This window comes from Archangium primigenium (assembly GCF_016904885.1).
GTDB lineage: Bacteria > Myxococcota > Myxococcia > Myxococcales > Myxococcaceae > Cystobacter > Cystobacter primigenius.
Genome location: NZ_JADWYI010000001.1, coordinates 455470 through 905991, shown reverse-complemented (window position 1 = coordinate 905991; position 450522 = coordinate 455470). Strand labels below are relative to the sequence as shown.

Below are 450522 nucleotides of genomic sequence, written 5' to 3'. Positions count from 1 at the left end.
TTGCCCTCGGGCGAGATGCCGCCGCTGACCTGCTTGGCGATGCCGCCGACCTTCTGGGCCAGGTCGCCAATCTTGGAGATGGTGGGCATCGCCTTGGCGAGGAAGCCCAGGCCGCCCAGCGGGCCGCCGGCGACGAACGACAGGGCGTTGTCGAGGAACTTGTCGGCGAAGGGCTTGATGAAGTTGCCGATGCCGAAGGGGAGCTTGTCGAGGAGGCCACCGGCCAGCTTCTTGATGGGCTCCATCAGCTTGCTCAGGGGCTGCTGGATGAAGTTGGTGACCTTGCCGACCACGTCCGCGACCTTGCCGACCACGCCCGCGACCTTGCCAATCGCCTTGGTGATGCCCTTGATGAAGCCCATGTGAGTAACCTCGGAGTGTGTTCCCGGCCGCGGGGCCGGAAGGTGTTTGTCAGGGAGCCCCGCGTGAGCGGGAGTACAAAAAGATTATCGGGGGAGGAATTTCGGAGTTGTTTCCGATCAGTTGATTCGTCCGCCGCCCTTGCGCACCTGGTCCATCAGCTCCTGGCTCTTGGCGCTGTCCACCTTGGGCTGCTGCGAGCCCTCGGCGCCCGACAGGGACGGCTTGCCGTCGCCCTTGTGCGAGGCGTCGAAGCCGGACTGGTCGTGGCGCACCGACTCCAGGCCCAGCTCGCCCTTGGCGCCCGCGACGAAGAAGCGGCCCACGTCCTCGGCGGTGGGGGCGGTGTAGCCGGCCTGCTTGAGCTCCTCGTCCGAGGCGACGCTGAGCACGGGCTCCTTCTCCGGGTTCATGGCGTAGTCCACCACCATGTCCGCGTAGGCGTTGAGCTCCAGCCCCACCGCGGTGGCGATGCGCTTGCTGTCGGGATCCTCCAGCACCTTGGCGCGGATCTGCTCGGCGGTCTGCTTCGTACGGGGCTTCTGCTCGCTCATTGGCGGGACTCCAGTCTCGGGCTTCAGGGAAAGAGGCCCGGGACTGTAGCCCAGCACCCGAGGTGCGGCCAGACAGCGGCCATCCGTCAACGCGCGGAGTCCAGTTGGGCCAGGGTGCGCTGGTACACGGCCAGGTCCGCGTCCGTGTAGAGCACCGCCGTCACGCGCTCGAGCGCGGGCTGACGCGCGAGCGCCTCGCGCATGGCGCGCAGGGCGATGGGGGCCGCCTCCTCGATGGGAAAGCCATAGAGGCCCGTGGACAGCGAGGGGAAGGCCACCGTGCGCAGCCCATGCGCTTGCACCAGCAAGAAGGCATGGCGGTAGCAGCTCGCGAGCAGCGCGTGCTCGCCGTGTTGCCCCCCGCGCCACATGGGCCCCACCGCGTGGATGACATGGCGGGCCGGCAGCCGCCCCGCGCCGGTGATGCGGGCCTCGCCCGTGGGACAGCCCCGCATCTTGAGGCACTCGGCGCGCATCTCCGGCCCCGCCGCCCGGTGCATGGCCCCATCCAGCCCCCCGCCCCCCCGGAGCGAGGCGTTGGCCGCGTTGACCAGCGCGTCCGCGGGCACCGTGGTGAGGTCACCCCGAATCAGCACCAGCCGGTCGGTCTCCGTCGAACAGGGGGCATCAGTCATCGAGGGCTCCTGGACACGTGCTCCGCCCAGCAGGCAGGCGGAGGGCCGGGGTTTGACGCGGTGCTTCCAATCCCCACCCGCGTGCATACCTTGCTCGGGCATCCATACAACGCCCGACAGTGCACACGATACGGGAGGGAGACGACATGGCGACGCTCACGACGCGTCTGGTGGGGAAGGTGAGGCAGGCGGCGCTCCAGGCCGGGGCCCGCGGCGTGCGGTACCTCGTGGAGGGGACCACCGCGGCGGCCAAGACGGTGGACCAGTGGCATGCAACCCTCACCGAACGGCTCGAGGCGCACACGCCCGCGCGCACGACGGTGGAGACGGTGAGCACCCCGCCTCCGTCCACGCCCGAGCCGGCCCTCAGCGCCCAGGCCCGGGCCACCGCGGAGGAGCTCCTCCAGGAGGCACGGGCCGTGGAGCAGCGCATCCGGGGCGCCCGCACCGCGCGCCACCCGCTGCGCATCTCCGTCACGGCCGAGCCCGAGGCCCCGCCGCGCTCGCGGGGACGCAAGACGACCGCGGCGGCCACCTCGCCCAAGCGCGCGAGCGCGCCCAAGGCGGGAGCGCCTGGAGGCTCCACCGGGGGCTTCAAGGCCAAGCGCGGCCAGAAACACCGCTAGCCCCACCGCGGGCGGCCCGTGAGGTGGACCCCGGGGCGTGGACCCCGGGGGCCGAGCGGCGCCTAGCCCCGGGTGACCTTGGGCGAGGCGGTGCGCGGCGCGCTCCGGCTGGAGGGCATGCGCCCCGTGCGCACCGAGATGCCCACCGCCTTGAGCTGGGCGGTCTTCTCCGCCGCCTGTCGCTCGGCCTCGGCCTTGCGGACGGCCTCGTCGGCGGCGAGCTGCGCGCGGCGCTGGGCCACGCGCTCGCGCATGCCCTCGGCCGTCAGGTCCACGTGGGCCCGGTGCAGTCGGTAGAGCAAATCCTCGCGCAGGGTGCCCTTGCCCCGCGCGGGCTCCACCCCGCCCGACAGCCCCACCACCAGCTTGGGCCGCTCCTCCTGCGTCTGCAGGCAGCGCACGATGAGCCCCTGGGACGCGGCGCTCAACCGCCCCACGTCCGGGATGAACACCACGCCCCGAGGGCGGTGCAGCGCCTCGGCGAGCTGCTCGTTCTGGCGAACCTCCACCAGCGTGCCTTCCTGGAGGAAGTTGCGCGAGACAACCATCGCCCATGTGCGCCGCTCGTCCTCGGTTCCACCCGTCAGCAGGACCGATACCCGGTTCGCCACGAGCTCCTCTTCACCATATCCACTCGGTGTCAAAGGCGACCTCCCTGGTCATGACCGCTCATGAACAAACCTTAACGCAAACGGAGGTTATCCGTCGAACCCGGAAGAGCATTCCCGGGCCGGAAAACCGGCCTCCCGTGCGCGAAAGGCCCTACCGGCCGGTCGGCACGGGGTGCCCGTCGTGGTTGGTATGATCCTGATTGGCGCCGTTGCCGCCCCGGAGCCCATCCGCCCCGTAGGCCTGGAGGAAGGGAGTCCGGCCGTCGCTCGCATAGAGGTAGGGGTGGCCCCACGGATCCTCGGGCAGCGAGGACAGGTAGCGCGGCACCAGGAAGGACAGGTCCCCCTCCTCGGGCAGGGAGCCATGGTCCACCCGGTAGGCCTCGGCCGCGGCGAGGATGCGGGCGAAGTCCGCGTGGACGGCGTCCTGGCCGGGGTCGTGTTTGCCCTTGAGCCCGAGCCACACGGCCAGGCCGATGGCCACCGGGGCCACGGCCAGGAAGTACACCATGGGGTGCGGGCCGCGCCGGGGGGGCGTCGGGCCCGGGGCGGCGGGGGTCGTCGGAGCGAGGGGGGCGGTCACCCCCCGGGGACTACCACAGGGCGCGGAAGAGGGGCACCGGGTGGGGTTTGCCCTTGAGCCGCACGGGCGGTAGCTCCTCGAAGCCGGCCTCATGGCCGGGCAGCACCGTGACCGTGCGCTCGCCCACCAGGATCTCCCCCGGGCCCGCCAGGGCACACAGGCGCGCGGCCACGTTCACCGCGTCCCCGATGCACGTGTACTCCGCGCGCACCGCGCCGCCGATGTTGCCCGCCACCGCCACGCCCGTGTTGATGCCGATGCCCAGCTCCAGCGTGAGCGGCCGGCCCTGGCGCGTCGTGGCCCACTCGGCCTCGGCGCGCTGGCGCAGCTCCGCCATGAACACCATCATCATCTTGGCGGACTGGAGCGCGCGCAGGGCGTCGTCCTCGCGGAACACCGGCGCGCCGAACACCGCCATCAGCCCGTCCCCGAGGAACTTGTCCAGCGTGCCCCCGCACGTGAGCACCGCGTCCGACAGGCCCCCGAGCACCTGGTTGAGCACGCCCACCGTCTGCTCGGGCGGCAGGCTGTCCGCGAGCCCCGTGAAGTTGCGGATGTCCGCGAAGAGCGTCGTCACCTCGCGCTTCTCGCCCGTGAGCACCACCGTGTCCGGGCTCTTGAGGATCTCCTCCACCACCGCGTCCGAGGTGTAGCGGGCGAAGAGCTTGCGCATGCGCTCGGTCTCGCCCGTGCGCCGCATGACGCTCTCGATCCGCGCCGCCAGCTCGTCCATGGAGGCCGACTTGTTGACGTAGTCGTCCGCGCCCGCGCGCAGGCCCCCCACCCGCTCGGCCTCGTTGTCGTTGGCCGTGAGGATGATGACGGGCATGGCCCGCGTGGGGCCCTCCTTGAGCCGCCGGCACAGTTCCACCCCGTCCAGCCCCGGCATGTCCAGGTCGCTCAGCACGATGGCCGGCTGCACCTTGTTCACCTGCTCCAAGGCCTCGTACGGGTCCTGGAAGCACACCACCTCGTAGCCGAGCGACACCAGCCCGTCCTGCACGAAGGCGCACGCGAGCGGGCTGTCATCCACCACCATGACGCGGTGGTGGCCCTCGAGCGGCTGGGACCGGGCCTCGGGCTCGGGGCGGCCCGCGCGGCCCTGCAGGGCGAGCCCCTCGTAGAGCTGCTTGTAGGTGCAGTAGCCCTGCTCGACGAGGATCTCCCCCAGCTTGCGGCCCGCGGAGCGGCGTTGCAGGGCGAGCGCCTCGTCGAGCTGGGCGACGGTGAGGTACTTGAGCCCCACCAGCACCTCGCCGAGCGGCGGCTGCACGGGCACCACGCCCGGCGGCGGCGCGTTGAGGCCGAGCGCCTCGCCCAGGGCGGATTGAATCTGCTCGCGCGTGACGTAGCCCAGCGAGATGAGCGCCTCGCCCAGGCGCTGGCCATTGAGCGACTGCAGCGCGAGCGCCTCCTCGATCTGATTGGGCGTGACGATGCCGAGCTTGAGGAGCAGCTCGCCAAACAGCGGGCTGTCCAGGCGCGGCCCGGTGTCCTGGGTCGGACGGGTCAACGGACGCTCGACCTCCGTGAGGGGTGATGTTCCAAGCGCGCGAGCCTACCCCAGCGCCCCGCCAGGGAAACATCCTTCGGGGGGCGCCGCCCGCTTCCCGGACACAACCGGGCGGCAAAAATTTCCCCCTAGTCGCGCGGCAGCTCCACGGTGAAGGTGGCGCCCTCCCCCGGCGCGCTCTGCACGTGGATGGCCCCGCCGTGCGCGTCGACGATCTCCCGGGAGATCCACAGCCCCAGGCCCAGCCCCTGGGAGCGCGGCTCCGGCCCGGCCCGCCCGAAGCGCTCGAAGAGGCGCGGCCGGTCCCCCGGGGCGATGCCCTGGCCCTGGTCCTTCACCACCAGCCGGACCCGCTCGCGCGCCGCGGGCTCCACCCGCACCTCCACGGGCCGGCCCCGTCCGTGCCGGGCCGCGTTGGACAACAGGTGGCCGAGCACCTGCTCGAGCCGCGCCCGATCCCACCGGCCCGTCGTCTCGGCGTCCGCGGCCAGCCGCACCTCGCACCCGCCCCGGCCGAACGCCTCCGCCATGCGCCCCACCGTGTCGCGCGCGAGCGCCGCCAGGTCCACCTCCTCGCGCTCCAGCCGGAGCCGGCCCGACGTAATCCGCCCCGCGTCCAGCAGCGCGTTCACCAGCGAGCCCAGCCGCTCGCTCGAGCGCTCCGCGCGCGCCACCCGCTGCGCCAGGTCCGGCGGCAGGGTCACCTCGCGCGCCATGCGGGCGAGCAGCTGGACCTGCAGCCGCAGCGCGCTCAACGGCGCCTCCAGCTCGTGCCCGGCCACCGACAGGAAGTCGTCCCGCTGGCGCATGCCCTCGATGGCCACCGCATGGGTCCGCGCATCCGCGATGGCCAGGGCCGCGCGCTCGGCCACGCAGCCGAGCAGCCGCACCTCGTCCTCGTCGTGGGGCCCGTGTCCGCCCGCCACGTCGCGCACCACCCCGAGCGAGCCGAACACCCGCCGCCGCGCCACCAGCGGCACCACCACCAGGCTCTGCGCCCCGTAGCGCTCGAGGTACGGCAGGTACTCCGGCAGGGTCCCGGCGGCCCGCGCCCGCTCGGCGTCCATGTCCGGCAGCCGCACCGGCTCGCCCCGCAGCGCCACGCCCCCGTGCAGGCCCTCGCCCAACCGCTGCCGCCGCGCGTGCACCGTGCCCGCGAGCAGTGCGCGCGCCTCGGGATCCGGATGGTGCAGCAGCACCGGCTCCAGGAAGCCCGCCTCGCCCACCAGGTGCAACACGCACCCGTCTCCCACCCCCTCGGACACCCGGTGCACGATGACCTCCAGCACCGTGGGCAGGTCCAACCCCGCCTCCGCCAGGAGCCGGTCCACCTCCCCCCGCGCCCGCAGCCGCGCCACCTGACGCTGGGCGGCCGTCAGGGCCCGGCGCGACTCGCGCAAGAGCCGCGCGGTGTCGAGCACCAGCCCCGCCCGCCCCGCCAACTCCTCGGCGAGCATGCGGTCCGCCTCGGTGAAGCCCGCGCGGGCCGGGCCCCGGACGAGCGACAGCGCACCCACGCACTGGTGGCGCGTGCGCAGCGGCACCACGAGCAGCGAGCCGCCTCCGTCCATGGGCTCGGCCGCGTCCACCCTCCGCGGGCCCAGGCCGGTGACGAGCAGCGCGCGGCCCGAGCGCACCACCTCGGTGAGCGCCGAGGGCCGGACGCGCTCGGGCGTGCAGGCCTCGACGGCCGCGTCCCGGGCCCCCCGCTCGGGCCCCGCGCGCCGCACGGTGAGCCGCCGCAAGGCGCCGTGCGCGTCGAGGAAGTCCACGGCGCACCAGTCCGCGAAGGCCTCCACGGCGAGCTGGGCCACGGCCCCCACCGCCTCCTCCCCGTCGAGGGGATCGCCCAGCAGGCGCCCCGCCTCCACGAGCAGTCGCAGGCGCACCTCCGCCGCCTCCGCCCGGGCCCGCTCCAAAGCGGACGACGCGGGCTCCACCGCGCACACCATGTCTTCTTGGGGCATTCGCATGCCCACCCCCCCGCCCAGTCTGAACGGCTCCCCCCCGGGCGTGGTCCGAGCCTGACAGGAAGCCCCGGCTTTGACCATCCGCCTTCCCGGAAAACCGTCCAATCCGAGATGAAATGTCTTTCCGTGTGCTCAGGGTGAGGCGGGACGCCGGGAGGCGGCGCGGGCGGACTCGGGAAAGTCCAAGGGCGCCAGGAGGCTGTCCGCGAAGCGTTGCACACACGCCTCGGCGGTGGGCTGGGCGGCCGACGGCAACACCTCACACTGGCGGCGCGCGAGGCTCTCGGGCGCGGAGAGCACCCGCGCCAGCCGCTCGAGGTACAGCGACCAGTCCGCCTGGGAGAGTTTGCGTCCGGGCAGGGCCGCCGCGGCCCCATGGGCGGGGGCGAGGGACGCGGCGCGCTGGACCTGGGTCCGGTGGTCGAGCAGGAATTGACGGGCCGTGCGCGCCGCGCCGCCCTGGGCCTCGAAGACGGGCCCGAGCGCGGACCACTCCCCCCGCGCCCAGACGTCCAGGTAGAAGCCCCGCCAGGCGAACTGGCGTTGCTGACATTCACTGCGCGTCAGGCCATACCCCGTCCCCATGAAGCGCTCCCCGGTGGAGACATCCATCCAGGTGACCTCCTCCATGACGGCGCACGCATCCGACACCCAGCGCTCGTAATCCGCCTGCAATGCCAGCACCTGCCCGGCGAGCGCCGGGGTGGGGCGCTTGCCCGCGGCCCCCGCCTTGGCCGAGGCCAGCACCTTGTCGAGCGCCCGGCCCATGGCCTTGCGCAGACACTCGGCGTGTTCCTCCTCGCGCACCTTGAGGTCCATCGTGGACTGGGGGGTCTGCTTGGGGGTGGTACAGGCACGCCCCGCCCAGCCCATCACGGCGGGAGGCGTGGTGGACAGGAGCAACGCGAGCGGAAGCACGAGCATGCCCTCCGCTCTAGCATGGGCTCCTCGGGCCGCTCACCCCACGGGGTCGCCAGATGAACACTCGGAAACGCTAGCGTCCCGCCGGGGGCGTGAGTTCCGTGCGCACATCCCACAACTCCGGGAAGAAGCGCAGGTCCAACGCCTTGCGCAAGAAGCCCACCCCGGACGAGCCGCCCGTGCCGGACTTGAAGCCGATGACCCGCATCACCGTCATCATGTGGCGGTAGCGCCACAGCTGGAAGCGCTCCTCCACGTCCACCAGCTTCTCGCACATCTCGTACGCGTCCCAGTGCCGCTCGGGGTTCTCGTAGATGCCGCGGAAAACTTCCACCACCGCGTCGCTCTTCTCATAGGGCTGACGCCAGTCGCGCTCGATGCGATCCAAGGGCACCGCGTGGCCCTTGCGCGACAGGTGGCGCAGGAACTCGTCATACACGCTGGGTGAGGCCAACAGCCGCTCGAGCTGCGCGTGCTCATTGGACAGATGCCGGAAGGGCGCGAGCGTGGCCTCGTTCTTGTGCCCCAAGAGGAACTCCAACGCGCGGTATTGATGGCTCTGGAAGCCCGAGGCCTGCCCCAGGGCGCCTCGGAACTCGAGGTACTCGTTGGGGGTGAGGGTTTCCAACACGCTCCACTGCTCGAAGAGCATGCGTTGGATGTGGCCCACGCGGCTGAAGATCTTGAAGGACGGCTCCAGCTCGTCCTTCTGGATGTAGCGGATGACGGCCGCCAGCTCGTGCACGAGCAGCTTCATCCACAGCTCGCTCGTCTGGTGCTGGATGATGAAGAGCAGCTCGTCGTGGTGGGGGGGCTGCGAGCGGGGGACCTGCGCGGAGAGCAGACGCTCCAGCTGCAAGTACTCGCCGTAGGTGGTCCGACCGGACAGGTCGGTGTAGATGCCAGGCTCCAGCTCACGCTTGTTCATGGGCGGAGCATGGCGGGCCCCCCCGAGGCCCGCAAGAGGACCGGCGCGCTCCCGTGGGAGACCGCCGGCCCGCCTCCCGCGGGACTAGCCCGCGTTCTTCGCGGCCTCGGCCAGGGCCTTGGCGGCGGCGCGACCGCGCGGCAGCTTGATGTCTTCCACGCTATTGGGGGCCGCGTAATCCTTCCACTCGGAGGGACGGCGGTTGGTCTTCTCGAGCATGCGCAGCTTCTGGTAGTGCGCGGCGCAGTAACCCTTGGTGCGGCTGGGCTTGCCACAGCCCTGGATGGCGCAATCCCGCGCGCCGCCCTCGTCGGCCGGCTTGCGACCGCGGCGCTTGCCACCCGCGGAGCTGGAGGACGAGTTGGAGGAAGAGGACGAGGAGGACGACGACGAGCCGCTGCTCTTGGGAGGACGGCCCGGGCTGCGGCGCGCCGGCGTGGACGCCGAGGAACGGCCGCCACCGGAGACACCAAACAGGGGACCCACGGCGCTCGCCAGGGGCGCGAGCTGCTCGGCCACGCTGCGCAGGCTGTCGAGGTCCGAGGTGCCCGCCTCCAGGCGGGAGACCAGGTCGCGCAGCGGCTTGAGCTGCGCCTCGATCTCGTTACGAACCATTTCTCGGAAAGCCTTGTCGACCGACATGCGGATGGATCCTCTGCGTTGGGGATGGGCCGCCACCCGTTGGGGCGAGCGCATCATGGGGGGGTTGCTGTTGGAACCTTTCTACACAACAGCTGAGCAAACATAACGCCATAAAGACACGGTTTGTCGATTAATTTGAAGTAAATCTCGCGGCTGCCGCGAGTCCCGCTGCTACATCTGAACGCGTTTTCAGCCCCCTTTTCGAGACAGGAAAGCCGCCGCGAGAGGCTTCACACCGAAGGGGACAAAGCCTCGCGGGGCCCGCGACCTCCTCCCGGCGAACGCGTGTATTCCACTCTCCGTCGAGGTAGCGCGGGGCGTCAAGGCTGGGTTCGCCGCCAATCCAACACTCCCCTGCGACCGGGGGGCAGGGGTTGGCAAGGGAGCGAGCGGTCCCGGGTCTCCGAGGGAGAACGCGGGAGAAGGGGGTTGGACAGATGCCGTCCGAACGGACCATCCCCAAATTCATTCCCCGTGGACGCCCCTTTGAATTCCTTGCGCCGTGCAGTCATCCGCTTCGCCGAGACCGGTGCCGCGCTCTCCGCGCGCTATCACCGGGCCCGCTTGCTCGACGCCGGGCACCTGCCCCGCTCGGGGCCCGTGTTGCTCGTGGGCAATCATGGCCTCTGGGGTTACGAGACCCCGGCGTTCTTTCACCTGATACAGCGCGCTACAGGGCGCTATCCCCTGGGGCTGGCCGAGCGGGGCTTCTTCAAGATTCCCGTGGTGAGGACAGTCCTGCCCTGGCTGGGGGGGGTGGAAGGCACCCGGGACAATGCCATGGAAACCCTGCGCCAGGGTCATCTGGTCGTCTGTTATCCCGGAGGCGCCTGGGAAACCTTCAAGAAACCCGGGCACCACTACACGCTGCGCTGGGAGGGCACGCTCGGCTTCGCCCGCCTCGCGGCCCGGGCGCAGGTGCCCGTGCTGCCCTTCGCCGGGTATGGCGTGGATGGGACGTTTGTCTGTCCCGAGGATGAACGCTGGCACGTATCACTGGCACCGGGTGAGAAGTACCGGGTGCCGCTGGGCATGCCCGTGCCCCTGCCCGTGCAGATGACCTTCGCGCTGGGCGAGCCCCTGATTCCGCCGCCCGCCACGGCCTCGGACGAGGCGTTGCAAGGCTTCCGCGAGCGCATCGCCTCGCGCGTGCGCCACCTGCTGGTGAGGGCCTGTCATGCCTGAGGCCTCCCTGACCGCGGCCGCCTCGGAGCTGCCCTCCCGGCTCGTTCCCGAACCCGAGGACATCCAACACGGCTATGAATTGCCGTGCGAGGAGCGCCGGGTCCGGGGCGCCACGAGCCGCCTGTTCACCTTTCCCGGCGGGTGCGAGGACCCCACGCGCACGGTCGTCTGTCTGCCAGGACTCGGCGCCTCGGGCCGCTCGTTCGCGCCCATGCGCCCCCTGGCCGAGGACTGGCGGCTGCTCTTGTGGACCCCGCCCCTGCAGACGCCGCTGACCCATACGCCGCTGCAATGGAACCTCGCGTCCCTCACCCATCCGGACGCCCAGCTGCCCGAGCGCTTCGCCCTGGTGGGCTCGTCCTTCGGCAGCCTCATCTCCCTGGCGTTCGCCCTGGAGCACCCCGAGCGGCTCAAGGCCCTGGTGCTCGTGTCCCCGGTGGCGAGCGTGCGGCGCGTGCGGCGCGGCGCGGTGGCCCTGTCCACCCTGGTGCGCATTCCCAAACCCTTCGCCTTCCTCTTCGCGCCCACCGTGGCGCGCATCATGGGCGGCCGCTTCCTGCCCCCCGAGGGGCGCGCGGAGATCGTCCGCGAGGCGCGCCGCATCGCGCCCCTGGAGATGTTGCGGCGGCTCAAGGACATCCTCGACGCGGACTACCTCGGCGCCCTGGAGCGGCTGCGGGTGCCCACGCTCGTGATTCACGGGGGCCGGGACAAGCTCGTCACCCTGGCGTCCGCCCGGGACGTGGCCACGCGCATTCCCGGCGCCCGGCTGGAGGTGCTCCGCGAAGCGAGTCACCTGCCCTACATGAGCCATACCGACGCCTTCAATGCCTTCGTCGGGGACTTCCTGTCCCAACACACCACCTGACGCCCTTACCTGACCCGTCTTTCGGGGACCCCATCACCATGGACCAGACCACCCACCTGTCACGCGCCGCGTTGATGTTCCTCTCGCGCCGCGAGGGATTGAAGGACGTCGCCACCCACGTGCCCGCGCTGGCACGTGTCGCCCGGCGCTTCATCGCCGGCGAGCGGCTGGAGGACGCCGTGGCCGCGGTGAAGGAATTGAACGCGCGCGGGCTCACGGTGTCCTTCGACCACCTCAACGAGACGGTGCGCGACCCCACCGAGGCCGCCGAGGAGGTGCGCGAGTACCTGCGCCTGCTCGCGCGCATCGACCAGGTGGGCGCCCGGGGCAATGTCTCGCTCAAGCTCACCCAGTGCGGTCTGCTGTTCGACCGGGAGCTCGCCCTGGCCAATGCCCGCCAGGTGGTGGCCGAGGCCGCCCGTCGCCATACCTTCGTGCGCATCGACATGGAGCAGAGCGCCGTCACCCAGCCCACGCTGGACATCGTGCGCGCGCTGCACCGGGAGTTCGGCCAGGCGCACGTGGGCGCCGTGCTCCAGAGCAGCCTCTACCGCACCGAGGCCGATGCCCACGCCCTGTGCGCCGAGGGCATCCGCATCCGGCTGTGCAAGGGCGCCTACCTCGAGGGCCCCGACGTGGCCTACCCCGACAAGCGCGACGTGGACGAGAGCTACCTGCGCACCATGCGCGTGCTGCTCGACAGCGGGCTGTACCATGGCATCGCCACGCACGACGAGCGGATGATCGACGAGACGCTCGCCTACGCCCGCCAGAAGGGGCTCACGCCCGGCACCTTCGAGTTCCAGATGCTCTATGGCATCCGCCGGGACTTGCAGGAGCGGCTGGTGAAGGAGGGCCACCCGGTGCGCGTCTACGTGCCCTATGGCACGCACTGGTACCCCTACTTCATGCGCCGGCTCGCCGAGCGCCCCGCCAATGTCTGGTTCGTCCTGAAGAACTTCTTCCAGGGCTAGTCCACGCTCTTGCGCGCGTCGTGGCCGAGTTCCCCCGCGGACTCGGCCTCGGGCTCGGGGCGCTTGTCCCGCAGCGTCACGAACTCCTCGGCCGCCGTGGGGTGGATGCCCACCGTGGCGTCCAGTTGCCGCTTCGTCACGCCGCACTTGAGCGCCACCGCCAGGCCCTGGAGGATCTCCGGCGCGTCCGCTCCCACCATGTGAAAGCCCAGCACCCGGCCGCCGTCCGGCTCGCAGATGACCTTGATGAGCGTGCGCTCCTCCCGCCCGCTCAGCACGTGTTTCATCGGCCGGAAGGTGCTCACGTACACGTCCACCGCGCCGTGCTTCTCGCGCGCCTCGCGCTCGGTGCACCCCACCGCGCCCACCGGCGGCTGGCTGAACACCGCCGAGGCCACCCCCGTGTGGTCCATGCTCCGCTCCTGCCCGTTGAAGAGGCCCTCGGCCACCGCGCGGCCCTCGGCGATGGCCACCGGCGTGAGGTTGATGCGATCCGTCACGTCCCCCACCGCGAGGATGCTCTCCACGCTCGAGCGCGAGTGCGCGTCCACGCACACCGCGCCCCGCTCGTCCAGCTTCACCCCCGCCGCTTCCAGCCCCAGGCCCTTCGTGTGGGGCACGCGCCCCGTGGCGAACAGCACCGCGTCCACCTCCAGCGTCTCCCCCATGCCCGTGAGCACGCTGAGCGAGCCATCCGGCCGCTTCTCCACGTCCGCCACCTGCGTCTCCGGCCGCAGGTCCACGCCCTTCTTGCGCAGCTCCTGCGTGAGGAAGGCGCGCACGTCGTCATCGAAGCCGCGCAGCACCGTGGAGCCCCGGAAGAACATCGTCACCCGCGCCCCCAGCGCGCGGAAGATGCCCGCGAACTCCACGCCGATGTAGCCCGCCCCCACGATGAGCAGCCGCCGGGGCACGGCCTTCAAGCTCAAGGCGTCATCCGACGTGAGCCCATGCTCGACGCCCTTCACCCGCGGCAGGGAGGGAAACGAGCCCGTGGCCACGAGCACGTGGCGCGCCGTGTAGCGCTGCTCCCCCACCTCCACCGTGTGCGCGTCCACCACCCGGCCCCGCCCCTGGATGACGCGGACCCCGGAGTCCTTGAGCATCCGGCGGTAGACGCCCTCCAGCCGCTCCAGCTCCTTGTCCTTGGCCGCCTGGAGCGTGCCCCAGTCGAAGCGCGGCGGCTCCGCCAGGGTCCAGCCATGGCCCGCCGCGTCCTCGAACTCCTCGCGGAAGTGCGCGCCGTAGACGAGCAGCTTCTTGGGCACGCAGCCGCGGTGCACGCAGGTGCCGCCCACCTGGTTCTCCTCGCACAGCGCCACCCGGGCCCCCAACGCCCCCGCGCGGCGGCTCGCCGCCACCCCTCCCGAACCTCCGCCAATGGTGAACAGATCGAAGTCGTAATTGGCCATGGGTCCAAGGTGAACATGCCCCCTGGGCCGCGTCCCCCTTTTGCCATGGGCCCTGTGGAGGAGCCAACGCCTCGGCTGGCGCCTCGCTCCGCCACCAACACGCCCGATCCCGACATGACAGGGCGCCCACCGTCCCCATGTTGAGACATAGACGCGGCGAGGTGACACGTGAGCGCGATTCCACAGACGTCGGGCGCCATCGCGGGCGCCCTCGGGACCCTGGCCCTGAGTGCCCTCGAGCCCTTTCGGGATGCCCTGCTGGGTCGGCCGCCCGTGTACGCCGTGACGCCCCTGCTCACCCGCGCCGCCCGGCGGGCCTGGGGCATCCGGCTCGCGCCCCCTTCCGCGCAGCGCTGGGGACTCGCCACCCGATGGGTGTATGGCCCCACCATCGGCGCGCTCTACGCGGCCCTGCGTCCGCGGCTGCCCGCCTCCGTCCGGCTCGGGGGCCTCGCGCTCGGGGCCGCCGTGGGCCTGTTCGAGGCCGTGAGCTTTCCCCTCCTGCGCGTCACCCCGCCCCGGCGCCAGTGGAGCCGGGGAGAGAAGCTCGCCCTGGGGCTCCAGGTGCTGCTCTTCGGCGTCGTCACCGAGGCCGCGCTGTCCCGACAACGGCACGCGCCTCGAGGCCCCGGCCCCCGGCCCATGGGCCCGGCCGACGCCTGATGCGCGTCTTCCTCCTTATATAGGCCTGGAGTACAGGGTCCGGCGGTCCGGCTCAGAAGAGCGAGGCCTCCGCCGTGTCCTGGGACAGGTCCACCAGCGCCTCGCCGAGCACCTCGCTCGTGTCGCCGTCCAGCGAGCTGCTCAGGGCCGCCATGAAGTCGCGCGCGTCGTCGGCCGACATGCCCTCGCCCTGGAGCAGCTGGGCCAGCGTGTCCCGCGCCTGCGAGGCCACCTGCTCCTCGCTCCACTCCGCCTGGCCCGCGCCGCCCGAGCCCGCGCCCACCAGGTCCTGCTCGGGGAAGTGCAGCAGCTGGCCCAGGCGCTCGCCGCCGTGCGCCGCCGCGGCGCCGAAGCTGTCCTTCTGTCCCACCCGGCCCTTGGCCTGCGCCGGGGCGGCCGTCTGGGTCCGGGGCGCCGCCACCGCGCGCTGCGCCTGGGCGGCGCGGGCGGTGTTCATCGGGAGCGAGACGGCGGCGGCGCGGACCATGGGGCGGTTCCTCGGGAAGGGACGACACGGGGACATAAAGCACGGCGCATGCCAGCCCTCCGCGCCGCCCGAGGGGTTCCAACCCCTTGAATTTCCTTGGCTCACTCCCTCCGGACCGGCGGCGCCCTGGTGACTCGCGTCTAGCCCTGGTGACTGCTGTCACCAGGCGCCACGGGCCGGGGCGGCGCCCAGAGCCGCACCAAGGGCAGGGGCTCGGCGCCGAAGGGCTCCGCGTGGATCACCTCGTCCCCGCCATGCCGGCCCACCGTCCGCCAGCCCGGCGGCTCCCGGCGGAACACCTCCACCGTCCGGGCCCGCGGGTCCACCAGCCACGCATGCCCCACGCCCTGCTGGTGGTAGAGCGCCAGCTTGCGCCCGCGATCCAACGCCGCCGTGGACGGGGACAGCACCTCGCACACCCAATCGGGTGCCACGTCGAAGGCGGGCGCATCGCGCGCGAACAGGTCCGGCACCCGCTCGCACCGCCACGCCGCCAGGTCCGGCACCAGCACCTGCGCGCCCAGGTGCAGCTCCGGCTCGTCCAGCACCCACCACCCGCCCCGCCCGCCCTGGCCCTCGCCGAACGCGGCGCCCAGCCGGACCCCGAGCGCCGACGCCGACCAGGCGTTCCACTTCGCCGGCCGGGGAAACGCCCACAGCGCGTCGTCGATGAGCTCGCCCACCCACCCGACCGGCAGCGCCTCGAGGTCCTCGTACGTCGCCGGAAACTTCACCTTGCCCATGTCACCCCACCGTTGCGCCGGGCCCCGCGCCCGACCGCTCCCATCCTATCGCGGGGGCTGACATTTCCGGTAGGGTGGGGCTCACTCCGCCAGGGGCTCGGTCACGATCTCCACCGTCGCCGACGTCATCAGCTTGTGCAGCGGGCAGCGGGCGGCCACGTCGTGCAACCGCCGCCGCTCCTCGGGGCTCAGCGCGCCGTGGAAGGTGAGCGCCACCCGGAGCGTGTAGTGGCCCTCGCGCTCCCGGGACGCGTCGCGCGTGACGTGCGTCTCCACCCGCTCCAGGGCCAGGCCCGCCTTGCGCGCGTACCACGTGGCCGTGAGCGCCTTGCACGCCGCGAGCGAGGCGTCGAAGTAGTCATGGGGATCGGGCGCCGAGCCCTCGCCGCCCGCTTCGGCGGACACGTCGGCGTGGAGCACGTGGGCGCCCACGTGGAGGACCTGGCGGAAGGCGCGGGGCTGCTCGGTGGTGGCGGTGACGGAAGGCATGGCGGGCTCCTGGGGCCGTGGGGACGGAGGCGCACGTTAGCCAGGACGGGCGAGGAGGATTAGCCGAAGGGCCTGGCACACACTGTCGCGCGGGTGGAACAGTCCGGCGCGTGCACGGGCGCCCCGCTAGAGTGGACGGCGCCATGGGAGAGGAAGCCAGACGCTACCGCGTCCCCGCGCGTGTCCACCGGGTGGAGCAGGAGATCCAGAAGAGCCGCTTCCTCACCACGGCCGCCCCGGCGCCCACGGTGGAGGAGGCCCGCGCCTTCATCGCCCGCGTGCGCGCGGAGTTCCCCGATGCCACGCACAACTGCTGGGCCTTCTCGGTGGGCCCGCCCGGCTCCACCGCCCAGGTGGGCATGAGCGACGACGGCGAGCCCCACGGCACCGCGGGCCGCCCCATGCTCACCGCGCTCCTGCACGGGGGCGTGGGCGAGGTGGCGGTGGTGGTCACCCGGTACTTCGGCGGCACGCTGCTGGGCAAGGGGGGCCTGGTGCGCGCGTACACGGGCTCTGTGCAGCAGGCGCTCGAGTCGCTGCCCACGGTGGAGCGGGTGCGCCGGGTGCGCGTGGCCATCGAGCTGGAGTACACGAGCGTGGACGGCGTGCGCCGGCTGCTGCCCGCGCACGAGGCGGAGCTGGTGGCGGAGACGTACGCCGCCACCGTGGGCTACCAGGTGCTCCTGCCCGAGCACCGGCTGCCGGACTTCCACCAGGCGCTGCTCGACGTGACGCTCGGCGACGTGCTCGTCGAGGTGCGCGAGGAGCCCGAGGCCTGAGGGCTCAGCGCACCGCGCGCGAGAGCCCCGCCATGCCGAGCACCACGCCGCCCGCGAGCACCGCCAGGCCCGCGGTGGCCGAGTAGCGCAGCCAGCCGGGCGTGGGGGGCACGGGTCCCCGAGGGCCGAAGGTGCCCGCCATGGGCTTGAACAGGTTGCCCTCGGGGCGGTGCACGGACGTCTCGCGCTGCTGCATGCGCACGCCGAAGCGGCCCAGCACCCAGTCACCCGCCCACGGCGCCAGGGTGTCCATGGCGAGGATGAGCCAGCCCTGGAGGAACACCGGCACGCGCGTCTTTCCCGGCCGTCGCGCGGCGGCGACGATGGAGCGCGCCACCACGTCCACGTCATACGTGGGCGGCACCGGCTGCGGCGCGCGGGACAAGAGCGTGGGCGCGTGGGCGAACATGTTGGTGTCCACCGAGGGCACCAGGATGTTGGACACGGAGATGCCCGTGCCCGACAGCTCCAGTTGCAGCGACTTGGCCCAGCCGAGCGTGGCGTGCTTGCTCGCGGTGTACGCGGACAGGAGCGGCGCGGCGCCCTTGGACAGCATGGACTGCACGTTGAGCACGTGGCCCGAGCCCTGGCGGCGGAAGTGCGGCATCACCGCGCGGGCGAAGCGCATGAAGCCCAGGCAGTTGACGTCCAGGATGCGGGTGATGTGCTCCCAGGGCAGCGCGTCGAACGCGCCATAAGACTGCACGCCCGCGTTGTTCACCAGCATGTCCACGCGGCCAAAGCGCGCCACGCACTCGGCCACCACGCGCTCCACGTCCTCCTGCACCGTCACGTCGCCGGGCACCACCAGACACTCGCCGCCCCGCTGGCGGATCTCATTGGCCAGCCACTCCAACGCCTCCACCGTGCGCGCCGTCACGCACAGCTTCATGCCCGCCTCCGCGAGCCGCCGCGCGGTCTGCCACCCCACCCCGCTCGACGCCCCCGTCACGATCGCGACCTGTCCCTTCAAATCCTGGCGTTTCATGTCCTGACCCCTCCCCTCGCCGGGCCGCGCCCCGCGGCAATCCTGGTCCTTCCGGACAGGATGGGGCCGATTCCCCTCCCCGGCAGGCAAGCCCCCCGCGCGCCTCGCCCGCCCGCCCGGGTGCCCCCACGCCAGACAACCTCGGACGTCCGGTGGTGAACGCATCACAGAGGCAGGCGTGCCCGTGACTCGTGAGGTCGGTTCAAGCTCGCGCGCCATGAGCGCGGTCCTCGATGCGGTGGTGGTGGGCGCCGGGCCCAATGGGCTCGCCGCGGCGGTGACCCTGGCCCGGGCGGGCCGCTCGGTGCGCGTGCTGGAGGCGGCCCCCACCCCCGGCGGCGGCGCGCGCTCGGCCGCGCTCACCCTGCCCGGCTTCATCCACGACGTCTGCTCCGCCGTGCACCCGCTCGCCGTCGCCTCGCCCTTCCTGCGCCAGTTGCCCCTGGGCGACCACGGCCTGGAGTGGGTGCACCCGGAGGCCCCGCTCGCCCACCCGTTGGAGGATGGCACCGCCGCCGTGCTGGAGCGCGACCTGGAGGCCACCGCCCGGAGCCTCGGCCCGGACGCCCGGCGCTACGTGCGCTGGATGCGCCCCATGGTGCGCGCCTTCGACGACGTGATGGCCCAGCTCGGCGACCCCTTCCACTTCCCGCGCCGGCCCCTGCGCCTGGCGCGCTTCGGCCTGCGCGCCCTGCGCTCCGCCCACGGCCAAGCGCTCGGGGCCTTCCGGGGGCCCCAGGCCCGCGCGCTCTTCGCCGGCGGCGCCGCCCACTCCTTCTCCGCGCTCGAGCGCCCCCTCACCTCCGCCTTCGGCATCCTCCTGCTCGCCTCGGGCCACGCCGTGGGCTGGCCGTTTCCGCGCGGCGGCACGCAGAAGCTCGTGGACGCGCTGGTGGGCTACCTCGGCGTGCTCGGCGGCGAGGTGGTGACGGGCGAGCGCGTGGAGAACGTGGACGCCCTGCCCCGCGCGCGCGCCGTGCTGCTCGACGTGTCGCCCGAGCAGCTCGTGAAGCTCGCGGGCCACCGGCTGCCCCCCGCGTACGTGGAGAAGCTCGGGCGCTACCGCCGGGGCCCGGGCGTCTTCAAGGTGGACTGGGCGCTCTCCGGCCCCATCCCCTGGCGCGCCCCCGGCTGCGCGCGCGCGGGCACCGTGCACGTGGGCGGCACCCTGGAGGAAATCGCCGCGAGCGAGGCCGCCGTGGCGCGCGGCGAGGCGCCCGAGCGCCCCTACGTGCTCGTCGCCCAGCACACGCCCTTCGACGACACCCGCGCGCCGCCCGGCCAGCACACCGGCTGGGCCTACTGCCACGTGCCCAACGGCTGCACCGAGGACATGACGGCGCGCATCGAGGCCCAGCTCGAGCGCTTCGCCCCGGGCTTCGGCGCGCGCATCCTCGCCCGGCACACGCGCTCGCCCGCGCAGTACGAGGCCTACAACGCGAACTTCCTGGGCGGCGACATCTCCGGCGGCGCCATGGAGGGCCTGCAACTGCTCGCCCGGCCCGTGGCGAGCCTCGTGCCCTACGCCACGCCGGACCCGCGCCTCTACCTGTGCTCGGCCTCCACGCCGCCGGGCGCGGGCGTGCACGGGCTGTGCGGCCACCTCGCCGCGCGCGCCCTGCTCCAGAGCGAGGTGTGGCGCACCGGGTAGCACCCAAGGCCTCGGCCCGGGCCCGGCCAACCCCCCACGTCCGGGGCTTTTGCCCGCCCCGACGCTAGCCTTCCGCCCTTTTGGGGCGAGGCCACGGCGGTGAACGACACGCGACGACTGGCGCCGGGCACACACGTGGCGGGCTTCGTCATCGACGGGCCCCTGGACGCCGGGGGCTCGGGCACCGTGTACCGGGCGCGGCGCGAGGGCCGGCCCTTCGCCCTCAAGCTCCTGGCCCTGGAAGACCCCCGCGTCGCGCGGGAGATGGAGGCCCTGCGCCGCCAGCGCCACCCGAACGTCGTGGGCTTCCAGGGCTGGGGCATGTGGCCGGACGCGGCGCCGCGCTTCCAGGTGCTCGCGCTGGAGCTCGTGGAGGGCCTCACCCTGGAGGACTGGGCCCGCGAGCAGAACCCCTCCGCGCTCACGCTCGTGCACCAGGTGCTCCTGCCGCTCGTGCTGCTGCTCGCGGACGTGCACGGCTCGGGGGTGGTGCACCGGGACGTGAAGGAGCGGAACGTGCTCGTGCGCCACAAGGACGGCCAGCCCGTGCTGGTGGACTTCGGCGCGGCCTGCCATGCGGACGCGCGGCGCCTCACGCCCCGCCTGCCGCCGGGGACCCCCGAGTACCGCAGCCCGGAAGTGCTGCGCCACGCCCGCGAGTGGACGGGCGAGCCCTTCTCGCCAGGCCCCCCCGAGGACCTGTGGGCCCTGGGCGTGACGCTCTACTGGCTGCTCACGCGCGAGCTGCCCTTCGGCGACCGGTACGGGCCCCTCACCCAGCGCATCCTGAACCACACGCCGCCCGCGCCGCACGCGCTCAACCTCCGTGTGCCCCCGGCCCTGGGCGAGGTGTGCCAGCGCCTGCTGGAGAAGGACCCCCGGGCGCGCTACCCGGACGCGCCCGCGCTCGCCCAGGCCCTGTCCGAGGCGTGGAGCCACGCCGACCGGAGCTGGAACCTGCCCCTGTTCGAGCCGCCGCCCGCGCCCGCGCCCGCGCCCGGTGGCTCCGCGCTCCACTGGAAACGAGGGCCCTGGGGGGCGGCGCTGGTGCTCGCGCTGGGCGTCTTCTGCCTCACCCCACGTCCCGAGTGGTCCGAGCGGCACCCGCCGCGGGAGGAAGGCTCCCGCCAGGAAGTGGCTCTCCCGGGCCTGACGGGAGAGGTTCTCCCGCGTGCGGAACCCCGCACGTCACCTGGAGAGGACACCGACATGAAGACCCCCTCGAAGACCCGCGCCGTGGCGAAGGCCGCGCTGCTCGCTGGCGCCGCGTGCGTGGCCCCGGGCTGCGCGAGCGTGAAGTTCAACCCGCCCCCGCCGCCCGAGGAGTGCCCGCCGGGCGCCCGGGAGACTCACCTGCGCTTCGGGCTCACCGAGCCTGGAAAGGGGGTGTACACGCACAACGTCGAGTTCGTGAGGCTCCGGGAAAAGCCCGTGGTCGTCGAGGAAGGTCCCATCGAGGTGTCGACCTTCGCCTCGTGGTGCGAGCTCGTGGACAACACCCGGCTCATCGGGAGGCTGTTCTTCACCCGGGAGAAGATCTACGGCCGCTTCACCCAGGCCCGTCTGGATGACGGCGAAGTGGTGCCCATCTGCATGGAGCTCGCGCACGCGCGGGCGGATGACGGAGCCATCGGCATTCCCCTGCCCAAGGGCGCCAGGCCCCACCGGGCCACCCTCGACAACTTCCAAGCCGTCCACGTCGTGGACCGCTTTGGCGGCGACTTCCGCTGAAACGCCATCCCGGAGTCCTTCGTGCATTCCGCGTCCCTCCTGCTGTGGTCCTGGCTTCACGTCACTCCGCTGAATCCCCCAGCACCCGGCGAGGCCTGTGAAGACCTTCATGTCGAGCTGGCCCGCCCCCTCAGGCCCCTGGAAGTGTGCATTCGGACGGGTCGGTTGACGGGCTTCGTCTTCGACGTCCCCATCGACGCCGTGGAGGTGCAGGACGCGGTGCGCTTCGTGGAGGTGAACCGGGGTCGGCGCGTGCTCGATCTCATGCCCCCACCCGATCTGCAGGTCGGCGAGCGACTGCGGCTCACCGTGGAGTTCATGGTGGGAGCCACCCGGCGCAGTGTGACGTTCATGCTGGTGGCCCATGCCGAGCGCGCCACCCATCAGGTCCAGGTGTTCCTGGACACGCGGCCCGTGGAAGTCCTGCGACAGACGTTGGAGGAGGAACAGGCGAAGAACCACCGGCTCCAAGACGAGAACGCGCACCTGCGGGAACAACTGGCGCGGCCCCTCGGCCTGGGAGCCCTGCTCATGAAGGACAGGATTGGAACCGGTGGTGTGCAAGCCGCCGCATTGCGGCCCGATACGCCCATCGTCGCGACAGGCGGTCTCGCCTTCAAGACGGGGCGAGCCTTTCGCATCAAGAACAGCGTCACCGCCCAGGTCTGGTTGATGAACGCGGGCTCGACGCCCTGGAGCGCAACAGGGGCCGCGCTGGTGGATGAACAGGGAAAAGAACTCCAGGGGCTGCGAGTGCTTCAGGCGCGGCCCATCGAAGTCGGTAAGCTCGAAGCCGTCGTCGTGGAAACCGATGACCACGCACGGAGCCAAGGCCGGTTGACCCTGCGACTTTGGGACCAGAGCGGACGGGTCATCACCCTCTTCCCCGTGGTATTTCCCGCGTTCGACTCGGACTCGACGAGCCGAGACCCCGAGGCTCAGGAGCGGTGACGGGAAGCGGCGCGGAAGAACTGGGTGAGCGAGTAGTCCAGCACCGACTCGCGCTGACGCATATACCGCCACGCTCGGAGGAACGGCAGCCATACGCGCTGACCCACCCGGACCTGGGCCTCCTGGAGGTTGCGCCGGGGAATCCACTCTCCCCCCAGGTGACGCACCAGCACCTGCCCCAGGTAGGCCCCGATGGCGGGCACGGCGCGCGCGTCAATGCGCTCCTGCGGGAACATGCCCGGGAAGTACTCCACCCAGAACTGCTCATCCACGTCCGTGAGGGAGGCCGGCGTGGCGTCGAACACCGAGGGCACCTGCGTGTGCAGCAGCGCCACCAGCCCCTCGGCCAGGTCGTCGTAGCCGTCGATGGCGCGCGCTACGTCCTCCACGTCCGCGGGCAGCGCCACGGGCAGCCACTCCTCGGGCTCCGGGGGCACCCAGGCGTTGTACCGGGCGATCTGCACCTGGCGCTCGCTCAACGACGTGCGCGCCACCACCCGCTCCAGCAATGGCGCCACATCGGGAGCGAAGCGCGGCACCACCGGCGCGAGCCGGGCACTGCGCTCGTGCAGGGTGCGTCGCACGGTGTCCAGGTCCAGGTCGGGCCGCAGGTGCACGAGGGCCCGCGCCTGGACTTCGCGAGCGTCCTCACGGGCGAAGTCCGTCACCACGGGCCCCAACTGCACCAGCACCGCGCCATCCGGCAAGGCCTCCACGCGATGGGCGGGCGTGCTCAACACCCGCTCCCGCCCCACCTTCTCCACGAGCTTCGCGCTGAAGACGTTGAGCCACGACACCTCGTGAATCGGACCGACGCCGTCATCCTCGGCGGCCTGGGAGTTCGAGTTCCGAGGTGGAACGTCCACCAGGCCCGCATCGGCGATGCTGCCAGCCAATGCCTTGACGACCGGGTAGTGCATGGCCCACTCCCGCACCATCTCCACGAGCGCGTGGCACCGCGTCTCCTCCGTGAAGAAGGACAGGGGTCGCAGTTCCATCGACACCCGCACTTCAGGCTTGAGGGGCGGAGAAAAGATCGTGAGCAACACGTCCAAGGCAGGCGCTTGCGTCCGGGCGAGTTCGATGTGCACGCTGCCCCCGTCTTGGCTCTCCTCCAATGCCTTCCACACCGCCGCGCGGGTGTACTTGCGTCGCCGTTTGCCCGTGACGATGTCTGGCATCCATTCACCCGCGTAACGCTCCAGTGATTGAAGCAGGGGCGTCAGTCCGCGCTCCCCATCCGTTGGGGTGAAGTCGCCCGCGAAGGAGAGCCAAAGGTCATCATCGGCCTTCATTTCGTGGATTCTCAACGACCTCATTGAATGAACACCTCCACGCCGGGCACGGACGTCCGCATCAGTTCAATGATGTCCTCGGCTCTGACCGCGAAGGGTGGTCTGAGCCCACCCCCTTCATAAAAGAGCCGAACCCTGAGGACAGGGATGGTGGTGGACCCGTTCAGCAGTGATTTGAGAGAAGACCGCCGGACATCGAGTGTTTCACCGTAATACGTCAAGGCCTCCTTGGCATCCGACTTCATCTGATTCGTCAGGACACGTGGCGCGAGGCCCGTGAGGTTGCGGCTCTTGAAGCTGAACGTCTCCACGCGCGGTGCGGTCCCCGGGGCCGAGGGCGCTTGCTCGAGCACGAGCACATCCGCGAAGCGCAGTCCCACCTGGGGCTTCCACACGCCCACGTACGTCTCGATGCGCGGCTGCTCGAAGTCTCCCAGGTAGCGGCGCTGTGCCCGAGGCAAGAGCGCATCCGCCCGCAGCCGCTCCACCATCGCGCGCTCGAACTCCAGTCCCCGCGCGAATCCCCCGCGCATCGGCTCGTACGCCGCCCACGTCAAGGGCCCCTTCTCGGCCCGACCCTCCCGCACTTCCGCCAGCCGTGTCTCGTAATAGGCGACGTACTCCGCCCAGCGTGGATGGCCCTGGGCGCCCGGCGGCGGCGCCTCCCGCGACGGCCTGCGCTTCTCCAACGTCCCCACCTCCCGCGCCAGGCGCGCCCCCGTCGCCTCCCCCTCCACCCCCGCCCACTTCGCCTCCAGCACCTCCGCCGTGAGCCCCAGCGCCTCGTCCACCCGCGCCGCCCCGGGCCGCCCCCGGTGCGCCCGCGTCATCCACGCCCGCGCCTTGCCCACGTCCCCCCGCGCCTCGTGCAGCACCACCGCCGCGTCCACGCCTCCCGCCGCCACCCACCGCCCCGCCTCCCGCGTCGCCTGGAGTTCCCGCCCCAACTCCCGCAGGCCCTCCGCCCCCAGCCGCGCCTCCAGCTCCTTCGCCACCTCGCGCAGCGCCTGCATCCGCGCCGCCACCGTGTCGCCGCGCCCTACCGCCCGGCCTCCGGCGTACAGCGCCGCCATCAGCACGCCGGGCGCCAGTTCCCGCGCCGCCCGCTCGTACTGGCCCCGCCCCAACGACGACACACCGCCCACCGTTCCCATCACCAGCCCGTGGAAGCCCAGCGGCACGCCGAACGTCAGCGCGTCCACGCTCCCCACCCCCACCCGCTCCGGCGCGAAGTGCCGCACCCGCTGCTCACGGTCCACCGCGTCCAGCGCCCGCTGGTACGGCGGCGGCAAGTGCTCCCGAATCGCCGACAGCTCCAGGGCCCTCGCCCCGTCACTCACCGGGCTGCTCGCCAGCGCGTCCCTCGCCGCCCGGCCCAGTCCCCGCACCACGTCCCCCGCTCGCTCCTCTCGCTCCGGGTACGCCTCCAGCCGAAGGCCCCGGCGCGCCAGTTCCTCGTGCACCGCGGGCAGGTGCCCCAGCGTCTCCTCCAGCACCTTGTCCCGCGCCAGCCGCCCCAGCACCTCCCGCACGTCCTCGTCCGTGCACGTGTGCAGCACGAAGAGCGCCAGCACCTCGGCCGCCGCGCCGTAGCGCTCCCGGGCGCGCACCAGGAAGGCCGCGCGCTGGCCGTTGAGCACCCCCGCCGCGTCCTCGCGCACCGGGCCCAGCGCCCCCAGGCGCACCGCGCGCCACGCGTCCAGCCGCGCCACGAGCCGGGGCATGTCCACGCCCTCCTGCCGCGCGAGGAACGCTCCCGGCGAATCACCGTCCAGGAAGGGCGCCAGCAAGGCCTCTCCGGACAGGGCTTCCGGCCAACCCGAGGGCGCCTCGCCCTCCCCTGCATCCAGGGTCGCGCAGCCCGTCGCCCACACCACGCTCCACAGCAGGAGCAGTCTCATCCCACGCGCCATGCATTGCCTCCGCTGCTCACGAGCCCTGCGGGCGAGAAAGTGGCGCGTGCACGCAACCCGCCCTAGCGTGCCGTGCTGCTACAGGATGCCTTCGGCCCGTATGAGCTTCAGGGGCGAAGAAGGCTCGTTTTTTCAAGGATTTACGTCCGCCTACGATGTCACGCGGACGTGGTGGGATGACAAAGTCCGGAGCAGATGCCATCATCATGCTCAAGGAACGGACTTTGTCGGCGGGGCGGGGGAGTCACGAACACCAGCGTTGTGGGAGAAGACCCATGCCTGATCGGGACTGTTTCACCGGACTCACTCCGCGGCTGCGACCCGGTGCGAATGCGCTGCTCCGTGTCGCCCGGGGAGGAGAACTCGACCTCGTGCCGGTGGCGAAAAGCCTGCAGCTTCTCCTAAGCGGTGGGGTGTCCTCGCTCCACCCGATGTTGAAGTGCATCACGAGGCTTGGAGGAGACAACTGCCAGGGCCTGTTCCAGGACGACAGCTTCGCCCGCCTCCCGCGTCAGGCCGTGGAACAGATCCACGAAACGTACGGGCGGTCTGGTCGCGTGAACGAATTGCTCTGCCAAGCGGCGGTTCAGTGTTGTGGAGCGGGCCGCTACGACGGCGAAGCACTCGTTCAACGTTTCCTTTGGAGCGTCTTGGATGACGGACTCATCTCGTCGCGCGGCGGCGTGACCGAGCAACTCGCTCGACAGCGAGTGGAATTCTCACCCGAGCGGTTCAAGGAGCCACTCTCACCCGTACTGGCTGCCTTCACGGAGCATTTGCTGCGCCATCCCGACTTCAATCGTCCACGGCTCGCATCGAGATTCATCCAAGCCGTGGACCTGTACGGAGAAAACCTGCTGGAGAGCGCTCCGTGAGCGCGGCCCGCTACAGCGTCGGCGCCTCGGGAGAACTCCGCGTCACGGAGCGCCACGGCGCCCCGCGGCCCCTGGGACGAATCGACGTGGCATGGAACATGCTCACCTGGTGGGGAACTCCGCGCCCCATCGTGAAAGACCTCCTGCACATCGCCACGGCCGTCCACCACATCGACCGGATCGCACCGCGAGAGAAGTCCGGCGATGGCGTCTGGGGCCCTCCACCACGTCGGATCGACGTGGAGTTGCGTGTGTCCGAACCAGGCCACTGGCTCGGAGTGAACGACGAACTGAATCAGCTGCTCCGCTGGCTGACCGATGATGACTGGAACCTGAGCTTTCAGCGCGCCCAGGACGTGCGCCTGACGCAAGAGGATTGCCATCTCGAACGGCTCAAGGAAGCCGAGGAGATCGCGCTCTTCAGTGGGGGGCTGGATTCCCTCGCGGGCGCTCACATCCGCATCCAGGAACATGACCGCCCGCTGTACCTCCTGTCGTCGCTGGGCACTCCAGTGCGCGAGCACTTCCAGAAGCAGGCATGCGCGGCATTGGACGCCTCCCGTTGCCGGTGGATGGGTTTCCAGCATCGCCTGCGCCGCCACGGGCGTCTCATCACCCCGAATCGGACGCGGGGATTCTTGTTCCTGAGCGCTGCGGCGGCCGCCGCCGACACCTTGGGCATCAAGACGGTCTCCACGTATGAATGTGGCGTGGGTGCACTCAACCTGCCGATGAATGGCGCGCAGATCGGTGCGCAGAACACGCGCGCCACCCATCCCAGGACCCTGCGTCGGCTCGAGAGCATCTTGCGGCGTGTCCTGGAGACAGACCTCCGCCTGGAGCTGCCGTTCCTGCTGCTCACCAAGGGAGAACTCTGCCGACGGACAGGCGACGCCCTGGGCAAGCTCGCCCGCGCATCGAACTCCTGCGACGAGACCGAGCGCAGCAAGAAGGATCTCCGCGAGCACTGTGGGGTGTGCACGTCGTGCCTCTTGCGCCGGGCGTCCTTGTACGCGGTACTCGGTGACGCCGACCCCTCGACTTACCGGTGTCACGAGACCCGGCGCAACGGGCGCTACCAGATTGAAGCCTTCCACGCGCAAGCCCGGCGCTTCGCCACCATGAACCGCTATCAGGATCTAGTGGATCATTCACGGACAGTGGATGACGCCGTCGACTACCTCACCACCCGGGGGACGAGCCTGCATCATGCCCAGGAGCAGGTGCTTTCCCTCTTCAAACGCCACGCGGACGAAGTACTTTCCTTCTACCGGGAGCGCTCGCCCAGCGACCTCTCGCCGCGACCACGCCGCTCCCGAACCAAGTCCCCCCACCATGATCTCTTCCCAGCGACTGGGTGAGCGAATCACCCAGGCACGCAAGCGACAGGACAAGACCCAGGCGGAGCTGGCCGAGGCCCTGGGCATCGCTCGGACGACCCTGATCGCCATGGAGAAGGGCGAGCGGCGCCCGAGCAATGCCGAACTCATCACGCTCGCGCAAGTGCTCTCGGTCACCGTGAACGAGCTGCTGCGCGAGCACACCGTGGTCGCGGACGCCGCGCCCCGCTTCCGCATGGCGCCCCGGAGAGGGCGAGACGAAGCCATCGACACGGCGGTTGAGCGGCTCAAGGAGATGGGACGGCAGTATGTCGAGCTGGAACAGGTGCTCTCCATCACCCGGACCCCCGCGCCCCTGGAAGGCGTGACGACCTACCGCGCCGCCACGTCCGTCAACCTCGACCCCCGGCTCGCGGGCGAGGACGCGGCGGCCTTCCTGCGCAGGCACCTGGACCTGGGGGATGGGCCCGTCTCCCAATTGGAGGCCCGCCTGGAACTGGAGGCGGGACTGCGCATCTTCAAGCTCCCCCTGCCCTCGGAAGTCGCCGCCATCTTCCTGTGGAGCGACGTGATGGGCGCGTGTGTCGCGCTCAACCGGCTCCATCCCCCCGAGCGCAGGCGCTGGTCCCTCGTCCACGAGCTGGGCCACTTCTTGAGGGACCGCGAGGCGGGGGACGTGATGCCCCTGCATCTGGAGAATCCGCGTGACCCCTCGGAGCGATTCAGCGAGGCACTGGCCGCGGAATTCCTCATGCCCGCCACCGGGGTGCGCCGCCGCTTCGCCGAGCACCTTCGGGACAAGGGCGCGCATTTCTCCCCCGCGGATCTCATCGCCATGGCGCGCTTCCACGAGGTGTCCTTCCAGGCCATGACCCTGCGCCTGGAGGAACTGCGGCTCTTGCCTCAAGGCACCTATGCACGACTCTTGGCGCGCAATTTCAAGCCGCGCGAGGCCCAGAAGCAGATGGGTCTGCTCCTCGCCAAGGACGAGTTCGAGCACTGGCTGCCCGCGCGCTACGAGCGCATGGCTTTCGAGGCCTATGCCCAGGAGCTGCTCTCGGAGGGAGAACTCGCACGCTACCTGCACTGCGACCGCATCACCGCGCGCGAACGCTACCTCGCGCAGCAAGTGGAGGAGGCAGAGGGCGGCAAGCTGATCCTCAACCTGGGGGAAGACGTCCTCCACTCGGGAAACGAGCCCTAGGCGATGCCTCTGTCCGTCGTCGTCTCCGATACCTGCTCGGCGCTCAACCTGCTCGCCACGGACCGGGCGCTCGACCTGCTTCAGGCCCTGGACTGGACGCTGGTGCTCCACCCCGAGGTGAAGCAGGAGGCGAAGTACCTCCGCGGGCCCCCCGACGAGGAGGGCCGGCCCACGCGCCTCGCGTGTGACTGGGAGCCCCTGGAGCGCGCGGGCCGGGTCCGCGCCCCTTCGGCCGATGACCTGGGTCCTCGCTTCGACGACGCCTTCATCGACGCGGCGGCCTTCCTCACCGACGTGGATGCCAAAGCGGTGGCGCTAGCGGGCACCCTCGGTGTGCCGCTGTTCTCGGACGATGGCAAGGTCCGCAAGATCTTCCACCAGCTCTACCCGGCCTTGGAGCTTCAGGCGACGCTGGCGGTCCTCCGCCGTGCGGCGAAACCGCTGCGGCTGGGCAAGGTGGGAGTTGGTGCTCTCTTGAGTGCCCTCCGGGAGAGGGCGCGGTTCGCACCGCCTCGGAATGATCCCGATCGAGGCTGGTACGAGACGCACCTGTCACGGCCCTGAGCCCGGCGAGCAGGCATCCACTCCAAGTCATTGGCTCCCAGGCCCGCCCCGGTGTGGACCCATGCACACCTTGTCGACAACTCCGGCCCCCCATGTGCCGGCCCAGCCCAGGAGAAGCCCCCATGGCCTTCACCGTCCGCCGTCGTGCGCCCTCACCGATGCTCGACCTCGTCTGTGGGGCCCTGGGAGGCGCGCTCGCCACCTGGGTCATGGGCTACGCCCTGCGGGGCACGATGAAGCGGCTGCCCTGGAAGCTCAAGCGCGAGGCCCAATGGAAGGCCTTCCTCCAAGGGGAGCCCTCCACGGTGAAGACGGCGGTGGCGCTCTTGCGGCCCCTCGGTGTGCAGTTGCACGGCCCGCGGCGCAAGAAGGCTGGCAACGTCGTGCACTACGGGTATGGCACCGCGTGGGGCGCCCTCTACGGCGCGCTGCACCGGCACTTCCCCCAGGCGGGCAAGCGCTTCGGGCTGGGGTTCGGCGTGGGCCTGTTCCTCTTCGGCGACGAGTTCCTCGTGCCGGTGCTCAAGCTCGGCCCCACGCCCAGGCAGACGGCCGCGGGCACCCACTTGAGCGCGCTCGTGGCGCACCTGGCCTATGGCGGCGTCACCGAGGGCTCCTATCGCCTCCTGCGTCGCGCCCTGGCGTGAGGCGTCCTTGGAGGCGGGGCGACCCGCTGCGCCACGCCTCGCTCGGGCACCTGACCCTGGTGCGCGGGCCGCTCCAGCCGGACGTGCCCCGGGCGCTCGTGCCCGATGGCCCGGAGGGCACCTCGGAGACGCTGCGGCTGCTGCCCGGGCATCACGTGGAGCTCGTGTGTGACGGGCGCGTCTTCGACGTCATGGAGGAGGAGATCACCCGGGCGCGCGGGAGCGTCCACCTGTGCCTCTACATCTGGCGTCCGGGAGAGGCGTCGCTGCGCATCGAGCGGGCGCTCGCGGCGCGGGTGCGCGAGGGCGTGGCGTGCCGGGTGCTCGTGGACGCCTTCGGCTCGGGGCCGGGGTTCGAGCGCGAGGTGCGGCCTCGATTGGAAGGCATGGGCTGCGAGGTGCGGCGCTTCCATCCGCCCCGGGTGTGGCATCCCCTGCGCTGGCTCATGCGCAACCACCGCAAGCTGCTCGTGGTGGACGGGAGCTCGGGGCTCACGGGAGGCTGGGGCCTCGCGGACGAGTGGCTCGGGTGGCGCGACACCAACGTGCGCGTGCGAGGCCCCGCCGCGCTGGCGCAGATGCAGGCGGCGTTCTCGCGCGACTGGCAACGCGCTGGCGGCGAGCCCCTGCCCCCGGACAGCTTCCCGGCGGTGCCGTCCGAGGGGAGCGCCCCGGCCGCCTTCGTGCAGAGCCTCGCGCGGCCCGGCGCCGAGCCCGCCGAGCGCATGCTCGCGCAGGTGTTCGACGCCGCGCGCGAGCGGCTGTGGATCTCCAGCGGCTACTTCGCCATCAACGCCACATTCATGCGCCAGCTCGTCCGGCTGCGGCGCGCGGGGGTGGACGTGCGGGTGCTGCTGCCAGGACCCATCAACGACGTGGCCCTGGCGCGCGCGGCCCAGCGCTCCACGTACCGGCCGCTCCTGCGCGCGGGGGTGCGCCTCTGGGAGTACCAGCCCACGATGATGCACGCGAAGACGGCGGTGGTGGACACGCACGGCGCCGTCATCGGCTCCACCAACCTGGATCCGCTCTCGCTCAACGTCCTGGAGGAGGGCTCGTTCGTGGCGGAGGACGCGGGGCTCAACGCGGCGCTGGCCCGCACGTTCCTCGAGGATCTGGCCCAGGCGCGCGAGGTGCGCGCGGTGCATTGGGCCTACACGGTGGTGTCCTGGGTGCGGCGGGCCATCTGGTGGGTGTTCGACCGTTTCGAGTGACGCGCGGAGAGGACGCGAGCGCCTGTCATGGCGAGGTCTACCTGTCAACACCCCTCACGGGGGATGACTCCCGAGGTTCAGACAGGGCAGTGACGCCCGCGGCACGAACGCACGGGGGGCGAACTGTTCGGGCGGGATGGCCATGGTAGGCAGGAGCCATGGTTTCTCCGCGAGACATCCAGGGAGACGACATCATCCAGTGGGCCGGACCCATCGAGGCATCCGCCGTCTTGCCCACGCTGGTACGCAGGTTGCTCCTGGCCAGTGCACCGCTCGAATCCCTCAGCATGCCCGCTGACGGTGGAGTCCGGTTGAAGGGATGGGACGGTGTCGTGACCGCCCACAAGCAAGGTCCATTCTGGCCGGCGGGGTTCTCGGTGTGGGAAGTCTCCGTGGGAAACGGGGTCCGCAAAAAGCTCAACGCGGACTTCGACAAGCGCACGGAGCAGGCACCCGAGACCCTCGACAAGTCACGCACGACCTATGTCGCGGTCACGGCGCGGCGCTTCGGACAGCAGAACAAAGCGGATTGGGTCGAGGAGAAGCGCCAACTGGGTATCTGGGCGGACGTGCGCGTCCATGACGCGGACGTCCTGGCGACGTGGCTGGCGCGGACTCCCGCCGTGGCTTGCTGGTTCGCCACGACCGCCCTGGGACGGCCCGCCACGGACCTCACGGATGTGGAGACGTACCTGCGCGACTGGAGCGGCCGGGGCAGGATTCATCCTGTCCCTTCCGAACTCCTCGTGGCGGGTGGAGAGCGGCGGCGGGCCATGGAATTCGTCCGGTCCGCGCTCTTGGAGTCCCGGCCGCGCGCAGTTCATGTGCGCGGAGAGACACACGAGGAAGCGCTCGGCTTCGTGGCGGCGACGTTGATGGCCTCCGCTCCCGATGAGCGCGAGCGGTGGCTGGCACGAACGCTCATCGTGGAGAGCCGGGAAGCATGGCGCTGGGCCCTGCGCAGCGACCAGGCGCAGCCCCTCATCCTTCTTCCCGCCTTCGCCGATTTCGATCCCGGAGCGGCGTCCACCCGCCACGCCTTCGTGATCGTGCCAGAGGACGCGCGTCACACGGGACGCGCCGACGTCCAGCTCGACCCCATCCCCTTTGACGCTTTCGCCCAGGATCTCATCGAGTCGGGCGTTCGCGCATCGGACGCGGAGCGGCTGGCTCGGGACTCGGGCGGCAAGCTTTCCGCCTACCTGACCCTGGCTGGACACCGCACGTTCGTACTGACTCGCCACGACGAGGAAGGAACGCAACTCGCCCTGCTCCTCGTGGGGGCATGGGCACCCTCGAACGAAAGTGACCGGGAGGTTTTGAAGAAGCTGGGGGCCGAGCCCAAGACAGTGGAGCAGTTCTGCACGGCCATGAGCCGCGAGCCAGGAACGCCCATCATCGCCGATACCCACTGGGGAAGACCCACGTCGTGGCGGTGGACCTCGTCCGCCGAGGCCTGGAAACGCCTCGGGGGCCAGCTCCCCGAAACGATGCTGAAGGACTTCGCTGACGTCGTGCTCGAGGTGCTCGGCGAGCCAGATCCGCGCTACGACCTGCCCAAGGAGGAGCGGAGCCTCGCGCCACTTTTTGGCAAGACGCTTCGCCACTCCATGGCGCTTCGCGAGGGGCTGGCCGAGTCCCTGGTGCGATTGGCACTGAGCGATGAGGAACTCAAGGCCACCCACGGGCGCGCGCTGGGACGCCGGTGGGCGGACAGCATCGTCACGCGCCTGTTGGTCCCGGAGTGGAGACACTGGGCGTCGCTCTCGCCGCTCCTGCCCACCCTGGCCGAAGCGGCGCCCCAGCCGTTCATGAAGGCCCTCGAGACGAGCCTCGATCATGGAGAGCAAGGGGTGGCCCACCTCATGAGGGAAGAGGCCCCGTCCATGCATGGCAGCAGCCCCCATCCCAATCTGCTGTGGGCGCTGGAGACCTTGGGATGGAGCAGTGCTTTGATGCCGCGTGTCGCGGAGGCGCTGGTCCGGCTGTCGGAACAAGACCCCGGGGGGCAGCTCTCGAATCGTCCGCTGCGCAGCCTGACCCAACTGCTCCACCTCGTCCACGCGCAGACGTGTGCATCGCGCGATCAGCTCCACCAAGCGAGGAGAAACATCCTCCAGCGTGCCCCCACGATGGGATGGCGAGCGCTCATGAGCCTCGCCGAGGGGTATCGACGTTTTGGTACTTCACCCTCGAGGCGCCCCGCCTACCTCCCATGGGAAATCCCATCCGAGGGCGCCACGACCGCGCCGGATGAGGGTAGTGCTCAATTGGGCGAATTGGTCGAATTGCTCCAGAGCCATGCGGGGACCCACATTGATAGATGGGTGGACCTGATCAAGCTGAGCACGTGGGTACCAGAGCCCCTGGCCCTGCGGGTTCTGGATGGTGTAGCCATGGGCCCCGCTCTCCACGGAGATGCGAGCGGGAAGATCTGGAACGCATTGAGGGAAGCGCTCGCCCATGCCCATGGTCGAACCCATCAACGGTCCGCCGACCTCCTCAACAGACATTCCGAACTCTACCTCCACCTGACCCCCACGGATCTTGTCACCAGGTGCGCTTGGCTCTTTCAGCGGTGGCCAAAACTGCCTGAACCCAACCCAGGCAGGGCCGAACAAGGCCAACGCGCTCAAGAACTCCGCGAGGAAGCGCTCAGCGAACTTTGGAAGCAGGAGCTACGCTGGGAACTCATCGACCAGTTGGCGACCCAAGCGCAGTGGCCCGAGTCCTTGGGGATGACACTGGGCCAAGCAGCTTTCGCGGAGGAGACCGAAGCAAGACTCCTGCAGGACGGCGGCTCGTGCCACGCACTCACCAGAATCCTTCCCGCGTTCGTGGTCGAGCGCTTCGGCACTCGACAGCAGGACATGCAGTGGCTCAAACACGTTCTCCAGACCCTGATCGGTCAAGGTCGATTGGAGGAGGCAGGACGCGCAGCGGTTCCACTCCGTCCCAGCGCAACCCTCTGGCGGCTTTTGGAGGAAGTCGAGCCTGAGCTGGGGTCACGTTACTGGAGCGAAGTCAGCTGGATTCATGTCGATTCGGCTGAGGAATGGGAATTCGCCATCCGCGCGCTACAGGACAAGGGGCGAGCACACGAGGCGCTCGTAACAACACACGCGGCACAAGGGGAAGTCTCCACAAATACCGTGCTCCATGCGCTTGAGCGGTTCAAGGAGTCCGCGAGCAAGGGCGAGTACGCACATCAGCAAGGCGACGCGTACGTGATTGAACAACTGTTTGGTCGGCTCGACCAAGACCCGAGCATCGAAGTAGAGCGCTTGCTCCTATTGGAACTCTATTTCTTCCCCTTGCTCGAAAATACGGAACGACAAGCGAAACATTTGTACGCGCGGCTCGGGCAACGGCCCGCTGAGTTCGCCATGCTCGTGCGGACGCTCTACCAGCGAGCTGCTCAGGCCGCATCCGCCCGAGAGATCGCAGCCAGGATTCTATCCGCATGGGACGAAGTGCCCGGCCATCACCTGCCCACGCTCGCCGAGCGCGACGCCCACCTTCTGCATTGGGCGGAGGAAGCTTTGGAGCAGACACGCACGAGTGGTCACGAAAAGGAAGGCATCGCCGAGGTCGCCAAGGTACTCGCTCGATCCGATTCGGACGGGACGTGGCCTTGCTTGACCACGCGTCGGTTGTTGGAGCAACCGGGAAGTGAACGCCTCGCGAGAAGCCTCCGCATCGCCAAGCGCAACCTTCGGGGTGTTGTCACGAAGGGCGTCCAAGACGGTGGAGCCCCCGAGCGAAGGCTGGCCTCCCGCTTCCAGTTGGGCGCGGACAGGCTGCGCGGCGACTGGCCGAAGACGGCCGTCCTGCTCGACGAGCTGGCCGAGATGTACCTGCATGACGCCGAGCGAGAAGACGCGGAAGCCCGCAGCGAGCGTCTCAAATACGGCTGGGAGTCCGAAGAGGATTCCTCTGCCCCGTCGAGCGCCTCCGTTCCCGAGCCCACGCCTGCCGACACGGTTGGCCACGGCATCGAGCGGCTGGAGATCCAGGGCATCGCCTCGGCACCCGCGGCGCGCCTGGAGTTCGCGCCCCGGCTCAACCTGCTCGCGGGTGACAACAGCACGGGCAAGACGCTCGTGCTCGACGTGCTCTGGTGGGCGCGGACGGCCACCTGGGCACACGCCATGGCCTGGCCGGGTCCCGTCAAGGAAGGCACGCCCATCGCCACCATCCGCGTGGGGAGCCCGAACACTCCGGACGTGGAGAGCCGCTTCGACGCGACCCGGGAGCACTGGAGCCGACCCGCGAACTGGCCGACGCCTCGCGCCCTCGCGATCTACGCCCGAGTGGACGGGGGCTTCTCGGTCTGGGACCCCATCCGCAACGACACGTCCTCGACTCCTGGCCGGGCCGACATGCTGTCCGCGTACCGCTTCACGCCGGAGGCGCTGTGGAACGGCGTGGAGGAGCACGGCAAGACCTGGTGCAACGGCCTCCTGCGCGACTGGATTGATTGGCAGTACCGGCGCACGGGCCTCTTTGACGCCTTGAAGGACGTCCTGGCGGGGCTCTCGCCCTCGGACGAGCCGCTCCGTCCAGGCACGCCGGTGCGCGTCTCCATGCACGAGGCCCGGGACATCCCCACCCTGGAGCTGTCCTACGGCACCGTACCGGTCATCCACGCCTCGGCCGCCGTGCGCCGCGTCCTCGGACTGGCCTACCTCCTGGTCTGGTCCTGGAACGAGCACCGCGAGGCGGCACGCCTCGCCGGACAGCCCGTGGCCGAGCAGGTGCTCCTGCTCATCGATGAGGTGGAGTCCCACCTGCATCCCAAGTGGCAGAGGTTGTTGCTGCCCGCGCTCCTCCGCGTCATCCAGCGGCTGACGGGAGAGGTCCAGGTGCAGGTGGTGGCCAGCACCCATGCACCCCTGGTCATGGCCTCCCTGGAGAGTCACTTCGAGCGGGAGCGGGACAAGGTCTTCCACTTCGCGCTGGACCAGGGGCGCATCGTCGTCGAGGAACAGCCCTGGGCGATGCAGGGCGATGCGGTGGGCTGGCTCGTCTCCGAGACCTTTGGGCTCAAGCAGGCGCGATCCCGCGAGGCCGAGCAGGCCATCGAAGCGGCGGAGGCCTACATGCGCCACGAGCCCCTGCCCGGCCATGAGACGCCCGAGAAGCTCCAGCAATGGCTCCAGGCGGTGCTCCCGGGGCATGACCCCTTCTGGCCCCGCTGGCTGGTGGCGACGGGAGCGGTGCGATGATTCCGGTGGGCCGTGTCCCGGAGCCACCGGGCTTCCACGACAAGGTCCGCCAACCGGGACGGCAGTGGCTGCTGCGCCATCCCCAGGCGGAGCGTCCGCGTGACCTGTGGTCCCCCTTCCGGGAGAAGCTCGCGGAAGGCTTCGGGCACCGCTGTGGGTACACGGCCATGTGGGAGCTCAGCGGCACGGTGGACCACTTCCGCAGCATCAAGCGCGACCGCTCGCTGGCCTACGAGTGGTCGAACTACCGTTACGCGTCCCAGTGGATCAACAGCAGCAAGCGAGCAGGCGAAGTGCTTGATCCCTACGACGTGGGCGAGGGCTGGTTCGAGGTCCATCTTCCCTCGCTCCAGCTCTTGCTCACGGACAAAGTGCCCGAGGTTCTGCGGGCGCTCGTGGAATCGACCTTGCGGCTCCTGCCGCTCGTCCATGACGAACGCATCCTCCGGTTGAGGCGGGCGTGGTACGCGCAGTACCAGGCGGGACGGCTGTCGCTCGAAGGACTTCGAGTCGTGGCACCGCTGATCGCCAGCGCGATCGAGCGGTCGCGAGAACGTGCTCAAACTTGAACGGACCGCCTGCCCGGCAAGCAACCAATGTCCTCCAGGACGAGGGCCGCGCCACTCGTGCTCCTGTACTCGCGTGTACACCTTCGTCGTGACGTCCCGGGAGGAGCGCACCCATGGGTATCTTCAAGCGGCTGTCTCGCTGGCCCCTCTTGCGGCAGTTGCGCCACCGGGACGCGCTGGGACTCGGCCACACGGCGATGACCGAGCGCAGCGAGACGCTCGCGCCGCGCACCGCCCGGGCGGACAAGGTCGTCCAGTCCATCTGTCCCTACTGCGCGGTGGGCTGTGGCCAGCGCGTGTACGTGAAGGACGGGAAGATCCTCGACATCGAGGGCGACGAGGACTCGCCCATCTCGCGCGGTCGGCTGTGTCCCAAGGGCAGCGCCAGCTTCCAGCTCGTCACCGGCACGCACCGCGAGCACCACGTGCTCTACCGGCGTCCGGGCGCGGCGGCGTGGGAGCGCATCCCCCTGCACAAGGCCATGGACATGGTGGCCGAGCGCGTGAAGAAGACGCGCGACGCCACGTGGCAGGCCAGGACGGACGCGGGCGAGGTGGTCAATCGCACGCTCGGCATCGCGCACCTGGGCGGCGCCACCCTGGACAACGAGGAGAACTACCTCCTCAAGAAGCTGTTCACGGCGGGCCTCGGCATCGTCCAGGTGGAGAACCAGGCTCGAATATGACACTCCTCCACGATCCCCGGTCTGGGGATCACGTTCGGTCGAGGCGGTGCCACCAACTTCCAGCAAGACCTGGCGAACTCCGACTGCATCATCATCCAGGGCAGCAACATGGCGGAGTGTCACCCGGTGGGTTTCCAGTGGGTGATGGAGGCCAAGGCGCGGGGCGCCCAGGTCATCCACGTGGATCCGCGCTACAGCCGCACGAGCGCGGTGGCGGACGTGCATGTGCCCATCCGCGTGGGCACGGACATCGCGTTCCTCGGGGGCCTGGTCCACTACATCCTGGAGCAGGAGCGCTACTTCCACGACTACGTGGTGCACTACACCAACGCGTCCACGCTCGTGGGCGAGGACTACCAGGACACGGAGGAGCTGGACGGGCTCTTCAGCGGCTATGACCCGGAGAAGGGCCGCTACACGCCCCACACGTGGCAGTACGAGGGCCTGGACGGCGTGGTGCCCGCCGCGGGCCACAAGGAGATCTTCGCCGAGCCGGGCGCCGGGAGTGACGGCAAGCCGCGCGGCCCGCACATCACCGAGGTGAAGCGCGACCCGACGCTGAAGCATCCGCGCTGTGTCTTCCAGGTGCTCAAGCGGCACTTCGCGCGCTACACGCCAGCCGTGGTCGCGCGCATCTGCGGGGTGCCCGAGCCCCTGTTCCTCCAGGTGGCGCGGACGCTGTGTGACAACTCGGGCCGCGAGCGCACGAGCGCGTTCGCCTACGCGGTGGGCTGGACGCAGCACTCGGTGGGAGTGCAGTACATCCGCACCGCGGCCATCATCCAGCTCTTGCTCGGCAACATGGGGCGGCCCGGCGGCGGCATCATGGCCCTGCGCGGCCACGCCACCATCCAGGGCTCGAGCGACATCCCCACGCTCTACAACCTGCTGCCCGGCTACATCCCCATGCCGCACGCGCCCGACGCCCAGCGCTTCGCGCAGTACGTGCACAACAACCAGGCGGACAGCGGCTGGTGGAGCAACTTCCCCAAGTACATCGTCTCGCTGCTCAAGGCGTACTACGGCGAGGCCGCCACGAAGGCCAACGACTATGGCTTCCACTGGTTGCCCAAGCTCACGGGGGATCACTCGCACATGACGACCGTGGCGGACATGGCCGACGGCAAGGTGCGCGGCTACTTCGTGCTCGGCGAGAACCCCGCGGTGGGTTCCATGAATGGCGCGCTCCAGCGCAAGGGGCTGCAGAAGCTCGAGTGGCTCGTGGTGGGGGACCTGGCGCTCACCGAGACGGCCGAGTTCTGGCGCACCGCCCCCGAGGTGGTGCGCGGCGACGTGCGCCCCGAGGACATTCAAACCGAGGTGTTCTTCTTCCCGTGCGCGGCGCACACGGAGAAGGAGGGCTCGTACACCAACACCCAGCGCCTGGTGCAGTGGCGCCACAAGGCGGTGGAGCCGCTCGGGGAGTGCCGCAGCGACCTGCACTTCATCCATGACCTGGGCGTGCGGCTCAAGGCGCTCTACGCGGACTCCCCCGAGGAGAAGGATGAGGCGCTGCGGGCCCTCACCTGGGACTACCCGCTCAAGGACGGGGAGCCGGACGCCGAGGCGGTGCTGCGGGAGATCAGCGGCCAGCGGGTGGCGGATGGCGCGCCGGTGAAGGGCTTCTCCGAGCTCGCCGACGACGGGAGCACGACGTGCGGCTGTTGGATCTACTCGGGCGTGTACGCGGACGGGGTGAACCAGGCGGCGCGCCGCAAGCCGGGGCGGGAGCAGACGTGGGTGGCGCCCGAGTGGGGCTGGGCGTGGCCCGCCAACCGGCGGCTGCTCTACAACCGGGCCTCGGCGGACCCCGAGGGGCGGCCCTGGAGCGAGCGCAAGAAGTACGTCTGGTGGGACGCGCACCAGGGGCGCTGGACGGGCGAGGACGTGCCCGACTTCATCGCGGATCGCCCGCCCTCGTATGTCCCGGACAAGGACACGTGGGGCGTGGACACGCTCGCGGGGACGGATCCGTTCCTCATGCAGGCGGACGGCAAGGGGTGGCTCTTCGCGCCGAGCGGCATGGTGGACGGGCCCCTGCCCACGCACTACGAGCCGCTGGAGTCGCCGGTGCCCAACGCCCTCTACGGGCAGCAGTGCAACCCGGCGCGCTACGACTACCGGCGCCGCGACAACCCGGCGCACCGGGCGTGGGCGGATCCCCGCTATCCCTACGTGCTCACCACCTACCGGCTCACCGAGCACCACACGGCGGGCGGCATGTCGCGCTCGCTCGTGTGGCTCAGCGAGCTGCAGCCGGAGTTGTTCGTCGAGGTGTCGCCGGAGCTGGCGGCCGAGGTGGAGCTGGAGAACGGCGGCTGGTGCACGGTGACGACGGCGCGCGGCGAGGTGGAGTGCCGGGTGCTGGTGACGGAGCGCTTCCGGCCACTCCAGGTGGACGGACGCCAGGTGCACCAGGTGGGCATGCCCTACCACTGGAGCTACACGGGGCGGGTGACGGGCGAGACGGTGAACGATCTCACGGCCTTCACGGCCGACCCGAACGTCTCCATCCAGGAGTCCAAGGTGCTCACGTGCGGCATCCTCCCGGGGCGGCGCAGCCGGGGCCGGCGCGCGGCGTTCGGGTGGACGCCGCCCGCGCTGCCTCCGGGCGTGTTGGAGGAGCCGCGGGACAAGGAAGGCGTGGGGCCGCCCACGGCCCAACCCCAGCAGGAGGAGTGACGCGCCATGGGACAGAAGGGCTTCTTCACCGACACCACGCTGTGCATCGGGTGCAAGGCCTGCGAGGTGGCCTGCAAGCAGTGGAACCAACTGCCCGAGGACGGCTTCCAGCTCACGGGCATGTCCTATGACAACACGGGGCACCTGGGGGCCTCCACCTGGCGGCACGTGGCCTTCGTGGAGCGGCCGGTGCCGCTGCCGGGGCAGACCGTGGGGCTGCTCGACTTCTCGTGGCTGATGAGCTCGGACGTGTGCAAGCACTGCCAGCGCGCCGGGTGCCTGGAGGCCTGTCCCACCGGGGCCATCATCCGCACCGAGTTCGACACCGTGTACGTGCAGCCGGACGTGTGCAACGGCTGTGGCTACTGCGTGACGGCGTGTCCCTTCGGCGTCATCGATCGGCGCGAGGACGACGGACGGGCGTGGAAGTGCACGCTCTGCTACGACCGGCTGGGCGAGGACATGACGCCCGCGTGCGCCAAGGCCTGCCCCACGGCCTCCATCCAGTACGGGGACGTGGACGAATTGCGCGACCGGGCCCAGCTGCGGGTGAAGGCCCTGCACGAGAAGGGCTGGGAGGCGGCGTACCTCTACGGCGCGGACGCGGAGGCCCAGCCGGGCACGGGCGGGCTCAACGCCTTCTTCCTGCTCGTGGACAAGCCCGAGGTCTACAACCTGCCGCCCGACCCCGTGGTGCCGACGATCAAGGGCCGCGAGTCGTGGAAGGCCGCGGGCTGGGGCGCGCTGGGCATGGCGGTGGTGGCGCTCGGCGCGGTGCTGCTCGGGCGGGAGGGCCGGTCATGAAGCGGCGGGATGGGCGTGACATCAACCCCCTCTTGGGCACGCTCGAGGGCGAGGGCGCCCAGCAGCGGGTGAAGCCCCGGGAGCTGCCGGACACGCCCGAGGCCCGGGTGCACACGCGGCCCACCCAGTCGGGCGCGGCGTCCCCGGACGCGCCGAGCTACTACGGCCAGCCCGTGCTCAAGGCGCCGGTGTGGATCTGGAGCGTGCCGCTCTACTTCTACGTGGGCGGGACGGCGGGCGCGGCGAGCGTGCTCGGCGTGGCGGCGGAGCTCGCGGGCGGCGAGAAGCTCCGGGCCCTCGGGCACCGCTGCCGGTGGGTGGGCGCCGCGGGGGACCTGGTGAGCGCGGGGCTGCTCATCCACGACCTGGGCCGCCCCGAGCGCTTCCTGTACATGCTGCGCGTCTTCCGGCCCACCTCGCCCATGAGCCTGGGCACGTGGATCCTCTCCGGCTCGGGGGCCTTCAACGGGCTCGCGGCGCTGCTCTCGGGGCGGACGGGAGCGCTCGGGCGCGTGGGGGACGTGGGGGACGTGGCGGCGGTGGGCGGCGGGCTGCTCGGCATGCCGCTGGCCGGGTACACGGCGGTGCTCATCACCAACACGGCGGTGCCCCTGTGGCAGGCGGTGCACAAGTCCCTGCCCCTGCTCTTCATGGCCTCGTCGGTGGCGGGCGCGGGCAGCCTCCTGCGGCTGCTCCCCCATCGCCCCGAGGAGCGGCGGGTGCTGCGGGTGTTCAGCGCGGTGGGGCTCGGGGCGGCGCTGCTCGCCGAGCGCGCGGTGGCGCGGGACGCCGGGCGCGTGGCCGAGGTGGCGCGGCCCCTGCGCGAGGGCTGGACGGGGGCGCTGTGGACGGCGGCGCGGGTGTGCACGGCGGCGGCGCTCGGGGTGGGCCTGTGGCCGGGCCGGCGGCGCGAGACGACCGAGCGCGTGGCGGCGGTGCTCGGCACGGCGGGGGCGCTGCTCACGCGCTTCGCCCTGTTCCACGCGGGCAAGGCCTCGTCGCGCGACGCGCAGGCCACCTTCCAGGGCCAGCGCCAGGGCCTGGGCGCGGCGGAAGTCGTGCCGGGCCAGACGCACGCGTCGGACGGACGGCCGCTGCGCTTTCCCCTGCCGGTGGTGCGCTAAGCCCCCAACATCCCCGGCCCGGCCGGGGGCGGAGTGTCCGCCAGTCGGCAGCGCGCGGGCCCAGCAGTGAACCCCGTGTGCCGGCGGACCTGTGCCCACACGGCCGGGTCATGGAAGATGATCCTTCAGCGCGGGGGGATGTGCCGGGGGGGCACGTTCCCCGGGACCTCCCACGTCCGCCCCGACACCGTCCGCCACATGCCCATGCCCGCTCCCAATTCCGCGCCGCGACGGACCGATGTTCCGGACACCCTGCTGGGCTCGTGCCTGGGCAGCTTCCGCCTCACCCGCAAGCTGGACCAGGGCGGCATGGGGACGGTGTACCTGGGCGAGCACGTGGGCATCGGCAGCCGGGTGGCCATCAAGGTGCTCCACCCCCGCCTGGCCACGTCCCCCCAGGTGCTGCGCCGCTTCCACACCGAGGCGCGCGCGGTGAACCTCATCGGCCACGAGAACATCGTCAACGTCATCGACATCCACCCCGAGCCGCCCCGGCCCTATCTCGTGATGGAGTACCTGGAGGGCGAGCCCCTGTCGGCGCTGCTCGCGCGGGGCCCGGTGCACCCCGAGGTGGCCATCGCCCTGCTCACCCAGGTGTGTGACGCGCTGGAGGCCACGCACGCGCGGGGCATCGTCCACCGGGACTTGAAGCCGGAGAACCTCTTCCTGGTGCGGCGCGGCCAGGGCCCGGCGTTCGTGAAGGTGCTCGACTTCGGCATCGCCAAGCTCTTGGACGCCGAGGAGCGCGGCACGGACACGGCCGAGGGCACCATCATCGGCTCGGCGGACTACATGTCGCCCGAGCAGTCCCGGGGCGAGGCGGTGGATGGGCGCTCGGACCTGTACGCGCTGGGCGTCATCGCCTACCGGCTCGTCACCGGGCGGCTGCCCTTCGAGGAGAAGTCGCTCACGGCGCTCCTGCTCGCGCACCAGTCGCGCACGCCGGAGAGCCCGAGCCGCGTGCGGCCCGACGTGCCCGCGGCGCTCTCCCACGTCATCCTCCGGGCGCTGGCGAAGGACCCGGACAACCGCTACCCGAGCGCGTCCACGCTGCGCGGGGCCCTGCAGGTGGCGCTCGCCCAGGGCCTGGCCGCGGCGGGCCCGGCGCGCACCCCGCCGCCCCTGAGCACCTTCGTGCTGCGGCCGGCGCTGGCCCTGCGGGTGCGGGTGGCGCGCGCCGAGCCGGGCATGGCCTGCGAGTGGCTCAACTGCTCGGAGCTCACGCGCGCGGGGCTCTTCCTGTGCACCGAACAGGGCCTGCCGCCGCTGCTCTCGCGGGTGACGGTGGCGTTGGATCATCCGGACGGGGAGCTCGCGTGCGAGTGCGAGGTGGTGCGGCACGTGCGGCCGGACGAGGCGCGCGCCTGGAGCATGGCGCCCGGCTTCGGCGTGCAGCTCGTCTCCCCGTCCATTTCCTTCAAGGCGGCGGTGGCGCACCTGTTGCTCGGCCAGTCGCTGGACACGCTCGTGCCGCCCATCGACCCGGCGGCGGAGGCCGAGGTGGAGCGGGTGCTGGCGCCCTACCGGGAGCGGGGCACGGAGGACCTGTACACGGTGCTGGCGCTGACCGAGGACACCGGCTGCGAGGAGCTGCGGCTGCGCGCGCGCCGGGCGCACGGGGCCCTGGAGCGGCTGCTCGAGCGGCCCATCTCCCCGGTGCTGCGCGCCCGGGTGGACGCGGTGCTGGAGCGGGTGCGCAAGGCGGCGGACACGCTGGGCCACCCGCGCCACCGGGCCGCGTACGACGCCGAGCGGGGCAACTTCCAGGGCGTGGTGCGCTGCCTGTCCGCGGGGCTCACGCTCTCGCAGTTGGAGGAGCTGCGGCGCGACTTCCTCGCGCGCCACCCCCACACCCAGGTCTCGCTGCGCGCCCACCTCGCCCGGGCCGAGGCCCACCAGCGCGCGGGGCGGCTGGAGGCGGCGCGCGAGGCCTACGAGCGCGCCCTGCTGCTCGACCCGCTCGCCCTGGAGGCGCTGCGGCAGTACCTCACCGTGTGTCGGGCGCTGGGCACTTCCGGCGGCCCGCAGCCGGGGGACAAGCCGCCCGGGACGTGAGCGGATTCGCGGGGCGCCCCGGGCCGTGCTCTCCTGGGGCCCCGAGGTGACATGACGCCCCCGCCCGAGTCCGCTTCCGCCTCCGCTTCGCTTCTCGAGTCCCTGCAGCGCGTGGCCCCCTTCGCGGTGAGCGCGGGCCTCACGCCGCTCATCCCCGTGCCCTTCCTGGACGACTACGCGCTGCGCCGGGTGCGCGAGGCCCTGGTGCGCGACCTGCTCGACGAGCGTGCCCTGACGGCCCCACCGGACACGGTGGCCACGCTCGCCGGCCGCCACCCGCGCCAGGGCAGCCGCGTGCAGCAATTCCTCGCCAAGGTGGCGCTGATGCCGGTGCGGCTGATCGCGCGCAAGGGCTACCGCCGCGTGCTCACCGCCCTGTGGGTGAAGGACTGCGTGGACATGGCCTCCGTGAGCCTGCACCACGGCCACCTCTTGCGCCACGCGCTCGCCCGGGGGGACCTGACGCCGGAGACCCTCGCCACCCCGGACGCCGCGCGGCGCGTGCACGCCGCCATCCTCGCCACCTGCCAGGAGGTGGACGCGCGCCCGGTGAACCAGGCCCTGCGTCGGCTCCTCGCGGGCAGCCGGCTGGTGATCCAGGCCCTCTCGCGGGTCCTCGAGAGCCCCGGCGGCAAGGCCCCGGCCGCCCCGGATGACGCGAGCGCGCGGGCCTCGCTCGCGGAGGAGCTCGCCGCCGTCCTCTGGGAGCAGGAGGGCTACTTCCAGGCCCTGGAGCGCCGCTACCAGGGCCACTGGGACGCCAGCACCCCGTCCCGGCATTAGACAAACCCGTCCTTCCCGTTTGACGTTTTAATCCCGGAATACGCGGATTCATGGCAATGTAGGAAGGACTCAACCCTTCCCCCCGGATGGGATACATCGTGGCCAACCTGATTGACGCAGTGCGCCTGGGAGACGTGTCCGTGGTGGAAGCGCTGCTCAAGCGCGAGCCGCGCGCCCTGGGAAGAGGTGATGCCCAGGGGATGACGCCGCTCATGTGGGCGGCCTGGAACGGCGCGGTGGAGGTGGTGAAGCTGCTGCTCCTGCAGGGGGCCTCGCCGTCGGTGCGGGACACGCGGGGCGCCACGGCGCTGGTGCTGGCGGCGGAGCGGGGCCACCTCGAGGCGGCGCGCCCCCTGTTGCCCATGGCGGACGCGGCCGAGCGGGGCGAGGCCCTGCGGCACGCGGTGGGCGCGGGGCAGCGGGTGGTGGCCACGTGGCTCCTGGACGAGGGGGGCGCGGCGCTGGAGTACGGCGGCGAGGAGGGCAAGACGCCGCTGACGTGCGCGGTGCTCGGGGGCCACTCGGCGCTGGCGGACGAGCTGCTGCGGCGGGGCGCCAGCGTGCGCGCGCTCAGCACCACCTTCCTGCCCTTCGAGAACCGGCGCGACGTGGGCTGGACGCCCCTGCACTACGCGGCGGACCGGCGGCACGCGCTGCTCGTGCAGCAGCTCGTCGACGCGGGCGCCCCCGTGGACGCGGCCAGCGGCGAGGGCACCACGCCGCTGATGCTCGCGGCCCTGCGGGGAGACGAGGACAGCGTGCGCGTGCTCCTGCTCGCCCACGCCCAGCCCCTGCGCCAGGACGTCCGGGGCGCCACGGCGCTGTCCCTCTCGCGCCTGCACGGCAAGCCCCACATCACGCAGCTGCTCGAGCACCCGATGGAGGAGGCCCCCGTGGCCCGGCCTCCGTCCGACGGCGCGCCGGACAACCGCACCGCCTAGTGCAGCAGGCCGCCGGAGCCGAGGCCCGAGTCCCCGTCGTCCTCGTCCGGCGACGGGTGCGTCACCCGGGAGATGGCCTCCTTGAAGTATTCCAGCGAGCGGCGCAGCCGCGCGTCCATCTCCACCGACGGGCTGTCCGCGCGCGCCAGGCACAGCGTCACCGCGCGGCCCGTGAGCGGCTCGTCGCCGGGCTCCAGCACGGCCTCCTCCGCCGCGCCGAACACCAGCCAGTCCTTGCGCCAGAGCGCGTCCAGCTTCTGCCCGAAGTAGGCCTCCATCTCCTCGCGCAGCGACTCGGGCAGGCCCGGCACGTCGCAGAACTCCAGGCAGTCTCGCAAGAAGCGCGCCACCAGTGCGTTCTCCTCCGCCGCGTCCGCGTCCGCCGTCGGCTCCTCGTGCGAGAAGTTGCACGCCATGGCGCCGTCGAGCAGCCGCGCCAGGTCCTCCCCGCACGTCACCAGCCCCAGCCGGGGCGCCGCCTCCACCCCCTCGTCCTGACGCAGGAAGGCCTCCCCCGCCAGCAGCTCCTGTCTCTTGCCCTTGCCCACGTTCCCCTCCCGGAAACCCGACCCCAAGGACCTCCAGCGTACAGGCACCCTCCCACGCGTCCAGCCCCTTTCTCCCCCTCGCCGGAAAAACAAGCCCCCCCGGCAACTTCTTTTCGCGGCTTTCGAGAATAGGGCCAGTTGGTTCTCAGACGAAAGTGAGTCCGCCCCCATGGTCGCCATCGCTCGCAGCGCCCCCACCACCGCCCTTCGCACCCTGGCGACCGCCGCGCCCCCCACGCTGCGCGAGGGCGCCAAGGGCGCCTCGGTCACCACGCTGCAGAACAAGCTCAAGGCGGCCGGCTTCAACCCCGGCGCGGTGGACGGGGCCTTCGGGCCCAAGACGACCGCCGCGGTGAAGGCCTTCCAGAAGGCGCGCGGCCTCGCCGCCGACGGCGTCGTCGGCCCCAAGACGTGGAGCGCCCTCAACGCCGCGGGCGCCTCCTCGGGCGGCTCCGGCCCCACGCTCAAGAAGGGCGCCACGGGCGAGGCCGTCCGCGCGCTGCAGAACCGCCTCAACCAGCTCGGCCACAACGTGGGCGCCGCCGACGGCTCCTTCGGCCCCAAGACCGAGGCCGCGGTGAAGGCCTTCCAGAAGTCCCACGGCCTCACCGCCGACGGCGTCGTCGGCCCCAAGACGTGGGACAAGCTGGGCATCAAGGTGGGCGGCGGCTCGGGCACCACCCCCACGCCCCCCGCGGGCGGCGGCCGCACCGTCACCGGCTACGTCAACGGCGTGCCGCGGCAGATCAACCTGTCCAAGGTGCCCAACGGCAAGGAGATGCGCTCGGACGCGGCGGCCGCCTTCAACCGCATGCACGCCGCGGCGGCCCGCGCCGGCATCAACCTGCACGTCAACAGCGGCTTTCGCTCCATGGCCGAGCAGCAGGAGCTCTACCGCAAGTACCTCAACGGCACCGGCAACCTCGCCGCCAAGCCCGGCTACTCCAACCACCAGGGCGGCATCGCCGTGGACATCAACGTTGGCGGCACCGGCACCTCCACCTACAAGTGGCTGGCCGCCCACGGCGCCGAGTACGGCTTCAAGCGCACCGTGCCCTCCGAGCCCTGGCACTGGGAGTACCGGCCCTGAGCCGGTGTCCGCGCCTCGGACACCCCCTGTCCTGACTCAGGACACCCCCCGGGGGGCCTAACCCCCTGGTTTTCGTACCGTCTCCGCTTCTTGGACGCGCCGGGTGGAGCATCCATGCTCCACCCGCCCACAGGTGACGCGACGCGTCGTCCTGGCGGGGCCGACGCGGGAAGTCTGGCGTGGGAATTGCTGAACGGGGCCCTCCAGGGCGTCTTCCGACCCGGCGTCCCCCTCCCCACCGTCACGAGCCGCCCGTCACGCCCGCCCCGGCCCATGGGGACCTCCGCGCCGCGCGGGGGTCTTCCAGGGCCCACCCCAAGGAGCTGTCCGCATGAAGAAGATCCTCACCCCCCTGCTGCTCGCGCTGTGCGTGCTCGGTCTCGGCACCCCGGCCCAGGCGGGAGCCTCCAAGACGAAGTACCCCGTCGTGTTCGCCCACGGCCTGGGCGGCTTCGACGACCTGCTCGGCTACAACTATTGGGGCGACGACTACGGCATGTTCGTCGGCACCACGTGCAAGTCCGCTTGGACGTGCAACGACGACCTCGACTACAACCAGCAGTCGTTCGCCGCCGCCGTGCAGCCCATGCAGAACTCCGAGGCGCGGGGCCTGGCGCTCGCCAACGCCATCGAGGGCTACATGGCCAGCGTGGGCGCCACGCGCGTCAACCTCATCGGCCACTCGCAGGGCGGCCTGGACGCGCGCAAGGCGGCCAAGGTGCTCTACCAGCGCAAGGGCTACACCGTCGTGTCCGTGCTGGTGAGCGTGTCCTCGCCCCACCGCGGCTCGCCCGTGGCCAAGTACATCCTGGACCTGAAGCCCGGCGTCACCAACGTCATCGCCGCCCTGGCCGAGTACTACGGCAACATCGTCTACGGCGCGGGCAATGACGGCTACGCGGCCGCCAAGCAGCTCGTCTACAACGACTACAGCGCCACGGACGGCATCACCACCGGCGCCAAGGCCTTCAACCTCAACAACCCCATCGATGCGCGCTACGCCTCGCGCTACGCCTCGCTGCTCACCGCCCAGCGCGGCGCGAGCGTCAATCCCGCCCTCTACCTCGTCAAGAAGTACTTCTACGACATCGACGGCAACGGCTACTGCGTGGACGACTGCGACAACGACGGCGCCGCCGGCAAGGGCAACGGCAACGCGGACGAGGACGACGACGACGGCCTGGTCGGCATCAACTCGCAGCAGATGGGCTTCCGGCTCAAGTACACCAACAACGCCTTCGTCTTCGACTCGGTGGTGGACGACAAGGCCATCCCCTACCTCGCCGACATCAACAACCCGTCCTCCCTGCAGATGACCTCCGGCTCGAGCGTCATCAACCAGGACCACGTGGACGTGGTGGGCGTGGGCCCGGACACCTTCGACGAGCCCGAGTTCTACGCCGCCATCTTCCAGTACATCAGCGGCTTCAACTAAGGCCGCTCGCTCGCTCTCCTGGAGAGGCCCCCCCCCATCGCGCGCGGGGCCTCTCCAGGAGTAGCCTCGGGCTCCATGAACCGTCCCAAGGCGCCCCTGCTGCTGGCCCTCGCCCTGCTGCTCGCGGGCGCCGCCGTGCTCGTCTCCCGCCCGATGAGCGAGCGCCTGGGGCCCCCCGCCACCTCCTCCGCGCCGACCGCCCCGTCCCCGGCCGCCGCCGCCGCGCCCCGCACGCGCGCGCCCCTGGCGCCGGACGCGGCCGAGGCCCTGCCCACCGGCGAGGCCCTGGTGGAGGCGCTGCGCACGCGCTACGGGGCGCGCCTGAATGACCCTCACGTGCAGATGCGCATGCTCGAGCAGCTCATGCGCCACTTCCAGCAGCGCTACCCCACGGGCTGGGAGGAGCCATTGCTCGCGCTCGTGCGGCAGGCCTTCCCCGAGCTGTACGAGGAGCTGGCCCTGCGGCTGCGCCAGCGCGTGGCCTATGGCCAGTGGATGGAGACGCACCAGCAGGCGCTGCGCGAGCGGCCCGTGGCCGAGCGCCGCCAGGCGGTGTGGGAGCAGCGCCACCAGCTGTTCGGCGAGGAGACGGCGCGCCGCATCTGGGCCGCCGAGCTGCGCAACGAGTCGGTGACCAACGCCCTGTCCATCATCGACGCCCTGCCCCAGGAGGGCGTGCCCGGGCGCCTGGAGCGCTACAAGCAGAGCCTGGCGCAGACCTTCGGGGACGAGGCGCCGGGCTACCTGCAAGCGCACCAGCAGGAGCTGATGGACCGCTTCCTGGAGCTGGGCTCGGTGCAGCGCGAGCTGGGGGCGATGACGCCCGAGCAGCGCGCCGAGCACCTGCGCACGGTGCGCCAGGGCATGGGCCTGGACGAGGAGGCGCTCGCGCGCTGGAAGGAGCTGGACACGCGGCGCGACGCGCGCTGGGCGCTGGGCGAGCAGTACATGGCCGAGCGCGCGGCCCTGTCCGTCCAGCACACGGGCGCGGACCTGGAGGCGCGCCTGGGTGAGCTGCGCGCGCGCTACTTCGCCGACGAGGCCCAGACGCTCGCCGAGGAAGAGGCCAGCGGCTTCTACCGCTTCGGCGAGCCCAGGCAGTGGGGCCGCAACTGAGCTAGTTCTTCTTCTTCTTTTTCTTCTTCTTGGGCAGGTACCAGGGCGCGTGTTTGCGCCGGAGCCTGAGCGTGAGTCGCGGCGGACTCCGCGAGCAGGGCTTGCGATACCGGGGCCCGCGCAACACCTGACTCAGGCGCATGTCCATCTGGCTGCGCAGGGACAGCAGCAGGCTCTCGAAGCTGTCGGAGCTCAACCCCAGACGCCGCTGGAGCAGCGCCTTGACCTGCTCGAAGACCTCACCGTAGACCCGCTGCAGGGCGCGCCAGACGGTCGTCTGGTGCTTGCCGAACACCTTGGCCAGCGCGGGTGTGCTCATGCCCCGCTCGAAGCTCAGCCGCAAGAGCAGCCGGTCCTCGGCGGGCAGGGCGTCGAAGACCTCGCGCAGGGCCTTGAGGAACTCCGGCCGGAACTTCTCCCGGATGAGCGCCTGCTCCGGAGACGGACCGGGGGCCGGCCGCGCCGCGAGGATCTCCAAGACATCGTCGGGCAACTCGCGCCCCGTCTCGAGGATCTTGTACGCCATGCGCACGGCGATGACATACAACCAGCTCGTCAACGAGCCCTCCCCCTTGTACATGCACAGCCGGGGAGGCGTTCCCATCAGCAGATGGACGCGCAAGCGCTGAAGGAGTTCCGCGCGTTGCTCGTCCGAGAGGTTCAAGTGCCGGAGCTGTTCCGGCACGCGGGCGAGGTACACCTCCTCCAACACCTTGAGCGCGGTGGCATCGCCCGTCCTACACCACGCGCAAGTGAGGAACAGGGCTCGCAGGTCCAGGGACCCGAGCAGCTCGGGTGTCAGCGGCTTGCCGCGATGCTTCTCGCGAACACAGGCCTCGTACTCCTCGAAGGAAAGTTTTATCTCGGGCCACTGTTGACGCGCGAGCTCCCAGGCCGCCCGAAGGATCTCCCTTGCCCTCTCGTCATCGCTCGACACGCTCGACAACCTTCCTGGGTCGAGCCTCCGCATGAATCCTTCCGGGCCGGCCTCTCCCAAGATGGACAGTCATGTCCCGACCCGTACCGTTGTGACGGGAAAATCATACCCCCAGTCATGAGCCAAGCCATTTCATCCAGCCCCCACCTCACCGACGACCTGCTCACCGCGCTGGTGGACGGACAGCTTTCCGACGCTGAACGCACGGCCTTGCACCTTCATGCCGAGCAATGTGTCTCATGTCGTGGACTGCTCGCCGCCGTGGTGGGCGGGAGTGCGCAGGACCCGTGGGAGTTGGTCGGCCTGGACAGTCCGGAGACGTGGACGCCTCCTCCGGAATTCGGTGGGCTGCGTCTGGAGCAGCTCCTGGGTCGTGGGGCCATGGGCGTGGTGTACCGGGCCCGGGACGTGGCGTTGGATCGCCGGGTGGCGGTGAAGTTCATCGCCATCGCCCGGCCGGACGGGGACGCACGCGCGCGCTTCACCACCGAGGCCCGGGCCATCGCGCGCATGCACCACCCCAACGTCGTCACGCTCTTCAGCCAGGGCGAGGTCGAGGGCCATCCCTACCTCGTCTCGGAATACATCCAGGGTCGCACGTTCGCGGAGCTGGAGCGGCCCCTGCACTGGCGGCGCGTGCTGAGCCTGGGCGTGCAGCTCGTCCGGGGCCTCACCGCCGCGCACCAGCACGGCGTCCTGCACCGCGACCTCAAGCCCTCCAACGTCCTGCTCACCGACGCGGGCGAGGTGAAGCTCATCGACTTCGGCCTGGCGGAGCTGCTCGATCCGGTCACCTTCGCGCGCGCCGCCGGCAAGCGGAGCCTCGCCGGGACCCGGCGCTACATGGCCCCCGAGGTCCTGGGCTTCCGCTCGGCCACGCCCCGCAGTGACGTGTACGCCGTGGGGCTCATCCTCGAGGAGCTCCTCCTGCGCCCGGACGCCCCGGCCTCGCGCGCCCTTCCCGAGCACGTGCCCGACCTCGCGCCGGGCTTCGCCACCCTCATCGAGCGCTGTCTGCGCGAGCAGCCCCAGGAGCGCTTCGGCTCGGCCGAGGCCCTGCTGCGCGAGCTGGAGCGGCTCGACGCGCCCGCCCCCGAGCGCCATCCGGGCAACCCCTACCGGGGCCTGGCCCCCTTCGAGGCCGAGCACCGCGCGAGCTTCTTCGGCCGCGAGGACGACGTGGACCGCGTGCTCGAGCGCCTGCGCTACCAGACCCTGGTGCTCGTCGCCGGGGACTCGGGCGTGGGCAAGTCCTCGCTGTGCCGCGCGGGCCTCGTGCCCCGGGTGGCCCAGGGCGACCTGGAGCTGGGCGCGCGGATGTACACCTGCGTCACGCTGACCCCCGGCCGGCGACCCCGGGCGGCGCTCGCCGCCGCGCTGGCGCCCGTGCTCGACCGCACGGAGGCGGAGCTCGACACCGTGCTCGCGCACACGCCCGAGCAGCTCGGTCGGCGACTGCGCGAGGGGCACCTGCGCGGCGCGGGCCTCCTGCTCTTCGTGGATCAGCTCGAGGAGCTGCTCACCCTGGCCGAGCCGACCGAGGCGGTGGCCGTGGCGCGGCTGCTCGGCGCGTTGAGCCTGCCGGGCCAGGGCGTGCGGGTGCTGCTCACGGTGCGCGGCGACTTCCTCACCCGCCTGGGCGCGCTGCCGGGCCTGGGCGAGGCCGTGGAGTCCGCGCTCTACCTCTTGCGGCCCCTGCGGCGCGAGCAGATGGAGCGGGCCGTGGTCGCGCCCGCGCGCGCCCGGGGCGTGGACTTCGAGTCCGAGGACCTGGTGCGGCGACTCGTCGAGGAGGCGACGAAGGACAGCGGCGGCCTGCCCCTGCTCCAGTTCACCCTGGCCGAGCTGTGGGCGCGACGGGACGCCGAGCGAGGCCTCTTGCGCCAGGCGGACCTCGACGCGCTGGGCGGCGTGGCCGGCGCGCTGTCCCGCCATGGCGACGAGGTGCTCGCCCGCCTCACGCCCGGGCAGCATGCGCAGGCGCGCCAGTTGCTCGTGCGGCTCGTGACGCCCGAGGGCACCCGCCGCGAGCGCGGCGAGATGGAAGTGCTCGGCGCGGACCCCGACGCCCCGGCCGCCCTGCACGCGCTCGTGCAGGGGCGCCTCTTGCACACGCGCACCCGCCCCGAGGGCGCGCACTATGGCCTCGCCCACGAGTCCCTCATCGAGCGGTGGCGGACGCTGCGCGACTGGCTGGACGAGGACGCGGGTCGGCGCGCGCTCGTGCACCGGCTGGAGCTGGCGAGCGCCGAGTGGCGGCGCATGGATCACGCGCGGGACACGCTGTGGCGGGGCCGCCAGCTCGACGAGGTCCGCGCGCTGGAGCCCTCGCGCCTGGCCGAGCCCGAGCGACACTTCCTGCTCGCCTCCCGGCGGGCCCTGTCGCGGCGGCGGCGCGCGCGGGTGCTCGGGGGCGTGCTCGGGGTGGTGGGACTCGCCGCGCTCTATGGCGGGTGGCGGCTGTCGGAGTGGTGGGACGTCCAGCGGCTGTCCCAGGAGACGACGCGAGCGGCGCTGGCCACGCTCCAGGACGAGGCCCCCCGCCTGGCGCGGCAACAGACCCTGCGGGAGTTCGACGCCCAGCCCCCGGACGCCGCCCACGACCTGAGCGACATGGACCGGCGGCGCCTGGCGGAGCGACGTTGGACAGACACCCTCGCGCGGTATCAACGGTCCGCGGACGCCCTGGATGAAGCCCTCTTCGCGCTGGATGTCGCGCTGGAGCGCGTCCCGGGACACGCCGAGGCGCGACGACAGCGTCTCGTGCTTCTCGCCGAGCGCATCGTCCTCTCCGAGGACTTCCATCAACCCCACGACGCGGTCCGCCAGCGCTTCGAGCGGCTCTCGGCCTCGGATGCGACCTGGCGGGGGTGGCTGACCCGACCCGCCCGGCTCCACCTCACCACCCACCCCTCGGGCGCCCGGGTGGAGGTGCTGCGTTACGTCACGGATGCCGAGGGCCGCATGGCGCTCGCCGCCAGCCCCGCGCACACGGGGGTGACCCCCTTGCACGCCGTGCCCTTGCCTCCGGGCGCCTACCACTTGCGCATCACCCACCCAGGGTCCGAGACGTTGGACTATCCCGTCCTGCTCAAGCGCGACGAGGACACGCGGCTCGACCAGACACTGCCCGCGCGACCCCCCGAGGGCCTTGTCTACATTCCCCCCGGCTGCTTCTTCATCGGCGGCGCGGAGGCGGAGGACATCCGCGTGTTCATGAAGAGCGCGCCCTTGCACGAGCACTGCCTGACGCAAGGCTATTACATCCAACGCGATGAGGTGACCTTCGGCGACTGGGTGGATTACCTCGAGGCCCAACCCCCCAGCCATCCCGATCGCGCGCTGTTCGCGACGATCCCGGATGCCGGCAACGATGGCTTCACCCTGGATCCCGACCCTCGGGGCGGCTGGCGATTCACCTTCCGGTGGGAGGGACAGCTGCTCGTGTCGGACGCGCGGGGCCTCCTCGCGAACCCCGTTCGCGCCGACATGCAGAAGCGCGCCTGGGCCCTCGCGGCGGGGCTCGTCCCGTTCGCGCCCCCCGAGCGACCCGCGCCCTGGGAGACGCCGACGCCGCCCTCGCCGCTGCGCGTCCCCGGGGGCCCATGGTTCGAGACCTCGGGGTACCGCCCGCGGGACTACCACGCCATCCAGCGCTGGCGCCGCCTCCCACTCGCGGGGATCTCCTCGGATACCCTCCATCGGGGTCTGGAGCCAGACTCCACGGACGTGGGGTATCTGAAGTGGCTGGACAGCACGGGCCGGCTGCCCGGCGCGCGCCTGTGCGGCGAGCTGGAATGGACGCGCGCTGCCCGAGGCGCCGACCCCCGCCGCTACCCGCATGGCAATCGCTTCCATGTCGACGACGCCAACATCGACGCCACGTACGACCGGACCCCGGGAGCCTTCGGTCCCGACGAAGTGGGCCTGCATCCGGCCTCCACCAGTCCGTTCGGCGTGAGGGACATGAGCGGCAACGCCTACGAAACCACGCGGGCCTGGACCCGGGATCTGGGAGCCGACGGGGACGTCTTGCTGGGCGGGGCCTGGTACTACGGGACCGAAGCGACCCACATCGCCAGCCGGCAATACAGCAATCCCAGCCAGGCCTACCCCCTGATGGGCGTGCGCCTGTGTGGCACCCCACGCTCCACCCCGCGCACCGGGCCCTGATGCATAGGCGGCGGATACCGCCGCTCTTACGGGAAGAGCGCTCGTTGAACCCTCAACGCGCTCGCTGTCTCAAGTCCCGGAGAGGCCCTCGATGCGTAGCGCTTGGATTCTGGTTGGCTGTGCCCTTTCATTCACGTCCACCTTGAGCGAGGCGGCGGCGAAAGACTCGCTCCCCTGCCAGGACAGGAGCCCGACGCGCTCCCACTGGCCCCAGGGCACCCTGCTGTGGGGCAGCACGCAGCTCGCCGCCACCCAGCCCATGAGCACCGTGCTCGCGTCCGTGAAGCTGGACGGTGCACGGACGGTCGACGAGCAACCCCGGCGCCTGCGCTTCCCGAACGACCATGAAGTCCCCGCCCTCGCGCCCCTCACCGTGCTGGACGGCGCGTCCAGCGATGGAAAGCCCGTGGAGGTCGCCGTCTGCGACGCCCAGGGCTCCGGAGGCGCGACGCGGTATCGACTCGAGCTGCGGGTGAAGGGCAGCGCGGAGTGGACCAACCCGTGCGTGCCCGGCGGCCAGAGCCAGGCCTCGTGGGCCCTCGCGGTGCGCGGCGTGTGGGACGCCACCGGCGCGCGGCAGGAGAACGCCAAGGCCTTCACCTTCGCGTGCGAGCAGGGCGCCATCGCCAAGTGCGCGCAGTGGGGCTACAAGCCCTGGAACGCGGAGCACGTGGACCTGCACCAGGCCTGCACGCGCATGGCGCGGGCGGACTACTGCGGAACGGGCCGCTCGCACACGTGGAACGACAACGTTGTCGACCTGTACGACAGCACGGGCGTGGTCCAGCGCGAGACGCGGGAGAGCCCCGACTTTTCCCCCGCCAAGGCCACCTTCGAGAGTTCGTGGTCGCCCGACGGCGCCACGTGTCTGGCGCGTACGCGCAAGGGCGAGCCGATCCAGGCCATCCTCGATGAGTGCCCCAAGCGCTTCGTGCCGGGCGCGATGGACTTCGGAGGCGGTGACGTCTGCACCCACGTGCGCAAGGAGCAGTCGGTCAAGCGCGGCAAGGGCACGTGGCTCAACACCCGCTCCTACCCGCCTCCGATGAAGGCCACGCACCCCTGACGCCTCAGCGCTCGAGCGTGGCGCCCAGCGCCGCGGCGAGCGGCGTGGTGGGCCGGCCGATGAGGTGGCTGAGCGTGTGCGAGCCATCGTTCAGCGCGTCCCGCGAGGACTGGACGCTCGAGTCCACGAGGATGCGCGCGAAGCCCTCGGGCACACCGGCCCCCACGAGCACCCGCTCGTACTGCTCGGCGGGCAGGTCCTGGTACACGAGGGGCTTGCCCGTCTGCCGCGCCACCTCGGCGGCGAACTCCGACAGGGAGAAGGGCGAGTCCCCCCCCAGCTCGTAGACCGTGTTCTCGTGGCCCGGCGTGGTGAGCACCTGAATGGCGGCGGCGGCGTAGTCCGCGCGCGTGGCGGCGGCGATGCGGCCCTCGCCCGCGCTGCCCACCAGCGCCCCGTGCGCGAGCGCCGGCGCGAGCCCCACCGTGTAGTTCTCGATGTACCAGCCGTTGCGCAGGAAGACGAAGGGCACGCCCGAGTCGCGGATGAGCCCCTCGGTGGCCTTGTGCTCGGCGGCGAGCGCCAGGGGCGAGGTGTCCGCCCGGAGGATGCTCGTGTAGGCGATGAGCCGCACGCCCGCCCTCCGGGCCGCCTCCACCACCGCGCGGTGCTGGGCGACGCGCTGGCCCACTTCACTCGACGAGATGAGCAGCACCTTGTCCACGCCCTGGAAGGCGGCGGCGAGCGACTCCGGCTGGCCGTAGTCGGCCTGGCGCACCTGGACGCCGCGCGCCGCCCAGGCCGAGGCCTTGTCCGGGCTGCGCACCGCGACGGCCACCTGCCCGGCGGGCACCTTCTCCAGCAACCCCTCGACGACGAGACGACCGAGCTGACCCGTGGCACCGGTGACGAGAATCATGACGTGGACCTCCAGAAGAACAGGGGAGTGAGGCGTTGGACTCGACACTCACCCTAACGCCGTCACCTACTGTTGGTAAGTACCCACTTTCGGGTAAGCTACTCCCATGGCGGAAAGAAAGAAGCCCGGCGCCCTGGCGCGGGCGGTGAAGCAGCACGCGGCGCGGCGGGAGCGGGGTGACCTGTACGCGCCCCTGTGTCCCTCGCGGGGAGTGTTGGAGCACGTGACGAGCCGCTGGGGCGTGCTGGTGCTGGTGGTGTTGATGGAGGGCACGCGGCGCTTCAGCGAGCTGCGGCGCGAGGTGGCCGGCGTGAGCGAGAAGATGCTCGCGCAGACGCTCCAGGCGCTGGAGCAGGACGGCTTCGTGCTGCGCGAGGTGTACCCGGTGATTCCGCCGCGCGTGGACTACAGCCTCACGCCCATGGGCCTGGAGGTGGCCGAGCACGTGAGCGGGCTGGCGGACTGGATCGAGGAGAACATGGCCCGGGTGCTGGAGGCGCGGACGCGCCACCCGCCCAAGCCGGGCAAGGGCTGAGAAGCCGAGGGGCTCAGCGGGCGGTGTAGCCGCCGTCCACGACGAGCTCCGAGCCGGTGACGTAGCGCGAGGCGTCCGAGGCCAGGTAGAGGATGGCCTCGGCGATGTCCTCGGGCTCGCCCATGCGGCCCATGGGGGCGGAGGCCTCCAGTTGCTTCCAGGCCTCGTCCTCGCTGCCCACCTTGTCGACGAAGCCCTTCCACCAGTCGGCGGTCTGCCAGATGGGGGTGCGCACGCCTCCGGGCAGCACGCAGTTGACGCGGATGCCGTCCTGGGCGCACTCCATGGCCACGGCCTTGCTGAGCGTGCGCACGCCGCCCTTGCTGGCCGAGTAGGCGCAGGTGCCCGGGCTGCCCACGAGGCCGGACACCGAGGACACGTTGACGATGGAGCCCCCGCGCTTGCCCAGGCGCATGGTGCGCACGGCGTACTTGGTGCCGAGGAAGACGCTGTCCAGGTTGACGGCGAGCTGCTCGCGCCACTCGCCGAGCGACAGGTCGGTGACGGCGCGCGAGGTGGCGGTGCCCGCGTTGTTCACCAGGATGTCCAGGCGGCCATGGGACTCGTAGATGCGGCTCATGACCTTGTTCCAGGCCACCTCGTCCGTGACGTCATGCAGCAGGAAGAGGCCGTGGCCGCCGGCGGCGCGCAGCTCCTGGACGACCTGCTCGCCCGAGCCGGCGATGTCCGTGAGGATGACGCGTGCGCCCTCGCGGGCGAACAGCAGGGCCGTGGCACGGCCAATCCCCGATGCCGCCCCCGTGACGAGGGCCACCTTGTCCTTGAGTCGATCCATGGGCGGGGGCGTACCTTACCCGGGTTTCTGTTTTTCCTGGGCCTGAAAAAGGCGACTCCGAGCGCAATTCGACACCCACTCGCGCGCACACCCGAACCGCATCCGCTCACGTGTCGAGGCGGGTGCAACGCAGACTCGCCATGAAGGCGGAGAAGGACGCGGCGATCACGAGGAAGTCCTCCACCTGGAGCACGCCGTCGGCCTCGCGCTTTTCCAGACAGGCCTGGCCATGGTGGAGGACCTTGCCGTGCCGGGGCCCGCCCACGCCGAGGTAGTACTTCGCGGGACCCACGGAGACGGCGATCGGCAGGAGCGATGGCGGAAAGTCCCAATCATCCCGGACCGTGAGGTACTGCCGCTGGAGTCCGTAGCGCCTGGGATCCCGGGACAGGCCCAGGAAACACGCGACGTCGTGCGTTTCGGACTCGGCGTCGAACTCCAGGGAATGGCCATCCTCCACCGCGCCACCGTTGCACGCGGCGAGGAAGTCCCGGTAGTCACGCGGCAGTTCGGCGCCCAGCTCTTGTTCGAGCGCGCGCAGGTCCTCCTCGGTGCAGCGCTCCGGGTTCGGTTCGAGGCGCGCGGGAAGACTCATGGGGCCACCGCGTCACGCTCCGCGCGAATAGCGACGCGCCCCGCGTTCACGACATCGATGGAGCGGTACACGAGCTCCGCCCGGAAGCACTGAGGGAGCACCTGGCCCGGGGAGTCCATGAACAGGAAGAGGCTCACGTCCTTGCCGTACCAGGCGCCCGGGGCGAGTTTCAGGACGTGCTCGGGCTGACGCGTGGGGGCCATCACGTCCATGACCACGTAGCCCAGGGCCCTGCCCGTATCGCACGCGATGACGTCATCCAACTCCAGGGAGATGGGCTCGATGATGCGCGTGTCCACGAGCAGGGCCTCCTTCGTGGACCCGATCAGCAGCCGCCCCTTCACGGTCTCTCCGTCGAAGGAGAGGGTCTTCCATTCCAGCGTGGCCTGGGTGAAGTCGCCCTGATGGGGGGTCACGTCGCGGGAGCGGAAAAGCCCGCCCGCGCAGCCCGTCAGCAGCAGGAGCAGCGCGGCACTTCGCGAAGTCCGAGTCATCCGCCCACTATGGCTCCGGCATCCGCGCGGCGGAAGACACCGTGACGCCGTGGCGCACGAGATCCTCCGGCGTGTTCACGCTCACCACCGTCCGCAATTCGGGATCCACCGCCCGGAGCGCGTCCTCGGGCAACAGCCGTGTCTGGCATTGGGCGAGCAGCGCGCGCAAGGACGGCTCGCCCGCGCGCAACGCCTCGCCCCACGGAGCGGCCAGGGACTGGCGGTACACGGCCAGGAGCGGCTCCACCCGGCCCGCCACCGTGAAGGCCACCGCGTCCACGTCCGGGCCTCGCGCCCCGAGCAGCACCCGCACCGCCGCCTCGGTCACGAAGGGCATGTCGCACGCCACCGCCAGCACCCACGCCGTGTGCGCCGCCTCCAGCGCCGCGTGCACCCCGCCCGGCGCCCCCCGCTCGGGCACCCCGTCCCCCACCGTGCGCACCCCGAAGCGCGCGTAGGGCCCCGGCACGTTCGCCACCAACACCACGTCCCCCATGAGCGCCCCCAGCGCCAGCACCCGCTCCACCACCGGGCGCCCCTCCACTTCCAAGAGCCCCTTGGCCACCCCCCCCAGGCGAACGCCCCGCCCCCCGGCGATCACCGCCAGTGTCACCTCCTGGAACTCCGCGCCCTCACGCATGGTCCGTGCTCCTCACTCCACCGGTACATCGTCCTCCCGAGAGGCTAACGTGCCGCCCGCCCGATGACCCTGACCTCGCTCGCCACCGCCCGCCGGCTCGCCCTCGACGCGCTCCAGCCCGCGCATCCCGAGCCCGTTGCCCTGCTGGACTCCCTGGGCCGCTTCCTCGCCGGGCCCCTCGTGGCCTCGCGCTCGCTGCCCGGCTGCGCCGTGTCCGCCATGGACGGGTACGCCGTCATCGCCGAGGAGACCCTCGGCGCCACGCGCGATGCCCCCCGACGCCTGCGCGTCTCGGACACCATCTACGCCGGGCACCTGCCGCGCAGCTCGCTCCAGCCGGGCCACGCCGCGCGCATCTTCACCGGCGCCCCCCTGCCCCCGGGCGCCACCGCCGTCGTGCGGCAGGAGGCCACCCGGCCCGCCCCCGACGCCTGCGTGGACGTCTGTGTCGGCGTGGCCCCCGGCCGCGACATCCGCGCCGAGGGCGAGGATCTGCTCCAGGGCACCTCCGTGCTGCGCGCCGGCCAGCGCATCGACGCGGGGGTACTCGGAGTGCTCGCGTCCCTGGGAGACCCCGAGGTGCTCGTGCGGCCCCCACCCCGCGTGGCCGTGCTCGCCACCGGGGACGAGCTCGTGCCGCCCGGCACCCCCGCCCTCCCCCACCAGGTGTACGAGAGCAACCTCGTGCTGCTCGCCGCGCTCGCGAGCGAGACGGGCGCCCAGGTGGTGGCGCGCGAGCGCGCCCGCGACGACGACGACGTGCTCAGGCCCACGATCCAGCGGCTCGCCAAGCGCGCCGACGTGCTCATCACCACCGGCGGCGCGTCCGTGGGGGACCGCGACCGGGTCAAGCGCGTGCTCGGCGCGCTCGGGTGCACCTTCCTCGTGGATGGCGTGGCGCTCAAGCCCGGCAAGCCCGTGGCCGTGGGGCGGATGGGCTCCACCGCCGTCGTCGTGCTGCCCGGCACCCCCGGGGCCGCCACCGTCGCCTTCGATCAGTTCGCCCGGCCGCTGCTCTTGCGCCACCAGGGCGTGCGCGAGGAGCGTCGACGCGTGCGGGTGCGGCTCGACGAGGGGCGGCACAAGCAGGCGGGGCTCACCTACCTCATCTCCGGCACGCTCGAGCGGCGCGCGGACGGGCTCGTCTGGGCCCGCATCCGCGCCCAGGGCGGCGGCCAGCTGCTCGGCAACCTCGGCGCCGAGGGCCATGCCATCCTCCCGCCGGGCCAGGCGGACTTCGCCGAGGGCGAGCCGGTGGACTTCGAGCTGTTCGACCGGCCGCAGTACCTGGCGGTGGAGGAGACGTGAGCGGGCTTCCCGCGCTGAGCCTCATCGGCTGGTCGGGCGCGGGGAAGACGACGCTGCTCCTGCGCCTGGTGCCGGAATTGCGCGCGCGGGGCCTGCGGGTGGGGGTGGTGAAGCACTCGTCGCACGCGCACGCGCTGCACCGCGAGGGCAGTGACACGGCGCGCTTCGCCGAGGGCGGCGCGGCGCTCGTGGGCTATGCCACGCCCGCGGGCGTGCAGCTGTCCCTGCCCGAGCCGCCCGAGCACCTGCTCGCGGTGCTCGCGCCCTTCGCGGGGCGGGTGGACCTGGTGCTCGTGGAGGGGTGGAAGGACGGGCCCCTGCCCAAGGTGGAGGTGTGGCGCGAGGGCCTGGAGGCGCCGCTCGCGCTCACGCGCCCGGACGTGCTCGCCGGGGTGGGCACACCGCCGCTCGGCCGGGAGCTGCCCCGCTTCGCGCCGGAGGACGTGGCGGGGCTCACCACCTTCCTCCTGCGCTGCCGGGACGAGGGACGGCTCGTGCCCCCCGGGGCCTAACGCGCGACGGCCTCGACGTCGGCCTCGTTCACCCAGTACAGCACCGAGGTGCTGCCCGCCCGCGCGAGCGTGGTCTGCCGGAAGGTGATGGGGTGGGCCATGAAGCCCGCCTGCACGGTGTGGGTGAGCTTGAAGCTGTCATAGGCCGTGGCCCACTTGCCCTGCTGGACGGAAGCGGGGACGACGGAGAGGCAGGTGCCCGGGGGCCAATGGCTCTCGCTGTAGGTGAAGGTCATGCGCCGGGTGGAGCCGCTGTTGGTGAAGACGTAGCGGGGCGTGTCCGTCCGGGTGAGGAACTTGTTGGGGCCCGTGCACGCCTCCGCGGCGGCCTGGGTAGGCCGGGCGGTCCACAACGCCAGGAAGACGGACAGACTCGTCACCGCGATCGCCGCGTTGCGATAGGTACGACGCATGGGAACCTCGGGTAGGGGTTTGACGCTCGGAGGGAGCCCTGAAGGCATAACACTCCCCCTGTCCGGCCCCAGCCCGCGCGCCCCGCCGGGGCCCAGCGCCCGACAATCCCAGACGCCAATGCCAGACGAAAACCTCGCGCGCGCGCACTAACGGGCAGTCCACCCGCCCGCGGGTACGAGCCGGCGCCACCGTGTAGGTCCCGAGGCGCCGTGCACCCGCCGCGAGCCCACTGGCATACTGGCAGTGCCCTCGCCCCCTGAATGGAGCCCCCATGACCATGCCCACGGAAGAAGCGATCAAGGACGAGTACACGACGGCCTACGCGAACTACACGCGCGCCCGACAGAAGCAGGACAGCCAGGCCAAGGCGGTCGCCTTCAATCCGACCTTCTGGTTCAGCAAGGCGTTCGTCAAGATTTCCCAATTCCTGTACGCGGATGCCTCCTCGCCCTTCTGGGACGCGCTCCTCCATCTGGAGCAGGCCATGCAGCAGGAGCTCCGCCAGCGCACGGGTCAGACGCTCGACCCCAGCGCGTTGGAGAAGGTGAGCTTCGCCCATGGACGCGCCAACGCCTTCTCCACGGAGGCCGATCCGACGCGGCATCTGCTGACGACCATCCTCACCCGCTACGAGCAGCAGGAGGGCTTTCGCGAGGTGGACACGGACGGCGATGGACACCCGCGCACGAGCCGCTTCCTCGGCCAGCTCTCGTCGGGAGACTTCGCCTATCACATCCAGCAGGCCCACCTGGCCAAGGACTACGTCGGGCTCGAGCACGGCGAGTACACCCACCGGATTCAGTGGTACTGCCTCGGTCAGGCCAAGGCCCATCTCGGACTCACGGATACCCGGGAGGACCGTGACAAGATGGCCACGCTCTTCTCGAAGTCCGGCCTGTTCTGGGGGTTGACCTTCGACCGGAACACGACCCCGACGATGTACGACTTCCGCAAACCGGAGTACTTGAACAACTGGCTCGTGGCGAGCCCGACCTCGCCAGGCGGCGCCAAGAAGTTCCCGCTTCTCCACAACTTCCTCAAGTCCCGGCGTGAACGTCTGGGCGAGAAGGGCTATGGGCCTTGGATCATCAAGATGATGATCGCGAAGAATGTCTTTCCCGAGAAATTCGAGGCGCTCAACACCGAGAACCTGACCAAGTACAAGAGCTTCCGGACCAATCCGACCGACGCGCAACTCCTCTTCAACACCTGCCTCGATTCCCAGAGCAAGCTGGAGGTGGAGCGCCTCTACAAGAACAAGGTGCTGAAGGGCGACTGGACGATGGCCTCCAAGCCGCCGCAGCGCTCATGACCCTCGACCCCTCCCGTCGTCCCCCGCCGCCCGGCGTCACCCAGCGGCCCGTTCGCCGCTACTCCCCGGACACGGGGCTCGCCCCGCCCGAGTCCGATGCCGTGGCCCTCGAGGAGCCGCTCGACATCCGCGTGAGCGGCGACACCGTGGCCCTCACCATGCGCATGCCCGGCGCGGACCGCTTCCTCGTCACGGGCTTCCTCTTCTCCGAGGGCCTCATCCACTCGGCGGAGGACCTGGGGGGGCTGGTGCACTGCGGACGGCCCGGCGAGGAGGGCTACGGCAACGTCGTCGAGGTGACGCCCGCCCCGGGCCTCGTGCTCGACCTGGAGCGCGTGAGCGCGAGCCGGCGCGGCACCCTCACCACCGCGGCCTGCGGCGTGTGCGGCCGAAGGAGCGTGGAGGACCTCATCGCCGCGTGCCACCCCGTGCCGCCCGGGCCTGGCCTCGCCGCGTCCGTGCTCGCCCGCGCGCCCGACGTGCTGCGCACCCGCCAGCCCCACTTCGAGCACACCGGCGGCGTGCATGCCGCCGCGGCGCTCGACGCCGAGGGCCACGTGCTCGCCGCCTTCGAGGACGTGGGCCGCCACAACGCCGTGGACAAGGTGGTGGGGGCGCTGGTGCTCGAGCACGGCCTGCGCTCGGCGCGCGCCACCCGGCCCGGCGCCTTCCAGCCCACGCTGCTCGTGGTCAGCGGGCGCGCGGGCTTCGACATCCTCCAGAAGGCGGCCGTGGCGCGCATTCCCCTGGTGGCGAGCGTGTCGGCGCCCACCTCGCTCTCCATCGATCTGGCCGAGCGCGCGGGCATCACGCTCGCCACCTTCGTGCGGGGAGGGCGCTTCAACGTCCACACCCACCCCGAGCGCCTGCGCGTGGACTCGCCGTCAGGGCGTGTAGAGCAGTGACACGCCGAAGCCCTGCGCGAAGCCGCCCACCACCCAGACCTGACCCGAGGGCAGCAGCACCGCCGCGTGGTCCGTGCGGGGCGTGGCCGCGTCGGGCAAGGCCGTCGAGGTGCCCGAGCCCGGCGTGTACCGCTCCACCGTGCGCGGCAGGGGATCCCCGCCGATCACCAGGAGGTCGCCCGAGGGCATCGGGGTCACCGAGTGTCCCGCGTGGGGCACGAGCAGCTCGCCGCGCGGGGACCACGTGCCCGCCGCCGGGTCGTACACCTCCACCTCGGTGGCCTGGTCCGAGCCGCCCAGCACCACCACCTCGCCCGAGGGCAGGCGCGTCGCCGTGTGCCGCGCGCGCACCGTGGAGAGACGGCCCGCCGGGGACCAGGTGCCGCTCGCCGGGTCATAGCGCTCGGCGGTGGCCAGGGTCCGATCGTCATCCCGGCCGCCCACCACCAGCACCTGCCCCGAGGCGAGCAGCGTCGCCGTGTGCCGCGCGCGCTTGTCGGCCAGGGCGCCCGTGGCGGTCCAGGTGCCGCTCGCCGGGTCATACAGCCACGCCGAGGCGCTGGAGGTGAAGTCCGCCGTGAGGCCGCCCACCACCAGCACCCTGCCCGAGGGCAGGAGCGTCGCCGTGTGCCAGGCCCGCGCGCCCTCGGGCGCCGTCGTGGGGCTCCAGGTGCCGCTCGCCGGGTCGTACAGGTCCGCCGTGTCGTCGGGCGCCTGGTTCCAGAGCCCGCCCACCGCCAGCACCCGGCCCGAGGGCAGGAGCGTCGCCGTGTGGCCCTGCCGGGGCCGGGACATGGGCGGCGTCGGGGTCCAGCGCTGGGTGGCGGGGTCGACGAGCTCCGTCACGTCACTCAGGCTCCCCACCACCAGGAGCCGGCCCGTGGCCAGGGGCGTCACCGTGGGCGACAGGCGCTCCTGGATCCACGGCGAGGGGCCCTCGTTGCGGAAGGTCTCCATGTCGGGCTGGAAGCGCTGCACGGAGAAGAAGCCCCAGTCGCTCGGCAGCAGCACCACCTGGCCCGAGGCCAGCGCCACCAATGAGGGACCCGCCCGCTCGGACACGAGCTTCCCCGCCCAGGTGCCACTCGCCGGGTCATACAGCTCCAGGGTGTCCGAGCCATCCGCCAGCAGCACCTTGCCCGTGGACAGGACGGTCGCCGACGGGGTCATCCAGCCCCCCGTGTGCGTCATCGCGCCCGTGGGCCGCCAGGCATTGGCCGCGGGGTCGTACAGCTCCGCGTCCGTCAGCCAGCCCGCCTCCCGGTTCTCCCCGCCCGCCACCAGCACCTCGCCCGAGCCCAGCAGCACGGCCACGTGCCGGGAGCGCCCGGTGCGCATCGGCGCCGCGGCGCTCCAGGTCTCCGTCGTGGGATCGAAGAGCTCCGCGCGTGTGCCGCTCCCCGCCACCAGCACCCGGCCCGAGGGCAGGAGCGTCGCCGTGTGGCGCGAGTACGTCCCGGTCGGCGGGGCCACGGTCCGCCAGAGGCCCGTCTGGGGCTCGTACACCTCGGCGGAGGAGGGCACGCCGTCCGCATCCCCGCCCACCACCAGCACCCGGCCCGAGGGCAGGCGCGTCGCCGTATGGAAGGAGCGGCTCACGGCCATGCTCCCCGTGGCCCGCCAGACGTGCGTCCTCGGGTCATACAGCTCCGCGGTGGCCGAGCCGCCCCCCGCCACCAGCACCTCGCCCGAGGGCAGGAGCGTGGAGGAGTGGTGCACCCGGGAGGGATCGACCATGGGGCCCGTGGGCAGGCTCAGGTTCGTCCGGGGGTTGTAGACCTCGGCGGCCCAGCCATCCAGCCGCGTCCAGCCGCCCGACACCAGCACCTCGCCCGAGTCCAGGAGCGACACGGCCATGGCATCGCGGCCCCAGCTCAGCCCGCCGCTCGCGGCCCACGCGCCCGAGGGCGGCGGGGGCTCCGCGTCCACGCACAGGGGCACCGTGTCCGCCGCCGTGCCGCCCCGCCCGTCCGACACCGTCACCTCCAGCCGGCAGTCGCACGCGTCCCCCGTGGGGGCCGTCCGGGCGGTGAACTGGACCGTGAAGCGCGCGTTCATGGGCCCGGTGTCCGGACCGGGGTCGTACGCGGGTTCGCTCCAGGTGCCCGTGCACCCCGTGGCGCTCCAGGCGGACGTCAGCACGTCCCGGTCCGGATCCGAGGCGCGGGCCACCACCGTGGTGGACCCGCCCACGCTCACCCGCGTGGGCTCGGCGGTGAGCGCCGACACCCGGGGCGAGAAGTTGAGGATGATCCCGCCGCCCTCCATCACCCGCACGGAGAGCGACTGAGTGGCGGAGGCGCCCCGCGAGTCCGTCACCGTGAGCGTCAGCACCACGACCCCCGGCTCCCGCGGCGCCGTCCAGTGCGTCTGGGTCTCCGAGACGCGTTGGAACTCCCCCACCGCCGCCGTCCACGCCAGGGAGAGCGTGTCTCCGGGGTCCGCGTCATGCGCCCGCGCCTCCAGGAGCAGGGTGCCTCCCGCATCGACCACCAACGCCGACGCCGTCACCGACTCGATGACGGGCGGCGTGTTGCCCGGCTCCGGCGCGGGCTCGGGAGGCGTCACCGGCTCGGCCCGGCACCCCAAGAACAGACTCCAGCACGCCGCGACCCACACGGCCCGCGTCCACTTCGTCCTCACTCGCACGAACAACCCCCTCGACAGGCGCCGCCCCCCACCGCGCTGTCCGTGCCGGGGACTCTAGGGCAAAGCGGGCCCGCGCGCTCAGGGGGTGTAGAGCAGGCCGAGGGCGCTGCCCTGGTTGTCGCCCCCCACCACCAGCACCTGACCCGAGGGAACAACCAGCGCCTGGTGGCCCGAGCGCACGATCCGCCCCGCCCGCCCGCGCGACACGCCCGTGACGGGCTCGTACAGCTCCACGTCCGGGGCGTCCGCCGTGCCGCCCACCAGCAGCACCTGGCCCGAGGGCATCAGCGTCGCCGTGTGTCCGCTCCGGGGCGCCAGGAGCTCGCCCCGACGCGACCAGCGGGAGGTCCGCGGATCGAACAGCTCCACCATGCGATTGAAGCGCGCGCCGCCCACCACCAGCACCCCGCCCGCGGAGGGCACCCACGTCGCCGTGTGCTCGCCACGCGGCAGGGTGAGGGTTCCCGCGGAGGACCAGGTGCCGCGCGCGGGGTCATACAGCTCCGCCGTGGCGTTCTCCGTCGTCGAGGGTGTTCCTCCCACCACGAGCACCTGGCCCGACGGCATCAGCGTCGCCGTGTGTCTCGCCCGCCCCGTGCCCATGGAGCCCGTGGGGGACCAGGTGCCGCGCACCGGGTCATACAGCTCCGCCCGGGTGCCGAGGCCTCCGTCTCCCTGGTAGCCGCCCACCACGAGCACCTTGCCCGAGGGCAGGAGCGTGGCCGTGTGGAACACCCGGAGCGTGCTCGGGGGAGGGGCGAGAGACCAGGTGCCGCGCGCGGGGTCATACAGCTCCGCCGTGACCGTGTTCTGGTTGTGGAGCCCCGTGCCCCCCACCACGAGCACCTTGCCCGAGGCCAGGAGCGTCGCCGTGTGGCCCTGGCGGGCATGGGTCATCGCGCCCGTCGGGGCCCAGGTGAGGGTCGCGGGGTCGAACAGGCGCACGGTGCCGCCGGTCGAGTCTTGTCCCGCCACCAGGACCTTGCCCGAGGGCAGGAGCGTCGCCGTGGAGCGGAGCCGGTCGTTGTTGGGAGCGCCCGAGTCGCGCCACGTCTCCGTCACCGGATCGAACCGGGCCACCGAGGTGCGGCCCCTGTCGGTCTCCGGAAAGAGCAGCAGCTCGCCCGAGGGCAGCCGCACCAGCTCCCGGCCCCGCGCCTCGCCCAGGGGCAGCGAGGTCCAGGTGCCCCGCGCCGGGTCATACAGCTCGGCGAGGGCGGAGCCATTCACCAGCAGCACCTTGCCCGAGGGCAGCACCTCCGCCGCGTTCTCGTTGCTCCCGAGCTGGTTCAACGTCCCCGCCGGGCGCCAGGTGTCCCGCGCGGGGTCATACACCTCGGCCTCGCGCAGGCCCTTGTCCTCCTGGACGCCGCCCGCGAGGAGGACCTCGCCGGAGGGCAGCAGCACGGCCACGTGGCGCGAGCGCGCGGTCGCGGGCGGCGAGACGACGGTCCAGGACTCCGTCTCCGGATCGAAGAGCTCCGCGCCCGTGTTGTTCGTCCCCCCCACCACGAGCACCTGGCCGGAGGGCAGGAGCGTCGCCGTGTGCCGCGTGTGCAAGAGGAGCGAGGGGGCCACGCGGCGCCAGCGGCCCGTGTCCGGCTCGTAGAGCTCGGCGGAGCGGAGGTCGGTGCCGCCCCCCACCACGAGCACCTTGCCCGAGGGCAGGAGCGTCGCCGTATGCCCTTGGCGGCCCATGCTCATGGCGCCCGTCATGTGCCAGGAGTTGGTCTCGGGGATGTAGAACTCCGCCGTGGCCGAGCCGCCGCCCGTCACCAGGACCTTGCCCGAGGGCAGCAGGGTGGCGGTGTGGAAGCTGCGCCAGGCGAGCTGCATCATGGGCCCCGTGGGCCGGGACACCCCCGTGCGCGGATTGAACACCTCGGCGGGCCACCCGGTGGACTCGAACCAGCCGCCGGACAGCAGCACCTCGCCCGAGCGCAGGAGGGTGGCGCGCTGGCCCGGACGCGCCCCACTCACCCCGCCCACGGCCGCCCAGCCATCCGAGGGGAGCGAGAACGCGCTCACGCACAGGCCCACCGAGCCGCGGGCCACCCCGCCCCAGGGGTCGGAGACGGTCACGCCCAGGTGGCAATCACACGCGCCGCCCGGCGGCAGGCTGTGGGGGGTGAAGCGGGGCGTGGCGGACGAGGCCTCCGCCCAGGTGCCCGTGCACCCGGTGGCCTCCCACGCATAGGTCAGCGCGTCGCCGTCCCCATCCGAGGCCACCACGCCCAGCCGCGCGGGGCTCCCCCATTCCAGGCGGGCGGGCGAGACGGTGAGCCCCTCCAGGCGAGGCGTCTGGTTGGGCGGCAGCACCGCCACGGTGAGCGTCTGGGACACCGAGGCCCCCAGCGTGTCCGTCACCGTCACCGTCAGCTCCACGGGGCCCGGGGTGGGCGGGGCGGTCCACTGGGTCTGGGCGCGGGTGGCGGCGCTGAACACGCCGGCCGGGGCCGTCCAGGAGTAGCGCAAGAGGTCGCGCACGTTGCCGTCCTGGGCGCGCGCGTGCAGGGTCAGCGTGCCGGACAGGCGCACCCGCTCGGCGGAGACCTCCACCGTGTCGAGCACGGGGGTGAGGTTGTGCACCGAGCGGAGGGGATCCACCGGTGGGGGCTCGGGATCCAGGCGGCAGCCGCCCCCGAGCACCATCCCGAGCAGCAGGCCCACGACTCCCACCCATCGTCGTCTCGCGAACACGACCGGCTCCCAGGCGCGGACGGGCGAGCGGCCCACGACGGTGGAGCCCCCGTCCTTCGTCCGGGAGGGTAGTCACGCGCGAGACGGACACACGCGCGGAAGTGCTCCGGCCCCCGGAGTGACGGGTGCCGGACACGCGCGTGTTGACGGGTGGACTACCCGCGGGTGAACGCCTCGCCGACGATCTGCCGCGCCTCGTCCACCACCGCGTCCAGGTGCGCCTGGTCGCGGAAGCTCTCCGCGTAGATCTTGTACACGTCCTCGGTGCCCGAGGGCCGCGCGGCGAACCAGCCGTTCTCCGTCACCACCTTGAGCCCGCCGAGCTCCGCGTTGTTGCCCGGCGCCCGGGTGAGCCGCTGGGTGATGGGCTCGCCCGCCAGCGTGGTGGCCCGCACCGCCTCCGGCGACAGCTTCTTGAGCGCCGCCTTCTGGGCGGAGGTCGCCGGCTGATCGATGCGCGTGTAGATGGGCGCGCCAAACTTCTTCGTCAGCTCCTGGTAGTGCACGCCCGGATCCTTGCCCGTGCGCGCGAGGATCTCCGCGGCCAGCAGGTCCAGGATGATGCCGTCCTTGTCCGTGGACCAGACGGTGCCGTCCTGGCGCAGGAACGAAGCCCCGGCGCTCTCCTCGCCGCCAAAGCCCAGCGAGCCGTCCAGCAGCCCGTCCACGAACCATTTGAAGCCCACGGGCACTTCCACCACGCGCCGGCCGATGTCCTTGGCCACGCGGTCGATCATGCTGCTGCTCACCAGCGTCTTGCCCACCCCGGCGCCCGCCTTCCAGCCCGAGCGGTGGCTGAACAGGTAGCCGATGGCCACGGCCAGGTAGTGGTTGGGGTTCATGAGCCCCACGCTGCGCGTGACGATGCCGTGGCGGTCCGAGTCCGTGTCGTTGCCGAAGGCGATGTCGTAGCGGTCCTTGAGCTCCACGAGCCCCGCCATGGCGTAGGGCGAGGAGCAGTCCATGCGGATCTTCCCGTCATGGTCCACGCGCATGAAGCGGAACGTCGGGTCCACCGCCTTGTTCACCATCTGCAGGGACAGGCCGTAGTGCTCGGCGATGGGCTCCCAGTAGTCCAGGTTGGAGCCGCCCAGCGGATCCGCGCCAATGGACAGCTTCGCCCCGCGCACCACGTCCAGGTCCACCACGTGGCGCAGGTCCGCCACGTACGGGGTGATGAAGTCGTAGCGCTTCACCTCGGCGCTCGCCTTGGCGCGCTCCAGGGGCACGCGCTTGACGCCCGCGTTGTCCGCGCCGAGCAGCTCGTTGGCGCGCTTCTCCATGCCGCTGGTGATGGTGGTGTCCGCGGGGCCGCCGTTGGGCGGGTTGTACTTGATGCCGCCGTCCTCGGGCGGGTTGTGCGAGGGCGTGATGACGAGGCCATCGGCCAGGCCGCTCGTGCGCCCGCGGTTGTAGGTGAGGATGGCGTGCGAGATGACGGGCGTGGGCGTGGCGCGATCCGTGTAGCGCACCTGCACGCCATTGGCCGCGAGCACCTCGAGCGTCGTGTCCTGCGCGGGCTCGCTCAGGGCGTGCGTGTCCATGCCCAGGAAGAGCGGACCGTCGATGCCCTGCTTCGCGCGGTAGTCACAGACGGCCTGCACCACCGCGAGGATGTGCGCCTCGTTGAAGGAGCGCCGGGCCGCCGACCCCCGGTGGCCCGACGTCCCGAAGGCCACGCGCTGCTCGGCCTCGCGGACATCCGGGCGCTCGGAGAAGTACTGCGCGCGCAGACGCTCGGGGTTGATGAGAAGAGACTCAGGAGGGGGCTTGCCAGCAAGAGGATGGGCCACGGCGCGACTCTAGCGCCATGGCCCCCGCCCTACGCTCCTGTTTTCCGGGCTGTTGGCCCGTATACGCCCGCGCGGCGCGTCACAGCCGCTGCGGCACGGCCTTGTCGCCCGGGAAGCTCGAGCCGCCGAAGTCCTGGTTGCGCTCGAACAGGTCGCTGTCCTTCTCGTAGCCCGAGCCGCCCGTGCCCCGCTCCTCGGCCGGATCCTGGTCCCGCACGTCCTCGGACTTGGACTTGCTCGTGTCGCTGGCGTTGGGGTTGGTCACCGCGTCGCGGTAGCCGGAGCCGCCGGTGCTCGCGCGATCCTCCTGGGGCACGTCGTAGTCCTTGTAGATGCCCACGCCCGGGTCCACCTGCGAGCCCGAGCCGCCCGTGCCAGCCTCCGTCGTGTCACCCCGACGCGCCGCCCGGTCCTGGCCGCACGCGCTCGTCAGCAACAGTCCGCCCGCCATCAGCCCCGCCACCATCCACCTGGTCATGTGCGTCTCCGTGTTTGAGAAACAAGGAATGTTCCGCGTTCAGAAGACCAGGGTGGGCAGCCCTCGCGGGCCGTGCACGCGCGCCCCCGCCGCCCGCCTGCCCTCCGGGGGACGCCCCGGGCGCGTGACCCCCGCCCGTTGCATGCGGCCGCGTGTCGTTTGAAGCACAGCGAAGTGCCGCATCGCGTCGTGTGAAGAAGCTTCACGAGAAACGCGCCTTTCCGGAACAGCCCCGTATAGTGAACAGACGAGGGGGTTCACTCCACCATGAGCAGCAAGCGCATCCTGGGAATGATTCTCGCGGGCGGACAAGGCACGCGACTGGCACCACTCACGTCGAGGCGCTCCAAGCCCGCCGTGCCGTTCGGGTCCAAGTTCCGCATCATCGACTTCGCCCTGAGCAACTTCCTCAACTCGGGCGTGTATTCGGTCTACGTGCTCACGCAGTTCAAGGCCCAGTCGCTCACCGAGCACATCCAGCGCGGCTGGCGCTTCGGCTCGGGCCTCCTGGCCGACTACTTCATCACGCTCGTGCCGGCGCAGATGTACCTGTACGAGGAGCTGGGCCCGGTGTGGTACCGCGGCACCGCGGACGCCATCTACCAGAACCTCCACCTGGTGAATAATTACAACGCGGACGACGTGGCCATCTTCTCCGGGGACCACATCTACAAGATGAACGTCGCGCACATGCGCGAGGTGCACGAGTCCTCGCGCGCGGACATCACCATCGCCGCCTACCCCACGCCGCTGGCCGAGGCGCACCGCTTCGGCGTGATGCAGATCGACGGCCGGGGCCGCGTCACCGACTTCCAGGAGAAGGTGAAGAACCCGCCGCCCATGCCCAGCAAACCCACGCACGCGCTCGCGAGCATGGGCAACTACATCTTCAAGCGGAAGGTGCTCGACGAGCTGTTGGAGATCGACGCCAAGACCGAGGGCAGCCAGCACGACTTCGGCAAGGACGTGCTGCCGCGCGCGCTGCGCGACGGCTACCACATCCAGGCGTATGACTTTCACTCCAACCCCATCCCCGGCCAGACCCAGCTCAACACCTACTGGCGCGACGTGGGCACGCTCGAGGCCTACCACGAGGCCTCCATGGACCTGGTGTCCGTGAACCCCGAGTTCGACGTGTTCAACCCCGAGTGGCCGCTGCGCACGGCGGTGGAGTTCAGCCCTCCGGCCAAGTTCGTCCACGAGTCGGGCGAGCGCATGGGCCGCGCCCTCAACTCCATGGTGGCCGGCGGCTGCATCATCTCCGGCGGCACGGTGCGCGAGAGCATCCTGTCGCGCCGGGTGCGCGTGAACTCCTACTCGCTCGTGGAGCGCTCGGTCCTCTTCGACGAGGTGGTGGTGGGCCGGCACGCGCAGATCAAGAACAGCATCATCGACAAGGGCGTGACCGTGCCGCCCAACGCGCGCGTGGGCTACGACCTGGCGGCGGACAAGGCGCGCGGCTTCACGGTGACGGACAACGGCATCACCGTGGTGCCCAAGGGCTACAAGTTCGAGTGAGCCCCCGGGCTCGAGCGGGGCGCGCTCACACGAGCGCGTCCAGCTCCTCGAGGAGGCGGTCCACGTCCGCCTCCGAGTTGTACAGGTGGGGGGACACGCGCAGGCTGTCACCGCGCACGCTCACGAACACCTGCCGGGCGGCGAGCCGGCTGGCCACCTCGGCCCCATAGCCGCCCGAGCGCTTGATGCCCACCAGGTGCCCGCCGCGCAGGTGCTCCTCGGCCACCTCGAGCCGCATCTCGCGCGCGCCCCGGGCCACGCGCTCGGTGAGCACCCGCAGCGTGGTCTGGATGTCCTCCACCCCCCAGGCGAGCACCTGCCGCAGCGCCGCGAGCGCCATGGGCACGAGCACGAAGTTGCTGCGCTCGCCCACGTCGAAGCGGCGGGCGCCGGGCTGGAAGTCGTCGCGGTAGTCCACGAGCCGGGCGAAGTCCTCGCTGCCGCCGCGGGTGAGCCAGTTGTGCTCCAGGGGCCGGCCGTCACGCCACCTGGGCGCCACGTAGAGGTAGCCCTGGCTGTAGGGCCCCATGAGCCACTTGTAGCCCGCGGTGACGAGGAAGTCCGGGCGCACGCGCGCCACGCTCAGGGGCAGCGCCCCCACGGACTGGGTGCCATCCACCGCGAGCACCGCGCCCACCTCCCGCGCGCGCGCGCCCACGCGCTCCAGGTCCACGAGGCCCCCGTCCGTCCAGTGCACGTGGGGCACGGCGATGAGGGCCGTGCGCTCGTCGAGCTCCGCGAGCAGGGCCTGGGTCCAGTCCCCGTCCCGGGGCCGGCGCACCGTCACCACCTGCCCGCCCGAGCGCTGGGCCAATTCGCGCCAGGGGTACACGTTGGAGGGGAACTCGTCGGCGAGCACGAGCAGCCGCTGGCCCACCTGCACGGGCACGTTGGCGGCGACCACCGCCATGCCGTAGCTCACCGAGGGGATGAGGGCCACGCCCTCGGCGTCCGCCTCCACGAGCGTGCCGAAGAGCCGGCGCAGGGCCTCGGACTCGGCGAAGAAGTCCTCGGGGCGCACGCGCCAGGGCGAGGCCTTGCGCTCGATGGCCTCGCGGCCCGCGTCCCCCACGGTCCGCGACTGGGGCGACATGTACGCGCAGTTGAGCCAGACGAGGCCCTCGGGCAGGTCGAACAGGTGGCGTTGGGAAGGAAGGCGCATGGGGCCGAGCCTATCGCCGGACACGGCAAGCGAACATCCCCCACCGGTCGGAGGACCAGCCGCACAGTCCCCCACGTGCGCCAAGCGCGGGTAAGACCCATTCATCACGTCCCCATCTTGCCTCCGGCCTGTCCAAATCCATGTCCTCGCTCGCACTCGCAACAGCCACTCTTGTTCTCCTGGTCGGTTCGGTTCTCAGCCTGGATTACGACAGCTACTGTGACACCCAAGGGCACATCCGCGACGAACACGCGGCCGCGGTCCAAGCCCTGGTCCAGCGCGCCCCGCTCCTCGAGCAACTCCACGTCGAGGCGGCCCAAGGCCATCCGCGTGCAACACAGGTCTTCCACGAACTCGAGACCCAGCATTTTCCCGAAATCGGCCGCGCCGTGGCCGATCGGACCCACGCGTTGTCCTGCGCGATTCCTGTCTATCGCGAGCTATCGGGGAGTTGTCTCCCCAATTGGGCCTTCCTCGATTTCCTCTCCAAGGAGCAGCCAGGCGGCATCCGGCTTCGTACGGCGCTTGGCGCGGCTTACAGCAGCGCGCCAGGGAACTCGGGCTCGAAACCAGGATGATATTGAGCGGAGTGAACGCCTTGATGGCCGGGGTCATCGTCAAGGGAGTGATGGCAGGAGCCTCATCTGAAAGCCGTGCCGCAAGTGCTCGAACCCAAACGACCCCCTCTCCAGTCCACGATGTCGAATGGCCTCCTCCGCCTCCGCAAGGACCCAAGCCGCCGCTCGAAGCATTGAACGCGGCCTCGTGGCGATATCAACGCTACCTCCACGAACAACACACCGCTGGCAAGCAGGTCCATGAGGTGCTCGATTTCGGCAAATGGAAGTCCGCCTACTTCGATCCCGCTTCACGGGGAGGACGACCTGGCCGTTCGGGTGGACCCGCCCAAGTCACGACCCGGCAGCGGCTCACGGAGGAAGGATTCATCAACACGGAGAACACGCGCCTGGGCGACAACTTCGTCGACCTCTACAGGCCCAACACCTCAGGAGGAATCGATTATGTCGAGGTCGACGAGATGCTGAAAAGCGGAATCCCTCGCGCCGACGTGCGGTCGAAGTTGAAGAAAGAACTCGTCCACCTGGGCAAGCACGACACGCTGCTCTTCGTCGACAAGATAGACCTCTCCAAGCGAATCCTGTATCGCTTCGGAGAAGATCCCAGCGTCGTCGATACACGAGTCTGTCCATGAGCCACTATCTCCGCATCCTGTGCCACTCCGAACAACCGATGACCCGGAAGGCGATTGGCGAGTTCATCCACGAAGGATATTTCTTCCCCGTGGCCCCTCGTTTCGATCCTGATCCGAATGACCCCATCGCGGTCCATCCAGACTGGGAACGGCTCGAGGTGCACCCCCCAGGCAATACACACCCCATCATCTTTCATCGCGCGACACACGCCGTCCTGGCGAGTTCCTTGGACGAGATCACTCAGACACTTCGCGATGCCGACTTGGAATCAAGTCATTCCGCGCTCATCCGACGGATACAAAGCAGCCGACAACTCATCACCGTCGAAGTCGAGCCGACGCACATGACAGACGATGCGTGGGAGATGTTGGATGCAACCGAAGCGCACGTGGCCCGCACGTGCGACGGAGTGGTGTTCGTGTCGGGTGAGGGCATCTACGACTCCGCCCTCCAACCCCTGTGCACGCTCAAATCCGTGTAAACCCGTGCTCCTCCGGAGCCCCCGCCCCTCGGCCCGGAGTAGAGTGCGCCCGTCGCCGTCCACCCCGTCCTCCGAGGAGAACCCCCATGAGTCAGTCATTCCCGGGCCAGGTCGTCCTGGTCACCGGCGCCGCCGCCGGCATTGGCCGCGCCACCGCCCTGGCCTTCGCGCGCGAGGGCCTCAAGGTCGTCGTCTCGGACATCGACGCGGCCGGGGGCGAGGGCACCGTGGCGCTCATCCGCGCCGCCGGTGGCGAGGCCCGCTTCATCCGCTGTGACGTCACGCGCGACGCCGAGGTGCGCGCGCTCATGCAGGGCATCCAGGAGGCCCACGGTCGGCTCGACTACGCCTTCAACAACGCCGGCATCGAGATCGAGAAGGGCAAGCTCGCCGACGGCACCGAGGCCGAGTTCGACGCCATCATGAACGTGAACGTCAAGGGCGTCTGGCTGTGCATGAAGCACGAGATTCCCCTCATGCTCGCGGGCGGCGGCGGCGCCATCGTCAACACCGCCTCCGTGGCGGCCCTGGGCGCCGCGCCCAAGATGAGCATCTACGCGGCCAGCAAGCACGCGGTGCTCGGGCTCACGCGCTCGGCGGCGGTCGAGTACGGCAAGAAGAACCTGCGCGTCAACGCCGTGTGCCCCGCGGTGATCGACACCGAGATGTTCCGCCGCGCCCACGAGGCCGACCCGCGCAAGGCCCAGTTCGCCCAGTCCCTGCACCCCATCGGGCGCATCGGCACCGTGGAGGAGGTCGCCGCCGCGGTGCTCTACCTGTGCAGCGCGGGCGCGGGCTTCACCACCGGCATCGCCCTGCCCGTGGACGGCGGCGCCACCTGCGTCTGAGCGGCGCCGTCCGCCTCACTCGCACGTGTAGGTGAAGTCGCGCCGCACCGGCCCGTCATCCAACCCCGGCGTGCCCGAGTACTCCTCGTGCACCAGCCGGCCCGCGTCATCGCGCTCGTGCGTGCGCGTGGCATCCACCCCGCCGTCCTGGTCGCCGTCCCACTCGTCGAGCGCGACGATCCGGGTGCCACAGAAGAAGGTGGCGCGGCGGGTGACGTGCACGGAGCTCCGCTCTGGCTCGCAGCCCGGCCGGCGGATGCCACACACGTAGTCCGCCAGCTCCTCCACGAACCGCTCGCGCCACCCCGCCGCGTCCTGGACGGTGTCGCGGACCGAGGTGGTCACCCAGTCGTACCGGGAGAACTCGCGCCACTCCCAGCGCACCCGCCCCGCCGCGTCGTACGCCAGTTGGCGGCGCCACCGGCGCTCGGGATCCTGTTCGAGCGAGCCGACGAGCCGACCCGCCTCGTCGAACACCTCCTCGAAGTTCATCTTCCCGGTCTCCCATTCGTGGCGCTGGAGCTTCCCGTTGGGCCAGTAGGACAAGGTCGCGCAGCGGCTGTCGTCCTGGCCGCACAGCCAGCCCTCGCCCGGCGCGTCGGCGATGCCCACCAGGCGCCCGTTCGCGTCGTAGGTGTAGAGACTCGTGACGGTGTCCTCCGGCTCCTGGCGCACGACGCGCTCGAGGCGGCCCTGGGCGGCGTAGACATAGTCATACGTTATCGGGCCGCCATACGAGCGCGAGTCCACCCGCCGCAGCAGCCGCTGGCCCTCGTAGGTCCACTCCGTCTGGGTGAACCAGCCGCCCCCCTGCTCCTCCCGCCGGAACAGTCGCGGGAGCCCTCCACTCCAGCTGCGCGTCTCCACCGAGTCGAGCGTGCCGTCGCTCTTGAACCTGCGCACCTCCAGGGGGCGGCTGTCGGCGTCATACCGGGCGCGCTCGGTGGAGCCATCCGCGAACACGGAGACGGACCCGCACGCCGTGGCCCGGACCGGCGGCGTCGGGCGCGTCCACGGAATGCACGCGCGTGGCGGTAAAGTGGGGGATCCCTCGTTTTCGGACACGGTTCCACCGTCCCCGTTCCCGGAGGTCGGCGGCGGCGTGCCTCCCGTGACAGGCGGCGTCGCGGGCGCGGGCGGCGGCGTCACCGGAACCTCCTCCGGGCCGGGGCCCGGCCGCTCCACCGACTCCGGGGGCTCAACGGGCGAGGGGGACGGGCTTCCACAGGCGCTCACTCCCAGACCCACGGCCAGCAGCAGCCACGCGCTTCGCTCTCGCCCCATGACCCCTCCCCTGTCGTCGCGGGAAGGTGTTCACGGACCCGGCGCCCTACAAGACTTCACCGGGCGTCCAGCGCGCCCAGGCGGCCCGCGGCGGCGTAGCCCACGAACAGCTCGCCCGTGAGCCGAGCCCGCTCGCCCCCTTCCTCCCGGCGCAGCAGATCGTTGAGGACGCGGCCCCCCCGGCTGTACACGGCGGGCTGGCGCGGCGTCACCCGGCTGCGCATCACGCCCGGGCCCACGCGGTGCACGAAGGTGACGGTGCCGGTGGGCGCCACCGACTCGACGATGCCGATGTGCGTGAGGCCATCGTTGCGCCGGCCGTCCGCGTTGCGGTCATACGTCTCGCGAAAGAAGATGAGGTCGCCCACGTGGGGCTTGCCCCGGTGCACCGCGCCCAGCGCCTCGGCGCGCCGGTAGATGGCGGTGACGGCGTTCTCCTCGCGCCGCGGCCGGTGCAGCAGCTCCACGCCCACCGCGTAGTAGGCCACGCGCACCAGCCCCGAGCAGTCATTGGGCACCTTGGCCGGAATCACCGAGCGGCCCACCAGGCCCGCCGCGCGCCGCGCCACGTGCTCGCCCCAGAGCGCGCGCGTCACCGAGGCCTGGGTGTCCAGCGCGAACAGGAGCGGCGTCTTCGCCCCCGAGGGGCGGGCCGCCTTGGGCGCCGGCACCCCCGCGGGCGCCGGAGCCTCGGCCGCCGGGGGGGCCGCCGTCGTCCGCCGGGCCTGCTTCCGGGCCCGGGCCCACTCGGAGGTGATGCGATCCACCCCCACGACCGATGCCGTCCCGACAGCTCCAATCAGGCACGTGACGACCACATTGCGAAGCGTTCCGCGGACCAACGAGCGACCCCCCTTGAGCGTTGCACCAGGGGGAATTGCCAGCCGCGTGCCACGCGCGCTCCGCCTCGGGGACGGGTCGCGTGGAGAAAAGCACCCACATCGCCTTCCGCATCGGCGTCGTGTGCGCCCGTTGGCCGTCCCACGCCCTTCCGGACGCCCAACACCCCACGCCGGGAAAAGCGTTTCCCCCTCCACGGCAACCCAAACACCGGAAGTCACGCCACTTCCCAAAGCCTTGACGGATGATGCCCATCATATTATCCCCATCATCCATGAGCGAATCCCTCGTCCTCCTCCATGGTTCCGCCAATGGCGCCTATTCCTGGGGCGCGGTGCTCCGGGGGCTCGGGCCCACCGGCGCGCGGGTGCTCGCGCCGGACATGCTCGGCTACGGCCGCGCTCCGGCGCCCAGCGCCACGTACGACATCGCCGAGGAGGTCGCCCACCTGCGCGCCCTCATCGACGCCGAGGGGCCAGGCCCCGTGCACCTCGTCACCCACTCGTTGGGGACGCTGTATGGCCTGCACCTGCGCCGGGCCCTGGGCGCGCGGGTGACGCGCCTGACGCTCATCGATCCGGTCCTGGTCAGCGTGCTGCGCGACACCGGCGAGCAGGCGGGCTTCGACGAGATGGAGGGCCAGTATCAGCACTTCATGCGCCGGCTGGCCGAGGCGCCCGCGGCGGCCGCGCGCGGCTTCGTGGAGCACTGGAATGGCGAGGGCTCCTGGGAGGCCCTTGGCGAGCGGGCGCGGGCCGTCATCACCGGGCTCGCCCCCCGAGTGGCCCTGGAGATGAACCAGGCGCGCCGGGACACCACGCCGCTCGCCTGGCTCGCCGAGGCGCCGCCGCCCACCCACATCCTCCTGGGCGAGCGGACCCGGGTGGCGCCCCAGGCGGTCACCCGGCAGCTCGCCCGGGCGTTCGGCGCCACCGTCACCGTCGTGCCGGGCGCGGCGCACATGATACCCCTGACGCACGCGGCACAGGTCGTGCGCGCGCTCGGGAGCCCCGCGACAGCATGAGCCAGAAGGTGAGCCAGAAGGCCGAACAGAAGCAGCGCTCCCACGAGGCCATCCTCGCCTCCGCGGCCACGCTGCTGCGCGAGCGGGGCATCCGCGCCAGCTCCGTGCTGGACGTGATGAAGGGCGCGGGGCTCACCGTGGGGGGCTTCTACGGCCACTTCGACTCCAAGGAGCAGCTGTTCACCGAGACCATCCGCGCCACGGGGCGCACGCTGTGGAACCGGCTGCTCACCCGCGCCACCGAGAGCGGAAGCACGCGCCCTCCGGCGCTGCTCGTGCTGGAGCGCTACCTGTCGCGCGAGCACCGCGACCATCCCCAGACGGGCTGCCCGCTGCCGAGCATCGCCCCCGAGGTGGCGCGCGAGGGCGAGCCGTACCAGGGGGCCCTGGAGGGCGAGCTCGCCGGGTTCATGCACGCGTTCGCCGCGCTGGTGGGGCCCGGGGAGAAGGCGCGCCGCAAGGCGCTCGGGGTGTTCGCCCTGATGTACGGCGCCCTGTCGCTGTCGCGCGCCGTGAAGGGCTCGCGCCTGAGCGACGAGTTCCTCGAGGCCGCCCGCGCCCTGGGCACGACGGCCCTCTCCGACGAGACCCGACCGCCCCCGCGCGGGTGAGGGACTCTCCGGCCGAACGCTCAGGTGCGCAGGCGCCGCAAGAGCCAGCCGCCGCCGAGCGCCGCGAGCACCAGGCCCGCCGCCCTCACCGGCCGGGTCCCCAGACGGGCCTGCAGGACGCTCATCCGGTCCGACAGGAGCAGCAGGGCGCCGTGCTTCACATGGTGCTCGGGAATGTCATACGCCACCGCGCGCAGGAAACAACTGAGCCCACGCGGCGGATGGGCCGCGCGGAGCACGGGGGTGAACCCGCGCGGGGAGTCATGCGCATCGAACTCCCCGGGAGGATCGGGCCGGTCTCCCCCTTCCTCGGCCGCGTCCCACGCCTCGACTCGTGACAGCTCGTGCTTCAACATGGTCCCCCCCTCGGACATCTCCGCGCGGCGGGAGCGCACCTGGCGGCTCCCCCATGCCTGTCAGCTCTTGGTGGGCTTGAGCTTCTCCACCATGGCCTTGATGGACTGGCCGATGATGCTCCGGGCCTTCGGGTCCCCCTTGAGGATGGCCTCGGAGAAGTGTTTGGCCTGCTCGAACGTGATGTGCGGCGGCAGCGGCGGCACGTTCGGGTCCACGCAGGCCTCCAGCACCACCGGCCGGTCCGCCGTCAGCGCCCGATCCCACGCGTCGGCGAGCTGCTCGGGCTTGTCCACCCGGATGCCCCTCAGGCCGATCGAATCGGCGTAGCGCGCGTAGGGGAAGTCCGGCAGGTCCTGCGACGCCTGGTACTCGGGGTCGCCATTCATCACCCGCTGCTCCCACGTCACCATGTTCAGGTCCCGGTTGTTGAGCACCAGGACGATGAAGCGCGGGTCCGCCCATTCCTTCCAATACTTGGCCACCGTGATGAGTTCGCTCGAGCCATTCATCTGCATGGCCCCATCCCCCACGAACGCGATGACTGGCCGCTGCGGGAAGGCGAACTTGGCGCCAATGGCATACGGCACGCCGCAGCCCATGGAGGCCAGGTTGCCCGACAGGGACGCCATCATGCCCTCGCGCATCTTCAGGTCCCGCGCGAACCAGTTGGCCGACGTGCCCGAGTCCGCCGCCAGGATGGCCCCGTCCGGCAGCTTCGGCGACAGCTCCCAGAAGACGCGCTCGGGGTTCATGGGAGTGGCGGAGACCATCGCCTGGCCCTCCACCTCCTTCCACCAGCGGCGCACGCCCTTCTCGATCCCCTCGCGCCAGCTCCGGTCCTCCTTGCGCTTGAGCAAGGGAATCAGGGCGCGCAGGGACTCCTTCGCGTCGCCCGAGAGCGGCACCTCCACCGGGTAGCGGATGGCGAGCATGCGCGGGTCCAGGTCGATCTGCACTCCGCGCGCCTGGCCCTCGGGCGGCAGGAACTCCGGGTAGGGGAAGCTCGTGCCCACCATGAGCAGCGTGTCGCAGCCCATCATCATGTCCCAGCTCGGACGCGTGCCGAGCAGACCGATGGAGCCCGTCACGAACGGCAGCGCGTCCGGCAGCACCGCCTTACCCAGGAGCGCCTTGGCCACGCCCGCGCCCAGGAGGTCCGCCACCTCGACGAGCTCCTCCACCGCGCGCGCCGCCCCGATGCCCACGAGCATCGCCACCTTCTTGCCCGCGTTGAGCACCTCCGCCGCCCGCCGCAGGTCCACCTCCTGCGGAATCACCCGCGGCGCGCTGTAGCCCACGCTCGAGTGCACCGTGCCGTGCTTCATCGGCGGCGACTCGTAGGGCAGCTCCTGGATGTCGTTGGGGATGATGACGCACGTCACCGTGCGCTCGGCCCGGGCGATGCGCAGCGCCCGGTCCACCGCGTGGCGGATGGCCGAGGGGTGCGCCACCGTGGTGATGAACTCGCTCGCCACGTCCTTGAAGAGCACCTGCAGGTCCACCTCCTGCTGGTAGGCGCCGCCCAGGGCGATGCTCGCCTGCTGGCCCACGATGGCCACCACGGGCTGGTGGTCCACCTTCGCGTCGTACAGGCCGTTGAGCAGGTGGATGGCGCCCGGGCCGCTCGTGGCCAGACACACGCCGGGCTCGCCGGTGAACTTGGCGTGCGCGCACGCCATGAAGGCCGCCATCTCCTCGTGCCGGGCCTGGATGAACTGGAACTCGGAGTTGCGGTTGAGCGCCCCCATGATCCCGTTGATGCCGTCGCCGGGGTAGCCGTAGATGCGGCGCACGCCCCATTGGGACAAGCGGTAGAGGAGGTAATCGGCGACGGTTCCGCTCATGGTGTGTGCCCCTTCGTGTCCGGGAACGGTAGGCACGCGCCCCACCCCGCAAGCGTCCGGGGGTACCCAGGGCCCGAGGCCCGTCTCGTCCTAGCCGTTAACACCCGGGCGTCTTCCCGCCTGGCCGCCCTCCAGGCGTGGGCGAAGGCGCGGGCGGCGGTTACACTTCCGGGCGTGCTGCCCTACTTCCCCTTCGACCAGGACGTGTTCGCCCTGCGGCTGGGCGTCCGCGCGCTCCGGGCCGACGAGCCCCTCATCGAGGTGGACGCACCACACTACCCGGGCGAGCTCGCCCTCAAGGCGCGGCTGCTCGCCGAGCCCCGTCTGCGCTTCGGGGCGCTGCCGGGCTCGGAGGCGGCCCAGTGGGAGGCGGTGCGGCTCGTGCTGCCCCTGATGGCGCGCGAGCACCCCCACCACTTCGCCCTGGAGACCTGTCCGGACGGCACGTGGCACTGGACCAACCACCTGCTCGGCACCGAGGCCCGCTTCACCCCGGGGGACGCGGGCGGCCTGCCCCACGCGCCGCTGGACTGGCTCGGCCGGCAGGTGCAGGAGGATCTGGCGCTGATGGACGGCACCCGCGAGGGCCTGCCGCTCATCGCGGGCCACCTGTGCTTCCCGGCGGGTTGGTGCCTGGAGGACAAGCTGGGCCTGCCGCTGTTGGACGTGCACGCGCCGGTGCCGGACTTCAACGCGAAGGTGGGGCCGAGCACCGCGAAGCTCTTGCAAGGGCTCAAGCCGGGGCGGCCCGTCACGCGCGTCAACTGGGGCATCTCGGCGACGGACCAGTTGGACCTGGCCCCATGGACGCGCGGCGAGTGGCTGCACCTGCGCGAGGGCATCACCGCCGAGAACGCCGGCGCGCGGTGCTTCATGCGGCTGGAGCGGCAGACGCTCTCGTCCCTGCCGGAGACGGGCACGGTGCTCTTCACCATCCACACCTACGTGGGCCCGGTGGGCGCCGAGGTGGAGGACCCCGAGCGGCGGCGGCGGCTCGCGGGGGTGGTGCGCACCCTGCCCCCGGACATGGCCGCGTACAAGGGCATGACGGCCTTCCTCCCGGGGCTGCTCGCGTACCTGGAACGGGGCTGTTAGAAGCACTCCCATGTCACGCCGCGACCTATGGCGGAAGCTCTACGAGCGTTTCGACCCCGAGCTGCCCGCTCCTCCTGAATGGCGGGCCACGCGTACCCGGAGTCTGGCCACGGCGATGTTGGAGACCCTGGCACGGCCCTTCGGCACGCCTCGGCTCCTCCTCATGGGAACCGTGGGCACGGGCAAGACCACGGAGTTGCTGCGCGTCGCCGAGGCCCGGGAAGAGACCGATCTGGTCGTCTTCATGGATCTGGCGCAGCACTTCGCGGAAGTGGTCAAGGATCCGCGCGCGCTCGAACGGCTCGATGCCTGGGAAGTCTGCTTCCTGGCTGGACTGACGCTCGTCCATCGCTTCCATGAGCGTCTGGGCACCGAACTCGACCCCGAAATGGTGAGGAACCTGGGTAAGGCGTGGCAGGCACTGGCGGCCACCGCGGGCGCTCCCGCCCCCCAATTGGACCTGGGGACGTTCACCAAGGAGGCGCTGGACCTGGGTGCCACCTTGGCCGCCACCGGTGCCTTGGGGATGGAGGCGCAAGGCGTGGCCATTGGAGCGCGGACCATCAAGAGCGTGGTCAGCGGGCTGCGCAACTGGACCCTCCCGCTGGGCCGCAACGAGAAGGTGCTCCCGGATCAGGACCGCCATGTCCAGGAGCTGTTGAGCGCCGTCAACGTGCTCATTGGCGAGGTCCAAGCCAAATACAAGAAAGTCCTTCTGGTCATCGATGGGTTGGATCGCATCCGAGACCTGACCCGCGCCAAGGCGCTCTTCGTCGACTCGCAATTGCTCTCGCAGCTTCCATGTCCGCTCGTGGTGTGCGGACCCGCCGCGCTGCGGCACCACCTGGCCACCGCGGGCATCCAGAGCGCGTTCAAGCGCATGCCCCTGGTCAACGAGCCCGTGCTCGACCATACGCATCCCGAGCGTCCCGGTCCTGGAATCGGCTTCTTCCGGGAGCTGTATGCCCGGCGCGTGAGCGACTTGGGCCCAGCGGCCCAGGACATGGTGAGTGAGGCGCACCTCAACACCCTGGCATACCGCTCCGGAGGACGTTCCCGAGACTTCGTCCGATTCATCCGCTCCCTCTCCGAGCTGGCCTGGGACAAGGACGTCGCGAGCGCGACCCCCGACCTGGTGAAGCAAGTGCTCGATGAATGGCGCCTGCGGCAGGAGACGGGTCTGAACAAGGACCACATCCGGCTCCTCGAGGATGTCGCGCGGGATCCCGAGCACCGGCTGCCAGCGGGCTCACTGGCGTACGAGTTGCTCGACTACCAGCACCTTCTGCCCTACCCCAACGACTCCGAATGGTACTACCCCCATCCCCTGCTCACGATGCACCTCGTGCAGACCTCCCCGGCTGGCTCCGTCGGCTGAAGGTCTCGCTGGAGCTGTCGCGCTCGGGCGTGCTGCTCCTGGTGGACCATGCGCGACCCGAGCGGCTCGGGGAGCTGGTCCGCGCCCTGATCCCTATCGCCCCGGAGCTGGAGGTCCATACCGAGGTGCAGCGGATGGCGGAGGCCGCGCCAGGCTCCACCCTGGTGCTGGTACCGAGAGAAGAGGACGCGGACTGGCTCAACCTCAACCGCCCGCTCTTCGCCTCGCTGCGGCTGCGCGTCGTGTTGTTCTGCTCTCGGGACGTGTCCGTGGCGCTCGCGCGAGGCGCCGTGGACTTCATCGACTGGATGTCGCTCCGGGTGGACTGCCCCGCGGGTCCCGCGCCGTTCGCCGTGGAGGGGATCCGCGCCGCGCTGGCGGCCCGCGTGCCCGGCATCATCTGGAAGGGCGGTGATTTGGACTCAGCCTTCGCCGCGGCCCGTCCTCGACGGAAGCTGCGCAGGGTGAGCGCTGCCCTGCCCTACGAGGAACTCGTCGCGGAGGCCAAGGCCCACCGGGGCGAGTGGCTCGCCTGGACAGGCGTCGATGGGAAGTCGCGGCTCCTGCGCTTGCAATGGGCACTCGCCGAGGCACGTCGCCGCACGAACATCATCCTCGTGGAGCCCCGTGTTACCTCACCGGGTTGGGTGCTCCTCCATGGACAGTTGGAGGCACTCGCCGAAGCGCGGCGTCATCTGGCGCGGTTGGGCGCCCCCTGCCCGGGTCGCTGGGCGGCGCTGTGCGACCTCGAGCCCGAGGCGCTCACCTGGGTGGGCACCCTCCTTCAACACGGCCTCGCGACGGAACGCGTGGAGACAGCGCTGCTCGAGCGGGGAGCGGATCGAGACGCACTGGGCCGACTCATGCTGGAAAACGGCCTGTTTGAAATGCAAGGGCAGGAGCGCGAAGGCAGTCTTGCCCTTGGAACCGCCTCCGAGGAGAAGCTTCGCCAGGGGCCCCGCACAGGTACGGAGTGGGAGCAGTTGTCGTCCATGGCCTTGCAGACCAATGTGCTTGATGTCGCCCAAATATGGGCGCACCGCGCCATGCGAGCGGACCCCGAATGCTGGCAAGGACTCGTGCGTGTGTCTTTGAACCAAGGGTCGTTCGATGAGGCGGAGACGATCCTTCGCCACCAACTCTCGAAAGCCGAACTGGAAAACGCGGGCCGGGCATGGGCGTTGACCGAACTCAGCCATATTCAAAGGGAGCGAGGCCGCTATTCCGAAGCGGAAGACGGACTGCGCCAAGCGCTTGGCATCACGGAGGGCTTGACCTCGTCGAATCCCCTTGCGCACCTCTCCACCCAACGAGCACTCGCCCTCCTCTATCTGCATACGGATCGATATGCGCAAGCCACGGAACTGCTCACGCACTTCCTGGAGCGTATCCGCGAACTTTTCGGACCTAACTCCATTTCATATGGCGGAGCCTTGCAAGTACTGGGACTCGCGCTCAGGAAACAAGGCCGATACGCCGAGGCGGAGAGCGTGCTGCGTGAATCGATCTCCATCGCCGAGGAGCACGACGGACACCTTCCCGCGTATTACGCGGCCTCGCTTTACAACTTGGCCGCGACCCAGCGTTCGCAAGGAAAATACTCCGACGCCGACAGTTCGATGCGGCAATCGCTCACGCTCATCGAGCCTGAATCCAATGTCATTCCACGCAGGGAGCATGGCGCTGTCCTGCAAGAACTTGTCCTGCTCCTCCTGCGACAGGGCCGTTATGAGGAGGCTGAGCAAAAGGCCCGCGCGGCCCTCTCCATCCTTGAACAAACAGTCGGGAAAGAGAGCAGGGATTACGCGGCGTCGCTCCAAGTACTCGCCATCACCCAGCGACAGCAAGGCCAGCCTCACGAAGCAGAGAAATCGCTTCATCAAGCGCTCTCACTCTTCGCCAAATCGGTGGGTGAGAACCATTCCGACTACGCAATGACTCTTCAAGAGTTGGGTGCGAATCTCGTCGAGCAAGGCCAGTACGCCCGAGCACAGGAAGTGCTCTCAAAGGCGCTCGTCTTGCTGAAGGAGTCGCCTGGCATCCACTACCCGGGCTACGCCATCACTCTCAGCCAGTTCGCCGCCAGCTTTTCCAGTCAAGCGAGGTACGCTGAAGCCGAACAAGCCTTCCGAGAAGTGCTTTCGCTGCAGGAGCAAACCCTCGGGATTGACCATCCCGACCTTTGCGCCACATTGACCAATCTCGGGATTACCTTGATGCTCGCCCAACGCCCACAGGAGGGCGAGCCGTTCCTGGTCCGCGCACTGACCATCGCGCAGAAGCGCTTGGGCATGGAGCACCCCGAGGCGGGAAGACTCCTGAGCGCACTCGCACAAACGCAAGCCCAGTTGGGCAAGCCAGAAGCGCGGGAGACGGCTCAACGCGCCTTGGACATCTTGACCCGAACCCTGAGTCCGGACCACCCCGATACCGCGAGCGTACGTCCCATCCTGCTGCACATCATCGGCTGAGCGTGGGCTTCAGCGCGGCCCTTCGTCCTGGCCCTCCGCCTTGGCCTCGCGCTCGTGGGCGGCCGCCTGGGCGATGGCATGCGCGGACATGGGCGCGGACAAGAGGAGGAACACCGCCACCAGCACCGCCCGGCCCACCAGCTCCCACTGGCCCGAGCCCACCGCGCTCATCAGCACGACGATGATGCCCACCAGCACCGCCTGCCCCGCGGCCTGTACCCGCATCAGCATGCCCCGCATGCGGATGATGCCCACCACCGACACCGTCACCGCCGCGAGCCCCAGCAGCACCAGCACGTCCGCCACCCACTTGAGGAGCTCGTGGCTCATCGCACCCTCGGCTTCTGGCCCATGTGCAGCCGCGTGGCCGCCACCGTCTGCACGTAGGACACCAGCGCCAGCACCAGCGCCGCGTCCAGGTAGCCGGTAATCCCCCGCCACGCGCTGAACAGCCCCAGCACCGCCACGAACACCAGGCCCAGCGTGTCCATGGCCAGCACCACGTCCAGCGTCGAGCGCGCCTTCACCGCCAGCACCACCAACACCGCCAGCAGCACCAGCAGCCACACCAGCGCCACGTAGAAGACCCCGTCGTGCACGTCCTGGCCTCCGCTCACCCCGTCAGGGGAACACCGACCGCTGGCGCTCCCGGTAGAACCACTCCAGTTCCCGGCGGAAGTCCTCCGCCCGCGTCGCATCCACCATGTGGAAGCGCATCACCCGCCGCTCCCAGTCGATGTCCAGCAGCACCGAGCCCGGCGACATCGACGCCACCAGCGCCGACACCCGCGCGCCGCCCGCGGTGCGCTCGCCCAGCGGCACCTCCACCACGCCCTGGTTCGCCCCGGGGCGGGGCCCCAGGATGACGCCCAGCATGCGCCACGTGCCGCGCACGATGTCCATCAGCACCCACGCCACCAGCACCCCGAAGTGCCACAGCCGCGCGGGGCTCAGCGCGCCGGGCGGCCGGCCCTCGCTCAGCCACGGTCCGCTCCACACGAGCAGGGCCGCCGCCACGACGCCGCCCCACAGCACGTCCCACGGCGACAGGCTGCCCACCATGAGCAGGAACGTCCCGGTGAGCAGGAGCCACGGCCCCACCCACCGGCCCACGAGGCCCTTCATGGATTCACCCCCTGCGCCAGCGCGCTCGCCACCCGCATGCCCAAGGACAGCAGGGGCTCGGGCCACACGCCCACCGCCACGCCCACCAGCGCCATCGCCAGCACCACCCCGCCCGCCGCCGCGTCCGCCGGACCACTCTCGTGCGGCGTCACCCAGTACAGCCGCTGGAAGGTGCGAAAGAGCGCCACCAGGAAGAGCAGGCTGGAGAGCACCACGAAGGCCATGAGCCCCCAGCGCTGCCCGTGCATGGACGCGCTCAAGAGCTCCGTCTTGGCCAAAAAGCCCAGTGACAGCGGCAGCCCCGCGGTGCTGAACGCCGCCGCCGCGAAGGCCGTCCGCGCCCGGAGGCCCTTGAGCCCCATGGCCAGGAAGAGCACCGCCTTGTCGAGCGAGCCCGACACCGCCAGGAGCACCGCCGCCGCCACGCCCCGCGTGGTGCCCAGCCCCAGCGCCGCGAAGAGGTAGCCCGCCTGGGCGATGGACGAGTACGCCAGCACCTCGGCAGGCACCTGCCGCGCCAGCGCCAGGAAGGCTCCGTACACGAGGCTCGCCACGCCCAGCACCGCCAGCACGACGTTGGCGTGCTCCAGCTCGATGCTCAAGAGCCCCGGCCCGAAGCGCATCAGCCCGTAGCTGCCCAGGTTGGTGAGCGCCCCGGCGAGGATGGCCGCGATGGGCGTGCTCACCCCCCGGTACACCATGGGCGCCCAGAAGTGGAACGGGAACAGGCCCAGCTTCACCCCGAAGGCGCTGAGCAGCAGCGCCCCCGCCACGTCCAGCCGGCGCGTGTGCGGGTTGACCACCCACTCGGACAGCCCGCCCATGTCCAGCGTGCCCGTGGACTGGTAGAGCATCACCACCGCGGTGAGGAAGAGCACCGAGCCCACCAGGTTCACCACCACGAAGGTGAAGCCCGCGCGAAACGGCGACACGCCCCGGCCATAGCTCACCAGCGCGAAGGCCGCGCCCATGGACAGCTCGAAGAAGACGTAGAAGTTGAACGCGTCCGCCGTGAGGAAGGCCCCGGTGAGCCCCGCGGACAGGAAGAGCACCAGCGCCGGGAAGCTGCGCGTGTCGATGCCCTCGATGAGCTCGCACACGAGCGCCCCGAGCAGCACCGCGTTGGTCACCCCGCAGAAGAGCACCGACAGCAGGTCCGCCCTCAAGCGGATGCCCACCCCCACCGGCCAGCCGCCCCCCACCACCTGCGGGGACTCCCCGGAGAGCACCGCCGGCACCAGGGCCAGGCTCGCGGCCAGCACCCCCACCATGCCCGCCACCGCGAACCACGCCACGGCCTTCTTGCGCCCGTCCAGGAAGGCGAGCACCGCCGCCAGCACCCACGCGCTCACCAGCGGCAACAGCCACGTCATCACGCGTCCTCCGGCGGCTCGGGCTCCTGGCTCATCGCGCGCTCCTCGTCCAGCTCCGCGCGCACCAGGTCCTGCAGGTCGATGGAGCCGTGCTGCTCGTGCATCCGGTACACGAGCGCCAGGAGCAGCGCCGACGTGGCGAAGCCGATGACGATGGCCGTGAGCCCCAGCGCCTGGGCGAGCGGATCCGTCATCGGCTGGGCATCCGCCTCCGAGAGGAGGGGCTCGCCCCGGTGCCCGAAGCCCGTGGCGAGCGTGAACAGGATGGCCACGTTGGTGAGCATCATGCTCCCCGCCGCCATGCGCACCAGATCTCTCCGGAGCGTGAGCATCACCCCCGCGCCGAAGAGCAGACCCAACGTGAGGGCCACGGCCACGTTCATGCGGTCGTCTCGGGGGCGGTCAGAGGGCAGGAGCACACACGCATGCTCCCGTCATACAGGGGCCCTCGCGCCGCCGGGCCCGGTGCGTCCGCGCGAAGGCGCCCGCCCGTCCGCTATGCGACGTTCGTGCCCGGGGCGCTCACACCTTGAACATCTCGCGCACCCGCGCGGCGAGCGCGTCCGGGTTGAAGGGCTTGGTGATCATCTGCATGCCCGCGTCCAGCTCGTGGCCGAACACCGCGTTCTCCGCGTAGCCCGTCATGAAGAGCACCTTGAGGCCCGGGCGCGACTCGCGCGCGGCGTCCGCGAGCTGGCGCCCGTTGAGCCCCGGCAGGCCGATGTCCGTGACGAGCAGGTCGATGCGCTGCTTCTTCTGCTGCACCACCTTGAGACCCGCCGGGCCGTCCTCGGCCTCGATGGTGCGGTAGCCCAGCTCCCCGAGGATCTCCACCACCAGCTCGCGCAGGAGCGCCTCGTCCTCCACCACCAGCACCGTCTCGCCCTCGGCCCGGGGCGTCTGGGCCGCGCCGAGCAGGCCCCCCGCCTCGGCCGTGGCCCCGTCAAAGCGCGGCAGGAAGAGCTTCACGCTCGTGCCCTCGCCCACGCGGCTGTCGATGCGCACGTGCCCGTCCGACTGCTTCACGAAGCCGTAGATCATCGACAGGCCCAGGCCCGTGCCCTGGCCCAGGGGCTTCGTGGTGAAGAAGGGCTCGAACGCGCGGGCGATGACGTCCGGGGTCATGCCGGTGCCCGTGTCGGACACGCGGATGCACACGTAGTCGCCCTCGAGCACGTCGTCCCCCTGGCCGTCCACCTCGTCCCAGCCCAGGTGCGCGTTCACCGTCTCCAGCCGCAGCCGCCCGCCCGAGGGCATGGCGTCGCGCGCGTTGATGACCAGGTTGAGCAGCGCGTTCTCCAGCTGGTTCGGATCGCACAGGGTGGACCACAGCGCCGGCGCCGCGGGCACCTCCAGTTGGATGGAGGGCCCGAGCGTGCGGCGGATGAGCTCCTCCAGGCTCACGATGAGCTTGTGCGCGTCCACGGCCCGGGGCTCCAGGGGCTGGCGCCGCGAGAAGGCCAGCAGCCGGTGGGTGAGCGCCGCGGCGCGGTTGACCGAGGAGGTGGCCGCCTTGATGTAGCGCCCCGCCTGATCCACCTGGCCCAGCTCCAGGCGCTTCTCCAAGAGCGCCAGCGAGCCCATGATGCCGGACAAGAGGTTGTTGAAGTCGTGGGCGATGCCACCCGTCAGCTGCCCCACCGCCTCCATCTTCTGCGCCTGGCGCAGCGCGGCCTCGGCGCGCTCGCGCTCGCCCATCTCCGCCTGCAGCCGCGCGTTGGCCGCCGCGAGCTCGTGCGTGCGATCGGCCACGCGCGTCTCCAGCGTCTCGTTGAGCTCGCGCAGGGCGTCCACGGCGCTGCGCCGGTCGTGCACGTCCTGCGTGACCCCGTGCCAGCCGACGGTGTGGCCCTCCGCGTCGCGCAGCGGCCGGGCGCGCGCGTGCATCCAGCGGTAGCGGCCGTCGGCCGAGCGGATGCGGAACTCCGCGTCGTAGGTGCTCCCGGAGGTGACGGCGCGCGCCCAGGCCGACGACGTGGCCGCCCGATCCTCCGGGTGCACCTGACGCAGCCAGTGGTCCCCGAGCAGTGACTCGCGCGTCACCCCCATGACCCGCGCCCACGCGGCGGGCACGTGGGTGATGCGGCCCTCCACGTCCGCGGACCAGGCCGCCCGCGGCGACAGATCCGCCTCCAACACGGGGACGGCCGTGGACACGGCGTCGGAAGCCGCTCCGACGGGAGCCTCCTCGTCGTGGCCTCCCAGCAGGAGCATGCAGCGCTCCTCGCTCGCGCGCAGGGCGGTGTGGGCGTCCCGCAGGGCCTCGCGCAGGCGGCGGTTGTCGGCCTCGAGCTCGGCGAGACGCTCGGACGGGGGGGCGGTATCCAAGGGGGTCACCACGGATTTCTACACAGCACCCCCTCCGGGAGCCGTCAAGCCAGGGCCCGGCGTGTCCGCGCGGATGTCGGCTGGTGCACCCAAGGGGCCCGGACCCGAGGGCCCGGACTCAAGGGCCTGAACTCACACGATGGCGAGCCGGGGCACGGCGCTGCCGTCCAGCACCGCGCGCAGGCGGATGAGTCCCCGCTCCAGTTGGGCCCGCGTGCGCGGCGTGCCAATGCACACCCGCACCGCCGCCGGCCCCACGCCCCCGCCCGCGGCGAACAACTCCGCCGGCGTCACCGACACCCCGTGGCGCAGCGCCTGGGCGGCGAACTCCTCGCCACGCCGGCCCTCCGGCAGGGGCAGCCACAGGTGGTAGAGCGCCGCGCCGTCCCAGCGCACGCCCTCGCCCAGCACCTCGCGCGCCAGGGCCCGCCGCTCGGCCGTCTCGCCGCGCTGGCCCTCCACCAGCGCGTCCGCCGTGCCGTCCTCCACCCAGCGCGTGAGCACCTCCGCCATGAGCGGCGTGGTCATCAGCGAGGCGAGCCCCACCTCCTCGGCCAGCCGCTCGCCCCGCGCCCGCGCCGGCGCCACCAGGTAGCCGATGCGCAGCCCCGGCGTGAGCAGCTTGGACACCCCGGCGATGAAGTACGTCGCCTCGGGCAGGAAGGTGGCCAGGGGCGCGGGCCGCGCGAGGGGCAGCAGGCCATACGCGTCGTCCTCCAGCACCAGCACCCCGTGCCGCCGCGCCACCTCGGCGAGCGCCCGCCGCCGCTCCTCGCCCTGCACCCCCCCCGTGGGGTTGTGGCCCGTGGGCTGGGTATAGAGGAGGCGCACCGGGCCCGCCCGGCACGCGGACTCCAGCGCCTCGGGCATGAGGCCCCCCGCGTCCATGGCCAGCCCCTGCAGCCGCAACTGGAAGCGGCGCGCGAGCACCTTGATGCCCGGGTAGGTGAGCGCCTCGGTGACGAGCGTGTCCCCGGGCCGGGTGAGCGCCGCCAGGGCGACCTCCATGGCGTGCTGGCCCCCCGCGCACACCACCACCTGCTCGGGCCGGGCCTCCAGCCCGAAGCGCGCCGCCCACGCCGCCCCCGCCTCGCGGTGCGCCCGCGCGCCCGCCGCGGGCTGGTAGCCGAGCAGCCCCGGCAGCCGCGGCGAGCGGCCCAGCGCCTCCAGCGCGCGGCGCAGGGCGTGGCTCGCCGGATCGCCCGGCGGCGTCGCGGGCGCGTTGATGCCCAGCTCCACCGGCGCCGCCTCGTCCCCCGCCTCGTCCTCCAGGGCCATGGGTCGGGGCATGTGCGCCGAGGTGTCCTCGTCTCCGCGCACGTAGGTGCCCCGCCCGACTTCTCCCCGCACGAGGCCCCGCTTCTCCGCCTCGGCGTAGGCCCGGGTCACCGTGCCCACCGTGACCCCCAGCCGCTCGGCCAGCTCCCGGTGCGTGGGCAGGCGCGCGCCCGGCACCAGCCGCCCCGCCGCCCGGTCCTCCCCGAGCGCGTCCGCGATGACGCGGTACAGCGGACCCCGCCTGCCGGCCAGCTCTGGACTCCAACGTGTCATGGTGACAATCGGTACACTTGACGAATGTTGGGACCCCACGTAACTCATTGTCCCGGTTTCCGCCGTCATTGTCACGCAACATGTCGGTTGAAACCCCGACCCCCCTGGGGCGTCCCGTCCCGAGGAGCCGAACATGCCGCTGCCCATCGAGGTCCACCGCGCCCCCGCGCTGAAGCCCAAGCCCGCCGCCTCGGACGTGCTCGGGTTTGGCAAATACTTCGCCGACCACATGTTCCGCATGGACTACACGTCCGAGCAGGGCTGGCACCACGCGCGCATCCTGCCGCACGCGCCGCTGGGGTTGGACCCGGGCGCCGCGGTGCTGCACTACGCCCAGTCGGTGTTCGACGGCTCCAAGGTCTTCCGGGGCTCGGACGGCAAGCTGCGCGCCTTCCGGCTCCAGGACCACTGCGCGCGCCTGGCGGCCAGCGCCGAGCGCCTGTGCATGGCGGCGGTGCCGCCGGAGCTCGCGCGCGAGGCCATCGAGGCCCTGGTGCGCCACGAGGCGGACTGGGTGCCCCACGCGCCGGGCACGTCCCTGTACGTGCGCCCGGTGGTGATCGCCTCCGAGGCCTTCCTGGGCGTGCGCCCGGCGGACAAATACATCTTCTTCGCCATCCTGAGCCCGGTGGGCGGCTACTTCTCCAATGGCGCCGAGCCGGTGCGCATCTGGGTGGAGCAGGAGCTCACGCGCGCGGCGCCCGGTGGCCTGGGCGGCGCCAAGGCGGCGGCCAACTACGCGGCGAGCCTCCAGGCGTCCGTGGCGGCCAAGAAGCGGGGCTACGCGCAGGTGCTGTGGCTGGACGCGCTCGAGCACCGCTACATCGAGGAGGTGGGCACCATGAACCTCTTCGTGCGCATTGGCGACGAGGTCATCACCCCGCCGCTGGACGGCACCTTCCTGCCGGGCATCACCCGCGAGAGCGTGCTGACGCTGCTGCGTGACTGGCGCGTGCGGGTGAGCGAGCGCAAGCTGTCCATCGACGAGCTGCGCGAGGCGCACCAGAAGGGCGAGCTGCACGAGGTGTTCGGCACGGGCACCGCGGCGGTCATCTCCCCGGTGGGAGGCCTGGGCTTCCGCGACGGCGAGCTGCTCATCGGCGAGGGCCGCGTGGGCGAGCTGTCCCGGCGCCTGTACAACGCCGTGACGGGCATCCAGTACGGCACCCTGGCCGACTCGCACGGGTGGATGACGGTCATCGGCTAGGCACGCGCGTGGTATCTCCGGCGGCATGACGGACGTGCTGCTGGAGACGCGGGGCCCCTTGGGGCTGGTGACGCTCAACCGCCCCAAGGCGCTCAACGCGCTGGACCTGGGGATGATCCGCGCCCTGGCCCCGGCGCTGGAGGACTGGGCGGCGCGGCCCGAGGTGCGCGCCGTGGTGGTGCGGGGCGCGGGTGGGCGGGCCTTCTGCGCGGGCGGCGACGTGCGCGCGGTGGCCACCGCCGTGGCCCAGGATACCCGGGAGCCGGGCGGCGAGCCCTTCGCGCGGGCCTTCTTCCGCGAGGAGTACGCGCTCAACCAGCGCATCCACCACTTTCCCAAGCCCTACGTGGCCCTGGTGGACGGCATCTGCATGGGCGGAGGGCTGGGACTGTCCCGGCACGGCTCACACCGCGTCGTCACCGAGCGGCTGGTGCTCGCCATGCCGGAGACGGGCATCGGCTTGTTCCCGGACGTGGGCGGCGGCTGGTTCCTGCCGCGCTTTCCCGGCGAGGCGGGCACGTACCTGGGCCTCACCGGCGAGCGGGCGAGTGCTGCGGACGCCGTCTGGCTCGGGTACGCCACGGCGCACGTGCCGCACGAGCGGCTGGAGGCGCTGGGGGAGGCGCTCGGCGCGGCGGACTGGAGCCAGGGGTCGGCGCATGACGTGGCCACGCGGGTGATTGAAGGGTTCGCCACGGCGGCCGGCGAGTCGGCCCTGCGGGTGCGGGCGGCGGAGATCGACCGGTGTTTCGCGGGCGGGCGGATGGAGGAGATTCTCGCGGCGCTGGAGGCGGAGGGCACGCCGTGGGCCGAGGCCACGCGGGCCACGCTCGGGCGGATGTGCCCCACGAGCCTCAAGGTGACGCTGCGCCAGCTGAGGCTCGGGCGGGCGCTGCCCTATGACGCGATGAAGGACGTGGAGTTCCGCCTGAGCCAGCACTGCACGGCGCGGCCGGACTTCCGCGAGGGCATCCGCGCGGTGCTGGTGGACAAGGATCAGAAGCCCCGGTGGAGCCCGTCCACGCTCGCCGAGGTGAGCGACGCCGACGTGGACGCCTGCTTCGCGCCCGTCTCCCTTTGAGACCGCCGCGATTCAGGCAAGCCTTTCGCCGAGAGAGGGCGAGCAGATGGCCGTAAGCGCCCTCTTGGACACCAGGCATCCCGCCCCGCTTCTTGCAGAGAGCGCCCGACGCCCGTGTTGTTAGAATGCCCTGAACACCTATTCAGCCCAGGATGACGGATGTCCTCTTCGTCGAAGATCGAATGGACCGACGCGACATGGAACCCGGTTCGGGGCTGCACCAAGCTCAGTCCCGGCTGTAAGCACTGTTACGCGGAGACGTTCGCGGAACGGTTTCGCGGTGTGCCAGGGCATCCTTACGAACAGGGCTTCGACCTCAAGCTGATTCCCGAGAAGCTGGCCGAGCCCCTGCGTTGGAGCTCGCCCAAACGCGTCTTCGTCAATTCCATGAGCGACCTGTTCCACAAGGACATTCCCGACGCGTACATCGTCTCGATCGCCAAGGTGATGCAGCAGGCCCGCTGGCACACGTTCCAGGTGCTGACCAAACGCTCCGAGCGAATGAGGGATCTGCTCCAAACCCAACTGCGCTTCGTCTCGGACTGCGCGCACATCTGGTGGGGGGTCAGCGTCGAGGACCGGAAGTACGGCCTTCCGCGGATCGATCACTTGCGCGACGCCCCCGCCCGAACCCGGTTCCTGTCCGTCGAGCCTCTCCTGGAGTCGCTCGGCACGGTCCACCTGGAGGGCATCCATTGGGTCATCGTCGGAGGGGAGAGCGGCGCGGGTGCTCGGCCCATGAAACCCGAATGGGTCACGTCGCTGAGAGACCAGTGCCAACAGGCTGGCGTCCCCTTCTTCTTCAAACAGTGGGGAGGCGTCCGCAAGAGTCAGACCGGACGCGAGTTGGAAGGACGGACCCACGACGAACTTCCCACGAGTGCGTCCGTCCCCATGCCCGAGCGGAGTCAGCGGATGCGCGTCATCGAGCGGCTCGCGATTGAACAGGCCGCCATCGTGTAGACTTGAAATATGAACGAAGGCGCACCGGGGGACGCCCACTACGAAGGACGCGAGCAGACGCTCGTCAAACATTTCATCTTGAGGAAGTACCTTGAGCGATTTGCACTCATTGTAGGCACGAAGTGGAAAAGCATCACCTATGTGGACGGCTTCTCCGGTCCCTGGAACTTGAAGTCCGAAAACTTCGAGGACAGTTCATTCGCCATTGCGCTTGAAGAATTGCGCAAAGCGCGGAGGGTCCTCGAACGCAATGGCCATGAACTTGGCATTCGCTGTTTCTTTATCGAAAAGAATCGACAATCACACACCCTGCTCAAAGCGTATACAGACACAATCCAGCACGCCCACATCGAAACAAAGAACGCCCCGCTCGAAGCGTCTATTGGCGACATCCTCTCCTTCATAGAAAAGGATCGTCCCAAAACATTTCCCTTCATATTCATCGACCCCAAGGGATGGACTGGCTTCTCAATGACGACCATCCAACCCTTGCTCCAGTCAGAACCCGGTGAAGTGCTCATCAACTTCATGACTAGCCACATCAAGAGGTTCATCACGTCACCTCTTGAGCAGAGCCACGAGTCTTTCAAACAGCTTTTTGGCTCTGATGGGTTCCGAGAAAAGCTCGCGGGCAGGGCAGAACAAGACAGGGAGGACGCCGCCGTGTCCTTCTATATGCAATGCCTGAAGAGAGCAGGGAAATTCAGACATGTTTGCTGCGCCATCGTTCTACATCCCGAGTTCGACAAAACTCATTTTCACCTCATCTACGCGACGCGCAATGCAAAGGGCGTAGAGGTCTTCAAGGAAGTCGAAAAGAAGGCCATGCAAAACATGGAAGAAGCACGTGCCACGGTCCAAAAGAGAAAGCAGGAAAAGCAATCTGGACAGCAATCCAGTTTCTTCCAAGAAACTCCACTGCGCAGTTCAAGACATTATGACTTGCTGAGAGAACGCTACCTCGACAAGTGCCAAAGGCAGCTCAAAAAATGGCTCTCGGAGAGAAGTCGTGTCAGCTATGACGATGCGTGGGCATTCGCACTGATGGCACCCATGGTCTGGGAATCCGACCTCCGCGAATGGCTCGACGAGTGGTCCGAACAGGGACTGCTCACCGTCAAGAACCGCCCTCCGCGGTCGAGAGTTCTCGCGCGAAACAAAGGCATCCTGCTCGAGTGGAACGGAGAGAAGGTCAGCTAGCCCCCGGGCACGGCCTCGCGCAGCGCCGCGTCCAGGCGCTCCACCCCGGCCGCCATGCGCGTCGGATCCACGGCCCCACCCCGGTAGCGCGCCTCGCGGTAGTCCTCCAGGAAGGCCGCGGCGAGCGCCGCCACCGCCTCGCCCCGCGCCACCCTGAGCCGCCCGAGCAGCTCCTCGTCCGTCTCCGTCGGGTGCGGCACCAGGCGCGCCCGCCGCTCCAGCGTCTTCAAATAGCGCGCGTACACCGCCACGAGCCGTGTGTCCCGCGTCCCCAGGCCCTTGCGCCGTGCCACCGGCCCCCGCGCCCGCCACCGCCGGCCCCAGCGCCACAGCGCCCCCACGATGACGAGCCCCCAGAACCCCGGTGAGCCCGCCCACGCCCGCAGCCGCGCGAGCGGCTGGTGGTACAGCCCCGCTCCCAACTCCCGCAGGACGATGCCCAGGGCCTCGAACACCTGCCCCACCCGCCCCGACGGCTCCTTCACCAGCCCCAACGCCTCGTCCCGGCTGCGCCAGGGCGTGGGATCGAACGCCACGTAGCGGCCCTCGTCCGCGAGGTACACCTCCACCCAGGCGTGCGCGTCCCGCTCGCGCACCAGCGCGGCGCCCAGGAGCGCATTGCCCTCCCCCGGCGCGAAGCCCCCCACCATCCGCGCGGGCACGTCCACCGAGCGCAACAGCGCCGCCATGGCGCTCGCGAAGTACGTGCAGTACGCCGCGCGCTTCTCGCGCACCAGCACCGCCAGCGCGCTGCCCTCGCCCGCCAGGTCCACGTTCAACGAGTACTCGTAGCCGTCGCGGAAGTACGCCTCCAACCGCTCGGCCTTCGCCCGCGGGCTCGCCGCCTCCGCCGTGAGCCCGAGCGCCAGGGGCCGCAGCTCCGCGCGCAGGGACTCGGGCAGCGCGGTGAGCGCGGGCCCCGGCGGGGCCTCCTCGGGCAGCCGCTCCGCCGCGTCGCCCCGCAGCGCCAGGGGCGCCCCCGCCAGGTCCTTGCCCATCCACACCCAGCCGCCATACATCCGCGCCAGCGAGCCCTCCACCGCGAGCGTGCCCCCGGGCGTCGGCAGCCACTGGCCCACCGGTGAGAGCACCGTCATCGTCAGCCAGCGCGCCTTGGCAACGGGCGGGGAGGGCGGCTGGAGCGTCGTGTCCGCCAGCGCCTCGGATGTCGTCCAGTGCGCGCCGTCGAAGGTGTCGAACACCCGCGTGCGCAGCCGCTCGGGCGCGCCCCCCGAGAGCACCAGCAGGGGCCGCTCGGAGCCCGGCGGCTTGCGCTCCACCGTGCGCAGGTCCACCTGGGACTGGAAGTCCACGCCCACGCCCGGCGCCGCCCCCCGCGTGAACTGGTAGAGCAGCTCCACGAGCTTGCCCTCGGCCCGCCACAGGGTGACGACCAGCAGCCCCGAGCCCCCGAAGAGCAGCAGCAGGAAGACCCCGAAGCCCGCGAGCCCCCACCCGCCCGAGCGCAGGAGGCCACTCTCGCGCGCCCCCACCGCCAGCACGCTCACCGCCACGAGCCCGAGCACCCACAGGCCCTCGCCCATGCCGCGCACCCGCAGGCTCAGCGACACGAGCAGGCACGCGTACGTCCACGCGTAGCCGCGCTCGCGGCCCAGGGCACAGAAGACACTCAGGCCGCCCAGCGCGCCACACAGGGGGCCGAAGAAGGAGGCCGGGAAGATCCCCGTGGGCGGCACGCTCACCCACAACATGGCCGTGCCCACGGCGGTGCCCACCACCCCCGCGCCAATCAACCGCGCGGGCGAGTAGCGCACCCGCGCGTCCCGGGCCACCACGACCGCGAGCGCCACCATCACCGGCGCGCACACGACCCAGCGGCCATGCGCCACCGCGTGCAGCGCGAGTGCCGCCAGCACGGGCGACACGTCGAACAGCCGGCCCAGCACCGCGCGCGGACGCACGTCCCTCATGCCGCCCTCCGGGCCTCGGGGGCCAGCTCCTCGGGCGGCCCCTCCTCGTGCACCACGAACACCCGCACCGCCACGCCCCGCGCCTCCAGTCGCGCCACCATCGCCGCGCGCTCGGGCTCCCAGCGCGTCACCACGAAGAGCACCGCCGACAGCCGGCTCGCCTCGGGCAGGAGCACCGCCTCCAGCGCGTCCACGTCCAGCCGTTCCCCGGACTCGAGCGCCGCGAGGATTTCCAAGACGTGCTCCACGTGCGCGAGCGCCCTTCCGGCCTGGAACTGGAACACCCGCGGGCCCGCGGCGAAGACGTCCAGGAGGTACTCCTGGCGCGCGAGCACGTCCGCCAGCCCGGCCGCCAGCGACAGCGCCCGCTCCAGCACCACGTCCTCGCGCCGCGAGCGCGACTGCACGTCCAGCACCAGGGCCAGCCGCACGAAGAACTCCTCCTGGTACTCCTTGACCACCAGGCGGCCGGTGCGCGCGAACGAGGGCCAGTGGATGTCCCGGGGCCGGTCTCCCTCGTGCCAGTCGCGCGTGCCGGAGAACTCGGTGGAGTCGCCCACGCGGCTGGCCACCGCGATGCCGCCGGGCTGGTGGTTGCGCCCGTGGGGCACGTCGAGCGACTCCAGGGGCGTGAAGCGCGGGTAGACGAGCACCCGATCCTTCGCGCCCGAGCGCCGCGTGCCCTTGACCAGGCCCGAGGGAAACACGCTCGCCACCTGCAGGGCGCCGAGCACGTAGACGCCCCGGGTGGTGCACTGCAGGCGCAGCGTCACCTCGGTGGAGGCGCCCGGCGCGAGCACGTCGATGAGGGGGGGCTCCTCCACCCGGCGCAGCTCGGCGGGCAGGGCGCGCTCCTCGACGAGCAGGTGGCGCACGGGCCAGCGGCCGGGGTTGTGCACGCGCACGCGGTAGCTCAGCGTGTCTCCGGCGGACACGGGCGGGGGCAACAGCCGGGTGAGCGTCACCCGGGGCCGGAAGGGCAGCCCCACGAGCAGCCCGAGCCCGAGCGCGCAGAAGGCGAAGGAGAAGAAGAGCACGAGCTGGGTGACGAGCCCGCCCAGGAGCAGGAAGCCCGTGGCGAGCGCGGCCCAGAGCACCACGCGCCCCACGGGGGTGAACCACCCGTGGTAGCGATCCGAGAGCGCCCGGATGAAGCCGTGCTCCTCGGCGGGCATGAAGAACGACCAGCGGCGCTGCGCCATGACGGCATTAATAGCCGAGATCGAGCGCCTGGGCTTCCGCCGCCAGTTCATTCAGGGCCACGTCCTGACGCCGCTCCTCCGCCTGCTTGAAGGCGAGCAGGTCCGCGAAGCGGATGCGGCGGTGGGTGCCCGTCTTGTGGAAGGCGATCCGCCCCTGCTCCAGCAGACCGATGAGGAAGGGCCGCGAGACGTTGAGCAGCTGGGCGGCCTCCTGGGTCGTCAGCTCGGCGTGGACGGGGACGAGCGTCACCGCGTTGCCCCGGGCCATCTGCTCCAGGATCTCCACGAGCAGGACGACCGCGCTCCGGGGGACTGGAATGGACACGGGCTCGCCCGGCCCCTCCGCGCGGAGCGCCACCGAGGCCACCTTGCGCCGGGCTCGCTTGAGGAGCGGCGCGAGCGCCCGGACCGCCGCCGCGGCGTCCCGACACTCGGCCTCGCTCGGCGGCCGCACATCGTTCAGGTTCAGCGCTTTCGCCATGTGACCCGTCCCCCTGGAGGCGTTCCCTCCGCAATATTCGCAATAATCGCAGCAATCGCAACGGGCATATGTACCGGCACACGGCTTGCTCGGCCTCCTCCCCAGGAGGGCCCCGCCTTGCCATTCATCGTGCTGTACGACGCGTGTGTCCTCTACCCCGCGCCCCAGAGGGACTTGCTCGTCCGGTTGGGACGGACGGGGCTGTGCCAGGTGAAGTGGACCCGGACCCTCCTGGACGAGTGTTTCCATGCCATCCGACGGCAGCGGTCCGATCTGACGGAAGAGCGGCTCGGGCGCAGTCGGAGCGCCCTGGAGCGGGCCGTGTTGGACGTCGAGGTGACGGGCTACGAGCCCCTCATCGAGGGCCTCCATGGCCTGCCGGACCCAGCGGACCGGCACGTGGTGGCCGCCGCCGTGCGCTGTGGGGCCCAGGTCATCGTCACGAGCAACCTCAAGGACTTCCCCCGAGGGCTGCTCGTCCCCCTGGGCCTGGAGGCCCAGACCCCGGACAACTTCGTGCTCGATCTCATCGGCCTGCGCGCGGACGTCGTGCTCCGGGTGGTCCAGGCCCAGGCGGCGGCCCTGCAGCATCCCCCGAAGAGCCCGACCGAGGTGCTGGACGCCTTGCATCGCAATGGACTGGTCCGCGCGGCCGCCCGGCTCCGAGGACTGCTCAATCCCTAGCGGGGCACCGGCACCGCGCCGAGCAGCTCCTGCATCAGCACCCGCTTGTCCGAGCCCGCGTAGCGCGCCCGGGTGTCGAGCACCAGGCGGTGGGCCAGCACCGGCACCGCGAGCGCCTTCAAGTCCTCGGGCAGCACGTAGTCGCGCCCCTGCATCAGCGCCCGCGCCCGCCCCATGCGCCCGTACAGCAGCGCCCCGCGCGTGGACACGCCCAGCCGCAGGCTCGGGTGCCCGCGCGTGGCCTGCACCAGCCGCAAGAGGTAGTCCGCCACCGACTCCTCCAGCCGCACCGCCTGCACCCGCTCCTGCAGGCGCGCCACCTCCTCCAGCGAGCACACCGGCCGCAGGGCCTCGAGCGGCGGCGGCCCCGAGCGCGTCATCAAGAGCGTGCGCTCCTCGTCCTCGGGCAGGTAGCCGAGCGACAGCTGCACGGCGAAGCGGTCCAGCGAGGCCTCGGGCAGCGGGTAGGTGCCGTGGAACTCCACCGGGTTCTGCGTGGCCAGGCACAGGAACGGGGGCGCGAGCAAGTGCGTCTCGCCGTCCACCGTCACCTGGCCCTCGCTGAGCGCCTCCAGGAGCGCGGACTGCGTGCGCGGCGAGGCCCGGTTGATCTCATCCGCGATGAGCACGTTGGCGAACAGGGGCCCGGGGCGGAAGCGGAACTGTCCCTCCTGGGGCAGGAAGATGGACGAGCCGATGATGTCCGTGGGCAGCAGGTCCGGGGTGAACTGCACCCGCTTGAAGGCCCCGCCGATGCCCGAGGCCAGCACCTTGGCGAGCGTCGTCTTGCCCGTGCCCGGCACGTCCTCCAGGAGCACGTGGCCGCCGGCCGCCACCGCGCAGATGACCAGCTCCACCGCCTCGCGCTTGCCCCGGATGACGCGCTCCAGGTGATCGGCCAGCCGGGACATCAACGCGCGCTCGGCGGCGGCGGGAGCGGTGCGGGACAGGGACGGAGAGGACATGTTCGGCCCGGCAGCGTAGCAGGCCCGGGCGCGCCCCGGGTAAGGTGCGCGCCCTGTCCATGGCCGCCACGCTCACCGTGCGCGGGGTGCTCGCGCTGCTCGGCCGCAACGCGGACTACCGCCGCCTCTTCCTCGCCACGCTCGTGTCCATGATGGGCGACTGGTTCGCCTTCGTGGCCATCAGCGGCTTCGTCACCGAGGCCACGGGCTCCCTGGGCGCCTCGGCGGCCGTGTTCGCCGCCAGCGTGCTGCCCATGAGCCTCTTGTCCCCCGTGGCCGGTGTGCTCGCCGACCGCGTGGACCGCCGCCGCCTGATGATCGCCGTGGACCTGCTGCGCGTCGTGCCCGCGCTCGGCATGCTCGCCGCGCTCGCGTGGAGGCTGCCGGCGCTCGCGCTCGGGTGCGTGGCGCTGCTCGCCGCGCTCTCGGCCTTCTTCGACCCCGTCTCCGAGGCCTCCGTCCCCAACGTCGTCGACCCCGAGGACCTGCCCCTGGCCCAGGCGGCGCTCGGCAGCGTCTGGGGCAGCATGCTCTTCGTGGGCGCGGCGCTCGGGGGGCTGGCCACGCTCGCGTTCGGCCGCGAGGTGAGCCTGCTGCTCAACGCCAGCACCTTCCTCGTCTCCGCGGGGCTCCTGTGGGGCATCCGCCGCCCCTTCCAGCGCGCGGACCCCGACGCCGCGCCCTCCGAGAGCCCCTGGCGGCAGTTGGGCGAGGTGTGGCGCACCACCCGGGACAGCCCGCCCACCCGCGCGCTGCTCACCACCAAGGTGGGGGTGGGGCTGGGTAACGGCATCGTGGGGCTCTTGCCCGCCTACGCCGCGCGCGCCTTCGCCACCGGGGACGAGGGCGTGGGCGTACTGCTCGCCGCGCGGGGGCTGGGCGCCATGCTGGGGCCCCTGCTCGGCCAGCGCTGGGTGGGCGGCGACGAGCGGCGGCTCCTGCTCGTGTGCGGGGGCTCCATGGTGACGTACGGGCTCGCCTACCTGCTGCTGCCCTGGGCGCCGTCCTTGCCCGTGGCCACGCTGTGCGTGCTGCTCGCGCACCTGGGCGGCGGCGCGCAGTGGGTGCTGTCCACCTACGGCCTGCAGTTGTGCACGCCGGACCGGCTGCGCGGGCGGGTGATGGGGCTCGACTCGTGCCTGGCCACGCTGTGCGCGGGGGCCTCGGCGCTCGCCGCCAGCGCCGCGGCCGAGGCCCTGGGCCTGCATGGTGCCTCGTGGGCCATGGCCGGCGTGTCCCTGCTCTACGGGCTCGGGTGGCTGTGGCGCACGCGCGGCCTGTGGCGCGGCCGCGCGGACGTGCTCACCGCCTCCCGGCCCCCGGAAGCCGGCTGACGCGGACTCAGGGCGTGGGCGGCGGGGGCGGCACGGCCTCGGAGGGCGGCGGCGCGTAGCCCTGCTGCGGCGCGTAGCCCGGGGGAGGAGGAGGCGGCGGCGCGACGTAGCCCCGCGGCGGGCCGTAGTCCTCGCGCGGCCCGGCGGCGCAGGCGTACTCCACCGTGCGCGAGCCGAGCAGGAACGTCGCCAGCGAGGCGCCGCTCGTCATGCACGAGAGGCGCTCGGCGTCCGAGCCGCTGCTGCACGCCGCCGCGCCCACCAGGCCGCCCGCCAGGCCCAGGCCCACGTTGATGAGCCAGTCCGTGCCGCTCAGCCGGCTCTCCGCGCGCGACAGGCCATTGCGGCACTCGCGGCCCGCGGGCGAGGACAGGGGCACGAGCCCGCCGATGGTGAACCACTGACGGTCCGAGTACTCCCGGCCCTCGGGCGCGCGGTCGGTGACGATCTTCGTGTGGTAGCAGCCCGCCTGGCTCGCGAGCACGGCGGCGGCGATGGCCAGGGTCCCAAGACGCTTCGACATGTTGAACCTCCCAGAAGGAGGGGGCCGGACGCACGTGTCCGGCCAGGCGGCGCGCGCCGCTCCCCCCCTTCGAGGGCGCGCTTTAGCGCTCCTTCCCGGGGGACGCCATCCCCCCTCCGGGGGGGGCCGTCTTGGAGCGTTGAGAGAGCAACCCATCGATGGCGGTGACGACGAACCCCATCACCACGAGGGAGATGCCCACGTCGAAGAGGACGGCGGTGTACACCTCCACCACGCCCAGGTGCAGGACCTTCTCTCCCGGGCCGGGCACGTGGCTCAAGGGCGCGTGGCCGAACACGAGCGGCACGAACGTCACCCCCAGCAGCAGCAAGAGCCCCACCCCGGCCACCTGGGGCGCGTAGCGCACGCCGGGCAGCTGGCGCGCCGCGTCCCGGCCGCTCGCCACGTATTGCAGCAGGATGGCGAGCGCCGCGAGCACGCCCGCGCCGAAGCTGTCACCCGCCTCCGCGTAGCCCTTGAGCCACACGGCCACCGCCACCACGAACGCCGGGGGCAGCAGCATGCGCGACACGGATTGGATGAAGGCGTTGTTCATTCCGCGCGCTCCCCGGACAGCAGGTGCATGACACCGAGCAGCACCACGACCACCACCGACGTCTCGACCACGGTGTCCAGGCCGCGGAAGTCCGCGAGGATGGCGGACACCACGGACCTGGCATGCGCCGACTGGGACAGGGCGATGTGCCGCGTCATCACCCGCTCCTCGCTCAGGTGGGACAGGGCGTTCCACGTCATCGCCATGGCGCTGCCGCCGGCCACGGCCGCGTAGAGCCAGTCGCGCCCGCGCGGGCGCTGGGCCTCCGTCTGCGCGCGCACCCGGCTCTCGCGGGGCAGGCGCGAGAGCAGCGCCACGAACAGCAGCGTGAAGGTCGTCTCCACCAGCACCGCGGTGAAGGCCACGTCCGGCGCCGCCGCGAAGGAGAACACCGCCGCGAGGCTGAAGCCCACGCACGACAGCAACATCACCAGGTGCAGGTGGTTGCGCGCGCCGAGCGCCGCCACCGCCGCCCCGGCCGCGATGGCCAGGCCCATGAGCAGGGGCAGGTCATCCCAGCCCACCTCGCCCGGGATGAAGAGCGGCCCGGAGGTGGGGGCAAGCCCGAGCGCCAGGAGCCCCAGGAGGCCCGCGGGGATCAGCACCGCCGCCACCCGGTCGCGCAGGTCGCGCACCTCCAGGTTGCGCAGCGCGTCCGACACGGCGTCCGCCCGCGACAGCACCGCGCCGTACAGCCGCTCCGCGCCCCAATTGCCCGCGGTGTGCAGCACGGGCACGAGCCCCTCCTCCCACCGGCGCCGGGTGAGCACCAGCAGGCCCCCGAGCGTCCACGCCCCCAGGGCGAGCAGGTTCTCCACGCGCGTGTCCAGGTGGTAGCCGAGCGACACCTCCACCGCGTGGCCCCGCATCTGCCCGCCCGCCGCCGTGGCCAGGCGCGACAGGGGCGCGAGCCACACGCCGCCCACGAGCGTGAGCCCCGCCAGCACGCCGATGGGCAGCACCAGGCCCGCCGAGGCCCGGGGGCCCACGCCGCGCGGCTCGCCGAGGAACAGACGCACCCACAGCCGGCCCGTGTACCCGAGCGTCAGCGCCGCGCCCAAGAGGCCCGCCCCCGCCCAGAAGGGCCCGTGGGCCGCGAGCGCGTGGAAGAAGAGCTCGTCCTTGAAGAAGCCCACCGTGAGCGGCAGGCCCGCGAGCCCCGCGGCCGCCACGCCGCTCGTGGCCGCGAGCCACGGCTGCGAGCGGCCCAGGCCCCCGAGGTCCGTGAGCGAGTCCTTGCCGGTGGCCTCGGTGACGGCGCCCACGGTGAGGAAGAGCGCCGCCTTGCACAGGCCGTGGGCCAGCACGTAGAAGGGCGCGCCGTCCCCGCTCAGCCCCACCATCACCAGCACGTAGCCGTACTGGGCGATGGTGGAATAGGCCAGCACGCGCTTGAGGCGCCGCGAGCCCAGCGAGAAGACGCTGCCCATCACCATGGACACGAGCCCCACCCCCGCGAGCGCCTGGAGCACCCGGGGCTCGAGCGCGAGCAGGGGAAAGAAGCGCTGGAGCACGAACACGCCCGCGGCCACCATCGCCGCCGAGTGCAGGTAGGCGGACACCGGCGTGGGGGCCGCCATGGCGCGCGGCAGCCAGAAGTGGAACGGCACCTGGGCGCTCTTGCCCAGCGCCCCCACCGCCACGCACCCGAGCGCCCAGCCCAGCCGCGGCCCCGGCCCCACGCGCGTGGCCAGGTCCACCAACCGCTCCAGGTCGAACGTGCCGTACGTCACGCCCAGGAGCACCACGCCCACCAGCAGCACCACCGAGGTGCTCCCCGTCACCACCAGCGCCAGGAGCGCCGCGCTGCGCGACGCCACGCGCTCGCGGTCGTAGCCGATGAGGAAGTACGAGGCCACCGTCGTCACGTCCAGCGCCACCACCAGCAGGAGCGCGTCGCGCGCCATGACGAGCACCAGCATGGCCGCCATGAAGACGAGGATCCACGCGTGCAGGCGCGGCTCCTCGTCGCGCGGCCGCTTCTGCTCCTCCAGGTAGTGCGGCATGTAAACGCGCGCGTAGAGCAGCACGAGCAGCCCCACGCCGAGCACCAGCCCCCCGTAGAGGACGGACAGCCCGTCCAGGGCGAGCGTCAGGCGCGCGTTCCAGGTGGGAATCCACGGCACGTCCAGCCGGGCGGGCCCCTCGGCCACGCCCCGCGCGAAGGCGGCGAGCGAGACCGCGGCCCCCCCGACACCCACGAGCCCGGCCCACGCCGGACGCCAACGACCCACGCCCAGCACGAGCGGCACGCTCAGCGAGACGAGCACCAGGGGAAGCACGACGGTCATCACGGCCGCCGAGGTTAGGCGTCCCCCCCGCCCCGCCGGGCCGTCTTCCGTCCCCCCGCGTGCGCTGGTGGACACCCCGCCTCCCCCCTCCGAGCCGGGCAAGACATCCGGGAGCCGTATTTCCAGTCAAGCCTTGATAGCGCCCGAGCGTGGGACAGCGGACGCCGGGGCCCGGGACAAATGGGCCCGGGGGGTGGCCGCCAGGACAGGTCGTTTTTATGTTGCGGCACTCACGGTTTCCAAGAGGAGGACGCCATGGACGCAACCGCTCACGAGACTTCCGCCGAGGGCCATGCCCACCTGCTGCCGCACTCGGACCGGGTGACGGTGGTGATCACCCAGGCGTTCGGGCCCGAGGGCCACAACCTGGTGGGGTACTCGAACGTGACGTTCAACGGCTACCCGGCCATCACCGTGCTCGTGCGCACGCCCGAGGGCCGCGAGGGGCTCGTGCACCTGTCCCCCATCTACGGGGACAAGCGCAAGCGCGGCTTCACCGACATCGCCCCCGGCACCCGCTGCATCCTCTGCTGCCCCGCCACCGGCCTGCCCCTGGAGAAGCTCGGCCCCGTGGGGGATGGCAGCGGCGCGGACCACTTCGCCCTCTACCTCACCACCAAGATGCTCAGCGGCCACGCCATCGCGCTCTCGGACGTGTGGGATCACCACGAGTCGCTCATCATCGACGACGCGGCGGACATCTCCTACTGGGGCCAGGTGCACCCCATCTAGCGTGAGCCCGAGGGCGCGCCCCGCTCGGGCGCGCCCGGCTCGGCCTGGGGCAGCACCCCGGCCAGCTCCTCGCTCATGGTGCCCAGGCGCCGCGCCGTGGCGGACAGGTCCGTGCCCATGCGCGCGTAGGTGTCCACCAGCTCCAGGAGCGTCGCGCACGCCTGCGAGATGTGCGCCGTCTGCTCCGCCTGCCGCTCGGCCTCGCCCGAGCTCTTCTCCATGAGCTGCTGGTTGCGCTGCACCGTCTCGCGGATGGAGCGCAGCGTGGTGCGCGCCGACTCCAGGAGCGGCGTGAAGCGCTCGTTCGTCTCGCGGATGAGCCCCACCGCGTGCAGCGTCTCGGCCATCTGCCCGGTGACGCCGCCCACCACCTCGCCGATGCGCGCCGAGGAGCGGCCCGACTCCGCGGCGAGCTTGCCCACCTCGCGCGCCACCACCGCGAAGCCCCGACCGTGCTCGCCCGCGCGCGCCGCCTCGATTCCCGCGTTGAGCGCGAGCATGTTCGTCGCCGCGGCCATCTCCTGAATCACCTCCACGAAGCCGTGGACGCGGTCCGAGCTCTCCTCCAGCTTCTGCATGGACAGGGCGCTCTTGCCCACCGCGCCGCCAATGGCGGTGAGGCCCGTCTCCAGCCCGTTGACCAGCCCGTCCACCTCGCTCGCGTAGCGCTGGGCCTCGTCCGCCTGGGTGGCGCTCGCGCGCGAGTGGCGGAAGAGCGCCCCGGCGGCGTTGGCCATCTGTTCGCTCGCCGACGAGATGCGCAGCGCCGCGGTGCGCACGAGCGCCGCCTGCTCGGCCATGTCCGCCAGGGTGGAGGACAGTTGCCGCGCGGACCCCACCAGCAGGCGGCCCGTCTCCACCACCCGCGCGCGCGAGCGCGCCAGCTCCTCCACGCTGCGCGCCATGTCCCGCCGCAGGTAGAAGGCGCGGATGCGGCCCTCCTCCAGGCTCTCGAGCACCCGCGCCCCGAGCACGCCCACCAGCGCCACGGGGGCGTCCAACAGGGCCTGCGCCCCCAGGGACGCCGAGGAGGACACCGCGGTGAGCACCCCGTGCCAGAGGACGAACAGCGCGTAGAAGCCGAAGCGCTCCGAGCGGTTGGAGGGCATGAGCGACGGCCCGAGCAGCAGGTTCAGGAGCATGGCCACCGCGTGGTAGCTCGTGTCCGCGAGCCCCAGCCGGTAGAAGGCCCACTCGTTGCCGAACGCGTAGAGCGCCGCGCACCAGAACAGGGCCGGGGCCAGCGTGGGGCGGCGCACCCGCGCGTGCAGGGCGAGCAGGCCCAGCGGCACGAGCGCCCAGGGCAGGCGGATGAACACGGCCGGCCCGAGGGGCATGCCGTGCAGGCGCAGCGTCAACACGTCCAGCACGAGCAGGAGCGGCGTGAGCCCGAGGCCGAGCCACACCAGTTGTCTCAGGCGCGTGGGCGCGCGTTCCCACTGGAAGTCGCGGTAGGTCTCCATCGGGGGATGGGAGGAAGGCTGGGGGATGTCCATAGGCACCGCGGGCCGCACCGTATCAGACCCCCGTGTCCCTCCGGCGCGGCCATTCACCCCGCCCGTCCGCCCGTCTACACCATGGGCAGGGTCCGCTCGGGCGCGCCCAGGGGGAAGGCCTCCTCCAACCGGGCCAATTCCTCGACGGACAGCCGCAGCCCGGCGGCCGCCGCGTTGTCGCGGGTGTGCACCTCACGGCTCGCCTTGGGGATGGCGAACAAGGGCGCCCGTCGCGTCAGGAACGCGAGCGCGACCTGACGGGTGCTCACCCCATGCGCCCGCGCCACCGCCGTCAGCACCCGCCCATCCCCGCTGCCGGGCGCCGGGAAGTCCCCGCTGCCAAAGGGGCTGTAGCCCACGAGCGCCACGCCGTGCGCCTCGCACCACGGCAACACCTGGTGCTCGATGTGCCGCTCACGCAGGTGGTAGAGCACCTGGTTGCACGCGATGCGCCCCGGCCCCGCGATGGCGAGCGCCTCCTCCAGCTCCTCCACGTCGAAGTTGCTCACGCCCCAGGCGCGAATCTTCCCGTCCCGCACCAGCTGCTCGAAGGCCCGCAGGGTGTCCTCCAGCGGGTGCGAGCCCGGCCAGTGCAGGAGGTAGCAGTCCAGCCGGTCCGTGCGCAGGCGCTTGAGGCTGCGCTCGCAGGCCTGCAGGGTCCCGGCATAGGACGCGTTGACCGGCATCAGCTTGGACACGAGGAACACCTCGTCCCGGCGGCCCTGGAGCGCCTCGCCCACCCAGCTCTCCACCTCGCCGTGGCCGTAGAGCTCCGCGGTGTCCAGGTGGGTGAGCCCCAGGTCCAGCCCGAGCTGGAGCGCGCGGATGGCGCTCGCCCGGTCGTCCTCTTCCATCTGCCAGGTGCCCTGGCCCAGCACCGGAACGGCCACCCCGGTGGAGCCCATGACGCGCGTGACCATCGTCACCTCCGTGAGGGCTCAACCCCCGGCGGCGCCGCGCCAGTCCCCCCACCGGAGCCCCCCGTGGGGCCTGGCGTGGGGCCTACCGCCCCGAGCCCGAGGTGGTGAACCAGGCCGGACCGTCCATGTCCCGCGGCTCGCCGCTGGAGGACGGGCGGAAGGGCGAGTCGTCCAGGAAGGACTCGCCCTCGCCCGGACCCGTTTCACTGCCCTCGAAGATGACGTCCATCAAGGCCACCAACAGCACGGCGAGCCCCACGCTCGCCACGGCGATCTTCATCTTGCGCCGGCGCAACCGCACCGCATGCCAGCGGGTGACGGCCGCGGGCAGGACGATGAGTTGTCCTGGAGGTCGGGAGGGCATGCCGCCAGTCTAGCCCATGCCGGAAGGGATGGAGAAAACGGGACGCGGGAACCGGCATTCGGGCGCCGCGGGTCGTACTTTTGGACAAGCCCATGAACCTGGAACTCTTCCCGCCCGAGCCGCCCGCGACCCGCCCCCTCGACCGGCTGCTGCGTGTGTCACGCATCTATCTGGAGCCCGAGGCGGAGCAACACCCCCGGGGCCGGGACATCCTCGCGCGCTTCCCCGACGCCGAGCGGGTGGAGGTGCGCTCGCACTGGAACATCCCCGGCCTGTACGGCAACGCGGGCAACGTCGAGGCGTGGAACCAGATCAAGGGCAGCACGCTGGTGCTGGGCCTCAAGAAGGCCATGCGCTTCGAGACCAACGGGCGCAGCGCGGACTACCTGCCGCCGTCCGCCGCCAACGGGTGCACCATGGCGTGTGCCTACTGCTACGTGCCGCGACACAAGGGGTACGCCAACCCCATCACCGTCTTCGTCAACATCGATCAGATCCAGGCGGCCATCCGTCGGCACGCGGGCAAGCTCGGCCCCAAGCGCGAGCCCAACCTCGTGGACCCGCGCTACTGGGTCTACGACATCGGGTGCAACAGCGACTGCTCGGCCGACGCGGCCCTGAGCGACAACGTGCGCGACCAGGTGCGGCTGTTCACCACGCTGCCCAACGCCATGGGCTCCTTCGCCACCAAGCTCGTCAACCGCGAGCTGCTCGGCTACGCGCCCCGGGGCAAGACGCGCATCCGCTTCAGCCTCATGCCCCACGCCCAGGCGAAGCTGCTCGACGTGCGCACCAGCCCCATCGCCGAGCGTATCGCCGCCATCGACGACTTCGTGGCCGCGGGCTACGAGGTGCACCTGAACTTCTCACCCGTGGTCATCACCGAGGGCTGGCAGGACGCCTACGACGCGCTCTTCCAGGAGGTGGATGACCGCATCGGCGCGGCGGCCAAGGCCCAGCTCGCGTGCGAGGTCATCTTCCTCACCCACAACGAGCGGCTGCACGAGGTGAACCTCGGCTGGCACCCCAAGGCCGAGGAGGTGCTCTGGCGCCCGGACCTCCAGGAGGCCAAGGAGTCCCAGGGCGGCGGCGCCAACGTGCGCTACCGCACGGGCCTCAAGGGGCAGCTCGTGCGCGAGTTCCTCCAGATCCTGGAGCGGCGCCTGCCCTACTGCCGCGTGCGCTACGCCTTCTGAGCCGCCCGGGCTCAGTCCGGCAGCACGAGCGTCAGGGTCTGCCCCTGGACGTGGCACTCGTCGCGGCCCACGGTGACGCGCTCCTGGGCGGAGCGCTGGCCATCGGCGCTCGTGGCGGTGACGACGTAGGCCCCGGCGGTCTCGTAGTTCGTCACCCAGCTGGCGCAGTCGCCCTCGCCCCCGCCGTTGCACGGGGCCTGCTGCTCGGCACCCCCATCCAGCGTGAAGCGGACGCGGGCATCCGGTTGGGCCTGGCCCTTCGTGTCCACCACCTGGACCGAGACCGAGGCGCGCGCCTCCAGGGTGCAGGGCCGCATGGCCACCGCGCCCTTGCCGCCACAGGCCGAGACCCCGACCCCCGCGCCCAGCAGCAGGCCCCACACGGCGAGTCGCGGCGCCATGTCAGGACACCGACCAGGTCAGGTCGTGCTCGCTCGACAGGGGCCCCAGGCGCTGGCAGGCCACGCGCACCCCGCGCGCCCCCGCCTTCTTGAGCAGCGCCTCCAGGAGGCCCTCGAGGTAGGCGCTGGGCAAGAGAGCCCGCGTGAAGGTGACGCGCGCGCGCGTGGGCGACAGCCACGTCACCGTGAGCGGCCCCGCCATGGGCGTGAGCACCTGGTAGGCCATGGGCAGGTTCTCCAGCACCCGCCGGGGCGTGCCCGAGCTGAGCACGTCCATGGCGCGGCCCACCGGGCTCTTGAGGAACACCGCCGTGCCCAGGTAGCCCAGCATCCGCATCATGTCCTCGGAGGAGCAGTCCCCCTCCGCCATGAGCGTCGCCGCGCGGCCGAGCATGCGCACGAAGTCGCGCGCCGGGTAGGCGAAGAAGTCCACGAAGTCGCGCACCCCACCGCACGCCTCCAGGCACACTTCCAGGGCCGCCTCGCCCCTGAGCGCCAGCAGCGCCTCCTGCACACTGCGGAAGAACATCCCCCGCAGCGTGTCCTGGGGCGACAGCCACGCGAGTTGTTGAGCCAGCTCCTGTTCCGCCAGGACCGTGCGCTCTTCGATGCTGACATTCATCCCGTGTGCCCTCCCCGGCTCGCCTCGGCGAACCCATCCCCGCGTCCGAAATCTCGGACCCCTCCCCACCGTGTCCCGGAAATCGTGTCACACCTGAACGTCCAGGTAAAACCGTGTGTGTCTCCGACACGAATCTTCATCAAAAATCCCCTGGAATCGCACCATTCTGGGGCATTCGCTCGCCGCTGACCCGTGTCAGCGCCATGTCATGACCCACCCCCCCGGGTCAGGACAGACATCCCTCCCGGGCCCACGTTGCCCCGGGATGCGCCCGTCCCCAGCGTGTGGGGGTGAGGCGCGAGGAGACGATCATGGCGGAGCAGCGCGGGGAGATGCCCTACCGGACCCTGGGCCGGACGGGCGAGAAGGTCTCGGCGATTGGACTCGGGGGCTGGCACATCGGCCTGCCGCACGTGGACGAGAAGCTGGGCGTGCGGCTCGTGCGCGCGGCCATCGACCGCGGCATCACCTTCATGGACAACTGCTGGGACTACCACGAGGGCCTGAGCGAGCTGCGCATGGGCCGGGCGCTCCAGGACGGCTACCGCGACAAGGTCTTCCTGATGACCAAGCTCGACGGGCGCACCAAGAAGGAAGCGCTGCGGCAACTGGAGCACTCGCTGGAGCGGCTGCGCACGGACCACATCGACCTGGTGCAGCACCACGAGGTGCTGCGCTACGAGGATCCGGATCGCATCTTCGCCGAGGACGGGGCCCACGCGGCGCTCGTCGAGGCGCAGAAGGCGGGCAAGGTGCGCTACCTGGGCTTCACCGGGCACAAGGATCCGCGCATCCACCTGCACATGCTGGAGGTGGCGCGCGAGCACGGCGTGCGCTTCGACGCGGTGCAGATGCCGCTCAACCTCATGGACGCGCACTTCCGCAGCTTCTCGAAGCTCGTGGTGCCGGAGCTCGTGCGCGAGGGCATCGGCGTGCTCGCCATGAAGACGCTGGCCAACGGCACGCTCTTGCGCAGCAAGACCGTGACGCCCATCGAGTGCCTGCACTACGCCTTGCACCTGCCCACCTCGGTGGTCATCACCGGCATCGACAGCGAGGCCATCCTGGACCAGGCCTTCGAGGCGGTGCGCACCTTCCAGCCCTTCTCGGACGAGGCGTGGGCGGCGCTGCTCGCCAAGACGCGCGCCGCCGCGGCCCGGGGCGCGTACGAGCCCTTCAAGACGTCCTCCGTCTATGACGGCACCGCCACCCACCCCGAGTGGCTCGGCGAGGAGCCCGAGGAGCTCCAGGCGCTCGTGCCGGCCTGAGCCCCCTTCCTGAGCCCCCTTAGGGCGCTGGCCGCGAGCCCGGGGGGTGGCTGCCGGCGGGCGCCACCCGGGGCAGCGTGAAGAAGAAGGTGCTGCCCTGGCCCGGCGCGCTCTCCACCCAGAGCCGCCCGCCGTGCGCCTGCACCAGGCCCCGCACGATGCTGAGCCCCAGGCCCGCCCCCTGCTTGTCCCCCCGCCGCGCCTGCCAGAAGGGCTCGAAGAGGCGGGGCATGTCCTCCTTCGCGATGCCCAGCCCCGTGTCGCTCACGGCGAAGCGCACCATGGTGGCGTCCTCGGGCTCCGCGCGCACCCGGACGTGTCCGCCCGCGGGGGTGAACTTGAGCGCGTTGCCCAGCAGGTTGGAGAAGATCTGCAGCACCCGCTCCCCATCCGCGAGGATCCACGCCGCCTCCGCCACGGGCTCCACCGTGAGCTGGATGGAGCGCTCCAGCGCGAGCGCCCGGTGCAGCTCGGCCACCTCGCGCAGGAGCGGCGCCGTGTCCCGGGGCGTCCGCGCCATGGACAGCCGCCCCGCCTCCATGCGCGCCACGTCCAGCAAGTCCTCGATCAGCCGGTGGGCGCGCGCCACGGACCGGCGCAGCATGTCGAGCACCCCCCGGCCCGCGGCGGGAAGGGCGGCGTCACGCCGCAGCCGCTCCACCCCCAGGGCGATGACCTGCAGGGGCGCGCGCAGGTCGTGCGCCACCACCCGCAGCACCTCGTCCCGCGAGTGGATGGCCTGCTCGGAGCGCTCATGCAGGAAGGCGTTGGCGAGGGCGAGCGCGGCCCGGTGCGCCAGCTCCTCGGCCAGCGCGAGCTCGCCCGGGCCATAGCGGCGCCCGCGCTCCGTCAGCAGGAAGAGCATCACCCCCTCGATGCGCCCGCGCGCCCGCAGCGGCACGGCCAGCAGCGCGTGCGGCGCCCAATGCCGCAACAGCTCCAGGTGCGGCCCGTCATCCGCCACGGCCTCGAGCGCCCCGTCGGCCAGCTCGGCCCGCAGCACCGGCTGGCCCGTGCGCAGCACCTCGTCGGTGAGCCGGCCGCGCCGCGCGGGCTCCCGGGCCCGCTGGGCGAACCACTCCCCCATCCGCCGGGAGCGCGCCTCGGAGGCCGCCCGCCCGTCGCGCAGCACCACCCGCCCGTCCTCCCCGAGCACCTCCACCACACACACGTCCGCCAGGTCCGGCACCGCCAGCCCCGTCACGGTGGTGAGCGTGGCCCGGGGCTCGAGCGAGTCCGACAGCCGCGGCCCCGCGTCGGCCAGCAGACGCCAGGCGCGCTCCAGGCGCTTGCGCTCGGAGATGTCCTCGACGTGCCCCACGAAGTAGAGCGGCTGGCCCTGGGAGTCGTGCACGAGCGAGCACGTGAGCTGCGCGGGCACCTCGTGGCCCCGGGCATGGAGGTAGCGCTTCTCCAACTGGTAGCGCGTCACCTCGCCCCCGAGGAGCCGGCGGATCTGGCGCAGCTCCGCCTCCAGGTCGTCCGGATGGGTGAGCTCCTGGAAGGTCCGGGTGCGCAAGAGCTCGCGCCGCGTGTACCCCACGAGCGCGCAGAAGGAGGCGTTCACCTGCAAGAACGCCCCGCCCAGGTCCACCAGGGCCATGCCGATGGGCGCGTTCTCGAACGAGGTCCGGAAGAACTCCTCGCTGTGGCGCAGCGCCGCCTCGGCATGCCGGCGCTCGGTGACGTCGCGCAGCACCACGGTGAGCCAGCGCGACCGCCTCTCGAAGGACTTCACCACCGAGGCCTCCGCGAAGAACACCTCGCCGTTCTTGCGCAGACCCGGCACGTCGCGCCGGGGGCCCATGTCCTGGGCCATGCGCTCGCTGGCCGCGAACGCCTGGACCAGGCTCCGGTGGCGCTCGCGAAACGCCGGGGGAATGAGCACCTGCAGCGGCTGGCCCAGGGCCTCGGCCGCCGAGTAGCCGAAGATGCGCTCCGCGCCCGCGTTGAAGAGGGTGATGCGCTGCGCCTCGTCGACGGCGATGATGGCCTCCAGGGCCCCCAGGACGATGCCCGAGAGGTGTGCCCGGGAGACCCGGGCCGGGGGGGGGACCCGGGCGAGCGACCAGGCCCCGAGGCCCCCGAGCAACGTGAGCCGCCAGTCCCGCAGGGGCAGGAAGACGCCCAACAGGAGCAGTCGGCTCCCCCAGCGGCGGTAGCGGCCATCGCATCGAGCCTGGACGGAATCCACGAACCTCCTCCCCCGCGAAGCGCCTTCCCGACAGGCGGGGGCAACCTAGTGCTCGCGCACGGACGCGCCCATTGTCCCCCCGGGCATCGTTCCCGGAGTGCGCTGGTCCACCGTTCGGGTAAGACGCGGCGCATGAGCGAAACGGTGAAGCGGTTCACGGGGGGCTGTCTCTGCGGGGCCTTGCGCTACGAGGCCGAGGGCGAGCCCCTGTACACGGGCTACTGCTACTGCGCGGACTGCCGCAAGGCGTCCGGCTCGGGGTGCATCCCCTTCATGGGCTTCTCCAGCCGCGCGGTGCGCTTCACGGGCGAGCCCCGGCAGTTCTGGAGCAAGAACTACAAGGGCAAGGACGCCGTGCGCAACTTCTGCCCCACCTGCGGCAGCCTCGTCTTCGGGGGCGAGGTCGGCCAGGACGACAGCCACACCCTCTACGCGGGCACCCTGGACTCGCCCGCCCTCTTCCAGCCCACCATGGCCATCTTCCTGCGCGACCGCGCCCCCTGGGCCCCCCTGCCCCCGGGCCTCGAGCACTGCGACACCATGCCGGAGTGAGCACCGCCGCCCCGCCGGGCGGGCGCGCGCGGCGTGCAAGGAATGACGCACCCGGGGAAACACAGTCATCCGCCGGGCATGTGAGGCACTTCACTGCGCTCGCGGGAGTGTTCGCGTAGAGGTGCCTCCACTGCGAAACCCGCAGGGGGGAGCACCCATATGAAAACGTTGTCGCGCCTGTCCCTGGCCACGGCGCTCGTCTGTCTCACGGCCTGCGAGCGGCCCTCCGTCGAGGAATTCCTCCCGCCGTCTCCGGCTCAATCCCAGACCCCACTCGAGGGCTTCGACCCCTTGCCGCGGGGCTTCGAGTGGGCCCTCGCGGAGCGCTTCCCCGTCGACCGGGATGGCGATGGCGTGCGCGACTTCCGCGAGGACATCGCCTATGTCAGGCCCCAGTCCTTCGACGTCACCCTGGAGGGCTGCCCGGCCTCCGATCCCGGCTATACCTATCAATGGCACGTCCAGGGCGAGCGCTCCTCCTTCGACACCTGGCAGGTGAGCTACCTGGACCGCGGCTGCCGCGTGCCCGCGGTGTTTCCTGGCCAGGGCGCCTACCGCGTCACCCTCACCGTCAGCTCGCCGTCGGCGTCACGGCAATACACGCAGAAGGTCACGATCAAGGACTGGCTCATCGTCGGCCTGGGCGACTCCTTCGGCTCGGGCGAGGGCAATCCCGATCTGCCCGGTGACTACCCGAACGACGTGCCCGCCAGGTGGGCGGACGCACGGTGTCACCGTTCCTTCAAAGCCCCCTCCGCCCTCGTGGCCCAGCGGCTCGAGACGTCCGACCCCCACACCTCCGTCACCTACGTCTCCCTGGCCTGCTCGGGCGCCAACATCAGCCGCGACGGCCTGAAGCTCAACCACCCCAACCCCTACCAGTCGTGGATGGGAACCCTCCTCGAGCCCGACTCCTCGGCCGGCCCCATCCTCCACCTGGGCTCGGGCCTCCTGGGCGACTACGTGGGGATCGAGCCCGCCGCCCCGCGGCTGCCCGCCCAGGTGGACCGGCTCAAGGAGCTCGTCGGCGGCCGACGCATCGACGCGATGTTGCTCAGCGCGGGCGGCAATGACGCGGGCTTCGGCGACGTGCTCACGCACTGCACCATCACCTCCACGTGCAGTGGGGTGAACGACTCGGACGGCGATCGTCTGCGCGCCTTCGTCGGCCGGCGCTTCGACGAGCTGCCCGGCCGCTACCGCGCCCTCGGCGACAGGCTCGCCCAGCTCTTTCCCTCCTCGCCCGTCTACCTCACCGAGTACCCCGACCTCTCGCGGGACGCGGCGGGCGTGACCTGCGAGCAGATCATGCACAACGTCGGGCCAGTGGACGGCATCCGCAGGTCCCAGGGCGAGCCCCAGTGGATCCAGGCCCACTTCCTGGCGCCGCTCAATCAGCAGATGCGCGACTCGGTGCTCGAGCAGCAGAACGCGTCCCGGCCCTGGCACTACGTGGGCGGCGTCGAGGACGCGTTCCGCACCCATGGCATGTGCGCGGGAGACCAGCGGTGGTTCCGCGTCCCGCCCGAGGCCCGAGACCTCCAGGGGCCCAAGGACGACACGCAGAACACCAAGGGCATGGCCCACCCCAACGAGGAGGGCCTCCGACAGTACGCACGCCTCATCCGCGCCAGCCTCACCCGGCGCTTTGGCGAGCACCCCTACTACCCGGATGGCACGCTGCTGCGCGAGCCCTCGGGCGGCATCTACGTCACCCAGGGCTTCGGCCGCTTCTGGGTGCCCGACAACGCCGAGTTGCAGGGCCTGCTGGCCCGCCTGGGCTCGAGCGCCGCGAGCATCGTGCAGCTCACGGCCGAGCAGATGGCCGAGGTGCCCTTCACGCCCCGCGACGGCACCTTCCTCCACCTGCCCTCGGGCCTCGTCCAGGTCGTCTACGGCGGCGCCGCCTTCGATGTGCCCAACCCCGAGGAGCTCTCGCGGCTGCTCGGCCTGCTGGGCGTGGACGACTCGGCGGTGGGCCCCGTGCCCAGCGGCACCACGCACCACCTGCGCCCCGTGCCCCGCGATGGCACGGTGCTCCAGGAGGGGGACTTCGTCGGGTACATGCACCGCGGCGCGCTCGTCCACGTGACCGACCCGCGGCAGCTGCACGAGCTGGGGATCGACCCGGAGCACGTGCGCCCCCTGCCCACGGGCGGCCTGCTGCACCTGCCCTCCCCGCCCTCCACGAGCTCCGGCGCGCCCCTGCGGCTGTCCCCCCGGGACAACACCTTCGTGCAGCATGGCCAGGGCATCTCCCTGGTGCTCGGGGGCACGCCCTTCCTCGTGCCCGACATGGGCGAGTTCGACGCGCTGCGCGGCGCCCTGGGAGACCCGGGGGCCCCCGCCCACCTGCTGCCTGGCGCCCCCAGCCTCCTGCTCCCCGACCGCGCCCGGGACAACCTCCTGCTGAAGGAGCTCCACAACGACGCCGTGTACATCCTCCAGAGCGGTAGCGCCTACTCCATCGCCACCCCGGCGCACCTCACTCAGTTGCGCGAGCAGCTGCCCATCGAGGACCGCGCGGTGCACCTCATCCCCACGGGCGCGCTGGGTCCCCTGACCACCCGGGTGCCCCGCAACCACTCGCTGCTGCGGGAGGCGGATGCCTCGGAGGTGTACCTGCTGCTCGGCGGCGTGAAGTACCACATGCACACGGAGACGGAGATGCTGCGCGTGGGCGTGGACCCCGCGCGCGTGCGCCTGGTGCCGCCCGGCGGCCTCGCGCGCTACCCCACCGGGCCCGACACGCGCCTGGTGGGCTTCATCGACAGCATCCAGGGCTCGGGCGAGGTCCTCGGCTGGGGGCTCGACCTGGACGCCGCGAGCAACCCCCTGCAAATCCGCTTCTACGCGGATGGTCCGGAGAACCAAGGCGTCCTGCTCGGCGAGGTGACCACCACGCTCCCGCGGCAGGACGTCAATGACCACTTCCGCGCCCTCGAGGCGATGGGGACGCACGGCTTCTCCTTCACCCTGCCCGCGAGCTACCGCGACGGCCGCCCGCATGTGCTCCATGCCTACGTGATGGATGCCCAACGGCGGGTGCAGTTGCCGCGGCCGCTGCCGCCCCAGACCTTCCAGCTCTTCTGAGCGCGAGGGCCGCCCGCCCGCCGCGGGGCGGCTAATAGGGGTAGGGATAGGACGGGTCACGCGAGGCGATGAGCCGGACCATCCTCGGCTGGTGGAAGCGCGGGTCCAAGCCGATCGCCAGCCGCAGCGTCAGGCCGGGCAGCGCCCACGTCCGCTCGGCCTGCTCGGGATCCACGGGGTCGCCCGCCTCGGGCACCGCGTCGGACATGAGGGGGCCGAGCGTGCCCGGGCCGTGCAGCGACACGAGCCGCGCCTCCAGCGTGTCGTGGAGGGCGCGGCGCTCGTGGTCCCTCCGCGCCACACACGCGGCCCGCGCGGGTGCGTCGCCAGAGACACACTCCTCGAAGGGGTCGTCCGTGCGCTGGAGGATGAGCATCACCGGGCGCTGGCCCGGATAACCCAGCACCTGGAGCTCCACCGGGCCGAAGGGCTCCAGGTGTGCGTTCGTGGCCACGGTCTCCCAGGTCGTGAGCGTGTCGGCGCCCGGGCCCTCCACCACGCGCGCCTCCGGGAAGCGCGCGCGCAGGCGGGCCGCGTCGGTGCTCCAGTCGAGCGGCCCGAAGACGTCCGGCAGGGGCGTCTCGGCGGGAGCGGCCGTGGGTCGCGCGTCCCGGCCGTGGCAGGCCGCGAGCGGCGGGAGCAGCAAGGTGAGGGCGAGGAGACACAGGGAGCGGGTCATGCCCGGGGGTTGTGCAGGGCCCGGGCCAGCCGACGCCCACCGCCGTCCAGTCCAGGACACCCAGGCGCGTTTCCCAGAGCAGCATCATCGCCCCCGGCCATCATCCCTCCCCCATGTCTTCCACCACGAACACGGCCCGGGCGTGCATCGGGCTCATGCTCTTGCTGAGCGCGTGCGTCACCCCTCCCGGTCCCGCACCCTCTCGAGTGGAGGAGCTCACGCGCCACGTGCTCTTCATCGACACGCGCCCGAGCGGGGAGCGCACGGCCCAGTGGAAACGCGCCGAGGACATCGACCTCTCGCCCTACCAACGCCCGACGCCACGTGTCGTGCTCACGAGGAGTGGACAGCGGGATTGCGATGAGGAGAACCGCGCGTGCATCCGCGAGTGCATGAGCCGCCCACTGCCTCCTGGCTATGGTCACATCACCTCGGGAGGACGTGGCCGAGGTGGCAAGGAGGTCTACTGCAATGAGCAGTGCATGCCCGCCTATCGCGACTGCACGAAGCTCCAGGAGCTTCAAGCGCGCGAATTCACCACCGCGGACTCTGCCGTGGCGTGGCTGAAGCAACACGGCGACGTGGTCCGGGTGGGCGGGGTCATCATCGTCGCGGGAGTGGCCTTCGTGGTGGTCTCGGCCAGTGCGGGGGCCCTCCTGCTCGTTCCCGCGGTGCTCCTCGCCGCGCCCACGGCCGTCCCCGAGCCCCTCATGGCGAAGGAGACCCCATGAGCAGCACCGGAGAACTCGCCTTGCGTGCCCAGGACCTGCTCGGCCGGTTGCGCGAGGAGCCGCGCGTTCCCGAGGAGCGGGAGCAGTTGCTCATCGCCATGGATGCCCTGCGATTCCTCGCCGCGTCGGGTCAGGTGCATGACTTCGCGGCCTATCGCCAGAGCCTGGAGGACGAGGCCCCGCCGCTCGTCGTCGCCACCTTCGAGACGCGGCACGCCGCGGACGCCTGGTTGAAGCACCACCCCCACCCGCCTCACCAGGCCTACGTCCTGGTCTCCGGCGAGTATCACGTCGTCATGGACCTGCCCGAGCTCCAGCACCGCCGGTTGGTGTCCCATCCCGTGCTGGAGTTCTACCTCGCCGACCGGGTGCGCGCGGGCCTTCCTCCTCCCGCCGCCACGTTCCGAACCCACGAGGAGGCCCAAGCTTGGCTCGACGCCCAGCCCGACCCCCCTCGACAGGTCGTCATCCAGATCGCGGGCCAGGAGCACCTCGCCGTCTACCATTACCGGGTGGGCGTCCGCGCCGTGTATGCCCTGCCCAGGTCCGAAGGACTTCCGCCATGAAGTGTGGAGGCACCACGAGCCCTCACGGATTCGGCGTGCCGATGGACTTCACCAGGAAGCCCGTGAACTCATACCTGAGGATGTTGCGCTTGTACGAACCATCGCTCGACGCGAAGGACTGGACGTAATCCCCTGGCTCCAGGACCAGCGCCACCGTATGCGTTCCCGTCATCCGATCGCCATCACGGGTCTGTCCCGCCATGGCGCAGCCCTTGCTCTCGCCATTCTGGGTGAGACATGAATACACATCGTCGTTCGTGCCCCCGTTGTAGTACGGGTCGTTCACCAACGACACAGTGAAGACGTAAAGCCCGGCGCACGGCGCGATGAACGTTCCGCCTCCGGGTGTCCAAGCGCCGCCCACATTCGAGTAGGCACCGGAATAGCCCAGGAGCGTGGCGGCGCCCTGGGACACGTGACCACTGCCCACCGCGGTGAACGCCACGATTCCATTGGCGGGACAGGAGGGCGTCGCGAGGGTCCGGGACAGCGCGGAGTCCACGGTCTTGTAATCGGGCACCTCGACTCGCGGCTCCTCCGCGTGCGCGCTCCCCACCGAGGCGCTCCACAACAGCGCGACACCAACCCATCCCATCAACGACAATCCATCACTCCGCATGGGCAAGCTCCTTGAAGAAGAAATGAAGGAGAACCGACACAGCGCACGCTCGAACAACGACGGGAGAGGAGAGACCCCCAGGGTCTGGAGCCAACTCCTCCCGTTCCACACAACGCGACGCAAAAGGTTTCTCTTTCACACTGTGTCCTGCCAGGACGCCCATCGTCCGCATGGGCACGAGCGGACGGCGCTCGATGAACCTCACGAGGTGCCTCAGCTCGGGACTATGCGTCCTCCTCTGTCGGCGACGCTCGCCTGCCTGCTCTCCAACAGGGTCGGAGACGCACTGTCCGTGGGTGCTTGTCTGTCTTGAACCGGACTCCCATATCAGGAGTGGCATTCGCGGAAAGCCGCTGATTCACGGTCCCGCGAGTGCGCGGGGGGTCCGGACTCCACCGGGCTCCGTCCACAACCCCAGGAGGCCTCAATGAAGAAGACTCTCGGTGTGGTGTGTCTTTCCCTGTTGGGCGCGGCGCTCGCCACGGGCTGCGGCGACGCGCGGGCGGAGGAGCCCCAAGCCCAGGCGGTCGGCGGCGGCGAGGAGCTGTTCACCCCCATCGCACCGGAGCAGGACGACTCCGGGCTGGGACAGGAACAGGAGGACACCGCCTTCAACCAGAACAAGGCCGTGGGTCAGTGCTGCCACGTGAAGTGCGCGGACGGCAATTGGTACGGGCCCTTCGCGAGCGTCCGGTACAACAGCTGCCCGGAGTACGGCCGGTACTTCTGCCCCGCGCACAAACACGGCGGCTACGCCGGCTACACCTGGAAGGGCTGTTAACGCCGAGCCGCATCCATCCCTCGCATCCCCAATGAAAGAGAGACGTTCATGAAGAACGGATTCACGGGTCTTGGTCTGGTGTTGGTGGGAACCCTGCTGGTCACGGGCTGCGGCGGCTCGGAGCCGGAGTCCTCGCGGGACGTGCCCGCGCCCTCCGAGAACGCCAGTCCCTCCGAGCCCCTGGCGGATGACTCCCAGCTCCCGGGCGCCGACCGCGCCGAGCCCGGCACGGTGGGCGAGCTCAATGCCTGCTGCTACACCAAGTGCTCCGACCAGAAGTGGCACGGTCCCTTCAGGACCATCACCTACGGCAACTGCAAGAACTACGGCAAATACTGGTGCGACAACCACAAGCTGGGCTTCGTGGGCGCCAAGTGGGATGACTGCTAGTCCCGAGGCCTGAGTTTCCCGGGGGATGAGGCAACCCCCCGGGCCGCACGGCGAGCGGCCGAGCCCTGCACGGCCGCTCGTGCGTGCGCACCTCCACGGAAAGGAGGCGTCGCCGTGAAGACCACCAACCCCCTCACCACCCTGTACGTGCGTGACCTGGAGCGGGCCCTGCCCTGGTATCGCTCGCTGTTCGCCCGCGCCTTCGATCAGGCGCCCATGCCGGGCTGCCGGGAGTGGACCACCAGTCCCGGCGCCACCGTGCAGGTCATCGCGAATCCCGAGCGCGCGGGGTCGTGCGCGCTCGCCCTCGTCATCCAGGACCTCGAGCCGACGCTCGCCCAGCTCCGCGCCCAGCACATCGAGCCCGAGTCCCTGAAGGAGATTCCCGGCTTCATCCGCTATGCCCTCCTGCGCGATCCGGATGGCAACGAGGTCACCCTGGTCGAGTCCCAGCCCGGCTCATGAGCGCGGCGCCGCCAGCACCTCGCGGGCCCCCGTCCAGCGCAGCTCCGGGTAGCGGCCATTGTCCAGCGGCTCGAGCTTGCCGTCCCCGCTGAACATGCCGTGCAGGTACTGCATGCCCTGCCACGGCGGGTAGAGCGCGCCGGGCCGCGGCGCGAGGCGGCGCGCCACCCGGATGAGCCACGTGAGCCGGCGCAGGCTCCCCGCGCGCACGAGGCCATGGCGCTGCCCCGTCACCGCCTCCATCACCGCCGCCAGGTCGCGCGCGCTCACCGACATGCCCGCGATGCGCAAGACGCGCGGCGTGTCCGGATCCATCGCCGCCGCCGCGGTGAAGGCCGCCACGTCGTCCTGGGTGGTGAAGTCCATGCGCTGGTCCGGGTTCTCCCAGTACAGCACCCGCCGGAGCTTGAAGAGGATGAGCGGCGCCTGGCCCGTGAGCAGGTCCGCGAACGCGCCATTGAGAATGGACGTGACCCGGAGGGGCGCCGCGTCCAGCCGTGCCTTGAACTCGCGGCGCAGCGCCAGGTTGCGGTTGGAGCCCGGGGGCAGCCGGGTGTAGTCGATGGAATAGTCCGAGGGGATGAAGCGCGGCACGCCCGCGCGCACCGCCGCGTCGAGCAGCCGCCCCTGCGCCTCGACGATGACCTCGTGCAGGCCGCTCAGCGCGGACACGACGCACCCCGCGCCCGCGCAGGCCCGCGCGAGCGCGTCCCCGTCCGCGAAGTCCACCTCCACGCGGGTGATGCCGGGGCCCTGGAGCTCGCCCACCCGGGAGCCGGGGCGCACGAGGGCCCTCACGGCGGCCCCCCGATTCACCAGCGCCTGGGCGATTCTCCCCCCCAGGTCCCCCGTTCCCCCCGCCAGCACCACCGTCGTGTCCGTCATGCCGGGCAACATAAGGCGCCCCCCTCCGCCCCACGAGCCCCGGCGCCCGAGGCCCACCCGTCCGGACAGGTGGACGGACATGACCTGGGACGTGGACTTCCGTGGCGTCCAGGTCGGAGGCTCCCGTAGGATGGCGCGCGGCGCGGGCCGTGCATCGGGGCCCGGGACGGGAGGCGTGGACATGGGCCAGCGCAAGAAGCCGGCGACCTACGAGGACATCGAGGCGCTGCCGGTGGGGTGGGTGGGAGAACTCCTGGAGGACGAGCTGGTGGCCGCGCCCAGGCCCGCGCTCGGCCACGCGCGGGTGTGCTCCATGCTGGGCACGCAGCTCGGGGGTCCTTTCGATCTGGGACAGGGCGGGCCGGGCGGTTGGTGGCTCTTCTTCGAGCCGGAGATCCACCTGGGCCGTGACGTCCTGGTGCCGGACCTGGCGGGCTGGCGCCGCGAGCGATTGCCCGGGCCCCCGGCTCCCAGCACCCCCTTCATGACCGTGGCACCCGACTGGGTGTGCGAGGTGCTCTCCCCCTCCACGCAGGCCGTGGATCGCGAGCGCAAGCTCCCGCGCTACCACCGCGAGGGCGTGGGCCACGTCTGGCTCGTGGAGCCCCTCACCCGTACCCTGGACGTGCTGCGCTGGGGGGCCGGAGGTTGGTCGAGCGTGGCCACCCACCAAGGCCCGGGCACGGTGCATGCCGAGCCCTTCCAGGCCGTGGCGCTCCAGCTCGCCGCCCTCTGGCTTTGAGGTCCCGTCGTCCCGGAGGTCAGACCGCGCGGGTAGACCCTCGGCCTGTCTCGACACACCTGGGGGAAGGTCTTGCGCGCACGCCTCGTTGTCCTCACCTGCTCACTGCTCCTCGCATGCGGGCCCACGCCCACCGCGCCGCCGGAGCCCCCCGTGCCCGAGACCGACGCCGGCCACCCCTCCCCAGGAGAGCCGTTCCCGGAGACGCCCGACGCGGGCACGCCCCCCGGGGTGCTCGAGGGCGACCAGATCGTGCGCACGGCCGCGGAGCTCGAGGCGCTGCGCGGGTGCGTGGAGCTGAGGGGCAGCCTCGACCTCCAGTTCGCGGAGTCCACGGACCTCGAGCCCCTCGCCCAGCTCACCTCCGTGCGCGGCAACGTGCTCCTGGACCATTCGTCCGTGACGGCGCTGGACGGCCTGCGCTCCTTGCGTCATGTCGGCGGCGACCTCAGCGTGCGCCAGTCGGCCCTCACGGGCCTGGACGGCTTGCGCGCCTTGAGTCACGTCGGCGGCGACCTGCGCATCGAGTCCAACCCGTCCCTCCTCCGGGCGGAGGGCCCTCCCGCGCTCGAGTCCGTCGGGGGGGACATCAGCCTGTCCTACAATGACGCGCTCACGCACATCGCGGGGTGGAATGCCCTGACGCGCGTGGAGGGGAGCCTCGCGATCGGCAACAACCCCCGCCTCGAACAGGTGGAGGGTTTCGAGCGGTTGCAGCACGTGGGCCGGAATCTGCGGATCCAGGACAGCCCCCGGCTCGCCGCGCTCCCAGAGCTGCCCCAGCTCACCACCATCGTTCAGGAACTCTCGATCGACTCCCTGAACGCCCTGCCCGCGCTCGAGGGCTTCCCCCGGGTGACGGTGCTGGGCGGGCTGTCGCTCACCGGCAACGGCGCGATGACCCGGGTGGTGGCCTTCTCGGGGGTGACCCGGCTGGCGTCCTCGCTCAGCCTGGTGGGCAATCCACGGCTCACGGACCTGGAGGGTCTGCGCCACCTGGAGCGGGTGGAGGGCGCGGTGCTCATCCGGCGCCAGGAGCGGCTGGCCCATCTGGAGGGGCTGCGCGCGCTGCGCTTCATCGGGGGCATTCTGTTCTCGCTCCGGGACCTGCCCGCGCTCACGAGCCTCCAGGGGCTGCGGAGCCTCCAGGAGATCCAAGGCGACCTCTCCCTCGACACCCTGCCCCTGCTCCAGGGGCTCCAGGGACTCGGAGCCCTGACCCGGGTGGGCGGCTCGGTGGACATCCATGACACCGAGCTCGTCAGCCTCGTGGGGCTGAGCGCCCTGCGCGACGTCGGAGCGAACGTCCGGGTGCGCTACAACGCCGAGCTGCGGGACCTCACGGGCTTGGAGGGGCTCGGCGCCATCCCCGGCTCCCTGGAACTGGCGGGCAACATCTCCCTGGAGCGGCTCGCGGGCCTGGGGGCGCTCACCACGGTGGGCGGGGACGTCTCCGTGCTCAACCACAGGTCGTTGGGGTCGCTGTCCGGGCTCGATGCGCTCGAGCGGATTGGCGGCGCGCTGACCGTGCGCGAGGGCTACGCCCTGCGGCGGCTCACGGGGTTGGGCGCCCTGCGTTCGCTCACGGGCCCGCTCACCGTCAGCCAGAACGCGGTGCTGCCCGCGTGTGAGGCGGACGGGCTGCTGCGGCGGCTGCGCGCCCTGGGCTACACGGGCCCGGGCACCCTCGAGGAGAACGGCGGCGGCGGCACCTGTCCCTGAAGGCGGGGGCCCGTCGGCGGACTAGAGTGGCGCCCCATGAGCCAGGCTTCGACACGGGCGCTGGGCGCCGAGGCAATGCGGTTGGTGGAGGACGAGCACCGCGGGGCCAACTGGAAGCGGTGGGGGCCCTACCTGGCCGAGCGCCAGTGGGGCACCGTGCGCGAGGACTACTCCGCGCGCGGGGACAACTGGACCGCCTTCCCCCATGACCACGCGCGCAGCCGCGCCTACCGCTGGGGCGAGGACGGCCTGCTCGGCATCACCGACCGCCAGGGCCGCCTGTGCTTCGCCCTCGCCCTGTGGAACGAGCGCGACGCCATCCTCAAGGAGCGCCTCTTCGGCCTCACCGGGCCCCAGGGCAACCACGGCGAGGACGTGAAGGAGGAGTACTTCTACCTCGACTCCACGCCGACCCACTCGTACATGAAGGCGCTCTACAAGTACCCCCAGGCCGCCTTCCCCTACGAGCGCCTGGAGCGCGAGAACCAGCACCGCGGCCGGCTCGCCCCCGAGTTCGAGCTCGCCGACACGGGCGTCTTCCACGAGCGCCGCTACTTCGACGTCTTCGCCGAGTACGCCAAGGCCGCCCCGGACGACCTGCTCATCCGCGTCACCGTGGTCAACCACGGCCCCGAGGCCGCGCGCCTCCACGTGCTGCCCACGCTCTGGTTTCGCAACACGTGGGCCTGGGGCCGCGAGGGCGAGGGCTACTGGTCCCTCCCCCGCATCACCGCCCACGGCGAGGACGCGGTGCGCGCCACCCACGACTCGCTCGGCGCCTGGCGGCTCCACGCCCGCGCCCCCACTGGCGCCCCGCCCCTCGCGCGCCTGTTCACCGACAACGAGACGAACTTCCAGCGGCTGCACGGCGTGCCCAACCGCTCGCCCCACGTGAAGGACGCCTTCCACGAGGCCGTGGTGCACGGGCGCCCCGAGGCCCTCAACCCCGCCCAGGAGGGCACCAAGGCCGCGTTCCACGCTGTCCTGGAGGTGCCCGCGGGCGGCTCGGCCACGCTGGAGTTGCGGCTCGTGCTGGAAGCCCCCGCCGCCCCCACCGCGCCCGCCGCTCCCTTTGGCGAGGGGTTCGACACCGTGTTCGCCCAGCGCCACGCCGAGGCGGACGCGTTCTACGCCACCCGGCTCCCCGCGGCCCTGAGCGACGAGGAGCGGCGCGTGGCGCGGCAGGCCTGCGCGGGGCTCTTGTGGACCAAGCAGTTCTACCACTACGCGGTGAAGCCCTGGCAGGAGGGAGACCCCGCCCACCCCGCGCCGCCCCCCGAGCGCCTCCAGGGCCGCAACCGCGACTGGGGCCACCTCTACAACCGCGACATCATCTCCGTGCCCGACAAATGGGAGTACCCCTGGTACGCCGCGTGGGACACGGCCTTCCACATGGTCCCCTTCGCGCGGCTGGACCCGCACTTCGCCAAGGAGCAATTGCTGCTCTTCCTGCGCGAGTGGTTCATGCACCCCAACGGGCAGATCCCCGCGTACGAGTTCGAGTTCTCCGACGTGAACCCGCCCGTGCACGCCTGGGCCTGCTGGCGCGTCTACAAGCTCACCGGCGCGCACGGCCAGCGCGACCGGCTCTTCCTCAAGCGCGCCTTCCACAAGCTCCTGCTCAACTTCACCTGGTGGGTGAACCGCAAGGACGTGGACGGGCTCAACCTCTTCTCCGGAGGCTTTCTCGGCCTGGACAACATCGGCGTGTTCGATCGCTCCAAGCCCCTGCCCACCGGCGGCCACCTGAACCAGGCCGATGGCACCGCGTGGATGGCCTTCTTCTGCACCACCATGCTCTCCATGGCCCTGGAGCTCGCCCAGGAGGACCCGGCCTACGAGGACATCGCCTCCAAGTTCTTCGAGCACTTCGTGGCCATCGTGGACGCCATGAACCACCTGGGCGGCACGGGCCTGTGGGACGAGGAGGACGGCTTCTACTACGACGAGCTCAAGCAGGAGGGGCAGCCCCCGCGGCTGCTCCGGGTGCGCTCCATGGTGGGGCTCGTGCCGCTGTTCGCCGCGGAGGTGCTGGAGGACCGGCTCCTCGAGCGGCTGCCGGGCTTCGCCAAGCGCCTGCGCTGGTTCCTGGAGAACCGCGCGGACCTGGCGCAGAACACCTCGTACATGGCCGTGTGCCAGCGCACGGGGCTCGGCGGCCGGCGCCTGCTCGCCATTCCCTCGCGCGAGCGCCTGGAGCGTGTGCTGCGGCGGGTGCTCGACCCGCGCGAGTTCCTGTCCGAGCACGGCATCCGCTCGCTGTCGCGCCTGCACGCCGAGGCGCCCTTCGTCTTCCACGCGGGCAGCGAGGAGCACCGCGTGGCCTACGTGCCCGGCGACTCGGACAGCGGCATGTTCGGCGGCAACTCCAACTGGCGCGGGCCGGTGTGGTTCCCCCTCAACTACCTGCTCATCGAGGCCCTGGAGCGCTACCACCACTTCTATGGCGAGGACTTCCAGGTGGAGTGCCCCACGGGCTCGGGCACGTGGATGAACCTGGCCCAGGTGGCGCGCGAGCTGTCCTCGCGCCTGTCCCGCCTGTTCCTCCCGGATGCCTCCGGCCGACGCCCCTTCCACGGCGAGGACTCGCGCTATGTGGACGACCCCGCCTTCCGCGAGCTCGTGCTCTTCCACGAGTACTTCCACGGCGACACCGGCCGCGGGCTCGGGGCCAGTCACCAGACGGGCTGGACGGCGCTCGTGGTGCAGTGCCTCGCGCGGCACCGGGGGGCGTGAACGGGCGCGGGGGATTGAGGCGCGCGGCGACCCGGCAGTAGGCTCGGCGCGCGAACCAGGAGAAACACATGCGCATCGCGCGGGGTCTGTCGAGGCTGTGTCTGGCGGTACTGCTGTCCATGGGCACGAACGCGGCGGCCGGGGGGGTGTGTCCGGACGGCGTGGAGCTCAAGGACCCGACGGGTGTGCGGCGGGGCTGCCAGTTCCGCAACTGGGAGAACGCCGGCCTTTGCGCCTCCGCCCACCTGTTGCCCGTGAGCAACGCGGGCTTCTGCGCCGTCTGTCTGGAGGAGCCCTACCGCACCCAGGTGATGGAGGCCCCCCAGGGGCAGGGCAACTGGTCGGCCGTCACCCCCGGCGACTTCGGCTGTCTGTCCTGCATCGACAAGCCCAGCGGCAGCGTGGGGTGGTGGAGCTTCGACGAGCACCAGGGCTACGGCGAGTTCTATGACCTCTCGACCGGGCGGGTGAACCAGGTCGACCGCTACGCCACGGACAGCGGCTCGGGCAGCCTGCTGCTCGCGGGCAAGGTGGCGCGTGCGTGGCGCACGAACGGCGGGTATGTGGCGGTGCCGCATGCGGCCGCCTTGAACTTCGCCAACGCCCCCTTCACCTTCGAGGGCTGGATTCAGCTGTATCCCAACCAGAGCTACAACGGGCCGCGCGTGCTCGTGAGCAAGGTCAAGACCACCGCCGGTGTCACCCGGGGCTTCGAGATCCGGCTGGTCGACCGGAAGCTCCAGGCCCAGGTCTGGAACGGCACCTCCGCGGTCTATACGGCCTCCTCCGCCACGGTCATCGAGCAGAACCCCGGGGCGTGGCATCACATCGCCGTCTCCTTCAACTGGCAGGGTTCGCTGTCGACCATGCACGTGGCGTTCGACGTGGATGGGCAGGTGGGAACCCCCACGACCTGGCAGTTCCCGGGCGTGCCGGACCTGACGAACACGAGTGACGTGTATTTCGGGCGGAGCACCGCGGGCATCCCGCAGGCCTTCGACTTCGGGATGGACGAGTTCTCGCTCTACAACCGCTACCTCTCCCCCACGACCCGCAAGAAGCTCCACGCCGCGGGCCGCTCCGGCACCTGCAAGGAGCTGCCTCGGGACGACTGGTGGTGGCCGAGCGAGTGGTGAGGACTTGAGGAGCGGGGGTTAGGACTCGTCCTCAGAGGGCGGGGGGTCTGTCGTATTTCTGGAGCTGCGCGTCCAACGACCAGATGTAGACCCGCCGCCTCGGATTGAGATCGCACTGCCGCTCCCACTCCTTCTGGATGGTCAGGTCTCCAAAACCGCTGCCCTTTTTCTTGGCGTCCGAGCGCATGGCCCAATCCGGGAACTCGGCGAGCCACGTCGCGAGTTCCTGGGCCTCGAAGAAGGGCGTGGGGCGAAAAGGAGCCCTGCCCTTGAGCGCCCGTCCAACGAATTCCACGAAACTCTCGGCGGCCCTTCGCCTTTGACCGCCGTTCGGCGAACACTGGCCGATGTGATTTCCCGTCTCCAGAATGGACGTCATGGGGAGCAGCAGCGTGTGCGTTTTTGACTCGACCATGTCCGCCAGCTCGCCTCGAAAGGACTCGGGATCCGAGCTCTTGCTCGGCACATCGAGGATCTCGAGGAGCACGCTCGTATCGATCAACACCACGCAACTGCTCATGGGGCATCCCCCGGTCGCCGGAGAAACGCCAACAAATCCTGGGTATCTTGGACGTCCTTTTCAGGACTCGGAGGATTCTTGAGGAAGCGGTCAAGAATCCCCTTGGTCACGAGCTTCCCGATGGGACCTTGCGCCACTAGGTCTGGGTATCGCTCCAAATCCTGCAGCCGCACCAGCCGACTGTCGCCCTGCTCTGGATCCCGGTAACAGGCGACCACGTCCGGGATGGAATCCACGGGAATCGCGTCGAGAAGGGCGGGATTATGTGTGGTCAAGAGCACGCGCAAGGCTCGCTCCTTCGCCACGGCTTGAATGCGGTTGAGCAAGCTCTCGGCGCGGCTCGGATGGACTCCGTTATCGATCTCCTCGATAACAACCATAGAACCTTCGGGAACCGATAGGAGCGCCGCAGCGACTGCGAGCACTCGCAGCGTACCATCGGAGAGAAGCGCGGCATCCGTCTCGCGAACCCGCCCGCCAAACGACTCTCTCAGCTTCACCATCACTTCCCCGCGAGGGCCCTCCAGGAAGTCAATACCCAGGATGTCTTGCTCGGGGAGGGAACGGACGAACTCGAGAACCTCGCCATTTCCTCTTCTGGTCTGACAAAGTTCATGGAGCACCGCCGAGACGTTGGCGCCATCTCCCCGCAGATTGCGTTCCACCACGAAACTGTAGTCACGCATTCGCCCTGGAACAGGGTCCAGGAAGAGCACGGCGTTTAGTGTGCGTCTGAGGCGCTCGGCTGCCCCGGGGATTTCCTTCTGGGAGCGTGCGTGTGCGCTCCCGAACCGCGCGGGCGTCGTCAACTGAGTAAAGACCGCCTGTTGATCGATGCAGGTGACGCGTGGCTTCTTCCCACCTCTCGCGAAGTTGTTGTAGGCAACCTGGACGTCGTTACTGGGCGTCGTCGCGGGCTTCTCAAGTTGGTACAGCGGCACCCCAGTGTCACCCATCCACAGCGACTCATTCACAATCCGCATGCCCAGTTCATCCACATCCAGTTGCATCTGGAAGTGGAGGTCGGGGCCTGAATCATCCGTGACGTCACAGTAGAAGCTGAGCGGTTCCCCGCCTTTGTCAGCAAGGTTGAGCGGCGTGCCTCGCACCGAGAGTTCTCTGTCCTTGAGCACCATCACCAAGTCGCTCAGCCGGCGCCCCTTGGCGATCCAGGCCAGCAGTTGAATCGCCTCGATGAGGTTGCTCTTCCCGGATGCGTTGGCGCCAATGAGCACCGTCAACTCGGCGAGCGGAAGCGTCGCGGACTTGTAGCTCTTGAAGTTCTCGAGGGTGATGCTCTGGAGCATGACGGCCTGTCCGGTGGAGTTGGGCGGCAATGTACGGCACGGGCCGCACCCCCGCCATTTCACCCGGCCAGCCTCGCCGAAGCCTCAGCGCGGCGGCCGGGCGTCCACGCGGCACAGGGTCGTGGGGTTCAGGTCCCGGGACTGGATCCACTCCCGCTCCGCCACCTTGAGCCGGGTGGAGTCCACCGGGTTGATGCGCACCACCGGATCGAACCGCCAGCCCGGCGGCGCGTTGCCCGAGTACCCATTCACCGTGGGCACGCCCCGCTCGAGCCCCGCCCACATCGCATCCAACTGGTACTTCCACGTGGGCTGCCCGCCCAACGTGGGCGTGTAGAGGAAGGCGCGGCAGTCGGGCCCCACCTGCTCGGCCACCCACCGCGCGTCCGCGCGCGGCACCGCCGGATCGAACGTGGCCCCGCTCACCCCCTGCTCCAGGAGGCACCCCACCCCGAGCAGCGCCGCCGCCCCACCCCGCCCCGCGTCCGTCAGCCGCGTGAGCGCGAGCGCCACCCCCACCGACGCGGGCACCAGCAACCACACGCCCATGCGGCACACCGCCCGCACCGCGTTGCCGCCCGGAAAACCGTGGAACACCGCCACCCACGGCGTCCACCCGCCCCGGTAGCGCGTGGCGAGCAGCACCGTCACCAGCAGCACCCCCATCAAGAGCCGCGCCAGGGGCCGCTCGCGAAAGCGCCACAGCCCCACCCCCGCCAGCACCGGCGTGAGCACCCCGAGCCCCACCCGGTGCTCGCCCTCCACCGGCAGCCGCGCGAAGGCGCGCCACCCGGCCGTCCACCCGTACAGCCAGTTGGCATCCCCCATGTGGAACCACGTGGCGAAGCGCGGAATCATCCCCTCCGCCTCCCCGAAGGAGCGCAGCCCCACCTCGCGCGCCGCCGCCAGGCTGTGGCCCACCAGCGGCCAGATCACCACCGCCCCCACCACCCCCCAGCCCACGAGCGCCAGCCCGTGCAGGCGCAGCCCCCCAAGGAGCACCGCCCGCGTGTCCCGGAAGCCCAGCGCGACCAGCCCCGCCAGCACCAGGAAGAAGCCCAGGAACCAGCCCCAGTAGAAGCCCGCGAGCAGCTGCGCCACGCTCCCGCCCACCAGCAGCGCCGCCCAGCCCACCCCCGCCTGGCGGCTCGTCTCCGCGCGCGCGAGCATCACCACCGCGCCGAGCGCCAGCAGGCTGTAGAACTGGGGCAAGAGCTGCACGTGGTTGGCCTGGTTGATGCGCGAGGCCCCCGCGGCGAACAGCACCGCGCCCACCGTCGCCGCGCCCACGGACGCCCCCACCGGCCGCGAGAGGAACCACCGCGCCGCCCAGAAGTTGAGCGACGTCACCGCGAGCACCCACAGCGCGAAGGCCCGGTCCGGCCCCACGCCCAGCGCCCGCCAGACCGCGTACAGCGGCAGCACGCCCACCAGCGGGTCCGAGTACGCCACCGTGTTGCGCACCGGGAAGAAGAAGGGCGCGTCCCAGAAGCGCTCGTGGCCCGCGTCCCCGTGCACGAAGCGCCAGCCGTGCTCCAGCACGTAGTGCACGAAGCGCACGTCCCCCTCGTCCCCCTGCAGCACCGTCAGCCCCGAGCGCAGCACCGCGTGGTGCGCGAGCCCCACCGCCACCGCCCAGCCGACAAGCCCCCAGAGCCAGGACAGCGACGGACGGGCGGACGACACGGGCGGGAGCGGGAGCGGGGCCGACATGGGGCGCGGAGTCTCGCATGGCCGGGCCGCCCCGGGGTCACGGAGTGGCGCGCTCGGGCCCCGGCATTCTGACTAGACTGCGCCCCGCGTGTCCTCCGCCTCCGCGTCCTCCTCCCTCCAGAAGCTTCCCCTCGACCCCGCCCAGCGCGTGCTGCACGTGCTGCTCGGCGGCGTCGCGCTGCTCGGCTGCGCGGCCCTGGCCCTGCTGCTCGGGTGGATCTCCCTCACCGCGCCCCTGCCCGCCGCCCCCCCTTGGGGCCGGGCCGTGCTCGGCGGGTGCGCCCTGCTCTTCGCCCTGGGGGCCCGGTGGGGCGGCCACCTCGTCGCCCGGGGCGCGCGCGGCTTCCGCCTCGTCTCCGAGCGGGCCCTGCGCCGCAACCGCGCCCTGGTCGATCCGAGCAGCCCCCAGGGCCTCGCCTTCCTCACGCTCACCGCGGTGTCGGCCTTCCTCCTGTTGGGCGGACGGCCCGGCGCCCTGGGCGACCCCTGGGAGCTGACCGCGCTCGGGTACGTCTTCACCTGCGGGCTCTGGCTCGTGCCCGCCGTCACCCTGCACGAGTTCGGGCATGCCGCCGCCGCGTCCGCCCTGGGCCTCGGCTGGAGCACCCTGCGCATCGGCCCCCTGGAGCTCCACCGCGCCGAGGGCCGCACCCACGTGCGCTGGCACGCCGAGGGCCTCGTGTCCCTGCTGGGCTTCGTGCGCACCGAGTCGCGCGCCCTCCATGAGGCCCCCTCCCGCCTGGCGTGGGTGGCGCTCGCCGGGCCCGCGGCGAGTCTCCTCGGCGCGGGCGTGCACGCGGCCCTCGCCCATGCCCTCGGGGACACCGGCCCCCGCGACGCCCACGGTCTCGCCGCGCTGCTCTGGGGCGGCGCCTTCCTCCACGCCGCGCTCGGCCTGTTCAACCTGATGCCCCTGCGGCTCGCCACCGGACAGCTCTCGGATGGCGCGCTGTGGCTCGCCCTGCGGCGGCTGGCGGCACAGCCCGAGGACGCGCGCCTGCTCGGCACGCTCCAGGTCGAGTCCTCCACGCGGCGCCCCCGCGACTGGAGCCTGCCAGTGGACCCGGTGCTCACCGCCGCTTCCGCACCCGGCGCGTCCGCGGAGACCGGGGGCTGGCTCCACCTGTACGCCCTGTGCATGCTGCTGGATCGCGCCGACTTCCCCGCCGCGCGCGCGCTGCTCACGCGCCTCGCCCCCACGCTCGACACCCTGCCCGCCCCGTGTCCCCAGGAGCTGCGGCTCCAGGGCGCCCTGCTGTACGCGCTCGGCGAGGCCCCGGACGCCGCCCGTGCGCGCGCCTTCCTGAAGGCGGCGGGCCCCCATGCCACCCACCCGCTCTACCCCCGGCTCGCGGAGGCCGCCGTGCTTCTCGGCGAGGGCCAGCCCGAGGCGGCCCGCGCCGCGCTCCTGGCGTGGGAGGCGGACGGCCATGCCCAGGGGCTCACCGCCCAGTGGCGCATCGGCAACCAGTGGGCGCTCGAGCGGCTGCGTGCGGCGCTCGGGGTGGCCGAGGAGGACGAGGAGGAGCCGGAGACCGCCCTCGGCGCCGGGTGAGGTCGGATGGCGCACATCGGCCACGTCCTGGATGGACAGGGGTTCTCCTGGGCCTGTTGTGCTCCGGCTGCGCGTCCCTGCCGCTCGTCCCCGAAGGCTTGAGTCCCTCCGGAAGTCCGGGGGGCGCCTCCTGGAGCATGTCTCCCCGGGGACAAGGCGCCGCCGCGCGGCCCGAGGCCCTGGCGACCCAGCTCGCGTTCCTCCGCGCCTCGCGCGAGGTGTCCGACACCACGCGCCGCCTGAAGGGTGACCTCGCCCGACTCCAGGCCCCGGGCTCGGCCTTCTCCCGGCACCCCAGCGACCTGTTCCGCGCCCACCTGCCCCCTGTCCTCGCGCACCTGCGCTGGCTGGACGCGGAGCACGCCGCCGCCGTCCACTTGTCCGACACGGCCTCCCAGCTCGCGGACCCGGACATGCGCCTCGCGCTGCTGCGCATGGGCGGCCCCCGGCTCGAGGCGGCCTGGATGGGCTCGACCCTGCTCGCCATCTGGCTCGACTTCCCGCACCTCGCCGAGGTCGTGCTGCGCGAGTGTCCCGCGTACGGCACCGAGCGGCTGCTCCGCAAGCTGCACCCATGGCACACGCTGATGGCCCCCGCCCTGAAGGCACTCGCCTCCGGGGAGACCGGCCGGGTGGAGGCGGTGGCCGTGGACCTCCCCGCCCTCACGGGCTACCTCTCCCGGGAGTTCGCCGCGACCCGCGAGGCCGTGCGCACCGCCGCCCAGCGCACCGAGACGGCGCTTCGGGTGAAGGAGATTGTCGAGCTGCTCACCACGGCCTCGGCGATGACATGGGCCCTGCCACGGCTTCCGCCCTCGGCGCCCCTGACCCTGGGGCTGACGCTGGGGGCAGGCGCTCCCGGCGTGATGCTCGGCTCCCAGGTGGTCCTCACCGCCGAGGGCGTGGAGATGCTGCGCCGGCTCGTCCAGGCGGGGGTGCTCTCCCCCTCCGTGGTCAGCGCCGCCGTGCGCATCCAGGCCGGCCAGGTGCTGATGGCCCAGGCGCACGACGAGCTGCCCCGGGGCGTGCGCGAGGCGCTCGGAGAGGGACCCGAGGTGCGCGGCATGCGGGTGACGGGCCGGGCGGGCGCGGGCCTGAGCGAGGCCCCGCGCCACCACGTCCTGCCCCGGGAGTTCCGCGAGTGGTTCGAGCAGCGCGGCTTCACCGGGGAGCTGAGCATCGACCGGTTCTGCGTGCGCATGGAGCGGGCGCGCCACGAGGCCATCCACGGAGGCGGCAGCTGGCGCCTGGGCCGCGAGTGGCCTGGCGAGTGGAACCGGATGATCATGACCGCGCTGAGAAGAGCCGAGCGCCGAACGGGTCGGCAGCTCACACGCAACGAAGTGCTCGACCTCGTCGCCGAAGCCATGAAGCAGTACAACCTCCCGATGAACTTCACCTCCTGGAACGGTCGATGAGTCGCGAACGGACCTGGGAAGGCCCCTGGAGGACTCGTCTCTATGAGAGGACTCGTGAACGGGGCTTCCACTCCCTCACCGCCTTCGCGGAGGCCCGTCCCGCGCTCCCGCTGTATGTGTTGGCCGAGGAGCTGGGCACGGACGTCGCCGGGGTCCAGGTGTTGAGCGGACTGCTCGCCGAGGCAGAGCAGCGCGGCCAGGTCACGCGTCTGGTCCGGGATGTGTTCGTGCGCCAGTTCGCCCAGAGCCTGCCCGATGGCTGGCCGCCCGTGCTCGATGAGGCCCAGCGCTTCCAGGTCGCCAAGGTGTTCGGCTTGTGGTTCGCCTTGACCCCGGACAGTCACCAGCCACGAGTCGATCGGGCCAGTGATGCGCTTCTCGCCTCCCCCCCACCGCCGGGCTGGCGGCCCCTCGGGCCCGACGACGCGCTCCTGCGCACGCTCCTGCCCGACGACGAGGCCTGACACCGAAGCCTGGCACGCGGCGCGAGACGGCGCCGTACCGCTCGGCCATGTCGCCGGCCGGAACCCGAGCCCACCCGCCCGCGCCTGCTCGGCCGCGCCAGGACGCAGCCCGCGGGACGGGTGGGGCGGACGCGGCCTCAGTCGCCGTCGTCGGCCTCGAATGCCGCGTCGCCGCAAGAACAGACACCGCGGCCGTACCCCGTGCACTTGCCCGACGTGTGGCCCTTCTTCTTGCAGTACGCCTTGCACTCGCCCTTCTGCGTGGGACAGCCCCGGCTCGGTCCGCCCGCCAGCGCCTCCACGTCCTCCGCCGCGTCCGACATCCGCACCTGGCTGAGCGTCGGCGCCACCTCCTCCTCCACCGTGCCCCCACACGCCGACAGCAGCCCCACCACCGGGGCCAGCACCACGGCCCTCCACTGATTCCTTCTCACGCGCTCAGGCTCCTTGCCCCTCCGTGCGGCGGCGGGGTAGCCCAAGACTGGAGATGCCCTCGAGTCCGGCCAAGACGGACAGCCGCACCAGTCCCGCGTAGTCCGCTGGACGCACAGCCCCTCACCCAAGGGCAGACGTCCGATTCCCCACCGAGGCCCCTCCCCCGCACGGGCGGGTTTCTATTCAGCGCGCCCTCCACGTCACGAGCCAAGCGCTGGATTTCCAAGGACTTGGACGGGAAGAAGGGCCGGAGTATCTATTCATCTCTCCATGCAGCGCCTGCTCACCCAGCTCGTCCGCCAGGGACACGCCACGGCCCGGGAACTCGCCGAGGCGCTCGGCGTCTCCCAGCCCACCCTCTCGCGACTCGTCCAGGAGGCGGGCCCGCGGGTGCTCCGCATGGGCCGGGCCCGGAGCACCCGCTATGCCGCCACCCGGACGGTCCCCGGACTCGGCACGTCGCTCCCCCTGCACCGCATCGACGAGACGGGCACCTGCCAGCCCGCGGGCCGCCTCCACTTCCTCTCCGGTGGACGCCACTGGGACGAGGCGACGGACACCCTGTTCGAGGGGCTGCCCCCCTTCGCCGCCGACATGCGGCCCCAGGGCTATGTCGGCCGCACGTTCAGCGCGCGCTTCCCGGAGCTCGCCCTGCCGCCCCGGCTCGCCGACTGGCGCGAGGATGAGGCCCTGATCGCCCTGGCGCGGCGGGGCGAGGACTGCGTGGGAGACCTCCTCCTCGGCGAGGAGTCCCTGGACCGCTGGTTCCAGCGCGAGCCCGTGTCCGTCCCCCCATCCGACTACCCTGACTGGGCGCTGCGCTCGGACACCGAGCAGGTGGGCTCCTCGGCGGGCGGTGAGCACCCCAAGTTCCTCACCTACTCCGAGGGACGCCATGTCCTGGTCAAGTTCGCCAGCCATGACACCGGCGAGGTGGCGCGCCGCTGGCGGGAGCTGCTCGTGTGCGAGTGCCTCGCGTTGGACACCCTGCGCCAGGCCGGCCTCGACGCCGCACGCGCCCGGTGGTTCGACACGGGGCCCTATCGCTTCCTGGAAGTCGAGCGCTTCGATCGGGTGGGCGCCCGCGGCCGCCGGGGCCTGCTGTCTCTCGACGCGCTGGACAACGAGTACATCGGCGCGGCCGGGCCCGGGAGTCATTGGACCGCGCTCGCGCCGCGGCTGCTGGAATTGGGCTTCATCGCGGCCGAGGACGCCCGGCGCCTGCGCTGGCTCGACGTCTTCGGCCAGCTCATCGCCAACTCGGATCGGCACTTCGGCAACGTGAGCTTCCTCGTGACGGGGCCCCGGCGCTTTTGCCTCGCGCCCGCCTACGACATGCTGCCCATGACCTTCGCGCCCTCGGTCACCACCGTCGTCGAGCGGCCCTTCGAGCCCGCGCCGCCCACCGCCGCCACGCTCGACGTCTGGGCCGAGGCCGCCCGGCACGCGAGCGTCTTCTGGTCCCGCGTGGCCGGGGAAGGCGCCCTCGGCGCGGACTTCCGCGCCCTGGCCCGGCGCTGTGGCGAGCAGGTGGAGGCCCTCCGCGCGCGCATGGCCCCGCGCCTCGGCGGGTGAGGCGGGCTCAGGCCTCGCGCCGCAGCGTGCCCACCCAGGCCACGCCCAGGCCCATGCCCGCCACGAGCGTGAACGAGCCACGCAGGCTCAGCGCCTCGGCCACGAGCCCGATGATGGGCGGGCCCAGCAGGAAGCCCAGGAAGCCGATGGTGGACACCGCCGCGAGCGCCACGCCCGCGGGCACCTTCTGGCTCCGGCCCGCCGCCCCGTACACGAGCGGCACCACCGAGGACACCCCGCAGCCCACCAGGAGAAAACCCGCGAGCGCCGCGCCCAGCCGCGGCACGAGCACCGCCAGCAAGAGCCCGCCCGCGATGAGCGCCCCGCTCAGCTGGAACACGCGCGTGAGCCCCAGCCGCCGCGTGAGCCCGTCCGCCACGAAGCGCCCCGTGGCCATGGCCCCCATGAACGCCGCGTACCCCGTGCCCACCCAGTCCGGCGGCGCACGCACCACCCGCTCGAAGTACACCCCGCTCCAGTCGAACATCGCCCCCTCGCAAATCATCGAGCAGAAGGCCATCAGCCCGAGCCCCCAGAGCGAGCGGTCCGGCAAGGACAGCACCCGCCCCGCCGGGTGGCGCCCGGGCCCGTCCGGCAGGATGAAGCGCGCGCTCGCCAGGAGCCCCACGAGCAGGAGCCCCGCCATGCCCACGAAGTGCGGCAGCGGCGCCACGCCCCACCCCATCATCGCCGTGCCCACCGCCGCCGCGCAGAAGCCCGCGAGGCTCCACAGCCCATGAAAGGAGCCCATCACCGAGCGCCCGTAGCGCGCCTCCACCCCCACCGCCTGCGTGTTCACCGCGATGTTCACCAGATTGCCCGCGAGCCCGAAGACGAACAGCACCGCGAGCAGGGCCCCCAGGCTCCCCGCGAGCCCGATGCCCACCAGCGCCCCCGCGTAGAGCCCCAGCGCCCCGAGCACCACCCGCGCGCTGCCCTCGCGCGCCACGAGCCAGCCGGAGAAGGCCAGGCTCGTCATGGAGCCCACGGGCAGCGCCAGCAGCGCCAGCCCCAGCGCCGCCTCGCCCAGCCCCAGCCGCTGCTGGAGGCTCGGGATGCGCGACGCCCAGCTCGCGAAGCACAGCCCCTGCAGGAAGAACAGCGTCCCCACCGCCAGGCGGTGCACATGACGGGGAAGGCCCCCGCTTGAATCCAACGGAGTCATCGGCGCCACGCGTGACACGCCGCGCGGGGGGATGCAATCGCCGTCTCCGTCTCGTCTCCAATGTCAGACAGCCCGCGTAGGGTGGCACTCGACAAGCAACGCGTCTCACCCGGGGTGGAACATGAGTTGGATTGTCTATGTCATGGGCGCGGCCGGCTTCGACTCGGTGCGGGACTTCCCCGAGGGCTGGAGCCCGCCGCCGCTCGGCCCCCGCGAGAGTGTCATCCGCCGGCTGCACGCGGTGCTCCCCACGCTCTTCTTCGCCACCTCCACCGAGGGCAGCTACCACGGCGATGGTTTCTCCATCACCTTCGACCTCGGGCCGTGGGAGGTGGTGCCCCGGGTGCGGCTGCTCGTGCATGGCCCCTCGCACGAGGCGCTCGACGTGCTCGGGCGCGTGGCCGAGGCGCTCGACGGGCGCGCGCTGGACACGGGCCTGGGGGACTTCATGCGCTTTTGCAAGGACCCGGACTCCGGCCGCCACGTCTGGCGCGACGCGCCCCCGGCCGAGTCCGGCTGGCTGCCCGCGTGAGACGAGTGCCCGCTGGCTGTCCGGGAGGGGGAGGGCGCCCCTGTTGCCCGGGCCCGGACGCCTCCCCACGCTTGGCGGGAGGCGGCATTCAACCCCGGGAGCCGAAGCCATGGTGCGCAAGGTCTATGAAGTGATGACGCGGGACGTGGAGACGGTGCTGCCCTCGGACACGGTGCGCGACGCGGCCGAGTCCATGCGCGCGCTCAACGTGGGCATCCTGCCCGTGTGCGACGAGGCGGGGCACGTGCTGGGCGTGCTCACCGACCGGGACGTGGTGGTGCGCACGGTGGCCCTGGGCATGGACCCCTCCGTCACGAGCGTGGTGGACGTGATGTCCGCCAACGTGCAGGTGTGCTTCGAGGACGACGACGCGGGCAGCGTGCTCGAGCGCATGAAGAAGCAGCAGTTGCGCCGCTTCGTGGTCGTGAACGCCGAGGAAGTGCTCGTGGGCATCGTGACGCTGGGCGACGTGTCCCACGACTTCGACGAGCGGCGCGTGGGCGAGGCCCTGGAGGGCATCTCCGAGCCGGCGCCCCTGCAGTAGACCGCTCCCGGGGTCCCTCGTGCCTGGCCGCCCGCCCGGCGGCCAGGAAGAGGCCCCCGGCCCGCCCGCTCGGATGATTTCCCGTTTCCCGTGTCTCACCTTGTAGGGAACGAGGTGACGCGTGCGCGGACACATCCAAGTCGGTTCCTTGAAGGGCATCCCCATCCGGGTGCACTTCACCTTCCTGCTCATCCTCCCTTTCCTCGCCTGGAGCTTCAGCCAGGCGTTCCGCGCGGCGGCCGTCGCCGCGGACGTGCCCCCGGAACGGCTGTCCGGCCCGCCCATCGCCTGGGGCCTGGGCGTGGCGGTGGCGCTCTTCCTGTCGGTGCTGCTGCACGAGCTGGCGCACTCGGTGTACGCGCTGCGCAAGGGCGGCGCCGTGTCCGACATCAGCCTGATGATGATTGGCGGCGTGTCGCGCATCACCCGCATGCCGGACGGGGCGCGGCACGAGGCGCTCATGGCGCTCGCCGGGCCGGTGACGAGCCTGGTGCTCGGCGCCATGTCCCTGGGCCTGCACGTGCTGCTCGCGCGGACGGACGCCTTCAACCTGAGCTTCGCCTTCTTCTACCTGGGCTCGCTCAACATCTTCCTGGGCCTGTTCAACCTCCTGCCCGCCTTCCCCATGGACGGGGGCCGGGTGCTGCGCGCGGTGCTCACCGGGCCGCTCGGGCGGGTGCGGGCCACGCGCGTGTCCGGCTGGGTGGGCCAGGGCTTCGCGCTGCTCTTCGGCCTGTACGCGATTCTGTCCGGCAACTTCGTGCTGCTCTTCATCGCCTTCTTCGTCTTCATGGGCGCGGCGGCCGAGTCGCGTGACGTGCAGTTGCAGTCGCGGCTGGCGGACGTGACGGTGCGCTCGGTGATGAAGCGCGCGCGGGTGTCGGTGGAGGCGGGCGCGAGCCTGCGCGAGGCCACGGAGGTGCTCTACACCGAGCGCCAGCGCGTGCTGCCGGTGGTGGAGGCGGGCCGGGTGGTGGGCGTGCTCCCGCTGGAGGCCGTGCGCCAGGTGCCCGTGGACCGGCTCACCGAGGTGACCGTGCGTGACCTGATGCAGGAGGTGCCCGTGCTGCGGCCGGACGCCACGGCGTGGGACGCGCTCAAGCTCATGGGCCCCGACCGCCTGCCCCTCTTGCCCGTGGCCGAGGACGGGGTGCTCGTGGGCACGCTCTCCCAGGAGGACCTGGTGCGCGCCCTGGAGACGCGCGAGGCCCGGGACCCCAACGCCCCCCGGGGCCCGTGGAACCTCGGCGGCCGGGAGAACCAGTCCCCCACGTGACGCGCCGCGCGCCGACGCGGGGCCCCACCCCCTGGCCCCGCGTCACCCCCGGGCATTAGCGTGCGGCGCCTCTTCTCGGGAGGCACACACGCATGACACGGGGACACACGCGGGCACTCGCCCGGAGCGCCCTCACCCTGGGCGCATTGACGACACTGGCGCTGACGGACATCCCGGAGGCCCACGCCGCCGGCCCCACCTGCCAGGACCTGCGCCTGCCCGTGGCGCTCGCGCCCGGACTGCCCCCCACCCAGCACCTCGCCGCCCGGCTGTGTCTGCCCGAGGGGGACGCGGCCCCCGCCGCCGTGCAGGTGCTCCTGCCCGGCATCACCTACACCCGCCAGTACTGGGACTTCCCGGACCCCACCGGCCACACGTCCCGCTACTCCTACGTGCACGCGGCGCTCGCGGCCGGCTACGCCACGCTCGCCGTGGATCGCCTCGGCATGGGGGACAGCTCCCGCCCCCCGGGCGCGCTGCTCACCACCGAGACGCACGCCCACACCGTGCACCAGCTGCTCCAGGCCCTGCGCGCGGGCAGCCTCCCGGGGCCTGACGCCCCGCCCGCCTTCCAGAAGGTGCTGCTCGTGGGCCACTCGTACGGCTCGTACGTCGCCTGGTACGTGGGCACGGATTACCCCGCGGACGCGGACGGCCTGGTGCTCAGCGGCGCCAGCCACTACGTCCAGGCGCCCGGGCTGCTCAACGCGCTGCCCGCCCTGCGCCCCGCGCCGCTGGACCCGGCCCTGCTCGGCGCGGGGTACCTGGACCCCACCTACCTCACCACCGCGCCCGGCACGCGCGGCGCGGCCTTCTACGCGCCCGGCCGCGCCGACCCCGCCGTCATCGCCCTGGACGAGGCCACCAAGTCCACGCTCACCGCCACGGAGATCGGCCCCTTCCCGCTCCTGGTGGCGCGCCCCCTGGACCTCCGCGTGCCCGTGCTGCTCGTCAACGGCACCCACGACACCATCTTCTGCGGGCCGGACCTCCTCGGCGGCTCGCTGTGCACGAGCGCCGAGCGGCTGCTCGCGGCCGAGGCGCCCCGGCTGGGCGCGCGTGTGCCCTGCGTCGAGGCCTGGGTGCTGCCCGGCGCCGGCCACATGCTCAACACGATTCTCGACGCGCCCCGCTGGTTCGCCGTGGCCCAGGCGTGGGCGGACCGGCACGTGGGCGCCACGGCGGACCCCGCGCCCGGCTGCGCGCCCTGACTCACGCGCCGCGCGGGGGGGCGCGCCGGGGCAGCACCACGGTGAAGGTGGTGCCCTCGGCCTCGCTCGAGCGCACCTCGATGCGGCCCCCGTGCGCCTGGATGACGTGGTCCACGATGTACAGCCCCAGGCCGATGCTCCGGCCCTCCCGGCCCTCCTGCGCCTGGGTGCCGCGCTCCATGGGCTGGAAGAGCCGCGCGCGCAGCGCCTCGGGGATGGGCGCGCCGCGGTTGTGCACCTCCAACCGCAGCCCCTCCGCCTCGCCCACCGTGCGCACCGTCACCGGCGTGTCCGGCGCGCCGTGCCGCAGGGCGTTGTTGAGCAGGTTGATGAGCACCTGGGCCAGCCGGTCCGCGTCCCACTCGCCGTGCCCGTCGCCGTGGGCCTCCACGTCGATGGGGTGCTCGGGGTGCGCCAGGCCCACCTCGTCCACCACCTGCCGCGCCAGCGCGTGCGCGTCCATGGGCCGGCGCTCCAGCGGAATGCCCCCGCCCAGCCGCGCCTGGGTGAAGTCCAGCAGGTCGCGGATCATCCGGTGCGCCCGCTCCGAGGAGGTGATGATGCGGGTGATGGCCGAGCGCTGCCGCGCGTCCAGGTCCTCGCGGCGCAAGAGGACGGTGGCGCCCAGGGCGATGGCGGACAGGGGGCTGCGCAGGTCGTGGCTCACGATGCCGATGAGCTGCCGCTCGAAGTCCGCGCGCTGCCGCGCCAGGTCCTCCAGCTCCTTGACGCGCGTGAGGTCCGCCATGCACAGCACCGCCGAGGTGAGCTGGCCCTCGCCGTCGTACACGGGCACCGCGGACACCTGCAGGTAGCGCCACACCCCGTCCGGGCGCAGGTAGTACATCTCCTCGCCCTGCACGTGCTCGCCCCTGAGCGCCCGCGCCAGGGGGTAGGCCTCCGCGGCGTAGCGGCGGCGCTCCAGGTCATGGCCGAAGTACGCGCCGAACCCGGCGATGTCGTCGGTGGCGAGGGCGGGGTGGCCCAGCAGGTCCTCCACGCGCGGGTTGCCGTAGACGACGCGTCCCGAGGGCGCCTCGGCGATGAGGATGGCGGTGGGCAGGGACTCGAGCACCCGCTCCAGCCGCGCCCGCTCCCGCTCCACCCGCGCGCGGGCCCCCTCGCTCCACGCGTCCACGGACTCGGAGACGGCCTGGTCCAGCGACTCGTTGAGCAGCACCAGTTCGCCCGGGGCCAGCTCGCCCACCCGGGGCCCGAGCCGCGTGAGGATGACCTTGCGCAGGAGCGCGTACTCCCGGGCCACCTCCCCCAGGCGGAAGCCGAGCTCGAGCCGGTGGTGCGCGTGCGCGCGCGGCGTCCGCCGGGGCCCCCCCCTGTCGTGCTGCCCGCCCCGGACCCGCTCCGCCCGCTCGGCGATCTCCTCCAGCAGGTCCGGAATGTGGTCGCGCAGGTCCGTCTGGCTCGTGCGTGACGCCCGGGGCAGCGCCCGGTCCGCGCGCTCCCATTCGGCCAGGAGCCCGTCGCGCTCGCGGCGCAGGAAGTCCGCCAGGCGCAAGGGGGGACGCGGGGGTGGAATCGCGGAGGTCATGCGTTCCCCGAAGGTAGGGACTCGCGAGGAGCGGTGGCGGCCCCTTGGACCCGAGGACAGGCCCACGCCCGGCCGCCCGCTCCCAAGGGCCCTGGCGCGCCGCGTCCGATGCTCGGAAACATCCTAACGCCGCGAGATCATGTGCCCCTCTCACGCCCCGTATGTGCGCGGGCCCACGGCTCGCTCGTCCTCCAGGGAGGCACTCCCCGCGCTCGGGAGGGCTCCCTACGTTGCCCCTCACGATGCGCGTGATCCTCGAGCCACCCGCCGGGCGCGCCGCTCCCGGCCCCTGGAAGGCCCGGGCCGTGGAGGCCCTCACCGCCGCGCGCGCGCGCCAGCGGCGCATGCTCCAGGGCCTGCCGGAGTCCGTGCTCGTCCAGCAGCACTCGCCGCTCATGTCGCCGCTCGCCTGGGACGTGGCCCACGTGGCCAACCAGGAGGAGCAGTGGCTGCTCCGCGCGCTCGGCGCCCCGGCGCTGGTGCTCGCCGAGGTGGACGCGCTCTACGACGCCTTCCGCCACCCGCGCGCCGCGCGCTGCCACCTGCCCCTGCTCACCCCCGCCCAGGCCTTCGCCTACGCGGACCGGGTGCGCGCGGCGGTGCTCGACTTCCTCGCGAGCGTGCCCGAGGACTCGGACGCGCCGCTCTTGCGCGGGGGCCTCGTCTACGGGCTCGTCGTCCAGCACGAGCAGCAGCACCTGGAGACGCTCTGCGCCACGCTCCAGCTCATGACGGGGCACCCGTACCAGCCCCCCGTGCGTCCCCGGCCGCGCCCCGGTCGCGCCGCCCAGGGCGAGGTGTACCTGCCCGGCGGCCTCGTGCGCCTGGGCAGCGACGCGCCCTGGGGCTACGACAACGAGCGCCCCGCGCGCCTCGCGCACGTGCCCGGCTTCCTGCTCGACTCGCACCCCGTCACCAATGGCGACTACGCGGTGTTCGTCGCGGCGGGGGGCTACACGGACGCGCGCTGGTGGGACCCCACGGGCTTCGAGTGGGTGCGCGCCGAGGGCATTGCACACCCCCAGTTCTGGCTGCCCCAGGAGGGGGGCCGGTGGCTGCGCCGGCGCTTCGGGTGGATGGAGCCCTTGCCCCCGGATGAGCCCGTGCAGCACGTGTGTTGGTACGAGGCGGACGCCTACGCGCGCTGGGCCGGCAAGCGCCTGCCCACCGAGGCCGAGTGGGAGCGCGCCGCGTCGGGGCTCGCGCACGCGGCGCGGAGCCAGCCGTGGGGCGAGGCGCCCTGGGACGCGGCCCGGGCGAACCTGGACGGGGACACGTGGGGCCCGTCTCCCGTGGGGGCCCACCCCACGGGCACGACACCGGAGGGCGTGTCGGGGCTCTTCGGGGACGTGTGGGAATGGACGGCCAGCGCCTTCCAGGGCCACGAGGGCTTCGTGGCCTTTCCCTACCGCGAATATTCGGAGGTCTTCTTCGGGACGGAGTACCGGGTCCTGAAGGGGGGTGCCTGGGCGAGTGCGCCCGTCGCCGTCCGCAACAGTTTCCGCAACTGGGACTACCCCATCCGCCGGCACATCTTCGCCGGCTTCCGGTGCGCGCGCGACGCGAGGTGAGTGCCATGGCGGAGACCCAGGGACGACAGACGGCGGGAGTGGAGCGGGCACGGGCGCTGCCCGTGACGATGGAGGTGCACCTGGAGCCGGGAGACGCGCGGCGCGCGCTGCTCGCCGAGGTGCGCGAGGGCCTGTGCACGGAGGGGCGGCTCAAGGAGCTCGGCCCCAAGTGGCTCTACGACGAGCGCGGCAGCCAGCTCTTCGACGCCATCACCCGCCTGCCCGAGTACTACCCCACGCGGCGCGAGAAGGAGATCCTGCGCGCGCACGCGGCGGACATCGCGCGGGTGAGCGGCGCGGACACGTTGATTGAACTGGGCAGCGGCAGCAGCGAGAAGACGCGCTGGCTGCTCGACGCGTTCCGGGCGCGCGGGGGCTTCCAGCGCTTCATCCCCTTCGACGTGAGCGAGGCCTTCCTGCGCCAGGCGGCCGAGGCGGTGGCGCGCGACTACCCGGGGCTGCCGGTGCACGCGGTGGTGGGGGACTTCGAGCGGCACCTGGGGCGCTGGCCGCGCGGGGGGCGGGCGCTGGTGGCGTTCCTCGGGGGCACCATCGGCAACCTGAAGCCCCGCGAGCGCGCGCGCTTCTACGCGACGCTCGCCCAGGGCCTGTCCCCGGGCGAAGGCGTGCTGGTGGGGACGGATCTCCTCAAGAACCGGGCGCGCCTGTTCGCCGCGTACAACGATCGGCAGGGGGTGACGGCGGCGTTCAACCGCAACGTGCTCGAGGTGCTCAACCACGAGCTGGGGGCGGACTTCGACCCGCGGGCCTTCGAGCACCTGGCGCCCTTCGACGAGGAGAACGCATGGATTGAAATGCGGCTCATCTCGCGGCGGGCGCAGGCGGTGCGGCTGCCCGCGCTCCAGCGCTTCGTGAACTTCGCCGAGGGCGAGGTGCTGCGCACGGAGGTGAGCTGCAAGTTCCGCCCCGAGCAGGTGGAGGCGGAGCTGGACGCGGCGGGCTTCCAGCTCGCCGAGCGCTGGACGGACGCGGCGGGCGACTTCGCCCTGTCGCTCGCGCTCAAGCGCTGAGCCGCTCGTCTGTCATCCCGTCCCTCGCCCCCGCATGGGCGGGAGCCCGTGGCTACGTTGTCCTGAGCGCGGGTGCTCCCAGCAAAGGGGCGGGACATGATGTCTTTCGGTGAACTGCTCTGTCAGTACACCCAGGAACTTGCCCAGCGCTGGTACGAGCGGTGGCGGCGCGAGGGGCCCGCGAGCCCCGCGCTGACGGAGGCCGCGCTCAAGGACCACCTGCCGGTCCAGCTGCGCGTCATCGGCGAGGCCCTGCGCGTGGCGCCGGCCTTCCGGGAGTCACCCCGGGAGCTGTGGCGCCAGCACGAGCGCCTGGACCCCGAGCAGCGCGTCATCGACGCGGTGCTCATCGAGGAGGTGGTGCGCGAGTACGGCTTCCTCGTGGAGGAGGTCCGCGCGTGGCTCGAGGAGCGGGGCGAGCAGGTGTCCTTCGCGGACTACTCGTACTTCTACCTGGCCATCTTCGAGCTGACGGCCGAGTCGATCCGCCGGTACTCGAAGTTCCGCGAGGAGCGGGTGGCCCAGGAGCGCTCGGAGTACGTGGCGGGCATCGCCCACCAGCTGCGCACGCCGGTCTCGGCGCTCCACCTGAGTGTCCAGCAGCTCGGCCGGGTGCAGGGCACCCCGGAGGCGCGGGTCCTGGAGCGGCTGCGCCGCACGGTGGGACGGCTCGGGCGGCTCGTGGACGGCATCCTGCGCCTGGAGCGCTTCAAGCCCGAGGAGCTGCCCATCCACCCGGAGATGATCGCCCCGGCCCAGGTCCTCGAGCAGATCGTCGCCGACTACGAGCACGATGCCCGGAGCAAGGGCTTGCGGCTGGAGCTCTCCGCCCCTCGCTCCGCGCGCATGTGGGCGGACCGCGACCTGCTGGTGGACGCGCTCGGCAACCTCATCCAGAACGCCATCAAGTACACCGCGCGGGGCTTCGTGCGCATCTCCCTGGAGGAGCAGGCGGACGCGGTGCGCTTCCGGGTAGAGGACTCCGGCCCCGGCATCAGTCCCGAGCGCCAGCGGGAGCTCTTCCGGCCCGTGCACCCGGGACAGCCCGGGGGTGTGGGGCTGGGCTTGAGCATCGCCTTCCGGGCCGCGCTCGCCCAGGGCGGCGCGTTGTCGCTGGAGAGCACGCCGGGCCGGGGGAGCACCTTCCTGCTGCGCCTGCCCTGGCGCGTGCACGCGCGGGAAGGGCTGCCCGCGGCGGAGGCGGAGTCCCTCCCCGGCGTGTGAAGCCTCCCGGGCCCCGCACCCGGCGTCCGGGCGTTCCTTGGCGCTCAAACACTGAGAAAGCCGTACCCGAGCGCCCGCCGTCCGACATTTCCGGAGGCCCGGGAGGCCCGGGCCGTCCGGCGGCGGACACCCGGGGCTCGTCCTCGTGGGGGGGGCAGACCCCGGCGGCGGTCACATGCGTCATACCTGGAGTTCAAGCGGTCCAGCCTCTGGCGTCGAGCGGCGGCGGGCCCCACATGTGAGCGCCAGGGACGGCCATCCGGGGGGAAGGGTCGTCCACTGAGTGCCTGGGGGATTCATCGGGCGCACGCCCGGGGCGGACAACGCCCCAGGTGGTGGCGCCCGATGTCTTTGCGGGGTGCCCTCGCGCTACAACCCCCGCCATGCGCGGCAGCGAGTTCGCCGACCTGAAGGCCTTCGCCACCATCGCCCGTCACGGGCACTTCGCCCGGGCGGCGGCGGAGCTGGGCGTCACCCCGTCCGCGCTCAGCCAGACGCTGCGCCACCTGGAGGCGCGGCTCGGCGTGCGCCTGCTGCACCGCACCACCCGGAGTGTCGCCCCCACCGAGGCCGGGGCGCGGCTGCTCGCGCGGCTCGGCGCCGTGTTCGCCGAGTTGGAGCTGGCGCTCGAGGAGGTGAACGCCTTTCGCGACCACCCCACGGGCACCTTGCGCCTCATCTCCCCGCGCTCGGCCACCGACCACTTCCTGAGGCCCGTGCTCGCGCGCTACCACGCGGCCTGTCCGGACGTGGTGTTGGACCTCACGGTGGACGACGCCGTGGTGGACATCGTCGCGGGCGGCTGGGACGCGGGCATCCGCCTGGGCGAGCGGCTCGAGCAGGACATGGTGGCGGTGCGGCTCGGTGGCCCCCTGCGCCAGCTCGCGGTGGCCTCGCCCGCCTACCTCGCGCGCCGCGGCACGCCGCGCACGCCCCAGGACTTGCTCCAGCACGCCTGCATCAACTGGCGCCAGTCCGGCACCCCCGCCCCCTACGCCTGGGAGTTCGCCCACGAGGGCCGCTGGTTCGAGGTCGCCGTGAAGGGGCCCCTCATCCTCAACGACCGGCGGCTCGCCGTGGACGCCGCGATCGCCGGGCTCGGCATCACCCTCTGGTCCGAGCGCTTCCTGCGGCCCTTCCTCGACGCGGGCGTGCTCGTGCCCCTCCTGGAGGACTACTCGCCGCCCTTCCCCGGCTTCCACCTGTGCTACCCGGCGGGCCGCCATCCGCCCGCCGCCCTGCGTGCCCTCATCGACGTGCTGCGCGAGGCCTTTCCCCCCGAGCCCGGCTAGCCCGCGCGCCGCATTCTGTCCGCCGCGCTTCATGCCCCATGCACCCACCCGCGCATTCACGGCGGCGGCGCCGGCGCGCATCGTCTCCCGAGTGGAATCCCTCACCCTCCGGAGCCCCGCCATGACCTCGTCTTCCCCTCGCATCTGGTTCATCACCGGCATCTCCCGCGGCCTCGGCCGGGCGCTCGCCGAGGAGGTGCGCGCGCAGGGCGATCACGTCGTCGGCACCACGCGCGACGGCACGAGCGACCTGGGCGCGGGCGTGCACGCGGTGCCGCTCGACCTGTCGCGCTCCGAGTCCCCCGCCACCGCCGTGCGCGCGGCCCACGCGGTGCACGGGCGGCTGGACGTGGTGGTGAACAACGCGGGCTACGGCCTGCTCGGCCCCATCGAGGAGACGCGCGACGCGGAGGCCACGCACCTCTTCGAGGTGAACTTCTTCGGCGCGCTGCGGGTGCTCCAGGCGGCGCTGCCGCTGCTACGGGCCCAGGGCGCGGGGCACGTGGTGAACATCTCCTCCATCGCGGCGCTCGCGCCCATGGCGGGCTCGGGGGTGTACGCGGCGAGCAAGGCCGCGCTCAGCGCGCTGTCGGAGAGCCTCGCCCTGGAGCTCGTGGGCTCGGGCGTGCGGGTGACGAGCGTGGAGCCCGGGGCCTTCCGCACGGACTTCCTCTCGCCGCACTCGCTGCGCCGCACCGAGGCGCGCCTGGCGCACTACGAGGCCACGAGCGGCGAGGCGGTGCGCGCGCTGGAGAAGCTCATCGGCCAGCAGGGCGGAGACCCCCGCGCCGCAGCGCGCGCGCTCATCCAGGCGGTGCGTGCCCCCGAGCCCCCGCTGCACCTGGTGCTCGGCGCGGACGCGGTGGGGCGCACCCGCGCGAAGCTCGAGCGGCTGGGCGCGGACGTCTCGCGCTGGGAAGAGGTGTCGCGCGCCACGGGCTTTCCGCGCGCGGACTAGGGCGGGCCCGCGTCCGGAGCGCCGGGCACGTGGATGCCGGCGCAGGCCTCGGCGGCGGACTGCACCTCGTCCACGGTGACGCCCGGCAGGGTGGCGCACAGGAACAAGTCCCGCCCCACGCGCCGCGCGCCGAGCAGCGCCGGGTGGGCCACGCCCACGCCCGCGTCGCCCCGGGTCGCCGCGAGCATCAGCCGCACCAGCGCGTAGTCCTGACCCCGCTCGGCGCGCGTCTCCAGGCGGGTGAAGCCCTCGAAGGCGCGGGACACGGAGTCGAGCAGGGCCTCGGGGGTGGGCAGCTCCGCGCCCTCGTTGGCCCTCAGGTCCACGCGCAACACCGGGTGCTGGGCGGGACCGAACTGCAAGCTGCCATCGCGCGTGGGCTGGGCGCTCCACCCGGGCGGCAGCGGCACCTTCACGCCCACCCGTCGCTGCGGGGTGGCGGGGGCCTGGACTTCCGGGGTGGGGGCCTCGGACTCCGGAGCGGAGCGCCCGGGACACCCCTCGCACCCGGCGGCCCCCACGGCGAGCGCCACCAGGGCGGCCCGGGCACGTGGGGGCAGGCGCTGCATGCCTACTTCTTGACCTCGCCCGCCACGGGCGGCGGCGGGTTGCCCTTGCCGAGGTTCTCCATCTTGCTGGTGCCCTCGAAGATGACGCCCCGGTCCATGGTGAGCGCGGGCGACTCCAGGTTGCCCTTCACACGCGCGGGCGCATGCAGCTCGATGAGCTGCGCGGCGCGCACGTTGCCTTCCACCGTGCCATTGATGATGACGGTGCCGGCGTTGATCTCCGCCTGGACCCGGGCGCCCTCGCCAATGACGAGCACGTCCTTGGTGAAGATCTGCCCGTTGAACTTCCCGTCGATGCGAACCTGTCCCTCGAAGGTGAGCTTGCCCTCGAATTCGCTGCCCTTGCCCAGCAGCGTATGAACCTCACCCGGACGCGTTGCCACGCTTTCCTCCTGTCTGGAACCAATGCCTAGAAGCGGTACGTTCGACTTCTCTTCCTTCTTGCCGCCGAGGAGCGCCACGTCCCTACTCCTTCCTGAGGACCTTCAGGATGCGATCCAGATCATCGTACGAGAAGTAGTCGACCTCCAGGGTGCCTTTTCCACTGCCTTTCTCGATGAGGCGCACCTTGGTGCCGAGCGCGCGCTGCACCTCCTCGATGAGGGCCTTGACCTGGGGGCTCTGCTTCTTGGGCGCGGGGGCGCTGGCGCCGTCCTTGGGCTTGTGGCCCTTGGCCTGCTGCACGAGCTTCTCGGTGTCGCGCACGCTGAGCTTGTTCGCGGCGACCTGCTTGGCGAGCTCGGTCATCTCCGGCAGGCGCGGCACGCCGAGCAGCGCGCGCGCATGGCCCGCGCTCAACTGCGCCGTGGCCACCATGTTCTTCACGTCGTCCGGCAGCCCGAGCAGGCGCAGGGCGTTGGCCACCGTGGGCCGCTCCTTGCCCACGCGCTGGGCCACCTGGTCCTGGGTGAGGCCGAACTCCTCCACCAGGCGGTGGTAGCCTTCGGCCTCCTCCATGGGGTTCAGGTCCGAGCGCTGGAGGTTCTCCACCAGCGCCAGCTCGAAGGCCTCGCCCTCGGAGACCTCACGCACGATGACGGGCAGCTCGTGCAGTCCCGCGAGCTGGCTCGCGCGCCAGCGCCGCTCGCCCGCGATGATCTTGAACCCGTCGCCGTCCTTGCGCACCAGCACGGGCATGAGCACGCCCTGCGCCTTGATGGACTCGGTGAGCTCGCGCAGCTTCTCCTCGTCGAAGTGGCGGCGCGGCTGGAGCGGGTCGCGGTGGATGGCCTCGATGGGCAGCTTGAGCACGGCGCCCTTGAGGGGCGGGGGTGGCTCGGGAGGGGCCACCACCGTGGCGCCCGCGGGGGGCGGCGGCGCGGCCTGGGGGATGAGGGCGGAGAGGCCACGGCCCAACGCCCGCTTCTGCTTGTCACCGTTCAACACTGCGCTTCACTCCCGCCAGGGGCTCCCCCGGCGCAGCCAGCCCGGGCGGCCCCGGGCGGTCGAGTCCTTCACGGCTCACTCCCGGGGACTCGCGACCCGGTGAGGAGGCTCCGGGCGGGGCGGGCTGCCCCCCGGAACCAGGGATGGGTGGGCCCTCGCGCGTCCGGGCCCTATATAAGGAGAGACGCGCGGCTCAGGCGCGCGGCTGGGCGCGGGACTTCGTGGGCGCCGGAGCCGGGGCGGGCTCGGGGGTGGGCGCGGGCTCGCGCTGCATGATCTCCCGGCCGAGCGCCAGGTAGCTCTCGCAGCCCTTGGACTTGATGTCGTAGAGGATGATGGGCTTGCCGAAGGACGGGCACTCCGCGAGGCGCACGTTGCGCGGGACCACGGAGGTGAAGACCTGCTCCTTGAAGAAGCCGCGCACGTCCTCCACCACCTGGTTGGCGATGTTGGCGCGGGCGTCGAACATGGTGAGCAAAATCCCCTCCATCTTGAGGCCCGGGTTGAAGGCCTGCCGCACCAGGTCGATGGTGTGGTTGAGCTGGGACAGGCCCTCGAGCGCGTAGTACTCGCACTGCAGGGGGATGAGCACCGAGTCCGCGGCGATGAGCGCGTTGAGGGTGAGCAGGCCGAGCGAGGGCGGGCAGTCGATGAGGATGTAGTCGTACTGGTCGGCGAGCGGACGCAGGGCGTTGCGCAGGCGGAACTCGCGCTGCTCCTGGCTGACGAGCTCGACCTCGGCGCCGGTGAGGTCCGGCGTGGCGGGGACGACCTGGAGGAAGCGCAGCTCGGTGGGGTGGAGCAGCTCGCTCATGGGCCGGCCGCCGAGCAGGGCGTCATAGACGGTGCCCTGGAGCTCCTCGCGCTTGAGGCCGAGCCCGCTGCCCGCGTTGCCCTGGGGATCCATGTCGACCAGGAGCGTCTTGCGCTCGGCGGAGGCGAGGCTCGCGGCCAGGTTGATGGCGGTGGTCGTCTTGCCGACGCCACCCTTCTGATTCGAGATGCAGATGATTCGACCCACGCGTTCCATCCTTGGGGGAGGGCTGTAGCGACCCGACGCATTGATCCATCAAACGGCCGGGTGATCCAGTCCATGACCGGATCAGGCCCATAGCCTGCCCGCCTGACATGCGCGCGGCCACGGACGGGGCGGCGAAGGGGGGACACGGGGCGGCGGGGGCGCGGGGGTGAGGTCGGTTTTTCGGGGGTGGGGACCGGAAGCGTTCCACGTGGAACGGGCGGAGGCCTCCCGCGCTCCGCTCCGCGCCCACCCGGCCCGGGGGCGTTTCACGTGGAACAGGCGGAGGCCCAATCGAAGCGCCCGGGCGGGACGTGCTCCGTCGCGCCGACGCCCGTTCCACGTGGAACAGCCGAGGCCCGGACCGTGCGGACCCGGCGCCCCCCCGGCCCTGGGGAAACCGGAGGCCGACGTTCCACGTGGAACGCCCCGGCCCTTCTCCCCGACTCCGCCGCTCGACCCCGAACGCCGGGATGCCCGGCAGCGCCCTCCCCACCTCCACCGCCCTTCCACGCGGAGAGCGCCGCCCACCGTTCCACGTGGAACACGCCGTTCCCTCCAGTTCTCTCCGCCGCGTCCGCGCCCAGGACGTTCCACGTGGAACACGCCGGGGAGATCCCGGCGCCCCCGACCGTCCGGTCCAGGCCGGAGAGATTCCCCGGGAACGTTCCACGTGGAACACGGGGGGGCACCGCCCCTGCCCTTCCGCCTTCCCGCGTCCTGCTGGGAAGGTTCCACGTGGAACACGAAAGGACCTCTCCGCCGATCCCCTGCCCTCATCCGAGAGCGTTCCACGTGGAACATGCCGCGCCCGTTCCGGAGCCCGCTCTCCCTCTTCGAGTCCCCTCCCCCGCCTGGGACGTTCCACGTGGAACTGGGCGGCCCACCCATCTGACCGGCCGGGCAACCGAGCCGCCCTCCTTCCCACCGGACAGGCGGTGGCTGGCCGGGACGTTCCACGTGGAACATGTGCCGTCCTCCTTTCGCCCCCGCCTTCACCCGCTTTCGGGCAGCCCTCCCCCCGCTGTCTGTTCCACGTGGAACCCGGCGACCGCTTGTCGGGTGGCGGCATGGGGACGGACGTCCGGCGGCACGTTCCACGTGGAACAACGGGGAGGCAAGCGGTGGGTGGACGGGTGGGTCGGGGCCCCAGGGTTCCACGTGGAACACGGGCCCACGGCGGTCTCGGACCGGAACGGAGCGCGGGTCTGGGCCCATGGACCCACGCCCCGGATGACGGGACCTCCGGACGTTCCACGTGGAACAGGTGGGGCGAGTCCCGCCGTGCTCCGCGTCTTCATGTTCCACGTGGAACGACGTCCCGAGCCCCCTCCCCTTCCCCGTCTCGCGGGTGGGCGGGTGCTACTCGTCGTCGAGCAGCGGCAGGAAGCGCAGCTCGCGCTGGTTGCAGGCGGCGAGCACTCCGCCCCGGACCGGGAGCACCTGGTTCACGGCGGCGCGGGTGAGGCGGACCTCGCGGCGGGTGAAGGCCTCGTCGAACAGGAGCAGTCCGCCCGAGCGCGTGCCGGAGAGCAGCGTGCGCCCGTGAAAGGCGAGGCAGTCGAGCGCCGCCGCATCCGAGGCGCCCCCGGCGAAGCGCACCGCCCGCGTGGCCCGGTCGAGCACGCGCAGCGGCGCCACCTGTCCCTCCGAGCCGCCCGCGACCGCCACCCGGGTTGCGTCCGCGACGACGGCGGCATGGGCCAGGAAGGGAGTGCCGGGCGCGTCGAGCCAGCCCTGGTGCCAGCGGACGAGGCCGGTCCCCGTTTCGACCTCGGCCAGGGCGCGCTCGGTGGCCACGAAGAAGGTGGTGCCCTCGGGGGTCCGCGCGAGCGCCTTCACCGTGGAGAACTCGGGCGCGATGCGCGTCACCTCCAGCACCCAGCGCACCCTCCCCCGCCAATCACAGGACACGAGGAGGGGACGCGCCGTGGCGACCAGCGCCGCGAGCTCGGGCCAGGGGGGCAGCAGGGCCGGGTCGGTGACAGGCTCGGTCTCGAAGTCGAAGCGCCGCCGCAGGCACCCGATGAAGCCGCCGTCGGTGAGGAGGAAGGGCGAGCGCAGCGGGTACTCGGCGAGGACGCGGCCCGAGTCCAGGTCCATGCGCACGGCGGACTGCCGCTCGCCCCGCCACAGCGGCCCCGAGGCCACGAGTTCAGGAGGTCGGACATCGAAGACGTCGGCGCCCGCGGGCAGGGTCGCGTCCAGCTGGAGGTCCGGCCATCGACGCACCTGCACGGCCCGGGGCGAGGAGATGAGGGAGCCGCCGCAGCCGACGAGCACCCGCGCCTCATCCAGCACGGCGAGGTCGGAGTAGCGCTCGAAAGGATGGTCCTTGCCGAGCACCACCGAGCCGGGACGCGACCGGCGCGAGGCTGGACCGGACACGGGTGTTTCGAGCATCTCCACGGTGCGCCGTCCGGCCGCGAGGGGCTGTGATTGGGGGTGGAACATGGAGGCGAAGACTACGCCGCACCTTCATCCAAACGAGGCCCAGGCTCGGATCATGTTCCCGTGGATGAGTCCGCTCTCAGACCCGAGTCACATCAAGATGTGCGCGGCATCCAGGGACTCCACTTGGGGGCGACGACCCTCGAGGAATGTATCGTCAACCAGAGCGAACACACCTCTCTATAGGCGCGGGTTCTCGGCTCGGGTTCGCGGTGGGGGACTTACCAGCTCCCTTAGCAACACAGAGGCGCGGTCCCAGTCATGGGATCGCGCATACCCACCACAGTAGAACACCCCACCCCACCGGAGTGCCCCAGCCCACGTCGGCATGCGTGCGCGCTCCGCCACGAGAACCCCCATGAATCTCCTCATCACCGCCGCCGCCGTCGCCCATCTGGTCGACGCGGCCAATCAACTCACGCCATTCGCCCTCATCGTCTTGTGCGTCATCTTCATGATGGCCGTGATCTGGCGCCTGCTCCCTCAAACCGAAGTGCATCGCCAGAAGTCGGACACGCCGAAGCGGCGGAACCGTTCGCCCCGCACAAAGCGCTCCCGGAGGTAGACGTCATGCCCAGAATCCAGGTGCGCCCCCAACGGCGGAAGTGACACGCTCCGAGATGACCCGAACCACTCCCGAGGTCACGCGGAGGACGTCATGAACCGGACCGGAATGCTGGTGCTGTGCACGGTGTGGCTCGGAGGTTGTGCCCTCTTCCACCCTCCCCTCCCCCCGGCCCCGAACCCATGGCCCGAGCCGGACGCCACGACCCTCGTGATGCCCGGGTCCGAGGCCGGGGCCGCGATCGCCGCCGCCGCCGCGCTTCAGGAATTCATCCGGACCCACCCGGAGCCGTATCTGTACCGGGGATGCACCCACCCGGCCCAGGGACTCGACGTGGCGGTCTTCCAGGAGCCCGCGTCCGGGCTCTACTACGTCACGCTCGCCCAGCGCTTCGACCGGTGCGGCGGGCCCTCGGGCCGCGTGCTCGGCTCACTGCCCGAGTACGCCGTGACGGCCCGAGGCGAGGTGCTCGGTGAGTCCCCTCCCCCACCGGGCGAAGGGGATGGGGCCGCTACTCCGCCCGCGCGAACGACGCCACCTGCCGCTCCGCTCCCGAGAACGGCAGCCGGTACGCCCGCGCCGTCACCAGCACCAGGCCCCGCTGCTCCGCCTGCGCCCGCAACTCCGGCTCCGGCAGCGCCTTGCCCAGCATCGCCACCACCCGGCCCCCCGGCGCCAGGTACGCCGGCGCCAGGTCCAACCAGTCCGGCAGATCCATGAAGGCGCGCGCCACTACCCGATCCGCGCGCGGCAGCCCCTCCGCCTCGGGCTTGCCCTCCGCGCGCGTGTGCACGCCCTTGGTCCCCGCGAGCCCCAACCCCGGCGTCGTCACCACCGCCTTGAGGTAGCCCACCTTCTTGCCCACCGCGTCCACCATCGTGACGGACAGGGACTCGCGGGCGATCTTCAACGGCAGTCCGGGGAAGCCCGCCCCCGCGCCCACGTCCAGCACCGTGGCCGCCCCCTCCACCTCGGGCAGCACCGCCAGCGAGTCCAGGAAGTGCTTCTCCAACACCTCGTCCGGCGCGGTGATGGCCGTGAGGTTCACCTTGGCGTTCCACTTGAGCAACTCGCCCATGAGCCGGAACAGCCGCCCGGGCACGTCCTCGGCCACCGTGACGCCCAAGGCCCGGCAGCCCTCCTGAATCCGATCGGCGAAGCGCGCGTTATCCACAACCCACCCTCTCGACTGGGGCTCGCAAGCCCTTGAATTGACTCCACAAAGGGGACTTCGAAAAGTTCCCCACACCTTGTCCACACCCCCCGGTGCGATCTCAACCGTCCGCGCGCTCCCCGCCGCCCGGCCCCCGCCCCTCGCGCTTGAGCGCCACCAAGAGGAGCGAGAACGCCGCCGGGGTGAGCCCCGGAATGCGCCGCGCCTGGCCCACCGTGCCCGGGCGGTGCTTCTCGAACTTCTCGAGCGCCTCGGCGGACAGCCCGCGCACCTGCTCGTACGCGAAGTCCCCGGGGATGCGCCAGCCATCCCACGCCTCGGCCTCGCGCGCCGCGGCCCGCTCGGCCATGACGATGTAGCCCTCGTACTTCACCTCCACCTCCACCTCCTCCACCACGTCCGGGGCGAGCACGGGCCAGCCCGCCTCCCCTCCCCCGGCCTCCGCCGCGAGCACCGCGTACGTCACCTCGGGGCGCTTGAGCCGCGCGGCCAGGCCCGAGCGCTTGAGCCGCGCCACCTCGCCCGCCACCGCCTCGCCCCGCGCCGCCACCCGCCCGGCCACCTCCTCCCCCACGAGCCCCACCCGCGCCCCGTGCCGCACGAGCCGCAGGTCCGCGTTGCCCTCGCGCAGGCGCAGCCGGTGCTCGGAGCGGCTGGTGAACATGCGGAAGGGCTCGCCATCCACGCCCCGCGTGACGAGCTCGTCCACCAGCACCGCGCCGTGCGCCTCGTGCCGGCCAAGCTCCAGCACGGGCTCGCCCTTCACCTGGAGCGCCGCCTGAATCCCCGCGTAGAGCCCCTGGAAGGCGGCCTCCTCGTAGCCGCTCGTGCCGTTGAGCTGGCCGGCGAAGTACAGGCCGCGCACGCGTTTGGTCTCCAGGGTCGGGTGCAGTTGCGTGGGCGGGGCGTAGTCGTACTCCACCGCGTAGCCGTAGCGCGCCACCTGGACGTCCCCGAGCCCCGGCAGGGTGCGCAGGAAGGCGAGCTGCACGTCCGCGGGCAGGCTCGTGCTCAGGCCGGCGGGGTAGACGAGCGGGGAGGTCGGGCCCTCGGGCTCGAGGAACACGAGGTGCCGCTCGCGCGCGGAGAAGCGCACCACCTTGTCCTCCAGCGAGGGGCAGTAGCGCGGGCCCCGGCCGACGATCTCCCCCTGGTAGAGCGGCGAGCGGTGGAGGTTGTCGCGCAGAATCTGGTGGGTGGCGTCGGTGGTGTAGGTGAGGGCGCAGGTGACGGCGGGCTGGAGGGGGAAGGGGCCCGGGTCCAGACGGGTGCGCAGGGAGAGGGGGCGGGGCGGGAAGTCCCCGGGCTGGGGGGCGAGGGCGGCCCAGTCGATGCTGTCGCGCAGGAGGCGGGCGGGGGTGCCGGTCTTGAAGCGGCCGAGGGTGAAGCCGAGCGCGCGCAAGGAGTCCGACATGCCCTTCGCGGCCTCGTCCCCGAGGCGACCGCCCACCTCCTTCTTCTCGCCCACGTGCATGAGGGCCTGGAGGAAGGTGCCGGTGGTGAGCAGCACGGCGGCGGCGGCGAGCTCGGTGCCGTCCGCGAGCGTGACGCCCGAGACGCGGCCCGCGTCGGCGCGCACGGCGGAGACCTCGGCCTCGTGCACGGTGAGGCCGGGCTGGGAGAAGAGGACGGACTGCATGACGCGGGCGTAGGCGTCGCGGTCGCAGAGCACGCGGGTGGCCTGGACGGCGGGGCCCTTGGAGGCGTTGAGCGTCTTGAAGTGGGTGCCGGTGAGGTCGGCGACGCGGGCCATCTCGCCGCCGAGCGCGTCGAGCTCGCGCACGAGGTGGCCCTTGGCGGTGCCGCCCACGGCGGGGTTGCAGCTCATGACGGCGGCGCGCTCGCGCTTGAGGGTGAGGCCGAGGGTGCTAAGGCCCATGCGCGCGCAGGCGAGCGCGGCCTCGCAGCCCGCGTGACCCAGGCCCACCACGATGACGTCGTACCGCGACTTCAAACCGGCGCCGGAGGAAGGGGTGCTCACGGCCGCCTTGTCTCTCGCGGCGCGCGGCGGTTGGCAAGTTGGGGACGGTGGGAGAGGCCGCGCGGCGGGCGAGCGGGGGCGGGGAGGGGCGTGGGAAAGCGGGCGGATGGGGGCGCGCGAACTTGGCGGGCCGCTCGGGCCGTGCCAGGAATCAAGGCTGAGTCGGAACCCAAGAATCAGAACTCAGAACGGGTGCGAACCCCGCTCACACGCCCATGGCCCTCAAGTCCTTCACCGTCGCCAACTACCGCTCGTTCCTCCGGCCCACCACGGTGGAGTTGCGGCCGCTCACGCTGCTGTTCGGCTACAACAACTCGGGCAAGAGCGCGCTGCTGCGCGTGCTGCCGTTGCTGGCGAACTCGGTGGGGGAGCCCCGGGGCGCGCCGCTCAACCTCGACAGTCCTGCGGTCCGGGGCGCGGCCTTCCGCGAGCTGTGCAGTCAGCTCAACCCGAACCAGCGGCACATCGACTTCACCCTGGAGTGGGATGGGGCAAGCGGTCTTCGTTCGGTGCGCAGCTATCAGTTCCGGGTCCGTGAACAGCCTGGTGCTCAAGGCGAGGTAATGCCTCCCGTCGTTGAGCACTTCGACACCGAGTTTTTCGACCAGCATCAAGATAACGCCTCGTACTTCAAGGGTCGGTGGCAGCCCCGAAATGTGATGGAGCAAGCGCGCTACGATACCCGTGCGAAGTACCAAGGCCCTGAATCGGAGGAAGAGGCTGACATCCTCGATCTCGCCTTTCGCGGCATCAAGCCGAGCGCGGAGCCGACGCCTCCCGCTCATTGGATGGCGTTCACTTCCCTGGGAATGCAACTCAACGAGTTGCGAGATGAAGTTCAGTGGCTTGGCTCAATTCGCCAGCTCCCCAACAGGAGCCTGGAGTTCCGAGGGAGCGCGCCAGCCAGGCTCAAGGAAAACGGCGCGGGCGTGCTGGAAATGCTCGTCCAAGACAAGCTCCAGGGAGGCGCACTCCTCGCCACGCTCTCCGCGTGGTTCGAGAAGCACACCCGCCAGCGCTTGGAGGTCAGCGCGGTCGCCCCGCGTTACTACGCGCTCACGCTCGGGCCACTCGCGAGCCCCGGCGTCCGGGTGAACGTCATCGACACGGGCGAGGGCATGGCCCAAGTGCTTCCTGTATTGGTGGCCGCCGCCCAGGCACGCATCCAAGGCTCGGCGTCGACCCTCACCGCGATTGAACAGCCGGAGCTGCACCTTCACCCCAAGCTCCATGAGGCGCTCGCGGACTTCTTCTGCGTGACCGCCATGAGGGAAAACGCCCCCTGTGCCCTCATCGAGACGCACTCGGAGAATTTCCTCCAGGGCATCCAGCTCGCCATCGTCCAAGGTCGACTCGATCCGCAGCGGGTCGCCTTGTATTGGGTCCAGCAAATCGACGACGGCAGCAGCACGCTCGAACTCATCACGTTCAACGACAAGGGACAGCCCAGCCACTGGCCCCCCGGCGTCTTCTCCGAGGACACGGAACTGGCGCGCCGCATCCTCAAGGAGCGGTGGAAGGAGGGCACGTGAGGCTCATCATCGAGGCGCCACTCTTCGCCTCCGCGCAACTCCAACGCGATCCCTTCGCGCTCCCCACGCTCTGGCAACTCTGCTTGGACAGGACTTGCCACTACATCTCTGTGGACCCTCCAGATGCAGTGGAATTCCGTGAGTGGTTGAATGGCCTGCCAGCGCAAGGACGAGAGCGAGAGCGCATCGAATTCCTGCTCGAAGAGGGAGTACAGCGGCAAGCAAGGGACGCCTCCACGACCGTCATTCGCATCGCGGATGTGCCCGACGTCGATTGGAGTGGAAAGGTCCCGCGCTTCTCTCTTGGCACCGCGAACGCCCTGCTACGCGAGCCACTGAGCGTCGTCATCGAGGGAGTCCATGACGAGACCTTCCTCAAGGCGTCCGTGCCCTTCATCTACCGGGAGCGCTTCGAGACGTGGTCCAGGAGCAGATGCTTCAAGCTGGAGCACCGGGGCGGCATCCAGAATCTGCGTCACGTTCTCGCCAAGGAAAATCTGACCCCCGAGTTGTGCCTGCGCCTGTTCGTCATGCTCGACAGTGATGCACGCAAGCGAGGGGAACCCTCCTCGGACTCCAGACGACTCGCGAACACCTGCGCCCACCATGGACTGCCGCACCATCAGCTTGAGCGTAGGGCCATTGAAAATTACATCCCCGAGCCCGCCCTCAAGCATTGGCTCGGGCAGCAACATGCTCGGGATTTCGATGAAAAATGGCTCGCCAAGCTTCATGCGTTCCGCTCCTTGTCGGAGGAGCAACGTCACCACTACAACATGAAGCACGGGTTGAAGAAGGACCGAAAGTCCGCAGAGGGAGTCGCAGACATTTTTGAGCCGCTCATCGCACAACAGCCAGACAAGGCGGCATTGTTGGAGGAGGGCTTCAGTTCCATCGTGGCCCGCGCATTCCACGAGCGCATTGAGGAAAACGCGTTCACGGAAGATGGACAGCGCCCCGAGTTGATGCGGCTGTTCGAAACGATGCTGCGCGCCGCCTGAGCACAAGGAAATCCGATCATGGCGACCCCGTCCTATCTGAGTGAGCCTCAAATCCAGTCCCTGGCCCGTCTGCTCCAGGAGATCATGGAGGGCAACCTGCGCCTGCCCCTGTTCCAGCGGGACTTCGTCTGGAACGACAGTCAGCGCCTCGAACTCCTCAATAGCGTGCGCGACGGCATCCCGATGGGCAGCGTCCTCATCTGGCGCACCGCCACCCGGCGCCTGGAGTGCTTTCAGGCTATTGGTCCCTACCGGCTCCCCGAGCGTCCTCCCATCGAGGGCCTCATGCACAGCTACCTCTTGGATGGCGTCCAGCGGCTCAGTACTCTTCTCGGGAGCATCCATCCGCGTGTCGTGGGTAGCATACCGGAACCCATTGAGCGCAGCATCGGGCGCGGGTCGAGTTGGGATCTTTATTACGACCTGGAGGAGCGCACGTTCCTGGTTCACGAGACGGATGAACCGCCTCCCGCGACGTGGCAGCCGCTCTGGTTGACACTCGATGGCATCGGGCTGCTGCGCTTCCAGCGAGAACTGGCGAAGCAGCCCGACGCCGAGCGGCTCATCCAGGCATCCGACGAGTTGGTGAGCGCGTTTCGCGACTACAAGATTCCCGTGCTCGCCATCGTGACCGAGGACCTGGAGCACGCCACGCGCATCTTCCACCGCATCAACAGTCGGGGCACGCCCATGGGTGAGTTCCACATGATGCAGGCGCTGACCTGGAACGAGAAGTTCGACCTGCGTGAGCGGTTGACCGCCGCCAAGGCCCTCATCAAGGAGTCGAGTTGGGCGCCCGAGCCGGACGAGGATCTGTTCCTCGATGTCTGCAAGGTTTCGCTCGACTTGAGTCTCTTCGAGGAGAACGTCGAGACGCTCGGCAAACAGCTCGCGGCGAATCCCCGCCTCTTGGATGACGCCATCGACAATCTGCACGAGGCGGTCCGCTTCCTGCAGCGCAAGTGCGGAGTCCTCTCCGCCGAACTGCTCCCCTCCCGCTACCAGCTCATCCTCCTCGCGGAGGCCATGCGTGTCTGGAGGATCTCGGGCAAGCCCTTGTCAGAGGTCACACCGCACATCATCCGCTGGTTCTGGCTGACCACCTATGGAGGTGTCTTCCGCGCGGTCAACCGGAACAAGCTCAACCGCTTGTTGCGGAATGTCCGGAGCCTCGCGAGCGGGGAGACATGTTTCGCCGCGGCAGGAACGTCCATGGCCGTCGAACCGCTCCCCGAGCGCTTCCATTACCGGTCCGCCCGTTCCAAGGCCCTGGCGATCCGCTTGGCGGAATTGAGGCCTCGCGACGCCGACGGCCGACCCATAGACAACCCTCTCGCACTGCTAGCCCGGCATGGCGCGGATGCCATCGTTCCACTTGTTCGTGGGCGCCCCGAAAGCGCCAATCGCATCATCGTGCGGCCACAGGAGGCCGAGGCCATCCGCAGCCTGCTTGCCCGAAGACCCATTGTGGCCGACAAGGACTTCCTGGCCAGCCACGCCATCACACCAGCGGCACTCCGAGCGATTGAAGAGCACGACATCGAGGGCTTCCTGATGGAGCGCCAACAAACCCTGGCGGAGTTGGACGCTCACTTCATCGACCCATTCGTCGAGGAAGACGCACGATACGCTCTCGCCGAGGACGCTCTGATGCCGTTCTAACCACGATCTCCACGGGCAGGTGACGCGGGTCCAAGGGCCGCGTCCAGTGGGTCATCCAGGTGCCGAACCGTGGCGCTCGGCATCCGCGGTCGTGGACCGTGGACGCACGCGCACACGACGCGCTAAGTCACCCCGCCCATATGACCTCAAGAAAAAAGCGGGAGTGGGCGCGCGTCTTCCTCAGTGCCAGTCGCCTCGGGATCAGCGGGCCGAGACTCCTCCTCTTCTCCGTCACGTGCGCGCGGGAGATGGGCACCGTGGGGCTCGTGCTCCTGGCGCTGCGGGTCGTGCTGCGGACCACCTCCACCCGAAGCGGTGGGCGGAGGATGCGCCCGGTGTGGCACCTGCCTCGCGCCGTGTGGGCGCTCGCCGGGGGCCTCGCCGTCTGGGTCCTGCTCGCGCTCGGCGACAGTGGGGCGCCGCGAGCGATGTGGGCCTGGGAAGTGGAGGACGCCGAGGTGCCGGAGTGGCTCCTCACCAGCCCGGGTGACGCCGGCGTGGTGGCGAAGAAGATGCCGTCCAAACGCATGAAGGGGCAGCAGGCCGCCCCTTGTGGCACCGCACCCGTGCAGGTGCTGCTCAACGATGCCTGCTGGATCGAGGCGGTGTCACCGCCTCCGTGTGGCGACCTCTACGAGTACGAGGGGCGCTGCTACATCCCCGTCGTCGAGAGGAAGCGCCCCCTCACCAGCGTGACCGAGTAGCCGGCCTACCCGAGCTCCACGAGCAGGTGGTGCAGGTCGGCGAGCGCCGCGTCCACCTGATCATCCAGGTGGCGGGGGGTGAGGCGCGCCTCGTGGAAGTGGGCCTCGGCCTCCATGTCGACCAGGAGCTGGTGCAGGTCCTCCAGCACCTCGCTCACCTGGGTCCCCAGGGCCTCCGGGCCGTGCCAGTCGGCGAGCGCCGAGACGTGGCGCTCGGGGGCCGGGGACACGGGGAGGGCGGGGTGGAAGGCGGCGGCATCGACGGTGTCACGCATGAAGAAGAATCTCGGGGGCGAGCGGCGGGAGTTACAGGAAAACGGTCTTGTCGTAAACCTATGACAAAACGGTTCTCCTGGAAGTCCGCCCAATGACGGATGGCCCGGGTTGGGCCTTCCGGGGCCTACCCTATCCGTTCCCCCTGACGCCAGGTCCCACCGGCTATTCACGGCGGGTGCTTCACGGCGCGAGCGCGGCGTTCCACACGTCCTTCACGCCGCCCACGTGGTCGAAGGCGCAGTGGCCCAGGTCGGGCAGGCGCGTCTCGGTGAGGGGGAAGGCGCGCTCGCGGTAGAAGGCGACCGAGGCCTCGATGTCCGCGAGGTAGTCGTCCTTCGTCCCGTAGGTGTAGACGAGCTTCGTGGGCCCGAGCGCGCCGGGCTGGGCGGGGTTCCACGCGAGCGCGCCCGTCCACGAGGCCTCGCCGCCGCAGGCGAGCGCGTAGACGGCGGGGTAGCGCTGGCCGTAGCGCGGCAGGAAGCTCGCGGTGAGGAACACCGAGCCGCCCGAGGAGCCCCCGAGCAGGAGCGGCGCGTCGTTGAGGATGTCCCAGCCCGCGCGCACCTCCTCGATGACCTTGACCAGCGCGGCGGCGCCGGCGCCCTCCAGGTCGCGCTCGGAGGGGGGGGCCTCGTCGGTGCAGGCGGTGAGCGAGGGCCGGGTCCACCAGGCGCAGCCGTTGAGCGCGCGCGCGGCGATGTAGAGGGTGCCGTGGGTGGCGGCCCAAGGGGCGTGGGCACGCGGGGCGGTGTCGTTGGTGTAGGTGCGCGCGCCATCCCCGTGCAGGTAGACGGCCAGGTGCAGGGGGGCCTCGGGGGAGGCGGCCACGGGCTCGAAGATCTTCAGCTCCACGCCGGCCACCTCGGCCACGCAGTAGGCGTAGGTCTGCCCGCCGGAGGCGAGGGTGCCCGTGCGCGCGCAGGGCAGCTTGCCACTGCCGCGCGAGCTCTCCGGGCCGGTGGCGGGCGGGGTGCCGGCGTCGGTGCCGGCGTCGGTGCCGGCGTCAGAGCCGGCATCGGGCGAGGCGGGCGGGGTCCCCGCGTCGGCGGGAGCCGGGGTCTCCGGGCCCGGGGCGGGGGAGGGGTCGGGGGAGCAGGCGGAGAGGGACAGCAGCAGCAGGGACGCGCGAAGCGAGGGGGACATGGCGGCGACGCTAACCCGGGGCCCCCACGGGGGCGGAAGGGCCTGGCGGTGGAGCGGGCCCGGCGCCTCGCCCAGCCGCCAGCCGCGCCTCCCAGGGGCCTCAGCGCGCGAGGGCGTGGTGCAGATCCGCGTGCCAGGCGGGTGGCAGGCGCGCGAGGGGCGGACTCGCGGCGGGGGTGGGGGTGGCCAGGGCGCGCTGCAGGGCGAGGTCCCCCACGAGGAAGCCGCCGGCGAAGAGCGCGGCGGGGGCCCCGGCCGGGCGGCGCGCGAGCTCCGACGCGGTGCCCAGCCGCAGGTTGAAGACACGCGTGCCGCCGGGCACCCGCGCCACGGAGACCAGGCGCGCGGGGCCCGCGTCCGTGCGCACCGTGTCCCCGGGGTGCAGCGCGCCGGCGGCCACCCCGCCGCCGTCCGGGAGGAGCACGGGGTGGCGCTCGGTGAGGCGCAGCACGTGGCCGGCGCTGTCGCGCAGCAGCACCAGGGGCTCGGGCTCCTGGCCCCGGCTCACGTCCGTCACGGTGAGCACCGCGCCGAGCGTGTCCGCGCGCACGCGGTCCCCCGGGCGCACGTCCTCCACGGGCACGCCGCGGCCATCGGCGAGGGTGATGGGGGTGCCCTCGGCGAGGCAGCCCTCGTGGAAGACGAGCCGGCGCGCGCCCGGGGCGCGGCGGTCGAGCGCGTCCGAGAGGAAAAAGGGCTCGAGCGTGGCGGTGCCGTCGGCGTCCTCGCACCGGGCCTCGCCCACCAGGGTGAGGCTCAGGCTCAGGGGGGCGTCGCGCAGCGCGGCGGCCTCGCAGGCGGGGGCGTCGGGCAGGTCCTCGTTGAGCAGGGTGGAGGGCGCGGCGAGGAAGTCCACCGGGCCCGAGACGAGGCCCGTGGGCAAGAGGCCGCGGGGATCCTGCGCGGGCACGCAGGTGGCGCCGCGCGCGGTGTCCAGGAGCTTGAGGCGGGCGGCGGTGTAGCGCGCCACGGTGCACGGGCCGCCCGGGCGGGCGCCGGGGGACAGGCGCGCGCGCACGGGGAGCAGCAGGTGGCGCGGGTCGGGCGGGGTGGTGAAGGGCCAGTAGTCCTGGGCGCTGAAGCGGCCGGGCGCGTCGGGCAGGGCGGCGGCGAGCCCGGTGGGCTGGGCGGTGAAGGGCTCGGGCACGCCGTCGGTGAGCGTCACCTGGGCGTAGTCGCAGTCGGTGCCGCCGCGCGCCTGGCACAGGAGCACCTCCTCGCCCGCGCCCGGCACGAGCGCGCGCGGGTGCACGAGGCCGTGGCCTCCGTCGGGCCGCAGCGCGAGCGAGTGCCGCGCCACCGCATAGGAGACGAAGTCGCGGCCGCTCCGGGCGTCCGAGGCGAGCGCGAGCGACTCCACGCGCAAGAGGTGGCCGTCGGCGGGCGCGGCCGGCACGTCCACGGCCACGTCGAGGAAGTCCGTGCCCCCGGCGAACTCCTCGCCCGCGCGCGAGGCGAGCACGGTGCGCGTCGAGTCGTCCCGGGGCGCGTCCTGGGCGATGAGGTCCGCGAAGACGTAGTCCGCGCCGCCCAGGCAGCTCACGCGCACGGACACGGGGAAGACGAGCGCCTCGCCGGAAGGGGAGGGGAGGGCGGGGCGCAGCAGCAGGGCGTGGTCGCACCACAGGCCGGCCTCGCTCGGCGCGGGGCTCCGGGCGCGCGCGGCGGCGAGCCGGCGGAAGAGCTCCGGCGCGGAGCGGGGCGTCTTGCCCGCGGCCTGGAGCCGGCGCAGGAGGAAGGCCCGGTGCGCCTCCTGGCCCAGGTCCAGCGAGACACTCGCGCGGCCCGTGCCCCGCGTGGCGGCGGCGTACCAGGCCTCCAGCCGCCGCGCGTCCTCCAACACCTCACGCGCCGCGGGGGCCTGGGTGGGCGAGCGCAGCGCGCCGCTCCAGCCCGCCGTGAGCACCAACAGCACCCCCCAGCCCATCACAGACACTCCGGATGCCCGGGCAATCTTTCTCATCATCGCACCCCCCGATAGACAGACGACTCCTTCCCACTAACAGGGAAAATTCCGTGTCTCAAGCACGAGCAAGGGAAGTGCGGACAAACCCGCAATCACGGAACCCCCGGGTCTGTATTGTTTCGAGGGCCCGAATCCCTTTCAATGGGTTTCACGAGGGGGGGGCGGTGGTCACCGGGATGCCGCGGAAGCGCCGACGCCTGTCCCGGGCCCTCCTCTCGCGCCGTCGAGCGGCGAAGTGCTGTCGAGCCTCACCAACGTCCCAGAATCCGTCCAGGAGTCATCCCCAATGATGAACCAGAACCAGGGTCAGGGTGCGCGGTTTGTGCGAAACGTGGTCGTGGGCATGCTGCTGTCGCTGATGCCGGGCATGAGCCAGGCGGCCGGTGGGCGTCAGGGATTGGGACTGCCCGCGGTGGTGAGCTGCCCGCTGGGCTCGGTGACCACGAGCTTCTCGCCGGGGCTGCGCCAGCAGTCCCAGGACGTGACGGTGGCCACGCAGTCCTCCTTCAACAGCTGCCTCACGGTACTGGGCGAGCCGGTGGTGTGGGCCACGGCCATCGAGCACACGGCCCGGCGGGGCCAGTCCTGCGGGCTGACGCGCCTGGGACAGGCCTCCGAGACGACGCTGAGCTGGAACACGGGTGAGACGTCCGAGCTCACCTTCTCGCTCTACGCGGTGGACGTGCAGGGCCTGCTCACCGTGGAGACGTACAACGGCGTGGTGACCGAGGGCAAATACGCCGGGGCCACGGCGGTGCGCACCATCACGTATGTGAATACGGACTTCATCGGCGGCTGCCTGTCGGTGGAAGGCCTGACGCAGGCGCATGGCATCTCCAACCTCGTGCTGACGCTGCTGTAGTCCGCGCGGCCCCGGCCTGAAACCAGACACCCGCCACCGGAGGGGGGGTGGGTGTCTGGGCCGGGCTTGGCGGCTACAGCGGGACGATGACCCACCGGGACGTGGAGCGGGTGACCTCGCACGCGGTGGACTCCAGGGCCGCGCGCCGGGACAAGTGGCGCGGCACCAGCACGCCCGTGGTCTCGTCTTGCTGGAACACCTGATCAATCACATGACAACTGCCGCCCTGGAAGGTGCCGCCCGGAGAGAGCACCAGGTGCTGGGTGAGCAGGTTGTAGGACAGCTCGAAGGCGCCCGCGCCCTGGCACGGCACCAGCGAGGGCGCGAGGACACAGTCGCCGCCGAGCATGCTGATGAGTTGGCGATCCTGATAGCGCCAGCGCTGGGCGGCGGGCGCGTCGTCCCAGGCACACGGCTGGCCCTCGGCCACGCCGTCCACCACGGTCAGACAGAGCGAGTAGCCCACGTTGACGAGCAGGAACTCCCGCTCGGGCAGGGGAAAACCCCCCGCGGGGAGCATGGCGGACGGCTCCCGGGGACTGGCCCCCACCGCCGCCGCACCCAGGACACACATCACCGACAGACACGACACCAGCTTGGACGGACTCATGGAATGACAGGCTCCTCCTCTTCGCGTGACGTCTGGGAAGAACATGGGACTCGCCATTCCCCGGGCAAGCCGGACACCGGGTGGGGCCTCGGGGGCGGACATCCCCCTGCCCCCGGGGGTCCGGCTTGCATGGCACGGGGCCCGCGCGGCGTCCGACGGGCGGCGCCGCCATGGCCCCCGAGGGCACTCAGTCGAGGAAGCGGCGCCCCCAGCGGCGAGCGGTGCCTGGAGGACAGCCATGCCAGACGCGGGTCTCGGGGCAGGGCAGCAGCCAGGGCTCGAGCACCCGCGCCAGCTCCCGGTACGCGGGCAGCGTGTCCCCGCGCGCGATGTCACCCGCCTCGGGCACGGGGCCCAGCGCCACCAGCGCCCGCCCCCCGTCCAGCGCCTGCACCGTGGTGCCGGGCGCGTGCAGCCGCGCGCGCAGGGCCTCCGGGCCGCCCACCCGTCCGAGCACCTCGGGCCCCAGGAAGTTGAGCCAGTGCACCCCGTCCACCCGCACCCCCAGGTGCCGCTCGCCGTGCGTCACGTCCAGGCCCGGGTGGCGCAGCGCCTCCTCGTGGATGGCGGCCTCCTCCAAGCCCCACACGTTGGGCGAATAGAACGCCAGTCCCGCGTGCCCCGACGCATAGGGCAGGAGCGAGGCCAGGCGCTCCATCAGCGCGCGCGAGGCCTCGGCGCCATGCGCCTCCAGGAACTCGGTGGGCCAGGAGAAGCTCACCAGACTCATCGCGTCCGGCTCCGGTGTCCGCCACGGCAGGCGCGAGCCGTAGAAGAAACCGTAGCCACTCAAGCCCTGGGCTCCGCCCAAGAGGTCCACCCGACGCTCGAATTGCTCCTTGAGGTAGGGGCGGACCTCCTCGTCCTCCAGGTCATCGAGGAACCGCGGCCCACGCGGTGGCGCGAGCATCGATCGAATCCGTGGCCAGTCCTCCGAGGTCAGCGTGTTCGGCTCGTAGCCCAGGAAGTATTCACTGAACACCTCCTGGGTCGAACCCACCGCCTCCAGATAAACATCGAGCGCATGGCCGACCGCGCTCGCCAGGTCCTGATGGTCGAAGGGCAAGTGCAACACGAGTCGGATGACTTCGCGGTGCACGAGGTGTCGTCCATCCGGGCCCGTGGCTTCGTGGCGGATTCGAGGATACGGGCGGGTCATCGACTGATTCCCAGTTGAGGTGTGACGAGCGCCCGTCGTGAATCCTCCGTGAGGCGGCGATACTTGTCCAACTTCTCCTGAAGTGTCCGGTTCATCTCGCCCAATGGATTGCTCTTGCTCGCCGACGTGCAAGGAAAGAGGAAGTCATACAGGTACTGGATCCGGTTCGCGTCACGTCCTAGATGAAGGACGATGTCTGGCCGCAGGGAGCCCGCGAGGGTCTGCGTCAAATGGAACGCGCCCGTCGCTGGATCTTGGCGATAGCCAGGCTCCCGCGTGAAGTGTTCGGAGAAGTCGCGCCCGAGTTCCCGCTCGACACAAGCGAATGCCACCGCATGCTTCAGCTTTCCAAGCTCCATCGCCCGTAGGACTTCACGTCCCTTGGAGTCATGGCCCACCACGCGATTGCACTCCCGGTCATCCGGAGCCCTGCCCGGGCCGTACTCGCGCTCGTTGACCTGGAAGTCCGCCTCCCGGGCGCACGCCACCAACACCGCCTCCACCCGCGCCACCTCGGCCTCGTCCAGGAAGTCCTTGAGCGTCAGCAAGCCCCGCACCGCCTGGGCCGCCCGCACCACCGCCGGCGCGGGGGTGAGCCACACCTCCCCACCCGCCGCGGGCGCCAGGCACCCGGGGCTCAGCACGCACGACTGGGACTGGAGCCCGGGGGCGCACCCCACCGCGAGCCCTCCGCCGACCCACAGCCACAGGCGTCTCGTTCTCGGCATCCCCTACAGCTTCGCCCCCGGGAACCGACTCAGTCGAGGAAGCGGCGCCCCCAGCGGCGGGCGATGCCCGGAGGACAGCCGTGCCAGACCCGGGTCTCGGGGCAGGGCAGCAGCCAGGGCTCGAGCACCCGCGCCAATTCCCGGTACGCGGGCAGCGTGTCCCCGCGCGTGACGTCACCCGCCTCGGGCGCGGGGCCCAGCGCCACCAGCGCCCGCCCTCCCTCCAGCGCCTGCACCGTGGTGCCGGGAGCGTGCAGCCGCGCGCACAGGGCCTCGGTGCCGCCCACCCGTCCGAGCACCTCGGGCCCCAGGAAGTTGAGCCAGTGCACCCCGTCCACCCGCACCCCCAGGTGCCGCTCGCCGTGCGTCACGTCCAGACCCGGGTGGCGCAGCGCCTCCTCGTGGATGGACGCGACCTCCGGGCCCCACACGTTGGGCGAATAGAACGCCAGTCCCGCGTGCCCCGACGCATACGGCATCAGCGCGGCCAGGCGCTCCATCAGCGCGCGCGAGGCCTCGGCGCCGTGCGCCTCCAGGGACTCGGTGGGCCAGGAGAAGCTCACCAGACTCATCGCATCCGGCTCGGGCGTCCGCCACGGCAGGCGGGCCCAGTAGAAGAAGCCGTACCCGGCGCCGCCCGTCAGTTCCACGCAGCGGTCGAACTGCTTCTTCACCCGGTGCCGCACGAAGGGCTCCTCCGGGATGTCGTCCAGGAAGCGCGGCCCCGTCGGAGGCGCCAGCATGGAGCGGATGAAGTCCCAGCCCTCGCCCTCGAGCGGAAACACGTCGTCCTCGCCCTCGACATCACGCCAGTCGGACAGGCCTTCGGGTCCCCTCCCGAGGGCGTCGAGGTAGACGTCGAGCGCGTGGTTCACGCCCGCCGCCACGTCCGCGTGATCGAAGGGCAGGTGCAACACGAGCCGGAGCACCTTCATCGGCTGATACCCAGTTGAGGTGTGACGAGCGCGCGGCGGCTCTCCGGGCAGCGCATCGCCAAGCCCCCGGGGCTCAGCACGCACGACTGGGACTGGAGCCCGGGGGCGCACCCCAGCCCCAGTCCCAGGAGTACCCCCCCGAGCCCCCGCCTCACGGCGCGGTGGGTGTCTTCACTCCGGCGGCCGGGGGCGCGGAGGCCTTGGTCCGGGCGCCCTCGAAGTCGCCCGCCTTCACCACCGTCACCTGCTTCCAGTCGAGCCGCTTGCCCAGGGCCGCGCGTATGTCCGCCGGCTTGAGCGCGGCCATGCGCTTCTCGAAGGCCTCGTCGAACGCCAGCGTGCGCCCGTAGTACAGGTACGCCGCGAGCGTGCGCGCCAGGCCGCCGTCGTCCGCGCGCGCCGTGCGCCGGTACTCCAGGAGCCCCGCGCGCGCCTTGTCCACCTCCTCGGCGGTGAAGCCCTGGTCGAGCACCCGCTGCAGCTCCTCGCGCACGGCCGTCTCCAGCCGCTCGGCGTTCTGCGGCGCGTAGATGGCGTACGTGGAGAACAGGCCCACCGGGTCCAACACCCCCGCGCTCAGGGAGCTGCTCACCGTGTAGGACAGGCCGTCCTTCTGCCGCACGCGCGTGGCCAGGCGCGAGTTGAGAAAGCCCCCGCCGAGCACGAAGTTGCCGAGCACCAGCGCCGGGTAGTCCGGGTCGTCATCGCGCAAGTCCAGCCCCTGGCCCGCGAGGAACAGGGCGTTGGCCTTGTCCGGCGTCTCCACCACCTGGCCCGCCACGCCCCGCTGGTAGGGCCGGGCCTCCACGCGCGCGTAGGGCGCCGGGCTCTTCCAGTCCCCAAACAGCGCGCCCACCTGCTTCACCAGGGCCTCGGGCTCGAAGTCGCCCACCGCGGCGAGCTCGCCCTTGGACGCGCCGTAGAAGTCGCGGTGGAAGGCGCGCACCTGCTCGAGCGTCACCGCCTGCACGTCCGCGAGCGACTCCTCCACCGAGTCCACGTGGTAGGGGTGCCCCTTGGGGTAGGGCGACAGGGCCCGGTAGAAGGCCGTGCGGCCGCGCACCGTGGGCTCGCTCTTCTGCGACTCGAGCGACGCGAGGCGCTCCTGGCGGAGCAGCTCGAACTCACGCGGCTCGAACGCGGGCTCGCGCAGCACCTCGGCCACGAGCGCCAGCACCTCGGGCAGGCTCTGCGTGGGCGCCTCCACCCAGACCGTGGCCCCCGTGGCCCCGCCCTCCACGCCCACCCGGGCCCGGAGCCGGTCGAACGTGTCGCGCAGCTCCTGGCGCGAGTGCTTCCGGGTGCCGCGCATGAGCAGCGAGCCGGCCAGGTCCGCCGCGGTGTCCCGGCCCTGGAGCGCCTGCTCGGTGCCCCAGCGCAGCGCGAGCGACACGTTCACCATCTCCCCGCGCGTCTTCTTGGGCAGGAGCGCGAGCTGCAGGCCCCCCAGGGTGGAGCGCGTCACGCGCCGCTCGATGTTCGCGGGCGAGGGGTCGAACGCCTCGCCGGCGACGACCGCGCCCCGGCCCTGGTAGCCCTGGAGCATGGCGGTGAGGTCCACGCGCGGCGGCATGGGGGCGCGGTCCGGCTGGGGCGTGGGGATGAACTCACCGAGGGTGCGGTTGCTCTGCTTGAGATACTGCGAGGCCACGCGCGTGACGTCCTCGGGGGTGACGGCCTCGATGCGGTCGCGGTGCAGGAAGAGCAGGCGCCAGTCACCGGCGGCGGCCCACTCGGACAGCTGGATGGCGGCGCCCTCCGAGTCGCGCAGGAGCAGCTCCACGGACTTGAGCAGGGACGTCTTGGCGCGATTGACCTCGTCCGGGGTGAAGGGCGTGGCGGCGGCGTTCTCCGCGGTGGCCAGCAGCGCCTCGCGCGCGGCGTCGAGCGACTGGCCCTCGCGCACCTCGGCGGACAGCGTGAGCACGCCCGGGTCGTGCAGCTGCAGGTTGTAGGCGCTCGCGCTGGTCGCCTTCTTCGTCTCCACGAGCGCCTTGTACAGGCGGCCCGAGGGGGTGTTGCCCAGCGCGTGGGTGAGCACGTCGATGGCGGCGAAGTCCGGGTGGGCGCCCTCGGGCACGTGGTAGACGGCGCTGAGGGCGCTCACGTCGCCCACGCGGCGCAGGGTGACGCGGCGCTCGCCGTCCTGGGTGGGCTCCTCGGTGTAGGTGACCGGCAGGGGCTCCTTGGGGACGGGCACGCGGCCCAGGGTGGCGCGCGCGTCGGCGAGCGCCCGCGCCGGGTCGAACTGGCCGGCGATGACGAGCAGGGCGTTGTCCGGCCGGTAGTAGCGCTTGTAGAAGGCCTGGAGCCGCTCGATGGGCACGTGCTCCAGGTCGGCGCGCGCGCCGATGGTGGGCTTGCCGTAGTTGTGCCAGGCGTAGGCGGCGCTCATGACGCGCTGGTTGAGGATGCGCTGGGGGCTGTTCTCGCCGCGCTCCAGCTCGTTGCGCACCACGGTCATCTCGCTGTCCAGGTCCTTCTGGGCGATGAAGCTGTGGCGCATGCGGTCCGCCTCGAAGCCGAGCGCCCAGCGCAGGTTGTCGCCCGAGGCGGGCAGGGTCTCGTAGTAGTTGGTCCGGTCGAGCCAGGTGGTGCCGTTGGGGCGGGCGCCGCGCTGGGTGAGGGCCTGGGGCACGTTGGGCGTGGTGGGCGTGCCCTTGAACATCAGGTGCTCGAGCAGGTGCGCCATGCCCGTCTCGCCGTAGCCCTCGTGGCGCGAGCCGACGAAGTAGGTGAGGTTCACCGTGACGGTGGACTTGGTGGGGTCCGGGAAGAGCAGCACCCGCAGGCCATTGGGCAGGCGGTACTCGGAGATGCCTTCCACGCTCGTGACGGGGGCGGGCGGGGCGGACGCCGGCGCGGCCTTGGAGGGAGCGGCCTTGGAGGCGGGCGCCTGGGCGAGCGCGGGGGCGGCCGCGAGCAGCAGGCCGAGGACGAGGAGGCGCGGGCGGGACAGCAGGGGCATGCGGGGGCCTCGAAAGGGACGGGGGGGGAAGCCTGGACGACGAACGAAACCTACCAACCCGAGGCCCCCGGGGTGTGTTCCCGTGTGCGCGCCCGAGGCCCTACAAGGCGTGGGGATCCAGGTCCCGGCCCTCGAACTGTCCGAGGGCCCACAGCGCCTCCTGACGAAGGGTCCACAGGCTCGCCGCGGCGGTGTCCGTGGCGGCGATGAGGCGCAGCCGGGGCAGACAGCGCGCATCGCCGAGCGCGGTGAGGGCGTAGATGCACCAGAAGCGGACCTCGGGCTCGGGGTCCGCGAGGCCCCGGTGGAGCGCGTCGAGCAGGCGCGCGTCGCGGCGGCGGGGACGGCGGCGGGAGGAGAGGCGGGGGAGGTGGATGCCGAGGCCCTCGGCGGCGAGGGCGCGCAGCAGGGCGGGCGCGTGGGGGTCGGCGAACACGCGCCCGAGCAGGGCGAGGTGCCAGGGGGCGAGGCGGGCGGTGAGGAACTCGTACAGCGCGGTCAGGCGGGTGGACAGGTCGGCGGAGGAGCGGACGACGCGGACGAGCCGCCGCATGCCGACGCGGGAGCGCGCGAGCCGCTGTCCGGCGGTGGTGGGACTCAGCTCGGGGTCTCCGCTCGCGAGGGCGCGCACGAGGCGGTCGAGGTGGGCGGGCGGCACGTCGCGCCGCCAGTGCCGGTGTCGGGTCACGAGGGCTCCCGGGGCGCGTGAGGCCGGGCGATGAGGCCCGCGCGGTCGAGCAATTCGCGCACGCGGGCGGTGAGGGCCACGTGCTCGGGACTGGCCGCCGTCATGCGCTCGGGGGACAGGGTGAGCAACCAGCCCTGGGTGCCCACGGGCTCGATGCGCACGGGCGCGGGCAGCGGTGGCACCGTGCCCAACCTCCGCGACACGTACGTGAGCCAGCCCACGCGCGTCTCCCGCTCTGGCCCCTCCACGAGTCGCAGCATCTCCAGGGACGAGGCCGTCACGAAGTTTGGATCCCAAGCCGTCACCAGACTCGTGACGATTCGCGCCAGGACGGGCGCGCTCAACAGCCGCTCATGGACGGGGCCATCCCTGGGCGGCTCCAACAGGCAGTAATTGTGGCCCTCTGGGTAGTACGCGCCACAGTGGAACTCCAGCCTCGTGTCCTCCTTCCGCGCGTTGAATACGCCGGTCAGGAAGCCCAGGTCCTCAAGCACCTTCCGGCCAACACTGCTGCGGTTGCGTCCCGACAACATCAACCGCTCCAAGTCATCCACGCTCTGGATGGGATGACCGGGGAGCCCCGGGGGAGCCTTCTTTCCCACTCGATACCACTGGGCGAAGGAGGGGTCACATTCAGCGAGCAGGCGCAGGAAGAGTTCCGAGCGTTGGGCACACGCCCGCGCCGTCTCCTGACGAGGTCCCCAGTAGGCCCCCACGAAGTAATGCTCGCTCATGCGGGCTTTCTAGCGCGTTGGCGGCGTGTGGCGAACCTGGATGCTGCTCCAACCACGGAACTCGAATGTGGCGCGAAGGAAGTTCGCGAACTCCACTTCGGCCACATGCCACACCAGCGGAATGCCCAAGCGTTGGGAAACCTTCCACTGCGCCTCCGCTTGCTTCAACACGCCCTTGAGCCCCTTGCCTCGCGCGAACCACGGTTGGGCCGTGCCGCCCTTCTCCAGGAACTTCTTGTAGCTGCCGCCCTTGGCCTCCAGGAGTTCCACGCCGTTGAAGCCGTCGAACTCCACCTCGCCCACCCGGTACACCCGCCACGCCGGCTGGCCCGTCACCTGCTCCTGGTAGTCCAGCGCCTGCGCCGACTCCGTCGTCGGCGTCTGGTGCACCCACCGCCCCGGTCCCGCGCGCGATGGTGTCTCTCCGGGCCGAGCCATGTGCACCACCGAGAGCGCGCCCACTCCCAGCACCGCCGCACCTGCCTCCACGCCCGCCACGCTCCGCGCCAGCACCAGCTCGCCCTGAGCCGTCAGCTCCAGCCCCAGCCCGCCCAGCCGTCCCGCCGCGACCTCGCCTCCTCCCACCAGCATCACCACGTGCGTGGACAGCCTCGCCGCCTCGCGGAGCTGCGCCTCTCGGGGCAGGGCGCCGTAGCGCTCGAAGTACGCGGGTGACGCCAGCAGCAGTCGCGCCACCGTCCTGGGCAGCAGCGCCAGGTCTTCCGCTGTCCGTACGGGGTGGAGCACCGTGTGCCCGAGCGCCCGTGCCATCTCCCCCACGGCGTCCTCCGCGCCATCCAGCGCCGCGTTGAGCCAGTCGCGCCCCAGGCCCACCTCTCCCCACGGAGGCCCGGGCTCGCGTCGCAGTACCGCGTTCACCGGGTAGAGCACCCCGCCACGTGACGCGTAGAAGTCGCCCACCACGAGCCGGCCCACCCGCCACTCCCCGTCCACCAGCTCCAGCCGGCCCAGGGAGTGCAGCGGCTCACCCGTGAGTGCCGCCACCCAAACGCCGTCCGGCCGAACCACGCCCACCTGCTCGAAGCGCCTCGCCCGGCGCCGCAGCTCTCCGGGCGCCACGGCCTCGCCCCCCTCCAGCGCCTCGGTCAGCAGCCACGCCAGGGCCCGGCGCGGCGCGAAGCTGCGCTGGGTTACGCGCGCCCGTGCCACCTGGCCGAGCAGTTCCCGCGCCCGCGCCACGGTGAGGGGCCGCCCCGGCGCGTGCCACGCCTCGGGGTCGAGCCCACTGGCCGCTTGCAGCACCTGGAAAGCGTCCGGTCTCGCCTCGTCCTCAGCGGCGCCTCCCGCGCCCAGGTCCGTCGCGCACCCGCTCGCCAGCAGGAGCGCCAGCACCCACCCGAGCCACCAACCTCCACGACCCTTCACGTCTGGAAATGACTCCACGCGCTTGAGCCCGCCAAACCCGCTGAGGTGGAACGACGCGGACGCGGTCTATCCCGGGAGCTTGTCGACCGCCTCGAAGAAGCGTTTCAACGACTCATGGCCGTGCGTTTCCGAGTACAGGATCACCACCGAATCGCCACGGATGAGCGCCTTGTAGCGCGTCCGGATCTTCGTCTTCAGGAGATAGGGTTGTGGTTCGGCGGCGAGCTGGGCATAGACGCGATTCGCGGCCGCTGGATCCTGGAAGGTGACGGCCACAAGCCCGAGATGCAACGAGCGGGAGTCGCCGGTCTCACTGACTTGCAGTTCCTTCCAACGAATGTGCGCATTCGCGGGAAACACGTCCCGGCCAAAGCTCCTGCCCAGGAAGTCCCGCTTGTCGTCTGTCTTCGAGCGGTATTCACACACACGGTAGTCCGACCAGGAACGCGATGCGGTCTCGATGAAGTCGGCGGCGAACTGGTCGAGCAGAGCGGAGGCCGAGTCCTCCTGTCGAGGAGCCGCCGTGACCAATAACGGAAGGAGGAGCAGCGCGGCGACGATTGAGTGGGTCATGCGCGGCCCCCTACCACCGCTCGAGGGCGGGCCGTTTCGCCTGCTCGTAGGAAATCGACAGCTGGCCCGAACTTCCGATCTCCAGGAGTTGCTCCCCACGTTGGGTCTTCGAGGAGCCCGACAGGGAGATGATCAGGTCATTGAAGGAGTCAAAGCCTTGCGGCCCGTTGCAGATCTCCACACAACCGATCGAGGCGTATTCCTCGATCGAGGGGTCGTCCGGGCCATCGTGGATCAAGAAGCTGTCGTACACCTGCCAGGCGCCTTTCTCCAAGGAATCGGCGGAGTGGACGGTATAGGTGGGAATCCACTTCTTGATGACATGCGTCTGTTTGTCGGCCAGTCCAACCACCTTGGGCGAGGCAAACCCTTCCTTGAATTGAACCCCGAAGCGCATGACCTCGAAGTTCTTGCTCACGCGTTTGCCCTTGGCATTCGTTCCGGCCACCGTCAGCTCATACGTCGGAATCTTGTAGAGCCCCAACCGCGCTCCGTCGGGGTAGGCCCACGTCTTGGCCTTCCCGATGACCGAACCGCCCACCGATAGCTTCACGCCCCTCATGGTTCATGCCCCCAGTGAGACCCCTTGTCCGGTCTCTCTTCACGAAGAGAGCAGCTGGAGGCAGGGCTGTCCAGTGCGTGTCGGACGCACGCCTCGGGGCATTCCGCCAGGCATTCGCGGTCAGAACGGTTGTCCTGGGTCGCGGGAGCCGCTTCGCACACGCCTCGCTTCACCCACCTACCTGGAGGGCTTGCGCGCCCCCCGGAGCGAACCACCGGCGGGCCGCGCGCACGCCTCCACCGAGCGGCCCCAGCGCCGCTTGAAGGTGCTCCGGTGCGCTTCCCACCAATCGCGCCACTCCTGAATGGCCTGCTCCCGCTCGGCCCGCGGACCCGCGGGCTGGAAGTGCAGTCATATGGACGTGGCGTCGCGCAGCACCATCTCCGCCAGGAAGCGCGTGCGCAGGGACTCGCTCGCCAGGAGTTCGATGAGTTCGGGGATCGTGTGGCGGGCCATGGCCTCGCGCTCCCGCGTGAACGTCTCGTCGCCCATGCGTCCCCTCACCAGCACCGGGCGGCGAACGCGGCCAGTTCCCGGTTGAAGCGGCGGTCCGCCTCCCAGAAGGGCGAGTGGCCGGTCTCCGGGTAGAAGGACAGCTGGGCATGGGGCACGAGCGCGGCGATGTGCCGGCCCGAGGCGGGCAGCACCACCCGGTCCTCCAGGCCGTGGGACACGAGCACCGGCACGTGCAGCCTCCGGAGCACGTCGTCGTTGTCCTGGGCGCGCGAGCCCAGGCCCTCGCGCACGTGGGCGGGCACGCGCGCGGTGTAGGCCAGCACCGCGCGGCGCGTCTCGGGCGCCGGGGGCGTGTGGTGGAGCAGCGACACGAAGGACTCCATGGCCCGCCCGCCCGGCTCGGGCTCGCGCGAGAACAGGCCGGGGATGAGCGCCAGCATCTCCGGCGCGAGCAGCCCGAAGGCCTCCTCCGAGCCGCTCTTCACCATGGCGCCCACGAAGTTCACCCCCGCCACGCGCCCCTCGCCGTGGTGGCGCAGGTAGTCGAGCACCACCATGCCCCCGTAGCTCCACGCCACGAGCAGCACCTGCTCCAGGCCCAGCGTGGTGATGACGGCGTGCACGTCCTCGGCCCACAGCCGCCCGTCGCCGTACGCCCCCTCGGGGGCCTCCGAGTCCCCGTGCCCGCGCAGGTCCACCGCCAGCAGCCGGAAGCCCAGGGCCAGGGCGCTGTGCAACTGCCGCCGCCACGCCTGGTGGGACTGGGAGAAGCCGTGCACGAAGAGCAGCGGGGGCCCGTCCGGGTCGCCCAGCTCGCGCACCCGCAGGACGAGCCCGCCGCCGCCCACCACCGTGTGCACCCGGCTGCAGAGGGGCTCGCAGGTGGGCGGCGCGTCCAGGGCACTCGTGCGCTCGGGGTGGAGGGTGGGCGTCATGACGGGTTCCAGACGTGAAGGGTGCGAGGTGCTGGCGAAAGGAGTAGTCATCGCGTCGGGCGGGGAAGACCCCGGGGCTCCGCGGGAAGAGACAACCGGCGGGGCGCCGGGCTTCGTTCGTCCGCGGGTGAACACCCGCTCGTCCGCAGGCGGAGCGGGCACGGGGTGGTGTTAAGCCGAGGGCCGAGGCGTTGGGGCCAGGGAGTACATGCACATGAAACGTTTCTTCATCGGACTGCTCGCGGTGGTGGGAGCCTTCACCCTGCTGTTCGTGGGCGCGATCATCGGGCTCGCCTTCCTGGGGGCCTCGAGCAAGCCGGGGGTGCCCGGGGCGGTGGTGCTGGAGCTGGACCTGCACGAGCCCCTGAGCGAGCACGTGGGGGAGGACTCGCTGGCGAGCGCGTTCGGGGCGAACAAGCCCACGGTGCGCGACGTGGTGGAGGCGCTGGAGAAGGCGGGCGGGGACACGCGGGTGAAGATGCTGGTGGCGCGCGTGGGCGCGAGCCCCGGCAGCGTGGCGGTGGTGCAGGAGCTGCGCGACGCGGTGAAGGCGTTCCGGGCCAAGGGCAAGAAGGCCGTGGCGTACGCGGACACCTTCGGCGAGGACGGCAGCGGCACGGGGGCGTACTACCTGGCCTCGGCGTTCGACGCGGTGTACGTGCAGCCCTCGGGGGACCTGTCCATCACCGGCGTGGGCACCGAGACGCCCTTCTTCCGCGACGCGCTGGCCAAGGTGGGCGTCAAGCCGCAGATGGGCAAGCGCTACGAGTACAAGGCGGCCGTCAACAGCTACACCGAGCAGACGTACACCGAGCCGCACCGCGAGGAGCTGGAGCGCTACCTGACGAGCGTGGTGGAGCAGATGGCCGCGGGGGTGGGGGAGGACCGGAGCTTGAGCGCCGAGCAGGTGCGCGCCGCCATCGACGAGGCCCCGCTGCTCGCCGCGCGGGCGCTGGAGCTCAAGCTGGTGGACGGGCTGCTCTACCGCGACGAGGTGTACGCGAAGGTGAAGGAGGAGGCGGGGGCGGACGCAAAGCTGCTCTTCCTGGAGAAGTACCTCGAGCGCGCGGGGCGGCCGCACACCACGGGCCCGGTGGTGGCGCTCATCTACGGCACGGGCGCCATCTCCCGGGGCGAGAGCAGCGGGGGCAACCCCGTGTCGGGCGAGGGCGGCATGGGCAGCGACACGGTGTCCGCGGCGTTCCGCAAGGCGGTGGACGACGAGCGGGTCAAGGCCATCCTCTTCCGGGTGGACAGCCCCGGGGGCAGCTACGTGGCGAGCGACACCGTGCGCCGCGAGGTGCGCCGCGCGCGGGACAAGGGCAAGCCCGTCATCGTCTCCATGGGCACGTACGCGGCCAGCGGCGGCTACTTCATCTCCATGGACGCGGACAGAATCGTCGCCCAGCCGGGCACGCTCACCGGCAGCATCGGCGTGTACAGCGGCAAGCTCGTCACCCAGGAGGCGTGGGACAAGCTGGGCGTCAACTGGGAGCCCCTGGGCGTGGGCAAGAACGCCACCATGTACGCCACCTCGCGCGAGTTCACCCCGGAGCAGCTCGCCAAGAACGAGGGCTTCCTCGACCGGGTCTACGAGGACTTCACCGCCAAGGCCGCCGCGGGGCGCAACCTGCCGGTGGAGAAGCTGCGCGCGGTGGCCAAGGGCCGCATCTGGAGCGGCACGGACGCCAAGGAGCGGGGCCTGGTGGACGAGCTGGGCGGCTTCCCGGTGGCGCTGAGGCTCGTGCGCGAGGTGGCGAAGCTCGAGGGCGACGACGTGCGCCTGGAGCTCTTCCCCAAGAAGAAGGGCACGGCCGAGGTGGTGGCAGGGCTGCTCGGCAACGACCAGGGGGACAACAGCGACGACGTGCAGGCGGGCGTGCGTCCCACAGCCGCGTGGGCCCCGATCACCGCGCAACTCCAGGCGCTGCACCGGCTCGGCGTGCAGCTGGGGCTGGCGGGCGAGCGTCCCCGGGTGCTCTCCACGCCGGTGCCGGAGACGCGCTGGTAGCAGACGGCCGTCGACAACCCCACAGCCCCCGCGCGCCCCGCCCCGACAAAACGGACAGCCAATCAAGGCGCGGCGCGCGGACGTCCAGCGAAGAACCCCCCCGGGGGCGCGCCGTTGGCGCCCCGGAAAGGGCCGCCCTACCCATGGGACGGAACACACGGGGGGAGTCCATGCAGATGACGAGGAAGCGGCTGGGGGAAATCCTGTTGGAGAAGCGCATGGTCGACAGCGGCCAGCTCAACACCGCGCTCACCCACCACCGCCATGGGGGCGCGCCGCTGGGCCAGGTGATGCTGGACCTGCGGCTGTGCACCGCCACCCAGCTGCTCGAGGCGCTCGCGCTGCAGACGGGCGTGCCCATGCTGGACCTGGACCGCGAGCCGTTGGACCCCGCGCTGGGGCGGCAGGTGCCCCGGCGCCTCGCCGAGCGGCACCGGCTGGTGCCCCTGCGGCTGGAGGGCCCGCGGGACACGGTGCTCGTGGTGGCCATCGCCGCGCCCGCGAGCCTGCAGTCCCTGGAGGCGGTGCGCACCGTGACGAACAAGAGCTGGGTGGTGCCCAAGCTCGTGACGGACGAGGCGCTCGCGCGCGCCCTCGAGCGGCTCTACGGCCCGGCCGCGGACGCGGACGACACCCTCGTCCCGGGCCTGCCGCTGCCGGAGGACATCGACGCGAGCGCCGTGCTCGCGGACGCGCTCGGGGACACGACCTTCGAGGGGCTGCTCGAGCGCACCCTGCATGCCCTGCCGGAGGTGCCGCGCACGGACGGCCTGGTGCTCGTGTACGGGTGGCGGGACGGGGTGGGGGAGGCGCTGGTGCGGCTGCTCGCGCGGGAGGGGCACCGCGCGGCCGTGGCCACCGAGGGCGAGGTGCTCACCGCGCGCAAGAACGCGCTGGTGCTCGCGCCGCTGCCGTGGCTGGAGGTGCTGCCGCGTCGGCCCCGCGCGCGGCTGCTCGCGGCGGGCAAGGATCCCCTGCGGGACGGGGAGCGGGCGCGGCGCTTCGGGGCGCACGGCTTCCTCCCGGCGGCCCCGCTGGACGAGGCGCGGCTGCGGGACGAGGTGCGGCGACTGCTGGGCGAGGCCCACGGCCTCCAGGACTAACACCTGGCGTCGAGCGGCTAACGGACGAGCTCCAGGTGCCCCTCCGGGGGCATCCACAACGCGCCGAGCTCCAGCGCCGTGGAGGCGAAGGGCTCGGCGCGGATGAGCGCGTCGCCCTCGTGCACGCCCGCGAGCAACCAGCCGCGCTTGACGCGCTGGAAGTGCTCGAGCGTGCGGGCCCCGGGGTCCACGAGCCAGACATGGGACACGCCGGCGCGCGCGTAGGCGGGCAGCTTGCGCGTGCGGTCCAGGGCGGCGGTGGAGGGGCCGAGCACCTCGCACACCCAGTCCGGCGCGACGCGCAGGAAGGGCGCGTCCTGTCCCCCGGCCTGCTCGAAGCGCTCGCGGCGCCAGCCGGCGAGGTCCGGCACGAGCACGTCCGGGCCCAGGCGCAGCTCGGGCGCGCGCAGGAGGCACCAGCGGCCGGAGCCGCCGCGCCTCGGGTCGAGCCGCTCGCCCAACTCCACGCCCAGCATGAACGCGGCGCGGGCCTGTGGCGGGGCCAGGCGGGGCGAGGCCACCAGCTCCTCGTCGAGAATCTCCCCCACCCACCCCATCGGCAGCGCCTCGAGCGCCGAGTACGCCACCTGGCTGTCGCACATCGAAATCACCCTGTCCTCCTGCGGCCCCCAGCGGGCCGGGCAGGGGCAGCACTCTACGGACGGGTCTGACATCACTTGCCGATGCAGAAGCGCGCGAAGAGGGCGTCGAGTAGCGCCTCGGAGGCGCTCGTTCCCGACACCTCGCCGAGCGCCTCGCGGGCGAGGCCCACCTCGCCGGACACCGCCTCCAGGGTGCTCACCGCCAGGGCCTCGCGCGCCCGCGCCAGGGCCTCGGCCGCGCGCCGCAGGGCGTCCGCGTGGCGCTCGGACACCAGGGCCACCGCGCCCGGCGCGCCTCCGCCCCACAGCCGCCCGAGCACCTCGGCGCGCAGGGCCTCCACCCCCGCCCCCGTGCGGCCACTCACCGCGAGCGCGTCCCCGACGCCGACCCCGACGTCGCTCTTGCCCGCCACGCGGAGCACGGGCGTGTCCCCGGCCTCGGCGCGCCAGCCCTCGGCCTCGGCCGGGGAGGCGCCCGGGGGCAGCACCAGCACCGCCAGATCCACCGTGCCCAGGGCCTCGCGCGCGCGGGCGATGCCGAGCGCCTCCACCCGGCCGGGCGTCTCGCGCAGGCCCGCGGTGTCCAAGAGGGTGAGGGAAAGGCCCTCCCATTCCAGGCGCGCTTCCAGCACGTCTCGGGTGGTGCCGGGCTCCTCGTCCACCAGCGCGCGCGCCTCGCCGACCAGCCGGTTGAAGAGCGTGGACTTGCCCGCGTTGACGGGCCCGTAGAGCGCCACGCGCGCCCCCCGCCGCACGAGCCGTCCCCGGCCCGCCTCGGCGAGCAGGGCCCGGGCCTCGGCCTCCAGGTGCGCGAGCCGGGGCACCGCGTCCGCGTCCGCGCCCTCGGCCTCCTCGGGGAAGTCCAGCACGCCTTCCAGGTCCGCGTGCAGCGCGCCCAGCGGGGCCTCCAGGGCGGCCACCCGCGCGGCCAGGGCCCCGGACAGGCCCGCCGCGGCGGCGCGCACGGCGGCCTCCGAGTCCGCGGCCACGAGGTCCGCCACGGCCTCGGCGCGCGTCAAATCCAGGCGGCCATTCAAGAAGGCGCGGCGGGTGAACTCGCCCGGGCCGGCGGGGCGCACGGCGGGGTGGGCGAGGGCGCGCGCGAGCAAGAGGCGGAGCAGGCGCGGCCCGCCGTGGGCCTGCAGCTCGACGACGTCCTCGCCGGTGAAGGAGTGGGGCGCGCGGAAGTAGAGGAAGAGGCCCTCGTCGAGCGCGGCGCCCTGCGCGTCCACGAAGCGCGCGAGGTAGGCATGGCGGGGCGTGGGGGCCTCGGGCACGGACGGGGCGAGCAGGCGGCCCACGTCGAGGGCGGCGGGGCCGGACAGCCGGAGGATGCCCACCGCTCCGGCGGCGGGAGCGGTGGCGAGCGCGGCGAGGGTGGCGACGGGCGGGTGCATGGCGTCAGGCGGCCCGCCGGCCGCGTGCCGCGCTACGGGCAGGCGGGGGCGGGCGAGGTGAAGTTCTCGTCGTAGGAACCGTGGCAGGCCACCATGCCACCGCCCTCCACCTGGCCGCCACGCAGTTGGGAGCCGCCGATGAAGATGGAGTAGCCCTCGGCGCCGCGCACCACCTGGGAGGCGCCCACGAGCGTGGAGCGCTCCACCTCCACCTTGTAGGTGAGCCGGCCCACGCGCGAGGTGTCCAGGGCGCGCGTCTGGTGGCCGGGCTGGCCGGTGCCCGCGAGCGTGCTGTCGCGCACGCTGGCGGTGGAGGAGGACAGGCGCACGCCGGTGGAGGCGGGAGCCTCGCGGCCCCGGGCCTCGGCGCGCACGAGCATCAGGTGCGCGGAGCTCCGGGCCTCCACGCCGAGGCTCTCCTCGGCGCCCTTGAAGCCGTCGGCCGTCGTGTCCCACAGCTCCAGCGAGCCGCCGATGGCGCTCACGCCCACCGCCTGGCGGCCGCCCTCGCCCCGGAAGGTGGAGCCCGTCAGGCGCAGGGTGCAGTCCTGACACTCCAGGCCCGCCACGCTCCCCGCGTCCGCCTGGGCCCGGGCCCGCACGCGGGTGAACTCCGCGCCCTGGGTGATGACCTCACCCGAGGCGCCCGTGGCCACGATGGCCGCGGTGCGCTCCAGGCCGCCCTGGGCGAGCGCCTCCAGTTCGTGGGCGCGGAAGTCCGAGGACGGGGTGGCCAGGGCCACGGCGCGCGGGCCGCCGCCCCGGTTCTCCACGGTGAGCGCGGAGAGCTCCGAGTGCGCCACGGCGGTGAAGGTGGGCTCGGCCGAGGTGGAGCGCACGGTGGTGAGGCCCGCGCCCGCGCCCTGGAAGTAGATGTAGGGCCGCGGGTGCAGGCCCTGCTCGCCCAGGTCGTACACGCCGGGCTCCAGGTAGATGAGCCAGGGCGAGTCGGCGGACGGCTCGAGGATGCCCTCGAGGGTCTTGCGCAGGGCCTCGCCGCTGTCACGCGCCGAGCCGCCGGGCGACACGGTGCGGATGCGCGCGTACTGGCCGGCGGGACCGGGCGGACCCCGCTCGCCCTGGGGCCCCTGGGGGCCGGTGCGGTTGGAGGGGACCTCGAAGTCGCCTCCGGGGGAGGTCGCCTCGCCGCCACAACCGGACGCGAGGGAGCAGAGGATGGACACGGACAGGAGCAGGGGACGTCGCATGGGCAAGCCCTCCGGTGCTCGGGGGAGCACGTCCTCGAACGGAAGCCCGGAATGGGTCCGCCGGAGACACGACAGGAGGTAGGCGCCACCCCGGCGAGCGTCCAGCCGCGCGGCCGGTGGTCGACGGGGGCGATGTCCACCGGCGGAGCATTGCCCGGGGGCGCCGCCCGCCGAGTGACAGAGGGCTCGGCCCGGGGGGCAGGGCCCCGCGGGTCAGGTGCGTGGGCCGGGGGCGGGACTGGTGCCGCGGGCGGCGCGCTCCACCGCCTCGCGATTGTCGAGGATGTAGCGCTCCACGGCATCATCCTCCAGGGCCAGGTCCCGCAGCACGCCGGGGTACACGACCTTGAAGGCGGGAGACTCCTCGTCCCCGCGCAGCCGGAAGCTCATCTTCAGCACGGCCGCGCCGTACAGCTTGTCCTTGAGCGACTTGGCCTTGCCCATCGGGTTGTCCTTTCCTGTCGGGAGGACGCCCCGGGGGCGCTCAGCCCTCGAGTTCGTCCTCGTCATCGTCCGCCGGGAGCATGCTCCGCTTGGGCAGCGGGGCGAGCTTGTCCGGAGTGAACACCACACGCCGGTTGCGGCCCTCGCCCTCGCAGGAGACCTTGAGCCCCGGCACATCGCCTACGGCCTTCAGGACGCGCGCGCGGTCCTCTGATTTCATTGTAACGAGCGCGTAGGCGCGGCCCAGGGTGGCCGACTTCTCGGCCAGGGCCCGGGCGGCCGCGCGCAGGGTGGGCTCCTCGCTCACCTCCAGGGCGCGCTCGTCGCCCTCCACGGGGCGGGCGGCCACGGCCTTGGGCGCGGCGGGCGCGGCCTTCACCGGGGCGGCACGCGCGCCCCGCGCGGGGGCGGCGGGCGGAGCGGCCCGGGGGGCGGGCGCGGCGGGCGCCGGGGCGGCGGGGGCGGGCGTGGCCGGCTCCTTGCGGGCGCGCTCGCTCCGGGGCTCGGGGTGCACGCCGGCGCCCAGGAGCACGAAGCGGCGCTCGGCGCCGGGGCGGTGGAGCATCTTGTTGAGCAGGAACTGCAGCGAGTCCATCACCTGGCTGCGCTTGCCCTGCTCCACGCCCGGAGGCGGGCCGCCCTGGAAGTGCAGGGCGACACAGAGGCTGCCGTCACTCGCGTCCTTGAAGTCGAGCCGGGCGGGAAAGCCCATGAGCCCGAGGATGTCGGACAGGAGCTTCTCCACGCGGGGGCGCAGGTCCTGGGAGGCGGGGGTGGAGGAGGCGTCGCTCACTTGCGCTTGCCTCCGGTGGAGGGCGGCGGGCCGCCGGCGGTGGCCGTGGCGAGCTCCCGGCTGGCGAGCCACTTGCGCAGGCCGTACTGCTGGGCGATGGACAAGAGGTTGTTGGTGAAGATGTAGAGCGCGAGGCCCGCCGGGTAGTTGAAGAGCGTGGCGGTGAAGATGATGGGCACCACCCAGGTCATGATGCGCGCCTGGGCCGGGTCACCCATCTGGGGCTGCAGCCGCTGGGTGATGATCATGCTCACGCCCAGGGCCACGGGCAGCAGGTAGGTGGGGTCCTTGTAGGTGAGGTCGCGCCACACCGGGCCGAAGAAGGGCTCCTGGTAGATGTCGTAGCTGTTGCGCAGGGCCGTGAAGAGGGCGATCCACACCGGCATCTGGATGAGCATGGGCAGGCAGCCGCCCAGGGGGTTCACCTTGGCCTCCTGGTAGAGCTTCATCATCTCCAGGTTCTGCCGCTCGCGGTCCTCGCCGTACTTCTTGCGCAGCTCCTCGATGCGCGGCTGGAGCTTCTTCATGGCCTCCATGCTCACCATGGAGCGGTGGGTGAGCGGCAGCAGCAGCGTCTTGACGAGCACGGTGAGCAGGATGATGGCCACGCCCCAGTTGCCGGTGAGGCCGTGGAAGAACTTCATGATGCCGACGAGCAGCTTGGCGATGACGGCCCACATGCCGTAGTCGATCGTCTCGGAGAGCTCCGGGGCGCGGGCGCTCGCGGGCAGGCTCGCGGCCTGGCGCAGGGCAGCGCCGGGCAGGGCGGCGAGCAGGTCGGGCTCCTTGGGGCCCAGGTAGCCGCCAAAGCGCAGCGTCACCGTCTGGCCGGCCTCGGCGGTGAGCGGGAAGTGCGCCACCACGCCGCGCGCGGTGGGCGTGGCCACCAGGTCACACCGGCCCGGGGTGGGGCCCTCCAGCGGGTAGAGCGCGGAGAGGAAGTACTGCTGGTCGATGCCGAAGTAGTGCACCTGGCCGCGCAGCGCCTCGGGCTCGGGCTGCTTCTCGTCCGCGGCGAGCTTGTGCTTGTCCTCGCCCACGTGGCACGAGGCGTAGCTGAGGTTGCCCACGCCGCCGAAGAAGGACGGGGCGTGCTCGTTGTTCGGGTCGATGGCGCGGTGGTAGTGCACCGCGAGCTCGCCGGTGAGCGCGCGCGCCGAGGTGTTCTTCACCTGCACGGTGTAGAGCAGCTCGAAGCCCTCCTCGGGCCACTCCACGCGCTTGGTGACTTCCCACGGGCCCTGGCGCGCCGTGAAGGTCGCGCCCCGGGTGTCCTCGGACTCCACCAGCGCGTAGCGCGCCGTGGCCGGCAGGCTCGCCTGGCCGGAGATGGCCACCGCGAGCGGCAGGGGCTGGCCCGCCACCGGCTGCGCCAGGTTCATCTGCGGCGGCGGCGGCACCTCGCCCCCGAAGAGCATCTTGTAGCCGTCGGTGATGGACAGGTGCGCCTGCTCGCGCATCTTCACGCCCTGGAGCACCGCCGAGGTCAGGCCCGCGCCCTCGGTGGAGAAGGCGTAGAGCGTCTCGATGCGCTTGAGGTCCACCGTGCGTACGGGCGGCTCGGGGGCGGCCTCGGCCACCTGGGCGCCCTCGCTCCCGCTGCCCGGGGAGGGGGGCGTGCCCGCGGGGCGCTCGGCCGCGCCCGGGGACGTGCCCGCGTCGGCGAGCGCCACCGGCGTGCCCGCGTCCGCCTCGCCCGCGCCGGGCGGCGGGCCCTGGGGGGACAGGAAGGTGGTGTAGGCGAGCGTGAGCAACATGGCGAGCCCGAGCGCCATCAGCAGCCGCTTCTGGGATTCGGCCGAGTTGGGCGAGAGCGGATCCAGGTCGTTGTTCATAGGCAGGAGGGGGTCAGGGCACCGGGTCGAAACCGCCCGGATGGAAGGGCTGGCAGCGACTCAGCCGGCGCAGGGTGAGGCCAAGACCACGAAAGGCGCCATGCTTCTGGAGCGCCTCCAGGGCGTACACGGAACACGTGGGGTGGAAGCGGCATGCCGGAGGCAGCCACGGGGAGATCCACCGCCGGTAGAAACGGATGGGCAGCGCGAGGAGCGAGGCGAGGGGACTCATCGGGACTCGCGGGGGGCCGAGGGGAGGAGCCGCTGGAGCTTGCGGGTGACGCCATCGAAGGCCCGCGACACGACGGCGAAGGAAGCGTCCTTGGCGGACTGGCGCACCACGAGGACGACATCCACTCCGGGGGGCCACTGGCCCTGGCGCTTGCGGAAGCACTCCCGCAGGAGCCGACGCAGGCGGGCCCGCTCCACGGCGTTGCCCACCTTGCTGGAGATGGTGAGGCCCACCCGGCTGTACGGCCGACCGTTGGGCCTCGCGAGCCCCAGGAGACAGTCAGCGGGAAGCTTCTGACCCTTCTCCTGGACCTCGAGGAACTCGCGCCGCTTGAGGAGGCGCGAGGCCTTGGGGAAGCGCTCGTCGCGGGTGGGAGCCTGTCCCTCGACCTTCACGAGGAGCGCCCGGAACTACTTCTTGTAGGCGGACACGACCAGACGCTTGCGGCCCTTGGCGCGGCGGCGGCTGAGCACGTCCTGGCCCGCGCGGGTGGAGTTGCGCTTGCGGAACCCGTGGGTGCGGTTGCGCTTGATCTTCGAGGGCTGGTAGGTGCGCTTGGACACGGAAGAACTCCTGCGGACGCTGTGGCGCTCGCCCCGGAGGCGCGACGCCCTTATCCATGAAACAGAGGAAGGCGGCGCTCGTAACCCGATCTCCCACCCAAGTCAACGGCGGGATCACTTCCCACCCCCCGCCGCCCCCGCCTTCCCTCGGAGCCCCCCATATCTGGGGGTGGGAGCCCCCCGCCACCCCCAGATCCACCTGGATCAGTCCAAGGCCTCCAGGTGCCCGGAATCCTTGGGGTTGGGGTGGGGAACTTGATCGCCCAGGTACCCCCTGTTAGCACCCGAGGTCCCCTGCCTGGCCCTCCGCCGGCGCACCGGAGGCCTTCTCGTGAACGCGCTCGCCCGCACCGCCGCTCCTCCTTCAAGTGCCGAGAATCTCTGGGAGCGGATGCTCGACTGCTTCCGCCAGGACAAGCTCGACTACGCCCTGGGGTGGGTGGGCCGGATGCGCCCCCTGGAGGTCCGCGAGGAGGTGCTGGTGCTGGGCGTGCCCGACCGGTTCTACCGGGACTGGGTGGACGATCACTACCGGCCGCTCCTGGAGTCCACGCTGGCCCGGGTGACGGACGGGCCGGTGAAGATTGGCTACGAGGTGGTGGCGGGCCTGGCGCCGAGCCCCACGCTCCAGGCGGCGCCCGCCGCGCGCCCCGACGGCCCCCGGCCCCCGCGCATGAACGCGCGCTTCACCTTCCAGAGCTACGTGGTGGCCGACAGCAACCAGCTCGCCGCCGCGGCGGCCGCCGCCGTGAGCGACAGCCCCGGCCGGGCCTACAACCCGCTCTACGTGTACGGCGGCACGGGCCTGGGCAAGACGCACCTGCTCCACGCCATCGGCAATAAAATCTGGGAGCGCGACCCCAGCCAGCGCGTGGTCTACCTGTCGAGCGAGCAGTTCACCAACGAGTTCATCGAGAGCGTGCGCGAGCAGCGCATGCCGGAGTTCCGCCGCAAGTTCCGCGACGAGTGCGACGTGCTGCTCATCGACGACGTGCAGTTCCTCGGCCGCAAGGAGGAGACCCAGCGCGAGTTCTTCCACACCTTCAACACCCTGCACGAGCTGGGCAAGGCCATCATCCTCACCAGCGACATGGTGCCCGCCGAGGTGCCGGGGCTGGAGGACCGGCTGCGCAGCCGCTTCAGCATGGGGCTCATCACGGACATCCAGGAGCCCAACTTCGAGACGCGCGTGGCCATCCTCCAGAAGAAGTCGGCGCTCGAGGGCATGGACCTGCCGGACGACGTGGCGCACTTCATCGCGCGCGCCATCCAGAAGAACGTGCGCGAGCTGGAGGGGGCGCTGGTGAAGGTGAGCGCCATCCACTCGCTGTCGCGCCAGCCGGTGACGGTGGACTTCGCGGCGCACGTGCTCAAGGACGTGCTGCCCAGCCGCCAGGTGGTGGACGTGGAGTCCATCCAGAAGGAAGTGGCGCGCTACTACAAGGTGCCCGTGGAGGCCCTGAAGGAGGACCGGCGGCACAAGGCGCTCGCCCACGCGCGCCAGGTGGCCATGTACCTGAGCCGCAAGCTCACCAAGGGCTCCTTCCCGGAGATCGCCGCGCGCTTTGGCAAGGACCACTCCACCGTCATCTCCGCGGTGCGCAAGGTGGAGAAGCTGCGCGAGACCGACACCGGCGTGAAGCGCGAGCTGGACGAGCTGGAAGCGAAGCTGACCGGCGAGTAGACGGGCGTTCCCGTCCCCCTCGACATGACCTCGGACGTGACTTGACTGCGGGTGACCCGGGAGGTCATCTTGTCCGCGCGGTCATCACGGGAGGAGTGTGTCGATGGACGGGTCCAGGTCGTCGTCTCTCAGGAACGAGCCCAACCTCACCCACGGCGAACAGCGCATCCTGGCGCTGCTCGAGGCGTGGGGTCCCCGGCTGGAGCGCCTGGAGCAAGGGCAGCAACGGTTGGAACAGCGGATGGAGCGCGTGGAACAGCGGCTGGAGCGCGTGGAGCAGCGCCTCGACGCGTTGGAGCAGCGGATGGAGCGCGTGGAGCAGCGCCTCGATTTGGTGGAACACCGGCTCCAGGATCTTGAGGAGAAGGTGTCCGCGCAGGGACGGGAGCTGCGAATGCTGACCTCCCAGGTGGAGATCGAGGCGGCCGCCAGCAAGCAACGCGACCGCCAGTTCAACCTGGAACTCCTGCGCTACCGGGACGAGGAGCACCTGCGCCTCAACCAGCTGCGCGACTCCTGGTTCAAGGAGCTGCAATTCCTGCGGGCCAGCGTCACCGAGCGGTTGGATCAGCACAACACCCGCCTGGAGATGCTGGAGCAGGCGGTCCAGCGGCTGGGCGACCAGCTCGCCCAGGCGTTCCAGCGGCAGTGGGCGCCCCTGCCCACGGCCTGAGCCGTCCCGCGGGTGTTTGGCGCCGCCACACCCACACGCGCCGTGGCGGCCGGGCGGGACAACCCACCACCGGGTCCGGTATACCTCTGGGCCGTCCGCCCCCCGCGAGGCGCTCCGGCCCATCCCTCGTCCCCCCCGGGACGAGGACGGGCGTTGTCCGGAGGCGCGGCCCGGCGGGGACGGGCGCGGAGGAGCAATACCCATGCGGTTGACGGTCTTCGGAGCGACGGGGCGGGTCGGGCACACACTGGTGCACGACGCGCTGGGGCAGGGGCACGAGGTGACGGCGTACGTGCGGGATCCGAAACGGCTGGGCCTCAAGCACGCGCGGCTCCTCATCAAGAAGGGCAGCCTGGAGGACGGCGTCACCGTGGCCGACGCCATCCGGGGCTCGGAGGTGGTGGTGAGCGCGCTCGGCGCCCGGGACGCCACCCACGCCGTCACCGTCGTCACCGAGGGCCTGCGCAGCATCGTGGCCGCCATGAAGGCCGAGGGCGTGCAGCGGCTCGTCACCGTGGGCGCCGCGGGCCTCCTGCCCCACGCGTCCGGCGGCCTCACCGGCGAGCACGGCGTGCCGCCCTTCCTGCGCCACGCCTTCGAGGATCACCGGGGGGCCTTCCTCGGCCTGCGCGAGAGTGATCTCGACTGGGTGGTGGTGTGTCCGCCCGTCATGCCCAGCGGCGTGAAGACGGGCAAGTACCGCACCGCCGTGGAGGCCCTGCCCACGGGCGGCCGTCAGGTGTACGCCGAGGACGTGGCCGACTTCACCCTCAAGGTGGCCACCGGCCAGGACCACCACCGGGTGCGCGTGGGCATCGTCGGGGACTGAGGCCGGAGGCCACGCCATGTTCCATCCCAAGGGTCCCAGCGTCCTGGAGCTCGTGCGGCAGGGGCTCCAGTCGGTGGAGCGGGGCTATGACTTGCTCGCGCCCAAGTTCGAGTACACGCCGTTTCGCACGCCCGAGCCGGTGGTGGCCGCGAGCCTGCTGCTGGCCGGGGCGGACCGGAGCGTGGCGAGCGCGCTGGACGTGTGCTGCGGCACGGGCGCGGGCATGCGCCACCTGCGCCCGCTGTGCCGCGAGCGCGTGGTGGGGCTGGACCTGAGCCAGGGCATGCTGGACGAGGCCCGGCGCCAGCTCGCGGACGCGCCGGGCGAGGCCGCGCTCGAGTTCGTCCAGGGAGACGCCCTGGCGCTGCCCTGGACGGAGACGTTCGACCTGGTGACGAGCTTTGGCGCCTTCGGCCACATCCTCGAGGCGGACGAGCCCCGGCTGGTGGCGGGCATCCACCGGGTGCTGCGCCCCGGGGGCCGCTTCCTCTTCGTCACCGGGGAGGAGCCCTCGCGGCTGCGGCCCGGGTACTGGATGGCCAAGGCCTTCAACGCCGCCATGCACGTGCGCAACGCCGTGTGGCGCCCGCCCTTCGTCATGTACTACCTGACGTTCCTGCTGCCGCGCGCCCGTGCGCTGCTCGAGGCCCAGGGCTTCCAGGTGGACGTGTACCGGGACGTCTTCCCCGCGCCCTATGACCGCTTCGGCCTGTGCGGGGTCATCGCCACCCGGCGCTAGCCACCGCCCGGAGTGAACACTGCGCGGCTAAAACCCGCTCCGCCCCTCCGAGGGCGGTGCTAAGCGGTGGGCCCTTGAACCCCGAGGAGGCCCTCGCTCGCATGAAAGCATTCATCGCCGCCGCCGCCCTCGCCCTTGGCGCCCCGGCCTTCGCCCAGCAACACGAGGCGAAGCCGCTGAGCCCCGGACGCGAGGCGCTGGCGCTTCCCTTCGAGAAGTACACGCTGCCCAACGGGCTGGAGGTCCTGCTCGCGCGCGACGCCAAGCTGCCCGTGGTGGCCGTCAACATCTGGTACCACGTGGGCTCCTATGACGAGCAGCCGGGCCGCACCGGCTTCGCCCACCTCTTCGAGCACATGATGTTCCAGGGCTCCAAGCACGTGCCGGACGACGTGCACATCGGCCTGCTCGAGCAGCTGGGCGCCACGGACCTCAACGGCACCACGAGCTTCGATCGCACCAACTACTTCGAGACGGTGCCGAGCAACCAGCTCGCCACGGCGCTCTGGCTGGAGAGCGACCGCATGGGCTTCCTGCTCGACGCGCTCGACGAGAAGAAGCTGCGCACCCAGCAGGAGGTGGTGAAGAACGAGCGCCGCCAGACGCTGGAGACGCGCCCCTACGGGCTCGCCCAGGAGAAGCTCTGGCAGACGCTCTTCCCCGCGCCCCACCCGTACTTCGGGAAGATCATCGGCTCCATGGCGGACCTGGACGCGGCCACCGTGGACGACGTGAAGGCCTTCTTCCGCACCTGGTACACGCCCGCCAACGCCACGCTCGCCATCGTGGGGGACTTCGACCCCGCCCAGGCGCGCGCCCTGGTGGAGAAGTACTTCGCCACGCTCCAGGGCAGCGCCAAGCCCGCGCGGCCCCAGGTGGCCCCGCTCACGCGCACCCGGGAGCAAGTCATTCGCCACGACGAGAAGGTGGGCACGCTGCCGCTCGTGAGCATGGCGTGGCTGAGCCCCCCCTACCTCACCGAAGGCGACGCCATCGCGGACGTGCTCGCCAACGTGCTCGGCACGGGCAAGTCCAGCCGGCTCTACAAGCACCTGGTGGTGGACAAGGGGCTCGCGCAGAGCGTGAGCGCCAACCAGCAGAGCCTGGGCGCCCAGTCCGTCTTCACCGTGGAGGCCGTGGCCCGGCCCGGCGTGTCCAGTGACGCGCTCGCCAAGGAGCTCGACGTGGTGCTCGACACCCTGCGCCGCGAGGGCCCCACCCCCGCGGAGCTCGACCAGGCGCGCACGCGCTTCGAGACGCAGATGCTCGCGGGGCTCCAGTCCGTGGGCAGCTTCGGCGGCAAGGCCGACGTGCTGCAGACGTACAACCACCACAAGGGCGACCCGGGCTTCCTCATGGGCGACCTGGAGCGCTACGACGCGGTGACGCCCGAGTCGGTGCGCGCCTTCATGCGCGAGTCGCTCCAGCCCCAGCAGCGCGTGGTGCTGCACGCCGTGCCCTCGGCCCCCGCGGCCGGTTCCCCGCCCGCTCCCCAGAAGGAGAAGCCCTGATGCGCCGCCGGCTCCTGGCCCTGTCCACCCTGGCGGTGCTCACCGCCTCCGCCTGCCGCACGGCCCCCGCGCCCGTGCCCGACGCGTCCACGCCCGCGCCCTCGTCCGAGCCGGGCCCGGCGCCCGCCGCGGACGCCGAGTCCTTCCGCGACACCCCGCCCCAGCCCGGCAAGCCGCCCGAGCTGGTGCTGCCCACCTTCCAGCGCGCCGAGCTGGACAACGGCCTCACGGTGCTGGTGAGCACGCGCCGCGAGCTGCCGCTCGTCTACGTGGGCCTGAGCTTCGCGGTGGGCGGCGCGGGGGACCCCGCGGGCAAGTGGGGCCTCGCGGACCTCACCTACAAGACAATGCTGGAGGGGGCGGGCGGCAAGGACACGCTCGCGCTCGACCAGGCCTTCCAGAACCTGGGCGTGTCGCCCTCGGTGAGTGTCTCCTCGGACGGGGCCACCCTGGGCGTGCGGGTGCTCGCGCGCAACACCGAGGCGGCGCTGGCGCTGCTCACGGACGTGACGCGTCGGCCGGCGCTCGCGCCCAAGGACTTCGAGCGGCGCAAGACGCTGCAGCTCGCGGAGCTGGTGCGCGCCCTGGGCAGCCCGGGCTTCCTCGCCCAGCAGGCCTTCCTGCGCACGGTGTTCGGCCCCACGCACCCCTATGGGCACTCGGTGAGTGGCCTGCCCTCCACGGTGCAGGCGGTGACGGCCAAGGACGTGCGCGCCTTCCACGAGGCGCACGTGGGCCCGCGCACCACGGCGCTCGTGATCACCGGGGACATCACCCTGGAGCAGGCCGTGGCCCTGGCCAGGAAGTCCTTCGGGGACTGGAAGGGCAAGGCGGTGCTGCCGCCGGTGCCGCCCGCGCCGCCCGTGCCCACGCGCACCCAGGTGGTGTTCGTACCCAAGCCGGGGTTGGACCAGACGGTGGTGCTCCTGGGGCGGCCGGGCATCGCCGCGAGCAACCCGGAGGAGTCGGCGCTGGAGCTGGCCACCACGGTGTTCGGCGGCTTCTTCGGCAGCCGGCTCAACATGAACCTGCGCGAGGACAAGGGCTACAGCTACGGGGCCAACGCGAGCGCGGACGGGCGGCTGGGCGTGGGGCCGGTGACGGCCTCGTCGTCGGTGCGCGCGGACGTGACGGGCGCGGCGCTCCAGGAGTTCTTCCGGGAGCTGGAGGGGGTGCGCGAGCGGCCCATCACGGCCAAGGAGCTGGAGTCGGCGCGCGAGGGCCTCATCCAGAGCTTCCCGGGCTCCTTCGAGTCGGTGGAGGGCCTGGGCCTGAGCGCCTCGGCGCTCTTCACGCTGCGCCTGCCCATGAACGAGTACGCGCGGACGGTGGAGGGCCTGCGCAAGGCCACCCCGCCCGAGGTGCAGCGCGTGGCCGAGGCCTACCTGGCGCCGGGCAGCATGCAGGTGGTGCTGGTGGGTGACCCGGACACCGTGAAGAAGCAGGTGGAGGGGTTGGGGCTGGGCCAGTGGACGGTGGAAGACCCCACCCAGACCCCCAAGCCGCGCCGCTAGCCAGGGGCCCGGCGACCAGGGCCCAGCGACTAGGGCCCTTCCTGGGGGTCCGCGTCCTGCTCGGACTCGGTGCGGCCGAGTCCCTGCCGGTCGTACTCGTCGGACTCCTCGATGGGGCTGGTGATGTGCGAGACGGGGCCGCCCACGGGCCCGTCGCTGTCGAGGGCGAACTTGGCCTCCTCGGTGGAGTGGATGGCATCGGCGGCGTAGAGCGGCCGGGTGTCATCCGCCTCCTGGCCCCGGTCGACCCGGTCCTTCTCGAAGGGGGGCGTGCCGCCGCGCCGCGCGTTCTTGTCATTGCGAGCCATGTGAGGCCTCCATGCGCGGGAGCTGTTCCCCGACGCTCCCTAATGTGGGGCGCCCCCCGGGCCCGAGGCCATCCCGCGACGGGCGGCGCGGCGCTCGCCCGCCTGGCGGCTCCCGTCATTCCGGCAAGGGATTCGCGGCGCGGAACTCGGCGGCGAGTTCCAGGAGCCGCTGGATGGCCTGCTCCGAATCGTCCCCACAGGCCTGGAGGAAGGGCTGGGGCCAGCGCTCACCCGGGGGAAGGGCCTTGGCCTCGTGCAGCCACCGCTCGAACCGGGAGTATTCCTCGTCCCGCGCTCCCGAGAGGCCGAGACACAGGCGGTAGCCATCGATGAAGCCCGCCATGCGCCATGCCTCCACGGCGCCGATGAACATGCCCAACCGGCCCGGGACATCGCCCACTTCCCGGTGGATCTCCAAGAGGAGGTCCACCGTGCTCTTGGGCCGATGGGCGGGCACCCAGGAGGCTTTCACCGAGGCGGGGTGTTGACCCGGGGCGTACCAGGGAATGGCGGCCAGGGCCTCCTCGGACAGTCCACGGAACTCGGCGACGTAATCCAGATACTTGAGCACCGCGCGGGTGTGGTCGCCGTGGAACTCCTGCAGATACGCCGAGCCCCAGCCTTGACCGGGCCAGGCCTTCTTCACGTCGCGAAACCACTCGCCAAACAGACGATCCGGACCTTCCTGCACACCGCCGGCCCGCAGACACTCCAGGTAGCCCTGCACGAAGCCCGTCATCCACCGCACGTCCGGTGTGCCGATGTGCTGGTAGGGACCCGCGGTGCGTGTCAGCAAGTCCTGCCGGATGCGCGACAAGACATCCCAGAGAGGGACCATGGGCTTCACCGCGGAAGAGGCCCTCACGCTCGTCTGGCTCATCGCGCCCCCGTCACGGTCTCGACCACGCTCTGGGTGACATCGGATCGCGCGCTCAGCCGACTCATGTACTCCGACCAGGGAAGACCCGCCGCACCCGTGTACGCATCATAAGCCCGCCCGTTCATCCGAACGACGACATGGTACCCCGTCTCGGTCACCATGGAGTCCCGACCGTTGGCCATCTTGAACACCATGTAAGGAACCTGCTGAGCGGACCGGGTCCTCAACTCCACGAACTCCGGCCTGCCACCCAAGCGGGTGAAGGCGGTGTGGACTGTCTGTGCGACCCCCTGACAGGCTCCCGCCACCTGCTTGCTCGCGTCGAAGGCGGTCCGGATGCCCAGGAGCCAGGCGGGAGCGTTCTTCCCCGTGGTCAGCGCCCAGTACTCGATGGCTTCCGAGACCTGACCGCGCGCGAGCAGGGCGGCCGTGTGATTGCTCAACGAATCCGCGGCCAGCACCTCCGCGGTCACCAGTCGGGCCGTCGGTGACGCGCCTCGGGATTCGCCCGCGGACAGCATCAGGAAAATGACCAAGCAGAAACGCAGGGAATTCATGAAATCAAATAATACTCCAAGTAAAATCATGAATTCAAGAACCCCACACAGAGGTGCGGGGTCACCCATCCCACTGGGACGCGTCGCGGCCGGGTGGCCGTCACCGGAACGCGCGGGTCGGCGGGGTGCCTTGCCCGCCGTGGATTGACACGACGCTTCCGGCGGAGCCAGCGTCGCGTCCATGAGGGAGATGGCCTTTCACGAGTACCGGGGATGCCAGCTGGCGTATGGCTTCGCGGGGGCGGGTCCGCCCGTGTTGTTCATCCAGGGCGTGGCCGTGCAGGGCGCGGCCTGGAGGCCCCAGGTGGAACGCCTTCGCGAACACCACGCGTGCCTGTGGTTCGACAATCGGGGCCTCGGCGGCAGTCAGCCGCTGGACGGACGATTGAGCGTGGAGCGGATGGCCGAGGATGCCCGGGCGTTGATGGACGCCCGGGGTTGGGACTCGGCGCATGTCGTCGGGCATTCCCTGGGAGGACTCATCGCCCAGCACCTGGCCCTGAGTGACCGCGCACGCGTGCGCAGCCTGTCCCTGCTGTGCACGTTCGCCCGGGGTCGGGACGTGACCCGGCCCTCGGCCCGGATGATCTGGTTGGGATTGCGCTCGCGGGTGGGGACGAGGCACCAACGCCGCCGGGCCTTCCTGCGCATCGTCCTGCCGCCCGAGGTCCTCGCCCGCGAAGACCCGGACGCCTGGGCCGAGCGGCTCGCCGAGCACTTCGGACACGACCTGGCGGACGCGCCTCCGGTCACGATGAAGCAGATGGCGGCCATGGGCGCCTATGACGCCACGGCCCGGCTGGGAGCACTCGCGGGCCTGCCCACGCTGGTGGTGAGCGCGGCGCATGATCCCATCGCCCCGCCGAGGCTGGGCCGGGCCCTGGCCGCCGGGATTCCAGGGGCCCGCTACGTCGAGGTCGCCGAGGCCTCGCACGGGCTGCCCCTGCAACTGCCCGAGCGGGTCAATGCCCTGCTGCACGAGCATTTCCTCCGCGCCTCGGCGGGAGGGTAGGGCGGGCGCTCGACCCTCAGAAGTGGCCGCGCGGCGCGCCCAGCTGGGGCGTGTCCGTGCCGCCCCGCGGCTCGAGCGAGTAGAAGTAGTCATCCCACCACGGCCCGCCGGCCCAGTACGTCCAGCCCAGATAGACATCCGCGTTGGCCTCGAGGTGGCCGAGGATGTTGTCGAGCGCGCTCAGGCAGACGGCGTCCGGACCTCCGGCGAACTCGCCCAGGAAGCCCTTCTTGCCGTGGGTGCGCAGCCAGTTCGTGAAGCCTTGCATGCGCTGGGCGCCGATCGTCGCGCTCACGCACCCGGCCTGCGTGCCCGAGGAATCCCCCTCCAGGTACTGGTGCGCCTCGAAGGCGTAGTGGTTGGCCGGGTCCCGCACGCCCAGCATCGCCGTGGCGTTGGGCGTGCCGTACCAGCTGCCGCCCCAGGAGTGGGCCCCGGTCCACGCGTTGCCCGGCACGAGGATGAGCTGGGGGGCGCCCGCGGCGCGGATGGCCTGGATGGCGGCGTTGGCCGCGCCCAGCCACTGCTCGGTGGGCATGCCGTGGGGCTCGTTCATCAATCCGAAGAGCACCTGGGGGTTGCCCTTGAACAGGGCAGGAGGCCCTCCCGCGACGGGCGGCGCGGCGCTCGCCCGCCTGGTGGCTCGCGCTACCGGAAGGCGTTGTTGGACGTCCGGTCGCCCGCGAGCCAGCGCGCCAGTTCCCGGTGGGCCTTCTCGCGGCGGGCCTTGTGGGCGTCCGGGGTGATGGCCTCGGGCAGGTCATGGGTGAACTCCACGAGCATGCCGTTGGGGTCCTCCACGTAGAGCGAGCGGCAGTAGCCGTGCTCCAGCACGTACATGCCGGGCTCGGCGTAGCCCGCAGCGCGCAGCCGCCGCTCGATGCCGTCCTGGGCCTCGCGGCCCACGTGCAGCGCGATGTGGTGGAAGGGCGAGGTCGGCAGGGTGGGGCCGAACAGCGCCTGGTCCTCCGGCTTCTCGAACTGGAAGAACGCGAGCGCGCTGCCGTCCTCCAATTCGAAGAAGGTATGGCAGTAGGTGCGCATGGCGCCGAACAGCTCGTCGGACTCGCACCAGGTGGCCACGAGCGGCAGGCCAATCAGCTCCTCGTAGAACCGCCGCGTCGCCTCGAGATCCTTCGTCACATAGGCGGTGTGGTGAAGCCGGCTCGGGGCCTTCGCTGAACTGTTCATGGTGTCGTCTCCCGGAGGGTTGAGACCCGGGAGACTAGCCGCGGTCGCGAGGCCATGTTTGACACGTCAAAGACACACACTCGGAGGCGATGGGTTTCGCCCGGAGCGTGGCCCCACCGCTCAGAGGTGGCCGCTCAGCGCGCCCAGTTGGGGCGTGTCCGTGCCGCCCTGGGGCTCGAGCGAGTAGAAGTAGTCGCCCCACCACGGCCCGCCGGCCCAGTACGTCCAGCCCAGATAGACATCCGCGTTGGCCTCGAGGTGGCCGAGGATGTTGTCGAGCGCGCTCAGGCAGACGGCGTCCGGACCTCCGGCGAACTCGCCCAGGAAGCCCTTCTTGCCGTGGGCGCGCAGCCAATTCGTGAAGCCTTGCATGCGCTGGGCGCCGATCGTCGCGCTCACGCACCCGGCCTGCGTGCCCGAGGAATCTCCATCCAGGTATTGGTGCGCCTCGAAGGCGTAGTGGTTGCCCGGGTCCTGCACGCCCAGCATCGCCGTGGCGTTGGGCGTGCCGTACCAGCTGCCGCCCCAGGAGTGGGCCCCGGTCCACGCGTTGCCCGGCACGAGGATGAGCTGGGGGGCACCCGCGGCGCGGATGGCCTGGATGGCGGCGTTGGCCGCACCCAGCCACTGCTCGGTGGGCATGCTGTAGGGCTCGTTCATCAATCCGAAGAGCACCTGGGGGTTGCCCTTGAACTCGGTGGCCAGCCGCTTCCAGAAGTCCGCGAAGTCGGCGTTGGGCACGCCCGCGCCAATGACCTGGCCGTTGTAGCGCGCGTAGTTGTGGGGATCGAGGATGACGAAGGTGCCCTTGCCCGTCAGCCGGTTCACCGTGGTCTTGAGCCGGGTGAGCTCCGCCGCGTCGAAGGCGGCGTTGCGCGTGCGCTGCAACCGCTCCCACTTGAACGGCAGACGGAACGTGTTCATCCCCTGGGCGATGTAATAGTCCGCCGTCATGTAGTTGGAGTACGCCGGATCCGGATAGACATACGTGGTGCCGTGCGTGCCCGGCAGCGCCGAGCCGAACTCGGCGCCCGCCAGGTTGATGCCCCGGTAGGGCAGAAGGCCCGCCCGTGAGGGCTCCGGCGCTCCAGTCCCCTCGGCCACGGGCTCCTTCACGGCGGGCGCGTCACTCCCGGACGCGGACCCCTCGCCGCCTCCACAACCGCCCAGCAGCATCCCCAGCGTGAGCCAACCCCGCATCCGGTGGTTCTTCATGACGGTCGTGTCCTCCCGCGTCGTGGTCGAGGGCACTGTGTCTGCATTCACAAACCGGGTCAAGCAACCCAAGACAGAACGGCAATTCAATCCCTGTCACAACGTGACAGCGGGACGGCATCCGCCCGGCGCGCCCTCACCGCGGGTGGCGGAGGACTCCACGGCGCGGCCAGGAGACGCCCCCGTGGGTGTGGGCTAGGGTCCGCGCATGACCGACCCCGCCGATCCGACGCCCTTCGCCACCGCCACCACCTGGAGCGCCCTGGGGGAGGGGCGCTACGCGGGCCGCATCACCCCCCACTGGTTCCAGGGACGCGGGGCGTATGGCGGCGTGCTCGGCGGGGCGCTCTTGCGCTCGATGATGCGCGAGCTGGCCGAGCCCGAGCGCACGCCGCGCTCGCTCACCGTGCACGTCTGTGGACCGGTGAGCGAGGCCGAGGCCCTCATCACCGTGCGGCTCGAGCGCGCGGGACGCCAGGTGTCGCACCTGTCCGCGCGCCTGGAGCAGGAGGGCAAGGTGGCGTGTCTGGCGACCGCCACGTTCGCGCTGCCACGTGACACCTCGCTCGTCTTCAGCGAGGCGCGTGCGCCCGAGGCGCCGCCGCCCGCGGACCTGCCCTCCATTCCCAGCGAGTTCCTGCCCGCGTTCGGGGCGCACTTCGACTACCGCTGGTTCCAGGGGCTGCCCTTCGCCGGCGCCGCCGAGCCGCGCATGGCGGGCTGGGTGCGCCCGCGCCAGGGCGAGCCCCTCGACGCGCCCCTGCTCGTGGGGCTGTTGGATGCCTTTCCCTCGGCGGCCTTCGCCCGCGTGGACGGCTTCTGCCAGGGCGCCACCATGGACTACACGGCGCACTTCTACGCGCCCCTGCCGCTCGCGAGCGCGCCGGACGCCTTCTTCCTGCGCACGAGCCACGCCCTGCACGCCGCCCAGGGCTACGCGGACGACCTCGCCCATGTCTGGAATGAGGAGGGCCAACTGTTGGGCCAACTCCGGCAAATGGCGGCCATCTTTCCGCCTTCCCGGTGATTACCCATCTCCTGTCGCGGCGCGCCACGTCTGGTTTGGCGTGACGCACGGCGTAAAGCCTGTCTTTCCGTCAAGAGAAGTTAGCCTTTGCGCGAGGGGAGTGCTAACACCGGCGGCGCTCGCCGGTTGGAACACCCTGAGGGGGGGAACCGACCGGGGCCCGTGGCCGCGCCACGGCTACCCCAAGGAGACGACGTCCATGCGCAAGTTCTTCCTCGTCAGCACCGCCGCCCTGTCGCTGTTCGCCATCGGCTGTCCTTCCCCCGAGGACGTCTGCAAGTCCGGCGTGGATCAGGTCTGCGAGCGCCAGTACGAGTGTCAGTCGGACGCGGCCAAGGCCTCCACGCAGTTCCAGGCCGTGTTCGGCACCAGCGAGAGCGACTGCAAGACCAAGCTCTACGCGGCCAGCAGCTGCTCGGCGCGCAAGGACGACAACGACAACTGCACGGGCACCAACGCGGGCAAGACGTTCGACCTGGGCGCCGCCTCGGACTGCTCGGACGCGCGCGCCAAGCTGTCCTGCGCGGACTACCTCGCCGCCTTCGGCACGGACCCCTCCAAGCAGCCCGCGGTCTGCGCCAACGTCTGCAAGTAATCCCCCCCTTCCGACTGGAAGCATCCCGCCGGGGCCCCTCACACGGGGGTCCCGGTTTTTCTTTGGTTCTTCCTGGGTTCTTCCCTGTCGTGCCGCGCGGCGGGGAGCAGGCGGGCGGGTTCTCACCGGGTGGCTTCCGCTCTCCCGGGGGCTCGGTTAGCGTGCGCGCCGCCCCCGCGCTCTCGCGGCTGGTCGTGGGACACGGGCGCGCACTCCGAGGTTCAGCACAGATGGCAAGGATTTCCCAGGATCAGGCGCAGGAGCGGCACAGCTTCCTGCTCGAGCTGTTCCGCGCCCAGCCGGACATCAGCCGCAACGAGGCGATGGACACCTACAAGGACAAGTTCGGCGCGTCGCTCAACGCCAAGACGTTCAACGAGCTGCGCGAGCAGTCCCAGCGCGATGTGCCCGGGACGGACGAGCGCGGCGAGGAGGCCTCCGTCGAGGCCGAGGCCGAGGCCGAGACGCCCGGGGACGACCTGGCCGGCCGGCTCAAGCTGGTGGCCTCCAGCGAGCCGCTGGCCCTGGCGACCGCCGCCAAGAAGCCCAAGCCCACCAAGGGCGTGGCGGTGAAGAACGTGTTCGTGGACGCGTCGCAGGAGCAGCTGCAGTTCCTCGAGCGCGTCATCCACCAGTTGCAGGAGGCCGGCGCGAACAACGTGCGCATCGACCACGGCACGGACCGCTGGATGGTGCTCACGGTGGACGCGAAGTAGTCCCCCGTGCCCTCGTGCCCGGCGGGGCCTCGTCCCTCAGGGGCGGTGCTCGCCGGGTGGGGGGATGGGGGAGGGCTGGTGCCGGGGCAGGTGGAGCATGAAGCGCGTGCCCTCGCGCGGCGTGGAGCGCACCTGGATGCGCCCCCCGTGCGCCCGGACGATTTGATCCACGATGAACAGCCCCAGCTCCTCCGGGCGCCCCGCCTCGGGCGGCGTGAGCGGAGGGGAGAACAGGCCGGGCAGCTGGGCCTCGGGGATGCAGACCCCCTCGGTGTGCACCTCCACGTAGGACTCGGACGGCCGGGCCTCCACGCGCAGCGTGACGGGGTGCTCGGGCGAGCCCTGTTGGAGCGCGCCGCGCACCAGGTGCTGGAGGGCCTCGGCCATGCGGGACGCGTCCCACGACCCCAACACCTCCTGGGCGACGAAGTCCACCCGGCGGTGGGGGAAGGCCTCGCGCGCCGCGTCCACCACGTGGCGCGCGAGCACGTCCATGCGCGTGGGGGACACGGCGAGCCGCAGGCCCTCGCGCACGTGCCGGGACGCATACGCGAGCGCCTGGTCCACCTGGTGGCGCGCGCGCGCCACGCCCGAGAGGATGTGCTCGACCTGGCGCAGATCCTCCGTGCCGAGCTCGCCGCCCAGGAGCAGCGCCCGGGCCCCGAGCAGGATGGTGTCGAGCGGCGGCGTCATGTCCCGCAGGAGCACGGGCAGCAGCCAGCGCAGCGGGGGCGCCCCCAGGGACGGGGAGCCGTCGGCCCGAGGCCCTTCCGCGCGGGGCGGGGCCTCGGCGTGCGCCAGGGCGGAGGCGGCGGCCTCGGCGAGCACCTCGAGCAGGAAGAGCTCGCGCGCGCTCGCCGTGTGCTCGCGCGACCAGTAGAGCCCGATCGCGCCCCGGCACGCCTCGGCGCCCCCCATGGGCATCATGGCGAGGCTCTTCACCCCGGTGGGCTGGTAGAGCACCCAGGGCACGCGCTCGTCCCGCGCCGCGTCCGTCACCACGGCGGGGCGCCGGTGGCGGATGGCCCACCCGGAGATGCACTCCCCCACGGGAAAGCGCCGCCCGCGCCAGAGCGCGCCCGGGACGTCCTCCTCCACGTAGAAGACGTGCTCCCCCTCGCTCAGCACGAACGAGGCCCCGTCCGCCTCGATGAGGCCCCGGGCCAGCTCGCACGTCCGCCGGGCGAGCACCCCGGCGTCGTCCACGCGGGCGAGCGCCGCCTGGGCTTCCAGGAGCCGCAGGGTGTCGTCGAGGGAGATGCCCGCCTGCCGTGCACGTGAGGAGAAATCCATGAGCCGTCCTGTCCGGCCAGTTCCGGGCCTCCCGAGACCCTCTACCGGACTTGACGGCTTGGAAGCGCGTCACGGTGACGCTTATGCCCGAAATCGGGCGCCTGGCGGCTCAGAACTCCGCGCCCCCCTCCAGTTGGGGCGAGGGAGCGGGCGCCGCCAGGGGCTCGGCGGCCCGCGTGGGCTCGGTGGCCGCGAAGGCCTCCGGGCGCCAGAGCCGCTGGGTGAGCACCAGCGCGAGGAAGAAGAGCGCGCTGCCCGCGGTGATGAGGCGCACCCCCACCCGGTCCGCGAGCGCCCCCTGCAGCCACACCCCGACCGCGTACCCCACGGCCACCATCATGCTGTAGACGCCGCTCACGCGGCCCTGCAGGGCCGTGGGCACGCGCAGCTGGCACGCGGTGTTGAGGCTGGTGAGCGTGGCCATGTACAGCGCGCCGAGCCCCACCATGGCCAGCGCGGCGGTGTGCAGGGTGGGCGCCATCCAGTACACGGCCGCCACGGGGCCGATGAACACCAGACACACCTCCAGGAGCCGCCGGCGTCCGAGCCGCGTCACCAGGGGGCCGATGAGCACCGCCGCGAGCACCGCGCCCACGCCCTGCGCGGCCACCAGGAAGGACGTGGCGGCGGCGCCCTCGTGGAAGACGCGGATGGCGAACACCGGCACCAGCCCGATGAAGGGCGAGACGAACAGGGACACGGCGAAGGCGGTCACGAGCAGCATCCACAGCGTCGCGTCCTCGCGCGACACGCGCAGCCCCCGCATCAGCCCCTGGCCCAGCGCCTCCTGACGCTCGTGGGCCGCGGGCGGCTGGGGCCGCACGCGCCAGAGCGCCCACAGCACCGCCACGAAGGACAGCGTGTTGACGGCCAGCGCCCACGCGATGCCGTGCGTCGCCATCACCCCCGCGCCCAGCGCCGGACCGACGATGCGCCCCAGGTTGTACTGCGCCGAGTTGAGGCTGAAGGCGCTGTGCAAATCCTCCGGCGGCACCGAGCGCGAGATGAGCGCGGCGAAGGCGGGGTTGACCAGGCTGCTCGCGCACCCGTTGAGCAGGGACAGCACCGCCACCGCGGGCACCGTGAGCCGGCCGGTGAAGGCCAGCAGCGTGAGCACCGCGGCGAGCACCGCCTGGGCGAGCATGCCCGCGGCCACGAAGGCCCGCCGGTCGAACCGGTCCGCCAGCACGCCGCTCACCGGCGCGAGCACCACTCCGGGCAGGAACGTCAGGGCGGCGATGCCTCCGGTCGCCTCCGCGCGGCCCGTCACCGTGGTGACGAACACGCCCAGCGCGAGCGTCTCCATCCACGTGCCGATGTTGGAGACGAGCGCTCCAGACCAGACATGGACGAAATCCCGGTGCCCGAAGGCCCGGAGCGACGAGAAGCGGGACAGGTGGAGGGCGGACACGGGTGCTTCCTTTTAACCCGTCCCCCCCCGGCGCGCTCGGTGCGCACCCGCGTCCCTGCCCGAAACACGACGCCCGCCCGCCGCGCTGACAGGCATTGCGGGCAAGTGCCGTGAAACCATACTTATATGCCTTCAAACCGTCCTGGAATCCGTGGGACGTCCAACGGACTCCGGGCTCCGGCTCAGGGCGCGGCGCGCGAGGCGCTGGCCTTGGGCGGGGTGATGACGCCCTCGGGGCTCACCCGGGCGCCCGAGGTGGGGAAGTCCTCGGCGGTGAGGCGGCGCACCAGCTCGATGACCTCGCCGCGCGGGTCCGGCTGGGGAATGCCCCGGCCCTCCTGGCGCGTGGGCAGGAGCCGCCCGGCGACGAAGCGGCCCCGGCCGTCCAGCTCCACGTCGGCGATCATCCCCAGCCCCTGCGGGCCCTTGAGGTTGAAGGAGCCGTAGGTGGCGAAGTTGCCCAGGGAGTAGAGGATGAGCTTGTCCTTGTAGAACTCGAGCGCGCGCACCACGTGGGGGCCGTGGCCGATGACCAGGTCCGCCCCCGCGTCGATGACGGCGTGGGTGAAGGCGCGCAGGTCGCCCCGGTTCTCGCCGTAGAACATCTCCGTGCCCTGGGGGATGTTGAGCGCCTTGCCGCCTTCCGCGCCGCCGTGGAAGGACACCAGCACCACGTCATGCCCGCGCTTGACCGAGCGGATGAAGGCCGAGGCGGTGGCGTGGTTGTTCACGTGGTTGCAGTTGGGCGAGGTGTGGAAGGCCACCATGGCCACGCGCAGGCCGTTCTTCTCCACGGTGGCGACGGTGCCAGCGGGGCCGCTCCAGGCGATGCCGAGCCCGTCCAGCGTGGCCTCGGTCTCGCGGCGGCACAGCTCGCCGAAGTCGCCTGAGTGGTTGTTGGCCGTGGAGGCCAGGTCCACGCCCGCGTCCTTGAGGTAGGCCCCGTAGCGCGTGGGCGAGCGGAAGGCGTAGCAGTTGCCGCCCTTGCGGCACTTCTGCGTCTCGCCGTTGTCGCACAGCGGGCCCTCCAGGTTGATGAAGGTGAGGTCCGCGTCGCGCAGCAGTGGAGCCACCGCGGTGAGGCTCGCGGCGCCGTCATCCGGGGGCAAGAGGCCCTCGGGGAAGGAGGTGCCGAGCATCACGTCCCCCACGGCGCGGATGCGCAGCCGGGCGTCGGCCGGGGGCGGCGGACGGGGCGCGGCGGCGCTGTCCTGGGCGAGCTGGCGCTGGAGCGCGGACTGACCCCGGGCCTGGGTGAGCGCGTCCTCGAGGTCCGGGTGCTTGGGGTCGAGCTTCTGCACCGTGTTCCACTCGGCGAGCGCGTCCGGCCAGCGGTTGAGCAGCGAGTAGGCCCAGCCCAGTTCCCAGTGGCAGTCCACGCGCACGGGCGCCGAGCGAGTACACGCGGAGAAGGCGGCGACAGCGCCCGGGGCATCCTTGGCCTTCATCGCCTCCACGCCCCGGTCGAAGAGCGCGTCCACCTCGGCGGCGGTGGACACCAGGGGCGGGGGCGCCTCTGGAGCCGGCGGCGCGGGCGGAGCCTCGCTCACGGGCGGCGGCGCGGGCGGGGCCTCGGGCGCGGGTGGGGCCGGCGGGGCCTCGGGGGCGGGAGGAGGAGGCTGGGGCGCGGCGGGAGGCTCGGGCGGCGCGGCGACGCGGGGCGTGGCGCAGCCTCCGAGCGAGGCGAGCGCGAGCACGGAGAACAGGAGGGAACGGGAGCGCATGGGGGCGGGCATCTTACGGTGTGCGCGCAGCGCGGGGGGAGGGGTGTGTGGAGCCTCGGACGCTCGACGGCCCGGCCCCTGAGCGAGGCCCCCCGTTTCGCGTAGGGTGGCCGCATGCGCCCACTGCCCACTGCCCTGCTGCTCGCCGCGGTGTCGTCGTGCACCGCGTGCGGTCCCGACGCCCCCACGCCGCCGCCCGAGCCCCGCGCGCCGCTGGACTCCCTTCCCACGGTGACGTGCACGCTCGAGGCCCGCAGCCCGCTGGTGGTGGACCTCATCGATGCACAGGGCAACCGGTTCCTCGACGAAGCCTTCATCCGCGTCTGGTCGGAGGATCGGGTGCTCCGGGACACCTGCCGCGAGCACTGTGAGTCCTGGGCCCCGTCCGTCGAGGGGGTGGGGCACTACTTCATCCAGGCCTGGAGCGCGGACGAGCGATGGAGGGCGAGCGGGGAAGCACGGGTCGCGCGCGACGCGTGTGGGATCATCACCGAGCAGGTGACCCTCACGATGACCGCCGTGCCGTGACGTGAGACAAAAGGCGCATGAGCAAGCGCCTGGTCCTGACCACCATCACCGCGAGCGCCCTGCTGCTGGGGGGGTGCTTCGTGGCCTGCCAGAAACACCCCTCGCTGGATCCGACCCCGCCGGGCGAGGAGGTGCCGCCGCCGGAGAACAAGCCGCCGGCGCCAGTGGTGCTCGCGGCGGGGGACATCGGTAACTGCTCCTCGGACGGGGACGAGGCCACGGCGGCGCTGCTGGACCAGCAGCCGGGGACAGTCCTGGTGCTGGGCGACAGCGCCTACCCGACGGGCTCGGCGAGCGCGCTGACCAACTGCTACGAGCCCTCGTGGGGCCGACACAAGGCGCGCACGCGGCCGGTGCCGGGCAACCACGAGTACCTGGAGCCCGGGGCGGCCCCCTACTACGACTACTTCGGCGAGGCGGCGGGCGAGCGGGGCAAAGGCTACTACAGCTTCGACCTGGGCACCTGGCACCTGGTGGCGCTCAACTCGGAATTGCAGGGCGAGGCCTCGACCGAGCAGCAGCGCTGGCTGCGTGAGGATTTGAAGGCGAATCCCACGCGCTGCACGCTGGCGTACATGCACCGGCCGCTCTTCACGTCGATCGCGGTGCGCAACAACGGCTTCGTGCGACCGCTCTGGGAGATTCTCGCCGAGGCGGGCGCGGAGGTGATGGTGACGGGGCACGATCACTTCTACGAGCGCTTCGCGCCCCAGACACCGCAAGGCCAGACAGTGAGCGAGGAGCAGGGCATCCGCCAGTTCGTGGTGGGCACGGGCGGCACGTTCTTCTATCCGCTGGAGCCCGCGCCCCTGAGCAGCAGGAAGCGCATTGGAGACAAACACGGCGTGTTGAAGCTCACGCTGGAGGAGGAGGGCTACACCTGGGAGTTCCTCCAGACAGACGGCGACGTGGGCGACCAGGGCCGCGGCGTCTGTCACTGACCCTCTTGCCCAACTTGACTCCGTGATGTTATCGGTTAATCGCCGGGGACGTGTACCCAATGGCTCGCAAGGTCATGTCTCTCAGCGACCGAGCAAACCCAGAAACCCTAAGTGGACGCTCCACACAACCACACATAGAGCACCCATTGTACACCGAAAAAATTCAAGCAGTTCACCGCGATGAAGCGATGCACTACATCAAGCCGATTCTTGATGGGTACCGAAGCCACTGGGACAGTGTCTACGTTGGTGTGACCACCGAACCCAAATTGCGTTACAAGCAGCATACGCGCAACGGTTGGGAGCAGATGGTCGTCCTCTACGAGGCATACAGAGCCGACATCGCCATCGATCTGGAACGGGATTTGATCGACTACGCACACAGGTGTCGATTCCGCAATCCCATAACAAACATCAATCCTGGAGGAGAAAGTCTCAGCACCAAGGAAACCTCTCACTTCCTTTACATCCTGCTAAAAGATAAACGTCTGTAACCGGTATTCACAGATGAAGCCATCCAGCGTATTTTTACTCACGGCGGCGCTCCCAGGATGCTTCCTGTGGGCCACGCCCCCCAAGCCCGTGGTGGAATGGCCCGACGCGCATTCCACCCGGAATCTGGTGCCTCCCATGGAGGCGGGGGCCGCGCTCGCGGCCGCGGGTGCCCTCCGCGAGATGCTCCGGGAGAACACGGACCCGGGCCTCTTCTGGGGCTGCACCAGCCCCGAGCAGGGATTGGACGTCGCGGTCTTCACCGGTCCCACGCCCCAGCTCTATTACGTTGTCCTGGATGAGCGTTTCGACCGGTGCGGAGGCCCCCGGGGGCGCGTGCTCGACTGGTGGTATGTCTATGCCGTCACGCCCCAGGGCGAGGTCATCGCCCGGGCACCCCCGCCCGCCGCTCCCGAGGAGCCCCCCCCTCGACCGGGCCCTGATTCGTCCGCCCATGGGGCGTGGATCAAGCGGCTGAGCGCGTCAGGTACACCCTGAACTGCATCGCGGCGAAGAACTGACGCGGAGGCTCGAAGCCCGCGCGCGCGAGCAGCGCCGCGAGGGCCGTCTCGGACTCGGGCAGGTTCTGGCGCGCGAAGGCCTCGGCCATGTTCCGGCCGAACTCGATCGGCGCGCCCGCCCACCGCAGCCGGTGCTCCTCCACCGCCGTGAGCACGGGATCCACGCCCACCCGGCAGCCGAAGACGAAGGGCGCCCCCGGCTGGAGCCGCCGCTTCACCTCGCGCAACAGCGCCAGCCGGCCCTCCTCGTCCGGCACGTGGTGCAGCACGCCGATCATCTCCGCGCCGTCGAACAGGGGGCCCTCGGGCAGCGAGTCCAGGGTGCCCACGTGCAGGTGGGTGCGCTCCTTCAAGCCCAGGTCGGCCACCCGCGTGCGCGCCACCTCCAGCATGTCCGCGGACGGGTCCACGCCCGTGAAGCGCCAGCCGGGCGCGCCGTGCCTCACGTAGGGAATCAGATCCTGTCCCGTCCCCACGCCCACGCACAGCAGCGAGGCCGTGTCCCGGCCGGCCAGCAAGGCCGTGAGCACCGTGGCGGTCGCCTCGTGCAGGGCCTCCCCTCCGATGAACCAGTGCTTCATCTGGGCGTCGTACTGGGCGGCGCGCTCGGCGCCGAAGTGGCTTCGGAAGGACGCGCCGTGCGCGGGGGCCCCGTGGGCGTGCGCGTGCGCGTGGGAGTGGGCGTGGGAATGGTCGTGCGAGGACATGGGCAGCTCCGGCCCGCCCGGTGGGGCAGGGCGATGGTCTGAGCGGAGCATGCGTCCAAGGCCCCGCGCGCGGGAGAGCGGGGATTCCGGTGGGATCGGCGGGGATTTCGCTCCCCGCCCGGAAGTTCACCGCCGGGCCTTCTTCTCCCTCACCGGGCGGGCGGGCTTCTTCTTCTTCACCGGCTGGCACACGGGGTTGGGCTTCCTGTCGGCGATGGCGAGCTGGAACGAGCGTCGGCCCACACACCCCACCCGGGCCCCCGGGTTCTCCTCCTTGGGCACCCGGAAGAGCCGCGCGGGCGCGCCCTTCACCAGGTACTGCCGCCACCACACGCGCTGCCTGTCCTTGCCGTACAGGCCCTCGCCACACTCCTCGGCGGGCAGCCGCCCCTGGACCGAGGTGAAGGCGGGCGCCTGGGCCCCCTCCACCAGCAGCACGCCGAAGTAGACGCGGCCCTCGGTGCGCACGAAGCCACACCCCAGCTCGTCGTACCCCTGGCCCGAGCCCCGGGGCACGGCCACGAAGGAGGGCAGCGCGGGCTTCGCGGTGTGGTTGAGGTAGAGGAAGCGGGCGTCGCGCGGCCGGCAGTCCGCGTCCACCTCGAAGGTCGCCGCGTCCACCAGGTCCAGGCGCGTGAGCACGTCGGCGCCGTCCACCGTGTCCTGATCATCCAGGGGCTTGTCCCAGTAGATGCCCGTGGAGGAGCGCACGAAGCCGCAGCCGAGCGGCTTGAAGGTGTCGGTGGCGAAGGGCAGGGGGGGCCGGTTCTTCAGGGGCCGGTGGAGCAGGGGGGTGCAGCCGCGCCACACCCGCGCGCCGTCCGCGTAGAAGCCCTGGCCGAGCGGCTGGAGCTGGTCCGCCCCCGGGCCCACCTGCTTGTCGCCGCACTGGGTGAGGGGCGTCTCCGGTGTGGGAGGCGACTCGGCGCGCGCGGACGGGCTCCCGAGCCACGCCCCCAGCACGGCCAGGGGGGCCAGGAGCCACGTGGATGGATGACGCGTCCTTCCCATAGGGCGCGCATCATGGCCCGTCTTGCCCCCTGAGTGAACAAAGCCTTTGTGCCTGGAAACCCGGGCGGGCCGGAGGCACACCCCGGGTGGGAGCACTCAGGCGCGCGCGGGCGAGGCCTGGGGCTCGACGCGGCCGGGAGCCCACGTGCACAGCACCAGCGCGGCGGTGCCCGCGAGCAGGGCGATGAAGGCGAAGCGCGCGGGAAAGCCCCCGGGCAGCAGGTCCACGAGGGCGATGGTGAAGGAGCCCCCGAGCATGCGCGAGGCGTACACGGCGCTCGTCACCATGCCCCGGTGCTGCCAGGGCGCGCGCGTCTGGGGGCCCACGATGGACGTGGAGGCGGCCGGCCCGAGCCCCATGCCCAGCAGCGCCAGGCTCGCGAAGAGGGCGGGCACGTCCCAGCCCCGGGCAACGCCGAGGGTGAAGAGCACCGTGCCCAGGAAGGCGAGCGAGAAGCCGCCGCCGGCGCTCGCCCGGAGGCCGCCCCGGGCGAACACCCGCACCCCGAAGGTGGAGCCACACGCCCAGCCCCCGAGCAGCGGCACCAGGGCGAGCCCCGCCATGAGGGGGCTGTGGCCGCCGCGCTCGGTCATCCACAGGGGGACGAAGGCGGTGGTGGCGTAGAGCAGGCCGCCGGCGAGCAGTCCGCCGAACAGGCCCGAGCGCACGGTGCGATCCTCCAGCAGGTCCAGGGGGATGAGCGGGGCGGCGGAGGCGCGCTGCTGGCGCAGGACGAGCACGCCGCCCGCGAGCGCGGCGAGCGCGAACAGGGGCCGCCACGCGCCCGCGTTGCCCTCCAGGGCGAAGAGGAGCAGGGCGAGCGAGGTGCCCACGAGCGCCGGGCCCACCAGGTCCACCCGGGTGGCGGGGCGCACGGGATCCTTGAAGGACAGGTGCAGGAGCACCAGGGCGAGCAGGCCCACGGGCACGTTGACGAGGAAGACCCAGCGCCAGGAGGCGTGCATGACGAGCCAGCCGCCGATGAGGGGGCCCACGACGTTGGCGCCGCCCCAGGCCGCGGTGAACAGGCCCTGGATGGAGGCGCGCTCGCGCAGGGAGTAGAGGTCCGCGCTGATGGTCATGGTGGTGGGCTGGAGCGCCCCGGCGCCGAGCCCCTGGAGGACCCGGAAGGCGATGAGGGCGGGCACGCTCGGGGCGGCGCCACAGAGCACGGAGCCGAGGAGGAACAGGCCCATGCCCAGGGTGAAGATGGGCTTGCGGCCCAGGTGGTCGGCGAGCTTGCCGAACAGGAGCATGCCCACCGTGGAGGCGAAGAGGTAGGCGGAGAAGACCCACGAGTAGAGGTGCTGTCCGCCCAGCTCGCGCGTGAGGGTGGGCATGGCGCTGGTGACGACGGTGGCCTCGAAGGCGGTGACCACCAGGGCCAGGAGCACCGCGCCGGTGGCCACGCGCCGGGCCAGACCCGGAGGGGCGGCGGGGGCGGCTTCCGAAAGACTCGCATCCATGGCCTTTAGAAATAACGGATCGCCCGCCATGCGAAAGACGCATCCCGCGCATAGACTCCATGCACAAACCGCATGAACACGGAACAGCTACGCGCCTTCGTCCAGGTGGCCCGGGAGGGTCGGCTCACGGTGGCGGCGAAACAGCTCGGGGTGTCGCAGTCCGGACTCACGCGCCAGCTCCAGGCCCTGGAGGAGGAGCTGGGCGTGCGCCTGCTCGTCCGGACGCAAGGGGGCACGGTGCTGACGGAGGCGGGGGAGCGCTTCCTGCCGCACGCGCGAGGGGCGCTGGACGCGCTGGCGGTGGGCGCGGCGCAGCTCGGGGAGCTGACGACGACACCCGAGGGGTCGGTGGCGCTCGGGACGCTGCGCACGGTGAGCGCGTCGGTGCTGCCGGAGCTCGCGCGGGACTTCAAACAGCGCTACCCGGACGTGCGGCTCAAGCTGAGCGAGGGCCCGCATGACACGCTCGAGACGCGGGTGGCGGGGGGCGAGCTGGACCTGTGCATCGTGGCCCTGCCGCTGCGGCGGGTGGAGCTCGTGTCGCAGAAGCTGTGGGAGGAGGACTTCGTGCTGGCGGTGCCGAAAGGCCATGCGCTGTCACGGCTGGGCCGACCGGTGGCGCTGACGGAGGCCCTGGCGGAGACGTGGGTGGTGATGCCGCGCATGACGGGGGCGGCGGCGCTGGAGGCGGCGAGCGAGGCGAGCGGAATCCATCCCCGGATCGCGGTGGAGATCGACAGCGCGGAGGGCATGCGGCGAATGGTGGAGCAGGGATTGGGGGTGGCGCTCCTGCCCGCGTTGATGGCGAAGGAGCACGCGGCGCGAGGCTTCGACGTGGTGGCCCTGAGCAAGGGGGGTCCGAGACGTCAGGTGGCCCTCGTGCACCGAGGAGAGGAATACCTCACCGCGGCGGCCCGGGCGCTCAAGCGGTTCATTATTGACACCCTCCGGCGCGCCGAAGCTCGTCCGTCGTCCACACACCGATAAACACAGACAACCCAAGAGGCGCCATGCACTCCAGTCCCCATGAACTCCAGCAATTGATGGCCGAGGCAAAAGGCCTGGAATTAGGAAGCCCCCGACAACTGCAATTGCTCGAAGAACTTCGTGCCCGATGTCCCGCGTTCGTCCCCGCGCTGCTGTTGGCGAGTCGGGCCGAGCTGTGGAGCGGTGAAGACGCCGAACAGACGGATGCCGCCTTCGCTCGTATCGAGCGCATGCTCCAAGAGGCCGTCGAGTTGTCGGACAGGTCGCCCGAGGCCCTCATGGGATTGGCGCGCTTCATGAGCGTCGTGCGGGCCGCTCCCGAGCGCGCCGAGGCCCTCTACCGCGAGGCGAGCCAGCGAACCCTCGAACTCCTGGAGGACTCCTGGTCGGGCTTGATCGAAGCCCTGGGAGAACAGGACAAGACCGAGGAGGCCATCGGTGTCGCCCAACGTGCCCTGTGCGTCTTCCCAAACTCCCAACTGATCGCTGAAGCTCGCGCCTTCGCGAAAATGGCCCCTCTCCACTGGGTTAGGGAACGTCAAGAAGAACGCTGACGTGCAGAGGGACCCGCTTCAGAAGCACCGGCACCTCCCGGCGACCTCGGATCGGGCGACTGCGAAGAAGAACCGGGCGGCGACGCTTCCGGTTCTTCCGGCTCGTCTGGCTTCTGTTCCTCAAGGATGGCCGCCACGGCGAACGACACCAGCCCCACCAGTCCTACAATTCCGGCGATTCCAATAGCCACTTCCCACCAGGGAGAAGCATCGGAAGTCCGCTTGGTGGCCCCCTGGGTGGCTCGCTTGGTCGCCTCCATCGCCTCATTCACCCGAGCGTGGAACTCCTCCACTCCCATCCCGAACACCTCGGCAAATTTCTTGAAGGTGAAAGGATCTGGGTGCGCTTGCCCCCGCTCGATACGCGACAGCGTCGACTGCGTCAGACCCACACGTCGCGCCAAGTCTTCTTGCGACCACTCCTTCTGGGCCCGCAGTGTGGCGATGATCTTCCCAACGACCAGTGCGTAAACCTCTGATTCGCTTGGCTTCTTCGCTTGTTCAGGGGGCATGGCTCACCTCGCGCAGCATAACATGGGGTGCACTCATCCAAATTGCGGGAAAGATACTACATTGTCCACCCATTCCCGCATAATATGCAGATTTAGGTCGTTGACAGGTACGTGACTTAAGTTCAGTATGCCGCTCCACCATGAACGACGCCTACACGTACCCATTTTGGAATAATCCCGCGCCCTCTTCTCCGTCTGCGGAGCAACGCGTCAGCATGCTCGCTCGGCAGGAGGAGCTCGAAATCAGCCTCACTGAGGCTCACTGGCTGCTCGAAGACGACCGATACCAAGTTCATTTCGGAATCGGATCTGGTCGGCACTACCGCAAGCCGCGGAGCAATGGCTGCTACCACCTGAGAATCGATGGCACGCGCGCCTTCATCCACTGGGACGAATGGGACCCACGCCGTCACCCCATCGAACATTTTTTCGAGACACCCGTGCTCTGGGGCTCTGCTTTGGCCATCGCCGTTGGCACGTGGCTGCTGTCCTCGAACGACAACGACTAAGCATCACATCCATTGACCCTAAAGGAACGACCTATGACTCACTATCAAACGCTCGGCATCGCCCAAGACGCGACCGCCGATGAGATCAAGAAGGCTTTTCATCGGCTCGCCCTCGCCACCCATCCGGATCACCATCCAGGGGATTCCGTTAAGGAAGAGCAGTTCAAGGCCATCTCCGCCGCCTATGAAATCCTGGGCGATCAAACCCAACGGAAGCGGTACGATATGGAGCTGCTCAAGCAAACGTGGCAGAAACAACGTGCGGCGGCGGAAGAAGCACAAGCCTCCGCCCCCCCGCCCCCCCCATCCCCCACCGCGTCCACGCCCACCGCGTCCAAGGAAGATAACTTCTGGGGAGTCCTCTTCGGTCTGGGTATCGCTGCCTTCGCTTGGCACAAGATGTCTCAGGCGAGCAACACCACGTGGGATCCAAACGTGGAACGAAACCGGGGGCCGGATGGCCGCTTCCGCCCCTCGTGAGCCACCCTCGCCTCACGTCTGAAGTCGCGCGTCCAGCATGGCCCGGAGCGCCTGGAGATCGAAGGGCTTCTCCAGACGCGGCAGGTCCACCCGCTCCAGGTACGCGCGCGCCCGCTTGGTGAACGCGCCCCCCGTCACGAAGACCATGTGCCCGGCCCGCTCGGGCATCCGTTGCACCAGGGTCTCGTGCAGCTCGATGCCCGTCATCTCCGGCATCATCACGTCACACAGGAGCAAATCCCACGGCTGTCCCCGCTCCAGCCACGCCAGCGCCGCCTCCGCGCGGGTGAAGCCCGTCACGTCGTGCTCCGAGCCCAGCGTGCGCTGCAGCGCCGCGAGCACCCGCGGCTCGTCGTCCACCACCACCAGGTGGCCCCGCCGCCGCGCCGGGGCCTCGCGCTCGCTGCGCCGCACGTCCTCGCGCTGGGGCGGCTCGGGCGCCGCGAGCACCACCCGGAACACCGTGCCCACCCCCACCTCGCTCTCGAAGGACAAGGTCCCCCCGAGCCGCGTGATGATGTCCTGGCAGATGGGCAACCCCAGCCCCGTGCCCAGTCCCAGCGGCTTGGTGGTGAAGAAGGGCTCGAGCACCCGGGCACGCACCTCCTCGGGAATCCCCTGGCCCGTGTCCCGCACCTCGATCACCACCCGGCCCGACTCGTCCACCCGGGTGCTCAGGCGGATCTCGTTGCGCTCCGCCGCGCCCTCGGGAATGGCCTGCGCCGCGTTGACGACGAGGTTGAGGAACACCTGCCCGAGCCGGGCCTCGTTCGCGTACACCGCCGGCAGGGACTGGTAGTCCTTCACCAGCCGCGCCCGGTGGCGCACCTCGTTCCACGCCATGGCCGCCGCCGAGTCGAGCGCCCGCGTCACCTCCACCCACTCCAGGTGCTCGTCGTCCTTGCGGCTGAAGAGCTTCAGGTCCCGCACGATGGTGCGCATGCGCTCGGCGCCCTCGCGCGCCTCGTCGAGCGCCTCGGCGAGCCCCTCCGTCCCGGGCGCCGGCACCGCGCGCAGTTCGTCCCGGGCGTAGTCCAGGTTGGCCATCACGTAGGCGAGCGGGTTGTTCAGCTCGTGCGCCACCCCGGCCACCAGCGTGCCCACCGAGGCCATGCGGTCGGACACCGCCAGGCGCTCGCGCAACGCGTGGCGCTCGGTCAGGTCCTCCACCACGCCCACCACCCGCACCAGCCGCCCGTCCTCGTCCCGCACGAACATGCTCCGGTTGAGCACCCGCGCCCACGTGCCGTCCCCCCGCTGCACCCGGTACTCGTCCGTCCACAGCCGATCCTGGCCCCGCTGGGCCGCGGTGAAGCCCCGCTGCACGCGCTCGCGATCCTCGGGGTGGATGCGCTCGAACCAGCCGTCGCCGTCCGGCGAGCGGCCCGGCCGGTCGCCGAACAGGTCCAACAGCCGCGGGCCGCAGGACACCCGCCCCGTCTGGGGATTCCATTCCCAGACGAACTCGTGCAGCACCTGGTGGAAGGCATCCAGCCGGACATGGGTGAGCCGCGCGCGCCGCGCCTCCAATTGCAGCATCACCTGCCGCGCCAGCACCTCCAGGCCGTGCAGCTGCTCGAGCGTGAGCTCGCGGGGCACCGTGTCCAGCACGCACAGGGTGCCGAGCACGAAGCCCTCCGGGTTGACCAGCGGCGCCCCGGCGTAGAAGCGCAGGCGCATGCCGTGGGTGACGAGCGGGTTGAAGCGGAAGCGGGGATCCTCCAGCGCGTCCGGCACCACCAGCGTGCGGCCCGCCCGGAGCGTGTGGACACAGAAGGCCACGTCGCGCGGCGTCTCGCGCAGGTCCAGGCCCCGGCGGGCCTTGAACCACTGGCGCCGGTCATCCACCAGGGAGATGAGCGCCATGGGCATGCCGCACAGCCGCGCCGCCAGCCACGCGAGCTCGTCGAACATCACCTCGGGCTCCGTGTCGAGCACCTCGTAGCCGCGCAGGGCCTCGAGCCGCGCCGCTTCCTCCGCGCCCTCGGGAGGTCCCCACGACGCTCCGGACACGCCCCGCCCCGCGCTGTGCTGGTGCTCGCCCATCATGTCGCTCCCCCCCGCCGCGCCGGAAGCCCGTCCGGGCCGGAATGCCTCCCGGACCGCCAGACGCCACCTCCCCACGCCGCTGATCCCTGGTACATACCTGGGTTCGAAGTGGCGCGTAATTTTCTTCTTAATCCGGGATATGGGGATTGCAACGAAGCGTCCGCTGGTGGACCCGAAGACGGGCGCGGAGGGGTCGGTGCCCCGTGCTAGTGTCCGATTTCACGGGAAAGGCCTGTCGCCCTCCCGGCCCGCATGACCTGGCGATTCCGCGCTTCCGCTCCCCCGTCCCCCCGCCGTGAGCCCTCCGGCCGCCCGTCATCCCCGAGCCCCGCGTCCGCGCGCGGGTGTCCGGCAATGAACCGCCCCGAGCGAATGCACCGGGGGCGGCGATGAAACTGCGCACGGCGATGAACAGCCTCTACTCGGCATCGGTGTCGCTCGGGTCGAGGACGTGGCGGGGCTTCCGGGCGACGTGGCGGGGTCGGGGCAAGGCGGGGAAGGGTGCGATGGGCGAGGAGCTGACCGAGCGGGCGTATGCGATCACCGAGGAGGATGAGCCGGGCCTGGTGGAACTGGCGGCCTGGAGGGCGCCGGAGGATCCCCCGCCCACGCTCACCGGACTCGTGCGGCACCACGAGGTGAAGCCCCGGGACGCGCGGCTGCCCGCGCGCCGGCTCATCGTCTGGCTGCCGCCGGGCTACGACACCCCGGGTGACACGCGCCGCTACCCGGTGCTGTACATGCACGACGGGCAGAACCTGATGGACGCGCTCACCGCGTTCGCCCGCGTGGAGTGGAACGTGGACGAGACGGCCGAGGCGCTCGTGCGCGCCGGCCGGGTGGAGCCCGTCATCATCGTGGGCATCTACAACACGGGGATGGATCGCCTGCCGGAGTACACGCACACGGCGACGGAGAAGTACCCGGACGCGGGCCGCGCGGACCTGTACGGCGACTTCCTGGTGAACGAGCTCAAGCCCTTCATCGACCGCGCGTACCGCACCCGGCCGGAGGGCGCGTGCACGGGCCTGGCGGGCTCGTCGCTGGGCGGGCTCGTGTCGCTCTACCTGGGGATGAAGTACCCGGACACCTTCACGCGCCTGGGCGTCATCTCCCCCTCGGTGTGGTGGGACGAGCGGGACATCCTCGGGCGCGTGGCGGCGCTGTCCGGGCCCCTGCCCCTGCGCATCTGGGTGGACATGGGCACCCAGGAGGGCGACCACGAGGAGGCCGAGACGGTGGAGGACGCCGCGCGGCTGCACCAGGCGCTCTTGGAGAAGGGCTGGCCCGAGGACGACGTGCGCTACACGGTGTACGAGGGCGCCGAGCACACCGAGGCGGCCTGGTCCGCGCGCTTCGCCGAGGTGCTGGAGTACCTCTACCCGGCGCGGGGGGGGTCCATGAGGGCGGCCACCTCGGGCGAGTAGCCGCCGGGGCCCGCGCCATGGGCGACGAGGGGCGGGCGCACGGCGAGCTCCCGGGCCCGGTCCCGCACGGCATGCACGAGGAAGCGCGTGGCGGGCGCCTCGGCGCGCGCGTGGATGAAGCGCAGGGCCACGGGGAAGAAGCGCGCCGCGGCGAGCAGCCCGAGCACCTCGGCCACGCGCGCCGCGGGGTACACGAGGCTCACGCGGCCCCCGGGCGGCAGGGCATGCCGGGCCGCGGCCACCACGTCCGCGGCCTCGCACGCGACCTCCTGCTTGGAGAGGGCGCGCTCGGGGTCGGGGCTGTGCACGCCCGCGTCCCGGGGACGGAAGGGCGGGTTGGACACCACGTGCGCGTAGGCACCCGGGGCCCACAGGGCGCGCGCCTGGCGCAGGTCGCCGAGCAGCGGGCGCACCCGACCCTCGCAGGCATTGAGGGCCACGGCGCGCACGAGCCGCGCATGCACCTCGGGCTGCAATTCCAGGGCATCCACGGGACCGAGGCCGAACTGGCACGCGAGCAGGAAGGACACCACGCCACTGCCCGCGCCGAGTTCCAGGAGGGGACCCGGGACGGACGGGGCCTCGGCGGCGGCGAACGCGGCGAGCAGCACCGCGTCCAGCGTGAAGCGATAGCCGCCCCGGCGCTGCAACACCCGCACGCCCGCGGTGCCAATCGAGTCGAGGGTTTCATCCGCCGCGGGAAGGGAGGTGCTCACGAGAGAGCCTCTTATCCCCAAAGCGCTTGAGACGCTCCAGTGGAGTGCCCCATGCTCCCCCCATGGTTTCACGCCAAGAGCCCGGTCTGTCGTGCACATTCAAGACATCGCTGGGTCTGATGTTGCTCGCGGGCATGGCGAGCGGATGCTCCTGGTTGGGCTTCTACCGGTTCGAGAAGCCCGAACATGCGCCGCCCGAGGAGGCCGCCACCGTCCGGTTCCCGGACTCCATGGAGGAGGGCACCCGACTCTCGGGACCCACGCTCGCCGCGCTGCGCATCGCCCTGGACGACTTCCTTCCTCCCGGCAGCGCGTTCAGCACCGAGGACCCCGACCGCCGGGTGGCCGCATGCCTGTCTCGACCGAGCACCTACGACACCCTGGTGCACGCCCGAGAGGCGGAGGCGGTGGTCTTCGTGGCCTTCGTGCCAGACCTCAAGCGCTGTGGATTGACCGAGGAGCTCCTCGACGCGGGCGCCGTCTACGCCATCGACGCGAAGGGTCGCATCCTCGATCGGCGCTGAAACTGTCCGCCACTGGTCGGCCCCTCTATCCAAACGTGCACAGGTGCTCCACTCGCCGTGAGGCCCTGGACTGCCCGCGTCCGGGACCGTGCACAGCCTAGGGGCCTTATGGCTCGATCCACTGGCATCTCCGTGCTCCTCCTGGCGCTGGCCGCCGCGGGTTGTGACAACGCCCAGGCGCCCTGCACCCAGGGCTGTCCAGACATCTCCGGCGTCTACTCCATCGCCGACAGCGTCCCCGTGGGGGAGTGTCCTTTCAGCCCCTACCTGCTCTCACCCAGCGTCGAGATTCAACAGAGCAACGAGCGGCGCAAGGTCCTGCTGCACGTCGTGGACCCCACCACCCAGTTGGAGGTGCCCCTGTCCGGGGACGTCTACCTGGCCTCCAACTCGGACATGCTCGGCTCCTTCCGCGTCGAGACGCGTACCACCCGGCTCGCCAACCGCAGCAGCGAGCAGACGCTCACCCTGGACGTGCTCATCAACGGCACCGTCGCCCTGCGCGACGGCCGCCGCGTGCTGTCCGCCACGCTGACCACCACGGACGTGCGCTCCACCAGTCAGGCGTGCACCACCACCCTCACCGTGACGGGCCAGACCCAGTAGGGGCGCTCAGCCGGGAAGCTGATATTCCCGGGCTTTCTCCCGGAGTTGCGCGTACTTGCGCAGCAGCTCCGGCTGGCTCAGGGCCTCGTCGCCGAAGAAGAGGCCCCGCTCCTCGCGCAGCAGGGTGAAGTGCTCGCGCAGGACCCCGAGCACCCACTCCGCCCGCGTGAGCGTGGTGGGCGTGCAGGAGCGGCCGTGCACGTCGTCGAACAGGTCGAGCACATGCGAGCGGAAGCCCTCCACGAGGTACAGGCGCCCGAGGGCGTCGTCGCCGTCCAGGGCCCGCCGCCACCGCGCGTTGATGTCCTCCTGCCAGCGCAACACGTGCGCCTCGGCGCCCAGGGCCTCCAGCCGCGCGCGCTTGTGCTCGTAATGCGTGAGCGCGGCGGTCTTCTCCTCGCGGAACAGGGCGAGCAGGCCCCGCTCGTCCAGGCGCTCGGGGTTGCGCACGAGGTGGCCGAAGAAGTGGCGCGTCTCGAAGCGCTCGATGCCGTGGAACAGCGGTGTCGCCAGGCCATTGTTGTTGTAATGCTGGCGCGGCTCGAAGCGATACATGTACCCGAAGTCGAAGAGCGTCACCCGCTCGCCGTCATCCAGGACGTTTCCGGGGCAGAAGTCCCACTCGAAGAAGCCCGCGAGTTCCAGGTTCACGATCGCGCCGAAGAGCTGGTCATACACCCGCGCGTCGAAGCGCTGGAGCCGCTCGCCTTCAATCCAAGGCGAGAGGATGACGCCGTCGAGCAGGGAGGCATAGCGTGTCTCCACGATGTGCGTGAACCGAGGCGCCCGCTCGGGGTCCGCCTTGAGCGCGGTGAAGTCCGCGCGGCGCTGCACCTCGTTGAGGAAGGAGGTCTGTCCATCCACGTTGCGCACGAGGCTCTCGGGCCGCTGACGCTTGAGCGTCCAATCCCGGCCTCCCACGCGAATGCGATACACGAAGGCCGTCAGCCCGGAGTCGAACGTCTGGATGACGTGCGAGGACTCGGCCGTGAGAGACTTCAGGGTCTCCAAGGGGAGGGGGAGCGTGGAACGCTCCCCCACCTCCAGGGGTCGACCCGAGGCGAGCCAGGCGATCTGAGCGTGTTGTCTTTCCTGTTCCAGGCTCATCCGCTTCCCTCCGTGTGGGCTCCGTCGGCATCAGAGCCCCGCGAGCAATCCCTCCAGAACCTCCTCGGGGACCCAGTGTGCCCAATCCACGGCGATGACGTCATCGCTCCGCTGGGGAGGCCGCTCGATGGGTCCCGAGGAGACAAGCACGGCCTTGGGCCAGCCCGTCAACCGCTCCGCGTACTCCCAGCGATAGAGCTGGGCCTCTTTGTAGCCCGCGAGCAAGGTCTCCGGGTTCGATGAGTGCTTGATCTCCACGACGGTGGCCCGCTCGGGCCCTCCCGGCGGATGCACCAGCAGGGTGAGATCGGGTCGCATGCGGCCCCCTTGATTCAAGTAGTGCCGGGCACCGGCCTCCGCCGCCCCGGAGGCCAGGATCGCCTGATTATAGAAGAGCCGTACCCAGGCCCCGTCCTCCCGGCGGAACTCCGCCAGTTCGTCACGGTCCGGCACCACCAGGGTCCTGCGGAGGGTCCAGCGTCCAGGTTGAACACGCTCGAGCCGCGCTTCGAGCGCCCGCATCAACTGGATGGCCACCGCGAGCTCGAAGCGAGTGTAATCCTTGAGGGGCACGAGCGCGCCCTCGGCCAGGAGCCGCGCCAGTTGCTCCGGGTCGCGCGCGTTCAACGCCTCCAGGTATAAATGCCAGTCACGCGCGAGGTGGTAGGCGTCATGGCGCGCGAGCTCCGCGGCGCGCAGATGGAAGGCGCCGGGCCGCTCCTCCGGTACCTCCCGCAGCACCGTGGACTTCAATAGATGCTCCAGCTGGCCCTCATACGCCTGGACCTCGGCGCTCCAGCCGTGGTGAGCCGTCACGCCCGCCAGGCGCAGCTCGGCCAGCAGTCCCAGCAGCCGCTGCACGGTCATCCGGACGAGGATCTGCTCTGGAAGGTCGAACCGCCTCCGACGCGCCCGGGTGATGAAGCGGGTTTCCTCGCCCGCCAGATGACGCAGGAGCGTGCCCCGGACGTCCAGGCGCCCCTGGAAGCCCCCCTCCCACGTCTTCGGATAAACCTCCGTACGCCCCGTGAGTTCCCGCACCAGCCGGGGCAGGCTGTCCAGCGCGAAGCGCCGCAACTCCTCCAGGTGCCCCGCCAGGAGACTGGTGCCGAGCAGGCGGGAAAGTGCCCGGGGCTCGCCCGTCAGCCGCTCCAGGAAGCGCGTGGCCTCGTCCACCCCGATGCGCGCGCGGTGCGAATGGGGCAGCAGGTACCCCGGGAAATGCTCTCGCAGGAACTCCTCCCAGGGTGTGCTCACGCGCCCGTTCCGGAGAGGGAGCCCGGAGGCCAGACCTCCGTGCAGCGCTCCTTCAGCTCCCGCAGGGCCGTCTCGGAGGTCCACCCCGCGAGGGCCTCCGTGAACAGCGCGTGGGCCTTCCGGGCGCTCGCGGGATCGAGCCCCTCGAGTTGGGGCAGCAGGAACATCGCGAGGGCCTCGGCCAGAGCGTCTCCCGCCGCCGCGCGCCGCCGCATGTAGCGCACGATGTCCAGCGCGACAGCGGGACCGATGTCCCTCAAGCCCAGCAGGCCCTTGCGCTGGAAGAGCAGGGAGAGCCGGCGCACCGTGGGCTCATCGAGCGGCGGATCCACCCCCGGGTCCAACACGGACCGGGAGAGCAGGCGCGCATAGGTCTCGTCCTCGGGGATGCCGATGTGGACCACGGCGAAGCGGCGCTGGACGGCGTAGGACAGGCGGAAGAGGGACGTCTTGTCCCACGTGTTCATCGTCGCGACGACCCGGAACGTGCGCGAGAGGCGATGGGTCCGCCCGGCATCGAAGCCGATGGACACCCGGCGTCCGCTGTCGAGCTCGAAGGGTGTGTCCGTGCCCCGACCCCCCAGCACCGTCATCAGCTCGCCGAAGGCCTTGTCCACGTCCGCCCGGTTCAGCTCGTCCACGAGCAGCCACTGCCAGTTCTGCACGGCCTGGAGGAACGCGCCCGCGCGAAAGCGCAGCGACTTGTCCCGATCGAGCGCGTAGCCACCGATGGTCTCGTACGTCGTCCAGTCGGCGGAGGCCGTGGCCTCGAAGAGCCCCCGGCAGTAGCCCTCGGCCCGCGCCGCGTGGGCCAGGGCGTGCGCCAGCTCCGTCTTGCCCGTTCCCGGAGGACCGATGAGCAGCAGGTGCTTGCCCGCCGAGAGCGCCGCGCAGACCCGTTCCATCACCCCCGCGGGAAGCTCGAGCGCGCCCAGGTGTGGCTGGACATGGTCCCGGGTGAGGTCCAGCCGGTCCGCGTTCCAACCCGCCGGCTCCCCCGCATCCGCCAGGGGACTGGCGCCTGACGCCAAGGAGTCGCCCTGGGGGGAGTCCTCGTCCTCATCGAGCGCTTCGTCATCCAGGACTGGACGGGCCTCTACGCGCTCCAGGTTCTCGGTTCGCAGCCTGGTGATCTTCTCTTGCAGTTGCTCGGCCTCGCCGTACCGCCGCATTGCCGTCAGACCAAGTTCCGTGGGGGCATCACCCTGCTCATCACGCTCGGTCAGCCCCAGGGACAGCAGCCAGTTCTGCCGGACGTTGGTCTGCCGATAGGACTGCCAGTCCACATCGAGCAATTCTTCCAAGAGGTCATGGGTCTGACGCGTTCCGGCCCTTCCCAGCACCACCGCGATGACAAGCGTCTCGAGCACGCCCTCGTACGCCGCATCGAGCCGATCGAAGAGCATCAGGGGGTCACGGGAGTCGAGATAGGCCCGGCCACCATCGGAGAGCTCGATCCGGTCGTTCGTTTCCTTCACCAGCACCAGGTGACCAAGCAGCCTCCGATAGTGCTGGCGCGGGACAACCCCTCTCGCGTCGTAGCGCTGTTGAAGATGCTCGTCGAACTCGCGCACGGTCCGAGGTGCTTCACCGATCCATTCCAGCAAGGCCTCGAGGGTGGCCTTGTACTGGCGAACGCCCCCCGGGAGCGGAAAGAGCCTCACGCGTCCGGGGACGATGTCTGGCTCCCCCTTGGAAGGCGATGGCTGCGCGGAGGGCGTGGGCTGGAACCACGGCAGGGTGATCGCGCCCGAAGCGACTTCCTCTCGCGCCAGGAAAGGCAATTTGAGCAAGGCCAGGTGGATGAGCCGACGGAAAGCCTCGGCGGAACTGGGCAGGACTTCCCCTTCCGGCAGTCGCACCCGGAAGGTATCAGCCCGGGAAGAAGAGTAGAGGGGAAGGCCGGAGCGCGCCACGAGCTGCTTCAACGCGACGAGCCCGTAATCGGCGCCTTCTTCCTTGCGTTTGACGACGCTGATGAGCGTGGGGACTTCACACTCGGCGCCGTCCGCTTCTCCACTCAACAGCAATGCCAGGGAAATCCAGATGAGCTGCCGTGCCGTGTCGGCCATGTTGACACGCAGGGCGATGAAATGGTGATAGGCATCTCCCTTGGCGGACCAGAAGGTCGCCTCGAGCCGGAGCGTCTGGGACCCCCCCTTCCAGGTGCAGACAGCCTGGACCGCCGCGGGCCAGGGACCGTCGACGGCCTCGTCCAGCGCATCCTGATCTTCCCGTCGCAACAAGGGCCAGGGCCTGATGGGCAGGCGTTCGATGCGGACATCGACCGCATGGCCATCGACCTCGAGCCTCAGGTCGGTGGCCGCGTCCAGGATGGAGCGGACGGCGCGCAGGGCGATGCGGTTGGCGTCTCGTCGTACGGGCATGCGTTACTATCGCCCGGCGCCGCACTCCGGGCGAGGGTATCCGCTGTCGGCTCCTACGTGCGCGCGCCCACGAGCTGCTCGGCCAAATCAATCACCTTGCCCTCCACGCTCACCTGGTCCAGGTGATCGATCTCCACGATGCCCGTGGGGCTGGTGACGTTCACCTCGGTGAGCCAGTCGCCAATCACGTCGATGCCCACCAGGTACAGGCCCCGCTCCAGGAGCGCCGGCTTGATGCGCGCGCAGATCTCCCGCTCGCGCGCCGTGAGCTCCGTCTTCACCGGCTTGCCCCCGGCCGCCATGTTGCCCCGGTGATCGTCGCTCGCCGGCACCCGCAGCACCGCGCCACACGGCTCGCCGTTGACCAGGATGATGCGCTTGTCTCCGTTGCGGCTCTCCGGCAGGTACGCCTGCGCCACAATGGCCTTGCGCCCACCCACCGTGAGCACCTCCAGGAGCGAGCGCGTGTTGCGGTCCCCCGGCGCCAGGAAGACGATGCCCTGGCCGCCAAAGCCTTCCACCGGCTTGAGGATGGTGCCCGCCGGGTGGTCCGCCACGAACCGGGACAGGTCCGCCATGTTGCGCGCGATGAGCGTCTCGGGCATCAGGTCCGGAAAGCGCAGGCCGAACAGCTTCTCGTTCGCGTCGCGGATGCCCACCGGGTTGTTGATGAACACCGGCGTGCGCCCGTTGTGCAGCTCCACCAGGTGCGTGGCCTGGATGAAGTCCGCGTCCACCGGCGGATCCTTGCGCAGGAACAGCGCATCCAGCTCCGTGAGCGGCCGCACCTCCTCGTCCAGGATGTCGAACGCCCGCCCGGGCTCGCGCCGCACCGTCACCGTGCGCATCCGCGCCTCCGCGCGCGAGCCCCCGAAGCGCAGCCACGGCTGCTCGAAGTAGCGCACCCGGTGCCCCCGCCGCTGCGCCTCCAGCATCAGCGCGAAGGTGGAGTCATGGTCCACCCGGACCGTCTCGAGGGGGTCCATCAGGAAGCCGAGGGTGAGCGCGGTCATGGGCATGACTCCAAGGAGGGAGGAAAAGCAGGGCGGTGAGTAAGACGGACGGGTGCGCCCGCGCGACAGAAAAAGCATGTCCTCCCGACGCTTGACACCGCCACCCGTCACCCCCCCGGCTTGCCTCCTCGCCTGGACCTCGGGGACGCTCCCGGACATGCCCGCGCCCCGCTCCTCCCCGCCTCCCCTCCCGAACACCCTGGAGCGGCATCAGCGCCGGCGCGCGCAGGGCATCCCCACCCTCACCGTGCTCGCCGGCCCCCCCGTGGCCGCCCTGACCCTCTGGCGCGCCTGGCTCGCGCCCCACGCCCGGGCCCTCGTGCTCCTCGCCGAGCCCTCCGCTCCGGGCCTCGTGCGCGAATGGCTCACGGCGCTCGAGGGCCTCCAGCCGCTCGCGCGCTTCGCCGCGGACTTCCTCGGCGCCGCCGCCCACCTGGATTCCGGGACACTGCCCGCCCGCCTGGAGGGGAAGACCGAGCACGAGCGCGACGTCCTCCTCCGGGTGCTCTGGCCCCACCTGCCCCCGGGAGACGTGGCCACGGCCTGCCAGGGGTTGCTGCGTCCCGCACAAGTTCTCCACAAGTCCGGCGGGGCCGTGGACGCGCTGCTGGCGCTCTGGCCCCAGGAGCCGCTCCGGGCGCTGGCGGCGATGCACGCCCTGGTGCCCGAGCGGCGAGCGCCCGCCGTGCTCCTGTCCGGTCCGGGGGACGCCCGGTGGCTCGCGGACGCGGCGCGGTTGGCGTCCCAGGCCTGCGAGGCGGTGCCCGCCCTGGTGGTGGCGCTCCAGGCGTCGGCGGCCGAGGGCGAGGCGTACCTGCGCGGCGGCGAGCGCCGGGAGCACGCCCACGTGCGCGAGGGCTGGCTGCCCCTGGGCACCCCGTCCCCCGAGGAGGTGCGCGGACGGCTCGCGGCCCTGGGGCTCGCGGGGGAAGGGCAGACCCCCAGCCCCCCCCTCTTGCGATTGGCGGAGGAGGGCGTTCCCGACGAGGTGCTGACGCACTACGGCGAGGCCTCTCGGCGGGTCGAGGCCACCGTGCAGGAGGGGCCCGAGGCGGCGGATCAGGCGCGCAGCGCCGCGGAGCGCTTCCTGTACGCCCTGCTCGAGGCCCTGCCGGACACCCGGGGCCTGTTCCAGCTCAACGCGAAGGCCGAGTTCCGGCTGAGGGGCCGGGAGGTGGAGGTGGATTTCCTCTCGCGGCGGCTGCGGGTGGCGATCGAGGTGGACGGCTACCACCACTTCCGGGGCGAGGCGGACTACCGCCGGGACCGGCGCAAGGACCTGGCCCTGCAGTGCCACGGCTACTGGGTGGTGCGCTTCCTGGCGCGAGACGTGGTGGCCAGGCTGGAGGAAATCCGGGACACTCTGCGCGACGTCGTCTCGCTCCGACGGGAAGGCCTCGTGGAGGCTCCGTCACACCAGGAGGATGGAGATGCAGGGGGTTGAAGTGTCGCGCGTGGGGGAGCTGGTGCTGGTGTGGTTGCTGACGCGCGCCGAGGGCAAGGGGGCGCGCAGTGGGGTCGCCAGCGCGCTCAAGTCGCTCACGGCGCACCGCTGGAGCCCCGGCGAGTGGACGGCCCAGCTCGACACGACGCTCGCGGCGCTCACCGAGCAGGGGCTCCTCGAGCAGACGGCGCGCAAGGGCCTGGGGCTCACGCGCGAGGGCAAGGCACGGGCGCTGCGCTTCCTCGGCGAGGAGCGCGTGCCCAAGGGCCTCACCTGGAAGAAGGCGCGGCTCACGTACCTGACGGCGCGCGCCCTGGGCGTGCCGCCGGCGCGCCGGGAGCAGATGGGCCGGGCGGGGGACCTGCGGGCGGTGCTCGTGCAGAAGCAGACGGGCCTGGGCCGCGTGGGCGAGCGCTCGCTGCGGGCCGTGCAGGACGAGCTGTGCTGGAAGCAGTTGGGCGTGGAGACGGACAAGCCCTTCAGCCTCACGAACGTGCAGTCCTTCCTGCTCGGGCGGATGCTCCAGTCCTCGCGCGAGGTGAAGCCCGGCCAGGCGCTGGAGCAGCTCGCCGCGCGCCAGGTGGGCGCCCGGCGCACGGACGCGGAGAGCCTGCGTCAGGCCGCGCTCCAGGCGTGGCTCCTGCCCGCGTCCGAGCCCGCTCCGGCCCCCGCTCCCGCGCCAAAAGCCGCGCCCGCCGAGGAGCCCCTGTCCGCCTTCGCCGAGCGCGTGAAGCGGGCGGCCCGGGACGCGACGAGCGGGCGTTTCGGGGAGAATCGCGTCTTCATCTCCCATGTCTGGCGTCACCTCGGCGACGCGACGCTGGACGAGCGCGCCTTCAAGCAGCGGCTGCTCGAGGCCAACCAGAAGCGACTGCTCGACCTGAGCCGCGCCGACATGGTGGAGCTGATGGATCCCTCGGACGTCGCCGCCTCGGAGATCCGCTACCTCAACGCCACCTTCCACTTCGTCGCCCTGTAGCGCGCGCACCGCCAACCGGCCCCCGGGGGAACGCCGATGACCCAGACCGACACCCTTGATGCTCGCCTCGACGCCTTCCTGTCGGATCGCACCGAGGTCTTCCACTCCATCCAGCACCGGCACGAGGTGTGGCGGGGAGATCCCTTCGACGTCGGCTCCGTGCACCAGGAGGCGCGCTCCGCCTTCGAGCGCATGCTCCACCGCGCCACCACGCCCCCGGGCACGCCCTCCGGACGCATCCTGCTGCTGCTCGGCGACTCGGGCTGCGGCAAGACGCACCTGCTGCGCGCCTTCCGCTCGCACACCCACGAGAACGGCCTGGGCTTCGTGGGCTACATGCAGATGACGACGTCCACGGCCAACCCCGGACGCTACGTCCTGAGCAACCTCATCGACTCGTTGGATCAGCCCTACTGTGAGCCCGGCGAGTCCCACTCCGGCTTGCGCAAGCTGTCCGACGTGCTGCTCTCGCATTGCGGTCAGGTGGCCGCCCTGCTCGCGGATCCCGACCAGGACCCGGACGAGATCTCCATCCTGGTGGAGAACGCCGCGGACGACCTGCAGAAGCGGCCCGAGTTCCAGAAGCTGGATCTGGATCTGCTGCGCGCGCTGCTCTACCTGCAGCGCGACGACACGCGCATCCGCGGCCGTGTCCTGCGCTACCTGCGCTGCGAGAACCTGTCCGACAACGACCGCAAGGTGCTCGGTGGGCTCGTGCCGCGCATCCACGACACGGATCCCCAGGACATGGTGCTGCACCTGGGCAGGCTCATGTCGACGCTCAACCACTCGCTCGTGCTGTGCGTGGACCAGTTGGAGGGCTTCGACCTGGAAGCGGACAAGGCCCAGGTGTTCCGCAATGCCATGCACCTGCTGTGTGACTTCGCCGAGCGGGCCCCCTCGTCCATCATCGTCATCAGCTGCCTCACGGACTTCTGGAATGGCCTCAAGGCCCGGCTCACCCGGTCCATCCTGGATCGCGTCGAGCGTGACCCCGAGCCCATCGAGCTCAAAAACCGGCGCACCGCCGACGAGGCCCGGCTGATCACCGAGCGCCGTCTGGAGCAGCTCTACGCGGCCGAGGACGCGCCGTTCGATCCCGCCGAGCCCACCTATCCCTTCCCGCACGAGGGCTTCGAGCGGCTGTCGGGCCTGAGCACGCGCGAGGTGCTCGACGCCTGCCGGCGCTGGCGTGAGCAGGCCATGCGCACCCGGGCGGTCCCCTCGCGCTTCCCGCTGACGGAGGAATCGGAGCCGGGCGACATCTCCATCGAGAAGCCCAAACCACCGCCCGTGGAGCTCGACCAGGCCTGGAACGACTTCCGCACCAGCCACTCCACGCCCCCGCCCGAGGAGGATGCCGAGCTGGCGCAGCTGCTCGTGTGGGCCCTGAAGGCCAGCGCGCGGGAGCTCGACACGGGGCACCGCTTCGAGACGCACCTCCAGGGGGAGCACGTCGCGGTGGACGTCCTGCCGGGCGACGAGAAGCTGTACGTGGCCCTGTGCAACCGGGGCACCCGGGGTGGAGGGCTCGCCAACCAGATCGAACAGGCGCGCGAGGACGCCCGGGGCCGCACACCCGTGGTGGTGCGCACGAGTGACTTCCCGAGCAATCCCAAGACCCAGGCGGCCACGGAGCTGGGCAAGCTCATCAGCGGGGGAGGCCGCCGCGCGGTGCTCGAGGACAGCGACATCCGCACGCTGCTCACGTTCCGTGACTTCCACCAGCAGCACGACGCCCATCCCGACTTCGCCGCCTGGCTCAAGGGCAGTCAGCCGCTCACCCAGCTCAAGTCCCTGCGCGACATCCTCGCGCTGGACCAGCTGCGGACCGGGAGCACCCCGTCCCAGAAGGCGCCCGCGGAACAAGAGCCCAAGCTCTCCCGGAAGCCCTCCCAGACCCAGCTCTTCCCCCTCGATCCGCTTTCCAAGAAGGGGGAGCCCGCGTCCGTCGAGCCGCGCAAGCGCCCCGATACACCGAAGACCGTCGAGCTGCCCAAGAAAGCCCAGACCGCCGAGCTGCCCCTCCCCAAGAGCGGCCGTCAGGAGCCCGTGCGCATCGGCGAGACGGACAGCATGCGGAGCGAGCCCATCGTCTTCAGCCTCGACGAGTTCACCCGGCACGCCGCGTTCCTCGGCGGCTCGGGCAGCGGCAAGACGACGCTCGCGCTCAACGTGGTGGAGCAGCTCCTCATCCAGGGCAAGCCCGTCATCCTGGTGGATCGCAAGGGCGACCTCGCTGGCTACGCCTCCGAGGCCTTCTGGACCCAGGACGTGGACGATCCCCGCCGCGCCGCCCGGCAGGCCCTGTTGCGCGAGCGCATCGACGTGGCCCTCTTCACCCCGGGCCATCCCCACGGCCGCCCCCTGTCCATCCCCATCGTCCCGGACGGGCTCGCCGCGCTGTCCGACTTCGACCGGCAGCAGGCCACGCGCCACGCCGCCGAGGCGCTCGCGGGCATGCTCGAATACCGCCAGAGCCCCAAGGACAAGTCCTGCCGCACGCTGCTCGCGCAGGCCATCGATCAGTTCGTCCAGCTCACGTCCGAGACCGTCACCCTGGAAGGCCTCGTCAAGTTCATCGGCGACAAGGATCCCCTGCTCGTCAATGCCGTGGGCCGTCTGGACGTGAAGCTCTTCGACACGCTCGCCAATGACCTGGACCGGCTGCGTCTGGATGCCCGGGTGTTGCTCGACGGCGGGGCGGAGAAACTCGATATGGACCTGCTGCTTGGCCGGGGCGCGCACGCGAAGCCCGGCAAGACGCGGCTGACCATCGTCAGCACCAAGTTCCTCGGGGACAACAACAACGTGCTCTTCTGGGTGAGCCAGCTGCTCATCGAGGTGACGCGCTGGCTCAACCGCAACCCCTCCAGCACCTTGCAGGCCCTGCTCATGTTCGACGAGGCGGACATGTACCTGCCCGCCATGCGCCAGCCCTCCACCAAGCAGCCCATGGAGAACCTGCTCAAGCGCGCGCGCTCGGCCGGCCTGGGCGTCATGCTCGCCACCCAGAGCCCCGGCGACCTGGACTACAAGTGCCGGGACACCATCCGCGCCTGGTTCATCGGCCGGGTGAAGGAGAAGGTCTCCCTGGACAAGATGAAGCCCATGCTCAGCGAGGCCCGCGTGGACCCGACCCGCATCCCCGGCCAGTCCACCGGCGAGTTCCACATCGCCCGCGATGGCCGCGTGGACCGCGTCAAGGCCGATGCCTCGGCGCTCGCCACCGAGCAGCTCTCCGACGACGAGTTGCTCCGGCTCGCTGAGCGCACCCGCGCCCAGGGCACGGCCGCTCCCCCGGAGGACGGCTCCCCCGAGCAGAAGCCGACCTGGCACTGACGTCCGCCGGCGACACGGGCCTCGGATCCGGGTGTCGTTGCACCTCACAACGACACCCGTTACAGGAGCGGCGGAGGCCTTCCCATGTCATCCGCTGCTCCGACGCTGCTCGACCGCGCCGTCCTGGCCAATCCCTACCCCACGTACGCGCGCCTGCGTGAGGCGGGCCCCCTGCATTACGTGGAGGAGCTGCTGCAGTCGTACGTCGTCCTGAGGCACGAGGACATCGGGCCCATCCTCAAGAACCCCACGCTCTTCTCCTCGCGGGGCATGGACACCAACGAGCGGCGCATCCGGGTGGGCGAGGAGACGCGCGCGCTCTTGCGCACGGACAAGAACCTCATCGCGGCGGATCCGCCCCTGCACACGCAGCTGCGCGCGCTGGTGGGCCGCGCCTTCACGCCCCGACGCGTGGCCGAGCTGGAGCCGCACATCCGCGCGCTCACCGGGGAGCTGCTCGACGCGTTGCTGCGCACGGACGAGGTCGAGCTGGTGGAGGGACTGGCCGCGCCCCTGCCCGTGACGGTCATCGCCGAGCTGCTCGGCGTGGAGCCCGAGCGCCGCCGCGACTTCAAGCGCTGGTCGGACGACACGCTCAAGACGAGCGCCTTGTCCGTCGTCAACGCCGATCCGGCCCGGCTGGAGGAGAGCATCCGGGCCATGCACGACTACCTCGCCCAGGCCATCGAGGAGCGCCGCCGTGCCCCGCGCGAGGACCTCATCAGCGCGCTCATCCAGGCGGGCGGCGCGGACGACTTCCTCACGGCGCAAGACCTCATCGCCTTCGTGCGGCTGCTGCTCGTCGCGGGCAACGAGACGACCACCAACCTCATTGGCAATGGCGTGGTGGCCTTCCTGCGCCACCCCGGCGAGTGGGAGCGCCTGGTCGCCCAACCGGAGCTCGTGACCCCCGCCGTGGAGGAGATGCTGCGCTACGACTCGCCCGCGCAGGGCGTCTTCCGCCTGACCACCCAGGAGGTGGACGTGGCGGGGCGGACCCTGCCCGCGGGCACCCGGGTGATGGCGCTGTTCGGCTCGGCCAACCGCGACCCGCGCAAGTACGCGGATCCCGAGCGCTTCGACATCACGCGCGAGACGCAGGGCTCCTACTCCTTCGGCCACGGCGTGCACTTCTGCCTGGGCGCGCCGCTGGCGCGGCTCGAGGCCCGGGTGGCGTTCGAGGAGCTGTCCCGGCGGGTGCGCCGCTTCACGTTCGCCCCCGGCCAGGAGGAGACCCTCGACTGGGGCGGCAACCTGGTCCTGCGCGGCCCCAAGTCCCTGCGCCTGCGCGTCGAGCGGCGCTGAGGCTCGGCTCGGGGCTCAGGAGCCCGTGAGCCCTTCCTGGAAGAACAGGGGCAGGCGCACGGTCTGCTCCTCCAGGATGAAGTCCGGCACCAGCCCGAGCGACAGGTAGTGGTGGCGCACCTCGGGCGGCAAGTGCTGGAAGTCGCGCACCATGCCCCGGCAGAGCCGGGTGCAGCAGCGGCACTCCATGGTCTCCGGGTCCTCGCTCATGGTGGTGGAGTAATCGTAGAGGATCTCCTCCCCGGCGAGGATGTCGCGCAGGGCCACGAGCGTGGTGTTGTCCTGGAGGCCCGCGTTGGGCTCGCACGAGTGGTTGCCATAGAGGCCCGGCGCCTCCAATTCCAGGTACTCGTCACGCCCGACCTGCAGCATGTTGAAGGAGTCGGGACGGCCCAGGATGTCGCGCAGCGAGCGCAATTGGCCCGCGAAGGTGAGGATGACGTCTCCCCGCTTGAAAGGCACCGCGGCGAACACACCTCGGCCCAGCCTGCACTCGGCAACGAAGACCTTCTTCATCGGAACTCCCCCCCAGCAGTCGCTTCTCCTAGATAGCAGAAGCGCCCCGAGCCCCCACGCGCCCACGCCCGTCCCGTCTGGGATTGAACCCCCCGAACGGGACGAACCGTCGAAACGGTGAAAACATGGACAATCTGGATGTCGGGAAGGGAGTGCGAAAGCGAGGGGGCGTCGGTTCTCGGCGCGTCGAGCGGAGGCCCCCGCTATGATGTCCGCCTGGGACCGCCTGGGTCCCACATGGAACCTCATGTACCTCCTCGATCTCCACGTCTCCGGCCTCAAGCTCCTGCGCGACTTCCGACTCGACCTGCGAGACGCCCAGGGTCAGCCCCGGATGTGGACGGTCCTCATCGGGGAGAACGGGCTCTGTAAGACGAGCATCCTGCAGGCCATCGCCATGGCGGCAAGTGGGTACATCCGCGCCAACCAGCTCGCGGATGTGCCGTCATTGCCTGACCGACGACGTGAAAAGGGCATGACGACAATAAATGCCAATTTCACCTTTGGGATGGGAAGACACTTGCAGCGCCAGTATCCAGAAAGGGGACAGCATCTTGAAAAGCCGCCGCTTATCGATACGAGCCTGTTCATAGATCCTGGCTACAGCGTTTTTGATGGCGCTTCCTTCTACCGAGATGAAAATAGCCATCAGTTGGATGACCCTAGCTCGCCAGTAGAAGTTCGTCTCATCCGTACAGATCCCGTAGAGAAAGCCCGAGCTACCAATCTTCCCCAATGGTTCGTGGCGGGCTATGGAACCTCTCGCTTGTTGCCTCGCCCTTTTGCGAGCGACAAAGCCGAAGACCCTGCCCTCAGCCGCCTCAACTCCTTGTTCGATCGGGGTCGACTGATTGGTACCGGCTTCGCGGAGATGATCGAGAATCCAGAAGAGTTCACGGACGCGTTGAATCAAGCCCTCGTGAGCAGTCAATTGCTCCCACGGGCCAAGGGTGTCGAGATACGCGGACGAGGCTCGGCGAAGAATCCAAATGACGTCGTCTCAAAGCACAGCGTCGACATCAAGATGGGCAAGGACACCTTGAAGCTCCCAGCTACTTGGCTGTCCCAAGGGTATCAGAGCACCATCGCCTGGATTGCCGACATCATCGGCCAGATGTTCTGGGAGAACGACGGGGCCATTGCTCTCTCCGACATGGAGGGGCTGGTGCTCGTCGACGAGATTGATCTGCACCTGCATCCCAAGTGGCAGCTCGGCCTCATCCCCACGCTCAAGCGGGTCTTCCCCAAGCTCCAGTTCATCGTGACGACCCACTCGCCCATGGTTCTGCCCGGGCTGTCCCGTGAGGAGATCGTCATCCTGGGTCAGGACGAGGAAGGCAACGTCATCGCCCAGGAGAGCCCGGAGTCTCCCTCGCTGCTCACCGGCAGCGAGATCTACCGCACCTTCTTCGGCATCGACCGGCTGCATCCGTCCGATCTCGGCAAGGATCTCCAGCGCTACAGCTTCCTCATCGCGGATCCGCTGCGAAGCGACGCAGAGGAGCAGGAGATGAGGGACATCCAGAAGCGTCTCGCCGCGGCGGGCGTCGATCCGGGTTGGGAACCCGTCCCTCGCATGCAGGAGCCGACGTGATCCGCATCCACCGGGGTGCGGAGCCTGGAACACTCGCCGATGCCAAGGCCACCGAACTTCCCAGGGTTCAACGCCTCGCCGCTACACGTCCACCCACACAAGAGGACCTGGGCGGGAAATATAAAGTGGCTCACGATGCGCTCTGGAGAGCGCAGAACTACAAGTGCTGCTATTGCGAGAGCCGCGAGCAGTCCAAGCGCAACGACGTCGAGCACTTCCGACCCAAGGCCCGCGCGGACCGGCGGCCTGGCTCCAACGAGACCCATGGCTATTGGTGGCTCACCTGGACCTGGGAGAACCTCCTCTTCGCCTGCCGCAATTGCAATCAGGCGCCGGCCAAGCTCGACAAGTTCCCGCTCGCCGAGGGCAGTGAGGCCCTGCGAGAGGGAGACGTGCCCCCCGGCGCGGAGCGGCCTCTCCTCATCGATCCCGCCACGCAATCCGGCATCGAGCACATCCAGTTCGTCCAGACCTCTCTCGGCACCGTGAGCAAGACGGGCAGGTGGTATCCCCGGCCTCGCCACGGAAGCCGTTGGGGCGCCATGACCATCAAGGCCTGCATGCTCGACCGGCCCGACCTGCTCGACTTGTACGGGCAACGTGTCGAGCAGTACGTCCGGCCCATGGTCGAGGACATCCGCGTGGCCATGCGCACAGGTACGGGCGCCGATGTTCAACGATTGTGGTCGCGTACGCTGATCCGATTGCTGAACCCGGCCCAGGAGTACATCGGCCTGTCCTATGACGCGCTGGATCAGCTCATCCCCGCCACGCTGAGACGCAAGCACCAGCTCGACTTGCGTCTCCCGTGACGGGGATGTTCCCTCTAGCGTCTACCAGGTGGCCTTCATGGTGACGTTGGTGAAGGCGGTGAAGGCATTGGTGCAGGCGTACCAGGTGCCCGCCGCCGGGCCCTGCGTCGTGCAGGTCTCGGTGCTGCCCACGGCATAGGGCCGGCAGTCATACGAGTACTCGCCCGGCACGGCGCCGTACTTCACGTACAGGTCTCCATCGCCGGTGGCGCCGCTCTTGCCCGTCTGGGTGAAGGTCAGCTGGCTCCTGCCACTCGGCACGGTCACCGAGAAGCACCGCCACGAGTTCGTCGCGCCCGCGTACATCGCCGTCTCCACGCCGTTGGCCAGCATGGTCACGCCACCCCCCGTGCCTCCGTCGCTCCCGCCGCCGTCCGTGCCTCCATCGCCCGTGCCTCCGTCGCTCCCGCCGTCCGTGCCTCCGTCGCCGGTGCCTCCGTCACTCCCGCCGCCGTCCGTGCCTCCGTCGCTCCCACCGCCCGTGCCGCCCGAGCCGTAGGTGCCCTTGAGGCTCACGCCCGAGGCCTCCGAGTAGCCGTAGATCTTCACGTAGTAGATGCCCGCCGGCGGCGAGGTGAAGGTGCAGTTCTCCGTGCTGCCTCCCCAGAACGGACGGCAGTCGTAGGCGGACTCGTTCGGCACAGCGCCGTACTTCACGTACAGGTCCGCGTCTCCCGTGCCCCCGCTCATGTCGAAGGACAGCGAGGCCATGCCCGCGGGAACGGTCAGCCGGTACGTGCAGCTCCAGTCTCCCGTGCCCACCGCGATGCCCTGGACGGCCGTGCCGTTGCTCAGCGTGAGGGTGGAAGAGCAGGGCGGCGTCGTCGTGCCCCCCACGCCCACCGCGTCCCAGGCCGCGATCACCGCCGCCGGGTCGTGGTTCAAGTCCGTGGCCGCCTGCACCGTGTAGGCCTTGGCCTGGGCGAAGGTGGTGGAGGCCGTCATGTACAGCGTGTTGGCCCGGTAGAAGATGGCGCCCGCCTTCTGCATGCCCAGGCCCGGCACGCTCGTGGTCGTCTTGTCGCGCGGGTGCTTGCCGCCCGTGGCCAGCAGCTTGAACGCCAGGTTGGCGATGCCCGAGTTGTAGTGCACGCCGCCGTAGTCCGCGTAGCCCGTGTAGCGCTCGGGGTAGTAGTCCGTGGAGTACCCGTCCTGGGTGGGATTGCCCATGTAGCGCAAGGCATCGTTCGGGATGTTCGGCGTCCAGATGTCATCGCCAATCATCCAGATGGGCGCCGCCAGGGACCAGCCCTTCGTCCAGCTCTCGCAATAGGCGGCGAAGATGTCGCTCATGCCCTCGTTGAGCGCGCCGGACTCATAGGCATACGTGAGGTTGGACGAGGACTCCGTCACCGCGTGCGTCAACTCATGCACCGTCACGTCCAGCGACTTGCCCAGCGGGCCCGCCTCCACGCCATCGCTGTCGCCGTACACCATCTGCGTGCCGTCCCAGAACGCGTTGGTGTAGTTGGTGTCGTAGTGGACCGAGCTCTTCAGCTGCGCGCCCGCGTTGTTGTACGAGTCGCGGCCGAAGTTCGTCTTGAAGCAGTTGTAGGTGGTGGCCAGGTGCGCGTAGTTCTCGTCGATGTGCGTGTCACCCGTGGCCGCGCCGCCCTCGGAGCGCTTGAGCGTGCCGGGCAGGGTCGTCTTGTTGTTGGCCGTGTACACCGCGCGGTTGAGCGCCGCGTGGATCTCCGTGGCGCGGCCCAGCACCACGCCCTCCCGCGCGCTCACGAAGACATGGTCGCGCAGGGGCAGGGTGGGGCCCTCGCCCGTCACCACCACCTCGTAGGCGAGCTGGAGTCGGCCGTCCGCCGGGGCGCGGTAGTAGACGAGCCGGGCGCTCGGGGCGGCGAGCCGCGTGCCCTCGACGGCGCCGAGCGCGGCCCGCACGGCGTCCTCGCGGGGCAGGGTGGCCCGGGCCCGTCCCAGCGACTCGCCATCCCGGGCCGAGCCGTTGGCCGCGTACACCCGGCCCGTATCGTCCACGTGCACGACGAGCTCGTGGCCCACCACCGGCAGGCCGTTCTTCGTCTGCGCGTAGCGCGCGTGGGTGTGGCCCCGCTCGTCCACCTGGGCCCGCGTGAACACCAGGTCCGCCGCGCTCAGGCGGAACACGGGGGCGATGCGGCCGAGCGACTCGCTCAAGAGGGTGGGGGTCTCGCCCGCACTCACGCCCCGGAGCGAGCGGCCCAGGGTGCCGAACTCGCCCCGCACCAGGAAGGGCACGCCGTCCTCATGGGCGCCCAGCACCAGGGCCCCGGGGATGACACTCAGCGCGGCCTTGGCCTCCGAGGCCGCGAGCGTACTGGGGGTGTCGGGGTCGGACGGCACCGGGTGGCCCTCGTCGACCGAGCAGGCCGCGAGGGGGAGGGTGAGCACTGCGGCCAGGATGCGATGACGGATCACGGAGAAGACCTCCTGCTCGGGGGTAATGAACGTGCGCCCCGTGTGGGTGCTTCACCGAGCATGCGGCAGATCCGCCGCCCACATCATCGGACCATTGGCCGATCCTCTCCGGTTGTGAACGCGGACGTCACGCGTCCGGCCAGCGCTCCCCCACCTGTTGCTCGCTCCAGGTCCACAGCCGCTCGGCGAGCGCCTCGTCCCGGGCGCGCGCGGAGGTGGGGGCGGGCTTGAGGCGGTAGAAGTACTCCCCGGAGACGTGGGCCACCTCGGGGCTCGTGGCCAGGTACACCGAGGTCTCCGCGCCCTGCTCGGGGGTGAGGAAGAAGGGCTTGAGCAGCCGCAGCACCGTCTTGCCGAAGCCCGTCTGGCGGTCCTGGCCCAGGCGCGTGGCCACCGCGCCCGGGTGCAAGGCGTTGACCGTCACCGAGGTGCCGCGCAGCCGCCGCGCCAGCGCCCGGGTGAACAGGATGTTGGCGAGCTTGGACTGGCCATACGCCGTCCACACGCGGTAGCGCCGGGTGAGGTGGGGATCCTCCCAATGGATGTCACCCACCTGGTGCGCGCCCGAGGACAGGTTGACCACCCGGCCCTGGGGGGCGCGGCGCAGCGGCTCGAGCAGGAGCAGCGTCAGTAGGAAGTGGCCCAGGTGGTTGGTGCCCAGTTGCAGCTCGAAGCCGTCGCGGGTCGTCTGGCGCTTGAGGGTGACGACGCCCGCGTTGTTGATGAGCACGTCCAGGCGGGAGTGGCGGGCGCGGAAGTCGCTCGCGAAGGCCCGGATGCTGTCGAGCGAGGCCAGGTCCAGGCGCATCAGCTCGATCTTCTCCGAGCCCGCGCGCTCGCGCGCCTCGCGCAAGGCCGCCTCGCCGCGCTCGGGGCTGCGGCAGGCCATGATGACGGTGGCGCCCCGGCGCGCCAGTTCCACCACCGTGGCCAGCCCCACCCCCGAGTTGGCTCCCGTCACGATCACCGTCTGCTCAGTCATGGGCCCCGTGTACCACGCGCTCTGTGGGAAACCCCACGCCGGGAGTGTCCGGCGGGGCCCTGGACGACTTGCCGCCTCCGGAGGTGACTCCTAATTCGTTGGCATGGACAAAATCCGGGGATGGTGTGTGCTGGCGGTGGTGGCGTGCGTGGGGTGTGGCGACTCGAACATGAGCGGGGGCGGCGGCGGGGACACCCCGACGGACCAGGCCACCGCGGTGCGGCAGGCGTCCGAGACCAACTGCAACACCTATCAAGAGTGTGGGTCCATCGGTCCGGACAAGACCTACGTGTCCTATGACGACTGCATGACCCGGCGTCTGGCGTTCTGGAACGAGCGCTGGCCGGCGAGCGCGTGTACCCAGCGCATCAGCCAGAGCCCGCTGTCGCAGTGCCTGAACGCGCTCGGGACGCTCTCGTGCAACAGCCTCATCGACGAGCTCAAGGTGAACAACGAGTACTGCCCCCAGGCGAACATCTGCGCGGGCCCGTAGCCCCCCTGAGCGTCCTCGTGGGTCGACGGGCCGTGTCCGCGCGGCTCGCCGCTCCCTCGCGCCGGGAGTCCTTGCTCGCCCATACGCGTCGGCCGCGACGGCGCGATTGCTTGGAACCCCAGTCGACTCGGGGCCACTTGCCGAACGGCGACCCCGCACCTAACTCCCGGCCATGAAAATGAATCTCGGACTGGTGCTGGCGGGCGCGGTGGGACTCTTCGGGTGCGGGACGGTGGCGGACATCACCAACCGGCAGGCCGATGCCGTCACGGCGGCCGTCAACGAGAGCTGTGATCGCTACGAGGCCTGCGGACAGATCGGCCCGGACAAGAAGTACGCCACGCGCGACGCCTGCAAGGCGGAGAACCAGGACTTCTGGAACGGTCGCTGGGACGCCGCCGACTGCGAGGGCCACATCGTGGGCGCCAGCCTCGATGTCTGTCTGGACTCCATCAAGACCACGTCGTGTGACAGCATCCTCGACCAGCTGGACACCGCCTACAACCGGTGCGCCAAGTCCGACGTGTGCGGCACGAACTGAGCTGAAGCCGCGTGACCTGGACAAAGGGCCTGGGCACCTTCTCGGTGGCCAGGCCCTTGTCTCTTTCAGCCGTCTGGGTTCAGACGTCCGCGATTACTTCTTGGACTCGACCCCCACCGCGGTCCAGGCGTCCTTCACCTTCTGCACTTCCACCGAGTTGGCGCCGTGCAGGTCCGTGGCCGCCTTGATGGTGGCGTCACGCGCCTGGGAGAACGTGGTGTTGGGCGTCATGTACGTGGTGAGCGCCCGGCCGAAGATCTTCAGGCTCTTCTCCATGCCGAGGCCGTCCTTCACTTCCAGGCCCGACGTGCGGTTCTTGCCGCCCTCGGTGAGCAGATAGAAGGCGTTGTTGGCGATGCCGCTGGAGCCGTGGACCTCCTGCTGCTTCGGGTAGTTCTTGTAGTTGTCGATGGAGTAGTTGTCCTGGGTCGGGTCGTTCATGTAGCGCAGCGCCTCGCCCGTCTTGTTTCCGGGCTTCCAGGCGTCCTCGCCCATGCTCCAGTCGAACTTCACATTCGGGTTCTTCTGCGACGCGTACCACTCCACGCCCGTGCCCATGATGTCGCTGAAGGCCTCGTTCAGGCCGCCCGACTCACCCCGGTACACGAGGCCCGCGGTGCGCTCGGTCAGGCCGTGGGCGATTTCATGGCCCGCGATGTCCAGCGTGGTGAGCGGACCGGCCGTCTTGCCGTCGCCATCGCCGTAGCTCATCTTCTCGCCGTCCCAGAAGGCGTTGACGAGGTTCTTGTCCACGTGGACGTAGGACACGAGCTTCTCGCCCTTGTCGTCCAGGGAGTTGCGGCCGAGCACGTCCTTGAGGAAGTCGTACGTCATCTCGGCGCCGTAGTGCGCGTCCACCGCCGCCTTGGTGCGCGCGTCGTCCGTCACCTCGCCCCACGCGTCGTTCGCGTCGGTGAACTTCGTCTGGCCGCTGGCGCGCGTCTTGTTCTGGCCGTCGTAGGTCACCACGCCACCGCCGCGGGACTTGTCCTCGAGGGTGAAGGTGCCGTCGGCCTGCTTCGTGGTGGAGAGGTCCACCTTGCCGCTGTACATCGTCTGGTCGTCACCCTGGGCCTTGGGGGGCAGGGGCTTGGTGGGGCCCTCCTCGGGGGACGCGTCCACGTCCTCGCACGAGTCCGCGCCGGGGTGGTGCGTCTCGATGTCGCCCTCGACCTCGCCGGCGGCGTGCTCCTGGGCGTGCTTCACCTCGTGCTCGAAGCCGCCGATCTGGTCGAAGCTCTCCAGCAGCTCGCCGCTGTTGGCGTCCACGAAGTAGTTCATGCGGCTCGGGCCCTCGCCGGGCTTGAAGTCCGCGAGCTTGTCGAGCTGCACGTGGTAGGCGGAGCGGTACTGGCCGTCCTGACCCTGGACGATGACGCGCTCGGAGGTGGGCTCACGCGTGGCCTCCTTGCCGAAGGCCTTCTGGGCCACGTCGAGCGCTTCCTTCGCGGTGATCTTCGCCGGCGAGGCGCCCAGGCCCGTGGGGATGTTGGAGAGCGAGCCCGTGACGTCCGCCACGTTGCCCTCCTTGTCCAGGTGGCTGATGACCTGCTCGCCGAACACCTTCACGCCCTCGTGCTGCCGGTCCATGCGCACGTGCGTCATGCCCAGGTCGTCCTTGAACACCTGCTTGGGCGAGAGCGACGCGGACACCGGGGCGCTGGGGACGATGCCGCGGTGGGTGGTGCTCGTCTGCTGCAGGTGGGCCATGGACTTCTGGATGGCCGTCTGGGCCTCGGCGCTCTGGAGGTTGAGCGGGCCCGTGCTGCGCGCCGCGGCGGCGAGGTTGGCGGCGGCCGGCGTGAAGCTCGACTTCTCACTGAAGCCCGTGGCCGCGGGGGCCTGCGACGCCTGGGGGGCGCTGGCCGACTCCTGGGCGGCGGGAGCGGTGGGCTGGGTGACGACGGGGGCAACGGCCGGGTTCTTGTTGGAAATCTGCATGGCGAGCGCTTTCGAGGTGGGGACCGGCGGGAGGAAGGGGGCGTTCAGTGAGGGGCGTTGATGTAAGACTCATAGAGCATGATGTGTGCCACATGCCGCATCATGCTTACTTCCGTGCAAGTGCTTGATTTGACGAGGACCGCGGGGACTGGCGGGGGTGGGGGGGGTGACGGGAGTCACCAGGAGGGAAGGGGAGCCCCGAGGGGCGGCGGGGGTGACGGGAGTCACCAGGTGGTGACGGGAGTCACCAGGGGCGGCGGAGACCCGGGGAGGGGCCTTCACGCGACGCGCGCCGTCCCGAATAGCACGGGGGACGGCGGCGTCCAGCTTCGCGCCTCAGGGGAAGAGCAGCTCCACGGCCTGCAGCCGCAAGAGCTGGCGCGCCATGTCCTGCACGCCATCCACCTCGGACTGGCCGATCGCCTTGCGCATGGCCTTCTTGATGTCCGTGGAGGCCAGCATCATCAGGTTGAGCACCTGGGTGTTGGTGAGCCGGGGGTTGAGCCGGCGCAGCTGGGCGACGATGGTGCCGAGCTGGGCCACGCTCAGGCCCGCCACCATGACCTGGGGCGGCACGCCGTCATCCGGGCTGATGCCCACCGCGAGGATGCGCGGATCGATGAGCAGCGAGCGGGCGAAGTCCTTGTCGTGGGGCAGCCCCACGCGCGTGAGCTCCGCCTGCATGGGGCCGGTGTCGAAGCCCGGCATCACCGGCAGCACGCCCGCGGCCTCGTAGCCCTCGAGCACCGCCTCGTACTCCGCGCGGATCTCCCGGCCGGGGCGGCTGGAGACGAACTCCTCGAAGCACTGGTGCACCTCGACGGTGAGCGCGTGCAGGAGCTGCGCGTCGCTCGCCTCCACGGGCACGCCGAGCGTCTGGGCCATGCGGGCCCGGCGCTCGGGCACGCCGCTGGGCTCCTTCCACAGCTCGTAGGTGAGGGAGCTCTCGCTGAGCACCAGCGACAGGTTCACCACGCCCAGGCGGCCCGGGGTCTTGAGGAACTTGGCCAAGCGCCCGTGCACGTCCTTCATGCCGTTGAGCAGGCGCTCCAGCACCGCGGCGCGCAGTCGGGCGCGGCCCTCGAGCGCGAGCTGGGCGGCGTTGGGGCCCTCGCGCTCGCTCGCGCCGCGCTGCTGCTGCTGCTCGCCGCGCGGCAGATCCAGCTGGCCCGCTTGGGGCGACTCGCGCAGGTGCTGCGCCTGCATGCCCTCGCGCTGGGGGTAGCCCGCGAGCGCCTGCTGCTGGGAGCCGGGGCCGCCAGCGCGGCCCGCGGGGGCCTTGAAGCGCGCGTTGGTGTTCTCCTCGACGCCGCTGAAGCCGCCGCCGTTCCAGGCGCCGACCTGGCCGCCGTTGTCCATGCCGTCGCGGTTGCGCAGTCCCTTGGCGCCGCCGCCCCCACCGGAGACGGACTTGTCACCCGAGCCCGCCTTGCCCGTGCCCGAGGAGCCCTTGCCGGTGTCCTTCGCGCGGGGGTCCTCGCGCTCGCGCACCTTGGGGTTGTTCGTCAGCGCCTGCTGCTGCTGCTGCTGCGGACGGGGCGCGATGCCCGGAGCCGGCTGTCCCAACCGGACGCTCATGATGGAGGACCCCTTGCGTGAGAGTGTTCTTGTACACCCAAGCGCGAGGGGATTCCATGGGGGGTCCCGGCCGGGTGTTCACGCGCAGAGGTAGCCCGTCACCTGCAGCCTGAGCAGCTGGCGAGCGAGCTCCTGCATGCGCTCGACCTGGGCGCGGCCGAGGGTGCGGGGCTGCTCGTGGCGGACCTCGTTGAGCACGGTGACGAGCACGTGCCGCAGCTGGCGGTTGGTGAGCCGAGGATTGAGCTGGCGCAGCTGGGCGACGACCATGCCGAGCTGGGGGGTGCTCAGCCCCGCGACGAGCACCTGGGTGGGCGCGAGGACACCGCGCGACGCCCCCGGCCCCACCGCCAGCACGCGCTCCTCCAGGAGCAGCGAGCGGGTGAAGTCCGGCGCCACCGCGAGGCCCAGGCGCTGGACCTCCTCCAGCATGGGGCCCGTGTCGTGGCCCGCCAGCACCAGCGCCACGCCGCACGCCTCGTAGCGCGCGAGCATGTCCGCGTAGCGCCCGAGGGCCTCCTGGCCGGCCGGGCCCTCGCGGAACTCGGTGAAGGCGCGGTGCACCTCGGCCACGAGCGCGCCGCCCAGCTCCGCCGGGGACGTGCGGGGCCCCAGGCCCAGGGTGAACTCCAGGCGGGCCCGGGCCTCGGGCGAGCGCCGGGGCTCCTTCCACAGCTCCTGGGCCACGAAGCTCTCGCTGAGCACCAGCGACAGGTTCACCGTGCCCGAGCGGCTCGCGCTCGCGTTGGCCAGGAAGCCCTCCAGCCGCTGCACCACGTCCGCCAAATCCCGCCCCAGCCGGTCCGCGATCGCGGCCCGCAGGCGCTTGCGGCCCTCGGGCTCCTCGGGCACGGGCGGCACGGAGGCCTTCGCGCTCCCGGCGCGGCCCGCGGCCTTGCGCTCCGCCTTCTCGCGCTCCGCCTTGGCCGGGGCCTTGCCCGCTCCCGGCGCGGCGGACACGGGCGCCACCGGCGCTTCCTCCCGCTTCTTCGGGGCCGGCAGCAGCTCCGGACGCGGCTCACTGACCCACCGGAAGCCCAGGGTGCGCCGGGGAATGGCCGTGTATGCGAGTTGGAGGTCCATGGATGCCTCTGTGCGATGGGTGCACACTTCCACCCTGCAAAAGGTAATCCAGGGAGCTACAGGTCACCCTCATGTGCCTACATCAGGCATACATCAGCGCCTAAGTGGGCGAAAACATGACTCCCTCTCACTTCTCAGGAGAACGCGACGCGTCGAAGGCCAGGGTTGGGCGGGGCGAGGGCCCTGGTGACGGGAGTCACCACCGGGTGACTCGAGTCACCGCTTGGAAGCGCGGCAGGGGCCGGAAACGACACAGGGCCCCCGGTGGAGTCCGGAGGCCCTGGCGCGCGTCCCACGGGGTGGGAGCGGAGGCGACGTTCGAGGCGACGCCTCGGGCTACTTCTGGGCGGCGATCGAGTCGATGCGGGCCGAGGTGGACTCGACGATCTTGCCGAGCTTCTGGGCGGTCTCCTTGAGGTCCGAGCCGGGGATCTGCGCGAGCAGGGCCTTGAGCTCGTCGGCGCCCTCGACGAGCGCGCGGCTCATCTGCACGGCCTTGCTGCTCTCCTCGGCGGCGGCCTGGGGGGAGGGGGTGTTCTCGGGGGCCGCGGCGAGCTGGGGGGCGATGAGCTTCACGAGCTGCGCGAAGGTGGTCATCATCGCCTCCATCTGGCGCAGCATGGCCAGCTTGTCCGGCGACGGGGACGAGGGGCTCTGGGGCTGCGCGGGGGTGTCGGTGGACATGGCGGCGATTCCTCGAGGTGACGGGTGGAAGAGGCGAAGCCACCCCGGAGGGTGGCCCGGCTCGCACCTATAGCACGAGCCCTCGTGGGCCCGTCACCCCGTGCTCAGGCGCTCTCGCCGCCGCTGTCCAGGCCGTGCTTGCGCAGGAGCTTGCGCAGGTAGACGCGGTCGATGCCCGCCTCGCGCGAGGCGCGGGAGATGTTGCCCTCGCAGCGCTCGAGCAGACCCTTGAGGTAGTCGCGCTCGAAGCCCTCGATGAGCCGCTCCTTGGCGTCCTTGAAGGGCAGGTCCAGATCCACGCCGCCGCCGCCGCCGCTGGAGCCCGAGGACACCTCTCCGCCGGGCAGCGGGGGCATCTCGGGCAGGGCCTCCTCGCCCAGGTTCACCACCTGCTCCACCACGTTGCGCAGCTCGCGCACGTTGCCCGGCCAGGGGTACTGGCTGAGCAGGGCGCGCGTCTGGTCGGACAGGTCGCTCGGGGGCCGGCCCATGCGGCCGAGCACGGTGTCGATGAGCAGCGGGATGTCCTCGGGCCGCTCGCGCAGGGGCGGCAGGGTGACGCGCAGCACGGCGAGCCGGTGGAAGAGGTCGCGGCGGAACTTGTTCGCCTTGACCGCGCCCTCCAGGTCCACGTGCGTGGCGGCCACCACCCGCATGTCCACCGTGCGGTAGTCGTTGGCGCCCACGCGCTTGACCTGCCGGCGCTCCAGCACGCGCAAGAGGCGCGGCTGCAGGTCCAGGGGCAGCTCGCCCACCTCGTCGAGGAACACGGTGCCGCCCGCGGCGCGCTCGAAGGCGCCGGCCCGGTCCGCCAGGGCGCCGGTGAAGGCGCCCTTCACGTGGCCGAACAGCTCGCTCTCGATGAGCGAGGGGGCGATGCCCGCCAGGTCCACGATGATGAAGGGGCCCTTGGCGCGCTTGCTCTCGTTGTGCAGGCCCTCGGCGCACAGCTCCTTGCCCGTGCCCGTCTCGCCGTGGATGAGCACGTCCGAGCCGCCCGGCGCCATGCGCTCGAGCAGGGTGAAGACCTCGCGCATCTTGCGGCTCTTGCCCACCAGCGCGCCGAAGCGGTCCCGCCCGGAGAGCACCACGGAGCGCTCGCGCGTGTCCTCGGGCACCAGCTTGAGCTCGGTGGTGCCCAGGGTGACGACGCTGCCGGGCCGCAGCTCCAGCTGGGAAAAGCGCATCCCATCGAAGAACGAGCCGTTGCGCGACTCCAGGTCCACCGCCAGCACGTGCTCGTCATGCACCTCGAGCTTGAGGTGCTGGCGCGAGATGGTCTTGTCCTCCAGGATGATGTCGCAGGTGGGCGCCTTGCCCACCACGTACTCCTTGTGGTCGAGCGAGAACGAGCGTCCCGCTTCGGCCCCGGAGAGCACGAGCAGCTTCATGCGAATGCGCCCGGGCCCCGACCGCATCATCAGGGTCGCCGTTGCGTCCGAACCTTCTTCATCGTCGTAAGACGCCACGGCCCGGCACGCTAACACGCTTCATGGCCGTGGGACACCGCCGTCGCGGGAGGCTGGAAATCCCGCGACGGGGCGGCTCTCAGCGCTCGGGAATGTCCGTCAGGGACAGCTTGAACTGGGCCGTCTTGCCCGCGGCGATGGGCACCGACAGCTCGCGCCGCTTGCCGTCCGCGCCCTTGATGCGCAGGCGGTGCTGGCCCGCGGGCACCTGGACCTTGAACAGCGGCGTCTTGCCCAGCACGCGGCCGTTGAGGGACACCTCCGCCTCCGGAATCACCACCAGGGTGAGCCAGCCCTGCTTGCCGGTCGGGCGCGCCGGGGCGTCGTCGGCGTCGGCCGGGGCGTCCTCACCGGGGCGCGCGGGGGCGGCGTCCCTCGGAGCGTCCTTCGGGGCATCGGCCGGGGCCGAGCCCGCGCGGGGAGCGATGGGGGTGATGGGGGAGAGCTCCTCGGGCGTCAGGCGCGTGCCCACGTCCACCCCCGCGCGATCCATCTGGACGAGGCCCACCGCGGCCAGGCCCAGCCCTCCGGCCACCAGCAGGAGCAAGAGCAGCTTGAACACCGGGGCCGGGGACTTCGCGGCGGCCGGGGGGTTGGGGGCGGCCGGGGCGGAGGCCATCGCGTGGGACTCGGTCGGGGGGGCCGACGGGGCCGCGCGCACGGCGGGCACCCGGCGCCCCGGGGTGAGCACGCCCTGGGAGGACTCCGCCGAGGGCGCCGGCTTGCGCCGGGGGGCGGGCGCGGGCGCGGGCGCGGCGGGCCGGAGCGCCGTGGGCGCGAACGGCTCATCCTCGGACCCGGCCGTGTCCGGGATGCCGTCGGCGCTCTCCAGCAGGCGGCGGGTGTTCTCCTTCTGCTTGTGGAAGTGCTCGGCCATGAAGGCCGCGCGCTGCTCGGCGTCGAAGAGCCGCCCGCCGGCCGCGGCCTCGAGGGCGCGCGCCATCTCCCGGCCGTTGGCGTAGCGCTCGTCCCGCTTGCGCTCGAGCGCCCGGTACACCACCGCCACCAGCCCCGGGGGCATGGCCTCCGTGCGGCACACGGGCTCGGGGATCTCCGCGTCCAGGATGAGCTTCATCTCCTGGACCTCCGAGTGGCCCGCGAACAGGCGCCCCCCGGTGATGAGCTCGTGGAGCATGACACCCACGGCGAACAGGTCGCTGCGCCCATCGAGCGGCTCGCCCCGCACCTGCTCCGGGGACATGTAGCCCGTGGTGCCCTTCACCATGCCCGCCATGGTGTGCGAGCGGCCCCCGCGGGCCTTGGCGATGCCGAAGTCGAGCAGCTTCACCTCGCCCTCGTACGTCACCATCACGTTCTTGTGCGCCACGTCCCGGTGGATGATGGGGAAGGGCTTGCCCGCGGGCGTGGTGAAGCCGTGCGCGGAGTGCAGCGCCAGGCAGATGTCGCGCACCACCGACAGGCCGAAGCCCAGCGGCAGCGGCACCTCGCGCCGGGCGCACACGCTCTGCACCTGCTCCAGGTTCTGCCCCGCGATGAACTCCATGGCCAGGAACAGGCCCTCGTCATCCCGGCCCAGCTCGAACACCTGCCCGATGTTCGGATGGTTGAGCGCCGCGGTGATGCGCGCCTCGTCCAGGAACATCTGCTCGAACTGCGAGTCGCTCCGGGCATCCGGGAGCACGCGCTTGATGGCCGCGTACTTGCGAAAACCCCCGGGCCCCGAGGTGAAGCCCAGGAACAGCTCCGCCATGCCGCCCACGGAGAGTTGGGAAATCACCTGGTAGCGGCCGATGCGCGCGCCCCGGTGCGGATCGGCGCTCTCGTTGGGATGGGACATGGCCGCGCAGCATAGCCCACACCCCTGTGGACGGCCTGTGGATGGACTCCCCCCGCCCTGTGGATAAGTCCCCGGCTGATCCCCAGCCTGTGGATGGCGGGGGAAAAGCTCCAACTTCCCCACATGTAGCATATCCGAGAAAGCTCAAGGGTCTCGGGTGCTTACGGACTTTTCCACAAGTCCACACCCCCTGCTGTCACCCCTAATAGATCAAGATCACTCTTCAACCCGTACAGAAACAGAGGGGCCTGGGGACAACCTCGGACTGTGGACAACCGGCCCCCGGACGGGAGTCCCCGGACCCGGAGCGCCCCGCCTCAGTGCAGGGCATCGCGCAGGGCCACCAGGGTCAGGCGGGCCCGGGCCGCGTCGAGCTCCAGGGTGACGTCGCACCCGGACAGCTGGAACTCCAGGGTCACCGGGCCGAAGCGCGGCAAGAGGCTCCGCTCGCGCCCGGACTGGGCCGCCAGCCGGAACAGCTCCCCGATGAGCAGGTGCCGCGTGTCGGACCGCAGCTCCTCCAACTCCGTCTGGAGGGCCGCCGGAATGTAGACCGTGAACGCGGACGGCTGCGGCTCACGAATCGTGGATTGAGTGAAAGCCATGACTCCTGGGATTGCCAGAAGCGTACCGGGGCCGCTCCGAGTGATTCCGGGGGGTTGGCGGGGGTGGGAAGCGGGGGTCCCGTAGAAATACCCGGACTCCAGGCCCTGAAGCCTGAAGGCGAGGCCGGACGGAGGACGGGAGGCCCGGCCGCCTGGATGCCCGTTAAAGGGCCGCGAAGGGCCCGCCCTGCCTCCAAGGCGGCGTCCGGGGGTGGACGGCGGGAGGACCCCGGGGGGCGGGCCCAGGGCGCGGGAGGGAGCCTGGAGAGGGCTCGCCTGGCCGGGGGCTCCCGGGCGGGGCGGGCCGGGGACGAGCGATGGGCGAAGGGAGTGCGTGCACCCGGGGGCCCGGTTGGAGTAAGGCCGCCATCCGTGACTCAGCGCTGGGAGATCGATGGACCCGTGTCGGCCCCCGTGCTCGAGCCCGCGCATGGGCCAGTCCCGGAGCCACGGAGAGGTTCGCCCTTGGAGTTGGCCTTGACCCCGCCGCTGGAGTCCTCGTCCGCCCTGCGCTTCTGCCGCGAGGTGCTGCCCGCGGTGTCGCGCACCTTCGCGCTGAACATCCCCGTGCTGCCCGCGCCCCTGGACACGGCGGTGACGGTGGCCTACCTGCTGTGCCGCGTCGCCGACACCCTGGAGGACGAGGCGCACGGCCCCGCGAGCGAGGAGCTGCTCACGGAGTTCGCCCGGCTGTGCACCCTGCCCGAGGGCTGGGAGCCCGAGGCCCTGCGCTTCACCGCGCGCGCGGTGGGGGTGCTGCGCGCCCAGGCCCCCGAGGCCGAGGTGCGCCTGGTGGAGGGCCTGCCGCAGGTGCTCCGGGGCCTGGCCCTGCACGCGCCGCCGGTGCGCGAGCACGTGGCCCAGTGCGTGCGCATCATGTCCGAGGGCATGGGCCGCATGGGCGCCAAGGGCCGCGCGTCCGCGGGGGGCCTGGGCCTGGAGAGCCTCGAGGAGACGATCGAGTACTGCTACTACGTGGCGGGCACGGTGGGCGAGATGCTCACCCGGCTCTTCCAGTGGTACTCGCCCGAGGTGGCCCGGCGCGCCGCCCGGCTGGAGCCGCGCTCGGTGGCGTTCGGCAACGCGCTGCAGCTCACCAACATCCTCAAGGACGTGCGCGAGGACCTGGAGCGCGGCAGCTGCTGGCTGCCCCGGACCCTGCTCGCCCAGCACGGCCTGACGCCCGAGACGCTGCTGGAGCCCGCGCACCGGGGCGCCGCCATGCGCGCCCACGGCCAGCTCGTGGCGGTGGCCCACCGCGAGCTGCGCCAGGCCTTCGACTACGTGATGCAGCTGCCGCGCGAGGAGCACGGCCTGCGCCTGTTCTGCCTCTGGCCCCTGTTCCTCGCCGTCATGACGCTGCGCAAGCTGCACGGCAACGCCGCCGTGCTGGAGAAGAAGCCCGTGAAGGTGTCCCGGCGCACCGTGCGCTGGGTGCTCGGCGCCACCAAGCTCATGGTCGCCCGCGACTGGGCCCTCAAGCTGCTCTTCTCCTCCCTCACCCTGTCCCTGCCCCCCGAGGCGCCTCGCGCACTTGTGGACAACTTGGGGACAACGTAGGACCGGGCCCTACCTCCTCACGACGGCCGCCCTCACCGGGACGGGGCGCGGAAGACGAGGGTGAGGTTGTGGTGGGGCATGGGGATGACGCGCTCGCGGGTGAGGCCGTGGGCGAGCGCCTCGGCGGTGACGGAGCCCAGGCGCCGCACGCCCCAGGCCGGGTCGCGCTCGCGCAGGGAGGCGTCGAAGGCGAGGTTGCTCGGCGCGGGCGGCTCGCCCTCCACGAAGTAGGCCCCGTAGAGCACGAGCGGCGCTCCGGGGCCGAGCACCCGCGCGGCGCCCCGGAACAGGGCCTGGGTGGCCTCCCACGGGGAGATGTGCACCAGGTTGATGGCGACGAGCGCGTCGGCGTGGGCCACCGGCCAGTCCTCGGCGCGCACGTCCAGGGCGAGCGGGGCGCGCAGGCCCGGCACGCCTTCCTCCCGACGCCAGGCCTCGATGCTCGCCCGGGCCTCGGGGTCCATGTCCGTGGGCTGCCAGACGAGGCCGGGAAGGGCGCGGGCGAAGTGGACGGCGTGCTGGCCGGTGCCGCTGGCCACCTCGAGCACCGTGCCGTGCTCGGGCAGCACCTCGCGCAGCACGGACAGGAGGGGCTCGCGGTTGCGCTCGGCGGAGGGCGCGTGACGTTTCATGGGACTCAATACCGGGGCAGCGTGTCGAGGGCGACCTTGCGCTCGGTCAACTCCCCCTCGGTGATGTCCACCACCAGCTTGTAGGCCTGCTTGGTGTCCCGGTCGACCAGCCGCAGGGTGTGCTGGCCCGCGGGCAGGGCGTAGTTGAAGAGGGGCGTGCCCGACTCCACCTCGCGGCTGCCCAGGAACACGCGCGCATAGGGCGTCGTCTTGAGGGTGAGCGTGCCGGTGGCGCCCGTGGGCGCGGCCTTCGGGGCCTCCTCGATCGGGGCGGCGGCCTCGGCCGGGGCGTCCTTGCGCGCGCGGGGGGCCGCCTTGGCGCGCGGGGCCTCCGCGGCGGACGGGTCGGCGGGAGCGGTCCCGGTCGGGGCGCTCTCGGCCGGAGCCTCGACTGGAGCCTCGACTGGAGCCGCGGCGCCGGTCTCGGGGGGCGGCGTCGCCGGGGCCGGCGCCGGGGGGGCCGGCGAGGGAGGCGTCGGAGCGGGAGGCGTCGGCGCCGGGGCCTTGGTGGCGCGGGGCCGGAGGGGAGGGGTCGGCGCCGGGGGGGCGGTCACCTCTTGCGGCTCGGCGCTCAGCAGGAAGAAGCCCGCGGCGCCCACGATCGCGAGCATCACCCCCACCACGAGCACGCGTGGCAGCCAGGAGCGGCGCGGTGGGGGCGCGATGGCGTAGGTGCCGGAGGTCTGCAGCGCGTCCTCGGGGTCCTCTTGCAGGAGGGTCCGCTCGAGCGACGGGAGACCGGGCCGGGTGGGGTAGTCCGGGGACTCGTCCTCGGGCTCCATCGGCGCGGGACGCCCCCGCCCCGGGGCCCGGGACTGCACGGGCTCGGTGCGCTCGCCGGGATCCTCGTCCGCGGGCCGGGAGGGCGCGCGTGGCGGCGGGGCCGGGCGGCGGGTCTGCCGGGTGGACGGGGGCTCCGGCGGGGACGCGCGCTCGGGCATGGGGGTGGCGCGGCGCGGGCGGATGATGGCCGTGCGGATCTCCGGCTCGCTGTCCTCCTCCTCCACCCGGGAGGGCGCTTCGGGGCGCGAGGGCGCTTCGGGGCGCGAGGGCACTTCGACCCGGCTGGCGGTGCGCGCGCGCACGGGACTCGCCACGGTCGCCTGGGGCGGCTCGGCGGGCGGCCCGTTGCGGGTGGGCTCCGGCGGGGGCGGCGGACGCGGCACGGCGCGCGAGGACACCGTCCGGGGCGACTCGGCCGACACGGGCGCGGCGGGAGGCCGGGCGATGGGCGAGTAGGGGACGATGTCGGTGGACTCGGACACGGACTCGCGCGGGGCCTGGGCGGGGGTGGCGGAGATGGTGGGCAGGCGCGGCGCGGGCGGCGGCGCGGGCTCACGCTCCGCCGCGGACGGCGCGAGCTTCAGCTCGCTCGTGGGAGCGCGCCGGGCCGCGAGCACCTGGCGCGTCTGCTCGCGCCGCTCGGCGAACAGCTTCCGCAGCAGCTCCCCGCTCTGCTCGGGCAACCAGATGAGGGGGCCCACGGCGCGCTCCAACTCGCGGGCGAACTCCAGCGTGGTGGCGTAGCGCTCCTCGCGCCGGCGCGCGAGCGCCTTGAGCACGATGGCGTCCAGCTCCGGGGGAATCTCCTTGTTGAGGCGCGAGGGCTCGGGGATGGGGTTCTTGAGCACCGCGTTGACGACCGCCGCGGGCGCCTTGCCGGGAAACAGCCGCCGGCCGGTGATGCACTCGTGCAGCACCACGCCCAGGCTGAACAGGTCGCTCCGGGCGTCCAGGGGCTCGCCGAGGATCTGCTCGGGGGACATGTAGCCGCTGGTCCCCTTCACCATGCCCACCTGGGTGCGGCTGACCTCCATGAGGCTCTTGGCGATGCCGAAGTCGAGCAGCTTGGTGACGCCCTCGTACGTCACCATGATGTTCTTCTCGGCCACGTCCCGGTGGATGACGGGCGAGGGCTGGCCCAGCGCGTCCGTGAAGGTGTGCGCGTAGTGCAGCGCCAGCGCCGTGTCGCGCACGGACGCCAGGCCCAGCCCCACCGGCATCATCTCCCGGCTGCTCAGGCAGGCGCGCGCCACCTCCAGGAGCGTGGCCCCGGGCACGAACTCCATGGCCAGGAACAGCTCGTCCCCCTCCACGTCCAGGTCGAACACCTGGGCGATGTTCGGGTGGTTGAGCGCCGCGGTGATGCGCGCCTCGTCCAGGAACATCTGGACGAACTCCTCCTGGCCCTGGATGTCCGGGAGGATCTTCTTGAGCACCACCGGCTTGTGGAAGCCCGCCAGGCCGCGCTTGGACGCGAGGAAGATTTCGGCCATGCCACCGGCGGACAGGCGGCAGAGCACCTCGTAATTGCCCATCTGCCGACCGCGCACATCGTCCGTCGCGGGGGGACGCATCGACCCAGCCATTGGAGGGCGCCGAGCCTATAGGAGCCCCCACCTCCCACGGAAGTCAGTCCCGTGGATTTCAGGGCGGAAGTCGCCCCCTCGTTTTTCGCATGGGGGCGGAATTCGTCTGCCTTCCAGTCAAACCTCGCTCCCCGGACTGGCGGCTTTCCATCGTCGGGAAATCCTTGTTTTTCCAGTCTTTTTTCCCATTCTCAAGAGTCAGAGTAAAATTCCAGGAGAGCTGGAGAGGCCCTGTCCTGCGGCGCGGGGGGGGTCGGGGCAAGAGCTGTCCCGGGGGAGGGGGAAGTGTCGGGCAGTGGTCATCCGGACGGGCGTGGGTTGGTGCGCAACGCTTCGCCCCCGTCGCGCCTTCCGGTGGTGCTGCACAGGTTGGGTCGTGTGTCCACATTGGCGGAATCCGAAGGCGGAGTTCCCCATGGCGACGAAGAAGGCGGAGCGCATGCGAGCCCGAGAGAGCGTCCTGGGCTACCGAATGAGCGCAGGGTTGGCGGCGGTAGCTTCCGTGGAAGGTGAGGTGCTGCCGGCGGGCAGGCTGGTGCAGTTGTCGCCGGAGCATTTGACGGTGTGTCTGCAGAAGCCCACGGCGCTCAGGCCGGGGCAGCGGGCCAACGTCATGTTGGGGGTGGGGAGGGAGGCCACGTGCCTGCGGGCCGAGGTGGTGAACGTGCATGTCCCGACGGCGCCCGAGGCGCTGCCGGAGTTGAGCCTGCGTTTCGTGGCGCCGCCGCTCGCCCAGGGCCGGCACATCGTGTCCATGCTCGAGGGCTGGCGTGATCAGGGGCAGCTGGAGACGCCCCACGCCTCGCCCATCTGGAAGGAGCACATCACGCGGCCCGACCGCATCGGCCGCATCTTCGAGGCGCTCACCGCGCGGCGCTGCCGGGGCATGGCGCGCTCGGAGGCGGGGGACGTGGAGCTGAGCGCGGCGCTCTTCGACAAGTACGACGGGCGCGTGGCGTGGGAGGTGCGCGGCGGCGTGCTGCCGCCCCGGCCCTTCATGCTGGAGGTGTTCGGCTTCTCCTCCGTCATGCACTTCCCCGTGCACGAGGCGCACTATGACGATGGGCTCTGGAGCGTGCCCATGCCGCGCGAGCTCGTGCGCTACCGCCACCGGCGGCTGCGGCGCGCCGCGGCCTGGGGCGGGTGCGTGGCGCGCTTCGCCCACCCGCTCTGGCCCCAGGTGCGCGTGGAGCGCGAGCTCATGGACATCTCCTACGAGGGCCTGTCCTTCGCCACCGAGCCGGGGGAGGACTTGCTCTACCCGGGGCTCGTGCTGCCCGAGCTGGAGGTGAGCCTGCCCGGTGGGCGGCCCGTGCGCCTCAAGGGCGAGGTGCGCAACATCTCCGGCACCGCCTCCCTGCGCCGCTGCGGCATGAAGGTGGAGGCGCGCGAGGAGGACACGGCCGACTGGCGCGCGCTCGTGGAGGAGCTGAGCCACCCCAACACCCGCGTGGCGGGCGCCTGGGACAAGGGCACGTGGAACCTCTTCGAGCGCTCGGGCTACTTCCGCCTGTCCGGCAAGAGCCCCGAGGACTTCAAGCGCATGCAGGACGAGTACCGCGAGGCCCACGCCCGGCTGCACCGCCGGCCCCGGGTGGGCTACCGCGTGGTGCGCCCCATCCCCGGCAGCGAGACGGTGGAGGCGAGCCTGTCCTGGCTCAAGCCCTACTCCGGCAGCTGGATGGCGCACCACCTCGCCCGGCACCAGCCGCCCGACGAGCGCTGCCGCGGCACCGCGCGCGAGGCCCTGCGCGACATCTACCTGCGCGGCTTCGAGCCCGCGCAGACGGATCCCGAGGTGAAGTGGTTCCTCGCCTACTGCGAGGCGAACGTGCGCTGGGTGCGCTTCACCGCGCTCGACTTCGCCGAGTGGTACCAGCACACCGGCCAGGCGTGCGTCCTGCCCTTCCGGCTCATGGAGGCGGACGCCCGGAAGGACTGGCACGTGCCCGAGGGCTTCCGCCTGGAGGAGGCCACGGCCGAGGACCTGCGCGCCATGTTCGAGCGGCTCGAGCGCACCCGGCCCCAGGCCTACCGCGAGGCGTTGGACCTGGTGCCCGAGCGCCTGGACCTGGCGCGGCTCAAGGGCCAGTGGAGCGAGGCGCGGCTCGAGCGCGAGCGGCGGGTGCTCGTGGCGCGCAAGGACGGCCGGGCCATCGCCGTGGGGGTGATGGAGTCGGCGCACGCGGGGCTCAACCTCTTCCACGTGCTCAACGGCCTGCGCATCATCCCGCTCGAGGACGCTGGCTCGCCCGAGGCCCAGGACGCGATGCTGGCGCTGCTCGCCGGCGCCGCGGCCTGGTACCGCGCGCGCGGCCTGGACGCCTTCATCCACTACGCCGAGGAGAAGGCCACCGGCTACACCGAGCGCGCCGGCCTGCGCGACCTGGGCGAGGGCCGCATCTGGGTGCTCTCCGCCCAGCTCCTGCCCGACTTCATCGAGCACCTGTGCGAGGCCACCACGCCTCGCACGGGCGAGTGAGCCCCGGGCCTCAGGGCGTGTAGAACTCGGCCGAGGCGGGGCTCGCGTTGCTCACCCCGCCCACCACCAACACGGTGCCATCCTCCAGGGGCACCGCCGCGGGCTGGTAGCGATCCACGTGCAAGGGCGCGGTGTCGCTCCACAGCCCGCGCGCGGGCTCGTACAGCTCGGACGCGGTGAGGATGCCCGCGGACTCGTGGTAGCCGCCCGTCACCAGCACCCGGCCCGTGGGCAGCACGTGCGCCACGTGGTCGCGCCGCGCCGTGCGGCTCGCCCCCGCCGGAGCCCAGGCGCGGCTCGCGGGGTCGTACAGCTCGGTGAGCGACGGGCCGCTCGCGCCCAGCTCCGTGCCCCCCACCACGAGCACCCGCCCGTCGGGCAGCACCGTGGCGGTGTGGTGGGCCCGGCCCAGGCGCGGGCCCGGCACGGGGGTGAAGCGGCCCGTGGCGGGGTCGTACAGCTCCGCCGAGGCGAGCGCCCGGCCCGCCGCGTCCACGCCGCCCACGAGCAGCACGGTGCCATCGGCGAGCGGGCTCGCGGTGTGGTGGCCGCGCGGGGTGCCGGCCTCGCCCGCGGGGCTCCACGTCTGGGTGGCCGGGTCATACAGCTCCGCCGCCGCGAGGGGCGCGCCGCCGTACTCGCCGCTCAGGCCCCCGGTGACGAGCACCCGGCCGTCCGCGAGCCGCGTGGCGGTGTGGTGGTAGCGCAGGGCGCGCGGCGAGGCGGTGGCCTTCCAGGTGCCGCTCGCCGGGGTGTACAGCTCGGCGTGCACGAGCGTGAAGGCCTCCTGGCCTCCGCCCACGAGCAGCACGGTGCCGTCGGCGAGCCGGGTGGCGGTGTGGCCCCGGTGGGGCGTGAGCGTGGCGCCCGTGGGGGCCCACGTGCGCGCCACGGGATCATACAGCTCCGAGGAGGCGTCGAAGCCACCGGTGACGAGCACCCGGCCATCGGCGAGCCGGGTGGCGGTGTGCTGCAGCCGGGGCCGGCGCATGGAGGCGGTGAGCGTCCACAGCGCCGAGGCCGAGGGCGCGCACTGCAGGCTCACCTCGTTGACGGTGGTGTTGTTGCGCTCCTCGCACTCGTGCTCCCGGCCCGTGCCCGTGCCCGTGTCATCCGCCACGGCCCACACCTTGGCGCGCAGGCCCGGCACCCGGGCGAGCCGCGTCTCCACCCGGGCCTCCGCCCCCGGCAGGAGCCGCGTGGCCACCGTGCCCGTGCCGAGCAGGGTGCCGCCCGCGTCGGGGTCTCCCTGGTAGAAGGCCACCGGCAGGCCCGCGGACGTGGCCGCGTCCCCCACGTTGCGCACCCACGCGCTCAGCGTCAGCCCGAGCGTGGTGGGGTCGCACGAGGACTTCACCCCCTCCACCATCATCACGTCCGGCGCCGCGAGCGGCGAGAGGCCCGGGGCGCCCTGGCTGTTGGCGCGAAACGCGTTGAAGCCCCGGAGCCAGGGGCTCACGGGGCGCACGGGCAGGGTGCCATCGTCGTTGATGTGGACGACCGAGTAGGCGTGCTGGTTCCACAGGCCCCGGGTGTTCACCCAACGGTCGCGCCGCTCGCGGTACAGGCGCAGGCCCGCGTGGTCCCCCAGGCCGCAGGTGGTGTTCTGCGCCACGAGCAGCTCCGCGTTGCCGTCCCCATCCACGTCCGCGACCACCGGGTTCTCGTAGCTCGTGCACGAGCTGTGGGGCACCTCCATCCGCACCGCCCCGGTGGTGCCGTCGTGGATGCGCAGCCGCTGCTCGTCCGCGTACACCACCTCCGCCTTGCCATCCCCGTCGAAGTCGAACGCGGCGGAGCTCGTGCGGCTGGAGCTGTGATCGCGCGTGGGGCTCGTCCACTTCACCTGGCCCTGGGCCGTGAAGACGGTGTAGCGATCCGTGCCGGACACCCCCACCTCGGGTGAGCCATCGCCGTCCATGTCGGCGATCGTCGGCGCCCCGCCCACGCCGCCCCCGGGAATGGGCACCGTCCAGAGCAGCGCGCAGTCGTCATCCATCAGGGACACGAAGCCGCTCCACACCACCACCACCTCGCCGGCGGGGTCCCCATCGAAGTCCCCCACGCCCGCGAGCCCATGGCCGACGAAGGGGTTGGAGCACTTGAGCCGACCATCCGCGCGGTAGATGGAGCGGCCGTTGACGACCTCGAGCACGCCGTCCCCGTCGATGTCCGTGGCGAAGGAGATGGGCCCGGTGGTGGGGCCGCCCGCGCCATCCACGCCCAGCCACTTGAGCATGCCCGTGGCGGAGAACACCGCGTGGCCGTTGAGGATCTCCACCTGCCCGTCCCCGTCGAGGTCCGCCAGCGACGGGCCGCCCCAGTTGTTGCCCGGCTGCGAGGTGCGGAACTTGAACGTGCCGTCGTGCTCGAAACACAAGAGCGCCTGCCCGCTCTCATGCACGGTGCAGATTTCCACCCGGCCATCTCCGTCGATGTCGCCCGCGGCGATGTTCGACACGCCCCGCACGCGGTGGGCCGGGTCCGTCACCGCCCACAACTCGCGGCCCGTGGCCCCGTCGATCGCGCGGAGGATGCCCTTGCTCGTGAAGTTCTCCCCCTCGTAGGAGTTGAAGACGACGTCGGGCACGCCATCCCCATTGGTGTCCACCACCACGGGCGTCATGATCACGTTGGTGTGATTGGGAAAGACCCCGCCGCCCGTCCAGGCCCACTCCAGCTCGGGTTGGAAGGGGGCGCCGGGGGGAGGCGTGGCCTCGCAGCGGTTGGCGAGCGCCTGATCCGCGAGGGCCTGGGACCGTGGCTCCTCGGCGCCCGTGCGCCCACATCCGACCAGCGCCAACGCCATCAAACCTCCACGGATGCTCCCGTGGATGATGCGCTTCGTGTCCATGGTGCTCCCCCCACGCGACGGGCCCCGCCGCGCCCGTCCCAGCCCGTCTCCGGCCGGTCCCCCATCAATACATAGACGCGTTAATCCTGATAAAACGAAATAACCTCACTGTGGAAAAGGCTCCAACGCAAGGAGAGGGAATCCGCGAGCGCGTTGGCCAGCCTCCACGCGCGCGCCTTCGTGGAGTGTCAGTCCGTTGGCCGCCCGGCAAACCCTTGCATCCCGTGTTGCCCGGCAACAAGGGGGGGCTTCTCAGTGCGAGGCCATCACATCCGGCGGAGGCGGGACGGGGAGTGTCGTGTTCCGGGTGCGGGGAAAGAACAGCCCGGCGCCGAAGGCGAGCACCGCCGAGGCACAGATGAGCCAGAAATTGATGGCCAGGCCGGAGCCGAGCGAGTCGCCGAGCGAGCGCAGCACCTCGGGAGCCAGCCCCCGGCCATGCTCGGGGCCGAGCAGGTCATTGGCGGCGGAGGCGGGGATGCGCGCGTCACGCAAGAGCGCGTGCACCATGACGCCGCCCATGAGCCCCACGCCGACGGCGCCGCCGATGGTGCGAAAGAACATGTTGCTCGCGGTGGCCACGCCCCTGAGCTCCCAGCCCACGCTCGTCTGCACGGCGATGAGCAGCGCGGTGGAGGCGAACCCCAGGCCCATGCCGAACAGCCCCATGGCGAGCTGCGGCACGAGGATGGACGCGCCCGGCTTGAGCAAGAGCGCCATGAGCGTGGTGCCCACGGCCGACATGCCCAGCCCCGAGACGATGAGCGGCCGGAAGCCCGTCTTGAGGATGAGCTTGCCCGCCACGAGGCTCGCCAGCGGCCAGCCCACGATCATGGGGGTGATCATCCCGCCCGCGAGCGTGGGCGAGCCCCCGAGCACCCCCTGCACGTAGAGGGGCACATAGGTGGTGGCGCCGAACTGGGCCGCGGAGAAGAGCGCGCCCGCGGTGGAGGACACGGCGATGGCGCGGATGCGGAAGAGGGACAGGGGGAGGATGGGCTCCACGGCGTGCTGCTCGACGCGCACGAAGACGGCGAGGAACACGAGCGCCACGGGCAGGGCGAGCAGGTTGAGGCCCAGGCCCTGCACGCCGAAGAGCAGGGCCACCACGGTGGCCGACAGCAGCAGCGCGCCGGGGATGTCGATGGCGCGCTTCGTCGGGGTGATGCTCTCGTGGAAGCGGGACACGAGCAGCGCCGCGGCGCCCAGGCCGATGGGCACGTTGATGAAGAAGATCCAGTGCCAGGTGAGGTACTTCACGATGAGGCCCCCGGTGAGGGGCCCGATGAGGCCGGCGATGCCCCACACGGCGCTGAAGGCCCCCTGGACGCGGGCGCGCTGCTCGAGCGTGTAGATGTCCCCGATGATGGTGAGGGAGACGGGCTGCATGGCGCCCGCGCCCAGACCCTGGAGCACGCGAAAGGCGATGAGCATGCTCATCGACGTGGCGAGCCCGCTGGCGATGGAGCCCACGAGGAACAGGCCGATGCCGAAGAGGAGGATGGGCTTGCGGCCGTGGAGGTCCGCGAGCTTGCCGTAGAGCGGCACGGTGATGGTGGAGGCGAGCATGTACGCGGTGAAGACCCAGGCGTAGTGGTGCAGGCCTCCGAGATCGCTGACCACGGTGGGCATGGCGGTGGAGATGACGGTCATCTCCAGGGCGGCCATGAAGAGGCAGAGGGCGAGGGCGAGCGTGGTGAGGGGGCGGTGGGTGGTACGCATGCGCCCGCCCTGCCTAACGGTCGGAGGACCCGGCCGCCAGTGACAAATGGGTCGGCCCCCCTCGGGTGCACGGGGCGTGAAGACCCAGGCTCCGTGGTAGCGTGCGGGGCGGACATCAAGTCACGCGACTGGCTGAGGAATCCTCATGAGCGCCCGATGGCGATGGTGCCTATCGCACCTGCTTTTGTTGGGATGCGCCTCTCCAGCCATTCCAGGGGTCGTCCAACCTCGTCCGGGTGAACGACTGGAGGTCATCCCCGGGCCCATGCCCGGCTTCGGCCCCTTTCGGTCACGTCAGGACGCACTGATGGCGGCGTGTCCTCGGGTCCTCGGACTGCCCAATGCCATCGCGGGTCGGCCGGACTCTCCGAACTTTGAACTCTACTGGCGCACGTCGAGCGAGTACTGCGCGTGGATCTACCACACGCCCGATGGAATGTATGAGATGAGCATGCTGGCGGTGAGCGCCGTTCAAGACGACGCGCGGAGACGTCAGTGCAGCCTCCCCTCGACCGTGTCGGATCCACGCTATCGTGCCGAGGAAATCCAGTACATGTTCGTTATTCACAACCATCCCTATGAAGGAGAAATCTCGCGCAATGACATCCGGTTCATCGTCGAGCAGGGCGCGGTTCACGGCTTCTCCGCGGAGGCTCAAGGCCGACAGGTGCCTCTTTCCATTGTCGCGTTCTATTCTCGCTCGGAGCGAGGCAATCCGACCTGCGACGGATTCTTCCAGTATATTCCCTTGACCAGACAGTTGCTGAAGTGGTCCGTGGGAGATGGAGGCGCGTGGAAGGACGAAGAATATGGCCGGGTGGAGTGGGTGGGCGATGACTTCGACATCCTCTACGAAGAGAGATAGGGGTGCGTCCATGAAGAACCTCTCCGTCGCCCTCCTGTCGACCCTGATGCTCTCGGGCTGTGCCCACATCGGAAGGCTCCTCGGCTGCGACTGCGCGGTGACCGGGGAGCGGCCAGAATCACAGGACCTGACCCTCGTATTGCCACGCTTCAACGCCTCTGAGGCCAAGGTAGTGACGGACGGCGTGGTGCTCCAGGCGATCCGGGTCGCGGCGGATGATTTCCTGGGGCGCGACCGCGCCGACGAGGCTTGTTGGGACAAGCAGGCTTCGCACACCTACCAGACGATCCAAAAGGGAGACATCGTCTTCGTGAGGATTGACTACAATCCCGCGAGCTGTGGAGAGAAGTTCCATTCGCTGGACTCTGGCGCGACCTATGCCATTGACAAGAATGGACGTCTGCTTCGACGTCTGCTCGATGGCGAGCCACAGCGTCCACTTTGAGAAGACGAACATTCCTCTGCTTTGCGGTCTCATCGCCGCAAAGCGGCTCGGTCCGCGCTTCCGTTGCGAGTCGTGTCCGTTTTCGAGGGATCCCTCCTTTTCGGACACCGCGTCACGGGGCGACGAGGCGGCGGCTCCTCGCCTCGGAGCGAGGGGCCGGCGTCCCCTGGCCCAGGTTGACAACATGGGCCCATGCTGTCAACCTTGTCCATATGGCTGACGTTTCCGGGGAAGACTCGCGCAGGCGCGCGCTGCTCGACACGGCCATGGGCGTGTTCGTGCGCCATGGCTACCGCAAGACCTCCATGGACGAGGTGGCCCGGGCCGCGCAGATCTCCCGGCAGGGCCTCTACCTTCACTTCTCCACCAAGGAGGAGCTGTTCCGGGCCTCCATCCGCCAGTTCCTCGACAGCACCCTGCGTACCGCCTCGGCCGTGCTGGAGGACGCCACCCTGCCGCTCGACACCCGGCTCGCGCGGGCGCTGGACGAGGGGTATGGCCGCTTCGCCGGCAAGGCGAACCCGGACGCCCTGGACCTGGTGGAGGCGAGCCACGCGCTGCTCGGCACCCTGGTGGAGGAGCACGAGGACCTGTTCGCCGAGGCGCTCGCCCGCGCGCTCCGGGCCTCCCGGGGCATGTCCGCCTACAAGCCCGTGGGCCTCACCGCGCGCCAGCTCGCCGACACGCTCGTCGTCACCGCGACCGGGCTCAAGCATCGCGTCGCCACCCGCGACGAATTCATCAAGGGCATCACCGTGGCCGTGCGCGCCCTGTGTCTGCCCCTCCTGGAGGTCTCATGAGTCGCATCAAAGCCTGGCTGTCGCGGACGGCCCTCGGCGTGGGCGCGGTGGGCGTGCTCGCCGTCGGCTTCGCGGTGGTGGACGGGTGGGAGGCGTTCGGCCGGCGCGCCACCGGCGAGCGCCGCGCCCGCATGGAGCGCTCGCCCCAGTGGAAGGACGGCCAGTTCGTCAATCCCCAGTCCATCATCAATGACGCCTGGGGCAGCGTGGGCATGCTGTTCGAGCGCGCCTTCGAGAGCACGCCCACAGCTCCCGTGCCCACCGCGCCCGTGGATCCCCGGCGCTTCGACACCCCGCCGGCCACGGGGCTGCGCGTCACCTGGCTCGGGCACTCCACCAACCTCGTGGAGATCGACGGCCAGCGCGTGCTCACGGATCCCTTCTGGGGCGAGCGCACCTCGCCGCTCACCTGGGTGGGCCCGAAGCGCTGGTACGCGCCGCTGCTCGCGCTCGAGGACATGCCGCGCGTGGACGCCGTCGTCATCTCGCACGACCACTACGATCACCTGGACCACACGACCCTGGTGGCGATGAAGGACTGGGACACGCGCTTCGTGGTGCCGCTGGGCGTGGGCGCGCACCTGGCCTCCTGGGGCATCCCCGAGGCGCGGATCGTGGAGCTGGACTGGTGGGAGCACACGCGCGTGGGGGACCTGGAGATCACCCTCACGCCCGCGCGCCACGCGTCTGGCCGCTACCTGCTGGACAACAACGCGACGCTCTGGGGCGGCTTCGCGCTGAGGGGGCCCACGCACCGGGCGTTCTACTCGGGGGACACGGGGCTGTTCCCCGCGCTGCGGGACATCGGCGAGCGGCTGGGGCCCTTCGACGTGACGCTGCTGGAGGTGGGGCAGTACGGCAAGCCCTGGCCCGACTGGCACATGGGGCCCGAGCAGGCCGTGGCCGCGCACCGGATGTTGCGCGGGCGGGTGCTGGTGCCCGTGCACTGGGGACTGGTCAACCTGGCCCCGCACACGTGGACCGAGCCCATCGAGCGGGCGCTCGTGGCGGCGCGCACGGCCGAGGTGCGCATCACCCAGGCGCGACCCGGCGAGAGCCTGGAGCCCGAGGCCCCGCCGGCGCCCACGCGCTGGTGGCCGGACCTGCCCCGCCAGACGGCGGCTGAGAACCCCATCGTGTCCTCGCAGATGGAGTGAGCGCGCGCGTCCGGGTGACCCTCACGCGGGGTGCGCGAGGGGCCCTGGCACGCGCGATGCTTTGTCCTCCGGCATGGCGCTCCCCATCCTGTTCTCCAAACGCCCGTCCTCCCCGTCCTCGCGGCCCGTTCGGGTCGAGTCACTCCCGCCTCGGCCCCACGTCGGGTGGCCGGGTAGACTGCCGTCCATGAAGGACCAGCCGTTCACGGACATCTCCACGGCCGCCACGCCCCGGCGCGAGCGGCCCGAGCCCTCGCGACCCACGCCCTGCCTCACCATCGTCTCCCACCCCTCGCCGATGCGGGCCGGAGAGCGGCTCGTGCTGGGGGCGCTGCTCTCGGTGGGCTCGGTGGCGGTGTCCCGGGTGGGGCCGGACTTCGTGCCGCCGGGGGCCACGCTGGGCCTGCCGCTCGCGGACACCTTCTTGAGCCGCAAGCCCCTGGTGTTCGAGGGCGTGGGGGAAGGCCGGGTGCGACTGCGCGTGGAGCCGGGCGGCACCCAGGTGTGGGTGGAGGACGCGCCGCTCACGGGCAGCCGGGAGTTCGGCCCCGAGGAGCTGGCGGTGGGGGTGTCGCTGGTGCTCGCCGAGCGGGTGGTGCTGCTGCTGCACCTGACGCCCGCGAGCGACGGGGCGGGCGCGGACGACCTGGGCATGGTGGGCCATGGCGCGGGCATGCGCCGGGTGCGCGAGGACGTGGTGCGGGTGGCGGACCTGAAGGTGCCCGTGCTGGTGCGGGGCGAGACGGGCTCGGGCAAGGAGCTGGTGGCGCGGGCCATCCATCAACGCAGCCCCCGGCGCCAGGGGCCCTTCGTGAGCGTGAACCTGGGCGCCATTCCCAAGGAGCTCGCCGCCGCGGAGCTGTTCGGCGCGCGCCGGGGCGCGTACACGGGCGCCACCCAGGAGCGCGAGGGCTTCTTCCGCGCCGCGCACGGCGGCACGCTCTTCCTGGACGAGGTGGGCGAGGCGCCCCCCGAGGTCCAGGTCATGCTGCTGCGGGTGCTGGAGACGAGCGAGGTGTACCCGGTGGGCGGGCACTCGCCGGTGGCCGTGGACGTGCGCCTCATCACCGCCACGGACGCGGACCTGGAGGAGCGCATCCGCCAGGGCGTGTTCAAGGCGCCGCTGTTGCACCGGCTGGCCGGGTACGAGGTGCAGGTGCCGCCCCTGCGCGAGCGCCGCGAGGACATTGGCCTGCTCTTCCAGCACTTCGCCCGGCAGGAGGCCGAGGCGCTCGGGGACGGCCACCGGCTGGAGTCACGCTCCTCGGCGGCCGAGCCCTGGCTGCCCTCGGCGCTGGCGGTGCGGCTGGTGCGCTTCGGCTGGCCTGGCAACGTGCGGCAGCTGCGCAACCTGGCGCGCCAGCTCGTCATCGGCAGCCGGGGGCAGGGGGCGCTCAAGGCCACGCCGCGCCTGGAGCGGGAGCTGGACGCGGGCCTCGTCTCCGGCGAGGCCGAGGCGCCGAGCGGCCGGGAGTCCGCGAGGGAGTCCTCCCGGGAGCCCGAGCGCGCCGCCGCGCCCGAGCCCGAGCCGCGCCGCAAGCCCTCGGAGGTGACGGACACCGAGCTGGTCGAGGCCCTGCGCGCCAGCGGGTGGGACCTCAAGGCCGCCGCCCTGCGCCTGGGCATCACCCGGCCCTCGCTCTACGTGCTCATCGACAAGAGCACGAGCCTGCGCACCGCGGGCGACCTCACCGTGGAGGAGATCTCCCGGTGCTTCCACGAGTGCGCGGGCAACCTGGACGAGATGACGCGCCGGCTGGAGGTGTCCCGGCGCGGCCTGCAGCGGCGCGTGCGGGAGCTGGGGTTGGACCTGCGCTGAGCGTTGACACGCCATTGACATGTCAGGGCACGTCAATGGCGTGGGTTCTTGGACACGCCGTCCATGGCGCACGGCGTCGTGGGTTGCTATGGCGGGGGGTCAGAAAGGCAGACATCCATGGCAAATCAAACCGTCACCATTGGCCCGAGCGACATCACCTACAACCCCGACCCGCCGGTGGTCCGCCCGGGCGACACGGTGGACTTCGTGCTCGATGGCCGCACGGACAAGGTGTGTGTCGTCTTCACCGACGGGACGCCCTTCTCGCGCTCCTCGTTCGACCTCGACGGCAGCTCGCCGCTCAGCAACTCGCAGGATCCGATGGTGACGAGCACGGTGACCACCCGGCGCTACTACTTCCAGGCGCGGCCGGAGGGGGGGTGCACGCCTCCCCATCACGACCCCGAGCCGCCGGGGACGCTCGGGGGTGGCCTGGACGTCACCACGGAGTTCTGAGCCGGTTCAACGGGCGCTGAGCCGGGTACCGTCCTCCGCCGTGAGGTGGGGGTTGTGCGCGAGGGCCTGCTCCAGCGCCTCGCGCGCCTCGCGCCGCCCCGCCTCCCGCTCGGCCGGGGAGGTGGAGGGCAGCTCGGCCCGGGCCCGCAGCAGCCCGGCCCGCGCGGCCCGCGCCCGGGCCCAGGTGGGCCGCGCGGCCAGGGCCCCCTCGAGCTGGCGCAGCCCCTCGTCGAGCACGGGGCGCGCGTCGTCTCCCCGGCTCGTGCGCCACGCGGCCCACTCGCCCTGGTGGAGCGCCGCGGCCAGGCGGTACTCGGGCCACTCGGGGTCGGCCTCCAGGGCGCGCGCGAAGGCCCGCGCGGCGCGCTCGAAGTCGGCCTCCTGGGCCCGGCCCCCGTGCGCGAGCCAACGGGCCCGCACGGACTCCACCTCGCCCTGGTAGCGCAGCGCGTAGCCCATGCCGGGGCGCAGCGCGAGCGCCGCGTCCAGGGCGCGCGTGGCCCGCTCCAGCTCGGCGGAAGGGTCTTCCCCCCGCCGCAGCGCCCAGAGCGCCAGGGTGTGGTGCACCTTGGCGGGGTTCGCCTGGAGCTGGGCCTGTTTGGGCAGGCGCGCGAGGGCCTGGGCATAGGCGTCCAGGGCGGCCCGGGCGCTGGGCGTGGGATCCTCGCCGCGCCGCAGGAGCAGGAGCGCGCGCTGGGCGTGCCACTCGCCCAGGTTGTTGTCCGCGAAGCCCTGCTGGGGCGCGAGCGCGCGGGCCTTCTCGAAGCAGGCGCGGGCCTCGTCGAGCGCGGCGCCCGGCTCCCCTCCCGCCTCCCACGCCAGCTCCGCCTTCCACAGGAGCGCGCCGCCCAGGGTGTTGGGGAACTGGGGCAGCTTGCCGTTGAGCGCCTGGCCCTGGCGGTACAGGGCCAGGGCCCGCTCCAGCTCCGCGTCCGGGACGCCGCCGCGGTTGAGGCTCCGGCGCGCGCGCCACTCGTGCACCTGGCCGCCGTAGTAGACGGCCACCACGTGGGCCGGATCCAGGCGCCGGGCCCGCGCGAAGGTCCGCTCGGCCTCGTCCAGGTCCCCGTCCGCGTCCGGCGCGTGGGGGCTCGTGGCGCGCTGGTACAGCACGGTGCCCAGGTTGAGCCACGCGTCCACGAGCCCGGGGTCCAGCGCGATGGCGGCCCGGTAGGCGTCGAGCGCCCCCCGCCGCGCGGCGAGGGCATCGCCTCCGCGCTGCTCCTCGGCGTCGGCGGAGATCTTCAGCAGGTGGCCGAGCTCCGTGTGGAAGCCGTAGTCGCGGTCCACCGGGGCCACGCGCTCGAAGGCCTCGCGCGCCGCGCGCAGGGACTCGGCGGGGTTCTCGCCGTGCTCCTGGCGGTAGCGCGCCTCCAGGCGCAGGTCGCGCGCGAGCTCGCGCCAGGCCAGCGAGTGCGCCGGGGCGAGGGCGAGCACGGCGCGCGCCTCGACGGCGGCCTGTTGGGCGAGCGGCAGCACGTCGCCGCCCTGTTGCAGCAGGGCCTCGCCCATGCGGCGGTGCAGCCGCGCGCGCACCAGCCGCGCCGTGGGGTGCTCGGGGGAGGCGGTGAGGGCCCGGGTGATGGCCTCGAGCCCCCGGGTGTAGGGCGTGCGCACGTCGCCCGGGCCGTAGAGCTCCAGCACGAGCGCGCCCAGCTCCAGCGTGCCCAGGGCGGTGGGCACCGCGGGGTCGCTCTCGCCGATGGTGGCCGCGGCGGTGTAGGCGGCGCGGGCGGCCTCCAGGTCCGCGAGCGCCTCGGCGCGCCGCCCGGCGTTGCGGTGGGTCCAGGCCCGGGCCTGGAGCACGTCGCCGCGCAGCAGGGGCACCTCGTGGAGCCAGGAGGGCACGGGGCCCAGCGCGTCCAGCTGGGCCAGGGCGCGCGTGTGGTCCCCCTCGTAGAAGGCCAGGAGCGCCGCGCCATGGCCGGACAAGGACACCCCGGCGCCCCCGCTCTGGCGCAGGTAGCCGAGGGCCGGGTCGCGGTAGCGCCGCTCCAGCTCGCGCCGGCGGGCCTCGCGCTGCACGGGATCCTTCACCCACTCCACCTCGGGCAGCCCCTGCTGGTAGAGCTGGCCGAGCGCGAGCGCGAGCGCGTGGGCGGCGCGGGGCTCCTGGTAGCCCTCGCGCCACGCGGCCTCGAGCCGCTCGAGGGCCCCGGAGGGGTCTCCCAGGGCGAGCAGGGCGCGGCCGAGCGCGTACTGGCCCGGGGCCCGCGCGGCGCCGCCCTGCTCGTGGATGTCCGCCTCCAGGGCGCGCATGTCCTCGCGCAGGGCGCGCTGGTCCGGGCGGATGTCGTGCAGGGGGGCCAGGGCGGAGTAGCGGGCCTGGGCCTCCAGGCGCTCCACGCGCTCGGTGAACTGGCGGGCGAGGCGCTCGCGGGTGGCCACCTGGTGGCGCGTGAGCGCGGCCTGGCCGAGCGCGAGCCCCAGGCCCACGGCGGCGGTGGTGCCCAGGGCCACGAGCCCCCGGTGCTTCTTGAGCCGCTTGCGCAGCCGGTAGCCGGGCCCCGCGCGGCGCGCGCGCACGGGCTCGCCGGACAGGTAGCGCTCCAGGTCCTCGCCCAGGGCGCGCGCCGAGTCGTAGCGGGCCGAGCGGTCCTTCTCCAGGCACTTGAGGACGATGGCCTCCACGTCCACGGGGATGTCCGGGTGGGACACGCGCAGGGCGGGGGCCTCCTGGGTCTGGATGACGGTGAGCAGCTCCAGGGCGTTGTGGCCCAGGAAGGGCGGGGTGCCGGCGAGCACGTGGTGCAGGGTGGCGCCCAGGCTGTAGACGTCCACGCGCCGGTCCAGTCGGCCCACCTCGCCCCGGGCCTGCTCGGGCGCCATGTAGTGGGGCGTGCCGAGCACGTCGCCCGAGGCGGTGTGCTCCTCGTGCCAGTCGCGCGCCAGGCCGAAGTCCATGATGTAGGGCTTGAGCGTGCCGTCCTCGCGCCGCTCCACGAGGATGTTGGAGGGCTTGAGGTCGCGGTGGATGAGGCCCGCGTGGTGGGCGGCGTGCACGCCCTCGGCCACGTCCCGCATGACGGAGAGCTTCTGCTCCAGCGTCAGCTCCCGGGCGAGCTGCCCGAGGTGGCGCCCCTCCACGTAGCGCATGGCGATGAAGGCCCGGCCGTGGATCTCCCCCACTTCGTACAGCTCGCACACCCGCTCGTGGCGCACCCGGGCCTGGGCGCGCGCCTCGGACAGGAAGCGCTGGGCGAGCTGCGGGTCGCCATCGCGCACGAACTTGAGGGCCACGTTGCGGCGCAGGCGCGGGTCATACGCGAGGAACACCTGGCCCATGCCGCCCTGGCCGAGGAAGCGCACGGGCTGGTAGCGCTCCCAGCCGGGCAGGGGGAAGGCGGGCTCGGCGGACGGCGGGGGCGGCGGCGCGCCGGGGCGCTGGGTGGCGGGGGCCTCGAAGGGCGAGGCCCGGCCGCGCAGGGACAGGAGGCTGTCCGGGGAGAGCTGGCCCCGCTCGAGCAGCAATTCCAGGGGGCTGCGCTGGAGCCGGAGGGCCTCGGCGCGCAGGGACTCCACCTCGTCGCGCGACACGAGCCCCTCAGCGAGGGCGCAGTGCAGTTCCTCTTCGTACCCGGCACCGGGAGGCGTCTGGAGGCTCACCCGGCCGAGCATAGGAGTCCGTCCGCGTGGACGGAATGGGCACGCGCGGCTCCCTTCCTCAGGGAGGGAGCACGTCCTCCCCGGCGCGCATGCGCGCGATGAGCGCCCGGGCGTCCTGCTCGGTGGCGGCGAAGTGCACCTTGCCGCGCAGGGGGCTCACCTCCGCGCGGGCCATCTCCGAGGCGAGCAGCAGCCCGGCGGCCACGGCCCGGTGCACCAGCCGCGCGTGGAAGTAGACGATGCCGCGCATCCACGTGGGGCTCATGTGATCGTTGAGGTAGCGCTGGGCATCCGGGTCGATCCCCTCGGCCTCGCCCACGTCCACGAGCAGGAAGAAGGGCTCCACGCGGGACACCTCCTCGTAAAGGTGCATCAGCTGGATGGCCTCCTGCTCGTACAGCCGGCCCTGGAAGTCCGCGCGCAGCACGTCCGGAGGCTCGTGGCGGAAGCGGTGCCCTCCAATCCTCCATTCTCGTGTGCGGGGGCTCATGCGCTCGCCATGGCAGCACGGATGCCGCCCGCGAAGAAGCCCTCGCTTGCCCATCTCACGCCTGACGGCACCGGGTCCGCACCCCGACCCTAAATTTCCGTTCTGGCGGGATATTCCGGGTTCAGCCGGTGGACCGCCCGCCCCCGCCGACGCGCAGCCGCGCGATGATTCCCCGGGCCTCCTCCTCGCTGGTGGCGAAGTGGATCCTCCCGGTCAGGGGGCTGGTCTGCGCGCGGGTCATCTCGGAGGCCAGGAGGAAGCCGGCGGACAGGGCCCGGTGGGCCAGCCGCGCGTTGATGTAGATCACGCCCCGGAGCCAGTCGTACTGGATGTGATCGTTGAGGTAGCGCTGCGCATCCGGCTCCAGCCCCGTGGCGGTCCGCATGTCCCCCAGGAGGAAGAAGGGGCCCGTCGCGGTGAAGACCTCCTCGTAGACGCGCAGGAAGTGCACGGCCTGCTGTTCACACAGGCGGCCGTGGTAGCTCGCCCGGAGGAGGTCCGGAGGCTCGAACTGGAAGAGGCTCTCTCCGATCCTCCACTCTCGCGCGAGGGCATTCATGGCCCTCGCATGGCAGCACGGATGGTGCCCGCGCGGAAGCGTCCAGGAGTGGAGCCCGGCGGGCCCGGACGGCCTGGACTGTCACCCAGCACACGAGAGGTGCCGGCAGGGCGCTCCGGTCTTACCTTGGGCCCATGGCCGACTGCCCCTTCGCCTCCTCCCGCGCCGCGGGTGCTCCGTCCCCGGCGTCCTCCGTGGCGCTGGAGCCGGGAGATCCCCTGCTCGCGCTCAACGACACCTTCCGGGACATCTACGCCGAGCGGCGCGACGCGCTGGTGGCGCACGGGGGCCCGGTCATCGCGCAGATCGACGACGTGCTCATCCTGCGCCACGGCGCGCGGCGCGAGGAGGGCCCCGCGCGCACCCGCCGCTACCACGAGCTCAAGGCCATCAACCACCTGCCGCTCGCGGTGTACGTCCTGCTGGAGGACGCGCGCGGCGAACTGGAGGCCCGCCGGCGCGAGCGGTTGGAGTCCCTGCGGGGCCCGCTCACCCGGGTGCTGGACGGGCTGGAGGCGCGGGGCTTCCCTCCCGAGGCGCTCGCCCGGCAGCGGCGGCTGCTCGGGAGCACGCGGGCGCTCGTCGAGCGGGTGCTGGCCGCGGGCCGGGTGGAGCCGGGCGTGCTGTCCGCCCGTACGCGGGAGTGGGTGCCGGACCTGATGCGCAACGCGGAGGACGCGGCGCGCGATCAAATCGAGACCATGCACGCCACGGTGGAGGGCTGGACGCGCACGATGACGGCACACGAGCGCGAGCAATTGCGCGCGGTGGTGGCGGTGGCGCACATGTCGCGGCCGGGCAACGTGGCCCTGCAGTACTTCTCCGTCACGCTCGGCGAGACGTGGGAGGGCCGCTTCGACCAGGAGGACCTGCAGCCCGGCAAGCGGGTGCTGGCATCGGAGACGGGCTTCGACGAGGCGCAGGCCTTCGCGCTGTTGGGCATGCACGCGCTGGACACGCGGGTGGGCCAGCGCTTCTTCGGCGAGGAGATGCGCCTGGAGCGCGACGTGCTGGCGGACGCGGCGGAGCGGATCCTCACGGAGATGTTCGGCGAGCGGCCCGAGCCGCCCGGCGAGCAGGTGGAGGAGCGGGCCGAGCACTGAGCTATGGTGGGCGGAGCGCCGTCTTCCTCCTGTCCCACCGAGGCCCGCCCATGTCCCAGACGCCGAATGTCCCGAAGGTCCCCGTCGAGCCGCCCGAGCTGGAGGCCCTGCGGCAGCGCCTGCTGACGACGCTGTCCCAGGAGGCGGAGAGCGCCACCGGCACGGCCAGGCCCCTGCTGACCAAGATGCACGAGTTGCTCGTCGCCTCCCGGCCCGGCGAGCCCTTCAACCCGGACCTCTACGAGGGCGTCAAGGCGGCGATCGTGGACTTCATGAAGGCGCCGGTGTTCCCGCCGCCCACCGTCATCGCCGAGTGCGTGGCGTTCATGCAGGAGCGCCAGGCGGTGTTCCTGTCCGCCCTGCACGGGGCGCCCTAGCGGCTCGCCTGGAGCGCGGGCCCCGGCGGGTACCGCGTCACGTCATGGCCTGGGGGAGGGGGGGCTGCCCGTGAAGTCGGGTCCCGGGCTAGGCTCGGCGGCCTCTCCCGCACCGGGTCCCTCACATGCGTTCCGAGCTGTCCCTGCCGAGCTTCCTGCGCGTCTACGCGCTGCCCGCCCTCTGGCTCTTCGCCCTGCCGCTCTTCGGGCTGTGGTTTGGCGGCCACGCCATGGACCGGTTCGATGCGCGGCTGCTCGCCGCCGTGGAGGAGCAGTACACCCAGGACGCGGCGCTCACCGAGAGCGAGCGCGAGGCGGCCCTGGCCTTCTTCCGCGCGGTGCCGGCCTCGGCGGCGTGTCTGAGTGACTCCGAGGACCTGGCCCCGTTCCGCCAGGGCCTGGGCGAGGGGTGCTCGGACGTGGAGCAGTTCCAGGGCATGCGGCTCGTGGCGCTCGGGGCCATTGGGCTGGGCCTGGCCTCGGCGGTGCTGGCGCTGCTGTGCGCGCTGGCGGCGTTCGTCTCGCGGCCCCTGGAGTACGCGGGCTTCATGGTGGGCTGGAACGTGCTCCGGGTGACGGGGGCCGTCCAGGCGGTGGCCCAGGGCGGGCTGGCCGTGTGGCTGTCCTATTGGATGACGGCGGTGTGGTTCCAGCGCTACGTGCCCAAGCTCATCATCATCGTGGGCGTGCTGGCGGCCATGGCGGTGTTCAAGCTCTTGCAGGCCATCTTCCGCCGCCCGGCCATGGACTTCGAGGTGGAGGCCGAGGCGCTGGAGGAGGCGCGGGCGCCGGAGCTGTGGGCGCACGTGCGGGGCCTGTGCGCGCGGCTGGGCACGCCGCCGCCGGACCACATCCTGGCGGGCATCGACACGAACTTCTTCGTCACCGAGGGCGAGGTGCGGGTGGGCGAGCGCGTGCTCACGGGGCGCACGCTGTTCGTGAGCCTGTCGCTGTTGCGCCTGCTCGGGAAGTCCGAGGCGGACGCGGTGCTCGCGCACGAGATGGGGCACCTGCTCGGGGGAGACACGGGACACAGCAAGCGCCTGGCGCCGATGCTGGCGCGCTTCGGGCAGTACCTGCACGCGCTGCGCGAAGGCCTGGTGACGCTGCCCATCTTCCACTTCATGCTGGCCTACCGGGGCCTGTTCGAGCTGGCGCTCAGCCGGGGCCAGCGCGCGGCCGAGTTCGCCGCGGACAAGCTCGCCGCGGGGCTCACGTCGGGCCAGGACATCGCGCGCTCGCTGATGAAGGTGGGCGCGTACGCGAACTTCCGGGGCCGGGTGGAGTCCTCGCTCTTCGAGGGCAACGAGCAGCACCAGCAGGTGGCGATCGCCGAGCGCGTGGCGCTGGGCTTCGCGGAGTACGCGGGCTCGCAGACGGTGCACGAGGACCTGTATGGCTCGGTGACGCCGCACCCGTTCGACTCGCACCCGAAGCTCGCCGCGCGCCTGGAGAACGTGGGGGAGAAGCTGGAGCCGGACGAGGTGGTGAAGGTGCTGCTCACGCCGGGGACGGACTCGTGGGTGAGCGCGATCCTGGACGCGGAGGCGATCGAGGCGCGGCTGTGGGGGGTGTACGAGTCCCGCTTCTCCGAGGCGCATGACTTGATGCGGGCCTACCGCTACGTGCCGTCCACGCCCGAGGAGCGCGAGCACGTGGAGAAGCACTTCCCGCCGCTGACGTTCGAGGCCAAGGAGCCGGGAGGCCCCGAGGCGCGGCTGGACTTCGCGGGCGTGAGCTACAGCGAGTGGGAGGAGCCGGTGCCGTTCGAGCAGGTGAAGTCGGTGAGCACGGACGAGCGCCTGTTCAAGAAGTACCTGGACATCGTGCTCAAGGACGCGGGCCTGTTCGGCGGCAAGCGCTCCATCTGCCTGAGCAAGATGGCGGACGGGGACGCGCTGGTGAACGCCTACGCGCAGTACCTCAGTCGCCACCGGACCATGGAAGCCCATCAGGCCCAGGCCCAGCAGGCGGCTTGAACCCGGTAGTTCACGATCACGACTGCGGGGCCGGAGGGTCGAGGCCCCGCAGTTGCTCAGCGGCCATCTGTCGATACCGAGGAACGAGCTCAACGGCGAGCACGGCCCGCAACTGCTGACGCGCGCCTTCGAGGTCTCCCTCGTCCCGGAGACTCGTCATCCGGTACATCGCGTGCAGGAACCGGCTCTGGGCCTCCCGGAAGCGAGAGACAATGACATCCATGAGGGCCTCGGCTCCTTCCCGGCTCTTCAAGGCCTCTTCCGTCTCGGCGTCGGTGATGGCCGCCGTTGGGGCGGTGCGACGCAGAAGGGCACGCACGTCCTCGGTGAGTTCCAGTGAGTGTCCTCGCTGAATGCGCAGCGAGAGCGTGGCGAGCTGTTGCCGATCGTGCAGGTCCGGATGGAGCCGTCCGGTCGCGAGGACCTCGGCGAGTTTCGTCAGGTCGTCGAGCAGGCGCCTGGCCTGCTGTCGGTAGAAGGGGACGTGCTCCACCGCGAGGAGGTCACGGAGGACGTGTTGCGCCTCGCTCAGGCTGCCTTTCTCCTGAAGTTCCTCGACCTGGTCCTCGGCCTCGCTCAGGCGGTTCGCTCCCTCCCGGATGCGTTGGCGAATCTCCCCGAGAAGGCTGGTCGCCGTGGGCACACTCCGCAGGGCGTCTTCCGCGTCCTGAGTGTCGAGGGCCACCTCCTGGGCGCTCTGGATCAACAAGGCCCGGGTCTCGACTGAAAGCTCCAGCGGCTCGCCCTGCGTCAGTACCCGCTGCGCCAGCGCTCGGATGCGGTCCCAATTGACTTCGTCGGACATGGTGCCTCCCTTCAGTATCGACATTACCCAGATGTGTCCGATGCGTCACTTCCAGGCATTTATTTTAACGCTGTCGGTTGCGAGGATGAACTTGCGTTGATTCAATGACTTGCATGATTCTTCAGGCAAGGCCGCCTGATCAGTGGGGAGGAACATGAACGCCCAAACAGCTCTTAAGCACACTGTATCGTTCACTGCGTTGCTCGGTGCAGGCTTGGCCGCACTGGGATGTGGTGCGCCTGAAGATGTGCTCGAAAGATCGGCGCAAGACGATAGCCCGCCGACGGCAGCGCAATCTCTGACTTACCCCTTCGTGGAGTATCGCAGCGGAGTCAGCGCCTTTTTCTGTCTTGACGTAAGGATGGGCACTCCAGTCTCGGAGACTCCAGTTCATATCTGGGCCTGCAACAGCACGTATGCTCAGCAATGGGCATACAATCCCAACACGCAGGAGCTTCGAAGCGCCCTGAACGTCAATCTCTGTCTCGACGTCCAGGGCGGATCAAGTGCGCCAAACACTCCCGTGCAGATTTATTACTGCAATGGCACCGCCGCACAGCGATGGATTAGAAACGACAATGAATTCCGCACCGTGCTTAACCCGAGTTACTGCCTCGATGTTAGGGGGGGAGTGGCGAGCCAGGGGACCATCGTGGAGATCTACGCCTGTAACAACTCCGCTTCCCAGCAGTGGCTGTTACAGTAACTGCTGAGTGCGTGGGAGGAACACGGCTGTTTAGGGTCCAAAGAGAGAATGGTCACCGCCTGCCGCTCCTACGGGTTTGTCGCCTTGGTGGCCATCTCCTGAAGCCATGTTGATCAATCGTTGAGTCGAGCCCTCGGTCGGCGGGTGTGGCTTTTCAGTAAAACTGCGTGCCTGATCGCGGGTTTGCAATGTTGAGGATTCCGCTGTCCGATGTGCTCGATCAATGCTCCGCTTGCGTTATCGAACTGGCGGAAAATGGGTAAGGTCGATCCTTCAGTCTCGGGATTTGCACATATCACGGGGCCATTCCTGCTGTTCCTCGCAGGGCACAAGCAGTCGTTACAACAGCATTACCGCGATGAAGCATCTTTTTTCGATGACATCTTCTAAGGCAGACTCTCAGGTTGACTCGTGAAGAGTGCATGGAAGAGTGTGGTGTTCGGGGGACGGTGCGGATCCACCCAGAGCGGGACAGGCGTCTGGGTGATGTCCCGCGAAAGCGCGACGACCTTCCACGTCGATTCGATGCTTCGGGTGAGCATGTCCGAGATCGCCCGCATCTCGGAAGGCGGTGGGGAGAAGATTTCTCCTTGGTGGACGGCGTAGAGCGTGGAAACCGGGGCCAGGATGCTCACGCAGCCCACGACCGCCCAATCCGACAGAGAAGCATTGCCCTCCCGCGGGTAGACGGCACATCGCCAGCAAGCATCCACGGTGGCGGTCGCGTCCCCCACGATGAATCCTGGCAGGTCGTTCTTGAGCACGTCGAGGAAGGCGTGCCATCGATCCAGACGCGCGAGTTCCTGTCGCCATCGTTCCTGGAGCCGTTGATATTCCGGACAGGTCTCCGGGTGCAGGGAGGCCTCCAGGCTCGAGGGCCAATACGTGCGTGCGACGGCGAGCAATTCCTCGGTGGAAGGTTTCACGGCTCGAATCCCAGTCGGGTGCGCGGAATGCCCGCATCGCACCTCAAGGTCACTCGGGAGCCCATGACTCTTTCATTGAGGAGACGCGCCAGCTCGGCCTTGAAGTTCATGCAGGCCAGCGCGGAGGGAACAGAAGGAGGCGATGGTCTGACGACGCGATCCGAAGCCTCATGAATACACGTCGCGGCGAAATCGGAGGCGTCCCACGAGGAGATCAGCCCTTGGGCTCGGGTGCGCACGGGCATTCCAATGCCCACCAGGCAGACGTGAGAGTCATGGGTCGTCATGTTCTGGAACAAGGCCTCCACACATGCTGCCTGCCATCCACCAAGTTCGTCTCCAGTCCGAGCGATGACCGTCCTGAATTGAACCTGCGTCCCCATGCATCCCGATGCAATCAGGAGTGCGGTGACGCTCGCGAATCGGGCATGGCGCGTACCTCTCGTTCGTGTCCGCATCGTAGGCGACCCCCCCTTGGGTTCAACCGCTGCCCTGATGCTCCGCCTGGTGGATCGTCGGGGTCACTCGTACGGCGATGCCTGTGCGCCCCGGATGTTCGTCAGAGGATGATCGTCGACCCGATGCGGCGCGGGCGCGGTGAGTGCTTCCAGTCGGTGCTTCCACCGCAATCGCTCCCATTCCTGGTTCAACCGCTGGCCCTCGCGCTCCGCCTGGGAGATGGCCTCGCCCAGGCGCGTGACGTCATGGGCCGCGTCCGTGCCCGAGGCGAAGACCTTGGAGGCCTGGTGCAGCAGATCGCACAGGCGGTGCACGTCCGCGCGCGAGGTCTCCAGGGCCTCCTGGAGGCGCCGCCGGGCCTGCTCCAGCAGGGGCCCGCCCACCTCCCGCCGCAGCTCCTCGTCCGTGCGCAGCAGTGTGCCCCGGCCCATCAGGCCCGCCACGAGGCCCCCCACCAGCGCCGCGCCCGCCAGCGCCCAGCCGCCCTTCTGGCGCACCGTGCCCACCATCGCCGCCGCCCCCAGCGCCGCCAGGCCCCCCGTGCGCGCCGAGCGCCAGTCGAAGAAGAGCGCCTCCGGCTCCACCAGCCGACCGAAGCGATCCGTCAGGGCCGCGCGGCTGGCGCCCTCCCCGTCGCGCGCCAGCTCCCGCGCCATCCGCCCCTCCAGCCGCGCGCGCAGGGCATGCAGCGAGGGCTCCAGCGCCTCGCCCAGCCGCTCCCGCGCCGCTTCGTTCAGCCGCCGCAGGGACTCGGGCAGTCGCGGGCGCAGCGCGTCCACGCACGCCTCCACCACGCGCGGCAGCTCGGTCTCCACCCGCCGGGCCTCGTCGGCCAGCACCTCGTCCAGGCCCAGGCGCAGCCGCGACAGCGTGCCCGCGCCCAGGGGCACCAGGGGCCGCAGCTCCACGAGCGTCTGGAGGTCCGCGAGCAGCCGGCGCCAGTCCTTCATCGCCGCGTCCAGCCCGGCGAGCTGCCATGCCGCCACCCGCCGCGCCACCGCCTCGCGCAGGGCCTCGATGCCCTCACCACGCGAGGACACCGCGTGCACGCTCAGCCCTGGAACGGACGGGAGGCCCCGGGGCCAGCGGGGTGCTTCTCCCTCGGTGGGTGGGGCAAGGGCCTCCCGGTGCACGAGCACCAGCTGGAGCGCCCCGCCGGGAAAGGCCTCGGGCAACTGCCGCAGCCAGGCCCGCTCCTCCTCGGAGGGGGGCGTCTCGGCGGACAGCACGAGCAGGCAGTGCTCGGCCAGCGTGGCGAGCGACAGGTCCGGGCCCAGGTCCCCCGTGAGCGAAGCCTGCTCCTCGTAGCGGGCCACGCCCACTTCCAACCAGCGCCAGGGCACGTCCTCGCCGAGCGCCTGGCGCACGGCGGCCGTGTCCGCGGGGCCCTCCCCCGCCAGGGCCACCACGGGCCGCGCGAGCCGCTCGAGCGCGGACGGGGAGGACTCCAGGGCGCGGGCGAAGGGCACCCGCGCGAACAGCTCCCGCCGCTCGGCGAGCAGGCCCCGGACGAGCCGGGCCCGCTCGATGATGTGCTCCGCGTGCGTGGTCATCCGGGGACGGGGAGCCCGGGGGCTCAGATGCCCTTGCGCAGGCGGGCCCAGTCGAAGTTGGAGGCCGGGTCGCTCTTGCGGCCCTTGGGCACCGCCACGTCCTTGTGGCCCAGGATGTTGTTGTTGGGCACCTTGTACTCCTGCTTGAGGTAGCCCACGAGCTGGGTGAGGGACTTGTACTGGGCGTCGGTGAAGGGCGTCTTGCCCGAGCCGTCGTTGACGATCTCGATGCCGATGGAGCGGCCGTTCACGTCCGTGGGCACGCCGTGCAGCTCGCCCTTGCCCGCGTGCCAGGCGCGCTTCTCATCCCCCACCAGCTGGTAGATCTTCCCGTCGCGGTCCAGCATGTAGTGCGCGGACACCTGGCTCTGGGGGTTGCGCATCCAGGCCAGATCGCTCGCGCCGTTGTTGCTGGCGGTGTGGTGCAGGACGATGGTGTCGATGTCCGTCCCGCCGCGCGAGTTGGAGTTGGGCGAGGGCGCGCTGATGACGGGCGGCTTGGTGAAGGAGCCGGGCTTGGTGGGGCCGGGCTTGGTGGGGCCGTCCACGGGGGGCTTGCCCCCGGCGGCCAGGGCCTTCTTGAGCGCCGCGTGCGTCTGGTCCCCGTAGTAGCCCGTGGTGGGCAGCTTGTGGTCGCCCTGGAACTTCGTCACCGCGGCCTTGGTCTTGTTGCCGAAGACGCCGGGGCCCGTGGCCACCTGCGCCTTGGTCATGTACCCGAGCTTCACCAGGGCGTCCTGGAGCTGCTTCACCTGGGGTCCGCGGCTGCCGTACTCCAGGCCCGCGGGCGGGGCGGTCACGGAGGGGGCCGCGGCGGCGGCGGTGCGGGCGGTGGTCGCGGCGGCGGTGCTGTTGCGGATGTCCATGGACGTCTCGGCTCGGGAAAAAGGGGTCTCCTATTATCGGAAGATGAGAGCCGAGGTTGCTACCCGGTCGACACTTCCGGGCCGCGCGCTCGCTCCTGCCCCCGGCGGCGCACCGCGCGCCACGTCAGCCCCACGCCCAGCAGGAACACCACGACGGCGGTGCCCGTGAAGAGCATGCCCACGCGGCTGGCGCGCATCCGGTCGTCATGCCACATGGAGAAGGCCGGCAGTCCGCCCGCCTCGAGGAAGCGGTTCACGGAGATGACGGGCGCCTGGGCCTGGCGCTCCTTCTCCATCCAATGGGCGGCGAGCGGGAAGTCCCCCTGGGGGGTGACGAGCACGGGCCGGTAGATGTTCTCCCCCTCGCGCGAGCTGCGGCGGCGATCCACGCGCGCCTCGGTCATCTGCTTGAGGCGGAAGGTGACGGGGGCCTCGCGCGTGAGCCAGCCGGCGCGCACGAGCGTGCAGGGTCCGCCCTCCTGGCAGGAGAACTCCACGCGCGCCTTGGTGTCGAGGAAGCCCAACCCGAAGGCGAAGAAGGGGATGGACAGCAGCAGGACGCCCGCGCCGGCGATGAACAACGAGCGCGAGGGGGTGATGGGGGCCGGGGTGTCGCTCACGCCGTGTGTCTTAGACCCTGTCCCGGGGTCGGGGCACGCGAGAAACGCCGCCCCCGGCTGTTGACCCCCGCGCATCCCCCGGGCCCCAAGTGTCCACCAGCCAAGCCCCCCTGGCCCCAGGGGATGACGGAGGGGGGGCGCCAGGGGCAAGGACAAGGGCTCGACCCAAGCCAGAGGAGGCGCGATGAAGGCGGTGGTGGTGTTTTCCAAGGGGCACGAGGTGAAGGTGCTCGAGGTGCCGGAGCCGCGTCTGGACACGCCCGGGCAGGTGCGCGTGCGCACGCTGGAAGTGGGGGTGTGCGGCACGGACAAGGAAATCATCCAGGGCGAGCATGGACGCGCCCCCTCGGGCTCGGACTACCTCATCCTGGGCCACGAGTGCTTGGGCGAGGTGGTGGAGGTGGGCGCCGAGGTGAAGGACTTCCAGGTGGGAGATCTCGTGGTGCCGCGCGTGCGCCGGCCCTGTCCCCACGAGTCCTGCGCGCCCTGCCGTGACGGGCACCCGGACTTCTGCGCGACGGGCGAGTACACCGAGCGCGGCATCCAGGGCGCGCACGGCTTCTGCGCGGAGTTCTTCGTGGACGAGGCGCGCTACCTGCACCGGGTGCCCCGTGAGCTGCGCGAGGTGGCGGTGCTCACCGAGACGCTCACCATCGCGGAGAAGTCCCTGCGCCAGGTGCAGCTGGTGGGTCAGCGCGTGCCCGGCAAGCGCTCGGCGCCCGGACGCGCCGTGGTGATGGGGGCGGGACCGGTGGGTCTGCTCGGCGCCATGCTGCTCTTGCGCGCGGGCTACGAGACGACCATGTACTCGCACGCCCCCAAGCCCAACGAGAAGGCGAAGCTCACCGAGGCGCTCGGCGTGCCCTACCTGTCCTCCGAGGAGCACGAGGTGAAGGCCCTGGTGGAGCAGCGGGGCCGGGCGGACGTGGTGTACGAGGCCACCGGCGCGGCCAGTGCGTCGTTCCGGCTGGTGACGGCCCTGGCGCCCAATGGCGTCTTCGTCTTCACCGGGGTGCCGGAGGCGGAGAAGACGAAGTGGGACGTGGGCACGCTCATGAAGCAACTGGTGCTCAACAACCAGGTGCTGCTGGGCACGGTGAACGCCGCGGCCGAGGACTTCGACGCGGCGGTGGCGGACCTGGCTCGCTTCCAGGGTGACTGGCCAGGCGAGCTCAACGCCATCATCTCCGCGCGTCATCCCCCCGAGGACTTCGCCCAGGTGGTGACGGGCGACAAAAGGAGCGCCGTCAAGGACGTCATCGTCTTCTCTCGGGGGTAGGAGTTGAGCGAGACTGCGGCCCGTCCTTTCCGGGGGGGAACTGGCTCGATCGGAAAGGGCGGGATGCCACGACTCGCGAACCCACAGGAGGAAGCACATGGAAGGTGCCTGGCTGGACATCTCGGTGCCGTTTGGTGAGGAACCCCCCGTCATCGTCAGTGCCCCCCCTGAGGGTGCGGGCGAGGGCGCGGCGTTTCCCGACCGGACGCAGGACCGGGTCGAGTGGCTGCGGCGCGCGGCGTGGATGGGCACGTACGTGACGGCGCCGCCGAGTCTGGAGCTGGACCTGGAGGACACCGAGCGGCTGCCGCTCAACGCCACGGTGGGCAAGGCGCGGGTGCTGCTGCTCGATGACGTGGACTGCATCCGCGCGGACTCGCTCGCGGACTACGAGCCGCGCCCCGGAGAGCGGCTGCTGCTGCGCACGCGCAACTCCACGCGCGAGTGGTGGAAGCGGCCGCACGGCGAGGACTTCGTGATGCTGTCGGAAGCGGCGGCGCACCTCCTGGTGGAGCGCCGCGTGGCGTGCGTGGGCGTGGACTACGTGTCCCGCGCGGGCTTCCACTCGGAAGCGCTCGCCGTGCACCAGCTCCTGCGCGACGCCGGCCTCTGGCTCATCGAGGGCCTGGACCTGAGTGAAGTGAAGGTCGGCATGCACGAGTTGTTGTGCCTGCCCCTGAAGATGAAGGCCGAGTGGGGCTCCCCCGCGCGGGCGCTCGTGCGCACGCTGCGCGAAGGCGCCTGAAGCCAGACGTCCCCCGTGCTCAACCCCCCGAGCACGGGCCCGCCGTGCGCCCAGCGCGACGTCTCTCTCGTTCCGCTCGACGGCCCGGCCTGGGTGGTAGGCGAACCGGTCCTCGCGACATGCGTGTCGCCGCCAAGGACCGGCTCCCCAATCCCCATCCCCAACACCCTTGAGCCGTCTGTCTTTACCGCGTACCGCCCAACCCCGACCCGCCCGTACCGCCCCGTACTGCCCCAACCCCGACCCGCCCGTACTGCCCCAACCCCGACCCGCCCGTACTGCCCCATACTGCCCGACCCCAACCCCGACCCGCCCGTACCGCCCCAACCCCGACCCGCCCGTACCGCCCGACCCCGACCCGCCCGTACCGCCCGACCCCGACCCGCCCGTACCGCCCGACCCCGACCCGCCCGTACCGCCCCAACCCCGACCCGCCCGTACCGCCCCAACCCCGACCCGCCCGTACCGCCCCGTCCCGCCCTGAACCTTGACGACGCCCCACTTCCGCATCGTCCCGGGCTGAGCTTTAGCATTCGCCGTGCCGGGCCTTGACGGTGCCCCGAGTCCCTGTGATTCCAGGGGGTTGGACGCTCCTCCCCGCCGAAACCCCGCGCCTTGGCCTCCGGGAGCATGTAAAAAGTACCCCTCCCCGCCGGTCGGATTGTTCCGGTTCCGGGCCCCGCTTGCTGGGTCGCGGAGGGCTCCTTAAATCCGGCGCCGTATGGACATCCATTTCAACACGAGAGTCGTCGAGCGGCTTCGCGAGAGCGCGGAGGCTGTTCAGGAGAGCCAGGACACCAACGAGCTGCGCGATGAGCTGCACGGGGTGTTCTCCGCGAAGCAGGTCGAGGACATCGAGCGCCGCATCGACAGCAGCGACCTGTCCGAGTTCCTCGGAGATGTGCTGGAGGAGTGGAGCGGCGGAGACGCCGACGAGCTGCTCGAGCTGCTCGAGGGCCGGCTCAGCGATGTCGGCATCGACTTCCATTACGCCTCGGACGACGACGAGGAGGACGCCGTCGAGGACGATTAGCTGCGGAGCACAACTTCCGAGTGGGGCGCAAGGTTCTCGTGAGGACAGACGAGGCGATTGTCTCGCGCCTCGTGACGCTTCGCACTGGCCGGGCCCACGCGGGCGCCCGTATCTGAGGGTCTCACACGTGGAGGGGGCTCTCGGTGCGACCGCCGGGTTCCTCCACCGCCCCCCGGAGAGAGGCCCATGAACTCGGAGAAGACCGCGCGCTCGCCCGCCATCGAGGACCACGGTGTCATCGGAGATCTGCACACCGTGGCCCTGGTGGCCACCAACGGGATGATCGACTGGTTGTGCTTTCCCAACTTCGACAGCCCGAGCGTCTTCGCCGCGCTGCTGGACCCGAAGAAGGGCGGCCACTTCTGCATCTGTCCGGAACAACAGGAGGGACAGAAGGAGGCGGTGCACAAGCAGTTCTACTGGCCCGAGACCAACGTGCTGGTCACGCGCTTCTACAACTCGGACGGCGTGGGCGAGCTCATCGACTTCATGCCCATGACGCCCAAGGGGCACGAGCCGGTGCGCAAGCTCGTGCGGCTCATCCGCGTGGTGCGCGGCAAGATGACCTTCACCCTGGATTGTCTGCCCGCCTTCAACTACGCGCGGGACACGCACGAGGCCCAGGCGGTGGAGGGCGGCGTCTCCTTCGTGTCCGAGGGCTTGAGCCTCATGCTCTCCAGCGAGGTGAAGCTGGAGGCGGACGCGGACGGCCAGCGCGCCACCGCGGTCTTCACGCTGGATGAAGGCGAGTCTGCGGTGTTCAGCCTGAGCGAGGGCAAGCCCGAGTCGTGTGCCGGCCGGGTGCTGGACAAGGAGCACGCGGACCGGCTCTTCCGCTCCACCGTGGACTACTGGCGGCACTGGCTCAGCCACTGCACCTACAAGGGCCGCTGGCGCGAGATGGTGCAGCGCTCGGCGCTCGCGCTCAAGCTGATGACGTTCGAGCCCTCGGGCGCCATCGTGGCCGCGCCCACGTGCAGCCTGCCGGAGACCCCCGGGGGCAGCCGCAACTGGGACTACCGCTTCGTGTGGATCCGCGACGCGGCCTTCACCGTGTATGGGCTCTTGCGCATCGGCTTCTCCGAGGAGGCGGGCGCCTTCATGCGCTGGCTGGAGCAGCGCATCTCCAAGCTCGGGCCCAACGAGCCCCTGCCGCTCATGTTCGCGCTGGACGGCGGCCAGGTGCCCGAGGAGCAGGAGCTCGAGCACCTGTCGGGCTACCAGGGCGCGCGGCCGGTGCGCATCGGCAATGGCGCGGCGCACTCGCACCTGCAATTGGACATCTACGGCGAGCTGATGGACGCGGTGTACCTGTACAACAAGCACGGCGCGCCCATCTCGTATGACTTCTGGAATCACCTGCGCCGGTTGATCAACTGGCTGTGTGACAACTGGCAACAGAAGGACGAGAGCATCTGGGAGGTGCGCGGCGGCCGGCAGAACTTCGTCTATTCGAAGATGATGTGCTGGGTGGCGTTCGATCGGGCCATCCGCCTGGCGGACAAGCGCAGCTTCCCGGCGGACCGCACGCGCTGGCGCGAGGCGCGCGACGCCATCTTCGAGGAGATCATGCAGAAGGGCTGGTGCCAGGAGCGCGGCGCCTTCAAGCTGTCCTACGAGAGCGATGCGCTCGACGCGGCCAACCTCATCATGCCGCTGGTCTTCTTCCTGTCGCCGGTGGACCCGCGGATGCTCTCCACGCTGGAGGCCACGCGCAAGGCGCCCAAGGACGGGGGCCTGGCGTCCGACGGGCTCGTGTTCCGCTACGACGTGGAGCGCACCGAGGACGGGCTGTCGGGCGAGGAGGGCACCTTCAACCTGTGCACCTTCTGGCTCGTGGAGGCCATGACGCGCGCGAGCGTGAGCCGGCCGGACATGCTCGACGAGGCGCGGCTCGTGTTCGAGCGCATGCTCGGCTACGCCAACCACCTGGGCCTGTACGCCGAGCAGATCGGCTTCGAGGGCGAGGCCCTGGGCAACTTCCCCCAGGCCTTCACCCACCTGTCCCTCATCAGCTCGGCGTACAACCTCAACCGCTACCTGGGCGACAAGGACTGACGTGTCCCCAAGTCCCCCCGGAAGGGTATGCTCGGGTCCGTTCGGGCCTGGCGCCCGGGGGGTTTGCACGATGAATCCGTTGGACTGGTCGGGGCCAGAGTTCCTCGATTTCTATGTCCCGCTGCTGTGTGTCTGCTTCGTGGGCGCGTGGGTGTGGAAGCACGCGCTCAACCTGCCGTCCGAGGCGCCCACCCGCCGGGAGCTGGAGAAGCTGTCCCCCGGTGAGGTGGCCGCGCTGGAGGGTCCCGCCACGGCGCTCCGGGCGGCGGTGGCGGCGCTCGTGCAGAAGAACACGCTGCGGCTCGACGACGAGGGGCTGAGCGTGGTCGGCAGGCTGTCCGGCCGGGCCACGGCGCTGGATCGCGCCATCGTCCGCGCGGTGGAGGGGCAGCACCGCTCGCTGGGCGCCGTGCACACGGAGGTGGCGCCCGAGCTGCGCGCGCTGGAGGACGACCTGCGCGAGCAGGGCCTCATGCGCACGCCCGCCCAGGACAGGGCCTACACCTACTACCCCTGGCTGGCGTTCCTCGCGGTGCTCGGCCTGGGCGGCGTGAAGGTGGTGGTGGGCGTGTCCCGGGACCGGCCCGTGGGCTACCTCCTGGCCGTGCTCGTGCTCGGCTTCGCGGTGGGGCTCACCTTGTGCTTCAAGAACGCCCGCTTCACGCGCCGGGGCGCCAGGGCCCAGGCCCAGCTGCGCGAGCTGCACGCGCCCCTGCGCCACGCCGGCGAGCGCGCCGACGGGAACGCCCAGCAGCTCAGCGCGGACAACGTGGCCCTCGCCGTGGCCCTCTTCGGGGTGGGGGCGCTGTCCACCCTGCACTACTCCTCGCTGCGCGGCTACCTCATGCCCGTGGGCGCCTCCAGCGGCGGCGGCTCGGGCAGCTCCTCCGACAGCTCCTCCTGGTCGAGCTCCAGCGGGAGCTCGAGCGGGGATTCGAGCAGCTCCAGCAGCGATTGGAGCAGCTCGAGCAGCGACTCGGGCAGCTCCGGCGGCGACTCGGGGGGCAGCAGCTGTGGCGGGGGCGGCTGCGGCGGGTGTGGGGGCGGGGGCGGCGGTGGGGACTGAGCGCGCGCGCGCGGCTCGGGCCGGGCGGGGTGGGCGATGAACCCGTTGGAGTGGTCGACGATGGCGTTCCTCGCCGTCTACCTCCCGCTGCTGGGCGTGGGTTATTTCCTGGTCAAGCGGTGGAAGCGCACGCTCAACCGGCCGGTGGAGACGCCGGGGCCGCGGGAGCTGGACCTCTCGCCTTTCGAGGCGGCCATGATGGACGGCTCGTACTCGCCGCTCGATGCCGCGGTGGCGGCGCTCGTCCAGCGCGGGTGCTTGCGGTTCGAGAAACAGGAACACCGCATGCTGCAGGTGGCGGGCGCCTTGCCCGACGGCGTCCCGGCGTTCGAGCGCGCCGTGTACCGTGCGGTGGCGTCGGGTCCCGTGTCCTTCCACGCCGTGCACGAGACCCTGGCACGGGAGTTGGACGCGCTGGAGGCGGCGCTGGTGGCCCGGGGGTTCTTGCGCGATACCCGGCAGCAGGTGCTCTACGCGGTGCTGCCCTGGGGGTCCTTCCTCCTGCTGCTCTTCGTGGGGTGGACGCGGTTCTTCTTCGGCCTCTCGGAGCGGTCGGGGGCCGGGGGCCTGCTCTGGATGTCGCTCACGGTCGGCACCGGGGCGTGGTTCGTGTTGCTGGGCGGTGACTACCTCACGCCGCGCGGGGCCGAGGCCCAGAGGCTGCTGCGCGACAAGTACAGAGCCCTGCGTCCCCCGGAGCACGGCACGCTGCCCCCTGCGCTCAGCCCGGACCAGATCGCCCGGGTCGTGGGCTTGTTCGGCGTGCGCGCGCTGGATGTCCGCACGCACGGCGCGCTGCGTGAGTTCCTGGATCCTCCCCTCGAGGAGTGAGGCGAAGCCCATGGGGAGTCTCGAATGAGTCTGTTGGAGGGGCCGCTCCGTCCCTTTCTCGTCTTCTACGGCATGCTGCTGTTCTTCTCGCTCGCGGCGGCCCGGGTCTTCAAGGAGATCATCCGGCGCTCCTCGGGGAGTCGGACGCGGCTGGACGTGTCGGACCTGGACCCCGAGCAGGTGGCGCTGCTGCGCGGCCGGGACACCCTGCTGGGCGCCGCGGTGGTGGAGCTCACCCGGTGCCGGGCGCTGCGCTTCGAGGGCGGCGCGCTGCACGTGCTGAAGCCCCCGCCGGAGGGGTCGGTGTCGCCCTTCGAGGCCCGGGTGTTCCAGGCGGTGGGCGAGGGCCATCGCACGCTCGCGGCGCTGGGCGAGGCCCTGGCCCCGGAGTTCCAGGCGCGGGAAGCCCCCCTGGAGGCCCGGGGCCTGCTGCGCTCGCGCGGGCAGCGGTGGTTTCGCCAGTATGGCCCCGGGGTTCCGATCGCCCTCTTGGGGGTGCTGGGACTGCTCCGGCTGGGGACGAACGTGTCCCGGGGCGAGTCCGTGGTGGGGGTGGTGGCCCTGCTGCTGGTCGCGCTCTTCTTCTTCATGATGGCCACGCACGCCCACGTGCGGCGGGCGCCCGAGGGCGACACGGCGCTGCGGCGGCTGCGCAAGGGACGGCAGCCCCTGCGCATGAGCGTCACCCAGGAGGGCGCGGCGCCGGTGCTGGGTCCGCGCGACGTGACGCTGGCCGCGGGCCTGTTCGGCGTGGGCGCCCTGGCCTTCGTGGACACGCCCCTGCGCGAGCACCTCACCCCGTGGAGCGTCCTGGACAGCCCGTTCCTGCTCGGGGACGGAATGGACGACACGAGCACCTGTGGGGGCGGTGGCCATGGGGGGAGCGGCTGCGGTGGGGGCGGTGACAGCGCGAGCGACAGTGGCGGGGACGGTGGCTGCGGTGGGGGCGGCGGGGACAGTGGCGGCGATGGCGGGAGCGGGTGTGGCGGGGGCGGCGGCTGTGGGGGATGTGGGGGCGGCGGCAGCAGTGATTGAGCCGGGGCCGCCCGGGTGACGTCCCGATGTGCCCGGAGTGTCACAACGGCGTCACGGAGGCCTGCCTAGTATCCTGGTGCCGCCGGTCCCCTTCACAGGGGTGAGGGCGTGAGCCGGGGGAGAGGGGAGCATGGGATGAATCCGCTGGAATGGTCGGGTCCGCAGTTCCTGGGCTTCTACGTGAACGCCCTGGTCATCACGGGCGCGCTGTCCTGGGTGCTCAAGCGGTGGCTCCACCGCGAGGGCGAGCCCGAGCCGACGCTGTTGGATTTGCGCCCCCATGAGGTCGCGCTGCTGCGGGGGCGCGCCGAGGCGGTGCACGCGGCGGTGGTGAGCCTGGCGCGGCGCGGCGCGCTGGGGGTCGAGGGGGGCGTGCTGGTCGAGCGCGCCTCGACGCTGGAGCGGGACGTCTCTCCCCTGGAGTCCGCCGTGCACCGCGCGGTGGTGGAGGGCGCGCGTTCCCGGTGGACCTTGATCCGGGCCACGGGGCCGCGCCTCGACGTCCTGGAGCGGCCCCTGGAGGCGCGGGGGTTGCTGCGGTCGGCGCGGGAAGAGGCGCCCTACCGGTATACCCCGGGGTTGATGCCCGCCCTCTTGGGACTGCTCGGCCTGGTGAAGCTGGGGCTGGGGGTGTGGCGTGGCCGCCCCGTGGGCCTGTTGGTGCTGCTGCTGGGGGCGACGGCCGTGGTCTTCTTCCTGCTGATCAAGGATCGCGTGCGACTCACGCCCCGGGGTCGCTGGGCGCTGGCGGAACTGGGCCGGCAGCACGAGGCCCTGCGCCTGAGCGCCGCGAACGAGGACGCCACCGAGATGCTGCGGCCGCGCGACGTGCTGCTGGCCGCGAGCCTGTTCGGCGTGGGCGCCCTGGCCTTCGTGGACGCGCCCCTGCGCGACTACCTCGTCCCGCCGAGCGTGAGCAGCGGGGGAGGAAGCGGGGCGGACTCGGGCGGCAGCAGCAGTTGCAGCAGCGGGGGCGGGGACAGCGGGTGTGGGGGCGGTGGCTGCGGCGGGTGTGGCGGAGGCGGGGATTGAAGGGGCTCACCGGCGTGGGCCTGGGCTGGCGGCGGCCCCTGGCGCACTTCATCGACGGGCGGAGCGACCTGGGCTTCGTGGAGGTGCTGGCCGAGCACCTGGACGCGAAGGGCCCCCTGCCCGAGCCCCTCGTGCGCCTGCGCGAGCGGGGCGTGCCGGTGGTACTGCACGGGGTGTCCCTGGGCCTGGGCAGCGCCGAGCCTCCGTCGCCCGAGCGACTGGCGCGGCTGGCGCGGCTCGCCGAGCGGCTGGGGGCGGTGGGGGTGAGCGAGCACCTGGCGTTCGTGCGCGCGGGGGGCGTGGAGTCCGGGCACCTGCTGCCGGTGTCCCGCGACGAGGCCTCCCTGGAAATCCTGGCGGAGAACGTGCGCCTGGCCGAGGCGGCGCTGCCCGTGCCCCTGGCGCTGGAGAACGTGGCGAGCCTCTTCGAGTGGCCCGCGCCCGCCTTCGACGAGGCGGGGCTGCTCACCGGCGTGCTCGCGCGCACCGGGGCGCTCGTGCTCCTGGACGTGGCCAACCTGTACGCCAACGCGCACAACCTGGGCACGGACACGCGGGCGGTGCTGGAGGCGGTGCCGCGCGAGCGCCTGGCCTACGTGCACGTGGCGGGCGGGGTGCGCGAGGGCAGCCTGTACCACGACACGCATGCGCACCCCCTGCCCGAGGGGCCGCTCGACCTGCTGGAGGCGCTGGCGGCGCGGGTGGGCCCGGTGCCGGTGTTGCTCGAGCGGGATGACCGCTACCCGCCGCCGGAGGAGCTGGCCGGGGAGCTGGAGGCGACGCGGGGGGCGCTGGCGCGGGGCGTGGCGCGCCGGGTGGGCGCGGCATGAGCCGGCGGGAGGAGCTGGCCCGGGCGCAGGAGGCCCTGGTGCGGGCCCTGGGCACGGGCGGCCCCATCCCCGAGGGCTTCGACGCCGCGCGGGTCCAGGCCGCGGCGGACGCCCTGCTGTCCAAGCGTCGGCGGGGGGTGCGGCGCGCGTGGCCCCTGGTGAGCGCGGCGATGGGCGAGGCCTTCACGGCGGACTTCAACACCTGGGCGCGGGCCCATCCCTTGGAAGGAGTGGAGCCGCACGCGGGCGCGGACGGCTGCCGGTACGCGCGGGCGCTCCGGGAAGGGGGCCGCCTGCCCTCGGGACGGGCCGAGGAGGAGCTGATGCGCTTCGAGCTGCGCTGGTGCCTGACGCCGGAGGGCGGCGTGGTGGCGCGCCGGGGGTGGAGCGCGCGGCTGTGGTGCGTGGGGCCCGCTCGGCGCTGGGTGCTGGGGTTGCGGCTGCCCGGGGGACGGCTCGTGCGCTGGGGGCGGCGCGACTAGGCGCGGGAGTCGTCCGGGCCGATGCCCCGCCAGAGCGCGTCCAAAAGACGCTCGATCCAGGGGTCCTCCTGCTCGGTGGGGACGACCTGGTTGGAGATGTGGGCGAGGAAGTAGCGGTGCTGGATGCCCGCCAGGAAGAGGCTGGCCATGACGTTGGGGTCCGCGCCGCGCCGCAGGTGGCCGCGCTCCTGGGCCCGCCGGAACCACTCCATCATCACCTCCAGCGAGCGCGTGGGCGGGGGCTGGCCCTTGCCGCGCCAGTCCTCGGGCGTGATGCCCGCCTCGCGCAGCACGGAGAAGGCGGGCACCATGCGCCGGAAGAAGGCGTCGACGATGTGCGCGAGCTCGCGCAGCTGCTCCCGGATGTCCCGGGTGTCCGGGCCCGCCTCCGCCAGCGGCATCCACGGCGGGGCCTCGCCCACGCGGAACGCCGCCTTGAGCAGCTCCCTCTTGCTGCCAAAGCGCTTGAGCAGCGCCGGCCCCGAGACTCCCAGTCGTCCGGCGATGGCCTCGGTGCTCACGGAGGCCCCGTGCTCGATGAAGCACGCGCGCGCGACTTCCAGAATATCCTCGTCCAGGACTTGTCGGGGACGCCCCATGTATCCGCTCGGTGGAATTGGTTAGCTAGCGCTAACTAACTAACTCCGACCCTGGGGTGGAATCAAGAGGAGCACCCCACCTCCTGGGAGGGGAAGCGAGCGGGGCGGCGAGGGCCGGGACGCCTCCGGGCAGTGGGCCGGAGGATGCCACACGGCGTGGGTCCCCGGCCGCACCCAAGAGGTTGGCCCGCCCAACGTTTTCCCTGGTGGTGAAGAAAAATTCCCTGGAAGAGGAACCCGGCCCAGTCCGGACTTCCGGAAATTACGGAAGGCCCGTCTCCGGTGCTGGAAGTTCTTACCGGTTTACGGACGGACCCTGTCCCTGGGTCTTAGGTAAGTGCGCGGAATCCCACGGGTTGGGCCCGTCTTGGCACTGGCACGGCGAATGCTAATGCTCAGTCTCGTCAGGGAACGCGGGTTGGGACGGGCGGGTTCGGGGCGGTGGCAGGGCGGGGCGGTGGGGCAGGGCGGCGGGTTCGGAACGGGCGGGACAGGTCGAGGGCGGCGGGTTGGTTTTGGGGGGATTCGGGGCGGTAACGGTTCGAGGGGCAGCACCACTCGGGGGAGTGGGCAGGGCAGCAAAGGGGACCGTCGGGGAGGAGCTACTGGGGGTGGCTCCTCCCCGATTCTTTTGCGGGGGGCCCATACGGGGGCGCCTCGCCGGTCGCGCGGTCCCTTCTTACGTCTGGTGGCGTGACGGCCGGGGGCGCACCATGGGGGCATGCGCACTGGTGCCCCACCGCCCGAGGAGGACCCCGCGCCGCGAGCGCGTGGGAGCGCCGGGCGCGTGCTCGTCCCGCTCGGCGCGGTGCTTTGCCTCTGGCCCTTCGTGTCCACGGGCCTCGCCCTGGTGGCGGGCATGGGCGTCGCCCTGACGGTGGGCAATCCTCACGCGGACCTCACCCGCCGCGCCACGCCGTGGCTGTTGTCGCTCGCGGTGGTGGGCCTGGGCGCGGGCATGGACCTGCGGGTCGTGGCGGCGGTGGGCCTGCGGGGCGTGGGCTACACCGTGGTGGGCATCGCCGTGTGTCTGGCCCTGGGCGCGGTGCTCGCGCGGGCGTTCGGCGTGTCGCGGGACACGGGGCTGCTCATCGGCATCGGCACGGCCATCTGTGGCGGCAGCGCCATCGCCGCCGTGGTGCCCGTCCTGCGCCCCAAGCCCCACGAGGTGTCCGTGGCCCTGGGCACCGTCTTCCTGCTCAACGCCGTGGCCTTGTTCGTCTTTCCCGCCGTGGGCCATGCCGTGGGGCTCGATGCCCACCGCTTCGGCCTGTGGAGCGCCCTGGCCATCCACGACACGAGCTCCGTGGTGGGCGCCGCCCTGCGCTACGGCCCCGAGGCCCTCGCCATCGCCGCCCCCGTGAAGCTCGCGCGCGCCCTGTGGATCCTCCCGCTCACCCTGGCCCTGAGCGCCTGGCGCCGCCGCACGGAATCAGGACGGGAGGCGCCCGCGGGTCCCGCGCGCCGGCCCTGGTTCATCCTCGGCTTCCTCGGGGCGGCGGCGCTCGTCACCTTCGTGCCGGGGCTGCGGCCCGCGGGGGAGGCCGTCGCCGCCCTCGCCCGCCAGGTCCTGGTGCTCACGCTCTTCCTCATCGGCGCGGGGCTCTCCCGGAGCGCGCTCGCGGCGGTGGGCGCGCGGCCCCTCGCCCAGGGCGTGTGTCTGTGGGCGGGCATGGCGGCCCTGAGCCTCGGCGGGCTCCTGCTCGGCGTCATCGCGTGAGCGCCCGGCCCGGGTATGCTCGCCCGGCCATGCCTCCACTCGCGCTGCGCAAGGGACCGGGACCGCTCCGGCGATGGGTCGTCGTGGGCCTGGGCGTCGTCACCTGTGGCGTGTTCGGCCTGACGTTCGTGGTGGACCGCTTCGGTCAGAAGGAGCTGCTCCAGCCGGTGGACGTGGCGGTGGTGCTCGGGGCGAGGGTGCTGCCCGGCGGCGTGCCCTCGCCCGCGCTGCGCGCGCGCATCGAGAAGGCGGTGGACCTGTACCACCGGGGGCTCGTGTCCCGGCTGCTCTTCTCCGGCGGCGTGGGCACCCATCCCCCGTCCGAGGCCCACGTCATGCGAGAGGTGGCGGTGGGGCTCGGGGTGCCCGCCGAGGCGTGCCTGTTGGAAGCGGAGAGCCACTCCACCGAGCAGAACGCGCGTTATTCCGCGCGGCTCTTGCGCGAGCACGGCCTCTTGCGCGTGGTGGTGGTGTCCGACCCGTACCACCTGCTTCGGGCCCGGCAGTACTTCCGGCGGGAGGGGCTCGCGGTGGCCACGAGCCCCGCGCTGCTCAGCGAGCGCCACCTGAGCGCGCCGGACCGCTTCTACTGGACGGTCCGCGAGGCCGTGGCGCTGCTCGTGCACCCCCGGGTGCTCCTCGCCCGGGCACCCGCGTAGGACTCCGGGACAGCCGACATCCGGGGTTGTCACCCGGGGGGGAAGCCAGTTAGCTCAAGGGCATGTCCCGCAAACGCCCGAACGCGCTGCTCCGCCTCGCCTTCCAGGTCGAGCACCACGTCGAGTCCTGGAGCTGGCGCGTGCGGCGCAAGCTGCGCCTGGCCCGCCCCCCGCGCATCCTGCCCTACCGGGGCTACGGCACGCCGGCCCGGAGCCTCGTCAAGGCGCGCGTGCTGGAGGATCGCAAGGTGCGCCCGCCCTGGCGGCGCTACACGCTGCTCGGCAGCGCCATCGCGTCGTGGAAGCGCTACATGACGGTGGAGATTCCCCACGCCCGGGTGCGGGCGCGCTGGGGGGACAAGACGTGGGAGGGCACCACGGACGAGGAGGGCTTCCTCGAGCTGTGGGTGGAGCCGCCCGAGGGCACGCACTCGGGGTGGCACGAGGTGGACCTGGAGCTGCTCTCGCCCTCGCCCAAGGGCGTGTCGCGCGTGCGCGCGCCGGTGCTGGTGGCGGGCCGCGAGGCGGAGCTGGGCGTCATCAGCGACATCGACGACACGGTCATCGTCACGCACGTCACCAACGTGCTCAAGCGCACCTGGGCGCTCTTCCTCACCGAGCACCGCACGCGCCTGCCCTTCGAGGGCGTGGATGCCTTCTACGAGGCGCTGCGCCAGGGCCGCACGGGCACGGCGGGCAACCCCATCTTCTACGTGTCCTCGAGCCCGTGGAACCTCTACGAGCACCTGGACGAGTTCCTCGGGCTGCACCGCATTCCGGCCGGGCCCCTGCTCTTGCGCGACTGGGGCCTGAGCCGCACGGGCTTCGCGCCGGGCGGAGGCCACGGGCACAAGCTGGAGAAGATCCGCGGGCTCATGGAGGCGCTCGCGCCCCTGCCCTTCCTGCTCATCGGGGACAGCGGGCAGGAGGACGCCGAGCACTACCGCACCATCGTGCGGGAGTTCCCCGGCCGGGTGCGCTGCGTGTACATCCGCAACGTGTGGCACCGCACGGGCCGGGAGGCGGAGCTCGCGCGCATCGCCGAGGAGATCCGCGCCCTGGGCAGCGAGATGCTCACGGTGGACGACACGGTGACGGCGGCGCGGCACGCGGCGAGCCAGGGGTGGATCCGCGGCCAGGAGGTGGCCGAGGTCCAGGCCCACCAGCGGGAGGACCTGGAGGCGCGCGGGCCCCTGGACGCGCTGGACCGGGAGCCCACGGGGTAGGGCGGCGCTACTCGGAGATGCGCAGGGTGTAGCGGATGGGCGCGCCCCGGTCGGCCCGGGCCATGCCGTCCACCACCACGAGCACCGTCTGGCCCTTGTCCAGGGAGACGCGCACCGGGGCGCCGCGCGAGCCGCCGGGGTTCGCCCGGCAGGCGAGCTCCTGGCCCCGGCACCCGGTGAGCACGTAGAGCGCGTTGGCGTCGCTGCCGGCCGTGTCGAAGGTGAAGGTGCCCGCGCGGGGCGCCGTCCACAGGTGGCCGCGGTCCGGCTGCAGCAGCGCGCCGCACGTGCCCTGGAAGCCGTCGCCCGACTGCACCGTGTCTCCCAGGTACACCACCGGCAGCGCGCTGCCGAGGTCCACGTCCGCGCACCCCCGGCCGTCACACAGGGGCTCGGCCTGGCAGTCCGTGTCCGCGCAGTCCACCCACCGGTCCCCGTCGTTGTCCGCGCCATCGAAGCAGTGGCCCGCCTCGGTGGGCGAGCGCTCGTGGATGTGCAGCTCGAAGTCCCCCGCGCTGAAGTCCCCCGCGCGCGGCGAGTCCACGATGACGAGCACCCGCTGGCCCGCCGTCAGGTGCACCTCCACCCGCGAGCCGCCGCCGTAGCTGATGCCGGACGTGGCGCACGCGAGCTCCTCGCCCTGGCAGCCCCCGGCCCGGACACTCACCAGGGTGCGCATCGCCGAGCGCGCCGTGTCGAAGGTGAAGGTGCCCGTGTGGGGCGCCGTCCAGCCATAGGCCCGGTCCGGCGCGCCCTGGCCGCCGCACGAGGCCAGGTGATCGTCCCGCGCGCCCACCGTGCTGCCCTTGAGCGTCACCGGCAGGGCGCTGCCCAGCTCCTGGTCCATGCACACCGGCTGGGGCTGGTGGCACAGGTTGGCCACGCCGCCGCCGCCGCAGGACTCGCCCTCGGCGCAGGTGCCACACGCGAGCATGCCCCCGCAGCCGTCGGACACCGCGCCGCACGTCTTGCCGAGCTGGCCACAGGTGTAGGGCCGGCACTCGGGCCGGGCGCACACGTTCGTCACGCCGCCCCCGCCGCACGTCTGCCCCGAGGGACAGGTGCCGCACTCGAGCATGCCGCCGCAGCCGTCCGGCACGGCGCCACAGTTCTTGCCCACCTCGGCGCAGGTGTCCGGCGTGCACCGGTCACTGCCGCACACGTTGGCCACGCCGCCCCCGCCGCAGGAGTCGCTGCCGTAGCAGGTGCCACAGTCCAGCAGGCCCCCACAGCCGTTGGACACCGGGCCGCAGTTCTTGCCCAGGGCGACGCAGGTGGTGGGCAGGCAGGTGGCCGGGCCGCAGGTGTTGGGCGCCGGGCCGCCGCCGCAGGAGTCGCCGGCCGCGCAGACGCCGCACTCGAGCAGGGTCCCGCCGCAGCCATCCGGCAGCAGGCCACACTCCTGGCCCTGGCCCGAGCAGGTGGCGGGCACGCACGGCGCCTGCCCACACACGTTGGGCACCCCACCCGCACCGCAGGTCATGCCCCCCGTGCACGCGCCGCACTCGAGCGTGCCGCCGCAGCCGTCCGAGAGGGTGCCGCAGTTCTTGCCCAGGGCGGCGCAGGTGGTGGGCGTGCAGGTGGCCGGGCCGCACACGTTGGGGGCGCCGCCGCCGCCGCACGTCTCGCCCTCCGGGCAGGTGCCACAGTCGAGCGTGCCGGCGCAGTCGTCCGAGAGACTGCCGCAGTTCTTGCCCCGGGCGGCGCAGGTGGTGGGCGTACACGGGGTGCGGCCACAGACGTAAGGCGCGCCGCCGCCGCCGCACGTCTCGGGCGCCTCGCAGGTGCCGCAGCGCAGCACGCCGCCGCAGCCGTCCGGCGCGTCGCCGCACGTCGCCCCGAGCGAGTCACACGTGGCTGGCGTGCACGGCGCCAGGCCACACACGTTGGGTTGGCCCTCGCCGCCGCAACTCTGGCCCTCGGGGCACGTCCCACAGTGCAGCACGCCGCCACAGCCGTCGATGGCGGTGCCGCAGTCGAGTCCCTGGGCGTCGCAGGTGAGCGCCTGACAGCCGGAGTCCTGGACGAGGGCGCCGAAGGAGCCCATCCATGCGTCGCACGACAGGCCTCCCACCGCGAGGCACACCCAGACCCACGCCCACCGCTTGCCCATGACCCGACCTTCCACCCCGCGCCGCGACAGACCCGTGAAGCGCCACGGTGGGTCTGGCCCGGGGGCGGGGGAAGGGGGCCCGGACGGCGGACGCCCGCTGGTGAACGGAAGGCCCGCCCGTGGAGCGAGGCGCGGAGGACGGCGCGGGGAGAGCGGGGGGGCTGCCGCGTTGGTCTCCGGTCGTGGTTCCTGTTCGGGCCGGGGGTCCGCATCTTGTCCTGGGGGGTGAGACGGGCGTGCGCGACGAGGACGCAAGCAAGCGGCGACGTCCGGGCGGCTTCGCCCGGCGCATCGTCGTGGGCGGCCTCGTCCTCCTGGGGGTGGTGGGCGCCATCGCGTGTAGCGCGGTGCTTGCCCTCCGGGCCCTGACCGCGCGCGACTCCGAGGCCGCCCTCCTGCGCCAGGGCATGCGCCTGGCGGAGGTGGAACGGCTGAGCCGGACGTTCAGTGTCAAGCTCGCGAGCCAGCGCGGCTACTCCCTCACCCGCAACGCCACCTTCCTCGCCGAGGCCAACCTCGCCCGGGGCCAGTTCCTCGGCACGCTGGAGGACTTGCGCACCCGCTCCCGCACCCCCGAGGAACTGCGCGTCCTGGCCGACGTGGCCCGCCACGAGGTCGAGCACCAGCAGGCCATGCAGCGGGTGCGGGAGGTCCTGGACACCGGACGCGTGCTGGAGGAGTGGGATCCCCTCTCCGTGCGTGCCAACGACACGCGCGAGGCGACCCAGGACGCCCTGGACAAGCTCGCCTGGCTCACCCGCCACTGGCTCAACGAGGAGGCGTCGCGCGCGCGGGTCGTGGACCACAAGGTCTTCTGGCTCATCCTCGCCGCGGCGCTGCTCGGGATGAGCGTGGCGGTGGGGCTCGCGTGGGTGACGACCCAGGGCCTGTGGCCCCTGCAGCGCGAGGCCCGCGTCAGCCAGGAGCGCTTCCGGCTGTTGGTGGAGGGGGTGAAGGACTATGCGCTCTACCTCCTGGACCCCGAGGGACGGGTGGCCAGCTGGAATCCCGGCGCCGAGCGCCTCCAGGGGTGGCGGGCCGAGGAGATCATCGGCCGGCCCGGCACGCTGCTCTACCCCCCCGAGGCCCTGGCCGAGGATCTGCCCGGACAGGAGCGCATGCGCGCCGAGCGCGAGGGGCGCTGGGAGTCGGAGGGGGTGCGGCTGCACAAGGACGGCACGCGCTTCTGGGCCGAGTCGCTGCTCACGCCCCTGAGGGACGCGGACGGGCGGCTGGAGGGCTACGTGGTGCTCACGCGCGACACCTCCGAGCGCAGGCGCCTGGAGGGCGGCCAGCGGCTGCTCGTCGAGGCCGAGGGGGTCTTCCACGCCGAGCCGGATCCGGATCGGGCGGTGTCGGGGCTGCCGCGGCTGCTCGTGCCGGCGCTCGCCGACGGGTGCCTGCTCGGGCTCGTGTCCCCGCGGGGCACGCTGGAGCCCATCGCGGTGGCCCACGTGTCCGCCGAGCAGCAGGCGCTGCTCTGGGAGCTCTTGCGCCTGCCCGCGCCGCCCCAGACGGAGCAGGCGGGGCTCAGGCACGTGCTGCGCACGGGGCGCTCGGAGCTCTTCTCGGACGTCACCCCGGAGGTGCTGCGGCGCATGGCACCGGAGGCCGAGCACCTCGCGCGGCTGGAGCGGCTCGGGGTGGTGTCCTCGCTCACGGTGCCGCTGCGCGTGGGGGACAAGACCCTGGGGGTGCTGTGCCTGCTGTCGCGGCGGGCCGAGCGCCGCTTCAGCCTCACGGATCAGGCCTTCGTGGAGGAGCTGGCGGGCCGGGCGGCGCTGGCGCTGGACAACGGGCGGCTCTTGCGCGAGGCCCAGGCGGCCCTGGAGCTCATCGGCGTGGCGGCGCATGACCTGGGCAACTCCCTGCAAGCCCTGCAATTGATGCTGGGCAAGCTGCGCCGCCTGCCCCCGGACGCGGACCCCCGCGTGCGCGGAGACGGGCTGACGCGGGCCCTGCGCCACGCCCAGGGCCTGGGTCGGCTGCTGCACAACCTGTTGGACCTGTCGCGCCTGTCCTCGGGGCGCATCGAGCTGGAGCTGGGGCCGGTGGATCTGCTGCGGCTGGCGCGCGACACGGCGGCGCGCCACGCGGAGCAGGCCGAGGAGGCGAGCAGCCCGCTGGTGGTCGAGGGCGAGTCGGTGGTGGGGCAGTGGGATCGGCTGCGACTGGAGCGGGTGCTGACCAACCTCTTGTCCAACGCCTTCAAATACGGCCGGGGCCACCCCATCGTGCTGCGCGTGGAGCGCCGGGGCGAGCGGGCGCGCCTGACGCTCCAGGATGGCGGGCCGGGCATCCCCCCGGGACAGCAGGCGGCCATCTTCGAGCGCTTCAGCAAGGCGCCCGCGGCCGGCGAGAAGAAGGAGGGCTTCGGGCTGGGGCTCTTCATCGTGCGGCAGCTCGTGGAGGCGCACGGCGGTCAGGTGCGCGTGGAGAGTACCTGGGGGGAGGGGGCATCGTTCATTGTTGAACTACCGCTGAGCGCGATGCGTCGGGAAGTCGATGATGACCCGGCCTCGGGGGGAGGGGCGCCCGCGCCGGGTTGATCGGGCGGGGAGGATCAGGGAAAGGTGCCCGTCCGAGGTGATTGCATGGTGAAACTGGCCCTGTTGGGGGAATCCTTTCCGTCGCAGTTGCGTGAGAATCCGCAGGCGTTGAGGGACGTCCAGGTGGTGTGGTCGGGCACGTCGCTGGAGGCCTTCAAGAACGAAGTGCCGCTGGTGCGCCCGGACGTGTTGGCGCTGGATTTCCTGGAGCTCAACGGCGTGGAGACGGGGGTCATCCCGGCCCTGCTGGAGAGCGCGCGGGCGCGGCACGCGATCGTGACGTACCGCTTCGCGCGGCGAGGCGTGCTGCAGCAATACCCGGCGGGCAAGGTGCGCCTGCTGCAGGGTCCCATCTCGCTGTCGCTCCTGCGGGCGCACGTGCACCTGGCGGTGCTGGACGACGTGCTGCAGCCCCAGTCGGTGCGCCCCGCGCCGCCGCCGCCCGAGCCGGTGGCGCCGCCCCCGCCGCCCGCTTCGCCCATCCAGCTGTCCTCGCCGGGCAGCGCCACGCTGGCCACGGTGACGGTGCCGGCGGTGCCCAAGCCGCCGCGCTACACGCAGGAGCAGCTGGGCACGCTGCTGGAGTACTCGAGTTCGGTGCGGTGCGAGTGCCCCAACCACCTGTCGCAGATCGTGGCGGGCCTCCAGGCCTTCGAGGAGTACTCGAAGCAGTGCGAGAACCGTGACGAGGCGGACCGTGAGGTGCACGCCATGCTCTACCGGTACACGGCGGGCGCGCGCGCGGTGATGGAAGAGGCGCTCGACGCGCTGGTGAAGTACGAGAAGATCGAGCTGTAGACGGTCAGTCGAGCGCGAGGGCCTGGAGCCGCTGGAGGAAGCCCGCGAACGCGGGACACTGCTGGCGGAGGGTCTCCAGGTCACACGTCTCCGCGAGCTGGCGGCGGATCTCCGCCGGCTCGTGCTTGCTGGCGTGTTGCTCGCTCCACTCCTGGAGCAATTGCTTGGCTTGACGCCTTCCCAACTGCTCCGGCGGCTTGGGTAGGGAGACAGGCGCGCGCAGGACGGTCTTCAGCGCCTGAGGATCCGCGATGAGCCACGCCTCGAATTCCTGGACCGCGACGGAGACGAGTGCTGCAACGGGCAGATCCTGAATGTACGACTTCAGCCTCGCCTCTCGAGCCTCATCCTTGTCCTTGTCGACGAGGACGATCACGAGATCGGGCTGGAACTCTTCGTCGGCCCAGGAGAGCAGCTGGCGCAGGTATCGTTCAGTTTGCAGGTCACTCCCGTTGGGAAGTCTGGCCCGCAGGCGCAAGGGCTCCTCGAACTGGATGCGCTCGGTAGCAATGTCATGTGTGTGTTCAAGGCATCGGCGCATGAGCAGGTGGGCCGAGCCAAGTTCCTCACCCGTGAAGGGAGTCCCGGGACGGCGCTGTCGGCTCTTGTCCCGTCCGGTGAGTTCACCGGCCCCCTCTGCGTAGACGACGACGCGAAGCATGCTCACTCCCCCGGAACGCCGCCCATACCGCCCGACAGCCAGATGCTTCCGAGGGAGCGCTTGTACTCCTCGTAGACCCGCCGCCAGTTCTCGCTGCCCGTGGCGGCCTGGTTCACCTGGACCGAGCCATCTTCCGGAGAGCGGGTGAGGAAGCGAACCTCCTCGGGGCGCACGTACTCGAGCAATTCGGCGGAGTGGGTCGCGAGGACGACCTGCACGGGTTTCCGACCGATCTCACCCGTGGTCATCTTGCGCAGCATTTGAATCAATTCATCGAGGAGATAGGGATGCAGGGCCCGCTCGGGATCCTCAATCGTGATCAAATTCACCGGCTGTCGTTGGAATTGGAGCGCGATGAAGGCAAGCAGGAGCATCGTTCCATCGGAGACCGCATTGGGCTCGGCCCAGAAGTCAGGATTCCACCGGTCTTGAAAACGCAGACGGTGCCGTCCTTTGTCGGTGGGCAGGAGGTCCACGTCCTTGAACATGGGAACGAGCCGACACAACTCCGCGGCCATCATCGCCTGCTGTGAGCGCGTCACGGAAGCGAAGACGTTGGTGAGATTGTCTCCAGTGCGAGTCAATCGCGGCGCATTCGCGAGAACGTTCTCCTGGCGGAGCGCCGCGAGGTCCAACTGAAGCGATTGGATGACACCGTCCATCAGTGTGGACGACGACACGAGCTGGTATTGGCCGTTGACCAGGTGGTCCGATTGGACGCTGAAAGGTGCTCCTGAATCGAGCCGAGCGGCGATTCGGAGGGGTCGAACAGGCTCCTGCAGCCAGAAGTCCCAGGGATCCACGAACCGCCGTCCAAGGGTCTCCAGCCCTTCCAAGACCGAGGTCTTGCCGGACGAGTTGGGCCCCACGAGCACCGTCAGGGGCTCCAACGTCAGCGTCACGTCCCGCAGGCAGCGGAAGTTCTCGAAGTGGACTTGGCGAATCACGCCGCCACCCTATCAACTCCCGCCGCCCGCCACCCTCAATGCAGGGTAGGCAGGGTGGGCTCCACGTCCTGGACCGAGCCCAGGCCGCGCAGGGCATGGGGCTCGTCCGCGCGAGACTCCTGCTCCAGGCGCTCGAACTCCGTGGCGTCGTGGGCGCAGAACACCTGAACGTCCCGGTCGTGCACCCGCACGAGCTCGCGCAGCCGCTCCTGGTTGTGCCGCCGCATCCGCCCGTCCTTCTGCATCAGCTCCTGGTACGCCCACAGGCCCGGCGTGCACGAGGGATGGTCCGGGTTCATCTCCTCGTGGTGGAAGTACGCGTCGCCCGCGTGCAGCAGCCACCCCTCGGGCCGCTGGATGGCGATGCCCGCGTGCCCCAGCGTGTGTCCCACCAGCGGCACCAGGAGGATCTCCGGCGGCAGCCCCTTGAGCTCGCGCACCGCATCGAAGCCGTACCAGCGCTCGCCCCCGGTCGGCGTGGGGTAGGTCACCCAGTGCGGCTGGGTGCGCCACTGCCGGGGCCGGAAGCGCTGCCGATCCAGCCACGTGCGCTGCGCCGCGGCGGCCTCCACCTCGTCCAGCATCACGTGCACGTCGGCGTCCGGGAAGTCATCCAGGCCGCCGGCGTGATCGAAGTCCAGGTGCGTGAGCAGGATGTGGCGCACGTCCTCGGGCTTGAAGCCCAGCCGCTCCACCTGCCGGATGGCCGTCATCTCCTCGTGGAGCTGGGGCCGGTTGAGCTGGAGGAAGAAGGAGCTGAGCCGGGGCCGGGGGTCGCGCACGTCCCCCAGGCCGAAGCCCGTGTCCACGAGCACCAGGCCCCGCTCGGTCTCGATGAGCAGGCAGTGGCACACCAGGGAGGCGGACAGGCCCTTGCCATGCGAGCGGCCGTCCATCCACCGGCCGCCGGGTGGACACATGGTCACGCAGTTGAGGTGGTGGATGCGCATCCCTCGGCTCCTTCGACGCTGGGGGCCCCAAGGGGCCGTGTCGCCTGGGAAGCTGGGGAGCCTCCCGCCCGGGAACCAGGGGGACGGGGGCCGGGGGTTGCCTGCCCGCCTAGTCCGCGCCCTTGATGCAGGCCACGGGCTTGAGCCGCCGGGCCACCCGGGCCAGGCCCGCCATCTCCACCGTGTCCAGCACGTCGTCGAGGTTCTTGTAGCAGGGCCCCGACTCGTCCAGGGGCGTGGTGCGCGTGTTGAGCAGGATGTCCTGCTCCATCATCCGCAGGTCCGTCTCGTCCTGATCCAACGAGCGCCGGGCCTCGCTCCGGGACATCCGTCGGCCGGCGCCGTGGTTCACCGAGTAGATGGAGCGCTCGGCGCCGGACTCGGCGAAGAGGATGGCGCTGCCGGTCTCCATGGAGCCGGGGATGAGGATGGGGTGGCCCGAGGCGGCCCAGGGCGTGCCCTTGAGCGCGGGGTGGCCCCCGGGAAACGCCCGCGTGGCGCCCTTACGGGCCACGAACCGACCCGCCTCCTTCTGGATGAGGTTGTGGGAGATCTCGTAGTAGACGCTCGCCGTCCCGCCGAACACCTCCTCGAGCGCCGCGCACACGGCCTCGGCGATGAGCAGGCGGTTGGCCACGGCGAAGTTGGCCGCCATGTTGTGCAGGTTCCAATACTCGTGGCCGAGCCGGCTCTCCGCGTCCAGCCAGATGAAGTCCTCGCTGCGCCGGCCGAGCCCGAGCGCCGCGGCGCCCTCCACGAAGTAGTGCTTGGCGATGTTCCAGCCGAAGCCCCGGCTGCCGGTGTGCAGCATCACCCAGACGCGGCCCGACTCGTCCACCTGCATCTCGGTGAAGTGGTTGCCGCCCCCGAGGCTGCCGAGCTGCTCGCGCTTCTCGTAGGCCCGGGTGGGGATGTCCACGCGGTCGTCCTCCACGGGCAGGAAGTCGCGCTCGGTGATGGAGCCGTGGCGGCCGAGGGCCTGGGCCCCATGGCGCACCACCTCCGCGAAGGTGCGCGCGTCCACCTTGCGCTGGTGGCGCACCCGCGCGGCGCCCACGCCCACGGCGATGCGCTCGGTGACGGCGTCGATCCACCGGCGGCGCTTGTTGGGGTCGGCCACGTCCTCGGCGGTGAGGCTCGTCTGCAACTGCACCATGCCGCAGCCGATGTCGTAGCCCGCCGCGGTGGGCAGGAGGATGCCCTCGGTCTCCACCACGGTGCCGATGGGCACCCCGTAGCCCACATGGCAGTCGGGCGTCACGGCCACCCGGGTGACGCCGGGGAAGGACGCGGCGTTGATGATCTGCTGGAGCACGCCCTCCTCGAGGCCCGGCTGTCCGTCTCCCGCGCCGTGGAGCAGCTTGTCCGAGAGGAACAGGTGCGCCTCCACCCGCATCGTCTTCGTCTTGGGCAGGACGTAGTGCCCGTCCCCCGCCTTCTCCAACCGCTGCGTCCAGCTCATGGCCTGTCCTCCCCGTGAGGGATGTGAACCGCCCGGGGAGACGACTCCATCCCCTGAAAGCTGACGGACAGAGGGGCCAACCACTCTGGCGTCAGGTGGACGGGCCGTGGGTTTGGACCGGGGTAGGGAGACTTCCCCAGTTGCCGCCCGACGGAAGAATTCCCATCTCTCCTCCAGGACGGTCGGTATGGCAAGGGGGTTGGGAGATGGGGATCTTCGGAGCGGTGGTGATGGCGTTGACGGTGCACGCGGGGCCGCTGGAGGTGAAGACGGCGCCGGTGTTCAACCCCTCCCTGTGCGCGAAGAAGCGGGTGGACTCGTGCGGCTGCCACCACGTCTACGGCGTGCGGCACTGCCACAGCAAGCGCCAGAGCGAGCACTGCGAGAGCATGGCACAGGCGGATGAGTCCCCGAGTGCCCACCAGGTGGACGACTTCCTGTCCACGCTGCCTGGAACCCAACCGGCCGAGCAGACGGACACGGCCACGCTGTGAGTCCCTCGTCCTCCACCCCCTCGCGCCTCGATGCGCCCGCGCCCTCCATCCTCCTGGTGGAGGATGACGAGGACATCCGCGACTCGGTGAGCGAGCTGCTGGAGCTGGAGGGCTACCAGACGGTGACGGCGCTCAATGGCCAGGACGCGCTCGTGCGTCTCAAGGGCATGCGGCGGCCGTGCTTGATCCTCCTGGACGTGATGATGCCGGTGATGGACGGGCATGCCTTCCTGGCCCGCATGCGCGAGGAGGCGCCGCTCGCGGACATCCCGGTGGTCATCACCTCGGCGAGCCACCGTCCTCCCGCGGGGGCGAGCGCGTACGTGCCCAAGCCCATCGACGTGGACGCGCTGCTCGCGATCGTCCGGCACCACTGTGGCCAGTCATGAGTCATTGAGGAGCGTCACCTCCAGGGCCCCCTCGCCGGAGGCCGCCATGCAGTCGATGTCCTCCACCTCGTAGGCCAGCAGCGGCGTGCGCGAGGACACCACCCACCAGCGAGCGCCCGGCGCGGAGCGGATGGCGAGCAGGTTGTCCGACAACCGCCGCAGCTCCACCGCCGCGGGCCGGGAGGGCATGCCCCCCGGGCTCCAGGCATGGGGCGCTTCCAGATCCTCCGGAAACTCGAACAGCTCCTGCGGCCCCGCGAGCGGCGCGGGAGGCCCGAGCCGGGTGAGCTCCCGGGCCACCTCGGGCCGCGGCTCCAACTCCATCGCCACCTTCAACACCGCGCGGGCGCGGGCCTCGTTGCCCAGGCGCCGCCACAACTCGGCCGCCGCGCGGTAGGCATTGAGCGCCTGGTGTCTGTCTCCCGCGCGCCGACAGGCCTCGGCCTGGCGCACGTGCAGGGAGGGATCTCCCGGCTCGAGCTCCACCAGCTTCGCGTACGTCCGCGCGCACTCGGTGAAGCGCCGTTGTGCGTACAAGTGCAACGCCTCTTCCTTCAGCGCCCTCGGACCCATGTCCCTGTTCCCCCTCGGCGTCCGGACGGGCCCGCCCCTGGACCGGAATGCAAGCAGGGGGTGTGCCTGGGGCCAGGGTGTTGGGCGGCGACACTCGGGGCGGGCTTCGTCCAGCCCCGGGCATCCGCTTCGTCCACCGTCGGCCATTCCCGCCTCGCAACCCCTTGCGAAGCCTGGGATTCCACTGCCTTCCAGCCCAATCGGTTTTCACCGACCCTGTAAGACAGGCGGAGTGCACCATTCTGGCGCTGTCATTTCTGCCGGATGCGCGGCCTGGGTGGGGTGTGGGGACTGTCTCGGAAAGAACAATCTCCCAGACACGCGGGCCGTGACGTCCGCCCGTCTTTTCGCCGCCGGGTCCGAGGGTGCCGCGCCGCGTCAGCCGCACCGTGGGAGCTCCGACGACGCACCGCGCCGCGCCGCGTCAGATAATTCCCGGTTTTCGAGAAAGCCGCGCAATGGTATTCGGTGAATTTCTGAATTCGGATTCTGCCGAGTTTTTCAGGAAGAAAAGGTTCCCGACATGAGTGGAAGAGGAAGTCGATGGCTGCGGTGGGGCTGGCTCGCGAGTGCCCTGTCGTTGGGCGCGGTGGGCTGTGGCGGTCCCGAGTCGCGGGCGGTGGCGGAGGTGGAAGGGGACGCGGCGGTGTGCCAGGAGGCACTCGCGGCGGGCCTCACCATCGGCGGCCAGGCCTTCTCGCTCACGTGGGAGGATGACTTCGGCGGCGCGCTCAACGGGGGTCAGGGCAAGAGCTACCTGAACACGACGAACTGGACGAAGGAGAACCTGGGCGTCAACTTCGAGCAGCAGGCGTATACCAACCGCGAGTGCGCCAACCCCGCCAACGCGAACAATTGGAACTACTGTGTCGAGAACGGCAAGCTGACGCTCTTGGCGCGTCAGGAGCCGCTGGACTGTGTGGTGTGGCAGACGTGCACGACCAGCAGCCAGTGTAACAACGGCGGTACCTGCGCGAGCACCGGCTACTGTCTGAACGACCGCAACAAGAATGGTGTCTATGATCACGAGGAGTGCGCGCCCTTCTCGGGCATCGCGAACGCTCCGGGCAACGACACCAAGTACACCTCCGGCCGCATCAGCAGCGACGAGAAGGTGGAGATGCGCTACGGCTACCTGGAGTTCCGCGCGCGCATGCCCTTCGCGGAGCTGGCCTCCGGGGTCACGCCGCCCAGCGGCATGTGGCCGGCCATCTGGCTGCTCGGCGCCAACAGCGCCATCGCCAACGGCGGGCGCGAGGACAGCGTCGGCTGGCCCATGACGGGCGAGATTGACGTGATGGAGTACACGCAGATCAAGGAGAACAAGGCCCTGTTCCCGGAGAACAAGGCCATGGGCTACAACGTCCTGTGGCGGGAGATCCCCGAGACGGGCGAGCTGGCGGCGCGCGCCGGGGGCTGGGAGCCCAACGCGTGCAGCTCGTGGCCGAACAACGGCGACGCCAAGTGTGACGGGGACGTGGGCGGCGCGCGCGCCACCTGGGACGGCAAGACGATCGACTACCACCAGTGGCACACCTGGGGCTTTCTCTGGGACGAGAACGGCTTCAAGATCTACATCGACACCATGCCCTACAACGGCGGCACGCCCGTGGGCACCTTCTCCATCGGCGATGGCGCGACCGAGTTCCGCCAGCCCATGTACCTCATCCTCAACAACGCGGTGGGCGGTGAGCTGGGCTGTCTGGGTTGGGGCAACCGCGCCTGCTCGAGCAGCGCCCAGTGCGCCAACAACGCCGCGTGCGTGAGCGGCAAGTGCCAGGAGACGCCCGCCAGCTGCATCAACATCGACTGGGCGAAGGACGGCTCCAAGGCCAAGCTCGAGGTGGACTACGTGCGCTGGTTCCACCGGGACGCGGGCTACTCCCAGGCCCCCGTGGCCGCGTGCCAGGACGGCAACGGCGACGGCAAGCCGGACAACCTCATCCGCAACTGCGGCTTCAACGAGGACTACACCTACCACCGCAGCGACCTGTTCTTCGACGGCGGCGCGGGCATCACCGAGGTCATCAACGAGGGTGGCACGCGCGGCTACGTGCAGTGGGTGCGCATCGACAACAACGGCTGGCAGAACCACAGCGTCCAGGTCCGCCAGGAAGGCGTGCCGCTGACGGCCGGGACCCAGTACAAGTGGAAGGTGGACCTCAAGTCGAGCGTGGCCCGCACGGTGCCCCTCAAGGTCGCGCTGACCAAGGACCCCTGGACCACCCTCACCTCGTTCAACTGCAGCGTGGGCACCTCGTGGACCACGTGCTCGCCGCCCAACTTCACCGCCAGCGCCTCGGGCACCTACAAGTTCGAGATCGACCTGGGCGCCGCGAGCGGCACGGCCTTCAACGGCTCGCAGGTGTGGGTGGACAACATGTACCTGGGCACCTCGGCCAATGCCTGCCAGCCGGACTGCACGGGCAAGACCTGCGGCTCGGACGGCTGCGGCGGCACCTGCGGCGCCTGCCGCTCGGGCACCACCTGCGCGGCCTGGGGCCACTGCACCACGAACGGCGGCGGCACCACCGAGCCGCCCCCCTCCACGGGCACGCCCGTGCGCCTGGAGGCCGAGACGGGCACGATGACCGGCTGCTTCGCCGAGGCCGGCGGTGACAGCGGCAGCAAGGTCGTCGCCTTCGAGGGTGGCGACAGCATCTGCTGGAGCAACGTGAACATCTCCGGGCTCAAGACGGCCGTGGCCCACGTGGGCGCGCCGTACGCCGGGGGCCAGGCGCAGCTCAAGTTCAACAACACGGTGATCGGCACGCTGACGCTGGGCACCGCGACGGGTGGCTGGAGCAGCCCGAGCCTCAAGGACATCTCCACCACCTTCTCGGGCAGCGGCACCGGCACGCTCTGCCTGGCGGGCGTCACCCACCCGAACGGGTGGATCTTCTCGGTGGACTACCTCGACCTGAAGTAGCCCCCGGTTCGTTCCCGGGCGTCCTGGCGGATTTTCGCCAGGGCGCCCGTTCGTCGTTTTCCCCCCCCGCTGTCCTCGCCGTCCCTCCGATCCCCATGACCCTTCCCCTTCATTCCAGCCGGGGCCCTCGTGGCACCGGGTCCTGGCTGTCCCATGCCCGCGCGGGCGTGGCGCTGCTGGGCGCGTTGCTCGCGCCGCTCGCGGCCGAGGCCCAGACGGGCCAGAACCTCGCGCTCAACAAGCCCGCGTTCGCCTCGTCGACGGAGGTCGGCTCGGCCGCCGAGGCCGTGGACGGCAACCTGGCCACGCGCTGGGGCTCCACCTTCACCACCAGCGAGTGGTTCTACGTCGACCTCGGGCAGGCCACCGCCCTCACCCAGGTGGCCATCAACTGGGAGGCGGCGTACGCCAAGGACTACAAGATCCAGGGCTCGGCCAACGCCACGGCCTGGACGGACCTGGCGTCCGTCACCGGCTCGGACGGCGGTCTGGACACGGTGACCGTGTCGGGCAGCTACCGCTACGTGCGCATGCTCGGCGTGACGCGCGCCCTGACCGGCTACGGCTACTCGATGTACGAGTTCGCCGTGTACGGCAGCGGCGGGAGCACGTCGACGGGCACGGATCTGGCGCGGGGCCGGTCGGTCACCGCCACCAGCGTCGAGAACAACGCCGCGGGCAATGGGCCCCAGTACGCGGTGGACGGGGACGGGGGCACCCGCTGGTCGTCCGCTCCGGGCGTGGATCCGCAGATCATCCGCGTGGACCTGGGCTCGGCGCAGGCGCTCACCAAGGTGGTGCTCGACTGGGAGGACGCCTACGGCAAGACGTACACGATCGACGGCTCCACCAATGACACCTCCTGGACGACGCTGGCCACCGTGACCGACGGCGCCAAGGGCCGCCGCGAGCACACCGTGTCGGGCACGTACCGCTACGTGCGCATGCGCGGCACCTCGCGCGGCACCACCCACGGCTACTCGCTGTGGTCCTTCGAGGTCTACGGGCCGGGCGGGGGAGGCACCACGCCGCCGCCCCAGTCGGGCAACCAGATCATCAACCTGAACTTCCCCGAGCTCGCCTTCGCGCGCATCAACCTGTCCCCCGCGCCGCTGGCCATCTCGCCGGCGCCCCAGGAGGGCGACATCAGCTCCCCCGGCGTGCGCAACCCCCCGGGCCCCTTCACCTACCAGCTCACCTACGCGGCCAACACCACGGTGACGATGTCCAAGAACCAGTTCTCCCCCACCCAGCCCAACACGGACATCCGGCTGGCGGTGGTGAACGCCCAGGGCACGCAATTGCGCGGCCAGAGCATCACGGCGCTCGCGGTGCAGGGCGCCAACTGGAACGTGGAAATCTACTCCACGGGCGGCGGCACGGATCCGCGGGATCGCACCATCATCGCGGACCCCTACAAGGCCCCGGCGCCTCCGGCCGTCACGGGCGCCTTCCGCGTGTCCGCGCCCGCCAACGGCGCGATGATCACCACCACGCGCCGGCCCACGCTCACCTGGGCGGCCGTGTCGGGCGCCACGAGCTACAAGGTCTTCGTCAACATCACCCGGGACGACTACGACTGGATGGCGGCGGGCAGCCTGCTGGACCGCTACTCCGAGGTGGGCACCGCCACGGGCACCTCCTTCACCCTGACCCAGGACCTGAGCGACCGCTGGACGTACAAGTGGTACGTGGTGGCCACCGTGGGCGGGAGCACCAGCCGCTCGGACATCGGCAACTTCAGCGTGTACCTGCCGGTGGTGGAGACGGCCGCGGACGGCGTCAACCTCATCAACGGCATGCGGGACCTCAACAAGAACGGCACCATCGAGCCGTACGAGGACTGGCACCTGCCCGTCGCCACGCGCGTGAACGACCTGCTCGGCCGCATGACCCGGCGCGAGAAGGCGCTGCAGATGTTCTTCGACTCGAAGACCACGCCCAACGCGGGCTTCATGATGGGCCCCCTGAGCCCCGAGGACATCGTCACCTTCCAGCGCGCCGCCGCGGCCGAGCGCCTGGGCATCCCCATCATCGACGCGGGTGACTCCATCCACGGCTACAAGACGAGCTGGCCCACGCAGCCGGCGCTGGCCGCCACGCGCGACCCGCAGCGCTCCTGGGACATGGGCGACATGCAGCGCCGCGAGCAGCTCGCGGTGGGCAGCCGCGGCACCTTGTCCCCGCTGGCCGAGGTGGGCACCAAGGTGCTCTACCCCCGCATCCAGGAGGGCAGCGGCGAGGACGCGGACCTGGCCGCCGGCCTCACCCGCGCGCTCATCGCCGGCCTGCAGGGCGGCCCCGAGGTGAACCCGCACTCCATCTGGGTCACCACCAAGCACTGGCCGGGACAGGGCGCGGGCGGCGAGGCGGGCATCACCTACGACGGCACCACCATCCACTACCACATGCGTCCGTGGCACGCGGCCATCGAGGCCGGCACCAGCGGCATCATGCCGGGCTACGCGGGCAGCTGGCTCCTGGGCCCCGAGGGCTACGGCGCCGGGGACAACCCGGGCATCCTCAACTACCTGCGCCAGAACCTGGGCTACACGGGCGTCATCTGCTCGGACTGGCTGCCCTCGGGCGCGTGGGCGCGCTCGGCCACGGCGGGCTCGGACGTGATGGGCGGCGCCACGCCCACGCAGATGGGCACCTTCGAGACGGACGTGAGCGAGGCGCGCATCACCGACGCCACGCGCCGCATCCTGGACCTGAAGTTCCGCATGGGCCTGTTCGAGGACCCGTACCGCAAGGGCCCCGCCGGCACCGCCGAGTGGCACACCGCCACCAACAAGCAGCTGGCGCGTCAGGCCGCCCAGGAGTCGCTCACCCTGCTCAAGAACGACGGCGCCCTGCCGCTGCGCCTGCCCGCCGGCAGCCGCCTCGTCGTGGCCGGCCCCCGCGCGGACGACCCGGCGTGCATGGTGACGTGGCGCTCGGACTTCCACGGCACCGAGTTCGGTGACCTCACCATCTACCAGGCCATCAAGCAGCGCGCCGAGCGCGACGGCATCATCGTGTACAAGGACGCCGCCCCCGCGGGCGTGACGCCCAACGCGGCCATCGTGGTGGTGGGCGAGAGCTACTTCACCCACGGCACCGAGTGGGACAAGGAGAAGCCCTACCTGCCGGGCGACCCCATCGGCCCCGCGCACGACGCCAAGTGGGGGGACCAGTACGGCGTCATCACCAGCTTCAAGTCCAAGAACATCCCCACCACCACGGTGATGATCCTCCCGCGCCCCTACGTGCTCACCAACGTGGTGCCCCAGAGCAACGCGCTGCTCATGGCGTACCGCCCCGGTGACATGGGCGGCCTGGCCGTGGCGGACCTGCTCTTCGGCGACGTGCTGCCGCGCGGCAAGCTGCCCTGGCAGCTGCCCCGGAGCATGAGCCAGATCGGCACCGACAACGAGAGCAACCAGCTGGAGCGCTGGGACCTGCCCTTCGACCTGGGGGCCACGGACTCCGAGCGCGCCACGATCCGTCAGAAGATCGCCGCCGGCGAGGCCATCCAGCCCATCTACGGCAATCCGCTCTTCCAGTACGGCACGGGCCTCCAGGGCTTCGGGCTCACGGACTCCACGCCGCCCGCGGCCTTCACCCTCACGGCGCCCGCCAACGGCGCCACGATCACCGGCGCGCGGCCCGCGTTCACCTGGAACGCGAGCTCCGACGCCCAGACGGGCATCCACCGCTACGAGGTGGTCATCGACGGCATCGCCCTGACGACGACCAAGACCACCAGCGCCCCGCTCGAGGGCATGGTGTTCGCCAACGGCCAGCACTCCTGGTTCGTGCGCGCCTACAACTGGGCCGGCGGCGTCACGGCCTCGCCCACGTCCACCTTCACCCTCAATGACACCACGGCCCCGGCGGCCTTCTCCGCGCTCGTGCCGGCGGCGGGCAGCACGGTGTCGGGCAGCTCGACCACGTTCATCTGGGAGCAGTCCTCGGACGTGGGCAGCGGCATCTCCCGCTACGTGCTCCAGGTGGATGGCGCGGACCGCACCCCCACCCTCAACCCCACGCCCCGGGTGGCCTCCACCACGAACCTGGCGCTCGGCCGCAACGCCTACGCCAGCTCCTCCGAGTTCGGCTCGGGCAACGACGCGGTGGACGGCAACGCCACCACCCGGTGGTCCAGCCGCTCGGACACCGCCAGCCCCGACACCGAGTCCCTGATGATCGACCTGGGCGGCGTGTACTCCGTCAAGCGCGTGGTCCTCAACTGGGAGGCCGCGTACGGCAGCCAGTACGTCATCGAGGCGTCGCTGGACGGCTCCACCAACTGGAAGGCGCTGTACACGGAGACCGCGGGCAACGGCGGCCTCGACGACCTCACGGGCCTCAACGGCGTGGGCCGCTACGTGCGGATGCGCGGCGTCAAGCGCGCCCTGCCGTATGGCTACTCGCTGTGGGAGTTCGAGGTGTACGGCACGGGCACGGAGCAGACGAGCCTCACCGGCCTGTCCACGGGCAGCCACACCTGGCGGGTCCGGGCCATCGACGGCGCGGGCAACGCCACGCTGTCCAACGGCCCCGTGTCCTTCACGAAGTAGGCGCTGAAGGCAGGGCTTGAGTGAGAGGGGAGGCGGCCCGGTGTCTGGGGCCGCCTCCCTTTCTTTTGCCCTCGCGCCGGGGAGACACTGTCCGTCATGAACATGAGACGCGACGTGGGGATGCTGGTGGTCCTGGCGGGGGTCCTGGGGAGCACGGCGGGGGCGGTTCAGGCGGCCGAGCCGACGAAGAAGACGGCCGAGGCCCCCCAGGAGACGATCACCCTCAAGAAGGGCGAGCACCGGGACCTGACGATTCCGGGCCTGACGCGCATGTCGCTCGGGGATGACACCGTGGCGGACATCGAGTCGATGGGGGGCGGCACCGTGCGCGTGAGTGGGGTGGGGCCGGGCAAGACGACGCTGGTCGTCTGGGCGAACGACGCGCGCCACGCCTATCTGATCGTCGTCAAGTAAGGCCCGAGACAGTTGGTGGGGGCGCCCCTTCCGCGTGCGCGAGCGGGCGCCCTATCGTGGAGCGGCATGGGCTCCTGGCGATTCGTGGCGTCGTGGCGGTGGTGTGTCCTGGCTCTGGCGATGGGGGGGTGCTCGCACCCGGAGGCGGCACGGACCGCGTCCACCGCCGCGCCCGTGCGTGACGCCGCGCGCTCCCAGAAGGAGCAGAAGGTGCGCCGGCTCATGGTGCTCATTGGCGCGGAGGCCTCGGGGCGGATGATGTTCGACCTGATGGCGCGCCACTTCGAGCGCTCGGCGGACGTGCCCCCCGGCTTCCTGGAGAAGTTCCGCGAGATGGCGGCGCGCGAGTCCCTGGTGGACCAGTTGGTGCCCATCTACATGAACCACCTGTCCGAGGCGGACCTGGACGCGGCCATCGCCTTCCACGAATCCGCCTCCGGCAAGCGCTTCCTCGCGGCGCAGCCCCGGGTGATGCAGGAGGCCAAGGAGGTCGGCGAGGCCTGGGGGGTGCGGCTCGCCCAGAAGGCCCTGGAGGAGCTCGAGGAGGAGCGCGACACGGAGGCCCCCGGCTCGCAGCGGCTGTAGCTCAGGGCGCGGCCGGGCCCGCGCGCTCCGGGAGCTGGTAGTCCACGCGCCAGCCGTGAGGGGTGTTCACGAAGGCGAGGGTGCGCTCGGGGCCGTCACTCCGGGTGGGATGCTGGCCGACCCACTGGGCGATGAGCTGGAGCCGGGCGACGCCCGTGCTGTCGCCGTAGGTGTCCGCCTCGGACGCGAGCCGCTCCGCGTCCAGCTCCACCCAGGGGGGTGAGAACGGCTGGAGTCGCACCCGGGCCGTGTTCCCCGTGAACTGGACGTCCTTGAGCACGCAGGAGAGGGAGTGGGCCAGGTCCTCGTACAGGCCCAGGCGGTCGAGCGCCGACGGAGGCTCCGTTGGCGGGTGCTCCTGGAGGTAGCGCAGATCCTCCGGTCGCAGGAGCAGGGCTGGCTCCACGCCCTGGGGGAGCCGGGAGAGCACGGGGGTGTCGAGCTGCTGATGCCGACACAGGAAGTCCGAGATGCGCAGCACCTCCTGCTCCGAGCGCTCGGCGTCCGAGAACGTCCGGCCTGGATCATTGAGGGTCATGAGGGGGAGTTTGGTGTTGTCGGGCCCCTCCGCCGGCACCGTGAAGCGGAAGATGCGCCTTTTCCAGGTGGGGGCCTGTTCACCGCTCTGGGGATGGAGCCTCGACACATAGAAACCCGTCAGGAGCGTGCCCACGCCCGGGATGTCTTCCCCGTCGGGATGACAGCGCGCGAAGGTCCCCTGGGGGGTGAGGACGCATTGGATGGAAAAGCGAGCGGGCCTCAAGCTCCCAAACGCCGCCGCGCATCCGCTCAAGAACAACGCCCCCACGCACAGCCACACCCCGTTTCTCGGCATGCGCGGCAGTCTAGCCCTCCACCACGGTGCGCCGCTGTGAGGGGGCTCACATCCCGTGGGGACGCACCTGGCGCGTCAGGCGACGCCCCGCAGGGGGAGCTGCTTCGCACGCGGCAGGCTGATGGGCTGGAGCCGGGTATGGCTGGCCTGCTCGCGGACCAGACGGTTCAGCATGTGGAGCGTGTGCCGGTTGATGCGGACGCGGCCGTAGTGCGAGCGCTGGATGGCCTCCATCTCCTCGAGGGGAATGCGCCGCGCGTGGTGCAGGAAGTAGCGCACGAGCCGCGGTCCGAGCGAGAAGCGCAGCCGCTGGGCGGTGATCAGCGAGCGGACGATGCAGAGCGCGGGGAAGGGATTGTCTTCCAGGTTGATCTCGACCTGCCGCTCCTGGATGCCCCGGAAGAAATCCCGCGTGTAGAGGGTCCGGGCCCGGCCCGGGCGCGTATGGAACTCCGCGGCGATGGCCTCGACGTTCAGGAACGTGGTCCGGGGCAGGTCCGAGAACTCTCCGCCCGGGACCAGGCGCTCGCGAAACGCCCAGGTCGATTCGAGCGTCCACATGTCCACGGGTAACTTGTGGGTCACGAGGTGCAGCCCGCCGAAGCGGTTGACCCGGACGAGCTCCTGCTGGAACACGGACTCGAGCTCCTGCCGGGTGGTGCCCGCGACCACGAGGTCCAGGTCCCTCGGCACCGTGGACGGGGCGAGCGCGAGAAGGTCCCTCAAGGTTCCGCCGAAGAGGAACATCGTCCAGTCGCGCGCCTGGGTGCGCTCCTGGATCGAGCGGACCGCGGGCCGCCAGACGGACTCCCGATGGATGAAGGCACTGAGCCGTCTGCGCAGCAGGGACTCGAGCCGTGGATTCGTCGCGTCAGCCATGGGTGAGTTCAGAGTGCAACTTGCAGGCGAACGTGTCGGTCATGCCGCAGACGTAGTCCGTCACCAGTTGGAAGCGGTGGTAGCTCTTGGGGAGCGGGGACTGCTTGCAGGCCTGTTCGAACACCGCGCGGTAGTTGCGGGAGAGCAGGTTGTAGATCTTCCCCGCGAAGCCGGGACCGGGGGTGACGCCATCGTGCAGGGCGACGCCTTCCCAGAAGAGATCCATCAGGTCGTGGATGACGCGGCGGCCCAGGAGTTCCAGGCGCAAGGTCTGGGCCGAGGAATAGACATGCTTGCGACCCACTTCCTTGCACGCCTGGATGAGCGCGTTCGCGGTGCTGTCCGCGATGAGCTCACCGCGATAGCTCCCGTTCATGAGGGCGTCGTAATGGCTGTCAAAGGATTGGAGTACCGCGCCCTTGGTCTTGGCGATGACGACGGTGCGGAAATGCTGGGCCTTCGCCTCGTCGAGCGCCCGTCCCTTGAGCGCCAGCTCGGGCTCGTGCTCGATGTGGCTGGAGATGTAGTCCGAGGCGGCCTTCAACTGCTCGCGGATGAAATCCCTGGCGGCGGAGGGGGCTTCGTCGGGAATGGCCTGCTCCAGCTCCGCCCAGGTGATGACGCCCTTCTTGACGCCATCCTCCAGGTCCACCGTGGCGTAGATGGTGTCGTCGCTGGCCTCGACCAGAGAGGCGATGGGGTTGCGGGCGGTCTGGGTCCCCGTGGCCTTGCGGATCTTGTCCACCACGCCCTGCTCGGAGGCGAAGTAGCCCGGCTTGTGCTCGGACACGGCCTTGCCTGTCTTGCCTGTCTGATGGGATGCGGCCGTGTACTTCATGGCCGCGGACAAGGTCCCGACGGTCAGGTTGAGTCCGTGCCGGTCCGCGAGCAATTGCAGCTTGGAGACGATGCGCAGCGTCTGGGCGTTGCCCTCGAAGCACAGGAAGTCCTGACGGAGCTGGTCCTGGAGGGGATGCGCGTCGAACTCGCCGAAGAAGCCCGGGTCTCGTTCGACACGGTTCTTGAACCAGCTGCTGATGGCCTTCTCGCCCGCGTGTCCGAAGGGCGGGTTGCCCACGTCGTGAATCAATCCACACGTCGCGGCGATGACCTCGATGCCCGACGCCTGGTCCGGGTCGATGCGCTGGGTGGACACCAGCCTGCGTGTCACGGCGCGCGCGAGCCCCCGGGCCAGGGTGGAGACCTCCATGGAGTGGGTCAGCCGCGTGCGCACGGCGTCATGGGGTTCGAGCGGGAAGACCTGGGTCTTGTCCTGGAGCCGCCGGACGGGCGTCGAGAAGACGGCCCGGTCGTAGTCCCGGTCGAACTCCGTGCGCAGCTCCTGCTCGTCCCGAGCCGAGGCGCGGCCTCCGTGCAGTTCGCGGATGCGCTGGGGACACAGCAGGTTCTTCCAGTCCATCATGGTGGCGCGCTCCCTGCCCGTGTGTCGGACCCGAGGGCCTCGAAGCGGCGCATCCTAGAGGCGTCCTCTGACGCGAGCGCCTTTTGGGCCTCCGTGCGGGGCGCATGCCTCCTCGCGGGCGAGGAAGTTGACAGCCGGTGGCGTCCACGGAGGCCCGGAAGCGGGACTCAGGCCGTCTCGGGAAGCCCTCCGGTGAGGGCCGCCACGAGGGGGGCGGGGTCTCCCTCGCGCAGGGCGGCGCGGCCGGCCTCGAAGTCGGCCCGGGCGCCGGTGAGGTCTCCCAACCGGGCGCGCAGGAGGCCCCGGTCGTGCAGCAACTCCGCGTCCACCGCGTCCTCGTCCGGCGAGGCGAGCGCGCGGGTGAGGTCCGCCACGGCCTCCTCCAGGCGGCCGAGCCGGGCGCGCAGCGAGGCCCGTCGGTGGAGCAGCCACGGATTGCCACGGTCCTCGTCGAGGGCCCGGGTCCAGTCGCGCTCGGCGTCCTCCAGCCGGCCGAGCACTTCCAGGGACTCGGCGCGCTGCATGTGGAGCACGAGCGCCTTGCGGAACTCGCCCTCCGCGGCGATGGCGTCGAAGCCGGCCACGGCCTCGGCATGGCGGCCGAGCCGGGCGAGGGCGAGCGCGCGGTGGAACTGGGCCGAGGCGTGACCCGGGGCGAGCGCCAGCACGCGCTCGTACCAGGGGAGGGCCTCGGCGGGCTGGCCGCCCCAGATGGCGAGGGTGAGCCCCAGCTCCAGGTAGACACGCACCTGCCGGGGATAGGCCTCGACGAGTTCGTGCATGCGCGCGAGGGCCTCGGCGTAGCGGCCCGCGCGCCGCAGCCGGTCCACCTTGCGCAGGTGGTCGGTGAGCTCCGGGGGCCAGGGCTCGCGGCCGTTGCGCTCGTGGGTCATGGCCCGTGTCTATCCGAACCGCCCCCCGCCGTCAGCTCATCCCAGGGGAATGACCCGTCAGGGGAGGGACGCGGCTAGCGGGCCGTGGTGGGCCGGAAGCCAATGACATGGCAGGCTGGGTCGTCACTGGCGCGATAGAGATAGTCCATTCCCGCGAGCACCGTGCGGCCGGTGTTGACGTGGAAGGAATCCGAGGACGGCGGGGTGGACGGCGTTCCTGGCTCCGTCACGCAGTTCACGTACTCCGGCAGCATGGGCGACGACGCCGGGTCGCCCACCTTGAAGCTGAAGGCGAGCACGGGGTTCTTCGAGTCCGGAGCGGACAGCGTGAAACCGGCTCCCTTCGGCGCCCGGCCATCGAGGCTCTTGGCCGGGCAGTACTTCGCCGGCATGGTCAGGTAGAAGTGATTGATGCCAGTGTCCATCAGGAGCGAGGCGCCGCACAGCTCCTTCGTCTTCCCCTCCTCCGTCGCGTAGCGGATGCAGGTGCGAGGGGCGAGCTGTCCGTTGGCGCTCGCCACGAGCGGCAAGGTCTTGAACCCCTGGGTGTTCTCCCGGTTCAACCCGACCTGGATGCTGCGGGAGGTGATGACGTAGCCCGGCGTCTGGCGCCCCAGGTTCATGAAGAGGTTGGTACTGGGAAGCGCGCGGGCCGTCTGACCGGGCACCGTGAAGGGCCTGTAGCCGATGCCCATCATGCCGAGGTGGCCAGGCTTCTCGTCGAGGGCCGTGCAGTGGGTCCGCTCCGGTGTCGGCTTCCCCTTGCAGGTGTGCGTCACCCCGAAAACGGGGATGGGCTCGCTGCTGGTGGCCGTCGCCGGCCCGCCCTTGCTTTGATCCAGGGCCACCTCGACCTTCGCCAGCATCCAGTCGCCCAGATACCCGTTGCCACTGCTGACGTACCCGTAGCTCTGGCCGGACGACAGGAGGGTGGCGTCCGGGCCGATCAACGTCTTGGGCAGGATGATGGCCGCCGAGCCCGTGTCGATCTCGACCTGATGCACGGGCCCGCCACTCACCTTGATCGAGGCGCGGTAGGGCGTCTGCATCAGCGCCTTGCCCGGAGCCGGATGGAGCTGGATCGACAACGACTCGCCCGTGCCGTCATCGCAGGTCCCCGCGAGCACGGTGCTGGGAGCGGAGAAGCTCAGGAAGAGGGTCGTCAGACGCGCGAGGGATTTCAGGGTCGACATGGTGGGTCCGGCTTTCATGGGGTGAGTGAACGGGCTGGCAATCGCCGCCAGGCGCCGTGTGGCTCCTGGTACCGCGCACTCTGGAGAAAACGGTCGGCGCGGCCTGTCATCCGTTTCACACCCCAAGGGTGATGCACCTCACGGCCCCGCGCTCTTCCAGCGGCGGCGCGGCTTCGTGGCCGCCAGTCATGGCGGCACCTGGAAGGGCCCGTGGGAGACGGCGGCCCGAGCGCGAGGTGCGCGTCATCGGGTGCCTCTCCGGGTTCTGACGGTGCCGTGCCGAGCGACGGCGTCTGGCCAGTCCCCCCGCGTGCGCCTAGCGTACGCGCATGGACCCGTCCGCGCCGCTCGTGCCCCATGCCCTCCAGAAGAAGGTGCTCGCGGCGCTGGCGGACAGCCGGAGCCGGGGCCGACGCCGGGCCCTGGTGGTGATGGCCACGGGACTGGGCAAGACGCTGGTCGCCGTGGAGGACGTGGCGGCCCTCGAGCGGGAGCGGGGCCGGCCCGCGCGGGTGTTGGTCCTCGCGCACCGCGTGGAGCTGTTGCAGCAGACCGCCCAGGTCTTCGAGCGGCAGCGGCGCGGCGTCCGCCTGGGCTGGTGCGTCGCGGACCGGTCGGAGCTCGACGGACAGGTGGTGCTCGCCTCGGTGCAGAAGCTGTCGAGCCCCGAGCACCTGGCCCGGCTGGCCGCGGCCGAGCCCTTCGACTACGTGGTGGTGGACGAGGTGCACCACGCGGCGGCGCCGAGCTACCGGGCGCTGCTCGCGCGGCTGGCGCCGGACTTCCTGCTGGGCCTGACGGCGACGCCCGAGCGCGCCGACGAGGGCGACATCCTGGGCCTGTTCGACGACCACCTAGCCTACCGGGTGGACGTGGGCGAGGGCATCGTCCAGGGCTTCCTGGTGCCCTTCGCCTACCACGGCCTGCGCGATGACGTGGCCTACGCGCACATTCCCTGGCGCGGGCGGCGCTTCGACCCGGCCGAGCTCGCGCACGCGGTCCAGACCCAGGAGCGCATGGCGCGGCTGTGGGAGGCCTGGCAGGAGCACCCGGGACGCCGGACGCTGGTCTTCTGCTGCTCCATCGCCCACGCGGAGTTCGCCCGGGACTGGCTGCGGGCCCGGGGCGTGCGGGTGGAGGCGGTGCACTCGGGCGAGTCCGCCGAGGCGCGTGCCCGGTCCCTGGAGGCGCTGGCCGGGGGCTCCCTGGAGGCCCTGTGTGCCGTGGACCTGCTCAACGAGGGCGTGGACCTTCCGGCGGTGGACCGTGTGGTGATGCTGCGGCCCTCGGAGTCGCCGGTGGTGTTCCTGCAACAGCTCGGGCGGGGGCTGCGCAAGGCCCGGGGCAAGCCGTCGCTCACGGTGCTCGACTTCGTGGGCAACCACCAGGTGTTCCTGGACCGGCTGCGGGGCCTGTTCGCCTTGCTCGGGGAGGGCAACGCCCGGCTCACCCTGCGGGACTACCTCGTGGACGGCCGCGCCCCCGAGCTGCCTCCGGGCTGCTCGCTCCAGGTGGAGCTGGAGGCCAAGGAGCTGCTGGTGCGGCTCCTGCCCGAGGGGCGCACGGCGGTGGAGCGGGTTTACCGGGAGCTGCGCACGGCCCGGGGCATGCGGCCCCTGGCGGGGGAGCTGTACCGGCTGGGCTATCTGCCCATGACCCTGCGCGCGGCCCATGGCGGCTGGTTGCGCTTCGTCCAGGCGGAAGGGGACCTGACGCCGGAGGAGGCGCGGGTCCTGGAGGCGGGCGCGGACTGGTTCGACTCCCTGGAGGGCCGCAACCCGGGCTCGCGGTGGCTGGTGCTGAAGGTCCTGCTGGAGGCGGGGGCGCTGCTGAGCGGCATGTCCCTGGAGGAACTGGCGGCGCGGAGCCAGGCCCTGGTGACGCGGCGGCCGGAGCTGGCGGCGGCGCTCGCCCGGGAGCGGGAGCTGAGCGAGGGGTGGACGCCCGCGTCGGACGCGTGGTTCCGGACGGCGTGGGAGCAGCGGCCCCTGGAGTCCTGGGCGGGCCCGGGCCTGCGCCTGGAGGAGGGGCTGCTCGTCGCGCGTCCACGGCTGCCCGGCGACGAGCGGGAGGAGTTCATCGAGCTGACACGGGAGCTGGTGGACCACGGGCTCTTCGTGCTCCGGGACCGCGAGCGCCAGGACCTGGAGGGCCCGTCCTTCGAGACAAAGGTCCTGCGCAACGCGCGCCACCCGATCCTCAAGCTGCCCTCGCGGGCGAAGCGGCCGGAGGTGCCCTCGGGGGACCTGATGGCGCGCCTGCCGGACGGCGCGCGGTGGTGCTTCCGGATGATGAAGGAGTTCTGCAACGTCGCCGGCCCCGAGGGGGATTCAGGCAACGAGCTGCCGGGACTGCTGCGCGGCTGGTTTGGCCCGGAGGCGGGGGTGAAGGGAACGGCGTTCTACGTCCGCTTCACCGAGGGCGTGGACGGCTGGCGCGTGGAGCCGGTCCGTCCAGACGCTGGTGAAGACCCATCTGGGTTCCGCGTCAATCGGGTTGGACCAGACATTCCTTGATGCGTGTCCGGTCGACACATGTTTCGGGTGGAGCCTGATGGGCCGAGGCCAGGGCCTTCAAACATTCCGACTTGTGACGCACCTGTGCGAGTTCTACATCGGAAACGCGTAATCCAGTCTGGGCGGTCTCGAATGCGAGGAACTTCAAGGCCGCGTCATACGTCTGCGGGATTTGGAGTTCCGCATCGCGCACGAAGTAGGTGGAACAGGAGGTCTTGCCTCCATCCGTGCCTTCAGACTCCGTGGAGAACGCATACCTGTAGAAGAGGGCGTCACCTGCCTTGACCATCGTCCGGTAGGAAGGAACCCATACGGTGGAGGTCGAATAGGCGGTGTGGGCCTTCTTGTAGTGGCCGGCGGTGAATGCAGCCTCTCCCTGCTCGTAGAGCTGTTGGGCGGACCTCTTGCGTCGAGCGAACTCCTGGGGAACAGAGGAGAGTTCCAAGTACCTCTTCATGTCGCACTGGGCATGTTTCTCCGCGGAGAGCAGCCCTTCAACGCATACGGGTACGGGACTCTCCTTCTTGGCGCAACTCGTGGTGCAGGAAATCACGAAGAGCAACGCCAACGCGCAGGACGAGGAACTCAATGTGGGACGCGGTTCCAGGTGATGCAAGTTTGATTCGGTCGGGAAGATGGGAACGCTGACGTCAAGCCGAGACACTTCATGTTTCTTGGCGAAGGTTGATGTCGTAGTAGGTACGGCGCTCGCCCTTCTTGGCGCCGGGCCTCGTGGCCCAACCTTCCCAAGCGCCCTCCTGCTGAGGGAGGGCCCGGATGTTTACGCGCACGGTGCTGTGGTCGCGCGCCACCTCGATGAGGTTGTACAGCCGGGGCACGGACTCGGGTCGGTCGTGGGTGGGGGCGCCGAAGCTGCCCGCGCCGATGACGTAAATCTGCTTCTTGGGGTCAAGATAACCCAGGACGTCCGTGCGGTTCTCGTGCACATGCCCGTGGAGCACGAGCCTCACCCCTGCTTGGCGCAACCGGCCCATGAACGCATCGCGCTGGATCTTCTCGTTGCCGGTGATGGGGTGATGCCAGACGGCCAGCTTGAGCACGGGCTCGTTCGGGGCGAGCTGTCCGTTGCGCCGCGCTTGCTCCAACTGCGTTTGCGCGGCGAGCAATCCACGCGACAAGGCCCCTTCGTGGATGTGGGAGCGCTCCTGGAAATACTCATCCACTTCCCAGGACGAGTTCATGGCCAGGAATTGCAGCCGCGTATCCGTGAACAGGGTGGGAATGCACTGCTTCTCGGGGTCGAGCGGGTATTCCTTCAACACCAAGGGATGGTGGAAGTGCTCGGAGAACGCCCTGAATCGCTCCGGGTAGCGCTTGTCGTCCCGGACGACGTAGCCTGCCCCTTGCTCCTTGTAACTGCCTGCGGGAAGCCGTTTGGGGTCAACCTGACGTTGAGGGCGCCAGTCATAGACCGACGTGTCCCAGTCCAGGTCGTGATTGCCAGGGACGATGATGCACCGGTCGGCGGACAGCTCGAACCTGTCGCGGAGGGCGGTCACGAACTCCAGCGCCTTCTTGAACTCGCCGGCGGAGGCCCGGTTGGTGATGTCCCCGGAGATGACGAGGTAGTCCAGCTTGCCTACGGCCAGATCCTCCGGATCCTGGAGGTCGGCGACCAGGGGCTGGAACAAAGTCATGGGATCCACCTCGGCGCCCACGTGCAGATCGCTCAGGTGGAGGATGCGCAGGGGACCGCTCGGGGGGACCTCGGTCTGGGCCTCCTTGATGCTGACCTTCGTTTCGAGGACGCTCTGCTCTCGCTGCCGCTGGGTGCCGACCTGGAGGCCCTGAATGGCCCGATCCAGTGAGGCGTTCTTCGCACCGGCCATCAGGGACGTGCGCTGGTCGCACAGGGAGCAGACGATGTCTTGCAGGCCCTTGGCGCGCCGCTGGTTCACGATCTGCTCGGCGAAGATGTGACCGCAGGGGCATTGGACCGCGAGGTGGCTCTCGAAGGTCACGCCCTGCTCCTGCAGATGGGTGGTCACGAACCGGGTGAAGAGTGCTTGCCGGGCGGGGGGCGTGCTCGTCTCGAAGTAGAGCTCGAGTCGCGCGATGCCTCGGGCTTGTTGATCCGCGCGTTGCAGCTTGCGCAACCCCGACACGTCCTGGCCGGGCTCACCGAACTCGGCGCGATCCCCCCAGAGCCGCATGGCGCCGAAGCCCCGGCTCGTGGCGAGCGCCGCCACGAGCGAGGCGTAGATGTTCTCAATAGGACCGGAGAACTCATAGGCGGCCGATGCGGCGTGGGTCGGCCCCACGCCCGATTCCGAGGGCGCGTGGACGAAGAGCGAAGGGAAGACGAGCAGACCCTGATGCCGCAGGCAGATGCCGTGCTGCAGCAGCAGCTCGACGACGCAGTCGAGCACCATGAGTTCCTGATCTCGGCGCAGACGCTCCTTGGGCCGGATGCGCGGGAGCTGGCGGGCGGTGGAGAAGTCGGCCACGTTGATCGCGGGAACACCGTTGAGATTCTCCCGGGCCGCGACGATGAGGGAGTTCGCGTAGCGCTCCACCTGCTCGATCTCCAGCACGAGCGCATGGGTGCCATCCGCCAGACGGGTGTCCGCGAGCATGCCTTGCCGGCCGAGCTGCTCCACGACGGCGCGCAGGGCCTCCGGGTCCGCCGCCTCGGGGCGGGTATCACGCAGCTCCCGCTCCAGATCCGGCAAGGTGATGACCACGCGGCGGCTCTCGCGGAGCTTCCGGATGTAACCCTGGATCTGCTCGAACAGGATGGGGTGGCTGTGGCGCGCGAGGCTGCCCCAGTCGATGGTCCGGGCGAGCTGAGTCCTCAGCTGTGACATCCCCTGACCCGTCTTCGCGCTCGTGGGGATGTAGGCGTCGGGCGCGAAGCCACACTGCCCTAGGAGCTGATGGATCGCGGGTCGATCCTCCGGTGCGTGCTCATGGTCGACCTTGGTTCCCACCAGAAGCTTGGCAGGGAGCAGCTGGGTGCCCGCCTGGGCGGTGAAGCGCTGGTTCCAGCCCTCGATCTCATCGCGCGCGGGCTTGCCTCGCCCGGGCTCCATCACCATGAGCGCGGCGGCCGTGTCCCGGAAGAAGAGCTGGTGCACGAGCCGGTATTCGCTCTGTCCGCCCATGTCCCAGAGGATGATCTCCCGGCGCTCCGCGGGCGACGGTGCTTGCTCGGGGACGAGGCGCTCCAGGGGCAGGCTCCAGATGCGCATGGCGTGGGTGGAGTCCTGTTCCTCATAGCGGTCCGCGCACAGCCGCAGCGCGAGACAGGTCTTGCCCGCGCGGCCCTCGCCCACCAGGACGACCTTGGCGCTGACGGTATGGACGGTCTGGGTCGGTGCGTGTTGCCCGAGCAATGCGTCGGTGTCGATGCGCCAGAGGTTGATGGCGCCTCTATCGGGGGCGAGGCTCGCCAACACGTCATCGGAAGAAGAGAAGCAAAGCTGGGACGATGCCACTTGCGGATACGGTACGGGCTTTCCGAAGGTCGCGACGATGTCCCAGGTGTCGGTGCGGTGCAGGAGGATGGTTCCATTCTCCGCCTTGGACGCCAGTAGGCGTCCGTCGTGGGAGAATGACACACAGAGGATGTCGTGTGTGTGCCCGTGCAAGGTCCGATCCCTTCCTTGTTGAAGGGGGTCGTGAATACGGACGACCTCGTTGCCGTGGACGATGGCGAGCTGGGTGCTTCCAGGCTGCCAGGACATGCTCAAGGCGTGAGGGGATTCGTCTCGTACCCAAGCAATGTACGTCGTCGCTCGCTCCTGCATGTCGATCAGGAAGACGCGCTGCTTGGGTGGCATGCCCGCGCAGGCAAGGAACCGGCCGTTGGAGGACCAGGTGATGCTTCTGATCGCGAACCGCTGACCGGATTTGAAGATCCACTCGGGAGATTCGAAGCCTTTTTCTGTCACGAAGCGGAGGGCGCCGTCATCAAAGCCAATCGCGAGTTGCCCTTGCGACGACCAAGCCACGGACGTGACATGGGCGCGAGTCATGACGGGGACAGGCTCCCGGCTGGCTCTTCCATTGGTCGTGGAGGAGAAGCGAAGGGTTCCAGCCGCATAGGTCACGAGCTCTCGTCCATCTGGTGAGCAGCACATGGCCGTGATCGGAGAGCCGTGGGCCCGGTTGAACCAACGAGGCATGGGCTTCTCAAGGGGTTGAAAAAACAGTTCCCCTTGTTGCACGCCGAACACGAGTTCTTGTCCTGAATGGGACCAGACGAACTGGAGGATTTGCTCTCCGCGACTGGTAAGGGACGACAAGCGGTGGATCGCGGAAGAGAAGCTCGAGGCTGGCTTCGGCGGAGAAAGAGGGGCTGGCTCCAGCGCGGAGGCAGGTGGAGCGTGAGGCGGGAACGTATCGGAGCCGCGCGGCTGTCTCTGTTTCAGGCGGAGTGTGCGTGCTGCGCCTAGGGGGTGCTCTTCCTCGCCGTCACTCGACAGGGCCCGGGGGTGAAGATGCAACTCGAGCCGTTTGTCCGCGGAGGGGTCGAGCTGCCCCACGATGTATCCATGGGGAACGAGTCCATCCGTGTCGCCAAAGAGCGAAGGTGCTTGGATGATCCGCTCGTGCTGAGAGGGCGGGGTCTTGAGCTTCCAGGGCGGCGCCCCTCCCCAACTCCCACAGAGATGTACCACGCCGCCAGGGGCCGATCCGAGCTCGCTCTGGAGCTCGGCGGACTCCTTGGCATGGAAAAGGGCAGGCGGACTGTGGGTCATCAACAGATTGAAGTCGTTCGAGCGGGACCAGTCTGCGAGGGCGCGACCGGGAACCGTGTCGAGCTGTCGAGCGGTGGGGGCGAAATGTGTCTTGCCTGCATCATCCGGTAGAAGGAAGTCCGAGTTCAGGCCAGCGATGCCCAGGCGCAGTCCGTCCTTGACGAAAGTCGCGACGAAATCTCCTGGAAGCAGACCCGGGTTCCATTCCAGGCGGTTGGCTGAGTCGTGCGTGTTTCGCCAAGCCTCGGACCAGGAAGTGAAGGGGCTCAAGGCCTGTTGGAGTGCGATTCGCGCGGCATGCTCTCGCTGGCTCCAGAAGTCCTTCTGAATCGCGAGGCTCGCGTGCCACACGTCACCTCGGAGGAGGTGGCGCTGCTTCATGGACAGGTTGGCGAGGTGGAGATCCTGGATCCCTGGCACCACGAGGAGATGCGGGTCGGAACCCAGGCTGCGCAAGTAGACCCAGAAGGACTCCAGTGCGGCATTGACGCGACTGAATTCGCGGACGCTGCCCGTGCGGGTCAGGTTTCCCGAGATCAACACGAAATCCCACGGGCCGGTCTGGCCATGCAGCCGCCGCAGATCCCGCTCGAAGAGTTCCTGGTTCTCGGGCCAGAGCCAGGGAGAGCCCTTGGGCCCCATGTGCAGGTCGGACAGGTGGAGCCAGCTCAGCCTCGTCACGGTACGCGCTCCGCGGTGGAATCAGCGCGCGGAGGTTACCAACCCTGGAGCCTCCTCAGGGATGCCGCGCGCCGAGCCAGCGCTGCACCTGGGCGAGCGCGGCGCGGCTTCCCGGCCCCTCGAAGCCCAGCGCGGCCTGCTCGGCCAGGGCCCGCGCCTGCTTCGCGTCGAGGCGGGCGTCCATCATGGCGCGCGCCAGGGCGAAGCGCGTCTGGGCCAGGTCCTCGGGCGGCACCGCGTGCGACTCGCGCAGGGCGAGCGCCCGCCGCAGGGGCACCAGGGCCTCGTGGCTCCGGCCGAGGCTCCAGAGTGCCTCGCCCTGCCCGGTGAGCGACGCGGCGAGCTCGGGGTGCTCGCGGCCCAGCGCGCGCTCGCGCAAGCCGAGCGCCCGGGTGAAGTGCTCCAGGGCCTCGGCGGCACGGCCCCGCTCCAGCAGCACCCGGCCCAGGCCGTCACACGGCGGCGCCACGTCCGGGTGCCGGGGGCCGCGCGCGCCCTCGGCGGCGGCCACCGCCCGGCGCAGCACCTGCACGGCCTCCTCGCCCGGCTCCGCGCGCAACAGGGCCAGGCCCCACGTCTCCAGGGCCACGGCGCGGAAGGGGTGGCGGGGCGGCAGGGTGCGCTCCACGATGGCCACGCCCTCGCGCAGGGTGGGGAGCGCCTCGGGCCGGCCCAGGGCGCTGAGGCTGCCGCCGAGGTTCACCAGGGCGCTGCCCACGCGCGGGTGCCCGTCGCCGAGCGTCTGGACATAGGCCCCGTGCGCGCGCCGGTACACCGCGAGCGCCTCCTCGTGGCGCCCCTGGGCCGAGAGCGTCAGCCCGAGGTGGCGCAGGAGCGAGGCGTGCTCGGGGCTCTCGGGCAGGGCGGCCTTGTCCCACTCGGCCAGGGCGTTGCGCTGCGAGGCCTCGGCGGCCACGGGGTCGCCCTGGGCGCCGTAGAGCAGGCCGTGGGCGCTCTCGAGCTGGGCGAGCAGCCGCCCCTGGCGCCGGGTGCGCACGAGCAGGGCGTGCGCCTGGTGGAACCAGTCGTGCCCGTCCTTCACGCGCGCGGCGTCGTAGGCGATGAACTGGGTGAGGGCCACCAGGGCCTCGGCGCGCACCTCGTCCAGGCCCACCTCGTCGGCCGTCCACGCGGCCTCCTGGAGCGTCTGCTCGGCGGCGGGGTCGCCGAAGCCGCGCTGCTGCTGCCCGAGCTCCAGCAGGGCCTCGGCCTTCAGGGGCGCGTACGCCTGGGCGCGGGCGGAGGCGGCCACGGGCGTGGCCACGGCGAGCCCCGCCGCGTACTGGCCGGAGATGCGCAGCGCGCGCGCCCGCGCCAGCTCCGTGTACAGGGCCTCCACCCGGGCGGCCGCGGCGGGCTCGGTGGGCGGCGGCGCGCGCTCGGTGAGCATCGCGGCCTCGTCGCAGGGGCCCAGCTCGGACAGGCCGCGCACGGCCTCCACGGCGTGCTCCACCTCGGGGCCCTCGGCCACGGCGAGCAGCGCCGTCAGGGCCTTGAACTCCGAGCGCCGGCGCTCCAGGCACGCCGTGCGCGCGGCGAAGCGCTCCTCGGAGGCGCGGCCCGTGAGGTACGTCGCCTCGCAGGCATGGCGCTGGCGCTCCACCCACGCCGAGGCGTAGCCATCCAGCGCCGTCTTCACGCTCGTCCAGGCGCTCGGGGCGTAGGGCTGGCCGGTGGCGAGGAAGGCGCGCCGCACGGCCTCTTGCCGGGGGGCGTCCCACACCCCGGTGAGCCGATCGGACAGGTGGTGGCAGAGGCCCTGGCGCTGGTTCCACTGGGTGGCGGCGCCGGCCACCACGGCCACGAGGAAGGCGGCGGCCACGGCCAGAATCACCTGGCGGGGCAGGCCCGAGCCGGGCTCCTCCTGGAGCGCGTCGAGCAGGGCCTCCATGGAGGCATGGCGCCCGGCGGGCGCGAGGCTCAGGCCCTGGCGCACCACGCGGCGCACCCACTCGGGCACGTCCGAGTCCCGGGGCGGGGCGCGCAGCTGCCCGGCGAGCGTGGCGCGGGCGAGCGCGGCGGCGCCGTGGCCCTCGAAGGCGTGCTCGCCGTACAGGGCGAAGTGCAGCGTGGCGCAGAAGCTGAACTGGTCGGCCTGGCCGGTGAGGGGCTCGTGGCGGTACTGCTCGGGGGCCATGTAGCCCGGGGTGCCCATGATGAGGCCGGCGCGGGTGACGGGCGTCTCGCGGGGCTCGCGCGTCTGCAGGTCCGCGAAGGCGTCGGCGTCCGGGGGCGGCACGGGGGCGCCGAGCAGCGCGGTGAGGTCCACGGGCACGGGGGCGCCGGGGGAGCCGGTGCCCTGCTCGCAGGCGAGCCCGAAGTCGTAGACGAGCACCCGGCCGTCATGGCCCACGAGCACGTTGTCGGGCTTGAAGTCGCGGTGGACGAGCCCCGCGGCGTGGGCGGCGGCGAGCCCCTGGCCCGCGCGGGTGAGCACCTGGAGCACCTCACGCCAGGCGCGGGGCTCCTCCTTGAGCCACTGGCGCAGGGTGCGGCCGGCCACGTGCTCCAGGGCGATGAAGACCTGGTCGCCGTGCTCGCCGATGTCGAAGACGGGCAGCACGTGGGGGTGGGACAGGCGCGCCATGGCCTGGGCCTCGCGCATGAGGCGCAGGCGGGCTTGGCTCCGGTCCGAGCCGCCGGGCAGCAGCAGCTTGAGGGCCACGCGGCGGTTGAGGTGGGGATCGAACGCGGCGTACACCTCGCCCATGCCGCCGGCGCCCAGCCGCTCGTGCACGACGTAGCGGCCCACGAGGGTGCCCGGGGGCAGGGGCTGGGGCTCCTCGGGCAGGGGGGCGGGGGCGCCCACGACGCCGGTGGGCTCGTGCTCGCCCTGGCAGAGCACCACCCGGGCGCGCTCCAGCTCCGCCTCCAGCACGTCCAGGGCGCGCGAGAGGCTCTCGCCGCCCTCGTCCCGCGGGGGCGCGCTGACCGGACCCGAGGGCTGGGACGGCTCTCCCTCGGGAGACCGTTTCAGATTCGCCATGGGGTTCCCCCTGGAAGCGCTGGACGGCGGTGGTGGGTGACGGCGTGGACGATCATGGACGGAGCGACGAGCGGCGGAGTATTGCCCCGGCGGGGGGGTAGGGCCCCGGGGAGCGGATTCGCGTGCTTCTAACGGGAGTCGGGCCCGGATGCTCGGGTGACGTGAAGCGGGTCCGGGCGGACGGATGTAGGCGCGAGAAGCGGAGGGATCAGGGCGTCTTCTCGCGGGGAACATCCCGGGCCGGGGTTTCTTCCGGAGGGCGCGGGTGAAGACCCGACTAGGGTGCCCTCATGTTTGGACGTCGGCTCCTCCATCGTGACCTGGCTCGATGCGAACACGTACCGCCTCAATGGCCGGGAGGTTCGTCAATGAAGGCGGGTGCCTGGGGGGTCGTGCTGCTGGCCGCGCTGTGCTCGGGGTGTGTCCGGGGTCCGTTCCCCGCGCCTGTGCCCGTGGAGGACGACAAGACCATTGTGTTTCCCGCGTTTCACGAGCGACCCGCCATTCCCGTGGGGACGCCAGGCGAGCATTACGCGTGGGACGGGGAACTGCTTCGCGCCGTGCTGATCGCCACCCACGATTTCCTGCCGCACAGGACCCAGGACACCCCAGGCGGGCGCCGGTTGGAGGCGCAGCGCTCCCACGTGAGCCGCCAGGGGGACGTCATCTTCGTCTACATCTACGAAGACGAAGCGTCTTGCGGTGGCGGGTATGTCTCATTGGACTCGGGCGTGCGGTACGCGATCAGCGCCGATGGCCGGATCCTTCGCCGCCTCCTCGATGGACAGCCCGATGGCGCCTTGGACGCGTGGGACGGAGACGGCGGGGTTCCCGCGAAGCCGGGTGTGGTCCCGGGCCAGGAGCCCGCTGCTCCCGCCGAACCCAGGGGTCCACTCCAGGAGGTTTCCCCTCACACGGTGGAGCCAGGTCAATAGCGCTGGCCCCCATCCGCGCGGACCGCCTGGCTCGGTGCGCCTCAACGCCTCGAGGATGAGCCTCCAAAACCGTCGCGCGCCCGCTGCTTCAAGGGTTGATGTCCGGAGGGGGGAAAGAGGGCATTCTATCCTCCGTCACGGTTCCTGGCTCCGCCTGGACGGCGGGCGATGTGGGCGCTGGAGGCGCGGAGCTTGTCCCATCGGGCTCTCCATCCAGGAGCCGCTTGAGGATGCGGCCGTCCAGGGAGATGGCGTAGCGCGCGCCGGAATGGAGCGCGGGAAGCTCCCGTCCGCAGGCCACGGGATTCTCGTCGATGCGCACGAAGAGGACGTCGCCTTATCTCATGACGCGGTAGGAATGTGCCTCTTGCCTCGCCCAGCAGGGGGTCTCCTTCCCGCCCGGCGGGAGGACGTCATCGGCGGCGAGTTGAAGCGCCCGGAGGACCCGGCCATCGAGTTCAAACCCGCCTTCGGACGCGTCCAGGTGCACGGGCACGTGCCCGTGGAACGAGGGGAAGACGATGGATGCATCCTCGGGGTGACGCTCGTCTCGAGTGACGCAGCCAAAGAGGGACAGGATGCTGGAGCACCGGTCTCTCACGCATCCGGAAAGCAGAAGTCCTGACATCACGGCGATGAGGCCATGGGACAGGCGCAGGTGACGACACACGGTCTTGGCTGGCTCAATTCGTCGTGATGTCGAATGCATCTGGACCCGTCCAGTTCACGGTGGCGATTTCCCGGCGTGACCACCTGCCTTGGCCCTCATGGGTCCACTGCAGGGGATGTCGTCCGGGGAAATGGGATTCGGATAGGGATGATTGTGCAGCACGAAGACATAACCCAGACTGTCGCGTGGATGGCGTGGATCATCGACGCGAGGAGGGAGATCACATCTCCGGATGGTTGGATCTCCCTGAAGCGTACTCATCGCGAGCATGCTCAACTCATACTGATTGTCGGGCGTATGGTAGATCCAAGCACGGTATTCCGTGGACAATCGCCATCGCAATTTGAAGTCCGGGTCGCTGGGCCGACCGGCGAGTGCATGGGGCTTGCCTGGGATGAGGGGGCACGCGGCCAGCAGTGCATCCGAGTAGTTGGAATAGGGGCCAAAGCCGGGCATGGGTCCGGGAACGCTGTCCAAAGACTCCCCCGCGGCGGGTTGCGCTACACCCGGTATGGAGCGCGGGCCCGAGCAACCTAGCAAACAAGCCAAGCTCAACAACCGCAGGGGGCGCGTGCGGATTTTCAATGGAGTCCTCGTCGAGACCACGCTCCTGATGCGCTGGTTGGAAGGCTATCACGTGCTGCTCTCGGTCGAGCCCGGGAACCCCACCCTGTTCAGTACGTGATGGTGGCCGCCCCTCCGCTTCGGGTCTAGGCTGCGCCCCCTTTTTCTCCGTCCCGAGGATTCGCGGTGACCCGACCGAGCCTTTGCTGCCTCGTGCTCCTGCTGACGAGCGCGCTGTCCCTCCCCGCCCGTGCCCAGGACGCGGGAACGCCCCTGCCCGCGGATGCGGGCACGCCTCCGCCGCCTCCGGGCTGGTGGGACGTCAACGCGCCAGGCTTCCCCGCCACCGAGGTGCCACTCGATGTCACCGAGGGCACGTGGATGAGCCTGGACGTGAGCCCCAAGGGCGACGAGCTCGTCTTCGACCTGCTGGGGGACCTCTACGTGCTGCCCCTCGCGGGCGGTGAGGCGCGGGCGCTCACCAGCGGTCCCGCCTGGGACATGCAGCCGCGCTACAGCCCGGACGGCCAGTCCATCGCCTTCACGAGCGACCGTGGCGGCGGGGACAACTTGTGGATCATGAAGCGCGATGGCTCCTCGCCCATCGGCGTCACCCAGGAGTCCTTCCGGCTGCTCAACAGCCCCGCCTGGTCCCCGGATGGCCAGTACCTCATCGCGCGCAAACACTTCTCCTCGCGGCGCTCGCTCGGCGCGGGGGAGATCTGGATGTACCACCGCTCGGGCGGGGACGGCGTGCAGCTCACCACCCGGCCCAATGACCAGAAGGACGTGGGCGAGCCCGCGTTCTCCCCCGATGGCCGGTATGTCTATTACAGCCAGGACGTCACTCCGGGCGGCGTGTTCGAGTACAATAAGGACCCGAACGGGGAAATCTATGTCATCCAGCGGCTGGACCTGGACTCGCGCGAGACCGAGCGGTTCGTGTCCGGCCCCGGAGGCTCCATCCGGCCCACGCCCTCGCCGGATGGCCAATCCCTGGCGTTCATCCGCCGGGTGCGCAACAAGAGCGTGCTGTACGTCGCGGACGTGACGAGCGGCGCCGAGCGGGCCCTCTACGACGGGCTCGACCACGACATGCAGGAGACGTGGGCCATCCACGGCGTCTACCCGGCCATGGCGTGGACCCCGGACAACACGTCGCTCGTGTTCTGGGCCGGGGGCAAGCTGTGGCGCATCGACGTGGCCACCCAGAAGCTGACGCCCATTCCCTTCCACGTGAAGGGCTCGCGCACCGTCTTCGAGGCCCTGCGCTTCGCCCAGCAGGTGGCGCCCGACACCTTCCCGGTGAAGATGCTGCGCTGGGTGCAGGTGTCGCCCCAGGGCAACCAGGTGGTGTACCAGGCGCTCGGCCACCTCTACGTGCGCGAGCTGCCCCACGGCACGCCCCGGCGGCTCACGACGCAGACGGAGCACACGGAGCTGTACCCGGCGTTCTCCCGGGACGGCAAGAGCATCGTCTACACCACCTGGGACGACGAGAAGCTGGGCACCGTGCGCGTGGTGCCGGTGACGGGCGGCGAGGGCCGGGTGGTGTCCACCCGTCCCGGGCACTACGCCGAGCCCGCGCTGTCTCCGGATGGGCGCTCGGTCGTGTACCGGGCGCTCGGCGGCGGCTACCTGCGCACGGGCCTGCACTCCCGGGCGCGGGGCCTGTTCGTCCAGGCGCTCGCGGGGGGCGCGCCGCGGCTGCTCACCAAATCGGGCGAGTCCCCGCACTTCGGCGCGGGCTCGGACCGGGTGTACTTCCTCACGGTGGAGCAGCGGGACAAGGACGACGAGCGCGCGCTCAAGAGCATGGCGCTGCGGGGAGACGAGCCGCGCACGCACCTGGTGAGCGACGAGGCGACGGAGTACCGGGTGTCTCCAGACGAGAAGTGGGTGGCGTTCCGGGAGAACTTCAATGCCTTCCTCATGCCGCTGCCGCGCGGGGCGAGCGGCGCGGTGGCCAGTCCCGAGACCCGGGCGCTGCCCGTGGCGCGCGTGTCCCGGGACTCGGGCGAGTGGCTGCACTGGTCGGGGGACGGCAAGCGCCTGCACTGGGCGCTCGGGCCGGAGCTCTTCACGCGCGAGCTCAAGAGCAGCTTCGCCTTCCTCGCGGGCACGTCCCAGCCCGTGGACGAGCCGCCGCGGCAGGGGCTCGCCATCGGCTTCCAGGCGAAGAAGGACGCGCCCACGGGCACGGTGGCGCTGGTGGGCGGCCGCGTCATCACCCTGAAGGGCGACGAGGTGCTGGAAGACGGCGTGGTGGTGGTGCGGGGCGACCGGCTGGTGGCGGTGGGGCCGCGCGCCGAGGTGAAGGTGCCCGAGGGCGCGCGGGTGGTGGACGTGCGCGGCAAGACGCTGATGCCGGGGCTCGTGGACGTGCACTGGCACGGCCCCATGGAGGACGACGGCATCCTTCCCGAGCAGAACTGGAAGCTTTTGGCCTCGCTCGCCTTCGGCGTGACGACGGTGCACGACCCGTCCAACGACACGGCCGCCATCTTCGCCACGAGCGAGTGGGTGCGCGCGGGCGGCATGCTCGGGCCGCGCGTGTTCTCCACGGGCACCATCCTCTATGGCGCCGCGGGAGCGTTTCGCGCGCCCATCGACACCCTGGAGGACGCGCGCTCGCACCTGCGGCGCATGAAGGCGGTGGGGGCCTTCAGCGTGAAGAGCTACAACCAGCCCCGGCGTGACCAACGCCAGAAGGTGCTCCAGGCGGCGCGCGAGCTCGGGATGATGGTGGTGCCCGAGGGCGGCTCGCTCTTCCACCACAACCTGAGCATGGTGGTGGACGGGCACACGGGCGTGGAGCACTCGCTGCCCCAGTCCCGGCTCTACGAGGACGTGCGGCGGCTGTGGGCGGGCACGCGCGTGGGCTACACCCCCACGCTCATCGTGGCCTACGGCGGCATCATGGGGGAGAACTACTGGTACGACAAAACCCACGTCTGGGAGGACGAGCGGCTGCTCGCGTACGTGCCCCGGCGCATCGTGGACGAGCGCAGCCGTCGGCGCGTCACGGCACCGGACGAGGAGTACAGCCACGTGCACACGGCCAAGGAGGCCAAGGCCCTGTTGGACCGGGGCGTGAGCGTGCAGCTCGGCGCGCACGGCCAACGCGAGGGCCTGGGCGCGCACTGGGAGCTGTGGATGTTCCAGCAAGGGGGCATGACGCCCCTGGAGGCGCTCCGGGCCGGCACGCTCTCCGGCGCGCGCTACCTCGGCCTGGACAAAGACATCGGCTCCTTGGAGCCCGGCAAGCTCGCGGACCTGCTGGTGCTGGACGCCAACCCCCTGGAGGACCTGCGCCAGAGCCGCGCCATCCGCTTCACCATGGTGGGCGGCCGGCTGTATGACGCTCGCACGCTCGACGAGGTGGGAGGCGCGGGCCGCGCGCGCGCGCCCCTGTACTTCCAGAGGGAGGGCCAGCAGACCTGGGGCCCCGCCTCCGCCTGGGGCAACCACCAGGATTGACGCGGCGCATCCCCGCCGCGCGGGTGATCCGGGAGGGGGGGTGGAAACTTCCCCTCTCAAAACCCGATAATCCGCCGAACGGACTTTTCCCGTCTTGGGACGGGCCCCTTTCGTCGGAGACCTCGGATGACCGTGCCTGTCAGTGGAAGTGGAAGTGCCGCGGCGGCAGCGGCGGCGGAAGCGGCACGGCGGGCGGCGGCGGAGGCGGCGCGCAAGGCGGCGGAGGAAGCCGCGCGCAGGGCGGCGGAAGCGGCGCGTCAGGCCGCCGAGGCGGCGCGCAAGGCGGCCGAGGCCGCGCAGCGGGCGGCGGCGGAGGCGGCGCAGAAGGCCGCCGAGCAGGCCAAGGTCGCCGAGCAGGCCAAGGCCACCGCGAAGCAGTCCGTGGAGCAGGCCAAGGCCATCGACCCCCAGGTGGACCCGGCGGGCGCGAAGAAGGCCATCGGCGAGTCGCAGAAGGCCACCAAGGAGGCCGCGGCGCAGCGCACGGCGGCGGAGCAGGCCCAGAAGGCCGCGGAGCAGGCGCGGCAGACGGCGCAGGCGGCCACCAAGGAGGCCTTCAAGAAGACCAACGAGGCCAACGCCGCCGCCAAGGCCGAGGGCAAGCCCGAGCCCTTCCCGCGCAACGAGGCCCAGCAGCGCACGGCCTTCGATCCGCTGCGCGCCGACGACACGAAGCTCGGCAACTCCCAGGCCGCGCCCTCCAAGGAGATGCAGGCCAAGCTCGACGCGGACCGCGACTACGCGCGGCTCACGCAGCGCCCCGAGACGCGCCAGGCGCTCGACACGCTGGGCGTGAAGGACGGCAGCGGCCTGAAGATGCTCGGCGAGCAGGTGTCGCGCTCGGCCGAGGGCAAGGGCGTGGACGCCACCACGGACAAGCGGCTCGCCGAGGCGCAGAAGACGGTGAAGCCCGAGGCGCTCTCGGAGATCCTCCAGTCCGCCGGCAAGGCCGCGGGCGAGGGGGGCAAGGCCCTCGCCGAGCCCGAGCTGGCCAACGCCATCGCCCGGGGCAAGACGCCGCGGGACGCGAACCTGACCCTCAAGGCGGGCGAGCTGCCGCCGGAGACGAAGGCGAACCTGGAGCGCGTGGGCGTCTCGCCCAAGGATTACGCCGCCGCGAAGCCCGAGGCCCAGCGGGCCCTGGACGCCGCGGGCCAGGCCGCTGGCGACAACAAGCCCGCCGAGGCACTCGACAAGCTGCGCGAGGCCTCCACCCACGGCGCGCGCACGCTGGCGGAGACGGGCGTGGAGACGCTCGCCCGCAACCAGCCGCCGGGGCTCGGCCGCGACCTGCTGTCCGACCCCGCCGTCGCCAAGAAGGCGCTCGACGACGCGGGCACCCGCGACGCCCTGGGCCAGGTGCTCGGCGGCGAGCCCCAGGCCCGCCTGGAGGGCCTCGAGAAGCTCACGCGCGATGACGGCCTGCGCGACACGGCCCTCGATGCCGCGAGCAAGGATCCCTCTCTCCAGCAGACGCTGCGCGAGGTGGGCCTCAAGGGCGCGGACCTGAAGACGCTGGGCGAGGGCGCCGCGGACGTGCTCGACGCCGTGCGCGAGCTCCAGCCCGGCGGAGACACCCAGAAGGCGCTCGAGTCGCTGAGCCACGCGCTCGAGGCGGCCCCCGACCTGGCCCAGGGGGACGTGGCCAAGAAGCTGCTCGACTCGGCCGCCAAGACGCTGCCGGACATGGCCAAGGAGCTGCTCTCCAATCCCCAGGTGCGCGAGCAGGTGCTCGCCGGGGGCGCCGCGGCGCTCGACGCCGTGGGCAAGCTCGGTGGGGGCCAGGCGCTCGAGGGCCTCGCGTCCCTGGCGCAGAACGAGAAGCTGCGCGGCGCGGTGGCGGGCGTCGTCGGCAAGTCCCAGGAGCTCAAGGCGGCGCTGGACAAGGTGGGCCTGGAGCCCAAGGACCTGCTGTCCCTCAAGGACGCGCTCCCGTCCGTGCTCGACGCCGCCCAGAAGGTGGGCCAGAAGGACTTCGCGGGCGCGCTCGACAGCATGCGCGAGGCGCTCCAGCAGGGCGGCCCCCTGAGCGAGAAGATGCTCGGCAAGCTCGCCGATCAGCTCCCCGACTCCATGGGCGTGGGCAAGCGGCTGCTCCAGGACCCGGCGGTCATCAACGAGCTCATCCACAACGATGAGGCCTTCGCCTCCGCCAAGGACCTGTTCACCGAGGGCAAGACGCTGGAGGGCGTGAGCGGCCTGCTCGCCAACGACAGCCTGCGGGGCGCGGTGCTCGACGTGGTGGGCAAGGAGCCCGCCGTCCAGGAGAAGCTCGCGTCCGTGGGCCTCTCGGTCGACGACCTCAAGCAGGCCGGAGACGCGGCGCCGCACCTGTTCGAGGCCGGGCGCGCGCTGCTCGAGGGCGGCCCGGACATTGAGACCGCGCTGAGCGAGCTGGGCCAGGCGGCCGACGCGGCGCCGGAACTGCTCGCGAAGCTGGGCGGGAAGATCGCCGAGAAGATGCCCGAGCCCATGAAGGAGAAGCTCTCCCAGCTGGGCATCACCCCCGAGCACCTCAAGGAAGCGGGCGCGGCGCTGCCCCACCTGGTCAACGCGGCCCAGTCCTTCGCCAACGGCGATCTCCAGGCGGCGCTCGCCTCCATCGGCCAGGCGCTCAAGGGCTCGCCCGAGATCGTCTCCACGATGATCAGCACGGTGGGCGAGAAGCTGCCGGACGGGCTGCTCAAGGACGTGCTCACCGACAAGGCGCTGGTGAAGGAGCTCGTGACGAACGAGGACCTGCACACGTCCATCGGTCAGCTGCTCAGCGGCACGCCCGAGGGCCTCCAGGAGGGCCTGCGCGGCATCTCCGCGAACGAGCCCGCGATGACGGCCGTGGCCGACTCGCTGTGGAAGAACGAGGGCCTGCGCACGCAACTGGAGCGCGTGGGCTTCACCTCGGCGCAGGACCTGGCGGACGCGGGCGGAGCGCTCGATGACGTGATGACGCTCAAGGACGCGCTCACCGGGGACCCCGTGGACGTGAAGGGCGCCATCGACGCGGGCCTGAACATCCTCAACGCCCTGCCCGAGGGGCTCAAGCAGCGCATCGGCGACGCGCTCACCGACAAGCTCAAGCTGCCGCCGGGCCTGTCGGACATGGTGCTCAACAGCGCCGAGGCCATCCAGGATCCCGAGGTGCGCGAGCACCTGAGCGGCGCGGTGCAGGCCTTCGCCGCGGGCAACGTGCAGGACTTCGTCTCGGAGCTGGGCGCCGTGGGTCAGAAGCTGGCCGACGACCACAAGGAGCTGGCCACCGGCTTCCTGGACATGATGGGCAAGCTGCCTGGCAGCGTGGGCCGCTTCTTCGGCGACCCGGAGCTCAACGCGGCCCTGGTGGAGTCGGGCGCCGTGTCCGAGGTCTTCCAGGCCACGCAGAAGTTGGCCGACGGCGACATCATGGGCGCGCTGGGCGACCTGATGGCGGGCGCGGGCAAGGTGATGGAGTACGGCGACAACTTCGAGATCAACGGGCCCGTGTTCGGCAAGCCGCACGTGGAGCTGCCCTTTGGCGCCGAGGGCATGGAGATGGTGGGCCGCATGGCCACCCAGTTCGTGGAGGCCCTGCCCGAGTCGGTGAAGAAGGAGCTGCAGACGAAGATCGCCGAGACGGTGGCGCGCGCGGGAGGCTCGGCCATTCCGGGCGGCAGCATCATCAGCGCCATCGGCGACGGCATCGATCTGGTGGACGAGCTGGGCAAGGACGACAAGGACTGGGTGGCCATCGGGCTCAAGGGCGCCGAGGTGGCGCTGGACCTGGCGGGCACCATCCCGGCGCTCGGCGGCATCACGGCGCCCCTGCGCACCATCGTGGGCACCATCGACGCCATCCACGACATCGGCTCGACGATCAGCGACGCGAGCAGCTTCGGCAACGAGTTCGCCTTCGGCGCCCCGGCGTAGCCGCGGGGCCGGCCCTACTTCCGGCCGCGGATGAAGGCCACGGCGCGCGCCGTCTTCTGGGCCTCCGTGCCGCTGACCTCCAGCAGGCGGTCGGCGGGCACGCCCTGGAAGAAGGCGCGCACCGTGTCCTGGGCCCGCTGGACGAAGACGTCGTAGTCCGCGTCCTGCATGCCCATCTTGAGGGCCCGGGCGCGCTCGTTCTGCATCTGGTCGAAGGCGTAGATGAGCGCCGCGGGCTGGATGCCGTAGGCGGTCCACGTGACGCTGTGCAGGGCCAGCCGCGTGTGGCCCGCGGCGAGCGTGTCGAGCGCCGCCTGGTAGTAGGGCCCCATGCGGGGGTCGGGACCCGGGCTGTTGAGCTTGAGCAGCGCCTCGCGGGCCTCGGGGTCCTGGGACATCACGCGCGCGATGTCCGTCTGGAGCACCAGGTGCAGGTCCGCCTGGGCGGCCGCCTGCCGCATCCACGACGTGGGCGCGTTGATGGGCGAGGCATCGAACAGCACGATGAAGCGGCTCATGGCGTCAGCTCCCGTCGCGTGAAGGCGTGCCCGCGAGCATACACGGGCCCCGGGGCTCACCAGCCCAGGGTCTGGATGAACTTGCCGATCTCGTCGGCCATGGCCCGGTGGGAGTTGGCGGTGGGGTGCCAGTCTTCCCCGTAGGGCCCGGTGGGGATGGGCGTATAGGCGAAGTAGTGCACCCGGGGGTCGCCCAGCGAGGCCACCATGTCCGAGGTGTACTTCTGCATCTTCGTCCAGTGCTGGCGGTCCTTCGGGTAGTTGTCGTTCATCATCGGGCCCACCGAGCAGATGATGTGCGCCGAGGGGTAGTAGCCGCGCAGCCGCTGGACGAACTTCGCGTACGTCTCCTTGAAGGGCCCGGGCTCGGGCGTGGTGGGCAGGTCGTCCTCCGGGTTGATGACGTTGAAGTCGTTGTTGCCCAGGTTGATGATGACGATGTCCGGCACGAAGAGGGAGAAGTCCCACACGGACGCCTCGTCGTCCGGGAGGATGCGCCCGTAGCGGTCCGGGTAGGTGCCTTCCGTGGCGCCCGTGTTGTTGCGGTACATGCCCGTGCCGGAGATGCACGAGTGCATCACCTCGGCGTCGAAGCGCTGGCCCAGGAACGCGCCATACGCCTGGGAGATGTCCTCGTTCTTCGAATTGAAGCCCGTGTTGGGCTCGGTGTACTTGTTGCTGGTGTTGATGCTCGCCTCGTTGCCGTAGCCGCACGAGATGGAGTCCCCGACGATCTCCAGGCGCCGCTCGGGGCGGGGCGGCGGGTCCAGGAGGATGCCCTGGAGGCCCACGCCGATGAAGCGCACGGGGCCCACGTAGGCCTCGGTGCGCTTGACGATCTCGATGGTGTGCTCGCCCGCCTTGAGGTTGCGCGCGCCCCGGAGCATCTGGGCCTTGCCCGGCACGAGCTGGACCTTGGCCTCCGTCTCCCCGTCGACGATGACGTTGACCCAGTTGGTGTGCTCCGGGCCGCCCGTGCCCTGGTCCTCGAAGGCCACGTCCACGCCGGTGCAGTTGCAGCGAAAGCGCACGGACGTGCCGGGAAACGCCCAGACGGGGCCCTCCTCGGAGAGGGTGAAGTCCATGCGCCCGCTGTACTGCAGCTGCGGCTCGTACGCGGAGTAGTCGTACCAGGCGGTGAAGGGCTCGCAGCTGCTCAGGACGAGTCCGAGCGCCAGGGCGAGCCAGGCGAGGGGAGGTCGGTGCATGGGGGGTGAGTATCGCAGGCCGAACCAGGGCTTGCGAGGCGGCGCGCCGGGGACGAGAGTGGGCCCCGCGCCGTAGCCCCCTTCCTGCTTCCTGGAGTGTCGCCGTGTCCGCAGCCCTTCCGCTCTCCGCCGCCCTCTTGTCGCTGCTCACCGCCACGCCCAAGGCTCCGGTCCGGGCGGAGGCGCCCCGGGCGAGCGCGGGTCCCTCGTTCCAGGTGGCCGAGCGGCTCATCGGCGCCGCGCTCACCGAGGGCCATGCCTACACGCGCCTGGCGGAGCTCACCGACGGCGTGGGCCAGCGGCTGTCGGGCTCCGAGGGCGGGGAGGCCGCGGTGGCCTGGGCGAAGAAGGCCTTCGAGGCGGACGGGGTGACGGTGCGGCTGGAGCCGGTGAAGGTGCCGCACTGGGTGCGCGGCGAGGGGCGCGGGCGGGTGCTGGCGAGCGAGCGCACGCGGGGCCACGCCCTGGCGCTGCTCGCCCTGGGGGGCAGCGTGGGCACCCCCGAGGGCGGCCTCACCGCCGAGGTCATCGAGGTGCGCTCGCTGGAGGAGGTGGCGGCGCTGGGGGACAAGGCCAAGGGCAAGGTGGTGTTCTTCAACCACGACATGGCGCAGCCGCAGGACTACGGGCGCGCGGCGGGCCTGCGCACCCGGGGCGCGTCGGCGGCGGCGAAGGTGGGCGCGGTGGGCATGCTCATCCGCTCGCTCTCCACGGCGTCCCTGCGCACGCCCCACACCGGCGCCATGTCGTACGACGAGAGCGCCCCGCGCATCCCGGCCGCGGCCGTGTCCGTGGAGGACGCGGAGCTCTTGCACCGCCTGCTCGCCGGGGGCCCGGTGAAGGTGGAGCTCGTGCTCGGGTGCCAGACGCTGCCGGACGCGGACTCCTTCAACGTGGTGGCCGAGGTGAAGGGCCGCGAGAAGCCGCGCGAGGTGGTGCTGCTCGCCGCGCACCTGGACTCGTGGGACGTGGGCACCGGGGCGCACGACGACGGGGCCGGCGTGGTCATGGTGATGGAGACGGCGCGGCTGCTCGCGAAGCTGGAGCGCGCGCCCCGGCGCACGGTGCGCGTGGTGCTCTACGCGAACGAGGAGAACGGCCTGCGCGGCGGCCGGGCCTACGCCGAGGCGCACGCGGCGGAGCTGGGCGAGCACGTGGCGGCGCTGGAGATGGATGGCGGCGGCGGCAAGCCCCTGGGGGTGGTGTTTCGCGCCGGGGCGGGCGCGCGCGAGCTGCTCACCCCCTGGATGAAGCCGCTCGAGGCCCTGGGCGCCGACACCTTCCTCCCGGGTGATGCGAGCGGCGCGGACATCTCCCCGCTGATTCCCGCGCGGGTGCCCTTCGTGGGCCTGCGCGTGGACGCGAGCCGCTACTTCGACGTGCACCACTCGGAGGCGGACACCCTGGACAAGGTGGACCCCAAGGACCTGGCGCACAGCACCGCGGCGCTCGCGTGGCTGAGCTACGTGCTGGCCGAGGTGCCCGGCGTGCTCGCCCGTCCCGAGGCCCCCGCGAGCCCCAAGCCGTGAGCGATCATCCGGAGCTGGAGAAGCAGCGCGGCTCGCGCAAGGGCCGGCTCGCCCCCGAGCAGCGCGAGGCCCTGCTCCAGGCCTTCCAGGCGGTGCGCGAGCACGTGCACGCCTCGGGGCCCGAGGAGTCGAGCCCCGTCTTGTCCCAGGGCTGGGTGGACCGGCGGCGCCTGGTGTTGGTGGACCTCTTGCTCACCGTCTGCGAGGAGGTCCTGCGGGGCGAGACGCTGGGCGCGCGCGAGGTGGCCGAGCGGATGCACCCGGTGCTGGTGGCCGCGCAGGAGATCACCCCCGGGTATTCGCTCGGCAAGGCGGCGGCGCTGGTGCTGGAGGCGCTGGAGGAGGGTGAACCAGGGCTGGAGGTGGACTGAAGTCCCGCCTATCCTCGGGGGCCGAGGGGAGAACACATGGCCACACCGGAGGACAGCCGCAACGCGCGGGCGCGTGACTTCATGGCGCTGATGAACCGGCTGCGCATCGTCGAGGACGAGGCGGCGGAGAACGCGCTGCTCGATGAGCTGACCCGGCCGGGCGCGCCGCTCATCCTGTCCTTCGTGAACGCGCACGCGGTGAACCTGGGCTGGAAGCAGCCGGGCATGCTGGACGGGTTGATGCGCTCGGACATCCTGCTGCGCGACGGCATCGGGGTGAAGCTGGGCCTGCGCGCCTTCCACCGCCGCTACGGGCTGAACATGAACGGCACGGACTTCATCCCCCGGCTGGCGCGCGCGTACGCGGGCCGACGCGTGGCGCTCTTCGGCACGCGCTCGCCCTGGCTCGACAACGCCCGGCGCGCGCTGGAGGGCTGGGGGCTCACCATCGTGGCCTGCCACGAGGGCTTCGATCCGCCCGAGACCTACCTGCGGCTGGCCGCCGAGACGAAGCCGGACCTCATCCTCATGGCCATGGGCATGCCCAAGCAGGAGGAGGTGTCGGTGAAGCTGCGCGACGCCCTCACGCACCCGGTGCTCATCGTCAACGGGGGCGCGGTGCTCGACTACATCGGCGGCAAGGTGCCCCGCGCGCCCCGGGTGATGCGCCAGACGGGCCTGGAGTGGTTGTTCCGCCTGGCGGTGGAGCCGCGGCGGCTCTTCGGTCGCTACGTCGTGGGAATTCCCGTCTACTTCGCTCACGTGGCGGAGGTTCGTTGGAGCCACGAGGGCCGAGCGGCGAGCGGGCAGGCGGAGCCCTGAGGCTCGCTGTCCGGGCGAGCGCGTGGGGCTCTTGTCGGCCCTCGGGAATTCTGCGTTGCTAATGCGGACATGGATTCAGCCAAAGCCGCCCATCAAGCCTTTTTGCGGACGAAGACCTTTGGAGCCCTGGACGGGCTCCGGGCGCTCGCGATCCTCGCCGTGGTGCTCTACCACGTGCTTGAGGCGCGCGAGGGACTGGTGGGCCGCTTCTACCTGAGCGTCTCGCTGTTCTTCGCCATCAGCGGCTTTCTCATCACCACGCTCTTGCTGCGCGAGCGGGATCAGACGGGCACCATCTCGCTGAGGGGCTTCTACGCGCGGCGCTCGCTGCGCATCTTCCCGCTCTACTACGCGGTGTGCGCGCTCTACATCGTGCTCGTGTTCTTCATGGAGCACGACCCCGTGGTGCGCGGGGCCTTCTTCGACAACGTGCGCTACTACCTCACGTACACGTCGAACTGGTTCGTCAAGCTGGACGAAGGCCGCATCATCTTCTACTTCGCCTGGAGCATGGCCACCGAGGAGCAGTTCTACCTGCTGTGGCCCTTCGTGGTGCGCTACTTCAAGAGCACCTGGGGGCCGGTGGTGTTCATGTCGGGCCTGCTCGCGCTGGGCCTGTTCGCCGGCTGGGGCGTGAGCTCGGGCTTCCTCGACGCGCGCCTGCTCTGGGTGCGCATCATGTCCAGCATCTCCATCTCCATCTGCATGGGCTGCCTGTCCGCGTACCTCACGCACTACGAGCGGCCCTTCGCGGCGACGTGGAAGGTGCTCGGCCAGGTGTGGAGCGTGCCGGTGCTGGTGGCGGTCGTCACCGCGGCCATCTGGAACCACGACACGCCGCTGTGGCTGTCCTCGCTCCTGCTCACGCTCACGGTGGTGGCCATGTGCATCCGGCCCCAGCACGTGTTCGCGCCGTTCGTGGACCACAAGTGGCTGCGCTACATGGGCTCCATCACGTACGGCATCTACCTGCTGCACATGATCGCGCTCAACATCGTGCGCCGCGTGGTGCCCGTCCACAACCTGTGGCTCTACTACGTGCTGACCATCGCCCTGAGCGTCGTGATGGCCACGTTCAGCTTCCGCTACTTCGAGAAGCCCTTCCTCAAGCTCAAGAACCGCTTCGACTGGCGCGACCAGAAGAAGGCCCAGCCCGCGGCTCAGCCCGTGGTCCCGGCCAACCCCGGCTAGCGCGCCCCTCAACAGGAGACCGACCGTCATGACCACCCCCGAGCGCGCCCCCATGCTGCTGACGATGGCCGATTACTACGGCACGCTGGCCGCGGCGCGCAGCCTGGGCCGGCTGGGCATCCCCATCACCATCGCCGAGTCCAAGCTGCTCGCGCCCGCCCGGTGGAGCCGCTACGTGACGCGCCGGGTGGAGTGTCCGGACGTGGGGGACTCGGACGCGTTCCTGGAGTGGCTCCTGCGCTTCGGGCAGAAGAACCCCGGCCACGTGCTCTACCCCACGAGCGACGACATGGCCTGGCTCTTCGCGCTGCACCGCGACGAGCTCGCGCCCCACTTCCGCATGTACCAGCCGCCCGTGGACGCCATCTACGGCCTGCTCAACAAGCAGCGGCTGCACGACCTGTGCAAGGACGTGGGCCTGGACACGCCGCAGACGTGGTTCCCCGAGGACGAGGCGGGCCTGGAGCGCGTGGCGGCCGAGGCGCGCTTCCCCGTGCTGCTCAAGCCCCAGACGCAGATCCTCTTCGAGAGCCACGTGAAGGGCTCGCAGGTGGAGCGCGCGAGCGAACTCTTGCCGCGCCACCGCGAGTTCCTGGAGAAGAACCGCTACGGGCGCAAGCTCCTGGCGTACGACGCGCGGGCCAACCGGCCCATGGTGCAGGCATTCCACGCCGAGGCGGCGCAGAACATCTTCAGCCTGAGCGGCTTCGTGGACCGCACGGGCGAGCTGTTCGTGGCCCGCGGGGCGCTCAAGGTGCTGCAGCGGCCGCGCAAGCTCGGCATCGGCCTGTGCTTCGAGGAGGTGCCGGTGGACGTGGAGCTGGCGGAGAAGGTGCGCCAGCTGTGCAAGAAGCTCGGCTACTTCGGCACCTTCGAGGTGGAGTTCATCCGCGCCGGGGGCCGGCAGCTGCTCATCGACTTCAACCCGCGCTTCTACAGCCAGATGGGCTTCGACATCGCGCGGGGCATGCCGCTGCCGCTCTTCGTGTACGAGGCGGCGTGTGGCCATGAAGCGCAGCTGGCCGAGGTGGCGCGCGCGGCGCTCGCGTGGAAGGGCGGGGGCCAGTACATCTACTGCCACCGGGGCATCTTCGAGCTGCTCCTGCGCGCGCAGGGGCTCTCGGGTCGGCTGTCCTCGAACGAGGTGACGCACTGGCGCGAGTGGTACGCGCGCAACCGCGAGCGCGCCGTGGACGCCGTCATGGACCCGGGCGACTGGGTGCCGTGGATGGTGGACGTGGCCATGCACCTGCGCTCCTACGCGCGCCACCCCAAGGGCTTCATCCGGACGATGGTGCTGGACCGGTAGGGCTGGACCGGTAGGGCCGTACCCGCCCGGATGTCATGGGCGTGTCACGGAAGCAGCCAGGGGGCCAGGGGGATGCATCGCCGGCCTCCGGCTACGCGGGTCTTTCCTGTATGCTGCCGGGCACCTGCTCACCGCTCCCGATGGCCCCGCCCCCCGGCGGACCGCCGGCTCGGCTCTTCATGGAAGGCGCATGTCCCTGTTCCGCTACCCCGAGGATCGCATCCCCGTCCTGATGTTCGCGACCGTGTTCGCGTTGGACCTGACGGTGTACTTCCAGGCCAGCTCCTGGTGGTTGCCCGTCCTCTGGTTCGGCCTGGGGATCATCCCCAAGGGGTGGATCAGCTCCTGGAACCACCACCACCAGCACCTGACCATGTTCAAGCACGCGCTGCCCAACCGGCTCTTGGAGATCGTCTTCGGCTTCCAGACGGGCGTCACGTCGCACGCGTGGTTCCTGCACCACGTGGTGGGCCACCACCGCAACTACCTGGACCAGGAGAAGGACGAGTCCACGTGGAAGCGGCCGGACGGCACGGTCATGGGCGAGCTGGAGTACTCGCTCAAGACGTCGCTCACCGCCTACCCGCGCGCCTTCAAGGTGGGCTGGGAGCAGCCGCAGCAGAAGAAGGCGCTGCGCCTCTTCGTGAGCATGGCGCTCCTGCACGTGGCGCTGCTCGGCGTGCTCTTCTGGCACAACTGGTTCAACGCGCTGTTCGTCTTCCTGCTGCCCATGGCGGTGTCGCTCTACGTGACGGCGTGGGCGACGTACTTCCACCATGTGGGCCTGGAGACGAAGGACCACAACGAGGCCTCGTACAACATTCTGCACAAGGGCTACAACCTGATGACGGGCAACCTGGGCTACCACACCGCGCACCACTCGCGGCATGGCCTGCACTGGTCGAAGCTGCCGGAGCTGCACGCGCAGCTGGCGCGTCACATCCCGCCCAACCTCTACCGCGAGCCCGGCATCCCCTTCGTGTGGATGGGCTCGGAGGCCAAGCTGGAGCTGACGCCCGAGCAGGTGGAGGCGCTCGCCGCCTCGGCGCCGGCGGCCGCGCCCAAGCGCGCGGCGGCCTGAGCGCCCCGGGACCTCACGGCTGGGCGAGCGTGAGGTCCAGCACCGCCATGCTCCAGGGGGACAGCACGGTCTGCACGGTGCTGCCGGACTGGAGCAGGGACGGGTTGGGGGCGAAGCCCGTGGCGTCACCCCGGTAGGTGTAGAGCCTGGCGCCGGTCACGTTGCCGCAGCCCTTGAGCTCCACCTGGGTGTTGCGCGCCGTGTTGGGCGACAGGTTGAGCGCCACGGCCACCATGTGCCGGCCATCGTCGCTGCGCGAGGCGAACAGGGACTGCTCGTTCACGTCCGAGTCGAAGCGGCTGGGCACGTAGGTGTCCAGGAAGCGCCCGCCCTTGCCATCGAAGTTGCGGTAGGCGCGGAAGGCCCAGAACGTGGGGCTGTAGGCCGGCGGGTACGTGAAGAGGAACGCCGAGGTGAGGCCCTGCTCGGCGAAGCGCCCGAGCGCCTCGGCCTGGGCGAGCCCGCCGCTCATGTGCTGGGTGGCGCCGAAGTTGTACTCGCCCAGGGACAGGCCCAGGCCCGGGGCGTTCTCCGACACCCAGCGGCGCATGCGCGGGATGAGCTCCACCGTGTCGTCGATCCACGACTCGTCGCGGAACTTGGGGTCCCACAGCGCGCGCACCGAGCGGATGCGCCGCGCGGAGGTGGCCGCGTCCGTCTCGCCCCGCTCCTCGAAGCCGATGCCCTCACCCTGCGGGTAGAAGTGCAGGTCGAACACGTCGAGGATGCGCGTGCCCGTCTGCTTCTCGTGCTCGCGCAGCTTCTTGAGGTACCAGGCCACCAGCGGCACGTTGCCGTGCGCCTTGCGGTCCTTCTTGTTGCCGCCGGGCACCACGTCCGCGGCCGAGGAGAAGTAGTTCGTCCAGCCCCACTCGGCCGGCCCCGCGATGATCGCGTCCGGGTCCGCCTGCCGCACGGCGGTGCCGTAGGCGATGGTGCGCTCGAGCAGCTCGTCATAGGTGACGGGCTCCGGGTGCACGTCGCGGTGCGTGGTGTTCCAGAGCATCGGCTCGTTGTCGAGGATGTACATCTGCACGCTGCGCCCGCGCTTCTTGTCCTTCTCGCGCAGGGTGCGCACCCACTCGTGGATGAAGGCGGGCGGGGCCTCCACGCTGGTGAGCGTGGGCACGGGGGGCACGAGCGCGTCGCCGCCGGAGGCCAGGCCGTTGCCGGCCTCGGGCACGTCCGGATCCATCTTCTGCTGCGGGCCGAAGAGGGAGCGCGGGAAGCTGGTGGAGGTGGCGTCCTTGGCCACCCAGCCGAGCATGGGCACGGTGAGCGCGGACTGGACGCCGTTCTTGAGGTTCGTCTCCAGGAAGGTGTCGGCGGTGTACTGGGGGCTCGTGCCGAGGACGATGTTGCGGAAGAAGTAGTCGTTGGCCGTATTCCAGACGTTGCCAAGCTTCCAATTGTAGCGGGAGGTGGGGTTGCCGCCCCAGCGGCGCGCGGTGGCGCCCAGCTCCCACTGGTGCTTGTCCTTGAGCTCGCGCAGGTTGTTGAAGGCGATGCCGTAGATGAGCGGGCTGATGGCGTGGCCGGGCGCGGTGCAGTCCACCACCACGCGTGACGGCCGGGCATTGCCCACGGGCAGCCGGCCGCCGCCCACGCTCGCGGCGCTCGGCAGCGAGGCGGGGGAGGGCGAGGCGGGCAGGGGCGCGGAGGCGATGGGCGCGGCGGCGACGGGCGCCGCGTCGGGCGTCACCAGGCGGCCGAAGCCCACCTGGTTGAGCGCCACCTCGTCCGGGCCCACGTCCTTGTGCGCGCGCAGCACCAGCTTGGTGAAGGGCAGCTTCTTCGGGTTGAGCTCGTCCATGGGGACGAACACCTGCGTCCAGCCGTCCTCGCGCAGGGTGACGTACGTGTCCGACAGCTTCACGCGCGGGAAGAGGGCCTCCATGTCGGAGTCCAGCCGCACCTCGAGGAAGTCCCCGAAGCCCGCGGGCGCGCGGTAGCGCAGGGTGAGGCCGCCGAGCTCCGCCGCCGGGAGGTCCTTCTTGGAGAGCGACCAGCCGCCCATGCGCGCGAGCTTGAACTTCGCCGGGCCCTGCGCCTGCAACTCGTGGGGGGCCCAGCCGCCATCCACCCAGCCCTCGCCCAGGCCGTTGTCGTAGGCGAGCTCCTGGGGCGCCACGGTGGGCTTGGGGGCCTCGGGCGCGCCCGCGGCCTGGGCGGTGGCGGGCTCGGCGGCGCCAATGCCCTCCACGAGCGTCATGCCGCCCGGGCCGGTGAGGCCGAGCTGATCCACCTCCACCCAGTCCGCGCCCACGGGCTTGTAGGCGCGCAGCACCAGCTTGGTGAAGGGCTTCTTCTGGGGGTTGAGCTGCTCGAAGGGGATGAAGAGCTGCGTCCAGCCCTGCTCGCGGCGCGCCACGTGGCGCGCGTCCACGCGCACCCGGGGAAAGAGCACCTCGCCCTCGGAGTCCAGCCGCACCTCGAGGAAGTCGCCATAGCCCTCGGGGGCGCGGTAGCGCAGCGCGAGGCCGCCGTAGTCACCCGAGAGGTCGGGCTTGCTCAACATCCAGCCGCCCATGTTGGACAGGCGCAGCTTCGCGGGGCCGGGCTCCTTGGTCTCCCGGGGGCTCCAGCCCTCGTCCGTCCAGCCCGCCTGGAGCGTGGTGGCGAAGGCCGTCTCGGTGAGCGCGGGGATGTCGTAGACGCCGCCCGGGATGGGCGTGGAGGCCGTGGCCGCCTGGGACTCGCCGCGGTTGCAGCCCTTGCAGCCGGAGAGGCCGCCCAGGCACACGCTGGCCGACAGGGCCACGAGGGCCCGCCGACCGCGACCCGTCCTGCCCATCCGCCGGCTCACTCGTCGTCCGTGTCGCGGCGGGCGATGATGCGCGCGGGGATGCCCACGGCCACGCTGTCCGGGGGCACGTCCTGGAGCACCACCGCGTTGGCGCCGATGCGCGAGCGGGCGCCGATGGTGATGGGGCCGAGGATGCGCGCGCCCGCGCCCACCCACACGTCGTCCTCGATGACGGGGTAGCCGTCATCCTTGGCGGTGCCCACGGTGTTGTTGCCGTAGAAGCGCACGCGGTCGCCCACCTTGGCGTCGCCGCCCACCACGGTGCCCAGGCTGTGCACGAAGTACACGCCCTCGCCCAGCTCCACGTCCTTGCCAATCTCCACGCCGAGCAGCGCCGTCTGCGCCACGCGCAGCGCGTGGTTGCCCAAGGGCACGCCGAGCCCCCGCGCCGCCTCGCGCAGCCGCTGCAGCGCGAGCACCCGGAAGCCGTCGGACATGAGCACCATGGAGGCCACGGCCTTCACGCCCGTGTGCCCGTGCTCGGCGCGCGCCGCCTCCAGCGCGTCCGCCTTGAGCGCCTGGGCGAGCTTGAGCACCTGGCCGGGCTTGCCCCCGGTGAGCGCGTAGCGGCCCACGTGCCCGAGCGCCCGGCCCAACGAGCCCGCCTCGGCCCGCGCGCCCCGGAGGTACTCCATGGCGTACGTCACCGAGGTGCCCATGAAGGCGAGCTTCGTCTGGCCCGCGGCGTCCGCCCGGCGCGCCGCGGCCATGACGGCCTCGGTGAGCGGACGGCTGGCCTCGGGCGCGATCACCGCCGCGGCGAGCAGGGGCCGGGCCAGCGGGTTCATCTCGAAGAGGAAGCGCCAGGGGTCCACCTGGGGCACGTCCGGGTGCTTGTCCGCCACGCGCGAGTCGAACACGCCATAGCGGTGCGCGCGCTTGAGCCACTTCTCGTAGCTCGTGTGATCCGAGCCGTGCAGCACGTGCGCCTGGGCGGCGAACTCGAAGCGGCAGCCGGCCTTCTCCAGGCGCACGCCCAGCTCGATGTCCTCGGACTGGCCCAGGGTCTTGTCGAAGCCGCCCGCGGCCACGTAGTCCTCGCGGCGGAAGGACACGTTGCCCGTGAAGAGCTGCCAGCCATGGGCGCGGCGCTTGGGCCCGCTGAGGCTCGCGGCGATGCGGTTGTTGAGCCAGGCGTACCAGCGCTCGAACAAGGGCATGTCGGAGATGGCGGGGTCCGGGCGGATGCCGCCGATGACGACGTTGCGCGAGCCCACGGGGTGGCGCGCCAGGTGCAGCGCGAGGAAGTCCTCGGCCACCTGCATGTCGTCGTCGGTGATGAGGACGATGTCCCCCTGGGCCGCGATCACGCCCCGGTGCCGCGCGGCGGCCGCGCCCGCGTTGGCCTGCGTCTGCACGCGCAGCGTGTAGGGCAGCGAGAGCTTCTCCAGGTGGGGTGCCACTGGCTCCTGGGAGCCGTCATCCACCACCACGACCTCGAACTGGGAGGGGGCGAGCGTCTGCCGGGCGAACTGCGCGAGCAGGCGCTGGATGAGGTCCGCGCGGTTGTACGTGGCAACGACGACACTCAGCCTCGGGCGCGGGGCCACGGGCCGAGGGGGGACGACGGCGCCAGGGGCGCCGGACGCTGCGTTCATTTCTTCGGAGCTCCGGACGGGGGCTGGAGGGTAACGCTCCCGAGGAAGCGCTCCTTCCCGATGAGTTCCAGCGTGCGCCGCGCGGACGTGTAGTCCGAGGTGCCGAGCGTCACGCACAAGAGCGCGCGCTCCGCGGCCAGCGCCACTTCCAGGCCGAGCGGGTTGGCGACGATGGAGTCGATGAGGACGATCACCCGGTCCCCCTGCTCCACGTAGGCCTGCATCTCGCTCACCACGTGCTGGGAAGCGCCCAGCTCCAGGCCCTCGGCGTCCAGGAAGTGCAGGGGCGCGCTGCTCTGGCGCGCGGCCACCTCGAGGATGGCCTGCACCGCCTGCACGCCCGAGCCGCCCTCGTGGGAGGGCACCACCACGAGCGAGGACCAGCGCTGGCGCTGGTTGAGCATCGCCCACAGGTGCAGGAGCGTGCTGGAGGGAGGCTGGGGCGCGGCGGGCTTGTACGCGGGCTCGGCGGCTTCCGCGGCGGCGCCGTCCATGCCCAGCGTGGGCTCCACGGGCACGAGCGGGTTGGACGCGGGCCGATTGCCACGCACCACGGACAGCGGCTGAACCACGCGGCGACCCTCGGGCGGCGTGGGGGGTGAGCCACCACCGCGCGAGCCACCCTTGTTCTTCTTGTCGTTCGGCTCGAACATGGCTGGGGCCATGTTACCGCGTCGCGGGGGGTTTGGCACCTCAGAAGGGGCGCTGTCCTGACGCGGACTGTCGTATTTGCGTGGCCTCTTGGGCCTGCGGTGCGCTATCATACAGGATTTCCCACCGGAGTACCGGTTTTACCATTTTCCGGAACGAATCGCCGGGCCTCGGCACTCGGCCAGGCGCCGGTGAGGGTCGCCATCTTGCCCGCGCACGTCGCGGCCATGGCGATGAGGATGGTGCCCAACCAACTGATGGTGCCCATGTCTCCGAAACACTGGTTGGCATAAGCGATGAACACCGCCATGGCCACTAAACAGCACGCGCGCCAGGTGGGTTCCCGTGCGTGGCGGTAGGCGCGCACGGCGAGGAAGATGGAGATGGACAGCCAGGTCCACAGACCGCTGAAGCCCACCACCCCGCCGAAGGCGAGCATGCCCAGCACCGAATTGTGCGGGTGGTAGCGGTAGTCGGCGAAGGCGTGGGAGATGTCCGGCAGGGGGATGACCTCGTCGAACTCGTGACCCCAGCCGCGGCCCATGACGGGGTTGGCCTCCCAGGTGTGGATGACGTCCAGGTTCTCGATGTCGCGGTAGTCCATCTGCCCCTTGGCGAGGTTCTCGCCCTCGATCACGGACTTGACGATGCCCACCGGGCCGAAGACGCCCGTGGGGTTCTGCCAGCCCACGGCCAGGTAGAAGGGGAAGAAGGGCATCAGGATCAGCACGACCTGCATGAGCCTGCGCTTGAGCGGGCTCCAGGCGCTCAGCATGAAGGCGGCCATGACCGAGAACATGAAGCTCACGTAGGCCATGCGCCGGTCGTTGTAGTGCATGCCCATGAAGATGATGGCGCACACCCAGAGCATGCGTTTGAAGTGCTGGGGGGTGGGGTCCTCCAGCCACGAGTAGATGACGCAGGCGAGGCCCGTCACGTAGAGGATGGAGTCGGAGTGCGTGGTGGCGTACTCGAAGTAGTAGCCCCGGGGCCGGGCGATCATCACGATGAACCACGCGCCCAGGCACGCCTTGGTGCAGCAGCCCACGACGATGATGCGCCCGAGCGCGCGCAGGTCCTCCGGGCCTTTCAGGGCCACGTTGAAGAGCGCCACCATGAGCGGCAGCACCGCCATCTGGTGCCACTGCCACTGGGCCACGCGCGAGTTGCCCCCGTTGATGAAGATGCCGAACACCTGCAGCCACGCGATGGTGGCCGGCAGCACCAGCAGCCCGATGACCAGCGGCGTGGGCAGGCTCGGGGTGAGCGGGTCCGTCTTGATGCCGTTGACGCGCCGGTAGATGTAGAGCGCCAGGAAGCCGAGGATGCCGATGTCCAGCAGGGGAAAGCCCAGGCCGGGCACGCCGAGCACGTTGCTCAGGTTGAGGAAGAGCAGCTTGCCGGGGAAGTACAGCGGGGACTGCCAACGGCCCTCGTAGGGCACCTCGGGCACCAGGTCCACCGTGACGGCCGCGGCGAACAGGGCCAGGGTCAGCTTGCGCACCGGCTGCTGGCACACCCAGTACAGGAAGGCCGCCAGCACCATGGGCATGGGCGCCACGGCGGGAAACAGGATGACGAGCCCGAGCGTGACCACCACGAGCAGGCCCAAGAGGGCCATGAAGACGGGAGTGCGTGAAAGAAATGCTTCCATCGTCCTCCCCGGGACGGCCTGTCCTGGCCGCCCGTCAATCGCTCAGGGCTTCTGCCCCTCGCGCGTCGTCCGCACCCACTCGCCCTTCTTCTCCGCCGGGCGGCTCACCAGCAACCACAACTTCCACGCCACGTAGAACGGCGCCCGGGCGAGCGCGAACAGGCCCTGCACGCCCTGGCCCGACACCCACCAGCCCCGCATCACGTACGCCACCAGCGACAGCACACACGCGCTCGCCACCCATGCCGACACCGCCACGCTCCCCTGCGCCCAGGACAGCGCGAGAGAGGCCACCGTCAACGCTCCGGCCCCGAGCACCACCCAACTGAGCGGAGGCACGAGGAGATCCGCCGCGAGGTCCACCAACACCCGGTCCCGCTTGCGCAATCCCTCGGCGAGCAGCGGCAGACCGTGCTGGCGCATCATCGCCAGGCGGCCCCCCTCCCAGCGCCGGCGCTGCGAGCGCGACGCCTTCTCGCCGGACACCATCTCCCCGAGCGCCTCGGCCTCCCAGGCGTAGTGCACACGCTCGCCCGCCTGCCCCAGGCGGATGCCGTACTCCAGGTCCTCCACGATGGAGAACGCCTCGTGAGGCACCCGGCGGATGATGGCGTGGGTGAAGCACATGCCATTGCCGCGCAGGCCACACGACACGCCCAGGCGCTCGCGGCCCATGGAGCGCACCTTGTGGAACAGCGCCATGGCCACCGCCATGAGCCGCGTGCGCCACGAGGCCTCGGGGTTGAGCACGCCGTAGTGCGCCTGCACCGCGTGGGCCCCCGCCTCCAGCCGGAGCGCGAAGGCGTGCAGGAGGTTGGGCGTCACCTGGGTGTCCGCGTCCACCACCACCACCGCGTCGGCGAAGCCGTCCTTCAGGCTCGTCTCGAACGCGAGCTGCAGCGCGTAACCCTTGCCCCGCAGCTCCTGGTTGTGGCGCACGAGCACCGTGGCGCCCGCCTCGCGCGCCCGCTCCGCCGTGGCGTCCGAGCAGTTGTCCGCCACCACCACGATGCGCCGCAGCGCCGTCGGCCAGTCCACCCCGGAGAGGTTGCGCACCGTGGTGGCGATGCCCGCCTCCTCGTTGTGCGAGGGGATGATGACGTCGAACTTGAGCCGCGGCGCCACCGGGGGCGGCGCCGGCTTGAGGCCCGACAAGAGCGTGAGCAGCAGCAGGTAGCCCGAGGCGGCGAGCACCGGCACGGCCAGGACGAGGAGCAACAGATCGAGCAGCATCACGGGGGGAAGACTCCGGTCGGGACAGCTAGCGGGACTGATGCTCCAGGGGCAGTGTTTCCATCTCGGCCAGCACGGGCAGTCCCAACCCCCGCTTGACCTGCCAGGACTGCAACAGCCGGCCACTGAGCACGTCGCGCGCGATGGCCGCGAACACACCCAGCAGCAGCCCCGCGAGGATGCCGCCGATGGCGATCACCTTGGCGTTGGGCTTCATGGGGGCCCGGGGGAACTCCGCCGGGGTGAGCACCGTGTAGCGGTACTTGAACGTCGCCTTGACGATGTCCGTCTCGTACTGGGCCGTCTGGATGCGCCGGCGCAGCTGCTGCAGGTTGGCGCTGCGGATGCGCACCTCGTCCAGCGCCGTGGCCGCCTTGGGATTCTCCGACACCGCGGGCAGGATGCCCATGAGCACGCGCTCCAGGCCGTACGGATCCGGCACCGGCTCGTCCGGGAAGGGCACCGAGCCGCCGCCGATGCGCTCGTAGTCGCGCGTCATCTGCTTCTCCTCGGACCTGAGCGTGCTCGTGTTGAGCGAGCCCTCGGCCTGCAGCGCCGCCACCTGCTGCTCCAGGGACACGAGGTTCGGGTGGTTCTCGCCCACGAGCTTTCGCTGGGCCACCATCTCCGCGCGCAGGCCCTCCAGGCGCCGGTTGTACAGGTTCTCCGAGTCGTCGATGGCGCGGCGCTTGGCGCGGATGAGAAAGCGCATCTCCGCCATCTGCTGGTTCGTGTTGAAGCCGCCCACGCGCGGGTCTCCCACCGCGCGCCGCCGCTCGATCATGATGGCCGCGAAGATCTTCTCGAAGCTCGTGAACGCCTGGGTGTAGGCCTCCAGCGCCGTCTTCTCGTGCTCCTCGAGGATCTGCCGGGCGTCCGCGATGCTCGACAGGTCCTCGCGCTGGCGCGCCTCGAGGAAGCCCTGCTGCGCGGCCTCCACGAGCTCGTAGGCCAGCTGGGGCTCGGGCCACATGACGGAGATGGCCACCCGGCCATCCTCGGTGTTCACCGTGAGCGCCTTCTCCAGCATGCCCACCATGGCGTCCAGCTTGATGTCCTCGCTCGGGCGCCCGGACACCGTCTGCATCACCTGATCCTTGAAGCGCAGGAGCGGGGCGCGCGTGGAGTCCCAGCGGTCCAGCAGGTTCACCCGCTTGATGAGCGACACCAGGTTCTCGCGCCGCATCACCAGCTGGGCGGCCGAGCGCGTCACCGAGTCGATCTCCCCCGGCGGACGCAGGGGGTTGGGCGGATCCGCGTCCAGGGCCGGGATGCGGTCCGGGTTGACGAGCGCGGCGATGGTGGAGGCGCGCTTGGGCAAGAGCGTGGCCTCCGCGTAGAACGTGCGCGGCAGGAACTTGGCGAGCGTCAGGCCGAGCGCCGCCGTCAGCACGAAGGTGCCCAGGGCGAGCAGCTTGTGGCGCAGGATGGCGTTCTTCACGTAGCCGAAGTAGTCGCGCATCGCCTCCCAGTCGAAGATCTGGGATTGGGTGCGCTCGGCTTCCGGGGCGTCGTCGTGAGGGGCGGGCATGGGGACCTTACGCCTCCTTCTTCCACGGGTGGTACGTGAGCACCCGCTCCAACTGGTGGCGCAGCTCCTCCTCGGTGAAGGGCTTCATGAGGTAGCCGCTCGCGCCCACCTCCTCCGCCTGGGCGCGGTCCATGGTCTGGGTGCGCGCGGAGACCATCAGCACCGGAATGCCCTGCAGCACCGGCGTGGCGCGGATCATCTCGCACACATCGTAGCCGGAGATGTCGGGCAGGGTGAGATCCAGACACACCAACACCGGCACCGGCCGCAGCTCGGCCAGGCACTCCAGGGCCGCGGCCCCGCTGGTTGCCTCCACGATGTGCGTGAAGCCCAGGGACTGGAGCTGGCCGGTGAGCAGCTTCCGGGACAGTTCCAGGTCCTCCACCACGAGGACGCTTCCTTGCTGCTGCGCCATAGAATCTCTCAGGTTCTCAGTCCGCCATCGACGTCCAGACGACCAGGACGACGAAGATGTAGAAAAAGTTGTACGCCACGAACATCGCCACGGCGCGTTTTACGCCCCGCACCGCGTTTTGTTCACGCGCCGCCAGACTGGGCAGCACCAGCAGCGCGTAGACGACGGACATGAGGAGGAACTTCTTCATGACGGGAAGACCTCAAAGCCTACCACGGTCGTATCGGACGACCAATCCAACGCTCAGCGCCCATTGAACGGTTGCCTGCGGCGGCAGGACGACGTGGTGTGTCCACCTGAACTGTCCCTTCGTCTGCAGGACGAGGAGGCGGGTGTGCGGCAGCGGCAGGAAGCTCTCCGCCTCCAGGCGCACGTCGTTGTCGTAGCGGTGCGGCCCCGAGGTGATCGCGTGGGAGTAGAAGGCCTTGCCCAGTACCTTGGCCTCCCGCCGGCCTTCCCACTTGAACTCCACGCCCGTCTCGGCGCGGGGAATAAGCTGGGTGGTGAGCGGATCGATGTAGGGCAGGTAGCGCAGCCGCACCTTGGCCTTCACCGGCCAGTGCAGGCCCACGGGCACCGGGGTGTTGAGCGCCACGTCCAGGGTGGGCATGCGGAAGGTCCGGATGGGTTGATCCGGCCGCCGGGGGTAGATGCGCCCCAGGGCCACGCCGGGGTCCACGCTCAGGTCCACCAGGTTGTTGAACTGGTGCTGGAGGCCCGGGGCGAACTGGATCATCGCGTCGCGGTTGCCCGTGGAAAAACTCACGTCCCGGCCGTAGAGGTAGAGCGTGAAGTAGTCCCGGCGCGTGGCGCCGTAGAACGACTGCATGCGCAGTTCCGGGTAGCGCTGCTGGGGGTAGGAGGCATTGCCCCGGCGCGTCGGCCGGACCGGCGGGTCCAAGAGGCCGTTGACCACCCAGCCGAGCGTGCCCGCCACGTTGAGCCGCTTGATGCCGAACGAGCCCACGAAGCCCAGCGCCGTCTCCGTGTAGATGTAGGCGCTGCTGCCGGAGCCGTCCTTGGGCGGGCTGACGGGCAGGGCCGTGCGGGCCGCGCCCCCGAAGTCGTTGAGCGGGAAGCTGCCGAAGGTGGTGGTGTGCACCGCCAGGAGCTTGAAGTCGCGGCGCAGCGAGTACTCCAGCTGCGTGAAGACGGACTGGAGCGACTCGAAGGTCTGCTGCAGCGCCACCTGGCGCATCCAGAACTGCGGCTCGTACACGAACTTGAGCTCCATGCGGCTCGTGTAGAGGACGCTGTCCAGCCGGGGCGCGATCATCACGTCGGAGACCACCCGGGTGGCGGCCGTCTCGGTGACGAGGGGCGTGCGCACGACCGACTCGATCCGCGCCGAGGCCTTGTACTTCACGGCCGGCGCGGACGCGGTGACGAGCAGCGCGCCGAGCGCGAGGGCGGGCAGCGCCATGCGGCTATTCCACCACCACCACGTCCCCGGTGCGGAGGCGGAAGGTGGCCGCGTTGCCCTCGTTGCGGCTGAGGAGCTCCCAGTTGAAGCGGATGCGCACGGGGGCCTGGTAGCCCGGCTCGCGGCGCAGCACGAAGAGGCCGTCGTCGCGCGCGTAGTCCGTGAAGCCGCCCGCCTCGGACACCGCCTGCAGGAGCCCCGCGCCCGGCACGAGCTGCTTGTTGCCGGGGTTGCGCACCTCGCCCAGCACCGACACCTTCACCGGCTGGGCCTCGTCCACCACCACGGTGACCACGGGGTTGGCCACCAGGTCCTTGAGCCGCTGCTCCACGGCGCGGGCGAGCGCGGCGGGCGTCTGGCCCGCGGCGTCCACGTCGTTGAGCAGGGGCAGGCTGATGCGGCCATCATCGCGCACGCGCAGGCGCGGCGAGGACAGCTGCCCCTGGTTCCACACGTTCACGGTGATGATGTCCCCGCGGCGGATGAGGTAGTTGTCGTCCTGCTGCGCCTGGGGCTCGCGGTAGTCGTCCACCCAGACGAAGCGGCCGGGCCGGTAGCACGCGGACCCGAGCACCAGCCCGGTCAGGAGGATCCACAACAAGGCGGGGGACTTCATGCGGCGCGCTCCTCCTCGGGAAACGGCGATGGGGCGCTGGCGGCGGGCCGGCGGCGATCCTTCACCCGGCGCACCAGCGCGAGCACCTCGTCCCGGCGCACCGCCCCGGTGGCCAGGATGAGCGTGAGATAGACGGCCCCGTCCACCACCAGCCGCGCGAGCCCTCGCACGAGGTCCCGCGCGTCCAGGCCCATCGCCCCGAGCCCGAGGTGCACGGCGGTGACCACGGCGCACACCGCCGTCGTCTTGGCCAGCACGGCGAGGCTCCGGGCGTCGTGGGCCCGCTCCCCGATGGCGGACAGGAGGATGAGGGTGACGATGACCTCGCAGATGGCGAGCGACAGGGCGGTGGCGCTCGCGCCTCCGGTGGGGCCCAGGCGCGCGAGCATGGGCGGGATGAGCAGCAGGTTGAGCGCGGGGTTGAGCCCGGCGGCGAGCAGCGACGTGCGCGTCACCGTCCAGGTGCGGCTGGCGGCCATGAGCCAGCTGCCGCACACGGTGGCCACGTAGGTGAGCACGAAGATGGGCGCGAGCAGCCGCAGCACGGAGGCGGCGGGCAGGTAGGCCTCGCCGATCATCAACCGCACCCACGTCTCGGCGCCCAGCGCCAGCGCGAGCGTCACCGGGACGGACACGGTGATGACGCCCTCGAGGCCCCGGCGCAGGATGCGGGTGAACTCCTCGGGCGAGCTCGACGCGGCGCGCGACATCATCGGCAGCAGCACCCAACCGAGGATGGGCGAGAGCAGCATCGTCATGCCGGCGATGCCCCACACGGCGCCGTAGTAGCCGACCTCCGTCTTGTTGGCCACGAGGCCCAGGATGCTCACGTCCACGCGGCCGTTGGTGGCCAGCGCCGCCTCGTTGATGAAGAAGGGCAGGGCGGCCAGGAGCGCCGTGGCCGTGGCGCGCACGTCCACCCGGAATTTCAGCCCGGCGTGCGCGCGCGTGAGGTGCAGCAGGAAGGCCACCTTGACGACCTCCGCGCCGATGAAGGGCGCGGCGAGCCACGGCAGGGGCAGCTTGAGCAGGAGCACCAGCACCAGGCCCCCGCCCCAGATGCACTTCATGACCACGTGGGCCACGGACAGCCCGTCCACCTGCTCGCGCGCGTGCAGCACCGCGGCGAGGATGGCGTTGAGCCGGAAGAAGAACTGGTAGGCGCCCATGAGCAGCGCCAGCCGCTGCACCTCGGGCGGCTCGCCCCCCGCGCGCATCACCCACAGCATGCCGCCGGTGAGCACCAGCGCCAGCGCGAGCTGGAGCAGCAGCGTGCCACCGAAGAACTCGCTCGCGTGCTCGCGGCGGACGGACACTTCCTTGCGGATGTAGACGTCCAGGCCCAACGCGCTGAGCACGAAGAAGGCGCCGGAGAAGCCATCCGCCCAGTTGTAGCGGCCAAAGCCCTCGGGGCCGAGGTAGCGCGGCAGCACCATGCGCATGACCAGCGCGATGCCGTACGTCACCAGCAGCGAGCCGCCCAGCTTGAGGGCGTTGCGCAGGGACGTGTGGGCATCCGCGGCGGGAGGGGCGGGCTCGGCCGGGGCCGCGCTCGGGGGAGGCATGTCGATGGCGATGACCTCGAAACGAAGGGCCCGCGCAGTCAACGCCAGCGGTGCTCCCCCGTCAAACAAACGCCTACAGGCCTGTAGGGCCGGGGGGCGGCCCCCCTCCCGTCGTCATGCTAGCGTGAGCGCCTTCCTCGCCCTTCTCGCGTCTTTTCCCCTGTTCATGTCCGCTCCCGCTTCTTCCATCAAAACGGTTCTTCTCGCCCTGTCGGGCAACGCCCTGGTCACCCTGGCCAAGTTCATCGCCTTCGCCCTGTCCGGCTCGGGCGCCATGCTCTCCGAGGCCATCCACTCGCTGGCCGACACGGGCAACCAGGTGCTGCTCTTCCTGGGCCTGCGGCGCGCCAGCCGCGAGCGCGACGAGGACTTCCACTACGGCTACGGGGGCGAGCGCTTCGTCTTCGGCATCCTCTCGGCCGCCGGCATCTTCTTCATCGGCTGTGGCGTCACCGTGTACCACGGCGTGTCCTCGCTGCTGCACCCGCACCCGGTGCAGGTGGGGGCGAGCACCTTCGGCGTCCTGGGCTTCTCCTTCCTCGTGGAGGGCGGGGTGCTGGCGCTCGCGGTGAAGGGCGTGTGGGCGCCGGCGCGCGCCCTGGGCTTCTGGCGCTACGTGCGCGAGAAGGCGGACCCCGCCACCGTGGCCATCCTCCTGGAGGACGGGGCGGCGGTGCTGGGGCTCGGGCTCGCCACGGGCGGCATCGTGCTCGCCCACGTGACGGGCAACCCCGTGTTCGACGCGCTCGCCTCCGTGGTGGTGGGCGTGCTGCTGGGCTTCATCGCCGTGTACCTGGTGCTGGAGAACCGCACCCACCTGCTTGGCCGCGCGGTGCCCGACGACGTGGAGGCGCGCTTCCAGTCCATCGTCCGGGCCCGGCCGAGCATCGCGGACATCCACGACGTGAAGACGCGCCAGCTCACCCCCGAGGTGTTCCTCTTCAAGGCCGAGGTGCGCTTCAGCGAGGCCTTCGTGGCGGGCTGGCTGTCCCAGGCGCTGCGCGGGGTGGGGGAGCTGCCCGTGGGCGAGGGCCGCGAGCGGGCGCTCCTGCCCCCCGCGCAGAGCCTCATCCGGTTGCTCAGCGAGGAGATCGACGCCATCGAGGCGGACGTGCGCGCCGCCATCCCCGAGGCCCGGCACATCGATCTGGAGCTGGAGCACCTGCCCGCCTCCCCGAGCGCGGCCACCGAGGACGGCGGCCTGCGCAAGTCGGCCTGAGGCGGGACAGGCGGTACGGCCGGGCGCGGGGAAGCTAGCTCGCGCCGCTGCCGGTGATGACCACGGGCACCGTCTTGAGGATGAGGTTGATGTCGTTCTTGAGGCTCCAGTGGTCGATGTACTGCATGTCCAGGTACATCCACTGTTCGAACGAGATCTGATTGCGGCCCGACACCTGCCAGATGCAGGTGAGGCCCGGGCGCACGGACAGGCGGCGGCGCTGCCAGGCGGAGTACTTGGCCACCTCCTTGGGGATGGGCGGCCGGGGGCCGACCACGCTCATCTCGCCGCGCAGCACGTTGATGAGCTGGGGCAGCTCGTCGATGGAGTACTTGCGGATGAAGCGGCCCACGCGGGTGATGCGCGGGTCGTTCTTCATCTTGAACACGGGGCCCGACTGCTCGTTGAGCGCCTCCAGCTTGGCCTTGAGCTCCTCGGCGTTGACCACCATGGAGCGGAACTTGAGCATGCCGAAGGTCTTGCCGTGCAGCCCCACGCGCTCCTGCTTGAAGAAGATGGGGCCGCGGCTGGTGAACTTCACCGCCAGCGCCACGCCGAGCAGGAGCGGCGAGAGCGCCGTGAGCGCCGCCGCGGAGCTCACGATGTCGAACAGCCGCTTGAGCGCCATCTGGTGCGGCAGGAACGCGTGCGTGACGAAGTGCAGGTAGCCATCCGAGATGGCGTGGTCGTCCACCGGCCGCGCCCGATCGAAGCGCATGTGGTAGGCGGGCAGCGCGAAGGGGATGCCGAACTTCTCGCACAGCTTCACCGCCGCCTGCATCTCCGTGGCCTGCTTGGTGAGGTTGCCGGCGATGTACACCTCGTCCACCGGCACCGTGCTGAGCACCTGCTCCAGATCCTTGGCCAGGCCGAGCACGGGCGCGGGCATCTCCGCCGGGGCCGTCTCGGTGCCGAAGCTCAGGTAGCCCGTCACCTTGCGGCGGTGCTTGCTGTTGAGGTCCTCGCCCGTGAGCCGGCCCATGGGGCCCACGCCCAGGATGAGCACCTCGTCGAGCGGCTGCTCCTGCACCGACAGGCGCCGGAAGACATACAGCCGCAGGAGCGCCACCGACGGCCAGAGCAGCGGCGGAAACAGGCTCAGCGCGACGATCCACGACTCGGTGCCCATCACCAGGCGGGTGACGAAGAGCACCACCGTGACGACCATCACCTGGATGGAGATGAGCGCCAGGTCATCCAGGCGCTCGCGATCGGCGAAGTGCACGTCGTAGAGGCAGAGCGCCGTGCCCACCACGAGCCAGGAGACCACGCCCACGACCAGGAGCACCCATACGTCGGTGCGCTCCAGGTGCAGGTCGTGGCCCATGAGGGTCGTGGCGATGAGCAGCGCGGCCACCACCAGCACGACGTCCACCACCAGGTTCAGCTTGGCGGCGAAGCCCGGCGCGAAGCGCGAGGGCTCGGCCTGGACAGCCCGGCCCGGCACGGCCACGAGCGGCCGGGCCTCCTCGGCGCCGGTGACCGCGGCCTGCTGGATGAGCGGCGCGGCGGCGGAGGCCAGCAGGTTCGGGGTGGACTCCGCCACCGCCGCATCCTGCGTGGAAGGGGGCTCATGGGAAGGAGCGCCAATTTCAGATGCGGGTCGCATTCGAGAGCCTGTTTGGAGTTGGTACCGAGGGTCCAGATGATACGAGACCCAGACGCTGACTAGAAGCCGCGGACGCCCAACTGTTCAGAGCTTGCGGCCTCCGGAGTCCGCGCCGGACAGCGTAAAGGGTTGAGCTGAAAGCCGTCAACCATCCCTGGATTCCTCTCCCCCGACTGAAGTGCTCCGAGGGAAGAAGGCCCGAGGCCCACATCGGACCTGCCTGTAGGGAGCGTGTCCTCGGCGCAGGACCTCATGGGTCCTCGGCGAGCGAGCGGGCGGGTTCGTGCTAGAGGCCCGGCCATGAGCATGTCCGCGTGGGAGGATGTCGTCGTCCGGGAGGCGCGCGCCGAGGACGACGCCGCGATTGGCGAACTGCTGGTGGAGGCCTTCCTCGCCCAGTACGCCCAGAAGATGCCCGAGGTGCGCTACGACGAGGCCCGCCGGCGCGACCTGCGGGACGTGGCGCGCCGGCGCGCCGTGGGCCGGGTGCTGGTGGCCGAGCGGGCCGGGCGCGTGGTGGGCACGGTGTCCCTGTGGCCCCCGGGCGCGCCGGGCTCCGAGGCGTGGATTCCCGGCGCGGCGGATCTGCGGCAGCTCGCCACGGCGGTGGAATTCCACGGCCAGGGCCTGTCCCGGCCCCTCCTGGAGGCCGCCGAGCGGATCGCCCGCGAGGAGTGGCGCGTGCCCGCCATCTGCCTGCATGTGCGTCAGGGGGTGGTGGGTGTGGGGCGCATGTACGAGCGCCGCGGCTTCGTGCGGGAGCCCGCCGGGGACCTCGTCCTGCCCACGGTGTCCCTCGAGGCCTACGTGCTGCGTTTCAACGGCTGACACTTTTCGCTCGCCTGTCTGTCCTTGGAGCGGCCTGGAATCCCTTCCTTTCACACTTGTCTTCTTGGGTGAGAGGCATTGAGAGCCGTTGCGGCCCGCAACCGCACGGCGCCGCCGCGCCGCGCGCCGGGATGACCGGGTGTGTCATGCGAGGAGGGGCCACCGCCGCGGGGCGCGCCCGCTAGCATCGGGAGCGGACTCCCCTCCCGCGAGGCGCACCGATGCTCACCGGCCGCATGATGGACTTCCCGCTCACGCTGACCCACTTCCTCGACCGGGCCCGGACGTTCTTCGGGGACGCGGAGATCGTCAGTCGCCAGCCGGACAAGTCCCTGCACCGCTCCACCTACGCCGACTTCTCGCGGCGCACGCGCCAGCTCGCCGAGGCCCTCACCCGTCTGGGGGTGAAGCCAGGGGAGCGCGTGGCCTCGCTGTGCTGGAACCACACGCGCCACCTGGAGCTGTACTTCGCCGTGCCCTCCATGGGCGCCGTGCTCCACACGCTCAACCTGCGGCTGCACCCGGGGGACCTGGCCTACATCGCGCGCCACGCGGAGGACCGGGTGATCGTCGTGGACCGCTCGCTCCTGCCGCTGCTCGAGAAGTTCATCGGCGAGGTGCCCGGGGTCCGGCACGTCATCGTCGTGCCGGACGACGGCCCCGTGCCCGAGGGGCGGCTGGACTACGAGCGGCTCCTGGCGGCCGAGCCGGGCGCCTTCGTCTTCCCGCCGCTCGACGAGCGCTCGGCGGCGATGCTCTGCTACACCTCGGGCACCACGGGCAACCCCAAGGGCGTGCTCTTCTCGCACCGCTCCATCGTGCTGCACACGCTCGCCGAGTGCATGGCCGACACCTTCGGCATCGGCGAGGCGGACGCGGTGCTGCCCGTGGTCCCCATGTTCCACGCCGCCGCCTGGGGCATGCCCTTCGCCGCGCTCTTCACCGGCGCGAAGATCGTCCTGCCCGGGCCCCACCTGGACCCCGCGTCGCTCCTGGACCTCATGGCCGGCGAGCGCGTCACCCTGGCCGCGGGCGTGCCCACCCTCTGGCTGGGCATCCTCGCGCTGTTGGACCAGGCGCCCACGCGGTGGGATCTCACGAGCGTGCGGGGCATGCTCATCGGCGGCTCGGCGGCCCCCCAGGCGATGATCGAGGGGTTCGAGCTGCGCCACGGCCTGCGGGTGACGCACGCCTGGGGCATGACGGAGTTGCAGCCGGTGGGGTCCATCGCCCGGCCCCGGCCGCGGCACCAGGGGCTCGGGCCCTCCGAGCGCTTCGCGCTGCGCGCCACCCAGGGCTACGCGCTGCCGTTCGTGGAGCTGCGCCACGTGAGCGACACGGGGGAGGTGCTGCCCCGCGATGGCACCACCATGGGCGAGCTGGAGGCGCGCGGGCCGTGGGTGGCCTCCTCGTACTTCGGCGACGAGGGCGCGGACCGGTTCACGGCCGATGGCTGGTTCAAGACGGGCGACGTCGTCACCCTGGACGCCGAGGGCTTCGTGCGCATCACCGACCGGTCGAAGGACGTCATCAAGTCCGGCGGCGAGTGGATCAGCTCCGTGGCCCTGGAGAACGCGCTCATGGCGCACCCGGCGGTGCTGGAGGCGGCGGTGTTCGCGGGGCGGGACGCGAAGTGGGACGAGCGGCCACTCGCCGCGGTGGTGTTCAAGCCGGGCCAGGTCGCCACCCCCGAGGAGCTCGCCGCGCACCTCTCGGGGCACTTCGCCAAGTGGTGGCTGCCGGATGACTACCTCTTCCTCGCGCAGATTCCCCGCACGTCCACGGGCAAGTTCCTCAAGACGAAGCTGCGCGAGGAGCACGGCGACCACCTGCTCAAGAAGGCGCGCGGGGAGCGGTGAGGGCCCGCGGCCGGGCCCGACCTCGAACGTCGGGTGCCCGGCCCGCGTGGCGGTTGACCTTCCCGGTAGCGTGCCGCTTTCCTTTCCAGGGGGCCTGTGCTACCCGTCGGGGACCGGACCCATGCCCCAGGTTCATCGAACGCAAGCCCAGCTCGCCGTGTACCTCGGACGGGTGGCCCGTGAGGCGCGCACCCGCCTGAGCCTCACCCAGGAAGAGGTCGCCGAGCGGGTGGGCGTCGCCACCGAGGTGTACGGCCGGGTCGAGCGCGGCAACATGCTGCCCAGCGTCCCCACCCTGATGCGCCTGTGTCAGGCCCTGGCACTCGATGCCAACGCGCTGCTGGGCTTCTCCTCCGCGCGGCCCGCCCTGGGGCTCGTGCCCCACCCGGCCGCGGGCGAGACCGAGCCGCCCGGACTGCGCCGGCTCCTGCGCGTGACCCGCCGGCTCTCGCCGCGTCAGCTCTCGCTCCTGGGCTCCATGGCCCATGCCCTGTCGCGCGTCACCCACCGGCCCTCGCGGCGCCTGTCCCGGCGCTCGCGCGAGACGCCCTGAGGGGCGCCGTCAGAAGGCCAGGCCCACCCCGGTGTAGGGTCCGCCCACCCGCTGCTTGAGCGTCACTCCCTCCATGCGCCCGCGATCGTCGAGCAGCAGCCCGCGCCAGCCCGCGCGCAGCAAGAGCGGCCCCAGGTGCAGGGACAGACCCATCTGCCCCTCCAGCTGAAGGTGGGGCAGGGGCACCCACTGCGCGCTGCCCTCCAGGTCCAGCTCCCCCAAGAGGCAGCGCTCGAAGCTCATCCCCAGGCTGGGGCCCACGAAGGTGACGCCCGGCACACGCGTCACCGCCACGCCCGTCTCCAGGCGCAGCCGCCCCTTGTGGCTCACCGCCGCGGCGAACGTCAGGTTCGCCCCGCCCAAGAACAGCCGGGCACGTTCGCTCCCGTCCTCCTCCTGGGGGCGCAGCGACAGCGTGTTCAGGCGCGTGGACACACCCACGCGCTCCTCCTCCAGCGCGAAGTGCAGGCCCAGGCCCCCGCCTCGCCGCGCCGTCTGGGCCTCCAGCCCCAGGCGCACCAGCTTCTCGGGCCCGGGCGGGTCCTCGACGAAGAACTCCGAGGGGCTGTAGGGCCGATAGGCCACCGCGACGCCGCCGCCTCCGGCCACCACCACCACGGAGGCCGCCGGCGAGTAGCGCGTGCGTCCCGGCCCGCGCGAGGGCCTCGCGCGCGGGGTGTCGCTTCCGGAGTCACTCCGCTTGGAGCCCACCGCCGACGCGCCGTGACTGCTTCCCCGCTTGGCGCCCGAGCCACGGCTGCTCGAGCTCCGGCCCCGGGAGCCGCCCTTGCCGAAGCGGGCCTCGGCGGTCGTGGCGAGGAGGAGCAGGGCGGCGGCCAGCGCGGCGCACCATGTCTGGGGACGAGAGGGCATGCGGGGCACTCCTGGGCGGATCGCCGATAGGAGCACGTTTCGCCCGGCCAGGCCCCCCGGAGCGCCGGGCTTCGCGCGCCAGGGGCCACTCATGAACACAGCCCGGGGACCCAACGTTGATCAGCGGGCACATGCGATGCTGGGGGCAGGAGGTGTCACCCCCCATGCTCTTCTTCGATCTGGAGGCCTACGCGCCTCCCCACGAGCGCGACGCCAGCCGGGGCTCGCTCATCATCAACCCGGCGCGGCCCGGGCATCCGCTGCTGGGCGGGTGCTTCCTCTCGCGGCGCTTCACGGCGCCCCCGTCCGGGTCCGCGCTGGAGGCTCCGGGGGAAGCTCCGGGGGAGGCTCCGGGGGAGGCGCTGGAGTCCCTGGACGCCCTGGAGGTGCAGGGGCTGTGGCTCTGGGACCTGGGCTCGGAGCGGGCCCTGCTGGAGGCCATCCGCGAGCGCTTCGAGCTGGAGTGGACCCGACAGCGCGAGGAGAACGCCCGGATCCTGGGAAAGCCCGTGGTGGACCTGGTGGTGTGCGGGGCGGGCATCGCCCGCTTCGACCTGCCGGCGCTCTACTGCCGCTCGCTGCACCACGCGCTGGCGAGCCCCGCGGAGCTCTTCGAGCTGTACTTCAAGGCCCGGCCCATCGACCTGTCCAACGAGGCGGGCTTCCTCTTTCCCGAGGAGCCCCACCTCTATCCCAAGACGACCCGGGAGCTGGCCGGGCGGCTGGGCTTGCGTGAGCACAAGGGCTCGAGCAAGAGCGTCTGGGAGCTGTACGAGCGGGGCGAGCATGCGGCCATCGCGCGGCGCACGGCGGCCGAGCTGCGGTTGGTGGTGGCGCTCTACGAGCGGCTGCGCGCGCGGGTGGTGGCCGCCCGGAGGTAGGACAGGCGGCGGGGGACTCCCCCTCGCGCCCCCGGTGCCCTCCATGCCACCATGGCGGCCGTGTCGGAGGTCGCCATCCCAGGTCCGGGCCCATGACGATTCGCGCCAAGGTGCTGTGGTTCGCGGCGGTCGCCGTCGTGCTCGTGTGCGTCATGGGGCTGCTCCTCTTCGGTCTGGCCCACCACGGCCAGCGCCAGCGCCAGCAGCTCATGGCCCTGCAGGAGCAGATCGACAGCTACCAGCGCCTGCACGCGCTCGCCTGGCCCTTCCTCAACCAGCTCGCCCAGGCGCGCCAGTCCCAGACGGACACCCGGCGGGTCCCCGAGGAGCTGGCGCGTCAGGTGGACGCGGAGATGGCGCGGCTGGCCGACAGCTTCGCGCGCGAGGGCGCCGGTGCCCTGGAGACCGAGAACCAGGAGCAGACGCGCCGCGAGCACCGGGAGGTCCGCGCCGCGCTCCTGCGCTGGTCGTCGCTGGCCGAGCGCCGGGTGCACGAGCTGCACCCCCACGTGTCCATCGCCCCCAACGTGGAGTGGCTCTTGTACGCGGAGTTCGAGCAGACGGTGGGCCAGCGCATCCAGGAGGTGCAGGACGAGAAGCGCTTCGAGCTGGAGGCGCTGCAGCAGCTGCTGGACGTGTCCGTGTACGTGGTGGAGTGGGTGGCGCTGTGCTTTCCGGTGCTGTGCCTGGGGCTGGTGATGCTGCTGGCCATGGCCATCCTCACCCCCTTGCGCTCCTCGCTGCAGGGGCTCATCCACGCGGCCGAGCGCATCGGGCACGGGGACTTCGACGTGCACACCCACGTGGCGTCGCGCGACGAGCTGGGCACGCTCGGCGCGGCGGTGGACCGCATGGCGCGCGAGCTGCGCGAGTCCCTGGAGGAGAAGCAGCGGCTGAGCCGCGCGGAGGCCGAGGCCAGCGAGCGCGAGGCGGCGCGCTACCACGCGCTGCTGGAGGACACGGTGCGCCAGCGCACCGCGGAGCTCGGCGAGGCCAACCTGCGGCTGCGCGACAGCCTGCAACAGCTCCAGTCCACCCAGGAGCAGCTCCTGTCCGCGGACCGGCTCGCCTCGGTGGGGCGGCTCGCGGCGGGCGTGGGCCACGAAATCAACAACCCCCTGGCCTACATCCTGAGCAACCTGCGCTACGTGCACCAGGAGCTCGCCGAGCTCACGGGCGTGGCGGACGAGCAGGGGCGCCAGGAGATGCTCGCCGCGCTGTCCGAGGCGAGCGAGGGCGCCGAGCGCGTGCGCCTCATCGTGCAGGACTTGAAGACGCTCTCGCGCCCGGACGACGTGGCGCTGGGCCCGGTGGACGTGGCGGCGGTGGTGCGCTCCTCGGCGAAGATGGCGCGGCACGAGACGAGGGATCGGGCGCGGGTGGTGGAGGCGTGCGAGGGCGTGCCGCCGGTGCACGCCAACGCCGCGCGCCTGGGCCAGGTCTTCCTCAACCTCTTCATCAACGCGGCGCACGCCATCCCGCCCGGCCGGGCGCAGGAGAACGAAATCCGCGTGGACGCGCGGCTGTCGGCGCCCGACCAGGTGACGGTGGCGGTGCGCGACACCGGGGCCGGCATCCCCGCCGAGCACCTGCGGCGCATCTTCGACCCGTTCTTCACCACCAAGCCGGTGGGCATGGGCACGGGGCTGGGGCTGTCGGTGTGCCACCGCATCATCACCGCGCTGGGCGGCGACATCCGCGTGGAGAGCGAGCCGGGCCAGGGCACGTGCTTCTTCATCACCCTGCGCGTGGCGGAGGGCTCCACGGGGGACTCCACGCAGTCCGCGGCTTGACGCCTTCCGGGCGTCCAGGGTCAGAGGAGTGTCCGCGGACGGACGCTCGTGCGGTTCAAGGGCTTCGCGAGCGACGACTGTTCAACGGTCGTCCTCTTGGAATCCTCGACGCTTCGAGCGTCTGGAAAACGCCATCCCCATGTTGCTTCCAGTCCGTCAGCCAACCCCAGGAGTGGAACGAATGGCCCCGCGTGCTTCCGGCAGTCCCCGCAGCAAGTCCTCCAAGGCCCAGACGTCCGCGCGCACGCGCGCCAAGCGCGCCGTGACGGGCGCCCGCAAGCGCGTGGCCAAGGCCGCCTCCACCGTGCGCCGCAAGGCGGGCCAGGCCAAGGCCGCCGCCAAGAAGACGGCGAGCAAGACGACGACCCGCGCCAAGCGCGCCCAGCCGGCCCGCGCCAAGCGCGCCACGGGTGGCAAGGCCCGCCGCGCCGCCTCCACGAGCGGAAAGACGGGCCGCAAGACGGCCACGGCGCGCAAGACGACGTCGCGCAAGAAGAGCCCGCGCACCTCCTCGCGCGCGAAGAAGACGAGCACCGCGTCCTCGGCGGCCGAGACGTCCACGCCCGCCGCGACGACCTAGTCCGGCAGCTCCAGGGCCTCGGCGTACAGCCGGGCCAGGGCACGGGCCTCGTGGCCCACGCCGAAGCGCGCGCGGGCCTCCTCGGCGGCGTTGCGGCCCACGGCCAGGGCGCGCTCGGGCTCGCGCAGGAGCATGCGCAACAGCTCGCGCAGCGTGGCCACGTCCCCGGGCTCGAAGAGAAAGCCCGTGCGGCCATGCTCGACCACGGCCGGCACGTGCGGCAGCCGGGTCACCACCGGACAGCACCCCGCGGCCATGGCCTCCACGAGCACCATGGAGAAGGCCTCGGCGTAGGACGGGTGCACGAGGATGCTCAGCCCCTGGTACCAGGGCACCACGTTCGCGTGTTCGCCCGCGAGCACCAGGGCGTCTCCCGTGGAGGCGCGCAGGCGCTCGGCCCACGCCGCGTCCGGGCCCTTGGCCAGTCCCACCAGCACCGGCTTCCACTCGGGGAAGTCCGCGAGCAGCGGGGCGATGGCCTCCACGAAGTCGCCCTGGCCCTTGTTGGGGCGCACCCGGCCCACCACGCCCACGCCCCTCTGGCCCCCCACGCCCAGCGCCCGCCACGCCGCCTCGCGGTCCGCGGGGGGCGTGAAGCGCGTGAGGTCCACCCCGTGGGTGACGATGGTGGAGGGCAGGCCCATCCACTCGGCGCCCTGGGCGTTGAGGGTGACGAGCCGCTCGGCGCGCGCGGCCAGCCACCGGGTGAGGCCGCTGGGCCGGGCCGAGCCGTGGCGCGTGTAGACGAGCCGCACCCGCCGCCCGAGCAGCCGCAAGAGCAGGCCGACGAGCATCTCGTTGTTGCGGTGCGCGTGCCACACGAGCGGCTCGGTGCGCAGGCGCCGCCACAGCTCGCGCCAGGCCAGGCGCGGCACGCTCGCCGCCAGGTGGCCGCCCACGGCCCAGGTCTCCAGGTGGTGTCCGAGCTCCGGGACGATGAGCTCCGTGTGGGCCGTGACGCCGGTGCGGCGCCGGTGGAAGTGGGGGTGCACGACGAGCGGCATGGGCACGGGCGTCTCTATCACGCCCTCCGCGCCCGCTGGTCGGCCCCATGCCCGGCGTCCCGGCGAGCCACACCCTGGGCCGGGAAGCGAAGACGGGGGCGGCCTCCGAGGTTGTCCCGGGAAGGTGACTTGTGCCGTCACCTCCTGGAGTCATCGCATGGACAGGACGGGCAGCGCGGATCTCCCCCTTCACTCCGGCCGGGTGCCGGACTGGCTCGCCGAGCGCATGGCGCGCATGAGCCGCGTGCTCGTGGAGGCGCTCGTGCTGCACTACGGCCGCCACGAGGTGCTGCGCCGGCTCGCCCACCCCTTCTGGTTCCAGTCGCTCGGGGCCGTCATGGGCATGGACTGGCACTCCTCGGGCGTCACCACCACGGTGCTCGGCGCGCTCAAGAAGGGCCTGGGGCCCGGGGCGCGGCAGCTCGGGCTCTACGTCGTCGGGGGCAAGGGGCTCCAGGCGCGCCGCGCCCCCGAGGAGCTGCGCTTCATCGGTGACCGGGTGGGCATCGACGTGCCCGTGTTGCTGCGCGCCAGCCGGCTCGCGGCCCGGGTGGACAGCGCCGCGGTGCAGGACGGCTTCGAGCTGTACGCGCACAGCCTGGTGTTCTCCGACGACAACGCCTGGGCCGTGGTGCAGCAGGGCATGAACCCCACGCGGGGTCAGGCCCGGCGCTACCACTGGTTGTCCGAGGGCCTGGGGTCCTTCGTGGACGCGCCCCACGCCGCCATCACCGGCCCCGGGCAGGGCGTCATCCTCAACCTCACGGATCGCCGGGCCGCCCGGGCCCGCGCCGCCCAGGTCCAGCTGGTGTCCGAGGGCCCGGACGTGGTGCTCGGGGCGCTGCGCGAGGTGCGGGCCGCCCAGGCGGGGCCCGTGCCCTTCACGCCGCCCCTGCCGCACCTGCAGATGCCCCACCATGCGCACGTGGGACCCGAGGACGTGCTGCTGCGCCGGTTGCACGGCACGCTCGCGGCGGCGGCCGAGCGGGGGCCTCGGGACTTCGCCGAGCTCCTGCTCACCCCGGGCGTGGGCGCGCGCACGGTGGCGGCCCTGGCCAGCGTGGCCGAGGTGGTGCACGGCGCGCCCGCGCGCTTCACGGATCCCGCGCGCTTCTCGCTCGCCCAGGGCGGCAAGGATCGGCACCCCTTTCCCGTGCGCCTGGACGTGTACGACGAGACGCTGCGGGTGCTGCGCGGCGCGGTGGACGCGGCCCGGCTGGGCAACGACGAGCGGCTCGGGGCGCTGCGCGAGCTGGACCGGCAGGCGCGGCGACTCGAGGCCGTGGCCACGGGCCCATCCTTCGAGGCGCTCGTCGAGGAGGGCTGGGCGGGCGTGGAGGAGTTGTTGCCCACGGATGGGCCTGCCCGGCGGCGCTCCAGCCGAGCGGGGTGGCGCCAGGCCGCTCCCCGCGCGCAGATGGAGCTGCCCGGGCTGTCGGACGCGGAGAGCGAGGCGTCCCGTCACTCCGGGTGAGAGCGACCGACCCTCCTTCCTTTGTTGGACACGGATGGTGGTCGACAGGTGTTGTGTGTGCGGACAGGATCGCCGCCCGGACCGTGGCACAACCGGATGCGCCAACCCCCCCTGGCCGAGGGAGTCACCGCCTTGTCGAGTCGTCGTGTTTCCTCCGCCTCCGCGCCGTCCGAGGGGTGTGCCTCCAACGGCCCCCGGATCCACGGCCGCGTGCTGGTGGTGGATGATACGGACAGCAAGCGCTACCTCATCGCCCAGACGCTGCGGCTGGCGGGCATGGAGGTGGTGGAGGCGGAGACCGGACGCGGGGCGCTCGCGGCCGCGGTGGGACAGCCAGACGTGGTGCTCCTGGACGTGCGCCTGCCGGACATGAGCGGCTTCGAGGTGTGCCACCTGCTCAAGACGCAGCCGGCCACCGCCGCCATTCCGGTGCTCTACGTGTCCGCGCTCATGGAGGACGCGGAGCTGGAGTCGCGGCTGTTCGAGGACGGGGCGGATGGCTACGTGCCCCAGCCCATCGAGCCCAAGCACCTGGTGGCCCAGACGTGGGCGCTGGTGCGCATGCGCCGCGGTGAGCTGCAGCGCGAGCGGGAGCGGGACGAGGCCGGGGAGGAGCGGCAGCGGCTCTACCGCGAGCTGGAATCGAGCGAGGGGCGGCTGCGGCTCGCGCTCGACGCGGCGGAGCTGGGCACGTGGAACTACGACCTGGGCAGCCACGTGTACCACTGCGATGCGCGGGCGCGGGAGGTGTTCGGCCTCGCCGAGGGCGCGCCCGTGGATCTGGCGCGCGTGGGCGAGCGGCTGCACCCCGAGGACCGCGCGGAGATGATGGAAGCGGCGCGGCGCTGCCTCGCGGGCGAGTCCGGGGGCATGTTCCAGGTGGAGGGCCGCACGGTGGACGCGGGGGATGGGCGGGTGCGGTGGGTGTCCGTGCGGGGGCGGATGCGCTTCACGCCCGACGGGCGGGTGGAGGACGTGGCGGGCATCTGCCAGGACATCACCGAGCGCGCGCAAGCCGAGCGGCGCGCCACGGACTTCCTGGCCACCACGGCCGCCTTCGCGCACGCGCTCACCCCGGAGGAGGTGTGCGGGGCGCTGCTCACGCACGGCCTGCAGTCGATGGGGGCCTTCGCGGGCATCGTGGCGCTGGTGGATGGGGACGTGCTGCGCCCGCTCATGCACAACGGCTACCAGGAGGGCGTCATCCAGCCCACCTGCCCGCTGTTCGAGACGCTGCCCTTCTCCCGGGTGGTGCGCACGGGCCGCCCGGTGCAGCTCGTGGACGACGCGGCGATCGAGCGGGACTGGCCCGCGTTCACCCGGGAGGTGCGCGACGCGCGCGGCCGGGCCTGGCTGGGCGTCCCCCTGCGCGAGGGCCTCGAGGTGGTCGGCCTGTTGTGGCTGAGCTTCGCCACGCCGCGCCGCTTCTCGGTGGCGGAACTGGCGCAGGTGGAGTCGCTCTGTCAGTTGTGCACCCAGGCGCTCGGGCGCGCGCGGCTCTTCGAGGACGAGCGGCTGGCCAAGGAGGAGGCCCGGCACCAGGAGTCCCTGGAGCAGCGCTTCCTCGGCATGGTGAGCCACGACCTGCGCAACCCCCTGCAGGCCATCTCCCTGGGCGCGCGCACGCTCCAGCGCATGGAGAACCCGCCGCCCGCGACGCTCCTGCGCATGACGAGCCGCATCGCCCACAGCGCGGACCTCATGGGCAACATGGTGTCGGACCTCCTGGACTTCACCCGGGGCCGACTCGGCGGGGGCCTGCCCCTGGCGCGCGCGTCGGTGGACCTGGTGCTCCTGGGGCGCGAGGTGCTCGAGGAGTTCTCCCTCACGCACCCCGGGGGCCGCGTCGTGCTGGAGGGGCCGGGCGCGTGCCTGGGGGACTGGGACGGGCCGCGGCTGCGTCAGGTGCTCTGCAACCTGGTGGGCAACGCCCTGCGGCACGCGCGCGTGGACACCGCCGTCCGGGTGCGCGTCTCCCACGCCGGGAGCGAGGCCCTGCTCGAGGTGCACAACGAGGGCGAGCCCATTCCCGAGTCGCTCCTGCCCGTGCTCTTCGAGCCGTTCCGCCGGGGCGTGTCCTCCTTCCGCCCGGCGGGCAGCCTGGGGCTGGGGCTGTACATCGTGCGCCAGGTGGTGGACGGGCACGGCGGGCACGTGGAGGTGCGCACCGGCGAGGTCGGCACCACCTTCTTGGTCCGACTTCCCACCCGCGAGGTCGCCGCGCTAGGGTGATGTTCCATGTCGGACACGCCGCTCATCTTCCACCACACCATCCAGGGCTTCTTCTCGCGCGCCTTTCCGGGCGGGGTGCCCCCCGGGCTCAAGGCGCAGCTGCGCACCGCGGGCGTGGACCTGGACAAGCCCCTGCTGCCCGCCTACCCGATGGAGACGTGGAGCCGGTGCATCGAGCTGAGCGCGCCCTTCGCCTTCCCGGACGACATGCCCCAGGAGGCGTGGCGCCGGTTGGGCGAGCGGATGATCGACGGCTACCAGGAGACGATGATCGGCCGCGCCATGTTCGCCACGCTCAAGCTGCTCGGGCCCCGACGCATGCTCCAGCGCAGCCGGAAGAACTTCCGCTCGGGCAACAACTACACGGACGTGGTGCTCTCGGACGTGTCGCCCACGGAGATGGACCTGTGGTTCAACGAGACGCACGAGGTGTTGCGCCACTTCGTGGCCGGCATCGTGCTCGCGGGCATGCGCGTGGGCGGCGCCGAGGCGCCCCACGTGGACGTGCTGCGCACGGACGCGCGGGGCGTCACCTACCGCGCCTCCTGGGCCTCGTCCCCCAAGGCCTGAGCGGCCCGCGCCTCACGCCCGGGCCTTCACGCCCGCTCAGGGGGGCGGCCGGCCGCCGTAGAGCGTCTCCGCGCGCTGGAAGAGCACCCAGGAGGTGATGATGTACTTGTCCCCCGAGCGCGGCACGTTGCCCCGGTGGGTGTGGGTGAAGCCCGAGGGGAAGATGACCATGCGGCCCGCCTTCGAGGCGACCTTCTTCTCCTGGTAGAAGAACTCCGTCTCGCCGCCCTCGGCCACGTCGTTGAGGTAGAACTGGAAGGCGAGCACGCGGTGCAGGGGCTCGCAGCTCGCGTCCTTGGGGAACACCTCCGAGTGCCAGTGCGGGTAGCCCCCCGAGCCCTTCACGTAGCGCTGCACCTGCAGGTTGCCGTAGCGGTAGAGAAAGCCCACGAGCTGGTTGAAGTTCGGCTCGCCCAGCTCATCGAAGTTCTCCCGCGTGAGCGTCACGAGCTGCCCCGTCTTGGGGTGCTTCACCGACAGGGAGACCGCGCCCACCAAGAGGTAGAGGTAGCGGCGCAGGTAGGCCTTGAGCGGCGGGAAGGCATGGTCGAGCAGCCGGCGCACCAGGTCCTGGTACTCGGCATGCGGGTTGAGCAGCAGGTCGTGGCTGTCCTTCTTGCTCACGTCCACGCCGCCCCCGGTCTGGCCCCGGGTGACGTGGGGGCTCTTGGCGAAGACCTGGAGCACTTCCTGGCACAGCGCGGGCGGCAGCGCGCCGTCGTGCACGTCGATGAAATCGGTCATGGCTGGGCGGGGAGTGTACCCCCAAACGAAGAAACCCCGGGCGCCCTGGCGCCACGCGGGTGGCCAGGATGCCCGGGGTGTCCGTCACGCCCCCTCGAGAAGGGGGCGCGCGGGCGGGATTACAGCGTGCCCTTGTAGAGCAGCTTGTTGACGGTGCCCGAGGGGTTGCCCGTCACGGCGTTGTTGATGGCGTTGTTCTTCATCCACGCGTCGATGGTGGCCTGGGACGCATCGCCGTAGGTCGCCTTGTAGAGGGCGGCCACGCCGGCCACGTGCGGGGACGCCATGGACGTGCCGCTGATGGTGTTGGTGCCACCGTTGTTCCAGGTGGAGGTGATGCTGCTGCCCGGGGCGTAGATGTCCACGCAGCTGCCGTAGTTGGAGTAGCTGGCGCGCGCGGTGGTGCTGGTGGTGGCGCCCACCGTGGTGACGGCCGGGGCGCTGGCGGGCGAGTAGTTGCAGGCGTTGCCGTTGTCGTTGCCCGCGGCCACGGCGACGAACACGCCGGCGTTGGCCAGGTTGGTCACCGCGGTATTGATGGCGGACGAGGCGCCGCCGCCCAGGCTCATGTTGGCCACGGCCGGCTTCTTGTGGTTCACGCGCACCCAGTCGATGCCGGCGATGACGCCCGAGTTGGTGCCCGAGCCGTCGCAGCCCAGCACGCGCACGCCGTACAGGCGCACCGCCTTGGCCACACCGTAGGTGGCGCTGCCCACCGTGCCCGCCACGTGCGTGCCGTGACCGTTGCAGTCCTTGCCGTCGCCGCCCGTCGCGTCATAGGCGATGGAGGCGCGCCCACCGAAGTCCGAGTGGGCCGTGTAGAGGCCCGTGTCGATGATGTAGGCGTGCACCGTGGAGGCGGTGGCGGTGTAGGTGTAGGTCTTGCTGAGGGTGTTGGAGGTCTGGTCGATGCGGTCGATGCCCCACGTCGCGTTGGACTGGGTGGCCGACTGGAGGGCGAACTGGTCCTCTTCCACGAACTCGACGTTCTTGTTCTGGCGCAGCTTGAGCAGCTGGGCCTCGTCGAGCGTCACCGAGAAGCCGTTGAGGGCGTTCTCGTACATGTGGCCGGGGGACACGCCGAGGCTGGCCGCCACGTCGCGCGCCTTCGCGCCGTCCTTGATCTTGACGATGTAGTCGCCCTGGATGCCCATGCCGGGCGCGGCCTGGTGCAGCGGCGCCAGGCTCTGGCCCAGCTCCTCCTGCTGCATGTCCATCTCGTTTCCACCGCAAGCAGCCAGGGACAGCACGGACCCGATGAACAGCACGTTTCGCACAGCGCGCATGGGGGCTTCCTTCCAGGGGAGAGTACGCAGGGAGACAGCGCTCACCGAAGTGAACGGCGCCTGACATAGCAAAACCCGGAAAGAAGAATCAATGGGCTTTTATAGATTCCTAAGAATTTAGAGCTGGTCTGTAAAATCCCGGATAGGCTGGATAGAGGGGGCGGCTCCCGGCCGGTGGGGCGCCGGGAGCCGGGGCGGCGGCCTACAGGGTCTTCTTGTTGAGCAGCTTGTTGACGGTGCCCGAGGGGTTGCCCGTCACGACGTTGTTGGTGGCGTTGTTCTTGAGCCACGTGTCGATGGTGGCCTGGGACGCATCGCCGTAGGTCGCCTTGTAGAGGGCGGCCACGCCGGCCACGTGCGGGGACGCCATGGACGTGCCGCTGATGCTGCTGGTGCGGCTGCCGATCCAGGCGGAGGTGATGCTGCTGCCCGGGGCGTAGATGTCCACGCAGCTGCCGTAGTTGGAGTAGCTGGCGCGGGCGGTGGTGCTGGTGGTGGCGCCCACCGTGGTGACGATGGGGGCGCTGGCGGGCGAGTAGTTGCAGGCGTTGCCGTTGTCGTTGCCCGCGGCCACGGCGACGAACACGCCGGCGTTGGCCAGGCTGGTCACCGCGGTGTTGATGGTCGAGGAGTAGCCGCCTCCGAGGCTCATGTTGGCCACGGCCGGCTTCTTGTGGTTGGTGCGCACCCAGTTGATGCCGGCGATGACGCCCGAGTTGCTGCCCGAGCCGTCGCAGCCCAGCACGCGCACGCCGTACAGGCGCACCGCCTTGGCCACGCCGTAGGTGGTGCCGCCCACCGTGCCCGCCACGTGCGTGCCGTGGCCGTTGCAGTCCTGGCCGTTGCCGCCCGTCGCGTCATAGCCGATGGAGGCGCGCCCCCCGAAGTCCGGGTGGTTGCTCTGGATGCCCGTGTCGATGATGTAGGCGTGCACGTTGGCCGCCGTGGTGTTGTACGTGTAGGTCTTGTTGAGGGTGTTGGAGGTCTGGTCGATGCGGTCCAGGCCCCACGTCGCGTTGGACTGGGTGGCCGACTGGAGGGCGAACTGGTCCTCCTCCACGAACTCCACGCCCGGGGTCTGGCGCAGCTGGAGCAGCTGGGCCTCGTTGAGCGTCACCGAGAAGCCGTTGAGCACCGACGGGTCGTACATGTGCCCGGGGGACACGCCGACGCGGGCCAGCACGTCCTGGGCCGTGGCGCCCTCCTTCACCTTGACGATGTAGTCGCCCTGGATGCCCATGCCGGGCGCGGCCTGGTGCAGCGGCGCCAGGTTCTGGCCCAGCTCGTCCTGCGCCCGCGAGTCCAGCTCGTTTCCACCGCAAGCAGCCAGGGACAGCACCGAACCGAGGAACAACGCATTCCGCACAGCGCGCATGGGGCTTCCTTCCAGGTGATGACGCAGGGTGTCGACGTTCACGGGGACGCGAACGTTTGAACACATACCTTGCCCTGGAAGGTTCTTACAAGTTGGAAAACAAAGTATTTGGGTAATCGCGAAGTTCTCCGCGAGAGCGGTAGAAGTTTGAGTTCTAACTTCTATCGCGCGGAGACGAGTTCCACGTCGAAGACGAGGACGGCGTCCGGGGGGATGGAGCCCTGGCCGGAGGAGCCGTAGCCCAGGTCCGAGGGGAGGATGAGCCGGCGCTTGCCGCCCACGCGCATGCCCACGAGGCCCTCGTCCCACCCCTTGATGACGCTGCCGCGGCCCAGGATGAAGGTGTAGGTGCGGCCCCGGGAGCGGCTGCTGTCGAAGAGGGTGCCGTCGGGCAGCCAGCCCGAGTAGTGGACCTCGAGGGAGCGGCCGTCGACGGCCTCGACGCCGGTGCCCACCGTCTGGTCCAGCGTGTAGAGCCCCGAGTCGCTGCGGCGCATGGCGTCCAGGTCCACCCCCAGGGCGTCGGCGTAGGTGACCTTCGTGGGGTCTCCCGAGTCCGCCCCGCCACAGGCGGACACCAGGGCGAGCAGCAGACACAGGGAGGACAGCGGCGCGAAACGGCTCATGGACGGGACTCCTCAGGGCAGGGGACGCAGGGGGGGAGCGGCGCGGCCTCCCCCCGCCCATTGATACCCCAGGGTGGCCCCCGAGCCGATGACGCCCAGCGCCACGTACTTGCGAAACCCCTGCAGGGCCTCGCGGTTGCCCACGACCTCCTCCATCACCCCGTGCAGGGCCACGCCCAGCAGCGTGCCCACGGCCGCGCCGCCCAGGGCGCCGAGGAAGGCGCGCCCCCGGTGCTCGCTGCCCCCGAAGGCCAGCTCCCCGAGCCCCCAGGTGCCCAGGGCCGCCGCGGGGGGCGTGAGCACCAGGCCCGCCCCGAACGCCGCCACGTCCGGCTCCGTCCACCGGCCCCCCGCCGCCGCCGGTTGTATGAAGAGCAGCGCGCCAGGCAGGGAGCCCACCACCCCCCCCGCGACGGTCTCGGCCGTCGTCACCCACAGCCGCTCGCCCCCCAGCCGGCTCGCGCCGTAGACGCCGCCCAGGGGCAGGGCGGTGAACGCGCCATAGGCGGCCCATGCCCCCGGCGGCACGGGCGCGTTCTGAGGCGTCGGTGGCGACTCGTTGAGGGGCCGCCAACCGCGGGGCCGCTGCGCGGTGCGCTCCGGCTCCACCCGCTGGGTGGCGGCGCCCCCTCCCCCCAGGCCCAGGTCCACCTGGGAGGGCTCGCGCGTGGGCGCGTCGGTCTCGGCGCGTGCCCCGGCGGGCGCGAGCAGGCCCACGAGGGCCGCCGCGAGGGTGATGCGGATCATCGAGGGAGCGGCGGACGGTGGCGGGGCGCGGAACATGCTGACCCAGGGATGGGGAGGCGGGGGGCCCGCGTCCACCCATCGGGCGTCCCCCGGCGGCGGCGGCGGCCAGCAACGGACAGTGAGGGTCCTCGGGGACAGCACGGGTGTCGCCTGGCCGACGTGCGCCTCCGGCTCGGGGTCCAGTCCGGTTGGCCATGACTAGCTTCCCCCGGTGACGACGCGCTGGCTCCTTCCCTTGCTCACCCTGCTGCTCACGGGGTGCCCCCTGCCGAACCATCGGCTCGCGCTGCGCATCCGCGACGACATCCCCGAGACGCGCGAGGGCATGTCGCTCGCCTGGTACCAGACGGTGGGCGTGCCGCTCGAGCCGGGCAACGCGGTGGAGCTCGTGCACAACGGCCATGTCTTCGACAAGCTGGAGGAGCAGATCCGCGCCGCGCGCTCCAGCATCCACATCGTCGTCTATATCTGGCGCCCGGGAGACCCCTCGGACCGGCTCATCCAGGCCTTGCGCGAGCGCGCCCCGGGCGTCACCTGCCGCGTGCTGGTGGATCCGCTCGGCAGCCTGCGCTTCGCGGACAACGTGGGGCCGCACCTGGTGGCGGCCGGGTGCGAGGTGCGCATCTTCCGGCCCCTGGAGGGCACCATGTCCCAGCTCAACCTGGAGCGCTTCCAGGCGCGGCTGCACCGCAAGCTCGCCGTGTTCGACGGGGTGCGCGGCATGACGGGCGGCTGGGGCATCTGGAAGAGCTGGGTGGGCGGCGGGCGCAAGCCCGAGGAGTGGCGCGACGCCAACATCTACGTGCGCGGGCCCGCGGTGCGCGGCATGCAACTGGCCTTCGCGCAGAACTGGCAGGAGGCGGGGGGCGAGATGCTGCCGCCCGAGGCCTTCCCGGACGTCATCGACGCGCCGGGCGAGGCGCGCGCGGGCTTCGTCACCCACACGGGCGCGCCCGTGCTCACCAACGCCGAGCGCATGTCGCTCTTGGCCATCGCCTCGGCCAAGAAGCGGCTGTGGATCGCCAACTCGTACTTCATCCCCACGCGCGCCATCCAGGACATGCTCGTCGCCAAGGCGAAGGCGGGCGTGGACGTGCGCGTGCTCACGCCGGGGCGCCACCACGACATCCCCCCGGTGCACACCGGGCAGCGCGCCACCTACGACCGGCTGCTGGAGAACGGCGTGCGCATCTGGGAGTACCAGGTGTCCATGATGCACTCCAAGACGATGCTCGTGGATGACCGCCTGTCCATGGTGGGCTCGACGAACCTGGACGCGCTCGCCATCGGCGCCGACGAGGGCTCGCTCGTGGTGGACGACCCCGACATGGCCGCGCAGCTCGCGCACGCCTTCGAGGAAGACCTGGCGCACTCCACCGAGGTGCGCTGGGACTCGTGGCGCCGCCGCGGGCTCATCAAGCGCCTGAGCGAGCGCGTGACGATGCTCTTTGGCAGCTACCTCTAATCCCGTGAACTCCTGGTCGCTCGGGGAGCGGTGCGGCGGACGCCGGCTCGCCGAGTCGCGTCACGGGAGAGTTGGTGGATGGCTCGCGGCGGACCGCTTGTCCGGTTAAGCTGTCGCCCAACCGGATAGCGCGATGGCGGGGTGGGGTGGTCCTGGCATTCGCTGCTCCGCGGGAGGGCGGTAATGCAAGGCGCCATCGACGCACTCGTGAGCAGCTTGGAGATCTACCGGGAGGAGCGATTCCTGCTCGTCGGCGCCGCCTCGACGCTGCTGAGCATGACGTCGTTCCTCGTGTTCGCCCTGCCCTGGACGTGGGTGGCCTACAAGAATCCCGAGTCGCTCAAGAAGTACCGGGTGCAGGGCCGTGACTTCCCCATCCAGCGCTGGTTCTGGCCCTCGCTCGGGCGCTTCCTCGTCAACGGCACCCTGTCGTTCCTGTCGCTCGTGCTCGTCTGGCCCCTCATCCGCGACCTGCCGGGCATCCACGCGGGCGTGCTGCCGCCCTGGTACGTGATGGTGGCGCAGATCGCCTTCTTCATCGTCCTGGACGATTTCCTCTACTACTGGATGCACCGGACCCTGCACACGCGCTGGCTCTACAAGCACGTGCACGCGGTGCACCACCGCATCACCACGCCCTTCGCGCTCACGGGCAACTACATGCACTCGGTGGAGTTCGTGTTGACCTCCACGCTCGTGCTCATCGGCCCGTCGCTGGTGGGCGCGCACGTGGTGACGCTGTGGCTGTGGATCGTCTTCCGGCAGTTCGAGGCGGCCGACGGTCACTCGGGCTACGACGTGCCGTGGAACCCGGGCCTGCTGGTGCCCTTCTACAAGGGGCCCGCCTACCACGACTTCCACCACCGGCGCTTCTTCGGCAACTACGCGGGCTTCTTCGCCTACCTGGACAAGCTCTTCGGCGGCACCTACTCCAAGGGGTACGAGGAGTACCGCCGGGCCCACGCGCACCCGCCGCCCGCCGAGCCCGAGGCGTCCGCGACGGCCCCCTCCACCGCGGCCGTCCAGCCCGAGCCCTGAGTCCGCGGCCTATCGGGTGGTGAACACCGGGGCCCTTCCCGGTGGGGCCGAGTGTCCGACATCCACCCCTGGGGACGCGTGCCCGATGACGCGTCCTGGCATCCCCGCGCCGCGCGCCCTAGTCCTGGCTCCTTCGGGTTCTTCCCAGGGAGCGGGCGATGCAGCAGCGGCAATGGGTGTTCGAGCACACCGTGGAGGGCCTCTTCCGGGTCGCGCTCAATGGCCGGCTGTCGCCGCCGGCCACCCGGGCCCTGGAGCGCACCGGCATCGAGCTCACCCGGCCGCTCTTGCCCGTCTACCCCGTGGAGACGTGGTGGCGCGCCCTGGAGATCACCGTGGCGGACGTGTACCCGCGGCTGCCCGCCGACGAGGCCTGGCGGCGGCTGGGCCACGAGGTGCTCGAGGGGCTCCTGTACACGTGCATGGGCCGCTCCTTGCGCAGCGCCGCCGGGCAGCTCGGGCCGCTGGGCTTCCTGCGCCGCTTCAACACCACCCTGCGCAGCGCGGACAACTACGTGCACGCGCGGCTGGAGGAAGAGGCCCCCACGCGCTGCGCGGTGTGGATCAACGAGGTCATGGGGCAGCCGGCCTACTACCAGGGCCTCCTGGAGGCGAGCATCGCGCTGGCCGGCGGCCGGGCCGCCCGGGCCGGGCTGCTCGCCCAGGAGGGCCCCGCCGCCCGCTTCCACGTGCAGTGGGACGCCTGATACCCCCCGGGGGGTGAGCCGGGACTCAGGCGGCCGGGGGGGCTGGTTCTTCGGCTCTGCGAGGCTAGACGGGTTTGGGGCATACTCGCGCGCCTGGCGCGGGGGTGCGCCGCGAGCCCATGGCGAGCATGTCCACGACCCGGATGGAAGCGGTGGCAGGCGGCGAGGCCCAGGTGCCTCGGCGCCGCGGGGTCATGCCCGGGGGGCGGGTGGCCCGGCTGTTGCCCGTGTTGGACGCGCTGCTCCCCGAGCGGGTGCGCGCGGCGCCGACCGAGGAGCTGAGCCGGGGCCGGCTGCTGGTGGCGGCGCTGAGCCTTTTGCTCATGTGCGACGCGCTGTTCCTCGTCTCCTATGTGCCGCACACCGAGCAGCCCCTGCCCTTCATCGGCATTGGCGCGGTGTGCGCGCTGGGCTACGGGCTGGCGTTCGTGGTGCTGCACTGGCGGGGCTCGACGTGGCTGGCGTCCATCCTGCTGTGCGCGATGCTCACGGGGGGCTACCTGGCCACCGGGTTCAATACCCGGAGCGCGGCGATGGGGGCGCATGTCTTCTGCATGCTCATCCCCCTGGTGTCGGTGTACCTGCTGGGGCCGCGCCTGGGCCTGTTCTTCACGCTGCTGGTGAGCGTGGACGCGGCGCTCGCGCGGCCCCTGCTGCTGGGCCAGCCAGCGCTCACCTGGGGCCGCGAGTTCTCCACCGCCTTCTGCCTGTTGAGTGGCTGGGCGCTCACGTGTCTGCTCTTCCTCGCGCGTGACAACGCCAACCTCGCCCTGGAGCGCGCCCTGCGCTCGCTGCGCGAGCACGAGCGCAAGCTCACGAGCCTCCTGGAGAACACCGAGGACGTGGTGTGCTCGGTGGACGCCCAGGGCCGGCTCATCGCGGCCAACCCGGCGCTCGGGGCGCTGTACCGCGAGGTGCTGGGCCGCGAGCCCCGGCCGGGCGAGCCGCTCTTCCCGGAGGGCACCCCCGCGCGCCTCTTGCGCACCTGGAAGGTGTGCGCCAACCAGGTGCTCGCGGGCAAGCGCGTGCGCTTCGAGGCGTCCCCCTCGCTGCTCAAGCGGCCCCGGGTGCTGGACATCTCGGTCAACCCGGTGGTGGACCTGTCCGGTCAGGTGGTGGGCATGACCATCTTCGGCCGCGACATCACCGAGCGCAAGGCGGCCGAGACGCAATTGGGCGAGATGCACCGCTCGCTGGTGGAGGCCTCGCGCAAGGCGGGCATGGCGGAGATCGCCACCGGGGTGCTGCACAACGTGGGCAACGCGCTCAACAGCGTCAACGTGTCGGTGAACCTGATGTCCGAGCGGCTCAAGCACTCGCGGGTGCAGCCGGGGCTGGCGCGCGCCGCGTCGCTCCTGGGCACGAGCACCGCCGAGCTGTCCGCCTTCCTCGCCGAGGACGCCCGGGGCCGGCAGCTGCCCGACTACCTGCGCGCCTTGTCCGAGCAGCTGGGCCGCGAGCGCTCGGAGCTCCTGGATGAGGTGCGCACCCTGCTCACGAGCCTGGACCACATCAAGTCCGTGGTGAGCATGCAGCAGCAGCACGCGCGCTTCTCCGACGACGTGGTGGAGCGCCTGGACGTGACGGGGCTCCTGGATGACGCCCTGCGCCTGCAGGCGGTGGCGCTCGAGCGGGTGGGCATCGGCGTGCGGCGCGAGTACACCGAGGGGGACTTCGTGCGGGTGGACCGGCACAAGCTCTTGCAAATCCTCCTCAACTTCCTGAGCAACGCGCGCCACTCGCTCGTGGAGAGCGGCAGGGCGGACAAATTGATCACCATCCGCGTGCAGCGCGTGTCGGACGCTCGGCTGCGTATCGCGGTGGTGGATAATGGGATAGGCATCGCACCGGAGGATGCATCCCGCCTGTTCACCCAGGGTTTCACCACGAAGAAGGACGGCCACGGTTTTGGCCTCCACACCAGCGCGCTGGCGGCGGCGGAGATGGATGCGTCCCTCTCCTGCGCGAGCGAGGGCCGCGGCCAGGGCGCTACCTTCATCATTGAGCTGCCCGTCTCGGGCGAGGAGAGCAGGGTATGAGCGGGCCCAGCACAGCCAACCGCCGCATTCTGGTGGTGGACGACAACCAGGCCATCCACCAGGACTTCCGCAAGATTCTCTGCGCGCCGCCGGCCACCGCCGCGCTGGACGCCATGGAGGCGGCGCTCTTCGGAGGCGTGGCGGCCCCCAGCGCGGACGTGGGCTTCGAGGTGGACTCGGCGCACCAGGGCGAGGAGGGCGTGGCGCGCGTGAAGGCGGCCATGGCCGAGGGCCGGCCCTACGCGCTGGCCTTCGTGGACATCCGCATGCCGCCGGGCATCGACGGCGTGGAGACGGCCCTGCGCCTGTGGAAGGAGGACGAGGACCTGCAGGTGGTGCTCTGCTCGGCCTACTCCGACTACTCGTGGGAGGAGATGACCCAGCGGCTGGGCGTCAGCCAGCGCCTGCTCATCCTGCGCAAGCCCTTCGACAACATCGAGGTGCGCCAGCTCGCCCACGCGCTCACGGAGAAGTGGAGCCTGTTGCGCCAGAGCCACCGGCGCATGGAGGACCTCACGCGCGAGGTGGAGGCGTGGACCCAGGAGCTGGCGGTCGCCAATGACCGGCTGCGCAAGGAGATGGAGGACCGGGCGAAGCTGGAGGTCCGGCTCGTGCAGGCCCAGCGGCTCGAGGCGCTCGGGCGGCTCACCGCGGGGCTCGCGCACGAAATCAACAACCCCCTGAGCGTCATCATGGCCAGCGTGGGCTTCATGCGCTCGGAGCTGGAGGAGCACACCAAGGGCGGCCGCCCGCTCGACTCGGGGGAGCTCGGCGAGGTGTGCTCGGACGCGCTCATCGGCGCGGAGCGGATCCTCCGCATCGTGAACGACTTCCGGCTCTTCTCGCGCCTGGACGGCGAGCCGCAGAAGCAGGTGGACCTGCGCGAGGTGCTGGACCATGCCGTGTCCGGGGCGAGCTACAACCTGGGCCGGGCGCAGCTGGTGCGCGACTTCCAGGACGTGCCCACGGTGTGGGGCAGCGAGCAGGGCCTGGAGCAGGTGTTCATGGGCCTGCTCAACAACGCGGGCTACGCCACCAAGAATGGCGAGGAGCCGCGGGTGAGCATCATCGCGCGCCAGCGCGACGAGGGCTGGGTGATGGTGGAGGTGCGCGACAACGGGGTGGGCATCGCCCCCGAGCACCTCGGCCGCATCTTCGACCCCTTCTTCACCACCAAGCCCCCGGGCACGGGCACGGGCCTGGGCCTGTCCATCTGCTACGGCATCGTCTCGGGCCTGGGCGGCGCCATCGAGGTGGACAGCACGCCCGGCAAGGGCTCCACCTTCCGGGTGAAGCTGCCCCGGGGGCCCGAGCACACGGCGGCGATGTGAGCCTGTCCGCTCCGTCCGCCTGGCGCGTGCGTCCCGCCCGGCCCGAGGATGGCCCCGCGCTCGGGGCCATGGGCGCGGCGCTCATCCGGATGCACCACGCGCAGGACTCGCGGCGCTTCATGGCGCCCGGCGACGACGCCGAGTCCGGCTACCGGTGGTGGCTCACCAAGGAGCTCAAGCGCGCGGGCGCGGTGGTGCTGGTGGCCGAGCGCGACGGGGCCGTGCTGGGCTACGCCTACGGCACCGTGGAGGGCCGGGACTGGAACGCCCTGCGCGAGCCCCACGGCGAGTTCCATGACCTGTGGGTGCAGCCCGCGGCCCGGGGCACGGGCGTGGGCGCGGCGCTCGCCGAGGCGCTGATGCACGGCCTGCGCGAGCGGGGCGTGCCGCGGGTCATGTTGATGGCGGCGGTGGGCAACGGCTCCGCGCGGCGGCTCTTCGAGCGGCTGGGCTGGCGCCCCACCATGGTGGAGATGACGCGCGAGGCCCGGCCCGACGACGGCGGCTGATCGCCCGGTAGTGGATGCCTCGCGCGCGGGCGGTGGTGGGCAGCGGACACCCTGCCCCGCGGGGCAATCGGAGCGAGGGGACGCCCGCCCGTACGGTGGTTCTCCCCGGTCCCCTCCAGGACCGGGCCGCCGTGGAGGAGCGCCATGCCCCCAGTCCCGTCCCCAGCCCGAGTCTGCCCGCGCGTGCGTGCCCTGGACGCGGGGCCGGCGTACTTCCCCCAGGCGGTGGCCTCGGGGGAGCCGGGCGCCCACGAGGTGGTGTTGTGGACGCGGGTGGTGGATCCGCTCGAGCCCGGCGCGCGGCTGTCCGTGTCGCTCCAGGTGGCCCAGGACGCGGACTTCACGCGGTGCGTGGTGGACGTGACGGGGCTGGTGCCCTCGCCCGAGCGCGACCACACCCTCAAGGTCCGCGTGACGCGGCTGGAGCCCGGCACCTGCTACCACTACCGCTTCCTCGTGGAGCGGGACGGGCAGTGGCGCGGCTCGGCGTGTGGCCGCACGCGCACGGGCACCGTGTCGCCCCTGACGCGGCCCCTGCACTTCACGGTGGCCCGCTACCAGGACTTGCTCGGCGCGCGCGCCAGCCGGCTGGACGGGGACGAGCCGGAGTTCATCCTCTTCCTGGGGGACAGCCTGCGCGAGGCGGGGGAGGCCGGGGTGGCGGCGCCCTCGGCGGCGCCCTCGGTGTCGCGCTACCGCGCGTGGTGCCGCGCCTACCGCGCCCGCTCCGAGCCCCGGCGCTGGCACTCGGCCCTGCCCCTGCTGGTGCTGTGGGAGGAGGCGCGGTGCGAGCGGTGGCGCGCGGTGTGGCGCGCCCTGTGTGACTACCTGCCCGTGGACCCCTTCCACGAGGCGGTGTGCGTGGGCGGCCGGACGGCGCCGATCGCCCACGCGGCGTGAGCTCGCTCGGGGACGCGCGCGAGCACCTCCTTCATCACCAGCCGCAGGTAGAGCGCGTCGAACAGCAGGATGGACAGGCTCAGGAAGGTGAGGAAGTGCAGCCCTCCGAGCCAGCTCTGCGTCTGGCCAATCACCCAGTGACACTCGATGGACGTGCCCAGCGTGCCGAGCATCTTGCACCACGCGGCCGGCACGGACAGGCCGCGCCCGCCCTGCTGCCGCCGGGCGAAGTAGAAGAAGACGAAGGCGACGCTCATGACCAGGTTCACCATGAAGGCGCCCATCAGGCCCAACAGGTCATGGTACTGCACGTGGAAGGCATACAGGCCGAACACGGACAGCATCACCGTGCCGAGCACGATGGCGTGGAAGTGCTCGCGCAGCTCCGGCACCAGCTGCAGGGCGGGGCCGTAGCGCACCAACTGGTAGACGATGACCAGGTCCACGAAGAACCACACCCGATCGAAGAACAGCCACAGCGGCACGGGGTTGGGCAGCACCCACGAGGCCAGGAACTCCCAGGCCAGGTTCATGCAGATGGCGATGAGGGGCAGGCCATAGGACTTGTCCTGGAAGCACTGGCGGATGATGAAGCCATACGCCACCACCCACAGCACACACCCCAGCTCGCCCACGACGTTGAACCACGCGAGGGGATCAAACGCTCCACCGGGGAGCGTGTGCACCATCAGGGACGGGTGCATGACTCACGCCACCCTCAGCCCGCTGTCCGGGCCGACCGCGAGGTGGCGCCCCGAGGGACGCGTCCCCCGGGCCTTGAGGTTCCACACGCCGCGCAGCTCCTCGGGAATCTGGAAGAGGGCGCGCTTGCCGCCCACCTCCGTGCGGAGCATCGCCTCGACGATGTCCTTGCTCACCAGCCGCACGAGCCGCGCCGGCAGGAAGGTGTGGTCGCCCACCCAGTCGGTGAAGCCGCCCACGTAGGTGATGGCCTGCGCGATGCTCGTCGTCCAGTCCGGCTGGGGCACGCACAGCATGTCCGCCACGTTGAGCCCCTGCCATTGGTCCTGATCCAGGAAGAAGTGGATCATGCTCGCCGGCAGCCCCTCGAGCGGCGCGGGCACCATCGCCTTCATGCCCTCGATGAGCGCGGCCGTGAGCGCCACGCCCTCGGCGCTGGGCTCCACCTGCCGCTCGCGGATGAAGCGCGTGAGCATGCGCGCCTCGTCCAGGCCGTCGGGCAGCAGCCGCTCGTGCACCCCGAGCGTGCGCCCCACGAGCTTCCATGCGTGCAGCCAGGCGTCCTGCTGCTCCGGGGTGAGCTCGATGCGCAGCGCCTTGAGGCCCTCGAGCACCACATAGGAGAAGGTCATCAGCGTGCCGGCCATGTCCTCCTGGTTGATGGGCACGCCCAGCTCCTGCTCCGCCCAGGCGCCGCGCCGATCCTTGCGGATGAGCCGCCGCACCGCCGCGTGCAACAGCCGCACCTTCTGGGTGGTGCGCACGCCCCGGCCCGCGGGCTCCAGGCCGCCCCGGCTCATCACATCCACGACCATCTGCGCCGTCTCGAAGACGCGCCGCACCGGATTGATGGACAGGTTGCCCGTGCGCGCGAGCACCTGCACGCCCCGGCGCGCCGCGTACGCCGCCGGCAGCGAATAGAAGCCGAGGATCATCATCACCTCGGGGCCGAACAGCTCGAAGACTTCCTGGGCCCGCCGCAGCTTCTCCACGTCCGTGCGCGTGAGCACCGGCCGGGTGAGGAGCAGATACTGCTGCACGTCCACGGGCAGTTTGTTCGACGGCAGGTCGTCATTGCCGACCAGCGTGTGCAAGAGCTGGTTGACCGACGCCACGCTTCCATCCGCGAACAGCTTCTCGATCACTCCATCGGCGAGCGGATCTCCCTGCAGCCGCATCTCGTCCATGAAGTCGTGAGTCCAGAGGCTCGACGGCATGTATGTGACTCCTCGCGGGCGATTTTTGAAAACCGCTCCCCCCCCCGCGCTGGCCGACAGCGTAAACCTCCCGCGGCCGTATTGCTGTGAAGCATTTCACAGGGTCACGTTTTCAGGACATGTCCCTCAGGGGAGTGTTGAAGGGTACTCCCACCTGTCCAGTGCTTGTATCAAGCCGTGAGCACCCAGGTGCTCGAACAGGCGGCGCGCCTGGTGTCGATGCACCGCGCGGGTGGCGCTCGTGGGCGGCGCGGCGCGGGCGAGCGCCTGGTGGGCCAGGGCCTCGTCCGTGGGCAGACGGTGCTCCCGCGCGGACGCGAGCGCGCGCCGCCACAGCCGCACCGCCCGCTCGCGGCGGCCCTCCAGCCAGGCGCTCGTGCCGGCCAGGCGCTCGGCGCGGCTGCGCGCGGTGGGGTAGAGCCGACCCGCTTTGACGAGGACGCGCAGCGCGTCACGGGTGAGGGCGCGGAATTCCCCGCACACGGCGGCGCTCGCGCCCTGGGCGTCCTCCCACAATTCCAGACAAGCCTGGGCCAGGGCGCTGAGCGAGGTGACGTCGGACCACACCACCACGGGGCGGGCGCGCAGCATGCGCAGGGCCTCGTGGGCGTGGCCGCGCGCCTGGATGTCTTCTCCGGTGCGGTGGGCCACGAGCGCCGCGTTGCAGTGGTAGCGCAGCACGGCGAGCGGATCCGAGCGTGGCAGCAGGGCCTGGGCCTCGCGCAGTCGCTCGGCGGCCTCGCGCGGCCGGGCCAGGTGCAACAGCGTGGTGGCCATCTCCGACAGGGCCCACATGGTGTTCACCGCGCTCGCCGCCTCGGTGGCCACCTGCAACATCGTCTCGCGCACGGCCTGGGCGGCGCCCGGCGCGCGCGCCAGCTCCAGGCCCATGCCCAGCACCTCCAGGCCCGTGCACTGGGTGAAGCAGTCGTTGATGCGCCGGGCCGCGGCGATGCCGCGCTCCACCTGTCCGAGCCCCTCCTCCCACCGGCCGAAGGTGAGGTGGTAGGCGCCCTCCACCACGTCGGTGTGGGGGCTCGGGCCGGGCGTGGCCGCGCGGCGGAAGTAGTGCCGCGCGAGCGGGCGCGAGCGCCCCATGCCCGCCATGTAGCCCAGGGCGTTGTAGGCCACGGCCGCGGTGGAGAAGGCGCGCACGGCCTCCGCGCGGTTCACCGCGGCGAAGTTGCAGGCCATGCTCTCCAGGAGCCGGTCGTCGTAGAAGCTCTGCTCGGCGAGCAGGGAGAAGAGGCCCGCGGCGAGCGTGAGGCGCTCGCGGTGCTCGTCCGGGCCGGTCGCGGCGCACCCGCGCGACAGGGCGAGCCCCACCAGGTGCTGGCCGCCCTCGCGCACGAGCCGCCGTCCCCAGGCCCAGCGCGTGGTGGGCCGGGTGTCGCCGAGCAGCGCGAGGGCGCGGTCGGCGTGGGCGAGCGCGGTGTCCATGTCCCCGAGCGCGTGGTGGGCCTGGGCGAGCCGGGCATTCCAGCGCGTGGCGCGCAGGGGCCCGAGCGGCGGCGCGCCCCCCGTGGCCAGCGCCAGGGCCTGGGTGAGCAGGGCGATGGCCTCCCGGGGCGCGCCGCGCCCCGAGGCCGTCTCGGCCGCGCGCTCCAGGTAGGACAGGGCGCGCTCGGGCTGCTCGGCGCGGTGCCAGTGGTGGGCGAGCAGGGGCAGCCGCTCCTCGCTGTGCTCGGCGCGCTCGTGGTGCTCGGCCACGGCGCGGTGCAGCTCGCGCCGCTGGGCGAACGCCATGAGGTGGTAGGCGGCCTCCTGGATGAGGATGTGCTGGAAGGCATACTCGGGCCCCTGGGCCGAGGCCTTCTGGGGCTGCACGAGCCCCAGGTGGTGCAACGCGTCCAGCTGCTCGGCCAGCGACTCCCGGTCCGAGGCGACCGGGTGGATGTCGCGCAGGAGCACGAGGGGAAAAGCCCGGCCGAGCACGCTGGCCACCTTGAGGGTGAGCTGCTGCTGGGGCGTGAGCCGGTCCATGCGGCTGATGAGCAGGCCCTGGATGGTGCTGGGCAGGCCCGGGGGCGCCGTCCCACCCGGGCCCGGCGCCCAGCGGCAGTCGCCGCGCTCCACGACGAGGTGGCCCGCGTCACGCAGGGCACACGCCAGCTGCTCGCCGAAGAAGGGGTGGCCCTCGGCGCGCTCGCGCAAGAGCGTCACCATCGGCCCGGGCAGCCGCCGCGCGCCGAGCCGCTGGCACACGAGCGCCAGGACGTCCTCCTCGGGCATGCGCCCGAGCGTCAACAGGCGCGTGCCCGGCGCCTCGCGCAGCTGCCGGTGCCCGGTGTCGGCCGTCTCGGTGGGGGGCCGCGCGCAGAGCACGAGCAAGAGCCGCCGCACGCGCCGCTGGGCCGCGAGCGCCAGCTCCCACGAGGCCGAGTCCATCCAGTGCGCGTCGTCCAGCACCACCATGCGGGGCCGCTCGCGGCAGGCGTCGTCGAGCAGCTGCACCAGGAGCTCGCGCGTGTTGCTGCCGCGCAGCGCGGCCGTCATGTGCTGGAGGCCGTCGCCCTCGGGCAGCTGCACGGGCAGCACCCCGTTGAGCAGGGGGGCCCAGGCGACGTGCTCGGGCCGGTGCCGCAGCCGCTCGAGCAGGATCGCGGCGCGGGCGCCAGGGTCCGGCGCGGCCTCCAGGCCGAGCAGCCGCGCGAGCACGGGACGCCAGGCGTGGTAGGCCCGGGCCCGCTCCTCGGACGTGCCCTCGCCCTGGGCGGTGGACACGCCCAGCGCGCGCGCGCCCTCGAGCGCCTCGTCCACCAGCACGGACTTGCCCATGCCGGCCTCCGCGTCGATGAGCAGGGTGCGGCCGGTGCCCGTGTCGGCCAGCGCGCGCACGGCCGCGGCGAGCTGGGCGCGCTCGGGCTCGCGGCCCACCACCGGCAGCCCGCGCCGGCTGTCCGGACCGAGCCCGTTCTCGTGGGGCCGGAAGATGGGCACCGGCTGGGTGATGCCCTTCATCTTGAGTGGCGGCAGCAGCTCGAAGCGCAGCCGCTCGGAGCTGCGCGCCAGCGTGGCGCCATCACAGAGCACGTCGTCCACGGCGGCCTGCATCAGCCGCGCCGCCAGGTTCACCGTGTGGCCCACCATCACGTACTCGTGCCGGGTGTCCGAGCCGATGGTGCCGCAGAAGACGCGCCCGGTGGCCACGCCCAACCGGTAGGGCATGCCGCGCTCGCGCAGCGCCGCGCGCATCTCGAGCGTGGCCAGCACCGCGCGCACCGCGTCGTCCTCGTGCGAGAGCAGGGGCAGGCCGAAGGCCGCCACCATCACCACGCCCTTGTCGTCCACCACCATCTGGTGGGCACTGCCCCCGTGGCGGAAGAGGATGGCCTGGAGGATGCGCGAGGTGTGTTGCAGCTCCGCGGGGTGGTGCCCCGCGGCGAGCGCCGGGCCGCCCAGGTTGATGAAGAGCACGGTGACGGTGCGGAACTCGGACAGCCACTGGCCATGGCCCGCCTCCAGCCGCAGCGAGACGATGCGGGGCAGGTAGGCGCGCAGCGCCGACTCCAGGTGGGGCGGGGGCTCCACGGCGCGCACCGGGCTGGGCGCGAGGGGCGGCAGGCCCGTGAGCCGGAAGCCCACCGGGCCGCGGGGCTCGCCCCGGGCGTGGGGCAGGTGCCGCGAGGCCTGCGGGCCGAGGATGATCTCCCCGGGCTGGGCGGTCTGCTCCGCCTGGGTCATCTCCAGCAGCGGCTCGCCCGAGGCGAGGAAGTCCCAGTGCCCCTGCTCGCCGCACACGTCGGACAGCCGCACCCGGCCCGCGCCGATGCCCACCTTGAGGCGCGTGCGCACCCCGCCCTGGGGCGGCGCGGCCTCCAGGAGGGCCTGGGCCTCCAGGGCGCAGTGGGCCGCGCGCTCCACCGCGCGCGGCAGGCCGTCCCAGGACTCCGCGGGCCAGAGCGCCACCAGCGCATCCCCGGCGAAGCGCAGCACGTCCCCGCCGTGGGCCCGCAGGGTGCCGATGAGCTGGGAGAAGCAGGCATCGAGGATGCCCCGGAGCTGCTCGGCGCCCGAGGGGTCTCCCCGGTCCAGCGTCTCGGCGAGCGCGGTGAAGCCCGTGAGGTCGGCGAAGAGCACCGCGCCGGGTTGCTCGTGCCAGGCCCCCTCGCGCGGCCGGGTGTCGTCTTCCTGCAGGGCACGTACGAGCGAGCCGGGCAGGAAGGCCGCGAGGGCACGCGACCTGGAGTGGGATGTCATTGACGGGACGAGCCCCGTCTGGGGTGCGGACGGGCGGGGCAAGGGAGGCCCAAGGGGGGCCCATTACCTAGCAGAGGGCGGCGCATCCGTCATCCAGCGGCACCGACCTCGGGCGTAGCGGGCCGCGAGGTGACGAGGCGTCAGCAGGACTCGGGGTGAAGGGGTGACAGCAGGCCGGCCTGTCGCAGCCGCGCGGAGACGTCTCGAGCGAGCGCCAGATGGTCGGGCCGGGTGGCGGTGAAGCGCTCGGGGGTGAGGACGAGCAGGGTGCCGAGGGGGTCCACGGGTTCGAGGTGGACGGAAGGGGGCAGGGCGGGAAGGGGGCCGCGGCGGTGGGAGAAGTAGGTGAGCCAGCCGATGAAGGTGCCCGGCGTGGCGGAGTCGGACACGAGGTCGCGGTGCGCGTGGGAGGTGGCGAGGCCCCACTCGGGTTCGAAGGCGTGCACCATGGCGCGCAGCACCTGGGCGAGCGTCGGGACGCGCAGCAGTCGCTCCGCCGTGGGCCCTTGCTCGGGGGGGGTGAGCACGCAGCTGTTGGGAATCCAGGGAGAGCCTTCTCCACAGCGGATGGAAAGGCTTGCGCTGCCTTCGTCCGGCTCGCCGTTCCAGATTCTCAACGAATAGCCGTCAGCTCGAGGGGTCTCCGCGGAGGCTTCTCGCCTGGAGAATTGCCGGTGAAGGACCGAGGCTTGGGTGTCCAGTCGTTTGGACAAGGCCTCTTCGAGGGTCCAGCCCTTGTTGTACCAAGATGTGAGTTTGGGATCACACGCCGCGAGTGACTGAAACAGTCGAGAGACGTGTTGGGCACACTGCTCCGCGGAGTCCGCTCGCGCTGGCCAGTACACGCCCAGATAATAGGTCTCGTTCATGGGCTCATCATTTGATGGGAGTGTGAATGACTTTGATCCGGCCCAGGCCCTCGTCACGAAAGGCCGTCCGCAGTCGAAGCGCGACGTCTTGTTCCGCGATGTGCCACTGGATGGGGTTGCTTCCGGGGACTCTCATCTGACGCTCGGCTTGTCCGAAAAGTTGGTCGAATCCCTTGAACCAGTCCTTCCCATACATCTTGCGCAGGAGATCCTGGTAGCCGGGACCCTTGGCCTCGAGGAGGACACCGTCGCGAAAGCCGTCGAAGTCGACGAAGTCCTTGGGACCGGGGCCGGTGCGCACGCGGTACACCCAGCCCTCGGGGGCGCCCGTCACCTGGGACTGGTAGCGCTGGGCCTCGGAGGACATGCCCTCGGGTTTCTGGAGCCACTGTCCGGGGCCACCCGGAGGCGGCATGCCCTGGGCCATGAAGACGAGGGAGGCGGCGCCCGCGTGGGCCACGAGGGCCGGAGCGGCCACGGGCGTGGCGATGCTGCCCAGCACCAGTTCGCCCCGGGCGGAGAGGGTGAGCACGGGCAGTCGCGCGGCTCCGGCCAGTCTGGGCCCCTGGGCGACGAGGCCCCCTTGGAGCGTGAGCAGGTGGGTGGCCAGCCGCGAGGCCTCGCGGACCTGGGTTTCCAGGGGCAGGGCGCCGTAGCGCGCGAAGTACTCGGGAGATGTGGCGAGGAGGTGGGCGAGGCCGGAGGGCAGTTGGCTCAGGCCTTCGAGTGAGCGCACGGGGTGCACGAGGAGGTGGGCGAGGGCGAGGGCCAGTTGCTCGACGGCGTCCTGGGAGCCCAGGAGGGCGGCGGTGGCGGGGTCGCGGCCCAGGGGGGGCCCCGTGGGCCGCAAGGCGTCGTCCACGGCGAAGAAGACGCCCGCCCGGTCGAAGTAGAAGGCGCCCACACGCAGGCGGTGCACGGACAGGTGGCCGTCGAGGAGGGTGGGCGGACCCAGCCAGGCGAGAGGCGCGCCGGTGAGGGCGACGCAGACGTAGCCGTCCGGACGCACCACGACGAGGGGACGGAAGTGCTCGGCCCGGGCGCGCAGGGAGTCCGGGGCGCCGGTGCGCAGCAGGTGCGCCAGGGTGGTGCGGGGCGCGAAGGTGCGTGCGGTGGGCGCGCTGTCGAGCAGGGCACGCCAGAGTTGTTGGGTCCGCGCCTCGGTGAGGGGCTCGTCGGGTGGGGGCGCGAGGTGCGCGGGCAGGGCCGCGTGCGCGAGCAGCCGCTCCAGGGCGCGCTCGGGCGCGGCCCCGGCCCCCGTCGCCACGAGCCACAGGAGCGCCCACACGCCCCTCATGGTCGGCGGTACCGCCGCCGCGCTGGACGCAAGGTGGTCATCGTCTTGTTTCTGAGGAACCACGGGGTTGGTTGTTTGAGAACGGTGAATTTACAGGGTTGAGCGATCGAGGGGTTCATTTCGACGCGGGGTTTCCAGCCCGGTTATGGGCGAAGGGGTGACAGCAGGCCGGCTTGTTGCAGCCGCGAGGAGACGTCTTGGGCGAGCGCCAGATGGTCGGGCCGGGTGGCGGTGAAGCGCTCCGGGGTGAGGACAAGCAGGGTGCCGAGCGTGTCCACGGGTTCGAGGTGGACGGAAGGGGGCAGGGCGGGAAGGGGGCCGCGACGGTGGGAGAAGTAGGTGAGCCAGCCGATGAAGGTGCCCGGCGCGGCGGAGTCGGACACGAGGTCGCGGTGCGCGTGGGAGGTGGCGAGGCCCCACTCGGGCTCGAAGGCGCGCACCATGGCGCGCAGCACCTGGGCGAGTGTCGGGGCGCGCAGCAGCCGTTCCGCCGTGGGCCCTTGCTCGGGGGGAGACAACAGGCAGAATTCAGGAAGCCGGGAGGATGCGCCGCCCATGCGGAACGAGAGGCTGCTGGAATCCTCGTCGGACTGTCCATTCCAGACATCGGCGGAGAATCCGTCTGTCTGCCTCCTGCCCTCTTCCCGGGTTTGCTCGTCGAAGAGGGTAACGAGTCCCGCGACGTCCGTCGGGAACGCCTGGCTCAAGGCCGCCGCACGCGTCTTGCCCTGACGAAACCAGTGGGAAAAGGACGTGTCACACCGCGACAGCGACTGGAAGAGTCGCTCGGATTGGACCGCACATGACTGGACCGAGCCCTGACGGGCAGGCCAATAGGTCGCGGCATAGTAGGTTTCCTGCATGGGATGGCCTTCTCAAGGAATGGGCGGCGTGTGGATGACCTTGATGGCGCCGTAGCCGCGGTCGCGGAAGATCCTGCGAAGGCGCTCCGCGACTTCAAGTTCAGCGAAGTGCCAATGCAAGGGAACCGCGGGGGTGGCGTTGAACTGCCGCTGTGCTTGCGCGACCATGTCGTTGAGTCCGTCGAACCATTTCTTCCCATACATCTTGCGCAGGAGGTCCTGGTAGCCGGGACCCTTGGCCTCGAGGAGGACCCCGTCGCGAAAGCCATCGAAGTCGACGAAGTCCTTGGGGCCGGGGCCGGTGCGCACGCGGTACACCCAGCCCTCGGGGGCGCCCGTCACCTGGGATTGGTAGCGCTGGGCCTCGGAGGACATGCCCTCGGGTTTCTGGAGCCACTGACCGGGGCCACCGGGAGGGGGCATGCCCTGGGCCATGAAGACGAGCGAGGCGGCGCCCGCGTGGGCCACGAGGGATGGAGCGGCCACGGGCGTGGCGACGCTGCCCAGCACCAGTTCGCCCCGGGCGGAGAGGGTGAGCACGGGCAGACGCGCGGCCCCGGCCAGTCGAGGCCCCTGGGCGACGAGGCCCCCTTGGAGCGTGAGCAGGTGGGTGGCCAGCCGCGAGGCCTCGCGGACCTGGGTTTCCAGGGGCAGGGCGCCGTAGCGCGCGAAGTACTCGGGAGATGTGGCGAGGAGGTGGGCGAGGCCGGAGGGGAGCTGGCTCAGGCCTTCGAGTGAGCGCACGGGGTGCACGAGGAGGTGGGCGAGGGCGAGGGCCAGTTGCTCGACGGCGTCCTGGGAGCCCAGGAGGGCGGCGGTGGCGGGGTCGCGGCCCAGGGGGCGCTCGGCCAGGGGAGGCCCCACGGGCCGCAGGGTGTCGTCCACGGCGAAGAAGACGCCCGCCCGGTCGAAGTAGAAGGCGCCCACGCGCAGGCGGTGCACGGACAGGTGGCCGTCGACGAGGGTGGGCGGACCCAGCCAGGCGAGGGGCGCGCCGGTGAGGGCGACGCAGACGTAGCCGTCCGGACGCACCACGACGAGGGGACGGACGTGCTCGGCCCGGGTGCGCAGGGAGTCCGGGGCGCCGGTGCGCAGCAGGTGCGCCAGGGTGGTGCGGGGCGCGAAGGTGCGTGCGGTGGGCGCGCTGTCGAGCAGGGCGCGCCCGAGCTGTCGGGCTCGCGCCTCGGTGAGCGGCGCCTCGGGTGGTGGGGCGAGGCCGGGCAGGGCCGCGTGCGCGAGCAGCCGCTCCAGGGCACTCTCGGGCGCGGCCCCGGCCCCCGTCGCCACGAGCCACAGGAGCAGCAGCACGCGCTTCATGTGCCGGAAAAGCTCAGGGCGTTGCCGGCAGCATCGCCGACGCGCTGGGCGCGCTGCTCGCGGGCACCAGGTGCGAGTAGCGCGCGGTGATGCGCATGCGCTTCTTGTAGAAGAGGAAGCCCCCCTCGGCGTCCACGCGCAGCGTGTCCAGCACCTGGCCCATGCCCGGCTGGGCGCGGAAGTCCATGCGCACGTCCACCCGGTACGCCCGGTCCGGGAGGACCGACGGGCTGTAGGTGAGCCGCACCAGCTGGCCCGTGCTCGCGTCCACCAGCGCCTCGCCCTTGTGGATGGAGGGCGCCTTGGTCTCCCTCGGCTCGAAGCGCAGGCGAAGCCGTTGGGGGTCCTTCGAGTCCGGCCCCGCCAGCCAGAAGCGGTGCTGCGACAGCGACGCCACGGCGAAGGGCAGGTTCACGGAGTTGAACTCCGCGCGGCCCTCGCCCCGGCGCTGGCGCTCCTCCAGATCCTTGCGCAGGGCGTCGGTGGCGTCCTCGCCGTCCTTGGTGGCCTGGAGGACTTCCCGGCGCTGCTGGCCGTCCTTGAGCCGGAAGCGATCCACCCGCTCCTGGATGTGCTTGACGTGCCCGTCCCCGTCCAGCTCCTCCACCCGGAGGGTGACGGTCACCTCCTCCACCTTGCCCGCGAGCAGCTCCTCCATGCCCCAGGTCGTCTCGCCCAGTCGGCGCGCCATGTCCTCGGCCGTCAACGGCGCGGCGGCGCCGTCCTGGGCCCGCAGGGGCAGGGACGTGAGCAGGAGACTCACCAGGGTGAGCGTGCGGATCATGAAGCGCTCCTGAGGGAGAAGCCGCGCATGCGACACGCGGGGGGAGGGAGGATGCCCCATGCGCCCCCGCGCCGGGAAGGGTAGAACCCTGGAAAGCCGCTCGGCCCGTTGGGTGCCAACCAACCCGCGCAATCAGGGGATTTCCAGAGGACAGACCGCCCGCTCCCTCTCGTTTTTCAGCGGGTGTGGATTTTTCGCCTGGGAGTGGAAGCGGCGGGTGTACAATCAGACGATTCTGCTACGGTGGGGTCTGTCCGCATGTCGAGCGGAGCGGGTCGGGCGGCGCCAGGGGAGAGGAGCGCCAGGGGTGATCCGCACGGGGGCATGGGGCTTGACGTCCGAGGGAGATGGCATGCGTTCTTCAGCGCCAGCGGTGGATCCCGAGCAGGAGGTCCGGCGCATCAACCAGCGGGTGAACGGCTTCATGGCCTCGCTGGTGGGGCTCAACGTCCTCGTGATGCTGAGCGCGCTCTGGGGTCAGTGGCACACGATGGGGCTGATCGTGCTGCTGAGCGGGTGTGGCGCCGTGCTCAACGTGCTCGTCGCGCGCGGCCGACCCGTGCCGACCCCGTTGGTGTGGGACGAGATGCGCATGGGGCTCAACCTGTCCATCGTCGTCGCCCTGGGCCACGTCACCGGCTGGCTCTTCTCCGTGTGGCTCTTCCTGCCCCTGCATGGCCTGTGGATGCGCCATCCGCTGGACTCCTGGCGGCGCGTGGTGCGCTACGTGCTGTTCGGCGCCTTCACGCTCGCGGCGCTGATCGACGGCGCCCCGCCCCTCATCGCCCTCACCCTGCTCATCCTCACGCTCATCATCGCCGGCTCCTCGGGCGCCTACCTGCGCATGACGGAGCTCACCCTGGGCGGCATGTCGCGGCGGCAGGAGGAGCTGAGCCACTCGCTCACGGAGCTGGATCTCACGCACCGCCGGGCGCGCGAGCAGGAGCGCCTGAGCAGCCTGGGCATGCTCGCCGCGGGCATCGCGCACGAAATCAACAACCCCATGAGCTACGTGAAGAGCAACCTGCACGCGCTGCAGCACGAGCTCGGGCGCGCGGAGCTGCCCCCCTCCCTGCGCGAGTACACCGACGAGGTGCTGCCCGAGACGCTCGAGGGCGTCCTGCGCGTGTGCTCCATCGTGGCGGACCTGCGCCGCTTCGCCAAGGGAGACCCCGAGGCGCTCATCCCCTACGACTTGAACGAGGAGGTGAGCACCGCCCTGCGCCTCACCCGCGGGCGCCTGCAAGCGCACTGCGACGTGGAGGTGAAGCTCGAGCCCCTGCCGCCGATGCTCGGCCACCCGCGGCAGATCTCCCAGGTGGTGGTGAACCTGCTGCTCAACGCCGCCCAGTCCATGAAGCGCCGGGGCCAGGTGTTCATCTCCACGCGCACGGATGGCGAGGACGACGTGGTGCTGGAGGTGCGCGACACGGGCGAGGGCATGGGGCCGGACGTGCTCGCCCACCTCTTCCAGCCCTTCTTCACCACGCGGCCCGCGGGCGAGGGCACGGGCCTGGGGCTCGCGGTGGTGCACGGCATCATCACCTCGCACGGCGGCCGGGTGCGGGTGCAGAGCGCGCCGGGCCAGGGCAGCACCTTCTCCGTGCGCCTGCCCCGGGTGCCGCCCTTCAAGTTCACCCGGCTGGAGTCCGAGGCCCCCGCCGAGGAGCCCACGGGCCCCCAGAACGAAGTGCGCGAGCGGCCTCACTGACATTCTTCGTCATGAAGGCGTCACGCGGGGGAAAGACGCCGGGCGTCTCCTGGCCGCATGACGAAGACTCCACCGCGTTCTGTCGGGCTCCGGGTGTCTGGCGTTGTCCTGGGCGGGCTCGTCCTGCTGCTGCTCGGGGGCTGCGGCGCCGCCCGGGGGCGTGTGTCCGTGCCCACCGTCGAGACCTCGCTCGCGCTTGATGCCTCGCCGTGCGACGCGGACGCGCGGGCGTGCGGGGCGGGGGACGGCCGGGCCTGTACGCGGCTCGGGCGCGAGGCCCCGCCGGACGAGGCGCGGGCCTTGTTCGCGCGGGCGTGCGGGGCGGGGGACGGCGAGGGCTGCGCGCGGCGCGGCCTGGCCCTGCTCCTGGGCGAGGGCGGGGCGGCGGACGCGGCCGAGGGCCGACGCGCGCTCCAGGGCGCGTGCGCGCGGACGCCCCGGGAGGCGTGTGGGCTCGCGGCGGTGGGCCTCGCGGAGGCGGCGCGCCGCGCGGGGACGCCGGGCGCGCCGGACGAGGCGGCGCTGCTCGCCCAGGAGGGGTGTCACGCGGGGGATGGCTTCGCGTGCCGGCTGTTGGGGGACGTGTTCCTGGAGGGCCGAGGCCCGGTGGCGGACGCGGGCCAGGCGTTCGCGCTCTACGCGCGGGCGTGCGAGGCCGGCGACGGTCAGGGCTGCGCGGCCCAGGGCGCGCTCGTGCGCCAGTGGACGCCCGGCGAGGCGGCCCGGGCGGACGCCCTGCTGACGCGGGGCTGCGAGCTGGGCGCGTCGGCGGCCTGCGGGCGGCTCGTCGTGCAGGCGCTGCAGGGCGAGGGCACGACCCTGGACGCGCCGGGCCAGCGCGCCCTGTTCTCCCGGGCGTGTGACGCGGGCGCGGCGATGGGGTGCCTGGCGCTCTACGAGACGTTGCGCCACGCACCGGAGACGCGGGGCTCGCTCCAACTGCCCACGCTGCTCAAGCGCGCCTGCCAGCTCGGGGAGGCGCGGGCGTGTGGGTTCCTGGAGGACGTGTCGCGGGTGGCGGGGCCGGCGTGCGCCGAGGGCACGGCGTCCTCGTGTGGGGTGATGGGGGCGCTGCTCGTGAGCGCGCCGCGCCGGGAGGGGGAGGCGGAGGAGGGCTTGCGGCTGTTGGAGGGGGCGTGCGCGGCGGGGGACGGGGCGAGCTGCGCGGTGTTGCGGGAGGCGCGGCCGAGGGAAGCGGGCTGGAGTTGCCGATCGAGGTGAGTTCCGGGCGGGACGCGGGGCATACTCGGCGGCCCCGAGGGCCCCGCCGGCCCCCTGACATCAGGAGTTCGCAGATGGGTCTTCCCGAGCGTCCCCGTGCGGTCATCACCGGCGCGGGCAGTGGTCTGGGCCGAGCGCTGTGCCTGGAGCTGGGGCGACGGAGCGGCCGGATGGTGGTGTCGGACGTGAACGAGGCCGAGGCGCGCGAGACGGTGCGCCGGGTGGGGCTCACGGGCGGCGAGGCGCACGCGGTGGCGTGCGACGTGACGAAGCCCGAGCAGGTGGAGGCGCTGGCTCTCGAGGCGGAGCGGTTGCTCGGCGGGGTGGACCTGGTGGTGAACAACGCCGGGGTGGCCACGGGCGGCGAGGTGGGTCGGCTGCCGCTCACCGAGTGGAAGCGGGTGCTGGACGTGAACCTGTGGGGCGTCATCCACGGGTGCCACGGCTTCGTGCCGCTGCTTCGCCGGCAGGGTGGGGGGCACGTGCTCAACATCGCCTCGGCGGCGGGGCTGATGTCGGCGCCGTACATGGGGGCCTACTGCGCGTCCAAGGCGGCGGTGGTGGCCCTCTCCGAGACGCTGCTGGCGGAGGTGCAGCACCTGGGCATCGGCGTGTCGGTGGTGTGCCCGATGTTCTTCCGCACGAACATCGCGGGGGGTCCCGCGCCGTCGGACGACGCCGAGGCGCAGCAACTGCATGCCACGGCGGCCCGGCTGGTGAATGACGCGCGGTTGGGTCCCGAGGAGATCGCCCGGGCGTGCCTGGAGGGCGTGGAGCGCGACGAGTTCTACATCGTGCCGATGGCGTCGGGCCGGTGGCTGTGGCGGCTCAAGCGGCTGTCTCCCGAGTTGTTCGCCCAGGGCAGCCGCCTGCTCACGAAGTTCGTGCGCTCGCGCACGCGCCACGCCCGGCGGTGAGGCTCAGTCCGCGTCGTCCTCGGGGCTGGTCTCGGGCTCGCTGTCCCCGAGCGGCATGCGCAGGGCGCGGGCCTTTCGGGCGCGCTTGCGGCTGAGCTCCACGCCCACCGCGTCGAGCCCCAGGTCATTGGCCACCGCGAGTACGGTGCCATGGCCACAGAAGGGGTCCACGATGGTGCGGGTCGGCGTGTGCGAGAGCACGTAGCGGCACGCGGTAAGGCAGGCCTCCACGCCCATGCCGCGCGTCCACGTCACCTCGCCCGCCTGGGGGAGCACGTCCGGCGAGGAGCGGCCCAGGTCCGAGCGGATGCCCCGCGAGAAGCACAGCAGGTGCGAGTAGGCGGGGCGGCCGAACGTCGTCTGTCCCGCCGGGGCGCGGCACACCACCTTGTGCCAGAGCAGGGCGTGGCCGAGCTGCTCCGCCGCCTTCTGCACGAGGTAGCCCTTGTCCACCCAGGTTCCGTCCTTCTTGATGTCGGTCTGGTAGAAGATGGTGACGCCGTCGTCCGGGCAGCGCGAGAGCACGAGCCCGGCGGTGCGCACGAACCACTCCTTCCACTGCTCCAGCGTGTACGAGGGGAACTCGGACACGTCCGGCATGGAGGTGATGAGCGAGCACCCGGTGAGCACGCCCTGGCCCGCGAGCCATTCGAGCGCGTCCGCGCAGTGCACCTCCCGTTTGCCCGAGGCGGGGGCCGGCTGTTCTTCCGAGGCCATCCGTCGCTCCCCGCTCAACGCCGCTTCACGTTGAAGGGGCCGAAGCCCTGGTCCGCGGGCATCACCTCGACCACGTTGATGTTCACGTGCGCCGGCCGCGTCACGCACCAGGTGACCACGTCCGCGATGTCCGCCGGTTGGAGCGCCTCCATGCCCTCGTACACCTTGCCCGCGCGCTGGGCGTCGCCCTTGAAGCGCACCAGCGAGAACTCCGACTCCACCATGCCCGGCTGGATGTCCGTCACCCGCACGCGCGTGCCCGCCAGGTCCGCCTTCACGTTCTGCGAGAACTGGTGCACGAACGCCTTGGTGGCCCCGTACACGTTGCCGCCCGGGTAGGGGTACGTCGCCGCCACCGAGCCCAGGTTCACCACGTGCCCCCGGTTCCGCTTCACCATTCCCGGCAACAGCGCCCGCGTCATGTACACGAGCCCCTTGCAGTTGGTGTCGATCATCGCCTCCCAGTCCTCCAGCACGCCCTCGTGCGCGGGCTCCAATCCCAACCCCAGCCCCGCGTTGTTCACGAGCACGTCCACCTCGGCGAACTCCGGGGGCAGCGTGGCGAGCGAGCGCTCCACCTCCTCCCGGGAGCGAACGTCGAGGATCAAACAATGTGAGGGAGCGTCCAGACGGGCGGCGAGGGCCTGGAGGCGTTCCTCGCGCCGCCCGACCAGAATGACCCGCGCGCCGTGTTGGGACAGCGAGAGGGCGCAGGCCTCGCCGATACCCGAAGTGGCCCCCGTCACCAGGGCCGTCCATCCTTGAATCGTTCGCATATGCGCGATCCTAATGGCGCGCCCGGGGAGTGCACGTGTCTCGCGACCACCATCACCTGAATCCCAGCCGGGGTCCCGGTAGAATCACCCCCATGAACGCGCCTCGTGCCCTCCATGCGATCCACCTTCGCCAGGGTCACCCGGACTTCCTGGACCTCCCCTGGCACCTGCCCTTGGAGAACTGGAACCGCGAGAACTGTCCCCGGCTCGTGGAGGTGCCGCGCGGTCTGTCCCGCCACACGGTCGTCTTCGTGAGCTACGGGGCGGAGATCTACGCGCTCAAGGACCTGCCCGTGCCCATCGGCCAGCGCGAGTACGACGTGCTGCGCGGCCTCGAGGACCGGCGGCTGCCCTCGGTGACGCCCGTGGGCCATGCGAAGGTGCGCGCTCCGGACCAGCCGGGCGGCGAGGTGTCCATCCTCTTCACCCAGTACCTCGCCTCGTCGCTGCCCTACCGCGTGCTCTTCATGAACAAGGGCATGGAGCGCTACCGCGAGCGGCTGTTGGATGCCATGGCGAGCCTGCTCGTGCGACTGCACCTGGGCGGCTTTTATTGGGGCGACTGCTCCCTGTCCAACGTGCTGTTCCGCCGGGACGCGGGCGAATTGCAGGCCTACGCGGTGGATGCCGAGACGTCCGAGCTGCACGCGAAGCTGTCCGATGGCCAGCGTGAGCTGGACCTGGTCATCATGGAGGAGAACGTCACCGGGGGCCTGGCGGACCTGGCGGCGATGGAGGGCGTGGAGCTGCCGGTGGAGCTCGACGTGTACGAGACCGCCCCGAGCATCCGCCAGCGCTACGAGCGGCTGTGGACGGAGATCAACAAGGAGATCTCCATCACCCCGCGGGAGAACTACCGCATCCACGAGCGCATCCGCGCGCTCAACGAGCTGGGCTTCTCCGTGGGCGAGGTGGACCTGGTGGCCAGTGGAGACGGCAGCCAGCTGCGCATGCGCACCATCGTGACGGACCGCGAGTACCACCGCCACCAGCTGCACAACCTCACGGGCGTGGTGGCCGAGGAGCGGCAGGCGGCGATGCTGCTCAACGAGGTGCGCGAGCTCAAGGCCACGCTCACGCGCGAGCTCAACCGCAGCGTGCCCCTGAGCGTGGCGGCGTTCCGCTGGCTCGACGAGCGCTTCCGCGCCACGCTCGGCCGCATCCAGAAGGACCTGGGGGTGGCGGCGGACGAGGCCGAGTTGTACTGCCAGGTGCTCGAGCACAAGTGGTTCCTGTCCGAGCGGGCCAAGAAGGACGTGGGCCTGGAGGCGGCGATGAAGGCCTACGTGAAGCTGCGCCGCGAGCAGCCCATGCCGGCCCTGCTCCGCTCGGAGAACGCGCCGCTGGCGACGGTGGACGGCTCCAGTCGGCCTTCGGGCACCACCAAGACGGTGCCCTCGGCCTGACGGCTGTCCGTTCCTCGATGGAAGGGCTCCGCGGTTTCCACCGGTGAGCACTCGGGCCCTTCCTTGGGGCTCCATGCGTTTGGACGGCGCGAGGCCCTTGTTATGCGGGCCCGATGAAAGCCTCTCGTGTCCTCGCCGCGCTGTTGCCGCTCGCGCTGCTGGGCCTCGCCGTCTGGGTGCTCCACACGGAGCTGCACGACTTCCACTGGCATGACGTGACGCGGGCCCTGGAGGCGCTGCCCGTCTCGCGCGTCGCGCTGGCCGTGCTCGTCACCGCGCTCAACTACGCGCTCCTGTCGCTCTACGACACGCTGGCGCTCACCTACGTCGGCAAGTCGTTGCCCTACCCGCGCGTGGCGATGACGTCCTTCGTGGCCTACGCCTTCGGCAACAACGTGGGCATGTCCATGCTCAGCAGTGCCTCGGTGCGCTACCGCCTGTACTCCGCCTGGGGCCTGGGCGTGGTGGACGTCACCCGCGTGGCGCTCTTCTGCGGCATCACCCTGTGGCTGGGCCTGGGCCTCACCGGCGGCATCGCCCTCATCGCCTCGCCCATCGACGTGCCGCGCCTGGCCGCGCTGCACGGCGGCACGCGGCTCGTCGGCGTCGTCTTCCTCGCCGTGGTGCTCGGCTACGTGGCCCTGTGCGCCGTGCGCCGCGCGCCCCTCGTCGTCCGGGGCCACACGCTGGCGCTGCCCTCGCCCCGGCTCGCCGTGGGGCAGGTGCTCGTGTCCGGCGCGGACTGGCTGCTCGCCGCGGCGGTGCTCTACCTGCTGCTGCCCGAGGGGGCGGGCCTGTCCCTGCCCGCCTTCATCGGCCTGTACATGCTCGGCCAGGTGGCGGGGCTCATCAGCCAGGTGCCCGGCGGCCTCGGCGTCTTCGAGTCCATCCTGCTCGCCGCGCTCACCCCGCGGGTGCCCGCGCCCGCGGTGCTCGGCACGCTCATGGCGTGGCGGGTCGTCTACTACCTGGCGCCTTTCGTCCTCGCGGCGGGGGTGCTGGCGGCGCACGAAGTGCTGCACCGGCGCGAGCAGGTGTCCCGCCTGGTGAAGGGCGCGCATTCCTCGGTGGGGCCGGTGGTGCCGCTCGTCGCCGCCCTGGGCGCGGCGGTGGCCGGCGGCGTGCTGCTCTTCTCCGGCGCGACGCCCACCGTGGCGGATCGGCTGCTCGTGCTGCGCCGCTGGCTGCCCCTGCCGCTGCTGGAGCTCACGCACCTGCTCGGCAGCCTCGTGGGCGTGTCCTTGCTGCTGCTCGGCCGGGGCCTGCAGCGGCGGCTGGACGCGGCGTACGTGCTCACGCTCGGGCTGCTCATGGGGGGCGGCGTGCTGTCGCTCGCCAAGGGCATCGACTACGAGGAGGCCACGCTGCTCTTCGCCCTGGCGCTCGTGCTCGCGCCCTTCCGGAGCCAGTTCTACCGGCACACGTCGCTCTTCGCCGAGCGCTTCAGCGCCCCGTGGCTCGCCGCCATTGGCGCGGTGGTGGCGGCCTCGGTGTGGCTCGGCTTCTTCGCCTACCGGCACGTGGACTACAGCGCGGACCTCTGGTGGCACTTCACCTTCGAGGGGGATGCGCCGCGCTTCCTGCGCGCGTCCGTGGGCGTGGTGGGCGTGGTGCTCCTGTATGGCGTGGCGCGGCTCTTGTCGCCCGCGGCGGTGCGCAGCGCGCCGCCCTCGGAGGAGGCCCTGGCGCGGGCGCGGCCCCTCGTGGCCCAGTCCCCCGAGTCCGCGAGCCACCTGGCCCTGGTGGGGGACAAGGCGCTGCTCTTCAACGAGGGGGGCACGGCCTTCCTCATGTACGGCGTGGCCGGGCGCGCGTGGGTGGCCCTGGGGGACCCCGTGGGCGGCACCCCCGAGGAGGCCACGGAGCTGGCGTGGCGCTTCCGGGAGCTGGCGGACAAGCACCACGGCTGGACGTGCTTCTACCAGGTGGGCCCGGGCTCGCTGCCGCGCTACCTGGACCTGGGCTTGTCCCTGCTCAAGCTGGGCGAGGAGGCCACGGTGCCGCTCGCGGACTTCCGGCTGGACTCGCCCGAGCGCCGCTCCCTGCGCCACGCGCACCGCAAGATGGAGAAGGAGGGGCTTACCTTCGAGGTGGTGCCGCGCGAGGGTGTGGAGCCGCTGCTGCCCCAGCTCCGGGCCATCTCCGACGAGTGGCTCGCGGAGAAGAACACGCGCGAGAAGGGCTTCTCGCTCGGGTACTACTCGGACCGCTACCTGCGCGAGGGCCCGGTGGCGATTGTCCGCCAGGGCGGGGAGATCCTCGGCTTCGCGAACCTGTGGGCGCCCGAGCTCAAGGTGGAGCTATCGGTGGACCTGATGCGCTACCGGCCCCACGCGCCCCGGGGGGTGATGGACCACCTCTTCGTGTCGCTCATGCTCTGGGGCCGCGAGCAGGGCTACGAGCGCTTCAACCTGGGCATGGCGCCCTTCTCGGGCTTCGAGTCGCGGGCGCTCGCGCCCCTGTGGCAGCGCGCCGGCGCGTTCCTCTTCACCCACGGCGAGCACTTCTACAACTTCCAGGGACTGCGGCAGTTCAAGGAGAAGTTCAAGCCGGTGTGGACGCCGCGCTACCTGGCCACGCCGGGCGGGCTCGTGTTCCCCCGGGTGCTCGCGGGCGTGGGCTCCCTGGTTTCCCGTGGTCTCGGCGGATTGGTGGCGCGATGAACGGATGGCATGTGGCGCTGGCCCTGGTGGTGGGCGGGGTCTCCCTGTCGGCGGGCGCGAAGGACACGCTCGCCTTTGGCCGCTTCGGCGAGGTGGCGCTGGTGCGGCCCGCGGGCCCTCCCCAGGGCGTGGTGCTGTTCCTCTCGGGGGACGCGGGCTGGGGCGCGGGCGAGAAGGCCCTGGCGGACACGCTGGCGGCCCGGGGCGTGCTGGTGCTCGGGGTGCGCACGCCCGCGTACCTCGAGGCCGTGGGCAAGGGCACGCACTGCGCCTATCCGGCGGGGGACCTGGAGTCGCTGAGCCAGTACGCCCAGAAGGAGCTGAACCTGCCCGAGTACCAGCACCCGGTGCTCGTGGGGGCGGGGGCGGGGGCGGGGCTCGTGTACGCGAGCCTCGTGGAGGCGCCGGTGAACACCTTCGCGGGCGGCGTGAGCCTGGGCTTCAGCCCGGACGTGCGGATGAAGGCGACGCTGTGCAAGGGCAGCGGGCTCGTGCGCCAGCACACGGGCGGGCACGAGCGGCTCGGGCCCACGCAGGCCGTGCCCGCGCCCTGGCGGGTGCTCGTGGGCGAGCACGACACGGCGCTCGTCCGGGTGAAGGCCTTCACCGATGGGATGCGGGGCGGGGAGACGCGGAGCGTGCCGGGGATGGGCAAGGGCCTCGTGCCCCCCGAGGGGTGGACGGACGCGCTCGTGCGCGCGCGGGAGGAGCTGGGCCGCCGCGCCGCGCCCCCTCCGCCGGTGACGGCCACCCGGGACGACGAGAGCGGCAAGCCCCTGGTGTCCGTGTCGGATCTCCCGCTCATCCAGGTGCCCGCGGGCAAGTCCGGGGGAGATGCCCTGGCGGTGCTCCTGTCGGGGGATGGGGGCTGGGCGGGCATCGACAAGGACGTGGCCTCGGTGTTCGCGGCCGAGGGCGTGCCGGTGGTGGGCTGGGACTCGCTGCGCTACTTCTGGAAGCGGCGCACGCCGGCGGACACGGCGAAGGACCTGGAGCGCGTGCTCGCGCACTACCTCCAGGACTGGAAGAAGACGCGGGTGGTGCTGGTGGGCTACTCGCGCGGCGCGGACGTGCTGCCCGCGGTGGTGGCGAAGCTGTCTCCCCAGGCGCGCGCGAGTGTCCGGGCGCTCGCGCTCATCGCCCCCGGCCAGCAGGCGGAGCTGGAGGTGCACGTGGTGGATCTGCTGGGCGGCGGCGGGGGCGACCCCATCCTCCCGGTGGTGAAGTCGCTCGGGGGCCTGCCCGTGGTGTGCGTGTATGGCGCGGAGGAGGCCGGCGAGAGCCTGTGCCCCCTGCTGTCCGGAGTGCCCGGGGCGCGGGCGGTGAAGCTGGAGGGCGGCCACCACTTCAGCGGGGACTACGCCGCCGTGGGTCGCGCCATCCTGGCCCCCCTGCGCGAGGGCCAGCACCTGTGAGGCGCGGGGCGCGGGCTCAGTGCCCGCCGCCCTTGATCTCGCTGAGCCCCTGGAGCACGTCATCGCCAGTGCACGTGCCCACCACGGTGTGCTTGCGCAGTTGGAAGCGTGTCGGGGCGACGGTGACCTGCTTGGACTCGGGACAATCCAGCCGGGGCTCGTAGCCCGTGGTGCCCTGGAGCTGGAGCGTCAGGTCGAGGGTGCCGTCGTACTCGCCCGGCGCGGGGTCCGACACGTCGACGAAGGGCAGGTCGTGCCCGCGCGACAGGACCACCGTGCCCGTGTAGTCCATCAGGATGCCCTCCAACTTCACCGGGGCGGACGGGTTGGACGAGTCGAGCGTGTACGTGCCATCCGCCAGCTCGCTGTCGAAGACGATGGCCAGCTGCCGCGGAGACTCGTTGGGGCCAGGCTGGTAGCTCAGCTGGGCCTCGAGGGTGTGCTTGCGGGTCTCCAGGTCGTAGGGCGCGGACAGCCGCCACTCCTGAGGCGTCGGGTAGGAGATCTTCTGGCCCGAGCTCTTGCACTCGATGACGACCTCGCCCGTGCCGCTGAGCGTCTGCAGGGAGCCGCGGTCCTCGCCCGTCTTGTCACACGGGAAGGAGCAGGCGGGGACGGCGAGGGCGGCCGCGAGGGGCCAGAGCACTTTCTTCCAAGTCATGCGGGCGCACTCTATCCGACCGTCCGGGGCCTCCGCTTCCTGGTGCCCGGACGGGGAGTGCGCTAGGTGGAGCGCATCACCGGGACCCGCCGTCTTCCGCGCCCGGGAGGAGACACCGCATGACGTCACGCAAGAGCTGGGCAGGGACCGCGCTGGTGCTGTTCACCCTGAGCGGCTGTGCCGCGGAGCGCGCCGCGCAGGCCCCGACGCCTCCGCCGCCCGCCGCCGCGCCGGCCGACGCCGCCGTGGGCGCGCCCCAGACGGAGGAGCAGAAGACGTTCTACGCCCTGGGCAGCACGTTGGGTCGGCAGATCCAGGTGTTCAACATGTCGCCCGAGGATCTGGCGTACATGCAGGCGGGCCTGAGCGCGGAGGTGCTCGGAAAGGAGCCCGCGGTGGACGTGCGGTCCTACGGGCCCCTGATTGTCGAGCTGGCTCGCAACCGCTCCGAGGCCCGGGCCGCCGAGGCGAAGAAGAAGAGCCAGCCCTTCCTGGAAGCGGCCGCCCAGGAGCCCGGCGCCGTGCGCACCGAGTCGGGCCTCATCTACAAGGACCTCACGGTGGGCTCGGGCGCGAGCCCCACGGCGTCCGACACCGTGACGGTGCACTACCGGGGCACGCTCCCGGACGGCAAGGAGTTCGACAGCTCGTATACGCGCAACGAGCCGGCCCAGTTCCCGCTCGACGGCGTCATCAAGTGCTGGACCGAGGGCGTGGCGAAGATGAAGGTGGGCGGCAAGGCCAAGCTCGTGTGCCCGTCCGACCTGGCCTACGGCGACCGCGGCACCCCCGGCATCCCGGGCGGCTCGGCGCTGGTGTTCGAGGTGGAGCTGGTGGATGTGCGGAAGGCCCCGCCGCCGGAGCCTCCGCCCGCCCCCGAGCCCGCGCCCAAGCCCAAGCGGCTGCCGCCCGCGCCGCCCAAGCCCAAGCCCTAGTAGCCGGTGACGGCGCGCTCGCGCAGGCGGATGACGTCCTCTTCCGTGTCCACGTCGAGCTCGCCGCCGTCGAACACCACGGCCTCCACCGCGCGGCCCTCGAACAGGGCCCGCGCGCCCTGGTCTCCCTGGAGCGCGCGCAGCTCGGGCAGCAGCTCGTGGGCCACCAGCGTGGGCACGCCCACCACGCCCTCGTAGGAGGACGCGATGATGGAGGCCTGGGTGAAGCGCCGCGTGTCCGCCATCTCGCGCAGGTGCTCCGCGGTGAGCAGGGGTTGGTCACACGTGAGCAGCAGCACGTTGGTGTCGAGCCCCTCCACGCCCCGGCGGATGGAGCTCGACAGGCCCTCGTGCGCCTGGGTGTTGTGGACACAGGTGACGGGCAGGTCGCTCACGGAGCCGGCGACCTCGTCCGGCAGCAGGCCCGTCACCACCCGCACCGCGCCGATGTCCGCCTCCACGGCGATGCGCGCGGCGCGGTGGACGAGCGTCTCGCCACGCCAGACGACGAGCTGCTTGGGGCGTCCGAGACGACTGGACGCGCCGGCCGCCAGTACCACTACCGTGATCGGTCTCATGCTCGCTCCTCTCCGGGCGGGGGCTCCCGGGATGTGAAGTGTCCGACAGCGATCCGTGCAGGGGGTCGCTCATCCGACAGTCGCTCGCCCTTGTCATATCGCGCTCCCTCGCTCCGGCGTACCGGTGGAAATTCGCGCAGGAGGGCGCACCATGTCCGACCCGAAACGGCCTCTTCCCGCGGGCGCGCGGTGTGACACGCCGCCCGAGGAGGAATCGACGCTGAGCCGGCGGGAATTCGTCGGTACGGCCGTGGCGGGAGGTGCGCTGCTGGCCAGCGGACTGCTCGCTCCCTCGGCCGCTGACGCGGCGAGCCCGAATTTTCCGCCGGGCCTGGATGGACCCCCGGTACCCGCGGTGCCCGTGACGCTGCAGGTGAATGGCCAGACGCATGCGCTGGAGTTGGAGCCGCGCGTCACGCTGCTCGATGCGCTGCGCGAGCACTTGGGTTTGTCTGGCACGAAGAAGGGCTGCGATCTGGGCCAGTGCGGCGCGTGCACGGTGCTCGTGGACGGGCGTCGGGTGAATGCCTGTCTCACGCTCGCGGTGATGCAGCGGGGCAAGGCCATCACCACCATCGAGGGCCTGTCGCGCGGCGAGACGCTGCACCCGGTGCAGGCCGCCTTCCTCGCCCACGACGGCTTTCAGTGTGGCTACTGCACGCCGGGGCAGATCATGAGCGCGGTGGGCTTCTTGAGCGAGCCCTGGGGAACGAGCGACGCGGACATCCGCGAGGGCCTGTGCGGCAACCTCTGCCGCTGCGGGGCGTATCCCAACATCGTGGCCGCGGTGCGCGAGGCGCGCGGCCAGAAGGCGGGAGGGTGAGCGCATGAGGGCCATCGACTACGTCGCCGTGCAGGACGCGCCCGCCGCGCTGGAGCGGCTGTCCGCGCGGCCCCGGGACGCCGTGCCCATCGCGGGGGGCACCAACCTGCTCGACCTGATGAAGCTGCACGTGCACAACCCGGCGCTGCTCGTGGACATCAACGGGCTGCCGCTGGACCGGGTGGAGGAGCTGGAGGGCGGGGCGCTGCGCATCGGCGCGCTCGTGCGCAACAGCGACCTGGCGAACCATCCGCGCGTGCGGGAGCGCTACCCGGTGCTGTCCGAGGCGCTGCTCGCGGGGGCCTCGCCGCAGCTGCGCAACATGGCCACGCTCGGGGGCAACATCCTGCAGCGCACGCGCTGCGCGTACTTCCGGGACGTGTCCCAGGCGTGCAACAAGCGCGAGCCCGGCACGGGCTGCGCGGCGCTGGAGGGCTACAACCGCATGCACGCGGTCCTGGGCACGAGCCCCCAGTGCATCGCGGCCAACCCCTCGGACATGAACGTGGCGCTGGTGGCGCTGGACGCCTCGCTCCAGCTCCAGGGCCCCGAGGGCGAGCGGGACGTGCCCTTCGCCGCCTTCCACCTGGAGCCCGGCGCGCACCCCGAGCGCGAGACGCTGCTCAAGCCCGGCGAGCTCATCACCCACGTGACGCTGCCCGTGTCGGGCTTCGCCGCGCGCTCGCGCTACCTCAAGGTGCGGGACCGGGCCTCGTATGCCTTCGCGCTCGCCTCGGCCGCGGTGGCGCTGGAGCTGGAGGCGGGCACCATCAAGGACGCGCGCGTGGCGCTCGGCGGCGTGGGCACGCGGCCCTGGCGCTCCACCGAGGCGGAGTCGGCGCTCATCGGCCAGAAGGCGGACGAGGTGCGCTTCAAGGCCGCCGCCGCCGCCGCGCTCAAGGGCGCCCGGACCCGCCCCCACAACGCCTTCAAGGTGGAGCTGGCGCGGCGCACGCTCGTGCGCGCCCTGTCGCTCACCGCGGGTCTCCTCTGACGGAGCACACCATGGACAACACGGTAGGCCAGCCGCTGGACCGGGTGGACGGGCGGCTCAAGGTGACGGGCGCGGCGCGCTACTCCGCCGAGTACCCCCACGAGGGCTTGGTGCACGCGGTGATCGTCACGAGCACCATCGCCCGGGGCACCATCACCGGCGTGGACGCGCGCGCGGCCGAGCAGGCGCCGGGCGTGCTTGCGGTCCTCTCGCCGGAGAAGCCGCCCAGGCTCGCCAAGGACCCGGCCAAGAAGCAGAAGCCCCAGGACCGCTTCGTCCACGTGCTGCAGACGCGCCAGGTGGACTCCCAGCACCAGCCGGTGGCGCTCGTCATCGCGGACACGCTGGAGCGCGCCACGCACGCGGCGGCGCTCGTCCAGGTGCGCTACCGCGCGAGCCAGGCCCGGGTGGACCTGAAGGCCGAGCGCTCGCGGGCCTACGCCCCGAAGAAGCAGGCCATGAACGGGCGCGAGGCGGACCTGGTCCAGGGCCAGGCCCCCACGGCGAAGCCGGACGCGCAGGTGGACGCCACCTACGTGACGCCCTACGAGCACCACAACCCCATGGAGCCGCATGCCACCACGGCGGTGTGGGACGGGGACGCGCTCACCGTGTACGACGCCACCCAGGGCGTCTTCAACGCGCGCGATCGCCTGGCGGCGCTCTTCGGCCTGCCGCCGGAGAAGGTGCGCGTCATCACCAAGTTCATCGGCGGCGGCTTCGGGGGCAAGGGCAGCACGTGGGCGCACACGGTGCTCGCGGTGATGGCGGCGCGCGCGGTGTCCCGGCCGGTGAAGCTGGTGCTGCGGCGCGAGCAGATGTTCGGCCCGGTGGGCTTCCGCCCGGAGACGCACCAGCGCGTGCGGCTGGAGGCCCGGAAGGACGGGGGGCTTTTGCGCGTGCGCCATGACGTGCTCACGGCCACCTCCACCTTCGACGAGTTCGTCGAGCCGAGCGCCGCCGTCACCCGCATCCTCTACGCGAGCGAGCAGATCGCCACCTCGCACCGCCTGGCGCGGCTCTCCCTGGGCACGCCCACCTTCATGCGCGCGCCGGGCGAGGCCTCGGGCCTGCACGCGCTCGAGTGCGCCATGGACGAGCTGGCGCACACGCTGGGCATGGACCCCCTCGCGCTGCGGCTGCGCAACCACGCGGACACGGACCCCGAGACGGGCCTGCCCTGGAGCAGCAAGTCGCTCAAGGAGTGCTACCGCGTGGGCGCCGAGCGGTTCGGCTGGGCCCGGCGCGACCCCACCCCGCGCGCCATGAAGGACGGCCGCACGCTCATCGGCTGGGGCATGGCCACCGCCACCTACCCGGTGCGCCGCTCCAAGGCGGGCGCCCGGGCCACGCTCCTGCCGGACGGGCACGCCCGGGTCGTCTCCGGCTCGCAGGACCTGGGCACCGGCGCCTACACCGTGTTCACCCAGGTGGCCGCCGACGCGCTCGGCCTCATGCCCGCGCAGGTGTCCTTCGATCTGGGCGACACCCGGATGCCCCAGACCCCCGTGTCCGGCGGCTCCCAGACGACGGCCAGCGTGGGCTCGGCGGTGAAGCTCGCGGCGCGCGCCCTGCGCGACAAGGCCATCGCCCTGGCGGTGGCGGACCCGGGCTCGCCCCTGCACGGGCTCCCGGCCGGGGACGTGACGGTGGAGCGGGGCCAGCTCGTGGCGGGCGGGAAGAAGGACAGCTATGCCGCGCTCCTCCAGCGCCAGAAGTTGGGCACCCTGGAGGCCGAGGCGGAGTCCGAGCCGGGCAAGGAGAAGGAGCAGTACGCCATGCACTCCTTCGGCGCCCAGTTCTGCGAGGTGCGCGTGGACCCGGACCTGGGGGAGGTGCGGGTGAGCCGATGGGTGGGCGTGTACGGCGCGGGCACCATCCTCAACCCCAAGACGGCCCGGAGCCAGATGTATGGCGGTATCGTCATGGGCATCGGCATGGCGCTCATGGAGCACTCGGTGGTGGACCCGCGCAGCGGGCGCTTCATCACCCGGGACCTGGCGGACTATCATGTGCCGGTGAATCCGGACGTGCCGGACATGGACATCCTCTTCGTGCCGGAAGACGACCCGCATGTGAATCCCATCGGGGTCAAGGGCATCGGAGAGATTGGCATCACGGGGGTGAGCGCGGCCATCGCCAACGCGGTGTTCCACGCCACGGGCCGGCGGGTGCGCGAGTTGCCGTTGACGTTGGACCGGATTCTCCAGGAGACGTGAACCCCCCATGCGAGAGCTGAGCGAGATCCTCACGGCCTGGCGGTCCGCCCGGAATAGCGCCGAGCCGCTCATCCTCGCGACGATCGTCCGCGTGGAGGGCTCGACGTACCGGCGGCCCGGCGCGCGCATGCTCATGACGGGCGAGCGCCAGCTCGCCGGCGGCATCAGCGGGGGCTGCCTGGAGTCGGACGTGCTGCGCAAGGCGCTCTGGCGCACCGCCCAGGGCGAGTCCGTGGTCATCCAGTACGACTCGCGCGCGGACGACGAGTTCGCCTTCACCATGGGCCTGGGGTGCAACGGGCTCGTGGAACTGCTGCTCGAGCGCCTGGACCCCGCCCGGCCCCAGGTCCTGGACTTCCTGGCGCGCGGCCAGGAGGAGCGCGTGGCGGTGGCGGTGGCCACGGTGGTGGTGGCCGCCGAGGGCCGCGAGCGCGTGGGGGCGCGGGTGATGCTGGACGCGCGCGGGCGCCTGGAGGCCACGGTCGAGGACGCGGCCCTGCGCGACGTGCTGCGCGAGGACCTGGAGCGGGTGCTGGCGGGCGGGCGCGCGGGCTACGTGCGGCGGGAAACGGCCGCGCGCGTGGTGGAGGTGGCGCTCGAGGTCGTGCAGCCCCCGGTGCCGCTCCTCATCTTCGGCACGGGCGTGGACGTGGTGCCGGTGGTGGACCTGGCCAAGACGGTGGGCTGGCACGTGACGGTGGTGGGCACGCGGCCCGCGGGCAACCTGCGCCTGCGCTTTCCGCGCGCGGATGCGTGGGTGGCCTCGCGCCTGGACAAGGCCCTGGCGGGGCTCACCCTGGACGCGCGCACGCTCGCGCTGCTCATGACGCACAACTACCCCGAGGACGAGGCGGTGCTCGCGCCCCTCATCGCCTCGCCCGTGCGCTACATCGGCGTGCTCGGGCCCCGCCGGCGCACCGAGCGGCTGCTCGCGGGCCCCACGGTGCGCGACGCGCGCCCCACCGCCGAGCAGCTCGCGCGGGTGTACGGGCCCATGGGCCTGGACATCGGCGCGGAGGGCGGAGACGAGATCGCCCTGTCCATCGTCGCCGAGCTCCAGGCCTTCCTGTCCGGACGCCCGGGCGGCGCCCTGCGCGAGCGCACCACCCCCATCCACCCCGAGCCGGAGCAGTCCACCCCGCGCTCGCTGCCGCTGCCGGAGGAGAACGTCCTTCCGGTGAGCTGTGCCCTGACGGCCGCGTCCTGAGACCGCGCGTCAGGTGGGAAAGGGGCAACCCCTCGGGTCATTCAGACGGCCGCCACACCGGAAGTAGGGTCCCGGCCGCATGTCTGGCTTCAAAATTCCTTCCTGGCTCCTGCCCGACCCCGACCCCCGGGGCTCCGGGCCGCTCTTGTTCTCGGTGGGCCACACCGACTACGAGCGCATCCGTTTTCTCTCCGAGGGCCCCGACGGCGAACAGGTGCTCCTGGGCTGGCGGCACAGCCCCGGTTACCTGTCCGAGCGGGTCGTCATCCGCTGCCTGACGCGTCCGCACCCGAGGCCCGAGGCGTGGCGGCGGGTGGTGGAGTCGGCCCTGCCCGTGCGCCTGGAGCACCCGAGCCTCGCCCGGGTGATTGAAATGCAGCGCCGACGCCACGTGCACTACACGGTGGTGGAGTACGTGGAGGGGTGCTCGGTGGCGGACGTGCTGCGCGACGCGGCGCGGCGGGGCCGGCCCCTGAGCGAGGCGTTCGCGCTGTATGTCGGCGCCCAGGTGGCCGGGGCGCTCCACCAGGCCCACTCCTTCACGCTCCACCCCCTGCACCCCGAGGGCCTGGTGCACCGGGACGTGTCGCCCGCGCACATCCGCCTGGGCCGGGAGGGCCGGGTGGTGCTCACGCACCTGGAGACGGTGTGGTCCTGCCTGCCCGAGCGGGACCCGACGGCGGGCGGGGGGCCTCCGGGCGGGCTCGACTACACGGCGCCGGAGCGGCTGCTGCCGGAGTTCAAACCCTGGCGCCAGTCCTCGCGGGCGGACCTGTTCTCCCTGGGCGTGGTGCTGCTCGAGCTGCTCACGGGCCGGCGCCTCTACGCGGTGCCCACGCTGGAGCGGCGCGTGGACTACGGGCGGCGGCTGCTGGAGTCCCTGCGCGAGGAGCGGCCCCCCGAGGCCCTCCGGGCCGTGGAGGACGCGGTGCTGCGGGCGGAATTGCTCATGCCCCGGGACGTGGAGGAGGCCACCCAGGGCGTGTCCGAGCCCGTGCGCCAGGTGCTGCGCGCGCTGCTGCGGGGCGACCCCGCGGAGCGCCATGACTCGGCCGGGCGGCTGGAGGCGGAATTGCGCGCGTGCCTCAAGCGCCACAGCCGCTGGTACGGCGCCCGGAGCGCCCGGCGGGAGCTGGCCCTCCTACAGAAGGCGATTTGACTCCACCCACCGGTTTCGCTTTCCATGGGAAACATGAAAAACCCACTTCATGTGCTTTCCTCGGTGGCGGTGCTGGCCTCGGCGTGTGGCGGGGAGGCGCCGGGCGGTGACGGCGCGGCGGAGTCCCTGGCCACGAAGGCGCAGGCGGCCTACGCGGGCGTGAACGGCGGCTACTGCCTGGCGAGCCCCTACAACTGCAAGCTGCGGGTGGACGGGGGCAACCGGGTGGAGACGAACGACCCGGCGGACGACAACTGGGGCCTCACGACGGGCGTGCCCATCCGGGATGGGGACGGCACGGTGGTGGGCACCAACACCCGCACGAGCGCGGCCTTCAACCATGGCCAGACGCGGGTGTTCGCGGGCGAGACGCATGCCTTCGCGGTGTCCACGTCCAACTCGAGCGCCGGGTGGCTGCCCGTCTCGAGCATCCTGGGCCGCACGTCCTTCGAGAACAAGGTGGGGCACGTGTCGGCGCTGGGCTCGGGGCTGGCGAAGCTGGGCTGCTACGCCGTGCGCAACACGCACGACCCGGTGCTGGAGCTCAAGAAGGTGGTCTACGACAGCGACGCGACGCACGAGCGCGCCGGGGACTACCTGCCGCTCGTGCGGGCCAATGGCCAGCGCTCGGTGAACCTCGCCTTCAACGTGCCGGGCTTCGCGCTGGGCGGCCCCGCGGTGGACCACTTCCCGGCGGGCACGAAGTTCCAGCGCCTGGACGTGCCCACGGACACGGGGGTGCCGTCCATCGACATTCCCTTGTGGGTGCAGGACAGCGTGGGCCGCTACCGCAAGCAGTCCGGGACGATGAAGTTCCTCTACGGGTACGTCATCGCGGCCACGGGCACCAAGCGCAACGGCTGGATGGCGTACGACGCGCTGGCGGTCAGCTCCGGCTGTCCGTGAGGGATGAGGGCTGCTCGTGGGAGCGCCCGGGCAGCACGCCGCGGCGCGAGGTGGTGAAGCCGTCCTCCTGCTCCGCCTCCGAGGCCTCCCACTCCTCCAATTCCCGGCGGGCCCGCCGCTGGATCTCCTCCAGGGTGGCGGGCTGGCGTTTCTTGGGTCCGAACAGGGGGGGATTCATGTGACACCTCCTGCTCACGCATAACGACTTCCCCTCGGGCGCGCGGCAGTCGGGCGGACACCCGCTGCTCCCCTGGGCCGGACAGCGGGCGGAGGCTAGGGCGTCAGGGCGGGGCGGCGTGCCTGGCTCAGGTGCGGTGACGGCTCATGCTGGAGCCGTGTGGCGAGCAGGGCCAGGCCGTCCTCGCCGCGTGAGCGAAGCCAGAGGAGCTCCGAGGCCAGCAGGGCCTTCACGGTGACGAGCTTCACGAGGCCCGCGGGCAGGGTGAAGCAATCGGGGAGGGCCGGGGTGGGCAGCCCGAGCACGACGCCCACGGTTCCCTCGGCAGAGCGCAGCGCCTTGGGCATGTCCTTGCCCGGGACTTCGACGAGGCAGAGGCCAATGAGAGCGCGCTCGCGCACCGGCGCGTGCTCGGCGAGTTCAGTGCTCACCCGTTGCAGCAGCAGGGTGGGCCAGCTCGTGTAGAGCCGGGGAAAGGTGGCATCCGTCTCCAGGGAGAGTTCGAGGCCGAAGCCCACCGAGTCCTCGGTGCTGTCGAGGAAATAATCAGAGAGCCCGTCGGTGACGATCAACGTGTGGCCATTCGGGCGGCGGATGACACGCCAGATCTGCCGATGGGAGGGCCAGGGACCGAAGCCGACGAGGGGAATGGTGTCGGTGTCCAGGGTTCCGAGGGTCCTCCAAAAAGCATCGCGGGCGCGGTCAACGCGCTCGCGTCGGGCGCGGGCCGCGCGGGCCCAGGCTTTTTCCTCGGCCGAGAGGTCACTCGGGCCCGTGACTTCCTCGAAGCGAAGGCCCGTGGCGCCCGTGTCCTCCAGCGCCTGTTTGACGTGCTCGGAGACGAGCAGATTCACCCAACCCCAGGTGCGAAAGACCCGCGCGTCGCCCACCTTCGTCGGATCGATGCGCAGGCCCTGCACGGAGCGGTAGCGGCCCGTTCGATCCGGGCGCCCGTCCTCGGGTTTCCAGTACTCGACGGAGGAAGATTGCTCATCGTCGATGCATTTCTCCACGCGGGTGCTGACGAGGATGAAGAACGGCTCGGGATGGGCCTCGACGCTCACGGGAATGAGCTGGATGTCATGAGGCGCCAGCGCGGAGAAGACGGCGGCGGCCTTGGCGGAGACGAGCGGGACGCCAAGGCCTGCTTCGGTGTAGTCCAGTGCCGTGCCGTCGTGGGCTCGGAGGGGAATCCGCAGCGGCCCCTCGACGGAGACGGGCGCTCCCTTCCTGAAGGCGGCGTCATCCCATTCGTGGCCCCGCCCATCCACGGGTGTTCCCAGGTCCCACCGGCCCGGCGCCTCGACGTCGTCGCGAAGGATGAAGAAGCGGGAGGGAGGGTTCATGGACGGGGGGTGCTTCTAGAGAGAGAGGAGCTTGTGCAGATCGGAGGTCGGGTCGGCGAGTTCCCGCATCATCTTTCTCAGCTCGGACGTCAGCGCTTCGCGGCATGGGGTGGTGCCAGGACAACCGTCGGTCGTCTCCATGAGCCGTTCATGGACGCGTGCGTGGTACTTCTCCGGGTGGGGTCCCCGGTGGGCCTCGAGGATGGCCTTGTTGGCGGGGTCTTCCATCGACATGCCGGCCTTGTCGAAGATTTTCTTGAACCGAGGCGTCCACGGTCCACCCCGCGCCGTGGAGACGTTGTTCTCCACCGTGGCGATGTGGTGCACCTGGGGCCCACTCCGGGCCGCCATGCTCAAGGCATTGGCGGGCAGTACGACCTGGAGCGTGCCCTCGGTGACGGCCACCTGGATCCGCTCCGCGTCCCGTGCCGTTTCCAGTAGACGGACGCCTTGCGCACCGGCCGCGCTCGCCGCCCGGGAGAAGCCCGGGAGCGTGGGGGCTCGGGAGAGCAGCGCTCCACCGCCGCTCAGGGACGCCGTTCCCAGCAGCAGCAGGATGCGCACGCTGTTGGGTCCGATGACCGCACCGAAACGCTCGCCCGCCGCGCGCACCTGGGCGAAGGTGGTGGCCGTCTCGGCGTCCGCGGAGAGCTGGAGCCAGGCGTGGAGCAGGTCGAGGAGCTCCCAGCCCAGGTAGGCCCAGAGCAGGACGGTGAGGGCCGTGGCCACGCCCTTGGTGATGGGCTCGGGGGCGGTGAGCAGGACGAGGTAGCCGGTGAGCGTGAGGCTGAGTGTGGTCCACAGCTGGGAGGCGTTGACGAGGGCGCGTGCTTCGGCGTCCAGGGCGTCCAGGGCCGAGTGGACCGCGAGGGCCAGGGCGAGGTCGCGTCGGTCGCGACCATCGAGGTGGGGGCCATCCTCCAGCAGGCGCAGGCAGTCGCCCGCCGAGCCGCGACGGTCGCAGAAGGCCGCATAGGCGCGTGGTAGCTCCGTACCCCGCTCCGTGGAATGGGAGACCCGCAGCATCCGGGGCCAGCGCGAGGGCGGAGGCGAAGCGGCATGCACGCGCAGGGGCGTGTGAAGCCATGCGGTGGCCAGGGAGGTGGCGACCGCGGAGGCGTCGAGTCGCACCGCGCCGAAACGCGCGGGCAGGTCCTGGGTGAGGGCGGGCTTTGGCGGTGGCCGAGGTGCGTGGGCGGCACAACCCCACTGCGTGCCCATCAGGACCAGGACAAGCACGCGGAGCCATGTCCGCCAACGCGCGGCGCTTCCGGGTGGAGCCGGTGAAGGCATGGGCATGCGCCCATGTTCCCGAATCACCGGAGGGTTGGCCATACCTCGAAGGGTTTTCCCTTGAGTGCCGCTTGGAAACGCGCGGGGCGCGGCCCTGTCCTGGCGCCGCGCCCCGCTTGGACTTCCCGTGTCTGGGATTACTTCGCGATCAGCACCACGAGGCCCCGGGCGCACACGCCATAGGTGGCGCCCTCGCCGCCCACGGCCGGCTCCGAGCCGGGGCTGGACACCTGGCTGGCGCCCTCGGCCCAGTTGCAGGTGTCCGTCACGCGGTACCACTGCTTGCCATTGAAGGCCCAGGGCAGCTTGAAGTCCACCGCGCCGCTCCAGCCGTTGTAGGCCACGTAGATGGCCGCGGCCGAGTCACCGAACTCCGTCCCGTCGATGCGGAAGGCGAGCGAGTGGTTGTTGCCATCGCCCATGTAGCCCGAGTCCGCCACCGCGCCGTCCGGACGGAACCAGCGCAGCTGCTCCATCACGTTGCCGTTGGTGTCCGAGGCGCTGTAGAAGTTGGCCGGACGCAGCGCCGGGTGCGCCTTGCGGAAGGCGATGAGCCGCTGGGTGAACGTCTTGAAGTTCGTCTGGTCCGTGCTCAGCCCGTAGTTGAGCCAGTTGGCGCTCGAGTCCAGGTTGTACACGTTGTTGTTGCAGTACTGGGTGCGCAGGAACTCGTCACCGCCGTTGAACATGGGCACGCCCGCGCTGACCATCACGAAGGCCATGCCGTTGCGCGCCGCGCGGCGCTGGTCCGCGCCCGCCCCGCCCTGGTCCCACGAGGTGTTGTGGTCCTCGCCGCCGTCCGAGGGGCCGTAGGGCCACGCCTGGTTGTTGCTCTTGTTGTTGCAGCTGTAGAGGTCCTTCAGGGTGAAGCCGTCGTGGGCCACCATGAAGTTGATGGAGTGCGAGGGCCGGCGGCCATCATCCCCATACAGGTCCGAGGAGCCCGCGAAGCGCGCGGCGAGCTGCCCCGGCGTCACCGTGCTCATGCCCATCTCGTTCTGGTCCTTGCGGAACGTGTCCCGGTAGGTGCCGTTCCACTCGGCCCAGCCGCTCGGGAAGTTGCCCACCTGGTAGCTGTTGCCGCCAATGGCCCAGGGCTCGGCGATGAGGTCCACGCCCGTGCCGCCCCCGACGGCGCGCGGCGACAGGCTGTTCCAGATGCGGTTGAGCGCCGTGCCGCTCGTCATCTTGTCGTAGTTGAAGCAGCCGTGCTCACACGTGTTGCCGAGCACCGACGCCAGGTCGAAGCGGAACCCGTCCACGCCCAGCTCGTCCTTCCAGTAGTTGAGCGAGTCGACGATGAGGTTCTGCGCCACGGCGTTGCGGGTGTTGAAGTTGCCGCCCACGCCCGTGTTGTCCCAACTGCTCTGCATGTCGCTGGTGAGGCTGTAGTACGTGGGGTTGTCCAGGCCCCGGTACGACAGCACGTTGTAGGTGGTCTTGTCCGTGGCGCTCCACGAGCCGCCCTCGCCCGTGTGGTTGTAGACCACGTCGATGAAGACCTTGATGCCCTGGTCGTGGAAGGCCTTCACCATCTCCTGGAACTCGCGCGTGGGGCCGCCCGCGCTCTTGTCCGAGGAGTAGCGCCGGTCCGGGGCGAAGTAGTTGAGCGTCATGTACCCCCAGTAGTTGTCGTCCTGGGTGCTCGTGGCGTTCACGTCGTTGTCGTCGTTGTCCGTCTCCTGCACGGGCAGGAACTCCACCGCCGTGACGCCCAGCGCCGCGAGCGACGCGGCCTTCATCCCCGCGCCCTTGTACGTGCCCCGGTAGGCGCTCGCGATGCTCGTGTCGCCCATGGTGAGGCCGCGCACGTGCACCTCGTAGATGATGTCGTCCTTGAGCGCGCGCGTGGGCTTGGTGCCGTAGGCCCGCGCGATCGGCGGCAGCACGATGCTCTTGGTCGCCTGGGCCCCGCTGTCGATGTTGCGGTAGTTCGGGCCCGACGCGTAGAGGGTCCCGTTGGTCGTCACCGGGTTGGTGGGATCATGGGAGATCTCCAGCGCGTACGGGTCCATGAGCAACTTGTTGGGGTTGAACCGGTTGCCCGCGCTGTCCACGTCCGACTTGAAGCCCGTGGCGCTGCCCTTCTTCCACGTCGAGTCGTACGTCCAGTTGGGGCCCCACGCGCGGTAGCCGTAGTACACCGCGCCCGTGATGCCCGCGTTCTTGAGCGTGGTGACGGAGGCCGTCTTGGTCCACACGTTGGTGCTGGTGTTCTTGGTGAGCACGTAGCTCAGCACCTCCTGGGCCCCCTGCGGCGTCTTGTAGAGGTAGACCTCGATGCGCGTGGCGCGCGCGGAATAGACGTTGAAGGTGATGTTGGCCTGGGAGGCGTCGTACTGGGCGCCGAGCGTCCAGGACAGGTCCGCCTGCTGCGTCTGGCCCTCGATGTCCGGGGCGCCCTCGGGGAGGACGGACTCCGGCGTGGGCCCACAGGAGAGGACGGCACCGGCGGTGAGCAGGGCCCGCCAGGTCGGACGGGGGAGGGGGCTTTTCTTCATCGGAGGGACTCCCAGCGCGGTGGAGGGGGTTGAGCCACGACGGGCCCGCGCCTGCCTGTCGGCCCTGGTTTTCCACCACCCCTTCGACGCGTGAGTCAATCCAGCGAAGGGCGAAAATGCCGCGATGTCCGAAACGCGCCGCGTCGTGACGCCCGGGCCGGGCGGATGCCACCCGGGGTCGGGGCGGGGGCCGGACCCTACTTGCCGAGGCGGGAGCGCCGCTCATGACCGCCGGAATCGGATGACCTGTTGAACTGACGTCCCGGGTCGCTAGGGTAGGGGCCACCATGCCAAGTCACCTCTCCCCTGGTGTCCGCGAACAACTGGCCGAGTCGCTCCGGGACTCGCTGCGCACCGCCCGCCTGGGCGCGGCGCTCTCCCAGCAGGAGATGGCGCGTCGGATCGGCGTGGGCGTGTCCACCTACATGCGCCTGGAGCGGGGGAAGATGGCGCCCGGCCCGGCCACCCTGCGCCGGCTGGGCCAGACCCTGTGTCTGTCGTTGGATGCGCTGGTGGGCCCCGCGTGCGCCGCCGCCGTGGGCCTGGAGACGCCGCGCCGTCCCGCGCGCCGCCGGCGGACACGTGCGCCGCGCAAGCAGGTGCTGCCGCTGCTGCTCCTGGTGGACGTGGGATGATCCGCCGCTTCCTGTTCTGCCTGCTCCAGGGCGAGCGCTTCTCGCCCGCGCTCGCCGTGGAGCGCACGGCCCTGCCGCTCGTGGACGCGAACGAGCCGGGGGAGGTGGTGCCCTCGGGCCGCTACGCCGGCGTGGCCCGGGCCCAGGGCAGCGCGCTGCTGCCGCTGCTCGACGACGACGTGGCCCCGGGCGCCTCCCTGCGCGGCCCGCTGCACGAGCTCAAGGCGGCGCTGCCCACCCTGCGCTCGCTGGGCGCCACCGAGGCCACGCTCTCACTGCTCGTCGCCTACGACGGGCCGTGCCACTTCGCCTTCTCGCCGGAGGAGCTGGCGGAGCTGGCCGCGCTCGGGCTGCCCCTGGACGTGTCCTGCCACCCGGGCGCGGCGTAGACTCGGGGACGGGACTTCCCGGGCCATGAACCGCAACACCGTCGTCTCCGTGCTCCTCTTGTGTGTCGCGCTCGCGAGCGTGGTGGTGGGCGTGGTGCACTTCATCCACCGGGACCGGGCGGCCCTGGTGGCGCAGTTCGCCGCCGAGCGCACCGCCCAGGTGGAGGCGGCGGCGCGCGAGGTGGCCGACTCGCTCGACGACGCGGCGGACGACCTGCGCTTCGCGGGCGAGCTGCTCAGCCGCCCCGGCACCGTCAACGAGCACCGGCGCGAGCTGCTCGCGCTCCTGGAAGTGGTGGGGCAGTTCAAGGCCATCGTGGTGCTGGACGCCGAGGGCGAGCAGCGCTTCACCGTGCTGGACCGGCGCGCGGGCCCCGCCGTCACCCGGGGCGCGGTGAGCACGAGCCTCACGGAGATGGCCCACGCCGCGCTCACCCGCGCGCCCGGCGACATCCTCACCACGCCGCCGGTGGCCGCCGCGCCCGGCAACTGGTTCCGCATCTTCTCCACCGCCTACGCGCCCGGGGAGGACGGCCCCGGGGGCGCGCTCGCGGTGCTGGTGGACACCGAGAGCTTCTTCGCCCCGCTCAAGCTCATCGCCACGGACTCGGAGGTGCGGCTGCTGCTCCTCGGCGCGCATGGCCTGCCCACCCCGGCGAGCGCGCCGACGCTGGTGGAGGGCGTGCAGCGCGCGGACGCCGCGCCCCACGAGGTGCCCGCGTTCGCGCAGCTCGTGCGGCGCATGCGCGAGGGCGGCCAGGGCACGGTGTTCCTCCCCGAGGGCGAGGCGCAGCGCCTGGGCCTGGACGCCGCGGACACCCTGGCCGCCTACCAGCCCATTCCCATGCGCGGCGGGCCCTACTGGTCCGTGGCCCTGCTCGCCTCGTCGGCGGAGCTGCGGGCCCACGAGCGCGGCATCATCCTGCGCGTGGCGCTCGGGGCCGTGCTGGTGGCCTTCTTCCTCGTCGTCTTCGTCGCCTACGTCATCGTCGCCTCGCGCCGCGCCGTGGCCTTGCGCGAGAGCCGCCGCCACGCGGACCAGCTCGCCCACCTGCACGAGAAGACGCAGAAGATCCTCGACCACATCCCCACCGGGGTGCTGGCGCTGTCGGCCGAGGGGCGGGTGACGGCGGTGAACCAGGCGCTGCGCGCGCGGCTGCCGCCCACGGCGGTGGGGGCGTCCCTGCGCGAGTCCTTCCCCGAGGCCCCCGCGGCGGTGGTGGACCGGCTGGTGGCGCTGGTGGCGGATGCGTGCGCCGCCCAGCGCGTGGTGAGCCTGCAGGAGTCCCTGCCGCTCTTCGGCGAGGAGGGCCAGTACCGGCTGCACGCCGTGCCCCTGGAGCGCCAGGACGCCGAGGTGCGGGCGCTCTTGGTGGTGGAGGACCTGAGCGACGTGCGGGCGCTGGAGTCGCAGCTGCTCCGCGCGGAGAAGCTGGCCACGGTGGGCATCCTCGCCGCGGGCATCGCGCACGAGATTGGCACGCCCCTGGGCGTGGTGCGGGGCCGGGCCGAGTACGTGGCGGGCAAGCTCGGGGCGGGGCACCCGCAGGCGGCGGGGGTTCAGGTCATCGTCGAGCAGATCGACCGGGTGAGCCGGACCATCCGCGAGCTGTTGGACTTCTCGCGGGTGCAGCCGGTGGCGGTGCGTGGCGTGGCGCTGGGGGCGCTCCTGGAGGGGGCGCGGGAGCTGCTGCACGGCGAGGCCGAGCGGCGCAAGGTGCGGCTGGAGGTGGAGGTGTCCGAGGGGCTGCCGCTGTTGCTGGCGAATCCGGACCAGTTGCTGCAGGTGGTGCTCAACCTGGCGCTCAACGCGTGTGACGCGTGCGAGCCGGGGGGCACGGTGCGGCTGGCGGCGCGGGCGGAGACGCCGGGCGAGCCGGGAGCGTGGAGCGGGGTGCGGATGACGGTGCGGGACGACGGGTGTGGCATTCCGCCGGAGAGCCTGCACCAGGTGTTCGACCCGTTCTTCACGACGAAGAAGCGGGGGCAGGGCACGGGGCTGGGGCTGGCGGTGGTGGCGCAGATTGTCCGCAACCACGGAGGCCGCATCGAGTTGGAGAGCGAGCCCGGGCAGGGCACGTGCGTGACGCTGCTCTGGCCGATGTCTCCCCCGCCCGCCGAGGAGCGACCCGCCGTCTGACGGAACGCTAATGCCGGTCCAGTTCCCGGTCCCAGGCCGCCAGTTGGACGGCCACCGCGTACTTGTAGGTCCCGGCGATGTCGGCGAAATCCTCGGCGGGGAGTTCGACGAGGCGCTCGCGCAGGAAGTCCGGATCGCTGAGCACGGCGTGGTGCTTCAAGTCCCTGTCCCCCGTTACCAGGCCTGGAATCAATTGGAGGAGAACCTCCGTGCTCTGCTCGCGGGTCGCGTGGGACATGCGCTCCGCCGCCAGGGCGATGTGCTCACGGAGCGACCCGGGGGCCTCTGGACACCAGGCGTTCAGGGTCTCGCGATAGACCTCCGCCATGAGTTCCTCGAGCGTGAACTTCGCGCCGAACCGGAACGCATAACGAAGCGTCTGGAGTTCCTCCCAGAAGCGGAGCACCGAGGTGAGCCGGTGGGCCGTGCGTTCCGCGGTCCGGAGGGGCGGGGGCGATACGGCATGGTAGAGCGCCCCCCAGGGCGTGCCCAGGCAGAAGGACTCGAAGGTCTCCGAGGTGCGCTGTTGTTCTTCCGGCGGGGTGCCTTCACTCATATGGGTGAAGACACCGACGAATAGGTGCACCCACCAACGCGACTGGTTCAAGTCGAACTCGGCGCCCGGGCGGACGACGATGACGTCTCCGGGCGACACCTGACTCATTTCGCGGGGCGGGGGAAATGCTCCGGTCTTGCGGTACTCCCGGACCCACCAACGCCCCTCGGCCCTCACCTTGCGGAGGATGGCGGCGGAGGTGCCGTGGAGCATCGAGGGGAACTCTGGTGCGTCCACCCTATTCATGTCAGGCGGGCCTTCAGATACTCGACGGTGGCATTGGGCCGATTCAGCAATGCATCGAGCAGGCGCTCCTCGACGGACACTTGTTCCCAGATCGCGGCGCGTTCGAGTCCCACGCATTCCCTGGGCTCGGCCGCTCTTTTGTTGCCAGAGGTGTCGAAGATGGTGCAGCGGCGGAAATCGCCGATGTCCTGTCTGAACTGGACGAGTGGTTGGGCCAGGTGCTCCTCGAGTTCTTTCCACCCGATGGTTTCCCAGGCCTTCAGCGCGAGCAGATTGACGGAGATGGTGAAGAGGACGGGTTTCGAGGCGATCCCGTCCAGATCGGGGTCCGGGTGGGCTGTCCTGTGCGCATAGAAGGCCACATGGGGAGGCTCAAGCAGTCTGCCGTAACCGAACGAGCCATCGGTGAGTGCCAGTCTGATGAACGTTCCTGTTCCATTCTTCCGCGTACCCACTTCTCAATCTCCGGTGTAGGGGGCGAGTTGACCCCATCGCTTCGTGGCTGCGTCGTGAAACAGCCTTCCCAAGGGGTTGTCCTTGGCCACGCCTCTCTGGACATTCTCGGTACGAGACGGGGTCCGTCCGTCGGATTGCGCGCCCCCATGGAAGTCGATCAATTGTTGCTCCCTTCCGCGAATCCTCCAGTAGGCGACATCACTGTACCGAGTCGCGTAGTCGATCGCGGCTCCGACATCGAATTCATCACGCACGGCCGGTAGATATCCTGGACCCTTGGGTTCGGTCTTCTCGTCCTGCTGGACGTGATGGTTCAAATCGCGCGAGGCCACGGCCAGGTCGGCTTGTGCTTCCAGATCTTTCTCCAGGTCGATGACCATGCTGGTCCGGCCCGAGTAGGAGCGGCTGACTGTTCGGTTGAATTTCGTGTAGGTCACGTAGATACGCCCCAGGCGCCTCGTGCCTTTGTCTCTCCCGTGGACTGGCGTCGTCCCCGGAGTCGTGTGAGGCCCGGCGGCGGAGTTCGGCTCCGACGCGAGTGCAGGTGATCCTGCGGGAGCCGTGTTCTTGGGCGCGTAGCAACCCTGAATCCAGCCCTGAATGTCACCGAAGTGCGTGCCGTAGAACGTATCCGCGATGTCGAGCGGGGTCTGCTTGCCGTCCAGGGCGGCCCGGGCTGTCACGCATACCAGGACCACACTGCCTCCCACCGCGACAAGGGCGCCACCCGCGACGAGCGCCTTGCCCGTCGTGGCTGAACTTGCTGCCTCCGCCACGGTGGTTGCGCTTCGTGGTACGAGTCGGAGGATCGCACGAGGAAGACCCTTCCCCGCGCCTTCTCCGATGATTTCCCGGAGCGGTGGGGCGGATGAAGGGACTCGCGGCGCCAGGGGCGCTCCCGATCTGAGCGCGCCTTGCCCGATGCTGGGATGGGCGCCGCGAGTAGTGGCGCCACATCCTGTGAGAAGCACCAAGAGCAGGATCGCGAGATGGTGGAGCATGAGGAGTCTCGCTCCGTAGAGTAGCAGCTCCCCTCACCGCATCTTCAGTCGCGGACCACGGCCACCGCCGTGAGGGCCTGGGGGCGCTTGCCCGGCGTGCACATGTCGTTGTCCGCGGGCCGCTGGCCGAAGAAGAGCTGCCGCCCCTCCACCTTCACCACGTCGTGGTCCGTGCCGCACGCCGCCACCGGCTTGAAGAACACGCACCCCGTCTTGCTCGTCTCCTGCTCCTCGCCCAGCTTCCACGGCTGCCCGCCGCACCCCGCGCCCTGGAACCAGTCCGCGATGGGCTGCACATACGCCGTCATGTAGTGCCGGCCGAAGCCGAAGTCCGCCTCCGTCGCCCCCGCCACCGTCGCCGAGTCCTGGCGCAGCGCATAGGGGCCCTCGACCCGCGCGGTGAACAGCTTCACCGAGCAGCCCGGATCCCCGAACGCGTTGAAGTGCATCGTCCAGTCCTTCTCCGTCAGCGTGAACTTGCGCTGGAAGTACGTCTTCGAGCCATCCGGGTTGGGCATCGACTCGCACACCGCGCTCGTCCACGCGCCCTGCAAGTCATTGGGCTTCACCTTCGTGCCCGCCCCAGCGCCCCCCGACGTGGCGCAGCCGGCCGCGAGGCCCAGGGCGAGGGTGGACAGCATCAGGCGGTTCATGCGGTTCATGGGAACTCCCAGCAAGAGATGGCACCGGCCGCTCCAGCGCGGCCTGGGCGAGTGAAGGAATGCCCCAATCCCATCCCTGCGAAAACGCTGGTCCGTGCAGCGGGGGCATGCGAAATCGCAGGGCATGCCGGACTGGAACGACCTGCGCTGCTTTCTCGCCGTGGCCCGCGAGGGGTCGCTCGCCGCCGCGGCCCGGGTGCTGGAGGTGGACGCCACCACCGTGGGGCGTCGGCTCGCGGCGCTCGAGGGCGAACTCGACACGAAGCTCGTGGAGCGCACGCCCTCGGGGCTGGTGCTCACGGACGCGGGCCGGGGCATCCGCCCGGCGTTGGAGCAGATGGAGGCGTCGGCGCTCGCGGTGGAGCGCCGGGCCAGCGGCGAGGACGCGCGCCTGGAGGGCCAGGTGCGCATCACCCTCACCGAGGCCTTCGCGGTGGACATGGTCCTGCCCCGCTTCGCCCCCTTCCGCGAGCGCTACCCGGGCATCGAGGTGCGCTTCCTCACCGACTACGGCTCGTTGGATCTCACCCGGCGCGAGGCCGAGGTCGCCATCCGGCTCACCCGTCCCCAGGACGCCTCGCTCGTGGCGCGCAAGGTGGGGGAGATCGCCGTCGCTCCCTATGCCTCGGAGGACTATCTGGCGCGGCGGGGGCTCCCGGACCTGACGCGGGGCCTCGCGGGCCAGGATGTCATCGGCTACACGGACGCCGCCGCGCGCTGGCCCGAGGCGCGCTGGCTCGCCGAGCATGCCTCGGGGGCGCGTCTGGCCATCCGCTGCAACTCGCTCCTGTCCGTGGTGGCGGCGGCGGGCGCGGGGCTCGGCGTGGCGGTGCTGCCGTGTCTGCGGGGGGACCGGGAGCCGGGTCTGCGCCGCGTGGCCCCCCGGGTGGACGCCCTGCGCCGGGACATCTGGCTCGTGGTGCACCCGGACCTTCAGAACAACGCCCGCGTGCGCGCCGTGCTCCAGTTCCTCACCGAGCTCATCCAGCGAGAGCGTCCGCTGTTGGCCGGGGAGGGGCATTCCGCCCCATCGGGAAGGCGGTGACGCGCGCCCCTGTTCCCGAGCGGTGGCGCGTGTGTAGCGTGGGGGCTCCCGGGTGGCCGCCGCCGCCCGCGTCGAGCGAGGAGCGACATGCCGTCTGAGGGACGCGTGCTGGTGGTGGATGACCACGTGGAGATGGCGCGGCTGCTCGCCGACGCGCTCACCGACGAGGGCTACACGGTGGACGTGGCCACGAGCGGCCCGGAGGCGCTCGCCATCGTGCGCGGGCGGGTGCTGGACGCGGTGGTGTGCGACCTGCGCATGGAGAAGGTGGACGGCTTCGACGTGCTGGCGGCCGTGCGCGAGGCGGACCCGCTGATGCCCGTGCTCATCATGACGGCCTTTGGCGGCGTGGAGAACGCCGTGGAGGCCATGCGGCGCGGCGCCACGCACTACTTCACCAAGCCCTTCCGCCTGGACGAGGTGCTCCTGTACGTGCGGCGCGCCATCGCCGAGCGTCGGCTGCGCGAGGAGAACCGCGCCCTGCGCCAGGCGGTGGGGGACCGCTCGGCCTTCGGGGCCCTGGTGGGCCGCAGCGCCCCCTTGCGCGACCTGTACGCCCTCATCGAGCGCGTGGCCCACTCGCACGTGCCCGTGCTGGTGCGGGGCGAGAGCGGCTCGGGCAAGGAATTGGTGGCGCGCGCGCTGCACTTCGAGGGGCCGCGCAAGGCCGGGCCCTTCGTGGCCGTCAACTGCACCGCCATCCCCAACTCCCTCCTGGAGAGCGAGCTGTTCGGCCACGTGAAGGGCAGCTTCACCGGGGCCACCACGCCGCGCCGGGGCCTGTTCCTGGAAGCGGACGGAGGCACGCTCTTCCTCGACGAGATCGGCGACATGGCGCCCGAGCTCCAGGCGAAGCTCCTGCGCGTGCTGGAGGATGGCGAGGTGCGCGCGGTGGGCGCGGACGCGTCGCGCAAGGTGGACGTGCGGGTGGTGGCCGCCACGCACCAGGACCTGGAGACGCGCGTGCGCGAGGGCCGCTTCCGCCAGGACCTCTTCTACCGGCTCGACGTGGTGCCCCTGCGCGTGCCACCCCTGCGCGAGCGGCGCGAGGACATTCCCCTGCTCCTGGAGCACTTCGTGGGCCGCGCGCGCGAGCGCAATGCCCGGGTGCGGCTCGCGGGCTTCACCCCCGAGGCCCTGGCGCTGCTCGCCTCCGCGCCCTGGCCGGGCAACGTGCGCGAGCTGGAGAACCTGGTGGAGCGCCTGGCCGTCGTCACCGTGCTGGAGACGGTGGACGTGAACACGCTGCGCGCGCACGCGCCCGGCGTGGACACCGGCGCGCATCCGCTCGCCCAGGCCCAGGCCCGGCTCGTGCCCCTGCGCCAGCTGGAGGGCGAGTACATCGCCTTCGTGGTGGCCCAGTGCGGCGGCAACAAGACGCGCGCCGCGGAGATCCTCGGCATCGACGTGTCCACCATCCACCGCCGCGAGCGCGAGCGGGGCTGAAGTCCGGAGTCAGAGCATGAGCGAGAAGCGCGAGGGCGCGGTGCCTCACATGAGCGCGGAGGAGTTCCGTCGGCTCGGCCACCGGGTGGTGGACTGGGTGGCGGACTACTGGGCCCGGCTGGAGTCCTTCCCCGTGCGCGCGAAGGTGGCGCCGGGCGAGGTGCTGGCGAAGCTGCCCGCGCACCCGCCCGAGGAGGGCCTGGACGGCGAGGCCGGCTGGGAGGCCGTCTTCCGGGACCTGGAGGACGTGGTGCTGCCGGGCCTCACCCACTGGCAGTCGCCCTCGTTCTTCGCCTACTTCCCCTCCAATGCCACGGGGCCCGCCGTGCTCGGCGAGCTGCTCTCCGCGGGCCTGGGCGTGCAGGGCATGCTCTGGTCCACGAGCCCCGCGGCCACCGAAATGGAGACGCGGGTGCTCGACTGGCTCGCCGAGCTGCTCGCGCTGCCCGCGGGCTTCCACTCGGGCTCGGGCACCGGGGGCGGCGTCATCCAGGGCACCGCCAGCGAGGCCGTGCTCGTGGCCATGGTGGCCGCGCGTGCCCGGGCGCGGCGCGTGCTCGGCCGGGACGCCGAGTGGGTGGCCTATACCTCCACCCAGACGCACTCCTCGGTGCTCAAGGCCGCCCTCATCTCCGGCGTGGCGCGGGACGTGGCGGACACCGTGCACCTGCGCGCGCTCGACACCGACGCGGGCTACGCCCTGCGCCCGGACGTGCTCGAGCGCGCCGTGCGCGAGGACCTGGCCCAAGGCCGCCAGCCCTTCTTCGTGTGCGCGTCGCTGGGCACCACCTCCTCGGGCGCCATGGATCCCGTGCCCGCGCTCTTGGAGGCGCTCGGGCGCACGGGTTTTGGCGCCGCGGGCGGCTGGGTGCACGTGGACGCGGCATGGGCGGGCGCGGCGCTCGTGTGCCCCGAGCACCGCGCGTTGGGCGCGGGCCTGGAGGGCGTGGACTCGTTCGCCTTCAACCCGCACAAGTGGCTGCTCACCAACTTCGACTGTGATGCCTTCTACACGCGCGACCGCCAGGCGCTGCTCGACGCCCTGAGCGTCATGCCCGAGTACCTGCGCAACGCCGCGAGCGCGAGCGGCCAGGTGGTGGACTACCGCGACTGGCAGGTGCCGCTGGGCCGCCGCTTCCGGGCACTCAAGCTGTGGCTCGTGCTGCGCCACTATGGTGCCCAGGGCCTGCGCGCCTTCCTGCGCGGACACGTGCGGCTGGCGGAGGCGTTCGCCGGTTGGGTGACGGCCGACGCGCGCTTCGAGCTGGCCGCGCCGCGCTCGCTCGCGCTGGTGTGCTTCCGGCTCGCCCCCCGGCCCGGCGAGGCCCCCGAGGCCACCGACGCGCGCAACCGCCACCTGCTCGAGCGGCTCAACGCGAGCGGCGAGGCCTTCCTCACCCACACGGTGCTGCCCGGCGTGGACGGCGCCCCCGCGCGCTACGTGCTGCGGCTGGCCATCGGCGCCGTGCGCACGGAGCAACGGCACGTGCGCGCCGTCTGGGAGCGGCTCGCCGCCCTCGCCGCGGAGGGCTGACGCGCCGCGCCATCCGGCTTCGGGTTTAACGAGAAAGTCACGCGGAAGCCGTCAGAGGGGTGGGGTAGAAGGGCGCCTCTCCTCCACGAGGTCTCCGCCATGAACCGTCTCTCCACGCTCACGTCCCTGCTGGGTGGTGTCCTGCTGCTGTCCGCGTCCACCGCCGGGGCGGACTCGGCGTCCACCACCATTCCGGTGTTCACCTCGAAGATCGCCGCCGCGCGCACGGCCTCCAGCCCGGGCGGCACCAGCGTCACGCGCGCGGAGATGGCGGGCGCGCTCAACAGCTCCTTCATCCGGGACATGTCCGTGGACAGCCAGGAGCGCGCGTACCTGGGCGCCCAGCTGGGCGATGCCACCTTCCTCAAGGGGCTGACGGCCCAGGCGAAGAAGTACGCCACGGACTTCCACGAGCTCAACGACGCGGCGAGCACCGAGGCCCCGCTGTCGCTCAACACCGTGGCGGGCGCCACGTCCGAGCTGTTCGGCGCCACCGGGGCGCTGTCGCGGAGCGCGCGGGTCATGGAGGGCTACATCCCCAACGGCCAGGGCGTGGCCAACCAGGTGACGCTGTCCACCCAGTACACCCTGTTCTTCGGAAGCGGCTACGACGGCCCCCTGTACTTCGAGCCCATCAACCCGCGCGAGCTGACCGAGCGGCTCAAGGGGCAGATCATGTACGGCACGCCGAGCCTGGACGAGGTGGACGGCGCGGCGGCGTACGTGAACGAGATCTCCCGCAACAGCGCGCGGCTGTACGTGGCGGACTGGCGCACCGCGGGCCGGGGCGGCCCCGGGGACGGCGGCGGCTACGTGGTGGCGGCCGTCAGCTCGGATCGCCGCTTCGTGCGCATGCTCGAGGTGCTCGTCTGGAGCGAGTAGTCCGCCTCACAGCTCCACCTGTGAGCCCAGCTCCATCACCTTGCCCGGGGGCAGCCGGAAGTGGGCGGTGGTGGGGTGGGCGTTTCGCTGCATGAGGCCGAAGAGCCGCCGGGCCCAGAGCGTCCACGCGTGTCCGGCCCGGAAGCGCAGGGACACCCGGCCCACGTAGAAGGTGACGGGCTCGGCCAGGGGCTCGAGGCCCTGGGCCTGGGCCCGCGCGAGCAGCCGGGGCACGTCCGGGTGCTCCATGAAGCCATAGCGCGCCGTCACCCGCACGAAGCCCAGGCCGTACGCCTCCCAGCGCAGGCGCTCGGCCTCGGGCACCGTGGGCACCGTCTCGGTGTGCACGGTGAGCAGGAGCGCCCGCTCGTGCAGGGCCTGATTGTGCCGCAGGTGGTGCAGGAGCACGAGCGGCGTGTCGTGGCCCACGCCGCTCAGGAAGACGGCCGTGCCGCGCACCCGGGGCGGCGGCTCGAGCGCGAGCGACTTCACGAGCGTGTCCAGGGGGATGGCCCGCGCGGCCCCCTCGGCGATGAGCCGCCGCAGGCCGTGCCGCCACACCTGCATGAGCACGAAGGCGCCCGCGCCCAGGGCGAGCGGCAGCCAGCCGCCCTCGCCCACCTTGAGCAGGTTGGCGCCGAGGAAGGCCAGGTCCAGGCAGAGAAAGCCGCCCACCACGAGCCCCAGGGCCCACGGGGGCCAGTGCCAGCGCCGCCGCGCCACCGCCGCGAAGAGCAGCGTGGTGATGGCCATGGTGCCCGACACCGCCAGCCCGTACGCCGCGGCGAGCCGCTCCGAGGAGCGAAAGCCCAGCACCACGGCGATGCACGCCACCATGAGCGCCCAGTTCACCGTGGGCAGGTAGATCTGCCCCTCGTGCTCGGACGAGGTGTGGCGCACGGACAGGCGCGGGCTGAAGCCGAGCTGCACCGCCTGGTGGGTGAGGGAGAACACCGCGGAGATGAGCGCCTGGCTCGCCACCACGGTGGCCAGCGTGGCCAGCGCCACCATGGGGTAGAGCGCCCCCGGGGGCAGCGAGCGGAAGAAGGGCGCGTCGGCGGCCTGGGGGTGGCGCAAGAGGAAGGCGCCCTGGGACAGGTAGCTGAGCAGGAGCGCGGGCAGGGCGAGCGAGAACCAGGCGAGCCGGATGGGCCGCCGGCCGAAGTTGCCCATGTCCGCGTAGAGCGCCTCGGCGCCGGTGAGGCAGAGGATGACGGCGCCGAGCACCGGCACCCCGCGCCAGCCGTGCTCCAGGAAGAAGCGCACCGCGTGCCAGGGGTTGAGCGCGGCGAGCACCTCGGGGGCGCGTGAAATCCCCCAGGCCCCGAGCGCGCCGATGCTCAGGAACCACAGCGCCACGATGGGCCCGAACACCACGCCCACGCGGCCGGTGCCCAGGGGCTGCACGAGGAAGAGCGCGAACAGGATGCCCACGGTGACGGGCACCACGTAGGGCTCGAGGACGGGCGTGGCCACCTGCAGCCCCTCCACCGCCGAGAGCACCGAGATGGCCGGGGTGATGACCCCATCCCCATAGAGGAGCGCCGCGCCGAACAGTCCCAGGCCCACGAGCAGGGCGGGGCCACGCCGCTCGGGGCCCGGCTCGAGCATGGCCACCAGCGCGAGGATGCCGCCCTCGCCCTGGTTGTCCAGGCGCATGAGGAGCGTGAGGTACTTGAGGCACACGACCACGACGAGCGACCAGATGAACAGCGACAGCATGCCGAGCACGTTGTCGGGCGTCACCCGCACGGCATGGGGGCCGTGGAAGCACTCCTGCAGGGCGTAGAGGGGGCTCGTCCCCAGATCGCCGAACACCACGCCCATGGCGGTGAGCGTGAGCAGCGCGAGGCGGGGGGGCTTCTTCTCCGGCGGAGAGGCGGTCATAGAGGGGACGCCAGGGGACGTTGCGTCGCGCCGCGACGCCGCGCCAGGGCCTTGGGACCCGTGGGTCGGGTCTCCTGTTGTCCCGTGTACGCAAGGAGCGCGCGGGGCCCGTATCGTGCGCTTTCCCGGAGGTACGCCGTGTCCATTCGTCGTGCTGACCCCTGCCCGCCTGGTGTACGGAGGCCTCCCCTGTTGGGCGGTTGGTTCCTCCTCGTCCTCTTCCTCCAGGCGGCCTGCGCCACGGGCTCCCCGGGAGATCGCTCCCGCGTGCGTGACCGCCGCGACACGGTGGCGTCAGGACCCGGGTTCGCGACCGAGTACGTCGTGGACATCCTGGAGCCTGGCTCCGTCGCCACGCGGCCCGTGCCCATCCCGAGCGCCGAATTTCAACGAGCTGTCCAGCGGCTCGTTCGTGACATGCGCCTGGGCACGAAGACCCCCCGTCAGGCGGCCCACGAGCTGCTGCGTCTGCCGCCGTCGCCCGACGTCCCCCATGTCTCGGTGATGGGTTATTGGGAGGTGGAGCACCGGGGCGCCGTGCTCTCCTGGACACCCCTGCGCCAGGAGGGCCCGGTGGAACTCACCGCGGCGGCCGATGCGGCGCTCAAGGGCCAGTACCTTCAATGGTGTGCGCATCGAGGTGGCGGTGATTGCCTCGGCCTGCTGGACGATGGGCCTTCCCTTCGCGCGGATGACAGGCGGGCGTTGGCGCTGGCCCTGGCTTTTGGCGGGGTCCTCGACGAGACACGCGCCGCGCTGACGGCCGACTTGCTCAGCGTACGGGCCGTCGTCTCCATGATCGTCTGGACCGTGGCGCTCTACTGCATGATGTGGGTGGTGCCCGAGCCGATGACCAAGGCCGTCGCCGCCTCCTTGACGCTCATCCTCATGGGCTACCTGGGCCTCGAGACGGTGTGGAGGCTCCTGGGCGGTTGGACCCGCCTGGTGGACACAGCGCACCACGCCACCACCTTCGAGGAACTGCGTGCGGCGGGCACGGAATTTGGCAAGGTGCTGGGCGAGGATGCGGCACGCGCGATGATCCTCGCCGTGGCCGCGCTCAGCGGGCACACGCTGGGTCAGGTGCTGTCTCGGGTGAAGTCGCTTCCGCGTTTCGAGCTCGCGGGGGCCCGGTTCGAGGCGCGAGGCGCCGCTGTCGTCGTGGGCCGCCTGGAAGTGGCGGCGCCCGCGTCGGAGGGGGCCCTGGCCCAGGCGGTCGTGGCGACGGAGTGGGTGGCGCTCTCGCCACAAGGTCCCCTGGCCGTGGTGCTGCTCAAGACGGGAACGGGTCGTGGCGTGGGACAGGCGCCGGGAGGTCGCTCCGCCAAGGCCGTCATCCGGCACCGGGGCGGCAACCTGCAGGTGGAACTCAGCGATGGGCAGCGCTGGCATCTGCCTCGCGGAAAGTCGGCCGCCGACATCCCCGCCGAGGACACGGTGGGCGACCTGTTGCAGGAGGCCGTGACCAAGGCGGCGCGGAACTGGGGGCCCGACAAGCTCTCGCGCAACGAGCGAGATGCGATCGATGAGGCCCTGACGCAGGGGGAGTACTGGTTGGCGCGCCTGTTGGAGCGCGAGGCCCGGGGTCGCTACGTGGAGAACGAGGTCAGCCGCCGGTTCAAGCACGTCTACCACTTCAGCCGGAGCAAGGGCGTCGATGTGGAAGTCCCTGGAGGCTTCAAGTACGAGATCCTCTCGGGTTCCGAGTCGAATCTCGCGCGGCATGGACGGCGGATGGCGGGCGAGTTCTTCCGGATGCTCACCTTTTGAGAGGGCGGCGGATGCTCTACGACAAGGTCTTCTTCGAGGACCGGGAGATCGAGGACGAACGGCTGGACCTGACGGACGCGGGCTCCCTGTACTTTCTCGGCGCCAACGTGACGTTCAGGCGGTGCACGCTCGTCCTGAAGGTCCCCGCCAAGAACCTGATCTTCGACGAGGGGACCCGATTCATCGACTGCACCTTCGAAGTGAAGCAGGAGTTGAAGAATCACCAGCAATGGGTGTTCGCATCCCTGAAGGGGTGCCGATTCAAGGGGCGGCTGTCGGGCTGCGACTTCGGGCACTGGCCCAGCTATTCGGAGCGGGCGGGTCACGGGTCCATCGAGGACTGCGATTTCAGCGAGGCCCGCCTGGATGGCTGCCGCATCATGGGCAGCGACCCCGCCACCCTTCGTTTTCCGAAGTGGCCCTGCTTCACTCTCCTGGACCCCATCGGGCGAGCCCGCGAACTCAACGGCGTTGAATGGCCGGGAGGTTTTCGTCCGATCCTGGTGGAAGGACCGTACAGAGAGCCACCCGCCACGAGGGCCATCACCTTCTACGCCCCGGCCCTCGCCAGGCGCCGCAAGACCACCGAGGAGGAGCTCCGGGCCGCCGTCGAGCGGTTCGACGGCATCGTTTATTGAGAGGAGCCGTCGGTGATTCGCTACGGAGCCGCCTAGAGACGCGTGGTCACCGGCACCCGGAAGTGGAACTGGAGGTAGGCCTGTCCCACGTGGAAGAAGCCATCGTCGATCCGCGCCAGTTCGAA

General features: G+C 71.3%; 388 protein-coding genes (2 of these 388 cut by a window edge). 194 read left to right on the top strand and 194 right to left on the bottom strand.

What is annotated here, in order from left to right:
* The 3 genes from I3V78_RS03885 to I3V78_RS03875 all read right to left on the bottom strand — a co-directional run.
* Positions 1 to 362: the 5' portion of a hypothetical protein gene (locus tag I3V78_RS03885; protein ID WP_204484970.1), read on the bottom strand. Its footprint begins 61 nt before the window's first position; 362 of the gene's 423 nt are visible here — the first part of the coding sequence; the start codon lies at positions 360 to 362; the stop codon falls past the left edge of the window.
* A 117-nt stretch (positions 363 to 479) separates the two neighbouring features.
* Positions 480 to 914 (bottom strand): hypothetical protein, encoded by a 435-nt coding sequence (locus I3V78_RS03880; protein ID WP_204484969.1) that lies wholly within the window; start codon positions 912 to 914, stop codon positions 480 to 482.
* Positions 915 to 1000: 86 nt separating this feature from the next.
* A complete protein-coding gene (locus I3V78_RS03875; protein ID WP_204484968.1) occupies positions 1001 to 1549 on the bottom strand; it encodes an O-acetyl-ADP-ribose deacetylase in 549 nt (182 codons plus the stop codon).
* A 146-nt stretch (positions 1550 to 1695) separates the two neighbouring features.
* On the opposite strand from I3V78_RS03875, the gene I3V78_RS03870 reads away from it, so the two are divergent.
* Positions 1696 to 2175, top strand: a complete 480-nt coding sequence (locus tag I3V78_RS03870; protein WP_204484967.1) for a hypothetical protein — start codon at positions 1696 to 1698, stop codon at positions 2173 to 2175.
* Between the two features lie 62 nt (positions 2176 to 2237).
* On the opposite strand, the gene I3V78_RS03865 is transcribed toward I3V78_RS03870, so the two are convergent.
* The 7 genes from I3V78_RS03865 to I3V78_RS03835 all read right to left on the bottom strand — a co-directional run bounded on the left by I3V78_RS03865 (position 2238) and on the right by I3V78_RS03835 (position 9343).
* Complete coding sequence (locus I3V78_RS03865; protein ID WP_338023461.1) at positions 2238 to 2786, bottom strand: Fis family transcriptional regulator; 549 nt, start codon at positions 2784 to 2786, stop codon at positions 2238 to 2240.
* A gap of 151 nt (positions 2787 to 2937) precedes the next feature.
* A complete protein-coding gene (locus I3V78_RS03860) occupies positions 2938 to 3369 on the bottom strand; it encodes a type II secretion system protein GspG (RefSeq protein WP_338023460.1) in 432 nt (143 codons plus the stop codon).
* 10 nt (positions 3370 to 3379) lie between these two features.
* Positions 3380 to 4882, bottom strand: a complete 1503-nt coding sequence (locus I3V78_RS03855; RefSeq protein WP_239576283.1) for a cyclic di-GMP-binding domain-containing protein, MshE-related — start codon at positions 4880 to 4882, stop codon at positions 3380 to 3382.
* Between the two features lie 128 nt (positions 4883 to 5010).
* Positions 5011 to 6855, bottom strand: coding sequence for a sensor histidine kinase (locus I3V78_RS03850; RefSeq protein WP_204484965.1), 1845 nt, complete (start codon positions 6853 to 6855; stop codon positions 5011 to 5013).
* Between the two features lie 129 nt (positions 6856 to 6984).
* Positions 6985 to 7776 carry a hypothetical protein gene (locus I3V78_RS03845; protein ID WP_204484964.1) on the bottom strand — a complete coding sequence of 264 codons (792 nt, stop codon included), beginning with the start codon at positions 7774 to 7776 and terminating at the stop codon, positions 6985 to 6987.
* Between the two features lie 70 nt (positions 7777 to 7846).
* Entirely contained in the window at positions 7847 to 8701 is an 855-nt protein-coding gene (locus I3V78_RS03840) for a tryptophan 2,3-dioxygenase (RefSeq protein ID WP_204484963.1), read from the bottom strand.
* A gap of 84 nt (positions 8702 to 8785) precedes the next feature.
* On the bottom strand, positions 8786 to 9343 hold the full coding sequence (locus tag I3V78_RS03835; protein WP_204484962.1) for a cell wall protein: 558 nt from the start codon (positions 9341 to 9343) through the stop codon (positions 8786 to 8788).
* Between the two features lie 495 nt (positions 9344 to 9838).
* Here I3V78_RS03835 and I3V78_RS03830 point away from each other — a divergent pair, with 495 nt between their 5' ends.
* From I3V78_RS03830 to I3V78_RS03820, 3 genes are read left to right on the top strand one after another with little or no spacing between them, the layout of a single operon-like run.
* Positions 9839 to 10528, top strand: a complete 690-nt coding sequence (locus I3V78_RS03830) for a lysophospholipid acyltransferase family protein (protein WP_239576282.1) — start codon at positions 9839 to 9841, stop codon at positions 10526 to 10528.
* Entirely contained in the window at positions 10521 to 11396 is an 876-nt protein-coding gene (locus I3V78_RS03825) for an alpha/beta fold hydrolase (protein WP_204484960.1), read from the top strand. The genes I3V78_RS03830 and I3V78_RS03825 overlap by 8 nt, the downstream gene beginning before the upstream one ends.
* Positions 11397 to 11434: 38 nt before the next feature.
* On the top strand, positions 11435 to 12370 hold the full coding sequence (locus tag I3V78_RS03820) for a proline dehydrogenase family protein (protein WP_204484959.1): 936 nt from the start codon (positions 11435 to 11437) through the stop codon (positions 12368 to 12370).
* Here I3V78_RS03820 and gor read toward each other — a convergent pair.
* The gene (gor, locus tag I3V78_RS03815; protein ID WP_204484958.1) at positions 12367 to 13782 is read right to left on the bottom strand and encodes a glutathione-disulfide reductase; all 1416 of its coding nucleotides are present in this window, start codon (positions 13780 to 13782) and stop codon (positions 12367 to 12369) included. The genes I3V78_RS03820 and gor overlap by 4 nt on opposite strands.
* A 168-nt stretch (positions 13783 to 13950) precedes the next feature.
* Here gor and I3V78_RS03810 point away from each other — a divergent pair, with 168 nt between their 5' ends.
* Entirely contained in the window at positions 13951 to 14445 is a 495-nt protein-coding gene (locus I3V78_RS03810) for a hypothetical protein (RefSeq protein WP_204484957.1), read from the top strand.
* A 52-nt stretch (positions 14446 to 14497) separates the two neighbouring features.
* Here I3V78_RS03810 and I3V78_RS03805 read toward each other — a convergent pair whose 3' ends face one another.
* From I3V78_RS03805 to I3V78_RS03795, 3 genes are all read right to left on the bottom strand, one after another.
* On the bottom strand, positions 14498 to 14932 hold the full coding sequence (locus I3V78_RS03805; RefSeq protein ID WP_204484956.1) for a hypothetical protein: 435 nt from the start codon (positions 14930 to 14932) through the stop codon (positions 14498 to 14500).
* Between the two features lie 140 nt (positions 14933 to 15072).
* Positions 15073 to 15675 (bottom strand): Uma2 family endonuclease, encoded by a 603-nt coding sequence (locus I3V78_RS03800; RefSeq protein ID WP_204484955.1) that lies wholly within the window; start codon positions 15673 to 15675, stop codon positions 15073 to 15075.
* A gap of 81 nt (positions 15676 to 15756) precedes the next feature.
* Complete coding sequence (locus tag I3V78_RS03795) at positions 15757 to 16164, bottom strand: OsmC family protein (protein ID WP_204484954.1); 408 nt, start codon at positions 16162 to 16164, stop codon at positions 15757 to 15759.
* 143 nt (positions 16165 to 16307) lie between these two features.
* On the opposite strand from I3V78_RS03795, the gene I3V78_RS03790 reads away from it, so the two are divergent.
* The gene (locus tag I3V78_RS03790) at positions 16308 to 16943 is read left to right on the top strand and encodes a YigZ family protein (RefSeq protein ID WP_204484953.1); all 636 of its coding nucleotides are present in this window, start codon (positions 16308 to 16310) and stop codon (positions 16941 to 16943) included.
* Positions 16944 to 16947: 4 nt separating this feature from the next.
* Here the strand turns inward: I3V78_RS03790 and I3V78_RS03785 are convergent, their stop codons facing one another.
* Positions 16948 to 17931 carry an SDR family NAD(P)-dependent oxidoreductase gene (locus tag I3V78_RS03785; RefSeq protein ID WP_204484952.1) on the bottom strand — a complete coding sequence of 328 codons (984 nt, stop codon included), beginning with the start codon at positions 17929 to 17931 and terminating at the stop codon, positions 16948 to 16950.
* A 217-nt stretch (positions 17932 to 18148) separates the two neighbouring features.
* Between I3V78_RS03785 and I3V78_RS03780 the strand changes: the two genes are divergently transcribed.
* From I3V78_RS03780 to I3V78_RS03770, 3 genes are all read left to right on the top strand, one after another.
* Entirely contained in the window at positions 18149 to 19582 is a 1434-nt protein-coding gene (locus tag I3V78_RS03780) for a phytoene desaturase family protein (RefSeq protein ID WP_204484951.1), read from the top strand.
* 99 nt (positions 19583 to 19681) lie between these two features.
* Positions 19682 to 21313 carry a protein kinase domain-containing protein gene (locus tag I3V78_RS03775; RefSeq protein ID WP_204484950.1) on the top strand — a complete coding sequence of 544 codons (1632 nt, stop codon included), beginning with the start codon at positions 19682 to 19684 and terminating at the stop codon, positions 21311 to 21313.
* A gap of 21 nt (positions 21314 to 21334) precedes the next feature.
* A complete protein-coding gene (locus I3V78_RS03770; protein ID WP_204484949.1) occupies positions 21335 to 22264 on the top strand; it encodes a DUF2381 family protein in 930 nt (309 codons plus the stop codon).
* Here the strand turns inward: I3V78_RS03770 and I3V78_RS03765 are convergent.
* Both I3V78_RS03765 and I3V78_RS03760 read right to left on the bottom strand, forming a co-directional pair.
* Positions 22252 to 23559, bottom strand: coding sequence for a hypothetical protein (locus tag I3V78_RS03765; RefSeq protein ID WP_239576281.1), 1308 nt, complete (start codon positions 23557 to 23559; stop codon positions 22252 to 22254). The genes I3V78_RS03770 and I3V78_RS03765 overlap by 13 nt on opposite strands.
* A 20-nt stretch (positions 23560 to 23579) precedes the next feature.
* Entirely contained in the window at positions 23580 to 25460 is a 1881-nt protein-coding gene (locus I3V78_RS03760; RefSeq protein WP_239576280.1) for a hypothetical protein, read from the bottom strand.
* 287 nt (positions 25461 to 25747) lie between these two features.
* Here I3V78_RS03760 and I3V78_RS03755 point away from each other — a divergent pair, with 287 nt between their 5' ends.
* From I3V78_RS03755 to I3V78_RS03690, 14 genes are all read left to right on the top strand, one after another.
* Positions 25748 to 26347, top strand: coding sequence for a hypothetical protein (locus tag I3V78_RS03755; RefSeq protein ID WP_204484947.1), 600 nt, complete (start codon positions 25748 to 25750; stop codon positions 26345 to 26347).
* Complete coding sequence (locus tag I3V78_RS40090; protein ID WP_204484946.1) at positions 26344 to 27708, top strand: 7-cyano-7-deazaguanine synthase; 1365 nt, start codon at positions 26344 to 26346, stop codon at positions 27706 to 27708. Before I3V78_RS03755 ends, I3V78_RS40090 begins: the two co-directional genes overlap by 4 nt.
* The gene (locus I3V78_RS03745) at positions 27683 to 28891 is read left to right on the top strand and encodes an XRE family transcriptional regulator (RefSeq protein ID WP_204484945.1); all 1209 of its coding nucleotides are present in this window, start codon (positions 27683 to 27685) and stop codon (positions 28889 to 28891) included. Before I3V78_RS40090 ends, I3V78_RS03745 begins: the two co-directional genes overlap by 26 nt.
* Positions 28892 to 28894: 3 nt before the next feature.
* The gene (locus I3V78_RS03740) at positions 28895 to 29455 is read left to right on the top strand and encodes a hypothetical protein (protein ID WP_204484944.1); all 561 of its coding nucleotides are present in this window, start codon (positions 28895 to 28897) and stop codon (positions 29453 to 29455) included.
* Between the two features lie 122 nt (positions 29456 to 29577).
* On the top strand, positions 29578 to 30102 hold the full coding sequence (locus I3V78_RS03735; protein WP_204484943.1) for a DUF1440 domain-containing protein: 525 nt from the start codon (positions 29578 to 29580) through the stop codon (positions 30100 to 30102).
* The gene (locus tag I3V78_RS03730) at positions 30099 to 31316 is read left to right on the top strand and encodes a phospholipase D-like domain-containing protein (RefSeq protein WP_204484942.1); all 1218 of its coding nucleotides are present in this window, start codon (positions 30099 to 30101) and stop codon (positions 31314 to 31316) included. The genes I3V78_RS03735 and I3V78_RS03730 overlap by 4 nt, the downstream gene beginning before the upstream one ends.
* 158 nt (positions 31317 to 31474) lie before the next feature.
* Positions 31475 to 36544 (top strand): AAA family ATPase, encoded by a 5070-nt coding sequence (locus I3V78_RS03725; RefSeq protein WP_204484941.1) that lies wholly within the window; start codon positions 31475 to 31477, stop codon positions 36542 to 36544.
* Positions 36541 to 37113 (top strand): energy-coupling factor transporter transmembrane component T family protein, encoded by a 573-nt coding sequence (locus tag I3V78_RS03720; RefSeq protein WP_204484940.1) that lies wholly within the window; start codon positions 36541 to 36543, stop codon positions 37111 to 37113. Before I3V78_RS03725 ends, I3V78_RS03720 begins: the two co-directional genes overlap by 4 nt.
* Before the next feature lie 113 nt (positions 37114 to 37226).
* Positions 37227 to 40481, top strand: a complete 3255-nt coding sequence (gene fdh / locus I3V78_RS03715) for a formate dehydrogenase (RefSeq protein WP_204484939.1) — start codon at positions 37227 to 37229, stop codon at positions 40479 to 40481.
* A gap of 6 nt (positions 40482 to 40487) precedes the next feature.
* Complete coding sequence (locus tag I3V78_RS03710) at positions 40488 to 41285, top strand: 4Fe-4S dicluster domain-containing protein (RefSeq protein ID WP_204484938.1); 798 nt, start codon at positions 40488 to 40490, stop codon at positions 41283 to 41285.
* Complete coding sequence (gene nrfD / locus I3V78_RS03705) at positions 41282 to 42409, top strand: NrfD/PsrC family molybdoenzyme membrane anchor subunit (RefSeq protein ID WP_204484937.1); 1128 nt, start codon at positions 41282 to 41284, stop codon at positions 42407 to 42409. The genes I3V78_RS03710 and nrfD overlap by 4 nt, the downstream gene beginning before the upstream one ends.
* A 204-nt stretch (positions 42410 to 42613) precedes the next feature.
* On the top strand, positions 42614 to 44464 hold the full coding sequence (locus I3V78_RS03700) for a protein kinase domain-containing protein (protein ID WP_204484936.1): 1851 nt from the start codon (positions 42614 to 42616) through the stop codon (positions 44462 to 44464).
* A 51-nt stretch (positions 44465 to 44515) separates the two neighbouring features.
* Positions 44516 to 45247, top strand: coding sequence for a hypothetical protein (locus tag I3V78_RS03695; protein ID WP_204484935.1), 732 nt, complete (start codon positions 44516 to 44518; stop codon positions 45245 to 45247).
* A 98-nt stretch (positions 45248 to 45345) separates the two neighbouring features.
* Complete coding sequence (locus tag I3V78_RS03690) at positions 45346 to 46188, top strand: ankyrin repeat domain-containing protein (RefSeq protein WP_204484934.1); 843 nt, start codon at positions 45346 to 45348, stop codon at positions 46186 to 46188.
* Here I3V78_RS03690 and I3V78_RS03685 read toward each other — a convergent pair.
* Positions 46185 to 46736 (bottom strand): hypothetical protein, encoded by a 552-nt coding sequence (locus I3V78_RS03685; protein ID WP_204484933.1) that lies wholly within the window; start codon positions 46734 to 46736, stop codon positions 46185 to 46187. The two genes, I3V78_RS03690 and I3V78_RS03685, sit on opposite strands and share 4 nt — an antisense overlap.
* Before the next feature lie 169 nt (positions 46737 to 46905).
* Between I3V78_RS03685 and I3V78_RS39810 the strand changes: the two genes are divergently transcribed.
* From I3V78_RS39810 to I3V78_RS03670, 3 genes are all read left to right on the top strand, one after another.
* On the top strand, positions 46906 to 47826 hold the full coding sequence (locus I3V78_RS39810; protein ID WP_204484932.1) for a peptidoglycan-binding protein: 921 nt from the start codon (positions 46906 to 46908) through the stop codon (positions 47824 to 47826).
* Positions 47827 to 48157: 331 nt separating this feature from the next.
* The gene (locus I3V78_RS03675; protein WP_204484931.1) at positions 48158 to 49261 is read left to right on the top strand and encodes an esterase/lipase family protein; all 1104 of its coding nucleotides are present in this window, start codon (positions 48158 to 48160) and stop codon (positions 49259 to 49261) included.
* 75 nt (positions 49262 to 49336) lie between these two features.
* Positions 49337 to 50377: a hypothetical protein gene (locus I3V78_RS03670; RefSeq protein ID WP_204484930.1), complete on the top strand. Its 1041-nt coding sequence runs from the start codon at positions 49337 to 49339 to the stop codon at positions 50375 to 50377.
* Position 50378: 1 nt separating this feature from the next.
* On the opposite strand, the gene I3V78_RS03665 is transcribed toward I3V78_RS03670, so the two are convergent.
* A complete protein-coding gene (locus I3V78_RS03665) occupies positions 50379 to 51314 on the bottom strand; it encodes a sigma-70 family RNA polymerase sigma factor (RefSeq protein WP_204484929.1) in 936 nt (311 codons plus the stop codon).
* A 117-nt stretch (positions 51315 to 51431) separates the two neighbouring features.
* Between I3V78_RS03665 and I3V78_RS03660 the strand changes: the two genes are divergently transcribed.
* Both I3V78_RS03660 and I3V78_RS03655 read left to right on the top strand, forming a co-directional pair.
* The gene (locus tag I3V78_RS03660) at positions 51432 to 55487 is read left to right on the top strand and encodes a bifunctional serine/threonine-protein kinase/formylglycine-generating enzyme family protein (RefSeq protein ID WP_204484928.1); all 4056 of its coding nucleotides are present in this window, start codon (positions 51432 to 51434) and stop codon (positions 55485 to 55487) included.
* A 142-nt stretch (positions 55488 to 55629) separates the two neighbouring features.
* Positions 55630 to 56553 carry an ADYC domain-containing protein gene (locus I3V78_RS03655; RefSeq protein WP_204484927.1) on the top strand — a complete coding sequence of 308 codons (924 nt, stop codon included), beginning with the start codon at positions 55630 to 55632 and terminating at the stop codon, positions 56551 to 56553.
* A gap of 4 nt (positions 56554 to 56557) precedes the next feature.
* Here the strand turns inward: I3V78_RS03655 and I3V78_RS03650 are convergent, their stop codons facing one another.
* Entirely contained in the window at positions 56558 to 57412 is an 855-nt protein-coding gene (locus I3V78_RS03650) for an SDR family oxidoreductase (protein ID WP_204484926.1), read from the bottom strand.
* 106 nt (positions 57413 to 57518) lie between these two features.
* Between I3V78_RS03650 and I3V78_RS03645 the strand changes: the two genes are divergently transcribed.
* On the top strand, positions 57519 to 57947 hold the full coding sequence (locus I3V78_RS03645) for a winged helix-turn-helix transcriptional regulator (RefSeq protein WP_204484925.1): 429 nt from the start codon (positions 57519 to 57521) through the stop codon (positions 57945 to 57947).
* A 13-nt stretch (positions 57948 to 57960) separates the two neighbouring features.
* Here I3V78_RS03645 and I3V78_RS03640 read toward each other — a convergent pair whose 3' ends face one another.
* The 4 genes from I3V78_RS03640 to mobA form a co-directional block, all read right to left on the bottom strand.
* Positions 57961 to 58743 (bottom strand): SDR family NAD(P)-dependent oxidoreductase, encoded by a 783-nt coding sequence (locus I3V78_RS03640; protein WP_204484924.1) that lies wholly within the window; start codon positions 58741 to 58743, stop codon positions 57961 to 57963.
* Positions 58744 to 58849: 106 nt separating this feature from the next.
* On the bottom strand, positions 58850 to 59338 hold the full coding sequence (locus tag I3V78_RS03635; protein WP_204484923.1) for an SMI1/KNR4 family protein: 489 nt from the start codon (positions 59336 to 59338) through the stop codon (positions 58850 to 58852).
* A complete protein-coding gene (locus I3V78_RS03630) occupies positions 59335 to 59832 on the bottom strand; it encodes a hypothetical protein (RefSeq protein WP_204484922.1) in 498 nt (165 codons plus the stop codon). The genes I3V78_RS03635 and I3V78_RS03630 overlap by 4 nt, the downstream gene beginning before the upstream one ends.
* A gap of 7 nt (positions 59833 to 59839) precedes the next feature.
* Positions 59840 to 60472, bottom strand: a complete 633-nt coding sequence (mobA, locus tag I3V78_RS03625; RefSeq protein ID WP_204484921.1) for a molybdenum cofactor guanylyltransferase — start codon at positions 60470 to 60472, stop codon at positions 59840 to 59842.
* 63 nt (positions 60473 to 60535) lie between these two features.
* Between mobA and I3V78_RS03620 the strand changes: the two genes are divergently transcribed.
* Together I3V78_RS03620 and mobB are read left to right on the top strand one after the other, a co-directional pair.
* Entirely contained in the window at positions 60536 to 61780 is a 1245-nt protein-coding gene (locus I3V78_RS03620) for a molybdopterin molybdotransferase MoeA (protein ID WP_204484920.1), read from the top strand.
* Positions 61777 to 62292: a molybdopterin-guanine dinucleotide biosynthesis protein B gene (gene mobB / locus I3V78_RS03615; RefSeq protein ID WP_204484919.1), complete on the top strand. Its 516-nt coding sequence runs from the start codon at positions 61777 to 61779 to the stop codon at positions 62290 to 62292. The genes I3V78_RS03620 and mobB overlap by 4 nt, the downstream gene beginning before the upstream one ends.
* On the opposite strand, the gene I3V78_RS03610 is transcribed toward mobB, so the two are convergent.
* Complete coding sequence (locus I3V78_RS03610) at positions 62289 to 62705, bottom strand: hypothetical protein (protein WP_204484918.1); 417 nt, start codon at positions 62703 to 62705, stop codon at positions 62289 to 62291. The two genes, mobB and I3V78_RS03610, sit on opposite strands and share 4 nt — an antisense overlap.
* A gap of 272 nt (positions 62706 to 62977) precedes the next feature.
* Between I3V78_RS03610 and I3V78_RS03605 the strand changes: the two genes are divergently transcribed.
* Together I3V78_RS03605 and fdhD are read left to right on the top strand one after the other, a co-directional pair.
* Positions 62978 to 64018, top strand: coding sequence for a LirA/MavJ family T4SS effector (locus I3V78_RS03605; protein WP_204484917.1), 1041 nt, complete (start codon positions 62978 to 62980; stop codon positions 64016 to 64018).
* A complete protein-coding gene (gene fdhD / locus I3V78_RS03600; protein WP_204484916.1) occupies positions 64015 to 64923 on the top strand; it encodes a formate dehydrogenase accessory sulfurtransferase FdhD in 909 nt (302 codons plus the stop codon). Before I3V78_RS03605 ends, fdhD begins: the two co-directional genes overlap by 4 nt.
* On the opposite strand, the gene I3V78_RS40085 is transcribed toward fdhD, so the two are convergent.
* The 4 genes from I3V78_RS40085 to I3V78_RS03580 all read right to left on the bottom strand — a co-directional run bounded on the left by I3V78_RS40085 (position 64903) and on the right by I3V78_RS03580 (position 72543).
* Entirely contained in the window at positions 64903 to 67572 is a 2670-nt protein-coding gene (locus tag I3V78_RS40085; protein WP_204484915.1) for a Kelch repeat-containing protein, read from the bottom strand. The two genes, fdhD and I3V78_RS40085, sit on opposite strands and share 21 nt — an antisense overlap.
* A gap of 78 nt (positions 67573 to 67650) precedes the next feature.
* The gene (locus I3V78_RS40080; RefSeq protein ID WP_204484914.1) at positions 67651 to 70272 is read right to left on the bottom strand and encodes a Kelch repeat-containing protein; all 2622 of its coding nucleotides are present in this window, start codon (positions 70270 to 70272) and stop codon (positions 67651 to 67653) included.
* A 155-nt stretch (positions 70273 to 70427) separates the two neighbouring features.
* The gene (pgm, locus tag I3V78_RS03585) at positions 70428 to 72065 is read right to left on the bottom strand and encodes a phosphoglucomutase (alpha-D-glucose-1,6-bisphosphate-dependent) (RefSeq protein ID WP_204484913.1); all 1638 of its coding nucleotides are present in this window, start codon (positions 72063 to 72065) and stop codon (positions 70428 to 70430) included.
* A 79-nt stretch (positions 72066 to 72144) separates the two neighbouring features.
* Complete coding sequence (locus I3V78_RS03580; RefSeq protein WP_204484912.1) at positions 72145 to 72543, bottom strand: hypothetical protein; 399 nt, start codon at positions 72541 to 72543, stop codon at positions 72145 to 72147.
* 267 nt (positions 72544 to 72810) lie between these two features.
* On the opposite strand from I3V78_RS03580, the gene glgC reads away from it, so the two are divergent.
* A complete protein-coding gene (gene glgC / locus I3V78_RS03575; RefSeq protein WP_204484911.1) occupies positions 72811 to 74061 on the top strand; it encodes a glucose-1-phosphate adenylyltransferase in 1251 nt (416 codons plus the stop codon).
* Between the two features lie 25 nt (positions 74062 to 74086).
* Here the strand turns inward: glgC and I3V78_RS03570 are convergent, their stop codons facing one another.
* Entirely contained in the window at positions 74087 to 75223 is a 1137-nt protein-coding gene (locus I3V78_RS03570; RefSeq protein WP_204484910.1) for an aminotransferase class V-fold PLP-dependent enzyme, read from the bottom strand.
* A gap of 140 nt (positions 75224 to 75363) precedes the next feature.
* Here I3V78_RS03570 and I3V78_RS03565 point away from each other — a divergent pair, with 140 nt between their 5' ends.
* From I3V78_RS03565 to I3V78_RS03550, 4 genes are all read left to right on the top strand, one after another.
* Entirely contained in the window at positions 75364 to 75801 is a 438-nt protein-coding gene (locus I3V78_RS03565; RefSeq protein WP_204484909.1) for a hypothetical protein, read from the top strand.
* An 11-nt stretch (positions 75802 to 75812) separates the two neighbouring features.
* Positions 75813 to 76436 (top strand): hypothetical protein, encoded by a 624-nt coding sequence (locus tag I3V78_RS03560; protein ID WP_204484908.1) that lies wholly within the window; start codon positions 75813 to 75815, stop codon positions 76434 to 76436.
* Complete coding sequence (locus tag I3V78_RS03555) at positions 76433 to 76918, top strand: hypothetical protein (protein ID WP_204484907.1); 486 nt, start codon at positions 76433 to 76435, stop codon at positions 76916 to 76918. The genes I3V78_RS03560 and I3V78_RS03555 overlap by 4 nt, the downstream gene beginning before the upstream one ends.
* A gap of 86 nt (positions 76919 to 77004) precedes the next feature.
* Positions 77005 to 77766, top strand: coding sequence for an SDR family oxidoreductase (locus I3V78_RS03550; protein ID WP_204484906.1), 762 nt, complete (start codon positions 77005 to 77007; stop codon positions 77764 to 77766).
* Positions 77767 to 77781: 15 nt separating this feature from the next.
* On the opposite strand, the gene I3V78_RS03545 is transcribed toward I3V78_RS03550, so the two are convergent.
* Entirely contained in the window at positions 77782 to 78729 is a 948-nt protein-coding gene (locus I3V78_RS03545; protein WP_204484905.1) for a hypothetical protein, read from the bottom strand.
* Between the two features lie 377 nt (positions 78730 to 79106).
* Positions 79107 to 79823 carry an NlpC/P60 family protein gene (locus tag I3V78_RS03540; protein WP_338023459.1) on the bottom strand — a complete coding sequence of 239 codons (717 nt, stop codon included), beginning with the start codon at positions 79821 to 79823 and terminating at the stop codon, positions 79107 to 79109.
* Between the two features lie 341 nt (positions 79824 to 80164).
* On the opposite strand from I3V78_RS03540, the gene I3V78_RS03535 reads away from it, so the two are divergent.
* The gene (locus I3V78_RS03535) at positions 80165 to 80914 is read left to right on the top strand and encodes an alpha/beta fold hydrolase (RefSeq protein ID WP_204484904.1); all 750 of its coding nucleotides are present in this window, start codon (positions 80165 to 80167) and stop codon (positions 80912 to 80914) included.
* Positions 80911 to 81525, top strand: a complete 615-nt coding sequence (locus I3V78_RS03530) for a TetR/AcrR family transcriptional regulator (RefSeq protein WP_239576277.1) — start codon at positions 80911 to 80913, stop codon at positions 81523 to 81525. Before I3V78_RS03535 ends, I3V78_RS03530 begins: the two co-directional genes overlap by 4 nt.
* Before the next feature lie 20 nt (positions 81526 to 81545).
* On the opposite strand, the gene I3V78_RS03525 is transcribed toward I3V78_RS03530, so the two are convergent.
* Both I3V78_RS03525 and I3V78_RS03520 read right to left on the bottom strand, forming a co-directional pair.
* A complete protein-coding gene (locus tag I3V78_RS03525) occupies positions 81546 to 81881 on the bottom strand; it encodes a hypothetical protein (RefSeq protein ID WP_204484903.1) in 336 nt (111 codons plus the stop codon).
* Positions 81882 to 81941: 60 nt separating this feature from the next.
* Positions 81942 to 83726, bottom strand: a complete 1785-nt coding sequence (locus I3V78_RS03520; protein ID WP_204484902.1) for a thiamine pyrophosphate-requiring protein — start codon at positions 83724 to 83726, stop codon at positions 81942 to 81944.
* 174 nt (positions 83727 to 83900) lie between these two features.
* On the opposite strand from I3V78_RS03520, the gene I3V78_RS03515 reads away from it, so the two are divergent.
* Genes I3V78_RS03515 through I3V78_RS03505 form a run of 3 tightly spaced genes read left to right on the top strand, consistent with a single transcriptional unit; the run spans position 83901 to position 88670 of the window.
* On the top strand, positions 83901 to 84821 hold the full coding sequence (locus I3V78_RS03515; protein WP_204484901.1) for a heme-dependent oxidative N-demethylase subunit alpha family protein: 921 nt from the start codon (positions 83901 to 83903) through the stop codon (positions 84819 to 84821).
* A 10-nt stretch (positions 84822 to 84831) separates the two neighbouring features.
* Positions 84832 to 86199: a hypothetical protein gene (locus tag I3V78_RS03510; RefSeq protein WP_204484900.1), complete on the top strand. Its 1368-nt coding sequence runs from the start codon at positions 84832 to 84834 to the stop codon at positions 86197 to 86199.
* A gap of 29 nt (positions 86200 to 86228) precedes the next feature.
* The gene (locus I3V78_RS03505; RefSeq protein WP_204484899.1) at positions 86229 to 88670 is read left to right on the top strand and encodes a tetratricopeptide repeat protein; all 2442 of its coding nucleotides are present in this window, start codon (positions 86229 to 86231) and stop codon (positions 88668 to 88670) included.
* Positions 88671 to 88679: 9 nt separating this feature from the next.
* Here I3V78_RS03505 and I3V78_RS03500 read toward each other — a convergent pair whose 3' ends face one another.
* The 7 genes from I3V78_RS03500 to I3V78_RS03470 all read right to left on the bottom strand — a co-directional run bounded on the left by I3V78_RS03500 (position 88680) and on the right by I3V78_RS03470 (position 95047).
* Positions 88680 to 89000: a cation:proton antiporter gene (locus I3V78_RS03500; RefSeq protein ID WP_204484898.1), complete on the bottom strand. Its 321-nt coding sequence runs from the start codon at positions 88998 to 89000 to the stop codon at positions 88680 to 88682.
* A complete protein-coding gene (locus tag I3V78_RS38955; protein WP_204484897.1) occupies positions 88997 to 89269 on the bottom strand; it encodes a monovalent cation/H+ antiporter complex subunit F in 273 nt (90 codons plus the stop codon). The genes I3V78_RS03500 and I3V78_RS38955 overlap by 4 nt, the downstream gene beginning before the upstream one ends.
* A 22-nt stretch (positions 89270 to 89291) precedes the next feature.
* The gene (locus I3V78_RS03490) at positions 89292 to 89795 is read right to left on the bottom strand and encodes a Na+/H+ antiporter subunit E (protein WP_204484896.1); all 504 of its coding nucleotides are present in this window, start codon (positions 89793 to 89795) and stop codon (positions 89292 to 89294) included.
* Positions 89792 to 91168 carry a complex I subunit 5 family protein gene (locus I3V78_RS03485; protein WP_204484895.1) on the bottom strand — a complete coding sequence of 459 codons (1377 nt, stop codon included), beginning with the start codon at positions 91166 to 91168 and terminating at the stop codon, positions 89792 to 89794. Before I3V78_RS03485 ends, I3V78_RS03490 begins: the two co-directional genes overlap by 4 nt.
* Complete coding sequence (locus tag I3V78_RS03480) at positions 91168 to 91551, bottom strand: sodium:proton antiporter (protein ID WP_204484894.1); 384 nt, start codon at positions 91549 to 91551, stop codon at positions 91168 to 91170. The genes I3V78_RS03485 and I3V78_RS03480 overlap by 1 nt, the downstream gene beginning before the upstream one ends.
* 139 nt (positions 91552 to 91690) lie before the next feature.
* Positions 91691 to 93505, bottom strand: a complete 1815-nt coding sequence (locus I3V78_RS03475; RefSeq protein ID WP_338023458.1) for a PAS domain-containing protein — start codon at positions 93503 to 93505, stop codon at positions 91691 to 91693.
* A gap of 123 nt (positions 93506 to 93628) precedes the next feature.
* Entirely contained in the window at positions 93629 to 95047 is a 1419-nt protein-coding gene (locus tag I3V78_RS03470) for an aminotransferase-like domain-containing protein (protein WP_204484893.1), read from the bottom strand.
* A 133-nt stretch (positions 95048 to 95180) separates the two neighbouring features.
* Here I3V78_RS03470 and I3V78_RS03465 point away from each other — a divergent pair, with 133 nt between their 5' ends.
* From I3V78_RS03465 to tcmP, 4 genes are all read left to right on the top strand, one after another.
* Positions 95181 to 96254 carry a branched-chain amino acid aminotransferase gene (locus tag I3V78_RS03465; protein WP_204484892.1) on the top strand — a complete coding sequence of 358 codons (1074 nt, stop codon included), beginning with the start codon at positions 95181 to 95183 and terminating at the stop codon, positions 96252 to 96254.
* A gap of 25 nt (positions 96255 to 96279) precedes the next feature.
* A complete protein-coding gene (locus I3V78_RS03460) occupies positions 96280 to 97335 on the top strand; it encodes an enoyl-CoA hydratase/isomerase family protein (RefSeq protein ID WP_204484891.1) in 1056 nt (351 codons plus the stop codon).
* Positions 97336 to 97494: 159 nt separating this feature from the next.
* Complete coding sequence (locus I3V78_RS03455) at positions 97495 to 98298, top strand: DUF5131 family protein (RefSeq protein ID WP_204484890.1); 804 nt, start codon at positions 97495 to 97497, stop codon at positions 98296 to 98298.
* Between the two features lie 9 nt (positions 98299 to 98307).
* On the top strand, positions 98308 to 99498 hold the full coding sequence (gene tcmP, locus I3V78_RS03450; RefSeq protein ID WP_204484889.1) for a three-Cys-motif partner protein TcmP: 1191 nt from the start codon (positions 98308 to 98310) through the stop codon (positions 99496 to 99498).
* On the opposite strand, the gene I3V78_RS03445 is transcribed toward tcmP, so the two are convergent.
* Genes I3V78_RS03445 through I3V78_RS03435 form a run of 3 tightly spaced genes read right to left on the bottom strand, consistent with a single transcriptional unit; the run spans position 99495 to position 103112 of the window.
* Positions 99495 to 101429, bottom strand: coding sequence for a transglutaminase-like domain-containing protein (locus I3V78_RS03445; protein WP_204484888.1), 1935 nt, complete (start codon positions 101427 to 101429; stop codon positions 99495 to 99497). The two genes, tcmP and I3V78_RS03445, sit on opposite strands and share 4 nt — an antisense overlap.
* Positions 101426 to 102631: a DUF58 domain-containing protein gene (locus I3V78_RS03440; protein WP_204484887.1), complete on the bottom strand. Its 1206-nt coding sequence runs from the start codon at positions 102629 to 102631 to the stop codon at positions 101426 to 101428. The genes I3V78_RS03445 and I3V78_RS03440 overlap by 4 nt, the downstream gene beginning before the upstream one ends.
* Before the next feature lie 7 nt (positions 102632 to 102638).
* Positions 102639 to 103112 (bottom strand): helix-turn-helix domain-containing protein, encoded by a 474-nt coding sequence (locus I3V78_RS03435; RefSeq protein ID WP_204484886.1) that lies wholly within the window; start codon positions 103110 to 103112, stop codon positions 102639 to 102641.
* 117 nt (positions 103113 to 103229) lie between these two features.
* Here I3V78_RS03435 and I3V78_RS03430 point away from each other — a divergent pair, with 117 nt between their 5' ends.
* A complete protein-coding gene (locus I3V78_RS03430; RefSeq protein WP_204484885.1) occupies positions 103230 to 103796 on the top strand; it encodes a PIN domain-containing protein in 567 nt (188 codons plus the stop codon).
* On the opposite strand, the gene I3V78_RS03425 is transcribed toward I3V78_RS03430, so the two are convergent.
* The gene (locus tag I3V78_RS03425; RefSeq protein WP_204484884.1) at positions 103793 to 104761 is read right to left on the bottom strand and encodes an AAA family ATPase; all 969 of its coding nucleotides are present in this window, start codon (positions 104759 to 104761) and stop codon (positions 103793 to 103795) included. The genes I3V78_RS03430 and I3V78_RS03425 overlap by 4 nt on opposite strands.
* A 59-nt stretch (positions 104762 to 104820) precedes the next feature.
* On the opposite strand from I3V78_RS03425, the gene I3V78_RS03420 reads away from it, so the two are divergent.
* Positions 104821 to 106095 carry an MFS transporter gene (locus I3V78_RS03420; protein WP_204484883.1) on the top strand — a complete coding sequence of 425 codons (1275 nt, stop codon included), beginning with the start codon at positions 104821 to 104823 and terminating at the stop codon, positions 106093 to 106095.
* A gap of 7 nt (positions 106096 to 106102) precedes the next feature.
* On the opposite strand, the gene I3V78_RS03415 is transcribed toward I3V78_RS03420, so the two are convergent.
* The 3 genes from I3V78_RS03415 to mbhE form a co-directional block, all read right to left on the bottom strand.
* On the bottom strand, positions 106103 to 106618 hold the full coding sequence (locus I3V78_RS03415) for a hypothetical protein (RefSeq protein ID WP_204484882.1): 516 nt from the start codon (positions 106616 to 106618) through the stop codon (positions 106103 to 106105).
* An 82-nt stretch (positions 106619 to 106700) separates the two neighbouring features.
* On the bottom strand, positions 106701 to 107174 hold the full coding sequence (locus I3V78_RS03410) for an MnhB domain-containing protein (protein ID WP_204484881.1): 474 nt from the start codon (positions 107172 to 107174) through the stop codon (positions 106701 to 106703).
* On the bottom strand, positions 107171 to 109465 hold the full coding sequence (mbhE, locus tag I3V78_RS03405) for a hydrogen gas-evolving membrane-bound hydrogenase subunit E (RefSeq protein WP_204484880.1): 2295 nt from the start codon (positions 109463 to 109465) through the stop codon (positions 107171 to 107173). Before mbhE ends, I3V78_RS03410 begins: the two co-directional genes overlap by 4 nt.
* A gap of 255 nt (positions 109466 to 109720) precedes the next feature.
* Between mbhE and I3V78_RS03400 the strand changes: the two genes are divergently transcribed.
* Positions 109721 to 110197, top strand: coding sequence for a hypothetical protein (locus I3V78_RS03400; protein WP_204484879.1), 477 nt, complete (start codon positions 109721 to 109723; stop codon positions 110195 to 110197).
* Here the strand turns inward: I3V78_RS03400 and I3V78_RS03395 are convergent.
* From I3V78_RS03395 to I3V78_RS03385, 3 genes are all read right to left on the bottom strand, one after another.
* Entirely contained in the window at positions 110194 to 111660 is a 1467-nt protein-coding gene (locus I3V78_RS03395) for a methyl-accepting chemotaxis protein (RefSeq protein ID WP_204484878.1), read from the bottom strand. The genes I3V78_RS03400 and I3V78_RS03395 overlap by 4 nt on opposite strands.
* A 107-nt stretch (positions 111661 to 111767) precedes the next feature.
* Positions 111768 to 112613, bottom strand: a complete 846-nt coding sequence (locus I3V78_RS03390) for an aldo/keto reductase (protein ID WP_204484877.1) — start codon at positions 112611 to 112613, stop codon at positions 111768 to 111770.
* 82 nt (positions 112614 to 112695) lie between these two features.
* Entirely contained in the window at positions 112696 to 112977 is a 282-nt protein-coding gene (locus I3V78_RS03385) for a hypothetical protein (RefSeq protein WP_204484876.1), read from the bottom strand.
* A gap of 92 nt (positions 112978 to 113069) precedes the next feature.
* Between I3V78_RS03385 and I3V78_RS03380 the strand changes: the two genes are divergently transcribed.
* Complete coding sequence (locus I3V78_RS03380; protein WP_204484875.1) at positions 113070 to 114173, top strand: spore photoproduct lyase family protein; 1104 nt, start codon at positions 113070 to 113072, stop codon at positions 114171 to 114173.
* 11 nt (positions 114174 to 114184) lie between these two features.
* Here I3V78_RS03380 and I3V78_RS03375 read toward each other — a convergent pair whose 3' ends face one another.
* Positions 114185 to 114574: a hypothetical protein gene (locus I3V78_RS03375; protein ID WP_204484874.1), complete on the bottom strand. Its 390-nt coding sequence runs from the start codon at positions 114572 to 114574 to the stop codon at positions 114185 to 114187.
* 1 nt (position 114575) lies between these two features.
* Positions 114576 to 115196, bottom strand: a complete 621-nt coding sequence (locus tag I3V78_RS03370; protein ID WP_204484873.1) for a TIGR02265 family protein — start codon at positions 115194 to 115196, stop codon at positions 114576 to 114578.
* Positions 115197 to 115507: 311 nt separating this feature from the next.
* Here I3V78_RS03370 and I3V78_RS03365 point away from each other — a divergent pair, with 311 nt between their 5' ends.
* Positions 115508 to 116464, top strand: coding sequence for an aldo/keto reductase (locus I3V78_RS03365; RefSeq protein WP_239576276.1), 957 nt, complete (start codon positions 115508 to 115510; stop codon positions 116462 to 116464).
* Positions 116465 to 116483: 19 nt separating this feature from the next.
* Here I3V78_RS03365 and I3V78_RS03360 read toward each other — a convergent pair whose 3' ends face one another.
* A complete protein-coding gene (locus I3V78_RS03360; RefSeq protein WP_204484872.1) occupies positions 116484 to 118658 on the bottom strand; it encodes a PAS domain S-box protein in 2175 nt (724 codons plus the stop codon).
* Positions 118659 to 118790: 132 nt separating this feature from the next.
* Here I3V78_RS03360 and I3V78_RS03355 point away from each other — a divergent pair, with 132 nt between their 5' ends.
* Complete coding sequence (locus I3V78_RS03355; RefSeq protein WP_204484871.1) at positions 118791 to 119210, top strand: GFA family protein; 420 nt, start codon at positions 118791 to 118793, stop codon at positions 119208 to 119210.
* Positions 119211 to 119369: 159 nt separating this feature from the next.
* A complete protein-coding gene (locus I3V78_RS03350; RefSeq protein ID WP_204484870.1) occupies positions 119370 to 122303 on the top strand; it encodes an SGNH/GDSL hydrolase family protein in 2934 nt (977 codons plus the stop codon).
* Positions 122304 to 122334: 31 nt separating this feature from the next.
* Here I3V78_RS03350 and I3V78_RS03345 read toward each other — a convergent pair whose 3' ends face one another.
* A complete protein-coding gene (locus I3V78_RS03345; protein WP_204484869.1) occupies positions 122335 to 122982 on the bottom strand; it encodes a hypothetical protein in 648 nt (215 codons plus the stop codon).
* A gap of 113 nt (positions 122983 to 123095) precedes the next feature.
* On the opposite strand from I3V78_RS03345, the gene I3V78_RS03340 reads away from it, so the two are divergent.
* Positions 123096 to 123713 (top strand): hypothetical protein, encoded by a 618-nt coding sequence (locus I3V78_RS03340; protein ID WP_204496962.1) that lies wholly within the window; start codon positions 123096 to 123098, stop codon positions 123711 to 123713.
* Entirely contained in the window at positions 123710 to 124279 is a 570-nt protein-coding gene (locus tag I3V78_RS03335) for a head protein (RefSeq protein ID WP_204484868.1), read from the top strand. The genes I3V78_RS03340 and I3V78_RS03335 overlap by 4 nt, the downstream gene beginning before the upstream one ends.
* A gap of 22 nt (positions 124280 to 124301) precedes the next feature.
* On the opposite strand, the gene I3V78_RS03330 is transcribed toward I3V78_RS03335, so the two are convergent.
* Entirely contained in the window at positions 124302 to 124874 is a 573-nt protein-coding gene (locus tag I3V78_RS03330; RefSeq protein WP_204484867.1) for a C1q-like domain-containing protein, read from the bottom strand.
* Positions 124875 to 125325: 451 nt separating this feature from the next.
* Here I3V78_RS03330 and I3V78_RS03325 point away from each other — a divergent pair, with 451 nt between their 5' ends.
* The 3 genes from I3V78_RS03325 to I3V78_RS03315 all read left to right on the top strand — a co-directional run bounded on the left by I3V78_RS03325 (position 125326) and on the right by I3V78_RS03315 (position 126534).
* The gene (locus I3V78_RS03325) at positions 125326 to 125679 is read left to right on the top strand and encodes a hypothetical protein (protein WP_204484866.1); all 354 of its coding nucleotides are present in this window, start codon (positions 125326 to 125328) and stop codon (positions 125677 to 125679) included.
* A gap of 48 nt (positions 125680 to 125727) precedes the next feature.
* Positions 125728 to 126069, top strand: coding sequence for a hypothetical protein (locus I3V78_RS03320; RefSeq protein WP_204484865.1), 342 nt, complete (start codon positions 125728 to 125730; stop codon positions 126067 to 126069).
* Between the two features lie 114 nt (positions 126070 to 126183).
* A complete protein-coding gene (locus I3V78_RS03315; RefSeq protein WP_204484864.1) occupies positions 126184 to 126534 on the top strand; it encodes a VOC family protein in 351 nt (116 codons plus the stop codon).
* Here I3V78_RS03315 and I3V78_RS03310 read toward each other — a convergent pair.
* Positions 126529 to 127419, bottom strand: coding sequence for an NmrA family NAD(P)-binding protein (locus tag I3V78_RS03310; protein WP_239576275.1), 891 nt, complete (start codon positions 127417 to 127419; stop codon positions 126529 to 126531). The genes I3V78_RS03315 and I3V78_RS03310 overlap by 6 nt on opposite strands.
* 181 nt (positions 127420 to 127600) lie before the next feature.
* Between I3V78_RS03310 and I3V78_RS03305 the strand changes: the two genes are divergently transcribed.
* The 4 genes from I3V78_RS03305 (at position 127601) to I3V78_RS03290 (ending at position 133755) form a co-directional block, all read left to right on the top strand.
* Complete coding sequence (locus I3V78_RS03305; protein ID WP_204484862.1) at positions 127601 to 128161, top strand: Uma2 family endonuclease; 561 nt, start codon at positions 127601 to 127603, stop codon at positions 128159 to 128161.
* Between the two features lie 153 nt (positions 128162 to 128314).
* A complete protein-coding gene (locus I3V78_RS03300; protein WP_204484861.1) occupies positions 128315 to 129883 on the top strand; it encodes a hypothetical protein in 1569 nt (522 codons plus the stop codon).
* Between the two features lie 36 nt (positions 129884 to 129919).
* On the top strand, positions 129920 to 132619 hold the full coding sequence (locus I3V78_RS03295) for an MGH1-like glycoside hydrolase domain-containing protein (RefSeq protein WP_204484860.1): 2700 nt from the start codon (positions 129920 to 129922) through the stop codon (positions 132617 to 132619).
* Between the two features lie 68 nt (positions 132620 to 132687).
* On the top strand, positions 132688 to 133755 hold the full coding sequence (locus I3V78_RS03290) for a LamG domain-containing protein (RefSeq protein WP_204484859.1): 1068 nt from the start codon (positions 132688 to 132690) through the stop codon (positions 133753 to 133755).
* A 31-nt stretch (positions 133756 to 133786) separates the two neighbouring features.
* Here the strand turns inward: I3V78_RS03290 and I3V78_RS03285 are convergent, their stop codons facing one another.
* From I3V78_RS03285 to I3V78_RS03275, 3 genes are all read right to left on the bottom strand, one after another.
* Positions 133787 to 134275, bottom strand: a complete 489-nt coding sequence (locus tag I3V78_RS03285; protein WP_204484858.1) for a hypothetical protein — start codon at positions 134273 to 134275, stop codon at positions 133787 to 133789.
* Positions 134272 to 135582 carry an AAA family ATPase gene (locus I3V78_RS03280; protein WP_204484857.1) on the bottom strand — a complete coding sequence of 437 codons (1311 nt, stop codon included), beginning with the start codon at positions 135580 to 135582 and terminating at the stop codon, positions 134272 to 134274. The genes I3V78_RS03285 and I3V78_RS03280 overlap by 4 nt, the downstream gene beginning before the upstream one ends.
* Positions 135583 to 135666: 84 nt before the next feature.
* Positions 135667 to 137295 carry a hypothetical protein gene (locus I3V78_RS03275; RefSeq protein WP_239576274.1) on the bottom strand — a complete coding sequence of 543 codons (1629 nt, stop codon included), beginning with the start codon at positions 137293 to 137295 and terminating at the stop codon, positions 135667 to 135669.
* A gap of 88 nt (positions 137296 to 137383) precedes the next feature.
* Here I3V78_RS03275 and I3V78_RS03270 point away from each other — a divergent pair, with 88 nt between their 5' ends.
* The 3 genes from I3V78_RS03270 to I3V78_RS03260 all read left to right on the top strand — a co-directional run bounded on the left by I3V78_RS03270 (position 137384) and on the right by I3V78_RS03260 (position 140732).
* Positions 137384 to 138850 carry a M50 family metallopeptidase gene (locus I3V78_RS03270; RefSeq protein ID WP_204484856.1) on the top strand — a complete coding sequence of 489 codons (1467 nt, stop codon included), beginning with the start codon at positions 137384 to 137386 and terminating at the stop codon, positions 138848 to 138850.
* Positions 138851 to 138987: 137 nt separating this feature from the next.
* The gene (locus I3V78_RS03265) at positions 138988 to 140268 is read left to right on the top strand and encodes a DUF2380 domain-containing protein (RefSeq protein ID WP_204484855.1); all 1281 of its coding nucleotides are present in this window, start codon (positions 138988 to 138990) and stop codon (positions 140266 to 140268) included.
* Entirely contained in the window at positions 140265 to 140732 is a 468-nt protein-coding gene (locus I3V78_RS03260) for an NUDIX hydrolase (protein WP_204484854.1), read from the top strand. Before I3V78_RS03265 ends, I3V78_RS03260 begins: the two co-directional genes overlap by 4 nt.
* A gap of 137 nt (positions 140733 to 140869) precedes the next feature.
* Here I3V78_RS03260 and I3V78_RS03255 read toward each other — a convergent pair whose 3' ends face one another.
* Positions 140870 to 141166, bottom strand: coding sequence for a hypothetical protein (locus I3V78_RS03255; RefSeq protein WP_204484853.1), 297 nt, complete (start codon positions 141164 to 141166; stop codon positions 140870 to 140872).
* A 271-nt stretch (positions 141167 to 141437) separates the two neighbouring features.
* Between I3V78_RS03255 and yjjJ the strand changes: the two genes are divergently transcribed.
* The gene (yjjJ, locus tag I3V78_RS03250; protein ID WP_204484852.1) at positions 141438 to 142742 is read left to right on the top strand and encodes a type II toxin-antitoxin system HipA family toxin YjjJ; all 1305 of its coding nucleotides are present in this window, start codon (positions 141438 to 141440) and stop codon (positions 142740 to 142742) included.
* Between the two features lie 7 nt (positions 142743 to 142749).
* Here yjjJ and I3V78_RS03245 read toward each other — a convergent pair whose 3' ends face one another.
* Positions 142750 to 143868 (bottom strand): MFS transporter, encoded by a 1119-nt coding sequence (locus I3V78_RS03245; RefSeq protein WP_338023456.1) that lies wholly within the window; start codon positions 143866 to 143868, stop codon positions 142750 to 142752.
* A gap of 160 nt (positions 143869 to 144028) precedes the next feature.
* Here I3V78_RS03245 and I3V78_RS03240 point away from each other — a divergent pair, with 160 nt between their 5' ends.
* From I3V78_RS03240 to I3V78_RS03225, 4 genes are all read left to right on the top strand, one after another.
* A complete protein-coding gene (locus tag I3V78_RS03240) occupies positions 144029 to 144439 on the top strand; it encodes a hypothetical protein (RefSeq protein WP_204484850.1) in 411 nt (136 codons plus the stop codon).
* A 109-nt stretch (positions 144440 to 144548) separates the two neighbouring features.
* On the top strand, positions 144549 to 144983 hold the full coding sequence (locus I3V78_RS03235; protein ID WP_204484849.1) for a CBS domain-containing protein: 435 nt from the start codon (positions 144549 to 144551) through the stop codon (positions 144981 to 144983).
* Between the two features lie 121 nt (positions 144984 to 145104).
* Positions 145105 to 146259, top strand: a complete 1155-nt coding sequence (locus tag I3V78_RS03230) for a site-2 protease family protein (RefSeq protein ID WP_204484848.1) — start codon at positions 145105 to 145107, stop codon at positions 146257 to 146259.
* Positions 146260 to 146351: 92 nt separating this feature from the next.
* A complete protein-coding gene (locus I3V78_RS03225; protein WP_204484847.1) occupies positions 146352 to 147470 on the top strand; it encodes an alpha/beta fold hydrolase in 1119 nt (372 codons plus the stop codon).
* A gap of 1 nt (position 147471) precedes the next feature.
* Here the strand turns inward: I3V78_RS03225 and I3V78_RS03220 are convergent, their stop codons facing one another.
* The gene (locus tag I3V78_RS03220) at positions 147472 to 149019 is read right to left on the bottom strand and encodes a sensor histidine kinase (RefSeq protein ID WP_204484846.1); all 1548 of its coding nucleotides are present in this window, start codon (positions 149017 to 149019) and stop codon (positions 147472 to 147474) included.
* 242 nt (positions 149020 to 149261) lie between these two features.
* On the opposite strand from I3V78_RS03220, the gene egtB reads away from it, so the two are divergent.
* The 5 genes from egtB to I3V78_RS03195 all read left to right on the top strand — a co-directional run bounded on the left by egtB (position 149262) and on the right by I3V78_RS03195 (position 155095).
* Positions 149262 to 150590 carry an ergothioneine biosynthesis protein EgtB gene (gene egtB, locus I3V78_RS03215; RefSeq protein ID WP_204496436.1) on the top strand — a complete coding sequence of 443 codons (1329 nt, stop codon included), beginning with the start codon at positions 149262 to 149264 and terminating at the stop codon, positions 150588 to 150590.
* A gap of 68 nt (positions 150591 to 150658) precedes the next feature.
* On the top strand, positions 150659 to 151621 hold the full coding sequence (gene egtD / locus I3V78_RS03210) for an L-histidine N(alpha)-methyltransferase (RefSeq protein ID WP_420840447.1): 963 nt from the start codon (positions 150659 to 150661) through the stop codon (positions 151619 to 151621).
* A gap of 96 nt (positions 151622 to 151717) precedes the next feature.
* A complete protein-coding gene (locus I3V78_RS03205; protein ID WP_204484844.1) occupies positions 151718 to 152845 on the top strand; it encodes a sensor histidine kinase in 1128 nt (375 codons plus the stop codon).
* 383 nt (positions 152846 to 153228) lie between these two features.
* Positions 153229 to 154137: a LysR family transcriptional regulator gene (locus tag I3V78_RS03200; protein WP_204484843.1), complete on the top strand. Its 909-nt coding sequence runs from the start codon at positions 153229 to 153231 to the stop codon at positions 154135 to 154137.
* A gap of 121 nt (positions 154138 to 154258) precedes the next feature.
* Positions 154259 to 155095: an SDR family NAD(P)-dependent oxidoreductase gene (locus I3V78_RS03195; protein ID WP_204484842.1), complete on the top strand. Its 837-nt coding sequence runs from the start codon at positions 154259 to 154261 to the stop codon at positions 155093 to 155095.
* Here I3V78_RS03195 and I3V78_RS03190 read toward each other — a convergent pair.
* From I3V78_RS03190 to I3V78_RS03170, 5 genes are all read right to left on the bottom strand, one after another.
* A complete protein-coding gene (locus I3V78_RS03190) occupies positions 155092 to 155664 on the bottom strand; it encodes a hypothetical protein (protein ID WP_204484841.1) in 573 nt (190 codons plus the stop codon). The two genes, I3V78_RS03195 and I3V78_RS03190, sit on opposite strands and share 4 nt — an antisense overlap.
* A 2-nt stretch (positions 155665 to 155666) precedes the next feature.
* Entirely contained in the window at positions 155667 to 156125 is a 459-nt protein-coding gene (gene bacM, locus I3V78_RS03185; RefSeq protein ID WP_204484840.1) for a bactofilin BacM, read from the bottom strand.
* Positions 156126 to 156129: 4 nt separating this feature from the next.
* Positions 156130 to 157050, bottom strand: coding sequence for a ParB/RepB/Spo0J family partition protein (locus I3V78_RS03180; RefSeq protein WP_204484839.1), 921 nt, complete (start codon positions 157048 to 157050; stop codon positions 156130 to 156132).
* 193 nt (positions 157051 to 157243) lie between these two features.
* A complete protein-coding gene (locus I3V78_RS03175) occupies positions 157244 to 158071 on the bottom strand; it encodes an AAA family ATPase (RefSeq protein WP_204484838.1) in 828 nt (275 codons plus the stop codon).
* A gap of 1359 nt (positions 158072 to 159430) precedes the next feature.
* Positions 159431 to 160456, bottom strand: a complete 1026-nt coding sequence (locus I3V78_RS03170; protein WP_204484837.1) for a hypothetical protein — start codon at positions 160454 to 160456, stop codon at positions 159431 to 159433.
* A 421-nt stretch (positions 160457 to 160877) separates the two neighbouring features.
* Between I3V78_RS03170 and I3V78_RS03165 the strand changes: the two genes are divergently transcribed.
* Positions 160878 to 161084 (top strand): hypothetical protein, encoded by a 207-nt coding sequence (locus tag I3V78_RS03165; RefSeq protein WP_204484836.1) that lies wholly within the window; start codon positions 160878 to 160880, stop codon positions 161082 to 161084.
* 511 nt (positions 161085 to 161595) lie between these two features.
* Here the strand turns inward: I3V78_RS03165 and rsmG are convergent.
* Both rsmG and mnmG read right to left on the bottom strand, forming a co-directional pair.
* Positions 161596 to 162258, bottom strand: coding sequence for a 16S rRNA (guanine(527)-N(7))-methyltransferase RsmG (gene rsmG, locus I3V78_RS03160; protein WP_204484835.1), 663 nt, complete (start codon positions 162256 to 162258; stop codon positions 161596 to 161598).
* Positions 162259 to 162358: 100 nt separating this feature from the next.
* Positions 162359 to 164212, bottom strand: coding sequence for a tRNA uridine-5-carboxymethylaminomethyl(34) synthesis enzyme MnmG (gene mnmG / locus I3V78_RS03155; RefSeq protein ID WP_204496434.1), 1854 nt, complete (start codon positions 164210 to 164212; stop codon positions 162359 to 162361).
* A gap of 242 nt (positions 164213 to 164454) precedes the next feature.
* Between mnmG and I3V78_RS03150 the strand changes: the two genes are divergently transcribed.
* From I3V78_RS03150 to I3V78_RS03135, 4 genes are all read left to right on the top strand, one after another.
* A complete protein-coding gene (locus tag I3V78_RS03150; RefSeq protein WP_204484834.1) occupies positions 164455 to 165771 on the top strand; it encodes an AAA family ATPase in 1317 nt (438 codons plus the stop codon).
* The gene (locus I3V78_RS03145) at positions 165768 to 166772 is read left to right on the top strand and encodes a hypothetical protein (RefSeq protein ID WP_204484833.1); all 1005 of its coding nucleotides are present in this window, start codon (positions 165768 to 165770) and stop codon (positions 166770 to 166772) included. The genes I3V78_RS03150 and I3V78_RS03145 overlap by 4 nt, the downstream gene beginning before the upstream one ends.
* An 18-nt stretch (positions 166773 to 166790) precedes the next feature.
* A complete protein-coding gene (locus I3V78_RS03140; protein WP_204484832.1) occupies positions 166791 to 168434 on the top strand; it encodes a DUF262 domain-containing protein in 1644 nt (547 codons plus the stop codon).
* Positions 168435 to 168691: 257 nt separating this feature from the next.
* Complete coding sequence (locus I3V78_RS03135; RefSeq protein WP_204484831.1) at positions 168692 to 169138, top strand: hypothetical protein; 447 nt, start codon at positions 168692 to 168694, stop codon at positions 169136 to 169138.
* A gap of 5 nt (positions 169139 to 169143) precedes the next feature.
* On the opposite strand, the gene I3V78_RS03130 is transcribed toward I3V78_RS03135, so the two are convergent.
* From I3V78_RS03130 to I3V78_RS03120, 3 genes are all read right to left on the bottom strand, one after another.
* Positions 169144 to 169413: a hypothetical protein gene (locus tag I3V78_RS03130; RefSeq protein ID WP_204484830.1), complete on the bottom strand. Its 270-nt coding sequence runs from the start codon at positions 169411 to 169413 to the stop codon at positions 169144 to 169146.
* Between the two features lie 181 nt (positions 169414 to 169594).
* The gene (locus I3V78_RS03125) at positions 169595 to 170557 is read right to left on the bottom strand and encodes a hypothetical protein (protein WP_204484829.1); all 963 of its coding nucleotides are present in this window, start codon (positions 170555 to 170557) and stop codon (positions 169595 to 169597) included.
* A gap of 100 nt (positions 170558 to 170657) precedes the next feature.
* A complete protein-coding gene (locus I3V78_RS03120) occupies positions 170658 to 172484 on the bottom strand; it encodes a Hint domain-containing protein (RefSeq protein ID WP_204484828.1) in 1827 nt (608 codons plus the stop codon).
* Positions 172485 to 172845: 361 nt separating this feature from the next.
* Here I3V78_RS03120 and I3V78_RS03115 point away from each other — a divergent pair, with 361 nt between their 5' ends.
* Entirely contained in the window at positions 172846 to 173385 is a 540-nt protein-coding gene (locus tag I3V78_RS03115) for a hypothetical protein (protein WP_204484827.1), read from the top strand.
* Between the two features lie 73 nt (positions 173386 to 173458).
* Here the strand turns inward: I3V78_RS03115 and I3V78_RS03110 are convergent, their stop codons facing one another.
* The 12 genes from I3V78_RS03110 to I3V78_RS03055 form a co-directional block, all read right to left on the bottom strand.
* A complete protein-coding gene (locus tag I3V78_RS03110; RefSeq protein WP_204484826.1) occupies positions 173459 to 173995 on the bottom strand; it encodes a hypothetical protein in 537 nt (178 codons plus the stop codon).
* 187 nt (positions 173996 to 174182) lie between these two features.
* On the bottom strand, positions 174183 to 175094 hold the full coding sequence (locus I3V78_RS03105) for a type VI immunity family protein (protein WP_338023454.1): 912 nt from the start codon (positions 175092 to 175094) through the stop codon (positions 174183 to 174185).
* Positions 175095 to 175150: 56 nt separating this feature from the next.
* The gene (locus I3V78_RS03100) at positions 175151 to 175882 is read right to left on the bottom strand and encodes a hypothetical protein (protein ID WP_204484824.1); all 732 of its coding nucleotides are present in this window, start codon (positions 175880 to 175882) and stop codon (positions 175151 to 175153) included.
* A 29-nt stretch (positions 175883 to 175911) separates the two neighbouring features.
* On the bottom strand, positions 175912 to 176817 hold the full coding sequence (locus I3V78_RS03095; RefSeq protein WP_204484823.1) for a type VI immunity family protein: 906 nt from the start codon (positions 176815 to 176817) through the stop codon (positions 175912 to 175914).
* Between the two features lie 151 nt (positions 176818 to 176968).
* Positions 176969 to 179785: a M16 family metallopeptidase gene (locus I3V78_RS03090; RefSeq protein ID WP_204484822.1), complete on the bottom strand. Its 2817-nt coding sequence runs from the start codon at positions 179783 to 179785 to the stop codon at positions 176969 to 176971.
* 100 nt (positions 179786 to 179885) lie between these two features.
* On the bottom strand, positions 179886 to 180473 hold the full coding sequence (locus I3V78_RS03085; RefSeq protein WP_204484821.1) for a HEAT repeat domain-containing protein: 588 nt from the start codon (positions 180471 to 180473) through the stop codon (positions 179886 to 179888).
* Entirely contained in the window at positions 180470 to 181207 is a 738-nt protein-coding gene (locus I3V78_RS03080) for an Imm52 family immunity protein (RefSeq protein WP_204484820.1), read from the bottom strand. The genes I3V78_RS03085 and I3V78_RS03080 overlap by 4 nt, the downstream gene beginning before the upstream one ends.
* Positions 181208 to 181216: 9 nt before the next feature.
* The gene (locus I3V78_RS03075; protein ID WP_338023453.1) at positions 181217 to 182593 is read right to left on the bottom strand and encodes a Tox-REase-5 domain-containing protein; all 1377 of its coding nucleotides are present in this window, start codon (positions 182591 to 182593) and stop codon (positions 181217 to 181219) included.
* A gap of 66 nt (positions 182594 to 182659) precedes the next feature.
* Positions 182660 to 183166 (bottom strand): hypothetical protein, encoded by a 507-nt coding sequence (locus tag I3V78_RS03070; protein ID WP_204484819.1) that lies wholly within the window; start codon positions 183164 to 183166, stop codon positions 182660 to 182662.
* 10 nt (positions 183167 to 183176) lie between these two features.
* The gene (locus I3V78_RS03065; protein WP_204484818.1) at positions 183177 to 183728 is read right to left on the bottom strand and encodes a hypothetical protein; all 552 of its coding nucleotides are present in this window, start codon (positions 183726 to 183728) and stop codon (positions 183177 to 183179) included.
* Positions 183729 to 184079: 351 nt separating this feature from the next.
* On the bottom strand, positions 184080 to 184220 hold the full coding sequence (locus tag I3V78_RS03060; RefSeq protein ID WP_204484817.1) for a hypothetical protein: 141 nt from the start codon (positions 184218 to 184220) through the stop codon (positions 184080 to 184082).
* Positions 184221 to 184228: 8 nt separating this feature from the next.
* Entirely contained in the window at positions 184229 to 185119 is an 891-nt protein-coding gene (locus I3V78_RS03055) for an alpha/beta fold hydrolase (RefSeq protein ID WP_204484816.1), read from the bottom strand.
* 214 nt (positions 185120 to 185333) lie between these two features.
* Here I3V78_RS03055 and sppA point away from each other — a divergent pair, with 214 nt between their 5' ends.
* Complete coding sequence (gene sppA, locus I3V78_RS03050; protein WP_204484815.1) at positions 185334 to 187130, top strand: signal peptide peptidase SppA; 1797 nt, start codon at positions 185334 to 185336, stop codon at positions 187128 to 187130.
* 176 nt (positions 187131 to 187306) lie between these two features.
* Positions 187307 to 188233, top strand: coding sequence for a GspE/PulE/PilB domain-containing protein (locus tag I3V78_RS03045; protein ID WP_204484814.1), 927 nt, complete (start codon positions 187307 to 187309; stop codon positions 188231 to 188233).
* 17 nt (positions 188234 to 188250) lie between these two features.
* Here I3V78_RS03045 and I3V78_RS03040 read toward each other — a convergent pair whose 3' ends face one another.
* From I3V78_RS03040 to rpmH, 9 genes are all read right to left on the bottom strand, one after another.
* Complete coding sequence (locus I3V78_RS03040) at positions 188251 to 188835, bottom strand: Uma2 family endonuclease (RefSeq protein ID WP_239577156.1); 585 nt, start codon at positions 188833 to 188835, stop codon at positions 188251 to 188253.
* A gap of 71 nt (positions 188836 to 188906) precedes the next feature.
* Positions 188907 to 190232: a tRNA modification GTPase gene (locus tag I3V78_RS03035; protein ID WP_204484812.1), complete on the bottom strand. Its 1326-nt coding sequence runs from the start codon at positions 190230 to 190232 to the stop codon at positions 188907 to 188909.
* Positions 190233 to 190264: 32 nt separating this feature from the next.
* Positions 190265 to 191440, bottom strand: a complete 1176-nt coding sequence (locus tag I3V78_RS03030; protein ID WP_204484811.1) for a hypothetical protein — start codon at positions 191438 to 191440, stop codon at positions 190265 to 190267.
* A gap of 213 nt (positions 191441 to 191653) precedes the next feature.
* Positions 191654 to 191884, bottom strand: a complete 231-nt coding sequence (locus I3V78_RS03025; protein WP_204484810.1) for a hypothetical protein — start codon at positions 191882 to 191884, stop codon at positions 191654 to 191656.
* Between the two features lie 40 nt (positions 191885 to 191924).
* Positions 191925 to 192677, bottom strand: coding sequence for a KH domain-containing protein (locus tag I3V78_RS03020; protein ID WP_204484809.1), 753 nt, complete (start codon positions 192675 to 192677; stop codon positions 191925 to 191927).
* Positions 192674 to 194512 carry a membrane protein insertase YidC gene (gene yidC / locus I3V78_RS03015; RefSeq protein WP_204484808.1) on the bottom strand — a complete coding sequence of 613 codons (1839 nt, stop codon included), beginning with the start codon at positions 194510 to 194512 and terminating at the stop codon, positions 192674 to 192676. The genes I3V78_RS03020 and yidC overlap by 4 nt, the downstream gene beginning before the upstream one ends.
* A gap of 13 nt (positions 194513 to 194525) precedes the next feature.
* Positions 194526 to 194744 (bottom strand): membrane protein insertion efficiency factor YidD, encoded by a 219-nt coding sequence (yidD, locus tag I3V78_RS03010; protein WP_204484807.1) that lies wholly within the window; start codon positions 194742 to 194744, stop codon positions 194526 to 194528.
* Positions 194741 to 195139 carry a ribonuclease P protein component gene (gene rnpA, locus I3V78_RS03005; RefSeq protein WP_204484806.1) on the bottom strand — a complete coding sequence of 133 codons (399 nt, stop codon included), beginning with the start codon at positions 195137 to 195139 and terminating at the stop codon, positions 194741 to 194743. The genes yidD and rnpA overlap by 4 nt, the downstream gene beginning before the upstream one ends.
* A gap of 15 nt (positions 195140 to 195154) precedes the next feature.
* Positions 195155 to 195307, bottom strand: coding sequence for a 50S ribosomal protein L34 (gene rpmH, locus I3V78_RS03000; protein WP_002621386.1), 153 nt, complete (start codon positions 195305 to 195307; stop codon positions 195155 to 195157).
* Positions 195308 to 195638: 331 nt separating this feature from the next.
* Here rpmH and dnaA point away from each other — a divergent pair, with 331 nt between their 5' ends.
* The 6 genes from dnaA to I3V78_RS02970 all read left to right on the top strand — a co-directional run bounded on the left by dnaA (position 195639) and on the right by I3V78_RS02970 (position 202257).
* Entirely contained in the window at positions 195639 to 196991 is a 1353-nt protein-coding gene (dnaA, locus tag I3V78_RS02995; protein ID WP_204484805.1) for a chromosomal replication initiator protein DnaA, read from the top strand.
* A 103-nt stretch (positions 196992 to 197094) separates the two neighbouring features.
* Complete coding sequence (locus I3V78_RS02990; RefSeq protein WP_204484804.1) at positions 197095 to 197664, top strand: hypothetical protein; 570 nt, start codon at positions 197095 to 197097, stop codon at positions 197662 to 197664.
* A 202-nt stretch (positions 197665 to 197866) separates the two neighbouring features.
* Positions 197867 to 198493 (top strand): NAD(P)-dependent oxidoreductase, encoded by a 627-nt coding sequence (locus tag I3V78_RS02985; protein ID WP_204484803.1) that lies wholly within the window; start codon positions 197867 to 197869, stop codon positions 198491 to 198493.
* Positions 198494 to 198509: 16 nt separating this feature from the next.
* Positions 198510 to 199232, top strand: coding sequence for a class I SAM-dependent methyltransferase (locus I3V78_RS02980; protein WP_204484802.1), 723 nt, complete (start codon positions 198510 to 198512; stop codon positions 199230 to 199232).
* Between the two features lie 101 nt (positions 199233 to 199333).
* Positions 199334 to 200743 carry a M16 family metallopeptidase gene (locus I3V78_RS02975; protein WP_204484801.1) on the top strand — a complete coding sequence of 470 codons (1410 nt, stop codon included), beginning with the start codon at positions 199334 to 199336 and terminating at the stop codon, positions 200741 to 200743.
* Complete coding sequence (locus I3V78_RS02970; protein WP_204484800.1) at positions 200743 to 202257, top strand: insulinase family protein; 1515 nt, start codon at positions 200743 to 200745, stop codon at positions 202255 to 202257. The genes I3V78_RS02975 and I3V78_RS02970 overlap by 1 nt, the downstream gene beginning before the upstream one ends.
* Before the next feature lie 29 nt (positions 202258 to 202286).
* Here the strand turns inward: I3V78_RS02970 and I3V78_RS02965 are convergent, their stop codons facing one another.
* The 3 genes from I3V78_RS02965 to I3V78_RS02955 all read right to left on the bottom strand — a co-directional run bounded on the left by I3V78_RS02965 (position 202287) and on the right by I3V78_RS02955 (position 204002).
* A complete protein-coding gene (locus I3V78_RS02965; protein WP_204484799.1) occupies positions 202287 to 202565 on the bottom strand; it encodes a hypothetical protein in 279 nt (92 codons plus the stop codon).
* A 115-nt stretch (positions 202566 to 202680) separates the two neighbouring features.
* Positions 202681 to 203430, bottom strand: coding sequence for a hypothetical protein (locus I3V78_RS02960; protein ID WP_338023452.1), 750 nt, complete (start codon positions 203428 to 203430; stop codon positions 202681 to 202683).
* An 11-nt stretch (positions 203431 to 203441) separates the two neighbouring features.
* Entirely contained in the window at positions 203442 to 204002 is a 561-nt protein-coding gene (locus I3V78_RS02955; protein ID WP_204484797.1) for a hypothetical protein, read from the bottom strand.
* Between the two features lie 190 nt (positions 204003 to 204192).
* Between I3V78_RS02955 and I3V78_RS02950 the strand changes: the two genes are divergently transcribed.
* Positions 204193 to 205014, top strand: coding sequence for an alpha/beta fold hydrolase (locus tag I3V78_RS02950; protein WP_239576270.1), 822 nt, complete (start codon positions 204193 to 204195; stop codon positions 205012 to 205014).
* A 16-nt stretch (positions 205015 to 205030) separates the two neighbouring features.
* On the opposite strand, the gene I3V78_RS02945 is transcribed toward I3V78_RS02950, so the two are convergent.
* The 3 genes from I3V78_RS02945 to I3V78_RS02935 form a co-directional block, all read right to left on the bottom strand.
* Positions 205031 to 205606: a glycoside hydrolase family 5 protein gene (locus I3V78_RS02945; RefSeq protein ID WP_275583532.1), complete on the bottom strand. Its 576-nt coding sequence runs from the start codon at positions 205604 to 205606 to the stop codon at positions 205031 to 205033.
* A gap of 56 nt (positions 205607 to 205662) precedes the next feature.
* Positions 205663 to 206205 (bottom strand): VOC family protein, encoded by a 543-nt coding sequence (locus I3V78_RS02940; protein WP_204484794.1) that lies wholly within the window; start codon positions 206203 to 206205, stop codon positions 205663 to 205665.
* A 120-nt stretch (positions 206206 to 206325) separates the two neighbouring features.
* Positions 206326 to 207420, bottom strand: coding sequence for a glycoside hydrolase family 5 protein (locus tag I3V78_RS02935; protein WP_204484793.1), 1095 nt, complete (start codon positions 207418 to 207420; stop codon positions 206326 to 206328).
* Between the two features lie 208 nt (positions 207421 to 207628).
* Here I3V78_RS02935 and I3V78_RS02930 point away from each other — a divergent pair, with 208 nt between their 5' ends.
* From I3V78_RS02930 to I3V78_RS02920, 3 genes are all read left to right on the top strand, one after another.
* The gene (locus tag I3V78_RS02930; protein ID WP_204484792.1) at positions 207629 to 208447 is read left to right on the top strand and encodes an acyl-CoA thioesterase; all 819 of its coding nucleotides are present in this window, start codon (positions 207629 to 207631) and stop codon (positions 208445 to 208447) included.
* Positions 208448 to 208646: 199 nt separating this feature from the next.
* Positions 208647 to 209042, top strand: coding sequence for a hypothetical protein (locus I3V78_RS02925; protein WP_204484791.1), 396 nt, complete (start codon positions 208647 to 208649; stop codon positions 209040 to 209042).
* Between the two features lie 230 nt (positions 209043 to 209272).
* Entirely contained in the window at positions 209273 to 209758 is a 486-nt protein-coding gene (locus tag I3V78_RS02920; RefSeq protein ID WP_204484790.1) for a hypothetical protein, read from the top strand.
* Positions 209759 to 209794: 36 nt separating this feature from the next.
* Here I3V78_RS02920 and I3V78_RS02915 read toward each other — a convergent pair whose 3' ends face one another.
* The 3 genes from I3V78_RS02915 to I3V78_RS02905 form a co-directional block, all read right to left on the bottom strand.
* On the bottom strand, positions 209795 to 211051 hold the full coding sequence (locus I3V78_RS02915) for a sensor histidine kinase (RefSeq protein WP_204484789.1): 1257 nt from the start codon (positions 211049 to 211051) through the stop codon (positions 209795 to 209797).
* Between the two features lie 109 nt (positions 211052 to 211160).
* Positions 211161 to 212462, bottom strand: coding sequence for an MFS transporter (locus tag I3V78_RS02910; RefSeq protein WP_204484788.1), 1302 nt, complete (start codon positions 212460 to 212462; stop codon positions 211161 to 211163).
* A gap of 182 nt (positions 212463 to 212644) precedes the next feature.
* Entirely contained in the window at positions 212645 to 214186 is a 1542-nt protein-coding gene (locus tag I3V78_RS02905) for a CapA family protein (RefSeq protein WP_204484787.1), read from the bottom strand.
* Positions 214187 to 214300: 114 nt separating this feature from the next.
* On the opposite strand from I3V78_RS02905, the gene I3V78_RS02900 reads away from it, so the two are divergent.
* From I3V78_RS02900 to I3V78_RS02885, 4 genes are read left to right on the top strand one after another with little or no spacing between them, the layout of a single operon-like run.
* Positions 214301 to 214714, top strand: coding sequence for a hypothetical protein (locus tag I3V78_RS02900; RefSeq protein WP_204484786.1), 414 nt, complete (start codon positions 214301 to 214303; stop codon positions 214712 to 214714).
* 17 nt (positions 214715 to 214731) lie between these two features.
* Positions 214732 to 215655: a metallophosphoesterase family protein gene (locus tag I3V78_RS02895; protein ID WP_204484785.1), complete on the top strand. Its 924-nt coding sequence runs from the start codon at positions 214732 to 214734 to the stop codon at positions 215653 to 215655.
* Between the two features lie 59 nt (positions 215656 to 215714).
* Complete coding sequence (locus I3V78_RS02890; RefSeq protein WP_204484784.1) at positions 215715 to 216149, top strand: hypothetical protein; 435 nt, start codon at positions 215715 to 215717, stop codon at positions 216147 to 216149.
* Positions 216150 to 216162: 13 nt separating this feature from the next.
* Positions 216163 to 216645, top strand: a complete 483-nt coding sequence (locus tag I3V78_RS02885; protein ID WP_204484783.1) for a hypothetical protein — start codon at positions 216163 to 216165, stop codon at positions 216643 to 216645.
* Here I3V78_RS02885 and I3V78_RS02880 read toward each other — a convergent pair.
* From I3V78_RS02880 to I3V78_RS02870, 3 genes are all read right to left on the bottom strand, one after another.
* Positions 216614 to 217375 (bottom strand): class I SAM-dependent methyltransferase, encoded by a 762-nt coding sequence (locus I3V78_RS02880; protein WP_239576269.1) that lies wholly within the window; start codon positions 217373 to 217375, stop codon positions 216614 to 216616. The genes I3V78_RS02885 and I3V78_RS02880 overlap by 32 nt on opposite strands.
* A 126-nt stretch (positions 217376 to 217501) precedes the next feature.
* Positions 217502 to 218386 carry a hypothetical protein gene (locus I3V78_RS02875; RefSeq protein WP_204484782.1) on the bottom strand — a complete coding sequence of 295 codons (885 nt, stop codon included), beginning with the start codon at positions 218384 to 218386 and terminating at the stop codon, positions 217502 to 217504.
* A 96-nt stretch (positions 218387 to 218482) separates the two neighbouring features.
* Complete coding sequence (locus I3V78_RS02870) at positions 218483 to 219853, bottom strand: MFS transporter (protein ID WP_204484781.1); 1371 nt, start codon at positions 219851 to 219853, stop codon at positions 218483 to 218485.
* Between the two features lie 72 nt (positions 219854 to 219925).
* Between I3V78_RS02870 and I3V78_RS02865 the strand changes: the two genes are divergently transcribed.
* Complete coding sequence (locus I3V78_RS02865; RefSeq protein ID WP_204484780.1) at positions 219926 to 220840, top strand: LysR family transcriptional regulator; 915 nt, start codon at positions 219926 to 219928, stop codon at positions 220838 to 220840.
* Positions 220841 to 220863: 23 nt separating this feature from the next.
* Positions 220864 to 221394, top strand: coding sequence for a tetratricopeptide repeat protein (locus I3V78_RS02860; protein WP_204484779.1), 531 nt, complete (start codon positions 220864 to 220866; stop codon positions 221392 to 221394).
* On the opposite strand, the gene I3V78_RS02855 is transcribed toward I3V78_RS02860, so the two are convergent.
* Positions 221379 to 221906 carry a helix-turn-helix domain-containing protein gene (locus I3V78_RS02855; RefSeq protein ID WP_204484778.1) on the bottom strand — a complete coding sequence of 176 codons (528 nt, stop codon included), beginning with the start codon at positions 221904 to 221906 and terminating at the stop codon, positions 221379 to 221381. The genes I3V78_RS02860 and I3V78_RS02855 overlap by 16 nt on opposite strands.
* Before the next feature lie 140 nt (positions 221907 to 222046).
* Between I3V78_RS02855 and I3V78_RS02850 the strand changes: the two genes are divergently transcribed.
* Both I3V78_RS02850 and I3V78_RS02845 read left to right on the top strand, forming a co-directional pair.
* The gene (locus I3V78_RS02850; RefSeq protein WP_204484777.1) at positions 222047 to 222415 is read left to right on the top strand and encodes a hypothetical protein; all 369 of its coding nucleotides are present in this window, start codon (positions 222047 to 222049) and stop codon (positions 222413 to 222415) included.
* Between the two features lie 33 nt (positions 222416 to 222448).
* A complete protein-coding gene (locus I3V78_RS02845; RefSeq protein WP_204484776.1) occupies positions 222449 to 222895 on the top strand; it encodes a J domain-containing protein in 447 nt (148 codons plus the stop codon).
* 12 nt (positions 222896 to 222907) lie between these two features.
* Here I3V78_RS02845 and I3V78_RS02840 read toward each other — a convergent pair whose 3' ends face one another.
* Positions 222908 to 224944, bottom strand: coding sequence for a hybrid sensor histidine kinase/response regulator (locus I3V78_RS02840; RefSeq protein WP_204484775.1), 2037 nt, complete (start codon positions 224942 to 224944; stop codon positions 222908 to 222910).
* Positions 224945 to 225333: 389 nt separating this feature from the next.
* On the opposite strand from I3V78_RS02840, the gene I3V78_RS02835 reads away from it, so the two are divergent.
* Complete coding sequence (locus I3V78_RS02835; protein WP_204484774.1) at positions 225334 to 226371, top strand: alpha/beta hydrolase; 1038 nt, start codon at positions 225334 to 225336, stop codon at positions 226369 to 226371.
* Here I3V78_RS02835 and I3V78_RS02830 read toward each other — a convergent pair.
* Positions 226323 to 227087 (bottom strand): SAM-dependent methyltransferase, encoded by a 765-nt coding sequence (locus tag I3V78_RS02830; protein WP_204484773.1) that lies wholly within the window; start codon positions 227085 to 227087, stop codon positions 226323 to 226325. The two genes, I3V78_RS02835 and I3V78_RS02830, sit on opposite strands and share 49 nt — an antisense overlap.
* Before the next feature lie 62 nt (positions 227088 to 227149).
* On the opposite strand from I3V78_RS02830, the gene I3V78_RS02825 reads away from it, so the two are divergent.
* Positions 227150 to 227611 (top strand): hypothetical protein, encoded by a 462-nt coding sequence (locus I3V78_RS02825; protein ID WP_204484772.1) that lies wholly within the window; start codon positions 227150 to 227152, stop codon positions 227609 to 227611.
* Positions 227612 to 227719: 108 nt separating this feature from the next.
* A complete protein-coding gene (locus tag I3V78_RS02820) occupies positions 227720 to 228217 on the top strand; it encodes a hypothetical protein (protein ID WP_204484771.1) in 498 nt (165 codons plus the stop codon).
* 6 nt (positions 228218 to 228223) lie between these two features.
* On the opposite strand, the gene I3V78_RS02815 is transcribed toward I3V78_RS02820, so the two are convergent.
* The 4 genes from I3V78_RS02815 to gshB are packed head-to-tail and all read right to left on the bottom strand — an operon-like array spanning position 228224 to position 233981.
* Positions 228224 to 229324, bottom strand: a complete 1101-nt coding sequence (locus I3V78_RS02815; protein ID WP_204484770.1) for a protein kinase family protein — start codon at positions 229322 to 229324, stop codon at positions 228224 to 228226.
* Between the two features lie 30 nt (positions 229325 to 229354).
* Positions 229355 to 230581 (bottom strand): hypothetical protein, encoded by a 1227-nt coding sequence (locus tag I3V78_RS02810; protein WP_204484769.1) that lies wholly within the window; start codon positions 230579 to 230581, stop codon positions 229355 to 229357.
* The gene (locus I3V78_RS02805) at positions 230578 to 232968 is read right to left on the bottom strand and encodes an AAA family ATPase (RefSeq protein ID WP_204484768.1); all 2391 of its coding nucleotides are present in this window, start codon (positions 232966 to 232968) and stop codon (positions 230578 to 230580) included. Before I3V78_RS02805 ends, I3V78_RS02810 begins: the two co-directional genes overlap by 4 nt.
* A 53-nt stretch (positions 232969 to 233021) precedes the next feature.
* Entirely contained in the window at positions 233022 to 233981 is a 960-nt protein-coding gene (gene gshB, locus I3V78_RS02800) for a glutathione synthase (RefSeq protein ID WP_204484767.1), read from the bottom strand.
* Between the two features lie 157 nt (positions 233982 to 234138).
* Here gshB and I3V78_RS39805 point away from each other — a divergent pair, with 157 nt between their 5' ends.
* From I3V78_RS39805 to I3V78_RS02780, 4 genes are all read left to right on the top strand, one after another.
* A complete protein-coding gene (locus I3V78_RS39805) occupies positions 234139 to 235425 on the top strand; it encodes an endonuclease domain-containing protein (protein ID WP_204484766.1) in 1287 nt (428 codons plus the stop codon).
* Positions 235412 to 236404, top strand: coding sequence for a hypothetical protein (locus I3V78_RS02790; RefSeq protein ID WP_204484765.1), 993 nt, complete (start codon positions 235412 to 235414; stop codon positions 236402 to 236404). Before I3V78_RS39805 ends, I3V78_RS02790 begins: the two co-directional genes overlap by 14 nt.
* Positions 236405 to 236440: 36 nt before the next feature.
* A complete protein-coding gene (locus tag I3V78_RS02785) occupies positions 236441 to 239746 on the top strand; it encodes a helicase HerA domain-containing protein (protein WP_204484764.1) in 3306 nt (1101 codons plus the stop codon).
* 84 nt (positions 239747 to 239830) lie between these two features.
* Positions 239831 to 241051, top strand: coding sequence for a cytochrome P450 (locus I3V78_RS02780; protein ID WP_204484762.1), 1221 nt, complete (start codon positions 239831 to 239833; stop codon positions 241049 to 241051).
* Positions 241052 to 241066: 15 nt separating this feature from the next.
* Here the strand turns inward: I3V78_RS02780 and I3V78_RS02775 are convergent, their stop codons facing one another.
* Positions 241067 to 241567 (bottom strand): SET domain-containing protein, encoded by a 501-nt coding sequence (locus I3V78_RS02775; protein WP_204484761.1) that lies wholly within the window; start codon positions 241565 to 241567, stop codon positions 241067 to 241069.
* Between the two features lie 247 nt (positions 241568 to 241814).
* Between I3V78_RS02775 and I3V78_RS02770 the strand changes: the two genes are divergently transcribed.
* Complete coding sequence (locus tag I3V78_RS02770; protein ID WP_204484760.1) at positions 241815 to 243161, top strand: AAA family ATPase; 1347 nt, start codon at positions 241815 to 241817, stop codon at positions 243159 to 243161.
* Positions 243162 to 243286: 125 nt separating this feature from the next.
* Positions 243287 to 243973 (top strand): HNH endonuclease, encoded by a 687-nt coding sequence (locus tag I3V78_RS02765; protein WP_204484759.1) that lies wholly within the window; start codon positions 243287 to 243289, stop codon positions 243971 to 243973.
* A gap of 21 nt (positions 243974 to 243994) precedes the next feature.
* Here I3V78_RS02765 and I3V78_RS02755 read toward each other — a convergent pair whose 3' ends face one another.
* Both I3V78_RS02755 and I3V78_RS02750 read right to left on the bottom strand, forming a co-directional pair.
* Positions 243995 to 246382, bottom strand: coding sequence for a M4 family metallopeptidase (locus tag I3V78_RS02755; RefSeq protein WP_338023451.1), 2388 nt, complete (start codon positions 246380 to 246382; stop codon positions 243995 to 243997).
* A 127-nt stretch (positions 246383 to 246509) separates the two neighbouring features.
* On the bottom strand, positions 246510 to 247364 hold the full coding sequence (locus tag I3V78_RS02750; protein WP_204484758.1) for an SDR family oxidoreductase: 855 nt from the start codon (positions 247362 to 247364) through the stop codon (positions 246510 to 246512).
* 103 nt (positions 247365 to 247467) lie between these two features.
* On the opposite strand from I3V78_RS02750, the gene I3V78_RS02745 reads away from it, so the two are divergent.
* Together I3V78_RS02745 and I3V78_RS02740 are read left to right on the top strand one after the other, a co-directional pair.
* On the top strand, positions 247468 to 247857 hold the full coding sequence (locus tag I3V78_RS02745) for a DUF6184 family natural product biosynthesis lipoprotein (protein ID WP_204484757.1): 390 nt from the start codon (positions 247468 to 247470) through the stop codon (positions 247855 to 247857).
* Positions 247858 to 248029: 172 nt separating this feature from the next.
* On the top strand, positions 248030 to 248398 hold the full coding sequence (locus I3V78_RS02740) for a DUF6184 family natural product biosynthesis lipoprotein (RefSeq protein WP_239576268.1): 369 nt from the start codon (positions 248030 to 248032) through the stop codon (positions 248396 to 248398).
* Positions 248399 to 248491: 93 nt separating this feature from the next.
* Here the strand turns inward: I3V78_RS02740 and I3V78_RS02735 are convergent, their stop codons facing one another.
* From I3V78_RS02735 to I3V78_RS02705, 7 genes are all read right to left on the bottom strand, one after another.
* Positions 248492 to 250339 carry a M4 family metallopeptidase gene (locus I3V78_RS02735; protein WP_204484756.1) on the bottom strand — a complete coding sequence of 616 codons (1848 nt, stop codon included), beginning with the start codon at positions 250337 to 250339 and terminating at the stop codon, positions 248492 to 248494.
* A 336-nt stretch (positions 250340 to 250675) separates the two neighbouring features.
* Positions 250676 to 251917, bottom strand: a complete 1242-nt coding sequence (locus tag I3V78_RS02730) for a hypothetical protein (protein ID WP_204484755.1) — start codon at positions 251915 to 251917, stop codon at positions 250676 to 250678.
* 78 nt (positions 251918 to 251995) lie between these two features.
* Positions 251996 to 253000, bottom strand: a complete 1005-nt coding sequence (locus I3V78_RS02725) for a hypothetical protein (RefSeq protein ID WP_204484754.1) — start codon at positions 252998 to 253000, stop codon at positions 251996 to 251998.
* 336 nt (positions 253001 to 253336) lie between these two features.
* Complete coding sequence (locus I3V78_RS02720) at positions 253337 to 253684, bottom strand: hypothetical protein (protein ID WP_204484753.1); 348 nt, start codon at positions 253682 to 253684, stop codon at positions 253337 to 253339.
* 104 nt (positions 253685 to 253788) lie between these two features.
* Positions 253789 to 255105, bottom strand: coding sequence for a sigma 54-interacting transcriptional regulator (locus I3V78_RS02715; protein ID WP_420840414.1), 1317 nt, complete (start codon positions 255103 to 255105; stop codon positions 253789 to 253791).
* Between the two features lie 127 nt (positions 255106 to 255232).
* A complete protein-coding gene (locus tag I3V78_RS02710; protein WP_239576267.1) occupies positions 255233 to 256951 on the bottom strand; it encodes a serine/threonine-protein kinase in 1719 nt (572 codons plus the stop codon).
* Positions 256952 to 257268: 317 nt separating this feature from the next.
* Complete coding sequence (locus I3V78_RS02705) at positions 257269 to 257556, bottom strand: hypothetical protein (protein ID WP_204484751.1); 288 nt, start codon at positions 257554 to 257556, stop codon at positions 257269 to 257271.
* 477 nt (positions 257557 to 258033) lie between these two features.
* On the opposite strand from I3V78_RS02705, the gene I3V78_RS02700 reads away from it, so the two are divergent.
* The gene (locus I3V78_RS02700; RefSeq protein WP_239576266.1) at positions 258034 to 259116 is read left to right on the top strand and encodes a phytoene/squalene synthase family protein; all 1083 of its coding nucleotides are present in this window, start codon (positions 258034 to 258036) and stop codon (positions 259114 to 259116) included.
* Between the two features lie 32 nt (positions 259117 to 259148).
* Here the strand turns inward: I3V78_RS02700 and I3V78_RS02695 are convergent, their stop codons facing one another.
* On the bottom strand, positions 259149 to 259748 hold the full coding sequence (locus tag I3V78_RS02695; RefSeq protein ID WP_204484750.1) for a DUF938 domain-containing protein: 600 nt from the start codon (positions 259746 to 259748) through the stop codon (positions 259149 to 259151).
* Positions 259749 to 259753: 5 nt separating this feature from the next.
* Entirely contained in the window at positions 259754 to 262105 is a 2352-nt protein-coding gene (locus tag I3V78_RS02690) for a serine/threonine-protein kinase (protein ID WP_239576265.1), read from the bottom strand.
* Positions 262106 to 262532: 427 nt separating this feature from the next.
* On the opposite strand from I3V78_RS02690, the gene I3V78_RS02685 reads away from it, so the two are divergent.
* A complete protein-coding gene (locus I3V78_RS02685) occupies positions 262533 to 264599 on the top strand; it encodes a PilZ domain-containing protein (protein WP_204484748.1) in 2067 nt (688 codons plus the stop codon).
* A gap of 10 nt (positions 264600 to 264609) precedes the next feature.
* Here I3V78_RS02685 and I3V78_RS02680 read toward each other — a convergent pair whose 3' ends face one another.
* Both I3V78_RS02680 and I3V78_RS02675 read right to left on the bottom strand, forming a co-directional pair.
* Entirely contained in the window at positions 264610 to 267453 is a 2844-nt protein-coding gene (locus I3V78_RS02680) for an FG-GAP-like repeat-containing protein (protein WP_204484747.1), read from the bottom strand.
* A gap of 252 nt (positions 267454 to 267705) precedes the next feature.
* Complete coding sequence (locus tag I3V78_RS02675; RefSeq protein WP_204484746.1) at positions 267706 to 269175, bottom strand: MDR family MFS transporter; 1470 nt, start codon at positions 269173 to 269175, stop codon at positions 267706 to 267708.
* 265 nt (positions 269176 to 269440) lie between these two features.
* On the opposite strand from I3V78_RS02675, the gene I3V78_RS02670 reads away from it, so the two are divergent.
* The 6 genes from I3V78_RS02670 (at position 269441) to I3V78_RS02645 (ending at position 274717) form a co-directional block, all read left to right on the top strand.
* Complete coding sequence (locus I3V78_RS02670; RefSeq protein WP_204484745.1) at positions 269441 to 270040, top strand: hypothetical protein; 600 nt, start codon at positions 269441 to 269443, stop codon at positions 270038 to 270040.
* A gap of 10 nt (positions 270041 to 270050) precedes the next feature.
* Complete coding sequence (locus I3V78_RS02665; RefSeq protein WP_204484744.1) at positions 270051 to 270485, top strand: hypothetical protein; 435 nt, start codon at positions 270051 to 270053, stop codon at positions 270483 to 270485.
* A gap of 212 nt (positions 270486 to 270697) precedes the next feature.
* Entirely contained in the window at positions 270698 to 271285 is a 588-nt protein-coding gene (locus tag I3V78_RS02660; RefSeq protein ID WP_204484743.1) for a TetR/AcrR family transcriptional regulator, read from the top strand.
* The gene (locus I3V78_RS02655) at positions 271282 to 272442 is read left to right on the top strand and encodes an MBL fold metallo-hydrolase (RefSeq protein WP_204484742.1); all 1161 of its coding nucleotides are present in this window, start codon (positions 271282 to 271284) and stop codon (positions 272440 to 272442) included. The genes I3V78_RS02660 and I3V78_RS02655 overlap by 4 nt, the downstream gene beginning before the upstream one ends.
* A gap of 187 nt (positions 272443 to 272629) precedes the next feature.
* A complete protein-coding gene (locus tag I3V78_RS02650; protein ID WP_204484741.1) occupies positions 272630 to 274261 on the top strand; it encodes a sigma 54-interacting transcriptional regulator in 1632 nt (543 codons plus the stop codon).
* Positions 274262 to 274378: 117 nt separating this feature from the next.
* Positions 274379 to 274717 carry a hypothetical protein gene (locus I3V78_RS02645; protein WP_204484740.1) on the top strand — a complete coding sequence of 113 codons (339 nt, stop codon included), beginning with the start codon at positions 274379 to 274381 and terminating at the stop codon, positions 274715 to 274717.
* Between the two features lie 6 nt (positions 274718 to 274723).
* Here the strand turns inward: I3V78_RS02645 and I3V78_RS02640 are convergent, their stop codons facing one another.
* The 3 genes from I3V78_RS02640 to I3V78_RS02630 form a co-directional block, all read right to left on the bottom strand.
* Positions 274724 to 278335, bottom strand: a complete 3612-nt coding sequence (locus I3V78_RS02640; protein WP_204484739.1) for a serine/threonine-protein kinase — start codon at positions 278333 to 278335, stop codon at positions 274724 to 274726.
* Positions 278336 to 278381: 46 nt separating this feature from the next.
* Positions 278382 to 278813: a hypothetical protein gene (locus I3V78_RS02635; RefSeq protein WP_204484738.1), complete on the bottom strand. Its 432-nt coding sequence runs from the start codon at positions 278811 to 278813 to the stop codon at positions 278382 to 278384.
* Between the two features lie 121 nt (positions 278814 to 278934).
* Positions 278935 to 279372, bottom strand: coding sequence for a hypothetical protein (locus I3V78_RS02630; RefSeq protein WP_204484737.1), 438 nt, complete (start codon positions 279370 to 279372; stop codon positions 278935 to 278937).
* 134 nt (positions 279373 to 279506) lie between these two features.
* Between I3V78_RS02630 and I3V78_RS02625 the strand changes: the two genes are divergently transcribed.
* The 3 genes from I3V78_RS02625 (at position 279507) to I3V78_RS02615 (ending at position 282831) form a co-directional block, all read left to right on the top strand.
* Positions 279507 to 280475: a hypothetical protein gene (locus tag I3V78_RS02625; protein WP_239576264.1), complete on the top strand. Its 969-nt coding sequence runs from the start codon at positions 279507 to 279509 to the stop codon at positions 280473 to 280475.
* Between the two features lie 50 nt (positions 280476 to 280525).
* Complete coding sequence (locus tag I3V78_RS02620; protein WP_204484736.1) at positions 280526 to 280852, top strand: hypothetical protein; 327 nt, start codon at positions 280526 to 280528, stop codon at positions 280850 to 280852.
* Positions 280853 to 280977: 125 nt separating this feature from the next.
* Positions 280978 to 282831 carry a M48 family metallopeptidase gene (locus I3V78_RS02615; protein ID WP_204484735.1) on the top strand — a complete coding sequence of 618 codons (1854 nt, stop codon included), beginning with the start codon at positions 280978 to 280980 and terminating at the stop codon, positions 282829 to 282831.
* 16 nt (positions 282832 to 282847) lie between these two features.
* Here I3V78_RS02615 and I3V78_RS02610 read toward each other — a convergent pair whose 3' ends face one another.
* On the bottom strand, positions 282848 to 283636 hold the full coding sequence (locus I3V78_RS02610) for a DUSAM domain-containing protein (RefSeq protein ID WP_204484734.1): 789 nt from the start codon (positions 283634 to 283636) through the stop codon (positions 282848 to 282850).
* Between the two features lie 154 nt (positions 283637 to 283790).
* On the opposite strand from I3V78_RS02610, the gene I3V78_RS39800 reads away from it, so the two are divergent.
* Positions 283791 to 284342 (top strand): ricin-type beta-trefoil lectin domain protein, encoded by a 552-nt coding sequence (locus I3V78_RS39800; RefSeq protein WP_204484733.1) that lies wholly within the window; start codon positions 283791 to 283793, stop codon positions 284340 to 284342.
* A 386-nt stretch (positions 284343 to 284728) separates the two neighbouring features.
* Here I3V78_RS39800 and I3V78_RS02600 read toward each other — a convergent pair whose 3' ends face one another.
* The 5 genes from I3V78_RS02600 to I3V78_RS02580 all read right to left on the bottom strand — a co-directional run bounded on the left by I3V78_RS02600 (position 284729) and on the right by I3V78_RS02580 (position 288766).
* Complete coding sequence (locus I3V78_RS02600; RefSeq protein ID WP_204496961.1) at positions 284729 to 285268, bottom strand: hypothetical protein; 540 nt, start codon at positions 285266 to 285268, stop codon at positions 284729 to 284731.
* Complete coding sequence (locus tag I3V78_RS02595) at positions 285265 to 285555, bottom strand: hypothetical protein (RefSeq protein WP_204484732.1); 291 nt, start codon at positions 285553 to 285555, stop codon at positions 285265 to 285267. The genes I3V78_RS02600 and I3V78_RS02595 overlap by 4 nt, the downstream gene beginning before the upstream one ends.
* A gap of 234 nt (positions 285556 to 285789) precedes the next feature.
* Entirely contained in the window at positions 285790 to 287280 is a 1491-nt protein-coding gene (locus tag I3V78_RS02590; RefSeq protein ID WP_204484731.1) for a hypothetical protein, read from the bottom strand.
* 23 nt (positions 287281 to 287303) lie between these two features.
* Complete coding sequence (locus I3V78_RS02585) at positions 287304 to 288146, bottom strand: peptidoglycan recognition protein family protein (protein ID WP_204484730.1); 843 nt, start codon at positions 288144 to 288146, stop codon at positions 287304 to 287306.
* Between the two features lie 59 nt (positions 288147 to 288205).
* Positions 288206 to 288766: a hypothetical protein gene (locus tag I3V78_RS02580; protein WP_204484729.1), complete on the bottom strand. Its 561-nt coding sequence runs from the start codon at positions 288764 to 288766 to the stop codon at positions 288206 to 288208.
* A gap of 184 nt (positions 288767 to 288950) precedes the next feature.
* On the opposite strand from I3V78_RS02580, the gene I3V78_RS02575 reads away from it, so the two are divergent.
* The 10 genes from I3V78_RS02575 (at position 288951) to I3V78_RS02530 (ending at position 299157) form a co-directional block, all read left to right on the top strand.
* Entirely contained in the window at positions 288951 to 290045 is a 1095-nt protein-coding gene (locus tag I3V78_RS02575; protein ID WP_204484728.1) for a glucose 1-dehydrogenase, read from the top strand.
* A gap of 97 nt (positions 290046 to 290142) precedes the next feature.
* A complete protein-coding gene (locus tag I3V78_RS02570) occupies positions 290143 to 290790 on the top strand; it encodes a cyclase family protein (RefSeq protein ID WP_204484727.1) in 648 nt (215 codons plus the stop codon).
* A 721-nt stretch (positions 290791 to 291511) separates the two neighbouring features.
* Complete coding sequence (locus I3V78_RS02565) at positions 291512 to 291823, top strand: hypothetical protein (protein WP_204484726.1); 312 nt, start codon at positions 291512 to 291514, stop codon at positions 291821 to 291823.
* A 186-nt stretch (positions 291824 to 292009) separates the two neighbouring features.
* Complete coding sequence (locus I3V78_RS02560) at positions 292010 to 293881, top strand: glycoside hydrolase family 15 protein (protein ID WP_204484725.1); 1872 nt, start codon at positions 292010 to 292012, stop codon at positions 293879 to 293881.
* Positions 293882 to 293951: 70 nt separating this feature from the next.
* The gene (locus I3V78_RS02555) at positions 293952 to 294947 is read left to right on the top strand and encodes a TIGR04222 domain-containing membrane protein (RefSeq protein WP_204484724.1); all 996 of its coding nucleotides are present in this window, start codon (positions 293952 to 293954) and stop codon (positions 294945 to 294947) included.
* A gap of 60 nt (positions 294948 to 295007) precedes the next feature.
* Positions 295008 to 295778: a TIGR04222 domain-containing membrane protein gene (locus tag I3V78_RS02550; protein WP_204484723.1), complete on the top strand. Its 771-nt coding sequence runs from the start codon at positions 295008 to 295010 to the stop codon at positions 295776 to 295778.
* Positions 295779 to 295802: 24 nt separating this feature from the next.
* Complete coding sequence (locus tag I3V78_RS02545) at positions 295803 to 296813, top strand: TIGR04222 domain-containing membrane protein (RefSeq protein WP_204484722.1); 1011 nt, start codon at positions 295803 to 295805, stop codon at positions 296811 to 296813.
* A gap of 135 nt (positions 296814 to 296948) precedes the next feature.
* Positions 296949 to 297845 (top strand): TIGR04222 domain-containing membrane protein, encoded by an 897-nt coding sequence (locus I3V78_RS02540; RefSeq protein ID WP_204484721.1) that lies wholly within the window; start codon positions 296949 to 296951, stop codon positions 297843 to 297845.
* Positions 297842 to 298675, top strand: a complete 834-nt coding sequence (locus I3V78_RS02535) for an MbnB/TglH/ChrH family RiPP precursor modification enzyme (protein WP_204484720.1) — start codon at positions 297842 to 297844, stop codon at positions 298673 to 298675. Before I3V78_RS02540 ends, I3V78_RS02535 begins: the two co-directional genes overlap by 4 nt.
* Entirely contained in the window at positions 298672 to 299157 is a 486-nt protein-coding gene (locus tag I3V78_RS02530; RefSeq protein WP_204484719.1) for an SCO6045 C-terminal-like domain-containing protein, read from the top strand. Before I3V78_RS02535 ends, I3V78_RS02530 begins: the two co-directional genes overlap by 4 nt.
* On the opposite strand, the gene I3V78_RS02525 is transcribed toward I3V78_RS02530, so the two are convergent.
* Entirely contained in the window at positions 299154 to 299756 is a 603-nt protein-coding gene (locus I3V78_RS02525) for a TetR/AcrR family transcriptional regulator (protein WP_204484718.1), read from the bottom strand. The two genes, I3V78_RS02530 and I3V78_RS02525, sit on opposite strands and share 4 nt — an antisense overlap.
* Positions 299757 to 300543: 787 nt before the next feature.
* On the opposite strand from I3V78_RS02525, the gene I3V78_RS02520 reads away from it, so the two are divergent.
* The 3 genes from I3V78_RS02520 (at position 300544) to I3V78_RS02510 (ending at position 303361) form a co-directional block, all read left to right on the top strand.
* Entirely contained in the window at positions 300544 to 301476 is a 933-nt protein-coding gene (locus I3V78_RS02520; RefSeq protein WP_338023450.1) for a YeiH family protein, read from the top strand.
* 29 nt (positions 301477 to 301505) lie between these two features.
* Complete coding sequence (locus I3V78_RS02515) at positions 301506 to 302135, top strand: YdcF family protein (RefSeq protein WP_204484716.1); 630 nt, start codon at positions 301506 to 301508, stop codon at positions 302133 to 302135.
* Positions 302136 to 302197: 62 nt separating this feature from the next.
* Positions 302198 to 303361 (top strand): App1 family protein, encoded by a 1164-nt coding sequence (locus tag I3V78_RS02510; protein ID WP_204484715.1) that lies wholly within the window; start codon positions 302198 to 302200, stop codon positions 303359 to 303361.
* A 7-nt stretch (positions 303362 to 303368) separates the two neighbouring features.
* On the opposite strand, the gene I3V78_RS02505 is transcribed toward I3V78_RS02510, so the two are convergent.
* Positions 303369 to 305474, bottom strand: a complete 2106-nt coding sequence (locus I3V78_RS02505; protein ID WP_239576263.1) for a tryptophan synthase alpha chain — start codon at positions 305472 to 305474, stop codon at positions 303369 to 303371.
* A gap of 236 nt (positions 305475 to 305710) precedes the next feature.
* Here I3V78_RS02505 and I3V78_RS02500 point away from each other — a divergent pair, with 236 nt between their 5' ends.
* Together I3V78_RS02500 and I3V78_RS02495 are read left to right on the top strand one after the other, a co-directional pair.
* Complete coding sequence (locus tag I3V78_RS02500) at positions 305711 to 308023, top strand: ATP-binding protein (protein ID WP_204484714.1); 2313 nt, start codon at positions 305711 to 305713, stop codon at positions 308021 to 308023.
* 87 nt (positions 308024 to 308110) lie between these two features.
* The gene (locus I3V78_RS02495; protein ID WP_204484713.1) at positions 308111 to 308821 is read left to right on the top strand and encodes a hypothetical protein; all 711 of its coding nucleotides are present in this window, start codon (positions 308111 to 308113) and stop codon (positions 308819 to 308821) included.
* A gap of 4 nt (positions 308822 to 308825) precedes the next feature.
* Here the strand turns inward: I3V78_RS02495 and I3V78_RS02490 are convergent, their stop codons facing one another.
* The 4 genes from I3V78_RS02490 to I3V78_RS02475 form a co-directional block, all read right to left on the bottom strand.
* Positions 308826 to 309482: a DUF4276 family protein gene (locus tag I3V78_RS02490; RefSeq protein ID WP_204484712.1), complete on the bottom strand. Its 657-nt coding sequence runs from the start codon at positions 309480 to 309482 to the stop codon at positions 308826 to 308828.
* A gap of 2 nt (positions 309483 to 309484) precedes the next feature.
* Positions 309485 to 310429 carry an AAA family ATPase gene (locus I3V78_RS40075; RefSeq protein ID WP_204484711.1) on the bottom strand — a complete coding sequence of 315 codons (945 nt, stop codon included), beginning with the start codon at positions 310427 to 310429 and terminating at the stop codon, positions 309485 to 309487.
* A gap of 35 nt (positions 310430 to 310464) precedes the next feature.
* Positions 310465 to 311379, bottom strand: a complete 915-nt coding sequence (locus I3V78_RS02480) for an MBL fold metallo-hydrolase (protein WP_204484710.1) — start codon at positions 311377 to 311379, stop codon at positions 310465 to 310467.
* Positions 311380 to 311488: 109 nt separating this feature from the next.
* On the bottom strand, positions 311489 to 312841 hold the full coding sequence (locus I3V78_RS02475; RefSeq protein WP_204484709.1) for an RtcB family protein: 1353 nt from the start codon (positions 312839 to 312841) through the stop codon (positions 311489 to 311491).
* Positions 312842 to 313047: 206 nt separating this feature from the next.
* Here I3V78_RS02475 and I3V78_RS02470 point away from each other — a divergent pair, with 206 nt between their 5' ends.
* Together I3V78_RS02470 and I3V78_RS02465 are read left to right on the top strand one after the other, a co-directional pair.
* Positions 313048 to 313335: a hypothetical protein gene (locus tag I3V78_RS02470; protein ID WP_204484708.1), complete on the top strand. Its 288-nt coding sequence runs from the start codon at positions 313048 to 313050 to the stop codon at positions 313333 to 313335.
* On the top strand, positions 313332 to 313724 hold the full coding sequence (locus tag I3V78_RS02465; protein ID WP_338023449.1) for a response regulator: 393 nt from the start codon (positions 313332 to 313334) through the stop codon (positions 313722 to 313724). The genes I3V78_RS02470 and I3V78_RS02465 overlap by 4 nt, the downstream gene beginning before the upstream one ends.
* Here I3V78_RS02465 and I3V78_RS02460 read toward each other — a convergent pair.
* Entirely contained in the window at positions 313719 to 314261 is a 543-nt protein-coding gene (locus I3V78_RS02460) for a hypothetical protein (RefSeq protein WP_204484707.1), read from the bottom strand. The genes I3V78_RS02465 and I3V78_RS02460 overlap by 6 nt on opposite strands.
* Positions 314262 to 314820: 559 nt before the next feature.
* Here I3V78_RS02460 and I3V78_RS02455 point away from each other — a divergent pair.
* The 4 genes from I3V78_RS02455 to I3V78_RS02440 all read left to right on the top strand — a co-directional run bounded on the left by I3V78_RS02455 (position 314821) and on the right by I3V78_RS02440 (position 322790).
* Complete coding sequence (locus I3V78_RS02455) at positions 314821 to 317226, top strand: glycosyl hydrolase (RefSeq protein ID WP_239576262.1); 2406 nt, start codon at positions 314821 to 314823, stop codon at positions 317224 to 317226.
* A 95-nt stretch (positions 317227 to 317321) separates the two neighbouring features.
* The gene (locus I3V78_RS02450; RefSeq protein WP_204484706.1) at positions 317322 to 321791 is read left to right on the top strand and encodes a galactose-binding domain-containing protein; all 4470 of its coding nucleotides are present in this window, start codon (positions 317322 to 317324) and stop codon (positions 321789 to 321791) included.
* A gap of 96 nt (positions 321792 to 321887) precedes the next feature.
* The gene (locus tag I3V78_RS02445) at positions 321888 to 322205 is read left to right on the top strand and encodes a pilus assembly protein N-terminal domain-containing protein (protein ID WP_204484705.1); all 318 of its coding nucleotides are present in this window, start codon (positions 321888 to 321890) and stop codon (positions 322203 to 322205) included.
* Between the two features lie 66 nt (positions 322206 to 322271).
* Positions 322272 to 322790, top strand: coding sequence for a DUF2059 domain-containing protein (locus I3V78_RS02440; protein ID WP_204484704.1), 519 nt, complete (start codon positions 322272 to 322274; stop codon positions 322788 to 322790).
* Between the two features lies 1 nt (position 322791).
* Here I3V78_RS02440 and I3V78_RS02435 read toward each other — a convergent pair whose 3' ends face one another.
* The 5 genes from I3V78_RS02435 to I3V78_RS02415 form a co-directional block, all read right to left on the bottom strand.
* On the bottom strand, positions 322792 to 323463 hold the full coding sequence (locus I3V78_RS02435) for a hypothetical protein (RefSeq protein WP_204484703.1): 672 nt from the start codon (positions 323461 to 323463) through the stop codon (positions 322792 to 322794).
* Between the two features lie 237 nt (positions 323464 to 323700).
* Complete coding sequence (locus I3V78_RS02430; RefSeq protein ID WP_204484702.1) at positions 323701 to 324504, bottom strand: hypothetical protein; 804 nt, start codon at positions 324502 to 324504, stop codon at positions 323701 to 323703.
* Positions 324497 to 325927: a dGTP triphosphohydrolase gene (gene dgt / locus I3V78_RS02425; RefSeq protein WP_204484701.1), complete on the bottom strand. Its 1431-nt coding sequence runs from the start codon at positions 325925 to 325927 to the stop codon at positions 324497 to 324499. The genes I3V78_RS02430 and dgt overlap by 8 nt, the downstream gene beginning before the upstream one ends.
* A 167-nt stretch (positions 325928 to 326094) precedes the next feature.
* Positions 326095 to 326820, bottom strand: a complete 726-nt coding sequence (locus I3V78_RS02420) for a tetratricopeptide repeat protein (RefSeq protein ID WP_204484700.1) — start codon at positions 326818 to 326820, stop codon at positions 326095 to 326097.
* Positions 326821 to 326894: 74 nt separating this feature from the next.
* Positions 326895 to 328013 carry a hypothetical protein gene (locus tag I3V78_RS02415; RefSeq protein WP_204484699.1) on the bottom strand — a complete coding sequence of 373 codons (1119 nt, stop codon included), beginning with the start codon at positions 328011 to 328013 and terminating at the stop codon, positions 326895 to 326897.
* A 329-nt stretch (positions 328014 to 328342) separates the two neighbouring features.
* On the opposite strand from I3V78_RS02415, the gene I3V78_RS02410 reads away from it, so the two are divergent.
* Positions 328343 to 330529: a DEAD/DEAH box helicase gene (locus I3V78_RS02410; RefSeq protein WP_204484698.1), complete on the top strand. Its 2187-nt coding sequence runs from the start codon at positions 328343 to 328345 to the stop codon at positions 330527 to 330529.
* Here I3V78_RS02410 and I3V78_RS02405 read toward each other — a convergent pair.
* The 3 genes from I3V78_RS02405 to I3V78_RS02395 all read right to left on the bottom strand — a co-directional run bounded on the left by I3V78_RS02405 (position 330501) and on the right by I3V78_RS02395 (position 338920).
* The gene (locus I3V78_RS02405; RefSeq protein WP_204484697.1) at positions 330501 to 330974 is read right to left on the bottom strand and encodes a hypothetical protein; all 474 of its coding nucleotides are present in this window, start codon (positions 330972 to 330974) and stop codon (positions 330501 to 330503) included. The two genes, I3V78_RS02410 and I3V78_RS02405, sit on opposite strands and share 29 nt — an antisense overlap.
* A gap of 220 nt (positions 330975 to 331194) precedes the next feature.
* Complete coding sequence (locus I3V78_RS02400; RefSeq protein ID WP_204484696.1) at positions 331195 to 335934, bottom strand: metallophosphoesterase; 4740 nt, start codon at positions 335932 to 335934, stop codon at positions 331195 to 331197.
* Positions 335935 to 335989: 55 nt separating this feature from the next.
* Positions 335990 to 338920: a serine/threonine-protein kinase gene (locus I3V78_RS02395; protein ID WP_239576261.1), complete on the bottom strand. Its 2931-nt coding sequence runs from the start codon at positions 338918 to 338920 to the stop codon at positions 335990 to 335992.
* 2355 nt (positions 338921 to 341275) lie between these two features.
* On the opposite strand from I3V78_RS02395, the gene I3V78_RS02390 reads away from it, so the two are divergent.
* Together I3V78_RS02390 and I3V78_RS02385 are read left to right on the top strand one after the other, a co-directional pair.
* A complete protein-coding gene (locus tag I3V78_RS02390) occupies positions 341276 to 344569 on the top strand; it encodes an amidohydrolase family protein (RefSeq protein ID WP_204484694.1) in 3294 nt (1097 codons plus the stop codon).
* A 126-nt stretch (positions 344570 to 344695) separates the two neighbouring features.
* Positions 344696 to 348472: a hypothetical protein gene (locus tag I3V78_RS02385; protein ID WP_204484693.1), complete on the top strand. Its 3777-nt coding sequence runs from the start codon at positions 344696 to 344698 to the stop codon at positions 348470 to 348472.
* Between the two features lie 14 nt (positions 348473 to 348486).
* On the opposite strand, the gene I3V78_RS02380 is transcribed toward I3V78_RS02385, so the two are convergent.
* Together I3V78_RS02380 and I3V78_RS02375 are read right to left on the bottom strand one after the other, a co-directional pair.
* Positions 348487 to 348990 (bottom strand): hypothetical protein, encoded by a 504-nt coding sequence (locus I3V78_RS02380; RefSeq protein ID WP_204484692.1) that lies wholly within the window; start codon positions 348988 to 348990, stop codon positions 348487 to 348489.
* A gap of 56 nt (positions 348991 to 349046) precedes the next feature.
* The gene (locus I3V78_RS02375) at positions 349047 to 350198 is read right to left on the bottom strand and encodes an SGNH/GDSL hydrolase family protein (protein WP_204484691.1); all 1152 of its coding nucleotides are present in this window, start codon (positions 350196 to 350198) and stop codon (positions 349047 to 349049) included.
* Between the two features lie 104 nt (positions 350199 to 350302).
* Between I3V78_RS02375 and I3V78_RS02370 the strand changes: the two genes are divergently transcribed.
* The 6 genes from I3V78_RS02370 to I3V78_RS02345 all read left to right on the top strand — a co-directional run bounded on the left by I3V78_RS02370 (position 350303) and on the right by I3V78_RS02345 (position 356501).
* A complete protein-coding gene (locus I3V78_RS02370; protein WP_204484690.1) occupies positions 350303 to 351727 on the top strand; it encodes a M20/M25/M40 family metallo-hydrolase in 1425 nt (474 codons plus the stop codon).
* On the top strand, positions 351724 to 352098 hold the full coding sequence (locus I3V78_RS02365; protein ID WP_204484689.1) for a hypothetical protein: 375 nt from the start codon (positions 351724 to 351726) through the stop codon (positions 352096 to 352098). The genes I3V78_RS02370 and I3V78_RS02365 overlap by 4 nt, the downstream gene beginning before the upstream one ends.
* Positions 352099 to 352134: 36 nt before the next feature.
* Positions 352135 to 352920 carry a WecB/TagA/CpsF family glycosyltransferase gene (locus tag I3V78_RS02360; RefSeq protein ID WP_204484688.1) on the top strand — a complete coding sequence of 262 codons (786 nt, stop codon included), beginning with the start codon at positions 352135 to 352137 and terminating at the stop codon, positions 352918 to 352920.
* A gap of 102 nt (positions 352921 to 353022) precedes the next feature.
* Positions 353023 to 354111 carry an acyltransferase family protein gene (locus I3V78_RS02355; RefSeq protein WP_239576260.1) on the top strand — a complete coding sequence of 363 codons (1089 nt, stop codon included), beginning with the start codon at positions 353023 to 353025 and terminating at the stop codon, positions 354109 to 354111.
* A 28-nt stretch (positions 354112 to 354139) separates the two neighbouring features.
* Entirely contained in the window at positions 354140 to 355420 is a 1281-nt protein-coding gene (locus I3V78_RS02350; RefSeq protein WP_204484686.1) for a carboxylate--amine ligase, read from the top strand.
* 190 nt (positions 355421 to 355610) lie between these two features.
* A complete protein-coding gene (locus I3V78_RS02345) occupies positions 355611 to 356501 on the top strand; it encodes a fatty acid desaturase family protein (protein ID WP_204484685.1) in 891 nt (296 codons plus the stop codon).
* Between the two features lie 13 nt (positions 356502 to 356514).
* On the opposite strand, the gene I3V78_RS02340 is transcribed toward I3V78_RS02345, so the two are convergent.
* The 11 genes from I3V78_RS02340 to I3V78_RS02290 form a co-directional block, all read right to left on the bottom strand.
* Positions 356515 to 359295: a glycoside hydrolase family 44 protein gene (locus tag I3V78_RS02340; RefSeq protein ID WP_204484684.1), complete on the bottom strand. Its 2781-nt coding sequence runs from the start codon at positions 359293 to 359295 to the stop codon at positions 356515 to 356517.
* Positions 359296 to 359303: 8 nt separating this feature from the next.
* The gene (epsD, locus tag I3V78_RS38925; protein WP_239576259.1) at positions 359304 to 360905 is read right to left on the bottom strand and encodes an exopolysaccharide biosynthesis glycosyltransferase EpsD; all 1602 of its coding nucleotides are present in this window, start codon (positions 360903 to 360905) and stop codon (positions 359304 to 359306) included.
* Complete coding sequence (locus I3V78_RS02330) at positions 360902 to 361570, bottom strand: hypothetical protein (protein WP_204484683.1); 669 nt, start codon at positions 361568 to 361570, stop codon at positions 360902 to 360904. Before I3V78_RS02330 ends, epsD begins: the two co-directional genes overlap by 4 nt.
* Positions 361571 to 361665: 95 nt before the next feature.
* On the bottom strand, positions 361666 to 363210 hold the full coding sequence (wzy, locus tag I3V78_RS02325; RefSeq protein WP_204484682.1) for an exopolysaccharide repeat unit polymerase: 1545 nt from the start codon (positions 363208 to 363210) through the stop codon (positions 361666 to 361668).
* Between the two features lie 42 nt (positions 363211 to 363252).
* On the bottom strand, positions 363253 to 364443 hold the full coding sequence (gene epsU, locus I3V78_RS02320; protein ID WP_204496406.1) for an exopolysaccharide biosynthesis GT2 family glycosyltransferase EpsU: 1191 nt from the start codon (positions 364441 to 364443) through the stop codon (positions 363253 to 363255).
* Positions 364444 to 364471: 28 nt separating this feature from the next.
* The gene (locus tag I3V78_RS02315; RefSeq protein WP_204484681.1) at positions 364472 to 365974 is read right to left on the bottom strand and encodes a GumC domain-containing protein; all 1503 of its coding nucleotides are present in this window, start codon (positions 365972 to 365974) and stop codon (positions 364472 to 364474) included.
* 7 nt (positions 365975 to 365981) lie between these two features.
* Complete coding sequence (locus tag I3V78_RS02310; RefSeq protein WP_204484680.1) at positions 365982 to 366389, bottom strand: response regulator; 408 nt, start codon at positions 366387 to 366389, stop codon at positions 365982 to 365984.
* Positions 366390 to 366405: 16 nt separating this feature from the next.
* Entirely contained in the window at positions 366406 to 366579 is a 174-nt protein-coding gene (locus I3V78_RS02305) for a hypothetical protein (RefSeq protein WP_204484679.1), read from the bottom strand.
* 12 nt (positions 366580 to 366591) lie between these two features.
* Positions 366592 to 367812 (bottom strand): hypothetical protein, encoded by a 1221-nt coding sequence (locus I3V78_RS02300; protein WP_204484678.1) that lies wholly within the window; start codon positions 367810 to 367812, stop codon positions 366592 to 366594.
* A 4-nt stretch (positions 367813 to 367816) separates the two neighbouring features.
* Positions 367817 to 368428: an exopolysaccharide export protein EpsY gene (gene epsY / locus I3V78_RS02295; protein ID WP_204484677.1), complete on the bottom strand. Its 612-nt coding sequence runs from the start codon at positions 368426 to 368428 to the stop codon at positions 367817 to 367819.
* Positions 368425 to 370035 carry a flippase gene (locus I3V78_RS02290; RefSeq protein WP_239576258.1) on the bottom strand — a complete coding sequence of 537 codons (1611 nt, stop codon included), beginning with the start codon at positions 370033 to 370035 and terminating at the stop codon, positions 368425 to 368427. The genes epsY and I3V78_RS02290 overlap by 4 nt, the downstream gene beginning before the upstream one ends.
* 82 nt (positions 370036 to 370117) lie before the next feature.
* Here I3V78_RS02290 and I3V78_RS02285 point away from each other — a divergent pair, with 82 nt between their 5' ends.
* On the top strand, positions 370118 to 371212 hold the full coding sequence (locus I3V78_RS02285; RefSeq protein WP_204484676.1) for a cation diffusion facilitator family transporter: 1095 nt from the start codon (positions 370118 to 370120) through the stop codon (positions 371210 to 371212).
* Positions 371213 to 371246: 34 nt separating this feature from the next.
* Here the strand turns inward: I3V78_RS02285 and epsZ are convergent, their stop codons facing one another.
* Positions 371247 to 372821, bottom strand: a complete 1575-nt coding sequence (gene epsZ, locus I3V78_RS02280; protein WP_239576257.1) for an exopolysaccharide biosynthesis polyisoprenyl-phosphate hexose-1-phosphate transferase EpsZ — start codon at positions 372819 to 372821, stop codon at positions 371247 to 371249.
* A 300-nt stretch (positions 372822 to 373121) separates the two neighbouring features.
* Between epsZ and I3V78_RS02275 the strand changes: the two genes are divergently transcribed.
* The 3 genes from I3V78_RS02275 to I3V78_RS02265 all read left to right on the top strand — a co-directional run bounded on the left by I3V78_RS02275 (position 373122) and on the right by I3V78_RS02265 (position 376061).
* Positions 373122 to 373649 carry a GNAT family N-acetyltransferase gene (locus I3V78_RS02275; protein WP_420840413.1) on the top strand — a complete coding sequence of 176 codons (528 nt, stop codon included), beginning with the start codon at positions 373122 to 373124 and terminating at the stop codon, positions 373647 to 373649.
* Positions 373650 to 373870: 221 nt separating this feature from the next.
* The gene (locus I3V78_RS02270) at positions 373871 to 375508 is read left to right on the top strand and encodes a long-chain fatty acid--CoA ligase (protein WP_204484675.1); all 1638 of its coding nucleotides are present in this window, start codon (positions 373871 to 373873) and stop codon (positions 375506 to 375508) included.
* 121 nt (positions 375509 to 375629) lie between these two features.
* Entirely contained in the window at positions 375630 to 376061 is a 432-nt protein-coding gene (locus tag I3V78_RS02265) for a helix-turn-helix transcriptional regulator (RefSeq protein WP_204484674.1), read from the top strand.
* Positions 376062 to 376070: 9 nt separating this feature from the next.
* Here I3V78_RS02265 and I3V78_RS02260 read toward each other — a convergent pair whose 3' ends face one another.
* Complete coding sequence (locus I3V78_RS02260) at positions 376071 to 376934, bottom strand: hypothetical protein (RefSeq protein WP_204484673.1); 864 nt, start codon at positions 376932 to 376934, stop codon at positions 376071 to 376073.
* A gap of 164 nt (positions 376935 to 377098) precedes the next feature.
* Between I3V78_RS02260 and I3V78_RS02255 the strand changes: the two genes are divergently transcribed.
* The 3 genes from I3V78_RS02255 to I3V78_RS02245 all read left to right on the top strand — a co-directional run bounded on the left by I3V78_RS02255 (position 377099) and on the right by I3V78_RS02245 (position 380188).
* Complete coding sequence (locus tag I3V78_RS02255; RefSeq protein WP_204484672.1) at positions 377099 to 377815, top strand: hypothetical protein; 717 nt, start codon at positions 377099 to 377101, stop codon at positions 377813 to 377815.
* Between the two features lie 92 nt (positions 377816 to 377907).
* The gene (locus I3V78_RS02250; RefSeq protein WP_204484671.1) at positions 377908 to 379608 is read left to right on the top strand and encodes a sensor histidine kinase; all 1701 of its coding nucleotides are present in this window, start codon (positions 377908 to 377910) and stop codon (positions 379606 to 379608) included.
* A 181-nt stretch (positions 379609 to 379789) separates the two neighbouring features.
* Positions 379790 to 380188, top strand: coding sequence for a hypothetical protein (locus I3V78_RS02245; RefSeq protein WP_204484670.1), 399 nt, complete (start codon positions 379790 to 379792; stop codon positions 380186 to 380188).
* On the opposite strand, the gene I3V78_RS02240 is transcribed toward I3V78_RS02245, so the two are convergent.
* Positions 380185 to 381192: a glycosyltransferase family 4 protein gene (locus tag I3V78_RS02240; protein ID WP_204496393.1), complete on the bottom strand. Its 1008-nt coding sequence runs from the start codon at positions 381190 to 381192 to the stop codon at positions 380185 to 380187. The genes I3V78_RS02245 and I3V78_RS02240 overlap by 4 nt on opposite strands.
* Positions 381193 to 381349: 157 nt before the next feature.
* Here I3V78_RS02240 and I3V78_RS02235 point away from each other — a divergent pair, with 157 nt between their 5' ends.
* From I3V78_RS02235 to I3V78_RS02225, 3 genes are all read left to right on the top strand, one after another.
* Positions 381350 to 382666, top strand: a complete 1317-nt coding sequence (locus tag I3V78_RS02235) for a DUF763 domain-containing protein (RefSeq protein ID WP_204484669.1) — start codon at positions 381350 to 381352, stop codon at positions 382664 to 382666.
* Between the two features lie 132 nt (positions 382667 to 382798).
* Positions 382799 to 384898, top strand: coding sequence for a hybrid sensor histidine kinase/response regulator (locus I3V78_RS02230; protein WP_204484668.1), 2100 nt, complete (start codon positions 382799 to 382801; stop codon positions 384896 to 384898).
* Between the two features lie 6 nt (positions 384899 to 384904).
* The gene (locus I3V78_RS02225) at positions 384905 to 385468 is read left to right on the top strand and encodes a DUF2378 family protein (protein ID WP_204484667.1); all 564 of its coding nucleotides are present in this window, start codon (positions 384905 to 384907) and stop codon (positions 385466 to 385468) included.
* 36 nt (positions 385469 to 385504) lie between these two features.
* On the opposite strand, the gene I3V78_RS02220 is transcribed toward I3V78_RS02225, so the two are convergent.
* From I3V78_RS02220 to I3V78_RS02200, 5 genes are all read right to left on the bottom strand, one after another.
* Entirely contained in the window at positions 385505 to 386212 is a 708-nt protein-coding gene (locus I3V78_RS02220) for a 2OG-Fe(II) oxygenase (protein WP_204484666.1), read from the bottom strand.
* A 119-nt stretch (positions 386213 to 386331) separates the two neighbouring features.
* The gene (locus I3V78_RS02215; RefSeq protein WP_239576256.1) at positions 386332 to 387498 is read right to left on the bottom strand and encodes a S8 family peptidase; all 1167 of its coding nucleotides are present in this window, start codon (positions 387496 to 387498) and stop codon (positions 386332 to 386334) included.
* Positions 387499 to 387700: 202 nt separating this feature from the next.
* Positions 387701 to 388873: a S8 family peptidase gene (locus tag I3V78_RS02210; protein WP_204484665.1), complete on the bottom strand. Its 1173-nt coding sequence runs from the start codon at positions 388871 to 388873 to the stop codon at positions 387701 to 387703.
* Positions 388874 to 389034: 161 nt separating this feature from the next.
* Positions 389035 to 389499 carry an FKBP-type peptidyl-prolyl cis-trans isomerase gene (locus tag I3V78_RS02205; protein WP_204484664.1) on the bottom strand — a complete coding sequence of 155 codons (465 nt, stop codon included), beginning with the start codon at positions 389497 to 389499 and terminating at the stop codon, positions 389035 to 389037.
* Positions 389500 to 389511: 12 nt separating this feature from the next.
* Positions 389512 to 390282 carry a hypothetical protein gene (locus I3V78_RS02200; protein ID WP_204484663.1) on the bottom strand — a complete coding sequence of 257 codons (771 nt, stop codon included), beginning with the start codon at positions 390280 to 390282 and terminating at the stop codon, positions 389512 to 389514.
* A gap of 175 nt (positions 390283 to 390457) precedes the next feature.
* On the opposite strand from I3V78_RS02200, the gene I3V78_RS02195 reads away from it, so the two are divergent.
* The 7 genes from I3V78_RS02195 to I3V78_RS02165 all read left to right on the top strand — a co-directional run bounded on the left by I3V78_RS02195 (position 390458) and on the right by I3V78_RS02165 (position 398235).
* Complete coding sequence (locus tag I3V78_RS02195; RefSeq protein ID WP_204484662.1) at positions 390458 to 391711, top strand: phospholipase D-like domain-containing protein; 1254 nt, start codon at positions 390458 to 390460, stop codon at positions 391709 to 391711.
* A 183-nt stretch (positions 391712 to 391894) separates the two neighbouring features.
* Entirely contained in the window at positions 391895 to 392749 is an 855-nt protein-coding gene (locus I3V78_RS02190) for a sterol desaturase family protein (RefSeq protein ID WP_204484661.1), read from the top strand.
* 158 nt (positions 392750 to 392907) lie between these two features.
* Positions 392908 to 393456, top strand: coding sequence for a DUF2378 family protein (locus tag I3V78_RS02185; RefSeq protein ID WP_204484660.1), 549 nt, complete (start codon positions 392908 to 392910; stop codon positions 393454 to 393456).
* Between the two features lie 128 nt (positions 393457 to 393584).
* The gene (locus I3V78_RS02180; protein ID WP_204484659.1) at positions 393585 to 395495 is read left to right on the top strand and encodes an ATP-binding protein; all 1911 of its coding nucleotides are present in this window, start codon (positions 393585 to 393587) and stop codon (positions 395493 to 395495) included.
* Positions 395492 to 396826 (top strand): hybrid sensor histidine kinase/response regulator, encoded by a 1335-nt coding sequence (locus tag I3V78_RS02175; RefSeq protein WP_204484658.1) that lies wholly within the window; start codon positions 395492 to 395494, stop codon positions 396824 to 396826. The genes I3V78_RS02180 and I3V78_RS02175 overlap by 4 nt, the downstream gene beginning before the upstream one ends.
* Positions 396823 to 397335: a GNAT family N-acetyltransferase gene (locus I3V78_RS02170; RefSeq protein WP_338023448.1), complete on the top strand. Its 513-nt coding sequence runs from the start codon at positions 396823 to 396825 to the stop codon at positions 397333 to 397335. The genes I3V78_RS02175 and I3V78_RS02170 overlap by 4 nt, the downstream gene beginning before the upstream one ends.
* Before the next feature lie 183 nt (positions 397336 to 397518).
* A complete protein-coding gene (locus I3V78_RS02165; RefSeq protein WP_204484657.1) occupies positions 397519 to 398235 on the top strand; it encodes a PhoD-like phosphatase N-terminal domain-containing protein in 717 nt (238 codons plus the stop codon).
* Here the strand turns inward: I3V78_RS02165 and I3V78_RS02160 are convergent.
* The 8 genes from I3V78_RS02160 to I3V78_RS02125 form a co-directional block, all read right to left on the bottom strand.
* On the bottom strand, positions 398160 to 398939 hold the full coding sequence (locus I3V78_RS02160) for a transmembrane-type terpene cyclase (RefSeq protein WP_204484656.1): 780 nt from the start codon (positions 398937 to 398939) through the stop codon (positions 398160 to 398162). The two genes, I3V78_RS02165 and I3V78_RS02160, sit on opposite strands and share 76 nt — an antisense overlap.
* A 3-nt stretch (positions 398940 to 398942) precedes the next feature.
* A complete protein-coding gene (locus tag I3V78_RS02155; protein WP_204484655.1) occupies positions 398943 to 400154 on the bottom strand; it encodes an oxygenase MpaB family protein in 1212 nt (403 codons plus the stop codon).
* Positions 400155 to 400280: 126 nt separating this feature from the next.
* The gene (locus I3V78_RS02150; protein ID WP_204484654.1) at positions 400281 to 404354 is read right to left on the bottom strand and encodes an AAA family ATPase; all 4074 of its coding nucleotides are present in this window, start codon (positions 404352 to 404354) and stop codon (positions 400281 to 400283) included.
* 140 nt (positions 404355 to 404494) lie between these two features.
* Positions 404495 to 405223, bottom strand: coding sequence for an immunity 52 family protein (locus tag I3V78_RS39785; RefSeq protein WP_275583470.1), 729 nt, complete (start codon positions 405221 to 405223; stop codon positions 404495 to 404497).
* Between the two features lie 7 nt (positions 405224 to 405230).
* Positions 405231 to 406520, bottom strand: coding sequence for a Tox-REase-5 domain-containing protein (locus I3V78_RS02140; protein ID WP_204484652.1), 1290 nt, complete (start codon positions 406518 to 406520; stop codon positions 405231 to 405233).
* Between the two features lie 143 nt (positions 406521 to 406663).
* Entirely contained in the window at positions 406664 to 407383 is a 720-nt protein-coding gene (locus tag I3V78_RS40070) for an immunity 52 family protein (RefSeq protein WP_338023447.1), read from the bottom strand.
* A gap of 12 nt (positions 407384 to 407395) precedes the next feature.
* Positions 407396 to 408700: a Tox-REase-5 domain-containing protein gene (locus I3V78_RS02130; protein ID WP_204484650.1), complete on the bottom strand. Its 1305-nt coding sequence runs from the start codon at positions 408698 to 408700 to the stop codon at positions 407396 to 407398.
* A gap of 13 nt (positions 408701 to 408713) precedes the next feature.
* Positions 408714 to 409484 carry a hypothetical protein gene (locus I3V78_RS02125; protein WP_204484649.1) on the bottom strand — a complete coding sequence of 257 codons (771 nt, stop codon included), beginning with the start codon at positions 409482 to 409484 and terminating at the stop codon, positions 408714 to 408716.
* A gap of 352 nt (positions 409485 to 409836) precedes the next feature.
* Here I3V78_RS02125 and I3V78_RS02120 point away from each other — a divergent pair, with 352 nt between their 5' ends.
* From I3V78_RS02120 to I3V78_RS02110, 3 genes are all read left to right on the top strand, one after another.
* Entirely contained in the window at positions 409837 to 411195 is a 1359-nt protein-coding gene (locus I3V78_RS02120) for a sensor histidine kinase (RefSeq protein WP_204484648.1), read from the top strand.
* A gap of 93 nt (positions 411196 to 411288) precedes the next feature.
* Complete coding sequence (locus I3V78_RS02115) at positions 411289 to 412416, top strand: sel1 repeat family protein (RefSeq protein WP_204484647.1); 1128 nt, start codon at positions 411289 to 411291, stop codon at positions 412414 to 412416.
* A gap of 74 nt (positions 412417 to 412490) precedes the next feature.
* Positions 412491 to 413333: an SDR family NAD(P)-dependent oxidoreductase gene (locus I3V78_RS02110; RefSeq protein WP_204484646.1), complete on the top strand. Its 843-nt coding sequence runs from the start codon at positions 412491 to 412493 to the stop codon at positions 413331 to 413333.
* Between the two features lie 3 nt (positions 413334 to 413336).
* On the opposite strand, the gene I3V78_RS02105 is transcribed toward I3V78_RS02110, so the two are convergent.
* Together I3V78_RS02105 and I3V78_RS02100 are read right to left on the bottom strand one after the other, a co-directional pair.
* Positions 413337 to 414050, bottom strand: coding sequence for a DNA methyltransferase (locus tag I3V78_RS02105; RefSeq protein ID WP_204484645.1), 714 nt, complete (start codon positions 414048 to 414050; stop codon positions 413337 to 413339).
* Between the two features lie 14 nt (positions 414051 to 414064).
* Entirely contained in the window at positions 414065 to 414826 is a 762-nt protein-coding gene (locus tag I3V78_RS02100) for an SDR family oxidoreductase (protein ID WP_204484644.1), read from the bottom strand.
* Positions 414827 to 414918: 92 nt separating this feature from the next.
* On the opposite strand from I3V78_RS02100, the gene I3V78_RS02095 reads away from it, so the two are divergent.
* From I3V78_RS02095 to I3V78_RS02085, 3 genes are all read left to right on the top strand, one after another.
* Complete coding sequence (locus I3V78_RS02095) at positions 414919 to 416232, top strand: DUF4032 domain-containing protein (protein WP_204484643.1); 1314 nt, start codon at positions 414919 to 414921, stop codon at positions 416230 to 416232.
* A 113-nt stretch (positions 416233 to 416345) separates the two neighbouring features.
* Positions 416346 to 418895 (top strand): bifunctional lysylphosphatidylglycerol flippase/synthetase MprF, encoded by a 2550-nt coding sequence (mprF, locus tag I3V78_RS02090; RefSeq protein ID WP_204484642.1) that lies wholly within the window; start codon positions 416346 to 416348, stop codon positions 418893 to 418895.
* Positions 418892 to 420310 (top strand): virulence factor family protein, encoded by a 1419-nt coding sequence (locus I3V78_RS02085; RefSeq protein WP_204484641.1) that lies wholly within the window; start codon positions 418892 to 418894, stop codon positions 420308 to 420310. Before mprF ends, I3V78_RS02085 begins: the two co-directional genes overlap by 4 nt.
* A gap of 16 nt (positions 420311 to 420326) precedes the next feature.
* Here I3V78_RS02085 and I3V78_RS02080 read toward each other — a convergent pair whose 3' ends face one another.
* Entirely contained in the window at positions 420327 to 420971 is a 645-nt protein-coding gene (locus I3V78_RS02080; protein WP_204484640.1) for a hypothetical protein, read from the bottom strand.
* A 119-nt stretch (positions 420972 to 421090) separates the two neighbouring features.
* Between I3V78_RS02080 and I3V78_RS02075 the strand changes: the two genes are divergently transcribed.
* Entirely contained in the window at positions 421091 to 421906 is an 816-nt protein-coding gene (locus tag I3V78_RS02075) for an FKBP-type peptidyl-prolyl cis-trans isomerase (RefSeq protein WP_204484639.1), read from the top strand.
* Here the strand turns inward: I3V78_RS02075 and I3V78_RS02070 are convergent.
* Complete coding sequence (locus I3V78_RS02070; protein WP_204484638.1) at positions 421903 to 422484, bottom strand: nucleotidyltransferase family protein; 582 nt, start codon at positions 422482 to 422484, stop codon at positions 421903 to 421905. The two genes, I3V78_RS02075 and I3V78_RS02070, sit on opposite strands and share 4 nt — an antisense overlap.
* 151 nt (positions 422485 to 422635) lie before the next feature.
* Here I3V78_RS02070 and I3V78_RS02065 point away from each other — a divergent pair, with 151 nt between their 5' ends.
* From I3V78_RS02065 to I3V78_RS02040, 6 genes are all read left to right on the top strand, one after another.
* Positions 422636 to 423307 (top strand): (2Fe-2S)-binding protein, encoded by a 672-nt coding sequence (locus I3V78_RS02065; RefSeq protein ID WP_204484637.1) that lies wholly within the window; start codon positions 422636 to 422638, stop codon positions 423305 to 423307.
* A gap of 4 nt (positions 423308 to 423311) precedes the next feature.
* Positions 423312 to 424301 (top strand): FAD binding domain-containing protein, encoded by a 990-nt coding sequence (locus I3V78_RS02060; RefSeq protein WP_204484636.1) that lies wholly within the window; start codon positions 423312 to 423314, stop codon positions 424299 to 424301.
* An 11-nt stretch (positions 424302 to 424312) separates the two neighbouring features.
* Positions 424313 to 426520: a xanthine dehydrogenase family protein molybdopterin-binding subunit gene (locus I3V78_RS02055; RefSeq protein ID WP_204484635.1), complete on the top strand. Its 2208-nt coding sequence runs from the start codon at positions 424313 to 424315 to the stop codon at positions 426518 to 426520.
* A gap of 7 nt (positions 426521 to 426527) precedes the next feature.
* Positions 426528 to 427727, top strand: a complete 1200-nt coding sequence (locus I3V78_RS02050) for an XdhC family protein (protein ID WP_204484634.1) — start codon at positions 426528 to 426530, stop codon at positions 427725 to 427727.
* A gap of 79 nt (positions 427728 to 427806) precedes the next feature.
* Entirely contained in the window at positions 427807 to 428886 is a 1080-nt protein-coding gene (locus I3V78_RS02045) for a serine/threonine protein kinase (RefSeq protein ID WP_204484633.1), read from the top strand.
* A 33-nt stretch (positions 428887 to 428919) separates the two neighbouring features.
* Positions 428920 to 429792, top strand: coding sequence for a hypothetical protein (locus tag I3V78_RS02040; RefSeq protein ID WP_204484632.1), 873 nt, complete (start codon positions 428920 to 428922; stop codon positions 429790 to 429792).
* Here I3V78_RS02040 and I3V78_RS02035 read toward each other — a convergent pair.
* From I3V78_RS02035 to I3V78_RS02020, 4 genes are all read right to left on the bottom strand, one after another.
* Positions 429773 to 429970 (bottom strand): hypothetical protein, encoded by a 198-nt coding sequence (locus I3V78_RS02035; RefSeq protein WP_204484631.1) that lies wholly within the window; start codon positions 429968 to 429970, stop codon positions 429773 to 429775. The two genes, I3V78_RS02040 and I3V78_RS02035, sit on opposite strands and share 20 nt — an antisense overlap.
* Before the next feature lie 95 nt (positions 429971 to 430065).
* The gene (locus tag I3V78_RS02030) at positions 430066 to 431316 is read right to left on the bottom strand and encodes an imm11 family protein (RefSeq protein ID WP_204484630.1); all 1251 of its coding nucleotides are present in this window, start codon (positions 431314 to 431316) and stop codon (positions 430066 to 430068) included.
* A 15-nt stretch (positions 431317 to 431331) separates the two neighbouring features.
* Positions 431332 to 432615 carry an AHH domain-containing protein gene (locus I3V78_RS02025; RefSeq protein WP_476756482.1) on the bottom strand — a complete coding sequence of 428 codons (1284 nt, stop codon included), beginning with the start codon at positions 432613 to 432615 and terminating at the stop codon, positions 431332 to 431334.
* A gap of 131 nt (positions 432616 to 432746) precedes the next feature.
* Complete coding sequence (locus I3V78_RS02020; RefSeq protein ID WP_204484628.1) at positions 432747 to 435110, bottom strand: isoamylase; 2364 nt, start codon at positions 435108 to 435110, stop codon at positions 432747 to 432749.
* Between the two features lie 287 nt (positions 435111 to 435397).
* Between I3V78_RS02020 and I3V78_RS02015 the strand changes: the two genes are divergently transcribed.
* Genes I3V78_RS02015 through I3V78_RS02005 form a run of 3 tightly spaced genes read left to right on the top strand, consistent with a single transcriptional unit; the run spans position 435398 to position 438274 of the window.
* Positions 435398 to 435745, top strand: coding sequence for a helix-turn-helix domain-containing protein (locus I3V78_RS02015; RefSeq protein WP_204484627.1), 348 nt, complete (start codon positions 435398 to 435400; stop codon positions 435743 to 435745).
* Positions 435742 to 436134, top strand: coding sequence for a hypothetical protein (locus tag I3V78_RS02010; protein WP_204484626.1), 393 nt, complete (start codon positions 435742 to 435744; stop codon positions 436132 to 436134). Before I3V78_RS02015 ends, I3V78_RS02010 begins: the two co-directional genes overlap by 4 nt.
* A gap of 25 nt (positions 436135 to 436159) precedes the next feature.
* Positions 436160 to 438274 (top strand): two-component system sensor histidine kinase NtrB, encoded by a 2115-nt coding sequence (locus I3V78_RS02005; RefSeq protein WP_204484625.1) that lies wholly within the window; start codon positions 436160 to 436162, stop codon positions 438272 to 438274.
* Between the two features lie 7 nt (positions 438275 to 438281).
* Here I3V78_RS02005 and I3V78_RS02000 read toward each other — a convergent pair whose 3' ends face one another.
* From I3V78_RS02000 to I3V78_RS01985, 4 genes are all read right to left on the bottom strand, one after another.
* Positions 438282 to 439043 (bottom strand): hypothetical protein, encoded by a 762-nt coding sequence (locus I3V78_RS02000; RefSeq protein WP_239576255.1) that lies wholly within the window; start codon positions 439041 to 439043, stop codon positions 438282 to 438284.
* 29 nt (positions 439044 to 439072) lie between these two features.
* On the bottom strand, positions 439073 to 439531 hold the full coding sequence (locus I3V78_RS01995; protein WP_204484623.1) for an Imm26 family immunity protein: 459 nt from the start codon (positions 439529 to 439531) through the stop codon (positions 439073 to 439075).
* 3 nt (positions 439532 to 439534) lie between these two features.
* Positions 439535 to 440308: a hypothetical protein gene (locus I3V78_RS01990; protein ID WP_204484622.1), complete on the bottom strand. Its 774-nt coding sequence runs from the start codon at positions 440306 to 440308 to the stop codon at positions 439535 to 439537.
* Positions 440309 to 440577: 269 nt separating this feature from the next.
* A complete protein-coding gene (locus I3V78_RS01985) occupies positions 440578 to 441195 on the bottom strand; it encodes a hypothetical protein (protein ID WP_204484621.1) in 618 nt (205 codons plus the stop codon).
* A gap of 124 nt (positions 441196 to 441319) precedes the next feature.
* On the opposite strand from I3V78_RS01985, the gene I3V78_RS01980 reads away from it, so the two are divergent.
* The 4 genes from I3V78_RS01980 to I3V78_RS01965 all read left to right on the top strand — a co-directional run bounded on the left by I3V78_RS01980 (position 441320) and on the right by I3V78_RS01965 (position 446102).
* Positions 441320 to 442240, top strand: a complete 921-nt coding sequence (locus tag I3V78_RS01980; protein ID WP_204484620.1) for a LysR family transcriptional regulator — start codon at positions 441320 to 441322, stop codon at positions 442238 to 442240.
* Between the two features lie 87 nt (positions 442241 to 442327).
* On the top strand, positions 442328 to 443686 hold the full coding sequence (locus I3V78_RS01975; protein WP_204484619.1) for a sigma-54-dependent transcriptional regulator: 1359 nt from the start codon (positions 442328 to 442330) through the stop codon (positions 443684 to 443686).
* A gap of 16 nt (positions 443687 to 443702) precedes the next feature.
* Positions 443703 to 445220, top strand: coding sequence for a pyridoxal-dependent decarboxylase (locus I3V78_RS01970; protein ID WP_204484618.1), 1518 nt, complete (start codon positions 443703 to 443705; stop codon positions 445218 to 445220).
* Between the two features lie 99 nt (positions 445221 to 445319).
* Positions 445320 to 446102, top strand: a complete 783-nt coding sequence (locus I3V78_RS01965; RefSeq protein ID WP_204484617.1) for a hypothetical protein — start codon at positions 445320 to 445322, stop codon at positions 446100 to 446102.
* 6 nt (positions 446103 to 446108) lie between these two features.
* On the opposite strand, the gene I3V78_RS01960 is transcribed toward I3V78_RS01965, so the two are convergent.
* Positions 446109 to 447989 carry a potassium transporter Kup gene (locus I3V78_RS01960; protein ID WP_204484616.1) on the bottom strand — a complete coding sequence of 627 codons (1881 nt, stop codon included), beginning with the start codon at positions 447987 to 447989 and terminating at the stop codon, positions 446109 to 446111.
* A 138-nt stretch (positions 447990 to 448127) separates the two neighbouring features.
* Here I3V78_RS01960 and sitA5 point away from each other — a divergent pair, with 138 nt between their 5' ends.
* Both sitA5 and I3V78_RS01950 read left to right on the top strand, forming a co-directional pair.
* Positions 448128 to 449759: a SitA5 family polymorphic toxin gene (sitA5, locus tag I3V78_RS01955; RefSeq protein ID WP_204484615.1), complete on the top strand. Its 1632-nt coding sequence runs from the start codon at positions 448128 to 448130 to the stop codon at positions 449757 to 449759.
* Between the two features lie 11 nt (positions 449760 to 449770).
* Positions 449771 to 450397: a pentapeptide repeat-containing protein gene (locus I3V78_RS01950; protein ID WP_204484614.1), complete on the top strand. Its 627-nt coding sequence runs from the start codon at positions 449771 to 449773 to the stop codon at positions 450395 to 450397.
* A 32-nt stretch (positions 450398 to 450429) separates the two neighbouring features.
* Here the strand turns inward: I3V78_RS01950 and I3V78_RS01945 are convergent, their stop codons facing one another.
* Positions 450430 to 450522, bottom strand: partial view of a hypothetical protein gene (locus I3V78_RS01945; protein WP_204484613.1) — the final stretch only. 615 nt of this gene lie beyond the right edge of the window; 93 of the gene's 708 nt are visible here — the last part of the coding sequence; the start codon falls outside the window, past its right edge; its stop codon occupies positions 450430 to 450432.

What these genes read in the sequence shown, in the direction of transcription:
- I3V78_RS03880 (WP_204484969.1), bottom strand. Translation starts at nt 914, where the DNA reads ATGAGCGAGCAGAAGCCCCGTACGAAGCAGACCGCCGAGCAGATCCGC.
- I3V78_RS03875 (WP_204484968.1), bottom strand. Translation starts at nt 1,549, where the DNA reads ATGACTGATGCCCCCTGTTCGACGGAGACCGACCGGCTGGTGCTGATT.
- I3V78_RS03870 (WP_204484967.1), top strand. Translation starts at nt 1,696, where the DNA reads ATGGCGACGCTCACGACGCGTCTGGTGGGGAAGGTGAGGCAGGCGGCG.
- I3V78_RS03850 (WP_204484965.1), bottom strand. Translation starts at nt 6,855, where the DNA reads ATGCGAATGCCCCAAGAAGACATGGTGTGCGCGGTGGAGCCCGCGTCG.
- I3V78_RS03845 (WP_204484964.1), bottom strand. Translation starts at nt 7,776, where the DNA reads ATGCTCGTGCTTCCGCTCGCGTTGCTCCTGTCCACCACGCCTCCCGCC.
- I3V78_RS03840 (WP_204484963.1), bottom strand. Translation starts at nt 8,701, where the DNA reads ATGAACAAGCGTGAGCTGGAGCCTGGCATCTACACCGACCTGTCCGGT.
- I3V78_RS03835 (WP_204484962.1), bottom strand. Translation starts at nt 9,343, where the DNA reads ATGTCGGTCGACAAGGCTTTCCGAGAAATGGTTCGTAACGAGATCGAG.
- I3V78_RS03825 (WP_204484960.1), top strand. Translation starts at nt 10,521, where the DNA reads ATGCCTGAGGCCTCCCTGACCGCGGCCGCCTCGGAGCTGCCCTCCCGG.
- I3V78_RS03820 (WP_204484959.1), top strand. Translation starts at nt 11,435, where the DNA reads ATGGACCAGACCACCCACCTGTCACGCGCCGCGTTGATGTTCCTCTCG.
- gor (WP_204484958.1), bottom strand. Translation starts at nt 13,782, where the DNA reads ATGGCCAATTACGACTTCGATCTGTTCACCATTGGCGGAGGTTCGGGA.
- I3V78_RS03805 (WP_204484956.1), bottom strand. Translation starts at nt 14,932, where the DNA reads ATGGTCCGCGCCGCCGCCGTCTCGCTCCCGATGAACACCGCCCGCGCC.
- I3V78_RS03800 (WP_204484955.1), bottom strand. Translation starts at nt 15,675, where the DNA reads ATGGGCAAGGTGAAGTTTCCGGCGACGTACGAGGACCTCGAGGCGCTG.
- I3V78_RS03795 (WP_204484954.1), bottom strand. Translation starts at nt 16,164, where the DNA reads ATGCCTTCCGTCACCGCCACCACCGAGCAGCCCCGCGCCTTCCGCCAG.
- I3V78_RS03790 (WP_204484953.1), top strand. Translation starts at nt 16,308, where the DNA reads ATGGGAGAGGAAGCCAGACGCTACCGCGTCCCCGCGCGTGTCCACCGG.
- I3V78_RS03785 (WP_204484952.1), bottom strand. Translation starts at nt 17,931, where the DNA reads ATGAAACGCCAGGATTTGAAGGGACAGGTCGCGATCGTGACGGGGGCG.
- I3V78_RS03780 (WP_204484951.1), top strand. Translation starts at nt 18,149, where the DNA reads ATGAGCGCGGTCCTCGATGCGGTGGTGGTGGGCGCCGGGCCCAATGGG.
- I3V78_RS03765 (WP_239576281.1), bottom strand. Translation starts at nt 23,559, where the DNA reads ATGAAGGCCGATGATGACCTTTGGCTCTCCTTCGCGGGCGACTTCACC.
- I3V78_RS03760 (WP_239576280.1), bottom strand. Translation starts at nt 25,460, where the DNA reads ATGAGACTGCTCCTGCTGTGGAGCGTGGTGTGGGCGACGGGCTGCGCG.
- I3V78_RS03755 (WP_204484947.1), top strand. Translation starts at nt 25,748, where the DNA reads ATGCCTGATCGGGACTGTTTCACCGGACTCACTCCGCGGCTGCGACCC.
- I3V78_RS03745 (WP_204484945.1), top strand. Translation starts at nt 27,683, where the DNA reads ATGATCTCTTCCCAGCGACTGGGTGAGCGAATCACCCAGGCACGCAAG.
- I3V78_RS03740 (WP_204484944.1), top strand. Translation starts at nt 28,895, where the DNA reads ATGCCTCTGTCCGTCGTCGTCTCCGATACCTGCTCGGCGCTCAACCTG.
- I3V78_RS03735 (WP_204484943.1), top strand. Translation starts at nt 29,578, where the DNA reads ATGGCCTTCACCGTCCGCCGTCGTGCGCCCTCACCGATGCTCGACCTC.
- I3V78_RS03725 (WP_204484941.1), top strand. Translation starts at nt 31,475, where the DNA reads ATGGTTTCTCCGCGAGACATCCAGGGAGACGACATCATCCAGTGGGCC.
- I3V78_RS03720 (WP_204484940.1), top strand. Translation starts at nt 36,541, where the DNA reads ATGATTCCGGTGGGCCGTGTCCCGGAGCCACCGGGCTTCCACGACAAG.
- I3V78_RS03710 (WP_204484938.1), top strand. Translation starts at nt 40,488, where the DNA reads ATGGGACAGAAGGGCTTCTTCACCGACACCACGCTGTGCATCGGGTGC.
- nrfD (WP_204484937.1), top strand. Translation starts at nt 41,282, where the DNA reads ATGAAGCGGCGGGATGGGCGTGACATCAACCCCCTCTTGGGCACGCTC.
- I3V78_RS03700 (WP_204484936.1), top strand. Translation starts at nt 42,614, where the DNA reads ATGCCCGCTCCCAATTCCGCGCCGCGACGGACCGATGTTCCGGACACC.
- I3V78_RS03695 (WP_204484935.1), top strand. Translation starts at nt 44,516, where the DNA reads ATGACGCCCCCGCCCGAGTCCGCTTCCGCCTCCGCTTCGCTTCTCGAG.
- I3V78_RS39810 (WP_204484932.1), top strand. Translation starts at nt 46,906, where the DNA reads ATGGTCGCCATCGCTCGCAGCGCCCCCACCACCGCCCTTCGCACCCTG.
- I3V78_RS03675 (WP_204484931.1), top strand. Translation starts at nt 48,158, where the DNA reads ATGAAGAAGATCCTCACCCCCCTGCTGCTCGCGCTGTGCGTGCTCGGT.
- I3V78_RS03670 (WP_204484930.1), top strand. Translation starts at nt 49,337, where the DNA reads ATGAACCGTCCCAAGGCGCCCCTGCTGCTGGCCCTCGCCCTGCTGCTC.
- I3V78_RS03660 (WP_204484928.1), top strand. Translation starts at nt 51,432, where the DNA reads ATGAGCCAAGCCATTTCATCCAGCCCCCACCTCACCGACGACCTGCTC.
- I3V78_RS03650 (WP_204484926.1), bottom strand. Translation starts at nt 57,412, where the DNA reads ATGATTCTCGTCACCGGTGCCACGGGTCAGCTCGGTCGTCTCGTCGTC.
- I3V78_RS03645 (WP_204484925.1), top strand. Translation starts at nt 57,519, where the DNA reads ATGGCGGAAAGAAAGAAGCCCGGCGCCCTGGCGCGGGCGGTGAAGCAG.
- I3V78_RS03640 (WP_204484924.1), bottom strand. Translation starts at nt 58,743, where the DNA reads ATGGATCGACTCAAGGACAAGGTGGCCCTCGTCACGGGGGCGGCATCG.
- I3V78_RS03635 (WP_204484923.1), bottom strand. Translation starts at nt 59,338, where the DNA reads ATGAGTCTTCCCGCGCGCCTCGAACCGAACCCGGAGCGCTGCACCGAG.
- I3V78_RS03630 (WP_204484922.1), bottom strand. Translation starts at nt 59,832, where the DNA reads ATGACTCGGACTTCGCGAAGTGCCGCGCTGCTCCTGCTGCTGACGGGC.
- mobA (WP_204484921.1), bottom strand. Translation starts at nt 60,472, where the DNA reads ATGCGTGAGGGCGCGGAGTTCCAGGAGGTGACACTGGCGGTGATCGCC.
- I3V78_RS03620 (WP_204484920.1), top strand. Translation starts at nt 60,536, where the DNA reads ATGACCCTGACCTCGCTCGCCACCGCCCGCCGGCTCGCCCTCGACGCG.
- I3V78_RS03610 (WP_204484918.1), bottom strand. Translation starts at nt 62,705, where the DNA reads ATGCGTCGTACCTATCGCAACGCGGCGATCGCGGTGACGAGTCTGTCC.
- I3V78_RS03605 (WP_204484917.1), top strand. Translation starts at nt 62,978, where the DNA reads ATGACCATGCCCACGGAAGAAGCGATCAAGGACGAGTACACGACGGCC.
- fdhD (WP_204484916.1), top strand. Translation starts at nt 64,015, where the DNA reads ATGACCCTCGACCCCTCCCGTCGTCCCCCGCCGCCCGGCGTCACCCAG.
- I3V78_RS03580 (WP_204484912.1), bottom strand. Translation starts at nt 72,543, where the DNA reads ATGACCAGGTGGATGGTGGCGGGGCTGATGGCGGGCGGACTGTTGCTG.
- glgC (WP_204484911.1), top strand. Translation starts at nt 72,811, where the DNA reads ATGAGCAGCAAGCGCATCCTGGGAATGATTCTCGCGGGCGGACAAGGC.
- I3V78_RS03570 (WP_204484910.1), bottom strand. Translation starts at nt 75,223, where the DNA reads ATGCGCCTTCCTTCCCAACGCCACCTGTTCGACCTGCCCGAGGGCCTC.
- I3V78_RS03565 (WP_204484909.1), top strand. Translation starts at nt 75,364, where the DNA reads ATGTCCTCGCTCGCACTCGCAACAGCCACTCTTGTTCTCCTGGTCGGT.
- I3V78_RS03555 (WP_204484907.1), top strand. Translation starts at nt 76,433, where the DNA reads ATGAGCCACTATCTCCGCATCCTGTGCCACTCCGAACAACCGATGACC.
- I3V78_RS03550 (WP_204484906.1), top strand. Translation starts at nt 77,005, where the DNA reads ATGAGTCAGTCATTCCCGGGCCAGGTCGTCCTGGTCACCGGCGCCGCC.
- I3V78_RS03535 (WP_204484904.1), top strand. Translation starts at nt 80,165, where the DNA reads ATGAGCGAATCCCTCGTCCTCCTCCATGGTTCCGCCAATGGCGCCTAT.
- I3V78_RS03530 (WP_239576277.1), top strand. Translation starts at nt 80,911, where the DNA reads ATGAGCCAGAAGGTGAGCCAGAAGGCCGAACAGAAGCAGCGCTCCCAC.
- I3V78_RS03525 (WP_204484903.1), bottom strand. Translation starts at nt 81,881, where the DNA reads ATGTTGAAGCACGAGCTGTCACGAGTCGAGGCGTGGGACGCGGCCGAG.
- I3V78_RS03520 (WP_204484902.1), bottom strand. Translation starts at nt 83,726, where the DNA reads ATGAGCGGAACCGTCGCCGATTACCTCCTCTACCGCTTGTCCCAATGG.
- I3V78_RS03510 (WP_204484900.1), top strand. Translation starts at nt 84,832, where the DNA reads ATGTCACGCCGCGACCTATGGCGGAAGCTCTACGAGCGTTTCGACCCC.
- I3V78_RS03500 (WP_204484898.1), bottom strand. Translation starts at nt 89,000, where the DNA reads ATGAGCCACGAGCTCCTCAAGTGGGTGGCGGACGTGCTGGTGCTGCTG.
- I3V78_RS03490 (WP_204484896.1), bottom strand. Translation starts at nt 89,795, where the DNA reads ATGAAGGGCCTCGTGGGCCGGTGGGTGGGGCCGTGGCTCCTGCTCACC.
- I3V78_RS03485 (WP_204484895.1), bottom strand. Translation starts at nt 91,168, where the DNA reads ATGACGTGGCTGTTGCCGCTGGTGAGCGCGTGGGTGCTGGCGGCGGTG.
- I3V78_RS03480 (WP_204484894.1), bottom strand. Translation starts at nt 91,551, where the DNA reads ATGAACGTGGCCGTGGCCCTCACGTTGGGTCTGCTCTTCGGCGCGGGG.
- I3V78_RS03470 (WP_204484893.1), bottom strand. Translation starts at nt 95,047, where the DNA reads ATGACACGTTGGAGTCCAGAGCTGGCCGGCAGGCGGGGTCCGCTGTAC.
- I3V78_RS03465 (WP_204484892.1), top strand. Translation starts at nt 95,181, where the DNA reads ATGCCGCTGCCCATCGAGGTCCACCGCGCCCCCGCGCTGAAGCCCAAG.
- I3V78_RS03460 (WP_204484891.1), top strand. Translation starts at nt 96,280, where the DNA reads ATGACGGACGTGCTGCTGGAGACGCGGGGCCCCTTGGGGCTGGTGACG.
- I3V78_RS03455 (WP_204484890.1), top strand. Translation starts at nt 97,495, where the DNA reads ATGTCCTCTTCGTCGAAGATCGAATGGACCGACGCGACATGGAACCCG.
- tcmP (WP_204484889.1), top strand. Translation starts at nt 98,308, where the DNA reads ATGAACGAAGGCGCACCGGGGGACGCCCACTACGAAGGACGCGAGCAG.
- I3V78_RS03445 (WP_204484888.1), bottom strand. Translation starts at nt 101,429, where the DNA reads ATGAGGGACGTGCGTCCGCGCGCGGTGCTGGGCCGGCTGTTCGACGTG.
- I3V78_RS03440 (WP_204484887.1), bottom strand. Translation starts at nt 102,631, where the DNA reads ATGGCGCAGCGCCGCTGGTCGTTCTTCATGCCCGCCGAGGAGCACGGC.
- I3V78_RS03435 (WP_204484886.1), bottom strand. Translation starts at nt 103,112, where the DNA reads ATGGCGAAAGCGCTGAACCTGAACGATGTGCGGCCGCCGAGCGAGGCC.
- I3V78_RS03425 (WP_204484884.1), bottom strand. Translation starts at nt 104,761, where the DNA reads ATGTCCTCTCCGTCCCTGTCCCGCACCGCTCCCGCCGCCGCCGAGCGC.
- I3V78_RS03420 (WP_204484883.1), top strand. Translation starts at nt 104,821, where the DNA reads ATGGCCGCCACGCTCACCGTGCGCGGGGTGCTCGCGCTGCTCGGCCGC.
- I3V78_RS03415 (WP_204484882.1), bottom strand. Translation starts at nt 106,618, where the DNA reads ATGTCGAAGCGTCTTGGGACCCTGGCCATCGCCGCCGCCGTGCTCGCG.
- I3V78_RS03410 (WP_204484881.1), bottom strand. Translation starts at nt 107,174, where the DNA reads ATGAACAACGCCTTCATCCAATCCGTGTCGCGCATGCTGCTGCCCCCG.
- mbhE (WP_204484880.1), bottom strand. Translation starts at nt 109,465, where the DNA reads ATGACCGTCGTGCTTCCCCTGGTGCTCGTCTCGCTGAGCGTGCCGCTC.
- I3V78_RS03400 (WP_204484879.1), top strand. Translation starts at nt 109,721, where the DNA reads ATGGACGCAACCGCTCACGAGACTTCCGCCGAGGGCCATGCCCACCTG.
- I3V78_RS03395 (WP_204484878.1), bottom strand. Translation starts at nt 111,660, where the DNA reads ATGGAGACCTACCGCGACTTCCAGTGGGAACGCGCGCCCACGCGCCTG.
- I3V78_RS03390 (WP_204484877.1), bottom strand. Translation starts at nt 112,613, where the DNA reads ATGGTCACGCGCGTCATGGGCTCCACCGGGGTGGCCGTTCCGGTGCTG.
- I3V78_RS03385 (WP_204484876.1), bottom strand. Translation starts at nt 112,977, where the DNA reads ATGCCCTCCCGACCTCCAGGACAACTCATCGTCCTGCCCGCGGCCGTC.
- I3V78_RS03380 (WP_204484875.1), top strand. Translation starts at nt 113,070, where the DNA reads ATGAACCTGGAACTCTTCCCGCCCGAGCCGCCCGCGACCCGCCCCCTC.
- I3V78_RS03375 (WP_204484874.1), bottom strand. Translation starts at nt 114,574, where the DNA reads ATGGCGCCGCGACTCGCCGTGTGGGGCCTGCTGCTGGGCGCGGGGGTC.
- I3V78_RS03370 (WP_204484873.1), bottom strand. Translation starts at nt 115,196, where the DNA reads ATGAATGTCAGCATCGAAGAGCGCACGGTCCTGGCGGAACAGGAGCTG.
- I3V78_RS03365 (WP_239576276.1), top strand. Translation starts at nt 115,508, where the DNA reads ATGGCGGAGCAGCGCGGGGAGATGCCCTACCGGACCCTGGGCCGGACG.
- I3V78_RS03355 (WP_204484871.1), top strand. Translation starts at nt 118,791, where the DNA reads ATGAGCGAAACGGTGAAGCGGTTCACGGGGGGCTGTCTCTGCGGGGCC.
- I3V78_RS03350 (WP_204484870.1), top strand. Translation starts at nt 119,370, where the DNA reads ATGAAAACGTTGTCGCGCCTGTCCCTGGCCACGGCGCTCGTCTGTCTC.
- I3V78_RS03345 (WP_204484869.1), bottom strand. Translation starts at nt 122,982, where the DNA reads ATGACCCGCTCCCTGTGTCTCCTCGCCCTCACCTTGCTGCTCCCGCCG.
- I3V78_RS03340 (WP_204496962.1), top strand. Translation starts at nt 123,096, where the DNA reads ATGTCTTCCACCACGAACACGGCCCGGGCGTGCATCGGGCTCATGCTC.
- I3V78_RS03335 (WP_204484868.1), top strand. Translation starts at nt 123,710, where the DNA reads ATGAGCAGCACCGGAGAACTCGCCTTGCGTGCCCAGGACCTGCTCGGC.
- I3V78_RS03330 (WP_204484867.1), bottom strand. Translation starts at nt 124,874, where the DNA reads ATGGGATGGGTTGGTGTCGCGCTGTTGTGGAGCGCCTCGGTGGGGAGC.
- I3V78_RS03325 (WP_204484866.1), top strand. Translation starts at nt 125,326, where the DNA reads ATGAAGAAGACTCTCGGTGTGGTGTGTCTTTCCCTGTTGGGCGCGGCG.
- I3V78_RS03320 (WP_204484865.1), top strand. Translation starts at nt 125,728, where the DNA reads ATGAAGAACGGATTCACGGGTCTTGGTCTGGTGTTGGTGGGAACCCTG.
- I3V78_RS03310 (WP_239576275.1), bottom strand. Translation starts at nt 127,419, where the DNA reads ATGACGGACACGACGGTGGTGCTGGCGGGGGGAACGGGGGACCTGGGG.
- I3V78_RS03305 (WP_204484862.1), top strand. Translation starts at nt 127,601, where the DNA reads ATGGGCCAGCGCAAGAAGCCGGCGACCTACGAGGACATCGAGGCGCTG.
- I3V78_RS03295 (WP_204484860.1), top strand. Translation starts at nt 129,920, where the DNA reads ATGAGCCAGGCTTCGACACGGGCGCTGGGCGCCGAGGCAATGCGGTTG.
- I3V78_RS03290 (WP_204484859.1), top strand. Translation starts at nt 132,688, where the DNA reads ATGCGCATCGCGCGGGGTCTGTCGAGGCTGTGTCTGGCGGTACTGCTG.
- I3V78_RS03285 (WP_204484858.1), bottom strand. Translation starts at nt 134,275, where the DNA reads ATGAGCAGTTGCGTGGTGTTGATCGATACGAGCGTGCTCCTCGAGATC.
- I3V78_RS03280 (WP_204484857.1), bottom strand. Translation starts at nt 135,582, where the DNA reads ATGCTCCAGAGCATCACCCTCGAGAACTTCAAGAGCTACAAGTCCGCG.
- I3V78_RS03275 (WP_239576274.1), bottom strand. Translation starts at nt 137,295, where the DNA reads ATGTCGGCCCCGCTCCCGCTCCCGCCCGTGTCGTCCGCCCGTCCGTCG.
- I3V78_RS03265 (WP_204484855.1), top strand. Translation starts at nt 138,988, where the DNA reads ATGTCTCCCCGGGGACAAGGCGCCGCCGCGCGGCCCGAGGCCCTGGCG.
- I3V78_RS03260 (WP_204484854.1), top strand. Translation starts at nt 140,265, where the DNA reads ATGAGTCGCGAACGGACCTGGGAAGGCCCCTGGAGGACTCGTCTCTAT.
- yjjJ (WP_204484852.1), top strand. Translation starts at nt 141,438, where the DNA reads ATGCAGCGCCTGCTCACCCAGCTCGTCCGCCAGGGACACGCCACGGCC.
- I3V78_RS03240 (WP_204484850.1), top strand. Translation starts at nt 144,029, where the DNA reads ATGAGTTGGATTGTCTATGTCATGGGCGCGGCCGGCTTCGACTCGGTG.
- I3V78_RS03235 (WP_204484849.1), top strand. Translation starts at nt 144,549, where the DNA reads ATGGTGCGCAAGGTCTATGAAGTGATGACGCGGGACGTGGAGACGGTG.
- I3V78_RS03225 (WP_204484847.1), top strand. Translation starts at nt 146,352, where the DNA reads ATGACACGGGGACACACGCGGGCACTCGCCCGGAGCGCCCTCACCCTG.
- I3V78_RS03220 (WP_204484846.1), bottom strand. Translation starts at nt 149,019, where the DNA reads ATGACCTCCGCGATTCCACCCCCGCGTCCCCCCTTGCGCCTGGCGGAC.
- egtB (WP_204496436.1), top strand. Translation starts at nt 149,262, where the DNA reads ATGCGCGTGATCCTCGAGCCACCCGCCGGGCGCGCCGCTCCCGGCCCC.
- egtD (WP_420840447.1), top strand. Translation starts at nt 150,659, where the DNA reads ATGGAGGTGCACCTGGAGCCGGGAGACGCGCGGCGCGCGCTGCTCGCC.
- I3V78_RS03205 (WP_204484844.1), top strand. Translation starts at nt 151,718, where the DNA reads ATGATGTCTTTCGGTGAACTGCTCTGTCAGTACACCCAGGAACTTGCC.
- I3V78_RS03200 (WP_204484843.1), top strand. Translation starts at nt 153,229, where the DNA reads ATGCGCGGCAGCGAGTTCGCCGACCTGAAGGCCTTCGCCACCATCGCC.
- I3V78_RS03195 (WP_204484842.1), top strand. Translation starts at nt 154,259, where the DNA reads ATGACCTCGTCTTCCCCTCGCATCTGGTTCATCACCGGCATCTCCCGC.
- I3V78_RS03190 (WP_204484841.1), bottom strand. Translation starts at nt 155,664, where the DNA reads ATGCAGCGCCTGCCCCCACGTGCCCGGGCCGCCCTGGTGGCGCTCGCC.
- I3V78_RS03165 (WP_204484836.1), top strand. Translation starts at nt 160,878, where the DNA reads ATGAATCTCCTCATCACCGCCGCCGCCGTCGCCCATCTGGTCGACGCG.
- I3V78_RS03150 (WP_204484834.1), top strand. Translation starts at nt 164,455, where the DNA reads ATGGCCCTCAAGTCCTTCACCGTCGCCAACTACCGCTCGTTCCTCCGG.
- I3V78_RS03140 (WP_204484832.1), top strand. Translation starts at nt 166,791, where the DNA reads ATGGCGACCCCGTCCTATCTGAGTGAGCCTCAAATCCAGTCCCTGGCC.
- I3V78_RS03130 (WP_204484830.1), bottom strand. Translation starts at nt 169,413, where the DNA reads ATGCGTGACACCGTCGATGCCGCCGCCTTCCACCCCGCCCTCCCCGTG.
- I3V78_RS03125 (WP_204484829.1), bottom strand. Translation starts at nt 170,557, where the DNA reads ATGTCCCCCTCGCTTCGCGCGTCCCTGCTGCTGCTGTCCCTCTCCGCC.
- I3V78_RS03120 (WP_204484828.1), bottom strand. Translation starts at nt 172,484, where the DNA reads ATGGGCTGGGGGGTGCTGTTGGTGCTCACGGCGGGCTGGAGCGGCGCG.
- I3V78_RS03110 (WP_204484826.1), bottom strand. Translation starts at nt 173,995, where the DNA reads ATGAGTCCGTCCAAGCTGGTGTCGTGTCTGTCGGTGATGTGTGTCCTG.
- I3V78_RS03100 (WP_204484824.1), bottom strand. Translation starts at nt 175,882, where the DNA reads ATGCCGAGAACGAGACGCCTGTGGCTGTGGGTCGGCGGAGGGCTCGCG.
- I3V78_RS03095 (WP_204484823.1), bottom strand. Translation starts at nt 176,817, where the DNA reads ATGAAGGTGCTCCGGCTCGTGTTGCACCTGCCCTTCGATCACGCGGAC.
- I3V78_RS03090 (WP_204484822.1), bottom strand. Translation starts at nt 179,785, where the DNA reads ATGCCCCTGCTGTCCCGCCCGCGCCTCCTCGTCCTCGGCCTGCTGCTC.
- I3V78_RS03080 (WP_204484820.1), bottom strand. Translation starts at nt 181,207, where the DNA reads ATGAGCGAGCATTACTTCGTGGGGGCCTACTGGGGACCTCGTCAGGAG.
- I3V78_RS03070 (WP_204484819.1), bottom strand. Translation starts at nt 183,166, where the DNA reads ATGACCCACTCAATCGTCGCCGCGCTGCTCCTCCTTCCGTTATTGGTC.
- I3V78_RS03065 (WP_204484818.1), bottom strand. Translation starts at nt 183,728, where the DNA reads ATGAGGGGCGTGAAGCTATCGGTGGGCGGTTCGGTCATCGGGAAGGCC.
- I3V78_RS03060 (WP_204484817.1), bottom strand. Translation starts at nt 184,220, where the DNA reads ATGGGCGACGAGACGTTCACGCGGGAGCGCGAGGCCATGGCCCGCCAC.
- I3V78_RS03055 (WP_204484816.1), bottom strand. Translation starts at nt 185,119, where the DNA reads ATGACGCCCACCCTCCACCCCGAGCGCACGAGTGCCCTGGACGCGCCG.
- sppA (WP_204484815.1), top strand. Translation starts at nt 185,334, where the DNA reads ATGAAACGTTTCTTCATCGGACTGCTCGCGGTGGTGGGAGCCTTCACC.
- I3V78_RS03045 (WP_204484814.1), top strand. Translation starts at nt 187,307, where the DNA reads ATGACGAGGAAGCGGCTGGGGGAAATCCTGTTGGAGAAGCGCATGGTC.
- I3V78_RS03040 (WP_239577156.1), bottom strand. Translation starts at nt 188,835, where the DNA reads ATGTGCGACAGCCAGGTGGCGTACTCGGCGCTCGAGGCGCTGCCGATG.
- I3V78_RS03035 (WP_204484812.1), bottom strand. Translation starts at nt 190,232, where the DNA reads ATGCACCCGCCCGTCGCCACCCTCGCCGCGCTCGCCACCGCTCCCGCC.
- I3V78_RS03030 (WP_204484811.1), bottom strand. Translation starts at nt 191,440, where the DNA reads ATGCGACGTCCCCTGCTCCTGTCCGTGTCCATCCTCTGCTCCCTCGCG.
- I3V78_RS03025 (WP_204484810.1), bottom strand. Translation starts at nt 191,884, where the DNA reads ATGGGCAAGGCCAAGTCGCTCAAGGACAAGCTGTACGGCGCGGCCGTG.
- yidC (WP_204484808.1), bottom strand. Translation starts at nt 194,512, where the DNA reads ATGAACAACGACCTGGATCCGCTCTCGCCCAACTCGGCCGAATCCCAG.
- yidD (WP_204484807.1), bottom strand. Translation starts at nt 194,744, where the DNA reads ATGAGTCCCCTCGCCTCGCTCCTCGCGCTGCCCATCCGTTTCTACCGG.
- I3V78_RS02990 (WP_204484804.1), top strand. Translation starts at nt 197,095, where the DNA reads ATGGACGGGTCCAGGTCGTCGTCTCTCAGGAACGAGCCCAACCTCACC.
- I3V78_RS02985 (WP_204484803.1), top strand. Translation starts at nt 197,867, where the DNA reads ATGCGGTTGACGGTCTTCGGAGCGACGGGGCGGGTCGGGCACACACTG.
- I3V78_RS02980 (WP_204484802.1), top strand. Translation starts at nt 198,510, where the DNA reads ATGTTCCATCCCAAGGGTCCCAGCGTCCTGGAGCTCGTGCGGCAGGGG.
- I3V78_RS02975 (WP_204484801.1), top strand. Translation starts at nt 199,334, where the DNA reads ATGAAAGCATTCATCGCCGCCGCCGCCCTCGCCCTTGGCGCCCCGGCC.
- I3V78_RS02970 (WP_204484800.1), top strand. Translation starts at nt 200,743, where the DNA reads ATGCGCCGCCGGCTCCTGGCCCTGTCCACCCTGGCGGTGCTCACCGCC.
- I3V78_RS02965 (WP_204484799.1), bottom strand. Translation starts at nt 202,565, where the DNA reads ATGGCTCGCAATGACAAGAACGCGCGGCGCGGCGGCACGCCCCCCTTC.
- I3V78_RS02955 (WP_204484797.1), bottom strand. Translation starts at nt 204,002, where the DNA reads ATGAATTCCCTGCGTTTCTGCTTGGTCATTTTCCTGATGCTGTCCGCG.
- I3V78_RS02950 (WP_239576270.1), top strand. Translation starts at nt 204,193, where the DNA reads ATGGCCTTTCACGAGTACCGGGGATGCCAGCTGGCGTATGGCTTCGCG.
- I3V78_RS02940 (WP_204484794.1), bottom strand. Translation starts at nt 206,205, where the DNA reads ATGAACAGTTCAGCGAAGGCCCCGAGCCGGCTTCACCACACCGCCTAT.
- I3V78_RS02935 (WP_204484793.1), bottom strand. Translation starts at nt 207,420, where the DNA reads ATGAAGAACCACCGGATGCGGGGTTGGCTCACGCTGGGGATGCTGCTG.
- I3V78_RS02930 (WP_204484792.1), top strand. Translation starts at nt 207,629, where the DNA reads ATGACCGACCCCGCCGATCCGACGCCCTTCGCCACCGCCACCACCTGG.
- I3V78_RS02925 (WP_204484791.1), top strand. Translation starts at nt 208,647, where the DNA reads ATGCGCAAGTTCTTCCTCGTCAGCACCGCCGCCCTGTCGCTGTTCGCC.
- I3V78_RS02920 (WP_204484790.1), top strand. Translation starts at nt 209,273, where the DNA reads ATGGCAAGGATTTCCCAGGATCAGGCGCAGGAGCGGCACAGCTTCCTG.
- I3V78_RS02915 (WP_204484789.1), bottom strand. Translation starts at nt 211,051, where the DNA reads ATGGATTTCTCCTCACGTGCACGGCAGGCGGGCATCTCCCTCGACGAC.
- I3V78_RS02905 (WP_204484787.1), bottom strand. Translation starts at nt 214,186, where the DNA reads ATGCGCTCCCGTTCCCTCCTGTTCTCCGTGCTCGCGCTCGCCTCGCTC.
- I3V78_RS02900 (WP_204484786.1), top strand. Translation starts at nt 214,301, where the DNA reads ATGCGCCCACTGCCCACTGCCCTGCTGCTCGCCGCGGTGTCGTCGTGC.
- I3V78_RS02895 (WP_204484785.1), top strand. Translation starts at nt 214,732, where the DNA reads ATGAGCAAGCGCCTGGTCCTGACCACCATCACCGCGAGCGCCCTGCTG.
- I3V78_RS02890 (WP_204484784.1), top strand. Translation starts at nt 215,715, where the DNA reads ATGGCTCGCAAGGTCATGTCTCTCAGCGACCGAGCAAACCCAGAAACC.
- I3V78_RS02885 (WP_204484783.1), top strand. Translation starts at nt 216,163, where the DNA reads ATGAAGCCATCCAGCGTATTTTTACTCACGGCGGCGCTCCCAGGATGC.
- I3V78_RS02880 (WP_239576269.1), bottom strand. Translation starts at nt 217,375, where the DNA reads ATGTCCTCGCACGACCATTCCCACGCCCACTCCCACGCGCACGCGCAC.
- I3V78_RS02875 (WP_204484782.1), bottom strand. Translation starts at nt 218,386, where the DNA reads ATGGGAAGGACGCGTCATCCATCCACGTGGCTCCTGGCCCCCCTGGCC.
- I3V78_RS02870 (WP_204484781.1), bottom strand. Translation starts at nt 219,853, where the DNA reads ATGGATGCGAGTCTTTCGGAAGCCGCCCCCGCCGCCCCTCCGGGTCTG.
- I3V78_RS02865 (WP_204484780.1), top strand. Translation starts at nt 219,926, where the DNA reads ATGAACACGGAACAGCTACGCGCCTTCGTCCAGGTGGCCCGGGAGGGT.
- I3V78_RS02860 (WP_204484779.1), top strand. Translation starts at nt 220,864, where the DNA reads ATGCACTCCAGTCCCCATGAACTCCAGCAATTGATGGCCGAGGCAAAA.
- I3V78_RS02855 (WP_204484778.1), bottom strand. Translation starts at nt 221,906, where the DNA reads ATGCCCCCTGAACAAGCGAAGAAGCCAAGCGAATCAGAGGTTTACGCA.
- I3V78_RS02850 (WP_204484777.1), top strand. Translation starts at nt 222,047, where the DNA reads ATGAACGACGCCTACACGTACCCATTTTGGAATAATCCCGCGCCCTCT.
- I3V78_RS02845 (WP_204484776.1), top strand. Translation starts at nt 222,449, where the DNA reads ATGACTCACTATCAAACGCTCGGCATCGCCCAAGACGCGACCGCCGAT.
- I3V78_RS02840 (WP_204484775.1), bottom strand. Translation starts at nt 224,944, where the DNA reads ATGATGGGCGAGCACCAGCACAGCGCGGGGCGGGGCGTGTCCGGAGCG.
- I3V78_RS02835 (WP_204484774.1), top strand. Translation starts at nt 225,334, where the DNA reads ATGAAACTGCGCACGGCGATGAACAGCCTCTACTCGGCATCGGTGTCG.
- I3V78_RS02825 (WP_204484772.1), top strand. Translation starts at nt 227,150, where the DNA reads ATGGTTTCACGCCAAGAGCCCGGTCTGTCGTGCACATTCAAGACATCG.
- I3V78_RS02820 (WP_204484771.1), top strand. Translation starts at nt 227,720, where the DNA reads ATGGCTCGATCCACTGGCATCTCCGTGCTCCTCCTGGCGCTGGCCGCC.
- I3V78_RS02815 (WP_204484770.1), bottom strand. Translation starts at nt 229,324, where the DNA reads ATGAGCCTGGAACAGGAAAGACAACACGCTCAGATCGCCTGGCTCGCC.
- I3V78_RS02805 (WP_204484768.1), bottom strand. Translation starts at nt 232,968, where the DNA reads ATGCCCGTACGACGAGACGCCAACCGCATCGCCCTGCGCGCCGTCCGC.
- gshB (WP_204484767.1), bottom strand. Translation starts at nt 233,981, where the DNA reads ATGACCGCGCTCACCCTCGGCTTCCTGATGGACCCCCTCGAGACGGTC.
- I3V78_RS39805 (WP_204484766.1), top strand. Translation starts at nt 234,139, where the DNA reads ATGCCCGCGCCCCGCTCCTCCCCGCCTCCCCTCCCGAACACCCTGGAG.
- I3V78_RS02790 (WP_204484765.1), top strand. Translation starts at nt 235,412, where the DNA reads ATGCAGGGGGTTGAAGTGTCGCGCGTGGGGGAGCTGGTGCTGGTGTGG.
- I3V78_RS02785 (WP_204484764.1), top strand. Translation starts at nt 236,441, where the DNA reads ATGACCCAGACCGACACCCTTGATGCTCGCCTCGACGCCTTCCTGTCG.
- I3V78_RS02780 (WP_204484762.1), top strand. Translation starts at nt 239,831, where the DNA reads ATGTCATCCGCTGCTCCGACGCTGCTCGACCGCGCCGTCCTGGCCAAT.
- I3V78_RS02775 (WP_204484761.1), bottom strand. Translation starts at nt 241,567, where the DNA reads ATGAAGAAGGTCTTCGTTGCCGAGTGCAGGCTGGGCCGAGGTGTGTTC.
- I3V78_RS02770 (WP_204484760.1), top strand. Translation starts at nt 241,815, where the DNA reads ATGTACCTCCTCGATCTCCACGTCTCCGGCCTCAAGCTCCTGCGCGAC.
- I3V78_RS02750 (WP_204484758.1), bottom strand. Translation starts at nt 247,364, where the DNA reads ATGACTGAGCAGACGGTGATCGTGACGGGAGCCAACTCGGGGGTGGGG.
- I3V78_RS02745 (WP_204484757.1), top strand. Translation starts at nt 247,468, where the DNA reads ATGGACAAAATCCGGGGATGGTGTGTGCTGGCGGTGGTGGCGTGCGTG.
- I3V78_RS02740 (WP_239576268.1), top strand. Translation starts at nt 248,030, where the DNA reads ATGAAAATGAATCTCGGACTGGTGCTGGCGGGCGCGGTGGGACTCTTC.
- I3V78_RS02735 (WP_204484756.1), bottom strand. Translation starts at nt 250,339, where the DNA reads ATGCAGATTTCCAACAAGAACCCGGCCGTTGCCCCCGTCGTCACCCAG.
- I3V78_RS02730 (WP_204484755.1), bottom strand. Translation starts at nt 251,917, where the DNA reads ATGAGCGTCCGGTTGGGACAGCCGGCTCCGGGCATCGCGCCCCGTCCG.
- I3V78_RS02725 (WP_204484754.1), bottom strand. Translation starts at nt 253,000, where the DNA reads ATGGACCTCCAACTCGCATACACGGCCATTCCCCGGCGCACCCTGGGC.
- I3V78_RS02720 (WP_204484753.1), bottom strand. Translation starts at nt 253,684, where the DNA reads ATGTCCACCGACACCCCCGCGCAGCCCCAGAGCCCCTCGTCCCCGTCG.
- I3V78_RS02715 (WP_420840414.1), bottom strand. Translation starts at nt 255,105, where the DNA reads ATGATGCGGTCGGGGCCCGGGCGCATTCGCATGAAGCTGCTCGTGCTC.
- I3V78_RS02710 (WP_239576267.1), bottom strand. Translation starts at nt 256,951, where the DNA reads ATGTCCCATCCCAACGAGAGCGCCGATCCGCACCGGGGCGCGCGCATC.
- I3V78_RS02705 (WP_204484751.1), bottom strand. Translation starts at nt 257,556, where the DNA reads ATGGCTTTCACTCAATCCACGATTCGTGAGCCGCAGCCGTCCGCGTTC.
- I3V78_RS02695 (WP_204484750.1), bottom strand. Translation starts at nt 259,748, where the DNA reads ATGAAACGTCACGCGCCCTCCGCCGAGCGCAACCGCGAGCCCCTCCTG.
- I3V78_RS02690 (WP_239576265.1), bottom strand. Translation starts at nt 262,105, where the DNA reads ATGCGTCCCCCCGCGACGGACGATGTGCGCGGTCGGCAGATGGGCAAT.
- I3V78_RS02685 (WP_204484748.1), top strand. Translation starts at nt 262,533, where the DNA reads ATGGCGACGAAGAAGGCGGAGCGCATGCGAGCCCGAGAGAGCGTCCTG.
- I3V78_RS02680 (WP_204484747.1), bottom strand. Translation starts at nt 267,453, where the DNA reads ATGGACACGAAGCGCATCATCCACGGGAGCATCCGTGGAGGTTTGATG.
- I3V78_RS02675 (WP_204484746.1), bottom strand. Translation starts at nt 269,175, where the DNA reads ATGCGTACCACCCACCGCCCCCTCACCACGCTCGCCCTCGCCCTCTGC.
- I3V78_RS02670 (WP_204484745.1), top strand. Translation starts at nt 269,441, where the DNA reads ATGCCCGGCTTCGGCCCCTTTCGGTCACGTCAGGACGCACTGATGGCG.
- I3V78_RS02665 (WP_204484744.1), top strand. Translation starts at nt 270,051, where the DNA reads ATGAAGAACCTCTCCGTCGCCCTCCTGTCGACCCTGATGCTCTCGGGC.
- I3V78_RS02660 (WP_204484743.1), top strand. Translation starts at nt 270,698, where the DNA reads ATGGCTGACGTTTCCGGGGAAGACTCGCGCAGGCGCGCGCTGCTCGAC.
- I3V78_RS02655 (WP_204484742.1), top strand. Translation starts at nt 271,282, where the DNA reads ATGAGTCGCATCAAAGCCTGGCTGTCGCGGACGGCCCTCGGCGTGGGC.
- I3V78_RS02650 (WP_204484741.1), top strand. Translation starts at nt 272,630, where the DNA reads ATGAAGGACCAGCCGTTCACGGACATCTCCACGGCCGCCACGCCCCGG.
- I3V78_RS02645 (WP_204484740.1), top strand. Translation starts at nt 274,379, where the DNA reads ATGGCAAATCAAACCGTCACCATTGGCCCGAGCGACATCACCTACAAC.
- I3V78_RS02640 (WP_204484739.1), bottom strand. Translation starts at nt 278,335, where the DNA reads ATGCTCGGCCGGGTGAGCCTCCAGACGCCTCCCGGTGCCGGGTACGAA.
- I3V78_RS02635 (WP_204484738.1), bottom strand. Translation starts at nt 278,813, where the DNA reads ATGAGCCCCCGCACACGAGAATGGAGGATTGGAGGGCACCGCTTCCGC.
- I3V78_RS02630 (WP_204484737.1), bottom strand. Translation starts at nt 279,372, where the DNA reads ATGAATGCCCTCGCGCGAGAGTGGAGGATCGGAGAGAGCCTCTTCCAG.
- I3V78_RS02625 (WP_239576264.1), top strand. Translation starts at nt 279,507, where the DNA reads ATGGCCGACTGCCCCTTCGCCTCCTCCCGCGCCGCGGGTGCTCCGTCC.
- I3V78_RS02620 (WP_204484736.1), top strand. Translation starts at nt 280,526, where the DNA reads ATGTCCCAGACGCCGAATGTCCCGAAGGTCCCCGTCGAGCCGCCCGAG.
- I3V78_RS02615 (WP_204484735.1), top strand. Translation starts at nt 280,978, where the DNA reads ATGCGTTCCGAGCTGTCCCTGCCGAGCTTCCTGCGCGTCTACGCGCTG.
- I3V78_RS02610 (WP_204484734.1), bottom strand. Translation starts at nt 283,636, where the DNA reads ATGTCCGACGAAGTCAATTGGGACCGCATCCGAGCGCTGGCGCAGCGG.
- I3V78_RS39800 (WP_204484733.1), top strand. Translation starts at nt 283,791, where the DNA reads ATGAACGCCCAAACAGCTCTTAAGCACACTGTATCGTTCACTGCGTTG.
- I3V78_RS02595 (WP_204484732.1), bottom strand. Translation starts at nt 285,555, where the DNA reads ATGACGACCCATGACTCTCACGTCTGCCTGGTGGGCATTGGAATGCCC.
- I3V78_RS02590 (WP_204484731.1), bottom strand. Translation starts at nt 287,280, where the DNA reads ATGACCACGCACGCGGAGCACATCATCGAGCGGGCCCGGCTCGTCCGG.
- I3V78_RS02585 (WP_204484730.1), bottom strand. Translation starts at nt 288,146, where the DNA reads ATGGACATCCGCAACAGCACCGCCGCCGCGACCACCGCCCGCACCGCC.
- I3V78_RS02575 (WP_204484728.1), top strand. Translation starts at nt 288,951, where the DNA reads ATGAAGGCGGTGGTGGTGTTTTCCAAGGGGCACGAGGTGAAGGTGCTC.
- I3V78_RS02570 (WP_204484727.1), top strand. Translation starts at nt 290,143, where the DNA reads ATGGAAGGTGCCTGGCTGGACATCTCGGTGCCGTTTGGTGAGGAACCC.
- I3V78_RS02565 (WP_204484726.1), top strand. Translation starts at nt 291,512, where the DNA reads ATGGACATCCATTTCAACACGAGAGTCGTCGAGCGGCTTCGCGAGAGC.
- I3V78_RS02560 (WP_204484725.1), top strand. Translation starts at nt 292,010, where the DNA reads ATGAACTCGGAGAAGACCGCGCGCTCGCCCGCCATCGAGGACCACGGT.
- I3V78_RS02555 (WP_204484724.1), top strand. Translation starts at nt 293,952, where the DNA reads ATGAATCCGTTGGACTGGTCGGGGCCAGAGTTCCTCGATTTCTATGTC.
- I3V78_RS02550 (WP_204484723.1), top strand. Translation starts at nt 295,008, where the DNA reads ATGGCGTTCCTCGCCGTCTACCTCCCGCTGCTGGGCGTGGGTTATTTC.
- I3V78_RS02545 (WP_204484722.1), top strand. Translation starts at nt 295,803, where the DNA reads ATGAGTCTGTTGGAGGGGCCGCTCCGTCCCTTTCTCGTCTTCTACGGC.
- I3V78_RS02540 (WP_204484721.1), top strand. Translation starts at nt 296,949, where the DNA reads ATGAATCCGCTGGAATGGTCGGGTCCGCAGTTCCTGGGCTTCTACGTG.
- I3V78_RS02530 (WP_204484719.1), top strand. Translation starts at nt 298,672, where the DNA reads ATGAGCCGGCGGGAGGAGCTGGCCCGGGCGCAGGAGGCCCTGGTGCGG.
- I3V78_RS02525 (WP_204484718.1), bottom strand. Translation starts at nt 299,756, where the DNA reads ATGGGGCGTCCCCGACAAGTCCTGGACGAGGATATTCTGGAAGTCGCG.
- I3V78_RS02515 (WP_204484716.1), top strand. Translation starts at nt 301,506, where the DNA reads ATGCCTCCACTCGCGCTGCGCAAGGGACCGGGACCGCTCCGGCGATGG.
- I3V78_RS02510 (WP_204484715.1), top strand. Translation starts at nt 302,198, where the DNA reads ATGTCCCGCAAACGCCCGAACGCGCTGCTCCGCCTCGCCTTCCAGGTC.
- I3V78_RS02505 (WP_239576263.1), bottom strand. Translation starts at nt 305,474, where the DNA reads ATGGGCAAGCGGTGGGCGTGGGTCTGGGTGTGCCTCGCGGTGGGAGGC.
- I3V78_RS02490 (WP_204484712.1), bottom strand. Translation starts at nt 309,482, where the DNA reads ATGCTTCGCGTCGTCGTCTACGCAGAGGGGGCCGGTGAACTCACCGGA.
- I3V78_RS02480 (WP_204484710.1), bottom strand. Translation starts at nt 311,379, where the DNA reads ATGCGCATCCACCACCTCAACTGCGTGACCATGTGTCCACCCGGCGGC.
- I3V78_RS02475 (WP_204484709.1), bottom strand. Translation starts at nt 312,841, where the DNA reads ATGAGCTGGACGCAGCGGTTGGAGAAGGCGGGGGACGGGCACTACGTC.
- I3V78_RS02470 (WP_204484708.1), top strand. Translation starts at nt 313,048, where the DNA reads ATGGGGATCTTCGGAGCGGTGGTGATGGCGTTGACGGTGCACGCGGGG.
- I3V78_RS02455 (WP_239576262.1), top strand. Translation starts at nt 314,821, where the DNA reads ATGAGTGGAAGAGGAAGTCGATGGCTGCGGTGGGGCTGGCTCGCGAGT.
- I3V78_RS02450 (WP_204484706.1), top strand. Translation starts at nt 317,322, where the DNA reads ATGACCCTTCCCCTTCATTCCAGCCGGGGCCCTCGTGGCACCGGGTCC.
- I3V78_RS02445 (WP_204484705.1), top strand. Translation starts at nt 321,888, where the DNA reads ATGAACATGAGACGCGACGTGGGGATGCTGGTGGTCCTGGCGGGGGTC.
- I3V78_RS02440 (WP_204484704.1), top strand. Translation starts at nt 322,272, where the DNA reads ATGGGCTCCTGGCGATTCGTGGCGTCGTGGCGGTGGTGTGTCCTGGCT.
- I3V78_RS02430 (WP_204484702.1), bottom strand. Translation starts at nt 324,504, where the DNA reads ATGGCTGACGCGACGAATCCACGGCTCGAGTCCCTGCTGCGCAGACGG.
- dgt (WP_204484701.1), bottom strand. Translation starts at nt 325,927, where the DNA reads ATGATGGACTGGAAGAACCTGCTGTGTCCCCAGCGCATCCGCGAACTG.
- I3V78_RS02420 (WP_204484700.1), bottom strand. Translation starts at nt 326,820, where the DNA reads ATGACCCACGAGCGCAACGGCCGCGAGCCCTGGCCCCCGGAGCTCACC.
- I3V78_RS02415 (WP_204484699.1), bottom strand. Translation starts at nt 328,013, where the DNA reads ATGTCGACCCTGAAATCCCTCGCGCGTCTGACGACCCTCTTCCTGAGC.
- I3V78_RS02410 (WP_204484698.1), top strand. Translation starts at nt 328,343, where the DNA reads ATGGACCCGTCCGCGCCGCTCGTGCCCCATGCCCTCCAGAAGAAGGTG.
- I3V78_RS02395 (WP_239576261.1), bottom strand. Translation starts at nt 338,920, where the DNA reads ATGGCGAATCTGAAACGGTCTCCCGAGGGAGAGCCGTCCCAGCCCTCG.
- I3V78_RS02385 (WP_204484693.1), top strand. Translation starts at nt 344,696, where the DNA reads ATGACCGTGCCTGTCAGTGGAAGTGGAAGTGCCGCGGCGGCAGCGGCG.
- I3V78_RS02380 (WP_204484692.1), bottom strand. Translation starts at nt 348,990, where the DNA reads ATGAGCCGCTTCATCGTGCTGTTCGATGCCTCGCCCATCAACGCGCCC.
- I3V78_RS02375 (WP_204484691.1), bottom strand. Translation starts at nt 350,198, where the DNA reads ATGCACCGACCTCCCCTCGCCTGGCTCGCCCTGGCGCTCGGACTCGTC.
- I3V78_RS02360 (WP_204484688.1), top strand. Translation starts at nt 352,135, where the DNA reads ATGGCCACACCGGAGGACAGCCGCAACGCGCGGGCGCGTGACTTCATG.
- I3V78_RS02350 (WP_204484686.1), top strand. Translation starts at nt 354,140, where the DNA reads ATGACCACCCCCGAGCGCGCCCCCATGCTGCTGACGATGGCCGATTAC.
- I3V78_RS02345 (WP_204484685.1), top strand. Translation starts at nt 355,611, where the DNA reads ATGTCCCTGTTCCGCTACCCCGAGGATCGCATCCCCGTCCTGATGTTC.
- I3V78_RS02340 (WP_204484684.1), bottom strand. Translation starts at nt 359,295, where the DNA reads ATGGGCAGGACGGGTCGCGGTCGGCGGGCCCTCGTGGCCCTGTCGGCC.
- epsD (WP_239576259.1), bottom strand. Translation starts at nt 360,905, where the DNA reads ATGAACGCAGCGTCCGGCGCCCCTGGCGCCGTCGTCCCCCCTCGGCCC.
- I3V78_RS02330 (WP_204484683.1), bottom strand. Translation starts at nt 361,570, where the DNA reads ATGGCCCCAGCCATGTTCGAGCCGAACGACAAGAAGAACAAGGGTGGC.
- wzy (WP_204484682.1), bottom strand. Translation starts at nt 363,210, where the DNA reads ATGGAAGCATTTCTTTCACGCACTCCCGTCTTCATGGCCCTCTTGGGC.
- epsU (WP_204496406.1), bottom strand. Translation starts at nt 364,443, where the DNA reads ATGCTGCTCGATCTGTTGCTCCTCGTCCTGGCCGTGCCGGTGCTCGCC.
- I3V78_RS02315 (WP_204484681.1), bottom strand. Translation starts at nt 365,974, where the DNA reads ATGCCCGCCCCTCACGACGACGCCCCGGAAGCCGAGCGCACCCAATCC.
- I3V78_RS02310 (WP_204484680.1), bottom strand. Translation starts at nt 366,389, where the DNA reads ATGGCGCAGCAGCAAGGAAGCGTCCTCGTGGTGGAGGACCTGGAACTG.
- I3V78_RS02305 (WP_204484679.1), bottom strand. Translation starts at nt 366,579, where the DNA reads ATGAAGAAGTTCCTCCTCATGTCCGTCGTCTACGCGCTGCTGGTGCTG.
- I3V78_RS02300 (WP_204484678.1), bottom strand. Translation starts at nt 367,812, where the DNA reads ATGGCGCTGCCCGCCCTCGCGCTCGGCGCGCTGCTCGTCACCGCGTCC.
- epsY (WP_204484677.1), bottom strand. Translation starts at nt 368,428, where the DNA reads ATGAAGTCCCCCGCCTTGTTGTGGATCCTCCTGACCGGGCTGGTGCTC.
- epsZ (WP_239576257.1), bottom strand. Translation starts at nt 372,821, where the DNA reads ATGCGACCCGCATCTGAAATTGGCGCTCCTTCCCATGAGCCCCCTTCC.
- I3V78_RS02275 (WP_420840413.1), top strand. Translation starts at nt 373,122, where the DNA reads ATGAGCATGTCCGCGTGGGAGGATGTCGTCGTCCGGGAGGCGCGCGCC.
- I3V78_RS02270 (WP_204484675.1), top strand. Translation starts at nt 373,871, where the DNA reads ATGCTCACCGGCCGCATGATGGACTTCCCGCTCACGCTGACCCACTTC.
- I3V78_RS02265 (WP_204484674.1), top strand. Translation starts at nt 375,630, where the DNA reads ATGCCCCAGGTTCATCGAACGCAAGCCCAGCTCGCCGTGTACCTCGGA.
- I3V78_RS02260 (WP_204484673.1), bottom strand. Translation starts at nt 376,934, where the DNA reads ATGCCCTCTCGTCCCCAGACATGGTGCGCCGCGCTGGCCGCCGCCCTG.
- I3V78_RS02255 (WP_204484672.1), top strand. Translation starts at nt 377,099, where the DNA reads ATGCTCTTCTTCGATCTGGAGGCCTACGCGCCTCCCCACGAGCGCGAC.
- I3V78_RS02250 (WP_204484671.1), top strand. Translation starts at nt 377,908, where the DNA reads ATGACGATTCGCGCCAAGGTGCTGTGGTTCGCGGCGGTCGCCGTCGTG.
- I3V78_RS02245 (WP_204484670.1), top strand. Translation starts at nt 379,790, where the DNA reads ATGGCCCCGCGTGCTTCCGGCAGTCCCCGCAGCAAGTCCTCCAAGGCC.
- I3V78_RS02240 (WP_204496393.1), bottom strand. Translation starts at nt 381,192, where the DNA reads ATGCCGCTCGTCGTGCACCCCCACTTCCACCGGCGCCGCACCGGCGTC.
- I3V78_RS02235 (WP_204484669.1), top strand. Translation starts at nt 381,350, where the DNA reads ATGGACAGGACGGGCAGCGCGGATCTCCCCCTTCACTCCGGCCGGGTG.
- I3V78_RS02225 (WP_204484667.1), top strand. Translation starts at nt 384,905, where the DNA reads ATGTCGGACACGCCGCTCATCTTCCACCACACCATCCAGGGCTTCTTC.
- I3V78_RS02220 (WP_204484666.1), bottom strand. Translation starts at nt 386,212, where the DNA reads ATGACCGATTTCATCGACGTGCACGACGGCGCGCTGCCGCCCGCGCTG.
- I3V78_RS02215 (WP_239576256.1), bottom strand. Translation starts at nt 387,498, where the DNA reads ATGCGCGCTGTGCGAAACGTGCTGTTCATCGGGTCCGTGCTGTCCCTG.
- I3V78_RS02210 (WP_204484665.1), bottom strand. Translation starts at nt 388,873, where the DNA reads ATGCGCGCTGTGCGGAATGCGTTGTTCCTCGGTTCGGTGCTGTCCCTG.
- I3V78_RS02205 (WP_204484664.1), bottom strand. Translation starts at nt 389,499, where the DNA reads ATGAGCCGTTTCGCGCCGCTGTCCTCCCTGTGTCTGCTGCTCGCCCTG.
- I3V78_RS02200 (WP_204484663.1), bottom strand. Translation starts at nt 390,282, where the DNA reads ATGTTCCGCGCCCCGCCACCGTCCGCCGCTCCCTCGATGATCCGCATC.
- I3V78_RS02190 (WP_204484661.1), top strand. Translation starts at nt 391,895, where the DNA reads ATGCAAGGCGCCATCGACGCACTCGTGAGCAGCTTGGAGATCTACCGG.
- I3V78_RS02185 (WP_204484660.1), top strand. Translation starts at nt 392,908, where the DNA reads ATGCAGCAGCGGCAATGGGTGTTCGAGCACACCGTGGAGGGCCTCTTC.
- I3V78_RS02180 (WP_204484659.1), top strand. Translation starts at nt 393,585, where the DNA reads ATGTCCACGACCCGGATGGAAGCGGTGGCAGGCGGCGAGGCCCAGGTG.
- I3V78_RS02175 (WP_204484658.1), top strand. Translation starts at nt 395,492, where the DNA reads ATGAGCGGGCCCAGCACAGCCAACCGCCGCATTCTGGTGGTGGACGAC.
- I3V78_RS02160 (WP_204484656.1), bottom strand. Translation starts at nt 398,939, where the DNA reads ATGCACCCGTCCCTGATGGTGCACACGCTCCCCGGTGGAGCGTTTGAT.
- I3V78_RS02155 (WP_204484655.1), bottom strand. Translation starts at nt 400,154, where the DNA reads ATGCCGTCGAGCCTCTGGACTCACGACTTCATGGACGAGATGCGGCTG.
- I3V78_RS02150 (WP_204484654.1), bottom strand. Translation starts at nt 404,354, where the DNA reads ATGACATCCCACTCCAGGTCGCGTGCCCTCGCGGCCTTCCTGCCCGGC.
- I3V78_RS39785 (WP_275583470.1), bottom strand. Translation starts at nt 405,223, where the DNA reads ATGAACGAGACCTATTATCTGGGCGTGTACTGGCCAGCGCGAGCGGAC.
- I3V78_RS02140 (WP_204484652.1), bottom strand. Translation starts at nt 406,520, where the DNA reads ATGAGGGGCGTGTGGGCGCTCCTGTGGCTCGTGGCGACGGGGGCCGGG.
- I3V78_RS40070 (WP_338023447.1), bottom strand. Translation starts at nt 407,383, where the DNA reads ATGCAGGAAACCTACTATGCCGCGACCTATTGGCCTGCCCGTCAGGGC.
- I3V78_RS02130 (WP_204484650.1), bottom strand. Translation starts at nt 408,700, where the DNA reads ATGAAGCGCGTGCTGCTGCTCCTGTGGCTCGTGGCGACGGGGGCCGGG.
- I3V78_RS02125 (WP_204484649.1), bottom strand. Translation starts at nt 409,484, where the DNA reads ATGATCCGCACGCTCACCCTGGTGAGTCTCCTGCTCACGTCCCTGCCC.
- I3V78_RS02120 (WP_204484648.1), top strand. Translation starts at nt 409,837, where the DNA reads ATGCGTTCTTCAGCGCCAGCGGTGGATCCCGAGCAGGAGGTCCGGCGC.
- I3V78_RS02110 (WP_204484646.1), top strand. Translation starts at nt 412,491, where the DNA reads ATGGGTCTTCCCGAGCGTCCCCGTGCGGTCATCACCGGCGCGGGCAGT.
- I3V78_RS02105 (WP_204484645.1), bottom strand. Translation starts at nt 414,050, where the DNA reads ATGGCCTCGGAAGAACAGCCGGCCCCCGCCTCGGGCAAACGGGAGGTG.
- I3V78_RS02100 (WP_204484644.1), bottom strand. Translation starts at nt 414,826, where the DNA reads ATGCGAACGATTCAAGGATGGACGGCCCTGGTGACGGGGGCCACTTCG.
- I3V78_RS02095 (WP_204484643.1), top strand. Translation starts at nt 414,919, where the DNA reads ATGAACGCGCCTCGTGCCCTCCATGCGATCCACCTTCGCCAGGGTCAC.
- mprF (WP_204484642.1), top strand. Translation starts at nt 416,346, where the DNA reads ATGAAAGCCTCTCGTGTCCTCGCCGCGCTGTTGCCGCTCGCGCTGCTG.
- I3V78_RS02085 (WP_204484641.1), top strand. Translation starts at nt 418,892, where the DNA reads ATGAACGGATGGCATGTGGCGCTGGCCCTGGTGGTGGGCGGGGTCTCC.
- I3V78_RS02080 (WP_204484640.1), bottom strand. Translation starts at nt 420,971, where the DNA reads ATGACTTGGAAGAAAGTGCTCTGGCCCCTCGCGGCCGCCCTCGCCGTC.
- I3V78_RS02075 (WP_204484639.1), top strand. Translation starts at nt 421,091, where the DNA reads ATGACGTCACGCAAGAGCTGGGCAGGGACCGCGCTGGTGCTGTTCACC.
- I3V78_RS02070 (WP_204484638.1), bottom strand. Translation starts at nt 422,484, where the DNA reads ATGAGACCGATCACGGTAGTGGTACTGGCGGCCGGCGCGTCCAGTCGT.
- I3V78_RS02065 (WP_204484637.1), top strand. Translation starts at nt 422,636, where the DNA reads ATGTCCGACCCGAAACGGCCTCTTCCCGCGGGCGCGCGGTGTGACACG.
- I3V78_RS02060 (WP_204484636.1), top strand. Translation starts at nt 423,312, where the DNA reads ATGAGGGCCATCGACTACGTCGCCGTGCAGGACGCGCCCGCCGCGCTG.
- I3V78_RS02055 (WP_204484635.1), top strand. Translation starts at nt 424,313, where the DNA reads ATGGACAACACGGTAGGCCAGCCGCTGGACCGGGTGGACGGGCGGCTC.
- I3V78_RS02050 (WP_204484634.1), top strand. Translation starts at nt 426,528, where the DNA reads ATGCGAGAGCTGAGCGAGATCCTCACGGCCTGGCGGTCCGCCCGGAAT.
- I3V78_RS02045 (WP_204484633.1), top strand. Translation starts at nt 427,807, where the DNA reads ATGTCTGGCTTCAAAATTCCTTCCTGGCTCCTGCCCGACCCCGACCCC.
- I3V78_RS02040 (WP_204484632.1), top strand. Translation starts at nt 428,920, where the DNA reads ATGAAAAACCCACTTCATGTGCTTTCCTCGGTGGCGGTGCTGGCCTCG.
- I3V78_RS02035 (WP_204484631.1), bottom strand. Translation starts at nt 429,970, where the DNA reads ATGAATCCCCCCCTGTTCGGACCCAAGAAACGCCAGCCCGCCACCCTG.
- I3V78_RS02030 (WP_204484630.1), bottom strand. Translation starts at nt 431,316, where the DNA reads ATGAACCCTCCCTCCCGCTTCTTCATCCTTCGCGACGACGTCGAGGCG.
- I3V78_RS02025 (WP_476756482.1), bottom strand. Translation starts at nt 432,615, where the DNA reads ATGCCCATGCCTTCACCGGCTCCACCCGGAAGCGCCGCGCGTTGGCGG.
- I3V78_RS02020 (WP_204484628.1), bottom strand. Translation starts at nt 435,110, where the DNA reads ATGAAGAAAAGCCCCCTCCCCCGTCCGACCTGGCGGGCCCTGCTCACC.
- I3V78_RS02015 (WP_204484627.1), top strand. Translation starts at nt 435,398, where the DNA reads ATGCCAAGTCACCTCTCCCCTGGTGTCCGCGAACAACTGGCCGAGTCG.
- I3V78_RS02010 (WP_204484626.1), top strand. Translation starts at nt 435,742, where the DNA reads ATGATCCGCCGCTTCCTGTTCTGCCTGCTCCAGGGCGAGCGCTTCTCG.
- I3V78_RS02005 (WP_204484625.1), top strand. Translation starts at nt 436,160, where the DNA reads ATGAACCGCAACACCGTCGTCTCCGTGCTCCTCTTGTGTGTCGCGCTC.
- I3V78_RS02000 (WP_239576255.1), bottom strand. Translation starts at nt 439,043, where the DNA reads ATGCTCCACGGCACCTCCGCCGCCATCCTCCGCAAGGTGAGGGCCGAG.
- I3V78_RS01985 (WP_204484621.1), bottom strand. Translation starts at nt 441,195, where the DNA reads ATGAACCGCATGAACCGCCTGATGCTGTCCACCCTCGCCCTGGGCCTC.
- I3V78_RS01980 (WP_204484620.1), top strand. Translation starts at nt 441,320, where the DNA reads ATGCCGGACTGGAACGACCTGCGCTGCTTTCTCGCCGTGGCCCGCGAG.
- I3V78_RS01975 (WP_204484619.1), top strand. Translation starts at nt 442,328, where the DNA reads ATGCCGTCTGAGGGACGCGTGCTGGTGGTGGATGACCACGTGGAGATG.
- I3V78_RS01970 (WP_204484618.1), top strand. Translation starts at nt 443,703, where the DNA reads ATGAGCGAGAAGCGCGAGGGCGCGGTGCCTCACATGAGCGCGGAGGAG.
- I3V78_RS01965 (WP_204484617.1), top strand. Translation starts at nt 445,320, where the DNA reads ATGAACCGTCTCTCCACGCTCACGTCCCTGCTGGGTGGTGTCCTGCTG.
- I3V78_RS01960 (WP_204484616.1), bottom strand. Translation starts at nt 447,989, where the DNA reads ATGACCGCCTCTCCGCCGGAGAAGAAGCCCCCCCGCCTCGCGCTGCTC.
- I3V78_RS01950 (WP_204484614.1), top strand. Translation starts at nt 449,771, where the DNA reads ATGCTCTACGACAAGGTCTTCTTCGAGGACCGGGAGATCGAGGACGAA.